The organism is Streptomyces venezuelae, from assembly GCF_008642315.1.
Lineage (GTDB): Bacteria > Actinomycetota > Actinomycetes > Streptomycetales > Streptomycetaceae > Streptomyces > Streptomyces venezuelae_D.
In genome coordinates this window covers 5455710-5917082 of sequence record NZ_CP029192.1, presented here as the reverse complement: position 1 = coordinate 5917082, position 461373 = coordinate 5455710, and the positions used below count along the sequence as shown (strand labels likewise).

385 protein-coding genes, 9 tRNA genes, 1 other RNA gene, 3 pseudogenes and 2 riboswitches (2 of these 400 running past the window's edge) are annotated in these 461373 nt (G+C 71.3%); of the genes and pseudogenes, 185 read left to right on the top strand and 213 right to left on the bottom strand.

Features of this window, described 5'->3' with window-relative positions; genetic code table 11:
* A protein-coding gene (locus tag DEJ48_RS25925; RefSeq protein ID WP_150218657.1) for a hypothetical protein crosses the window boundary here: on the top strand, positions 1–655 show its 3' portion. Its footprint begins 371 nt before the window's first position; 655 of the gene's 1026 nt are visible here — the last part of the coding sequence; its start codon lies beyond the left edge, outside the window; it ends in the stop codon at positions 653–655.
* An 81-nt stretch (positions 656–736) separates the two neighbouring features.
* On the opposite strand, the gene clpX is transcribed toward DEJ48_RS25925, so the two are convergent.
* The 5 genes from clpX to DEJ48_RS25900 form a co-directional block, all read right to left on the bottom strand.
* Positions 737–2023: an ATP-dependent Clp protease ATP-binding subunit ClpX gene (gene clpX, locus DEJ48_RS25920; protein WP_150184111.1), complete on the bottom strand. Its 1287-nt coding sequence runs from the start codon at positions 2021–2023 to the stop codon at positions 737–739.
* Positions 2024–2190: 167 nt separating this feature from the next.
* On the bottom strand, positions 2191–2886 hold the full coding sequence (locus DEJ48_RS25915; RefSeq protein WP_150218656.1) for an ATP-dependent Clp protease proteolytic subunit: 696 nt from the start codon (positions 2884–2886) through the stop codon (positions 2191–2193).
* A gap of 61 nt (positions 2887–2947) precedes the next feature.
* Positions 2948–3553 carry an ATP-dependent Clp protease proteolytic subunit gene (locus tag DEJ48_RS25910; protein ID WP_190538051.1) on the bottom strand — a complete coding sequence of 202 codons (606 nt, stop codon included), beginning with the start codon at positions 3551–3553 and terminating at the stop codon, positions 2948–2950.
* A 426-nt stretch (positions 3554–3979) separates the two neighbouring features.
* Positions 3980–5356 carry a trigger factor gene (tig, locus tag DEJ48_RS25905; protein WP_150218654.1) on the bottom strand — a complete coding sequence of 459 codons (1377 nt, stop codon included), beginning with the start codon at positions 5354–5356 and terminating at the stop codon, positions 3980–3982.
* Positions 5357–5482: 126 nt separating this feature from the next.
* Positions 5483–5559 (bottom strand) — tRNA-Pro (locus DEJ48_RS25900).
* Between the two features lie 143 nt (positions 5560–5702).
* Between DEJ48_RS25900 and DEJ48_RS25895 the strand changes: the two genes are divergently transcribed.
* Positions 5703–5773 (top strand) — tRNA-Gly (locus DEJ48_RS25895).
* A gap of 54 nt (positions 5774–5827) precedes the next feature.
* Here DEJ48_RS25895 and DEJ48_RS25890 read toward each other — a convergent pair.
* Positions 5828–6022: a hypothetical protein gene (locus DEJ48_RS25890; RefSeq protein WP_055570088.1), complete on the bottom strand. Its 195-nt coding sequence runs from the start codon at positions 6020–6022 to the stop codon at positions 5828–5830.
* Positions 6023–6575: 553 nt separating this feature from the next.
* Here DEJ48_RS25890 and DEJ48_RS25885 point away from each other — a divergent pair.
* Positions 6576–7784 (top strand): acyltransferase family protein, encoded by a 1209-nt coding sequence (locus tag DEJ48_RS25885; RefSeq protein WP_150218653.1) that lies wholly within the window; start codon positions 6576–6578, stop codon positions 7782–7784.
* Positions 7785–7802: 18 nt separating this feature from the next.
* On the opposite strand, the gene DEJ48_RS25880 is transcribed toward DEJ48_RS25885, so the two are convergent.
* Genes DEJ48_RS25880 through DEJ48_RS25870 form a run of 3 tightly spaced genes read right to left on the bottom strand, consistent with a single transcriptional unit; the run spans position 7803 to position 11583 of the window.
* Positions 7803–8282: an HD domain-containing protein gene (locus DEJ48_RS25880; protein WP_150218652.1), complete on the bottom strand. Its 480-nt coding sequence runs from the start codon at positions 8280–8282 to the stop codon at positions 7803–7805.
* Complete coding sequence (locus tag DEJ48_RS25875; protein WP_150218651.1) at positions 8279–10735, bottom strand: FtsX-like permease family protein; 2457 nt, start codon at positions 10733–10735, stop codon at positions 8279–8281. Before DEJ48_RS25875 ends, DEJ48_RS25880 begins: the two co-directional genes overlap by 4 nt.
* On the bottom strand, positions 10735–11583 hold the full coding sequence (locus DEJ48_RS25870) for an ABC transporter ATP-binding protein (RefSeq protein WP_190537581.1): 849 nt from the start codon (positions 11581–11583) through the stop codon (positions 10735–10737). Before DEJ48_RS25870 ends, DEJ48_RS25875 begins: the two co-directional genes overlap by 1 nt.
* A 253-nt stretch (positions 11584–11836) precedes the next feature.
* Here DEJ48_RS25870 and DEJ48_RS25865 point away from each other — a divergent pair, with 253 nt between their 5' ends.
* Entirely contained in the window at positions 11837–13048 is a 1212-nt protein-coding gene (locus DEJ48_RS25865) for a cation:proton antiporter (RefSeq protein ID WP_150218650.1), read from the top strand.
* Here DEJ48_RS25865 and DEJ48_RS25860 read toward each other — a convergent pair.
* Positions 13005–14150 (bottom strand): PP2C family protein-serine/threonine phosphatase, encoded by a 1146-nt coding sequence (locus tag DEJ48_RS25860; protein ID WP_150218649.1) that lies wholly within the window; start codon positions 14148–14150, stop codon positions 13005–13007. The genes DEJ48_RS25865 and DEJ48_RS25860 overlap by 44 nt on opposite strands.
* A 162-nt stretch (positions 14151–14312) precedes the next feature.
* On the opposite strand from DEJ48_RS25860, the gene DEJ48_RS25855 reads away from it, so the two are divergent.
* On the top strand, positions 14313–15542 hold the full coding sequence (locus DEJ48_RS25855; protein ID WP_150218648.1) for a GNAT family N-acetyltransferase: 1230 nt from the start codon (positions 14313–14315) through the stop codon (positions 15540–15542).
* Between the two features lie 16 nt (positions 15543–15558).
* Here the strand turns inward: DEJ48_RS25855 and DEJ48_RS25850 are convergent, their stop codons facing one another.
* Both DEJ48_RS25850 and DEJ48_RS25845 read right to left on the bottom strand, forming a co-directional pair.
* Entirely contained in the window at positions 15559–16383 is an 825-nt protein-coding gene (locus DEJ48_RS25850) for an Fpg/Nei family DNA glycosylase (protein ID WP_150218647.1), read from the bottom strand.
* 214 nt (positions 16384–16597) lie between these two features.
* A complete protein-coding gene (locus DEJ48_RS25845; protein WP_150218646.1) occupies positions 16598–17083 on the bottom strand; it encodes a ribose-5-phosphate isomerase in 486 nt (161 codons plus the stop codon).
* Positions 17084–17267: 184 nt separating this feature from the next.
* Here DEJ48_RS25845 and DEJ48_RS25840 point away from each other — a divergent pair, with 184 nt between their 5' ends.
* On the top strand, positions 17268–18722 hold the full coding sequence (locus DEJ48_RS25840; protein ID WP_150218645.1) for an amino acid permease: 1455 nt from the start codon (positions 17268–17270) through the stop codon (positions 18720–18722).
* Between the two features lie 79 nt (positions 18723–18801).
* Here DEJ48_RS25840 and DEJ48_RS25835 read toward each other — a convergent pair whose 3' ends face one another.
* Complete coding sequence (locus tag DEJ48_RS25835; protein WP_150184124.1) at positions 18802–19380, bottom strand: biotin transporter BioY; 579 nt, start codon at positions 19378–19380, stop codon at positions 18802–18804.
* A 264-nt stretch (positions 19381–19644) separates the two neighbouring features.
* On the opposite strand from DEJ48_RS25835, the gene DEJ48_RS25830 reads away from it, so the two are divergent.
* The 3 genes from DEJ48_RS25830 to DEJ48_RS25820 all read left to right on the top strand — a co-directional run bounded on the left by DEJ48_RS25830 (position 19645) and on the right by DEJ48_RS25820 (position 23508).
* Complete coding sequence (locus DEJ48_RS25830) at positions 19645–21081, top strand: amino acid permease (protein WP_150218644.1); 1437 nt, start codon at positions 19645–19647, stop codon at positions 21079–21081.
* A gap of 146 nt (positions 21082–21227) precedes the next feature.
* Entirely contained in the window at positions 21228–22649 is a 1422-nt protein-coding gene (locus DEJ48_RS25825; RefSeq protein WP_150218643.1) for an amino acid permease, read from the top strand.
* A 208-nt stretch (positions 22650–22857) separates the two neighbouring features.
* A complete protein-coding gene (locus DEJ48_RS25820) occupies positions 22858–23508 on the top strand; it encodes a superoxide dismutase (RefSeq protein ID WP_055701917.1) in 651 nt (216 codons plus the stop codon).
* A 137-nt stretch (positions 23509–23645) separates the two neighbouring features.
* Here the strand turns inward: DEJ48_RS25820 and DEJ48_RS25815 are convergent, their stop codons facing one another.
* Positions 23646–24287 (bottom strand): DsbA family protein, encoded by a 642-nt coding sequence (locus tag DEJ48_RS25815; protein WP_150218642.1) that lies wholly within the window; start codon positions 24285–24287, stop codon positions 23646–23648.
* 144 nt (positions 24288–24431) lie between these two features.
* Here DEJ48_RS25815 and pepN (DEJ48_RS25810) point away from each other — a divergent pair, with 144 nt between their 5' ends.
* Together pepN (DEJ48_RS25810) and DEJ48_RS25805 are read left to right on the top strand one after the other, a co-directional pair.
* Positions 24432–27008 (top strand): aminopeptidase N, encoded by a 2577-nt coding sequence (gene pepN / locus DEJ48_RS25810; protein WP_150218641.1) that lies wholly within the window; start codon positions 24432–24434, stop codon positions 27006–27008.
* Between the two features lie 178 nt (positions 27009–27186).
* Entirely contained in the window at positions 27187–28242 is a 1056-nt protein-coding gene (locus DEJ48_RS25805) for a hypothetical protein (RefSeq protein WP_150218640.1), read from the top strand.
* Positions 28243–28251: 9 nt separating this feature from the next.
* On the opposite strand, the gene DEJ48_RS25800 is transcribed toward DEJ48_RS25805, so the two are convergent.
* The 3 genes from DEJ48_RS25800 to DEJ48_RS25790 all read right to left on the bottom strand — a co-directional run bounded on the left by DEJ48_RS25800 (position 28252) and on the right by DEJ48_RS25790 (position 31959).
* The gene (locus tag DEJ48_RS25800) at positions 28252–29418 is read right to left on the bottom strand and encodes a serine hydrolase domain-containing protein (RefSeq protein WP_150218639.1); all 1167 of its coding nucleotides are present in this window, start codon (positions 29416–29418) and stop codon (positions 28252–28254) included.
* 113 nt (positions 29419–29531) lie between these two features.
* Positions 29532–31319, bottom strand: coding sequence for a TIGR03767 family metallophosphoesterase (locus DEJ48_RS25795; protein WP_150218638.1), 1788 nt, complete (start codon positions 31317–31319; stop codon positions 29532–29534).
* A 175-nt stretch (positions 31320–31494) separates the two neighbouring features.
* A complete protein-coding gene (locus DEJ48_RS25790) occupies positions 31495–31959 on the bottom strand; it encodes an NUDIX hydrolase (protein WP_150218637.1) in 465 nt (154 codons plus the stop codon).
* 246 nt (positions 31960–32205) lie between these two features.
* Here DEJ48_RS25790 and DEJ48_RS25785 point away from each other — a divergent pair, with 246 nt between their 5' ends.
* Entirely contained in the window at positions 32206–35490 is a 3285-nt protein-coding gene (locus DEJ48_RS25785) for a S8 family serine peptidase (RefSeq protein ID WP_223832203.1), read from the top strand.
* Positions 35491–35583: 93 nt separating this feature from the next.
* On the opposite strand, the gene DEJ48_RS25780 is transcribed toward DEJ48_RS25785, so the two are convergent.
* Together DEJ48_RS25780 and DEJ48_RS25775 are read right to left on the bottom strand one after the other, a co-directional pair.
* Complete coding sequence (locus tag DEJ48_RS25780) at positions 35584–36312, bottom strand: hypothetical protein (RefSeq protein WP_150218635.1); 729 nt, start codon at positions 36310–36312, stop codon at positions 35584–35586.
* A 1-nt stretch (position 36313) separates the two neighbouring features.
* Positions 36314–36847: an RNA polymerase sigma factor gene (locus tag DEJ48_RS25775; RefSeq protein ID WP_150218634.1), complete on the bottom strand. Its 534-nt coding sequence runs from the start codon at positions 36845–36847 to the stop codon at positions 36314–36316.
* A 197-nt stretch (positions 36848–37044) separates the two neighbouring features.
* Between DEJ48_RS25775 and DEJ48_RS25770 the strand changes: the two genes are divergently transcribed.
* Positions 37045–38061: an aspartate-semialdehyde dehydrogenase gene (locus DEJ48_RS25770; protein ID WP_150218633.1), complete on the top strand. Its 1017-nt coding sequence runs from the start codon at positions 37045–37047 to the stop codon at positions 38059–38061.
* Positions 38062–38086: 25 nt separating this feature from the next.
* Here DEJ48_RS25770 and DEJ48_RS25765 read toward each other — a convergent pair whose 3' ends face one another.
* A complete protein-coding gene (locus tag DEJ48_RS25765) occupies positions 38087–39286 on the bottom strand; it encodes an MFS transporter (protein WP_150218632.1) in 1200 nt (399 codons plus the stop codon).
* Between the two features lie 126 nt (positions 39287–39412).
* On the opposite strand from DEJ48_RS25765, the gene DEJ48_RS25760 reads away from it, so the two are divergent.
* On the top strand, positions 39413–40294 hold the full coding sequence (locus DEJ48_RS25760; RefSeq protein ID WP_150218631.1) for a LysR family transcriptional regulator: 882 nt from the start codon (positions 39413–39415) through the stop codon (positions 40292–40294).
* Positions 40295–40297: 3 nt separating this feature from the next.
* On the opposite strand, the gene DEJ48_RS25755 is transcribed toward DEJ48_RS25760, so the two are convergent.
* Both DEJ48_RS25755 and DEJ48_RS25750 read right to left on the bottom strand, forming a co-directional pair.
* Positions 40298–40840, bottom strand: coding sequence for a DUF1203 domain-containing protein (locus DEJ48_RS25755; RefSeq protein ID WP_150218630.1), 543 nt, complete (start codon positions 40838–40840; stop codon positions 40298–40300).
* Positions 40841–40918: 78 nt separating this feature from the next.
* Entirely contained in the window at positions 40919–42196 is a 1278-nt protein-coding gene (locus tag DEJ48_RS25750) for a flavin-dependent oxidoreductase (RefSeq protein ID WP_150218629.1), read from the bottom strand.
* A 306-nt stretch (positions 42197–42502) separates the two neighbouring features.
* Here DEJ48_RS25750 and pepN (DEJ48_RS25745) point away from each other — a divergent pair, with 306 nt between their 5' ends.
* A complete protein-coding gene (pepN, locus tag DEJ48_RS25745; protein ID WP_150218628.1) occupies positions 42503–45070 on the top strand; it encodes an aminopeptidase N in 2568 nt (855 codons plus the stop codon).
* A gap of 368 nt (positions 45071–45438) precedes the next feature.
* Here the strand turns inward: pepN (DEJ48_RS25745) and DEJ48_RS25740 are convergent, their stop codons facing one another.
* The 3 genes from DEJ48_RS25740 to DEJ48_RS25730 form a co-directional block, all read right to left on the bottom strand.
* A complete protein-coding gene (locus DEJ48_RS25740) occupies positions 45439–46350 on the bottom strand; it encodes a LysR family transcriptional regulator (protein ID WP_150218627.1) in 912 nt (303 codons plus the stop codon).
* A 29-nt stretch (positions 46351–46379) separates the two neighbouring features.
* A complete protein-coding gene (locus DEJ48_RS25735; protein ID WP_150221396.1) occupies positions 46380–47300 on the bottom strand; it encodes a DMT family transporter in 921 nt (306 codons plus the stop codon).
* A gap of 143 nt (positions 47301–47443) precedes the next feature.
* Complete coding sequence (locus DEJ48_RS25730; protein WP_150218626.1) at positions 47444–48979, bottom strand: FAD-dependent monooxygenase; 1536 nt, start codon at positions 48977–48979, stop codon at positions 47444–47446.
* A 109-nt stretch (positions 48980–49088) separates the two neighbouring features.
* On the opposite strand from DEJ48_RS25730, the gene DEJ48_RS25725 reads away from it, so the two are divergent.
* Positions 49089–49682, top strand: coding sequence for a TetR family transcriptional regulator (locus DEJ48_RS25725; protein ID WP_150218625.1), 594 nt, complete (start codon positions 49089–49091; stop codon positions 49680–49682).
* A 118-nt stretch (positions 49683–49800) separates the two neighbouring features.
* On the opposite strand, the gene DEJ48_RS25720 is transcribed toward DEJ48_RS25725, so the two are convergent.
* The 3 genes from DEJ48_RS25720 to DEJ48_RS25710 are packed head-to-tail and all read right to left on the bottom strand — an operon-like array spanning position 49801 to position 52795.
* Positions 49801–50037: a hypothetical protein gene (locus DEJ48_RS25720; RefSeq protein ID WP_055569298.1), complete on the bottom strand. Its 237-nt coding sequence runs from the start codon at positions 50035–50037 to the stop codon at positions 49801–49803.
* A gap of 20 nt (positions 50038–50057) precedes the next feature.
* Positions 50058–52559, bottom strand: a complete 2502-nt coding sequence (gene malQ, locus DEJ48_RS25715; protein ID WP_150218624.1) for a 4-alpha-glucanotransferase — start codon at positions 52557–52559, stop codon at positions 50058–50060.
* Complete coding sequence (locus DEJ48_RS25710; protein WP_150167796.1) at positions 52559–52795, bottom strand: hypothetical protein; 237 nt, start codon at positions 52793–52795, stop codon at positions 52559–52561. The genes malQ and DEJ48_RS25710 overlap by 1 nt, the downstream gene beginning before the upstream one ends.
* Before the next feature lie 384 nt (positions 52796–53179).
* Here DEJ48_RS25710 and DEJ48_RS25705 point away from each other — a divergent pair, with 384 nt between their 5' ends.
* Entirely contained in the window at positions 53180–56149 is a 2970-nt protein-coding gene (locus DEJ48_RS25705) for a beta-N-acetylglucosaminidase domain-containing protein (protein ID WP_150218623.1), read from the top strand.
* Between the two features lie 87 nt (positions 56150–56236).
* Here the strand turns inward: DEJ48_RS25705 and DEJ48_RS25700 are convergent, their stop codons facing one another.
* Positions 56237–56773, bottom strand: coding sequence for an HNH endonuclease (locus DEJ48_RS25700; RefSeq protein WP_150184145.1), 537 nt, complete (start codon positions 56771–56773; stop codon positions 56237–56239).
* A gap of 339 nt (positions 56774–57112) precedes the next feature.
* On the opposite strand from DEJ48_RS25700, the gene DEJ48_RS25695 reads away from it, so the two are divergent.
* Positions 57113–58195, top strand: a complete 1083-nt coding sequence (locus DEJ48_RS25695) for a mechanosensitive ion channel family protein (RefSeq protein ID WP_150218622.1) — start codon at positions 57113–57115, stop codon at positions 58193–58195.
* A 21-nt stretch (positions 58196–58216) separates the two neighbouring features.
* Here DEJ48_RS25695 and DEJ48_RS25690 read toward each other — a convergent pair whose 3' ends face one another.
* Together DEJ48_RS25690 and DEJ48_RS25685 are read right to left on the bottom strand one after the other, a co-directional pair.
* The gene (locus tag DEJ48_RS25690; protein WP_223832202.1) at positions 58217–58705 is read right to left on the bottom strand and encodes a TrmO family methyltransferase; all 489 of its coding nucleotides are present in this window, start codon (positions 58703–58705) and stop codon (positions 58217–58219) included.
* Positions 58608–59759 (bottom strand): multiprotein-bridging factor 1 family protein, encoded by a 1152-nt coding sequence (locus DEJ48_RS25685; protein ID WP_150218621.1) that lies wholly within the window; start codon positions 59757–59759, stop codon positions 58608–58610. Before DEJ48_RS25685 ends, DEJ48_RS25690 begins: the two co-directional genes overlap by 98 nt.
* A gap of 1505 nt (positions 59760–61264) precedes the next feature.
* On the opposite strand from DEJ48_RS25685, the gene DEJ48_RS25680 reads away from it, so the two are divergent.
* The 14 genes from DEJ48_RS25680 to DEJ48_RS25610 all read left to right on the top strand — a co-directional run bounded on the left by DEJ48_RS25680 (position 61265) and on the right by DEJ48_RS25610 (position 79828).
* Positions 61265–61918 carry a DUF4232 domain-containing protein gene (locus DEJ48_RS25680; protein WP_150218620.1) on the top strand — a complete coding sequence of 218 codons (654 nt, stop codon included), beginning with the start codon at positions 61265–61267 and terminating at the stop codon, positions 61916–61918.
* Positions 61919–62167: 249 nt separating this feature from the next.
* Entirely contained in the window at positions 62168–63343 is a 1176-nt protein-coding gene (locus tag DEJ48_RS25675; RefSeq protein ID WP_150218619.1) for an ROK family transcriptional regulator, read from the top strand.
* A 73-nt stretch (positions 63344–63416) separates the two neighbouring features.
* Complete coding sequence (locus DEJ48_RS25670) at positions 63417–64757, top strand: ABC transporter substrate-binding protein (RefSeq protein WP_150218618.1); 1341 nt, start codon at positions 63417–63419, stop codon at positions 64755–64757.
* A 52-nt stretch (positions 64758–64809) separates the two neighbouring features.
* Complete coding sequence (locus DEJ48_RS25665; protein ID WP_150218617.1) at positions 64810–65745, top strand: carbohydrate ABC transporter permease; 936 nt, start codon at positions 64810–64812, stop codon at positions 65743–65745.
* A gap of 36 nt (positions 65746–65781) precedes the next feature.
* Positions 65782–66696: a carbohydrate ABC transporter permease gene (locus tag DEJ48_RS25660; RefSeq protein WP_150218616.1), complete on the top strand. Its 915-nt coding sequence runs from the start codon at positions 65782–65784 to the stop codon at positions 66694–66696.
* Positions 66697–66704: 8 nt separating this feature from the next.
* Complete coding sequence (locus tag DEJ48_RS25655; RefSeq protein WP_150218615.1) at positions 66705–67970, top strand: 6-phospho-beta-glucosidase; 1266 nt, start codon at positions 66705–66707, stop codon at positions 67968–67970.
* On the top strand, positions 67961–68956 hold the full coding sequence (locus DEJ48_RS25650; protein ID WP_150218614.1) for an N-acetylglucosamine kinase: 996 nt from the start codon (positions 67961–67963) through the stop codon (positions 68954–68956). The genes DEJ48_RS25655 and DEJ48_RS25650 overlap by 10 nt, the downstream gene beginning before the upstream one ends.
* Before the next feature lie 203 nt (positions 68957–69159).
* Entirely contained in the window at positions 69160–70644 is a 1485-nt protein-coding gene (locus tag DEJ48_RS39835; protein WP_411757480.1) for a hypothetical protein, read from the top strand.
* A 50-nt stretch (positions 70645–70694) separates the two neighbouring features.
* On the top strand, positions 70695–71696 hold the full coding sequence (locus DEJ48_RS25635) for a glutamate ABC transporter substrate-binding protein (protein ID WP_150218612.1): 1002 nt from the start codon (positions 70695–70697) through the stop codon (positions 71694–71696).
* Positions 71697–71799: 103 nt separating this feature from the next.
* Positions 71800–73119, top strand: a complete 1320-nt coding sequence (locus DEJ48_RS25630) for a hypothetical protein (protein ID WP_150218611.1) — start codon at positions 71800–71802, stop codon at positions 73117–73119.
* Positions 73116–75650, top strand: a complete 2535-nt coding sequence (locus DEJ48_RS25625) for a serine/threonine-protein kinase (RefSeq protein WP_150218610.1) — start codon at positions 73116–73118, stop codon at positions 75648–75650. The genes DEJ48_RS25630 and DEJ48_RS25625 overlap by 4 nt, the downstream gene beginning before the upstream one ends.
* Before the next feature lie 2 nt (positions 75651–75652).
* A complete protein-coding gene (locus DEJ48_RS25620; RefSeq protein WP_150218609.1) occupies positions 75653–76990 on the top strand; it encodes a PP2C family protein-serine/threonine phosphatase in 1338 nt (445 codons plus the stop codon).
* Between the two features lie 68 nt (positions 76991–77058).
* Positions 77059–78414 (top strand): vWA domain-containing protein, encoded by a 1356-nt coding sequence (locus DEJ48_RS25615; RefSeq protein WP_150218608.1) that lies wholly within the window; start codon positions 77059–77061, stop codon positions 78412–78414.
* A 58-nt stretch (positions 78415–78472) separates the two neighbouring features.
* A complete protein-coding gene (locus tag DEJ48_RS25610; RefSeq protein ID WP_150218607.1) occupies positions 78473–79828 on the top strand; it encodes an FHA domain-containing protein in 1356 nt (451 codons plus the stop codon).
* A 37-nt stretch (positions 79829–79865) separates the two neighbouring features.
* Here DEJ48_RS25610 and DEJ48_RS25605 read toward each other — a convergent pair whose 3' ends face one another.
* Positions 79866–80825: a methyltransferase domain-containing protein gene (locus DEJ48_RS25605; protein ID WP_150218606.1), complete on the bottom strand. Its 960-nt coding sequence runs from the start codon at positions 80823–80825 to the stop codon at positions 79866–79868.
* 144 nt (positions 80826–80969) lie between these two features.
* Between DEJ48_RS25605 and DEJ48_RS25600 the strand changes: the two genes are divergently transcribed.
* Positions 80970–81374, top strand: a complete 405-nt coding sequence (locus DEJ48_RS25600; RefSeq protein ID WP_150218605.1) for a globin — start codon at positions 80970–80972, stop codon at positions 81372–81374.
* A 36-nt stretch (positions 81375–81410) separates the two neighbouring features.
* Here DEJ48_RS25600 and DEJ48_RS25595 read toward each other — a convergent pair whose 3' ends face one another.
* The 7 genes from DEJ48_RS25595 to DEJ48_RS25565 form a co-directional block, all read right to left on the bottom strand.
* The gene (locus tag DEJ48_RS25595) at positions 81411–82097 is read right to left on the bottom strand and encodes a hypothetical protein (protein ID WP_150218604.1); all 687 of its coding nucleotides are present in this window, start codon (positions 82095–82097) and stop codon (positions 81411–81413) included.
* Positions 82094–82543, bottom strand: a complete 450-nt coding sequence (locus DEJ48_RS25590; RefSeq protein ID WP_150218603.1) for an acyl-CoA thioesterase — start codon at positions 82541–82543, stop codon at positions 82094–82096. Before DEJ48_RS25590 ends, DEJ48_RS25595 begins: the two co-directional genes overlap by 4 nt.
* Positions 82544–82550: 7 nt before the next feature.
* Positions 82551–84215 carry an energy-dependent translational throttle protein EttA gene (gene ettA / locus DEJ48_RS25585; protein ID WP_150218602.1) on the bottom strand — a complete coding sequence of 555 codons (1665 nt, stop codon included), beginning with the start codon at positions 84213–84215 and terminating at the stop codon, positions 82551–82553.
* Positions 84216–84356: 141 nt separating this feature from the next.
* Positions 84357–85715, bottom strand: a complete 1359-nt coding sequence (locus tag DEJ48_RS25580; protein WP_150218601.1) for a Cys-Gln thioester bond-forming surface protein — start codon at positions 85713–85715, stop codon at positions 84357–84359.
* A gap of 398 nt (positions 85716–86113) precedes the next feature.
* Entirely contained in the window at positions 86114–86557 is a 444-nt protein-coding gene (locus DEJ48_RS25575) for a single-stranded DNA-binding protein (RefSeq protein ID WP_150218600.1), read from the bottom strand.
* Positions 86558–86681: 124 nt separating this feature from the next.
* Positions 86682–88631: a YfjP family GTPase gene (locus tag DEJ48_RS25570; protein ID WP_223832201.1), complete on the bottom strand. Its 1950-nt coding sequence runs from the start codon at positions 88629–88631 to the stop codon at positions 86682–86684.
* Positions 88628–90316, bottom strand: a complete 1689-nt coding sequence (locus tag DEJ48_RS25565) for a GTPase domain-containing protein (protein WP_190537577.1) — start codon at positions 90314–90316, stop codon at positions 88628–88630. The genes DEJ48_RS25570 and DEJ48_RS25565 overlap by 4 nt, the downstream gene beginning before the upstream one ends.
* A gap of 269 nt (positions 90317–90585) precedes the next feature.
* Between DEJ48_RS25565 and DEJ48_RS25560 the strand changes: the two genes are divergently transcribed.
* The 3 genes from DEJ48_RS25560 (at position 90586) to DEJ48_RS25550 (ending at position 91938) form a co-directional block, all read left to right on the top strand.
* Positions 90586–90658 (top strand) — tRNA-Arg (locus tag DEJ48_RS25560).
* A gap of 226 nt (positions 90659–90884) precedes the next feature.
* Complete coding sequence (locus DEJ48_RS25555; protein WP_150218597.1) at positions 90885–91358, top strand: hypothetical protein; 474 nt, start codon at positions 90885–90887, stop codon at positions 91356–91358.
* A 151-nt stretch (positions 91359–91509) separates the two neighbouring features.
* A complete protein-coding gene (locus DEJ48_RS25550) occupies positions 91510–91938 on the top strand; it encodes a VOC family protein (protein ID WP_150218596.1) in 429 nt (142 codons plus the stop codon).
* An 81-nt stretch (positions 91939–92019) separates the two neighbouring features.
* Here DEJ48_RS25550 and DEJ48_RS39830 read toward each other — a convergent pair whose 3' ends face one another.
* The 4 genes from DEJ48_RS39830 to DEJ48_RS25535 all read right to left on the bottom strand — a co-directional run bounded on the left by DEJ48_RS39830 (position 92020) and on the right by DEJ48_RS25535 (position 96157).
* On the bottom strand, positions 92020–92196 hold the full coding sequence (locus DEJ48_RS39830) for a hypothetical protein (RefSeq protein WP_190537575.1): 177 nt from the start codon (positions 92194–92196) through the stop codon (positions 92020–92022).
* Between the two features lie 29 nt (positions 92197–92225).
* Positions 92226–93212 (bottom strand): hypothetical protein, encoded by a 987-nt coding sequence (locus DEJ48_RS25545; RefSeq protein ID WP_150218595.1) that lies wholly within the window; start codon positions 93210–93212, stop codon positions 92226–92228.
* Positions 93213–93405: 193 nt separating this feature from the next.
* Positions 93406–95328 carry an AMP-dependent synthetase/ligase gene (locus tag DEJ48_RS25540; protein WP_150218594.1) on the bottom strand — a complete coding sequence of 641 codons (1923 nt, stop codon included), beginning with the start codon at positions 95326–95328 and terminating at the stop codon, positions 93406–93408.
* Positions 95329–95470: 142 nt separating this feature from the next.
* Entirely contained in the window at positions 95471–96157 is a 687-nt protein-coding gene (locus DEJ48_RS25535; protein ID WP_223832200.1) for a TetR/AcrR family transcriptional regulator, read from the bottom strand.
* Between the two features lie 69 nt (positions 96158–96226).
* Between DEJ48_RS25535 and DEJ48_RS25530 the strand changes: the two genes are divergently transcribed.
* The gene (locus DEJ48_RS25530) at positions 96227–96697 is read left to right on the top strand and encodes an SCP2 sterol-binding domain-containing protein (protein WP_150218593.1); all 471 of its coding nucleotides are present in this window, start codon (positions 96227–96229) and stop codon (positions 96695–96697) included.
* 72 nt (positions 96698–96769) lie between these two features.
* A complete protein-coding gene (locus DEJ48_RS25525) occupies positions 96770–98554 on the top strand; it encodes a hypothetical protein (protein ID WP_150218592.1) in 1785 nt (594 codons plus the stop codon).
* 8 nt (positions 98555–98562) lie between these two features.
* Here DEJ48_RS25525 and DEJ48_RS25520 read toward each other — a convergent pair whose 3' ends face one another.
* The 4 genes from DEJ48_RS25520 to DEJ48_RS25505 form a co-directional block, all read right to left on the bottom strand.
* The gene (locus DEJ48_RS25520; RefSeq protein WP_150218591.1) at positions 98563–100161 is read right to left on the bottom strand and encodes a vWA domain-containing protein; all 1599 of its coding nucleotides are present in this window, start codon (positions 100159–100161) and stop codon (positions 98563–98565) included.
* Positions 100162–100283: 122 nt separating this feature from the next.
* Complete coding sequence (locus tag DEJ48_RS25515; RefSeq protein ID WP_150218590.1) at positions 100284–101147, bottom strand: ABC transporter permease; 864 nt, start codon at positions 101145–101147, stop codon at positions 100284–100286.
* Entirely contained in the window at positions 101144–103807 is a 2664-nt protein-coding gene (locus tag DEJ48_RS25510) for an alpha/beta fold hydrolase (RefSeq protein ID WP_190537573.1), read from the bottom strand. Before DEJ48_RS25510 ends, DEJ48_RS25515 begins: the two co-directional genes overlap by 4 nt.
* Positions 103808–103937: 130 nt before the next feature.
* The gene (locus DEJ48_RS25505) at positions 103938–104321 is read right to left on the bottom strand and encodes a hypothetical protein (RefSeq protein WP_150218589.1); all 384 of its coding nucleotides are present in this window, start codon (positions 104319–104321) and stop codon (positions 103938–103940) included.
* Positions 104322–104478: 157 nt separating this feature from the next.
* On the opposite strand from DEJ48_RS25505, the gene DEJ48_RS25500 reads away from it, so the two are divergent.
* Both DEJ48_RS25500 and DEJ48_RS25495 read left to right on the top strand, forming a co-directional pair.
* A complete protein-coding gene (locus DEJ48_RS25500; RefSeq protein ID WP_150218588.1) occupies positions 104479–105738 on the top strand; it encodes a sensor histidine kinase in 1260 nt (419 codons plus the stop codon).
* Positions 105723–106376, top strand: a complete 654-nt coding sequence (locus tag DEJ48_RS25495) for a response regulator transcription factor (protein WP_150218587.1) — start codon at positions 105723–105725, stop codon at positions 106374–106376. Before DEJ48_RS25500 ends, DEJ48_RS25495 begins: the two co-directional genes overlap by 16 nt.
* A 12-nt stretch (positions 106377–106388) precedes the next feature.
* Here the strand turns inward: DEJ48_RS25495 and DEJ48_RS25490 are convergent, their stop codons facing one another.
* From DEJ48_RS25490 to iolC, 7 genes are all read right to left on the bottom strand, one after another.
* Positions 106389–107813 (bottom strand): APC family permease, encoded by a 1425-nt coding sequence (locus DEJ48_RS25490; protein ID WP_150218586.1) that lies wholly within the window; start codon positions 107811–107813, stop codon positions 106389–106391.
* A gap of 423 nt (positions 107814–108236) precedes the next feature.
* Positions 108237–108581: a 5-carboxymethyl-2-hydroxymuconate Delta-isomerase gene (locus DEJ48_RS25485; protein ID WP_150221392.1), complete on the bottom strand. Its 345-nt coding sequence runs from the start codon at positions 108579–108581 to the stop codon at positions 108237–108239.
* 107 nt (positions 108582–108688) lie between these two features.
* Positions 108689–110200 carry a CoA-acylating methylmalonate-semialdehyde dehydrogenase gene (gene mmsA / locus DEJ48_RS25480; RefSeq protein ID WP_150218585.1) on the bottom strand — a complete coding sequence of 504 codons (1512 nt, stop codon included), beginning with the start codon at positions 110198–110200 and terminating at the stop codon, positions 108689–108691.
* 17 nt (positions 110201–110217) lie between these two features.
* Positions 110218–112086 carry a 3D-(3,5/4)-trihydroxycyclohexane-1,2-dione acylhydrolase (decyclizing) gene (gene iolD, locus DEJ48_RS25475; protein WP_150218584.1) on the bottom strand — a complete coding sequence of 623 codons (1869 nt, stop codon included), beginning with the start codon at positions 112084–112086 and terminating at the stop codon, positions 110218–110220.
* Positions 112083–112895 (bottom strand): 5-deoxy-glucuronate isomerase, encoded by an 813-nt coding sequence (gene iolB, locus DEJ48_RS25470; RefSeq protein WP_150218583.1) that lies wholly within the window; start codon positions 112893–112895, stop codon positions 112083–112085. The genes iolD and iolB overlap by 4 nt, the downstream gene beginning before the upstream one ends.
* A 51-nt stretch (positions 112896–112946) precedes the next feature.
* Complete coding sequence (locus DEJ48_RS25465) at positions 112947–113831, bottom strand: deoxyribose-phosphate aldolase (RefSeq protein ID WP_150221391.1); 885 nt, start codon at positions 113829–113831, stop codon at positions 112947–112949.
* A 71-nt stretch (positions 113832–113902) separates the two neighbouring features.
* Positions 113903–114838: a 5-dehydro-2-deoxygluconokinase gene (gene iolC / locus DEJ48_RS25460; protein ID WP_150221390.1), complete on the bottom strand. Its 936-nt coding sequence runs from the start codon at positions 114836–114838 to the stop codon at positions 113903–113905.
* Positions 114839–115002: 164 nt separating this feature from the next.
* On the opposite strand from iolC, the gene DEJ48_RS25455 reads away from it, so the two are divergent.
* From DEJ48_RS25455 to DEJ48_RS25440, 4 genes are all read left to right on the top strand, one after another.
* A complete protein-coding gene (locus DEJ48_RS25455; protein WP_150218582.1) occupies positions 115003–115902 on the top strand; it encodes a sugar phosphate isomerase/epimerase family protein in 900 nt (299 codons plus the stop codon).
* Positions 115903–116113: 211 nt separating this feature from the next.
* A complete protein-coding gene (locus tag DEJ48_RS25450; RefSeq protein WP_150168108.1) occupies positions 116114–116311 on the top strand; it encodes a MerR family transcriptional regulator in 198 nt (65 codons plus the stop codon).
* 147 nt (positions 116312–116458) lie between these two features.
* Positions 116459–116779 (top strand): heavy-metal-associated domain-containing protein, encoded by a 321-nt coding sequence (locus tag DEJ48_RS25445; protein ID WP_150218581.1) that lies wholly within the window; start codon positions 116459–116461, stop codon positions 116777–116779.
* Positions 116780–116898: 119 nt separating this feature from the next.
* A complete protein-coding gene (locus DEJ48_RS25440) occupies positions 116899–119172 on the top strand; it encodes a heavy metal translocating P-type ATPase (RefSeq protein ID WP_150218579.1) in 2274 nt (757 codons plus the stop codon).
* 451 nt (positions 119173–119623) lie between these two features.
* Here the strand turns inward: DEJ48_RS25440 and DEJ48_RS25435 are convergent, their stop codons facing one another.
* The gene (locus tag DEJ48_RS25435) at positions 119624–120922 is read right to left on the bottom strand and encodes a citrate synthase (RefSeq protein ID WP_190415400.1); all 1299 of its coding nucleotides are present in this window, start codon (positions 120920–120922) and stop codon (positions 119624–119626) included.
* A 181-nt stretch (positions 120923–121103) separates the two neighbouring features.
* Positions 121104–123371 (bottom strand): ATP-dependent RecD-like DNA helicase, encoded by a 2268-nt coding sequence (locus DEJ48_RS25430; protein ID WP_150218577.1) that lies wholly within the window; start codon positions 123369–123371, stop codon positions 121104–121106.
* 316 nt (positions 123372–123687) lie between these two features.
* Between DEJ48_RS25430 and DEJ48_RS25425 the strand changes: the two genes are divergently transcribed.
* Entirely contained in the window at positions 123688–124224 is a 537-nt protein-coding gene (locus tag DEJ48_RS25425; protein WP_150218576.1) for a DUF937 domain-containing protein, read from the top strand.
* A 26-nt stretch (positions 124225–124250) separates the two neighbouring features.
* On the opposite strand, the gene DEJ48_RS25420 is transcribed toward DEJ48_RS25425, so the two are convergent.
* The 3 genes from DEJ48_RS25420 to DEJ48_RS25410 are packed head-to-tail and all read right to left on the bottom strand — an operon-like array spanning position 124251 to position 127392.
* Positions 124251–125087 (bottom strand): sugar phosphate isomerase/epimerase family protein, encoded by an 837-nt coding sequence (locus tag DEJ48_RS25420; protein ID WP_150218574.1) that lies wholly within the window; start codon positions 125085–125087, stop codon positions 124251–124253.
* A complete protein-coding gene (locus DEJ48_RS25415) occupies positions 125084–126244 on the bottom strand; it encodes a dihydrodipicolinate synthase family protein (protein WP_150218573.1) in 1161 nt (386 codons plus the stop codon). Before DEJ48_RS25415 ends, DEJ48_RS25420 begins: the two co-directional genes overlap by 4 nt.
* Positions 126241–127392 (bottom strand): Gfo/Idh/MocA family protein, encoded by a 1152-nt coding sequence (locus tag DEJ48_RS25410; protein ID WP_150218571.1) that lies wholly within the window; start codon positions 127390–127392, stop codon positions 126241–126243. Before DEJ48_RS25410 ends, DEJ48_RS25415 begins: the two co-directional genes overlap by 4 nt.
* Before the next feature lie 134 nt (positions 127393–127526).
* Between DEJ48_RS25410 and DEJ48_RS25405 the strand changes: the two genes are divergently transcribed.
* Complete coding sequence (locus tag DEJ48_RS25405) at positions 127527–128576, top strand: LacI family DNA-binding transcriptional regulator (protein WP_150218569.1); 1050 nt, start codon at positions 127527–127529, stop codon at positions 128574–128576.
* A 79-nt stretch (positions 128577–128655) separates the two neighbouring features.
* Here the strand turns inward: DEJ48_RS25405 and DEJ48_RS25400 are convergent, their stop codons facing one another.
* Entirely contained in the window at positions 128656–130209 is a 1554-nt protein-coding gene (locus DEJ48_RS25400; RefSeq protein ID WP_150218567.1) for a PLP-dependent aminotransferase family protein, read from the bottom strand.
* 29 nt (positions 130210–130238) lie between these two features.
* On the opposite strand from DEJ48_RS25400, the gene DEJ48_RS25395 reads away from it, so the two are divergent.
* Genes DEJ48_RS25395 through DEJ48_RS40430 form a run of 3 tightly spaced genes read left to right on the top strand, consistent with a single transcriptional unit; the run spans position 130239 to position 132706 of the window.
* The gene (locus tag DEJ48_RS25395) at positions 130239–130838 is read left to right on the top strand and encodes a LysE family translocator (protein WP_150218566.1); all 600 of its coding nucleotides are present in this window, start codon (positions 130239–130241) and stop codon (positions 130836–130838) included.
* A gap of 49 nt (positions 130839–130887) precedes the next feature.
* Positions 130888–131850, top strand: a complete 963-nt coding sequence (locus DEJ48_RS25390; RefSeq protein WP_150218564.1) for a bifunctional helix-turn-helix transcriptional regulator/GNAT family N-acetyltransferase — start codon at positions 130888–130890, stop codon at positions 131848–131850.
* Between the two features lie 55 nt (positions 131851–131905).
* Positions 131906–132706: a sugar phosphate isomerase/epimerase family protein gene (locus DEJ48_RS40430; RefSeq protein ID WP_150218562.1), complete on the top strand. Its 801-nt coding sequence runs from the start codon at positions 131906–131908 to the stop codon at positions 132704–132706.
* On the opposite strand, the pseudogene DEJ48_RS25380 reads toward DEJ48_RS40430, so the two are convergent.
* Positions 132633–133580, bottom strand: a pseudogene (locus DEJ48_RS25380) (EamA family transporter); the annotation flags it as partial. The gene DEJ48_RS40430 and the pseudogene DEJ48_RS25380 overlap by 74 nt on opposite strands.
* Positions 133581–133679: 99 nt before the next feature.
* Between DEJ48_RS25380 and DEJ48_RS25375 the strand changes: the two are divergent.
* The 3 genes from DEJ48_RS25375 to DEJ48_RS25365 all read left to right on the top strand — a co-directional run bounded on the left by DEJ48_RS25375 (position 133680) and on the right by DEJ48_RS25365 (position 137763).
* Complete coding sequence (locus DEJ48_RS25375; RefSeq protein ID WP_150218560.1) at positions 133680–134576, top strand: LysR family transcriptional regulator; 897 nt, start codon at positions 133680–133682, stop codon at positions 134574–134576.
* Between the two features lie 679 nt (positions 134577–135255).
* The gene (locus DEJ48_RS25370) at positions 135256–137058 is read left to right on the top strand and encodes a glycoside hydrolase family 3 protein (protein WP_150221389.1); all 1803 of its coding nucleotides are present in this window, start codon (positions 135256–135258) and stop codon (positions 137056–137058) included.
* A 78-nt stretch (positions 137059–137136) separates the two neighbouring features.
* On the top strand, positions 137137–137763 hold the full coding sequence (locus tag DEJ48_RS25365) for a hypothetical protein (protein WP_150218558.1): 627 nt from the start codon (positions 137137–137139) through the stop codon (positions 137761–137763).
* Positions 137764–137844: 81 nt separating this feature from the next.
* On the opposite strand, the gene DEJ48_RS25360 is transcribed toward DEJ48_RS25365, so the two are convergent.
* The 7 genes from DEJ48_RS25360 to DEJ48_RS25330 all read right to left on the bottom strand — a co-directional run bounded on the left by DEJ48_RS25360 (position 137845) and on the right by DEJ48_RS25330 (position 149050).
* Entirely contained in the window at positions 137845–139302 is a 1458-nt protein-coding gene (locus DEJ48_RS25360; RefSeq protein ID WP_150218557.1) for a S28 family serine protease, read from the bottom strand.
* Between the two features lie 126 nt (positions 139303–139428).
* A complete protein-coding gene (locus DEJ48_RS25355; RefSeq protein ID WP_411757546.1) occupies positions 139429–139839 on the bottom strand; it encodes a hypothetical protein in 411 nt (136 codons plus the stop codon).
* A gap of 97 nt (positions 139840–139936) precedes the next feature.
* The gene (locus tag DEJ48_RS25350; RefSeq protein WP_150218554.1) at positions 139937–143674 is read right to left on the bottom strand and encodes an ABC transporter ATP-binding protein; all 3738 of its coding nucleotides are present in this window, start codon (positions 143672–143674) and stop codon (positions 139937–139939) included.
* A 138-nt stretch (positions 143675–143812) separates the two neighbouring features.
* Positions 143813–144751: a serine hydrolase gene (locus DEJ48_RS25345; protein WP_150218552.1), complete on the bottom strand. Its 939-nt coding sequence runs from the start codon at positions 144749–144751 to the stop codon at positions 143813–143815.
* 100 nt (positions 144752–144851) lie between these two features.
* Complete coding sequence (locus DEJ48_RS25340) at positions 144852–146540, bottom strand: thiamine pyrophosphate-binding protein (protein WP_150218550.1); 1689 nt, start codon at positions 146538–146540, stop codon at positions 144852–144854.
* Complete coding sequence (speB, locus tag DEJ48_RS25335) at positions 146537–147520, bottom strand: agmatinase (RefSeq protein ID WP_150218549.1); 984 nt, start codon at positions 147518–147520, stop codon at positions 146537–146539. The genes DEJ48_RS25340 and speB overlap by 4 nt, the downstream gene beginning before the upstream one ends.
* Positions 147521–147571: 51 nt before the next feature.
* Positions 147572–149050, bottom strand: a complete 1479-nt coding sequence (locus DEJ48_RS25330) for a sodium:solute symporter (protein ID WP_150218547.1) — start codon at positions 149048–149050, stop codon at positions 147572–147574.
* A 179-nt stretch (positions 149051–149229) separates the two neighbouring features.
* Here DEJ48_RS25330 and DEJ48_RS25325 point away from each other — a divergent pair, with 179 nt between their 5' ends.
* Positions 149230–150729 (top strand): PucR family transcriptional regulator, encoded by a 1500-nt coding sequence (locus DEJ48_RS25325; protein WP_150218545.1) that lies wholly within the window; start codon positions 149230–149232, stop codon positions 150727–150729.
* A 140-nt stretch (positions 150730–150869) separates the two neighbouring features.
* Positions 150870–151658, top strand: coding sequence for a phosphatase (locus DEJ48_RS25320; RefSeq protein ID WP_150218543.1), 789 nt, complete (start codon positions 150870–150872; stop codon positions 151656–151658).
* On the opposite strand, the gene DEJ48_RS25315 is transcribed toward DEJ48_RS25320, so the two are convergent.
* The 4 genes from DEJ48_RS25315 to DEJ48_RS25300 form a co-directional block, all read right to left on the bottom strand.
* Positions 151619–152590 (bottom strand): cation diffusion facilitator family transporter, encoded by a 972-nt coding sequence (locus tag DEJ48_RS25315; protein WP_150218542.1) that lies wholly within the window; start codon positions 152588–152590, stop codon positions 151619–151621. The two genes, DEJ48_RS25320 and DEJ48_RS25315, sit on opposite strands and share 40 nt — an antisense overlap.
* Positions 152591–152651: 61 nt before the next feature.
* Positions 152652–153512 carry an acyl-CoA thioesterase gene (locus DEJ48_RS25310; RefSeq protein WP_150218540.1) on the bottom strand — a complete coding sequence of 287 codons (861 nt, stop codon included), beginning with the start codon at positions 153510–153512 and terminating at the stop codon, positions 152652–152654.
* Between the two features lie 37 nt (positions 153513–153549).
* The gene (locus DEJ48_RS25305) at positions 153550–154707 is read right to left on the bottom strand and encodes an acyl-CoA dehydrogenase family protein (RefSeq protein ID WP_150218539.1); all 1158 of its coding nucleotides are present in this window, start codon (positions 154705–154707) and stop codon (positions 153550–153552) included.
* Positions 154708–154801: 94 nt separating this feature from the next.
* The gene (locus DEJ48_RS25300; RefSeq protein WP_150218537.1) at positions 154802–155392 is read right to left on the bottom strand and encodes a TetR/AcrR family transcriptional regulator; all 591 of its coding nucleotides are present in this window, start codon (positions 155390–155392) and stop codon (positions 154802–154804) included.
* A gap of 86 nt (positions 155393–155478) precedes the next feature.
* On the opposite strand from DEJ48_RS25300, the gene DEJ48_RS25295 reads away from it, so the two are divergent.
* From DEJ48_RS25295 to DEJ48_RS25265, 7 genes are all read left to right on the top strand, one after another.
* Positions 155479–157110 carry a carboxyl transferase domain-containing protein gene (locus tag DEJ48_RS25295; RefSeq protein ID WP_150218535.1) on the top strand — a complete coding sequence of 544 codons (1632 nt, stop codon included), beginning with the start codon at positions 155479–155481 and terminating at the stop codon, positions 157108–157110.
* A gap of 13 nt (positions 157111–157123) precedes the next feature.
* Complete coding sequence (locus DEJ48_RS25290; protein WP_150218533.1) at positions 157124–159070, top strand: acetyl/propionyl/methylcrotonyl-CoA carboxylase subunit alpha; 1947 nt, start codon at positions 157124–157126, stop codon at positions 159068–159070.
* A 74-nt stretch (positions 159071–159144) separates the two neighbouring features.
* Positions 159145–160113 (top strand): hydroxymethylglutaryl-CoA lyase, encoded by a 969-nt coding sequence (locus DEJ48_RS25285; RefSeq protein ID WP_150221388.1) that lies wholly within the window; start codon positions 159145–159147, stop codon positions 160111–160113.
* A 6-nt stretch (positions 160114–160119) separates the two neighbouring features.
* Entirely contained in the window at positions 160120–161274 is a 1155-nt protein-coding gene (locus DEJ48_RS25280) for an acyl-CoA dehydrogenase family protein (protein WP_150218532.1), read from the top strand.
* Positions 161275–161397: 123 nt separating this feature from the next.
* Positions 161398–162438 (top strand): ABC transporter substrate-binding protein, encoded by a 1041-nt coding sequence (locus DEJ48_RS25275; RefSeq protein WP_150218530.1) that lies wholly within the window; start codon positions 161398–161400, stop codon positions 162436–162438.
* 126 nt (positions 162439–162564) lie between these two features.
* Positions 162565–163776 (top strand): pyridoxal phosphate-dependent decarboxylase family protein, encoded by a 1212-nt coding sequence (locus DEJ48_RS25270; RefSeq protein WP_150218528.1) that lies wholly within the window; start codon positions 162565–162567, stop codon positions 163774–163776.
* Positions 163760–164056 carry a GNAT family N-acetyltransferase gene (locus DEJ48_RS25265; protein ID WP_317850930.1) on the top strand — a complete coding sequence of 99 codons (297 nt, stop codon included), beginning with the start codon at positions 163760–163762 and terminating at the stop codon, positions 164054–164056. Before DEJ48_RS25270 ends, DEJ48_RS25265 begins: the two co-directional genes overlap by 17 nt.
* Here the strand turns inward: DEJ48_RS25265 and DEJ48_RS25260 are convergent.
* Entirely contained in the window at positions 163960–165636 is a 1677-nt protein-coding gene (locus DEJ48_RS25260) for a beta-N-acetylhexosaminidase (protein ID WP_150218526.1), read from the bottom strand. The genes DEJ48_RS25265 and DEJ48_RS25260 overlap by 97 nt on opposite strands.
* A gap of 134 nt (positions 165637–165770) precedes the next feature.
* On the opposite strand from DEJ48_RS25260, the gene DEJ48_RS25255 reads away from it, so the two are divergent.
* The 3 genes from DEJ48_RS25255 (at position 165771) to glmS (ending at position 168895) form a co-directional block, all read left to right on the top strand.
* A complete protein-coding gene (locus tag DEJ48_RS25255; protein ID WP_150218524.1) occupies positions 165771–166664 on the top strand; it encodes a DUF4429 domain-containing protein in 894 nt (297 codons plus the stop codon).
* A gap of 145 nt (positions 166665–166809) precedes the next feature.
* Positions 166810–167067 (top strand): hypothetical protein, encoded by a 258-nt coding sequence (locus tag DEJ48_RS25250; protein WP_150218522.1) that lies wholly within the window; start codon positions 166810–166812, stop codon positions 167065–167067.
* 10 nt (positions 167068–167077) lie between these two features.
* A complete protein-coding gene (glmS, locus tag DEJ48_RS25245; protein ID WP_150218520.1) occupies positions 167078–168895 on the top strand; it encodes a glutamine--fructose-6-phosphate transaminase (isomerizing) in 1818 nt (605 codons plus the stop codon).
* Positions 168896–169171: 276 nt separating this feature from the next.
* Here the strand turns inward: glmS and DEJ48_RS25240 are convergent, their stop codons facing one another.
* Positions 169172–169696, bottom strand: coding sequence for a universal stress protein (locus tag DEJ48_RS25240; RefSeq protein WP_150218518.1), 525 nt, complete (start codon positions 169694–169696; stop codon positions 169172–169174).
* A 588-nt stretch (positions 169697–170284) separates the two neighbouring features.
* Positions 170285–170407: a hypothetical protein gene (locus tag DEJ48_RS41105; protein WP_411757479.1), complete on the bottom strand. Its 123-nt coding sequence runs from the start codon at positions 170405–170407 to the stop codon at positions 170285–170287.
* A 501-nt stretch (positions 170408–170908) separates the two neighbouring features.
* On the opposite strand from DEJ48_RS41105, the gene DEJ48_RS25230 reads away from it, so the two are divergent.
* The 4 genes from DEJ48_RS25230 to DEJ48_RS25215 all read left to right on the top strand — a co-directional run bounded on the left by DEJ48_RS25230 (position 170909) and on the right by DEJ48_RS25215 (position 173768).
* The gene (locus DEJ48_RS25230; protein WP_150218516.1) at positions 170909–172138 is read left to right on the top strand and encodes a helix-turn-helix domain-containing protein; all 1230 of its coding nucleotides are present in this window, start codon (positions 170909–170911) and stop codon (positions 172136–172138) included.
* 10 nt (positions 172139–172148) lie between these two features.
* Positions 172149–172751, top strand: a complete 603-nt coding sequence (gene orn / locus DEJ48_RS25225; protein ID WP_150218515.1) for an oligoribonuclease — start codon at positions 172149–172151, stop codon at positions 172749–172751.
* A 111-nt stretch (positions 172752–172862) separates the two neighbouring features.
* Positions 172863–172935: transfer RNA gene (locus DEJ48_RS25220), tRNA-His, on the top strand.
* A gap of 161 nt (positions 172936–173096) precedes the next feature.
* Positions 173097–173768 carry a DUF4352 domain-containing protein gene (locus DEJ48_RS25215; RefSeq protein ID WP_150218513.1) on the top strand — a complete coding sequence of 224 codons (672 nt, stop codon included), beginning with the start codon at positions 173097–173099 and terminating at the stop codon, positions 173766–173768.
* Positions 173769–173789: 21 nt separating this feature from the next.
* Here the strand turns inward: DEJ48_RS25215 and DEJ48_RS25210 are convergent, their stop codons facing one another.
* Complete coding sequence (locus tag DEJ48_RS25210; RefSeq protein WP_150218511.1) at positions 173790–174086, bottom strand: hypothetical protein; 297 nt, start codon at positions 174084–174086, stop codon at positions 173790–173792.
* Positions 174087–174163: 77 nt separating this feature from the next.
* On the opposite strand from DEJ48_RS25210, the gene DEJ48_RS25205 reads away from it, so the two are divergent.
* Positions 174164–174817 carry a hypothetical protein gene (locus DEJ48_RS25205; RefSeq protein ID WP_150218509.1) on the top strand — a complete coding sequence of 218 codons (654 nt, stop codon included), beginning with the start codon at positions 174164–174166 and terminating at the stop codon, positions 174815–174817.
* Between the two features lie 14 nt (positions 174818–174831).
* Here DEJ48_RS25205 and DEJ48_RS25200 read toward each other — a convergent pair whose 3' ends face one another.
* Positions 174832–175887, bottom strand: coding sequence for a LacI family DNA-binding transcriptional regulator (locus tag DEJ48_RS25200; RefSeq protein WP_150218507.1), 1056 nt, complete (start codon positions 175885–175887; stop codon positions 174832–174834).
* 334 nt (positions 175888–176221) lie between these two features.
* Between DEJ48_RS25200 and DEJ48_RS25195 the strand changes: the two genes are divergently transcribed.
* The 7 genes from DEJ48_RS25195 (at position 176222) to DEJ48_RS25165 (ending at position 186115) form a co-directional block, all read left to right on the top strand.
* Positions 176222–177544, top strand: a complete 1323-nt coding sequence (locus DEJ48_RS25195) for an ABC transporter substrate-binding protein (protein WP_150218505.1) — start codon at positions 176222–176224, stop codon at positions 177542–177544.
* A gap of 5 nt (positions 177545–177549) precedes the next feature.
* Complete coding sequence (locus tag DEJ48_RS25190; protein ID WP_150218504.1) at positions 177550–178554, top strand: carbohydrate ABC transporter permease; 1005 nt, start codon at positions 177550–177552, stop codon at positions 178552–178554.
* Positions 178551–179402 carry a carbohydrate ABC transporter permease gene (locus tag DEJ48_RS25185; RefSeq protein ID WP_150218502.1) on the top strand — a complete coding sequence of 284 codons (852 nt, stop codon included), beginning with the start codon at positions 178551–178553 and terminating at the stop codon, positions 179400–179402. The genes DEJ48_RS25190 and DEJ48_RS25185 overlap by 4 nt, the downstream gene beginning before the upstream one ends.
* Before the next feature lie 101 nt (positions 179403–179503).
* Positions 179504–180925, top strand: a complete 1422-nt coding sequence (locus DEJ48_RS25180) for a GH1 family beta-glucosidase (protein ID WP_150218500.1) — start codon at positions 179504–179506, stop codon at positions 180923–180925.
* Between the two features lie 113 nt (positions 180926–181038).
* Positions 181039–182718, top strand: a complete 1680-nt coding sequence (gene aspT, locus DEJ48_RS25175; RefSeq protein ID WP_150218498.1) for an aspartate-alanine antiporter — start codon at positions 181039–181041, stop codon at positions 182716–182718.
* A gap of 24 nt (positions 182719–182742) precedes the next feature.
* Positions 182743–184446, top strand: a complete 1704-nt coding sequence (aspT, locus tag DEJ48_RS25170) for an aspartate-alanine antiporter (protein ID WP_150218496.1) — start codon at positions 182743–182745, stop codon at positions 184444–184446.
* Positions 184447–184465: 19 nt separating this feature from the next.
* A complete protein-coding gene (locus DEJ48_RS25165) occupies positions 184466–186115 on the top strand; it encodes a bifunctional aspartate transaminase/aspartate 4-decarboxylase (RefSeq protein ID WP_150218495.1) in 1650 nt (549 codons plus the stop codon).
* Positions 186116–186214: 99 nt separating this feature from the next.
* On the opposite strand, the gene DEJ48_RS25160 is transcribed toward DEJ48_RS25165, so the two are convergent.
* Positions 186215–187267, bottom strand: a complete 1053-nt coding sequence (locus DEJ48_RS25160; protein ID WP_150218493.1) for a chitinase — start codon at positions 187265–187267, stop codon at positions 186215–186217.
* Positions 187268–187481: 214 nt separating this feature from the next.
* On the opposite strand from DEJ48_RS25160, the gene DEJ48_RS25155 reads away from it, so the two are divergent.
* Positions 187482–187964 carry a CAP domain-containing protein gene (locus DEJ48_RS25155; protein ID WP_150218491.1) on the top strand — a complete coding sequence of 161 codons (483 nt, stop codon included), beginning with the start codon at positions 187482–187484 and terminating at the stop codon, positions 187962–187964.
* A 26-nt stretch (positions 187965–187990) separates the two neighbouring features.
* Here the strand turns inward: DEJ48_RS25155 and DEJ48_RS25150 are convergent, their stop codons facing one another.
* Together DEJ48_RS25150 and DEJ48_RS25145 are read right to left on the bottom strand one after the other, a co-directional pair.
* Entirely contained in the window at positions 187991–189379 is a 1389-nt protein-coding gene (locus tag DEJ48_RS25150) for a sensor histidine kinase (protein ID WP_150218489.1), read from the bottom strand.
* On the bottom strand, positions 189376–190080 hold the full coding sequence (locus tag DEJ48_RS25145; RefSeq protein WP_150218487.1) for a response regulator transcription factor: 705 nt from the start codon (positions 190078–190080) through the stop codon (positions 189376–189378). The genes DEJ48_RS25150 and DEJ48_RS25145 overlap by 4 nt, the downstream gene beginning before the upstream one ends.
* Positions 190081–190201: 121 nt before the next feature.
* Here DEJ48_RS25145 and DEJ48_RS25140 point away from each other — a divergent pair, with 121 nt between their 5' ends.
* Positions 190202–190750 carry a hypothetical protein gene (locus tag DEJ48_RS25140; protein WP_150218485.1) on the top strand — a complete coding sequence of 183 codons (549 nt, stop codon included), beginning with the start codon at positions 190202–190204 and terminating at the stop codon, positions 190748–190750.
* Between the two features lie 31 nt (positions 190751–190781).
* Here the strand turns inward: DEJ48_RS25140 and DEJ48_RS25135 are convergent, their stop codons facing one another.
* Both DEJ48_RS25135 and DEJ48_RS25130 read right to left on the bottom strand, forming a co-directional pair.
* Positions 190782–191642 carry a spermidine synthase gene (locus DEJ48_RS25135; protein WP_150218483.1) on the bottom strand — a complete coding sequence of 287 codons (861 nt, stop codon included), beginning with the start codon at positions 191640–191642 and terminating at the stop codon, positions 190782–190784.
* A gap of 147 nt (positions 191643–191789) precedes the next feature.
* A complete protein-coding gene (locus DEJ48_RS25130; protein WP_150221385.1) occupies positions 191790–192341 on the bottom strand; it encodes a hypothetical protein in 552 nt (183 codons plus the stop codon).
* 298 nt (positions 192342–192639) lie between these two features.
* Here DEJ48_RS25130 and DEJ48_RS25125 point away from each other — a divergent pair, with 298 nt between their 5' ends.
* Positions 192640–194085: a tetratricopeptide repeat protein gene (locus tag DEJ48_RS25125; protein ID WP_150218481.1), complete on the top strand. Its 1446-nt coding sequence runs from the start codon at positions 192640–192642 to the stop codon at positions 194083–194085.
* A gap of 11 nt (positions 194086–194096) precedes the next feature.
* Here the strand turns inward: DEJ48_RS25125 and DEJ48_RS25120 are convergent, their stop codons facing one another.
* Entirely contained in the window at positions 194097–194690 is a 594-nt protein-coding gene (locus DEJ48_RS25120) for a histidine phosphatase family protein (protein WP_150218480.1), read from the bottom strand.
* A 255-nt stretch (positions 194691–194945) separates the two neighbouring features.
* Here DEJ48_RS25120 and DEJ48_RS25115 point away from each other — a divergent pair, with 255 nt between their 5' ends.
* From DEJ48_RS25115 to DEJ48_RS25085, 7 genes are all read left to right on the top strand, one after another.
* A complete protein-coding gene (locus DEJ48_RS25115; RefSeq protein WP_150218478.1) occupies positions 194946–195920 on the top strand; it encodes a phosphatase PAP2 family protein in 975 nt (324 codons plus the stop codon).
* The gene (locus tag DEJ48_RS25110; protein WP_150218476.1) at positions 195850–197010 is read left to right on the top strand and encodes a hypothetical protein; all 1161 of its coding nucleotides are present in this window, start codon (positions 195850–195852) and stop codon (positions 197008–197010) included. Before DEJ48_RS25115 ends, DEJ48_RS25110 begins: the two co-directional genes overlap by 71 nt.
* Before the next feature lie 103 nt (positions 197011–197113).
* A complete protein-coding gene (locus DEJ48_RS25105) occupies positions 197114–198733 on the top strand; it encodes a hypothetical protein (protein ID WP_150218475.1) in 1620 nt (539 codons plus the stop codon).
* On the top strand, positions 198733–200097 hold the full coding sequence (locus DEJ48_RS25100; protein ID WP_150218473.1) for an AAA domain-containing protein: 1365 nt from the start codon (positions 198733–198735) through the stop codon (positions 200095–200097). Before DEJ48_RS25105 ends, DEJ48_RS25100 begins: the two co-directional genes overlap by 1 nt.
* Positions 200098–200358: 261 nt before the next feature.
* Positions 200359–200712 carry a hypothetical protein gene (locus tag DEJ48_RS25095; protein ID WP_150218471.1) on the top strand — a complete coding sequence of 118 codons (354 nt, stop codon included), beginning with the start codon at positions 200359–200361 and terminating at the stop codon, positions 200710–200712.
* Between the two features lie 127 nt (positions 200713–200839).
* Positions 200840–201478: a bifunctional DNA primase/polymerase gene (locus tag DEJ48_RS25090; protein ID WP_150218469.1), complete on the top strand. Its 639-nt coding sequence runs from the start codon at positions 200840–200842 to the stop codon at positions 201476–201478.
* Positions 201469–201542 (top strand) — tRNA-Lys (locus DEJ48_RS25085). The genes DEJ48_RS25090 and DEJ48_RS25085 overlap by 10 nt, the downstream gene beginning before the upstream one ends.
* A gap of 69 nt (positions 201543–201611) precedes the next feature.
* On the opposite strand, the gene DEJ48_RS25080 is transcribed toward DEJ48_RS25085, so the two are convergent.
* Positions 201612–202892: a M6 family metalloprotease domain-containing protein gene (locus tag DEJ48_RS25080; protein WP_150218467.1), complete on the bottom strand. Its 1281-nt coding sequence runs from the start codon at positions 202890–202892 to the stop codon at positions 201612–201614.
* Positions 202893–203220: 328 nt separating this feature from the next.
* Between DEJ48_RS25080 and DEJ48_RS25075 the strand changes: the two genes are divergently transcribed.
* The gene (locus DEJ48_RS25075; RefSeq protein ID WP_150218465.1) at positions 203221–205053 is read left to right on the top strand and encodes a putative bifunctional diguanylate cyclase/phosphodiesterase; all 1833 of its coding nucleotides are present in this window, start codon (positions 203221–203223) and stop codon (positions 205051–205053) included.
* A 9-nt stretch (positions 205054–205062) separates the two neighbouring features.
* Here the strand turns inward: DEJ48_RS25075 and DEJ48_RS25070 are convergent, their stop codons facing one another.
* The gene (locus DEJ48_RS25070) at positions 205063–206157 is read right to left on the bottom strand and encodes an LLM class flavin-dependent oxidoreductase (RefSeq protein WP_150221384.1); all 1095 of its coding nucleotides are present in this window, start codon (positions 206155–206157) and stop codon (positions 205063–205065) included.
* Between the two features lie 150 nt (positions 206158–206307).
* On the opposite strand from DEJ48_RS25070, the gene DEJ48_RS25065 reads away from it, so the two are divergent.
* Positions 206308–206556: a hypothetical protein gene (locus DEJ48_RS25065; RefSeq protein WP_150168248.1), complete on the top strand. Its 249-nt coding sequence runs from the start codon at positions 206308–206310 to the stop codon at positions 206554–206556.
* A gap of 65 nt (positions 206557–206621) precedes the next feature.
* The gene (locus DEJ48_RS25060; RefSeq protein ID WP_150218463.1) at positions 206622–206813 is read left to right on the top strand and encodes a hypothetical protein; all 192 of its coding nucleotides are present in this window, start codon (positions 206622–206624) and stop codon (positions 206811–206813) included.
* Between the two features lie 32 nt (positions 206814–206845).
* Here the strand turns inward: DEJ48_RS25060 and DEJ48_RS25055 are convergent, their stop codons facing one another.
* Both DEJ48_RS25055 and DEJ48_RS25050 read right to left on the bottom strand, forming a co-directional pair.
* Positions 206846–207589, bottom strand: coding sequence for a decarboxylase (locus tag DEJ48_RS25055; protein WP_150218461.1), 744 nt, complete (start codon positions 207587–207589; stop codon positions 206846–206848).
* Positions 207586–208422, bottom strand: coding sequence for a decarboxylase (locus tag DEJ48_RS25050; RefSeq protein ID WP_150218460.1), 837 nt, complete (start codon positions 208420–208422; stop codon positions 207586–207588). Before DEJ48_RS25050 ends, DEJ48_RS25055 begins: the two co-directional genes overlap by 4 nt.
* A 289-nt stretch (positions 208423–208711) precedes the next feature.
* Between DEJ48_RS25050 and DEJ48_RS25045 the strand changes: the two genes are divergently transcribed.
* On the top strand, positions 208712–209689 hold the full coding sequence (locus DEJ48_RS25045; protein ID WP_223832198.1) for a D-2-hydroxyacid dehydrogenase: 978 nt from the start codon (positions 208712–208714) through the stop codon (positions 209687–209689).
* 42 nt (positions 209690–209731) lie between these two features.
* Positions 209732–211135 carry an amidase gene (locus DEJ48_RS25040; protein ID WP_150218458.1) on the top strand — a complete coding sequence of 468 codons (1404 nt, stop codon included), beginning with the start codon at positions 209732–209734 and terminating at the stop codon, positions 211133–211135.
* Positions 211136–211142: 7 nt separating this feature from the next.
* Here DEJ48_RS25040 and DEJ48_RS25035 read toward each other — a convergent pair whose 3' ends face one another.
* Positions 211143–211643: a DUF3830 family protein gene (locus DEJ48_RS25035; protein WP_190537568.1), complete on the bottom strand. Its 501-nt coding sequence runs from the start codon at positions 211641–211643 to the stop codon at positions 211143–211145.
* A 97-nt stretch (positions 211644–211740) separates the two neighbouring features.
* Here DEJ48_RS25035 and ehuB point away from each other — a divergent pair, with 97 nt between their 5' ends.
* The 5 genes from ehuB (at position 211741) to DEJ48_RS25010 (ending at position 215803) form a co-directional block, all read left to right on the top strand.
* Positions 211741–212673 (top strand): ectoine/hydroxyectoine ABC transporter substrate-binding protein EhuB, encoded by a 933-nt coding sequence (ehuB, locus tag DEJ48_RS25030; RefSeq protein WP_150218455.1) that lies wholly within the window; start codon positions 211741–211743, stop codon positions 212671–212673.
* Positions 212673–213404, top strand: a complete 732-nt coding sequence (gene ehuC / locus DEJ48_RS25025) for an ectoine/hydroxyectoine ABC transporter permease subunit EhuC (RefSeq protein WP_190538045.1) — start codon at positions 212673–212675, stop codon at positions 213402–213404. The genes ehuB and ehuC overlap by 1 nt, the downstream gene beginning before the upstream one ends.
* Positions 213401–214048 carry an ectoine/hydroxyectoine ABC transporter permease subunit EhuD gene (gene ehuD / locus DEJ48_RS25020; RefSeq protein ID WP_150218451.1) on the top strand — a complete coding sequence of 216 codons (648 nt, stop codon included), beginning with the start codon at positions 213401–213403 and terminating at the stop codon, positions 214046–214048. The genes ehuC and ehuD overlap by 4 nt, the downstream gene beginning before the upstream one ends.
* Positions 214038–214853 (top strand): ectoine/hydroxyectoine ABC transporter ATP-binding protein EhuA, encoded by an 816-nt coding sequence (ehuA, locus tag DEJ48_RS25015; RefSeq protein ID WP_150218449.1) that lies wholly within the window; start codon positions 214038–214040, stop codon positions 214851–214853. The genes ehuD and ehuA overlap by 11 nt, the downstream gene beginning before the upstream one ends.
* Before the next feature lie 179 nt (positions 214854–215032).
* A complete protein-coding gene (locus tag DEJ48_RS25010) occupies positions 215033–215803 on the top strand; it encodes an IclR family transcriptional regulator (RefSeq protein ID WP_190537566.1) in 771 nt (256 codons plus the stop codon).
* Between the two features lie 70 nt (positions 215804–215873).
* Here DEJ48_RS25010 and DEJ48_RS25005 read toward each other — a convergent pair.
* Positions 215874–215947: transfer RNA gene (locus tag DEJ48_RS25005), tRNA-Lys, on the bottom strand.
* A 133-nt stretch (positions 215948–216080) separates the two neighbouring features.
* Here DEJ48_RS25005 and DEJ48_RS25000 point away from each other — a divergent pair.
* From DEJ48_RS25000 to DEJ48_RS24990, 3 genes are read left to right on the top strand one after another with little or no spacing between them, the layout of a single operon-like run.
* A complete protein-coding gene (locus DEJ48_RS25000; protein WP_150218445.1) occupies positions 216081–216761 on the top strand; it encodes a DedA family protein in 681 nt (226 codons plus the stop codon).
* A gap of 52 nt (positions 216762–216813) precedes the next feature.
* Complete coding sequence (locus DEJ48_RS24995; RefSeq protein WP_150221382.1) at positions 216814–217929, top strand: sensor histidine kinase; 1116 nt, start codon at positions 216814–216816, stop codon at positions 217927–217929.
* Positions 217920–218564, top strand: coding sequence for a response regulator transcription factor (locus DEJ48_RS24990; protein WP_055554422.1), 645 nt, complete (start codon positions 217920–217922; stop codon positions 218562–218564). Before DEJ48_RS24995 ends, DEJ48_RS24990 begins: the two co-directional genes overlap by 10 nt.
* A gap of 25 nt (positions 218565–218589) precedes the next feature.
* On the opposite strand, the gene DEJ48_RS24985 is transcribed toward DEJ48_RS24990, so the two are convergent.
* The 7 genes from DEJ48_RS24985 to DEJ48_RS24955 form a co-directional block, all read right to left on the bottom strand.
* Positions 218590–218910 carry a hypothetical protein gene (locus DEJ48_RS24985; RefSeq protein WP_150218444.1) on the bottom strand — a complete coding sequence of 107 codons (321 nt, stop codon included), beginning with the start codon at positions 218908–218910 and terminating at the stop codon, positions 218590–218592.
* 31 nt (positions 218911–218941) lie between these two features.
* Positions 218942–220600, bottom strand: a complete 1659-nt coding sequence (locus DEJ48_RS24980; RefSeq protein ID WP_150218442.1) for an AMP-binding protein — start codon at positions 220598–220600, stop codon at positions 218942–218944.
* 40 nt (positions 220601–220640) lie between these two features.
* Entirely contained in the window at positions 220641–221105 is a 465-nt protein-coding gene (locus DEJ48_RS24975) for a DUF3592 domain-containing protein (protein ID WP_150218440.1), read from the bottom strand.
* A gap of 170 nt (positions 221106–221275) precedes the next feature.
* Positions 221276–221878 (bottom strand): lytic polysaccharide monooxygenase, encoded by a 603-nt coding sequence (locus DEJ48_RS24970; protein ID WP_150218438.1) that lies wholly within the window; start codon positions 221876–221878, stop codon positions 221276–221278.
* A 77-nt stretch (positions 221879–221955) separates the two neighbouring features.
* Positions 221956–222669 (bottom strand): AAA family ATPase, encoded by a 714-nt coding sequence (locus DEJ48_RS24965; RefSeq protein ID WP_150218437.1) that lies wholly within the window; start codon positions 222667–222669, stop codon positions 221956–221958.
* Positions 222653–223909, bottom strand: coding sequence for an SPFH domain-containing protein (locus tag DEJ48_RS24960; protein ID WP_150218435.1), 1257 nt, complete (start codon positions 223907–223909; stop codon positions 222653–222655). Before DEJ48_RS24960 ends, DEJ48_RS24965 begins: the two co-directional genes overlap by 17 nt.
* 287 nt (positions 223910–224196) lie before the next feature.
* Positions 224197–225558, bottom strand: coding sequence for a peptidoglycan-binding protein (locus DEJ48_RS24955; protein ID WP_150218433.1), 1362 nt, complete (start codon positions 225556–225558; stop codon positions 224197–224199).
* A 208-nt stretch (positions 225559–225766) separates the two neighbouring features.
* Between DEJ48_RS24955 and DEJ48_RS24950 the strand changes: the two genes are divergently transcribed.
* The 4 genes from DEJ48_RS24950 to DEJ48_RS24935 all read left to right on the top strand — a co-directional run bounded on the left by DEJ48_RS24950 (position 225767) and on the right by DEJ48_RS24935 (position 230850).
* Positions 225767–225840, top strand: a tRNA-Lys gene (locus DEJ48_RS24950).
* Between the two features lie 108 nt (positions 225841–225948).
* Positions 225949–226662 carry a FadR/GntR family transcriptional regulator gene (locus DEJ48_RS24945; RefSeq protein WP_150218431.1) on the top strand — a complete coding sequence of 238 codons (714 nt, stop codon included), beginning with the start codon at positions 225949–225951 and terminating at the stop codon, positions 226660–226662.
* Positions 226663–226960: 298 nt separating this feature from the next.
* Entirely contained in the window at positions 226961–228916 is a 1956-nt protein-coding gene (locus DEJ48_RS24940) for a glycosyltransferase family 2 protein (RefSeq protein ID WP_150218429.1), read from the top strand.
* Positions 228913–230850: a kelch motif-containing protein gene (locus tag DEJ48_RS24935; RefSeq protein ID WP_150218428.1), complete on the top strand. Its 1938-nt coding sequence runs from the start codon at positions 228913–228915 to the stop codon at positions 230848–230850. The genes DEJ48_RS24940 and DEJ48_RS24935 overlap by 4 nt, the downstream gene beginning before the upstream one ends.
* A gap of 8 nt (positions 230851–230858) precedes the next feature.
* Here the strand turns inward: DEJ48_RS24935 and DEJ48_RS24930 are convergent, their stop codons facing one another.
* Positions 230859–231890, bottom strand: a complete 1032-nt coding sequence (locus DEJ48_RS24930; protein ID WP_150218426.1) for a glycoside hydrolase family 6 protein — start codon at positions 231888–231890, stop codon at positions 230859–230861.
* Between the two features lie 157 nt (positions 231891–232047).
* Here DEJ48_RS24930 and DEJ48_RS24925 point away from each other — a divergent pair, with 157 nt between their 5' ends.
* Complete coding sequence (locus DEJ48_RS24925; protein WP_150218424.1) at positions 232048–232833, top strand: GAF and ANTAR domain-containing protein; 786 nt, start codon at positions 232048–232050, stop codon at positions 232831–232833.
* Positions 232834–233137: 304 nt separating this feature from the next.
* Here DEJ48_RS24925 and DEJ48_RS24920 read toward each other — a convergent pair whose 3' ends face one another.
* The 13 genes from DEJ48_RS24920 to DEJ48_RS24860 form a co-directional block, all read right to left on the bottom strand.
* On the bottom strand, positions 233138–233806 hold the full coding sequence (locus DEJ48_RS24920) for a class F sortase (RefSeq protein WP_150218422.1): 669 nt from the start codon (positions 233804–233806) through the stop codon (positions 233138–233140).
* A gap of 16 nt (positions 233807–233822) precedes the next feature.
* Positions 233823–234374 carry a hypothetical protein gene (locus tag DEJ48_RS24915; protein ID WP_150218420.1) on the bottom strand — a complete coding sequence of 184 codons (552 nt, stop codon included), beginning with the start codon at positions 234372–234374 and terminating at the stop codon, positions 233823–233825.
* Positions 234375–234482: 108 nt separating this feature from the next.
* A complete protein-coding gene (locus DEJ48_RS24910; protein WP_150218418.1) occupies positions 234483–235262 on the bottom strand; it encodes an HAD-IIA family hydrolase in 780 nt (259 codons plus the stop codon).
* A 71-nt stretch (positions 235263–235333) separates the two neighbouring features.
* Positions 235334–236833 (bottom strand): alkaline phosphatase family protein, encoded by a 1500-nt coding sequence (locus tag DEJ48_RS24905; protein ID WP_223832197.1) that lies wholly within the window; start codon positions 236831–236833, stop codon positions 235334–235336.
* A gap of 143 nt (positions 236834–236976) precedes the next feature.
* Positions 236977–238062, bottom strand: a complete 1086-nt coding sequence (locus DEJ48_RS24900) for a 2-aminoethylphosphonate ABC transporter substrate-binding protein (RefSeq protein ID WP_150218417.1) — start codon at positions 238060–238062, stop codon at positions 236977–236979.
* A gap of 42 nt (positions 238063–238104) precedes the next feature.
* Complete coding sequence (locus DEJ48_RS24895) at positions 238105–238902, bottom strand: ABC transporter permease (protein WP_150218415.1); 798 nt, start codon at positions 238900–238902, stop codon at positions 238105–238107.
* Entirely contained in the window at positions 238889–239704 is an 816-nt protein-coding gene (locus DEJ48_RS24890; protein WP_263399459.1) for a 2-aminoethylphosphonate ABC transporter permease subunit, read from the bottom strand. Before DEJ48_RS24890 ends, DEJ48_RS24895 begins: the two co-directional genes overlap by 14 nt.
* Positions 239705–239825: 121 nt before the next feature.
* On the bottom strand, positions 239826–240878 hold the full coding sequence (locus DEJ48_RS24885; RefSeq protein ID WP_150218413.1) for an ABC transporter ATP-binding protein: 1053 nt from the start codon (positions 240876–240878) through the stop codon (positions 239826–239828).
* The gene (locus DEJ48_RS24880; protein ID WP_150218411.1) at positions 240878–241585 is read right to left on the bottom strand and encodes a phosphonatase-like hydrolase; all 708 of its coding nucleotides are present in this window, start codon (positions 241583–241585) and stop codon (positions 240878–240880) included. Before DEJ48_RS24880 ends, DEJ48_RS24885 begins: the two co-directional genes overlap by 1 nt.
* A gap of 17 nt (positions 241586–241602) precedes the next feature.
* Positions 241603–242727: a TIGR03364 family FAD-dependent oxidoreductase gene (locus DEJ48_RS24875; protein WP_150218409.1), complete on the bottom strand. Its 1125-nt coding sequence runs from the start codon at positions 242725–242727 to the stop codon at positions 241603–241605.
* 134 nt (positions 242728–242861) lie between these two features.
* A complete protein-coding gene (locus tag DEJ48_RS24870; RefSeq protein WP_150218408.1) occupies positions 242862–243641 on the bottom strand; it encodes a GntR family transcriptional regulator in 780 nt (259 codons plus the stop codon).
* A 72-nt stretch (positions 243642–243713) separates the two neighbouring features.
* Entirely contained in the window at positions 243714–244508 is a 795-nt protein-coding gene (locus DEJ48_RS24865) for a hypothetical protein (protein ID WP_150218406.1), read from the bottom strand.
* Between the two features lie 293 nt (positions 244509–244801).
* Entirely contained in the window at positions 244802–245974 is a 1173-nt protein-coding gene (locus DEJ48_RS24860; protein WP_150218404.1) for an ROK family transcriptional regulator, read from the bottom strand.
* An 89-nt stretch (positions 245975–246063) separates the two neighbouring features.
* Here DEJ48_RS24860 and DEJ48_RS24855 point away from each other — a divergent pair, with 89 nt between their 5' ends.
* The 4 genes from DEJ48_RS24855 (at position 246064) to DEJ48_RS24840 (ending at position 249166) form a co-directional block, all read left to right on the top strand.
* Positions 246064–247167: a Gfo/Idh/MocA family oxidoreductase gene (locus DEJ48_RS24855; RefSeq protein WP_150218403.1), complete on the top strand. Its 1104-nt coding sequence runs from the start codon at positions 246064–246066 to the stop codon at positions 247165–247167.
* A complete protein-coding gene (locus tag DEJ48_RS24850) occupies positions 247164–247643 on the top strand; it encodes a heme-degrading domain-containing protein (protein ID WP_150218401.1) in 480 nt (159 codons plus the stop codon). Before DEJ48_RS24855 ends, DEJ48_RS24850 begins: the two co-directional genes overlap by 4 nt.
* Positions 247644–247767: 124 nt before the next feature.
* Complete coding sequence (locus DEJ48_RS24845; protein WP_150218399.1) at positions 247768–248640, top strand: radical SAM protein; 873 nt, start codon at positions 247768–247770, stop codon at positions 248638–248640.
* Positions 248641–248650: 10 nt separating this feature from the next.
* Complete coding sequence (locus DEJ48_RS24840) at positions 248651–249166, top strand: nucleotide triphosphate diphosphatase NUDT15 (protein ID WP_150218397.1); 516 nt, start codon at positions 248651–248653, stop codon at positions 249164–249166.
* Here the strand turns inward: DEJ48_RS24840 and DEJ48_RS24835 are convergent.
* From DEJ48_RS24835 to DEJ48_RS24805, 7 genes are all read right to left on the bottom strand, one after another.
* Positions 249057–250772 carry a hypothetical protein gene (locus tag DEJ48_RS24835; protein ID WP_150218395.1) on the bottom strand — a complete coding sequence of 572 codons (1716 nt, stop codon included), beginning with the start codon at positions 250770–250772 and terminating at the stop codon, positions 249057–249059. The genes DEJ48_RS24840 and DEJ48_RS24835 overlap by 110 nt on opposite strands.
* Positions 250773–250815: 43 nt before the next feature.
* Positions 250816–251643: a serine protease gene (locus DEJ48_RS24830; protein ID WP_150218394.1), complete on the bottom strand. Its 828-nt coding sequence runs from the start codon at positions 251641–251643 to the stop codon at positions 250816–250818.
* 112 nt (positions 251644–251755) lie between these two features.
* Complete coding sequence (locus DEJ48_RS24825; protein WP_150218392.1) at positions 251756–252343, bottom strand: hypothetical protein; 588 nt, start codon at positions 252341–252343, stop codon at positions 251756–251758.
* 82 nt (positions 252344–252425) lie between these two features.
* The gene (locus DEJ48_RS24820) at positions 252426–253283 is read right to left on the bottom strand and encodes a fumarylacetoacetate hydrolase family protein (RefSeq protein ID WP_150218390.1); all 858 of its coding nucleotides are present in this window, start codon (positions 253281–253283) and stop codon (positions 252426–252428) included.
* Between the two features lie 113 nt (positions 253284–253396).
* Positions 253397–254158, bottom strand: a complete 762-nt coding sequence (locus DEJ48_RS24815; protein WP_150221379.1) for a YidC/Oxa1 family membrane protein insertase — start codon at positions 254156–254158, stop codon at positions 253397–253399.
* Positions 254159–254356: 198 nt separating this feature from the next.
* Positions 254357–254677, bottom strand: coding sequence for a DUF6412 domain-containing protein (locus DEJ48_RS24810; protein ID WP_150218389.1), 321 nt, complete (start codon positions 254675–254677; stop codon positions 254357–254359).
* 65 nt (positions 254678–254742) lie between these two features.
* Positions 254743–255273 (bottom strand): winged helix-turn-helix transcriptional regulator, encoded by a 531-nt coding sequence (locus tag DEJ48_RS24805; protein WP_150218387.1) that lies wholly within the window; start codon positions 255271–255273, stop codon positions 254743–254745.
* Between the two features lie 107 nt (positions 255274–255380).
* Here DEJ48_RS24805 and DEJ48_RS24800 point away from each other — a divergent pair, with 107 nt between their 5' ends.
* Complete coding sequence (locus DEJ48_RS24800) at positions 255381–256829, top strand: MFS transporter (RefSeq protein ID WP_150218385.1); 1449 nt, start codon at positions 255381–255383, stop codon at positions 256827–256829.
* Here DEJ48_RS24800 and DEJ48_RS24795 read toward each other — a convergent pair.
* From DEJ48_RS24795 to DEJ48_RS24785, 3 genes are all read right to left on the bottom strand, one after another.
* Positions 256792–258324: a sodium:solute symporter gene (locus DEJ48_RS24795; protein ID WP_150218383.1), complete on the bottom strand. Its 1533-nt coding sequence runs from the start codon at positions 258322–258324 to the stop codon at positions 256792–256794. The two genes, DEJ48_RS24800 and DEJ48_RS24795, sit on opposite strands and share 38 nt — an antisense overlap.
* Positions 258321–258533 (bottom strand): DUF3311 domain-containing protein, encoded by a 213-nt coding sequence (locus DEJ48_RS24790; protein ID WP_150218381.1) that lies wholly within the window; start codon positions 258531–258533, stop codon positions 258321–258323. Before DEJ48_RS24790 ends, DEJ48_RS24795 begins: the two co-directional genes overlap by 4 nt.
* 62 nt (positions 258534–258595) lie before the next feature.
* Complete coding sequence (locus DEJ48_RS24785) at positions 258596–259423, bottom strand: class E sortase (RefSeq protein ID WP_223832195.1); 828 nt, start codon at positions 259421–259423, stop codon at positions 258596–258598.
* A gap of 171 nt (positions 259424–259594) precedes the next feature.
* Between DEJ48_RS24785 and DEJ48_RS24780 the strand changes: the two genes are divergently transcribed.
* Positions 259595–260638: an SEC-C domain-containing protein gene (locus DEJ48_RS24780; protein WP_150218379.1), complete on the top strand. Its 1044-nt coding sequence runs from the start codon at positions 259595–259597 to the stop codon at positions 260636–260638.
* A gap of 31 nt (positions 260639–260669) precedes the next feature.
* Here DEJ48_RS24780 and DEJ48_RS24775 read toward each other — a convergent pair whose 3' ends face one another.
* Positions 260670–261632, bottom strand: coding sequence for a hypothetical protein (locus DEJ48_RS24775; protein WP_150218377.1), 963 nt, complete (start codon positions 261630–261632; stop codon positions 260670–260672).
* A 126-nt stretch (positions 261633–261758) separates the two neighbouring features.
* Between DEJ48_RS24775 and DEJ48_RS24770 the strand changes: the two genes are divergently transcribed.
* Entirely contained in the window at positions 261759–264902 is a 3144-nt protein-coding gene (locus DEJ48_RS24770) for a DUF3427 domain-containing protein (RefSeq protein WP_150218376.1), read from the top strand.
* A 40-nt stretch (positions 264903–264942) separates the two neighbouring features.
* On the opposite strand, the gene DEJ48_RS24765 is transcribed toward DEJ48_RS24770, so the two are convergent.
* Positions 264943–265602 (bottom strand): ATP-binding protein, encoded by a 660-nt coding sequence (locus tag DEJ48_RS24765; RefSeq protein ID WP_150221377.1) that lies wholly within the window; start codon positions 265600–265602, stop codon positions 264943–264945.
* A gap of 235 nt (positions 265603–265837) precedes the next feature.
* Between DEJ48_RS24765 and DEJ48_RS24760 the strand changes: the two are divergent.
* From DEJ48_RS24760 to DEJ48_RS24745, 4 genes and pseudogenes are all read left to right on the top strand, one after another.
* Positions 265838–266685: pseudogene (locus DEJ48_RS24760) on the top strand (helix-turn-helix domain-containing protein).
* Positions 266682–266897 carry a DUF397 domain-containing protein gene (locus tag DEJ48_RS24755; RefSeq protein WP_150218375.1) on the top strand — a complete coding sequence of 72 codons (216 nt, stop codon included), beginning with the start codon at positions 266682–266684 and terminating at the stop codon, positions 266895–266897. The pseudogene DEJ48_RS24760 and the gene DEJ48_RS24755 overlap by 4 nt, the downstream one beginning before the upstream one ends.
* A gap of 398 nt (positions 266898–267295) precedes the next feature.
* Positions 267296–267835, top strand: coding sequence for a nucleoside deaminase (locus tag DEJ48_RS24750; protein ID WP_150218373.1), 540 nt, complete (start codon positions 267296–267298; stop codon positions 267833–267835).
* Between the two features lie 87 nt (positions 267836–267922).
* Positions 267923–268225 (top strand): hypothetical protein, encoded by a 303-nt coding sequence (locus DEJ48_RS24745; RefSeq protein ID WP_150218372.1) that lies wholly within the window; start codon positions 267923–267925, stop codon positions 268223–268225.
* A gap of 75 nt (positions 268226–268300) precedes the next feature.
* On the opposite strand, the gene DEJ48_RS24740 is transcribed toward DEJ48_RS24745, so the two are convergent.
* Positions 268301–268801, bottom strand: a complete 501-nt coding sequence (locus tag DEJ48_RS24740; protein ID WP_317850928.1) for a hypothetical protein — start codon at positions 268799–268801, stop codon at positions 268301–268303.
* Positions 268802–269193: 392 nt separating this feature from the next.
* On the opposite strand from DEJ48_RS24740, the gene DEJ48_RS24735 reads away from it, so the two are divergent.
* On the top strand, positions 269194–269748 hold the full coding sequence (locus tag DEJ48_RS24735; RefSeq protein WP_150218370.1) for a VOC family protein: 555 nt from the start codon (positions 269194–269196) through the stop codon (positions 269746–269748).
* Between the two features lie 20 nt (positions 269749–269768).
* On the opposite strand, the gene DEJ48_RS24730 is transcribed toward DEJ48_RS24735, so the two are convergent.
* From DEJ48_RS24730 to DEJ48_RS24720, 3 genes are all read right to left on the bottom strand, one after another.
* Complete coding sequence (locus DEJ48_RS24730) at positions 269769–270758, bottom strand: GlxA family transcriptional regulator (protein ID WP_150218368.1); 990 nt, start codon at positions 270756–270758, stop codon at positions 269769–269771.
* Positions 270759–270779: 21 nt separating this feature from the next.
* The gene (locus DEJ48_RS24725) at positions 270780–272261 is read right to left on the bottom strand and encodes an MFS transporter (RefSeq protein ID WP_150218366.1); all 1482 of its coding nucleotides are present in this window, start codon (positions 272259–272261) and stop codon (positions 270780–270782) included.
* Positions 272262–272436: 175 nt separating this feature from the next.
* The gene (locus tag DEJ48_RS24720; RefSeq protein WP_411757478.1) at positions 272437–273717 is read right to left on the bottom strand and encodes a DUF445 domain-containing protein; all 1281 of its coding nucleotides are present in this window, start codon (positions 273715–273717) and stop codon (positions 272437–272439) included.
* Between the two features lie 418 nt (positions 273718–274135).
* Here DEJ48_RS24720 and DEJ48_RS24715 point away from each other — a divergent pair, with 418 nt between their 5' ends.
* Positions 274136–275458, top strand: coding sequence for an SGNH/GDSL hydrolase family protein (locus DEJ48_RS24715; RefSeq protein WP_150218364.1), 1323 nt, complete (start codon positions 274136–274138; stop codon positions 275456–275458).
* A gap of 195 nt (positions 275459–275653) precedes the next feature.
* Here DEJ48_RS24715 and DEJ48_RS24710 read toward each other — a convergent pair whose 3' ends face one another.
* The 4 genes from DEJ48_RS24710 to DEJ48_RS24695 are packed head-to-tail and all read right to left on the bottom strand — an operon-like array spanning position 275654 to position 279022.
* Entirely contained in the window at positions 275654–276382 is a 729-nt protein-coding gene (locus tag DEJ48_RS24710; RefSeq protein WP_150218362.1) for a DUF1707 domain-containing protein, read from the bottom strand.
* Positions 276383–276393: 11 nt separating this feature from the next.
* On the bottom strand, positions 276394–277374 hold the full coding sequence (locus tag DEJ48_RS24705) for an ATP-binding cassette domain-containing protein (protein ID WP_150218360.1): 981 nt from the start codon (positions 277372–277374) through the stop codon (positions 276394–276396).
* Positions 277375–277380: 6 nt separating this feature from the next.
* Positions 277381–278208 carry an ABC transporter permease gene (locus DEJ48_RS24700; RefSeq protein ID WP_223832193.1) on the bottom strand — a complete coding sequence of 276 codons (828 nt, stop codon included), beginning with the start codon at positions 278206–278208 and terminating at the stop codon, positions 277381–277383.
* Positions 278201–279022 carry an ABC transporter permease gene (locus tag DEJ48_RS24695; RefSeq protein ID WP_150218358.1) on the bottom strand — a complete coding sequence of 274 codons (822 nt, stop codon included), beginning with the start codon at positions 279020–279022 and terminating at the stop codon, positions 278201–278203. The genes DEJ48_RS24700 and DEJ48_RS24695 overlap by 8 nt, the downstream gene beginning before the upstream one ends.
* A gap of 207 nt (positions 279023–279229) precedes the next feature.
* Between DEJ48_RS24695 and DEJ48_RS24690 the strand changes: the two genes are divergently transcribed.
* Positions 279230–281749 carry a transglycosylase domain-containing protein gene (locus DEJ48_RS24690; protein WP_150218357.1) on the top strand — a complete coding sequence of 840 codons (2520 nt, stop codon included), beginning with the start codon at positions 279230–279232 and terminating at the stop codon, positions 281747–281749.
* Positions 281750–281785: 36 nt separating this feature from the next.
* On the opposite strand, the gene DEJ48_RS24685 is transcribed toward DEJ48_RS24690, so the two are convergent.
* Complete coding sequence (locus DEJ48_RS24685) at positions 281786–283342, bottom strand: helix-turn-helix domain-containing protein (protein ID WP_223832192.1); 1557 nt, start codon at positions 283340–283342, stop codon at positions 281786–281788.
* Between the two features lie 245 nt (positions 283343–283587).
* On the opposite strand from DEJ48_RS24685, the gene DEJ48_RS24680 reads away from it, so the two are divergent.
* Positions 283588–284211 carry a hypothetical protein gene (locus DEJ48_RS24680; RefSeq protein WP_150221373.1) on the top strand — a complete coding sequence of 208 codons (624 nt, stop codon included), beginning with the start codon at positions 283588–283590 and terminating at the stop codon, positions 284209–284211.
* Positions 284212–284293: 82 nt separating this feature from the next.
* Here the strand turns inward: DEJ48_RS24680 and DEJ48_RS24675 are convergent, their stop codons facing one another.
* From DEJ48_RS24675 to DEJ48_RS24665, 3 genes are all read right to left on the bottom strand, one after another.
* On the bottom strand, positions 284294–284614 hold the full coding sequence (locus tag DEJ48_RS24675) for a DMT family transporter (protein ID WP_150168366.1): 321 nt from the start codon (positions 284612–284614) through the stop codon (positions 284294–284296).
* Positions 284615–284660: 46 nt separating this feature from the next.
* Positions 284661–284722, bottom strand: a riboswitch (guanidine-III (ykkC-III) riboswitch).
* A gap of 56 nt (positions 284723–284778) precedes the next feature.
* A complete protein-coding gene (locus DEJ48_RS24670) occupies positions 284779–285081 on the bottom strand; it encodes a GroES family chaperonin (RefSeq protein ID WP_055568690.1) in 303 nt (100 codons plus the stop codon).
* A gap of 101 nt (positions 285082–285182) precedes the next feature.
* Positions 285183–285503, bottom strand: a complete 321-nt coding sequence (locus tag DEJ48_RS24665; RefSeq protein ID WP_385940997.1) for a DUF3618 domain-containing protein — start codon at positions 285501–285503, stop codon at positions 285183–285185.
* A gap of 171 nt (positions 285504–285674) precedes the next feature.
* On the opposite strand from DEJ48_RS24665, the gene bcp reads away from it, so the two are divergent.
* From bcp to DEJ48_RS24640, 5 genes are all read left to right on the top strand, one after another.
* A complete protein-coding gene (bcp, locus tag DEJ48_RS24660; RefSeq protein WP_150218355.1) occupies positions 285675–286142 on the top strand; it encodes a thioredoxin-dependent thiol peroxidase in 468 nt (155 codons plus the stop codon).
* Positions 286143–286336: 194 nt separating this feature from the next.
* Positions 286337–287839, top strand: coding sequence for a glycine betaine/L-proline transporter ProP (proP, locus tag DEJ48_RS24655; protein ID WP_150168372.1), 1503 nt, complete (start codon positions 286337–286339; stop codon positions 287837–287839).
* A gap of 144 nt (positions 287840–287983) precedes the next feature.
* Complete coding sequence (locus tag DEJ48_RS24650; RefSeq protein ID WP_150218353.1) at positions 287984–288604, top strand: HNH endonuclease; 621 nt, start codon at positions 287984–287986, stop codon at positions 288602–288604.
* Positions 288601–289443, top strand: a complete 843-nt coding sequence (locus DEJ48_RS24645; RefSeq protein WP_411757477.1) for an HNH endonuclease signature motif containing protein — start codon at positions 288601–288603, stop codon at positions 289441–289443. Before DEJ48_RS24650 ends, DEJ48_RS24645 begins: the two co-directional genes overlap by 4 nt.
* An 11-nt stretch (positions 289444–289454) precedes the next feature.
* Positions 289455–289530 (top strand) — tRNA-Leu (locus tag DEJ48_RS24640).
* A gap of 53 nt (positions 289531–289583) precedes the next feature.
* Here the strand turns inward: DEJ48_RS24640 and rdgB are convergent.
* The 4 genes from rdgB to DEJ48_RS24620 form a co-directional block, all read right to left on the bottom strand.
* Complete coding sequence (gene rdgB, locus DEJ48_RS24635) at positions 289584–290186, bottom strand: RdgB/HAM1 family non-canonical purine NTP pyrophosphatase (RefSeq protein WP_150218350.1); 603 nt, start codon at positions 290184–290186, stop codon at positions 289584–289586.
* Between the two features lie 31 nt (positions 290187–290217).
* Entirely contained in the window at positions 290218–290613 is a 396-nt protein-coding gene (locus DEJ48_RS24630; protein WP_150218349.1) for a hypothetical protein, read from the bottom strand.
* Positions 290614–290762: 149 nt separating this feature from the next.
* On the bottom strand, positions 290763–291494 hold the full coding sequence (gene rph, locus DEJ48_RS24625) for a ribonuclease PH (RefSeq protein WP_150218347.1): 732 nt from the start codon (positions 291492–291494) through the stop codon (positions 290763–290765).
* Between the two features lie 94 nt (positions 291495–291588).
* Positions 291589–291888, bottom strand: coding sequence for a glucose PTS transporter subunit EIIB (locus DEJ48_RS24620; protein ID WP_150168384.1), 300 nt, complete (start codon positions 291886–291888; stop codon positions 291589–291591).
* A 156-nt stretch (positions 291889–292044) separates the two neighbouring features.
* Here DEJ48_RS24620 and DEJ48_RS24615 point away from each other — a divergent pair, with 156 nt between their 5' ends.
* The 3 genes from DEJ48_RS24615 to DEJ48_RS24605 all read left to right on the top strand — a co-directional run bounded on the left by DEJ48_RS24615 (position 292045) and on the right by DEJ48_RS24605 (position 295972).
* Entirely contained in the window at positions 292045–293358 is a 1314-nt protein-coding gene (locus tag DEJ48_RS24615) for a PTS transporter subunit EIIC (protein ID WP_150218345.1), read from the top strand.
* Positions 293359–293614: 256 nt separating this feature from the next.
* A complete protein-coding gene (locus tag DEJ48_RS24610; protein ID WP_150218343.1) occupies positions 293615–294880 on the top strand; it encodes a PTS transporter subunit EIIC in 1266 nt (421 codons plus the stop codon).
* A gap of 189 nt (positions 294881–295069) precedes the next feature.
* The gene (locus DEJ48_RS24605) at positions 295070–295972 is read left to right on the top strand and encodes a haloacid dehalogenase-like hydrolase (RefSeq protein ID WP_150218341.1); all 903 of its coding nucleotides are present in this window, start codon (positions 295070–295072) and stop codon (positions 295970–295972) included.
* 4 nt (positions 295973–295976) lie between these two features.
* Here DEJ48_RS24605 and DEJ48_RS24600 read toward each other — a convergent pair whose 3' ends face one another.
* Complete coding sequence (locus DEJ48_RS24600) at positions 295977–296729, bottom strand: MBL fold metallo-hydrolase (RefSeq protein WP_150218339.1); 753 nt, start codon at positions 296727–296729, stop codon at positions 295977–295979.
* Between the two features lie 196 nt (positions 296730–296925).
* Here DEJ48_RS24600 and DEJ48_RS24595 point away from each other — a divergent pair, with 196 nt between their 5' ends.
* The gene (locus DEJ48_RS24595; protein ID WP_150218337.1) at positions 296926–297387 is read left to right on the top strand and encodes a type II toxin-antitoxin system PemK/MazF family toxin; all 462 of its coding nucleotides are present in this window, start codon (positions 296926–296928) and stop codon (positions 297385–297387) included.
* 94 nt (positions 297388–297481) lie between these two features.
* On the opposite strand, the gene DEJ48_RS24590 is transcribed toward DEJ48_RS24595, so the two are convergent.
* The 10 genes from DEJ48_RS24590 to clpS all read right to left on the bottom strand — a co-directional run bounded on the left by DEJ48_RS24590 (position 297482) and on the right by clpS (position 305459).
* The gene (locus DEJ48_RS24590) at positions 297482–298435 is read right to left on the bottom strand and encodes a PLP-dependent cysteine synthase family protein (protein ID WP_150218336.1); all 954 of its coding nucleotides are present in this window, start codon (positions 298433–298435) and stop codon (positions 297482–297484) included.
* 12 nt (positions 298436–298447) lie between these two features.
* Positions 298448–298726, bottom strand: a complete 279-nt coding sequence (locus DEJ48_RS24585; protein ID WP_150218334.1) for a MoaD/ThiS family protein — start codon at positions 298724–298726, stop codon at positions 298448–298450.
* 137 nt (positions 298727–298863) lie between these two features.
* Positions 298864–298971: a putative leader peptide gene (locus DEJ48_RS40970; protein WP_317850449.1), complete on the bottom strand. Its 108-nt coding sequence runs from the start codon at positions 298969–298971 to the stop codon at positions 298864–298866.
* A gap of 66 nt (positions 298972–299037) precedes the next feature.
* A complete protein-coding gene (locus DEJ48_RS24575; RefSeq protein WP_150218332.1) occupies positions 299038–299832 on the bottom strand; it encodes an ABC transporter ATP-binding protein in 795 nt (264 codons plus the stop codon).
* On the bottom strand, positions 299829–300833 hold the full coding sequence (locus DEJ48_RS24570) for a FecCD family ABC transporter permease (protein WP_190538041.1): 1005 nt from the start codon (positions 300831–300833) through the stop codon (positions 299829–299831). Before DEJ48_RS24570 ends, DEJ48_RS24575 begins: the two co-directional genes overlap by 4 nt.
* A gap of 104 nt (positions 300834–300937) precedes the next feature.
* Positions 300938–301927, bottom strand: coding sequence for an ABC transporter substrate-binding protein (locus tag DEJ48_RS24565; RefSeq protein WP_150218330.1), 990 nt, complete (start codon positions 301925–301927; stop codon positions 300938–300940).
* 43 nt (positions 301928–301970) lie between these two features.
* Positions 301971–302134, bottom strand: a riboswitch (cobalamin riboswitch).
* Entirely contained in the window at positions 302098–302520 is a 423-nt protein-coding gene (locus DEJ48_RS24560; protein WP_150218328.1) for a Mov34/MPN/PAD-1 family protein, read from the bottom strand. (Overlaps the previous riboswitch by 37 nt.)
* A 128-nt stretch (positions 302521–302648) precedes the next feature.
* Positions 302649–304130, bottom strand: coding sequence for an amino acid permease (locus tag DEJ48_RS24555; RefSeq protein ID WP_150218326.1), 1482 nt, complete (start codon positions 304128–304130; stop codon positions 302649–302651).
* A gap of 372 nt (positions 304131–304502) precedes the next feature.
* The gene (locus DEJ48_RS24550; protein ID WP_150218325.1) at positions 304503–305105 is read right to left on the bottom strand and encodes a DUF2017 domain-containing protein; all 603 of its coding nucleotides are present in this window, start codon (positions 305103–305105) and stop codon (positions 304503–304505) included.
* Between the two features lie 39 nt (positions 305106–305144).
* Positions 305145–305459: an ATP-dependent Clp protease adapter ClpS gene (clpS, locus tag DEJ48_RS24545; RefSeq protein WP_150218324.1), complete on the bottom strand. Its 315-nt coding sequence runs from the start codon at positions 305457–305459 to the stop codon at positions 305145–305147.
* Between the two features lie 91 nt (positions 305460–305550).
* Here clpS and DEJ48_RS24540 point away from each other — a divergent pair, with 91 nt between their 5' ends.
* Positions 305551–306879: a nicotinate phosphoribosyltransferase gene (locus DEJ48_RS24540; protein ID WP_150218323.1), complete on the top strand. Its 1329-nt coding sequence runs from the start codon at positions 305551–305553 to the stop codon at positions 306877–306879.
* A 113-nt stretch (positions 306880–306992) separates the two neighbouring features.
* Entirely contained in the window at positions 306993–307577 is a 585-nt protein-coding gene (locus tag DEJ48_RS24535) for an isochorismatase family protein (protein WP_150218321.1), read from the top strand.
* Between the two features lie 197 nt (positions 307578–307774).
* On the opposite strand, the gene DEJ48_RS24530 is transcribed toward DEJ48_RS24535, so the two are convergent.
* Positions 307775–308116 carry a hypothetical protein gene (locus DEJ48_RS24530; protein ID WP_150218319.1) on the bottom strand — a complete coding sequence of 114 codons (342 nt, stop codon included), beginning with the start codon at positions 308114–308116 and terminating at the stop codon, positions 307775–307777.
* A 155-nt stretch (positions 308117–308271) separates the two neighbouring features.
* Positions 308272–310635, bottom strand: coding sequence for an immune inhibitor A domain-containing protein (locus DEJ48_RS24525; protein ID WP_411757545.1), 2364 nt, complete (start codon positions 310633–310635; stop codon positions 308272–308274).
* 540 nt (positions 310636–311175) lie between these two features.
* On the opposite strand from DEJ48_RS24525, the gene DEJ48_RS24520 reads away from it, so the two are divergent.
* Complete coding sequence (locus DEJ48_RS24520; RefSeq protein ID WP_150218316.1) at positions 311176–311460, top strand: hypothetical protein; 285 nt, start codon at positions 311176–311178, stop codon at positions 311458–311460.
* Here the strand turns inward: DEJ48_RS24520 and DEJ48_RS24515 are convergent.
* Both DEJ48_RS24515 and DEJ48_RS24510 read right to left on the bottom strand, forming a co-directional pair.
* Positions 311450–312115: an RDD family protein gene (locus tag DEJ48_RS24515; protein ID WP_150218314.1), complete on the bottom strand. Its 666-nt coding sequence runs from the start codon at positions 312113–312115 to the stop codon at positions 311450–311452. The genes DEJ48_RS24520 and DEJ48_RS24515 overlap by 11 nt on opposite strands.
* A gap of 97 nt (positions 312116–312212) precedes the next feature.
* Positions 312213–313832, bottom strand: coding sequence for an RDD family protein (locus DEJ48_RS24510; protein ID WP_150218312.1), 1620 nt, complete (start codon positions 313830–313832; stop codon positions 312213–312215).
* Between the two features lie 278 nt (positions 313833–314110).
* On the opposite strand from DEJ48_RS24510, the gene DEJ48_RS24505 reads away from it, so the two are divergent.
* Positions 314111–314596 (top strand): SsgA family sporulation/cell division regulator, encoded by a 486-nt coding sequence (locus DEJ48_RS24505; protein ID WP_150218310.1) that lies wholly within the window; start codon positions 314111–314113, stop codon positions 314594–314596.
* 46 nt (positions 314597–314642) lie between these two features.
* Here DEJ48_RS24505 and DEJ48_RS24500 read toward each other — a convergent pair whose 3' ends face one another.
* Complete coding sequence (locus DEJ48_RS24500) at positions 314643–316013, bottom strand: FAD-binding oxidoreductase (protein ID WP_150218309.1); 1371 nt, start codon at positions 316011–316013, stop codon at positions 314643–314645.
* 106 nt (positions 316014–316119) lie between these two features.
* Between DEJ48_RS24500 and DEJ48_RS24495 the strand changes: the two genes are divergently transcribed.
* Positions 316120–317631: a tetratricopeptide repeat protein gene (locus tag DEJ48_RS24495; RefSeq protein ID WP_150218307.1), complete on the top strand. Its 1512-nt coding sequence runs from the start codon at positions 316120–316122 to the stop codon at positions 317629–317631.
* A 74-nt stretch (positions 317632–317705) separates the two neighbouring features.
* Here DEJ48_RS24495 and hppD read toward each other — a convergent pair whose 3' ends face one another.
* Positions 317706–318854 carry a 4-hydroxyphenylpyruvate dioxygenase gene (gene hppD, locus DEJ48_RS24490; RefSeq protein WP_150218305.1) on the bottom strand — a complete coding sequence of 383 codons (1149 nt, stop codon included), beginning with the start codon at positions 318852–318854 and terminating at the stop codon, positions 317706–317708.
* A gap of 121 nt (positions 318855–318975) precedes the next feature.
* Here hppD and DEJ48_RS24485 point away from each other — a divergent pair, with 121 nt between their 5' ends.
* The 6 genes from DEJ48_RS24485 to DEJ48_RS24460 all read left to right on the top strand — a co-directional run bounded on the left by DEJ48_RS24485 (position 318976) and on the right by DEJ48_RS24460 (position 323996).
* Complete coding sequence (locus DEJ48_RS24485; protein WP_150218304.1) at positions 318976–319446, top strand: Lrp/AsnC family transcriptional regulator; 471 nt, start codon at positions 318976–318978, stop codon at positions 319444–319446.
* Between the two features lie 60 nt (positions 319447–319506).
* The gene (locus tag DEJ48_RS24480; protein WP_150221368.1) at positions 319507–320154 is read left to right on the top strand and encodes an ABC transporter permease; all 648 of its coding nucleotides are present in this window, start codon (positions 319507–319509) and stop codon (positions 320152–320154) included.
* A 19-nt stretch (positions 320155–320173) separates the two neighbouring features.
* Complete coding sequence (locus DEJ48_RS24475; protein WP_150221366.1) at positions 320174–321451, top strand: betaine/proline/choline family ABC transporter ATP-binding protein; 1278 nt, start codon at positions 320174–320176, stop codon at positions 321449–321451.
* A gap of 26 nt (positions 321452–321477) precedes the next feature.
* Positions 321478–322350: an ABC transporter permease gene (locus DEJ48_RS24470; RefSeq protein ID WP_150221367.1), complete on the top strand. Its 873-nt coding sequence runs from the start codon at positions 321478–321480 to the stop codon at positions 322348–322350.
* Complete coding sequence (locus DEJ48_RS24465; protein WP_150218302.1) at positions 322347–323324, top strand: glycine betaine ABC transporter substrate-binding protein; 978 nt, start codon at positions 322347–322349, stop codon at positions 323322–323324. The genes DEJ48_RS24470 and DEJ48_RS24465 overlap by 4 nt, the downstream gene beginning before the upstream one ends.
* A 141-nt stretch (positions 323325–323465) precedes the next feature.
* Positions 323466–323996 (top strand): DinB family protein, encoded by a 531-nt coding sequence (locus tag DEJ48_RS24460; protein WP_150218300.1) that lies wholly within the window; start codon positions 323466–323468, stop codon positions 323994–323996.
* Between the two features lies 1 nt (position 323997).
* Here DEJ48_RS24460 and DEJ48_RS24455 read toward each other — a convergent pair whose 3' ends face one another.
* Complete coding sequence (locus DEJ48_RS24455) at positions 323998–324447, bottom strand: ATP-binding protein (protein ID WP_150218298.1); 450 nt, start codon at positions 324445–324447, stop codon at positions 323998–324000.
* A 157-nt stretch (positions 324448–324604) separates the two neighbouring features.
* Here DEJ48_RS24455 and DEJ48_RS24450 point away from each other — a divergent pair, with 157 nt between their 5' ends.
* The 6 genes from DEJ48_RS24450 (at position 324605) to DEJ48_RS24425 (ending at position 331152) form a co-directional block, all read left to right on the top strand.
* Positions 324605–325459 (top strand): helix-turn-helix domain-containing protein, encoded by an 855-nt coding sequence (locus DEJ48_RS24450; RefSeq protein WP_223832191.1) that lies wholly within the window; start codon positions 324605–324607, stop codon positions 325457–325459.
* Positions 325456–325737: a DUF397 domain-containing protein gene (locus DEJ48_RS24445; RefSeq protein ID WP_150218296.1), complete on the top strand. Its 282-nt coding sequence runs from the start codon at positions 325456–325458 to the stop codon at positions 325735–325737. The genes DEJ48_RS24450 and DEJ48_RS24445 overlap by 4 nt, the downstream gene beginning before the upstream one ends.
* 71 nt (positions 325738–325808) lie before the next feature.
* A complete protein-coding gene (locus tag DEJ48_RS24440; protein ID WP_150218294.1) occupies positions 325809–327353 on the top strand; it encodes an MFS transporter in 1545 nt (514 codons plus the stop codon).
* 137 nt (positions 327354–327490) lie between these two features.
* Positions 327491–329290 (top strand): DEAD/DEAH box helicase, encoded by a 1800-nt coding sequence (locus DEJ48_RS24435; RefSeq protein ID WP_150218293.1) that lies wholly within the window; start codon positions 327491–327493, stop codon positions 329288–329290.
* A 316-nt stretch (positions 329291–329606) separates the two neighbouring features.
* Positions 329607–330248: an IclR family transcriptional regulator gene (locus DEJ48_RS24430; RefSeq protein ID WP_055568198.1), complete on the top strand. Its 642-nt coding sequence runs from the start codon at positions 329607–329609 to the stop codon at positions 330246–330248.
* Positions 330249–330351: 103 nt separating this feature from the next.
* On the top strand, positions 330352–331152 hold the full coding sequence (locus tag DEJ48_RS24425; RefSeq protein WP_150218291.1) for a S16 family serine protease: 801 nt from the start codon (positions 330352–330354) through the stop codon (positions 331150–331152).
* 152 nt (positions 331153–331304) lie between these two features.
* Here the strand turns inward: DEJ48_RS24425 and DEJ48_RS24415 are convergent, their stop codons facing one another.
* Positions 331305–331919 (bottom strand): ArsR/SmtB family transcription factor, encoded by a 615-nt coding sequence (locus DEJ48_RS24415; RefSeq protein WP_150218287.1) that lies wholly within the window; start codon positions 331917–331919, stop codon positions 331305–331307.
* Between the two features lie 71 nt (positions 331920–331990).
* Positions 331991–333076 carry a helix-turn-helix domain-containing protein gene (locus DEJ48_RS24410; RefSeq protein ID WP_150218285.1) on the bottom strand — a complete coding sequence of 362 codons (1086 nt, stop codon included), beginning with the start codon at positions 333074–333076 and terminating at the stop codon, positions 331991–331993.
* Between the two features lie 171 nt (positions 333077–333247).
* Here DEJ48_RS24410 and DEJ48_RS24405 point away from each other — a divergent pair, with 171 nt between their 5' ends.
* Both DEJ48_RS24405 and DEJ48_RS24400 read left to right on the top strand, forming a co-directional pair.
* Positions 333248–334675 (top strand): FAD/NAD(P)-binding protein, encoded by a 1428-nt coding sequence (locus tag DEJ48_RS24405; RefSeq protein ID WP_150218284.1) that lies wholly within the window; start codon positions 333248–333250, stop codon positions 334673–334675.
* A gap of 109 nt (positions 334676–334784) precedes the next feature.
* A tRNA-Cys gene (locus DEJ48_RS24400) sits at positions 334785–334859 on the top strand.
* Between the two features lie 126 nt (positions 334860–334985).
* Here DEJ48_RS24400 and DEJ48_RS24395 read toward each other — a convergent pair.
* From DEJ48_RS24395 to DEJ48_RS24360, 7 genes are all read right to left on the bottom strand, one after another.
* Positions 334986–335549, bottom strand: a complete 564-nt coding sequence (locus DEJ48_RS24395) for an AAA family ATPase (RefSeq protein WP_223832190.1) — start codon at positions 335547–335549, stop codon at positions 334986–334988.
* Positions 335550–335752: 203 nt separating this feature from the next.
* Entirely contained in the window at positions 335753–338065 is a 2313-nt protein-coding gene (locus tag DEJ48_RS24385; protein WP_150218281.1) for a xanthine dehydrogenase family protein molybdopterin-binding subunit, read from the bottom strand.
* Positions 338062–339909, bottom strand: coding sequence for a (2Fe-2S)-binding protein (locus tag DEJ48_RS24380; RefSeq protein WP_150218279.1), 1848 nt, complete (start codon positions 339907–339909; stop codon positions 338062–338064). The genes DEJ48_RS24385 and DEJ48_RS24380 overlap by 4 nt, the downstream gene beginning before the upstream one ends.
* Positions 339906–340811, bottom strand: a complete 906-nt coding sequence (locus DEJ48_RS24375; protein WP_190537561.1) for an FAD binding domain-containing protein — start codon at positions 340809–340811, stop codon at positions 339906–339908. Before DEJ48_RS24375 ends, DEJ48_RS24380 begins: the two co-directional genes overlap by 4 nt.
* 312 nt (positions 340812–341123) lie before the next feature.
* Positions 341124–342749 carry a beta-N-acetylhexosaminidase gene (locus DEJ48_RS24370; protein ID WP_150218276.1) on the bottom strand — a complete coding sequence of 542 codons (1626 nt, stop codon included), beginning with the start codon at positions 342747–342749 and terminating at the stop codon, positions 341124–341126.
* 108 nt (positions 342750–342857) lie between these two features.
* Positions 342858–343157, bottom strand: coding sequence for a DUF3039 domain-containing protein (locus DEJ48_RS24365; protein WP_150168469.1), 300 nt, complete (start codon positions 343155–343157; stop codon positions 342858–342860).
* 15 nt (positions 343158–343172) lie between these two features.
* The gene (locus DEJ48_RS24360; RefSeq protein ID WP_150218274.1) at positions 343173–344357 is read right to left on the bottom strand and encodes an MFS transporter; all 1185 of its coding nucleotides are present in this window, start codon (positions 344355–344357) and stop codon (positions 343173–343175) included.
* A 95-nt stretch (positions 344358–344452) separates the two neighbouring features.
* Here DEJ48_RS24360 and DEJ48_RS24355 point away from each other — a divergent pair, with 95 nt between their 5' ends.
* Positions 344453–345319 carry a LysR family transcriptional regulator gene (locus DEJ48_RS24355; RefSeq protein ID WP_150218273.1) on the top strand — a complete coding sequence of 289 codons (867 nt, stop codon included), beginning with the start codon at positions 344453–344455 and terminating at the stop codon, positions 345317–345319.
* A 319-nt stretch (positions 345320–345638) separates the two neighbouring features.
* Here the strand turns inward: DEJ48_RS24355 and DEJ48_RS24350 are convergent, their stop codons facing one another.
* A complete protein-coding gene (locus DEJ48_RS24350) occupies positions 345639–346253 on the bottom strand; it encodes a YqgE/AlgH family protein (protein ID WP_150218271.1) in 615 nt (204 codons plus the stop codon).
* Positions 346254–346498: 245 nt separating this feature from the next.
* Between DEJ48_RS24350 and murA the strand changes: the two genes are divergently transcribed.
* Positions 346499–347842: a UDP-N-acetylglucosamine 1-carboxyvinyltransferase gene (murA, locus tag DEJ48_RS24345; protein WP_150218270.1), complete on the top strand. Its 1344-nt coding sequence runs from the start codon at positions 346499–346501 to the stop codon at positions 347840–347842.
* A gap of 107 nt (positions 347843–347949) precedes the next feature.
* Here murA and DEJ48_RS24340 read toward each other — a convergent pair whose 3' ends face one another.
* The 11 genes from DEJ48_RS24340 to DEJ48_RS24285 form a co-directional block, all read right to left on the bottom strand.
* Positions 347950–348231: an HU family DNA-binding protein gene (locus DEJ48_RS24340; RefSeq protein ID WP_016645140.1), complete on the bottom strand. Its 282-nt coding sequence runs from the start codon at positions 348229–348231 to the stop codon at positions 347950–347952.
* A 309-nt stretch (positions 348232–348540) separates the two neighbouring features.
* Positions 348541–349971: an NAD-dependent malic enzyme gene (locus DEJ48_RS24330; RefSeq protein ID WP_150218268.1), complete on the bottom strand. Its 1431-nt coding sequence runs from the start codon at positions 349969–349971 to the stop codon at positions 348541–348543.
* A gap of 401 nt (positions 349972–350372) precedes the next feature.
* The gene (locus DEJ48_RS24325; RefSeq protein WP_150221363.1) at positions 350373–352739 is read right to left on the bottom strand and encodes a HelD family protein; all 2367 of its coding nucleotides are present in this window, start codon (positions 352737–352739) and stop codon (positions 350373–350375) included.
* A 120-nt stretch (positions 352740–352859) separates the two neighbouring features.
* A complete protein-coding gene (locus DEJ48_RS24320; RefSeq protein WP_150218267.1) occupies positions 352860–353666 on the bottom strand; it encodes an anti-sigma factor family protein in 807 nt (268 codons plus the stop codon).
* Positions 353663–354238 (bottom strand): sigma-70 family RNA polymerase sigma factor, encoded by a 576-nt coding sequence (locus DEJ48_RS24315; RefSeq protein WP_150218265.1) that lies wholly within the window; start codon positions 354236–354238, stop codon positions 353663–353665. The genes DEJ48_RS24320 and DEJ48_RS24315 overlap by 4 nt, the downstream gene beginning before the upstream one ends.
* Positions 354239–354341: 103 nt before the next feature.
* Positions 354342–354935, bottom strand: a complete 594-nt coding sequence (locus DEJ48_RS24310) for a CGNR zinc finger domain-containing protein (protein ID WP_150218263.1) — start codon at positions 354933–354935, stop codon at positions 354342–354344.
* A gap of 243 nt (positions 354936–355178) precedes the next feature.
* Entirely contained in the window at positions 355179–356354 is a 1176-nt protein-coding gene (locus DEJ48_RS24305; RefSeq protein ID WP_150218262.1) for a uroporphyrinogen-III synthase, read from the bottom strand.
* 169 nt (positions 356355–356523) lie between these two features.
* Positions 356524–357876, bottom strand: a complete 1353-nt coding sequence (locus DEJ48_RS24300; protein ID WP_150218260.1) for a nitrate/nitrite transporter — start codon at positions 357874–357876, stop codon at positions 356524–356526.
* A gap of 156 nt (positions 357877–358032) precedes the next feature.
* A complete protein-coding gene (locus DEJ48_RS24295; protein WP_223832189.1) occupies positions 358033–359079 on the bottom strand; it encodes a hypothetical protein in 1047 nt (348 codons plus the stop codon).
* Entirely contained in the window at positions 359070–359738 is a 669-nt protein-coding gene (locus DEJ48_RS24290; protein ID WP_150218258.1) for a hypothetical protein, read from the bottom strand. Before DEJ48_RS24290 ends, DEJ48_RS24295 begins: the two co-directional genes overlap by 10 nt.
* Positions 359739–359987: 249 nt before the next feature.
* On the bottom strand, positions 359988–360506 hold the full coding sequence (locus tag DEJ48_RS24285) for a MarR family winged helix-turn-helix transcriptional regulator (RefSeq protein WP_150218257.1): 519 nt from the start codon (positions 360504–360506) through the stop codon (positions 359988–359990).
* 148 nt (positions 360507–360654) lie between these two features.
* On the opposite strand from DEJ48_RS24285, the gene DEJ48_RS24280 reads away from it, so the two are divergent.
* Positions 360655–361722: an EamA family transporter gene (locus tag DEJ48_RS24280; protein ID WP_223832188.1), complete on the top strand. Its 1068-nt coding sequence runs from the start codon at positions 360655–360657 to the stop codon at positions 361720–361722.
* 52 nt (positions 361723–361774) lie between these two features.
* Entirely contained in the window at positions 361775–362425 is a 651-nt protein-coding gene (locus tag DEJ48_RS24275) for an NAD(P)-dependent oxidoreductase (RefSeq protein WP_150218255.1), read from the top strand.
* Positions 362426–362582: 157 nt separating this feature from the next.
* On the opposite strand, the gene DEJ48_RS24270 is transcribed toward DEJ48_RS24275, so the two are convergent.
* The 3 genes from DEJ48_RS24270 to DEJ48_RS24260 form a co-directional block, all read right to left on the bottom strand.
* Entirely contained in the window at positions 362583–363026 is a 444-nt protein-coding gene (locus DEJ48_RS24270; protein WP_150218253.1) for an Imm50 family immunity protein, read from the bottom strand.
* A 140-nt stretch (positions 363027–363166) separates the two neighbouring features.
* Positions 363167–363763 carry a hypothetical protein gene (locus DEJ48_RS24265; RefSeq protein WP_150218250.1) on the bottom strand — a complete coding sequence of 199 codons (597 nt, stop codon included), beginning with the start codon at positions 363761–363763 and terminating at the stop codon, positions 363167–363169.
* A gap of 381 nt (positions 363764–364144) precedes the next feature.
* Positions 364145–365152 (bottom strand): LysR family transcriptional regulator, encoded by a 1008-nt coding sequence (locus tag DEJ48_RS24260; protein WP_150218249.1) that lies wholly within the window; start codon positions 365150–365152, stop codon positions 364145–364147.
* Between the two features lie 126 nt (positions 365153–365278).
* On the opposite strand from DEJ48_RS24260, the gene DEJ48_RS24255 reads away from it, so the two are divergent.
* Positions 365279–366541 carry an MFS transporter gene (locus tag DEJ48_RS24255; RefSeq protein ID WP_150218247.1) on the top strand — a complete coding sequence of 421 codons (1263 nt, stop codon included), beginning with the start codon at positions 365279–365281 and terminating at the stop codon, positions 366539–366541.
* Here the strand turns inward: DEJ48_RS24255 and dacB are convergent.
* From dacB to ftsE, 8 genes are all read right to left on the bottom strand, one after another.
* Positions 366453–368057: a D-alanyl-D-alanine carboxypeptidase/D-alanyl-D-alanine-endopeptidase gene (gene dacB, locus DEJ48_RS24250; RefSeq protein ID WP_190537559.1), complete on the bottom strand. Its 1605-nt coding sequence runs from the start codon at positions 368055–368057 to the stop codon at positions 366453–366455. The two genes, DEJ48_RS24255 and dacB, sit on opposite strands and share 89 nt — an antisense overlap.
* Positions 368058–368305: 248 nt before the next feature.
* The gene (locus DEJ48_RS24245) at positions 368306–369088 is read right to left on the bottom strand and encodes a collagen-like protein (protein ID WP_150218245.1); all 783 of its coding nucleotides are present in this window, start codon (positions 369086–369088) and stop codon (positions 368306–368308) included.
* The gene (locus DEJ48_RS24240; protein WP_150218243.1) at positions 369085–369357 is read right to left on the bottom strand and encodes a hypothetical protein; all 273 of its coding nucleotides are present in this window, start codon (positions 369355–369357) and stop codon (positions 369085–369087) included. The genes DEJ48_RS24245 and DEJ48_RS24240 overlap by 4 nt, the downstream gene beginning before the upstream one ends.
* A gap of 169 nt (positions 369358–369526) precedes the next feature.
* Positions 369527–369915, bottom strand: a transfer-messenger RNA (tmRNA) gene (gene ssrA / locus DEJ48_RS24235).
* Positions 369916–370034: 119 nt separating this feature from the next.
* Entirely contained in the window at positions 370035–370556 is a 522-nt protein-coding gene (gene smpB, locus DEJ48_RS24230) for an SsrA-binding protein SmpB (protein ID WP_150168503.1), read from the bottom strand.
* 18 nt (positions 370557–370574) lie between these two features.
* Positions 370575–371771: a S41 family peptidase gene (locus DEJ48_RS24225; RefSeq protein ID WP_150218241.1), complete on the bottom strand. Its 1197-nt coding sequence runs from the start codon at positions 371769–371771 to the stop codon at positions 370575–370577.
* A 78-nt stretch (positions 371772–371849) separates the two neighbouring features.
* Positions 371850–372767, bottom strand: a complete 918-nt coding sequence (gene ftsX, locus DEJ48_RS24220) for a permease-like cell division protein FtsX (RefSeq protein WP_150218239.1) — start codon at positions 372765–372767, stop codon at positions 371850–371852.
* 52 nt (positions 372768–372819) lie between these two features.
* On the bottom strand, positions 372820–373509 hold the full coding sequence (gene ftsE / locus DEJ48_RS24215) for a cell division ATP-binding protein FtsE (protein ID WP_150168509.1): 690 nt from the start codon (positions 373507–373509) through the stop codon (positions 372820–372822).
* A gap of 228 nt (positions 373510–373737) precedes the next feature.
* Between ftsE and DEJ48_RS24210 the strand changes: the two genes are divergently transcribed.
* Entirely contained in the window at positions 373738–373929 is a 192-nt protein-coding gene (locus tag DEJ48_RS24210; RefSeq protein WP_150168511.1) for a hypothetical protein, read from the top strand.
* A gap of 176 nt (positions 373930–374105) precedes the next feature.
* Here the strand turns inward: DEJ48_RS24210 and DEJ48_RS24205 are convergent, their stop codons facing one another.
* From DEJ48_RS24205 to DEJ48_RS24190, 4 genes are all read right to left on the bottom strand, one after another.
* Entirely contained in the window at positions 374106–374768 is a 663-nt protein-coding gene (locus DEJ48_RS24205) for an LPXTG cell wall anchor domain-containing protein (RefSeq protein WP_150218237.1), read from the bottom strand.
* A 285-nt stretch (positions 374769–375053) separates the two neighbouring features.
* Positions 375054–376160, bottom strand: a complete 1107-nt coding sequence (gene prfB, locus DEJ48_RS24200; protein ID WP_150218236.1) for a peptide chain release factor 2 — start codon at positions 376158–376160, stop codon at positions 375054–375056.
* Between the two features lie 462 nt (positions 376161–376622).
* On the bottom strand, positions 376623–377861 hold the full coding sequence (locus DEJ48_RS24195; protein WP_150218235.1) for a serine/threonine-protein kinase: 1239 nt from the start codon (positions 377859–377861) through the stop codon (positions 376623–376625).
* 216 nt (positions 377862–378077) lie between these two features.
* The gene (locus tag DEJ48_RS24190) at positions 378078–379763 is read right to left on the bottom strand and encodes a serine/threonine-protein kinase (RefSeq protein WP_150218233.1); all 1686 of its coding nucleotides are present in this window, start codon (positions 379761–379763) and stop codon (positions 378078–378080) included.
* 463 nt (positions 379764–380226) lie between these two features.
* Here DEJ48_RS24190 and DEJ48_RS24185 point away from each other — a divergent pair, with 463 nt between their 5' ends.
* The 11 genes from DEJ48_RS24185 (at position 380227) to DEJ48_RS24135 (ending at position 401508) form a co-directional block, all read left to right on the top strand.
* Complete coding sequence (locus tag DEJ48_RS24185) at positions 380227–383979, top strand: FHA domain-containing protein (protein WP_150218231.1); 3753 nt, start codon at positions 380227–380229, stop codon at positions 383977–383979.
* A gap of 222 nt (positions 383980–384201) precedes the next feature.
* Positions 384202–385596: an ABC transporter substrate-binding protein gene (locus tag DEJ48_RS24180; protein ID WP_150218230.1), complete on the top strand. Its 1395-nt coding sequence runs from the start codon at positions 384202–384204 to the stop codon at positions 385594–385596.
* A gap of 73 nt (positions 385597–385669) precedes the next feature.
* Positions 385670–386950: a carbohydrate ABC transporter permease gene (locus DEJ48_RS24175; RefSeq protein ID WP_150221359.1), complete on the top strand. Its 1281-nt coding sequence runs from the start codon at positions 385670–385672 to the stop codon at positions 386948–386950.
* Positions 386947–387846 carry a carbohydrate ABC transporter permease gene (locus DEJ48_RS24170; RefSeq protein ID WP_150218228.1) on the top strand — a complete coding sequence of 300 codons (900 nt, stop codon included), beginning with the start codon at positions 386947–386949 and terminating at the stop codon, positions 387844–387846. The genes DEJ48_RS24175 and DEJ48_RS24170 overlap by 4 nt, the downstream gene beginning before the upstream one ends.
* Positions 387847–388015: 169 nt before the next feature.
* A complete protein-coding gene (locus DEJ48_RS24165; RefSeq protein WP_150218226.1) occupies positions 388016–390274 on the top strand; it encodes a bifunctional glycosyltransferase family 2 protein/CDP-glycerol:glycerophosphate glycerophosphotransferase in 2259 nt (752 codons plus the stop codon).
* A gap of 45 nt (positions 390275–390319) precedes the next feature.
* Positions 390320–392572: a bifunctional glycosyltransferase family 2 protein/CDP-glycerol:glycerophosphate glycerophosphotransferase gene (locus DEJ48_RS24160; RefSeq protein ID WP_150218224.1), complete on the top strand. Its 2253-nt coding sequence runs from the start codon at positions 390320–390322 to the stop codon at positions 392570–392572.
* A 59-nt stretch (positions 392573–392631) separates the two neighbouring features.
* The gene (locus tag DEJ48_RS24155) at positions 392632–394875 is read left to right on the top strand and encodes a bifunctional glycosyltransferase/CDP-glycerol:glycerophosphate glycerophosphotransferase (RefSeq protein WP_150218222.1); all 2244 of its coding nucleotides are present in this window, start codon (positions 392632–392634) and stop codon (positions 394873–394875) included.
* On the top strand, positions 394872–396614 hold the full coding sequence (locus DEJ48_RS39825) for a hypothetical protein (RefSeq protein ID WP_190537557.1): 1743 nt from the start codon (positions 394872–394874) through the stop codon (positions 396612–396614). The genes DEJ48_RS24155 and DEJ48_RS39825 overlap by 4 nt, the downstream gene beginning before the upstream one ends.
* Positions 396615–396672: 58 nt before the next feature.
* Positions 396673–397596 (top strand): class I SAM-dependent methyltransferase, encoded by a 924-nt coding sequence (locus tag DEJ48_RS24145; protein ID WP_150218220.1) that lies wholly within the window; start codon positions 396673–396675, stop codon positions 397594–397596.
* 118 nt (positions 397597–397714) lie between these two features.
* The gene (locus DEJ48_RS24140; RefSeq protein WP_150218219.1) at positions 397715–398683 is read left to right on the top strand and encodes a hypothetical protein; all 969 of its coding nucleotides are present in this window, start codon (positions 397715–397717) and stop codon (positions 398681–398683) included.
* Complete coding sequence (locus tag DEJ48_RS24135; RefSeq protein ID WP_150218218.1) at positions 398680–401508, top strand: stealth conserved region 3 domain-containing protein; 2829 nt, start codon at positions 398680–398682, stop codon at positions 401506–401508. Before DEJ48_RS24140 ends, DEJ48_RS24135 begins: the two co-directional genes overlap by 4 nt.
* Here DEJ48_RS24135 and DEJ48_RS24130 read toward each other — a convergent pair.
* Positions 401484–403613 carry a CDP-glycerol glycerophosphotransferase family protein gene (locus tag DEJ48_RS24130; protein WP_150218217.1) on the bottom strand — a complete coding sequence of 710 codons (2130 nt, stop codon included), beginning with the start codon at positions 403611–403613 and terminating at the stop codon, positions 401484–401486. The two genes, DEJ48_RS24135 and DEJ48_RS24130, sit on opposite strands and share 25 nt — an antisense overlap.
* A gap of 164 nt (positions 403614–403777) precedes the next feature.
* Between DEJ48_RS24130 and DEJ48_RS24125 the strand changes: the two genes are divergently transcribed.
* The 5 genes from DEJ48_RS24125 to DEJ48_RS39820 all read left to right on the top strand — a co-directional run bounded on the left by DEJ48_RS24125 (position 403778) and on the right by DEJ48_RS39820 (position 412020).
* Positions 403778–407317: a bifunctional glycosyltransferase/CDP-glycerol:glycerophosphate glycerophosphotransferase gene (locus DEJ48_RS24125; protein WP_150218215.1), complete on the top strand. Its 3540-nt coding sequence runs from the start codon at positions 403778–403780 to the stop codon at positions 407315–407317.
* Complete coding sequence (locus DEJ48_RS24120) at positions 407314–408921, top strand: hypothetical protein (RefSeq protein ID WP_223832185.1); 1608 nt, start codon at positions 407314–407316, stop codon at positions 408919–408921. Before DEJ48_RS24125 ends, DEJ48_RS24120 begins: the two co-directional genes overlap by 4 nt.
* 114 nt (positions 408922–409035) lie before the next feature.
* Positions 409036–410628: a glycosyltransferase family A protein gene (locus DEJ48_RS24115; RefSeq protein ID WP_223832511.1), complete on the top strand. Its 1593-nt coding sequence runs from the start codon at positions 409036–409038 to the stop codon at positions 410626–410628.
* Between the two features lie 88 nt (positions 410629–410716).
* Positions 410717–411709 (top strand): UDP-glucose 4-epimerase GalE, encoded by a 993-nt coding sequence (gene galE / locus DEJ48_RS24110; RefSeq protein WP_150218211.1) that lies wholly within the window; start codon positions 410717–410719, stop codon positions 411707–411709.
* A gap of 146 nt (positions 411710–411855) precedes the next feature.
* Complete coding sequence (locus DEJ48_RS39820; protein WP_190537553.1) at positions 411856–412020, top strand: hypothetical protein; 165 nt, start codon at positions 411856–411858, stop codon at positions 412018–412020.
* 14 nt (positions 412021–412034) lie between these two features.
* Here the strand turns inward: DEJ48_RS39820 and DEJ48_RS24105 are convergent, their stop codons facing one another.
* Positions 412035–412655: a TetR/AcrR family transcriptional regulator gene (locus DEJ48_RS24105; RefSeq protein WP_150218210.1), complete on the bottom strand. Its 621-nt coding sequence runs from the start codon at positions 412653–412655 to the stop codon at positions 412035–412037.
* A 127-nt stretch (positions 412656–412782) separates the two neighbouring features.
* On the opposite strand from DEJ48_RS24105, the gene DEJ48_RS24100 reads away from it, so the two are divergent.
* From DEJ48_RS24100 to DEJ48_RS24070, 7 genes are all read left to right on the top strand, one after another.
* Entirely contained in the window at positions 412783–413703 is a 921-nt protein-coding gene (locus DEJ48_RS24100; protein ID WP_150218208.1) for an ABC transporter permease, read from the top strand.
* A complete protein-coding gene (locus DEJ48_RS24095; protein ID WP_150218206.1) occupies positions 413696–414493 on the top strand; it encodes an ABC transporter ATP-binding protein in 798 nt (265 codons plus the stop codon). The genes DEJ48_RS24100 and DEJ48_RS24095 overlap by 8 nt, the downstream gene beginning before the upstream one ends.
* Before the next feature lie 99 nt (positions 414494–414592).
* A complete protein-coding gene (locus DEJ48_RS24090) occupies positions 414593–418186 on the top strand; it encodes a bifunctional glycosyltransferase family 2 protein/CDP-glycerol:glycerophosphate glycerophosphotransferase (RefSeq protein WP_150218205.1) in 3594 nt (1197 codons plus the stop codon).
* On the top strand, positions 418183–420468 hold the full coding sequence (locus DEJ48_RS24085) for a CDP-glycerol:glycerophosphate glycerophosphotransferase (RefSeq protein ID WP_150218203.1): 2286 nt from the start codon (positions 418183–418185) through the stop codon (positions 420466–420468). The genes DEJ48_RS24090 and DEJ48_RS24085 overlap by 4 nt, the downstream gene beginning before the upstream one ends.
* The gene (locus DEJ48_RS24080) at positions 420465–422141 is read left to right on the top strand and encodes a glycosyltransferase family 2 protein (protein ID WP_150218201.1); all 1677 of its coding nucleotides are present in this window, start codon (positions 420465–420467) and stop codon (positions 422139–422141) included. Before DEJ48_RS24085 ends, DEJ48_RS24080 begins: the two co-directional genes overlap by 4 nt.
* 98 nt (positions 422142–422239) lie before the next feature.
* Complete coding sequence (locus tag DEJ48_RS24075) at positions 422240–422665, top strand: hypothetical protein (protein ID WP_150218200.1); 426 nt, start codon at positions 422240–422242, stop codon at positions 422663–422665.
* Position 422666: 1 nt separating this feature from the next.
* Complete coding sequence (locus tag DEJ48_RS24070; RefSeq protein ID WP_150218199.1) at positions 422667–422990, top strand: transcriptional regulator; 324 nt, start codon at positions 422667–422669, stop codon at positions 422988–422990.
* 43 nt (positions 422991–423033) lie between these two features.
* Here DEJ48_RS24070 and DEJ48_RS24065 read toward each other — a convergent pair whose 3' ends face one another.
* From DEJ48_RS24065 to DEJ48_RS24055, 3 genes are all read right to left on the bottom strand, one after another.
* The gene (locus DEJ48_RS24065) at positions 423034–423672 is read right to left on the bottom strand and encodes a hypothetical protein (RefSeq protein WP_150218197.1); all 639 of its coding nucleotides are present in this window, start codon (positions 423670–423672) and stop codon (positions 423034–423036) included.
* Positions 423673–423899: 227 nt separating this feature from the next.
* Positions 423900–425165 carry a sensor histidine kinase gene (locus tag DEJ48_RS24060; RefSeq protein WP_150218195.1) on the bottom strand — a complete coding sequence of 422 codons (1266 nt, stop codon included), beginning with the start codon at positions 425163–425165 and terminating at the stop codon, positions 423900–423902.
* A 7-nt stretch (positions 425166–425172) separates the two neighbouring features.
* On the bottom strand, positions 425173–425805 hold the full coding sequence (locus DEJ48_RS24055; RefSeq protein WP_263399456.1) for a response regulator transcription factor: 633 nt from the start codon (positions 425803–425805) through the stop codon (positions 425173–425175).
* Positions 425806–426057: 252 nt separating this feature from the next.
* Between DEJ48_RS24055 and DEJ48_RS24050 the strand changes: the two genes are divergently transcribed.
* On the top strand, positions 426058–427482 hold the full coding sequence (locus tag DEJ48_RS24050; protein WP_223832184.1) for a YncE family protein: 1425 nt from the start codon (positions 426058–426060) through the stop codon (positions 427480–427482).
* Positions 427483–427698: 216 nt separating this feature from the next.
* A complete protein-coding gene (locus tag DEJ48_RS41100; protein ID WP_150218192.1) occupies positions 427699–428814 on the top strand; it encodes a GntR family transcriptional regulator in 1116 nt (371 codons plus the stop codon).
* 4 nt (positions 428815–428818) lie between these two features.
* On the opposite strand, the gene DEJ48_RS24040 is transcribed toward DEJ48_RS41100, so the two are convergent.
* From DEJ48_RS24040 to DEJ48_RS24020, 5 genes and pseudogenes are all read right to left on the bottom strand, one after another.
* On the bottom strand, positions 428819–430321 hold the full coding sequence (locus tag DEJ48_RS24040; protein WP_190537551.1) for a hypothetical protein: 1503 nt from the start codon (positions 430319–430321) through the stop codon (positions 428819–428821).
* Positions 430305–430832, bottom strand: a complete 528-nt coding sequence (locus tag DEJ48_RS24035; protein WP_223832183.1) for a GtrA family protein — start codon at positions 430830–430832, stop codon at positions 430305–430307. Before DEJ48_RS24035 ends, DEJ48_RS24040 begins: the two co-directional genes overlap by 17 nt.
* A complete protein-coding gene (locus DEJ48_RS24030) occupies positions 430829–431566 on the bottom strand; it encodes a polyprenol monophosphomannose synthase (RefSeq protein ID WP_150221355.1) in 738 nt (245 codons plus the stop codon). The genes DEJ48_RS24035 and DEJ48_RS24030 overlap by 4 nt, the downstream gene beginning before the upstream one ends.
* Positions 431567–431899: 333 nt before the next feature.
* Positions 431900–432976, bottom strand: a pseudogene (locus DEJ48_RS24025) (sugar phosphate nucleotidyltransferase); the annotation flags it as partial.
* Between the two features lie 229 nt (positions 432977–433205).
* A complete protein-coding gene (locus DEJ48_RS24020; RefSeq protein WP_150218188.1) occupies positions 433206–438152 on the bottom strand; it encodes an NAD-glutamate dehydrogenase in 4947 nt (1648 codons plus the stop codon).
* A gap of 489 nt (positions 438153–438641) precedes the next feature.
* Between DEJ48_RS24020 and DEJ48_RS24015 the strand changes: the two genes are divergently transcribed.
* A complete protein-coding gene (locus tag DEJ48_RS24015; protein ID WP_150218187.1) occupies positions 438642–439208 on the top strand; it encodes a DJ-1/PfpI family protein in 567 nt (188 codons plus the stop codon).
* A gap of 516 nt (positions 439209–439724) precedes the next feature.
* Here DEJ48_RS24015 and DEJ48_RS24010 read toward each other — a convergent pair.
* From DEJ48_RS24010 to DEJ48_RS24000, 3 genes are all read right to left on the bottom strand, one after another.
* The gene (locus DEJ48_RS24010) at positions 439725–442022 is read right to left on the bottom strand and encodes an ATP-binding protein (RefSeq protein ID WP_150218185.1); all 2298 of its coding nucleotides are present in this window, start codon (positions 442020–442022) and stop codon (positions 439725–439727) included.
* Between the two features lie 100 nt (positions 442023–442122).
* The gene (locus DEJ48_RS24005; RefSeq protein ID WP_150218183.1) at positions 442123–442794 is read right to left on the bottom strand and encodes an HAD family hydrolase; all 672 of its coding nucleotides are present in this window, start codon (positions 442792–442794) and stop codon (positions 442123–442125) included.
* 383 nt (positions 442795–443177) lie between these two features.
* The gene (locus tag DEJ48_RS24000; RefSeq protein WP_150218182.1) at positions 443178–443687 is read right to left on the bottom strand and encodes a DUF6912 family protein; all 510 of its coding nucleotides are present in this window, start codon (positions 443685–443687) and stop codon (positions 443178–443180) included.
* A gap of 386 nt (positions 443688–444073) precedes the next feature.
* Between DEJ48_RS24000 and DEJ48_RS23995 the strand changes: the two genes are divergently transcribed.
* Positions 444074–444553 carry an Rv3235 family protein gene (locus DEJ48_RS23995; RefSeq protein ID WP_150218181.1) on the top strand — a complete coding sequence of 160 codons (480 nt, stop codon included), beginning with the start codon at positions 444074–444076 and terminating at the stop codon, positions 444551–444553.
* 130 nt (positions 444554–444683) lie between these two features.
* On the opposite strand, the gene secA is transcribed toward DEJ48_RS23995, so the two are convergent.
* Entirely contained in the window at positions 444684–447518 is a 2835-nt protein-coding gene (gene secA / locus DEJ48_RS23990) for a preprotein translocase subunit SecA (protein WP_150218179.1), read from the bottom strand.
* A gap of 223 nt (positions 447519–447741) precedes the next feature.
* On the opposite strand from secA, the gene DEJ48_RS23985 reads away from it, so the two are divergent.
* Both DEJ48_RS23985 and DEJ48_RS23980 read left to right on the top strand, forming a co-directional pair.
* Complete coding sequence (locus DEJ48_RS23985) at positions 447742–448356, top strand: GNAT family N-acetyltransferase (RefSeq protein ID WP_150218177.1); 615 nt, start codon at positions 447742–447744, stop codon at positions 448354–448356.
* Positions 448357–448414: 58 nt separating this feature from the next.
* Positions 448415–449578, top strand: coding sequence for a winged helix-turn-helix domain-containing protein (locus DEJ48_RS23980; protein WP_150218176.1), 1164 nt, complete (start codon positions 448415–448417; stop codon positions 449576–449578).
* On the opposite strand, the gene DEJ48_RS23975 is transcribed toward DEJ48_RS23980, so the two are convergent.
* The 7 genes from DEJ48_RS23975 to mtnA all read right to left on the bottom strand — a co-directional run bounded on the left by DEJ48_RS23975 (position 449571) and on the right by mtnA (position 458342).
* Positions 449571–450314, bottom strand: coding sequence for a response regulator (locus DEJ48_RS23975; protein ID WP_150184407.1), 744 nt, complete (start codon positions 450312–450314; stop codon positions 449571–449573). The genes DEJ48_RS23980 and DEJ48_RS23975 overlap by 8 nt on opposite strands.
* 205 nt (positions 450315–450519) lie before the next feature.
* Positions 450520–451212: a ribosome hibernation-promoting factor, HPF/YfiA family gene (gene hpf / locus DEJ48_RS23970; protein WP_385934739.1), complete on the bottom strand. Its 693-nt coding sequence runs from the start codon at positions 451210–451212 to the stop codon at positions 450520–450522.
* Positions 451213–451528: 316 nt separating this feature from the next.
* The gene (locus DEJ48_RS23965; RefSeq protein WP_150218172.1) at positions 451529–452374 is read right to left on the bottom strand and encodes a ComF family protein; all 846 of its coding nucleotides are present in this window, start codon (positions 452372–452374) and stop codon (positions 451529–451531) included.
* A 166-nt stretch (positions 452375–452540) separates the two neighbouring features.
* The gene (locus DEJ48_RS23960; protein ID WP_411757476.1) at positions 452541–454406 is read right to left on the bottom strand and encodes an LpqB family beta-propeller domain-containing protein; all 1866 of its coding nucleotides are present in this window, start codon (positions 454404–454406) and stop codon (positions 452541–452543) included.
* Complete coding sequence (mtrB, locus tag DEJ48_RS23955) at positions 454396–456489, bottom strand: MtrAB system histidine kinase MtrB (RefSeq protein WP_150218170.1); 2094 nt, start codon at positions 456487–456489, stop codon at positions 454396–454398. The genes DEJ48_RS23960 and mtrB overlap by 11 nt, the downstream gene beginning before the upstream one ends.
* A 1-nt stretch (position 456490) precedes the next feature.
* Positions 456491–457180: a two-component system response regulator MtrA gene (gene mtrA, locus DEJ48_RS23950; protein ID WP_189176211.1), complete on the bottom strand. Its 690-nt coding sequence runs from the start codon at positions 457178–457180 to the stop codon at positions 456491–456493.
* 4 nt (positions 457181–457184) lie between these two features.
* Positions 457185–458342 (bottom strand): S-methyl-5-thioribose-1-phosphate isomerase, encoded by a 1158-nt coding sequence (mtnA, locus tag DEJ48_RS23945; RefSeq protein ID WP_150218168.1) that lies wholly within the window; start codon positions 458340–458342, stop codon positions 457185–457187.
* A 140-nt stretch (positions 458343–458482) separates the two neighbouring features.
* Between mtnA and DEJ48_RS23940 the strand changes: the two genes are divergently transcribed.
* The 3 genes in view from DEJ48_RS23940 to DEJ48_RS23930 are tightly spaced (at most 4 nt apart) and all read left to right on the top strand, a layout consistent with a single transcriptional unit that may run on beyond the window.
* Positions 458483–459847 carry a hypothetical protein gene (locus tag DEJ48_RS23940; protein ID WP_150218167.1) on the top strand — a complete coding sequence of 455 codons (1365 nt, stop codon included), beginning with the start codon at positions 458483–458485 and terminating at the stop codon, positions 459845–459847.
* Between the two features lie 4 nt (positions 459848–459851).
* Entirely contained in the window at positions 459852–460577 is a 726-nt protein-coding gene (locus tag DEJ48_RS23935; protein WP_223832182.1) for a DUF4129 domain-containing protein, read from the top strand.
* On the top strand, positions 460574–461373 hold the 5' portion of the coding sequence (locus tag DEJ48_RS23930; protein ID WP_150218166.1) for a DUF4350 domain-containing protein. It continues 493 nt past the right edge of the window; the window shows 800 of its 1293 coding nt (coding positions 1–800); its start codon is at positions 460574–460576; the stop codon falls past the right edge of the window. The genes DEJ48_RS23935 and DEJ48_RS23930 overlap by 4 nt, the downstream gene beginning before the upstream one ends.

Below are 461373 nucleotides of genomic sequence, written 5' to 3'. Positions count from 1 at the left end.
GGCCGTCGGCGGCTACTTCGTCTTCGCGGGCGGCGACGACGACAAGGGCGGCAAGAACGGCGGCTCCTCGAACGTGGCGGACGGCGGCATCAAGGACGACGGCCCGCACACGCTGACAACGCCTCCCACGATCCTCAACGAGTACGACAAGAGCGACGACATGGACGGCGGCTTCAACTCCAGCGACCTGGCGGCCGTCGAGAAGGCCGGCGTGAAGGACCCGCAGGACATCGACGCCGGCTACCAGTCGGGGGACGAGAGCAACCCGCTCGCGCAGAAGGCCCTCCAGTTCATGGGCGTCTACGGCGAGATCGAGAATCCGGCCCCCGTCGTCGACGCCGTCTTCGCGAAGATCAAGAAGGACTCCGGGAACAACAGCTCGGACACGGGCAAGCTCGTCGGCAGCCCCAAGGACTTCAGCACGAAGGACACCATCCTCAAGTGCCAGGAGTCCGTGATGGAGAACAGCAACGGCGGCGGCACGTCCTCGGGCCCCAAGGAGATCCGCATGCCGGTCTGCGTCTGGGGCGACCACAGCACGATCGGCGTCGTGGTGCCCCTCGCGGTCGCCGACGCCATGGCGGGCAAGGTCTCCCTGGACGATGCCTCTGACACCACGCTCCGCGCCCGCAAGGCCCTCCGCGTCAAGGCCTGACGCGACGGCCCGCACCACCGCGACGAAAAGGGGCGCCCGGCGATCGAAATCGCCGGGCGCCCCTTCGCGCGTATGTGCTGCCTACGCGGACTTCTGCTCCCCCGCACCGCCACCGCGCGCGTCGCGCGGCACCAGCGTCGGGTTGACGTTCGAGCGGACGACGTCCGCCGTGATGACGACGCGGGCCACGTCCTTGCGGGACGGCACCTCGTACATCACCGACTGGAGGACTTCCTCCATGATGGCGCGCAGGCCGCGCGCGCCGGTCTGCCGCAGGATCGCCTGGTCCGCGATGGCCTCCAGGGCCTCACGCTCGAACTCCAGCTCCACACCGTCGAGTTCGAACAGGCGCTGGTACTGCTTCACCAGCGCGTTGCGCGGCTCGACGAGGATCTGGAGCAGGGCCTCGCGGTCGAGGTTGTGGACCGAGGTGATCACGGGGAGGCGGCCGATGAACTCGGGGATCATCCCGAACTTCACCAGGTCCTCCGGCATGATGTCCTCGAACTGGTCCTTCTCCTCCATCTCGCGCTTCGAGCGGATGGTGGCGCCGAAGCCGATGCCCTTCGCGCCCGCCCGCGACTCGATGATCTTCTCGAGGCCGGCGAAGGCGCCGCCCACGATGAAGAGCACGTTCGTCGTGTCGATCTGGATGAACTCCTGGTGCGGGTGCTTGCGGCCGCCCTGCGGGGGCACCGACGCCGTCGTGCCCTCCAGGATCTTCAGGAGCGCCTGCTGGACGCCCTCGCCGCTGACATCGCGCGTGATCGAGGGGTTCTCGCTCTTGCGGGCCACCTTGTCGATCTCGTCGATGTAGATGATCCCGGTCTCGGCCTTCTTGACGTCGTAGTCGGCCGCCTGGATCAGCTTCAGGAGGATGTTCTCGACGTCCTCGCCGACATAGCCCGCCTCCGTCAGCGCCGTCGCGTCCGCGATGGCGAACGGAACGTTCAGCATCCGCGCGAGTGTCTGCGCGAGGAGCGTCTTGCCGGAGCCGGTCGGGCCGAGCAGCAGGATGTTGGACTTCGCGAGTTCGATCGCGTCGTCACGGCCCTGCGCGCCGCCGTTCTCGCCTGCCTGGACCCGCTTGTAGTGGTTGTACACCGCTACCGAGAGGGCCTTCTTCGCGGGCTCCTGGCCCACGACGTAGCCCTCAAGGAATTCGTAGATCTCGCGAGGCTTGGGGAGTTCCTCCCAGCGCACCTCGCTCGTCTCCGCGAGCTCTTCCTCGATGATCTCGTTACAGAGGTCGATGCACTCGTCGCAGATGTACACACCGGGGCCTGCGATGAGCTTCTTGACCTGCTTCTGACTCTTTCCGCAGAACGAGCACTTGAGCAGATCGCCGCCGTCACCGATGCGTGCCACGAGGTGCTTCCCCTTCGCCTGGGAGACGCCACGTTCAGCGGCTCCTGGTGCCTCATATCCGACGGTACCTTGCCGGGACCCCCGTTCGGGCCCCCCTTGGCACGGTTCGCTTCGACGTGAGTCGTACGCAAACCATGCCAAGGAGCGGCAGATGCTACAGCTCTGCGTCAGGCGACCGAGGAATTGTTCATCTTCCGGGTGGAGATGATCTGGTCGACCAGGCCGTACGAGAGCGCGTCCTCGGCCGTGAGGATCTTGTCGCGCTCGATGTCGTCGCGGATCTTCTCGATCGGCGTCGTGGAGTGCTTGGCCAGCATCTCCTCCAGCTGCGAACGCATCCGGAGGATCTCGTTGGCGGCGATCTCCAGGTCGGAGACCTGGCCGCGGCCGGTCTCGCTGTAGGGCTGGTGGATCAGGACGCGCGCGTTCGGGAGCGCCATGCGCTTGCCCGGCGTACCGGCCGCGAGGAGCACGGCGGCGGCGGACGCGGCCTGGCCCATGCAGACGGTCTGCACGTCGGGCTTCACGAACTGCATCGTGTCGTAGATCGCCGTGAGGGCGGTGAAGGAACCACCCGGGCTGTTGATGTAGATCGAGATGTCGCGGTCCGGGTCCATCGACTCCAGGCACAGGAGCTGCGCCATGACGTCGTTGGCGGAGGCGTCGTCGATCTGCACGCCGAGGAAGATCACGCGCTCCTCGAAGAGCTTCGCGTACGGGTCGTACTCACGCACGCCCTGCGAGGTGCGCTCGACGAAGCGCGGAATCACGTAACGCGACTCGGCGCCGGTGCCGGTGAACTCGGCCTGGCCGCTCTCGGCCAGTGCACGGTCGTAGAGGCCGCGACCGGGAAAGTTGTTCATCTCTGGTTCTCCTGAGAAGCGAGGGGCTTAGGTGTCGGCTGCGGGGCGCTGAGCACGGGGCTCAGGCTCCGGTGCCGCCCCCGCCCGGCATGCCTGCGGCGCTGGACATGATGTCGTCGATGAGGCCGTACTCCTTGGCCTCCTGCGGGTCGAACCAGCGGTCGCGGTCCGAGTCGCGCGTGACCTGCTCCACGGTCTGGCCGGTGTGGTGCGCCGTGAGCTCGGCCATCTTCTTCTTGGTCAGCAGCAGCCGCTCGGCGTGGATCTTGATGTCCGACGCGGAGCCCGCGAGACCCGCGGACGGCTGGTGGATCAGGATCTCGGCGTTCGGCAGCGCGAAGCGCTTGCCGGGCGTGCCCGCGCTGAGCAGGAACTGGCCCATGGAGGCGGCCATGCCCATCGCGATCGTCACCACGTCGTTCTTGATGTACTGCATGGTGTCGTAGATCGCCATGCCGGCCGTGATCGAGCCGCCGGGGCTGTTGATGTAGAGGTAGATGTCCTTGTCCGGGTCGGAGGCAAGGAGCAGCAGCTGTGCGGTGATCTTGTTGGCAATGTCGTCGTCGACCGGCTGGCCGAGGAAGATGATCCGCTCGCCGAGCAGCCGGTTGTAGACCTGGTCGCCGAGGCCACCACCGATGGAGGGGTCGCCGGCGGCGGAGGGCATCAGATTCGTCACGTATCCACCTGCTCGTCTTACGACGGCGCCGGGCCGTCTCACGTCTTCAGCTGGGGCCTGGGGCACCCGCGTGCGGAGCCGCTCCGGGGCGGCTCCGGGGACTCCCCTGCCCTCGTATTCATGGACCCTAACGCGCGGGGTCCCTCCGGGAATCCCGGAGACGGAACTGTTCGCTGTGAGCGCAGGTTCTGGCGGGGCGCCTCGAACGGTGCCGGTCGTGCCCCGTAAGGGGCGCGGGGAACCGCGCGGCCAGCGCCCGCCGGGCCGCAGGCGCGTCTGCCGCGGCAGGGGCCCATGGCGGGTGCGGCTGGTACCTGGTTGCTCGCGCAGTTCCCCGAGCCCCTGAACGGCACCGGGGCCCCCGGGACCGTTAAGTCCTGGGAGCCCCGATCTACGTTCAGCCGAGCGCAGCGATCACGCCTCGGTCTTCTCCTCGGCGGCGTCGGAGGTCGCCTCGACGGTCTCGGCCGTCTCGTCCTCGTCGTCCTCGAGGTCGACGACCTCACCGTTCGTGTCCTTGACCGTCGCCGCCTCGACGACGACCGCGAGGGCCTTGCCGCGGGCGACCTCGCCGACGAGCATCGGGACCTGGCCGCCCTCGACGACGGCCTGGGCGAACTGGTCGGGGGACATGCCGGAGGACTGCGCGCGACGCATGAGGTGCTCGGTGAGCTCCTCCTGGTTCACGTTCAGCTTCTCCTTGTTGACGAGCTCGTCGAGGACGAACTGCGTCTTGATGCCCTTCTCGGCCTGCTCCTTGGTCTCGGCGTCGAACTCCTCGCGGGACTTGCCCTGGATCTCCAGGTACTTGTCCAGGTCGAGGCCCATCTGGCCGAGCTGGTGGTGCTCGAGGTTGTGCGTGCGGGTCTGGATCTCGTCCGCGAGGAGCTTCTCGGGGACGGGGACCTCGACCAGCTCGAGCAGCTTCTCCAGGACGCGCTCCTGGGCCTGCGTCGCCTGGTCGTACTGCTTCATGTTCTCGAGGCGCTTGCGGCTGTCGGCCTTCAGCTCGTCGAGGGTGTCGAACTCGGAGGCGAGCTGCGCGAAGTCGTCGTCCAGGGACGGCAGTTCACGGGCGGCGACCTGGGTGACCTTGACGGTGACCTCGGACTCCTTGCCGGCGGCCGAGCCGCCCTTGAGCTCGGAGGTGAAGGTGGCCTCGCCACCGGCCTCCAGGCCCTTCACGGCGTCGTCGATGCCCTCGAGGAGCTCGCCGGAACCGATCGTGTAGGAGACGCCGGACGCGACGCCGTCCTCCAGGACCTCGCCCTCGACCTTGGCCTCCAGGTCGATCGTCACGACGTCGCCGTCCTCGGCGGCACGCTCGACCGGCGAGGTGGAGGCGAAGCGCTCGCGCAGCTCCTCCACGGCCTTGTCGACGTCCTCGTCGCTGACCTCGATCGCGTCGACCTCGACCTCGATGCCGGAGTAGTCCGGGATCTCGATCGCGGGACGGATGTCGACCTCAGCGGTGAAGTTGAGGGTCTCGTTGTCCTTCAGCTCGGTGATGTCCACCTCGGGCTGGCCCAGGACGTTGAGCTCGGCCTCGTTGACGGCCTCGGTGTAGAACTTCGGGAGCGCGTCGTTGACGGCCTCTTCGAGGACGGCGCCACGGCCGAACCGCTGGTCGATGACGCGGGCCGGGATCTTGCCCTTGCGGAAGCCCTTCACCGTGACCTGCTGGTTGATCTTCTTGTAGGCCGCGTCGAGGCTGTCCTTGAGCTCCTCGAAGGGCACCTCAACAGTGAGCCGAACCCGGGTCGGGTTCAGGGTCTCCACGGCGCTCTTCACGGTTCGGTCTCCTTGGGGCTGACTTCTTGGGATTCTGCCCGGCTCAGAGACACACGGGCACACAGCTTGCATAGTAACGGCAAGCAGGAGCCGAGCCACAATGCGATCTTGTGAGGGGGATTTCGGTGGTCGGGGTGGCGGGATTTGAACCCACGGCCTTCCGCTCCCAAAGCGGACGCGCTACCAAGCTGCGCCACACCCCGTCGGTGCGACACGTAGGGTACATGCCCGCAGGCAGTGCGGCTCCCGGTCGAACGGGGCCGGTTCCGGGGGGTGGGTGCGGCGAGGGGCCGGGCTCCGCTACGATGCCTGTCGTGCCGCGGCTTCCGCTCGTGGCGCGAACTGTGCGGGCGTAGCTCAATGGTAGAGCCCTAGTCTTCCAAACTAGCTACGCGGGTTCGATTCCCGTCGCCCGCTCTCACACGGAAACCCCAGGCCGGGACGGCCTGGGGTTTCCGCGTTCCCGGCCGTTCAGAAGCTGATCGAGTTGATCGTCTCCGCCACTTCGTTCAGGAAACGGTTTATGGAAGGCGCCATACCCGTGGAGGCGAGGAAGAAGCCGAAGAGCACCGCGACGATCGCGGGCCCCGCTTTGAGCGACCCCCCGCGGATCAGCACCACGAGGATGATCGCCAACAGCAGTACCACTGACAGCGAAATGGCCACACTGATCACACCCTAGGTCGGTCGCTCTCCCGGCCCGGGGGGTACGACCCCGCACACCCCCGCCACGGACCATCGTGCCACCAACAGGCCTCCTCTATGCGGCCGGTGACGCAACGTCGGCCCACACCTGTCGGCCCTCGCCCGCAAGGGCGCCCAGGGGGCGCATGGGCAGCGCACCGTCGTACAGCATTTCGAGTATCGGAAGTCATCGGAATTCGACGTGATCGTTGCCACCGCCACACACGACGTTCGCAGGAAATTCGAATTGTCACGGAGGGCACATCCGGCAGGCGCCGAGAGAGCGCGTTATGCACCATTTAAACCGGATGAGTAGTGACGTAACGGACAGAACCAGTCGCGAACCATCACATCTCTTTGTCGACCATCGGGATTAACCGACGTGATTGCAGGAGATTGAGTCGAGAGAAGTGACGGGGGTTTTACGAATACACGGGGGCGACGCTAGGGTGCCTCAGATGTTCCACGCTGCCACCATCCCCGTAGGCGCAGTGCGGTCCCGGGTCGTCTCGCCGAGCTCTTGGTGGGAGGGCCTGTGACCAACTCGGTGCACCCGCACGGACGCCACCGGGCGCCCCTCCCACCGGCCCAGGTGCCGGCGGCCGGAGTCCCCACTCCCCGCGCCCCCCACCCGCCCCCGCAGGCCGCCCCCACCGCTCCCCCCACCCCGGCAGGCCGCAGCACCGCCCAGAGCGGGCCGAAGCCCGCCAAGCAGCGCGACGCGTTCTTCGACAACGCCAAGTACCTGGCGATCGTCCTCGTGGCGATGGCCCACGCATGGGAACCGCTGACCGATCACAGTCGTACCGCCGAAGCGCTGTACATGACCGTCTACACCTTCCACATGCCGGCCTTCATCGTGATCTCCGGCTACTTCTCGCGCAGTTTCGACATGCGGGCCGACCGCCTCAAGCGGCTCGTGACCGGTGTCGGCGTGCCGTACGTCCTCTTCGAGATCGCGTACACCCTCTTCAAGCGCTGGGCGGACGACGATCCCGGCCAGCCCATCAGCCTGCTCGACCCCTGGTACCTCACCTGGTTCCTGGTCGCGCTCTTCGTGTGGCGGCTCACCGTGCCGCTGTGGAAGATCGTGCGCTGGCCGGTGCCGCTCGCACTGGCCATCGCCACGCTCGCCGTGATCTCACCCGACATCGGCGACGACCTCGACCTGCAGCGCGTCCTGCAGTTCCTGCCGTTCTTCGTGCTCGGCCTCTTCATGAAGCCCGAGTACTTCCAGCTGGTGCGCCGCCGCGAGGTGCGTCTGCTGTCGATCCCGGTCTTCGCCAGCGCGCTGCTCCTCGCGTACTGGGCGGCTCCCCGGATGACGTCGGCCTGGTTCTACCGCCGGGACAGCGCCCAGGAGCTGGGTGCCCCGTGGTGGGCCGGTGTCGTGATGACACTGGCGCTCTTCGGCTGCTCCGTCGTCCTGACCGCCTGCTTCTTCGCATGGGTGCCGCGCCGCAAGATGTGGTTCACGGTCCTCGGTGCCGGCACGCTGTACGGCTACCTGCTGCACGGCTTCCTCGCCAAGGGCTCCCGCTTCTGGGGCTGGTTCGACACCTACGACTGGCTGCACCAGCCGCTCGGCGAGATCTTCGTGTCGGTGGTCGCCGCGAGCGTGGTCACCGCGTTGTGCACGCCACCGGTGCAGCGGATGTTCCGGTTCGCGATGGAGCCCAAGATGGAGTGGGCCTTCAAGCGGGACGCGGCACAACTCGCCCGCGAGCGGGCCAAGTCGACGTAACGAGAGCTCCCGCGAGAGCTACGGGACCGGGTGCTCCCCGAATCCCAGCAGGGCGCGCATGGTGGCGTACTTCGCCGTCAGGCGCGCCCTTGTCGTTGCGTCGAGCACCGCGAGGCGGGCCGGGTCCGCGTTGTGCGCCAGGTCCGCCTCCTTCACGAGGCGGGCGCCGGGGGTGGCGAGGATGCGTGCGGCGTACGCCTCCGGGGGCTCGCCCGCGCGTTTGGTGAGGGCCAGGACGACGTCCTTGGTGCGCCGGGTCAGCGGGGCGTCGGCGAGCCACCGCTCCGACAGGGCGTCGTCCTCGACGGAGTCGTGCAGCCAGGCGGCCGCGATCTGCTCGTCGTCGCCGCCCCGCCGCCGCACTCCCTCGGCCACGGCCTCGAGGTGTTCGGCGTAGGGGCGGCCCGCCTTGTCCGTCTGGCCGGCGTGGGCCTCGCGGGCGAGGGCCTCGACCTCGGGCAGGGACAGCGTCTCGGGGTTCTGGCCTGCGGGCGTCATGCCGCCGACCTTAGAGCGTGTCTCGCCGGGATCGTCGCGGAGGCGAGGCCCATGATCAGGACCGCGCCCACGAAGGAGCCGTACACCAGCGGCGGGACGTACGGGGACTCGCCGGTCAGGCCCTTCATCATCGGGACGAGCGTGGCGAACGCGATGGCCGAGCCGATGACGATGCCCGCGCAGGCCACGAGCAGCGCCTCCCAGCGGATCATCCGCAGCACCTGGCGGCGCGTGGAGCCGATCAGGCGCAGCGTGCCGAGTTCGCGGCGGCGGTCCAGGACCGTCATGACCAGGGTGTTGATCGCGGCGATGGCCGCGAAGCCGCCGAGTACGGCCGCCATCGTGGTGTTGGCCCAGGCGTTGAGTTCGTTGTCCATGGACCGTGCGGTGGCGTAGCCGTCGCGGTCCTGGAGGGTGCCGAGTCCGGAGAGCGCCTGCGCGGAGCCGCCGCTGGTCCAGATCTCGGTGGCGAAGGCCGAGGTGACGTGCTGCTTCAGGTCGGCGGCGGGCATGGTCACCTGGGAGAGGCCGAGGCCCCTGCCGTACGTGGCGACGACGGTCGGCGAGGCCTTGGTGCCGTCGGGCAGGCGGATGGCGAGGCGGTCGCCGGTCTGCACGTGGGCGGAGTCGGCCAGGGCGGCGTCGACGGCGATCTGGCCCTTGCCGAGCTTGAGGGCGCCCGTCTCGACCTTCAGGTCCTGGACCTTCGCGAACCCGGCGGCCGTGCCCGTGACGCCCTGCGCGGACACGGACTCCAGCCAGCGGTCGCCGCCCGAGCCGACCGGCACGAGCACGGAGGACTTGAGCAGGCCGACGGCGGCGGTGACGCCCTTGGCATCGGCGGCCTTCGCCAGCGTCCCCGGGGCGAGGCCTCCGTCGGAGGTGACGATGTGATCGGCGGTGATGCCCGCGCGCTGCTGGTCGGCGGCGACCCGCTCCTCGCTGGTGTGCATGAAGACGAGGACGGAGGAGAAGGCCATGGCGAGCACGATCGGGGTGATCGCGGAGGCCAGACGGCGGGCGTTGGAGCGGGAGTTGGCGGCGGCAAGGGAGGCGGACGCGCCGGCGCCGCGCAGCGGGAGGCCGAACAGGGCGGCGCAGCCGCGGGCCACGAGCGGGCCGAGCAGGGCGACGGCGAGCATGAAGAGCATGACGACGCCGAGGGCCGCGTTCGCCGCGTCGTCGCCGGTGTTGCTCGCGGCGAACCCGGCGAAGATCGTGCCGCCGACGGCGGCGGCGATGCCCAGCGGCGTGCGGATCCAGCCGAGCGGCATCCGCTCCACGGCGGCTTCGCCGAGCGCCTGGCCCGGCTTGATGCGGGAGGGGCGGCGGGCGGCCAGGTAACCGGCACCGAGCGCGGTGAGGACGGCGACACCGGCGGCGCTGACGAGCGGGATGAAGGAGACGGACAGCTCGACGCCCTCGGGGATCGCGCCCTTCTCCTTCAGCTGCCCGAACCACCAGTGGGCCAGGGCGAGTCCGGGCAGCAGGCCGACGGCCGCGGCGGCGGGGGCGACGAGCAGGGCCTCGGTGGCGATGGTGCGGCGGATCTGGCGGGGGGTGGTGCCGATGGCGCGCAGCAGGGCGTATTCGCGGGCGCGCTGGCCGACGGAGAGGGCTACGGTGCCCGCGGCGGTGAAGACGGCGGTGAGGGCGGCGATGCCGCCGAAGGAGCCGCCGAGGCCGGTGAGCATCTCCTTGGCGTAGGCGAGCGAGGAGCCTTCGGCTTCGCTGCGGTCGTCGCCGGTGTGGACCTCGGCCTTGTCGCCGAGTGCGTGCGCGACACGGGACTTGAGGGTGTCGGCGGTGACGCCCTTGTCGGGCAGGACGGCGATGGCGTCGACGCGTCCGGGGTGGCCGGAGACGCGGACGGCCTCGGAGTCGGCGAACCAGGCGGTGGGGGCTGTGTTCCCGGTGCGTACGGTGCCGGAGACGCGGAAGTCGCGCGGGCCGTCCGCGGTGGTGAGGGTGGTGCGGTCGCCGACGGAGGCGCCCGGGGCGGCGAGGACGACCTCGCCGGGGTGCGGGGCGCGTCCCGCGGTCAGCTGCTCGCCGGTGAAGGCGGTGGAGCCCCAGCCGTGGGCGGTGACGTCCTTGTCGCCGGACTTGACGGGGAAGGTGACGTCGGGGACGGCGGTGCGGGCGCCGGGCACCGAGGCGGCCTCGGCGACCAGGGAGTCGTCGACGCGGGCCTGGTCGGGCAGGGGTGTGTCGGACTCGGACTTGCTGTCGCCGCTGCCGGTGACGAAGTGGACGGACTGGTTCGAGGCGGCGACGACGGGGGCGTCCGCGTACCGCTCGGGCGGTACGGAGGCGCGCAGCCCCGTCTCCAGGAGGATGCCGCAGGCGGCCACGATCAGCGAGGCCATCATCAGGGCGACGAAGGTGCCGACGAAGGCGGCGGGTTTGAAGCGGACCGCCGCGCGGGCCAGGCCGTTGGGGACGTACGCCATTACGCGGCCACCCCCGCGTAGGCGGCGGGCGCGGTCAGGGCGGTCATGCGGGCGGCGATCTGCGCGGCGGAGGCGCGCTCCAGGCGGTCGACGATCGAGCCGTCGGCGAGGAAGAGGACGCGGTCGGCGTGGGCGGCGGCCGCCGGGTCGTGAGTGACCATGACGACGGTGGCGCCGAGGCTGTCGACGGCGGAGCGCAGCAGGCCGAGGATCTCGGTCGCGGTGGTGGTGTCGAGGGCGCCGGTCGGCTCGTCGGCGAAGATCACGTCGGGCTGGGTGATCAGGGCGCGGGCGATGGCGACGCGCTGCTGCTGGCCGCCGGAGAGCTGGCCGGGGCGGCGGCGTCCCTTGTCGCCGAGGCCGACGCGGGTGAGCATCTCGGCGGCCTTGCGGCGGTCGGGGCGGTGGCCCGCGAGGCGCATGGGCAGGACGACGTTCTGCTCGACGGTGAGCGACGGCAGCAGGTTGAAGGCCTGGAAGACGAAGCCGAGGCGGGTGCGGCGCAGGGCGGTGAGCTTGTTCTCGCTCATGCCGGTGATCTCGGTGCCGCCGAGGCGGACGGTGCCGCCGCTCGGCCGGTCGAGGCCGGCGGCGCACTGCAGGAAGGTCGACTTGCCGGAGCCGGAGGGTCCCATGACGGCGGTGAAGCTGCCGCGGGGCAGGGCGAGGTCGATGCCGGCGAGGGCGTGGACGGCGCCGGAGCCGCGGCCGTACTGACGGCGGACGCCGCGCAGTTCCACGGCCCAGTCACCGGGTGTCCCGCCGGGGACGGCCCGGTCGTCGATCGCCCCGCCGAGAACGCGGACGTCCTCCTCGACGACTCGGTTCTTCTTCCGCCGCAGCCCCATGTCCCTGCCACCTCTCCGTACGAATTCGACCTCTTGAACGTACGGAGACGGGGGTGGTGTGGACCATGAGGGCGGCTGGCGAACCGGGGGTGGGGAGAACCCCACCAAGTGCGTTCAGGGACACCGAACCGATCGTTTGGTAACCTAAGTATTGACGCGTTCTTGACGCTTCCTTTGCCATTCTCATTTGTTCCCCTCTTGCCACCCCTATGTGAGGAACGGGCCCATCGGACACGCAGACACCTTGATAGCCATGGGCGGCGCCTTTCTCGCCGCCGCCGTCCTCGCCCGCCTCGGCGGCCGCATCGGACTCCCCACCATCCCGCTCTTCATCCTGGCCGGGATCCTCCTCGGCCCCCACACCCCCGGCGTGGTCCTGGTCTCCGACCCCCACGACCTGGAAATGCTCTCGGCGCTCGGCCTGGTCCTGCTGCTCTTCTACCTCGGCCTCGAGTTCCACATGGACGACCTCAAGACCGGCGGCCGCAAGATGGCCGTCGCCGGAGGCACCTATCTCGCCCTGAACGTCGGCGCCGGCCTGGGCTTCGGATTCGCGCTCGGCTGGGGCACCTCCGAAGCGCTGGTCCTCGCCGGAGTGCTCGGCATCTCCTCATCGGCGATCGTCACCAAAGTCCTCGTCGACACCGGCAGGCTCGGCAACCCCGAGACGAAGCCGATCCTCGGCATCATCGTGGTCGAGGACATCTTCCTGGCCCTCTACCTCGCGGCGCTGCAGCCCATCCTGTCCGGCGCGGACAGCCTGGCCGCCGCCGTGATGGACGGCGGCAAGGCCTTCGGCTTCCTGCTCCTGCTGGCCCTCGCGGCCCGGTTCGGCACCAGGCTCGTCGGCCGCCTCATGGACACCCGGGACGACGAACTCCTCGTCATCTCCTTCCTCGGCGTCGCCGTCTTCGTCGCCGGAGTCTCCGAATGGTTCGGCGTCGCCGACGCGATCGGCGCGTTCATGGTCGGCCTGATGCTCGGCAGCACGGCCTCCGGCGACCGCATCCGCACCCTGGTCCACCCGCTGCGGGACGCCTTCGGCGCGATCTTCTTCTTCGCCTTCGGCCTCTCCATCGACCCCGGCGACCTCCCGGTCGTGCTCTGGCCGGTCCTCGCGGCGGTCGCGGTCACCCTCCTGATGAACGTCCTGGCCGGACTCGGCGCGGCACGCGTGTACGGCTTCGGCGCGGGCCCCGCGGCGAACATCTCCACGACCCTCCTCGCCCGCGGCGAGTTCGCCCTGATCCTCGCCACGATGGCAGCGGGCGCGGGCCTCGACGAACGCCTCTCCCCCTTCATCGCGGGGTACGTGCTGTTGCTGGCGGTCCTCGGGCCTCTGGCCGCGGGACGCTCGGACTGGCTGGCGCGGGTGCTGCCGGGCGGCGGAAGCGGCGACGGCCACGGAGGTGGCCCGAGCGTCACGCCTCCCGGCAGATCAGCAGCAGAGCCCTGTCGTCGTTGACGTCCTTCGCCACGGCCTCGATGAGGTGCCAGGCCGCTCCGTGGAAGCCTCCTGCCACGTAGCGGTCGGCCTCGCCCGTGAGGCGGTCCATTCCCTCGGCGATGTCGCGGTCGGAGGTCTCGACGAGGCCGTCGGTGAAGAGCATCAGGACGTCGCCGGGGCGCAGGACGCCTTTGACGGGGTCGAACTGGGCGCCGTCGTAGACGCCGAGGAGCGGGCCCTGGCCGGTCTTCTCCTCCCAGCGGCCGCTGCCCGCGCTGAGCTGGAGGCCCGGCGGGTGGCCCGCGGAGAAGAGTTCGTAGTCGCCGGTCTCCAGGTCGAGGACCAGGTGGATGGAGGTCGCGAAGCCCTCGTCCCAGTCCTGGCGGAGGAGGTAGCCGTTGGCAGCCGGCAGGAAGGCGTGCGGGGGCAGGGAGCCGAGCAGGCCGCCGAAGGCTCCGGACAACAGCAGCGCGCGGGAACCGGCGTCCATGCCCTTGCCGGAGACGTCGGTGAGGACGGCCTCCAGGGTGCGGCCGCCGTTCGTGCGGGCCGCGACCACGAAGTCGCCGGAGAAGGACTGGCCGCCGGCCGGGCGCAGCGCCATCTCGCGGTGCCAGCCGCGCGGCAGTTTCGGCAGCTTGCTCTGGACGCGGATGCGTTCGCGCAGGTCGAAGAGCATGGTGCCGCCGCCGCGCCAGGGCACGCCGACCCGGCTGCGGAACTGGGCGATGAGGAGTCCGAAGAAGCCGCAGGCGGCGACCACGAGGACCGTGCCGGGCGTGACGCGGGCGGCGCCCTCCGTGTACGGCCCGAGCCGGACGGACTCCACGATCAGGGCCACCGCCGATGCGGCGTAGAGGCCGAGCAGGCTGGCGGGGCGCAGCAGCAGGCCGCCGGCGACGATCGGGAGGACCAGCGCGGACGGCGAGAACCACTCGTTGTTGATGATCGTGCAGGTCGTGATGACCGGGATGGTCAGGAGCAGACCGGCCAGGGCGACCCAGTCGGAGCCGTCGCCGCGGAAGTAGTCGACCCCGGATTTGCGCAGCACGATGCGGGCCCGGTGCAGTCTCTTCTTCATCCGGGCCGTGAACGTGTCGGCTTCCGCTCGTACCTCCATTGCTCGTGGACCTTATCCAGCGGGCCGCGTACTTCGCACGGGAGGTCCCGGTTGTCCCCCGTCAGAGGCATGCGGAGTGCGGTCGGTCACGGGGTCACGGCGGGGGCACGGACGGGGAAAAAGCCGTCGCATCGGGCGGTACCGCACTGGTAGGCATGGCATATGACGACAGACGTGCGGGTGCTCGGGAAGGCCGACTGGGACGCGTGGTACGCGACATTGGAGCTCGCGTTCGGCGGGGTCGCCGAGTCGGAGGAGGAACGTGAGCTCTGGCGCGCGCTCACCGAGCACGACCGGTCGATCGGCGTGTGGGACGGGGGCGCGTGCGTGGGGACGGCGGGGGCGTTCTCCTTCCGCATGGCCGTTCCCGGCGGTGCGCTGGTGGAGACGGCGGGCGTCACGATGGTCGGCGTCGCGGCCACACACCGGCGGCGCGGCATCCTGACGTCGATGATGCGACGGCAGCTGGACGACGTCCGCGCGTGGGGCGAGCCGCTGGCCGTGCTCACCGCGTCCGAGCCGGTCATCTACGGCCGGTTCGGGTACGGCGCGGCGACCCGGCACATGAAGGCCGACATCGACACGACGCGGGTGTCGCTGTCCGTGCCCGCCGGGACGGACGACGTACATCTTCGGTACGTTCGGCCCGCCGACGTCCACGAGGCCTGCGAGGCCCTGTACGCACGGCGCGTGACGGAGCGTCCGGGCATGACGGCCCGGCAGCCGGGCTGGGAGCGGCTCGCGCTGCTCGACCCGCAGAGCGAGCGCAACGGCGCGTCGCCGTTGCAGTGCGTGGTCGCCGAGCGGGCGGGCGAACTCGTCGGGTACGCGCGGTTCGCGGTGAAGCCCGAGTGGGACTGGCAGGGGCCGAAGGGTTCGGTGCAGGTGCAGGACGTCGAGGGCGTGGACCCGGCGGCGTACGCGGCGCTGTGGCGCTTCCTGTTCGAGATCGACCTGACGTCGTCGGTCGTCGTCCGCAACCGTCCGGTCGACGACGCGCTGCTGCAGCTGGTCTCCGACATCCGCCGCTGCCAGGTCACGGTGCGGGACTCGCTGTACGTGCGGCTCGTCGAGGTGGGCGCGGCCCTGGAGGCGCGGACGTACCAGACGCCGCTGGACGTGGTGTTCGAGGTCGAGGACGCCTTCTGTCCCTGGAACGAGGGCCGTTGGCGCCTCACCGGCGACGCGAAGGGCGCGTCGTGCGAGCGCACGGCCGACGCGGCCGACCTCTCCTTGTCGGTACGTGAACTGGGCGCCGCCTACCTCGGCGGTGCGTCCCTCACCTCGCTGGCGGCCGCGGACCGGGTCCGGGAGCTGCGCAGGGGCGCGCTGGCCGAGGCGTCGGTGGCCTTCGGGTCCGATGTGGCGCCCTGGCTGCCGCACGGCTTCTGAGTTCTGGCCGGGGGCTTCAGGCGGGGCGCTGGCAGGTGGGGCACCAGAAGAGGTTGCGGGCCGCCAGGTCCGCGGTGCGGATGTCGCCGCCGCAGAGGTGACAGGGCATGTTCGCCCTGCGGTAGACGTACACCTCGCCGCCGTGGTCGTCGACGCGCGGCGGGCGCCCCATCGCCTCCGGGGTGTGCTCGGGCCTGACGGTGTCGATGCGGTTGAGGCGTACGCCCTCGTGCATCAGGTCGACGAGGTCCGCCCAGATCGCGGTCCACTGCGCCTCGGTGACGTCCTTGCCCGGGGTGTACGGGTCGATGCCGTGCCGGAAGAGGACCTCCGCGCGGTAGACGTTGCCGACGCCCGCGATGACCTTCTGGTCCATGAGGAGCGCGGCGATCGTGGTGCGGCTGCGCGAGATGCGGGCGTAGGCCCTCGCCGGGTCGTTGTCCGGGGCGTCCGCGGGGCGCAGCGGGTCGGGGCCCAGCCGGTCGTGTATCGCCCGCTTCTCCTCGTCCGTGATGAGGGCGCAGGTGGTGGGGCCGCGGAGGTCGGAGTGGTACGCGTCGTTCAGGAGCCGCAGGCGGACGGTGTCCGTGGGGGGCGGCGCGGGGGTCTCCCCCAGCGTGTACTTGCCGAAGAGCCCGAGGTGGATGTGGATCCAGCCGGTGTCGGCGAAGCCGAGGAAGAGGTGCTTGCCGTGGGCCTCGGCGGTCTCCATCACCCGGCCGGTGAGGAGGGCGGCGCTGTCGCCGAACTTGCCCTGCGGGCTGCGGACCGTCGCCGGGCGTCCGGCGAACCTGGCGAGGTGGTCCTGGGCCAGCCGATGAATGGTGTGCCCCTCCGGCACGGGGTCCCTCCGGGGGTGGTGCGGGTCAAATCGCCTTGAGGGCTCGTCCTCAAACGCCGGACGGGCTGACAGATCCCCGGCACGGGGAAAGCCGGCCTCTCCGGCGCTGAGGTCGTCCTCAAACGCCGGACTGGCTGACAGGCCCCCGGCACGGGGGAAGCCGGCCTCTCCGGCGTTTGAGGAGCGGGGTTCGGGGTGGAGCCCCGTGGTCTCGTTACGGCTGGGGGTGGTGGGCCGGGACGGGGGGGAGCTCACCCGTCTGCTCGTAGGCCGAGAGCATCTCGATGCGGCGCGTGTGCCGCTCCTCACCCGAGTACGGCGTCGCCAGGAAGATCTCGACGAACTTCGTCGCCTCTTCCTGCGTGTGCATCCGGCCGCCGATGGAGATGACGTTCGCGTCGTTGTGCTCGCGGCCGAGCGCCGCCGTCTGCTCGCTCCAGGCCAGGGCCGCCCGCACGCCCTTCACCTTGTTCGCGGCGATCTGCTCGCCGTTGCCGGAGCCGCCGATGACGATGCCGAGGGCCTCCGGGTCCGCGGCGGTCTTCTCCGCGGCGCGCAGGCAGAACGGCGGGTAGTCGTCCTGGGCGTCATAGATGTGGGGCCCGCAGTCGACGGGCTCATGGCCGTGGCTCTTGAGCCATTCGACCAAGTGGTTCTTGAGTTCGTAGCCGGCATGATCCGAGCCGAGGTACACGCGCATGGGTCCGAGTGTGGCACGCCGCGAGGTGGGTAGCCGCGACCGGGCAGGATCTTGATCTTCCTGATCGGGACCTTGGTCCAGGCCTTTTGGCCGGAATACAACGATCCGGATTCAGGACTTCCGTCCCGTTCACCCCTGAGTTTGAATGCGGGGGCTCGTGACCCGAGAACTTAAGGATTCGTCCATGACCTCGCAACCCTCCCTTGCGAAGGCAGACAGCACGCCCCATCCCCCTGGGGATCCGCGGTCTGGCGACAGTGGTGACACCGGCGACGGCCTGAAAGCGGGTCTCAAGAACCGCCACCTCTCCATGATCGCGATCGGCGGTGTGATCGGCGCCGGTCTCTTCGTCGGCTCGAGTTCCGGCATCGCCGCCGCGGGACCCGCGATCCTCGTCTCGTACGCCCTCGTCGGCACGATGGTCGTCCTCGTGATGCGGATGCTCGGCGAGATGGCCGCCGCACGGCCCGCTTCCGGCTCCTTCTCCACCTACGCCGACCAGGCGCTCGGCCGCTGGGCCGGCTTCTCCATCGGCTGGCTCTACTGGTTCTTCTGGGTCGTCGTGCTCGCCGTGGAGGCCACCGCGGGCGCCGTGATCCTCAACGGCTGGATACCCGCCGTCCCGCAGTGGGGCTGGGCGCTCATCGTGATGGTCGTGCTCACCGCCACGAACCTCGTGTCCGTGGGCTCCTACGGTGAGTTCGAGTTCTGGTTCGCCGGGATCAAGGTCGTCGCCATCGGCGGCTTCGTGGTCATCGGCCTGCTCGCCGTCTTCGGCGTGCTGCCGGGTTCCGACAACCCGGGCGCCGGATTCGCGCACCTCACCGACGCGGGCGGCTTCATGCCCAAGGGCGCGGGCGCCATCCTCACCGGTGTGCTGATGGTCGTCTTCTCCTTCATGGGCAGCGAGATCGTCACGCTGGCCGCCGGCGAGTCCGAGGACCCGCAGCGCGCCGTCACCAAGGCGACCAACAGCGTCATCTGGCGCATCGGCGTCTTCTACCTGGGCTCGATCCTCGTCGTCATCACCCTCCTGCCGTGGAACGACAAGTCGATCACCGAGGACGGCAGTTACGTCGCCGCGCTCAACTCGATCGGCATCCCGCACGCCGGTCAGGTCATGAACGTCATCGTGCTCACCGCGGTGCTCTCCTGCCTCAACTCCGGGCTCTACACCGCCTCCCGCATGGCCTTCTCGCTCGGCCAGCGCGGTGACGCGCCCAAGGCTTTCGCGCGCACCAACGCGCGGGGCGTCCCGCAGGCCGCGATCCTCGGCTCGGTCGTCTTCGGCTTCGTCGCCGTCTGGTTCAACTACCAGTGGAAGGACACCGTCTTCGACTTCCTGCTGAACTCCTCGGGCGCCGTGGCCCTCTTCGTGTGGCTGATCATCAGCTTCACGCAGCTGCGGATGCGCGGGATCATCCTGCGCGAGGAGCCGGAGAAGCTCGTCGTGAAGATGTGGCTCTTCCCGTACCTGACGTGGGTCACGATCGCGATGATCTCGTTCGTCCTCGTCTACATGCTGACCGACGAGGCCGGCCGCAAGCAGGTGCTGCTCTCGCTCCTCGCCGCCGCCTTCGTGGTCGTCTTCTCGCTCGTACGGGAGAAGGTCCGCCCCCGGGACGCGGTCGACGCCTGACCCCGCCCCTCTCCCACACACGACGACGCCCCCGCGGATCTCTCCGCGGGGGCGTCGTCGTACGCGCTCCGGTCCGCTGTCAGCGGTCGAGGAACTTCCACGCCGTCGGCAGGACGCCCATCGCGAGCGCGGCCTTCAGGGCGTCGCCGATCAGGAACGGCGTGAGGCCGGCGGCGACCGCCTGGGTCATCGACATGCCGGTGGCGGCGGCCAGGTACGGGACGCCGACCGCGTAGATGATCGCGGAACCGAGGACCATCGTGCCCGCCGTGCGCAGCACGGAGCGGTCGCCGCCGCGGCGGGCCAGGGCGCCCACCACGGTGGCGGCGAGCAGCATGCCGAGGACGTAGCCGAGGGACGGGGCCGCGACGCCGGAGCCGGCCTGCGCGAACCACGGCATGCCCGCCATGCCCACGAGGGCGTACAGCGCGAGGGAGAGGAAGCCGCGGCGGGCGCCGAGCGACGTGCCGACGAGCAGCGCGGCGAAGGTCTGGCCGGTCACCGGCACCGGGGAGCCCGGCACGGGCACCGCGATCTGGGCGGCGATTCCGGTGAGCGCGGCGCCGCCGAGCACGAGCGCCGCGTCCTTCACACGGGACGCGGGCAGCAGGTCGGCGAGGACCTGGCCGGGGCGGGTGGTGGCAGCGGCGATGCTCATCGGGGACTCCGCGGGGGACGTGGGCAGGTGGGAACGCGTCGACGCTATCCCAGGCGGCACGGCGGCAACACGGTCATCGGCCGACAACCCGGGGGCGGGGCCTTGGTGGGCTCCGTACAAAGGGGTTCGTGTACACCTCGGACGGCGTGATGCTCGTCACTGAGGTCGGCGGGTGGGTGCCCCGTTTTGCGCGAGGGGCCGCGCCCCGGAGAGACTGTGGAGTCCCGCCAAAGTCTTGTGAGCCCCGAGAGCAGCCTGAGCACCATGCACGACGCACCACCGGACAGCCTGCCCGCGACGGGGTCCGGACCCGAGCCCCTCGGCGGCGGCCTCAAGCAGCGTCACCTCACCATGCTCGGCCTGGGCGGTGTCATCGGCGCCGGGCTCTTCGTGGGATCGGGCGCCGGGATCTCGGTGGCGGGCCCCGGCATCGTCGTCTCGTATCTGATCGCGGGGGCGCTCGCGATGTGTGTGATGCGGATGCTCGGCGAGATGTCGGCGGCGATGCCCGCTTCGGGTTCGTTCTCCGTGCACGCGGAGCGCGCGCTGGGCCGCTGGGCGGGGTTCAGCGTCGGCTGGCTCTACTGGTTCCTGCTGGTCGTGGTGCTCGCCGTGGAGGCGACCGGCGCCGCGCAGATCGCCAACGGCTGGGCGCCGGCGGTGCCGCAGTGGGCCTGGGTGCTGCTCTTCATGGTCGTCTTCACGGCGGCCAACCTCGCGTCGGTGAAGAACTTCGGCGAGTTCGAGTTCTGGTTCGCGACCCTCAAGGTCTTCGCGATCATCGCGTTCCTGGTCCTCGGCCTGCTCGCGGTCTTCGGCGTGCTGCCGGAGACGGACCCGGTGGGCCTGACGAATCTGACCGGTCAGGGCGGGTTCCTGCCGCACGGCTGGTCCGGTGTCGTCTCGGGCGTCCTCGCCGTCGTCTTCGCGTTCGGCGGCCTTGAGGTCGTGACGATCGCGGCCGCCGAGTCCGACGACCCGGTGCGCTCGGTGGCCCGCGCGGTGCGCAGCGCGGTCTACCGGATCCTCTTCTTCTACGTCGGGTCGATGCTGGTCATCGTGACGGTGCTGCCCTGGACGGCGCAGCAGGCGGGGGTCAGTCCGTATGTGACGGTCCTCGACTCGATCGGGGTGCCGTCCGCCGGGACGATCATGAACATCGTGGTGTTCGTGGCGCTGCTCTCCGCGCTGAACGCCAACCTGTACGGGTCCTCCCGGATGGTCTTCTCGCTGGCCGAGCGCGGCGAGGCACCGAGGGCGCTGCTGAAGGTGTCCCGCCGCGGGACGTCCGGCGGCGAGGCGTCCGGCGGCGGGGTGCCGCGGCGTGCGGTCCTCGCGTCCGTCGCGTTCGGCTTCGTGTCCGTGGTCCTCAATCTGAAGTGGCCGGACTCCGTCTTCCTCTACATGCTCAACTCCGTCGGCGCGGTGCTGCTCTTCGTCTGGGCGCTGATCGCGGTGTCGCAGTTGCGGCTGCGGCGGCGCATCGAGCGCGAGGCGCCGGAGCGGCTCGTGCTGCGGATGTGGGCGTTCCCGTATCTGACGTGGGCGGCGCTGGCCGCGATGGCGGCCGTGCTCGGGCTGATGCTGACGGACGCCGACGCGCGGCCGCAGCTGCTGTGGTCGGCGGGGGCGACGGCGCTCGTCCTGGCGGTCGCGGGGCTGCGGGAGTGGCGCGCGACCCGCACGACGAGCTCTGCGTGAACAACAGGTGAACTTGTCGTGCGCGATCCTTCACAACGTGTGAGCGTCGTGTCCGTATAGCGGTCAAGTGTTCCCTGTCAGCGGTACCGGACCTCAGACTGTGGGCCCCTCGCTCCCCCGTCTCGGCTACTGAACAGGGCACGCCCATGTCTCGGACGTCCACCCAACAGGACGCAGCACCCGACGAAGCACCGAAGGCCGACTCCCCGCTGGTCCACGGCCTCAAGCAGCGGCACCTCTCCATGATCGCGCTCGGTGGTGTGATCGGAGCCGGGCTCTTCGTGGGCTCCGGGGCGGGCATCGCCGCGGCCGGTCCCTCGATCGTCCTCGCCTACGCCGTCTCCGGCGCACTTGTCATGCTCGTGATGCGCATGCTCGGTGAGATGTCGGCCGCGAACCCCGCGTCGGGCTCCTTCTCGGTCCACGCCGAGCGCGCCATCGGCCCTTGGGCGGGCTTCACCGCGGGCTGGGGCTTCTGGTTCCTGCTCTGCGTCGCCGTCGGACTCGAAGGCATCGGCGCCGCCAAGATCATGGTGGGCTGGTTCCCCGACAGCCCCGAGTGGGTGTGGGTCGCCCTCTTCATGCTGGTGTTCTGCGGCGCCAACCTGACGGCCGTGAAGAACTTCGGCGAGTTCGAGTTCTGGTTCGCCGCCCTCAAGGTCGGCGCCATCACGCTCTTCCTCGGCATCGGCGTCCTCGCGATCCTCGGCGTCCTGCCGGGCTCGGACAACCCGGCCCCCGGCCTGGAGAACCTGACGGGCGAGGGCGGCTTCATGCCGAACGGCACGGACGGCCTGATCATCGGCCTCCTCGCCTCCGTCTTCGCGTACGGCGGCCTGGAGACCGTCACGATCGCCGCCGCCGAGTCCGAGAACCCGGTCAAGAGCGTCGCGAAGGCCGTGCGCACCGCGATGTGGCGCATCGCCGTCTTCTACGTCGGTTCGATGCTCGTCGTCGTGACGCTGCTGCCGTGGGACAACAAGGAGGTCGCCGCCAAGGGACCGTACGTCGCCACGCTCGACCACCTGGGCATCCCCGGCGCCGGCGAGATCATGAACGTCATCGTCCTGGTCGCCCTGCTCTCCGCGATGAACGCCAACATCTACGGCGCCTCGCGCATGTCGTACTCCCTGATCGAGCGCGGCCAGGGCCCGAAGGCGCTCGGCAAGGTCTCGGGCGGCGTGCCGCGCCTCGCGGTGCTCGCCTCCTCCGTCTTCGGCTTCGTCTGCGTGCTGCTCAGCTACTGGCGTCCGGACGACGTCTTCCCGTGGCTGCTCAACATGATCGGCGCGATGATCCTGATGGTCTGGATCTTCATCGCCGTCTCGCAGCTCATCCTGCGCCGCAGGACCGAGCGCGAGGCCCCGGAGAAGCTCGTCATCCGGATGTGGGCGTTCCCGTTCCTGACGTGGGTGGCGCTCGCCGCCATGGCGTACATCTTCTACCTGATGACCGACCAGCCCGACACGCGCAAGCAGCTGCTCGCCACGGGCGGTCTGACGCTGGCGCTCGCCGTCATCGGGATCGTGCGGCAGAAGCTCGCGGAGAGGCGGGCGGCGGCCGTCTAGGCACTGACCTCCCCCAAGGAGCCCCGGACCAGGTGGTCCGGGGCTCCTTCGCATGGCCGGGCACGCGGAGGCGTACGCGGATGTTCCCGCGCGGACCTAGGACGAAGGGCTGATCAACTTCTCCCAGTAGCTGCTGCTAGCCTGCACTTGCGAAGCAGTTGCAATAACTTGAGAATCACAGCAGAGCAGCAGTCGGAGGGCTCGGATCATGGCCATTTACACGCTTCCTGAACTTCCGTACGACTACGCGGCGCTCGAACCTGTCATCAACCCGCAGATCATCGAGCTGCACCACGACAAGCACCACGCGGCGTACGTGAAGGGCGCGAACGACACTCTTGAGCAGCTGGAGGAGGCGCGCGACAAGGAGACGTGGGGCGCCATCAACGGCCTGGAGAAGAACCTCGCGTTCCACCTCTCCGGCCACATCCTGCACAGCATCTACTGGCACAACATGAACAGCCCGAAGGACGGCGGCGGCGGCGAGCCGCTGGCCGCGGACGGCGTGGGCGACCTCGCCGACGCGATCACCGAGTCCTTCGGCTCCTTCGCCAAGTTCAAGGCCCAGCTGACCAAGGCCTCGGCGACGACGCAGGGCTCCGGCTGGGGCGTGCTCGCCTACGAGCCGCTCAGCAACCGCCTCATCGTCGAGCAGGTCTACGACCACCAGGGCAACGTCGGCCAGGGCTCGACGCCGATCCTGGTCTTCGACGCCTGGGAGCACGCCTTCTACCTGCAGTACAAGAACCAGAAGGTCGACTTCATCGAGGCCATGTGGCAGGTCGTCAACTGGCAGGACGTGGCCAAGCGTTACGCGGCCGCCAAGGAGCGGGTGAACAGCCTCCTGCTGGCCCCGTGACGCCGCACCCCGTGGAAAAACGTCCTGCCTCGTGATCGTCTTCTCAACTTTCGCCGAGGCAGGCGGATGAAGGAAAGGCCCCCGTGAGGACGTGACTCACGGGGGCCTTTCTGTACGCGCCGGTTCTTTTCGGGGCGTCAGTCGAAGATGGGGCCCTGGGTGCGGGTCCGCTTGATCTCGTAGAAGCCCGGGGTCGAGGCCACCAGCAGGGTGCCGTCCCAGAGCTTCGCCGCCGCCTCGCCCTTGGGGGCGGGGGTCACGACCGGGCCGAAGAAGGCGACCTGCTCGCCGTCGGCGCCGGGGACGGCGATGACCGGCGTGCCGACCTCCTGGCCGACCTTGTCGATGCCCTCCTTGTGGGAGGCGCGCAGCTCCGTGTCGTACGCGTCCGAGTCCATGAAGTCGACCAGGTCGGCGGGCAGGCCCGCGTCCGCCAGGGCGCCGACGACCGCCTCGCGGGTCGGGCCCTCGCCACGGTTGTGGAAACGGGTGCCGAGCGCGGTGTAGAGCCTGCCGAGGACCTCGTCGCCGTGCTTCTGCTGGGCGGCGATGACGACGCGGACGGGGCCCCAGGCCTTCGTCTCCAGCATCTCGCGGTACTCCTCGGGGAGATCGTCGAGCTTGTCCTCGTTCAGGACGGCCAGGCTCATGACGTGCCAGCGGACCTCCACGTCACGGACCTTCTCGACCTCCAGCATCCAGCGGGACGTCATCCAGGCCCAGGGGCACAGCGGGTCGAACCAGAAGTCGACGGGGGTCTTGCTGCCGTTCTCGGACATGTCTCTCCCTAGGGAATCCGTTCGCATCTGGCCGGGGAAACGTCCGTGGCACACCGGGGCATTCCCGGATGTCGGCCGCAGACGGCACATGCGAGGATCGTAGACATTCGTACGAGTCATGCGAGTCACAAGGGAGTGCCGCCCGTGCCCGGTGAGAATCTGTCCCGCGACGAGGCCCGCGAGAGGGCCGCGCTGCTCTCCGTCGACGGTTACGAGGTCTTCCTGGACCTGCGGTCGGCGGTCGGCGAGAGCGGTCAGGAGCCGCGCACGTTCCGCTCGGTCACCACGATCCGGTTCCGCGGCGCCGAGCCGGGCGCCGCGACCTTCGCCGACCTGATCGCGCCGAGCGTCACCGCGGTGTCGCTCAACGGCAAGGACCTGGACCCCTCCGAGGTCTTCGACGGCACCCGGATCACGCTGGAGGATCTGGCCGAGGAGAACGAACTGGTGGTGGACGCCCAGTGTGCGTACAGCCGCACCGGTGAGGGCATGCACCGCTTCGTCGACCCGGAGGACGGCGAGCTCTATCTGTACACGCAGTACGAACCGGCGGACGCCCGCCGCGTCTTCGCCAACTTCGAGCAGCCCGACCTGAAGGCGCCCTACCGCTTCTCGGTCCAGGCCCCCGAGGGCTGGACCGCGTGGTCCAACGGCGAGGGCGAGCTGGCCGACGGCGTGTGGAAGTTCGCCGAGACCAAGCCGATCTCGACGTACATCACGGCGGTCGTCGCGGGCCCGTACCACTACGTGACGGACTCCTACACGCGCGTCCTCGACGACGGCACCCGCCTGGAGATCCCCCTCGGCGCGATGTGCCGCAAGGGCCTCGCCCCGCACTTCGACGCCGACGACGTCTTCCTCGTCACCAAGCAGGGCCTGGACTTCTTCCACGACAACTTCGACTACCCGTACCCGTTCGGGAAGTACGACCAGGCGTTCGTGCCGGAGTACAACCTCGGCGCGATGGAGAACCCGGGCCTGGTGACCTTCCGCGAGGAGTTCATCTTCCGCGGCAAGGTGACCCAGGCGTCGTACGAACGCCGGGCCAACGTCATCCTCCACGAGATGGCGCACATGTGGTTCGGCGACCTCGTCACCATGCGGTGGTGGGACGACCTGTGGCTCAAGGAGTCCTTCGCCGACTTCATGGGCTCCTTCTCCATGGTGGAGGCGACCCGCTTCACCAACGGCTGGATCACCTTCGCCAACAACCGCAAGGCGTGGGCCTACCGCGCCGACCAGCTGCCCTCCACGCACCCGGTCACGGCCGACATCCGCGACCTGGAGGACGCCAAGCTCAACTTCGACGGGATCACGTACGCCAAGGGCGCATCGGTCCTCAAGCAGCTCGTCGCGTACGTGGGGCGGGACGCGTTCCTTGAGGGCGCCCGGCGCTACTTCAAGCGGCACGCGTACGGGAACACGGTCCTCGGCGACCTGCTCTCGGTCCTGGAGGAGACCTCCGGGCGCGACATGGCGTCCTGGTCGCGCGCCTGGCTCCAGACGGCCGGCGTCAACTCCCTGACCCCGCAGGTCATCCTGAACGCGGAGGGTCGGATCACCGAGCTCTCCGTCCTCCAGGAGGCCGCCGAGTCCCACCCCGAGCTGCGCCCGCACCGCGTGGCCGTGGGCCTCTACCGCCGGTCGTCGGGCGGCGACCTGGAGCGGTACGCGCGCGCGGAGGTCGACGTCGACGGGCCGCGCACGGTCGTGGCCGAGCTCGCCGGCGAGTCGGCGCCCGAGCTCGTCCTGGTCAACGACGACGACCTGACGTACTGCAAGATCCGCTTCGACGAGAACTCCCTCGCCACGCTGCGGGACCACCTCGGCGACATCACCGACCCGCTGGCCCGCGCCCTGTGCTGGTCCGCGCTGTGGAGCCTCACGCGGGACGGGCTCATGCCCGCGCGGGACTTCATCGGCCTCGTGCTGCGCTTCGCCGGGCGGGAGAGCGACATCGGCGTCCTGCAGATGCTGCACGCCTGGACGAACTCCGCCCTCACGCACTATGCCGCGCCGGAGTGGCGCGAGGAGGGCGGCAGGGCGCTCGCCGAGGGCGCGCTGCGGGAGCTGCGGATCGCGGCGCCGGGCAGCCAGCACCAGCTGACGTGGGCGCGGTTCTTCGCGTCGGTGGCGTCGTCGTCGGCCGACCTGCAGCTGCTGCAGGGCTTCCTGGACGGCAACGCCAAGATCGACGGCCTGGAGGTCGACCAGGAGCTGCGCTGGGCGTTCCTGAGTCCGCTGGCCGCGCACGGCGCCGCCGACGAGGAGGCCCTCGCCGCCGAACTGGCCAGGGACGACACCGCCTCCGGCAAGCGGCACCAGGTGCGGTGCCTGGCCGCGCGGCCCTCGGCGGCCGTCAAGGCGCAGGCCTGGGCCGCCGTGGTGGAGTCCGACCAGCTGTCCAACGCGCTGGTCGAGGCGACGATCGCGGGCTTCGCCCAGCCGTCGCAGCGGGAGCTCGCCGCGCCGTACGTGTCCAAGTACTTCGCGGCGATCGAGCGGGTGTGGGCCGAGCGGTCCATCCAGATCGGCATGGACGTGGTGCGGGGCCTCTTCCCGCACCTCCAGGGCGACGCGGCGACGCTGGCGACGGCCGACGAGTGGCTCGCCGCGCACGAGTCGTCCGCACCGGCCCTGCGCCGTCTGGTCCTGGAAGCACGCGACGACCTGGCGCGGTCGCTGCGGGCACAGGCGTGCGACGCGGGCGCGGCGGTCTAGCTCGGAGTGAGGCAATGGCCTGTGCCGTCGCGCGGCGGCGGCGCAGGTCAGGGCGTGTGCCGGGGGCCGGAGATCCTCGGCAGTCGAACGCCCGTGCTTTAGGGCGAGGTTGTCCGGGTTTGTCGACGGGCGTGTAACAGCGGTTAGCGGGGCGAGGGGGCGCGGGAACGACCGGGTCATGAACCACAACGCCCCGCTCTCCCCCCTCCCCCTCACGCACCTCGCCGACGTCCAGCTGCGCGTCATGAGCACGGCCCAGCTCGGCGAGCACGGCGTCTCCGCGGCGGACGCCGGCGCGCACTGCCGGCCCGGCGGCCCCTGGCAGCAACTCCTGCCCGGCGTCTGCCTGTTGCACCCCGGCCCGCCGACCAGCGAGGAGCGGCTGCACGGCGCCCTGCTCTACGCGGGCCGCCTGCCCGCACGCGAGGCCAGGGCCGTGCCCTCCCAGCCCCGCGCGGGCGAGCCGCACGCCGTCTACGCCGACGCGATGATCACCGGGCTCGCCGCGCTGGCCCTGCACCGCTTCTCGTCCGCTCCCCCGCTGCTCTCCCTGGACCGCATCGACGTCCTGGTGCCCCGCACCCGGCGCCTGCGCTCCGTGGGCTTCACCCGGCTCGTGCGCAGCGCCGCGCTGCCGACTCCCCAGCAGATCACGGGAGTTCCGGTCGCCCCCGTGCCCCGCGCGCTCGCCGACGCGGTGGCGCAGCTCGCCGACGCGGGGGCGGTGCGGCGGCTGCTCACCGAGGCGGTGCGCGGCGGCCACTGCGAACCCGCCGCGGTCGTCCGGGAGTTGACCCAGGCGCGTCTCCTCTCCCGTCCGCACGTGGTGGACGCCGTCGACTCCCTGATCGCCGAGGGGCGGGCCATCGCCGAGGACCGGCTGTACCGCATGGTCGCCGAGCACGGTCTGCCCGACCCGATGTGGAACGTCGACCTGCGGCTGCCCGGCGGCCCGCACCTCGGCGGCGTCGACGCCTACTGGCCCGACCAGGCCGTGGCCGTGGAGCTGGACACGCGGGCGCCCCGGCAGGGCCTGAAGCCGGAGGACGAGGCAGTGTGGTCCGAGTACGTCCGCAAGCGCGAGCACCTGGAGCGGCTCGGCATCACCGTCGTCCACATCACCCCGAGGAAGCTCAGGGACTCACTGGAGCAGCAGGCCACCGTGGTGCGGACGGCCCTGATGGCGTCGACGGACCGCGAGCCGGCGGCGTACGTCGTGGTGCTGCCCAGCTAGTGCCCCGCCTCAGCCCTTCCCGCAGAACTCCGCGTCGAGGAGCGGCTCCCGCTCGCCGCCGGGACCGTTGAAGTCGAGCGCCAGCGCGTGCTTGCCGTCGGGCGTCGCGACCGCCGCGGACGCCGAGCCGTGGATGTCGCCGCCGTGGCCCCAGACGACCGTGCCGCACGTGGTCCTGAACGGTTCGAGGCCGAGGCCGTACCGCTGACCGGGCCGGTCCTCCCCCTTCGGGACGGTGGTCTTCATCTCCGCGAGCTGCTTCTTCGGCAGGAGCCTCCCCCGCAGCAGCGCCGCGTAGAAGCGGTTCAGGTCGGCCGAGTCGGAGATCATGCCGCCCGCCGCGCCCGCCACGGTCGGGTTCAGCTCCGTCACGTCGTGGTTCCTGGCGTCGGGCTCGTCGGAGAGCTTGGTGTACGCCCGTGAACTCGGCTTCGGGAGGGTCGGATCGGTGCCGGGGACCGAGGTGGCGCGCAGGCCCAGCGGCTCGATGATGCGCCGCTCGATCTCCTGCGCGTACGGATGGCCGGTGATCCGCTCGATGAGCTCTCCGGCGATGACGTAGTTGGTGTTGGAGTACTTCCAGTCGGTGCCGGGCGCGAAGTCCGGCTCGTGGCGCACGGCGAGGGCGATCTGCTGCTCGGCGGTCCAGGTGTCGTAACGGTGGTCGAGGAACTCCTCGCTGAACACCTTGCGCCGGAACTCGTCGTCGGACGTGACGTCGTAGATGCCGCTGGTGTGGTTGAGGACCTGGCGGACCGTGATCCGGTCGCCGTCGTGGCCGTTGCCCTCGACGACGCCCGGCAGCCACCGGCCGATCGTGTCGTCCAGGTCTAGGCGGCCCTCGGCCTCCAGCTGGAGGAGCACGGTCGCGACGAAGGTCTTGGTGATGCTGCCGATCCGGTAGTGGTCGTGGGCACCGCGCGGGGTGTGCCGGGCGAGGTCGCCGGTGCCCGCGGCGGCGTTCCAGGGGCCGTGCCGGTCCTTGGCCTGCACGGTGACGCCGGGCGCGGCCTCGTTCAGGGCGGCCTTCATGGCCCGCAGGGTCGCGCGGTGTCCCTCGCCCGCTCCGGGCGGCGCGGCGAGCGCGGGCGCCGCGAACGCCCCGGCCGTCACCGTCATCGCCGCCGCCACGGCGACCGCGGCCGTCACCCCTGCTCTCCCGCTGCGTACTGTCATGTCCTGCCCCTCCCGGCCTTCCGGTCCCGGACGTCGCCGTCCGGCTGTCGTCGGCCGGGGTGACCGGTGGCCGGGTGCTCAGGGTTGAGCCGCTCGCGGGGGTTGAGCCCTATTCAGCCCTTTCGCAGCACGAGTTCCGTGTTCCGGTCGCCCGCCTCGCCGCCCAACGCGGGCTTCGCGCCGGGGGCGTTGAAGGACAGCTCGCGGTACAGCGCGGCCAGCCCCGTCTGGGAGAGATCGGCGAAATCCGTGCGGTGCGGGGCGGCGGACTCGATGAGCGTGGTGAAGAGCGAAATCGTTCCGTCGTGGTTGTCGGTGAGCTCGACCACCCGCGCCAGCTGCGGGAAGTCGATGTGCGAGGCGGTGGAGACCTCCCAGAAGGCGCCGTGCGGAGTGCGGTGCGGGGTGATGGCGTTCTTGTGGCTGTGCCCGTTGACCCAGGCGAGGACGGAGCGGTACCGGCCGAGCAGCGAGACGATCTCGTCGCCGCCGTGCCGGGCCTCCCCGGGGCGCGCCGGGTCGTGACGGAGGTTGCGCATGGTCCTGCTGGTGTGATGGCTGAGGACGACGACGTACGAAGGTCCGCCGGAGCGCCGCTCGTTGGCCTTGAGTTCGCCCTCCAGCCAGCGCAGCTGGGCGGTGCCGAGCGAGCCCTCGTAGTGGCCGCCGGGGTCGGTGCTGTCCAGGCTGATGCCGAGCACGTCGTCGCTGATGCGGAAGGAGTAGTGCTGGGTGGCGGCGGCGAGGTTCTCCTGGGTGTAGCCGTGGCCGATGGGGCCGGCGCCCGTGTGGGCGGGGTCGAGGTGGGCCTGGAGGTACTCGGCGGGGGTGAAGGGGGCGCGGGACGCGTCCGGCGTGACGGACCGCATGCGCCGCTTCTCGCCCTGGAGGAGCTCCTTGAAGCGGGCGCCCTTGGGGTCGTGGCCCTTCTTGACCGCCTTCCAGAGGGCGGCTCCGCGCGTCTCGTCGAGGGACATCAGCTTCTTGCCGCCCGTGGCGAACTCGGTGAGGTACGGGTCGCGGGGCGCCCAGCAGCCGCCGGGCAGGGCGTCGTGGTTGCCGACGGTGGAGTACCAGGGCAGGCCGAGGCCCGGGCTGTTGACCTCGCGGATCGCGGCGTCGAGGAAGCCGTGCAGATGCGGGAAGCCGAGGCGCTTGTCGGCGTCGCGCAGGGAGTCGTCCGGGTGCCAGTACAGCTTGAGGCCGCTGGACTGGACGCCTTCGTAGCGGCGCGGGTCGCCCGTGTTGGGCGTGATGCGGCCGCCGCTCATCACCTTGAGGTACCAGTCGAGTTCGGCGCGGGAGTTGTTGTCGGTGTTGTCGCCGGTCGTCACGACGCAGTGCAGGGGCGCGCCGGTGGCGGGGGCGCCGCGCAGCGCGTTGACCCGTTCGACGAGGGCGACGGCGCCCGCCACGGAGAGGGACTCGTGGGGCCGCCAGGCGCTCGCGGTCTGGGCGCGCAGGTACTCGTACCGCAGCGGGTTCTGGACGTCGACGAGGTGCAGGTCGGTGAATTGCACGAAGGCGGCGAGCGCGGTCCTGCGCTCCTCGCGGCCCGGCTTGGCCGCGGCGAGGTCGCCGCGGACGACCCGCGGCCACGCCGGTCCGTCGCCGAGGCGCCGGTAGCCGGTGGTGCCGTGCGGGGCGGCCGCGGTGAGCAGGGTGGTGCCGTTCTTGTACGGCATCAGGGGCGCCGCGGGCGCCGGGCGGGAGCGCGGGACGGTGGCGCGGTCGGCGGGGGCGGCGTTTCCGGAGCCCGCGCCGGGGCCCAGCGCGTAGCCGATGCCGGCGGAGAGGGTGACCGCTCCGCCGGCGGCGAGCAGGGCACGGCGGTCGAGTCCGGCGGCGGCGCCGGTGGCGGCCGTGGCGGTTGCGGTGGCGACAGAGCGTATGCGCTGCATGTACTGGATCGTTGGCAGCGGGGGTGGCGTGTGCGTGAACGAGGCGGCAACGGGCAGCGCCGATCACCGTACGTGGATCAGTCGGCACCCTGTGCGGTCACGCACCCCTCTTCCGGCGGAGAGGAAGCGGTCACTCCGCGTTCACTTCTCGGGGAAGAGGGGGCGGTACGAAGGGTCAGTGCGCCGGTCCCGCGGCGGGTGCGTGGCCGTCGGCCGGGCGGGTGCGCCACAGCTCCAGGCCGATGTCGACGAGCCCCACGCGGTCGAGGTCCGGCACGGTGTCCAGGGGGTGCCAGGCGGCGAGGTCCGTGGATCCGTCGGTCTCGTGGCGCAGCGCGCCGCCGGTGATGCGTCCCTCGTACACGATCCGCAGTCCGTGGAAGTCGGCGACGGCGCCGAGTCTGCGCGGGTAGCGGCGGCGCAGGGAGTCGACGCCGAGGAGGGCGACGGGTTCGACGACGTATCCGGTCTCCTCGTCGGCCTCCCGGATCACCGTGTCGTAGGGGTCCTCGCCGTGATCCATGCCGCCGCCGGGCAGTGTCCATCGCTTGCTGCCGTCACCGGCGACCCAGCGGGCGAGCAGCACCTGTCCGTCCCGTACGCATACGGCGTAGGCCGCCACCCGGAGTTCTTTGTGCACGGGTTGACGCTAGGCGGTTCGGACTCCCGACGGGGCTCTCCGGCAAACCATGTCCGCTTATACAGCGGCTTGTCCGCCATGGCGTATGGCGGAATTGCGTCACGCCCTGATCACAGCTCGGACAACTCTCCCCAAACAGCTGTCACTTGCGTAAGGCTGAGCGGTCATCCGGCCCCGGATTCCGGACCTGCCCGGAAACCGGACCGTATCGACCCTCCTTCCCGCCCTTCACGCACAGGGATGCCGATGCCCAGATCCAGTTCCAGCGCCAGACGCGCGCCCCGTCTCGCGATAGCCGTCGGTCTCACCGCCGCGCTCTGCGCGACCGGGGCCGCCCCTTACGCCTTCGCGGCGGACGAGACGCCCGTGCCCGCCCCCAAGTCCGCGGGCGGCAAGCTCGGGTCGGCCGACGCCGACCTGCTCGCCGACGCCAAGGCGGACGGCGAGAAGACCGTCACGATGATGGTCGCCACCGCGCCCGGTGCCACCGAGCAGGTCGCCGACCAGCTCGACGGCGTCAAGGGCGGCTCGGTCGGCCGCACCTACGACAAGCTCGGCTACGTCCGCGCGACCGTGCCGACCGCCAAGGCCGACGCGGCGATCAAGTCGGCGTCGAAGCTGTCGTCCGTGCACGCCATCGACCTGCGGCACGAGATCGAGCTGGACGACCCGACGCCCGCCGCCGACCGCGCCAAGGGCGCGAAGGCCGGGTCCAAGGGCACGTACCCGGGTCCGGGCAGGAAGACCCCGGCGGACAACCCGTACAACCCGTCCGCCGAGACCGGCGCCGTCGACTTCGTGAAGAAGCACCGCAAGGCGGACGGCCGGGGCGTCACCATCGGCATCCTGGACTCCGGCATCGACCTCGGCCACCCGGCGCTGAAGAAGACCACGACCGGCGAGCGGAAGATCACCGACTGGGTGACCGCGACCGACCCGATCGTGGACGCGGACGGCACCTGGCGCCGCATGACCAACCCGGTCAAGGGCCCCGTCTTCACCTGGAACGGCGCGACGTGGAAGGCCCCGGAGGGCTCCTTCCAGGTCAACCGCTTCCTGGAGTCGGCCACCACCGGCGGCGACGCCAAGGGCGACATCAACCGGGACGGCGACACCACCGACAGCTGGGGCGTGCTCTACGACCCGGCCTCCGGAACGGTCCGCGTCGACCTGAACGACAACAAGGACTTCACCGACGACGAGCCGATGAAGCCGTACAAGGACGACCACCAGGTCGCCTACTTCGGCAAGGACGACCCGGCGACCGACGTCGTCGAGCGCGTCCCGTTCGTCGTCGAGATCCGCAAGGACGTGCCGACCGACCCGTACGGCGGCGACTGGGTCGGCAAGAAGGCCGACTTCGTCAACATCGGTGTCATCGAGTCCGAGCACGGCACGCACGTCGCGGGCATCACCGCGGCCAACGGCCTGTTCGGCGGCAAGATGAACGGCGCCGCCCCCGGCGCCAAGCTGGTCTCCTCGCGCGCCTGCACCTGGACCGGCGGCTGCACCAACGTCGCGCTGACCGAGGGCATGATCGACCTCGTCACCAAGCGCGGCGTCGACATCGTGAACATGTCGATCGGCGGCCTGCCGGCGCTCAACGACGGCAACAACGCGCGCGCCGAGCTCTACAAGCGCCTCATCGACACCTATGGCGTCCAGCTGGTGATCTCCGCGGGCAACAGCGGCCCCGGCGCGAACACCATCGGCGACCCGGGTCTCGCCGACAAGGTCATCTCGGTCGGCGCCGCGATCTCCAAGGAGACCTGGGCCGCCAACTACGGCTCCCAGGTGGAGCGTTCGTACGCCATGATGCCGTTCTCCTCGCGCGGCCCGCGTGAGGACGGCGGCTTCGCGCCGATCATCTCGGCGCCCGGCTCGGCCATCAACACCACGCAGACCTGGCTCCCGGGCGCCCCTGTCACCGAGGCCGGCTACCAGCTCCCGGCCGGCTACTCGATGCTGCAGGGCACCTCGATGGCGTCCCCGCAGGCCGCGGGCGCCTCTGCGCTGCTGCTCTCCGCCGCCAAGCGCGAGAAGATCGACCTGACCCCGGCGAAGCTGCGCACCGCGCTGACCTCGACCGCGGACCGCATCCGCGGCGAGCAGGCGTACGCGCAGGGCACCGGCCTCATCAACGTCGTGGACGCCTGGGAGGCCATCGAGGACGGCGCGAAGGCCCACGAGTACACGGTGAAGGCCCCGGTCGACACCGCCCTCGAGCAGGAGCTGAAGAAGCCCGGCACCGGCATCTACGACCGCGAGGGCGGCCTGAAGACCGGCCAGAAGCGGACGTACGACGTCACGATCACCCGCACCTCGGGCCCGGACCGCGGCGTCCGCCACGAGCTGGACCTGGTCAACAACCACGAGTCCACCTTCAAGCTGCTCGGCGACGACGAGATCACGCTGCCGCTGAACAAGCCGGTGACCGTCAAGGTCCAGGCGAAGGCCAAGTCCGCCGGTCTGCACAGCGCGATCCTCGCCGTCGACGACGAGCGCACCGAGGGCATCGACCAGCAGATCATGTCGACGGTCGTCGTCTCGGCGCCGCTCGCCAAGCCGTCGTACACCTTCTCGGCGTCCGACTCCACGCAGCGCAACACCCCGAAGTCGTACTTCGTGACGGTCCCCAAGGGCGCCAAGTCCCTGGAGGTCTCCCTCGGCGGCCTGAAGGGCAAGAGCCAGACCCGCTTCATCGCGGTGCACCCGTACGGCGTCCCGGTCGACTCCACCTCGTCGATCGTCTGCTACCCGAACTACGAGAACCCGGCCAACACCTGCCGCCCGGACCTGCGTGCGTACGCGCAGCCGCAGGCCGGTGTCTGGGAGATCGAGGTCGAGTCGCGCCGTACGTCGCCGCTGCTGGACAACCCGTACAAGCTGAACGTCGCCACGCTCGGCGTCGACTTCGACCCGGCCGTGCAGAAGCTGCCCGAGGCGAAGGTCGGCACGCCGGCGCCCGTCTCCTGGAAGGCCACGAACAACTTCGCGGCCGTCGACGGCAAGCTGAAGGGCGGCTCGCTCGGCTCGTCCAAGTCGGCGCGGCCCGCCATCAAGCAGGGTGAGACGCAGACCACCGAGGTCGTCGTGCCCGCGGGTGCGGAGCGTCTCGACGTCGCCATCGGCTCTCCCGCGGACGTCGCCGCCGACCTGGACCTCGCCGTGAAGAAGGACGGCGTGGTCGTGGGCTCATCGGCGGAGGGCGACTCGGAGGAGTCGGTCAGCCTGAACAAGCCGGCCGCCGGTACGTACACGATCGAGGTGACGGGCTACTCGGTGCCGTCCGGCTCGACCGCGTACGACTACCGCGACGTCTTCTTCTCGGGCGCGCTCGGCCAGGTCACCGTCGACGAGTCGAAGACGGTGAAGCTCGCCAACGGCGCGTCGGCGCAGGTCGACGCCAAGGTCGAGGCGAAGGCCCCGGCCGCGGAGGGCCGTGAGCTGTTCGGCGAGGTGTCCCTGCTGAACGCGGGCGGCACGGTCGCGGGCAGCGGCAGCGTGAAGGTGGAGAAGGTCACGCCGTAACGGACCGCTGGTTCACCGCTGGTTCCTTGAGGCGCCGGACGGGCTCGGCAACGAGTCCGTCCGGCGCTTCTCCGCCTCCGGGGCCGCTCCCCGTCAGCCGTCGCACTTGATCTTCTTCGAGTCCGGCAGGGCCTTGAGGATCATCGCGCGCAGCCGGTCGCGTTCCTTGCCGACGGCCCAGTTGGCGGGCTCCGCGGAGCCCTCGTCGATGGTGATCAGGACGCGGTCGCCCTTCTTCAGGCGCGGCTCCACCGCCTGGTCCATGGGGAACGTGACCGCGGGCTTCCCCGACGCCGGCTTCAGATGGCGGGTCACGTCGACCGTGATCCGGTCCTGGAGCCCGCCCGGCAACGGGTCGACCGCCGTGACCGTGCCCTCCACGATGAGCCGCGAGCACGCCACGAATCCCTCGGCGCTCAGGTCCGCGTCCGCGTTCCCCTCCGGCCGGCTCTTCGCACCCGACGCCGTGTCCGCCTTGTCGGAGTCTCCCGCGCTCTGGCCCGCGTCCACCGCGAGCCAGGCGAGTCCCCCGACCATGGCGGCGGCCACCGTCGCCGCGACCGCGCCGAGCGCGATGGTGAGGTAGCGCCGGGACGCCCCGCGCGCGGGCCGGAGCGGCACCGCGCGCTCCTTCGGGGCCTCGGGCTCCGGCCCGGCCGACGCCAGCGCGTCGCCCACCGCGCCGAGCCGCTCCCGCAGCAGGGCCACGTCCGCCACGGCCGCCTCGTGGGCCGCGGCGAAGCCGGGGTCGCGCAGTGCCTCGTCCGGCACCGGCTCGCCCGTGATCGCCGTCATCAGCGCGTCGAACTCCTTGTCCCGCACGTCACACCACCTCCCCTTCGTGCAGCCGCGCCCGCAGGAGCCGTACCGCCGTGTGCAGTCTGCTCTTGACCGTTCCCTCCGGAATGCCCAGTTCGTCCGCTATCGCGCGTACCGGAAGGTCCGCGTAGAAGCGCAGGACCACCACCTGCCGCTGGGCGTCCGGCAGCGCGCCGAGCCCCTCGGCGACCGCCAGCGAGGTGGCCCGCTTCTCCGCGCCGTCCTCGTCGGTGGCCTCGCGCCACAGCACCTGGAGCCGCTCCCCGAGCCGCTCCTGCCTTCGCCGCGCCCGGTGCCAGTCCATGGCCAGGTTGGAGGCGACGACCGCCGCCCACGCGGACACGTCACGCGGCGCCTCGCGCCCGTCCGCCGCCCGCTCCAGGAGCTTCAGCCTGACCTGCTGCACCCCGTCGGGCAGGTCCGCGTGCGGCACCCCGCCCAGCGCGAGCACCGCACGGACCCGGTCCTCCTGGGCGGCGTCCAGCGGGTCCGCTCCCCCGGCATCCGTCGGCGCGCGGCGCGCTTTCCTGCGCAGCAATGTGCCCCTCCCGTCCCCGCGTTTCCCCTACGACGCCCGGGGCGCCCGAAAGGTTCACGGCCGCGCCCGGCAAATGTGGCGTCCCGCACCTCGGACAATGGATTGGACAACGCGGCACTGGAGAGACGCATCATGGAGCCACCCCCCACAGACCGGCCGAGGTCACGAGGCCGCACGCACATATGGAGGAAGTCCCTGTGAAGGTCGGAATCGTCGGAGCCACCGGTCAGGTCGGCAAGGTCATGCGCAAGATCCTCGCCGAGCGTAAGTTCCCGGCCGACGAGCTGCGCCTGTTCGCCTCGGCCCGCAGCGCGGGCAAGGTCATCGACGGCGTGACCGTCGAGGACGCCTCCACGGCCGACTACACGGGCCTGGACATCGTGCTGTTCTCCGCGGGCGGCGCCACCTCGAAGGCCCTCGCCGAGAAGGTCGCCTCGCAGGGCGCCGTCGTGATCGACAACTCCTCCGCCTGGCGCCGCCACCCCGAGGTCCCCCTCGTGGTCTCCGAGGTGAACCCGCACGCGATCAAGGACCGCCCCAAGGGCATCATCGCGAACCCGAACTGCACCACGATGGCCGCGATGCCCGTCCTGAAGCCGCTGCACGCCGAGGCGGGCCTCGAAGCGCTCGTCGTCGCCACCTACCAGGCGGTCTCCGGCTCCGGCCTCGCCGGTGTCGAGGAGCTGTACCAGCAGGTCGCGAAGGTCGGCGAGGACGCGCCCAAGCTCACGCACGACGGCTCGGCGGTCGACTTCCCCGAGCCCGACAAGTACGTCGCGCCGATCGCGTACAACGTCCTGCCGATGGCGGGCTCCGTCGTCGACGACGGCCTGAACGAGACGGACGAGGAGCAGAAGCTCCGCCACGAGTCCCGCAAGATCCTGGAGATCCCCGAGCTGAAGGTCTCCGGCACCTGTGTGCGCGTCCCGGTCTTCACCGGCCACTCCCTCCAGGTCAACGCCCGCTTCGCCCGTCCGCTGAGCCCCGAGCGCGCCACCGAGCTCCTTGAGGCCGCCGAGGGCGTCGTCGTCACCGAGGTGCCGACGCCGCTGGTCGCCGCGGGCAAGGACGACTCGTTCGTCGGCCGCATCCGCAAGGACGAGACGGTCGAGAACGGCCTCGCGTTCTTCATCTCCGACGACAACCTCCGCAAGGGCGCGGCACTGAACGCCGTCCAGATCGCGGAGCTGGTCGCGGCGGAGCTCAAGGGCTGATCCCTGCTGCGTCTCCGAGGGGCGGTCACCTTTCGCGGGTGGCCGCCCCTTTCGCGCATGCCACGGCCACCAGCGAGAGCCCCGCGAGGCCGCCGCCCAGCCAGAGCACGGCACCGGCCCCCCGGCTGTCCGCGACCCGGCCGCCCGCGAACGCGCCGAGGGCGATCGCCACGTTGAACACGCCCGCGAAGAGCGCCGACGCCGCCTCACGGGCGTGCGGTGCCGCGGCCATCACCCAGTTCTGCGCGGAGACCGAGACCCCTCCGTACGCCAGGCCCCACGCCACGAGCAGCGCCACCGACGCGGCGAGCGAGGCGCCCGCGGGCACCATGAGCAGCACCACGGCGGCGAGCCCCGCGCAGATCGCGAGCAGTGCCCTGCGCGGGTCGCGGGCCGCGACGGCGCCGCCCGCGAAGTTGCCGACGATGCCGGCCGTCCCGTAGGCGAGGAGCAGCCCGCTGATCAGGCCCGCGCCGATGCCGGGCACCCGCTCCAGGACGGGGCGGATGTACGTGTACGCGGCGAAGTGGCCGGTGACCAGGAGCGTGACGGCGAGGAGTCCGGCGCGCAGCCGGCCGATGCGCAGGAGTGCGGGGAACACGCCGAGCCGGATGCCCTCGTCCGCGGGGAGCCGGGGCAGCACGGTGGCGAGGAGCCCGGCGACGCCGAGGGCGAGCGCGGCGAGCGCCGCGAACCCCCAGCGCCAGCCCGCGAGTTCGCCGAGAAGGGTGCCCGCGGGCACGCCGAGCACCGACGCCACCGCGATCCCGCTGAAGATGACCGCGGTGGCGCGGCCCGCGCCCTCCGCGCGGACGAGCCGCACGCCGAGCCCGGCCGCGATGGCCCACACCCCGCCGATGCAGACGCCGACCAGCACGCGCGCGACGAGCAGGACGGCGAAGACGGGCGCGAGCGCGGAGACGACGTTGGCGGCGGCGAGCAGCGCCATGAGGAGGGCGAGGACCGTGCGCCGGTCGGCGCGGCGCATGGCGACGGGCAGCAGCAGGGCGGCGAGCGCGGCGACGAGGCCGGGCAGGGTGACGGCGAGACCCGCGGTGCCGTCGCTGACACGCAGTCCGGCGCCGAGGGAGGTGAGGAGTCCGACGGGCAGCATCTCCGTGGTGACGACGGAGAAGGTGGCCGCGGCGACGGCGAGGACGGCGAGGCGGCCGCGCGGGGGCGGCAAGGAGACGGTCCGCATGGGTATGCGGGTGCTCTGTGACATGGCATCCACCCTGTGGGGGTGCCCGCCCGGGAACAACGCGGATGATCTCATCCTTGAATGAGCCGGATTCATCGATACGTGACGGTCCGGCGGAACCGGGCGATCAAGGAAGAGGGACCGCGCGCCATGAGCGGGAACGGGCTGGAGATCCGGGAGCTGGAGTGCTTCCTGGTGCTTGCCGAAGAGCTGCACTTCGGGCGGGCCGGCGAGCGGCTGTACATATCGCAGAGCCGGGTCAGCCAGTTACTCGCCGCCCTGGAGCGGCGGATCGGCGCGCGCCTGCTGGAGCGTACGAGCCGACGGGTGTCCCTGACCACTCTCGGGGAACGCTTTCTGGCCGAACTCAGGCCGTCGTACGCCGAGTTGGCTGCGGTGGTGGCACGGGCGAGGGATGCGGCGCGCGGGGTGGAGGGCACGCTGCGGATCGGGTTCCAGGGCACCGCGGACGACCGGCTGATGCGGGCCATCGAGGTGTTCCAGGAGCGGCATCCGGCCTGTGCGACGGAGATCGTGGAGATCCCCTTCGCCGATCCGTTCGGGGCGGTGCGGGAGGGCGAGGTGGACGCGGGGATCGTGCTGCTGCCGGTCGCCGAGCCGGACCTGGTCCTCGGCCCGGTCTTCTCCAGCGAGCGGCAGACCGTCGCCGTGTCGGTGCGGCACGCGTTCGCGGGGCGTCCCTCGCTCGCCGCCGCGGAGCTCGCCGACACGCCGCTGATCGCGGCGGCCGGTCCCGCGCCCGCCTACTGGCGTGCGGCGCAGGCCCCTTCGGGCCCGCCCGCGCCCGAGGTCCGCACGCTCCAGGAGGGGCTGACGCTGGTGGCGGCGGACCGGGCGGCGATGCTGCTGTGCGGTCCCACGGCGGAGTACCACGGCCGCAAGGACGTCGTCTTCGTGCCGGTCGAGGGGCTCCCCGACTCGGTGCTCGGGATGGTGTGGCGCAGGGGCGGGGAGACCGAGCGGGTACGGGAGTTCGCGCGGGCCGTGGCCGTGGCGGCGGACGAGGGGTGACCGTCAGGCCGTGCCCTGCCGACGCACCTCGAAGTGGAAGCAGCCGTACTCCACGGCCCTGACGTGCACGAGGGCGACCCGCGGGTCGGCGAAGGCCTCGTCGAAGGCGGCGTCGAAGCCCCGCTCCTCGTCCTCCGGGATCTCCAGGAGACGGCCGCCGACGATGTGGCCATCGGCGCTGTACCGGCGGACCGTGCGCAGCGCGCCGGCCCGCGAGAACGGGTAGCCGCCCGGCTCCTCGGCCGGGCCCGCGCAGGGGTCGGCGTGGATGAAGACGGGGCCCTGCTCGTCGTAGGCGCCGGGCTCCGCGCCCGTCTCGGCGGCCCAGCGGCGCAGCGGCGCGTACGACACGAGGGCGATGCGCTCGCCGGGGGCGACCGGCCGCAGACAGCAGCGGAGCGGGTCGCCGCCCTCGTCGTCGACGAAGGGGACGCAGGGCCGCCCGGCGTCGTCGGTGTCACGGAGCCGGACGAGGACCTCGGGGGCGATGGGGAGCGGGGTGTGGGCGGTGCGCGTGTGGGCGGTGCGCGTATGCGTGGTGGTCATGGGGCGAGCCTCACGCGTGGGGCGGGCGGGGGCTGGCGGATTTCGGACGTCGTACTGCGGCCCGCCCCCCGGCCCCGTTCAACCGACCCCCCAGGACCCCCGCCCGTTCAGTTCCGCCACGTCCGTGCCCGTCGTCCTGCGGTACGCCGCGTTCAGCTCCTCCAGTTCCTCCGGCGTCAGGACGTCCTCGACGCGGTCGAAGCCGTCGGGGGCGCGCTCGGCGACGGCGTGCAGGATGCGGTCCGCCGGCATGTCGCGGTTGGCGAGGACGACCGCGTTGGCCGTCTCGCGGCGCACCCCCTCGTACGCCCGCAGCCCCGCCTCGCGGTCCGGCGCGGTGTGGGCGAGGCAGCGGGCCAGGACACGCGCGTCGAGGATCGCCTGGGAGCCGCCGTTCGACCCCACCGGGTACATCGGGTGTGCCGCGTCGCCGAGGAGCGTGACCGGGCCGTGGCCCCACCGGGGCAGCGGGTCCCTGTCGACCATCGGGTACTCCAGGATGTGCCGCGTGGCGGCGAGCAGCGCGGGGACGTCCAGGTCGCCGATGCGCCACCCGGCGTAGTGCGGCAGGACATCGGAGAGCCGCCCGGAGCGGTTCCAGTCGGCGGGCCCCGCGTGGCCGTGGCGGTAGGTGGGCGGAAAGCGCACCTCCGCCACCCAGTTCAGCAACGCCCTGCCTCGCTCCTGGTAGGGCCGCGAGATGGGGTAGACGACGAGTTTCGCGGCGGTGTTGCTGCCCGCCACCGCGACGGTCCGCCCGCCGAGCACCGCATGCCACTCGGCCGTGCCGCGCCACATCCGGATGCCGTTCCACAGCGGCGGCCCCTCACCGGGGTGCAGCACGGCCCGCACCGCCGAGTGCAGCCCGTCGGCGCCGACCAGCGCCCGCACCCGTACGCCGTACTCCCTGGCCCGCGCCATGTCGCGCAGGATCACCCGCAGTCCGCCGCCCTCACGCTCGGCGAGCCGCACGAAGGCGGTGCCGGTGCGGACGGCGTGGTCGCCGAGCCGGTCGCGGACCGCGTCGAGCAGGAGCAGTTGGAGCGCGCCGCGGTGCACGGAGTACTGCGGCCAGCGGTAGCCGAGGGCGAGGCCGCGCGGCTCGGCCCAGATGCGGTTGCCGTGCCGGTCGAAGTGGACCATCGCCTCGGGGGCGACGGCGGTCGCCGCGAGCTCGTCGCCGAGCCCCAGCTCGGTCAGCTCCCGCACCGCGTACGGCAGCAGGTTGAGGCCCACCCCGACGGGCCGCAGCTGTTCGGCGGCGTCCACCACCCGCACGTCGATGCCCGCCGCGTGCAGGCTGAGCGCGGCGGTGAGCCCGCCGATGCCCGCGCCCGCCACCAGTACGTCGGTCATGGCCGTCGCGCGGCCGGGCCGGTGTCGGCCGGCCTCTCGGTCCCCAGCATCTCCCGCATCCCCCTGTGGTCCCCGCCCCGCCCTTGCGGCCGTGGTCGGCGGCCCTGTCGGGACGGGTGCGAACGCGCGGAGCGTAACCGCACGGCAGCGGGAGAACAATGGGCCGGGCGGCCATCCGACGGGGCATGGAAGGATGGCCGGAAACACCACAAGTCGCACCGCCGAAGACCCGATGCTCCGGCCCGGTACTTCGACCCGACACTTCTCATCCACAAGACCACAAGTCGTACCCGAGGAGATGACCGCGTGCCCGGCACCAATCTGACCCGCGAAGAGGCGCAGCAGCGGGCGAAGCTGCTCACCGTTGACTCGTACGAGGTCGATCTCGACCTTTCCGGCGCGCAGGAGGGAGGCACCTACCGGTCCGTGACCACGGTGCGCTTCGACTCCGCGGAGGCGGGCGCGGAGACCTTCATCGACCTGGTGGCCCCCGCGGTCCACGAGGTCGTCCTCAACGGTCACGCCCTTGAGGTCGGCGCGGTGTTCCGCGACTCGCGCATCGCGCTGCGGCACCTGCAGGCCGGCACGAACGAGCTGAAGGTGGTCGCCGACTGCGACTACACCAACACCGGTGAGGGCCTGCACCGCTTCGTCGACCCGGTCGACCAGCAGGCGTACCTGTACACGCAGTTCGAGGTGCCGGACGCCCGCCGCGTCTTCGCGTCCTTCGAGCAGCCCGACCTGAAGGCGACGTTCCAGTTCACCGTGAAGGCGCCGACGGGCTGGACGGTGATCTCGAACTCTCCCACGCCGGAGCCGAAGGACGACGTCTGGACGTTCGAGCCGACGCCCCGCATGTCGACGTACGTGACGGCGCTCATCGTCGGCCCGTACCACTCGGTGCACTCGTCGTACGAGGGCCCCGGCGGCCAGTCCGTGCCGCTCGGCATCTACTGCCGCCCGTCGCTGGCCGAGTTCTTGGACTCCGACGCGATCTTCGAGGTGACCCGGCAGGGCTTCGACTGGTTCCAGGAGAAGTTCGACTACGCGTACCCCTTCGCCAAGTACGACCAGCTCTTCGTGCCGGAGTTCAACGCGGGCGCGATGGAGAACGCGGGCGCGGTGACCATCCGCGACCAGTACGTGTTCCGCTCCAAGGTGACGGACGCGGCGTACGAGGTGCGGGCGGCGACGATCCTGCACGAGCTGGCCCACATGTGGTTCGGCGACCTGGTCACCATGGAGTGGTGGAACGACCTGTGGCTGAACGAGTCGTTCGCCACGTACGCCGAGGCCGCCTGCCAGGCGTACGCGCCGGACTCGAAGTGGCCGCACTCGTGGACGACGTTCGCCAACTCCATGAAGACGTGGGCGTACCGCCAGGACCAGCTGCCGTCCACGCACCCGATCATGGCCGAGATCCGTGACCTGGACGACGTCCTCGTCAACTTCGACGGCATCACGTACGCGAAGGGCGCGAGCGTCCTGAAGCAGCTCGTCGCCTACGTGGGCGAGGACGAGTTCTTCCAGGGCGTGCAGGCGTACTTCAAGCGCCACGCCTTCGGCAACACACGCCTCTCCGACCTCCTGGGCGCGCTGGAGGAGACCAGCGGCCGCGACCTGAAGACCTGGTCGAAGAAGTGGCTGGAGACGGCGGGCATCAACGTCCTGCGGCCGGTCGTGGACGTCGACACGCGGGGCGTCATCACGTCCTTCGCCGTCAAGCAGGAGGCCCCCGCCCTCCCCGAGGGCGCCAAGGGCGAGCCCACCCTGCGCCCCCACCGCATCGCGATCGGCTTCTACGACCTCGACGAGGCGTCCGGCAAGCTGCTGCGCACGGACCGCGTGGAGCTGGACGTCGACGGCGAACTGACCGCCGTGGACGCGCTGGTGGGCAAGGCCCGCCCGGCGGTCATCCTCCTCAACGACGACGACCTGTCGTACGCGAAGGTCCGCCTGGACACCGAGTCCCTCGCCTTCGTCACCGACCACATCGGCGACTTCGAGGCGTCGCTGCCGCGCGCGCTGTCGTGGGCGTCGGCGTGGGACATGACGCGCGACGCGGAACTCCCGACGCGGGCATATGTGTCGCTGGTGCTCTCCGGCATCGGCAAGGAGTCCGACATCGGCGTCGTGCAGTCGCTGCACCGCCAGGTGAAGCTGGCGCTCGACCTGTACGCGGCGCCGGCGGGCCGGGACGCGGCGCTGGAGCGGTGGACCGCGGCGTCGCTCTCGCACCTCCGCTCGGCGGAGCCGGGCAGCGACCACCAGCTGGCGTGGGCCCGCGCGTTCGCGGCGACGGCGCGCACGGAGGAGGAACTCGCTCTGCTGGAGGGGCTGTTGGACGGCACGGAGGCCGTGGACGGCCTAGCCGTCGACACGGAGCTCCGGTGGGCGTTCGTGGCGCGGCTCGCGGCGACCGGCCGCCTCGACGAGGCGGGCATCGCGGCGGAGCTGGAGCGGGACAAGACGGCCGCGGGCGAGCGGCACGCGGCGTACGCGCGGGCGGCGCGGCCCACGGAGGAGGCGAAGGCGGCGGCGTGGTCCTCGGTCGTCGAGTCGGACACCCTCCCGAACGCGATCCAGGAGGCGGTGATCGGCGGCTTCGTCCAGACGGACCAGCGTGAACTCCTCGCTCCCTACGCGGAGAAGTTCTTCTCCGCCGTCAAGGGGGCGTGGGACTCCCGCTCCCACGAGATGGCCCAGCAGATCGCCGTCGGGCTCTACCCGTCGCTGCAGATCTCCCAGGAGACGCTGGACGCGACGGACGCGTGGCTGGCTTCGGCGGAGCCGTCTGCGGCGTTGCGGCGATTGGTGACGGAGTCCCGGGCGGGCGTGGAACGCGCCCTGCGGGCGCGGGCTGCGGATCTCTGACGATCACCCAGGACGGGGCCAGGCAAGAACGACACCTGGCCCGGCCCCGTCCCGGCGCCTCCCTCTCCCACCTGCGGCCGGCGGGTGACTACTCGCGCAGTTCCCCGCGCCCCTGAAACACCCCCGCCCGTCCCCCACCTGCGGGAAGTGAGTGCTTGCTCGCGCAGTTCCCCGCGCCCCTGAAACACCCCCGCCCGTCCCCCGCCTGCGGGCGGTAGGTGCTTGCTCGCGCAGTTCCCCGCGCCCCTGAAACGCCACCGGCACCGTCCCACCCCTGCCTGGGGGCTCCGGGCAGGTGAAAGGGCGGGTGGGTGGGGAAGCCCCGCGCGGAGCGCGGGGACCGGGGCTGGGCGGGGCCGGAGGAGTTGTCACCGGGCCCTGTGAGGGACCGCCTCGCGCAGAGCCACGAGCACGCGCGACACCGCCACCCCCGTCGCCGCCCCACGACGCACCGCGGCGACCACATGGCGCGTCGGGTGGTCCTCGGAGAGCTCACGCATCTGGACGCCGTCCCGTCGTACCGCCGCCATGCGGGGGACCAGCGCCACCCCCATCCCCGCCTCCACCATCGCGAGGATCGACGTCCAGCCGGACGCCGAGTGACCCTGGGTGGGTGTGAAGCCCGCAGCCTCGCACGCCGCCCGGGTGATCTCCGACCACGGACCGCTCCCCCCGAAGATCCACGGCTCACCCGCGAGGTCTGCGAGCCGCAGGCCCGGCGCGGACGCGAGCGCGTGGTCGCCGGGCAGCGCCACGTCCAGCGGGTCCGCGAGCAGGGACTCCCGGGTGAACCGCGTGTCCGCGTCCACCGCGGCCGGCGCCTGGACGGCCAGGGAGAGCGCGATGTCGACCTCGCCGGCGGCGAGGAGTTCGTACGCCTGGGCGGCCTCGGTCTCCCGTACCCGTACGGAGATGCCGGGCGCCGCCTCCCGCAGCGCCCGCACCGCGGGGACGACCAGCGCGGGCACCGCGGTCGAGAACGCGCCGACCCGCACCTCCCCCGCCTCCCCCTGCACGTACGCCGTCAACTCCGCGTCGGCCTTCTCCAGTTGGGCGAAGACCGCCTCCGCGTGCCGCAGCACCAGGTGCGCCGCGTCGGTGAGGCGGACCCGGCGCCCGTGCGCCTCCAGAAGCGGTACGCCGAGCTGCTTCGCGAGGTTGGACAGCTGCTGGGAGACGGCCGACGGCGTCATCTGCAGGGTCTGCGCCGTCGCCGTCACCGTCCCCCGCTCGCTCAACGTGCGCAGGATCTGCAGCTTCTTGATGTCCCACTCGCTCATGAGGCCAACGTACCGACTGGTCAGGAGCATTACTTCGTACGGGCCGCGCCGAGCACCACGCCGCCGAGGATCAGCCCCATGCACAGCACCTGGAGCCACCCCATCGCCTCGCCGAGCACCGCGAAGGAGAGGAGGGCGACGCAGACCGGCTGGAGGTAGTAGATGACTCCGGCGCGGGCCGCGCCGATGATCGAGATCGCCTTGTTCCAGGCGAAGAAGGCGACCGCCGAGGACACCACGCCGACGTAGAGGAGGGGCGAGACCGTCTCGGCCGTGGGCTCGAAGCCGCCCTGGAGCGCGTAACTCGCCGCGAAGACGGGGAGCAGCATCAGCGCGCCCAGCACGAATGTCGCGAAGAGGAACGGGAGCCCCTCGATCTCCTTGGGCTTGCGCTTGAGCAGCGCGCTGTACGAGCCGAAGGAGAGCGCCGCCGCGATGATCCAGAGGTCACCGACCGCGAAGTCCATGGCGAGCGAGCCCTTGCTGACCAGGAGCAGGACTCCCGCGCAGGCGACGAGCATGCCGGTGACGCGCCGTGCGCCGAGCCGGGCGCCGCCGAGCCGTTCGTAGACGGCCATCAGGACCGGCGACGCGGCCATGATCATGCCCATGTTGCCGGCGGTGGTCGTCATGCCGGCCTGGTTCACCAGGGTGTTGTAGACGGTGACGCCCAGCAGGGCGGCGACGAGCAGGAACTTGCGGTGCTCGCGCAGGACGTGCCGTTGCCGCCAGGTCTGCCGTGCCGCGAACGGCGCGACCGCGGCGATGGCGATGATCCAGCGCCAGAACGCGTGCTGAATGGGCGGCACGGAATCGTGCAGGGCGCGGGAGGTGACGAAGCTGCCCGACCAGACGACGGTGGCGAGAGCCGCGAGCGCGAGCCCGATGCCGACGGGGCGCGCGGCCGCCTTCGCGGCGGCCGGTGCGGTGCGGGTGGGGGTCTGGTCCAGGACGGCCACGGGGTATCCCTTGCCTCTCTCCCCGCCGCGGCGGGGACTCGGTGCGTTGCGGGACTACCGTGACACCTCCGAACACATCAGGTCCATCGAATCTTTTGGCTTGATCTTTGAAGGAAAAGCGAACAGTTCAGTCCTCAAGTGATGTTGTGCTCCCTCAGCGCCGCGGCCACCGCCCCCGCGTCCGCGCCCTCGGCGGCCCACGCCACGTACCCGTCGGGTCTGACCAGGAGCGTCGTGCGGCGGGCGCTGCGCCACTGGGCCGGGACCGCGCGACCCGTCGCGTGCCCCGCACCCTCCGGGGCGACGAGCACGTACTCCCCCGCGCGCAGGGCTTCGTAGAGCCGCCCCTCCTTGAGTGCGAGGTCGGGGGCTCTACGCCCGACCAGACGGTGGGCACCCTTCGGGGCCGGGTACGCGAGACCGACTCCGGTGACCTGGCCGACGAGCTTGGTGCGCATCGGGCGCACGTGCTTGACGGCGGCGGCGAACGCGGCACGGACGGCGAGCGTCCAGGGGCGCCTGGCCATCGCCAGCCTGACGACCCTGCCACTACTGCGCATCGCCGCCCTGCCGACCGGGTGCCGCTCGGCCTGGTAGGAGTCCAACAGACCTCGCGGCGCACGGCCGTTGACGGCGGCGACCAGCTTCCAGCTCAGGTTCGCGGCGTCCTGCAGACCGGTGTTCATGCCCTGGCCGCCCGCCGGGGAGTGGACATGCGCGGCGTCCCCGGCGAGGAAGACCCGGCCCACGCGGTAGTCGGGCACCTGCCGCTCGTCACTGTGGAAGCGGGACACCCAGCGGGCGCCGTGCATCCCGAAGTCGCGGCCGAACACCTGCCGGACGATCTCCCTGAGCTCGCCGAGGTCGACCGGCTCGCTGTCGGGAACGTCGCGGGTACGGTTCCAGCCCGCGACGCGGTACCAGCCGTCGGCGAACGGCACGATGACGGCGAAGGCGTCACCGGAGGACTTGAGGGCGAGGACCCCCTCGGGCTCCTCGGAGAACCTGACGTCGGCGAGGACGAGTGAGCGAATCACGGACTTGCCGGGGAAGGGCACCCCGGCCGCCTTGCGCACGCCGCTGCGCAGACCGTCGGCACCGACCGCGTAGGCGGCCCGGATCTCGCTCGACTCACCGCCGGATGAGCGGACTTCGAGGGTCACGCCGTGTGCGTCCTGCGTGAGCCCCACCACCTCGGCCCCGTGGACGAAACGCACCCCGGCCGCCATCGCGCGCCGCTCCAGAACCCGCTCCACCTCGTACTGCGGCAGAGACAGGGCGTAGTTGTAGCGGGAGCGCAGGTCCGACATGTCGAGCGAGACGCTGTCGAACAGGCGCAGCCTGCCGAACGGCCCGCCCATGGCGTCCAGTTCGTCGGCGAGGCCCCGCGCGTCGAGTAACTCCAAGGTGCGGGCGTGCACGATGATCGCGCGGGAGAGGTTGCTGATGGCGCGCGGACGCTTCTCCACGAGGGTGACGGGCACGCCCGCGGCAGCGAGGTCCCCGGCGAGGAGGAGCCCGGTGGGGCCCGCGCCCACGACCGCGACGGCACGGAGGCGGGAGCCCGCGCCCTCAGCCGTGCCCGCGCTCCCAGCCGCGGCCGCGCCCCCGATGGCCGGGGCGTCTTCGATGGTGTGCGTGTTCTCGGTGGCGCCTATACATCCGGTCATGCCGTCCATAACAGCCTCCTGAATGCCCACACGTGTTAGTCAACGCTTGTTGGCCAACGTAGATCCGCGGCTATGGACTGTCAACAGTCGTTGACCTACGTTTGTCGGCATGACCGAGAGAGCTCCCGACGCCCCCGACGCCGACCTGCCGCCCCGCCGCTCCGACGCGACCCGCGCCGGCATCCTCTCCGCGGCCCGCGAGCGCTTCGCCACGGACGGGTATGAGCGTGCGACGATCCGCGCCATCGCCAAGGACGCCCGTATCGACCCCGCGATGGTGATGCGCTACTACGGCAACAAGGAGCAGCTCTTCGCCGCCGCCACCTCGGTCGACCTGCGCCTGCCGGACCTGTCCCAAGTGCCGAGGGAGGAGGTGGGAAGGGCGCTCCTGACGCATTTCCTCAGCATCTGGGAGGGCGACAAGATCCTCACCGCGCTGCTTCGGGTGGGCATCACCAATGAGGCGGGGGCAGAGCGCATGCGGACCGTCTTCGGCGAGCAACTGCTGCCGGTCGCGCTCGCGGTCTGCCCCGACCCGGCCCAGGCGCCGACGCGGGCGGCGCTCTGTGCCGCGCAGGTGCTGGGCCTCGCCATGACGCGGTACGTGCTGCGGTTCCCGCCGTCGGCGGCGCTGACACGGGAGGAGATCACGGACTGGCTGGCGCCGACGCTCCAGCGCTATCTGACGGCCGAGCAGCCGTGAGCGGGTGAACGCGCAAGCACGCCGAGGGCACCCTCGGGCAACGTCCGTACGGAGTACGGGGGACGTCGCCCGAGGGTGCCCTCGGCGTGAAAGTGGTGCGGGAGTGAGAGAGGGCCGGTCAGCCCTGCTTCTGCTGCTTCCGGGACTTGTCGCCGACCATCACGAGGCCCGCGATCACCAGGAACAGCACGATGGGCGCGGCGACGTACAGGCCGAGCGTGTCGATGACGCTCAGGCCGGGGCCCGGGTCGTCACCGTCGTCGCGCGCCGCGAACGCGGGGGACGACATGAGCAGCATCATCAGCGTCGTGCCGGAGGCCAGGGCGCCGGCGCGCAGTGCGTTCTTCTTGTCCACGGTGCCAACGTAGCGAACTCCTAAACGGGGTGCGCGCCCGGGGGTGCCGTACGGGCGCTTTCACCCGGCCCGTCCCCTCGCCGCACCCTCTCCCGGAACACCGCCATGAGGGCGTGCAGGCGCGGGGAGGCGGCCAGGTCTTCCAGGGTGACGGGGTGTCCGGCGGCGTCGGCGACGGGCAGCCGCCAGTTGGGGTACTGGTCCCAGGTGCCGGGGAGGTTCTGCGGGCGGCGGTCACCGACGGCGTCGGGGAGCCAGATGCCGATCATGCGGGCCGGGGTGGCGAGCAGGAAGCGGTGCACGGCGCGGATCTCGTCCTCCTCGCACCCGACGCCGTCGGACAGCATCCCGAGCCGGGAGAGCACCCCCAGCCATTCGTGCACGTCCGCGGCCGCCTCCGCCCGCTCATGCGCGAGGGGCCGGGTCAACAGGCCTAGGTCGTGGCGGAGTTGGACGTGCTCGCCGGTGAGGCGGGCGGCGGTGGGCGGCAGGTCGTGCGTGGTGGCGGTGGCCACGCAGTCGGCGCGCCAGGCACCGGCGGGGAGCGGGCGGCCCGTGCCCTCCCAGTCCCGTTCGAACCAGAGCACGGAGGTGCCGAGCACGCCGTGCTCGCGCAGGGTCTCGCGGACGCCGGGCTCGACGGTGCCGAGGTCCTCGCCGATGACGAGGGCGTCGGCGCGGTGTGCCTCCAGGACGAGGACGGCGAGCATCGCCTCGGCGTCGTAGTGGACGTACGTCCCCTCGGTGGGCTCGCGGCCCTCGGGGACCCACCACAGCCGGAACAGGCCCATGACGTGGTCGATGCGGAGCGCGCCCGCGTTGCGGAGCAGGCCGCGCAGGAGGGCGCGGTACGGGGCGTACCCGGACTCGGCGAGCCGGTCGGGGCGCCACGGCGGCAGGCCCCAGTCCTGGCCGCGCGCGTTGAAGGCGTCCGGCGGGGCGCCGACCGACATGCGCGGGGCGAAGTGCCGCTGCTGGGCCCAGGCGTCGGCGCCGCCCGGGTGCACGCCCACCGCGAGGTCGTGCACGAGGCCGATGTCCATGCCCGCTTCCCGCGCGGTGCGCTGGGCGGCGGCCAGCTGGGTGTCGGTGAGCCAGGCGAGCCGGCAGTGGAAGTCGACGCGGTCCATCGCCTCGCGGCGGGCGCGGGCGGTGCCGGGCGAGGCCGGGTCGCGCAAGGCGGCCGGCCAGGAGTGCCAGTCGGGCCCGTGGATCTCGGCGAGCGCGTTCCAGGTGGCGTGGTCCTCCAGGGCGGCGCCCTGCTCGGCGAGGAAGGCGTCGTACGCGGCGCTGCGGCCGGGGCCGAGGGGCACCTCGCGGAGCAGTACTTCCAGGGCTTCGCGCTTGAGGGCCCAGACCGCGTCGCGGTCGATGAGCGCGCCCTGCCGGAGCACGGCGTCCCGCAGCAGTCCGGCCGTCCGGCACAGCCCGTCGACCCGCTCGCGGGCCTCGCCCGTCAGGTACGCGTACTCGGGGACGGCCTCGACGCGCAGGTGTACGGGGTCGGGGAACCGGCGGGACGAGGGGCGGTACGGGGAGGGGTCGCCGCCGGGACCTTCCGGCGGGCTCGGCACGGCGGCGTGCAACGGATTGACCTGCACGAAGCCGGCCCCGAGGGTGCGCCCGGCCCAGGCGGAGAGCTCGGTGAGATCGCCGAGGTCGCCCATGCCCCAGGAGCGCTGGGACAGCAGTGAGTAGAGCTGGACGAGCAGCCCGTGCGTGCGCCGCCCCGGCGTCTTGACGCGCCGGGGAGCGACGATGAGCCATGCGGCCTCGCCGCCGCCGTCCGGGCCTGGCTGCGGGGCGGCACCCGGCTGCGGGGCGGCACCCGCGCTCGGAGCGGCGCTCACGCCCGGAGCGGCACTCGCACTCGGAGCGGCACCCGCGCTCGAAGCGGCACCCGGCCGCGGAGCCGTGCCCGGCCGTGGAGCGGCACCCGCACCCGGAGCGCCACCCGCGCTCGGGGCGGCACCGGGCCGCGGAGCCGTGCCCGACCGTGAAGCCGCGCCCGGCCGTGGAGCGGCACCCGCACCCGGAGCGCCACCCGCGCTCGAAGCGGCACCCGCGCTCGGAGCGGCGCTCACGCTCGGAGCAGCGCCCGGCCGCTGAGTCGTGCCCGGCCGTGGAGCCGTGCCCGGACCCGGGTCCCGGCTCCCTGCGCGGAGCCGGTGGATGCCCGGGGGCAGCGTCTCGGGGAGCGTGTCCGTCGGCGCCTCCCACTCGACCGCCGCGCCGCCGTCCTCCGGCTCCACCCGCACCCACGTCCCCGGCGGCAGCGCCGCGAGGGGCGGGGGCAGGGGGCCGTCCGTCCATGCCACCACGGTCGGTGGCAGCAGACGGGCGGCCCGCTCCGCCTCGCGCGCCGTCAGCGCCGCCCGGACCGCCTGCGGGGTGCTCGCGTCCACACCCAGCGCGGCCAGGGCGGCGATCACCGCGGTGTCGGTGGCGGGGACGGTGCGCCCCGGAGACGGGGAGTAGGAGGTGGCCACGCCGTACGAAGCGGCCAGCCGGGAAAGGGGCATCAGACCCCCATGAAGTCCAGGCCCGACGCGGTGCCGGTGGAGGTCGGCTCGCTGGTCAGCGGGGCGGCGTCGGCGAGTGGCGGCTCGCTGGTCAGCGGCGCCGCGTCGGCGAGCGGGGGCTCGCTGGTGAGGGGCGGCTCGATGCAGCCGCAGGAGCAGGAGCCGTCGAGGCCCGAGTCGGGGTGGGAGACCTGTTTGGAGAGCGCGGACAGCAGAAGATTCGCGGAAGCGGCCACGTGGGAGCTCCTTTTCAGGGGGCAGGTCTCGGCAGCCCTACCCAGTGCGCGGGCGCGCAGACGTATACGGTGCCACAACGTGACCCTGGTCACACCCCTTTCCCGGTACGGAAGTTGTTGCAGCGGGGCCGCACCCGCCCCGGAAGATCGGGCTCCAGCTCCTCGGCGGCCGGGAAGATGTCCGCGCCGACGGAACCGGTCGCGGGCCCGCGACAGACCTTCCCCCCTACCCCCTCCATCCCCCGATTCGCGCAGGTTCCGCGAAGAATCCCCCACGCGACACCCCCTCCCGTTGACACTCCCGCCGCCTCAGTGGTGGGCTCACTTGCACAGGTGACGCGAGGGACCGCAAGGACCTCAGGGACACAGACAGGGGCAAGGGCCGTGCAGTTGCGGCGCAGGAAGGGCGCGGCCGCCGTCGCGGTCGCCGTGATCGCAGGGGCACTCGGCGGCGCACCCGGTGCCCTCGCGAACCCGGGAGCGCCCGGCGGCCCCGGTGCCCCCGTCACCCTCCCGGACGGCGACACCACGACGGGCTCCCGCCTCCCCTCCGTCTGGCCGCGCCCCCAGTCGATGACGGCCTCGGGCACCGCCGTCACGATCGGCGACGACGTCGTCCTCGTCGTCCCGCACGGCGACCACGGCGACCACGACCCGTACGCCGTGAAGGCCCTGCGCGACCACCTCCACGCCACCGGCGCCCGGCGCGTCACCGAGGTGCGCGACGGCGACCCGCTGCCCACGGGCACCGCCCTCGTCGTACGGGCCGGAGGCGTCGGCGCCGACCGGGCGCTGCGCTCCCTCGGGGCCCGCGAGCGCGGCGACCTGCCGAGGGGCGGGTACCGGCTCGCCGTCGGACGCGTCGACGGACGGGACACCGTCGCCCTCGCGGGCACCGGCGAGGACGGCCTCTTCCACGGCGTGCAGACCCTGCGGCAGCTCACCGGCACCGGCACCCCGGCCGCCTCCCGCACCGTCCCCGGCGTCCAGATCCGCGACTGGCCCGGCACCGCCGTGCGCGGCCTCACCGAGGGGTTCTACGGCACGCCCTGGACCCGTGAGCAGCGCCTCGCCCAACTCGACTTCATGGGCCGCACCAAACAGAACCGGTACCTCTACGCCCCCGGCGACGACCCGTACCGCCAGGCCCGCTGGCGCGAGCCCTACCCCGCGGACCAGCGCGCCGACTTCCGCGCCCTGGCCAGGCGTGCCGAGGCCAACCACGTCACGCTCGCCTGGGCCGTCTCCCCGGGCCAGGCCATGTGTCTGTCGTCCGACCGGGACGTCAGGGACCTCACCCGCAAGATCGACGCGATGTGGGCGCTCGGCGTGCGCGCCTTCCAGCTGCAGTTCCAGAACGTCAGCTACAGCGAATGGCACTGCGAGCAGGACGCCGAGCGGTTCGGCTCGGGCCCGGAGGCCGCGGCGAAGGCGCAGGCCCGGGTCGCCGACGCGGTAGCCGCGCATCTGGCCGCGCGCCACCCGGGCGCCGAGCCGCTCTCCCTCATGCCGACGGAGTACTTCCAGGACGGCACGACGGAGTACCGCGCGGCGCTGTCGAAGGCGCTGGACCGCCGGGTCGAGGTGGCGTGGACGGGCATCGGCGTGGTCCCGCGCACCATCACGGGGCGCGAGCTCGCCGGCGCCCGCGAGGCGTTCGGCCCGCACCCGCTGGTCACGATGGACAACTATCCCGTCAACGACTTCGCGCAGGACCGTATCTTCCTCGGCCCCTACACCGGCCGCGAGCCCGCCGTCGCCACCGGCTCGGCCGCCCTCCTCGGCAACGCCATGGAGCAGCCCTCCGCCTCCCGCATCCCCCTCTTCACGGCCGCCGACTACGCCTGGAACCCGCGCGCCTACCGCCCCCACGAGTCCTGGCTCGCCGCCATCGACGACCTCGCGGGCGGCGACCCGAAGGCGCGGGGCGCGCTGCGGGCCCTCGCGGGCAACGACGCGTCGTCCGTGCTCGGCGCCGACGAGTCCGCGTACCTGCGCCCGCTCATGGACGGCTTCTGGGACGCCCGTACGACGAAGGACCGGGCACGGAACGAGCGTGCCGCGAACGCGCTGCGCGCCGCCTTCACCGTGATGCGCCAGGCCCCGCGGCGGCTGGCCGACAGCGAGCTCGACGGCGAGGTGCGCCCCTGGATCGACCAGTTGGCGCGCTACGGCGAGGCGGGCGAGACGGCGGTCGACCTGCTGGCCGCGCAGTCCGCCGGCGACGGCGCGGCCGCCTGGCGCGGCTCGCGCGCCCTGACGAAGCTCCGCGAGGAGCTGAAGCGGAGCGGCGTCACCGTCGGCGAAGGCGTCCTCGACCCGTTCCTCGCGCGGACGCAGCAGGCGTACGCGGACTGGGCGGGGACGGACGAGAAGCAGGCGTCGCAGGGCCCGACGGCCCGTTTCGGCCGCGACCGCGCGCTGGCCGCGGTGACGGCGCTGACCGACCCCGGCGCCGAGGGCACGGTCGAGGCGCACGTTCCGGGCAAGGGCTGGCAGCGGGTCGGCGTACTGTCACGGGCCGGCTTCACCGAACTGAACCTCACGAAGGACCACAGGGGTCTGCGCGCCGACGCGATCCGCACCACCGCCCGTGACGGCTCCGTCCACCACCTCGTCCCCTGGTTCGCCGACACCCCCGACGCGCGCCTGTCGCCGTCCCGCACCGAGGCCGACGCGGAGATCGGCGGAGGCCCGCTGCGGATCTCGGCGAAGCTGCGTTCGCTGCGCCCCGGCGACGTCACCGGGACGCTCCGCGCGAAGGCGCCGAGGGGCATCGAGGTGAAGGTCCCCGGCACGGCGACGTCCGTGCCGCGCGGAACGGAGGTCGACGTACCGGTGGAGATCACGGTCCCCGCGGGCACGCGCCCGGGAACATACGACATCCCCCTGACCTTCGGGGCCTTCGGCGACGACACCCGCACGGTCTCCGTCCACGCCTTCCCGCGCACGGCCGGGCCCGACCTGACGCGCGGCGCGAAGGCGTCGTCGTCGGGCGACGAGACGAAGGACTTCCCCGCGTCGGCGGCGATCGACGGCGACCCGAAGACCCGCTGGTCGTCCCCGGCCGAGGACGGCGCGTGGTGGCAGGCGGAGCTCGCGGGGCCGGTCAGGCTCGGCCAGGTCGTGCTGCGCTGGCAGGACGCGTACGCGACCGGTTACCGCGTGCAGACGTCGGCCGACGGCAGGACCTGGCGGACGGCGGCGACCGTGCGGGACGGCAGGGGCGGCCGTGAGTCGGTCCGCATGGACGCGCGCGACACCCGCTTCATCCGCGTGCAGGGCGACAAGCGGGCCACGCGCTTCGGCTACTCGCTCTGGTCCGTGCAGGCGTACGCGGTCGCTGACAAGTAGCGACCGCCACGCGTCCGCCGTACGCGTACTCCACGTACGGCACCGTACGTACACGTACCGACGTACAACAAAGGCCCGGATCGTTTGCTAGGCGGAAATGCCGTCGATCCGAGCCATCGCGTCGTCCGCGCCGAACGGCTGCAAGTACGGCAGCCAGCGCGGATCCCTATGTCCGGTCCCGATGATGCGCCACGCGAGGCCCGAGGGCGGCGCGGGCTTGTGCCTCAGCCGCCAGCCGAGCTCCATGAGGTGCCGGTCGGCCTTGACGTGGTTGCAGCGGCGGCACGAAGCCACCACGTTGTCCCAGGCGTGCTGGCCGCCTCGGCTCTTCGGAATGACGTGGTCGACGCTGGTTGCGACGCCACCGCAGTACATGCACCGGCCGCCGTCACGGGCGAACAGCGCCCGCCGGGTCAGCGGGACGGGCCCTCGGTAGGGGACCCGGACGAACCGCTTGAGGCGGACCACGCTGGGTGCGGGGACGGTGCGCGTTGCGCTGTGCATGAAGGCGCCGGATTCCTCGAGGCAGAGAGCCTTGTTCTCCAGGACGAGGACGAGCGCGCGGCGGAGCGGTACGACGCCGAGGGGCTCGTACGACGCGTTGAGGACCAGGACATGCGGCACGGATGCCTCCTATTACGCCGGCGGCGCGTGGCTCGCGCCGGGACGATCTGCTGCCAGTCTCCCCTCATGCCTGGTCGTAGCGCCAGCATGTCCCCGTAACGGCCTTGAAGTGTTTTCGACCACAGGGGGCACGGCACGGGGACGGCAATCGGTTCTCCTGGGCACTTCCCCAGGTGAGCACCGTGGTGACCACCGTCTCTCCCCCGAACATCACAACGATCCACACACGATGCCCCGTTAGTGTGGTGAGTCTGCCCGGTCCCCCCGGTTCCGCTTCGATGGCGGTCCTTGGCGGTCCTTCGTTCGCCGGGCAGGCCGCGATACCTGGAGGTACCTGCCGTGTTCCTGTCCGTCCTGTCGGCAGCCGGAACGGACCCTGACGACCCGCAAAAGTCCAAGCCGCCCACGCTCGAGGACGCTCAGGAGAGCGCCACGAACGCGGCGAGCTGGGTCGAGCAGAACTGGTCCACGTGGCTCGGCATCGGCCTGCGCATCGTGCTCATCGTCGCGATAGCGGTGGTCCTGCGCGTCCTCGTCCGCCGCGCCATCACCAAGCTGATAGACCGCATGAACCGCACGGCGCAGGCCGTGGACGGCACCGCGCTCGGCGGACTCCTGGTGAACGTGGAGCGCCGCCGCCAGCGTTCGCAGGCGATCGGCTCGGTCCTGCGCTCGGTGGCCTCGTTCCTGATCCTCGGCACGGCCGGGCTGATGGTCCTCGGCACCTTCGAGATCAACCTGGCGCCGCTGCTCGCGTCCGCCGGTGTGGCGGGCGTCGCGATCGGTTTCGGCGCGCGCAACCTCGTCACCGACTTCCTGTCCGGCGTCTTCATGATCCTGGAGGACCAGTACGGCGTCGGCGACTCGATCGACGCGGGTGTCGCGTCGGGCGAGGTCATAGAGGTCGGCCTGCGCGTCACGAAGCTGCGCGGCGACAACGGCGAGATCTGGTACGTCCGCAACGGCGAGGTCAAGCGCATCGGCAACCTCTCCCAGGGCTGGTCCACCGCGGGCGTCGACGTGACGGTCCGCCCGGACGAGGACCTGGACAAGGTGAAGGCGACGCTGGCGGAGGTCGGCGAGGCCATGGCGAAGGACGAGCCGTGGAACGAGCGGCTGTGGGGCCCGGTGGAGATCCTGGGCCTGGACAGCGTCCTGCTCGACTCGATGGTGATCCGCGTCTCGGCCAAGACGATGCCGGGGAAGTCCCTGGGCGTGGAGCGGGAGCTGCGCTGGCGCATCAAGCGGGCGTTCGACGAGGCGGGCATCCGCATCGTGGGCGGCCTGCCTCTGGCGGTCCAGGAGGACGCGGCGGACCCCTCGGCGGCAGTCGCCGCCCCCTCCGCCTACGCCTCGGCGACATCCCCCCAGTCCCTGGCGGCATCCCCGATACCGCCGCCCCCGCCGAACCTGGCGAAGTAACCGCCACTCCCGGGTACGTCCTCAGGGCCGGAAGTACTCCGCCATCACCGGCTTCAGGTCGACGACGGGCGTACCCGACACCGCATCGAGCCCCACCACCGTCAGTTCCCGGCCTCGGACGGACTCGATGGCACAGCAGGTCACCCCGATGCGGTTGGGTCTGCGGGGGCCGCGGCCGGCGAAGATGCCGACGGGCGGGAGGTCGGGGCGGCCGCGGCAGGGGCGGGGTTCGAGGTGGCCGTCGGGCTCCGAGAACTGGTCGAAGACGAAAAGAACCTCCACGTGGGAGAACCCGTCCAGACCTTCCCGTTCCGCCCGGTGCCCAGAGGACTGCGAGGATCCGGTCTCAGGACTCCGGCACCCGCACCGGCCTGGACCGCGAAGGGGAACCGGCGCTTCTCCGTATCTGGGACTACTGCTCCATGGCAGTAAGTCCTTGGTACGCCTCTCGCAGCTCCGCCGCCTCCGGCAGAGCGCGTGACTCGACGGCTTGGACGACCTCCAGCGCACGCCAGTGGTTCGAGGGAACGACCTTGCCGCTGAGGATGGCCTTCTGCACTGAGTCGCACGCTTCGTCCATCCGGCCCTCCGCGACCAGGACCAGCCCCAGATCGATGTTGGCCGATGCCACCCGCCTGGGCCAGCAGGCGACGTCGTCGCTCGGGCTCAGGCGCTTGATCACTTCGCGCGCGTACGGTTCCGCTGCCGCTTCCCCCAGCCACGCCAGGGTTGTTGCGGTGTACGACAGGGCTTTGCCGGGGTCGTAGCGGTAATGGTGCTCGGGGCTCTCCGGCGTGCCCGAGGCCGCCGAGAAGGCCTGCACTCTCTCCACCGCCGAGTAGGTTTCCCGGCTGTTGCCGAGCCGCGCCTGTGCCCTGCCTTCTTGCGCGGTCGCCTGGATCAGCGCGGACGACCTGGGCGGGGCGGCTGTCTGGGCAACGCGGGAAAGTTCCAGGGCCCGGACGTGGTCCCCCTCGGTGAGCACGCGCCACGCGTCCGTCTCGAAGCACCACGCTTCGATCTCGGGGACGCCCGCCTCTCGGGCGAGAGCTGCCGCGGTCTGAAGCCGTGCGGTAGCAGCGCCCTCCTGCTTCAGGTCGATGTGCAGCGTGGCACCGAGCAGCGAGAGCCAGCCGCCGACGACGAGCAGGCGCCGGTGTTCGGCAAGCGTCTTCTTGGCACCGAGGAGCTGGACGACGTAGGCCGAGTGCCTTCGTACCCCTCTCAGCAAGTCACCCGGCTCGGATCTGGGGTAAGCCATGGCGAGGTCATCGAAGGTTCGCTCCAGTCGGCTCAGCGTGGCGGGGCCGACGTCGCTGGCCTGGACACGACGCACCAACTCCCATGCGTCCATCTCGTCATCGTGCGGGCACGCGTCCTCTGTGGTGAGTGACAGACCGAGCAGTTCATTCACGGCCTGGACCAGTTCACCGGACGGCGCCTGCTTGCCGCTGATGACGCGGCTCAAGTAGGCAACGTCGTAGTGGAGCTCCTTGGCCGCGCCCCGGAGACTCATCCCCCGGCCCCTCAAAGCCTTGCGTACCTGGTCCCCGAAATCGATCACGTTGCCGCTCCCGTTGACTGTTGACCAGAGCGTACGTCAACGCTGGTCAACTGCCCTGTGCCCGCGTCGAATCGGTTGGCTGGTCAGACGAGACTCTCGGTCACTTGCAGCGTGGCCCGGGAGCAGCCGACTGACGAGGAATCGACATGGCAGACATTACGAGTATTACGAGCCGCGCTCTGAACGTGGAAAGGGAAACCTCACCCCGACCGGTGAGCGCGGCGTTCGAATGGCTCGCGCGCGCCCAGCAAGAACCCCACCACGCACACCATGGGTGGCGGAAACAGGGCATCACGCTGTTGCCGCTCGGAACCCGGTTCAACTCCGTGTGCCTGTCGGCTCGTCTCGTCCACGCGGGCGTCGGTGCCGACGATCCGGAGGTCGTGACCGCGACGCTCGCCGAACTCCTCAACGGTCCGGTCATCCACTCTCGTCGCCGGGTGCGGACCGGCCCAACGTGCGCAGACGCGACGGTCGAAGTGCCGCCCTGGGCAGAGGCCCCGCGCCCCGGCCGCCCTCCGGCACCTACTTCTGAAAAGTTGCGAACCGACCCGGCGCGCGCCCCCTCCCCACACCCCACGCGCCGCCCCCGACGTCACCGATCTCAAGCATCCGGCGTGGCAAGCCCGCAGGCGAGGGGGCGCATGGGGGGTGGGGAGGGGGCGCGCGGCCAACCGATTCGCAACTTTCCGAAAGTAGGTGCCGGAGGGCAAGGCCCAGGCAGCCCACCGGCAGATCCACCCTCACTCCCACCCACGATGAGCCGGTCCGCACCCGGCAACGAAAGCGGCGGACCCGCCCCGAACCGTGAGGGCGACTCGCGTTGGGCCGGGCCGCACCCGGCAGCGCGAGCCGATGGCCCGAGCGGCGAGGCCGCCGCCGGACGGTGACGTCCACTCGCGTTGGGCCGGTCCGCACCCGGCAGCGAAAGGGGATGACCCATCCCAGCCGCCCCCGTCGGCCCCACCCCTGGCCGTCCGGGTCATGGTCAAGTCGCGGTGGAGGGGCGGGAGTCAAGGGTGGAGCGAAGCGGAATCGGCGAAGCCGACGCGTAGCGCAGCGGAGCGCCCTTTACTGCCGGCCCGGAACCGCCACACTCCGCAAAACCCCGGGCGGCCCCGGCAACCAACCGGCGCGGGCCCACCGAAGTTGCCGCCGAATCGCCGACCCGCCTCACGGTCAAGATCTACTGCGTCACGGATCTGTCCCAGCGGGGCGTGGGAGAGCGTGGACGCCCGGTGGGGCCGGGAGCCGGCGTTCCCGGCCCTCGCAGGCCCCCGCAGGCCCGCCCCACCCCCCGTACGACAGACATTCGTCCGGGATTCGGGGCCCCTCCGGGACCGCGACGCGTGTAACAGGGGTGTCTTAGCGCGGAGTTAGTTGGAACGGATGCGCGGTCCTGTTCGGTCCTGTTGGGCGTAACGCTCGCTCAGCGACTGCGACTGCGACAGCGACACCGCGCCGAGCAGCGCCCGGCACACCCCAACCGACTTGAGGAAAAGACAATGCGCGTTCGCAAGCTCACCTTCGTGGCCCTGGCCGTCGCCGCCGGCCTCTCGCTGACGGCCTGCAACGACGACGACGTCACGGGCCAGGGAGACACCTCCTCCGCGGCCTCCGAGTCCTCCTCGGGCGGCAGCGCGCCGGACGCCTCCGGCAAGGACGGCGGCACGAACGGCGGCAAGGACTCCGCCGGGAAGGGCGGCGCCAGCAGCGGCGGGCAGAGCGCGGACAACAAGGCGAACACGTGCCGTACCGACCGCCTCGACATCACCGCCCAGGACGCCACCATCGACGGCGACACGGAGGGCACCGTCGCCGTGACGTTCAAGAACGGCGGCAGCGACTGCGCCCTGAACGGATTCGCCGGCGTCGACCTGAAGACCAGCGCGGGCGCCCTCTCCGCCGAGCGCAGCGGCGGCGCGTCCGACCCGATGACCCTCAAGGCCGGCGAGTCCGTGTCCTTCGGGGTCACCTACCCGGTGAACGACTCCGGCGGCTCCGGCGTCAAGGTCAGCTCCCTCGTCGTGACGCCTCCCGGCGAGACCAAGTCGGTCAGCCTGCAGTGGCCGGGCGGCTCGCTGCCCGTCACGGACGGCTCCGGCACCTCCGTCAAGGTCGGCCCGATGGGCAGCGCCGGCCAGGGCGGGGCGAGCTGACCCGATCCAGGAACACCCCCTCCCCCGACACACGCCCGCGACCCCGCCCGGTCGCGGGCGTCGTGCGTTCCGGTGCGTCCGATGCACCCCGTGCAACACCCCCACCCCACAGGTAACGACTTGGTTGCCGGGGCGGCGCCCGCTATTGACGCCTCATTCACGCCAGCCGTACGGTCCTCACCAATTGGAAAGTTTCCTAACAGTTAGCGGCCGCCGTACCGTACGGGCAGCTGAGAGGCAGGTGTCGTGATGGCAACAGGCAGTACCCCGGGACCGGGTGCCCCCGGGACCCCCCGCGTCCTGCGCGCCATGAACGACCGCGCCGTACTCGACCTCCTGGTCGCGCACGGCCCCCTCACCCGTACCCGCATCGGCGAGCTGACCGGGCTCTCCAAGCCGACCACCTCGCAGCTGCTCGGCCGCCTCGAAGCCGCCGGGCTCGTCCACACCACCGGCAGCCTCAGCGGCCGACCGGGGCCCAACGCCCTGCTGTACGAGATCGACCCCGGCGCGGGACACGTCGCCGCCCTGTCCGCCGACCCCACGGGAATCACCGCCCTCGTCGCCGACATCACCGGCACCGTGCTCGGCAGGGAGCGCGTGGAGGCCGACGCCGTCGCCGAGGACGTCCGCCACCGCACCGCCCAGCTCGTCACAGAAGCCGTCGACGGCGCCCTGCGTCAGGCGGGGCTCGGTCACGAGGATCTGCGCGCCGCCGTCATCGGCACCCCCGGCGCCATCGACCCGCACACCGGCCAGCTGCGCTACGCCCCGCACCTGCCCGGCTGGCACTCGCGGACGCTGCGCGACGACCTCGCCGCCGTCCTCGGCACACCCGTCGACATCGAGAACGACGTGAACCTGGCCGCCGTCGCCGAGCAGTACGAAGGCGCCGCCCAGGACCACGACAACTACGTGCTGACCTGGCTCGACGAAGGCGTCGGCGCCGCCATCGTGCTCGGCGGCACCCTGCTGCGCGGCGCGACCGGCGGCGCGGGCGAGATCGGCTACATGCCGCTGCCCGGCGCCCCCCTGCTGCGCCGGAGCCCGGGTCAGCGGGGAGGCGGTGACGGTGGCTTCGAGAGCCTGGTCTCCGCGTACGTCGTACGGAAACTCGGTGGTGACGGGGCGACGCTGACCGATGTCTTCGCCGACGACTCCGCGCTCGACGAAGTCGCCCGCCGCATCGCCACCGGCATCGCCGCCGTCGTCGCCGTCGTCGACCCCGAACTCGTCGTGCTCTCCGGTTCCGTGGCCCAGGCGGGCGGCGACAAGCTGCGCGTCCGGGTCGAGGAGGAACTGACCGGCATCGCGCTGCCCCGCCCGCTGATCCGCATCAGCGAACTCGACGGCGACCCGATCCTCACCGGCGCACTCCGCCAGGCCCTGACCCAGGCCCGCGACCAGGTCTTCGACACGGGCTGAGGGCCCCTCGGCACCGCACCACCCCCGACCTCCCGCTCCCCTTCCCTCTCCTCCCCCGCAAAGGAAGTCCGCCATGCCGCGATGGCGCATGCCCACCTGCGCGTCCGCGGCGCTCGCCGCAGCCGGCCTGTTGCTCTCCGGCTGCGCCAACCCGAGCGTCGGCAGCGCGAACGACGACCCGACGAAACCGGTCACCATCAAGTTCTGGCACGGCTGGGCCACACCCGGCGAGGTCAAGGCCGTGAACGACAGCATCGACCGGTTCGAGAAGCTGCACCCGAACATCGAGGTCAAAGCCACCGGGAACGTCTCCGACGAGACCATCAACCAGGCGCTGCGAGCCGGCGGCGACAAGGCACCGGACGTGGTGTCCTCGTTCACCACCAACAACGTGGGCCAGTACTGCGACTCCGGGATGTGGGCGGACCTCGATCCGTTCATGAAGAAGACCGGCCTCGACAAGCACAAGACGTTCCCCAAGACGCTGCTCGACTACACGAGCTACCGCGGCAACCAGTGCGCGCTGCCGCTGCTCGCGGACGCCTTCGGGATGTACTACAACAAGGACGCCTTCGACGAGGCCGGCATCGAGCGGCCGCCCCGCACGATGTCCGAGTTCGAGAAGGTCGCCAAGAAGCTGACCGTGCGGAGCGGGAAGGGCTCGTACAAGCGGGTCGGGTTCATGCCCAACTTCCGCTTCTACCAGAACAGCCCGGACCGGCTCTTCGCCCAGTGGGGCCCGAAGTACTTCGACGCCGACGGCGACTCACGGCTCGCCGACGATCCTTCGACGTACGAGTTCTTCAGGACCGCGACGCGGCTCGCGGACGCCCAGGGCGGGTTCGGCGACCTGGAGCGGTTCCGGATGACGTTCGGCGACGAGATGTCCAGCCAGAACGCCTTCCTGACCGAGAAGGTCGCCATGCACCTCGACGGCGAGTGGCGCGGGCTGATGCTGAAGGACGCGAAGGCCAAGTTCAACTGGGACGTGGCGCCGCTTCCCGTCCCCGACGATCAGGCGGAGACGTACGGGCGCGGCTTCATCACCGGCACCGTCGCCGGCATCGCGCACAGCAGCAAGCACCAGAACGCCGCGTGGGAGCTGGTGCGGTTCCTGACCGCGGACACCCAGCAGGTCGTGCACTTCGCGAACGCCATCCACAACGTGCCCTCCACGTTCGCGGCGCTCAAGTCGCCCGACCTGGATGCCGACCCGACGTTCCGGACCTTCTTCGACATCCTGGAGAACAAGCACAGCAAGGCCCTGCCGCCCTCCGTCAACGGCGGCGCGTACGTCGTCTCGCTGGGGGACTTCTCCTACGGCGTCGAGGCCGGGCGCACCCACGACCTGCGCAAGGGCCTGAAGAAGCTCGACGAGCAGATCGACGCCGACACCCTCCAGTCGAAGAGCTGACGAGCCGAAGAGCCGACGAGTTGCAGAGTTGATGAGCTGAGGACCCTGACCCATGGCATTGTCCCTGTCCAACCCCGCGCGCCGCCGCCTGCGCACGCTCGGGTTCCTGTCCCCCTGGCTGGTCGGCTTCAGCGTCTTCTTCGCGTACCCGCTGATCGCCACCGTCTACTTCTCCTTCATGCACTACAACCAGATCAAGGAGCCCACCTTCGTGGGCCTCAGGAACTGGACGTACGTGTTCGACCAGATGCCCCTGTTCTGGCCCGCCCTGCGGAACACCCTCTGGCTCGTCGTGATCATGGTGGCGGTGCGGGTGGTCTTCGGGCTCTCGCTCGGGCTGCTGATCACGAAGATCAAGACGGGGGCGGGGTTCTTCCGCACCGCCTTCTACATCCCGTACCTCGCGCCGCCGGTGGCCGCCACCGTCGCCTTCGTCTTCCTGCTCAACCCGGGCTCGGGGCCGGTGAACGAGATCCTCGGCTCCATGGGCATCTCCGGGCCCAACTGGTTCAACGATCCGGACACCGCCAAGCCCTCGCTCGTCCTGCTCTCCCTGTGGGGCATCGGCGACCTGATGGTGATCTTCATGGCCGCGCTGCTCGACGTACCGAAGGAGCAGTACGAGGCCGCCGAACTGGACGGCGCGGGGCCGTGGGCCAAGTTCCGCTACGTGACGTGGCCGTCGATCACGCCGATCGTGATGTTCGCGGTGGTCACGGGCGTCGTCCAGACCATGCAGTACTACACGCAGGCCCTGGTCGCGGGGAAGGTCGCCTCCGGCGTCAACATCGGACCCGGGTCCGTCATCCAGCCGGGATACCCCGACCACTCGACCCTCACGGTCCCCCAACTCGTCTACCAAATGGGCTTCCAGAACTTCAACACCGGCGCCGCGTGCGTGCTCTCGCTCGTGCTCTTCGCCATCGCCATGGCCGTGACGATGCTCCTGATGCGCAAGCGCTCCGGGCTGCTCGCGGCTGAGGACTGAGGACCGAGGAACAGGACCGAGGACTGAGGACTTTCGATGACTTCCACTACTCTCAGCGCGCCCGCGTCGGCGTCGACACCCGAACGGACCTCCCCGAACCGGGGGCCCGCCGCCGCCCGCGCCCGCCGCAAGCGGATCCTGCACTGGATCGCCGTGCACAGCGTCGCGATAGCCGTCGCGCTGCTGTTCCTGCTGCCGTTCGTCTTCGTCTTCCTCACGTCGGTGATGAGCGACTCGCAGGCCATGAGCGGCGACCTGTGGCCCGACTCCTGGCACTGGTCCAACTACAAGGCCGTGTTCGAGACGCCGGGCTTCCTGGACTGGTGGCGCAACTCGCTCATGTACGCGGGGCTCGGCACCCTCTTCACGGTCTGCTCGGCGATCCCCGTGGCGTACGCGCTCGCCAAGTTCCGCTTCCGCGGGCGGCGCACCGCGATGCTGCTCGTCATCTCGACGATGATGCTGCCGCCGCAGGTCATCGTCATTCCGATGTATTTGGTCTGGGCTCAGCAGTTTCATTTGTCGGGGACCCTGTGGCCGCTGATCATTCCGATGGCGTTCGGCGACGCGTACTCGATCTTCCTGCTGCGGCAGTTCCTGCTGACCATCCCCAAGGAGTACATCGAGTCGGCGAAGGTCGACGGGTGCGGTGAGTTCCGCACCATGGTGAAGATCGTGGTGCCGATGGCCAAGCCCGGCATCGCCGCCATCGCGCTCTTCCAGTTCTTCTACTGCTGGAACGACTACTTCGGCCCGCAGATCTACGCGGCGCAGAACCCCGGTGCCTGGACGCTCAGTTACGGCCTCGAGTCGTTCAAGAGCGCCCACGCCGTCAACTGGAACATGACCATGGCCGCGACGCTGCTCGTCATGGCCCCCGTCATCATCGTCTTCTTCTTCGCACAAAAGGCCTTCGTCGAAGGCGTCACCCTCACCGGAGTAAAGGGCTGAGAACCGATATGAAGCTCGCAGTGGTCGGCGGAGGGTCGACCTACACACCCGAACTCATCGACGGATTCGCGCGGTTGAGGGACAGCCTGCCGATCGAGGAGCTGGTCCTCGTCGACCCGGCGGCCGACCGCCTTGAGCTGGTGGGCGGCCTCGCGCGGCGCATCTTCGCCAAGCAGGGCCACCCGGGCCGCATCGTCACCACGTCCGATGTGGACGCGGGCGTCGCGGACGCCGACGCCGTGCTGCTCCAGCTGCGCGTCGGCGGGCAGGCCGCCCGCAACCAGGACGAGACGTGGCCGCTGGAGTGCGGCTGCGTCGGCCAGGAGACCACCGGCGCCGGCGGTCTCGCGAAGGCGCTGCGCACGGTGCCCGTCGTCCTCGACATCGCCGAGCGCGTGCGGCGCACCAACCCGAACGCGTGGATCATCGACTTCACCAACCCCGTCGGCATCGTCACGCGGGCGCTGCTGCAGGCCGGGCACAAGGCAGTCGGCCTGTGCAACGTCGCGATCGGCTTCCAGCGGAAGTTCGCGAAGCTCCTCGACGTCGCGCCCGGCGAGGTGCACCTGGACCACGTGGGCCTCAACCACCTGACGTGGGAGACGGGCGTACGCCTCGGGGGTCCGCAGGGCGACGACATCCTGCCCAGGCTGCTCGCCGAGCACGGGGACGCGGTCGCCGAGGACCTGCGCATGCCGCGCGCGATCGTCGACCGGCTCGGCGTCGTCCCCTCGTACTACCTGCGCTACTACTACCAGCACGACGCCGTCGTCGAAGAGCTGCGCACCAAGCCGTCGCGCGCCGCCGAGGTCGCCGAGATGGAGAAGCAGCTCCTGGAGATGTACGGCGACCCGGCGCTCGACGAGAAGCCGGAGCTGCTCGCCAAGCGCGGCGGCGCCTTCTACTCGGAGGCGGCCGTCGACCTCGCGGCCTCGCTGCTCGGCAACGGCGGCAGCCCCTACCAGGTGGTGAACACCGTCAACAACGGCACGCTGCCGTTCCTGCCCGACGACGCGGTCATCGAGGTGCAGGCCGCCGTGGACGGCTCGGGGGCGAAGCCGCTGTCCGTGCCGAAGCTCGACCCGCTGTACGCCGGGCTCATCGCGAACGTCACCGGTTACGAGGACCTGGCACTCCAGGCGGCCGTGCACGGCGGGCGCGAGCGGGTCTTCAAGGCGCTGCTCGCCCACCCGCTGGTCGGGCAGTACGCGTACGCGGAGCAGCTCACCGACAGCCTCATCGCGCACAACCGGGAGCACCTGGCGTGGGCGTAGGCACGAGCGTGCTCGCGATCGACGCGGGCAACAGCAAGACCGACGTCGCGGTGGTCGCGGCCGACGGCACGGTCGTCGGCACGGCCCGCGGCGGCGGGTTCCAACCGCCTCGGGTCGGCGTCGAGGCCGCGGTGGACATCCTGGCGGAGGCGGTGGCACGGGCCCTCGCGGAGGCGGGCGCCGACTCCGTCGGGCACGTGTCCGCCTGCCTCGCCAACGCCGATCTGCCCGTGGAGGAGCGGGAGTTGGCGGAGGCGCTGCGCCGACGCGCGTGGGGGCCCTCGGTCGACGTGCGCAACGACACCTTCGCGATCCTGCGCGCCGGGCTCCGCGAGGACGCAGAGCCGCGCGGGGTCGCCGTGGTCTGCGGCGCGGGCATCAACTGCGTCGGCATGCTCCCGGACGGGCGCACCGCCCGCTTCCCCGCCATCGGCCGCATCTCCGGCGACTGGGGCGGGGGCGGCGGCCTCGCGGAGGAGGCCCTCTGGTTCGCGGCGCGTGCCGAGGACGGGCGGGGCGAGCCGACCGCGCTGCGCGAGACGCTGCCCGCGCACTTCGGTCTTGCGTCCATGTACGCGCTGATCGAGGCGCTGCACCTGGGCCGTGTCGCCCCGGTGCGGCGGCACGAGCTGACGCCGGTCCTGTTCGCCACCGCGGCCGCGGGTGACGTCGTGGCCCGCTCGGTGGTGGACCGGATGGCGGAGGAGGTCGTCGCCATGGCGACGGTGGCCCTCGACCGGCTCGACCTGCTCGACGAGGAGGCTCCGGTGCTGCTCGGCGGCAGCGTCCTCGCCGCGCGCCACCCGCAACTGGACGACGGCGTGCGGGCGTTGCTCGCCGAGCGGGCGCCGAAGGCGGTGCCGCGGGTCGTCGCCGCACGTCCCGTGCTCGGCGCGGCGCTCCTCGGTCTCGATCACGTCGCGGCTCCGGCCGAGGTGTACGCGTGCGTGCGGGCCCATTACGAGGACGGCGCGCGCGTCGCCTGATGTGCTTCCCGCCCGCGCCGTGCGCGCGGGCGGGAACCGAACTCCCCCCAATCTCGTGTTCCAGAGCAGGGATACGCACAAGATCGAGTCAAGGCCTGTGCGGATGTCGGTCCCTGCGGCAATACTTGCGGCCGTACACTTCCCGCTCCGCGCGCGCCGGGCGGAGACCAGCGTCCGTTGACCGAGGGGGAGGTCGAGGCAAGGTGACACATCCGCCGAACGGCGGCGCGGTGCCGTCGGGCCCGCCCGCACAGGCACCGGCCGTGCCCGCGCAGGCTCCGCGGCGGCCCGCGCCGACGATGCCCACCGTGCCGCCCCAGGCGCCCGGGGCGCAGGCCGCGCCGCCCGCCGCCCCGCGCCGCACCGCCTGGTCCGAGGGTGTCGACCGGGTGCGGGCCGCGGCGACCACGGAGCCGGGCAGACTGCGGATCATCGGCGCGGTCCTCGCGCTGCTCGTCGTCGCGTTCGGCGCGGTCACCACCTGGCAGATGACGGAGCGCTCGGCCGCCGCGGACGACGTGCTGGGCCGCAGCCAGCCACTGAGCGCCGACGCGGCCGCCATCTACCGCTCACTGGCCGACGCCAACACCGCGGCGTCCAGCGGGTTCCTCGCGGGCGGCCAGGAGCCGGCCGCCGTCCGCGCGCGGTACGAGAAGGACATCGAGCGGGCCTCCGAGAAGCTGGCGACCGCCGCGTCGAACGCGGGCGCCGACTCGTCGTCCGCGACGGCGGTCGGCAAGCTGAACAGGCTGCTTCCCGAGTACACGGGCCTGATCGAGCGCGCCCGCGCCAGCAACCGCCAGGGCCTGCCGCTGGGCGGCGCCTATCTGCGGTACGCGAACGACAAGATGCAGACGCAGATGCTCCCGGCCGCCGAGAAGCTCTACAAGGCGGAGAACGAACGGCTCAGCTCCGACTACGGCAACGCCAAGCCGTACCCCTGGTTCGCGATCGCCCTCGGCGTGCTCGCGCTCGCCGCGCTCGGCTGGGCGCAGCACCGCAACTACCGCCGTACAAACCGGGTGTTCAACCACGGCCTGCTCGCCGCGACCGCGGCCGCCACGGTCGTGCTGCTCTGGCTCGTCGTCGGCCACACCTTCGCGCGCTCGGGTCTCAACGACTCGTACGACAACGGCGTGCGGTCCCTGAACGTCCTCAACGACGCCCGGATCAGCTCCCTGAAGGCGCGCGGCAACGAGAACCTGACGCTGGTCAGCCGCGGCGCCGAGACCACCGAGGTGGACGGCAAGTCGGAGGACAAGTTCGACGTCGCCTACCGGGCGCAGATGAAGCAGCTGGGCGGCGCCGACAGCGGTCTGCTCGGCGAGGCCGCCGACCTCGCCGACGACTCGGAGGGCGGGAACCCCGTCGCCGAGGCCGCGAAGAACGTGGGCGTCTGGAAGGACCGCCACCAGGTGGCCCGCTCCAGCGACGACTCCGGTGACTATCAGGGGGCGCTCGACAAGGTCATCGGCGCCAAGGCCGACGAGCCGACGGGCGAGTGCTTCGACAACGTGGACGCGGCCCTCGACCGGGCCCTGGCGCACGAGCAGCGCGAGTTCCAGCAGGCGGCGAAGGACGGCAGGGGCGCCATGAGCGGGCTCGCCGTCGGCGCCGCCGTCCTCGCGGTCCTCGCCGCGGCGGGCGCCGTCCTCGGCATCGGCCGCAGGCTTTCGGAGTACCGGTGAGGGGTTCGGAGCCGGTGACGGGTTCAGAGGTGAGAGGGGGCGCGCAGACGATGCGGACGCGACGCGGCACGGCCAGGCTGCGCGGCTGGGGCGGGGTGGGCGCGATGGGCCTCGCCTGCGCCGTCGCGGGATCGCTCGTCCTGGTGCTGCCGGACAGGGGCGACAGAGGCGACAGAGGCGACGACGGCGTACAGCGGGGCGGGCCCGGCTCGACGGTGGCGGCGCCCGCGCGTGCGGACGCCGACGACTGCAACGACCGCAGCCTGAGCCCCTCCTCCAAGGACGGCCCGACGATCGAGCAGATCAGGAACCGCCAAGTCAAGAAGCTCATCGTCGGCGTCGACCAGAACAGCTACCGGTGGGGCTACCGCGACCCGAACAAGAAGGGCGGCGAGCTGGAGGGCTTCGACATCGACCTCGCGCGCGAGATCGCCGAGGAGATCTTCGGCGACCGCGACGCCGTCGTCTTCCGCGCCATACCCACCAACGAGCGCATCCCCGCGATCCAGAGCGGCCAGGTGGACATGGTCGTCCGCACGATGACCGTCAACTGCGAGCGCCTGAAGGACGTCGACTTCTCCACCGGGTACTTCGAGACGGGCCAGCAGGTCCTCGCCCCGAAGAAGTCCGACATCACGGGGTACGACCCGTCGCTCACCGGCAAGAAGATCTGCAGCGCCTCCGGCTCCATCGCCGAGGACGAGCTCAAGAAGAAGAACTACTCCGCCGACATCTCCACCACCGTGCCCAACCAGCTGGACTGCCTGGTGCGGCTCCAGCTCGGCGAGGTGGACGCCGTGGTGACCGACAGCGCCCTCGCCGCGGGCCAGGCCGCGCAGGACCCGACGGTCGAGCTCAAGGGCAAGGAGCCGTTCACCACCGAGCACTACGGCGTGGCGATGAAGAAGGGCTCGGACGACCTGGTCCGCCGGGTCAACAAGGTCCTCGACGACTACCGCGACAACGGCGGCTGGCAGAAGTCCTACGACAAGTGGCTGAAGGAAGGCCTCGGCAAGTCCTCGGGCCCGCCGGCCCCCGAGTACCGGGACTGACCCGGAACCGACAACCGACCTGGTACGACTGGAGAGTTACGAGAGTCACGACGGGACCTCGACCACCGAGTCCCCGGGGCAACACAGAGCGGAGAGGTGATCGATGAGCGTCGCGGGACCCCCCGGTCCGGTGATGGACCGGGACGAGGTGGACCGTGCGCTGGCGCGGCTCGACGCCGAGCACGAGGCGATCGAGACCTCGCTCCTCGCCCTCCAGGACCACGCGGGCCGCCGCCTGCTCGAAGGCGCCGCGCTCACCGGCGTCACCGAGGAGCGCTGGACGGCCACGGAGGCCCGCATCACCCTCCTGTGGGCGTACTTCGACGCGTACGCGGGCGCCCTGCGCACCGCACGCGACGTGCGCGAGCGCAGACGCTGGCCCAGCAAGGACGACCTCGTCGAGCTGACGGAGCTGCTGCGCGGCGAGGCCGTGACCGTCGCGGGCGGCTCCTCGTCCGGTGCGTCGCCCTCGCTCACCGGACCCGCAAAGCTCACCGAGCGCTTCACCCTCGAAGAGCTCGTGACGCGCATGAACGACCTGTACGCGGACTCCCTCGACATGGTCGTCGCCGCCGACGCGGTGTGGTCCGCGCTGCCCGCCCGCATCGACCTGCTCGCCGCCGAACTGCACCGCACCCGCCAGCTCGCGCACTCCGTGGGCGTTCGCCCCGGGGAGCACCCCTCCGGCGACGACCTGGAGCGCATCACCCGCACCCTGACCGCGCTGCGCGAGCAGGTGGTCTCCGATCCGCTCGCGTTCTGGCGGCGCGCGGAGGGCAGTTCGGCGCCCGGCGGCGGCCGCCCCCACACCGAGCGCTACGACCGCGAGGCCCGCGCGCTCGAAGAGGTGCGCCGCGAGATCGAGGCGGTGCTCACGGTCCGGCAGGACGCGGAGGTGCGCCTCGGCAGGCTCCGCGACGTGCTGTCCCGCGCCGACCGCACCCTGTCGGAGGCACGCTCCGCGCGCGGCGAGGTCCTCGCGAAGATCGCCGCCTCCGAGGTGCCCGCTGTCAGCGGCCCGCCGACCGCGCTCCAGGAGCAGCTGGCGATGGCGTCGGAGTACCGCAGGCACGCCCAGTGGCACCGCCTCTCGCCGCTCCTGGAGTCCCTGGAGCAGAAGGCGGAGGACGAACTGCTGCGTGCCCGCGAGTCGTTGACCGCCGTCACCGCGCCCCTCGCGGTCCGCGCCGAGCTGCGCGGCCGCCTGGACGCGTACAAGGCGAAGGTCGCCCGCCTCGGCCACGCCGAGGACCCGCTCCTCGTCGAGCGGTACGACGCGGCCCGCCGGATGCTGTGGAGCGCGCCCTGCGATCTCCGGGTGGCCGAGCAGGCGGTCCTCCGCTATCAGCAGGCCGCCGCCGAAGTGCTTGCGCCGAGGGTCCCGCAGCAGGGCGGGCCCACCGACCGGACGGGGGAATCATGAGCCGGCGTGAATGTCAGCGGCCCAAGTGCACCGGCAGTTACGACGACTTCGGCGGCGGTGAGCTGTACTGCGACACGTGCGGGCTCGCCCCCGTCGTCGCGCCGGACGGCAACGTCTCGTCGCCGCCGACCGGTCTTACGGCCGGCGGCAAGGGCTCGCGGGGCTCGGGAAGCTCCAGCGGCCGCTCGTCGTCGTCGCGGTCCTCCCGTACGTCGTCCCGGTCGTCGCGCTCGCAGTCCTCGCGCAGGTCGGTGTCCGGGCGGCTCTCCCGCTCGCTGTCCGGCAGTTCGACGTCCCGCTCGGTGTCGGTGCGCAGCTCCGGCTCGGCGACGGGTTCGTCGGCGCGGGGGCGGCTCGGCGTCGGCCTGGTCGCCGTGCCGGACGTGCCGCGCCCCGATCCCCGCGAGGCCGTGCAGAAGAACCCCGAGGTGCCCGAGCGGAAGCGATTCTGCTCGCGCTCCGACTGCGGGGCGCCGGTGGGCCGCGCGCGGGGCGAACGCCCCGGCCGCACGGAGGGGTTCTGCACCAAGTGCGGGCACCCCTACTCGTTCGTGCCGAAGCTGCACCCGGGCGACATCGTGCACGGCCAGTACGAGGTCGTGGGCTGTCTGGCGCACGGCGGGCTCGGCTGGGTCTATCTGGCCATCGACCGTGCGGTGTCCGACCGGTGGGTGGTCCTGAAGGGGCTGCTCGACACGGGCGACCAGGACGCGATGGCCGCGGCCATCTCCGAGCGGCGCTTCCTCGCGGAGATCGAGCACTCCAACATCGTCCGCATCTACAACTTCGTCGAGCACCTCGACCAGCGCACCGGCTCCATGGACGGGTACATCGTCATGGAGTACGTCGGCGGCAAGTCCCTCAAGGAGATCGCCAACGGCCGCCGCACCCCGGAGGGCAGACGCGACCCGCTGCCGGTCGAGCAGGCCTGCGCGTACGGCATCGAGGCCCTGGACGCCCTCGGTCATCTGCACAGCCGCAAGCTCCTGTACTGCGACTTCAAGGTCGACAACGCCATCCAGACCGAGGGCCAGCTCAAGCTCATCGACATGGGCGCGGTCCGCAGGATGGACGACGACGAGTCAGCGATCTACGGAACGGTCGGCTACCAGGCCCCCGAGGTCGCCGACGTGGGCCCCTCCGTCGCCTCCGACCTCTACACCGTGGCCCGCACCCTCGCGGTCCTCACCTTCGACTTCCAGGGCTACACGAACGTGTTCGTGGACTCCCTGCCCGACCCCGACAACATCGAGGTCTTCCGGACGTACGAGTCCTTCTACCGCCTCCTGGTCCGCGCCACGGACCCCGACCCGGCCCGCAGGTTCGCCTCCGCACAGGAGATGGCCGAGCAGCTGACGGGTGTCCTGCGGGAGGTCGTGGCGCTCCAGTCGGGGCTGCCGCGGCCCGCGCTCTCGACGCTGTTCGGGCCCGAGGTGAAGGTGCCGGACACGGAGCTGTTCGCCGAACTGGCCGGGGAGGTGTCGCGGCTCGGCGTCCGCGCCGAGTCCACCGCCGGGGAGAACGTCAGGGCGCTGCCGGAGAGCACCTCGACCGCGGGGATCGTCCGGGGGCTCGACTCCGTGGCGACCGCCCTCGCGCTGCCCGTGCCCCTGGTGGACCCGAACGACCCGAACGCCGGGTTCCTCGCCGGCCTCATCACGGCCGCGCCCGCCGAGCTGATCACCGCCCTCGGCACGGCGCCCGCGGACTCCCTGGAACTCCAGCTGCGCGGCCTGCGCGCCCGGCTCGCCATGGGGGAACTGGCGCCCGCCGCCCAGGCCCTCGCCGACCTGGAGCAACAGCACCCGGACGACTGGCGGGTCGTCTGGTACCGGGGCGTCGCGGCCCTGGCGACCGGCGACTTCGAGAACTCGGCGCTGTCCTTCGACGCGGTCTACGACGCGTTCCCCGGGGAGCCCGCGCCGAAGCTGGCGCTCGGCGTCATCGCGGAGGTCCTCGGCCAGCTGGACAACGCCGCCGAGTACTACCGCCTGGTGTGGACGACCGACCCGAGCTATGTGAGCGCGGCGTTCGGCCTGGCCCGCGTGCGGCTCGCGGCCGGCGACAGGGCCGGTTCCGTACGCACCCTGGAGTCGGTGCCCGAGTCCTCCATCCACTACACCGCGGCCCGGGTGGCGGCGGTGCGGGCGCGGCTGCGTCACCGTATGACGTCGGACACGGCAGCCCCTTCGGGCGTCGCCTTCCTGGACGAGCTGACGGCCGCCGCGGGGCAGATCGAGGCACTTGCCGGGTTCGGGCTCGACGCGGTGCGCAGGGAGCGCCTGTCGACCGAAGTTCTGGGGACGGCGCTCGACTGGGTACTCTCCGGTAGGCACTCTGGTCACGTTTCCGCGCCACCGGGCACTCCCGGGACGCGGGCCGTCTTGCTCGGCAGCGACCTGGACGAGCGCGGCCTCCGGTTCGGCCTGGAGCGTTCGTACCGGACACTGGCCCGGCTCGCTCAGGGTGGCGAGGAGAGGATCGAACTGGTGGAGCGGGCCAACCGTTTCCGCCCCCGGACGTGGGTGTGAGTATGTCGCAGATGCCCCAGCTGTCTGCCTGCCCCAGCTGTGAGGAGCCGCTGGAGTCGGGTGACCTGTTTTGCGGTGCGTGCGGGTTCGACCTGTCGGCGGTGCCACCGCGGCCGGACGTGTCCCCCAACGGGTCCGCCGGGTCCGTGCGGGCCGCCGCCGGGAACGGGGAACCCTCCGAGTGGCCGGTCGCGCCGGAGGTCGACAGCTCCGACACCCCGGTGCCGACGCATCTGCCGACGGACCTGCAGGGCACGGACTCGGCGGGCGGCGAACTCGCGGAGCGCCCGGACGCCGCCTCCGTCGCTCCGGTCGCGTCCGGTGAGCCGGACGAGTACCCGCTGCCCGCGCCGGGCGCCCCCGACGCCGCCGCGCCCGCCGCCGACCCCCGCACGGCCGCGCCCGACCCCACGCCCCCCGCGGGCACCAAGCTCTGCGTGGCGTGCCGCTCGGGCCGCGTCGACCCGGACGGGTACTGCGAGAACTGCGGGCACGCCCAGCCCCGCGAGCGCGACCACATGGAGCAGGAGCTCGACACCGTCGCCGCCGTCAGCGACCGCGGCCTGCGCCACCACCGCAACGAGGACGCCTTCGCGATCTCCACGGCCGCGCTGCCCGACGGCTCCCCCGCCGTCGTCGCGATCGTCTGCGACGGCGTCTCCTCCGCGACCCGCCCGGACGAGGCCTCGCTCGCCGCGTCCCGCGCCGCCAACGAGACGCTGCTCGTCTCGCTCCCGCGCGGCACGCACCCCCAGCAGGCGATGCACGAGGCGATCCTCGCGGCCGCCGACGCCGTCAACGCGCTCGCCGCCGAACCCGCGTCGGCCCGCGAGCACAGCCCTCACCAGAACGCGCCCGCCTGCACCCTGGTCGGCTCGATCGTCGCGGGCGGCCTGCTCGTCGTCGGCTGGGTCGGCGACAGCCGCGCCTACTGGGTCCCCGACGACCGAGAGGGCCCCACCGTGCGCCTGACCGAGGACGACTCGTGGGCCGCGCAGATGGTCGCCGCGGGCCTGATGAACGAGGCCGAGGCGTACGCCGACGAGCGCGCGCACGCCATCACGGGCTGGCTCGGCGCGGACGCGTACGAACTGGAACCGCACACCGCTTCCTTCAAGCCGGACCGTGCGGGTGTAGTGGTGGTGTGCACGGACGGTCTGTGGAACTACGCGGAAGCCGTCGAGGAGATGGCCGACGCGGTGCCCGCCGACGCCGCGGACCGGCCGCTGCACAGCGCCCAGGTCCTGGTCGGCCACGCGCTGGACGGCGGGGGCCACGACAACGTAACAGTGGCCGTCGTGCCGTTCCCGTTCGTGCCGCAGGGGGCAGGATCGGCCTAGAACCCGGCGGGGGGACCGTAGCGGGTCATGTGTCTTGAGGTTATGAGGATCTGAGGGGGAGCAGTTCCATGGCCAATTTCTCGAAATCGAACGTGCCGCAGTTCGCTGTGGACGTCTACCAGAACGAGTACCTGCCGGAGGGGGGCCGCGAGGTCAACGCCATCGCCACGGTCACCTCGACCGGCGGCGGGACGATCGGCGCCGCGGTCGGTGCACCCCACCTGTACACGGCGGGCCAGAGCCCGGACGCCGCCGTCGCGATCATGGTGGACTGCTCCGGTTCGATGGACTACCCGCCGACGAAGATGCGCGGCGCACGGGACGCCACCGCCGCCGCGATCGACGCGCTCCGCGACGGCGTGCACTTCGCGGTGATCGGCGGCACCCACGTCGCCAAGGAGGTCTACCCGGGCGGCGGCCGGCTCGCCGTCGCGGGACCGCAGACCCGTGAGCTGGCCAAGCAGGCGCTGCGCAGGCTGAGCGCGGGCGGCGGCACGGCGATCGGCACCTGGCTGCGCCTCGCCGACCGCCTCCTGACCTCCGCGGACGTGGCCACGTCGGCGGTGCGGCACGGCATCCTGCTCACCGACGGCCGCAACGAACACGAGTCGCCCGAGGACCTGCGGGCCGCCCTCGACTCCTGCGCGGGCCGTTTCACCTGCGACGCCCGCGGCGTCGGCACGGACTGGGAGGTGAAGGAGGTCACGGGGATCGCCTCCGCGCTGCTCGGCACCGCCGACATCGTCGCCGATCCGGCCGCGCTCGCCACCGACTTCACGCAGATGATGGAGACGGCGATGGGCAAGGAGGTCGCCGACGTCAGCCTGCGGCTGTGGACGCCGGTGGGCGTGGAGATCAAGTTCGTCAAGCAAGTGGCGCCCACGGTCGAGGAGTTGACCGGGCGTCGCACGGAGGCGGGGCCGCGCGCCGGGGACTATCCGACGGGGTCCTGGGGCGACGAGTCCCGCGACTATCACATCTGCGTCCAGGTGCCGGGCGCCGAGCTCGGCCAGGAGATGCTCGCGGCCCGTGTCTCGCTGGTCGTGCCGCACGAGGACGGCAGCGCGCAGACGCTGTCGCAGGGGCTGGTACGGGCGGTGTGGACGGACGACATGGCGGCATCCACGTCGATCAATCCGCAGGTCGCGCACTACACGGGCCAGGCGGAACTGGCCCAGGTGATCCAGCAGGGGCTCGATGCCCGCAAATCGGGAGATGTCGACGGGGCGACGGCCAAACTGGGCCGCGCGGTGCAGCTCGCGAGCGCCTCGGGCAACGCGGATACGGCGAAACTGCTTTCGAAGGTGGTGGACGTCGTGGACGCCGCGGCAGGTACTGTTCGATTGAAGGCGAAGGTCGCCGAGGCCGACGAGATGACACTCGAGACACGGTCCACGAAGACTGTTCGCGTCAAGAAGCAGTAAGTACGGCAGCAAGTACGTACGGCCCTCGGGCCGGAGAAGGAGAGGGGGAAGCGCCGACATGCCGACCTGCCCGAACGGACACCAGTCGGGTTCCGATGACTGGTGCGAGGTCTGCGGTCACCGCATGGCCGGTGCCGTGCCTCCGCCGCCCCCGCCGCCGCCCGCGGCCGGGTACGGCTACCCTCCGCCGCCGCCCGGCCAGGACCCGGGCTTCCCGCAGCCCGCGCCGGGGCGCCCGCACCTGGCCGCCGTGCCGGATCCGGCTCCCGAGGCCCAGCTCTGCCCGCAGTGCCGCACGCCCCGCGAGGCGAACGCGCCGTTCTGCGAGGAGTGCCGCTGGAACTTCCTGACGAACACGGCGACGTCGTACACCCCGGCCGCGCCGAACCCGCCGCTGCCCGGCACGCACGGCGGTCCCGGCGGCGGTCCCGGAAGGCCGCCGGGCCCGAACCCGGCCCAGCAGTTCCAGCAGCCCCCGCCGGGTTACGAGTACCAGGGCTCGCGGCCCTCGCAGATGAACCGGCCCGCCGAGCCGATCCCGCCGTTCGGCAACGGCGGCGGCAGCGGCAACGGTGGCGGCCAACAGGGTCAGGGTCCGGGTCCGCAGGGTTCCGGTCCGCAGGGTCCGGGTCAGCCCTTCCCCGGTCAGCCGGGTGCGCAGGGTCCCGGTCAGCCGTTCCCGGGGCAGCCCGGTCCGGGTGGTCCGCAGGGTCCGGGTGGTCCGCAGGGCCACGGCCCCCAGGGCCCCGGCCCCGGTCAGGCCCCGCCCCCCGGCGCCCCGCAGGCGTTCCAGCAGCCGGGTCCGCCCGCGCCGCCCGCGTTCCCGCAGGAGACCGGCGCCCCGCAGGGGCCGCCCCCTCCGCCGCCCGCCGACGACTGGGTGATCTCGCCTCCGTCGGCCCCGGCCCAGCAGGAGCAGTTCCAGCCGCAGCCGCCGCAGCCCCAGGAGCCGTTCCAGCAGCCGCAGGAGCCCTTCCAGCCCCAGCCGCCCCAGCAGGCGCAGGGCCCCGGCACCTGGACGGTGACGATCGGTCCCGACCGCGAGTACTTCATGGCGATGATGCAGCGCAGCGGCCCCGAGGCCTCGGGCCTCAACCTGCCCGCGTACTCGCCCGAGCAGCAGCGCCCACTGGCCGGCAACCAGCTGACCATCGGCCGCCGCAGGCACTCCACGGGTGACACCCCGGACATCGACCTGTCGGTGCCGCCGGAGGACCCGGGCGTCTCGCACCAGCACGCGATCCTGGTGCAGCAGCCGGACGGCAGCTGGGCGGTCGTCGACCAGAACTCCACGAACGGCACCACGGTCAACGGCGGCGAGGAGCCCATCCAGCCGTTCGTGCCCGTCCCCCTCCAGGACGGCGACCAGGTCCACGTGGGCGCATGGACGACGCTCACCATCCGCCGCGACTGACAGAACCTGTCCTCGACGGAAGCGGGGGCGGGCCGGTTCAGAGAGGCCAGACGTACGGCCCTTCGGGGTCGTCCAGCCAGGCCCACTCGTACGGCCCGCTCGTCGTGACACCGAAGCGCTCGCGCACCGGCCGCCCCTCGCGCTGCCACAGCGCGAGCGCTTCGTGCGGATCGAGGCTGCCCGCGGTCAGCTCCAGGAGGAAGCGGAAGAGCTCGCTCTGCAGGGCCTTGCGCGGCAGCCCTCCGATGTGGTGCTCGTACGGGGTCCTCGCGTCGCCCCCACGCAGCGGTACGAAGTAGGCGGGCGTGTGCAGGAAGCGCCCTTCGGCGTGCTCCGCGTCCCGCACGGTCAGCGTGATCAGTCCGGTGGCCAGCGGCGCCAGGATGCGGGCGCCGGGCCTGCACTGGGCGAGCCACGTCCGCGGCACCGAGCCCAGGGTGCAGGTGGCGATGATCCGGTCGTAGGGCGCCCGCTCGGGGCAGCCGGCCGCGCCGTCGCCGGTCACCACGGCGGGGCGGTACCCGGCGGCCGCCAGGTGCTGCCGGGCCGACTCCGTGATCTCCGGGTCGAGGTCGACGGTCGTGACGTGGTCGTCGCCGAGCCGGTGGGCGAGCAGCGCCGCGTTGTAGCCGGTGCCCGCGCCGATCTCCAGGACGCGGTGTCCCGGGCGTACGTCCAGTTCGGCGAGCATCTTCGCCATCAGGGACGGCTGGCTGCTGGAGGAGAGCAGGTCTCCGTCCCGCACGCGGGTGGCGAGGGGGGCGTCCGTGTAGGCGCCGCGCAGCCAGCGGGTGCGGCGCCCTTCGTCGGGGTCCTCGCCCCACAGCCGCTCGTACCCGCCGCTCACGCCCACGTAGTAGTAGGGCACGAAGAGGTGCCGCGGGACGGCGGTGAACGCCGCCCGCCAGGCGGAGTCGTCCCGCCAGGCCCCGCTCGCCTCGATCTCCCGCACGAGGCCGGCCCGGGCCTCGGCGAGCAGTACAGGATCGGGTTCCATGGGTCCACTGTGCTGCGCCGCGGCCTCCGATGCGAGTGGCGGAACCGCCGCCGCCGCTCCCGGCAGTGCCCCGGCGATCGGCGATGATCGGGGATGGTCCTAAGCCTTCCGTACTCGGCCGCCCCGTCTGAGACCATGGAACGCGTGAAAGATATCCCGCACGGCACGCTTCAGGAGCAGACCTACTACGAGCAGGTCGGCGGCGAGGAGACCTTCCGACGCCTGGTGCACTACTTCTACCAGGGGGTCGCGGAGGACCCGCTGCTGCGGCCGATGTACCCGGAGGAGGACCTCGGGCCCGCCGAGGAGCGTCTCGCGCTCTTCCTGATGCAGTACTGGGGCGGCCCCCGCACGTACAGCGACAACCGCGGCCACCCCCGGCTGCGCATGCGGCACGCGCCGTTCACGGTCGACAGGGCCGCGCACGACGCGTGGCTGAAGCACATGCGCGACGCGGTGGACCGGCTCGACCTCTCCGAGGAGCACGAGCGGACGCTGTGGAACTACCTGACGTACGCCGCCGCATCCATGGTCAACTCCGAGGGCTGACGGCGGCGGTCCTCCGGGCCACGGTCACGCCCGCCCTCAGGCGGGCGTGACCGTGAGCCCGCCGACACCGGCGCGGCGCACCGCGACGGACCCGTAGGCCGTGCGCAGCCGCAGCCACGGCCCCGAGGACAGCAGCGTCAGCACGTCGCCGCGCAGGAAGCCGAGGGACTGCGCCGCGTGCGCCGCCCGTACCGGCAGTTGCGTGTCGGCGACGGGCCGGGACCAGATCTCCCGCCCCACGCGGTCGAGTTCGGCGCGCACGCGCCGCTCGGCCGGCAACTCCTCGACCCGCGACTTGAATTCGGCGACGGCCCGCTTGACCAGGGACCGCATCGCTTCCGGCGCCGGGAGGCCCGGTTCCTGCCGCCAGCCGCCGCGCGGCGGCAGCACGCCCGCCCACGGCGGTCCGGTGACGGCCGTCGGGACGTCGGCGACGCCCGCCATCTCCACGGACTCCACGGACTCGCCGACGCGTTCCAGGAACTCGCCCGCGGAGACGGTGACGTCGAGCGTGGTGTCGAGCCCGTACTCGTACGGCTTGGCGAGCCGCGCCGTACGGATGACGAGCACCTCGAACGACGGCGGCCGCCCGAACACGGCGAGCGTGTCCCCGGCGGCCTGCAGCCGCACCGCGGCCGCCTTGTCGTAGTGGATCAGCCGGGCCAGGAAGGCGGCGAGGTCCGCCGCCTCCCCGGCATCGGCGAAGTGGAGCCGCGCGGTCATGCGGCGAGCGCCCCCGAGCCACTGTCGGGGCCGCCGGCGCTGTCGTCCACGTACTCCTCGAGGAACGAGCGCTCCTCGGCCGAGATCCGCCGCGGTCGCTGCGCCTCCAGGTCGAAGGGCACGACCACGGTGGAGGCCCGCACGTACACCTGCTGCGCGTCCTTGATCTCGTACGCGATGGTCAGCGACGCCGCACCGATCTTCGTCACCCACGACTCGATGGTGACCGGCTCGTGCCGGTGCACCAACGGCCGTACGTAGTCGATCTCGTGGCGGGCCACGACCGAGCCGCCGGAGAACGACGGCGAACCGTCACCGGGCGCGAGCCGGAACATGAAGTCGATCCGCGCCTCTTCCAGATACCGCAGGAAGACGACGTTGTTGACGTGCCCGAAGGCGTCCATGTCCGACCAGCGGAGCGGGCATTGGTATATGTGTCGAGCCACGGTCGCCTCAGCCCCGGGTGAGCTTCTTGTAGGTGGCGCGGTGCGGACGGGCCGCGTCCGGACCGAGACGCTCGATCTTGTTCTTCTCGTACGACTCGAAGTTGCCCTCGAACCAGTACCACTTGGAGTCGCCCTCGTACGCCAGGATGTGCGTGGCGACTCGGTCCAGGAACCAGCGGTCGTGGGAGATCACGACGGCGGCACCCGGGAACTCCAGGAGCGCGTTCTCCAGCGACGACAGGGTCTCGACGTCCAGGTCGTTCGTCGGCTCGTCGAGGAGGAGCAGGTTGCCGCCCTCCTTGAGGGTCAGCGCCAGGTTGAGGCGGTTGCGCTCACCACCGGAGAGCACACCGGCCGGCTTCTGCTGGTCCGGGCCCTTGAAGCCGAACGCGGAGACGTACGCCCGCGAGGGCATCTCGACCTGACCGACGTTGATGTAGTCCAGCTCGTCGGAGACGACGGCCCACAGCGTCTTCTTCGGGTCGATGTTGGCGCGGCCCTGGTCGACGTAGCTGACCTTGACCGTGTCGCCGACCTTGATGCTGCCGGAGTCCGGCTGCTCCAGGCCCTGGATCATCTTGAACAGCGTGGTCTTGCCCGCGCCGTTCGGACCGATGATGCCGACGATGCCGTTGCGCGGCAGCGAGAAGCTGAGGTCGTCGACGAGGACCTTGTCGCCGAACGCCTTCGACAGGTGCTCGACCTCGACGACGATCGAGCCCAGACGCGGGCCCGGCGGGATCTGGATCTCCTCGAAGTCCAGCTTCCGCATCTTGTCCGCCTCGGCGGCCATCTCCTCGTAGCGCGCCAGACGCGCCTTGGACTTGGCCTGACGCCCCTTGGCGTTCGACCGCACCCACTCGAGTTCTTCCTTCAGACGCTTCGCGCGCTTGGCGTCCTTCTGGCCCTCGACCTTGAGGCGCGTGGCCTTCTTCTCCAGGTACGTGGAGTAGTTGCCCTCGTAGGGGTGGGCGCGGCCGCGGTCGAGCTCCAGGATCCACTGGGCGACGTTGTCCAGGAAGTACCGGTCGTGGGTGACCGCGACGACAGCGCCGGAGTACTGGGAGAGGTGCTGCTCCAGCCAGTTCACGGACTCGGCGTCGAGGTGGTTGGTGGGCTCGTCGAGGAGGAGCAGGTCGGGCGCCTCGATGAGGAGCTTGCAGAGCGCGACACGGCGCTTCTCGCCACCGGAGAGGTTCACGACGGGCCAGTCGCCGGGCGGGCAGCCCAGCGCGTCCATGGCCTGCTCCAGCTGGGCGTCCAGGTCCCACGCGTTGGCGTGGTCCAGGTCCTCCTGGAGCTTGCCCATCTCCTCCATGAGCGCGTCCGAGTAGTCGGTCGCCATGAGCTCGGCGACCTCGTTGAAGCGCTTGAGCTTGCCCATGATCTCGGCGGCGCCGTCCTGCACGTTCTCCAGGACCGTCTTCGTCTCGTCGAGCTGCGGCTCCTGCATCAGGATGCCGACGCTGTACCCGGGCGAGAGGAACGCGTCACCGTTGGACGGCTGCTCGAGCCCGGCCATGATCTTCAGCACCGTGGACTTACCGGCGCCGTTGGGGCCCACGACACCGATCTTCGCGCCAGGAAGGAAGCTCAAGGTGACATCGTCGAGGATCACCTTGTCGCCGTGCGCCTTGCGCGTCTTGCGCATGGTGTAGATGTACTCAGCCAAGAGAAACCGTCCGGCAATCAGTGAGTGGGCAGATACACCCCATCTTGCCGTACGGCCAGCCCCCGGCGAAAACCGGATGATGGGCCGCCGGTTCTCCGCCTCGCGCGCGGTAGCCGCATGACTACCGCGCGCCGTCGCCCGTCACTCCTCCGTGGAGGTTTCCGCCGGGCCGTCCTTCTTGCGGAGGAAGAACACCGCCGCGCCGCCGACCACGACGAACGCCACCGCGATGCCGACGATCAGCGGGGTGTTGCTGCTGCTGCCGGTCTCCGCCAGGTCACCGCCTCCGACGGAGCCGCCCGCCGACGCGGGGCTCGGCTGGGAGGCGGGCTGCGCCTTGCTCGTGACCGTGTCGCCCGCGGTGCGACAGTCGAGCACGCCCTTGAACCGCTTCTCGAAGCCGCTCGGTCCGTTGATCGTGAAGTCGTAGGGCTGGTCTTCCTGCAGCGGAATCGTCACCGTCTGTGACGCGCCCGCCTTGATGGTGTGCTTGAACCCCATCAGCCGGAAGGTGAACGGCTCGTCGCCCTTGTTGGTCGCGGTGATGTCCACCCCGCTCTTGGCACAGTCCTTCTCGGCCGACAGCGCGGGCAGCGCCCCCTCGGCAGCCCAGTTCGCGGTCGCCCTGGCCGACACCGTCGACTCGCTGGAGCCCGCGAGGATCTGCGTCTGGCTCCGCGTCTCGGACGCGAACGCCCGGCCGACCGGCACGGTGGTCGACGTCTGCACGGACAGCGCGGCCGCGCCGTCGGGTGCGTCCTTCGGCACGTCGAAGTAGAGGCGGCTGCCGTCGCGCGCGGACTTCACCGGCTTGCCGTTCCTGCCGACGACCTTCACCCCGCTCGCCTCGGAGTCCGCGGGCGGTGTGACCGTCACCGAGTCGGCGTCGGTCCGCACGGTGACCGGGCCGAGCTTCTCCCCCGTGCGACCCGACACGGCCGGCGGGTCCAGCGTCAGCGACGCCTTGGGCTCGACGCTGTTCCGCGCGCTCTTGTAGAGGTAGTCGGCGAGCTTCTCGGCCTGCGGGTCGACGGCGTCGACCTTCGCGCCGTCGGAGTACCGCCAGATCGCCACCTGGGTGCCGGCCGCGGCGGTCTGCGCGGTGAGGGACCGCACACCCGCCTTGCGGGCCAGCGCGGCGAGGTCGTTCACCTGCGGGTAGGAGTTCTGCAGGATCCAGCGGATCTTGCCCGCGTCCCGGTTGCCGTTCAGCGAGGTGCCGCTCCAGGGGGTCTCCTGGTACTTGGCGTCCTTCTGCGTGGGGTTCAGGATGTCGATGCAGTACGTCTGGAGGGTGCCGCCGCCCTCCACGGACATCTCGAAGAGTCCGGCGGGCACCTGCTGCGACTGGCCGTCGTCACGGATGACGGCCTGGTCGAACGTCTGCAGTCCGCCCAGCGTCGCGACGGCTCCGCCCCGGTGCGCCGGCGTCTCCTCCGCCGCGGCCGCGCCCGCGAAGGCCACTCCGCCCGCCAGGACCAGACCCGCGGCGGCGGTCACCGCGGCGAACCTGGCGGCGGCTCGACCGGGTCCGCTCTCGCTGCGGCTACGACTCCGGTCTCGGTCCCGGCTACGTATGGACAACGCAGAAAACACTGAATTCCCCTCCGGGCGGGACCCGTTCACAACGTTGGGGGGTGGTCCCGCCAGCAGACTGAAAGGGGCAGGTTCACCTGCCACCTGCGTGACATCACCTGCCGACTGCCCCGTGAGCTACGTTCGGCATCCTAAGGAAACGCCGCATCACGAGCCCCACGCAGATCACCGGACGGCGGATCCGACTCGGAATCGTTATCCCCAACAACCGCTCCGAGCTGGGCTTATCGACAAATCAACGGTGCCGCTCGTCGATATGCCGCACTTCGGTCGCCGCCGACCGCTTCATCCCTGACTGCCCGTCACCCGACCGGCTCGGGCTCCTTCTCGCGCGCCCCGACCGCATCCTCACTCCGCCCCGACGCCGGTTCCGTCAGCGCCGGATTGCCCCTGCCCACCCTTCTGAACGCCGCCGTACCGCGCGAGAGGTCGTGGCCGATGGCCACCGCCTCGATGTCCGCCGACGTCCAGTGCTGCCCGCCCCGCTCCTCGTCCCGCACCTTCAACCTCCCCTGCACAATGACCGGTTCGCCGACCGACACCGATCCCTGCACGTTCGTGCCGAGCGCCCGCCAGGCCCAGACCGTGAAGAAATTGGTGTGCCCGTCGGTCCACGTGCTCTTCGCCCCGTCGTAATACCGCGCCGTCACCGCGAGCCGGAACCGCGCCACCGGTCCCGACGGCAGCTCCCGGTACACCGGCGTCGTCGCGACGTTTCCCACGACCGTCACCAAGGTCTCGTTCATCGCAGAACCCCTCCCCCGCTTCATCTGTCTCGTGCCGCAGCCCCGCGGCTGCGATCTCAGATTGCACCGGTCGGGCGGATCTCGCTGAGCCCTGTGGACCACCGTCAGGTTGTGGAAAACTCCGTCACCCGATCGGGGAACGGGCGGCCCCCGACAGCTCCCCCGACACCCGTACGTACTGCTCCCTGACCTCCCGGTACCGCAGCAGTTCCGCCGCCACCGGATCGAGGACCCGCGCCCGCCCACACCCGGCCGCCGCCTCCCGCAGCCGCCGTTCCGCGTCGTTCCCGTACCGGCGCGCGGGCCCCCGCGCCGCCATCCGGCTCGTCCACTCCACGCACGGACCGCCCACGATGCCCGCCAGCATCAACAGCACCGGCACGCCCAGATTCGGCGTGGCGAGCCCGATGATCTGGCCCACCAGCCAGATGCCGCCCACGACCTGCAGCAGCGTCATCGCCGCCTGCGCCAGGACCGCGACCGGCCACCAACCGGGGCGCGGCGGCCGCCCGACCGGCACCCCCACCGTCACCGCCAGCTCGTCGAGCGCCTCGGGAAGTCCCTCGGCGCCGCGCACCGCGGCCTCCCGCACGGCCTGCCCCCAGGGCAGAGGCAGCCCCCTCGCCGCCTCGTCGGCCACCGTGCGCACGGCGTGCTCCACCCGCTGGCGCGCCGTCACCTCCTCGTCCACGGGCGCGAGGGCGACCGGCGTCGGCACGCCCTGCGAGAAGCGCCGCGCCTCGTACCAGCGCCACAGCCTGAACCACGGATCCCCGCACGCCTTGCCCGCGTGCCTGCGCCAGGCCCGCTCGGCGGCGTCCCCGGCGGCCGCCGCGCCCACGGCGTCCGCGAGCCGGTCGGCGAACTCCTCACGGGCTTCCTCGCTGAGCCCGATCCGCCCGCGGTTGCGGCCGGAGTGCGCCCCCTCGACGTACACCGGACGCAGGCGTTCCGCGGCGGCGTCCACGTCCGCGGAGATACGGCGGGCCGCGGCGCCCCGCTCCTGCGTGAACTGCCCCAGTGCTTCGCGCAGTTCGGCGATGCCCTCGCCCGTCAGCGCGGAGATCGCGAGCACCGTGGCGCCCGGCTCCCCGTGCTCGCCGAGGGCGACGCCGTCGTCGTCGAGGAGCCGCCGCAGATCGTCGAGTACCTGGTCGGCGGCGTCTCCGGGCAGCCGGTCGATCTGGTTGAGCACCACGAAGGTGACTTCGGCGTGGCCGGCCATGGGGCGCAGATAGCGTTCGTGGAGCATCGCGTCGGCGTACTTCTCCGGGTCGACGACCCAGATGACGGCGTCGACGAGGGCCAGGATGCGGTCGACGTGCTCGCGGTGCTCGCCGACCGCCGAGTCGTGGTCGGGCAGATCGATGAGGACGAGCCCTTGGAGTTCGTCGGCGCCGGGTCCCTGGAGCGGGCGGCGGCGCAGGCGTCCGGGGATTCCCAGCCGGTCGAGGAGGCCCGCCGCGCCGTCCGTCCAGCTGCACCCGATGGGCGCGGCGGTGGTCGGCCTGCGCACACCGGTCTCCGAGATCATCACTCCGGCGAGCGCGTTGAAAAGCGTCGACTTGCCGCTGCCGGTGGCCCCGGCGATGGCGACGACGGTGTGCCGTTCGGAGAGCCTGCGCCGGGCGGCGGCCTCGTCCAGGACGCGGCCGGCCTCGGCGAGCGTGCCGCTGTCGAGGCGGGTGCGGGAGAGCCCGACGAGTTCGCGCAGGGCGTCGAGGCGGGTGCGCAGGGGGCCTTCGTAGGAGGGGCTGAGGGCCGTGGAGGGGGCGGGGGCGTACGAGCGGGCTCCGCCACTGATGTCCAGGTCTGCGCCCCCGCCGCCCGGGGGTCGTTGCGCGTCCTCAACGCGGCGGGCGATGAGGCCGTCGTCCCAGGCGCGCCCGGAACGGCCGTCGGTAGGTTCGGGGTGGCTCGCGCGGGGGGTGTCGGGGCGGGAAGCGTCGGCGCGGGAGGCGTCGACGTCGGATGCGCTGCGGCTGCGGTCCCGGTCCTTGTGATGTACCCGGCCGGCGGGATCGGTGGGGTCGGCGGGATCGGTGTGATCAGTGACGGCGGTCACCGCGGTCACCTCTCCTTCTGCAGTACGGACAGGGCGGCGATCAGCTCGGCCTGGGGTTCGGGATGCACTTCGAGGGCGTCCAAGGGGGCGAGCCTGCGCTCACGCTCGGCGTTGAGGACCCTCTCCAGGTAGTCGGTCAGCAGGCGTCCGCCCCGGTCGCGCAGTCGGACGGCGGCCTGGGCGCCGATCCGCTCGGCGAGGACCTCCCCTGCCGCGCGCGCCCGGCGCCCGCCGAGCAGTCCCGTGGCGAGCAGGGCGGCGACGACCTCGGGGTCGGGCAGGCCGTTCTTGTCGACCCGTTCGAGGCAGCGCACCTCGTCCTCGGCGTACTCCTCCAGTTCGCGCCGCCACCTGCGGACGGCCATCCCGATGCGGTGCTCGGCGGACTCGACCTCCGGGTCGCGGCCGGTCAGGGTGGGGGCTCCGGCGGCGGGTTCGCGCCGCCAGGCCTCGTCGATGCGCTCGTCCGCGGCGGTGACGGCGCACAGCAGCAGCGCTTCCAGGCTCTCGGCGATGGCGTCGAGCAGCTCACCGGCCCCGCAGTCGAGCGGGTAGCTGCGCCAGCGCTTCAAGGCACCGCCGGCCAGCACCCCGCCCGCCCGCAAACGCCTCCCCACGCGCGCGTGCTCGTTCTCGTACGCCTCGTCGACGGCGGAGGTGAGCCGCAGCGCGGCGGCGTACTGGGCGGCGACGGCGCCCGCCAGCTCCGGCATGCGCGAGTCGAGGGACCGGATGACCCCCAGGGCGGTACGGGCGACGGCCCGGGCGCGGACGGCGGGTTCCTGGACGTGGTGGGTGAGCCAGGCGCGCAGGGGTGCGACGGCGGTGGCGGGGAGCAGTCCGCCGCCGCCCGCGGACTCGGGCAGTTCGGGCACGGTGAAGCGGGGTACGTCGCCGAGCCCGGCCTTGGCGAGCAGCGCGCCGTACTGCCGTGACACCTCGGTCACCACCTGGTGCGGCACCCGGTCGAGGACGGTGACGAGGGTGGCGTCGTGCTCCTTGGCGGTGCGCAGCAGGTGCCAGGGGACGGCGTCGGCGTACCGCGACGCGGTGGTGACCATCACCCATACGTCGGCCGCGGAGATCAGTTCGGCGGCCAGGACGCGGTTGTCGGCGACGAGGGAGTCGATGTCGGGTGCGTCGAGGAGGGCGAGTCCGCGCGGGAGGCTGGGGGCGGTCTCGATACGCAGCGCGCGCTCCTCCTCGCCGACGACGGCCGCCATGTCCCCGCTCTCCTCCTGCTCCCCCTCGCCTCCGCCCTCCCCGGGGTCCTGTCGGGGCACCCACACGCGCGTGAGGTCGGGCAGGATCCGCATCCCGGAGAACCAGTGGTGGTCGTCCGGATGGCAGACGAGCACCGGCGTGCGGGTGGTGGGCCGCAGCACACCCGCCTCACTGACCTGTCGCCCCACGAGGGAGTTCACGAGAGTGGACTTGCCGGCCCCGGTGGATCCGCCGACGACGGCGAGAAGAGGCGCTTCGGGGGCCTTGAGCCGGGGCACGAGATAGTCATCGAGCTGCGCCAGCAACTCGTCCCGGTTGGCACGCGCGCGTGGCGCCCCTGGCAGGGGGAGCGGAAAGCGTGCGGCGGCGACACGCTCGCGCAGGGCGGAGAGTGCGTCAAGCAACTGAGGCCGTACGTCCAAGGTCACCACATGCGAAGAATGCCCAATTTTGGCGCCTTTCTGAAGCATATGGACGTCTCTGCGCGCCGATCGGACGCAGGTGAGGGAAGGGACGACCGGGGCGCAGGCATAACGAGTGCACAACACCCGGGGCGTGAGACGCCAAAAGCGATGCGAGATTCGCACCTGCCTGCGATTATCAGGATCGCTTCACCGAACCTCCACATCACGGCGCGGAGGCGAAGCACCAGGGACAGGGACCCGGGAGCCCTATCCTTGTCCCCGGCAAGGTCACGGATCACCCCCACATCCGGCTCCGTGCCACCCGGCCACACCCGGCCCCCGTAGCTCAGTGGATAGAGCAGGCGCCTTCTAAGCGCTTGGCCGCAGGTTCGAGTCCTGCCGGGGGCGCAAACAGCCTCTCACCCGCGGAAACGCGTGAGGGGTTCCCTTTCGCCCGGTCGCACATCACGCTGAGGCCAAGCGCTTTTGCCCGGCACGGGGCCGCTAATGATCACTCAGCGTGATCCACGTACTCGCTCCGGGAGAAGGCCGAACCCGCCGGAATGCCGTCCCCACGCGCGCGTGGAGCCGATCGAGCCTGTTCACGCGTGTCGCTCGCTCATACCTTGTGGGTATGAGCTGGACCCCACTTCTGGCCACCCTTCTGGGTGCCGTCATCGCCACCGGGTCCGCGCTGCTGGTCGAGTTCCGGAAGGACCGTCGCGAGACGACGGCAGAACAGACGCGCAGCAAGCGCGAGTTGTACGGCGCCTACCTCGGAGCGCTGGCCGCGGCGCGCAGCGAACTCAACCTCATCTTCCTCAATCGAGGGATGCCGGAAGCCGAGCGGAGATCCGCCGCGAGGCGATGCTTCGCGCAGTGCTACGAAACGCGCTACCAGATAGAGATCTTTGCACCGAGAGCAGTGGTCGAACCCGCACTCGCCTACTTCCTCAGTGTCCGTCGGGCGCGGGAGGCAGCCATACGCGGCGTGGCGCCCGGCGATCCGGAGCATGACCTCATCTTCGAGGAGGTCATGGACGCGCTGTCCGCCGTGCGCGCCGCGATGCGCCTCGACATGCGCACGGACAAGCTGCCGTCGGCGTGACAGTGACTTCCCCGTCGCATACGCATATCGCCGCAACTTCCACCGGAACTCCTGCGTCAACGCTCCCCGTCCAGCAGGTCGGCGAGCGGCGGCCGAGGGCTTGCGCCGTATCGGGGTTTCGGGAAGCGCTGTGCGCTCGTACCGTGATCGGATGACGACGATCAAGACGTTCCAAGTCACCTTCGACTGCGCGGAACCCGAACGCCTCGCTCGGTTCTGGTGCGAGGTGTTGGGTTACGTCGTACCACCGCCGCCGGACGGGTACGCCACGTGGGACGTCTTCCGGCAGGCGCAGCCGCCCGAGCGGCGGGATTCCTGGTTCGCCTGTGTCGATCCCTCGGGCGTCGGGCCACGGCTGTTCTTCCAGCGGGTTCCCGAGGGGAAGGTCGTCAAGAACCGGGTCCATCTTGACGTGCGGGTCGGCACGGGGCTCGTTGGTGAGGAACGGCTCGCCGCGCTCGAGGCCGAGCGGGACCGGTTGGTCCCGCTCGGCGCCGTGTACGTGCAAACGCTGTACGACGGCCATGACGCTTGCATCCCGATGCAGGACATCGAGGGCAACGAGTTCTGTATCGACTGATGGCCGAGTGATGGCGCGACTGGCGACACGACTCGTGGCCCGGCTTATTGCACCCGCCTCACCCCTACGAGCGCCGTCTCGTCACTTCCGGGGCCCGCACGAACCCTTGCCCCGGAAGGCCAACACCCGGGTCGCCACGAGGACCGGGAGCAGCAGAAGCATCCAGCGGGCCGTCGACCAGCCCATCAGTGTTCCCGCCACCAGCACCAGCGCCAGGTACGTGACCGTGAGGAGCGCGAGGTCCTTCTTCTTGCTCATGTTCCCTGCCTGTTGGCTCTTGTCCGTCTTCAGCACTTGTAGCGCTTCCAGTTCGTGATCACGCCCACGTAGCTGACCTTCCACTCCACGCACTGGTTCGCCTTCGCCGCGTCCTGCATCTGGCCCCGCAGGGAGCTCGCCTGGGCCGTCAAGGCGGCGCCGCAGCCCGCCGCGGCCACGGCGTTGGGGATCTTGGCGCAGGCCATGACCGTCGCCGTCGCCGCGAAGTGGTACATCGGGGTCTTGGCCATGTCCTTCACCTCCTTCTTGCTGAAGCGGAGGTAGATGGACCAGCCAAGCGAGACCTTCGGGTCGGCCACCACCGGGAACGCCGTGTCGGCGGTGGCGTCTATGGTCTGCGTCAGCTTGTCGCCGGACAGGTGGTAGCTCGTCGCCACCGGCTTGCCGTTGGCGTCCTTCGCCCACGGGGCGTCGATCGCGCCGAGGACCTCCGTGCGCTCACCGTGCGCCTTGGTGATCAGGAAGCCGTTCTCGCCGTCCTCCGTCAGGGCCGCCCCCTCAGGGAGCTTGACCTCGAACTCGTGCTTCGTCGGCGCCTTCGCGTCCTTCAGCGTCACCAGCGTGCGGGCCGCGCCGTCCGTCGTGGGCTGCACGGCGATGTCCGTCGACGGGGCGGCGTCGGGGTAGACAACCGTGCCCGCGCCGGCCGCGACGCCCGCGATGCCCTTCGTCTCCGGGAGGCCGAGGGCGACGTCGGCGTTCGGCGCGTCCAGCAGTACGTCGCCGTCCGCCGTCGCCGGCGCCGTGACCGTCACTTTCCCCTCGTCCGTCTGTCCGCTGCCCCGGCGGCCGTCGAGCTTCGTCAGGTCCGCGACTCCGGTCGCCTTCTCCACGACCTGGGCGGCGCGTGCCGCCGACGGGGACGGCACCTCGTCGGCGACGGCCGCGGGGGCCATCGTTCCGAGGACGGCGCCCGCCGTCACCGTCGCGACGAAGCCGCCCGTCACACGTCTCGTCGCCTTGCGCGCGCTGCTCTTCATGGTCTCGGCCTTCATGGGGTCCCTCCCGTTTGTGCGCATACGAAGGCACCCCGAGCCCTCGCAAGAGGATCCCCGCCCGGGGTGCCGCCCATACTTTTACATATGTGTAGAAGTTCGAGGAGGGACTTTGGTCCCGCCCTCGGGAACCGGCCCGCACCGCCGGGCCGACCCTCACCGCCTGCGCGCGGTACGAGTCGGCCCGCGTCGCCTACGCGCCGTACAAGTCCTCGATCTCCGTCGCGTACGCCTCCGTCACCGCGTGGCGTTTGATCTTCAGGGAGGGGGTGAGCAGGCCGTTGTCCTCGGTGAACTCGCCGCCGACTATGGCGAATTTGCGGATCGACTCCGCCTTGGAGACCGCCGCGTTCGCGTAGTCCACCGCCTTCTGGACCTCCGCGATCATCTTGGGGTCCCTCGCCAGTTCCGCGAGCGGCGTGTCCTTCGGGCGTTTTCGTACGGTGAGCCAGTGGGTGACCGCCTCGGGGTCGAGGGTCACCAGCGCGGCCACGTAGGAGCGGTTGTCGCCCACGACGATGCACTGGCCGACCGGTGCGCGGCTGCGCAGTCTGTCCTCCAGGACCGCGGGTGAGACGTTCTTGCCGCCGGAGGTGACGAGGATGTCCTTCTTGCGGCCGGTGATCGTGAGGTAGCCCTCACCGTCCAGGGCGCCCAAGTCGCCCGTCGCGAACCACTCGTTGGTCAGTACGGCGTCCGTCGCCGCCGGATTGTTCCAGTACGAGCCGAAGACGATGCCGCCCTTGATGAGCACCTCGCCGTCGTCCGCGATACGCACCGACGTACCCGGCACGGGCAGCCCGACCGTTCCGGGGCGGGGCCTGAGCGGCGGGGTGATGGTGGCGGCTGCCGTGGTCTCGGTCAGGCCGTACCCCTCGTAGATGATGATCCCCGCGGCGTAGAAGAAGAGGTTGAGGTCGCGGTCCAGGGGGGAGCCGCCGCTGATCGCGTAGCGCAGGCGGCCGCCGACCTCCTTGCGGATGCGGCGGTAGACGAGGAGTTCGTAGAGCGCCCAGCCCGCGCGCAGGCCGAGGGAAGGGCCCGGGCCGCTGCTGTCCAGGAACTTGTTCAGGTACGCCTCGCCGAAGCGCACCGCTGTCCGCTCGGCCCGGTCGAACGACGAGGCGCGGCCGATCTTCTCCGCCGTCGCCCGTCCCGTCTCGTGGATCTTCTCGAAGAGGTACGGGACGCCGACGACGAACGTCGGCCTGAACGCCCGCAGCTCCGGGCGCAGTTCGTCCGGCTTGATGCTCGGGCAGTGGCCGAGTTCGATGCGCGCCATCATGCAGGCGATCTGGATGCTGCGGCCCAGGATGTGGGCGAGCGGCAGGAAGAGGAGCGTGGAGGCGACCTGTCCCGTGATCTCTTTGAAGACGGGGTGGAGCAGGTCGACGGTGTTCGCCGCCTCCGCGTGCAGGTTGCCGTGCGTGAGGACGCAACCCTTGGGGCGGCCCGTGGTGCCCGAGGTGTAGCAGAGGGTCGCGATGGAGTCCGGGGTGAGCGCGGACCTGCGTTTCGTGACCTCCTCGTCCGACAAGTCCCTGCCGAGTGCGGCGAGTTCCGCCATCGCTCCGCCGTCGATGGTGCGGATGCGCGGTTGGTCCGCCGGCTCGGTCACGGCCTCTGCCGCCGTCGTCGCGTTCTCCGCCGTCTCGGCGATGAGCAGGCGTGCGCCCGAGTCGCGGACGATCCACTCGATCTGCTCCACCGACGACGTCGCGTAGATGGGGACGGTCTGGCCGCCCGCCGCCCAGATCGCGAAGTCCAGGACGGCCCACTCGTAGCGCGTACGGGACATGAGGGCGACGCGGCCGCCCGGTTCCAGGCCGTCCGCGATGAGGCCCTTCGCCGTCTCCGTCACCTCGCGCGCGAAGGCCGCGGCGGTGACGGGGTGCCACTGGCCGGCCCGCTTGCGGCGCAGGACCACGGTGTCGGGGGCCTCGACCGCGTTGGTGAAGGGGATGTCGGCGGTGCTGCCCGCGGTGGCGCGGGGCACGAGGGGGGCGGTACGCGCTTCCCGTACCGTGCCGTGCTCGTCCTTGATGAGTTCGACCTCGGCGCGGCCCGCCAGGTCGCTGTGGCGCTGTGCCCTCTTCAGATCCTTGCGTACGCCCATGACGGCTCCCCGGCTTCCGGTTCCCGGCTGATGTGCTGATGTGCGCATGCGCTGTTGTGCGCATGCGCAGGCGTTCGGCGCGCGTACTTACTCGGGGGTCAACTTACTGGCACGTAACGAATTTTCAAGGGGAAGCGTGCACTCAGTCCGTCGCCGGCTTCCACGCCTCGCCCTCCAGCACCCGGCCCATCCCGACCCACACCATGTTCATCAGCCGGAGCGTCACGCCCTCCGGCGACTGGTCGGGGTGCCGGGCCATCCAGTCCGTCAGCGAGTCCGCCGCGCCGACCAGCGCGTGCGCCACGAAATCCGCGTCCTCGTCGCAGAGTTGCGCGGTGGGGCCCGCCTCCGCGATGCCCGCCCGCACCAGTCCCGCCACCTCCGCCATCACCGCGACACGGGCCTCGGCGACGGCCGCCGCGATGGCCTCGCTCAGCTCCGACGCCTGGCGGTGCAGGACCACCCAGCTGTCGCGGTGCTCGGCGACGAACGCGAAGAACGCGAGCAGCCCCGCGTACAGCCGGAGTTCGGGGGCCGCGCCGCTCGCCGTCGCCGCGCCCTGGAAGGCGCCGACCAGGCGGTCCGCCTCGCGCCGCAGGCAGGCGAGGAAGAGCCCCTCCTTGGAGTCCAGGTACAGATACACCATCGGCTTGGAGATGCCCGCCAGTTCGGCGATCTCATCCACCGACGCGCCGTGATAGCCGCGCTTGGCGAAGACCCGCACCGCCACATCGACGATCTGCCGCTCCCGCTCGCGGCGCGGCACGCGGCGCCTGCGCGGGGTCCGCGCACCCTTCGCTTCCGGTGCGTCTTCGGATGTGCCGCTCACCCTTGTCAGCCTCCCTGGCGACGATTACCTTACCGTTTAGTAAGTTTACTCCAGAGTAAGGAGATTGACGTGGCGGACGACATCAGCAAGATCGCCGAACTCGACTTCGCCGGCGTCACGCCCGAGGAGTTCGCGCGCATCGTGAAGGGGCTCTCCAGCAAGCAGTTCACCCGACTCGCCGAGGACGGCACGTTGCGCGGACGCATCCTCCAGGAAGTCTTCGGGCGGATGGAACGACAGTTCAAGCCCGAGGCCGCGGCATCCGTGACCGCGCTCATCCGTTGGAAGATCACCGGCAGCGGCGGCAACGAAGACGTGGTGTACGAGACGGACATCGCCGACGGCACGTGTGTCGTGCGCGAGGGCCAGTCAGAGGCGAAGCCGCGGGTCACGCTCGTGCTGGCCGACGCCGAGTTCCTCAAACTGGTGTCCGGGAACGTGGGTCCCGTCGCGCTGTTCATGATGCGCAAGGTACGGGTCGTGGGTGATGTGGCGCTGGCCGCGGGGCTCACCCGGTACTTCGACATTCCCAAGGTCTGACGCGTCCCGTCACCGAGGTCCCCTGCTTCCGGCTCTCTCAAGCCGTCGTCGGGCCGCGCCGATGTAGTGATCATGACGACGTCCGCGCACACTTCCCTCCGTGACCCCGAAGCCGCCGTCGCCGGGCCCTCCCCGGGAGCGGGAGCGCCCGGCGGATGGCGGGACCGCGTCCGCCTCGGGGCCTGCCTGCTGCCCGCGCTCGTCATCGGCTTCGCCGGCTTCCAGCGGCGGTGGATGTCCGACGACGGGCACATCTACGTCCGTACGGTCCGGCAGGTCCTCGCCGGCCACGGGCCCGTCTTCAACGCGGGCGAACGCGCGGAGTCGTCCACCGGCACCCTGTGGCAGTGGCTGCTGGTGGCGGGCGGGGCCACGGGGGCCGATGTGGCGACCGTGGCGATGTACGGGGGACTCCTTTTCACCGCCGTCGGGTTCGCGCTCGCCGGGGTCGGGGCGATGCGGCTGCGCCAGCGCCAGCACCTGCCGCTGTCGCTGCGGGGAGGCGGTGAGAGCGCCGGACGCGGGCTCCTCGTCCCCTGCGGCGCCCTCGTCCTGCTCGCCCTCCCGCCCGTCTGGGACTTCGCCACCTCCGGGCTGGAGACGGGGCTCGCCACCTGCTGGATCGCGGGCGCCTGGCTCGCGCTCGTGGCACGCCCCCGTTCGCTCGTGACCTGCGCCGTGCTCGGGCTCGGGCCCCTCGTGCGGCCCGACCTCACGCTGGTGTCGGTGGTCTTCCTGGCCGCGCAGTGGGTGACGGCACGGCCCTCGTGGCGCGGGGCGCTCGCCGGAGCGGGCGTCGCCGGGGCGCTTCCCGTCGCGTACGAGATCTTCCGCATGGGGTACTACGGGCATCTGGTGCCGCTGCCCGGCATCACCAAGGAGGCCTCACGGAGCCTGTGGGGGCGCGGGTTCGACTACCTCCGGGACTTCACGGAGCCGTACGCGCTGTGGGTGCCGGTGGTGGCGATGGTGTCGGTGGGCGCGGTCGCCGCTCACGCGGGGAGGTTCGGCGTACGACAAGTACGCGACCCGGGCGTCACGCGGGACTCCGCCCCCGTCGTCGCCCCCGTCCTCGCCGGTGCCCTCTGCTGGCTCTACGTCATCAAGGTCGGCGGCGACTTCATGCACGGGCGGATGTTCCTGCCGGGGCTGCTCCTGATGCTGCTGCCCGTCTTCCTGGTTCCGCTCACGCGCGCGTGGGGCGTCGCCGCGGTGGTGGTCGGCGTGTGGGCCGTCGCGTGCGCGGGCATGTGGCGCGTGCCGTACGAGGGGCGGATCGGCGCGGGCGGGATCGCGGACGAGCGAGGCGTGTACGTGCGGCAGAACGCCGCCCCTCACCCCCTCCACCACGACTTCGCGGGCCAGCCGGGAAACCGTGCGTACGCCGCCCTCGTACGGGAGCGGGCCCGGAGCGGCGCCCCGGCCCTGCTCCTCGCCCAGACGCCCGTGGCGGGCGGTGTGCCCGGGGTGACGGGGGTCTACAACACGCTCGGCTTCAGCGGGTCCGTCGTTCCGCTTTCCGGTGCGGCCCTCGACCCCATCGGGCTGGCCTATCCACTGGCGGCCCACTCCGAGGGACTGGTCAACGGCCGCGTGGGACACGACAAGCGGCTGCCCGACGAGTGGATCGTCGCCGAACGCGGCGCCGCCGACGTGCCCGAGGGCCTCGACCCCGCCCGGGTCGAGGCCGCCCGCCGGGCCCTGCGCTGCGGGCCGCTCGCGGAACTGCGGGCCGCCACCCGCGCGCCCCTGACCGTCGGCCGTTTCTGGCGGAACCTGACGGGGTCGGTGGAGCGCACGTCGTTCCGTTTCCCGACTGATCCGGTGCGGGCGGAGAAGGAGTTGTGCGGGCGCTAGGGCCCGCCTCAGAAGTCCCCGCTCAAGCGCGCCGCCTCGTCGATGGACGACGTCAGTTCGCGGACCTGCTTCGTGCGGACCGGCAGCGCGTGGGCCCGTTCGGAGAGTTCCGTGAGGGACGGCGTGGCGGGGGCCGGTTCGGGCAGGTCACGGTCCACGGGGGCGCCGGGCGGGACGGCCGCGCGCAGGCCGTCCGCGAAGTACGCCGCCACCGCGGTGACCTGGAGGCCCGCGTCCGCCTCCCGGAGCGACCCGTCGAGGTCGGCCGCCTCGATACGGCCCGACTCCTCGTGCGGCGCCCGGCTGTCGGGGTCGAGCCAGCGCACGCTCGCCGTGGCCAGGTGACCGCCGGCGCCCGGCTCGGTCCGCACCGCGTACAGCGCCGTCACTGTGTGGCCGGGGCCGATCTCCCCGCCGTCCACGGAGTCGTCGCGGAAGTCGTCGTCGGCGACCTGCCGGTTGTCGTACCCGATGAGCCGGAACTGTTCGACCGTCGCCGGGTCGAAGGACACCTGCGCCTTCGCGTCGCGGGCGCGCAGCTCGATGTGGGCGGGAAGCTGTTCGCAGAACACCTCGCGCGCGTCCTCCTCGTTCGACACGTACGTCGTGTGGCCGTCACCCTTGTCGGCGAGCCGCTCCATCAGGGCGTCTCCGTAGTCGCTGCCGACGCCGACGCCGAAGAGAGTGATGCCGTGCTGCCTGCGGGCGTCCGAGATGCGGTCCAGGATGCCGTCCGCGCTGGTCGCCCCCGTGTTGGCGAGGGCGTCGGAGAGCAGGACGACCCGGTTGGTGGCGCCTTCCTTCCTGCCGCGCACCGCCGTGTCGTAGCCGGTGGTGATGCCCGCTTCGAGGTTGGTGGACTGGATGGGCTCCAGGCCCTCGACGGCCCGGTGCACGCGCGTACGGCCCGCCCCGTCGTCCCCGCTCTCCCCCAGGCGCGTCATCGGCAGCACCGTCTTCGCCGTGTCGCTGAAGGTGACCAGGGCGATTGAGTCGTCGGGGCGCAGCCGGTCGGTCATGAGGCCGAGCGACCGCTTCACGAGGTCGAGGCGGCCCGGCTCCGCCATGGAGCCGGACACGTCGATGACGAAGGTGAGGGCGGCGGGCGGACGTTCGGTGTCCGCGGATTCGCCGCGGGTGGCGAGGCCGACCCGGACCAGTGACCAGCCGTCGTCGCCCGTACGGGCGCCGTCCACGCTCACGGAGAAGCCGTCGCCGTCGGGCCGCGGGTAGTCCTGCCGGAAGCTGTTGACGAACTCCTCGGGCCGGACCGTCGACGGATCGGGCAGGCGTCCTTCGGCGAGGGTGCGGCGCGCGAAGCCGTACGAGGCGGTGTCGACGTCCAGGGCGAACGTGGAGAGGTGGTCGGGTGCGAACTCCCGCTGGTCCTGGCCCTGTTGCTCGCCGGGCGCCTGGCTCGCGCCGCCGTTCGGCAGGGCGGGCGCGGGGGCGGGCATCGGCGCGCTGTCACGCTTCTCGCCGCCGTCGCCGCTGGTCCGGTCCGCGTCGCCGCCGACGCAGCCGGCCAGTGCGAGGCCGCCCGCCACGGCCATGGCGAGCACCCCTTGCCGCATCCTTCCGGCCCGTCCGCTCCGCCGAGTCCCCATCCGGTCCCCCTCGCGTCGTCCGCTCACATGACTGTGACGCCGGAGGGGCTTCGAACGATCGCTCGGAACCGTTGCGGAAGCGTCTCGATGCGGCTACGGGCCCGCTGGGCCCGGCCCTGCCCTCAGGACACCACGTCCTTCCGCGCGAACCCCCGGAAAGCCAGCGCGAACAGCACCAGCGCGTACGACACCGAGATCGCCGAGCCCTGGATCATGCCGCCCCATTCCGCCTGCGGCTGGATCGCGTCGGCCCAGGCGAACTGCCAGTGCGCGGGGAGGAAGTCGCGCCAGTCGCCGAGCGCCGTCACCGCGTCCAGGACGTTGCCGACGATGGTCAGGCCTACCGCGCCGCCGACCGCGCCGAGCGGCGCGTCCGTCTTCGTGGACAGCCAGAACGCGAGGCCGGCGGTGACCAGTTGGGAGACGAAGATGTACGCGACGACGACGAGCAGGCGCCGGGTCGCCGTGCCCGCGGGGAGCGTGCCGCCGGTCGGGATGTCCAGCGGTCCCCAGCCGTACGCCACCGTGCCGACCGCCAGCGCGACGAGCGGCAGCAGCACCATCGCGGCGGCGCTCATGCCGAGGGCGACGGCCATCTTGGACCAGAGCAGCCGGGCCCGCGGCACGGGCGCGGCCAGCAGGTAGCGCAGCGAGGACCAGCTCGCCTCGGAGGCCACGGTGTCGCCGCAGAACAGCGCGACGGGGATGACGAGCAGGAAGCCCGCCGAGACGAACAGGCACGTCGCGGCGAAGTTGGCCGCCGATGCCGTGGCCGTGTCCATGAGGGTCACGTCGCCGTTGCGGGAGCCGGGTGAGCCGCCCGCGACGGCGAACGCGATGACGAGCACGATCGGCAGGAGCGCCATGATGCCGCCCATGACGAGCGTGCGGCGGCGCTTCAGCTGGCGGACCGCCTCGACGCGCAGGGGCAGGGTCCGCCGCGCGCGGTAGCCGGGCGCGGTCGGGCGCTCCAGGGTGGCGCTCATGCGGTGGTGCCTCCGATCAGGGTGAGGAACGCATCCTCCAGGCGGCGGTGCGGGCCCATGGACTCCACCGGTACGTCGAGGCGGACCAGTTCGGGCAGCAGGCGTACGGCGCTCGCGTGCTCGGTGCCGTCGAGCCGCACCAGGAGGCCGTCGTCCGCGCGGACCGCCGACGCGACGCCGGGCAGTGCGGCGACCTTCTCCACCAGCGGGTCGGGGATGTCCTCCGCGAGTCCGACGAGGAGCGTGTCCCCGGAGCCGACGATCTCGGCGACCGGGCCCGCCTGGACGAGTCGGCCGCGGTCCATGACGACCAGGTGCGTGCAGGACTGCTCGACCTCGGCGAGGAGGTGGCTGGAGACGATGACGGTGCGGCCGCCGCGCGCGTACCGGATGATGACCTCGCGCATCTCGCGGATCTGGGGCGGGTCGAGGCCGTTGGTCGGTTCGTCGAGGATCAGCAGGTCCGGCAGGCCGAGCATGGCCTGGGCGATGGCGAGGCGCTGCCGCATGCCCTGGGAGTACGTCCGCACGGCGCGGGCGAGCGCGTCGCCGAGGCCCGCGATCTCCAGGGCCTCTTCCAGGTGGGCGTCCTCGGCGGGGCGGCCGGTCGCCTTCCAGTACAGCTCCAGGTTCTCGCGGCCGGAGAGGTGCGGCAGGAAGCCCGCTCCCTCGACGAACGCGCCGACGCGGGAGAGGACGGGCGCGCCGGGCCTGATGGCCTGCCCGAAGACGCGGATCTCGCCCGCGTCGGGGCGGATGAGGCCCATGAGCATGCGCAGGGTCGTCGTCTTGCCCGCGCCGTTCGGTCCCAGGAGGCCGAGCACCTGGCCCTTCTCGACGGTGAAGGAGACATCACGGACCGCGTACCGGTCGGTGGACTTGGCGTAGCGCTTGCTCAAGTCGGTGATCCGGAGCGGGACTTCCGCGAGGGCCGGGTCGGGGGCGGGCGCGGTGGTGCGCCTGCGTGCGGTGACGAGCAGGCCGAGGGCGAGCGCGGCGCCGGCGGCGGGCAGCCACCAGACCCAGGCGGGCAGCGGCGCGGCCGCGGTGTCCACGCCGGGCGCGGTCGGCACCTTCAGGTCGCCGTTCAGGGAGACGGTGTACTTGGCGGGTGTGTTCGGCGACGCGTAGCCGAAGTCGGTCGAGGAGAGGGCGAGGCGCAGGTGGTGGCCCTTCTGCACCTTGTGGTCGACGGCGGGCAGCCGCAGTTCGACGTCCTTGCCCTGCCGGGCGTCCGTGACGCGGAGGGGCGAGACGAGCTGCGAGGGCAGGACCTGCTGCTTGCCGTCGGGGCTGACGTCGTACACCTTCGCGAAGAGCACCGCGTCGTCGCCGGAGGACTTCACGTGGGCGCGGACGGTCGGCGAGCCGGTGATGCGGAGGTCGTCGCGGACGGGCGCCGAGTCGAACTTGGCGAACTGTCCGGGGAAGTCCACGGAGATGCCGACGCCGAGCGAGGCGAACTGGGAGAGGCGGCTGCCGCCGACGCCGGGGAGCCCGGAGATGGCGGGCGGGCTGGCGCCCGCCGGGTTGTCGAAGGTCTGCTCGCGGCCGCGCAGCGGGATCGCGCGCGTGCCGCTCTCCAGGCCCGGGTACGCGTCGGCGCTCGCACCGCGCTTGCGGGCCGCGCCGTCGGTGGAGTCGACGCCTCCGGTGCGGGTGACGCGGAACGCGGGGCCCGTGTCGGCGCTCTTGTCGTCCTTCAGGTAGCGGTCGAACCAGTCGTCGACGCGGCCTTCGACGCGGTCCTGTTCGCGGTCGCCGCCGTCGTGGCCGCCCGCGATCCAGTCGACGGAGACGGGCGCGCCGTTCGCGCGGACCGCCTTGGCGATGGCGTCGCCCTGGCCGAGCGGGAAGAGGGAGTCGGTCTGACCCTGGGCGAGGAACGTCGGCACCTTGATGCGGTCGCCGACGGCGGCCGGGCTGCGCTCGGCGAGCATCTCGCGTGCCTCCGCGTCCGGCTTGCCGGCCTCGGCGACCCGCTCGTACATGGCGCACAGCCGCTTCTCGAACTTCTCGCAGCCGCCACCGGTGTTGATGAAGAGGCCGGCCCACAGCTTCTTGAAGACGCCGTCGGGGAACAGGGCGTCGGCGAGGTTCCAGTACGTGATCTGGGGGGCGACGGCGTCCACCCGCCGGTCGTACCCGGCGGTGAGCAGGGACACCGCTCCCGCGTACGAGGCGCCGGTCATGCCCACGCGCGGGTCGCCGTCCTTGTCGAGCTGCACCTCGGGGCGGGTCGCCAGCCAGTCGATGAGCTTGCGGGCGTCGGCGACCTCGCCCTTCGGGTCGTTGAGCCCGATCCTGCCGGTGGACTTCCCGAAGCCGCGCGCGGACCAGGTCAGGACCGCGTACCCGTCCTGGGCCAGGTCCTCCGCCTGCTTGCGGACGTCGGCCTTGCTGCCGCCGAAGCCGTGCCCGATGAGGATCGCGGGGCGTTTGGTGTCCGGGTCGCCCGCCGTGAAGTACGAGGTGTCGATCCGGGCGCCGCCGGTGTCCATCATGCGGTCGGTGCGCCGCACGGCGGGCCCGCCGTCCTCCGAGGCGACCGCCGACCACGTGCCCACACCGGCGAGCACCGCGACGGCGGCCACGGCGGCGATCAGCCTGCGCGGACCGCTCGGCACGGACAACCTTGGCCTGGGCAGTCGTAGATCCATACCGTCAAAGGTACGGGCGACCGCCGACAACCGGGGCAGCCGCCGGTCTGAACCCGTACGCCTCCCCCGGGAGTAGACTCCGCGCCCGCGTACGGCGACCGTGGTACGCGGGTCGGCCGGTCCGTGACGGTCAGCCGTGCTCCGCGCACGGCGCCGCGGTCCGGGTGAGGAACGCCACGCGGACGACGGGGAGCATGCAGACGATCTGCGCCGCCGTGTACCAGGGCGGGCAGACGCCCGGGATCAGGTCGACGCCGACGATGGCGACCGGCATCACGACGGCGAGGGCGCGCACCCGCTCGGCGGCCCGCCGGCTGCCGCGGACGGCGGCGACGGTCATGCGGTGCATCAGCACGGCGACCGCGGGCAGCAGCACCGCGCGGACCCACATGAACGTGTTCACCGGCTGCCCGGCGCTCGCGACCGCGACGACCGCCACGAGGGCGCAGGCGCTGAGCACGACGTAGGCCTTGATGCTCTTCTCGGACCTGCTGAAAGCTGTTCGGGTTTCCATGACGTCGACGCTATGGAGGGACCACCGGGGCCGGTATGCGGCTGGACGTACACAAGGGTGGGGCCAGCCCCACTCCCCTGCGGGCCGGGGCCGCGGCAGGGTTCGTGCGGTACAGGGTTGAGGCACGGAGTACGGCGCGACCGGCGGAGGAAGAGGCATGCGACAGGTGGGGTCTTGGGTGGGGCGCGTCGGCACGGGGTTCGTGCGGGCGTGTGTCGTGGCGGTCGTCGGCATGCTGATCCCCGCCGTGTGGGCCGCGGCCGTGGCGCTCGGGATCCGGTGGGGTCCCGGCAATCCGTGGTCGTGGCTCGCGCCGCTCGTGCTGGTGTGTGTGGGCACGCCGGTGCTCGCCAGGCCGGTGTGCCGGACGGTGCGACGTGTCGTCGCGGACTGGACGGGCACCGTGATCCCCGACGGGTACCGGCGGGCCGGTCCGGTGACGCGGATGTCCACCGGGTACTGGTGGAACGGCTTCGGCTACGAACGCACGAGCCGCGACGCGCTCCTCGACCAGAAGTGGCGGGTCCGGTGGGGCGATCCCGCCAACTGGCGCGATCTGCGCTTCACCGCGGTCGTGCCGTTCACCGCGGGCCTGGTCGCCTGTCTGCCGCCGGCGGGTGTGGCCGCGGCGGTCGTCGGACTCCTCCAGCCGGGGCTCGCCCCGCGCCTGACGGGGGTGCTCGGCGCGGTGCTGGCCGTCGGCTGCGCGCCGTACGCCTGGCGGCCGTTGGAGCCGGTGGCGGTACGTTTCCTGCGCCCGTCGCCCGCGATGGCGCTGGCCGACCGGGTGGACGAGCTGACGGCCCAGCGCGCGGACGCGACGGTCGCGCAGGCCGCCGAGATCCGCCGCATCGAACGCGACCTGCACGACGGGGCGCAGGCCCGCCTGGTGGGTCTCGGGCTCTCCCTCGCGACCGCCGAGAAGCTGCTGGCGTCCGACCCCGAACAGGCCCGGACGCTGATGCGGGAGGCGCGGGCAGGCGCGGCCGCCTCGCTGGCCGAACTCCGCGAGCTGGTCCAGGGGATCAGCCCGCCGGTGCTCACCGAGCGGGGACTCGTCGACGCCGTCCGCGCGCTCGCCCTGGACGTCCCGCTCGATGTGGGCGTCGACGCCGATGACGGGCTGCGCCTGGACCCGCCGGTCGAGGCGGCCCTCTACTTCGGCGTCTGTGAGCTGCTCACCAACACGGTCCGGCACGCCCACGCCTCCCGGGCGCACGTCCGCCTCCACCACGACGGCGTCGGCATCGTCGTCGAGGTGGAGGACGACGGCCGGGGCGGGGCCGGGGCGCGGGACGGCGGCGGGCTCGCGGGGCTGCGCCGCAGGATCGCCGTTTTCGACGGGACGGTGGAGATCACGAGTCCGGCGGGCGGTCCGACGCGTGTGAGGATGGCGGTGCCATGCGAATCGTCGTAGCCGAAGACCTCTACCTCCTGCGCGACGGGATGGTCCGCCTGATCGAGGCGTGCGGGCACGAGGTGGTGGCGACCGCCGCGACCGGGCCCGAGACGCTCGACGTGCTGCGGACGTGGCGTCCCGACGTGTCCGTCATCGATGTGCGGATGCCGCCGACCCAGTCGGACGAAGGGCTGCGCGCGGCCCTCGCGGCCCGCCGCGAGATGCCCGGCCTGCCGGTCCTCGTGCTCTCCCAGCACGTCGAGCAGTTGTACGCCAGGGAGCTCCTGGCCGATGGGGCCGGCGCCGTCGGCTATCTCCTGAAGGAGAGCGTGTTCGACGCCGACCAGTTCATCGGCGCGCTGGAGCGCGTCGCGGGCGGCGGGACGGCCATGGATCCGGCGGTCATCGCGAAGCTGCTGTCCGCGGGTTCCGCCGGGCGGGGTCTTGACCGGCTCACCGAGCGCGAGCGGTCCGTGCTGGCCCTGATGGCCGAGGGCCTGTCCAACCAGGCCGTCGGCCGCCGTCTGTTCCTCAGCGAGAGCGCGATCAGCAAGTACACGACCTCGATGTTCGGCAAGCTGGGCATCGGAGATGACGACGACGGCAACCGCCGTGTCCTGGCCGTCCTCGCCTATCTGAACGCGACCTCCGGCTGAGGAAGCGGGCCCTCAGGACTCCTCCGGCACGCTCACCAGCCACCGCGTCTCGCGCCGCGGCCGCAGGTACAGCGCCCAGTACAGGGTCGCGGCGACCACGATGCCGCCGGTCCAGCCGAGGTAGGGCAGTTCCTGCTGGCTGAGTACGTATCCGAGGACCGCGATCAGGACGACCGGCACCGCGGGCCACAGCGGCATCCGCCACGCGGGACCGGTGCCGTGGGAGCCGCGGCGGGCCAGCAGGGCGGCGACCGCCACCAGCAGGTACATGCCGGTCACGGAGACGCCGGTGACGCCGTACAGGGTGTCCAGGTTCACGAAGCACAGGAGCGCGCCGGGGACGCCGACGAGGAGCGTCGCCACCCAGGGGGCGCCGGACGCGCCGAGCTTGGACAGGGCCTTGTTGACCGGGGAGGGCCAGGCCTTGTCACGGGCCGAGGCGAACAGGACGCGGGAGTTCTGGATGACCATGACGATGCCCGCGTTGATGATCGCGAGGGCCACGCAGAGGCTGACGAACGTACCGACCGCCGAGTTCGACCAGGCCGTCACCATGGCGCTGATGTCGCCCTCCGTGAGGGCGGTCAGGCTCTCGGCGCCCGTGGTGATCGCGACGACCGGCACCAGGATGATCACGGAGGAGATGGCGAGGGTGGCGAGGACGGTGCGGGCGACGTTGCGGCGCGGGTTCTCCATCTCCTCGGAGAGGTAGACCGCCGTGGAGAAGCCCTGCGTGACGAAGAGGGCGATGGCGAGGCCGGAGACGATCAGCATCGCGGTGACCGTGTCGACGCCGCCGGAGCCGGACCCGGACCCGGACGCCACCGTGAGGTCCACCAGGCTGCCGGGGCCGCGCTCGGCGTGCGCGAAGCCGAGGACGGCCACGACGCCTGCCGCCACGACCTCCAGGACCAGGAAGATGCCGGTGATCCACGCGTTGGCCCGCAGGTCGAGCAGTCCTGCGAGGGTGGCGCAGATCATGACGCCCGCGCCCGCGTAGGACGGGTCGAGGTGCATGACCGGCGCCAGATAGTCGGCCGTGCCCATGGCGATCACGGGCGGCACGATCATCACGACCAGCAGGGACAGCACGAAGACGAGCCAGCCGGCCAGGCGTCCCGCCATCGTCGAGACCATCGCGTACTCGCCGCCCGCGCTGGGGATGAGCGTGCCGAGCTCCGAGTAGCAGAACGCGACGCCCACGCAGAGCAGCGAGCCGATCGCGATGGTGAGCGCGGTGGCGGTGCCGAGGGAGGAGAAGAGGTCGGGGACGACGACGAAGAGCGTGGAGGCGGGCGTCACGCACGACAGCGTGAGGAGGGTGCCGCCGACGACGCCGATGGAGCGCTTGAGCTTCTGGGGGTCGCCCGGGACGGCCGCCGGCGCCGGGGGTTCCCCGGTGGCCGCGGACTGGAGCGGGCGAAGCGTATCGGTCATGGAGCGCGGTTCCGATCGACTCGTGCGGCAGGAGTACGGCGGGAGCGCTATCGCCTCCGAAGGCAGTTGAGCTGCGTCTTTCTGTGGCTCCCGGCGCGTCATCGAACCCCGGCGGCAACCGGAACGTCAACGGTCATTTACCTACGGAATCCGCAGCGGCGGAGGTCTCCAAGTCGCCTCACTTTCCCAAGAGTTTGCCCCCATGGGTCGCAATGAACATGCCTACGGCGAGAATGACCTTGATATTGCAGGCATATGAACTCGGGGGCATTAGGTGCCCGAATTGCGCCGTGTGCACGGGAACCGCAAGGGCGGCGCCAAAAAAGAATCAGGGCCGTCCGGAATCCGGACGGCCCTGCTCCACACTCGGTGACGGAGCGGCTCCCGTCAGTGCGTCGGCTCCCGTCAGTGCGTCGGCTCCCGTCAGTGCGTCGGGTACAGCCGGTACGAAGGGTCGAGGTCGCGGACCTCCACGGAGTACGTCGCGCCCTCGACCCCGGACAGGTGCTTGCCGAGCAGCGCGAGCACGTCCTCGGAGAGCGCCGCCTTCACGCCCTGTGTACGCCCCGCGAGGATCCCCACCGTGACGTGCAGGAAGGGCGCTCCGGGCCTGCCGTCCACGAAGGCCGCCGCCGGACGGCAGAACGTCTTCCCCACCCCGACCGAGTCCACCCGCTCCACGACCAGGGGATGCAGCTCCGCCACCAGGGCGGGCAGATCCAGGGCGCCGGACAGGGTGTCGGCGTAGTCGATGTCGATGTGCGGCATGCTCACGGCCTTCCATGTAGTGCACACACATCGTAGAACGGTGAACCAACGGCAGAGCCCCCGGCCGACGCGGCCGGGGGCTCTGGAGCCGATGGGGGGAGATCGGCTCAGTGGTTGCGCGGGAACCCGAGGTCCACGCCGGACGGCGCGTCCGAGGGGTCGGGCCAGCGCGTGGTCACGACCTTGCCGCGGGTGTAGAAGTGCGTGCCGTCGTTGCCGTAGATGTGGTGGTCGCCGAAGAGCGAGTCCTTCCAGCCGCCGAAGGAGTGGTAGCCCACCGGCACCGGGATCGGCACGTTCACGCCGACCATGCCCGCCTCGATCTCCAGCTGGAAGCGGCGGGCCGCGCCGCCGTCCCGGGTGAAGATCGCGGTGCCGTTGCCGAACGGCGAGGCGTTCATGAGGGCCACGCCCTCCTCGTACGTGTCGACGCGCAGCACGCACAGGACCGGGCCGAAGATCTCGTCCTGGTAGGCCTTGGCCGTGGTCGGCACGCGGTCGAGCAGCGACAGGCCGATCCAGTGCCCGTCCTCGTAACCCTCCACGGTGTAGCCGGTGCCGTCGAGGACGACCTCGCAGCCCTCGGCCGCGGCGCCCGTCACGTACGAGGCGACCTTGTCGCGGTGGGCGGCCGTGATGAGCGGGCCCATCTCCGACGTCGGGTCGTTGCCGGGACCGATCTTGATCTTCTCGGCGCGCTCCTTGATCTTGCCGACCAGCTCGTCGGCGATCGAACCGACCGCGACGACCGCCGAGATGGCCATGCAGCGCTCGCCCGCCGAGCCGTAGGCCGCGGAGACGGCGGCGTCGGCGGCCGCGTCCAGGTCGGCGTCCGGCAGGACCAGCATGTGGTTCTTGGCGCCGCCGAGGGCCTGCACGCGCTTGCCGTTGGCGGAGGCGGTGGTGTGGATGTGGCGGGCGATGGGCGTCGAGCCGACGAAGGAGACGGCGGCCACGTCCGGGTGCTCCAGGAGGCGGTCCACGGCCACCTTGTCGCCGTGCAGGACGTTGAAGACGCCGTCCGGCAGGCCGGCCTCGCTCAGCAGCTCCGCGATCTTCATCGACGCGGACGGGTCCTTCTCGCTCGGCTTGAGCACGAAGGTGTTGCCGCAGGCGATGGCCAGCGGGAACATCCACATCGGCACCATGGCAGGGAAGTTGAACGGCGTGATGCCGGCGACGACGCCCAGCGGCTGGCGGATGGACGAGACGTCCACGCGGGACGCCACCTCCGTCGACAGCTCGCCCTTCAGCTGCACCGTGATGCCGCACGCCAGGTCGACGATCTCCAGACCGCGGGCGACCTCGCCGAGCGCGTCCGAGTGCACCTTGCCGTGCTCGGCGACGATCAGCTCGGCGATCGCATCACGGTTGGCGTCGAGCAGCGCGCGGAACTTGAAGAGGACCGCGGTGCGCTTGGCGAGCGACGACGTGCCCCAGGTCGCGAAGGCCTCACGGGCGGCGGCGACGGCCGCGTCCACGTCGGCGACGTCCGCGAAGGCGACCTGCGTCGTGACGGCGCCGGTCGCCGGATCGGTGACCTGGCCGTACGTTCCGGACGCGCCCGCAGCTTGTTCGACGGACTTTCCACCGATCCAGTGGTTCACGGTCTTCGTCATGACAAGCATCCCTCTTCTCACAGGTGGCGGCGTCGGGCAGTGACGTGCCGGTCGTACTCTTCCCTGGCCTCGACCGCGGACACCCGGGTCGCGGTCTCGGCCACGGGCACATCCCACCACGCCTGTGCCGGGGGCGGGCCCGACACTGTGTCTGCCGTTTCCGTCTCCACATAGACACATGTGGGACGGTCTGCGTCGCGTGCCTCGCGCAGCGCCCCGCGCAGGTCGCGGACGGTCCCGGCGCGCAGCACCCGCATGCCGAGCGAGGCCGCGTTCGCGGCGAGGTCGACGGGCAGCGGGCCCTCGGTGTACGACCCGTCGGCCGCCCGGAAGCGGTACGCGGTGCCGAACCGCTCGCCGCCCACGGACTCGGAGAGGCCGCCGATGGAGGCGTACCCGTGGTTCTGGAGGATGACGACCTTGATGGGCAGGTTCTCCTGGACGGCGGTGACGATCTCCGTCGGGTTCATCAGGTACGTGCCGTCGCCGACCAGCGCCCACACGGGCCGCTCAGGGGCGGCCAGCGCGACGCCGATGGACGCGGGGATCTCGTATCCCATGCAGGAGTAGCCGTACTCGACGTGGTACTGCCGCGGCGACCGCGCCCGCCACAGTTTGTGCAGGTCACCGGGGAGCGAACCGGCGGCGTTGATCAGGACGTCGTCGTCCGTCACCAGCTCGTCCAGGAGGCCGAGGACCTGCGTCTGCGTGGGGCGCGCGTCCTCGTCGTCGGCCCGGAGCGCGGCCTCGACGCGCCGCTCCCACCGCTCTTTCCCACCCCCGTACTCGACGACGTACGCGGGCTCCACCCCGTACCCCCGCAGCGCCTCCGCGAGTGCTTCGAGCCCGGCGCGCGCGTCGGCGATCAGCGTCGCGCCCGCCATCTTGTGGCCGTCGAAGGGGGCGATGTTGAGGTTGAGGAAGCGCACGCCCGGCGCTTCGAAGAGGGTGCCGGAGGCGGTGGTGAAGTCGCTGTAGCGGGTGCCGACGCCGATCACGAGGTCGGCGGTGCGGGCCAGCGCGTCGGCGGTCGCCGTGCCGGTGTGCCCGATGCCGCCGATGTCCGCCGGATGGTCGTGGCGCAGCGAGCCCTTGCCGGCTTGAGTACAGGCGACGGGGATGCCGGTCGCGTCCACGAACTCCCGCAGCGCCTCCTCGGCAGCGCTGTGGTGGACGCCGCCGCCCGCGACGATCAGGGGGCGCCGGGCCGCGCGCACGGCGTCCGCGGCGGCGGCCAGTTCGCGGGGGTCGGGGGCGGGCCTGCGTACGGTCCACGTCCGCTCGGCGAAGAACTCCTCCGGCCAGTCGTACGCCTCCGCCTGCACGTCCTGCGGCAGGGCGAGCGTGACGGCGCCGGTCTCCGCGGGGTCGGTGAGGACGCGCGTCGCGGCGAGCGCGGCGGGGATCAGCGCCTCGGGGCGGGTCACGCGGTCGAAGTACTTCGACACGGGGCGCAGGCAGTCGTTGACCGACATGTCTCCGGCGTACGGGACTTCGAGCTGCTGGAGGACGGGGTCGGCGGGCCGGGCCGCGAAGATGTCGCCGGGCAGCAGGAGGACGGGCAGCCGGTTGACGGTGGCGAGCGCGGCGCCGGTGACGAGGTTGGTGGCGCCGGGGCCGATGGAGGTGGTGACGGCGTGGGTGGAGAGGCGGCCGCTCTGCCGGGCGTACCCGACGGCGGCGTGCACCATGGCCTGTTCGTTGCGGCCCTGGTGGAAGGGCATCTCGTCGGCGTACTCGACCAGGGCCTGGCCGACGCCCGCCACGTTGCCGTGTCCGAAGATGCCCCAGGTCGCGCCGATGAGCCGCTGCCGCGTGCCGTCCCGCTCGGTGTACTGCCGCGCCAGGAAACGGACCAGGGCCTGGGCCGTGGTGAGCCGGGTCATCGATATCCCTCCGTGTGGTCCGGGTGGAAGCAGATCCGCCACTCCCTCTCCTGCCCCGGCCCCGCCATCACGTTCAGGTAGTACATCGCGTGTCCGGGCTGGGCGACGGACGGGCCGTGCCAGCCGTCGGGCACCAGCACGGCGTCCCCCGTCCGGACCTCGGCGAGGACGTCGGTGCCGCCCTCCCTGGACGGAGAGACCCGCTGGTATCCAAACCCTTCGCGGTCGCCGTGCGCCTCGATCTCGAAGTAGTAGATCTCCTCCAGCTCCGCCTCGATGCCGGGCCGGTGCTCGTCGTGCTTGTGCGGCGGGTACGAGGACCAGTTGCCGCCGGGCGTGATCACCTCGACGGCGATGAGCCGGTCGCAGTCGAAGGCGTCCGCTGCCGCGAAGCCCCGCACCTCGCGTGCGCAGCCGCCGCTGCCGCGGTTCTCGACTGGTACCTCCGGCGCGGAGCCGTAGCGGGCGGGGAGTCGACGCTCGCACTTCGCTCCTGCCAGGGCGAAGCGGCCTCCCGCGCCGGAGGCGATCTGGATCCGGGCGTCACGCGGCACGTAAGCGAAGTCGGAGACTCCGCTGAACACGCTGTCGCGGCCCAGCAGTTCGATGATCCCGTCTGCTGTCTGCACCGTACAGCCGCCGGTCAGCGGGAGCACGATCCATTCACTCTCTCCGGTGGTGAAGGAGTGGGTGCCGCCCGGTTCGAGCTCGACGACGCGCAGCTGCGAATAGCTCCAACCGGCCCGTTTCGGATCGATGGCGAGGGCGTACGGGCCGTCGGCCGCACTGCCTTTCGGTACGTACGTCATGTGGGGCCTCCCGGGCCTGATCCGTCTCGCCTGCAACGGTCCTGAGCTCGTCTACAACAGTCCCACGGCGGTGTCGACCGCCCCCGCCACGTCGCCGTCGGGCGGGTACAGCAGCGCCCTGCCCACGACGAGCCCCTGCACGGTGGGCAGTTGCAGGGCGCCGCGCCACTTCTCGTACGCCGCCTCCTGGTCGCCCCCCGTGTCGCCGCCCAGCAGGACGGCGGGGAGCGTCGAGGTCTCCATGACGCGGGCCATGTCGTCGGGGTTCTCGGTGACGGGGACCTTCAGCCAGGTGTACGCGGAGGTGCCGGCGAGCCCGGAGGCGATGGCGATGGAGCGGATGACGGCCTCGGCGCTCAGGTCGTTGCGGGGCGGGCCCGTGCCGTCGCGCGCGGTCAGGAACGGCTCGACGAAGACGGGCAGCCCGCGTTCGGCCATGGCGTCGACGACGCGGGCGGCGGAGTGCAGGGTGCGCAGCGAGCCCGGGTCCTCGTAGTCGACGCGGAGCAGCAGCTTGCCCGCGTCGAAGCCGAGGCGCCCGATGTCCTCGGGCCGGTACCCGGTGAACCGGTCGTCCAGCTCGAAGGCGGCACCGGCGAGCCCGCCCCGGTTCATGGATCCCATGACGACCTTGCCGTCGAGGGCGCCGAGGAGCAGCAGGTCGTCGAGTACGTCGGCGCTGGCGAGCACGCCGTCGACCCCGGGCCGCGACAGCGCGAGACAGAGCCGTTCGAGGAGGTCGGCCCGGTTGGCCATGGCGAGCGGGTCCCGTCCCACGCCGAGGGACCCCCGGGCGGGATGATCAGCGGCGACGATCATGAGCCGCCCACTGTCCCCGACCAACTCCCGCCGCACTCGCCGAGAGGCGGCTTCGGCGATGGCTTCGGGGCGCCGGACGCGGGTCCGGACGAGCGCACCGATGTCCACTGGATCCAGCCCCTCCGGCGTTTGGGGAGCGGGGCCCGGGGCGGAGCCCCGAGAACGGTGCCCCCGTCGGGCGTGCACCCTCACGTGACGACCCCCGCTTCCACCACCGAGGCGACCTCGCCAGCAAACGGCATGGCGGACGAACACTCCAGCCGAGAGGCGACAATCGCCCCCGCCGCGTTGGCGTACCGCATGATCCGTTCGAGGTCCCAGCCCGCGAGCAGCCCGTGGCAGAGCGCCCCGCCGAACGCGTCGCCCGCGCCGAGCCCGTTGAGGACCTTGACCGGCAGGGGCGGGACCCGTGCCGCCTCCCCCGCCCGGTTCATGGCGAGCACTCCCTCGGGCCCCTGTTTGACGACGGCGAGTTCGACGCCCGCGTCGAGCAACGCCCGTGCCGCCGCGCGCGGTTCGCGCACCCCGGTCGCGACCTCCACCTCGTCGAGGTTGCCGACGGCGACGGTGGCGTGCGCGAGGGCCGCCTCGTAGTGGGGCCGCGCCTCGCCCGGGTCCTCGCCGTTCCAGAACATGGGCCGCCAGTCCAGGTCGAAGACCGTGGTCCCGTTCCGGGCCCGGTGCGCGAGCGCCGCCAGCGTCGCCGTGCGGCTGGGCTCCGCGCACAGCCCCGTCCCCGTCACCCAGAAGATCCGCGCCGCGGCGACCGCGTCGAGGTCCAGCTCGCTCTCGTGGATCTCCAGGTCGGGCGCCTTCGGCAGCCGGTAGAAGTACAGCGGGAAGTCGTCCGGCGGGAAGATCTCGCAGAACGTCACCGGCGTCGGCAGGCCCGCGACCGGGGTCACCCAGCGGTCGTCGACGCCGAAGTCGCGCAGCGCGCCGTGCAGGTACTCCCCGAAGGGGTCCTCACCGGTACGGGTGATGACGGCGACGCGGCGGCCGAGGCGGGCCGCGGCGACCGCGACGTTGCCGGCCGATCCGCCGAGGAACTTCCCGAACGCGGTCACCTCGGCGAGGGGCACCCCGCTCTGCAGGGGGTACAGGTCCACCCCGATCCGCCCCATCGTGATGACGTCGTACGGACCACTCACCCTGTGCGTCCCTTCGCCGGACCCGACGATCGTGTGCCCCCAGGTCTAATCCCGCTCCCGGAACCCTGTCAACATTTTGTCCTTACATTCGGACCACTGCTTGACACTCTTCCGAGGCGGCCTGGACGCTGGCTGCCATGACGACGCTGTCTCGCATCCGGATCGGTTCGGCGCCCGACTCGTGGGGCGTGTGGTTTCCCGAGGACCCGCGACAGGTCCCGTGGCGGCGCTTCCTCGACGAGGTCGCCGAGTCCGGGTACGAGTGGATCGAGCTCGGACCGTACGGCTATCTGCCGACCGACCCGGCCGAACTGACCGCCGAGACGGCGCGCCGCGGCCTCAAGGTGTCCGCGGGCACGGTCTTCACGGGGCTGCACCACGGGCCCGCCGTCTGGGACAGGACCTGGGCGCACGTGGCGGACAACGCGGCGCTCGCGCAGGCCATGGGCGCCGAGCACCTCGTCGTCATCCCGTCCTTCTGGCGCGACGACAAGAGCGGCGAGGTCCTGGAGGACCGCGTCCTCACGCCCGCGCAATGGCGCGAACTGACCACCCAGACCGAGCGCCTGGCCCACGAGGTCCGCGAGCGCTACGGCCTGCGGGTCGTGGTCCACCCGCACGCGGACACGCACATCGACACCGAGGAGAACGTCACCCGTTTCCTCGACGCCACCGATGCGGACCTCGTCTCGCTCTGCCTGGACACCGGGCACTACGCGTACTGCGGGGGCGACAGCGTCAAGCTCATCGAGACGTACGGCGAGCGGATCGGCTATCTGCACCTCAAGCAGGTCGACCCGGCGGTGCTCGCCGAGGTGCGGGCCGAGGAGGTGCCGTTCGGGCCCGCGGTGGCGCGCGGGGTGATGTGCGAGCCGCCCGCCGGGGTGCCCGCCCTGGAGCCCGTCCTCGCCGCGGCGCAGAAGCTGGGGGTCGAGCTCTTCGCCATCGTGGAGCAGGACATGTACCCGTGCGACCCCGGCAAGCCGCTGCCGATCGCCCGCCGCACCCGCTCGTTCCTGAGGTCCTGCGGCGCGTAGACCCGCATGCGTCTCTTCTGTCACAAACAATCCCGTCCTGTCACACATGTCTCACGTACGCGGGTCTTGCGTCACAGGGAGGCGACAGCTGCCTCCCGGCGGTCACTCTGCGTCGTTCACCGGGCACAGGCTGAGTGATCGCCGCGCGTCGCGCCCAGCTCCCCCGTCGGCCTCTCCGGCCGCCCTGGGCGCACGCAGGGAGGTGCCACCGATGACCGACCGCAGGCTCTGGTCGTACAAGGAGATCGCCGCGCACATCCGTGTGCAGCCCGACACGGTCCGCTCGTACCGCAAGCACGGGCTGCTGCCCGACCCCGACCACGTCGAGGGCGGCAAGCCCTACTGGTACGCGGACACCGTCCGCGCCTGGGTGGCGGCCAGGCCCGGCAACCGGGGACGCAGGGGCTGACCACGCGACCCCGCCGCACGCGACCCCACTCCGTTGAGAAAATACCCCCTAGGGGTATAGTCTCGAGTGCGTCAGGAGGTCGCCGGGGTTCCCGGGCCCCCTCAAGCACGCTACGCCGCATACGTACACACCCCCGAGGAGAACGACATGAGCGCCCACACCGAGCTCCCGCAGGCCGCTTCCGAGACGAACGGGTCCTGCTGCTCCCCCAGCGGGTCCTGCCACTCCGACGACGCCGCCGCTCCGCAGGGCGCCGTCACCACCGTGTACGAGGTGACGGGCATGACCTGTGGGCACTGCGAGGGCGCGGTGTCCGCCGAGATCTCGGAGATCGCGGGCGTCACCTCCGTCAAGGCGGTCGCCGCCACGGGCCTGGTCACCGTGGACTCCGAGGCCCCGCTGGACGAGGCCGCGGTGCGCGCCGCCGTCGACGAGGCGGGCTACGAGCTGGCCGGCGTCAAGGCCTGAGCCTGCCGGGCCGCGCCGCACGACCGGCGGCCTGCCGGGTACCCGGGCCCTGTGGTGTCGACACCGACACCACAGGGCCCGCAGCCGTCCCACGATCCCGGAAGCAGTACGAAAGAGTCATGAACGAAGTCGAACTCGCCGTCGGCGGGATGACCTGCGCCTCCTGCTCGTCGCGCATCGAGAAGAAGCTGAACCGCATGGAGGGCGTGACCGCCACGGTCAATCTCGCCACGGAGAAGGCGAAGGTCTCGTTCGGCGAGACCGAGGACGGCGCGGCGGTCGAGGTCGCCCAGCTGATCGCACTGGTCGAGAAGCTCGGCTACACGGCCGAGGAGATCGTGCCGCCCCCGCCGGAGCCCCTCGACGCCGCCCCCGACGGCGGCCCGGCCCCCACCACCGCCGACATCACCGAGCCCGACACCCTGCGGCAGCGCCTGATCGTCTCCGCGGTCCTGTCGCTGCCCGTCGTGCTGCTCGCGATGGTCCCCGCCCTGCAGTTCGACTTCTGGCAGTGGCTCTCGCTGACGCTGGCCGCGCCGGTGGTCGTGTGGGGCGGACTGCCCTTCCACCGCGCCGCGTTCACCAACCTGCGGCACGGGGCCGCGACGATGGACACGCTGGTCTCCGTCGGCACGCTCGCCGCGTTCGGCTGGTCACTGTGGGCGCTGTTCGTCGGGGACGCGGGGATGCCCGGGATGCGGCACGGCTTCGACTTCACGGCCTCGCCGGGCGACGGCGCCTCGACCGTCTACCTCGAAGTCGCCGCGGGCGTCGTCACGTTCATCCTGCTCGGCCGCTGGCTGGAGGCCCGCTCCAAGCGGAAGGCGGGCTCCGCGCTGCGCGCCCTGCTCGAACTGGGCGCCAAGGACGTGGCGGTCCTGCGGGACGGCACGGAGCGGCGCGTGCCGGTGGGGCAACTGGCGGTCGGGGACCGGTTCGTCGTACGTCCCGGGGAGACCGTCGCGACCGACGGCACCGTCGACGAGGGCGCCTCAGCCGTCGACGCCTCCATGCTGACCGGCGAGTCCGTGCCCGTCGACGTGGGCGTCGGCGCCGCCGTGACCGGAGGCACCGTGAACGTCTCCGGGCGCCTCGTCGTCCGGGCGACCCGCGTCGGCTCCGACACCCAACTCGCGCGGATGGCGCGGCTCGTGGAGGACGCACAGACCGGCAAGGCGCGGGTCCAGCGCCTCGCCGACCGGATCGCCGGCGTCTTCGTGCCCACGGTGCTCCTCATCGCCGTCGGCACGCTCGGCGGCTGGCTCGGCGCCACGGGCGACGCGACCGCCGCGTTCACCGCCGCCGTCGCCGTCCTGATCATCGCCTGCCCCTGCGCGCTCGGCCTCGCCACACCGACCGCCCTCATGGTCGGCACCGGCCGGGGTGCCCAACTCGGCATCCTCATCAAGGGCCCCGAGGTCCTGGAGTCCACGCGCCGCGTCGACACCGTCGTCCTGGACAAGACGGGGACGGTGACGACGGGCCGGATGGAGCTGACGGACGTCCACGTCGTCGGGGACACCCAGGAGCAGCTGCTGCTCCGCCTCGCGGGCGCCCTGGAGCACGCCTCCGAGCATCCGGTGGCCCGCGCCGTCACGGCGGGCGCCGCCGAGCGCCTCGGCCTCGACGCCGGCGAGCTGCCGGTACCGGAGCGGTTCGAGAACGTCGCCGGGGCCGGGGTGCGCGGCACGGTGGACGGGCACGAGGTGGTCGCCGGGCGCGAACGGCTCCTGGCGGAGGCCGGGGTGACGGGCCTGGAGGCCGTGGCCAAGCTGCGGGACGACGCGGAGGCCGCCGGGCGCACGGCCGTCCTGGTCGCCTGGGACGGCGCCGCACGCGGCGTCCTGGCCGTCGCGGACGCCGTGAAGGAGACCAGTGCGGAGGCGGTGGGCGAGCTGCGGTCGCTCGGCCTGACGCCGGTGCTGCTCACGGGCGACAACAAGGCCGTCGCCCGGACGGTCGCCGACGCGGTGGGGATCGCGCCGGACGCGGTGTTCGCGGAGGTGCTGCCGCAGGACAAGGTCGATGTAGTACGGCGACTTCAGGGGGAGGGCAAGGTCGTGGCGATGGTCGGGGACGGTGTGAACGACGCGGCCGCGCTCGCCACCGCCGATCTGGGCCTCGCGATGGGCACCGGCACGGACTCGGCGATCGAGGCGAGCGACCTGACGTTGGTGCGCGGGGACTTGCGGGTCGCGGCCGACGCCATCAGGCTCTCCCGGAAGACCCTCGCCACCATCAAGGGCAATCTCTTCTGGGCCTTCGGCTACAACGTCGCCGCACTGCCGCTCGCCGCCGCCGGTCTCCTCAATCCGATGATCGCGGGGGCCGCGATGGCCTTCTCGTCGGTCTTCGTGGTCACCAACAGTCTTCGGTTGAGGACGTTCAGATAACGATCGCGGACGTTCACATACCGTCTTCACAAGGTCGTTTCAGCACCTTCACCCGATTCCCGAGATCCACATATCGGGGATCTTGCGCATCTACTGGACATATGCAGGAGACGCAGATCACAGTGTTTGGAACGTAACCATTGAGGGGGGTCGCGAGTCTAATGGGGCGATGCAGGAAGATGTCTTGGGGGACGTCTTCCTGACATCGAGGGACATCTTGGGGGATGTTCCTGGATATTGCGTTGCCGGGGCACGTGCACCGGGGAGCTTTGAGCGGCCCTCCCGTACGTACGCGTCCCGGCAGACCGCAGGGCACGCCACAGACGCCCGGCCGGATCCCGTGGGGGGAATCCGCACCGGGAAAAAGGGAAGCGCCCCGACCGTCGACCCGTGGGGGGATCGATGGCGGGGCGCTTTCCGCTCTGCGGAGAGCCGAGGTGCGACCGGAGGGTCAGCGACCCTCGACGGGGACGAAGTCGCGGAGGACCTCACCCGTGTAGATCTGGCGCGGGCGGCCGATGCGCGAACCCGGCTCCTTGATCATCTCGTGCCACTGGGCGATCCAGCCCGGCAGCCGGCCGAGGGCGAACAGGACCGTGAACATCTCGGTCGGGAAGCCCATCGCGCGGTAGATGAGGCCCGTGTAGAAGTCGACGTTCGGGTAGAGCTTGCGCTCGACGAAGTAGTCGTCGGCCAGCGCGTGCTCTTCCAGCTTCAGCGCGATGTCGAGCAGCTCGTCGGACTTGCCGAGCGCCGAGAGGACGTCGTGCGCCGCCGCCTTGATGATCTTCGCCCGGGGGTCGAAGTTCTTGTAGACGCGGTGCCCGAAGCCCATGAGCTTCACGCCGTCTTCCTTGTTCTTCACCTTGCGGATGAAGGTGTCGACGTCGCCGCCGGAGGCCTGGATGCCCTCGAGCATCTCCAGGACCGACTGGTTGGCGCCGCCGTGCAGCGGGCCCCACAGAGCCGAGATGCCGGCGGAGATCGAGGCGAACATGTTCGCCTGCGAGGAGCCGACCAGACGCACGGTGGACGTCGAACAGTTCTGCTCGTGGTCCGCGTGCAGGATCAGGAGCTTGTCGAGAGCGTTGACCACGACCGGGTCCAGCTCGTACTCGGCGGCGGGCACCGAGAACGTCATGCGCAGGAAGTTCTCGACGTAGCCGAGGTCGTTGCGCGGGTAGACGACCGGGTGGCCCTGCGACTTCTTGTACGCGTAGGCCGCGATCGTCGGAAGCTTGGCGAGAAGGCGGATCGTCGAGAGGTGACGCTGCTTCTCGTCGAACGGGTTGTGGCTGTCCTGGTAGAACGTCGACAGCGCGCTGACCACGGACGACAGCATCGCCATCGGGTGGGCGTCGCGCGGGAAGCCGTCGTAGAACCGCTTGACGTCCTCGTGCAGCAGGGTGTGCTGCGTGATCTCGTTCTTGAAGGTGGCCAGCTCGTCGACCTTCGGCAGCTCGCCGTTGATCAGGAGGTACGCCACCTCGGTGAAGGTGGAGCGCTCGGCCAGCTGCTCGATCGGGTAGCCGCGGTACCGGAGGATGCCCTGTTCGCCGTCGAGATAGGTGATGGCGGATTTATAGGCGGCGGTGTTGCCATAGCCGCTGTCCAGGGTCACCAGACCGGTCTGGGCGCGGAGCTTCCCGATGTCGAAGCCCTTGTCGCCCACGGTCGACTCGATCACCGGGTAGGTGTACTCGTCGTCGCCGTACCGCAGTACTACACCGTTGTTAGCGTTCTCGCTCACGTCATCCCTCACCGACGTTGTGCCTCTTCTTCGAGGTGCCCTGACTGTCTCTACCATCCCCCATTTGGCCCTGGAGAGTGCACTCGGGGTCGACCATTGGGCCTATTGGCGGCACTCAGTGCCGCCAACCTGCTCATCCTGCCCCCTTCGCCCCGGTTCCGGAAGTGCTGTGTGAGGTTTCCTACTCGTTTGATCGATCAAAACGTCCAGGGCCTGCTCCGCGGCGCCCGGGAAGCCCGGAAAGCCGGAAGTCCAGGGCCGTGCAGCGCCTGCCCGCGGAGACCGTGCGCACTGCCTGCCCCAGAGCCTTGCGCGAACCGACCAGAACGACCAGCCTCTTGGCGCGTGTCACGGCGGTGTAGAGCAGGTTGCGCTGCAGCATCATCCACGCGCCGGTGGTGACCGGGATCACCACCGCCGGATATTCACTGCCCTGGGAGCGGTGAATGGTCACCGCATAGGCGTGGGCGAGCTCGTCCAGTTCGTCGAAGTCGTACGGAACTTCCTCGTCCTCGTCCGTCCGGACGGTGAGCCGCTGCTCGTCGGCGTCGAGGGCCGTGACGACGCCGACCGTGCCGTTGAAGACGCCGTTCTGCCCTTTTTCGTAGTTGTTGCGGATTTGAGTGACCTTGTCCCCCACACGGAACACCCGGCCGCCGAACCGCTTCTCGGGCAGGTCGGGCCGGGCGGGTGTGATGGCCTGCTGGAGGAGGCCGTTGAGGTTTCCCGCGCCGGCGGGACCGCGGTGCATCGGGGCGAGGACCTGCACATCGCGCCGCGGGTCCAGGCCGAACTTCTTGGGGATGCGGTGCGCGGCGACGTCCACCGTCACGCGACCCGCGTCCTCGGTCTCCTCCTCGACGAAGAGGAAGAAGTCCTTCATGCCCTGGGTGATGGGCGGGACACCGGAGTTGATGCGGTGGGCGTTGGTGACGACACCCGACTCCTGGGCCTGCCGGAAGATGCGGGTGAGGCGGACGGCGGGGATCGGGCTCTCGTCGCTGAGCATGTCGCGCAGCACTTCTCCCGCGCCGACGCTGGGCAGCTGGTCCACGTCGCCCACGAAGAGCAGGTGGGCGCCGGGCGGGACGGCCTTCACCAGTTTGTTGGCGAGCAGCAGATCGAGCATCGACGCCTCGTCGACGACGACCAGATCGGCGTCGAGCGGCCGCTCCTTGTCGTACGCCGCGTCTCCCCCGGGCTTCAGTTCGAGCAGGCGGTGCACGGTGGAGGCCTCGGCTCCGGTGAGCTCGGCGAGGCGCTTGGCGGCGCGGCCGGTCGGGGCGGCGAGGACGACCTTCGCCTTCTTCGCGCGGGCCAGCTCGACGACCGAGCGGACCGTGAAGGACTTGCCGCAGCCGGGCCCGCCGGTCAGGACGGCGACCTTCTGCGTCAGGGCGAGCCTGACCGCCTCCTTCTGCTCGGGCGCGAGCTCGGCGCCCGTGCGGGCCGCGAGCCAGGCCAGCGCCTTGTCCCAGGCGACGTCCCGGAAGGCGGGCATGCGGTCGTCGCCGGCCTTGAGGAGCCGCAACAGCTGTCCGGCCAGGGACAGTTCGGCGCGGTGGAACGGCACGAGGTAGACGGCGGCGATGTCGTCGCCCCCGTCCGGGTCGGGCAGCGCCTCGCGGACGACGCCCTCCTCCTCCCCGGCGAGCTCGGCCAGGCAGTCGATGACCAGGCCCGTGTCGACCTGGAGGAGCTTCACCGCGTCGGCGATGAGGCGCTCCTCGGGGAGGTAGCAGTTCCCCTGGTCGGTGGATTGCGAAAGGGCGTACTGGAGACCGGCCTTGACGCGCTCCGGGCTGTCGTGCGGGATGCCCACGGACTGCGCGATGCGGTCGGCGGTGAGGAAACCGATGCCCCAGACGTCCGCGGCGAGGCGGTAGGGCTCGTTCTTCACCACGGAGATCGACGCGTCCGCGTACTTCTTGTAGATGCGCACGGCGATCGAGGTGGAGACACCGACTCCCTGGAGGAAGACCATGACTTCCTTGATGGCCTTCTGCTCCTCCCAGGCGGCGGCGATCATCTTCGTCCGCTTGGGGCCGAGGCCCGGCACCTCGACGAGGCGCTTCGGCGCCGTCTCGATGATGTCGAGGGTGTCGACGCCGAAGTGGGTGGTGATGCGGTCGGCCATGACCGGGCCGATGCCCTTGATGAGGCCGGAGCCGAGATAGCGGCGGATGCCCTGGATGGTGGCGGGCAGCACCGTCGTGTAGTTCTCGACCGTGAACTGCTTGCCGTACTGCGGGTGGGAGCCCCAGCGGCCGTGCATCCGCAGCGATTCGCCCGCCTGGGCGCCGAGCAGCGCGCCGACGACGGTGAGCAGGTCACCGGAGCCGCGGCCCGTGTCGACGCGCGCGACCGTGTAACCCGTCTCTTCGTTGGCGTACGTGATGCGTTCGAGGACCCCCTCGAGCACCGCCGTCGCCGCAGCTGGACTCGACATGATCCGACGCTACCGCCCGGCACCGACAGCGCGGCGCGCCTGTGGACAACCGCACGGCCCGGGGAACTTCGAAGGGGCCCGGCCTCCCAGCCGGACCCCTTCGGGTTTTCCCTCCCCTGTCAGAACTCGCGATCCCCCCGGATACCCCCGGATCCCCCCAGATCCTGGTTCCCCCCTCATAAGCCCTGACGCCATATACGACACGCCTCGTGCCCGGAGGGTTGCACGGTGTTGCCAACTTTTTTTGCCCGTCTCCAGACCGCCGCCAGACCGTCTCCAGGTGCTGACAAAGCGGGGCGGACGTAGCGTTTGTCGCATGACCGATGATTCCCAGACCTCTGAGCCCCGGTCCTTCGAGCAGGACGTCCTGGACGAGCTCGGCGACGACCGGCTCCAGGAGATCGCGGGCCTGCTCGACACGGACGCGTCCGGCGCGCAGGACGTCGTGGGCACGACCGTGTCCGCGCTCTCCGGAGACATCCAGGGCCGCGCCGCCGACCCCGCGGAGGCCGACGAGGTGCGGCAGGCCTTCGACGAGGTCGGGCCCGCCGATCCGACCCTGCAAGGTGTGGCCACCCTCGGCGGCCTCGGTGGGCTCGCCGGGGGCGGGATGATGGCCGGCATGCTCGCGAAGATGAGCAGGCCGGTGGCGAACGCGGTCTCCAAGAAGACCGGCATTCCGGCGGCGAAGGTCACGCGTGTGATCGAGATGCTGATCCCCGTGGTGCTCGCGGTGCTCTCCAAGAGGGCGGCGCGGACCAAGGGACCCGGCGGCGCCCCGAGCGGCTCCGCGCCCTCCTCCGGCGGCGGCCTCGGTGATCTGCTGGGCCAGATCCTGGGCGGCAAGAAGTAGGCAGGCACCGGGACGACGAACGTGCCTCACGCGTGCGCGCGGAACCGATCGGCCGTCTCCCTCAACACCTCCCGCCCGTCCCGCGCCCACAGCTCCTCGTTGAAGATCTCCACCTCGATCGGGCCGCGGTATCCGGCGCCGTCCACGGCCGCCCGGAAGGCCCTGAAGTCGATGCACCCGTCCCCCACTTGCCCCCGCCCCAGCAGCACGCCCGCGGGCAACGGCGTGATCCAGTCGGCGAGTTGGAAGGCATGCAGACGACCGCCGCGGCCCGCCCTCGCGATCTGCGCGGGCGCCTGGTCGTCCCACCACACGTGGTACGTGTCCACGACCACGCCGACCTGGTGCGCGGGGAAGCGTTCCGCGAGGTCGAGAGCCTGGCCCAGGGTGGAGACGACGCAGCGGTCCGAGGCGAACATCGGGTGCAGCGGCTCGATGGCCAGGCGCACGCCCCGCTCCTCGGCGTAGGGCCCGAGGACGGCGAGCGCGTCCGCGATGCGCTCGCGCGCCCCCGCCAGGTCCTTGCTGCCGGCCGGGAGGCCGCCCGAGACCAGGACCAGGGTGTCCGTGCCGAGCGCCGCCGCCTCGTCGACCGCCGCGCGGTTGTCGTCGAGGGCACGCGCGCGTGCCGCCTCGTCGATGTCCGTGAGGAAGCCGCCCCTGCACAGGCTCGTCACCGTGAGGCCGGTGTCCCGCATGAGGCGGGCGGTGCGCTCGACGCCGTGCTCCTGGACGGGCGCGCGCCACAGGCCGACGGCCCCGACGCCCTCCTTGGCGCAGCCCTCGGCGAGTTCGGGGAGCGACCACTGCTTGATGGTCTCCTGGTTGACGCTCAGCCGCGACGACGGCACCTGCTCGGTCATTGGGGCACTCCGTGGACGGTGAGCAGGGATCGCATGCGGTGGGCGGCGAGGGCCGGGTCGGGGAACAGGCCGAGGCCGTCGGCCAGTTCGTAGGCGCGGGCCAGGTGGGGCAGTGAGCGGGCCGACTGGAGGCCGCCGACCATCGTGAAGTGCGTCTGGTGCCCGGCGAGCCAGGCGAGCAGGACGACGCCGGTCTTGTAGTAGCGGGTAGGGGCCTGGAAGAGGTGCCGGGAGAGCTCGACGGTGGGGTCCAGGAGGGCACGGAACCGCTTCACGTCTCCGGTGTCCAGGGCTCGCACCGCCTCCGCCGCGAGGGGGCCAAGGGGGTCGAAGATGCCGAGCAGGGCGTGGCTGAAGCCGTGGTCGTCCCCGGCGATCAGTTCGGGGTAGTTGAAGTCGTCGCCCGTGTAGCAGCGCACGCCGTCGGGGAGGCGGCGGCGCAGGGCGATCTCGCGGTCGGCGTCCAGGAGCGAGACCTTGATGCCGTCGACCTTGTCGGGGTGGGCGGCGATGACCTCAAGGAAGGTCTCGGTGGCCGCGTCCAGGTCCGCGGCGCCCCAGTAGCCCTCCAGGGCGGGGTCGAACATGGGGCCGAGCCAGTGCAGGATCACGGGTTCACGGGCTTGGCGCAGGAGATGGCCGTACGTCTCCAGGTAGGCGTCCGGTGACGTGGCCGCGGCGGCCAGGGCGCGGGACGCCATGAGGATCGGCTGGGCACCGGCCGCGTCGACGAGGGCGAGCTGCTCCTCGTACGCGCTCCTGACCTCCGGCAGGCTGGCGGGGCCCGTGAGTTGGTCGGTGCCGACGCCGCAGGCGATGCGTCCCCCGGCGGCCTTCGCCTCCGCGGCCGACCGCCGGATCAGCTCGGCCGCCCCCGCCCAGTCCAGGCCCATGCCCCGCTGGGCGGTGTCCATGGCCTCGGCGACGCCCAGGCCGTGCGACCAGAGGTGGCGGCGGAAGGCGAGGGTGGCATCCCAGTCGACGGCCGCAGGGCCGTCGGGGGACACGTCGGCGAACGGGTCGGCGACGACGTGCGCGGCGGAGAAGACGGTGCGCGAGGCGAGCGGGGGGCCGCCGACGGCCGTGGGCGGCGGTTCGGCGGACGGGGTGTACGCGCGCGTGCCGCCGCCTGCGACGGGGAGCAGGAGCGTGGTCACAGCGCGATCTCCGGTACGTCGATGCGCCGGCCCTCGGCGGACGACTTGAGCCCCAGTTCGGCCAGTTGCACGCCGCGGGCGCCCGCGAGGAGGTCCCAGTGGTAGGGGCCGTCCGCGTAGACGTGCTTGAGGAAGAGCTCCCACTGGGCCTTGAAGCCGTTGTCGAAGTCTCCGTTGTCGGGCACTTCCTGCCACTGGTCACGGAAGGAGTGGGTGGCGGGCAGGTCCGGGTTCCAGACCGGCTTCGGTGTCGTACTGCGGTGCTGTACGCGGCAGTTGCGCAGCCCCGCGACGGCGGACCCCTCGGTCCCGTCGACCTGGAACTCCACGAGCTCGTCGCGGTTGACGCGCACCGTCCACGACGAGTTGATCTGTGCGACGGCGCCGCCGTCCAGCTCGAAGATGCCGTACGCCGCGTCGTCGGCGGTGGCGTCGTAGGGCTTGCCCCGCTCGTCCCAGCGCTGCGGGACGTGTGTGGCGGTGAGCGCCTGGACGGTGCGCACGCGGCCGAACAGCTCGTGCAGGACGTACTCCCAGTGCGGGAACATGTCGACGACGATGCCTCCGCCGTCCTCGCTGCGGTAGTTCCAGGACGGGCGCTGGGCGGGCTGCCAGTCGCCCTCGAAGACCCAGTAGCCGAACTCGCCGCGCACCGACAGGATCCGTCCGAAGAAGCCGCCGTCGATGAGCCGCTTCAGTTTGCGCAGGCCCGGCAGAAAGAGCTTGTCCTGTACGACGCCGTGCTTGATGCCGGCCGCCTCGGCGAGGCGGGCGAGGCCGAGGGCCGCGTCGAGCCCGGTGGCGGTCGGCTTCTCGGTGTAGATGTGCTTGCCCGCGGCGATGGCGCGCTTGAGTGCGTCCTCGCGCGCGGAGGTGACCTGCGCGTCGAAGTAGATGTCGACGGCCGGGTCGGCGAGGACCGCGTCGAGGTCGGTCGAGTACTGGTCCAGGCCGTGCTGCTCGGCGAGGGCGCGCAGGGCGTGCTCCCTGCGGCCGACGAGGACGGGCTCGGGCCACAGCACGGTGCCGTCGCCCAGATCGAGGCCTCCTTGTTCCCGGAGGGCCAGGATCGAGCGGACCAGATGCTGGTGGTGGCCCATGCGTCCGGTGACGCCGTTCATGGCGATGCGCACCGTCTTACGTGTCACGAAAGTCCCTCCGTAGGTGCGTAGCAAGCGCTTTCTACCTGGAGGCAAGCTAGCCTGCCGCACAAGGTTCGGACAAGGGCCTCGGTCGAGAGCGGTGACCGGGCGGGACAAACGGGTGACCGGAGGACGATGAGATGACCGTGACCCTTGCGGACGTGGCGGCCCGCGCGCAGGTCTCCCCCGCCACCGTCTCCCGCGTGCTGAACGGCAACTACCCGGTGGCGGCCGCCACCCGCGAACGCGTCCTGCGCGCCGTCGACGAGCTCGACTACGTCCTCAACGGCCCCGCGAGCGCACTCGCCGCCGCCACCTCCGACCTGGTCGGCATCCTCGTCAACGACATCGCGGACCCCTTCTTCGGGATCATGGCGGGCGCCGTGCAGTCCGAGATCGGCGGGCCCGGCGGACGAGCGGGCGGCGAGCGGATGGCCGTCGTCTGCAACACGGGCGGCTCCCCGGAGCGTGAACTCACCTACCTCACGCTCCTCCAGCGCCAACGCGCCGCCGCCGTGATCCTCACCGGCGGCGCGATCGAGGACGCCGAGCACGCCGAGGCGATCTCCGGGAAGCTGCGTCGCCTCACGGAGGCGGGCACGCGCGTGGTGCTGTGCGGCAGGCCGCCGTCGCCCGACACCGACGCGGTGGCGCTCACCTTCGACAACCGCGGCGGCGGCCGGCAGCTGACGGAGCACCTCGTGAGCCTCGGCCACCGCCGCATCGGCTACATCGCGGGACCCGAGGAGCGCACGACCACCCGCCACCGCCTGGAGGGCCACCGCGCCGCGCTCGCCGCCCGCGGCGTCCCGGACGACCCGGCACTGACGGTCCACGGCCCCTACGACCGCCGCTCCGGCTACGACGCCACGGAGGAACTCCTGCGCCGGGCCCCCGATCTGACGGCCGTCGTCGCCGCCAACGACACGGTGGCGCTCGGCGCGTGCGCGGCCCTGCGCGACAAGGGCCTGCGCATTCCGGCCGACGTGTCGGTGGCGGGCTTCGACGACCTGCCGTTCAGCATCGACGCGGTGCCCGCGCTGACGACGGTGCGCCTGCCGCTCCACGAGGCGGGTGCCCGGGCGGGCCGCATCGCGATGAGCAAGGAGAAGCCGCCGCCGGGCGGTGTGGCGACGGTGCACGGGGAGCTCATGGTGCGGGGATCGACGGCGGGGCCTCGGGGCACCTGAGGTGCGCTCGGGCGCGATGGCCGACGCCCGTGGCACGGGGCCCGAGGCCTGACGACGCCCGCCACCCGCCACCCGCCACCTACAGCAGTCCCCCCAGCACCGACACGCCCTGTGCGATCTCCGTGGGTGTGCTCGCCGCGTAGCCGAGGACCAGGCCCGGGGCGTGCGGGAGTTGCGTGTGCCAGGACAGGGGGTGTGTCTTGACGCCCTGTTCGAGCGCGGCGGTGGCGAGGGCGGCGTCGGAGCCCTCGTACGCGCCCTCCCGGAAGGTGATGGTCAGGTGCAGGCCCGCCGCCGCGCCGTGCACGACCGCCGTCGGCAGATGCGTCCGGATCGCCGCGATCATCGCGTCCCTGCGCCTGCGGTGGTGCCTGCGGATCAGGCGGAGGTGGCGTTCGAGGTCGCCGGATTCCATCAGGTGGGCCAGGACGAGTTGGGGCAGGGCGGCCGTGCCGAGGTCGGTGAGGCGTTTGGCGTCGAGGAGCGCGTCCCGGTACGCGGGCGGGGCGAGCAGCCAGCCCAGGCGCAGGGCGGGCGCGAGGAGCTTGGAGACGCTGCCCGCGTAGCAGACGTGTTCCGGGAGCAGGGCGCGCAGGGCGGGGACCGCGGGCCGGTCGTAGCGGTGCTCGGCGTCGTAGTCGTCCTCGATGACGAGGCCGCCGTCGCGGGCCCACTTCATGAGCTCGCGGCGCCGTTCGCCGCCGAGGACGACGCCGGTGGGGAACTGGTGGGCGGGGGTGAGCAGCACGGCGCGCGCCCCGCTCGCGCGCAGGGCGTCGACGCGCACGCCGTGGGCGTCGACCGGCACGGGCGGTGTGCCGAGCGGCCGCAGGTGCTGCCGCACGCCGAGCGACCCCGGCTCCTCCACCGCCACCTCGCGGACCCCGTCGGCGTGCAGCACGTCGACGAGGAGCCGCAGCGCCTGGGCCGTGCCGTTCACGATCATCACGTCGCCCGGGTCGGCGCGGATTCCGCGGTTCCGGGAGAGCCAGTGGGCGACGGCCGTGCGCAGGGCCGGGGTGCCGCGCGGATCGCCGTAGCCGAAGTCCGACGGAGCGAGCCCGGCGAGCACGGAGCGTTCGGCGCGCAGCCAGGCCGCGCGCGGGAAGGCGGCGAGGTCGGGCAGGCCCGGCGAGAGGTCGATGCGGGCGGGCGCGGCACGGATGGCGTCGAAGACGCCGAGGTCGTCGTGCGGGGCAGCGAAGAGGTCCACATTCCCGTCATGAGCGCCTGTACGGGGCGGAGTTGACGCTTCCGGCCCAGGTCCCGGCGCATGCGGTACCGCCACGACCACCGTCCCGCCCCTCCCCCTGCCCGCGACATGGCCGTCCTCGGTGAGCCGCCGGTAGGCCTCGGTGACGACGCCCCGGGACACGCGCAGGTCGGCGGCGAGGGTGCGGGTGGCGGGGAGCCTGCCGCCGACGGGTAGGCGGCCGTCGGCGATGGCATCCCTGATCCGGCGCGCGAGCCAGTCGGCGAGGCCGCCCCTGGGGGCGTCGCCGGTGTCGAGCTGGAGGAAGTCGGAGACTCCGCCTCCTCCCGCAGTGGGAACAGACGTTGCGGCGGGAACAGGCGGTGCGGTGGAAACAGACGTTATGGACCTGTGGGGAGGTGATCCAATGGACCTGTTCATGGAGCCATTGTGGACGCCAGGGTCGGGGCATGGAATTCCTCCTCACCTCCCTCGTCGTCTGCGTGACCCCGGGCACCGGCGTCCTGTTCACGATCGCGGCCGGCCTCTCGCGCGGCACCCGCGCCGCGGTGACCGCCGCCGTCGGCTGCACGTTGGGCGTCGTCCCGCACATGGCGGCCGCCATCACCGGCCTCGCGGCGCTCCTGAACACCAGCGCCATCGCCTTCCAGACGCTCAAGTACCTGGGCGTGACCTACCTGCTGTACATGGCGTGGAGCACCTGGCGGGACAAGAGCGAGCTCACCGCGGCGCGGGAGAGCGAGCCGCGCTCGGCGGGCCGCACGATCCTGACGGGCGTACTGATCAACATCCTCAACCCGAAGCTGACGCTGTTCTTCTTCGCGTTCCTGCCGCAGTTCGTGAGCGCCGACGAGCCGTACGCCCTTCTGCGCATGACGGAGCTCAGCGTCTGCTTCATGCTGATCACGTTCGTGGTCTTCGTGGCGTACGGCAGGTTCGCCGCGGCCATGCGCCACCACGTCATCTCGCGCCCGCGCGTGGTGACCCGGCTGCGCCGCGTCTTCGCGGCGGCGTTCGCGGCGCTGGGGGCGAGGCTGGCTTTCCTCTGAGAGCGAGCGTACTGTTGACTCAGTCAAAGGTATCCCGGAGTGATGCGCCATGGCGACGACACCCATCCACGAGATGCGCGCCTTCAACCGCTTCTACACGAACCTCATCGGCGCACTCGACTACAGCCGTCACCTGTACGTCCCGTACACCCTCACCGAGTCGCGCGTCCTGTACGAACTGGCCCGCTCGCCCCGCACCGACGCGGCCGACCTCCGCACCGAACTCTCGCTCGACGCGGGCTATTTGAGCCGACTCCTCGCCAAGTTCGAGCGGGACGGGCTCGTCGAGCGGGCCCCGTCCGCCGACGACTCGCGACGCCAGCGCATCACGCTCACCGCGCGCGGGCGCGACGCCGCCGAACTGCTCGACGAACGGTCACGGGAAGCGGTCGGTTCCCTGCTGGCCGACGTGCCTCCCGCCGAGCGGTCCCGGCTCGCGTCGGCGATGCGCACGGTGCGGGAGATCCTGGAGAACGGCCGCGGACAGGGGCGGGGACGCCGCCGCGAGCGTCGCCCGGACGTGACGCTGCGGGAGCCGGGACCCGGCGACCTCGGGTGGATCGTGCAGCGCAACGCCGCCCTGTACGCGGCGGAGTTCGGCTGGAACACGGACTACGAGGGCCTGGTCGCCCGCATCGTCGCCGACTTCGCCCAGGACCACGACCCGCATCTGGAGCGGGTCTGGATCGCCGAGGTCGACGGGCGTCCCGCGGGGTGCGTGATGTGCGTACGGGACGAGGCGCCCGGCACGGCCAGGCTGCGCCTCCTGCTCGTCGAGCCCGACGCGCGGGGGCTCGGCATCGGCGATCAACTGGTCGCTTCCTGCGTGGAGTTCGCACGGGGCGTCGGCTACCGCGAGCTGACGCTGTGGACCAATGACGTACTGGAGTCGGCCCGCGGCATCTACCGGCGCCACGGCTTCGTCCTCGTCGCGGAGAAGCCGCACCGCTCCTTCGGCGTCGACCTCGTCGGGCAGGACTGGCTGCTCCCGCTGCACGAGCGGCCCTCATGAGTCCCGTCGCCGCGGCGGGGTTGACCACGGTCGCACGCCGCCTACTGTCGGGACCATGAGATTCGCCTTCTCCACGCTCGGCGTGCCCGGCCTGCCCGTACCCGATGTGCTGCGGCTCGCCACGACCCACGGCTACCACGGCGTCGAGCTCCGCGCGCACCCCGAGGAGCCGGTCCATCCCGGCCTCGGCATCGTCGAACGTGCCGATGTGGCGGCCGAGTTCAAGGCGGCCGGCGTCGAGATCCTCGGCATCGCCGGGTACGCGCGCGTGGCGGCGCCCGGCGAGGACGGGCCCGTGCTCGACGAGGTGCGTTCCCTCGTCTCGCTCGCCCGCGACCTGGGCGCCCCCTTCGTCCGCGTCTTCCCCGGCGGCGGCACCGAGCAGGGGGCGGCCGAGGCCGACGCGACGGCCGCGAGGCGGCTCGGCACCGCGGCCGGGTACGCCGCCGACGCGGGCGTACGCATCCTCCTGGAGACCCACGACTCGCACCGCACCGGCGCCGACGCCACCCGCATCCTCGGCACCGTCGGGCACCGCCAGGTCGGCGCCCTCTGGGACCTCATGCACACCTGGCTCGGCGGCGAGTCCGTCACGGAGACCTTCGCCGCCCTCTCCCCGTACCTCGGCTACGTACAGGTGAAGGACATCGCCTCGGCCGACGACACGACGCCCCTGGCCCTCGGCTCGGGAGTCCTGCCGCTGGAGGAGTGCGTGGCGCGGCTCAGCGCGGAGAGCTGGGAGGGGTGGCTGTGCTGGGAGTACGAGAAGCGGTGGTACGAGGACGCGGCGCCGCTGCCGGAGCTGCTGGGGCCGGGGCGGGAACTGTTGTCACGGCTGGTGAGCCGCTCCGGCTGAGCGGGGCCGGGGCGGCGGCGCCCGCTCTCGCGAAGGACGCCAGCGCGACCCCGCCCACCAGCAGCGCCGCCGCGCACCACCGCAGTCCGCTCACCGACTCGTCCAGGACCAGCGCGGCCGACGACATCCCGAAGACGGGGACGAGCAGCGAGAAGGGCGCGACCGTCGACGCGGGGTGGCGGCGCAGCAGGTACCCCCAGGCGCCGAAGCCGAAGACCGTGGTGACCCAGGCGACATAGACGATGATGCCCGCGCCCTGCCAGTCGAGGGAGCGCACGGCTTCGAGGTCACGGGACGGGCCCTCGAAGAGCAGGGAGAGCCCGAGCAGCGGCAGCACCGGGACCGTGCTCACCCACACCATGAAGTTCAGGGAGTCCGTCGGGGCCGCCTTGCGGGTGAGGACATTGGAGACGCCCCAGCAGGCCGCGGCGCCCATCAGCAGCGCGAACGCGGTCAGCGGTCCGGTCTCCCCCTCGTCGACGGCGGCCACGGCGATCCCGCCGAGTGCGATCACCATGCCCGTCACCCGCAGCCGGCCGGGCCGCTCCCCCAGCGCGAGAAACGCGAAGAACCCGGTGAAGACCGCCTGGACCTGCAACACCAGCGACGAGAGCCCGGCGGGCATGCCGGCGTCCATCCCGATGAAGAGCAGCCCGAACTTGGCCACGCCGAGTACGAGCCCCACCCCGACGATCCACTTCCACGCCACCTTCGGGCGTCCCACGAAGAAGACGGCGGGCAGGGCGGCGACGAGGAAACGGAGGGCGGAGAAGAGGAGCGGCGGGAAGTGGCCGAGTCCCACTTCGATGACGACGAAGTTGACGCCCCATACGGCGGCGACGAGGACGGCCAGGCAGATGTGTGCGGGTCGCATGCGTCGAGGATCACCCGGCGGGAATGTGTAGCACCAGCGCGAATGTCTGCATGGTTGAATCAAGCAACGCTACATGGTCGGACCTCAGGGGGTTCTCTCGTGCTCGATCTCGGCCGGCTCCGCGCGCTGCACGCCGTCTCCGTCCACGGCACGGTCGGGGCGGCCGCCACCGCGCTCGGCTACACGCCCTCCGCCGTCTCCCAGCAGATCGCCAAGCTGGAGCGCGAGACGCGGACGACGCTGCTCGAACGGCGGGGACGCGGGGTCGCCCTCACCGAAGAGGCGCTCCATCTCGCCGATACGGCACAGCAGTTGCTGGCCATCGTCGAACGCGCCGAGACCGAGCTGGAGGAGCGGCGCGGGGTGCCGGCGGGGCGGCTCACCATCGCGGCGTTCGCTTCGGCGGCGCGCGGGCTCATGCCGTCGGTCCTGGCGGACCTGGCACGGCGTCATCCTTCGCTCGACACCCGTATGACGGAGATCGATCCGCATCTGTCCATCGACCTCGTGGCCAAGGGGGCGGTCGACATGGCCGTCGCCCACGACTGGGACATCGCGCCGATCCCGACGCCGCCGGGGGTCGAACAGGCCGTCATCGGCGACGACTTCTGCGACCTGGTCGTCCCTCACGACCACCGGCTCGCGGGGCGGGCATCCGTGCGGCGCGAAGAGCTCAAGTCCGAGCGGTGGATCACGCAGCCTCCCGGGCTCGTCTGCCACGAGTGGCTCATCCGGACGCTTAGGGAGGCGGGGTGCGAGCCGGACATCGCCCATCAGGCGGAGGAGAACCCGACCTTGGTCGCGCTGGTCGCGGCGGGGCTCGGGGTCGCGCTCATCCCGCGCCTCGGGCGCGGGCCGATCCCGTCCGGGGCGGTCACGGTGCCGCTCGCGCCCGTTCCCGTGCGGCGGCTCTACGCCCTGTGGCGGGCGGGGGCGTCTCGGCGGCCTGCGATCGCCGAGACGGTCCGCACGTTGCAGTTGCACTGGGCTCCGTAGTGAGCGCGCCCCGCACCGCCCCGCGGGAGTAGGAGCACCGACCCCGCCGCTTCGCGGCGGATCACTCCCACCCACCCGCCCGTTCACCCCGCACCGCCCTTTCCGGGTAGGGGCGCCGAACCCGCCGCTTCGCGGCGGATGGTCCCCACCCACCCGCCCGTTTGCCCCGCACCGTCCAGTGGGAGTAGGGGCCCAGGGCCCCCACCCAGCCGCAGGCGCCCACGCGCCGGAGGGGACGTGGGGGTATGTGCGCACGGAGCACCGAGCCAGCCATAGCGGCCGGAAACGTCGGGCGCGGCGCAGGGATGGCGAGTACGGACATACCCCCGCGGCCCCGCACCCACAGACGGGCAATAGGCGCCGACCCCAGCCCAAGGGAACCCCCCGCCCGCTTCGTTCGTCCAAGCGGCACGCTGTCGGTGAGTCTCCGCACGGCGGTGTCGGCATCGCTGCTGGCTGCGAACGCTGACCACCCTCTCCGCCGCCCGCGGCCGGCAGCCCGCCGTCACCGGTGCGCCCCCCTCCAACAGCGCCGGTGACGGCCCCCACACCCGCCACCCACCCGCCACCCTTGACCGGCAGAAATCTTCGGGATATCCGTTGCTCCTGAAACAAACCTTCAGCCGAGCCGCAGGAGCATCACTTGTCCGACCGCCCCCTCCGCGCCCTCATCCGCGCCATGTCCCTGGAGGACAAGGTCGGCCAGCTCTTCGTGATGCACGTGTACGGGCACACCGCCACCGACCCCGACCAGGCGGACGTCGACACCAACCTCAAGGAGCTCGGCGTGCGCGACGCCGCCGAGCTCATCGCCCGGTACCGGCTCGGCGGCGTCATCTACTTCGGCTGGGCCCACAACACCCGCTCCCCGCACCAGATCGCCGAGCTCTCCGAGGGTATCCAGAAGGCCTCCCCCACCATCCCCGTCCTGATCTCCGTCGACCAGGAGCACGGCGCCGTCGCCCGCATCGGCGCCCCCGCAACCCTCCTCCCCGGCGCCATGGCCCTCGGCGCCTCCGGCTCGCACGAGCACGCCCGCGAGGCCGCCCGGATCGCCGGCACCGAACTCCGCGCCCTCGGCATCCGCCAGGACCACGCCCCGGACGCCGACGTGAACGTCGACCCGGCCAACCCCGTCATCGGCATCCGGTCCTTCGGTGCCGACCCCGACGCCGTCGCCGGATTCGTCACCGCCCAGATCGAGGGGTATCGGAGCGCGGGCATCGCCACCGCCGCCAAGCACTTCCCCGGCCACGGCGACACCACCGACGACAGCCACACCGAGCTGCCGCACATCCACCACACCCGCGAGGAGTGGGACCGCTACGACGCGCCCCCCTTCCGCGCCGCGATCGCCGCGGGCGTCGACTCCGTGATGACCGCGCACATCGTGGTGCCCGCCCTGGACCCCTCGGGCGATCCCGCCACGCTGTCCCACCCGATCCTCACCGGCATCCTCCGAGAGGAGCTCGGCTACGACGGCGTCATCTCCACCGACTCCCTCGCCATGCGCGGTGTCCGCACGAAGTACGGCGACGACCGCGTGGCCGTCCTCGCCCTCAAGGCGGGCGCCGACCAGCTCCTCAACCCACCCCGCCCCGACATCGCCTGGCACGCCGTGATCGAGGCCGTCCGGAACGGCGAGCTGACGGAGGAACGCATCGACGCGTCCGTCCTCCGCGTGCTCCGCATGAAGGCGCGGGTCGGCCTCCTGGACCAGGTGTTGGAGGGGGCACCAGGAGCGCCGGCACCACACGCCCCCACCCCCGCCCTCTCCGTCGACGCCACCGTCGGCACCCCCGCCCACCTCGTCGCCGCCGACCACATCGCCGACGCCACGACCACCCTCCTGGTCAACACCGACGCGCTCCTCCCCCTCTCCCCCGCCACCCACCCGCGCGTCCTGGTCGTCGGCGCGGACCCCCGTTCGCCGTCGGGCACCACGGGACCGCCGACCACCGTCCTCGCGGGCGCCCTCAACAGCCTCGGTTTCCAGGCCGTCGCGCTGCCCACCGGCACCGCGCCCGACGAGGCGGCCATCGAGAAGGCGGTGGCCGACGCCCAGGGCCGGGACGCCGTCCTCGTGGCCACGTACAACATCACCACGCACACGACCACGAAGGACAACACCCAGGCGGCGAACACCGCCCTCGACCAGACTCCGGGCCCGCACGCCCGCGCGCACCGCGCGACGGACCCGGGCGACGACACCGCCACCGGACAGACCCGCCTCGTCACCGCCCTCAAGGCCACCGGCCTCCCCGTCATCGCCCTCGCGATCCGCAACCCCTACGACGTGGCGCACCTGCCGCCCGTCGACGCCGCCCTCGCCTCGTACTGCTGGACGGACGTCGAACTGCGCGCCGCCGCACGGGTGATCGCGGGCCGGACCGTCCCGCAGGGGCGGCTTCCCGTGCCGGTGCGGCGGGCGGACGATCCCGCTCAGGTGCTGTATCCGATCGGGCACGGACTGACGTACTGAGAGCCCCAAAGCCCCCGCACGCCTGGCGTGCGCCCGCAGCGCCGGGTCACGCTGGGTGCACGTATCGGGGGGATGGCCATGATTGCCTGCGACTCGGGATGGCCGCGTACGGCCGGGCGAGCCGTCTGCGCCCTCCTGCTCGCCGTCACCGCGACACTGACCGGCTGTCAGAAGTCGCCCGGATCCGAGTCCTCCCCCAAGCCCTCCCAACCCTCCGGCACCAGCACCGGCTTCTTTGCCGTGGACGAGTGCAGTTCGCGGGGGCGCGCGTCGTTCACGGAGGTGCCCTGCGGCAGCGAGCGGGCCGCCGCGCGGGTCATCGCGCGCTACGACGGCAAGGTCAGGCAGGGCCCCGCCTGCCCCGCCCGTACCGACTTCGTGCTGCACATCAGCGAGAGCAGGCCGGCCGTCGACGAGGACGGTGACGGCGAGGTGCCCCAGGGGTACGCCTGCATGCGGAATCTGGAGGCGCCGCATCCGGGCGACCCCGGGCGCGGCGGCGGCCCGCGGACGGTCGTCGGTGACTGCGTGTACGGCGCGGGGCGCGGCGAGGTGCGGGAGACGGCTTGCGACGGTTCCGGCGAGCGGGCACCGGAGTACCTGGTGTCGTCGGCGGTGCGTGAGCGGGCGGAGTGCCCCGCCGCCACGCGGCTTTACGTGACGCTGGGCGGTACGCGTCCGGTGGGGTGCGCGGTGCGGATGTGAAGTGCCGACGTGCACCGCGGGCGGTGCGGGAACCCGATCGGTCCCCGCACCGCCCGCCATCTGTCACCGCCCGCTACCGCCTCACGGCCGCAGCGTCTGCTCCTTGCGCACGTCGCGCCGGTCGAGCTTCTTGTCGTACGCGGCGAGCGGTTTGCCCGCGGAGGAGGACACTCCGGCCCACGCCTGGATGCGCTGCGTCGCCTTCGCCTTGTCGGCGGCGACGAGCTGCGCCACGTTCGCGCCGTGGTTGGCGCCGGGCGCCGTGAAGACGTGCGTGTCGTGCTTGGCTCCCCGGGCGGGCCGGAACGGCTCGGCGCCCCACGGGTCGTACTCGCCGTACACGTACATCATCCGGTGCGCGTTGTGCCGCACCCAGCGGTCGACGTCCCGCATGGCCTGCGGCTTGAACTTCATCGGGATGTCGCGCGGCACGAAGTTGCGCGGCGGCTGGTAGCCGTAGCGGCTGAGGTCGCCGAGCCAGGGCTGGCCGATGGTGGGCGCGCCGAGTTCCGTGCCCGCCTGGTAGTAGTACGGCGTGTAGGGCTCCAGGCCCTGGTCGGTGTAGGAGGACCAGCCGCCCACCGAGTCGACGTAGTCGAAGATCTCCTGGTCGGTCGCGGCGGCCGCGTCCGGGATCGTGCCGCAGGCGGTGGCGGCCGGCTGGTACTGCCAGAAGCCCCACACGAGGTCCATGACGACGGCCTCGAAGGCCTTGTCGAGCGTGCCGACGGTCTTGAAGGTGTAGCCCTCGGCCTCGGCGTAGGCGGCGAGCTTCGCGGACAGCGGCTCCCTGCGCACCAGCGCCTCGCGCTGCACGTCCTGGATCCGGGTGCGGCACTCGCGCGGTCCGACGCCGGCGAGGAACTTGTCGTACGCCGAGTCCTCCTTGTCGACCACGTCGTTGGGGGCGACGTAGGCGACGACGCCGTCCATGTCACGCGGGTAGAAGCGCTCGTAGTACGTGGCGGTCATGCCGCCCTTCGAGCCGCCGGTGGCCAGCCACTTCTTGCCGTAGATCGACTTCAGTGCCTTGTGGATGCGGTGCTGGTCGCTCGCGGCCTGCCAGATGTCGAGCTTGGACCAGTCGGCGGGCTGGGGGCGCGAGGGCGTGAAGTAGCGGTACTCCATGGAGACCTGGTTGCCGTCGACGATCTGCGTCGGCTCGCGGCGGCTGGGGGCCGTGGAGACGCCGTAGCCGCTGGTGTAGAAGACCGTCGGCCGGCTGGTGTCCTTGTGCAGCACGGTCAGGCGCTGCTTGAAGGTGCCCTTGGACGGGTGCCGGTGGTCCACCGGCTGGGTGTAGTTGAGGACGAAGAATCGGTAGCCGGGATACGGCTTCTCCTCGATCAGGCTCATGCCGGGTATGGCGAGCAGCCTGTCCTTGATGTCGGCGATATCGGCGATGTCGGTGCTGTCAGCACGATCCGTGCTGCTCCTCGTGCGGTCCGCGGCCGTCGCCGTTCCGGTCGTCGCCCCGGCCACGCCCACGGTGCCTATCAGCACCACGAGCGACAGCACCCATCTGAGCGCCTTGCGCATGCACCCTCCCCTGTCGACACAGCAATGCCCCGGAACCTAACGGAGCAACTGGGTCCGCACCAGGGGGAGTTATGGGGGTATCGGGACATCGGGAATGCGGGGCACCATGCGGTCACAGACCGGACGTCAGCAGAGAATCCAGCCCGAACTGACCCCGCGACCGCTGATCCTGCCCTTCACCCACACACAGCGGTGGCCCGCGTGGACGGTCACCGGGCCCGCGTGGTGGCTGTAGTGGCCCTTGTCGCGGGCGGGGCGGCCGCCGCGTGCCTTGACGCTGACGGACATCGACTTGCGGGCGCCGGTGCGCTTGGCGACGGCCACGGCGCAGACGTAGCCGCGGGACTTGAAGACGTCGACGCGGCCGGTGCTGAAGGGGAGGGTGCGCACCTTGCGGCCCGCGCAGAGGCCGTCGACGGCCTGGGCGGACGAGGTGCCGGGGCCCGCGAGGGCGAGGAGTACGGCGGCCGCGAGCACGGCGGTGCCGAGCGTCAGCCGCCGTCGTATCCGGCCACTGCCTCGCCCACTGCTCACGATCGCCCCTCCCACCACTCCTGCCTCGACGTTATGAGGTACGGACGCAGACCGCGGCCCGCGCGGTTGCGGGGCGCCGCGTCTTTTTCGGCGCCTTTCCTCAGGCCGCCTCGACCGGCTCCCCCACGAACGTCCGCCACAGGCGCGCGTACCGCCCGTCCAGCGCGAGGAGCTCGTCGTGCGTGCCGTCCTCGGCGACCCGGCCGTGGTCCATCACGACGACGCGGTCGGCGCGGGCGGCCGTGGTGAGGCGGTGCGCGACGACGAGCGTGGTGCGCTTGCCCGCGATGCGGTCGGTGGCCTGGTTGACCTGCGCCTCCGTGGCGAGGTCGAGGGCGGCCGTCGCCTCGTCGAGGAGCAGGATGTCGGGGTCGACCAGTTCGGCGCGGGCCAGCGCGATCAGCTGGCGCTGTCCCGCGGAGAGGTTGCGGCCCCGCTCGCTGACCTCGTGGAGGTAGCCGCCGTCCAGGGTGGCGATCATGTCGTGGGCGCCGACCGCGCGGGCGGCGGCCTCGACCTGGGCGTCGGTGGCGTCGGGGCGGCCGTAGGCGATGGCGTCGCGGACGGTGCCCGCGAAGAGGTACGCCTCCTGCGGGACGACCCCGAGGCGGTGGCGGTACGAGGTGAGGTCGAGGGAGCGCAGGTCCGTGCCGTCGACCGTGACGCGGCCGCCCGTGGGGTCGTAGAAGCGGGCGACGAGCTTCACGAGCGTCGACTTGCCCGCGCCGGTCTCGCCGACGAACGCGACGGTCTGTCCGGCGGGTATCCGCAGGCGTACGTCGCTGAGCGCCTCCTCGGGGTCGCCCTCGCCCGTGGCCGCGTACGCGAAGTCGACGTCCTCGAAGGCGATCTCGCCGCGCAGGGAGAGCACCTCGAGGGGCTCGTCGGCGGCCTTCGTCGACGTGGGCTCCTGGAGCAGTTCCTGGATGCGGCCGAGCGAGACGGACGCCTGCTGGTAGCCGTCGAAGACCTGGGAGAGCTGCTGCACGGGCGCGAAGAACAGGTCGATGTAGAGGAGGTACGCGACGAGCGCGCCGGTCGTCAGGGTGCCCGCCTCGACCCGGCCCGCGCCGACGATCAGCACGGCGACGACGGCTACGGAGGACAGGAGCTGCACGAACGGGAAGTACACGGAGATGAGCCACTGGCCGCGGATACGGGCCTGGCGGTAGCTGTCGCTGTTCTCGGCGAACCGCTCGGCGCCCGCGCGCTCGCGCCGGAAGGCCTGCACGATGCGCAGCCCGGCGACGGACTCCTGGAGGTCGGCGTTGACGACGGACACGCGCTCGCGCGCCAGCTCGTACGCCTTCACGCTGGACTTGCGGAAGAAGTACGTGCCGACGATCAGCGGCGGCAGCGTCGCGAAGACGACGAGGGCGAGCTCCACGTCGATGACGAGCAGGGCGACCATGATGCCGAAGAAGGTGACGACGGAGACGAACGCGGTGACGAGCCCGGTCTGCAGGAACGTCGACAACGCGTCTACGTCGGTCGTCATCCGAGTCATGATGCGACCGGTGAGCTCCCGCTCGTAGTAGTCGAGCCCGAGCCTCTGGAGCTGCGAGAAGATCTTGAGCCGGAGCGAGTACAGGACCCGCTCGCCGGTGCGTCCGGTCATGCGCGTCTCGCCGGTCTGCGCCGCCCACTGCACGACGACGGCGACGAGCGCGAGCCCCGACGCGGTCCAGACGGCGCCGAGCGCGAGGTCGGAGACGCCCTCGTCGATGCCGTGCCGGATCAGGACGGGCAGCAGCAGCCCCATGCCCGCGTCGACGGCGACGAGGAGCAGGCTGAACAGCAGCGGCACGCCGAATCCGGCGAGCAGCCTGCGCAGTCCGTACGACTCCTCGGGCGTGACGGCCCGCGCCTCGTCGATGCCGGGGGTGTCGGTGGCCGGGGGCAGCGCGTCGACCTGGGCGAGGAGCTCGGGCGTGGACGGCATCCCGGCGAGGGCGGGGTCCTTGGCGCTTCTCGCGTCCCGGTCGCCGGTCCACAGGGCGGGCGTGATGCCGCGCTCCGCGTCGAACTCGGCGTCGAGCTCGTCGCGTACGGAGGTGTCCTCGGGAAGGTCGGCGGGGAGGGCGTGGCCCGGGGAGACGCCGCCGAGCTCGTCGGGGTCGGTGAGCAGCCGCCGGTAGAGGGCGGAGCGCTCCTCCAGTTCCGCGTGCGTGCCGAGGTCGGCGAGGCGTCCTTCGTCGAGGACGGCGATGCGGTCGGCGAGGCCGAGGGTGGAGCGGCGGTGGGCGATGAGCAGGGTGGTCCGCCCCGCCATCACGCCCCGCAGGGCTTCGTGGATCTCGTGCTCCACGCGCGCGTCGACGGCCGATGTGGCGTCGTCGAGGACGAGGAGGCGGGGGTCGGTGAGGATGGCGCGGGCGAGCGCGATGCGCTGGCGCTGACCGCCGGAGAGGGTGAGGCCCTGCTCGCCGACCTTGGTGTCGTACCCCTCGGGCAGCTCGGATATGAAGCCGTGGGCCTGGGCGGCGCGCGCGGCGGTCTCGATCTGCTCGCGGGTGGCCTCCGGGTGGCCGTAGGCGATGTTGGCGCCGACGGTGTCGGAGAAGAGGAAGGAGTCCTCGGGGACGAGCCCGATGGCGGAGCGCAGGGAGTCGAGGGTCAGCTCGCGCACATCGTGGCCGCCGATGAGGACGGCGCCGTGCGTCACGTCGTAGAAGCGCGGCAGGAGCAGCGAGACGGTCGACTTGCCGCTGCCGGAGGAGCCGACGACGGCGAGGGTCTCGCCGGGGCGGATCTCGAAGGAGAGCCCGTCGAGGACCGGGCGGTCGTCCTCGTACGCGAAGCTCACGTCGTCGAACTCGACCGTGGCCGGGGCGTCGGCGGGCAGCTCCTTGCGGCCGTCCGCCATGCTCGGCTCGGTGTCGATGAGCTCGAGGACGCGCTCCACGCCGGCGCGGGCCTGCTGGCCGACGGTGAGGACCATGGCGAGCATGCGCACGGGCCCGACGAGCTGGGCGAGATACGTGGAGAAGGCGACGAAGGTGCCGAGGGTGATGTCGCCCTCGACGGCGAGCCAGCCGCCGACGGCGAGCATGGCGACCTGGCCGAGCATGGGGACGGCCTGGAGCGCGGGGGTGTAGCGGGAGTTGAGGCGGATGGTCCGCAGCCGCCCGGCGAACAGCTTCCGCCCGACTTCCCTGAGCTTCCCGGTCTCCTGCTCCTCCTGCCCGAAGCCCTTCACCACGCGTACGCCGCTGACGGCGCCGTCGACCACTCCGGCGACGGCGGCGGCCTGGGCCTGCGCGTACCAGGTGGCGGGGTGCAGCCGGGAGCGGGAGCGGCGGGCGATGACCCAGAGGGCGGGGGCGACGGCGAGGGCGACGAGGGTGAGCGGCAGGGAGAGCCACGCCATGATCACGAGAGAGATCACGAAGAGCAGGATGTTGCCGATGGTCATCGGCAACATGAAGAGCAGGCCCTGGATGAGCTGGAGGTCGCTGGTGGCGCGGCCGACGACCTGCCCGGTGGACAGCTCGTCCTGGCGCCGCCCGTCGAGCTTCGTGATCGTCCCGTACATCTCGGTCCGCAGGTCGTGCTGGACGTCGAGGGCGAGGCGGCCGCCGTAGTAGCGGCGGATGTAGGTGAGGACGTACACGACGAGGGCGGCGCCGATGAGGGCGCCCGCCCAGGGCCCCATGGAGCGGGTGCCACCCTCCCCGTCCTGGCCTATGACGTCATCGATGATCACCTTGGTGATCAGCGGTACGAGCGCCATGACGGCCATGCCGCCGAGCGAGGAGCCGAGCGCGAGCACGACGTCCTTGGGGTACCGCCACGCGTACCCGGTGAGTCGTCGTGCCCATCCCCGTTGCTCTGCCACTCGGTGCCTCCCGGTCGTCTGTCCTGCCGGAAGGCACCAACACCGTGACGAGCGGTTTTCATCCCGCCGCAACAAACCGCGCCCCCAAGGGGCGCGGGGAACTGCGCGACAAGCCACGACGCGCCCGCAGCGAATGACTCAGCTGCTGGGCACAGCCACGAACGCTTCCTTCGGCGTGGTGGTCGGGGCGTACGTGCTGACCGCCGAGGCCCTGGGCGCCAGATCCTTGTGGATGGCCTTGGCCACCCCCTGAATCGTGGCGACGCCATAGTTCATCGTGCTGTTCCCGTGCGTGAGCACGGAGATCGTGTAGTCGTGGCCGCCGCCCTTGAACGCGCCGATGCTGTGCACGCGCCACCCGTGGGTCGACCGCTGCAGCCAGCCGTTCTTGACGTGGATGGAGACGCCGGACGGCGTGCCCGCGGGGGTGCCCCAGCGCTGGGAGGAGACGACCTTGCCCATCAGCTTGAGGATGTAGGCGCGCGCGTTGTCGCTCAGGACGGAGTTCTTCGCGGTGATCAGCGCGAGGAGCTTCTGCTCGTCGGTGGCGTTGATGCGGGTCAGGCCCCAGTAGCCGCCGGATCCGGGCACGGTCTTCGTCATCTTCGCGGCCTTGAGGAACGCGTTGATCTTCCCCGTGCCGAGCTGCCGCCAGAGCTTGCTGGTCGCGTCGTTGTCCGACTTGGTGATCATGGCGTACGCGAGGTCCGACTCGCGCTCGGTCAGCTTCCGCTCGGTCTTCTTCGCGTCCCACAGGAGCGCCGCGAGGACGGTCGCCTTGACGACGCTCGCGGAGTCGAAGGCGGTGGACCCGCGCAGGGTGCAGGTCGTCTTCGTGGTGCGGTCGTAGAGGCCGACGGCGACCGTGCCCTTGCGGTTCTTGAGCGCCGCCGTGATGTCCTTCTTGAGCTTGGCGGCCAGGCCGGCCTGCGCGGAGCTGCAGGTGACCTGCGGCGCGGGCGCGGCGACGGCGGGCGCGGCGGTCGCGACCGCGCCGAGCGGCACGAGCACCCCGGCGGCGAGTCCCGCCGAGAGCACGCGGGCACGCCTGGATATACCGGATGTCCGGTGAGTCATGGAGCTTCCCATCCCCTGTGTGCGAAACGAGTGCGCCCCCGGCGCACTCACCCCGCATGACTCACCGGTACGGGTGAATGGTTGTACGAAACCGGGCCGATCAGTCGAGATGTGTCGGAGCGAACATCCGCAGCAGCGCAGGAAGCACCACGACCGAAGGACCCGGCTCGGCCAGCGCCTTCGCGAGGTCGTCCCGGAGCGTCTCCGGGGAGGACCGCACGCCCGGCACGCCGAAGGACTCCGCGAGCTTCACGAAGTCCGGCCGCGCGAGCTCCGTGGCCGTCGCCTCGCCGAAGGCCTCGGACATGTACTCGCGCAGGATGCCGTAGCCGCCGTCGTCGACGATCAGCCAGGTCACGTTGAGCCCGTACTGCCGCGCCGTCGCCAGCTCCGCGATCGAGTACATCGCGCCGCCGTCACCCGATACGGCGAGCACCGGCTGGGAGGGGTCCGCGACCGCCGCGCCGAGGGCGGCGGGGAAGCCGTAGCCGAGGCCGCCCGCGCCCTGCGCCGAGTGCATCGTGTTGGGGCGCCGCGCGTCGAACGCGGACCACGCCCAGTACGCGAGGATCGTCATGTCCCAGAAGGACGGTGACGCGTCCGGCAGGGCCTCGCGGACGGCGGCGAGGATCCGCTGTTCCAGGGTGAGGTCCTGGGCGTCGATGCGCTCGCGGACCTTCGCGAGGACGGCGGACACCCGCTCCGGGGCCTCGGGGTCCTCCCTGGGCTCCTCGATGGTCTCCAGAAGCGCCGAGAGCGCGGTCCGCGCGTCCGCGTGGATGCCGAGCGCGGGGTGGTTGGACTCCAGCTTCCCGGCGTCCGCCTCGATCTGGATCACCCGGCCGCGGGGCGCGAACGTGTGGTAGTTCGAGGAGAGCTCGCCGAGGCCGGAGCCGACGACGAGCAGGACGTCCGCGTCCTCCAGGAAGTCCGTGGTGTGGCGGTCCTCAAGCCAGGACTGGAGCGAGAGCGGGTGCTCCCAGGGGAAGGCGCCCTTGCCGCCGAAGGTCGTGACGACGGGGGCGTTCACGAGCTCGGCGAGCGCGCGGAGCTTGCCGGAGGCGTCCGAGCGCACGACGCCGCCGCCCGCGATGATCGCGGGGCGCTCGGCACGGAGGAGCAGGTCGGCGGCGACCGCGGTCAGCTCGGGGCGCGGCACGACCTCCTCGGGCGTCGCGTCCATCGCGGTGACGACGGGCAGCGTCGTCTCGGCGAGCAGCACGTCCTGCGGGATCTCCACCCACACCGGGCCGTGCGGCGCGGTGAGCGCGGACTCCCAGGCGGCGGCGACGGCGGACGGGATCTGCGAGGCCGTGCGGACGGTGTGCACGGACTTCACGACGTCCCTGAACGAGGCCTGCTGGTCGCGGAGTTCGTGCAGGTAGCCGTGGCGGCCGCCGCCGAGCCCGGCGACCGGGACCTGGCTGCCGATGGCGAGGACCGGCGAGGAGCCCGCGGCCGCCTCCTGGAGCGCGGCGAGCGAGGTGAGCGCGCCGGGCCCGGTGGAGAGGAGCAGCGGGGCGACCTCGCCGGTGATGCGGCCGTACGCGTCCGCCGCGAAGCCCGTGTTGTTCTCGACGCGGAATCCGACGTACGAGAGCGAGGAGCGCCGCAGCGCGTCGAACATGCCGAGCGCGTGCTGGCCGGGCAGGCCGAAGACGGTGGTCGCGCCGAGTCCGGCGAGGGTCTCCATGACGAGGTCGCCGCCGTTGCGCCCGGCGGGCGGGTTCAGAGCGGCCTCGGTCTGTGCGGCGGTGGGGCGCAGGACGATGTCGTGGTCGTGGCTCACCGCTCGCTCACCGTCCCGCGGGCCTCCGCGATCTGCCTGCTCATGATCGTCGTCAGTTCGTACGCCGTGTGGGAGGCGGCGACGGCCGTGATCTCCGCGTGGTCGTAGGCCGGGGCGACCTCGACGACGTCGGCGGAGACGAGGTTGCAGGAGGCGAGGCCGCGCAGGATCTCCAGGAGCTCGCGGGAGGTCATGCCGCCGGCCTCGGGGGTGCCGGTGCCGGGCGCGTGGGCCGGGTCGAGGCAGTCGATGTCGATGGAGATGTAGAGGGGGCGGTCGCCGATGCGCTGGCGGAGCTGGTCGGCGACCTCGTCGGCGCCGCGGCGGTAGATGTCCGCCGAGGTGACGATGCCGAAGCCCATCTTCTCGTCGTCGGTGAGGTCCTTCTTGCCGTACAGCGGGCCGCGCGTGCCGACGTGGGAGAGCGCCTCGGTGTCGAGGATGCCCTCCTCGACGGCGCGGCGGAACGGCGTGCCGTGCGTGTACTCGGCACCGAAGTACGTGTCCCAGGTGTCCAGGTGCGCGTCGAAGTGGAGCAGCGCGACGGGACCGTGCTTCTTGGCGACCGAGCGGAGCAGCGGCAGCGCGATGGTGTGGTCGCCGCCGAGAGTCATCATGCGGGCGCCGGAGCCGAGGAGGTCGTCGGCGGCGGCCTCGATGGTCTCCACGGCCTCGTTGATGTTGAACGGGTTGGCCGCTATGTCGCCGGCGTCGGCGACCTGCGCGAGGGCGAACGGCGAGGCGTCCTGCGCCGGGTTGTAGGGGCGCAGCAGGCGGGAGGCCTCGCGGATCGCGTTGCCGCCGAAGCGGGCGCCGGGCCGGTACGAGACGCCGGTGTCGAACGGCACGCCGACCACCGCGATGTCGGTCCTGCCGCCGACCTCGTCGAGGCGGGGCAGCCGGGCGTACGTCGCCGGGCCCGCATACCGCGGGATGCGGGAGGAGTCGACGGGGCCGCGCGGCGTCTCGTTGCTGCTCATGGAATGCCTTCCTTCTTACGCTTCGATGCGCTTTGTGGGCGCTTTCTGACTCTACTGAGGTGTGGGGGCCGGTTCCGCCACGGGCTGCTCCGCCCCGGGCCCGGCGCCGCGTCCGGCGAGCCGCTCCCGCCAGGCCGCGAGGACCCGGGCGTCGGTCGGCCTCGTGGCGAGGGAGACGACGACGTACACGGCGAGGGAGGTCAACAGGCCGTAGTAGACGGGCTCGTTGGCGAGGATCCCGTACCACCACATCAGGCCGATCACGGACAGGCCGCCCGCGACGACCGCCGCGAGCGCGCCCGGCGCCGTCCCGCGCCGCCAGAGCAGTCCGCCGAGGATCGGCACGAGGAGGCCGCCGACGAGCAGGTTGTACGCGACGGTCAGCGCCTCGACGACGTCGTTGAGCGCGATGGCGATGACGATGACGGCGACGCCCATGACGAGGATGAAGGCGCGGTTGCCCTTGACCTCGTCGTGCTCCTCGCCGGCCGGCTTCCCCACCGCGCCGCGCAGCCGCGACCAGATGTCGTTGTTGGCGACGGTGGCGCAGGCGATGAGGGCGCCGGAGGACGTCGACATCACGGCGGCGAGCGCCGCGGCGAGGACGAGGCCGCGCACGCCCATGGGCAGCTCGTCCTTGACGATGGTGGCGAAGGCCGCGTCGGCGCTCGGCAGCTTCGGGTACATGGCCTTGGCGGCGGTGCCGATGACGGCGCCCGCGATGGCGTACACGAGGCAGTACGTGCCGGCGACGGTGCCTCCGTAGCGGGCGACCTTGTCGCTGCGGGCGGTGAAGACGCGCTGCCAGATGTCCTGACCGATGAGCATGCCGAACGTGTAGATCAGCACGTACGTGAAGATCGTCTCGCCGCCGACGCCGAGCGGGTCGAAGTACTCGGTGGGCAGCTTGGCCTTCATCTCACCGAACCCGCCCGCCTTGACGACGGCGATGGGCAGCAGGAGCAGCAGCACGCCGATGGTCTTCACCACGAACTGCACCATGTCGGTGAGCGTGATCGACCACATGCCGCCGAGCGTGGAGTACGCGACGACGATCGCGCCGCCGATGATGATCGCCACGGTGCGGTTCAGGTCGAAGAGGACGTCGAAGATCGTGGCGTACGCGATGGTCGAGGTGACCGCGAGCATCAGCGTGTACGCCCACATGACCACTCCGGAGATGACGCCCGCGCGCCCTCCGTAGCGCAGGTCGAGCATCTCGGAGACGGTGTAGACCTTCAGGCGCGCGATGCGGGCCGAGAAGAACACGCTCAGCGCGAGCAGACCGAGGCCGATGGTGAACACCATCCAGGCGCCGGAGAGCCCGTACTGGTAGCCGAGGCCGACGCCGCCGATGGTGGAGGCACCGCCGAGGACGATCGCGGCCATGGTCCCGGAGTACATCCACGGCCCGAGGCGACGCCCGGCGACCAGGAACTCGGCTTTGGACTTGGCGCGGCGCATGCCCCACCAGCCCATGGCCAGCATCCCTGCGAGATAGACGACGATCACTGTGTAGTCGACGGCCATTTGGGGGGCCTCCTTCGCGCACCTCGGTGGCGTGTCGTGCAGATGGGAGTGAGGACCGGCCGCGGGGACATCCGCCCGTACCCACGGCCTCCGGTCGGCACGACCTTAGGTGGCCGGAAAGCAACGCTGAAGTGTACGTTTCCTCTACTTTCCGCGCCCTGTACGGATGGAATGCCCATATGGCCGACCCCACGGCACCCCCCACACCGCCCGTGCCGCTCGCCGCGCTGCTCGCCCGCGAGGACCTGGGCCTGCGGCAGCTCGCCGGGCCCGACGCGCGGGCGGCGGGCACGGCCGTGCAGTGGGTGCACACCTCGGAGATGGCGGACCCCTACCCGTACCTCCTCGGCGGCGAGCTGCTCCTCACGGCGGGCGTGCACATCACGGACCCGTCGGACGCGGCCGGCGACTACCTCGACGCGTATGTCTCCCGCATCGTCGCCGCGGGCGGCGCGGCCCTCGGCTTCGGCGTGGCGCCCGTGCACGACACGGTGCCGCGCGCCCTGGCCGAGGCGTGCGACCGGCACGGGCTGCCGCTCGTCGAGGTCCCGCGGCGGACCACGTTCAGCGGAGTCGCCCGCGCGGTGTGGCGGCTGATGGCGGAGGCGCGGCACGCGGAGCTGCGCCGGGTCACGGAGGCGCAGCAGGGCCTCGCCACGGCGGCGGCGAGGACGGACCCGGTCCCGGCGGTCCTGCGTCAGCTGGCGTCCCGCCTCGGCGGCACCGCCGTCCTCTACGGCCCTGACGGCACCGAGCTGCAGTCGGCGGGCCGCACGCGGGAGACGGCACGGGACGCGCTGCGGGGACTGACCGGTGTCGTGGGGCGCGGCGAGCCCGGGACGCCCGCGTCCGCCGCCGACACGGCCGGGGACGTCCACCTCGCGGCGTACGCGCTCGGCGGCGGCCGCGGCTTCGTGCTCGCCACCGCCACCGAACGCCGCGAGCCCGGGGACCACACCATCGCGGGGGCCGCGGTGGTGCTGCTCTCGCTGCTCACCGGGGAGCACCAGAGCACCTCCGAGGCGGCACGCTCGGCGGCCCTCGTGCGGCTGCTCGTCGGCGCGGCCCCGGCGGAGGTGGCGCCGCTGCTGGGTGCCGGGCACTGGCATGTGGTGCACGCGCGCGTGGGCGTCGGCCTCGTCGCGGGCCACACTCCACTGGCGGCCGCCGCGCTCGCCGCGGCGCTCGGCACCGCCCTGGTGGACCCGCCGGACGCCGCCGACTCCGTCGAGGGCGCGGTACGCCTCCTGGTCCCCGCCGACCGCGAACCCGCCGTCACCGACGGCTGGGTCCTCGGCGTCTCCGCACCCGCCACGGCCACCGGCCTGTCCGCCGCCGACGCGCAGGCGGCCCGCGCGTTGCGCCGCGCGGAGGCCACGCGAGCCCCCCTCGTCCGCCACCACGCGAACGGCCTCGCCGCCCTGATGGCCCCCGAGGAGGCCGACGCCCACGCGCGCGTGCTGCTCGCCCCGCTGACGGACAACGAGGCCCTTACGTCGACCCTGCGCACCTGGCTCTCCCTGCACGGCAGTTGGGACCGCACGGCGGTGGCCCTGGGAATCCACCGCAACACGGTCCGCCAACGCATCACCCGCTGCGAGTCCCTCCTGGGTTCCGACCTGAACGACCCGGACATCCGCATGGAACTCTGGTTCGCCCTCACCCGGACGACCACCTAGGAGCAGGTACGGACAAAGGAGCGCGGGGAACTGCGCGACCAGCCCCCACAGACCCGCACCGCAGCCGCAGCCGCAGGCTGAGCAAACCCGCCCCCCTGCGCAGAGCACTCGTCCCGCACTCGTCCCGCAGAATGGGAGACATGCCGATACCCAGCCGCGCCGCGCTCGTCGATCACCTCGTCCGCACCCGCATCGCGGGCGACGTGGCCACACCCCGCGACAACAACCTCAGCCACTACAGGAAGCTCGCGAACGGCGACCGCCACTACTGGCTCGGTCTTGAGCTCGGCGACCGCTGGACGGACGAGCAGGACGTCCTCGCGGTGATGGCGGAGCGCTGCGGCGTCATCGACGACCCGGAGCACCGGTACGGCCAGGACACGATCGACCCGGAGCTGACGGTCGACGCCCTGGAGCGGATGGCCGCACGCCTGCGGAAGGCGGCCGCAGGCAAGGAGAGCGTGCTGTTCGCGACGGGCCACCCCGGAGGCCTGCTCGACGTGCACCGCGCGACGGCCGCCGCCCTGCGCGCGGCGGGCTGCGAGATCGTCGTGATCCCCGAGGGCCTGACGGCCGACGAGGGCATGGTCTTCCAGTTCGCGGACGTGGCGATGCTGGAGCGCGGCGCGACGCTGTGGCACACGCACTCGCCGGAGCCGATGAACGCGATCCTGGACGGCCTGGAGCGCGAGGGCCGGCCGCAGCCCGACCTCGTCGTCGCCGACCACGGCTGGGCGGGCCGCGCGGGCCAGCGCGGCCTGGACTCCGTCGGTTACGCGGACTGCAACGACCCGGCACTGTTCATCGGCGAGGCCGAGGGCACCGTCCAGGTGACCGTGCCGCTCGACGACCACGTGACGAGCCCGCGCCACTACGACCCGATGACGGCCTACCTGCTCGACGCGGCGGGGCTGACGCCCGGCTCCTGAGCGGGCCCCGGCGTCGGGTCCAGGTAGACCCTGCGGACCGCGGGGAAACGTTCCTGGACGCGGAGCGCCATCCGGTCGCAGGCCCGCTCGATGTCCGCCGCGCTCGACATGTCCCGGAAGTCGACCTTCGCGGCGACCAGCGCCTCCTTGGGGCCCTGGAGGAGCGTGGTCAGCTCCAGTACGTCCACCACGTGCGGGTCGGCGAGGAGTTCGGCGCGGACCGCCGCCCGCATGTCGGGCGGCAGCGGACGCCCGATGAGGAGCTCGGAGTTGGCGTGTCCGAGGACCCAGGCGACGTACACGAGGAGCACGCCGATGCAGAGCGAGGCGATGCCGTCCCACACGCCGGACCCGGTGAGCTGCCCGCCGAGGAGCCCGGCCGCGGCGAGCACGAGGCCGACGAGTGCGGCGGAGTCCTCCATCACGACCGCCTTGACCGCGGTGTCGGGGGTGTGGCGCAGATAGCGCTTGATGCGGACTCCGAAGCGGTCGGCCTCGCCGCGCGCCTGCTTGAGTCCGGTGCGCAGCGAGTAGCCCTCCAGGAGGAAGGCGATGCCGAGCACGACGTACGAGATGAGGGGGTCGCCGGGGTCCTCGCCGTGGGTGAGGGTGTGGATGCCGTCGTAGACGGCGAAGACGCCGCCGCCGACGAACGTGGCGACGGAGGCGAGGAGCGCCCAGATGTAGCGGGCGCCGCCGTAGCCGAGGGGGTGCTCCTCGTCGGCGGGCTTGTCGCTCGCCTTCAGGGAGACGAGCAGCATCAGCTCGGTGACGGTGTCGGCGACGGAGTGCGCCGCTTCGGAGAGCATGGCGCTTGAGCCGCTGATGATGCCCGCGACGGCCTTGGCCAACGCGATCCCGAGGTTGGCGACGGCGGCGACGATGACGGTGAACGTGCTCTCGCCGCCCGCCTCGGAGGGTTGCTCACTCATGTATCGGACGGTATGTCCGATCAGCGGCAGACGCGAACTCCGGACCGCACCGGCCCCGGCCTCATCGCGGGACCCGGACGACACCCTCCTGGATGACCGTGACCGCGAGCCGCCCGTCCTGCGTCCAGATCCGCGCCTGGCCGAGCCCGCGCCCGCCGGAGGACGACGGCGACTCCTGGTCGTAGAGGAGCCATTCGTCCGCGCGGAAGGGCCGGTGGAACCACATGGCGTGGTCGAGCGAGGCGCCGACCACGTCGCCGACGGCCCAGCCGCCCCTGCCGTGCGCGAGCAGCACCGAGTCGAGGAGCGTCATGTCGGAGACGTACGTGGCGAGGCAGACGTGCAGCAGGGAGTCGTCGGCCAGCTTGCCGTTGGCGCGGAACCACACCTGGGAGCGCGGTTCGCGGGGCTGTCCGACGGTGCCCCACGGCGGTACGTCCGCGTAGCGCAGGTCGACGGCGGCGCGCGCCTCCACGAGCCGTTCGGCGACGTGCGCGGGCAGGTGGCGCGGGAGCATCTCGGCGGCGGTGGGCAGCGTCTCCGGGTCGGGCGCTTCCGGCATGCCGGTCTGGTGCTCCAGGCCTTCCTCGTACGTCTGGAAGGACGCGGAGAGGTGGAAGATCGGGTGCCCGTGCTGGACGGCGACGACGCGGCGCGTGGTGAAGGAACGGCCGTCCCGGATCCGGTCGACCGTATACACGATGGGCGCGCCGGGGTCCCCGGCACGCAGGAAGTACGCGTGCAGGGAGTGGGCGGGGCGGTCGTCGGGGACGGTGCGTCCGGCGGCGACCAGTGCCTGCGCGGCGACCTGCCCGCCGAAGACGCGGGGCACGATGGACGGGCGGCTCACGCCCCGGAAGATGTCCTCCTCGATCTGCTCCAGGTCGAGCAGATCGAGGAGGCCCTCAAGTGCCTGGTTCATGAACGCAGTTCTACAGGGCTGTCTTCGCGGACCGGGCTTACAGGCCCATGTTCTTCGCGATGATCATCTTCATGACCTCGCTGGTGCCGCCGTAGATGCGGTTGACGCGGTTGTCCGCGTACAGGCGGGCGATGGGGTACTCGTTCATGAAGCCGTAGCCGCCGTGCAGCTGGAGGCACTTGTCGATGACGCGGTGCGCGACCTCGGTGTTGAACAGCTTCGCGGACGCGGCCTCGGCGGCCGTGAGCTCGCCCGCGTCCAGGGCTTCGAGGGCGCGGTCGGCGACGGCCTCGGCGGCGTCCACCTCGGCCTGGCAGGCGGCCAGTTCGAACTTGGTGTTCTGGAAGGAGGCGACGGTCTTGCCGAAGACCGTGCGGTCCTGGACGTACTCCTTGGCGAACCGGACGGCGGCCTTGGCCTGTGCGTACGCTCCGTAGGCGATGCCCCAGCGCTCGGAGGGCAGGTTGCTGCCGAGGTAGTAGAAGCCCTTGTTCTCCTCGCCGAGGAGGTCCTCGACGGGCACCTTGACGTCGACGAACGCGAGCTCGGCGGTGTCGGAGGTCTTCAGGCCGAGCTTGTCCAGCTTGCGGCCGATGGAGTAGCCCTCGGACTTGGTGTCGACGGCGAAGAGCGAGATGCCGTACCGGCGGTCCTCGGCGGTGGGGGCGGAGGTGCGGGCGCAGACGATCACGCGGTCGGCGTGGACGCCGCCGGTGATGAAGGTCTTGGAGCCGTTGAGGACGTAGTGGGTGCCGTCCTCGGAGAGCTTGGCCGTGCTCTTCATGCCCGCGAGGTCGGAGCCGGTGCCCGGCTCGGTCATCGCGAGGGCCCACATCTCCTCGGCGGAGACGAACTTCTCCAGGTAGCGCTTCTTCTGCTCGTCGGTGGCGAGCGCCTTGATGTAGGGCAGGGCCAGCAGCACGTGCACGCCGGAGCCGCCGAAGGTGACGCCCGCGCGGGCCGTCTCCTCGTACTGGATGGCCTCGAACTTGTGGGTGTCCAGGCCGGCGCCGCCGAACTCCTCGGGGACGTTGATGCCGAAGAGGCCCAGCTCGGCGAGCTTGTAGTAGAACTCGCGCGGCACCTGACCGGCGGCGAACCACTCGTCGTGGACGGGGACGACCTCGGCCTCGATGAAGGCGCGCAGGGTCTCCCGGAACGCCTCGTGGTCCTCATTGAAAACGGTACGGCGCACGGAGAACTCCCTCTGCCTGCATCTGCCTACGTCGACTAAGCGCTTGCTCAGAGCAAGGTTACCCGGCAGTCACCAGAGCGTCCAGAGATGCGTGTCACTCGGCGGCGGCCTCGAAGGCCCCCCGGGCCAGGCGGTGCAGGAGTTCCGCCATGGCCGCCCGGCTGGGCAGCGCGTCGCGGCGGCTCAGGTGCGGCGTGGAGTTCAGCAGCCCGAAGACCGCGTGCACGGCCACGCGCGCCGCGTTCTCGGCGAGGTCCGGGTAGACCTTGCGGACGATGTCGACCCAGATCTCCACGTACTGCCGCTGGAGCTGGCGGACCAGCTTGCGGTCGCTGTCCCGCAGGCGGTCGAGCTCGCGGTCGTGCAGGGTGATCAGGGAGCGGTCGTCGAGCGCGAAGTCGATGTGGCCCTGGATGAGTGCGTCGAGCACCCGCTCGGGCGAGCCGCCCACGTCGGCCACGCAGTGCTTGCCGCCCGTGAGGAGCTGCCCGCTGATGCCGACGAGCAGCTCGGCGAGCATCGCGTCCTTGCCCGCGAAGTGCCGGTAGAGACCGGGCCCGCTGATGCCGACGGCGGCTCCTATCTCGTCGACTCCGACTCCGTGGAAGCCACGCTCGGCGAAGAGCCGGGCGGCCTCCTTGAGGATCTGCTCGCGCCGGGTGGGGGCGTCGGTTCTCGTGGCCATGGAATTGATTCTAGACAGGCCGGTTAGCGCTCGTTAACCTAAAGGAAACCGTTAACGGTCATTAACCGAGCAAGGGGGCTCGACTGATGCGGCAGGCACCAGTGCTGACGAGCGCGGCTGATCCCGCGTCCGAGGCATGGCGGGCGAACGAGGCGGCCCACACGGCCCTCGTCGACGAGCTGCGGGCCAAGCTCGCGGCGGCCGCGCTCGGCGGCGGGGAGCGGGCCAGGGCCCGCCATGTGGCGCGCGGCAAGCTGCTGCCCCGCGACCGCGTCGACACGCTCCTGGACCCCGGCTCGCCCTTCCTGGAGCTGGCCCCGCTCGCGGCGGACGGGTTGTACGGCGGGGGTGCCCCCGCGGCGGGCGTCATCGCGGGCATCGGCCGCGTCTCGGGCCGCGAGTGCGTGATCGTCGCCAATGACGCCACGGTCAAGGGCGGCACGTACTACCCCATGACCGTGAAGAAGCACCTCCGCGCCCAGGAGGTGGCCCTGGAGAACCGCCTCCCGTGTCTCTACCTGGTCGACTCGGGCGGCGCCTTCCTGCCGATGCAGGACGAGGTCTTCCCCGACCGCGAGCACTTCGGCCGGATCTTCTACAACCAGGCGCGGATGTCGGCCGCCGCCATCCCGCAGATCGCCGCCGTCCTCGGCTCCTGCACGGCCGGTGGAGCGTATGTGCCCGCGATGAGCGACGAGGCGGTGATCGTGCGCGAGCAGGGCACGATCTTCCTCGGCGGACCGCCCCTGGTGAAGGCCGCGACCGGCGAGGTCGTCACGGCGGAGGAGCTGGGCGGCGGCGAGGTCCACTCGCGCACCTCCGGCGTCACCGACCACCTCGCGGAGGACGACGCGCACGCCCTGCGCATCGTCCGCACGATCGTCTCGACCCTCCCCGAGCGCGCCCCCCTGCCCTGGCCGGTGCAGCCCGCCGAGGAGCCGAAGGTCGACCCCCTGGGGTTGTACGGCGCGGTGCCCACGGACTCCCGCACCCCCTACGACGTGCGGGAGGTCATCGCGCGCGTGGTCGACGGCTCCCGCTTCGCCGAGTTCAAGTCGGAGTACGGGACGACGCTGGTCACCGGCTTCGCCCACATCCACGGCCACCCCGTCGGGATCATCGCGAACAACGGCATCCTGTTCTCCGAGTCCGCCCAGAAGGGCGCCCACTTCATCGAGCTCTGCGACCAGCGCGGCATCCCCCTGGTCTTCCTGCAGAACATCTCCGGCTTCATGGTCGGCCGGGACTATGAGGCGGGCGGCATCGCCAAGCACGGCGCGAAGATGGTCACGGCCGTGGCCTCCACGCGCGTGCCGAAGCTGACGGTCGTCGTCGGCGGTTCGTACGGAGCGGGCAACTACTCGATGTGCGGCCGGGCCTACAGCCCCCGCTTCCTGTGGATGTGGCCGAACGCCAAGATCTCCGTGATGGGCGGCGAGCAGGCCGCCTCCGTCCTCGCCACGGTCAAGCGCGACCAGTTGGAGGCCCGCGGCGAGCAGTGGAGCGCCGCGGACGAGGAGACCTTCAAGGACCCGATCCGCGCGCAGTACGAGGAGCAGGGGAATGCCTACTACGCCACGGCCCGCCTCTGGGACGACGGCGTGATCGACCCCATGGAGACCCGGCAGGTGCTGGGTCTGGCCCTGACCGCGTGCGCGGGCGCACCGCTCCCCCAGCGGGACGAGACGGCGCCCGGCTTCGGCGTCTTCCGGATGTGAGGAACGAATGACGATGTTCGACACGGTTCTGGTCGCCAACCGGGGCGAGATCGCGGTCCGCGTCATCCGTACGCTGCGGGAGATGGGCGTCCGTTCGGTCGCCGTCTTCAGCGACGCGGACGCGGACGCACGGCACGTGCGCGAGGCCGACACGGCGGTGCGGATCGGCCCCGCGGCCGCCACTGAGAGCTATCTGCGCGTGGACCGCATCCTGGAGGCGGCGGCGAGGTCCGGCGCCCAGGCGGTCCATCCGGGGTACGGATTCCTGGCGGAGAACGCGGAGTTCGCGCAGGCCTGCGCCGACGCGGGCCTGACCTTCATCGGCCCGCCCGCCGGGGCCATCTCCCTCATGGGAGACAAGATCCGCGCCAAGGCGACCGTCGAGGCGGCCGGTGTGCCGGTCGTTCCCGGCTCCTCGGGCAGCGGCCTGACGGATGCCCAACTGGCCGACGCGGCGCGCGAGATCGGTACGCCGGTGCTGCTCAAGCCGAGCGCGGGCGGCGGCGGCAAGGGCATGCGCCTGGTCCGTGACGAGGCGCTCATCGCCGACGAGATCGCGGCGGCCCGTCGTGAGGCCCGCGCCTCCTTCGGCGACGACACGCTGCTCGTGGAGCGGTGGGTCGACCGCCCCCGGCACATCGAGATCCAGGTCCTCGCGGACGGCCACGGCAACGTGGTGCACCTCGGCGAGCGCGAGTGTTCGCTCCAGCGCCGCCACCAGAAGATCATCGAGGAGGCGCCGAGCGTCCTCCTCGACGAGGCCACGCGCGCGGCGATGGGCGAGGCCGCGGTCCAGGCGGCCCGCTCGTGCGGGTACGCGGGCGCGGGCACGGTCGAGTTCATCGTCCCCGGCGGCGACCCGTCGTCGTACTACTTCATGGAGATGAACACCCGCCTCCAGGTGGAGCACCCCGTCACGGAGCTCATCACCGGTCTCGACCTGGTGGAGTGGCAGCTGCGCGTGGCGGCGGGCGAGCCGCTGCCGTTCGGCCAGGACGACATCACCCTCACCGGGCACGCGGTGGAGGCCCGCGTCTGCGCCGAGGACCCCTCGCGCGGCTTCCTGCCCTCCGGCGGCACGGTCCTCGCGCTGCACGAGCCGCAGGGTGACGGCGTGCGCACCGACTCCGGCCTGAGCGAGGGCACGGAGGTCGGCAGTCTCTACGACCCGATGCTGTCGAAGGTCATCGCGTACGGCCCGGACCGCGCGACGGCCCTGCGCAAGCTGCGGGCCGCCCTCGCCGACACGGTCACCCTCGGCGTGCCGACGAACGCGGGCTTCCTGCGCCGCCTCCTCGCGCACCCAGCGGTCGTCGCGGGCGAGCTGGACACCGGCCTGGTGGAGCGCGAGGCGGTCGGTCTCGTCCCGGACGGCGTGCCCGACGAGGTGTACGAGGCGGCGGCCGCGGTCCGCGAGGACGCCCTCAAGCCCACGTCCGCAGGCGCCGACGGCTGGACCGACCCGTTCTCCGTGCCGAGCGGCTGGCGGCTCGGCGGCACCCCGGCACCCGTGACGCACTGGCTCAAGGCCGCGGGACTCGACCCCGTCACTCACCGCCTGCGCGGCACCGGCCGCACCGTCACCGCCGACCGCGTGCGCGTCACCGTCGACGGCACCCTGCACACCTTCCGCCGCGCGGGCGACTGGCTGGGCCGGGACGGCGACGCCTGGCACGTGCAGGACCACGACCCCGTCGCCGCCTCCCTCACCGGCGCCGCGCACGCCGGGGCGGACGCGCTCACCGCCCCCATGCCCGGCACCGTCACCGTCGTGAAGGTCTCCCCCGGCGACACGGTGGCCGCGGGCCAGAGCCTGCTGGTCGTCGAGGCGATGAAGATGGAGCACGTCATCTCCGCCCCGCACGCCGGCACCGTCACCGAGCTCGACGTCACCCCGGGCACGACCGTCGCCATGGACCAGGTCCTCGCCGTCGTCACCCCCGAGGAGGAGCAGGAATGACCAGCACCGAGCCGAAGGCCGCACCCGGCACCGCGGGGGACGAGCCGCTGGAACTGGCGTCCGCACCGCTCCCCATGGTCGTGCCGACCCGCGGCCTGCCCACCCGCGTCCGCATCCACGAAGTGGGCGCCCGCGACGGCCTGCAGAACGAGAAGACGGTCGTCCCCACCGAGATCAAGGCGGAGTTCATCCACCGCCTCGCCGACGCGGGCCTCACCACCGTCGAGGCGACCAGCTTCGTGCACCCCAAGTGGGTGCCCCAACTGGCCGACGCCGAGGACCTCTTCCCGCTCCTCGGCGACCTCCAGGGCGTCCACCTGCCGGTCCTCGTGCCGAACGAACGCGGCCTCGACCGCGCCCTCGCCCTCGGCGCGCACCGCGTCGGCGTCTTCGCGAGCGCCACCGAGTCGTTCGCCCGGGCCAACCTGAACCGCACGGTGGACGAGGCCCTCGCGATGTTCGCGCCGGTGGTCGCCCGCGCGCGCGAGCAGGGCGTCCATGTGCGCGGCTATCTGTCGATGTGCTTCGGCGACCCCTGGGAGGGCGCCGTGCCGATCTCCAAGGTCGTCCGCGTCTGCCGCGCGCTGCTCGACATGGGCTGCGACGAGCTGAGCCTCGGCGACACGATCGGCGTGGCCACACCGGGCCACGTCTCGGCGATGCTCGCCGCGCTCAACGCGGTGCAGGTGCCGACCGAGCGCATCGGCGTCCACTTCCACGACACGTACGGCCAGGCGCTCACCAACACCCTCGCCGCCCTCCAGCACGGTGTGACGACGGTGGACGCGTCGGCGGGCGGCCTCGGCGGCTGTCCGTACGCGAAGAGCGCCACCGGCAACCTCGCCACCGAAGACCTCGTGTGGATGCTCCACGGCCTCGGCATCGACACCGGGGTCGACCTCGTCCGTCTCAGCGCCACCAGCGCCTGGATGGCCGACCAGTTGGGCCGACCCAGCCCGTCCCGCACCGTTCGTGCCCTGACGGCCCGCTCCCACGAAGAGCAGACCGTCTCCCCGCAGACCGCCGCCCCACAGGAGCAGTGAACAACGATGGACCACCGTCTGAGCCCCGAGCACGAGGAACTGCGGCGCACGGTCGAGGCGTTCGCGCACGACGTCGTCGCCCCCAAGATCGGCGACTTCTACGAGCGCCACGAGTTCCCGTACGAGATCGTCCGCGAGATGGGCCGCATGGGCCTGTTCGGCCTCCCCTTCCCGGAGGAGTACGGCGGGATGGGCGGTGACTACTTCGCGCTCGGCATCGCCCTGGAGGAACTCGCGCGCGTCGACTCGTCCGTGGCGATCACCCTGGAGGCCGGTGTCTCCCTCGGCGCCATGCCGCTGCACCTCTTCGGCACCGAGGAGCAGAAGCGGGAGTGGCTGCCGCGGCTCTGCGCGGGCGAGGCCCTCGGTGCGTTCGGCCTCACCGAGCCGGACGGCGGATCCGACGCGGGCGGGACGCGCACGACGGCGGTGCGCGACGGCGACGAGTGGGTGATCAACGGCTCGAAGTGCTTCATCACCAACTCCGGCACGGACATCACGGGTCTGGTCACGGTCACCGCCGTCACCGGCCGCAAGGACGACGGGCGCCCGCTGATCTCCTCGATCATCGTGCCGTCGGGGACGCCCGGGTTCACGGTCGCCGCGCCCTACTCGAAGGTGGGGTGGAACGCCTCGGACACCCGCGAGCTGTCCTTCTCGGACGTCCGCGTCCCGGCGGCGAACCTGCTCGGCGAGGAGGGCCGGGGGTACGCGCAGTTCCTGCGCATCCTCGACGAGGGCCGGATCGCGATCTCCGCGCTCGCCACCGGTCTCGCCCAGGGGTGTGTGGACGAGTCGGTGAAGTACGCGCGGGAGCGGCACGCCTTCGGCAGGCCGATCGGTGCGAATCAAGCCATCCAGTTCAAGATCGCCGACATGGAGACACGGGCGCACATGGCGCGCGTGGGCTGGTACGACGCGGCGTCGCGGCTGGTCGCGGGCGAGCCCTTCAAGAAGCAGGCGGCGATCGCGAAGCTCTACTCGTCGACGGTCGCGGTGGACAACGCCCGCGAGGCCACGCAGATCCATGGGGGGTACGGCTTCATGAACGAGTACCCGGTGGCCCGCATGTGGCGTGACTCGAAGATCCTGGAGATCGGCGAGGGGACGAGCGAGGTGCAGCGCATGCTGATCGCCCGGGAGCTGGGTTTCGCGAGCTGACCGCGAGCTGATCGCGGGCCGTGCCGCGAGGGGCCGTCGGCCCGGGGGTTAGCTTAGGTTAGCCTAAGCTCTAATTCCGGCCAGCGGCCCCGCCGCCGTACGTCCACGAAAGCAGAGACCCACATGCGCCAGGTCCGCCTCCCCCAGCCGTCCCGCCGAGGCATCCTCGCCGCCGGCGGAGCCCTCGGCCTCACCGCCGCGCTCGCGGCCTGCGGCAGCGAGAAGAAGGACGGGTCGGGCAAGACCGAGGGCGGCGGCAAGACCGGCCCCTGGAGCTTCAAGGACGACCGGGGCCAGACCGCCGAGCGGGACGCGACGCCGAAGAACATCGTGGCGTTCACGGGCGTCGCCGCGGCCCTGTTCGACTACGGCATCGAGGTCAAGGGCGTCTTCGGCCCGACGAAGACCAAGGACGGCAAGGCCGACGTCCAGGCCGGCGACATGGACATCAGCAAGCTGACGATCATCGGCAACGAGTGGGGTCAGTTCAACATCGAGAAGTACGCGGGCCTCGCGCCGGACGTGCTGATCTCGACGATGTTCGACGACAAGGGCACGCTCTGGTACGTGCCGGAGGAGAGCAAGGACAAGATCCTGGGGCTCGCTCCGAGCGTCGGCATCAGCGTCTACGACCGCCAGCTCACGCACCCGCTGCAGCGCATCCAGGCGCTCGCCGAGTCGCTCGGCGCCGACGTGAAGGCCGACAAGGTCGTCAAGGCGAAGAAGCGCTTCGAGGACGCGTCCGAGCGGCTGCGCAAGGTCGCCAAGGCGCACAAGGACATCAAGGTCCTCGTCGGCTCCGCGAGCCAGGACCTGTTCTACGTCTCCGGCTCCAACCTCTCCGTCGACCTGGAGTACTTCAAGGCGCTCGGCGTGAACCTCGTCGAGCCCTCCGAGGCGGCCAAGAAGGAGTCCGGCGGCTGGTTCGAGAACCTGAGCTGGGAGAACGTCGACAAGTACCGGGCGGACGTCATCATGATGGACAACCGCACCTCGGCGATCCAGCCGGCCGACATCGCCAAGCCGACCTGGAAGAAGCTGCCCGCGGTCAAGGCCGGGCAGGTCATCCCGCGCATCGCGGAGCCGATCTTCTCGTACGACAAGTGCGCACCGATCCTCGAGGACCTGGCCGACGCGATCGAGAAGGCGAAGAAGCTCAAGTAACGGCCGTTGCCCGCCGCCCCCTTCACTCCCGGAGGGGGCGGTTTCGTTTTCCGGCTCCCGGCCTCCACGCCGAGACGGGATTAGGTTAGGCTTACCTAAGTTAACCCCTCACCCGGAGGACAGCCCATGCGCGCGCACCTGCTCAACGGCACCACCGCGAAGCGGTACCGCACCTCCGTGACCGCGGGCGTCGCGGCCGTCGACCTGGACGAGCCCCTGTACGACACCCTCGCGGCCCTCGACGAACTCGACCAGCTGCAGGTGCGGGACGCCGTACGCGCCCATGGCCCCCGCCACCTCGGCACCTGGGACCAGCCGGCCGGCGCCCCGCTCATCGAGCGCCGCGTCCTCGACTGGACCGCCGAGCGCATCGGCCTCGGACCGGCCGCCGACGGGGCGTTCACCGAGGGCGGCGGCGACGCCGAACTGCAGGCCCTGCTCCTCGCCCGCGAGGAGGCCGGGGACCGGGACCCGGCCACCCTGCGGATCTTCGTCTCCGAGGCCGCGCAGACCGGCGTCCGGCGGACGGCCCGGCTGCTCGGCCTCGGCGAGGAAGCCGTCGTGACCGTCCCCACCGACCGCGACAAACGCCTGCAGACCGTGGCCCTCGCCCGCGCGCTGGAACGCTGCGCACGCGACGACCTCTCCCCCATGGCGGTCGTCGCCACCGCGGGCACCGCCGACTTCGGCTCCATCGACCCGCTGCCGGAGATCGCCCGGCTCTGCACGCAGTACGGCACCTGGCTGCACGTCGACGCCGCGTACGGCTGCGGGCTGCTCGCCTCGCGCCGCAACCGGCACCTCCTCGACGGCATCGAGCGCGCCGACTCCGTCGCCGTGGACTTCGACAAGTCCTTCCACCAGCCGGTGGGTTCGTCCGCCGTCCTGGTACGGGACCGGGCGCTGCCCGAGCCGCGGGCGGGCCGCCGCTTCGACGCGCTGAAGCTGTGGATGACGCTGCGTGTGAGGGGCGCGAACGACATCGGCGACCGCTTCGACGAGGCCTGCGGTCTGGCCACCCGCGGCTGGGAACTGCTCGTCGCCGACCCGCGGTTCGACGTCGTCTCCGAGCCCCAGCTCTCCACCCTCGTCTTCCGGTACATCCCGGCGACGATCTGCGCGCCCGCCGCGATCGACCGCGCCAACCTGTACGCCCGCAAGGCGCTCCACACCTCCGGCGACGCCGTCGTGGCGACCACCCGGGCGGGTGGCCGCCAGTACCTCAGGTTCACCCTGCTCGACCCCGGGACGACCATCGCCGACATCGAAGCCGTCCTCGACCTGATCGCCGGCCACGCCGAGCAGTACCTGGGAGAGCACCTTGTCCGCGCTTGCTGACCTCCACCTGCCCACCGTCCGTCTCGACGGCACGGTGCGGCCGCTCGATCCCCTGACCGACTCCGAGCTGGTGCACGCCTGGGTGACGCGCCCCCGGGCGGAGCACTGGATGCCGCGGGACGCCACCTTGACGGACGTCGAGCGCGCCTACATGGCGATCGCGGCCTCCAGCCACCGCGAGGCCTACCTCGGGCTGTGCAAAGGCGTGCCCTCCTTCCTCATGGAGTGGTACGACTTGCGGGAACTGTCGGCGGGCCAGGGCACCTGCGGCGACGCGTAGTAGCCGATGCCCAGCGCGTCCCAGCGCGGTGCCTGCGCGGCGAGCCGCACCTTGTACGTGTCCCAGTCGTGCGTGGCCGCGGGCGACCAGCCGAGCTCGGCGATGCCGGGCAGCCGCGGGAACGCCATGTAGTCCAGGTGCGCCGGGGTCGAGAGGGTCTCCGTCCACAACGGCGCCTCGACGCCGATGACCGCGTCCTCGGGCGCGCCCTGGAGGTAGGTGGCCGGGTCCCAGTCGTAGGAGCGCCGCACCTCGACATAGCCGGCCCAGGAGAGGCCGAGCGGGGTGTCCTTGGTGTACTTGTGGTCGATGTAGGCGCGGTCGGCCGGCGAGAGCAGCAGCTTGGTGCCGTTCTTCGCGGCGTTGACCACCTGCTCGCGCTCGGCGGCGCCGGTCCTGTCGTAGCCCCAGTACTGCGCGACGGCGCCCTTGGCCGGGTTGGCGCCGGCCAGCTGGTGCCAACCCATCACCGTCTTGCCGTACTTGGCGACGATCGGCTGCACCTTGTCCATGAAGGCGACGAAGTCCTCGTGGCTGGTGGAGTGCGCCTCGTCGCCGCCGATGTGGAGGTACTTGCCGGGCGTAATCGCGGCGAGCTCGCGGATCACGTCGTCCACGAAGTCGTACGTGACGTCCTTCTTGACGCACAGCGAGCTGAAGCCGACCTCTGTGCCGGTGTAGAGCGGCGGGGCGACGCCGTTGCAGTTGAGGTCGGCGTACGAGGCGAGAGCGGCGTTGGTGTGCCCCGGCATGTCTATCTCGGGGACGACTTCCAGGTACCGCGACGCGGCGTAGTCGATGATCTCCTTGTACTGCGCCTTCGTGTAGTAGCCGCCCTTGCCGCCGCCGACCTGCGTGGAGCCGCCGTACGCGGCGAGGCGCGGCCAGGAGTCGATGGCGATGCGCCAGCCCTGGTCGTCGCTGAGGTGCAGGTGCAGCTTGTTCATCTTGTAGAGGGCGGCCTGGTCGATGTAGCGCTTGACCTGGTCGACGGTGAAGAAGTGCCGTGAGACGTCGAGCATCGTGGAGCGGTAGCCGTAGCGCGGCATGTCCTTGACGGTGCCGCCCGCGATCCGCCAGGGCCCGCGCTGTTTCGTCTTCTTCTCCACGGCGGCGGGCAGCTGCTGCCGCACGGTCTGTACGCCGTGGAAGAGTCCTGCGCCGCTCCAGGAGGTGATGGTGAGGGAGCCGCGCGCGGAGATGACGCGGTATCCCTCGTCGCCGAGCGCCTTGTTCGCCGGTTCGGCGCTGATGCGCAGCCGGATGCCGTCGGATCCCTTGTCGCTGGTGACGGGGAGCCGGTATCCGGTGGAGGGGCGCAGCAGCTCGGCGAGGTACTCGGCGACGCGGCGTTCCTCGGCGTTGCCCTTGCCGACGCGGATGCGGGTCTTGGCGGTGATCTCGTACCCGGCGCCGCCCGGCTCGGCGGCCAGCGGCGCGGGCACGACCTGGCCGAGCGGTGTGGTGGCCGGGGCTCTCGCCTCACCCGGTGCGGGTGCGGCGGCGAAGGAGGAGATCCCGGCGGCCGCCACGAGCAGGAGCGAACCGAGGATGCGTGTCGTTCTTCTGTGCGATCTCACAAGCGGGTCCCTTCGATGGGCCGGCGTGGTTTGTGGTGCATCGCAATCGAACGGTTCCCATTGGTAACCCGGCCCTCACAAGGGGTCAAGGGGTGTAGACCATTTGTCCAAGGGCTCGGTGCGAGAATCCCCGTATGGCGGAAATCATCCAGCGCGACGGGACCTGGACCTTCGACGGGGAGACGCTGCGCCTTGTGCCGGGCCACGACAAGAACGTGTCCCTGCTGCGCAAGACACTGGGCGAACTGACCGTCCCGCTCACGGCGTTGGCGGGCATCGCCTTCGAACAGGGGAAGAAGTCGGGCCGGTTGCGGCTGCGGCTGCGCGACGGCTCCGACCCGCTGCTCCAGGCGACGGGCGGTCAGCTGACGGACTCCTCCGACCCGTATCAGCTGACGGTCGAGCCCGACCGGTACGGGGTGGCGGAGTATCTGGTCGACGAGGTGCGCAACGCCCATCTGATCGAACAGGTGCCGGCGACGCCCTGCGACGCGTACCTCCTGACGGGTCCTTCCGTGCCGCTCTCCGTCTCCGCGGGGGACGGCACCGCGAGCTTCGACGGGGAGACGATCCGTCTTGAGTGGAACTGGAAGACGGAGGAGGCGAAGACGGCGGCCGGCACGCGGTCGCTGGCGCTCGCGGACATCGCGGCGGTGGAGTGGCAGCCCGCGGCCGGACTGGAGAACGGCTGCCTGCGGTTCACGGTGCGGAACGCGCCGACCAAGGCCCCGCCGAAGTACGACCCGAACTCCGTCGAGCTGTGGGGCTTCAAGAAGGACCCGCTGATGGCACTGGTGGCGGCCGCCGTCCAGGCCCGTCTGCCGCATCCCTCGGCCCCGGCCGCCGCCCCGAAGTCGCTCGCGGGCCCGTCCGCGGCGGAAGCGGGGGCCGGAGCGGAGCGGCCCGCCGCCGACGACCACGACGCGCTCCTGCGCCGCCTGCGGGAGCTGGGCGAGCTGCACCAGGCCGGGATCCTCACGGACGAGGAGTTCACGACGGCCAAGCAGGCGGTCCTGCGCCGCATGTGAACGCGGCACGTGAGCCGCATGTGAACGCGGCACGTGAGCCGCATGTGAGGGCCGATCGCGCCACGGAATGGCCCGTTCGACACGCCCCTGCCCGATTCCGGGCAGGATTCTTGCGAAAGGGTGTCCGATACCCCAGGATCAACGAATGCACGACGACCTGGTGGATCACCTCACCCGCAGCACCCCGCTCCAGCGGGGCGAAGCGCTGCGGGTGATCCAGGACGTGCTCGCCTACTTCGACGAGACGACCGAACAGTTCGTCCGTCGCCGCCACCGCGAGCTGCAGGGTCAGGGCCTGCTGAACGCGGCGATCTTCCAGCAGATCTCGGCGGATCTCGAATACCGCGCGGTCGCACCACCGGAGCTCACCCTCAGGCAGCTGCGCCGCATCGTCTACGGCTAGGACACCCTTTATGTGCGGAATCGTCGGATACATCGGCAAGCGTGACGTCGCCCCGCTCCTCCTCGAAGGCCTGCAGCGCCTGGAGTACCGCGGCTACGACTCCGCGGGCATCGCCGTCACCGGCCCCAAGGCCAGCGGCCTGAAGATGGTGAAGGCCAAGGGCCGCGTCCGCGACCTGGAGGCCAAGGTCCCGGCCCGCTTCAAGGGCACGACCGGCATCGCCCACACCCGCTGGGCCACCCACGGCGCGCCCTCCGACGAGAACGCCCACCCGCACCTCTCCGCGGACGGCAAGGTCTCCGTCGTCCACAACGGCATCATCGACAACGCCTCCGAGCTGCGCGCCAAGCTCACCGCCGACGGCGTCGAGTTCCTCTCCGAGACCGACACCGAGGTCCTCACCCACCTCATCGCCCGCTCCCAGGCCGACAAGCTGGAGGAGAAGGTCCGCGAGGCGCTGCGCCACATCGAGGGCACGTACGGCATCGCCGTGCTGCACGCCGACTTCAACGACCGCATCGTCGTCGCCCGCAACGGCTCGCCCGTCGTCCTCGGCATCGGCGAGAAGGAGATGTTCGTCGCCTCGGACGTCGCCGCGCTGGTCTCCCACACCCGCCAGGTCGTCACGCTCGACGACGGCGAGATGGCCACCATCAAGGCCGACGACTACCGCACCTACACCACCGAGGGCTCGCGCACGACCGCGTCGCCGACCACCGTGGAGTGGGAGGCCGAGTCGTACGACATGGGCGGCCACGACACCTACATGCACAAGGAGATCTTCGAGCAGCCCGACGCGGTCGACCGCGTCCTGCGCGGCCGCATCGACGACCGCTTCTCCACCGTGCACCTCGGCGGCCTGAACCTCGACGCGCACGACGCCCGCAAGGTGCGCCGCGTCAAGATCCTCGGCTGCGGCACCTCGTACCACGCGGGCATGATCGGCGCCCAGATGATCGAGGAGCTGGCCCGCATCCCCGCCGACGCGGAGCCGGCGTCCGAGTTCCGCTACCGCAACGCGGTCGTGGACCCCGACACCCTCTACATCGCGGTCTCCCAGTCCGGCGAGACGTACGACGTGCTGGCCGCCGTCCAGGAGCTCAAGCGCAAGGGCGCCCGCGTCCTCGGCGTCGTGAACGTGGTCGGCTCGGCGATCGCCCGCGAGGCGGACGCGGGCGTGTACGTCCACGCGGGCCCGGAGGTCTGCGTCGTCTCGACCAAGTGCTTCACCAACACCACGGTCGCCTTCGGCCTGCTCGCCCTGCACCTGGGCCGCATCCGTGACCTGTCGGTCTCCGACGGCAAGCGGATCATCGAGGGCCTGCGCAAGCTGCCGGGACAGATCTCGGAGATCCTCAAGCAGGAGGACGAGATCAAGAAGATCGCCAAGCAGTACGCGGAAGCCCGCTCGATGCTCTTCATCGGGCGCGTGCGCGGCTACCCCGTCGCCCGCGAGGCCTCGCTGAAGCTCAAGGAGGTCTCGTACATCCACGCCGAGGCCTACCCCGCCTCCGAGCTGAAGCACGGCCCGCTCGCGCTCATCGAGCCCGCCCTGCCGACCGTCGCGATCGTCCCCGACGACGACCTCCTGGAGAAGAACCGCGCCGCCCTGGAGGAGATCAAGGCCCGCAGCGGCAAGATCCTCGCGGTCGCGCACCAGGAGCAGGAGAAGGCCGACCAGACCATCCTGGTGCCGAAGAACGAGAACGAGCTGGACCCGATCCTGATGGGCATCCCGCTCCAGCTGCTCGCCTACCACACGGCGCTGGCGCTCGGCCGGGACATCGACAAGCCGCGCAACCTCGCGAAGTCCGTGACCGTGGAGTAGTCACCACACGGCCTCCACAAGTGAACGACCCCCTGTGCGTGCCACCAGCACACAGGGGGTCGTTCCTCAAGGGGTCGGGGTCGCCCATTACCCCGACCCGCGCCCGCCTCGTCCGGTGGCCGTCACCCGCCGTTCCGAGACGCCGTTGTGACCCTTATGTACCCCTCCCCGGGGCACGAACCACCTCTACGCGCGAGTAGATTTATCTGTCCACAAAAGCACTGCACAAAGCGAGTTGGGCCTCATACGCCCCAACTCCCCGACAGCGGGCGGGCGTTACGGAATGACGACGACGGGGCGCTGCGCACGACGCGCGAGACGGCCCGCGACCGAGCCGAAGATGCGCCCGACGATGCCGTGCGTGGAGCCGACGACGATCGCGTCCGCGCTGTACTCGCGGCCGACCTCCTCCAGCTCGTGGCAGATGTCCCCGCCACGCTCGACGAGGATCCACGGCACCTCTGACAGGTACTCCGCGCAGGCCAGTTCGAGTCCGAGCACTTCCGTGCGGTGGTCCGGTACGTCGACGAAGACCGGAGGCTCGCAGCCCGCCCACACCGTGGTGGGCAGCCGGTTGGCGACGTGGACGATGATCAGGCCCGATCCGGAGCGGTGGGCCATCCCGATCGCATAGGCGAGGGCCCGCTCACTGGAGGTCGAGCCGTCGAATCCGACGACGACACCGTGCAGGAAGGCGGGATCGCAGGCGTGACGCGGTTCTTCCGCCGCTCGGGGGGTCGCCGTGGGATCGGCGACCTGCCGTTTGCGGTCCGCGGGTTCGGAGAATTCGTGACCGGCCATGGGTGTCTCGGCGAAGGAGTCCTCTGTGGGAGGGTCGGCGTTTTCAGGTGGTGCGACGTTCAGGACCTGGAAGGTCGTCCGGGAATCATCTTCCCAACCCCATACCCTCAAGGGTACGGCGACACTCCTCCTCTGCCCAGAGCCTGCGAAAAGCCCCGCTCGGAGCCCTTCCCGGGCCCCACAGGGGCCTCCCGGCGTTCACCGGAGCATGCATGAGCCGCGCCCGTATGGCAATGGTTGCTGCCTCCTACAGGCGTTTTGCCCACCCGTCCGGCGCCACCCGGGCGCTCCCGCAGTGACTCGCCGACGTGCCCCGCGTTGGACAGCGCTGGACCGTCCTACGCCATATGCCACAGGGAGCACGCCGTGCCTGGACCTTCGACCGCGTCCCCACCCTCCACCCGCCTCCCTTCTTCACCCGAGTCTTCACCCGAGCAAGGGGCAGTGGACCGCCGGCCCCTCGCGGTGCCCGCGCCGCGCACCCACGAACCGCCGGCCGCAACCCCGCAGGACTCGGTGAGCGACGTGGTCCGCTGGGCCGCGTTCAGCTGCGTCCTGGTCCCCGTCGTCCTTGTCGGGTACGGGGGCTCACTGGCCGGCGCGACCGGCGCGGCGCTCGGCCTCGTGGCCGTCACCGGGGTGTGCCGGGTGCTTCTGCGGCAGTCGGAGCGGGGCGCCGCGCGACTGCTTGCAGAACAGAACAGAGGACATCGCGGACGGCACGGCAGGACCGGCGTAGGGACGCACAGGGGGACCCGTCAGAGTGCCGATGGTGCACCGTTGGACTGACCAATTCACACACACGCTCCCGTATGTTTTCAGCCAACTTCCGGGGGCCGTCGATTTCTTGGCCGAACGCCCCCTCAACCCCCGTCCGACCAGGGCCGAAAGCCGCGCTCAGGCCGCCTGCACCCTACGGGGACCGGCCACGGCGCGGAGGCGCACTTCCCAGCAAGCCGCCCGAGTGCAACGCTTCGTGATCGAATGCTTCACGCCAAGTTGCCATGTCGACAATCTGCCGAGTGATGAACTGGTCACCCCGGCAGCACGGGACGCAGTAGATTCGATCTTGACTGTATTACGGCGGGGGACTGGTGGAGGACCGAGGGGAAACGTGCAGGAGCGACAAGCGAGGCAAGCGCGTCAAGCACGTCAAAAACGTCAAGCACGCCAGGAACAAGGAGCCGCGAAGCCCGAGGGGGGTTTAGCACCATGAGCCACGACTCCACAGCCGCGCCGGAGGCCGCGGCTCGGAAACTCTCGGGGCGGCGCCGCCGGGAGATCGTAGCGGTGCTGCTGTTCAGCGGCGGACCCATTTTCGAGAGTTCCATACCGCTCTCCGTCTTCGGCATCGACCGGCAGGACGCGGGAGTCCCCCGCTACCGGCTGCTCGTCTGTGCCGGCGAGGAGGGCCCGCTGCGGACCACCGGCGGCCTTGAACTCACCGCGCCACAGGGCCTGGAGGCGATCGGCCGGGCCGGCACGGTCGTCGTGCCCGCCTGGCGGTCGATCACATCGCCACCACCACCCGAGGCGCTCGACGCACTGCGTCGCGCGCACGAGGAGGGCGCCCGCATCGTCGGACTGTGCACGGGGGCGTTCGTGCTCGCCGCGGCCGGGCTGCTCGACGGCCGCCCGGCGACCACCCACTGGATGTACGCGCCGACGCTCGCGAAGCGTTATCCGTCCGTCCACGTGGACCCGCGCGAGCTCTTCGTAGACGACGGGGACGTCCTGACGAGTGCCGGCACCGCGGCCGGAATCGATCTCTGTCTGCACATCGTGCGCACGGACCACGGCAACGAGGCGGCGGGCGCGCTCGCCCGCAGGCTCGTGGTGCCACCGCGCAGGGCCGGCGGCCAGGAGCGCTACCTCGACAGGTCTTTACCCGAGGAGATCGGCGCCGACCCGCTCGCCGAGGTCGTCGCCTGGGCGCTGGAGCACCTCCACGAACAGTTCGACGTGGAGACGCTGGCCGCGCGCGCGTACATGAGCAGGCGGACCTTCGACCGCAGGTTCCGCTCGCTCACGGGCAGCGCTCCGCTGCAGTGGCTGATCACCCAGCGGGTGCTCCAGGCGCAGCGGCTCCTGGAGACCTCCGACTACTCGGTGGACGAGGTCGCGGGCCGCTGCGGCTTCCGCTCGCCGGTGGCACTGCGCGGACACTTCCGACGCCAGCTGGGCTCGTCCCCCGCCGCCTACCGGGCCGCCTACCGCGCCCGCAGGCCGCAGGGCGAGCGGGCACTGGAGTCCGTGCCGGCGACGGCGCAGGCTATGCCCGCGCTGCTGGAGGCGGGACCGGTGCCGTCCCAGTCACGGCGTACGGCCGCCGCGAGCGCGCTCGGCCCCTCGACCTCGGTGCCGACCGATCCCGGCAAGCCGAACTCGGACGTGTACGCGCCAGGACGTGCTCCTCTGCCCGGCCAGAGGAGCGCGCCGTAGGGTAAGACGCATGAACGATCGCATGGTGTGGATCGACTGCGAGATGACCGGGCTCTCGTTGACGGACGACGCACTTATCGAGGTGGCCGCACTGGTCACCGACTCGGAACTGAACGTGCTCGGCGACGGAGTGGACATCGTGATCCGCCCGCCGGACGCGGCGCTGGAGACCATGCCCGAGGTGGTGCGCACCATGCACACCACCTCGGGGCTCCTCGACGAGCTGGCCGGCGGCACCACGCTGGCCGACGCCGAGGAGCAGGTCCTGGCGTACGTACGTGAGCACGTCAAGGAGCCGCGGAAGGCCCCGCTGTGCGGAAACTCCGTCGGCACCGACCGCGGCTTCCTCGCGCGGGACATGCGGACACTGGAGGAGTACCTCCACTACCGCATCGTCGACGTCTCCTCCGTCAAGGAGCTGGCCCGGCGCTGGTACCCCCGGGCGTACTTCAACAGCCCGGACAAGAACGGCAACCACCGCGCGCTCGCCGACATCCGTGAGTCCATCGCGGAGCTCCGGTACTACCGCGAGGCGATCTTCGTCCCGCAGCCGGGCCCGGACTCGGAGACGGCGCGGACGATCGCGGCCAAGCACGTCCTGCCTGCGGAATAGCCCCGGCGGGAGCCCTGTGTACGGGGTCCGGAAAACGTGTGCGCGAGCACCCCTCCAGACCCTGTACACTTTTTCTCGGCCGGTCGGAAGAACGACAAAAGACCGGGCATGGTGGGTGTAGCTCAGTTGGTAGAGCACCTGGTTGTGGTCCAGGTGGCCGCGGGTTCAAGTCCCGTCACTCACCCTGATTGATCAAGGCCCGGCCTGCGGAAGCAGGCCGGGCCTTCTTCGTGCCCGCACGTCCGGCGCCCGTGATCGTGACATCACGAAACGGCCACTCCTCCTCCACATCCCCCACACATCGGCGCATGATGCGCTGACAGCGCACAACCGCAGGGGGGACCCATGAGCAACGCCACGCCGCCACCGCCGCCGATGTATCCGCCACAGCCTCCTCCGCCGCGGCGGGGGCCCAGCAACGCGGTCGTCATCGGCTCGGCCGCCGCGGTCATCGCGGCCGTCGTCGCGACGGGCATCGTCGTCGTCAACAGCGGAGACGACGACAAGAAGCCGGAGAAGACCAGCGGCGCCGCCGTGTCCGCGCCGGCCGACGACGTGGTCGCGGACGAGGAGGAGCCGCCCGAGGAGCCGGCGGCCGAGCCGGAGGACGCCGAGGGAGAGGTGGCCGGGCTCAACGACACCGTGGAGTACGGCAACGACGTCCAGCTGAGCCTGTCGAAGTTCACCCGGGGCACGTCCGGCCCGTACGGAGCGCCGGAGAACACCCCCTACGTCAAGTTCGGCGTGCGGGTGAAGAACAACGGCAAGTCGACCGTGGACACGTCGATGTTCACAACCAGCTGCTCGTACGGCAAGGCCGGCAAGTCGAGCGAATCGGTCTACGACTCGGACCAGGGGCTGAACGGCGGGCCCGACACGAAGCTGCTCGCGGGCCGGTCCATCACGGTGACGTGGGCGTGCGAGATGCCGAAGGCCGAGAAGACGATTCAGATCGAGGTCTCGCCGGACATGGACATGGAGGCGGAGGCCGCGATCTTCACGGGCGACGTGAAGTAGCGGAGGGAAGTCAGCGGGCCGTCACCCGGCGTCGGGCACGCGGCACCAGGCGCCGACGCGGCTGTCCACCCAGCGGGCGCGGGGACGGGTGCAGTCAGCGCCGACCTGATGCCTGTCCAGATAGGGGTGGGCGGCCCGCACCGTCTCCATGTGGCCGTCGCACACGAACGACGTCCTGATCTCGTCCGGGCCCTCGTGCTCCCACGCGATGTGCCACGTCCCCGCCTCCGCGCAGCGGACGGCCGTGCCGTCCGGGTGGTGGTCGACGACGCCGCACCCGTCGCCGTCGCCCGGCCCCCCGTACTGGGGAAAGTTCATGTTCGTCGCTCCTCGGCCGTGAGTGTACGGGCCGTATCGCGCGTTCCCGAGGCGGCGGACGGGAGCATACTGCCGCTATGGGATCCGATCCGCAGAGCAGCCCTTCCGACCCGGACGACCGCGCGCGCGTGGAGGCGGCCGACGTCCGCGACCGGCTGGCCGACGCTCGTGAGCGCACGGCCGACGAGCGCGAGCGGGTCGCCGACGACCGCGACGCGGCCGCCGACGAGCGGGAGGGGGACACGGACGACCGGGAGCACCGCATCGCGGACTGGGAGGCGAAGGTCGACGAACGCGAGCGGATCGTGAGCGGTGCCGCGCCCAGTCGGCGGCAGCGCTCGTACGAACAGATCGACCGGGTCCAGAAGCTGCTGACGGCGAGCCACGCGCGGCTCGACCGCAGTGAGTCGGCGCTCCGTCGCGCGGATGCCGGCGACGCGCGGGAGCAGAGCACCGTCGACCGGGAGTCGGCGGCCTCCGCCTCGCGGCAGACCGCCGACAGCGCACGCGCGGGGGACTTCCTGGAGGCCCGGGTGGTGCGTGTGCAGCAGCGGGCCGCGAAGGCCCTCGACACGCTGTCCGGCGCCCAGGGCCGGCTCGCCCGCGCCCATGAGGAGCACGACAGGCCGCGGGAGGCCGCCGAGCACCGGCGTCTGGCCGAGCTGGCCCACGAGATGGCGGAGACCCTGCGCGCGGCCCCCGGGACCGACGACGGGCAGGCCGCGGGGTAGGGCCGCGGCGCCGCTCAGGAGGAGGCCCGCTCCACCAGCCGCGTCGGGAGCACCAGCTGGCGCCGTTCCAGGCGCCGGACGGCGGCGGGGCGGCTGTCCGCGATCTCGGCGAGGAGAAGGTCGATCATCGCGCGCCCCATCTCCTCGATGGGCTGGCGCACACTCGTCAGCGGCGGGTCCATGTGGCGGGCGATCGCCGAGTCGTCGAAGCCGACGAGCGCCACGTCGTCGGGTATGCGGCGCCCCGCTTCGCGCAGCTCCTGGCGCGCGCCGGCCGCCATCACGTCGGAGCCCGCGAACACCGCGTCGATCCCGGGGCGGGCGGCGAGGAGCTCCCGCATCGCACGGCGGCCGCCCTCCTCGGTGAAGTCACCCGCCACGATCAGCTGCTCGTCGACCTCGCGGCCCGCCTCCCGCAGCGCGGCGCGGTAGCCGTCCAGGCGGCGCTGGGCTCCGTACACGTCGAGGCGGCCCGTGATGGTGGCTATGGCGGTGCGGCCGCGGGCCAGGAGGTGTTCCACGGCGGAGCGGGCCCCCGCGTAGTTGTCGGAGTCGACGGAGGGCAGCGCTTCCTCGGCCGAGCGGCGGCCGCTGATGACGGCGGGGATCTCCAGCTGGGAGAGCAGGTCGGGCAGCGGGTCGTCGGCGTGGACGGAGACGAGCAGGACGCCGTCGACGCGGTGGGCGGCGAGGTACTGGGCCAGCCGCTGGCGCCTGCGGTCGTTGCCCGCGAAGATCAGCAGCAGCTGCATCTCGGTCTCGCCGAGCTCGGCGCCGACACCACGCAGGACGTCGGAGAAGTACGGCTCGGCGAAGAAGCGGGTCTCGGGTTCGGGGACGACCAGGGCGATGGCGTCCGTGCGGTTGGCCGCGAGGGCGCGGGCCGCGGTGTTCGGCACGTACCCGAGCTCGGCCACGGCGGCCTCGACGGCGGTCCTGGTCGCCTCGCTCACCCGCGGCGAACCGTTGATCACGCGGGAGACCGTGCCGCGGCCGACCCCCGCCCGCGCCGCCACCTCTTCCAGAGTGGGCCGTCCGCCGCTGCGGCCGCGCGCCGCGTGAGCTGCCATAGTCCGCCTCCCGTCACACTTCCCCCGGCGAGGAATGTAACAGCCCGATCTTCACCGGGCCCCTGGGCCGATTACACGGACGATCCCCGGGTGACCACGGACGATCCGCGGGCGTCCCGTAACGGCCCGATAACCGAAGACACAACTCCCTGTCCGGTCCCTTGACACCCCTGGCGGTAGCCACGAGTCTTCAACTCATCACGTGTGGGAGCGCTCCCACACTACCTGACACGTACACATCCCGCACGTTCCCCGCCCGAGCCGCAGAGTGAACCAACGGGCCCAGCAGTGCAGTTGGCCGGGGGGTCGGCACGTCAGGCAACAGGAGGACGTCATGCGCAGCAGCACTTTCCGCCGGTCCCGCAGGTCCCGTCGGCTCGTCGCGTACGCGGCCACGGCCGCGCTGGCCACGAGCCTGCTCGCCGCTTGTTCGAGCGACGACGAAGGCGGCTCGGCGGGCGACGGCAAGATCACGCTCAACGTGGGCACGTTCGGCGTGCTGGGCCTGAAGCAGGCCGGTCTCTACGACGAGTACGAGAAGTCGCACCCGAACATCAGGATCAAAGAGAACGTCATCGAGCGGAACGACGCCTACTACCCGAAGCTGCTCACCCAGCTGCAGTCCGGCGCGGGCGTCAACGACGTCGCGGCCATAGAGGTCAGCAACATCACCGAGGTCGTGCAGACGCAGGGTGCCAAGTTCGAGGACCTCGGGAAGGCCAAGGGCGTCAAGAAGTCCACGTATCTCGACTGGAAGTGGGACCAGGCCACGACCGAGGACGGCAAGACGATCGGCCTCGGACTCGACATCGGCCCCACCGCGCTCTGTTACCGCAAGGACCTCTTCGAGAAGGCCGGGCTGCCCACCGACCGCGAGAAGCTCGCGAAGGAGTGGGCGGGCGACTGGGACAAGTACGTCGCGCTCGGCAAGAAGTACATGGAGAAGGCGCCCAAGGGCACCAAGTTCGTCGACTCCGCCGCCAGCGTCTACAACCAGGTCTTCGCCGGCGCGACCGAGCGGTACTACGACAAGAGCGGCAAGGAGATCTACGAGGACAGCCAGGGCCGCAAGGACGCCTGGAACGCGGCGATGAAGGTCGCGCGGGGCGACATGTCCGCCAAGCTCAAGCAGTTCGACCCCACGTGGGACCAGGGCTTCGCCAACGCCAAGTTCGCCACGGTGGCCTGCCCGGCCTGGATGGCCGGGTACATCCAGGAGAAGACGGGCCCCGAGGGCAAGGGCCAGTGGGACATGGCCAAGGCGCCGACGGACGGCAACTGGGGAGGGGCGTTCCTCGGCGTGCCGAGCGCGGGCAAGCACAAGAAGGAGGCGACGGAACTCGCCGTCTGGCTGAGCAGCCCCGAGCAGCTCGCGAAGGTCTTCGCCAAGCAGGCCAGCTTCCCGTCCACCCCGTCGGCGTACGCCTCACTGAAGCCGTCACCCGCGACCAAGGCGTACTTCAACGACGCGCCCATCACGGAGCTCTACGCCGACATCGCGAAGAACATCCCCTCGGCCGTCTACGGCATCAAGGACGCCCAGATCGGCCAGTCCATCACCGACATCGGTGTGCTCCAGGTGGAGCAGCAGGGCAAGTCTCCCGAGGAGGGCTGGGAGGCGGCCCAGAAGGAGATCAAGGACGTTCTGGGACAGTGACCCACATGTCCGACACCGCTGAGTACGCCGAGACCGCGCCCCCCGGCAAAGGGGACGCGGCCCCGGCCGCGACCGGGGGCAAGGCCTCCCGCACGCCGTCGCCGTGGCGCAGCCGCCTGTACCGCTGGGACATCAAGGCGTCGCCGTACGTCTTCGTCGCGCCGTTCTTCCTCTTCTTCGGCGCCTTCGGCCTCTTCCCGCTCCTCTACACCGGCTGGGCCTCGCTGCACCGTCTTGAGCTCACCAACCTCGACGACAGCACCTGGCTGGGCCTGGACAACTACACCAACCTGCTGCAGAGCGAGTACTTCTGGAACGCGCTCGGCAACACCTTCACCATCGGCGTCATCTCCACCGTCCCCCAGCTGGCCGTCGCGCTCGGCATCGCGCACCTGCTCAACTACAAGCTGCGCGGCTCCATGCTGTGGCGGGTCGCGATGCTCGCCCCGTACGCGACGTCGGTGGCGAGCGCCTCACTGGTCTTCACCCTGCTGTTCGCGTGGGACGGCGGCATGGTCAACTGGCTGATCGGGTCGGTCGGCTTCGATCCCGTCAACTGGCGCGAGTCGTCGTGGGGTTCGCAGTTCGCCGTGTCGTCGATCGTCATCTGGCGCTGGACCGGGTACAACGCGCTGATCTATCTGGCGGCGATGCAGGCCGTGCCGCACGACCTGTACGAGTCGGCCGCGCTGGACGGCGCCTCGCGCTGGCAGCAGTTCCGGCACGTGACGATCCCGATGCTGCGGCCGACGATCCTGTTCACGGTCGTCGTCTCCACGATCGGCGCGACCCAGCTCTTCGGCGAACCGCTGCTGTTCGGCGGCACGGCCGGGTCCAAGGGCGGCGCCGACCACCAGTTCCAGACCCTGGGGCTCTACCTGTACGACCAGGGCTGGATCAACGGACACCTGGGGCGTGCGTCGGCCGTGGCCTGGCTGATGCTCGTGATCCTGCTGCTCATCGCCGCGGTCAACATGCTGATCGCCCGACGCCTGAGGAAGGACCGATGAAGACGCGCCCCCGCGGTCAGAAGGCCGGCCGGACGATGCACGCGGGCCCGTTCACCTACGTGGTCCTCGCACTGTTCACCGCGGTCTCGCTGGCGCCCCTGATCTGGACGGCCGTCGCCGCCTCGCGCACCAGCGGGCGGCTCGCCCAGACACCGCCGCCCCTGTGGTTCGGCGGCAACCTGTTCAAGAACCTCGAACGGGCGTGGACGGAGGCGAGCCTCGGCGACGCGATGCTGAACACCACGATCGTGGCGGGCAGCATCACCATCGGCACGGTCCTGTTCTCCACCGTCGCCGGATTCGCCTTCGCCAAGCTGAAGTTCAGGTTCAGCGGGGCGCTGCTCCTGCTGACCATCGGCACGATGATGGTGCCGCCGCAGCTCAGCGTCGTACCGCTGTACCTGTGGGTCGCGGACCTCCAGTGGACCAACCAGCTCCAGGCCGTCATCCTGCCGACGTTCGTGAGCGCCTTCGGCGTCTTCTTCATGCGGCAGTACCTGCTGCAGGCGCTGCCCGGCGAGCTGATCGAGGCGGCGCGGATGGACGGGGCGAGCAGTCTGCGCATCATCTGGCACGTGGTGTTCCCCGCGGCGCGGCCCGCGATGGCGGTCCTCGGGCTGCTGACGTTCGTCATGGCGTGGAACGACTTCCTGTGGCCGATCATCGCGCTCAACCAGTCGAACCCGACGGTGCAGGTGGCGCTCAACTCGCTGGGCACGGGGTACATCCCCGACCGGGCCGTGATCATGGCGGGCGCGCTGCTCGGCACGTTGCCGCTGCTGCTCGCGTTCGTCCTGTTCGGCAAGCAGATCGTGAGCGGCATCATGCAGGGCGCGGTCAAGGGCTGACCCTCGGAACGCCTCCGGGAGCCCCCGGGCTCCCGGATTTCCGCCGCCCGCTTCCCCTCTTCCCACCTACGCCTCTTCCCTCCACCCATGGGAGCGCTTCCATGCCCGAACCCATCACGTTTCCGGCCGACTTCCTCTGGGGCGCGGCCACCTCCGCGTACCAGATCGAGGGCGCCGTGCGCGAGGACGGCCGCACCCCCTCCATCTGGGACACCTTCAGCCACACCCCGGGCCGCACCGCGGGCGGCGACACCGGCGACGTCGCCGTCGAGCACTACCACCGCTACCGCGACGACGTGGCGCTCATGGCATCGCTGGGCCTGAACGCCTACCGCTTCTCCGTCTCCTGGTCGCGCGTGCAGCCCACCGGGCGCGGCCCCGCCGTCCAGCGCGGCCTCGACTTCTACCGGCGGCTGGTCGACGAGCTGCTCGCCCGGGACATCCGGCCCGCCCTGACCCTCTACCACTGGGACCTGCCGCAGGAGCTGGAGGACGCGGGCGGCTGGCCGGTGCGCGAGACGGCGTACCGGTTCGCCGAGTACGCGGGCATCGTCGGCGAGGCGCTCGGCGACCGCGTCTCGTCCTGGATCACGCTCAACGAGCCCTGGTGCAGCGCCTTTCTCGGGTACGGCTCCGGTGTCCACGCCCCCGGCCGCACCGACCCGGCGGCCGCCCTGCACGCCGCCCACCACCTGAACCTCGCACACGGCCTGGGCACGCAGGCGCTGCGCGCCGCCCTGCCGGCCCGCGCCCAGGTCGCGGTGAGCCTCAACTCCGCGGTGGTCAGGGCGGTTTCCGACGACCCGCGCGACCAGGACGCGCGGCGGCGCATCGACAACCTCGCCAACGGCGTCTTCCACGGGCCGATGCTGCACGGCGCCTACCCGGAGGACCTGCTCGCGGACACCGCGCGCGTCACCGACTGGTCCTGCGTGCGCGAGGGCGACCTGGCCGCAGCGCACCAGCCGCTGGACGCGCTGGGCCTCAACTACTACACGCCCTCGCTGGTGTCCGCCGCGCCGGAAGGCGCCAGGAGCCGGCGTGCCGACGGGCACGGGGCCAGCGACCACTCCCCCTGGCCGGGCTCCGACGACGTCGCCTTCCACCAGACGCCGGGCGAGCGCACCGAGATGGGCTGGACGATCGACGCGACCGGACTGCACGAGCTGATCATGCGGTACGCGCGCGAGGCGCCCGGACTCCCGCTGTACGTCACGGAGAACGGCGCGGCCTACGACGACAAGCCCGACCCCGAGGGCCGTGTCCACGACCCGGAGCGCATCGCCTACCTCCACCAGCACCTGGCGGCGGTCCGCCGGGCCATCGCCGACGGCGCGGACGTCCGCGGCTACTACCTCTGGTCGCTCCTGGACAACTTCGAATGGTCGTACGGCTACGGCAAGCGCTTCGGCGCGGTGTACGTCGACTACGAGACGCAGGTCCGCACGCCGAAGTCGAGCGCCCACTGGTACGCGGGCGTCGCGTCCGCCGGTGAGCTGCCGCGCGAGTACGCCGCGGACTGACCCGCGGGGCAGGCAACCCAAGGAGCCGAGTGGCAGCACGCCATCCGGCTCCTTAGGTTGCCCATATGGAATATAGGGTTCATATATCAACAGACCGGGCGCGGTGAGCGCCGGTGGGTGTACTCCGTGATCACCCCGAGTTCGCGCTGTTCATCTGCCTCGCCCTGGGCTACCTCGTGGGCAAGGTGCGCGTCGGCCCCATCACCCTGGGCGGCATCTGCGGCACGCTGATCGTCTCGCTGCTGATGGGCGCGTGGGCCAAGGTCGTCGTCTCGGACGACGTCAAGACGATCTTCTTCGCGCTCTTCATCTTCTCCCTCGGCTATCTCGCGGGCCCGCAGTTCTTCTCCAACCTCAACCGCGAGAGCCTGCGCTTCTTCGCGCTCTGCGGCATCGAGCTGGTCTGCGTCCTGGGCATCGCGTTCGGCCTCGCCAAGGCCTTCGACCTGGACGTCGGCACGGCGTCGGGCATCCTGGCGGGCGCGGCCACCGAGTCGGCCGTCGTCGGTACGGCGACCGAGGCCATCGGCAAGCTCGACGGCCTCACCCCGGACCAGATCACCCAGTACCAGGGGCACGTGGCCACCGCGTACACGGTCTGCTACCTCTTCGGCCTGATCACCATCGTGCTCTACACCAGCCAGATCATGCCGATGATGCTGCGCATCAACCTGCGGGACGCCTCGCGCGAGCTGTGGGAGAAGATGCGCGGCTCGGGCGGCGGTCTGGAGCCCGACGAGCGCCAGGCACTGCCGGGCATGGTCGGCCGCACCTATCTGGTGACCACGGCCGACGGCAGGACCGTCGGCGACCTGGAGTCGGGCCTCGACGGCCGGGTCACCGTCGAGGCCGTCAAGCGGGGCAGCAAGAACCTGACGCCCGCGCCCGGCCTGGCGCTCACCCTCTCCGACCTGGTCCTGGTGGTCGGCCGCCGCGCCAACGTCATCGAGTCCGGGCAGCTCATCGGCCCCGAGACCCCCGGCATCCCCGGCGTCGACACCCCGCTGGCCACCGCCCAGGTCGCCGTCACCGACAAGTCGTCGGACGGCATGAGCGTGGACGACCTCCAGCGCGAGCATCCCGAGTTCATCAAGGACGGCGTGTACGTCACCGACGTGCTCCGCGGCGACCAGCATCTGCCCGCGGCCGGCGGCACCACCGTGCGCCGCGGCGACGTGCTCACCCTGGTGGGCGCGCGCTCCGGTCTGAACAAGCTGGTCGCGAGGATCGGCTCGGTCGTCAAGAACGACGCCACCGACTTCATCTACCTGGGTCTGGGCATCGCCGCCGGTTCCCTGCTCGGGCAGGTCGTCGTGCACTTCGGCGATGTACCCATGTCGCTCGGCACGGGCGGGGGCTGTCTGATCTCCGGGCTGCTCTTCGGCTGGTTCCGCTCCCGCAGGCAGACCTTCGGGGCGTTCCCGCCGCAGGCCGCGAACACCCTCAAGGACATGGGCCTGGCGATCTTCATCGCCTGTACGGGGCTCGTGTCGGGGCCGCAGGCCTGGCCGCTGCTCAAGGAGTACGGGGCGCTGCTCCCGTTCGCCGGGATCGCGATGGTCCTGGTGCCCGCGACGATCTCGCTCCTCGTCGGCCGAAAGCTCCTGAAGATCGAGAAGCCGCTCCTGATCGGCGCCATCGCGGGCCAGCAGTGCTCGACCCCGGCGATCACCTCCGTCACCCAGGTGGCCCAGAGCTCGGTCCCGCTGCTCGGCTACACGATCACGTACGCGCTCTCCAACTTCCTGCTCCCCCTGACCGGGCCGATCCTCGTCGGCGTACTCGGCGCCTGACGTGGCGCGTCCGGAGCGTAGAGAATGATCGACTTCCTCAACCGGAACATCTTCCAGCCCCATCCCGAGCTGCTGGTCTTCATCACCGTGGCGATCGGCTTCCTCTTCGGCAAGCTCCGCTACAAGGCCATCGGGCTCGGCGCGGTCACCGGCTGCCTCATCGCGGGGCTGCTGCTCGGGGCGCAGTTCAAGGTCGACATCGACGGCACCGTGAAGAACCTCTTCTTCACGATGTTCCTGTTCGCGCTCGGCTACAAGGTCGGCCCGCAGTTCTTCCGCGGCCTGAAGAAGGACGGCCTCCCGCAGGTCCTCAACGCGGTCGTCGTCTGTGTGACCGGCCTGCTCGTCTGCTGGGCCTTCGCCGCGATGCTCGGCTACGGGCCCGGTCTCTCGGCGGGCCTCCTCGGCGGCGCGCTGACCCAGTCCGCCGTCATCGGCGTCGCGGGCGACGCGATCTCCAATCTGCCGGGGCTCAGCTCCGCGCAGGCCAAGAGCGAGTCGAACCTGGTCGCCATCGGGTACGCGGTGACGTACCCCCTCGGCACGATCCTCTGCGCGATGCTGCTCGCCAACGTCCTGCCCAGGCTCTACCGCAAGGACCTCGCGGCCGAATCCGCCGCCCTGGCCAAGGAGCTGGACGCCCCCGGCGACAACCCCGACCTCGCCGAGGGCTACTACGAGGTCGTCCTGCGCGCCTACACCATCCAGCGCCCCGACCTCGTGGGCCGCACCGTCGAGGACTTCGAGAGGCAGCAGCGCGAGCTGGGCCGCCGGGTCTACATCACCCGCGTCCGCAGGGACGGGAACATCCTCGACCACGACCAGCGGCTCGCCCTGCGCGAGGGCGACGTCGTGGCGGTGAGCGCGCTGCGCGGCTCGCTCGTCGAGTTCGACGCCCGGACACACATCGGCGCCGAGACCGACGACGTCGAACTCCTCGGCTACCAGACCGAGTCACTGCACGTCGTCGCCTCCGAGAGGAAACACCTGGGCAGGACCATCGCGGACCTGCGGCGCGAGCCCTTCATGGTCGGCGTCTACATCGACAAGCTGTACCGGTCCGGCGCCGACTTCCCCTACCGCCTCACCACGAAGCTGGAGCGCGGCGACACCCTGATCCTCACCGGCCCCGAACGCCTGGTCGACCCGGCGGGCAAGGAGCTCGGCAAGCCCGTCCCGACGTCCTTCGCCACCGACATGATCTGGGTGGGCCTCGGCATCTTCCTCGGCGGCTGCATCGGCATCCCGGCGCTGACCGCGGGCGGCGTGCCGATCTCGCTCTCCACCTCCGGCGGCGCGCTGATCATGGGCCTGGTCTTCGGCTGGATCCGCGGCAGGTACCCGACCTACGGGAACGTGCCGCCCGGCGCCCAGTGGTTCATGGACACGCTCGGGCTCTGCCTGTTCGTCGCGGTGGTCGGCATCAACGCGGGCCCGAGCTTCACCTCCGGCCTCTCGACGGCCGGTTGGGGCCTGCTCGTGTTCGGCGCGATCGCCACGGTGGTCCCACTGATCGTCGGCTTCCTCTTCGGGCACTACGTCCAGAAGATCCGCTTCCCCATCCTGATGGGCGTCCTCGCGGGCGGCCAGACGACCACCGCGGCGATCGGCGCGATCAACGAATCGTCCCGGTCCCAGATCCCGACGCTCGGCTACACGATTCCGTACGCCGTCGGGAACGTGCTCCTGACCATCTGGGGAGCCGTCATCGTCCTGCTCCACCACTGAACCCCCGGAGGAACGAGTCGTGCCCAAGACCACCTTCACCCGCGAGGAAATCCAGTCCTTCGCCCGGCTCAGCCCCTTCGAGCTGAAGGACAAGTTCATCCAGATCGCCCAGGCGGTGCAGGCCGACAAGCCGGGCCAGAAGGAGACGTCCAGCGTCCAGATGCTCAACGCGGGCCGCGGCAACCCCAACTGGATCGCCACCGGGCCCCGCGAGGCCTTCTACGCGCTCGGCTACTTCGCCCTCTCGGAGTCGAGGAGGGTATGGACCGCGGACAACCTCGGCGGCATGCCGGAGAAGAAGGGAGCCGGCGACCGCTTCGACGCCTTCGTGCGGCAGCACCCGGACCTGGCCGGCATCGAGCTGCTCCAGAAGTGCGTCGATCACGCCGTCGAGCGGTTCGGCTTCGACCGGGACGACTTCGTCCACGAGCTGACGGACAGCTCGGTCGGCGACAACTACCCCGTCCCGGACCGCATGCTGACCCACGCCGAGCAGATCGTTCGTGGCTACATCGCCGACGAGATGTTCGACCACAGACCCCCGCCGGGCAACCTCAGCCTGTTCGCCACCGAGGGCGGCACGGCCGCGATGTGCTACATCTTCGACTCGCTCATGAAGAACGGGGTCCTGCACAAGGGCGACAAGATCGCCCTGATGGTGCCGGTGTTCACGCCGTACGTCGAGATCCCCGAGCTCGACACGTACGAGTTCGACGTGACGTACGTCGAGGCCAGCATGTTCGCCGAGGCGGGCGTGCGGGAGTGGCGCTACCCGGAGGAGGAGGTCGCCAAGCTCGCCGACCCGGACATCAAGATGGTCTGCCTGGTCAACCCCTCCAACCCGCCCTCGCTCGCGCTGAGTCAGCGGGTGGCGGACCAGCTCCAGCAGATCGTCGCCACGTCGAACCCGAACCTGCTGATCGTGACGGACGACGTGTACGGAACGTTCATCGAGGGCTTCCGGTCCGTCGCCGCCGACCTGCCGCGCAACACGCTGCTCGTCTACTCGTACTCCAAGCACTACGGAGCCACCGGCTGGCGGCTCGGCGTCATCGGGCTGCACGACGACAACGTCATCGACGAGCTGATCGCGGCGCTGCCGCAGCCGGAGAAGGACCGGCTCGCCAAGCGGTACGGCACGCTGACGCTGGAGCCGGAGAAGATCAAGTTCATCGACCGGCTGGTCGCGGACTCCCGGCAGGTGGCGCTGAACCACACCTCGGGGCTGTCCCTCCCCCAGCAGATGATGATGGTGCTCTTCTCCCTCTTCGACATGCTCGATGAGGGGCAGGCGTACAAGCTGCGCATCCGCGCGATCGTGCGGCAGCGGCTCGAACTCCTCCTGGAGGGTGCCGGGATGAAGATCTCGGACGATCCGCACCGGGCGGCCTACTACATCGAGCTCGATCTGCTCGCCGAGGCCGAACGCACCCACGGCAAGGACTTCGCCGACTTCCTGGAGAAGAACTACGAGCCGGTCGACCCGCTGTTCCGCCTCGCCGAGCAGACCCACGTGGTGCTCCTGAACGGCGGCGGCTTCGAGGGTCCCGAGTGGTCGGTGCGGGTGTCGCTCGCGAACCTCGACGACCTCGACTACCTGAAGATCGGACATCACCTGCGGTCGATCTTCAACGACTACGCGTCGGAGTGGCAGGCGTCGAAGGCGTAGTACGGGAGGTACAGGACAGAGGCGGGCGCCCCGGCCGGGTGGGGGGGGATACCGGCCGGGGCGCTTCGGGGTGCCCTTGGGGTGGCACCCGGGGGGTGGCTACTTGTACGCGGCGAACGCCTTCGTGAACTCGAGCGGCCGCTGCTCGATCGACGAGCACGTCGGCTGCGCGGAGCCGGACGCGCCGCCCTCGCAGGCCTTGTCGCGGGTCGAGGACCACATCGACAGCCAGGCGAGGTCCTTCTCCTGAGCGAACTTCACGAGTTCGGTGGCGTCGTCGGTCGTGAAGACCTCCGTCGCCACATCGTTGACGCCGATCATCGGGGTGACGGCGACGGCCTGCCAGGCGGCCTTGTCGGAGAGCCCGAGGGCGGTCTTCAGCTGCTTCTGCGTGGCGGTGGCGGCCTGGACGGCGTACTCGCCCATGTCACCGCTGTAGGACGGCCCGTAGTCCATGGCCATGATGTTCACCGCGTCGACCTGCACTCCGTTCTTCTTGGCGTTGGCGAGCAGGTCGACGCCGGGCTGCGTCAGGCCCTCGGGCATGACGGGCAGCGTGAAGGAGACGTTCAGGCCGGGGTGCTCCTTCTGGAGCCGCGCGATCGCCTCGGAGCGGCGTGTGTTGGCCGCCGTGTCGGGCAGGGCGGCGCCCTCGATGTCGAAGTCGACCTTGGTCAGCTCGTACGCGTCGACGACCTTGCCGTAGGCCTTGGCGAGCGCGTCGGCGCTGTCGCACTTGAGGCCGAGCTCGGAGCCGGCGGCCCCGCCGAAGGAGACCCGGACGTCGCCGCCCTTGGCGCGCAGGCCGTCGATCTGAGCGGCCACCTTGTCGTCACCGAGACCGGTGGCGCCGCCCCAGAGCGGCTCGCAGCCGCCGCCGGAGGTGACGAAGGCCAGGTTGAACTCCTTCACGCCGGTCTTCTCCGCCGTGTCGAGGAGGTCGTAGGCCGGGGCGAGGGAGGTGTCGACGAAGGGGGCGAACCTGGCGGGGGCCGCAGCCCCGGTTCCCTCTGCGGGCTTCTCGGCCGGGGCCTTCGTCGCCAGTGCCGTGCCGGAGAAGAGGAAGGCGCCGCCGCCGACGAGGGACGCGGCGACGAGACCGCCGATGACCTTGGACCGGGTGCTCACCGTGCGCCGGTGCGTGCTGCTCATCGCGTTCCTGCCTTAGCTGTACGGGGGTGGGGGTGCGTGGGGGTGCGATCAAGCTAGCTCCGCCGGAAACGACAAATCGGTTATCCGGGCGCCGAGTTGAGGTTCTTAGGGTGCGCTTAAGGGAGGGATGGGGGTCGATTAAGGGCTGGGGCACGCCGACGACGACGTCGACGCACGACAGGCGGCCCAGGGCCATCCCGGAGAACCTGGGGACATGACTCGTACGCACCGTAGAGCGCTGATCACAGGAATCGTTCTCCTCGCGACGCTGCCCGCCTGCCCGTCGCCCTCATGGGCGGCGCCCGCCCAGTGGCGCCCCCGCCCGGCCGACCTGGTCGAAGAGGTCAATCGGCAGCGGGCCGGAGCGGGCTGCCGGCCCGTGCGGCTGCGGGTCTCCCTCAGCCGGGCCGCTCAGCGGCACAGCGCCGACATGTCACGCCACGAGCGCCTCAGCCACACCGGATCCGACGGCAGCCGCCCGCCCGGCCGCATGCGGGCCGCCGGATTCCGGGCGGGCCCCACCGGCGAGGTCATCGCGTCGGGGCCGGACACGGCACGCGCCGCCGTACGGACGTGGCTGCGCAGCCCGTCCCACCGGACCGTCGTCCTCACCTGCCGCTACACCGACGCGGGCGTCGGCGTGGCCCGCGGCCCCGGCGGCCCGTGGTGGACGCTGGACCTGGCCGCACGCCGCTGAGGGCCACCCCGGGGAAGCGCGGCGTCTCAGGCGGTGCCGGCCGGGCGCTTGCGGCGGCGTACTGCGGGGCCGCGGTGTCCCCGGCGTCCCTCGCCGGGGCGGCGGGCGTCCAGCTGTATCCAGAGGCGGACCTCCGTGCCGCCGAGGACCGAGCTGCCGATGCGGAGGTCGCCGCCCGTGGACTCGGCGAGGCGGCGCACGATGTCGAGGCCGAGGCCCGTGGAGCCGTCCTCGCCGGAGCCCGCGCCCCGGGCGAGCGCGGCCTCGGGGTCGGCGATGCCGGGGCCCGCGTCGGAGACGAGCACGATCACGGCGTCCTCGCCGTTGTGGACGTCCACCGAGAACGCCGTGCCCTCCGGCGTGTGCCGGAAGACGTTGCCGAGCAGCGCGTCGAGGGCGGCGACCAGTTCGGGACGGGCGACGGGGATGCGGACCGGCCGGTCGACGCCCGCGACCCGGACCTCGCGGCCCTCGTCCTCGGCGAGCGCCGACCAGAAGGCCATCCGCTCCCGGATGACCTCGGCGGCGTCGCAGCCCGTGCCGGGTCCGGCCGTCGCGGTCTGCGGTTTCGCGTCGCGGGCGGTACGGATGATCGTGTCGACCTCGCGCTCCAGCGTCTCGACCGCGGTACGGGTCTGCTCCGCCGCGGGTCCTTCGCCGAGCGAGGCCGCGTTGAGCCGCAGGACCGTCAGCGGCGTCCGCAGGCGGTGGGAGAGGTCGGCCGCGAGCTCCCGCTCGTTGGCGAGGAGTTGGACGACCTGGTCGGCCATCGAGTTGAACGCCACCGCGGCGAGCCGCAGTTCGGTGGGCCCCTCCTCCGGGACCCGTGCCCCCAGCTTGCCCTCGCCGAGGTCGTGCGCGGCGCCCACCAGGCGTTTGGCGGGCTGCACCATGCGTACGCCGAGCCGGTCCGCGACCGCCACCGAGCCGATGATCAGGGCGATGCCGACGCCCGCGAGCACCACCCACGCCGTGGTCACGCCGTTGCTGACCTCGGCCTCGGGGACGTAGATCTCCACGACGGCCGTGCCCGAGCTGAGCGCGGTCGGCTGGAGCACCACGAAGCCGCCGGGGACCCCGGTGGTCCTGGCCCGGCCCTCCTTGCGGGTGGCCTCGACCGCGCGCGCCCCGGCCCGCGGGTCGCCGACCTCGAAGGCCTCGGCGTCCCCGACGGCCGGCACGTACACGGCCATCCGTCCATCGCCGCCCGCCTCCGACGAGGCGACGGCCCGGGTGAGCTCCTCGCGGTCGGTGGTGATGGAGAGCGTGGGGCCCATGCCCGCGCCGTGCCGTTCCGCGTTGGAGATGGCACGGTCGCGCGCCATCTCCTTGACGACGAGTCCGAGCGGTACCGCGAAGGCCACCACGACCATCGTGGTGACGGCCAGGCACACCTTGACCAGGGCCCATCTCACTGCTGCGGCTCCGGCATCGGCGGCTCCAGCTTCACGCCGACGCCGCGCAGCGTGTGCAGGTAGCGCGGCCGGGCGGCCGTTTCGCCCAGTTTCCTGCGCAGCCACGACAGATGTACGTCGATGGTCTGGTCGTCGCCGTAGCTCTGCTGCCAGACCTCGGCGAGCAGTTCCTTGCGCGGTACGACGACGCCGGGCCGCCCGGCGAGGAAGGCGAGCAGGTCGAACTCGCGCCGGGTCAGGTCGAGCCGCGCGCCGTCCAGCTCGGCCTGGCGCCGCAGCGGGTCGATGCTGAGGCCGCCGACCTGGAGGACGTCGCTCGGCGGCGCCTCGCCCGCCGTGGTGCGGGCGCGGCGCAGCACGGCGGCCATGCGGGCCGACAGGTGCTCCACGGAGAACGGCTTGGTGAGGTAGTCGTCGGCGCCGTCGTTGAGGAGCCGGACGATCTCCGCCTCGTCGTCCCGCGCGGTCGCGATGATCACGGGGACGTCCGTGATGCCGCGGAGCATCTTCAGCGCCTCAGACCCGTCGAGGTCGGGCAGCCCGAGATCCAGGATCACCACGTCAAAACGGAAATGGGCGACCTCCCGCAGCGCCTCCAGGGCGGTGCCGACGCTGCGCACGGTGTGCGATGCCTCGGTCAGATGCCGGATGAGAGCGGAGCGTACGAACTGGTCATCCTCGACGACGAGCACACTTGCCATGGGCGGCACCGTACGCCATACGGCGGAACGTGGTCTTCCCCGGGAAGCGCGCCCGTCGGGACGTGGGGTGCCGGGTGCCCTGCGGGACAGGCGTGTGCGACGTGGTGCAGTATGGCCCGCGATGCACAGAGGACTCGTACACGGAATCGCATGGTCGCTCGCCACGGGTGCGGCGGTCACGCTGTCCTGGTGGGGCGTCCACACGGTGATGGCGGGCACGGCCTACGACCCGCCGCGCGCCCTGCCGCTGGCCGCGGACGACGGCGGCGGTCCGGACCACGCGGAGCCGCTCGCCTCCTCGACGCACCGCCCGGAGTCCTCGCCGTCGAAGAAGCCCACGACGTCACGGACCCCGTCGAAGCCGTCGAAATCCCCCACGGCATCCGGAACCCACTCCGAGCAGCCGCCCTCCCCCGACCCGACGGACTCCGGTGCCGGTGCGGGCATCGGCACGGTGAAGAGCTACAACACCCCCGGCGGCCGGGTGGCCTTCGACCTGGGCAAGAGCTCGGCGACGCTGGTCTCGGCGACCCCGGCGGCGGGCTGGTCGGTCCAGACGTGGAAGCAGGACAAATGGATCCGCGTGGAGTTCACGGGCGGCGCGGCGAGGGTGTCGGTGTTCTGCACGTGGCATGACACGGAGCCACGAGTCGAGATCGACAAGTACTGAACGCGGCGACTCCGCCCTGTCGCCGGTCCCGTCAACGGAAGACCGACGGTGGCGGTGCCGGTGACGCGACGGCCGCGGCGTCGGTGACGGCCGCCGCTCCCCCGCTGAAGTCGAGGAGCCCCCGGCCGTGTTCGACCCGGCCGGGGTGGGGGTCGCCGGCGCAGCGCCGGGTCAGTTCGGCGATGGGCAGCGCCCGGTCGGACGCGAGCAGCACGGCGTTGCCGAAGCGTTTGCCGCGCAGGACGGCGGGGTCGGCGGCGAGGGCGAGTTCGGGGAAGAGCGCCGCGGCGGTGGCGAGCTGGCCGCGCAGGTGCGCGAGCGGGGGGCCGTCGGCGAGGTTGGCCGCGTAGTACCCGCCGGGCTTCAACACCCTGCGGACATCGGCGAGGAACTCGGTGCTGGTGAGGTGGGCGGGGGTGCGGGCCCCGCTGAAGACGTCGGCGATGACGAGGTCGGCCCATCCGTCGGCGACCTTGGCGAGGCCTTCGCGGGCGTCGGTGCCGCGCACGCGGATGCGCGTCTGCGGGTCCAAGGGGAGTTCGCGCCGGACGAGTTGGACGAGGGCGGTGTCGCGCTCGACGATCTGCTGGGTGGAGCGGGGGCGGGTCGCGGCGACGTAGCGGGCGAGGGTGAAGGCGCCGCCGCCGAGGTGCAGGGCGTGCACGGGCTTGCCGGGCGGGGCGACGAGGTCGGCGATGTGCCCGATCCTGCGCTGGTACTCGAAGTCGAGGTACGCGGGGTCGTCGAGGTCGACGTGGGACTGCGGCGCCCCGTCGACGAGCAACGTCCAGGCGCGCGCCCGGTCCCGATCCGGTATGAGCTCGGCGAGCCCCCCGTCCACTTCCTCCACAACGGCTCCCCGCACTTCCCGGGCCCGCTTGTTCCTTGCCATCAGCCCATTATCGACGCAGGGGGGCGCTTGGGCCTGCTGTGGGGTGGGGGGATCGGGGGCGTGGGCGCTGCGGGCGGCAGGCGGGCCTTGGCGTGGTGCGCGGACGGGGTTCGGCCAACTGACTGGGCGGGGGCCTTGGGGCGGGGGTCAGCGGCAGTTGTCTGCTGCTTCGATCGTGCGGGCCGCTTGGCCCAGCGCCGCCCGCAGCACCGCCGGGTCCGTCACCGGGTCCGTCTCGCCGTCCGGCGGGAGCAGCCAGCCGGTGCCCGCGACCGGCGGGTCGGGGACGACGGGGCCCGCGGGTCCCGGCTCGGGGTCCGCGTACACGCTCATGCCGCGCCCGAACGTCTGCGTACACGCACTGCCCGGCAGGTCCCAGCCGTCCGCGGTGCCGGGCGGCACGAGGAAGCCGAGGGTGTCGCAGCCCCCGTCGTGCAGGACGGGGCCGATCGTGTCGGCCGCGCCGCGGCGCAGGATGTCGACCGCTTCGAGCCCCTGTCTGGCGGGGACGGTGACGAGGTCGCAGCACTCGTCGTCGCAGGGCTCCTCGCCGGGGGGCGGGGCGCTGCCCTCGGGGGTGGGCCAGTGCCGTGCCGTCGTGCGGGATGCCTGGGGTACGGGTACCCGGGACGCCGGGGACGTCGGGGGCGGGCCGCTCGCGCCGCGCCCCGTACGGGAGTCGTTGTTCTCCGTGCCGATCTCCAACAAGGAAACCCTCCTCGCCCGTGCGGCAGCCGCCCTGCTCCCGCTCGTCAAGGTTCAACGCGGCGAGGCGTCAACAGGCACTGCGGCGCGCCGCCGCAAAGGATGGCAGTTCATGGCGGATCACGGGTGAGATATCCGTTTTGTAGCCAAACCCTGTGTGGCGGACCCGTCACAGCCGGTACGTTCGTGCTCCGCCGGAACAGGGGCAGCCCCGCGAGATCCCGTGCGCGGGCGCGGCGTCCCGTGCGCGAGCGTGCACGATCCGGCACGATCCGCACGAGAGGGTCCGGCCATGGCGTCGTCACCGATGACATCGTCAACTCAGTCCAAACGACCGAACCTTGCTTTCCGGCAGCTCCGCGGACAGCGCTCGCCCGGCGAGTTCGCGGCGGCGGTCCGGCGGGCCGCCCGCGAGATCGGCGAGCGGGTCAGCTGCGACGCGCGCTACGTAGGGCGCGTGGAGGCGGGCGAGATCCGTTGCCCCAACTACGCCTACGAGCGGGTGTTCCTGCACATGTTCCCGGGCCGGACCCTGGCGGACCTGGGGTTCGCCCCTCGCGCGCTGGTGCGCGGCAGAGGGGCGCGCACCGCGCCGGAGCCCACGCAGTTCCCACCACCGACCACGATCCAGTTGTACGAGTCCCATCCGTCCGGGTCCGACCCCCGCGCCTGCGATCCGTACGCGGTCCAGACCCACGAGGAGAGCGACGTGCGGCGTCGCGCGTTCATGACCGGCTCGACGGCCACCGCGGCCGCGGCCCTCGGGCCCATCGGCCTCACCCTCGGCGACCCCGCCGAGGCAGCCGCCCGGCACGGCCGCCGGATCGGCGAGACAGAGGTCCACGCGGTCGAGGAGGCCGTACGCAGGATCAGGCTGCTCGACGACCGGCACGGCGCCGACGGCCTCTACCGGCGCGCCGCCGCCCCCCTGCGCACCGCCTACACCCTGCTCGACGCGGGGACCACGGTCCGGCAGTCCACCTCGGACCGGCTGCACGCGGGCGCCGGTGAACTGGCGATCTCCGTGGGCTGGCTGGCGCACGACTCGGGCCGCTTCGACGACGCCCGCTCGCACTACGCGGAGGCCCTCGCGACGGCCCGCGTCTACGGAGACGCCGCCCTGGAGGCGCACGCCTTCTGCAACACGGCGTTCCTGGCACGCGACGCCGGGCGTCCGAGGGAGGCGGTGCGGGCCGCGCAGGCCGCCACCCGGGCCGCCCGGCACCTCGGCTCGCACCGGCTGAGCTCCCTCATCGCGCTGCGCGAGGCGGGGGGCTGGGCGGGACTCGGCGACCGCGCGGGCTGCGAGCAGGCGCTGTCCCGCGCCCACGGCCTCTACGACCGGGGCGCCGGGGACGATGATCCGGAGTGGATGAGCTTCTACGGCCCGGCCGAGCTGGCCGGCCTGGAGGCGCAGTGCTGGTCGGCGCTCGGCGAGTGGGGCCGGGCCGCGGGCCACGCCCGGCTCGCCGCGTCCGTCGCGTCCTCGCAGACCCCGCAGTTCACGCGGAACATCGCGCTGTACACGGCGGAGCTCGCCGACGACCTGGCCCGCTCGGGCTGTCCCGACGAGGCCGCCGAGGCGGGACTGCGGGTCCTCGCACTCCTCGGCGAGGTGCAGTCCTCACGTATCCAGTCGATGCTGGCCACGACGGCGCGGCTGCTCCTGCCGCACCGCAGCGCCACGAGGGTGGGCGAGTTCCTGGAGGCGCACGCCGGACTGTCGCGCGCGGGGTGAGACCGCGGCGTCTACGCCAGGTGGCCCGTCTCGTTCCACGCCTCGATGGCGGGCTCTCCGTAGGCCCAGCCGAGGACCGAGAGGGACGTCGGGTTGAGGCGGATGCGGGCGGCGAACTCGATGCCGAAGCCGAGCCAGCGCGCCCCGATGACCCGCAGGATGTGGCCGTGCGCGAAGACCAGCACGTCGCGGTCGGTGCTCCTGGCCCACTCCACGACCTCGTCCGCGCGCGCGGAGACCTGCGCCAGGGTCTCGCCCTCGGGCACACCGTCGCGCCAGATGAACCAGCCGGGGCGGACCGCCTGGATGTCGGCGGGGGTCATCCCGTCGTACGCGCCGTAGTCGAACTCCATGAGCGCGTCCCACTCGGTGGCGCGGTCGCCGAAGCCGGCGATCTCGCAGGTCTCCCGCGCGCGGGAGAGCGGACTCGTGCGCACCTCGACATCCGGGAGGCCGTCATAGGGCGCGCGGTGCAGCCGCTCGCCCAGGAGCTTCGCGCCGCGCCGGCCCTCTTCGAGGAGGGGGATGTCGGTCCTGCCGGTGTGCTTCCCGGACAGCGACCACTCCGTCTGTCCGTGCCTGGCCAGCAGGATGCGGGGTGCCATGGGGATCTCTCCAAGTCGTACACATGCCGTTCCGGCCATGAGTGCCGGAGACACTTTTGATGCTTTTTACGGACAGCGGGCGACTGCCCCCTCCATCATCACCCACCCGCGGCAGCCCACCGGCCCTGCCTGGCAACCCCGTCGCCGATCTCTGCGTCTAAGACGACCGGGGGATGCCTCGACCACCCTGGCGTGAGCCGTAAAGTGAGGCCGCGGTATATGCCGCATGAACAGAGACGATGGGGGACCCTCCGGATGCCGAAGACCGACGTGCCGGGCACCACGGGCATAACCGGGCACCGGCTCCGCTGGTGGACCGAGCTGCCGCTGATCGTGCTGGTGTACGCCGCGTACTCAGCGGGCCGGCTGATCGTGCGGGGCGACGTGGCCAGCGCGATCGACCACGGCGTGGGGATCCTCAAGGCCGAGCAGTTCCTGCGCATCGACGCGGAGAGCCCCCTGAACCGCCTGTTCACCGCCAACGCCTGGATCGGTGTCCCCGCGGACTTCTGGTACGCCTCGCTGCACTACCTCGTCACGCCCGCCGTGCTCATCTGGCTCTTCCGCAGCCGCGCGGTCCACTACCGGGCCGCACGCGCGTGGCTGATGATCTCCACCATGATCGGCCTGATCGGCTTCACGCTCCTGCCGACCTGCCCGCCCCGGCTGCTGGACAAGGGGTACGGCTTCGTCGACACCATGGCGCAGTACAGCAACTTCGGCTGGTGGGGCGGCGAGGCGAGCGCGCCGCGCGGGCTCGGCGGGATGACCAACCAGTACGCGGCGATGCCGAGCCTGCACGTCGGGTGGGCGCTGTGGTGCGGCGTGATGCTGTGGCGGTGCGGGCGTTCCCCGCTCACCAAGGTGGCCGCCGTCGCCTACCCGCTGATCACCACGATCGTGGTCATGGGCACCGCCAACCACTACTTCCTCGACGCGCTCGCGGGCGCCGCCGTGATGGGTGTCGGCCTGCTGCTCGTGCGTCCCGTGCAGCGGCTCACGGAGCCCGCGATGAACCGCCTGCGGGCGCGCTTCCTGCGGAGCCCCGACACCTCGTCCGCCACAGAGTCCTCGATTGTCGGTGCCGGATGCCAGACTTCGACAGGTGAGCGAATTCCCCGACAGCGCAAGCAGAGTGCCCCCCAGGGCGCCGAGTCGAGTGCCCGCCCAGCAGAGGCAGGACGACCCGCCGACGTCTCGGGGGACGGCGCTCCGGCACCAGCTCACTGAGCTGCGCGGCGCGGACCTGCCGGCCCGGCCGCTGGACGCCCGTGCTCTGGCCGCGCTCGCGGCCAACCCCGGGTGCAGACGGCGCGCGCTGCTGGACGGCGCCGGTGTGGACAAGACGGCGCTCGCGGAGTCGCTGGGCTCGCCCTCCGGTTTCGGGCAGTCCCAGTTCGCGTTCATGCGGGGCAACGCCTTCGAGGCGCGGGTCAAGGCCGACGGCGGCGCCGAGCTGCTGCGCCTGACGCACGGCAGCCTGGGCGGCGGGCCCGAACCGGTGCCGGGCGAGGCCGCCGTGCCCGACCTGTCGGCGGCGGGCCCCGAGGGGCGTGCCGCGCGGACCGCGCTCGCGCTGCGGGAGGCGACCGCGTCGGGCGGCTGGACGCTCCTGGACCACCCGATGCTGGCGCTGGACGTCGCGGGAACGCCCGCGTTCCTGGAGCCGGACGCGGTGGTGGTCCATCCGGACGGCGGCTGGACCGTCGTCGAGATCAAGTCCTTCCCGATGATCGACGGCTCGGCGGACGCGGCGAAGGTCGGCGGGGCGGCGCGGCAGTCCGCGGTGTACGCGCTGGCGCTGGAGCAGGTCGCCGCGCGCATGGACCCGGCGCCCCCCGTGCGCCATCACGTCCTGCTCGTCTGCCCGAAGGACTTCTCCAACCTGCCGACGGCGTCCGCGGTCGACGTCCGCAAGCAGCTGTCGGTGACCCGCCGCCAGCTGGCCCGCCTCACTCGTGTCGAGGACATCGCGGCGGAGCTCCCGGAGGGCACGACCTTCGACGTGCGGCGCCCCGCGGCGGAGCTGACGGCGGCGGTCGAGTCGGTCCCCGCGACGTACGCCCCCGAGTGCCTGGCCGCCTGCGAGCTGGCCTTCCACTGCCGGGCGCGGGCCCGCCAGGAGGGCGAGGTGACGTCCCTGGGCCGCGCGATCCGCGGCGAGCTCGGCGGTCTGACGTCCATCGGCGACGTCCTTGCGGCCGCGCGCGGCGAGGCGGGCGACCCGGACGACCCGGCGGTGGCCACGCTGCGCAGGGCGGCGGGACTGCGCCGGGAGGCCCTGTCGGGCGTGGCCGCCTCGGGCGGTGGGCCGTGCTGAGCCCGGCCTCCGCGGCCTCGCGGCACGGGCGGCCTGGCCGGGAGGGTCGGCAGTGCGGCGGCAGGATGGGCCTGCACCATCCGCTGACGAGAGAGGGACAACCGTGTCGCTGATCGACAACCTCGCCCGTCTTGAGGCGGTCACCACGGGCCGCGCCCAGCCGCGGGCGACCGTGCGGCACCGGCACCTCTCGCAGCGCCCCCTGGTGCTGGTCCCGCTGATCACCGCCGGTGAGGCGGGCGCGCCGCTCGGCGCGCTGGTCGGGACGGAGCGGACCTCGCCGCGGCTCCTCGTCGTGCCCCAGCCCCGCGACCGCGACCTGCGCTTCGCGTTCCTCGCGCAGCTCGCCGAGATCGTCCTTCCGTACGTCGAGGGGTACGGGGATGACGTCGAGGCCGCCGAGCGCAACGAGACCGACCCGGAGACGGGCAAGCGCGTCAAGGTCGAGGTCGAGCTCTGCGCGGACGCCCCGCAGCTGGTCGTGCCGAGCCGCGCTGGCATCGACTTCGTCCGGCTCCTCGGCCGCTCCACGCGCTTTCGCCGCACCGCGGAGCAGGACCCGGAGGCGCCCCACCCCGCGCCGCCCCGCGTCCCCCTCCTCGGCCGCTGGCTGACGCACTTCGGCGAGCGCGCCCGCGTCCCCGGGTCGTCGCTGCTCACCGCCATGACCGAGCTGCTGTCCCGGCACTGGGCGACGGGCCAGTCCAGCCTGGAGGACCAGCACCTGGGCGCCCTGCTCGCCTGGATCGAGGCCCCGGAGGGCACCTCGGGCGCCGAGGCCGCGCTCCGCGCCGAGCTGGCCCGCGACGGGTCCGGGCAGCTGCTGTGCCCGCCCGCGGGCCCGGCGACGGACCCGGCGTTCGACAACGACCTGCTGGCCCCGGCCATGGAGCGGTACGACCGCGCGCGCAGCGCCCTCGCCGCCGCCGAGGACGGTGTGCAGGCCGACGAACGGCTGGCCCTGCTGACCGCCGCCGAGCGGGAGATCCACGCCCTGATCGAGAGCAGGACCCGCCCCACCTGGGACGCGGTGTGGCGTGGCCTCGACGCCCTGTGCACGCTCCCCGAGGCCCCGCACGCCGCCGACCGGTGGACCCGCGACCGGTGGTCGTTCACCGGCCACCGCGACCGCGTCACGGCGGGCGAGCCGCCTCAGCCGCGCGTCGACGACGCGGTCACCGCCGCCAACAAGCTGGCCACGCGCGAGCGCGAACAGGCCCGCCTGGACGCCCAGGAGGCCCTCGACGACCCCCTGGTGATGGCGGGCCGCCGTCTCGCGGGAGAGGCCTTCGTCGGCGAGGTGACGGAGGTCGTCATGGCGTACAGCGAGGCGAAGAGCCCGCGGCCGCGCCCGCTCGTCACCGTCCGCACCGACGACCACCCGCACCTCGGCGAGCGCACGAAGGTCTACCGCGCGCTGGGCGGCAAGCCGCAGACCGCGGAGTTCGTGGCGTACGAGAGCGAGAGCGAGGACGGGGGCGTCGGCAAGGACACCGTCGTGCTGCGGATCACCGACAAGATGGGCCGCGGCAAGGAGCCCGAGCCGGGGTCCGTGCCCGGCAAGGGCGACCGGATCTGCTGGACGCTGTTCGAGCACGAACAGCGCGGCGGTCCCAAGCTGCCCGACCCCGAGGAGACGCCGTGGACGCACGGCGGGCCACCCGCCGACAACGCGGCCACCGCAGAGAGCCCCGACCCCGTGACCGCGGAGGACACCCTGTGATGCAGCTCGCCCCGCCCGCGGGCGCCTCCTTCGACCCCGGCGCCGAGGCCGCGCGCGCCACGGAGGCGATCCTCCACGACACGCTGCACGGCACGCACCGCGGCGTCGTGGTCGACTCGCCGCCCGGCGCGGGCAAGTCGACGCTCGTGGTCCGCGCGGCCCGTGAACTGGCCGCGGCGGGCCGCCCGCTGATGGTCATCGCGCAGACGAACGCGCAGGTGGACGACCTCGTCCTGCGGCTCGCCGAGAAGGACCCCGAGCTTCCCGTGGGCCGGCTGCACAGCAGCGACCCCGATCCCTACGACAAGGCGCTCGACGCCCTCGCGAACGTCCGCAAGTCGACGAAGGCGGGCGACCTCGCCGGCCTGGACGTCGTCATCTCGACGGCCGCGAAGTGGGCGCACGTCAAGGTCGACCAGCTCGACGCGCCGTGGGGGCACGCGATCGTCGACGAGGCGTACCAGATGCGGTCGGACGCGCTGCTCGCCGTGGCGGGGCTCTTCGAGCGGGCGCTGTTCGTGGGCGACCCGGGGCAGTTGGACCCGTTCTCGATCGTCGGCGCGGAGCAGTGGGCGGGACTTTCGTACGATCCTTCGGCCTCCGCGGTGGCCACGCTCCTCGCCCACAACCCCGAGCTGCCGCAGCACCGCCTGCCGGTGTCCTGGCGGCTGCCCGCGTCGGCCGCGCCCCTGGTCTCGGACGCGTTCTACCCGTACACGCCGTTCCGCAGCGGCACGGGCCACGGGGACCGGTCGCTGCGCTTCGCGGTCGAGTCGGACGGTTCGGGCCCCGACCGGGTGATCGACGAGGCAGCGGAGTCCGGCTGGGGCCTGCTGGAGCTCCCGGCCCGCAACACACCGCGCACGGACCCGGAAGCCGTGCGGGCGCTGGCCCAGGTCGTCCGGCGCCTCCTGGACCGGGGCGGCGCGGCGACATCGGAGCGCGGCCCGGACCCCACGCCCCTCACCGCGGACCGCATCGCGGTCGGCACAGCCCACCGCGACCAGGCGGCGGCGGTCCGGGCGGCACTGGCGGACCTGGGCGTCCCGGACGTCACGGTGGACACGGCCAACCGGCTCCAGGGCCGCGAGTACGACGTGACGGTCGTCCTGCACCCGCTCTCGGGCCGCCCCGACGCGACGGCGTTCCACCTGGAGACGGGTCGCCTCTGCGTCCTGGCGTCCCGGCACCGCCACGCCTGCATCGTGGTCTGCCGCGCGGGCGTCAGCGCGTTGCTGGACGACCACCCGTCGACGGAGCCGGTGCAACTCGGCGTCACGGTCAAGTTCCCCGACGGCTGGGAGGCGAACCACGCGGTCCTGTCCCGCTTGTCGGAACACCGGGTGGCCTGGCGGCCCGCCTAGGCCTCCACCCGCGGCTCGTGTGTGGCTGAGCGCGCAGTTCCCCGCGCCCCTGACGGGGCGCCCCCGGCGGTCCGGTCAGCGGCGCGGGGGCGGGGGGTCTTTCAGGGGCGCGGGGAACTGCGCGACCAGCCACGTCCCAGCCGCAGACGCGTCCGCGCCCCTTTGGGAGCGACTCCAGTGGCCCACTTGTGCGGCAAGGGACAATGGGAGGCGGTCTGCAACGCCGCGAGGACGGCGTCACTGCGCGAGGAGGAACACACCATGGCGGAGCCCGAACCGCGGCCCCGGACCGGACAGCGGATGCGCCCCGCGCCGCTGCTCTTCGAACCCGCCGAGGCCGGCGCCGACCCGGAGCACTTCTTCGACCTGGAGTCGATAGAGGACCCGCGTGAGCTGCTCGCCCGTGCCACCGAGCTGACGCACGCGTTCCGTGCCGCCACGGACCGGTCCGTCGAGTTCCAGGCCATCGCGGCCGCCCAGCTCGCCGACCCCCGCCGCTTCGACCGGCTGACGCCCGCGCTGATCGCGGAGCGCGCGGAGTGGACCGAGGACTACGCGAAGAAGATGGTCGAGTTCGGCCGGGACCTGCTGCGGGGCGGTGTCGAGCGCCCGTAGGGGAAGGGCGCCGGGGGTGCCTCCTGGCATATGCCAAGGGGGCAAGGTACCCGATTCCACCCCCCGCTGTCCCCGTTTCCGGTAACCCGACGAAATGGAACCCTCACTACCGGTAGACGTACCTGCCATGAGCAGTGCATCCCTCCACACCGCACCCTCCCCCTCCGGCGCCCCGTCCCCCACCGGGCCCGCCCACGACTCCTGCGACGACGTCACCGCCGAGGGAGCCGCCTGGCTCGCCTCCGCCGAAACGTATCCGCGAAGCGCCCTCACCCACTGGCGCAGCCGGCCCGACGCGCCCGCCGTCCTCCCCTGCGGCTCCGCGTTCGACGTGGTCAGCGTCCCGGCCGTGTTCGGCCGGCGGATGCTCGACCGGTTATGGGAGGAGGGTCCGGGCTCCGGCCCCGTCGCCGCGCACCGCGGCCGCGTCCTGCTCTTCGCCGCCCCCGGCACCGCGCAGCGCCTGCCCTCCCTCCTGGAGTGGGAGGAGTGGGGCGGCGGCACCGAGGTCCCGTCCGTGCTCTGTCACGGCACGGGAGATGCCGTCACCGTGCCTCCGCTCAGCGCCCCCGGACCCGGCGGCCGTCTGGAATCGCGGTGGCTCGTCGCCCCGGGCACCCGGCACCCCTGGCTCCCGGGACCCGAGGTCATCCTCTGGGCGTGCGTCCGCGCGGCCCGCTCCGCGGCGTCGTCCGCCGTGCGCATATCGATTTTTCCTGGCGGCGATCAGAGTGCTAAGGTCTACGACGTCAGCAGGCGCCGCTAGCTCAGTTGGTTAGAGCAGCTGACTCTTAATCAGCGGGTCCGGGGTTCGAGTCCCTGGCGGCGCACAGACGGTGAGAAGCCCCTCGCGGAAGCGAGGGGCTTCTTGCGTACCCGGGCATACCCGGAGACGACCCTCAGCCCGTCGTCACCTGCACCGTCCACGCCCCCGAGGCCGTCCGTCCCGCCACCTCGACCCGCACGTCGCGGTCCGGCACCGTGAAGCTCTCCCCCGCCCGCACCGGCGCGTCCGCCAGCTGCGGGTAGACCGAGTCGCCCCAGCAGGACTCGGTCTCCGGATGGGCGTCGACGACCTCGACGGGGCCGCCGCCCGACGCCGTCCCGTTCCGCACCTCGTAGACGAGGACGCCCTCCGTGCACGTCGCACGGTCGTTGCCCACGGCGCCGCGCGCCTCCAGGGCGAGCACGGTGTCCCGGCCCGTGCGGACCACGGCGAGCCGGGTGCCGCCGAGGGCGCCCGGCGCGAGGGGGGCCGCCAGCGGCTCCAGGGTGAGCCGTTCCGTCCCCGCGCCGACGCACCGCACCTGCCGCGGCTCCAGCCAGCCCAGCTTCCATTTGTGCCAGCCGAAGAGGTCGGGAGCGAGCCCGAACTGGCTGCCCATGACGTCCCAGTCGCCGACGTGGGTGTCCCAGTCGCCCTTGCCGTCGGTGGGGCGGTGGTAGAGGTCGGGGAGGTCGAAGACGTGGCCCGTCTCGTGGGCCAGGACGTTGCGGTCCGGCGGATGCCGCTCGAAGACGGTGACGATGCGCCGGATGTCCGTGCCGTCGGCCCGCACCGGCCGGTCGAAGTTGACCACCTTCGTGGCGTCCGAGTCGACGCCGGGCGCGTCCGGGTCGGCGACGAAGTACACGATGTCGTACCGCGAGAAGTCCACGTGCGGATCGGCGGCGGCGACCGCGTCGCGCAGATAGGCCGCGCGGCGCTTGGAGTTCCAGTCGCGCCGTATGGCGTACGAGAGGGAGTCGTGCGGCATCTCGACCCACGCGCGGTGCGGGTGGGGGCGCAGCGCGAACTTGCCGTACGAGGCGCGTTCGAAGAACTGGCTGGTGGCCGGGAAGTGGTCGGCGGTCAGTTCGTCGGGGGTCGTCTGCGGCGGGGAGTCCGGGAAGGAGAGGAAGACCATCACCGCGTTCAGGGTCCTGGCCGGGCGCGGGTAGGCGGTGTTCCAGGTGTCGAGGCCCTCCGAGTGGTGCGCGGTGGTGCGGCGCAGGGCGCACGGTCCCGCGGTGGGCTCGGCGATCGCGGGTCCCGCGACCAGTGAGGTGGCGGCCAGGGCGGTCAGCGAGGTGAGGAGGGCGGCGGTGCTGCGCAGGCGGGAATTCTCCCCGCCACGGGTGAGTCCCCAAGGGGGGAGCTGACGCGGCACGTCGACCTCCGGGTGCGGAATGCGGGACACCCCACCCACCTTGTGATGATCTGTTGAACTTCGCCCTGTTTGCCTGGCCCTTCCGAGTGAGGACGGAACAAGGGCGCGACACCCCGACCGCTCACGGAACGTCACAAGCGGTCGCGTCGCAACGGAAGCAGTTCAGGGCCGAGCAGAAACGATCTGCCGAGGACGGTGCGCCCCGCCCGGACCGGTGATACGGCTGGAACGGGCCTCTGGCCAGCCTCTATGATCGGCACACTTTCCTGTGCGGGCCCGGACTCCCCACCGCCGCCCGCCACCTGCCCGCCGCCCGACGAGACCTGTTCGGCCACAAACTGCACTGCGGGAGCAAGCGGTGAACGGAACGTCCGAAGGGCCCGCCTCCACGGTCACAGCGCCCGACCGAACCCGTACCGACGTCACGGAGCGTCGCCGTACCGACGCGTCCGACCGCCGCGACGCGTCCGACTACCGCGCCGCCTTCGCGGCCGCGCCCCTGGCCCTCGCGGTCGTCGACGCCGAGGGCCTCGTCATCAGCGCCAACGACGCGCTGGCCGCCCTGTTCGGCGCGGCCCCCGGCGCGCTCACGGGATGCGTCGCCGCCGAACTCATCGACTTGGCCTCCGACGCCCGCACGTGGCACGCGTACCGCGAGGTGCTGCGCGGCCGGCAGGCCAAGCTGCGCTGCACGCGGCGCCTGAAGCACCCTGACGGGCACTCCCTGTGGGTGCAGATCACGGTCTCGCCGATGCCCGAGCCCGTCGACCGGGGCGCGGGCGGGGCGGTTTTGCTCGCCGCCTCCGACATCAGCGCGCGCCGCGAACTGCAGGCCCGGCTGCGCCACGTGCAGATGCACGATCCGGTGACGCGGCTGCCCAACCGCAACCTGTTCTTCGAGCGCCTCGCGACGGCGCTGGAGGCGGGGACGTACGACGACACGAGCACCGGCCGCATCGGGCTGTGCTACCTCGACCTCGACGGGTTCAAGGCGGTCAACGACACCCTCGGCCACCGGGTCGGCGACCGGCTGCTCTCCGCCGTCGCGGAGCGGCTCACGCGCTGCGCCGACCGGGCCGGTTACGGCAGGGCGTCGGCGCCGCTGGTCGCACGCCTCGGCGGCGACGAGTTCGCGCTGCTCGTCGAGGACTCGACCGGCACGGACCAGCTGGCCGAGCTCGCCGAGACGACGCTGAAGGCGCTGCAGGAACCATTCGACCTGTCCGGGCAGCGGCTCTCCGTCTCCGCGTCCATCGGCGTCGTGGAGCGGCGCGCCGCGGGCACCACCACGACGGGCCTCATGCAGGCCGCCGACACGACGCTGTACTGGGCGAAGACGGACGGCAAGGCCCGCTGGACGCTGTTCGACCCCGAGCGCAACGCCCACCGGATGACCCGGCAGGCACTCGCGAGCTCACTGCGTCCCGCGGTCGAGCGCGGCGAGTTCGTCCTGGAGTACCAGCCGCTGGTGGGGCTCGACGACGAGGGGCTGCACGGCGTCGAGGCGCTGGTGCGCTGGCAGCATCCGCAGTTCGGACTATTGACGCCGAATCGGTTCATCGGACTGGCCGAGGAGGACGGTTCGATCGTGCAGCTGGGCCGCTGGGTGCTGCGCAGCTCCTGCCTCCAGGCCCGTCGCTGGCAGTTGGAGCACCCCGAGCGGGAACCGGTCTTCGTCAGCGTCAATGTGGCGGTGCGCCAGGTCTGGGACTCGGACCTGGTCGCGGACGTCGCGGAGATCCTCGCCGAGACCGGCCTCCCGGCCCGCCTCCTCCAGCTGGAGCTCACCGAATCGGCCGTGATGGGCTCGGCGGGCCGCCCGCTCCAGGCGCTCCAGGCCCTCAGCGACATGGGCGTGCGGATCGCCATCGACGACTTCGGCACGGGCTACTCGAACCTGGCCTACCTCAGCCGCCTCCCCGTCTCCGTGCTCAAGCTGGATGGTTCCTTCGTACGCGGTTTCCAGTACGAGGAGGGCGAGGAGCGCACCAACCCCGCCGACGAGGTCATCGTCGAGGCGATGATCCAACTCGCCCACCGCCTGGGCCTGACGGTGACGGCCGAATGCGTCGAAACGGCCGCCCAGGCCACCCGCCTGCGCCGCATCGGCTGCGACACGGGCCAGGGCTGGCTCTACTCCCGCCCGGTCGCGGCGGATCGTATCTCCCTACTGCTGGAGGGGGCGGCCTGAGCTGCGCCGCTACGCCTCCGGCAGCCCGTAGGCGTCCGCGATCAGGTCGTAGCTGCGCAGGCGGATCTCGTTGGTGTGGGCGTTGGCCGTGATCATGAGCTCGTCTGCGCCCGTGCGCTTGGCGAGGTCGTCGAGGCCCGTGCGGACCTGGTCGGGGGTGCCGTGGATGACGTTGGAGTTCCAGGACGTGATGAAGTCCCGCTCCATCTCCGTGAACCGGTGTGCCTCCGCCTCCTCGGGGGTGGGGACCAGGCCGGGGCGGCCGGTGCGCAGGCGGACCATGTTCAGGGCGGCGGCCATGACCTGGCGGCGGGCCTCGTTCTCGTCGTCGGTGGCGAGGGCCGAGACGCCGATGAGCGCGTACGGGGCGTCGAGGAGCGCGGAGGGCTTGAACGACTCGCGGTAGAGGTCGAGCGCCGGGATCGTGTTCTGCGCGGAGAAGTGGTGCGCGAAGGCGAACGGCAGGCCGAGGGCGCCGGCGAGGCGGGCGCTGAAGCCGGAGGAGCCGAGCAGCCAGATCGGCGGGCGGTGCGCGGACTGGACGCCGCCGGGCGAGGTCGACTGGACGGGGCCGGGGACGGCGTGGATGCGGCCGTAGGGGTGGCCGTCGGGGAAGTCGTCGTCCAGGAAGCGGGTGAGCTCGGCGAGTTGCTGCGGGAAGTCGTCGGCGCCTTCGTTGAGGCGATCCGTGCGGCGCAGGGCGGCGGCGGTCGCGCCGTCGGTGCCGGGGGCGCGGCCGAGGCCGAGGTCGACGCGGCCCGGGGCCATCGCCTCCAGGGTGCCGAACTGTTCGGCGATGACGAGCGGCGCGTGGTTGGGCAGCATGACGCCGCCGGAGCCGAGGCGGATGCGGCCGGTGTGGGCGGCGAGGTGGGCGAGGATCACGGCCGGGGAGGACGAGGCGACGCCCGGCATGGAGTGGTGCTCGGCGACCCAGTAGCGGTGGTAGCCGCGGGCCTCGGCCAGCTTGGCGATGTCGACGCCGGTGCGCAGGGCGTCGGTGGCGGTGCGCCCCGCGCCGACCGTGACGAGGTCGAGCACGGACAGGGGCACGGGCGCGGTGCCGTACCGCTCGCCGCGGATGCCGTCGTCGGTCGGGTCCACTGTCACTGGGGTCCTCCTGCACTGCGTGCGTACGTCATGTCGGGCTACGGGAAGCCAGAACAGGAGGGTCACTCCGTTTTATTCCCCGGGCACCTCGGACCTCGCCGCGCGTCGGCGCGTCGCCGTCCCCGTACGGCTACCGTGCTGGCCATGGCTGATCCCCTGAAGACCCTCGTCGACGGAGTCGAGGTCGAGGTGCCCAACACCCTCCCCGACATCCGCGCCGCCCTGCCCGCGCACCGGCGCACGGAGTTCGACCGGGCCATCAACGCGGCGGGCGTCGACGAGATCCACGCGGTGATGCGGCACTGGATGCTGGAGGCCGTACCCGATCCCGATGCCGAGGCCCGCCTCGCCCGGCTCGCCTCCGACGAGGCCGAACGGCGGTCCACGTCGTGAGTCCTCGTCACCGCAAGACGCACCGCGTCACCTACGCGCCGCCCGCCGACGACACCCTCGCCAAGATGGGCGACGCCGACGCGTTCCGCGCCGTCCTGACCCGTACCATCGGCCGGGATCCGTACGGCCACGGCTCCACACCCGTACGGGACGACCCCGACCGCAGGGAAGCCACGGTCGACGGCGCCATCGTCCTCTACTACGTCTCCGGATCGGTCCAGACGTTAACGGTGGTGAGACTGATCCTCAGCCCGTGACTTCTCGGCCGTGACTCCTCCCTCGTGACTCCTCAGCCCGTCACCGGCGCCTGGACCAGCGGCTCCTTCGTGAACAGCGCGCCGAGCGCCGGCGCGTTCACCCTGCGCTCGGCCAGCCGCAGCGCCTCCCAGACGGTGACCTGGTTCGCCGTCAGGACCGGCTTGCCGATCTCCGCCTCCAGGTCGCGGACGTACGCCGCCGTGTGCAGCGCCGTGTCCGGCAGGAGCAGCGCCTCGGCGCCCGGATGGTCGCCCGCGCGGGCCAGCGCGAAGACCTCGTCGCGTCCCCACGTGCCCACCTCCGCCGCCGTGATGATGCCGCTCCCCCTGGCGGCCACGACCTCCACTCCGCCGTCCTTCAGGAAGGCGGAGAAGTGGCCCGCCACGTCCTCCGGATACGTCGCCGCGACCGCGACACGGGTGGCTCCCACCTCGCGCGCGGCATGGGCGAAGGCGAACGACGTCGACGACGCGGGCAGCCCGGCCGCCATGGCCAGCTTGCGGACCTGGTCGTGCGCGCCCTCCCAGCCGAAGACGAAGCTGCCGCTGGTGCACGCCCACACCACCGCCTCCGCGCCGGAGAGCCGCAGCTCCTCGACGCCCGCCGCGAGCCGGTCGGCCGCGCCCATCTCGAGCAGCGCGTCGACACGGTGTGCGTCCTCGCCGATGTCCGTGTGGACGACCTGCAGCCGGATGTCGCTGCCGAGCATCTGCTCCATGCGGGGGTAGTCGTCCTCGGCCGAGTGCCCCGGGTAGAGAAATCCGAGTGCCGTCACGTCCAGCCTCCTCCTTCTGCGGGTGGTACTTCGGGCAGGCCCTGGCCCTGGGGCGGAGCCGGCGGGTTCAGCGGACTCGCGCCCGGCCTCGCCGTCGGATCGATCAGTGCCTGATAGGGCCCTACCGCACGGGTACCCAGCCGACGCAGTGCGGACCACATCGTCACCTGGTTCGCGGAGATCACCGGCATCCGCAGTTCCGCTTCCAGTTGCGGGATGACGTCGTACGTGGGGAGGTTCGTACAGCTGATGAAGAGGCAGTCCACGCCCCCGTCGCTGCCGAGGACCGCGCGGCGCGCCATGTCGGCCACGTCCCGGTAGGGCACCTTCCAGATGTGCCGGGTGAGGCCGAGGTAGGCGCGGCCCGTGACGGCCACCGACGCCTCGGCCAGGTACTCCTCCAGGGACTGCGTGACCGACCACGTGTAGGGCGTGACGAGCGCGATGCGCCGCGCGCCGAGTTCGTCGAGGGCCTCCAGGAGCGCGCCGGACGTGGTCACCGAGGCGACCGCGCCCTCGCGGGTCATGGCCTCGCACATCGCGCGTTCACCGGGCGTGCCGCCGACGAAGCTGCCCGACGTACAGGCGTACGCGAGGACTTCGGGCTCGGCGGCGGTCAGTGCGCGGACCGCCTCCGCGAGGGTCTCGTGCTCGCTGACCAGGCGGGCGAGATCGAGGCTGACCTCCACGGGTACGTACGGCGTCCGGGTCAGATGGAGGGAGACCTCGTCCGGGATCCAGCGCCACAGTTCGCGGTCGAGGACGAAGTCGAAAGGGGCGACGACACCTACACCGCGTTGAGGGTGTGGTCCGCCGAGGAAAGAGACGTCCATGAGCAGTCCCCAAGGTCGTGCGTGTATTCAGGGACCGGCCGGAGGCCGGGGACGAGCGATGCCGGCGACGCGCCGGGACGGCGGGACGGGGATGGCTGCGCGGGCGTACCACACAGCGTGTGCGATCGGCTGCACGGAGAGTACTGGTTCTTGGACAGCCGGTACAGCAGTGCCTCTGTTGACGAAGGTAGGTTCGGGTGCGAGCGTGGTCAATCCGCACATCTCAGACGGTTGAGCCGACTTGTCGATGCGGCCCGGCCGTACCTCTGAACAGGGAAGCGGAATCTCATTGCGAAACGGTGTCCCGTCGGTTTCCGAAACGACCGTCCTCGTCCTTGACGCCGCGCCACCGACCCCGCCGCCGCGCCTCGGCAGCCTGGCCGGACAGGCCCGGATCCTGCACGCCGACGAGGCCACACTGGCCGAACAACTGCCCCTGGCGGACGCCCTCTTGGTGTGGGACTTCACCTCGGACGCGGTGCGCCGCGCCTGGCCGGGCGAGGGCCCCCGGCCCCGCTGGGTGCACACCGCGAGCGCGGGCGTCGACCATCTGATGTGCCCCGAACTCGCCGCGTCCGACACCGTCGTGACGAACGCCAGAGGCGTCTTCGACCAGCCCATCGCCGAGTACGTGGCCGCGCTGGTCCTCGCCTTGGCCAAGGACCTGCCGCGCACCCTGGAGCTGCAGCGCGAGCGCTCCTGGCACCACCGCGAGACCCAGCGGATCGCGGGCACGCGCGCGTGCGTCATCGGTTCGGGGCCCATCGGGCGGGCCATCGCGCGCACCCTGAAGGGCCTCGGCATCCTCACGGCCCTGGTGGGCCGTACGGCGCGGCCCGGGGTGCACGGCACGGACGAGCTGGACCGGCTGATGGCCAGGGCCGACTGGGTGGTGTGCGCGGCGCCGCTCACGGACGACACGCGGGGCATGTTCGACGCGCGGCGCTTCGGGTTCATGCAGCCGTCGGCTCGGTTCATCAACATCGGGCGTGGGCCCCTCGTCGTCGAGGACGACCTGGTCGAGGCCCTGACCAAGCGGTGGATCGCGGGCGCCGCCCTCGACGTGTTCGAGCACGAGCCGCTGCCCGAGGACAGCCCCTTGTGGACGACGCCGGGCCTGCTCGTCTCCCCGCACATGAGCGGCGACACGGTCGGCTGGCGGGACGCGCTCGGCGCGCAGTTCGTCGAGCTGTTCCGGGCGTGGGCGGCGGACCGGCCGCTGACCAACGTGGTCGACAAGGAACGTGGGTATGTCCCAGGTCATTGATCGCCTCCCGATCGATGACCCTCCGTCTGCTGAGGAGCCTGCATGACCGAGCTCGCGGATCTCACGGCTGTACAACTGGTCGACGGCTATCGCAAGGGCGAATTCAGTCCGGTCGACGCGACGCGGGCGGCCCTGCGCCGGGCGGAGGAGAGCCAGCCGCGGGTGAACGCCTTCGTGCGGATCACGGCGGACTCGGCGTTGTCGCAGGCCGAGGCCAGTGCGGAGCGGTGGCGGCGGGGCGCGCCGCAGGGGCTCGTGGACGGCGTCCCCGTGTCCGTGAAGGATCTGCTCCTCCAGCGCGGCGAGCCGACGCTGCGGGGGTCGCTGACGGTGCGCCCGGAGGGCAAGTGGAACGAGGACGCGCCCTCCGTCGCCCGGCTGCGCGAGCACGGCGCGGTGTTCATCGGCCGGACGACGACGCCGGAGTTCGGATGGAAGGGCGTCACGGACGGTCCGCAGAGCGGCATCACCCGCAACCCGCACGATCCGTCGCGCACGTCGGGCGGCTCCAGCGGGGGCAGCGCCGCCGCCGTGGCGCTCGGCGCGGCCCCGCTGTCGCTCGGCACGGACGGCGGCGGCTCGGTGCGCATCCCCGCGGCGTTCTGCGGGATCTTCGCGCTGAAGCCGACGTACGGCAGGGTGCCGCTGTATCCCGCGAGCCCGTTCGGGACGCTCGCGCACGTCGGGCCGATGACCCGCGACGCGGCGGACGCGGCGCTGATGATGGAGGTGATCTCGGGCCCCGACGACCGCGACTGGTCCCAGCTGGGACCCGTGGCGGGGAGTTTCAGGGCGGGCCTCGACGGGGGCGTGCGCGGTCTGCGCGTCGCCTACTCCCCCTCCCTCGGCGGGCAGGTCGCGGTGCGTCCCGCCGTCGCGGCGGCGGTGCGGCGGGCGGTGGAGTCGCTCGCGGCGCAGGGCGCGTACGTGGAGGAGGCCGACCCCGACTTCTCCGACCCGGTGGAGGCCTTCCACACCCTGTGGTTCAGCGGGGCGGCGCGCGTCGTGCAGCATCTGGCGCCCGCACAGCGGGAGTTGCTCGACCCGGGGCTGCGGGAGGTCTGCGGGCAGGGCGCGCGGTACAGCGCGCTGGACTACCTCGCGGCCGTCGACATCCGCATGGCCCTCGGGCGGCGCATGGGGCACTTCCACTCGACGTACGACCTGCTGGTCACGCCGACGCTGCCGATCACGGCGTTCGAGGCGGGTGTCGAGGTGCCGAAGGGGTCGGGGCACCGGCGCTGGACCGGGTGGACCCCGTTCACGTACCCCTTCAACCTCACGCAGCAGCCCGCCGCGACGATTCCCTGCGGGGCGGATGACGACGGACTGCCCATCGGCGTGCAGGTGGTGGCCGCACGCCATGCGGACGCGGTGGTGCTCCGTGCTGCGCAGGCTTTGTACGAGTCGGGCAGCGCCTCCGTGACGCCACCCGCACTCGGCTGAACGCGCCTCAGGCGCGCTTGAAGCTCAGCGTCTCCCCCTGCGCGCCCGCGCGCCACAAGTCGTTGCAGGCCTCGGCCATCCGGTCGAGGCCTTCGACGATCTGGCCCCAGACGATGCCGGGGACCCAGCCCACGTCACCGTTGAGGAGCAGGTTGTTCCGTTCGTAGAAGAGGGCGAGGTCGACGACGGTGGTGCCCGCCTTCACGTCGGCCCCCGCTTCGTAGCCGTACGCCTGGGTGCCCAGTTCCGTCCCGGAGAAGGAGAAATAACAGAGATCTCCCGGGATGGGTGTGACGGTCGGATTCTCCAGGGGCGGCTCGCGGTCCGCGAAGGCCGGGAAGAGGGCGTAGATCTCGTTGCGCGCGTACTTCGCGTGGTAGACGTCCGAGCCGAGCGGCAGTGCCTCCCACACCGCCGCGCAGGTCACCGGAGCCCGGTCGTCGAGCAGTTTCGCCGTGCACTGAACCCCTCGCTTGGCGAGGGAGACTTCGATGAATCGCTCTGCCATGTGTCCCATGCTCCTCCCTGGGTCAAGGGCACAACGATTGCATCAGGGGCCGGAATTCGACGGCATAACTCGCTTGGAGTCGGGTAGCCGCGCGCCCATGGCTCCACCACTTGGGAACAACGAGGGATTCACAGGCAGAGCGGTGCGCCGCCGCGCACTGCTCACCGGAGCGGGCGGGGCGGCTCTGGGCGTACTCGGGGCGTCGGCATGCAGCCGCGTACCCGACGAGGGGAAGGTTGAGGGGGGCGATCTGCTGGACCGCCTGCGCGACAGCGGCACGGTCAGGATCGGTGTCGCGGGCGAGGTCCCGTTCGGATACATCGACGAGAACGGCGAGGTCACGGGCGAGGCGCCGGCCATCGCCAAGGTCATCTTCCCCCGCCTCGGCGTACCCAAGGTCAAGGCGGTGCCCACGAAGTTCGGCGCGCTGATCCCCGGGCTCACACAGGCCCGGCAGTTCGACGTCGTCTCGGCGGGCATGTACATCAACCCGACGCGGTGCGAGCAGGTCCTCTTCTCCGACCCCGACTACCTCATGCTCGACTCCTTCATCGTGAAGAAGGGCAACCCCCACGGCATCAAGGGGTACGAGGACATCGCCAAGAAGGGCCTGAAGCTGGCGAGCGGCACGGCCTACGCCGAGATCGACTACGCCAAGGCGGCGGGCGTGAAGTCCGTGCTCGTCCTGCCCGACCAGGTCGCGGGCATGGACGCCGTGGCCCAGGGCCGCGTCGACGCGTTCGCCGGCACCAACGTCACCGTGCGCACGGTGATCAAGAACAACGCGCGGGTCGAGGCGACGAAGCCGTTCCAGCCCGTCGTCGACGGCAAGCCGGCCTACGGAGCGGGCGGCTTCGCCTTCCGTCCTTCCGAGAAGAACCTGCGGGACGCCTTCAACAAGGAGCTGCACAAGCTCAAGGAGAGCGGCGAACTGCTGCGGATCGTCAAGCCGTTCGGCTTCACCGAGGCCGAGATGACGGATCTGACCGTCGAGAAGCTGTGTCCCCCGGCGAAGGGCGCTTCCTCATGATGTCGTCGGAGTTCTTCGGGAACTGGTTCCTGCCCGGCATCTGGATCACCGTCCAGGTCACGTTCTTCAGCGCGGCGCTCGCCTTCGTGATCGCGTTCCCGATCGGTGTGCTGCGCACGTCCCGGCTCTGGATCGTGCGCTTCCTCGCCGGGGCCTACTTCGAGATCTTCCGCAGCACGTCGTCGCTGGTCTTCATGTTCTGGATCGCGTTCACCGTGCCGCCGCTGTTCAACATCAGCTTCCAGCCGATGTTCGCGGGCGTCCTCGCGCTCGGCATCACCTACGGGGCGTACGCGTCGGAGATCGTGCGCGGCGCGCTCGCCGCGGTGCCGCCCGCGCAGCGCGAGGCGGGCATCGCCCTGAACTTCACCCCGCTGCAGCGGCTGCGCCGCATCGAACTGCCGCAGGCCTGGCCGGAGATGATCCCGCCGTTCAACAACCTGCTGATCGAGCTCCTGAAGGGCACCTCGCTGGTGTCCCTCATCGCGGTGGCCGACATGACCTTCGCCGGTGACCTGCTGCGGCTCGTCAAGAACGAGAGCGCGCCGATCTACACGCTGCTGCTCGCCCTGTACTTCGTCTTCGCGTTCATCCTCACGCGCGGCATGCGGCTCCTGGAGCGGCACGCCAAGAAGCGGGTGGGGCAGACGCCGGAGAAGACGAGCCTGTTCGGCGGGTTGCGCTCCAAGTCGTCGATCGACGTCGTCTCGGGCACGGGGGGTGCCAAGTGAACTGGAACTGGGATCACGTCGACGAGTTCATGCCGCTCTTCTGGGACGGTGTGGAGCTCACACTGAAGGCGCTGCTCTTCGGCACCCTGATCGCCTTCTCCCTCGGTCTGGTCTGGGCGGTCGCCCAGCGTTCGGAGAAGAAGTGGATCCGCTGGCCGGTCACGGTGGTCACGGAGTTCATCCGGAACACCCCGCTCCTGGTGCAGCTGTTCTTCCTGTTCTACGTGGTGCCGGAGTGGGGGCCCTCGATGTCCCCGCTGACCACGGGCATCGTCGGGCTCGGCCTGCACTACTCGACGTACACCTCGGAGGTCTACCGGGCCGGCATCGAGGGCGTGCCGGCCGGGCAGTGGGAGGCGGCGACCGCGCTCAGCCTCTCCAAGCGGCGCACCTGGACGTCCGTGATCCTGCCGCAGGCGGTGCGCAGGGTGATCCCCGCACTCGGCAACTACGTGATCGTCATGCTGAAGGAGTCGCCGCAGATGGCCGCCATCGGCGCGCTCGACATGCTGGGCCAGGCCCAGAACTACAGCCAGACGACCTTCACCTTCGAGGCGATCAGCGTGGTCGGTGTCGCCTTCATCGTCATCGCCTACCCGGCCTCTCTTCTTCTGCGAGTTTTGGAGCGTCGCCTTGTCCGCTGACAGCAGCACTTCCCAGGAAATCCCCAACCCCGCCGTCGACGGCAGCGAGCTGATCCGCTTCGACAAGGTCGTCAAGCGGTACGGCTCGAACGTCGTCCTCGACGAGCTGGACTTCTCCGTCGCCTCCGGCAAGCACGTGACGCTGATCGGGCCCTCCGGCTCCGGCAAGACCACGATCCTGCGGCTATTGATGACGCTGGTGAAGCCGGAGCAGGGCACGATCAAGGTGGGCGGCAAGTACCTCACCCACGAGGAGAAGAACGGCAAGCTCGTGCCCGCGGGCGAGAAGCACGTCCGCGAGGTCCGCAAGAACATCGGGATGGTGTTCCAGCAGTTCAACCTCTTCCCGAACATGAAGGTGCTGCGGAACATCACCGAGGCGCCCGTCTCCGTCCTCGGGCTCTCCAAGGACGAGGCCGAGGAGCGGGCCCGCGAGCTGCTCGACCTGGTGGGGCTCGGGGACCGCTGCGACGCGTACCCGACGCAGCTCTCCGGCGGCCAGCAGCAGCGGGTGGCCATCGCGCGGGCGCTGGCGATGCGCCCGCAGGTGCTGCTGCTCGACGAGGTGACGTCCGCGCTCGACCCCGAGCTGGTGGCGGGCGTCCTGGACGTGCTCCGCGACATCGCGCACACCACGGACATCACGATGCTGTGCGTGACGCACGAGATGAACTTCGCGCGGGACATCTCCGACCAGGTACTCATGTTCGACTCCGGCCGTGTCATCGAGTCCGGCACCCCGGAGAAGATCTTCACCGAGCCGGAGCACGAGCGCACGCGTGAATTCCTGAGTGCGGTGCTGTGACAGCTGGGACGGGCCGACCGTCCGGGTCGTGACCTGGGCATATGCCAGAGTGGCGCGTTCCTGTTGACAGGCACGGAACGCGCCACCAATGTCCCCAACAGACTCTCCGCATACGTCATTTGACGGCTATCGTGGAACCGAGCCCGACTGTCCGGAACCGTTCCACGCAGGGGGAAGCCGTGGCGTTGCAGCACGAGGTGATCACGCCGCACCGCTCCGTCCAGAGCGCCCTGCGGGTCCTCGAGACCGTCGCACGGCACGGCACCGGAGTGACCGCCACCCGGATCGCCCGCGACACCGGACTGCCCCTCGACCGGCTGATCCCCCTCCTGCGCATGCTGTCCAGCGAGGGGTACGTCGAACAGCTCACGGACGACGGCACCCGCGGGGCGTACGTCACGGGTGAGACCCTCAGCAGGATCGGCTCGACCCGCGACCACGCGGAGGCGCTGCGCGAGAAGCTGCAGCGCACGCTGGACGGGCTGCGCGACTCCATCGGCGCCGCGGTCTACATCAGCCGGTACGTGGACGGCGAGGTCCGCGTCACCGACTTCGCGGCGGGCCCCCGCACCCCCGCGGTCAACGAATGGGTCGACTTCCGCTCCTCCGCCCACGCCAGCGCGGTCGGCAAGAGCCTGCTCACCCAGCTCGACGTGAACGGCCGCAGGGACCACCTCTCGCGCCACAAGATGGCCCGCCTCACCTCACGGACGATCACGAACGAGCAGGTCCTGCTCAACCGCCTCGCGTCGCAGCCCGCCACGGTCCCGGTCCTCGACCTCCAGGAGTACGCGGTCGGCACGGTCTGCGCGGCCGTCCCCATCACCGCGGGCTCCGCCGTCGGCTGCCTCGCCCTGTCCCTGCCGGTCGAGCACGCCCACCGGCTGCGGGAGGCCGCGGACACGCTCAACCGCGGGGCGGCGCCGGTGCTGCTCTCGCTCGCGATCTAGCGGAACCCCGGTGCCGGTACGCCGAAAGGGCGTCCCCGGAGACCGGGAACGCCCTTTCGGCATTCGCAAGTGCGCCGCCAGGGACTCGAACCCCGGACCCGCTGATTAAGAGTCAGCTGCTCTAACCAACTGAGCTAGCGGCGCCTGCTGACTCATTAATAGTACCTGGTCCCAGGGGGTGCTCCCGACCAGCTCCCGACCGGGTGCGGGAAACCGCACCCTCACCCGACGGCAACCCCCATACCGGCGCCGACCTGCGATTTCTAGCGTTGCTGCCATGGACCTCATGACTCTCGCCCTCCCCCAGGAGCCGGCCGGCGGCATCGCGGGCTGGGCCGCGGACCTCGTGGACACCCTGGGCGGTCCCGGTGCGGGACTCGCCATCGCCCTGGAGAACCTCTTCCCGCCGCTGCCCAGCGAGGTGATCCTGCCGCTGACCGGCTTCGCCGCGGGGCAGGGCGTGATCAGCCTCGCCTCCGCGCTGTTCTGGACGACGCTCGGCTCGGTGGTCGGCGCCGCCGCCCTGTACGGGATCGGGGTGGTCTTCGGGCGCGAGCGCATGCACGCCCTGTGGGCGAAGCTGCCGCTGGTGAAGCCCGCCGACCTGGAGCGGACCGAGGCGTGGTTCGCCAAGCACGGCACCAAGGCGGTCCTGTTCGGACGGATGGTGCCGATCTTCCGCAGCCTGATCTCCGTACCGGCCGGTGTGGAGCGCATGCGGCTGCCGGTCTTCCTCTCCCTGACCGCGCTGGGCAGCCTGGTCTGGAACTCGGTGCTCGTCCTCGCCGGGTACTGGCTCGGCGACCAGTGGGACGCGGTCGAGACGTACGTGGGGCTGCTCTCCAAGGCCGTCCTGGTGCTGGCCCTCGGGGCCCTCGCGGTGTACGTGGCGGTGCGCGTGCGGTCGCGGAAGGGGCCGGGGCCCGCCGCCGAGGCCCGCCACCGCCGCTCTTCCTAGGGCTCGGCTAGTGTCGGGAGATGTGAGGGAACCCGTAGCCGCGCCGTTGCTCATGCGGGTCGCCGGGGTGCTCGTGGGGTGCCTGACCGCCCTGCTCGGGCTGCTGTACTTCGTCGTCGCGGGGGCGGCCCTCGGCGCGTTCCTGCTCTGGCCGCGCACCCGCGTCCGCGCCCATGCCCTGCTCGCGGCGGGCGCCCGCAGGCTCACCGCGCTGGAGCGCGGGCGCCGGTCCCTCTTCTTCCACGACGTGTTCCCCGAGCACCGCGCCGACGACCGGCAGATCCTGCGCTACCTCGCGGCCCGCACGTACTCCGGGCTGCTGTGCGCCGTCGTGGTCGGTCTCGTCGACTTCGGCGCCGTCCTCGCGGGGATCTTCGCGGTCTCCCTCACCACCCGCTCCACGATGACCTGGGTGGACGTGGTCAGTCAGGTCGTGCTCGGCGGCACCCTGCTCTTCCTCGCCGTGCAGGGGCTGCGCGCGCTGACCGAGCAGGACGCCCGGCTGGCCCGTGAGTGCTTCGGCCCCTCCGAGCGGGAACTCCTCCAGCGCCGCATCGACGAGCTGGCCACCAGCCGCGCCGCGGTCGTGCACGCGGTCGACGTGGAGCGGCGCCGCGTCGAGCGCGACCTGCACGACGGCGTCCAGCAGCGGCTCGTCGCCCTCGCCATGCTGCTCGGCCGGGCCCGCCGCGGCCGCACCCCCGAGCGGGCCGACGCCCTGCTCGAACAGGCACACAAGGAGGCGCAGGAGGTCCTCACCGAACTGCGCGAGGTGGCCTGGCGGGTCTACCCCACCGCGCTCGACGGCCTCGGGCTCCGCGAGGCGCTCGGCGGGGTGTCGGAGCGGTGCGCGGTGCCCGTGCGCATGGAGTACGACGTACCGGAGCCGCTGCCGTCCGCCGTCGAGACGGCCGCCTACTTCGTCGTGTCGGAGGCGGTGAACAACGCCGCCAAGCACGCGGCGGCCGACGAGGTCTCCGTGTGCGTACGGCAGCGGGGCTCGACGCTCACCGTCCTCGTCCGCGACACCGGCGTCGGCGGTGCGGACCCGGCAGGCAGCGGGCTCACCGGACTGGGCAGCCGGGTCGCCGCGCTCGACGGCACACTGCGTGTCGACAGCCCCCTCGGGGGACCCACCACGATCACCGCGGAGCTGCCGTGCGCGTAATCCTCGCCGAGGACTCGACCCTGCTGCGGGAGGGCCTGGTCCGGCTGCTCGCCGAGGAGGGCCACGAGGTCCTCGCCGCCGTGGGCGACGCCGACGCGCTCCTTCGCGAGGTCGAGGCGCACGCCCCCGACGTCGTCGTCACCGACATCCGGATGCCGCCCGACCACACCGACGAGGGCCTGCGCGCGGCGGTGCGCATCCGTGAACTGCGCCCGGAGATCGGCGTGGTCGTCCTCTCCCAGTACGTGGAGCGCAACTACGCGGCCCAGCTGCTCACTTCGAGCGCCGAGCGCGTCGGATACCTCCTCAAGGACCGGGTCGCCCAGGTCGAGGAGTTCCTGGACGCGTTGGAGCGGGTGCACGCGGGAGGCGCCGCCATCGACCCGGAAGTCGTACGGCAGTTGCTCATCCGCACCACCCACGTCGACCCGCTGACCCGCCTCACCCCGAGGGAGCGCACGGTCCTGGAGGCACTGGCCGAGGGCCACACCAACGCGGCCATCGGCGAGAAGCTGCACATCTCCCTGAGCGCGGTCGAGAAGAACCTCAACGCGATCTTCGACAAGCTGGGCCTGCACCGCACGACGGGATACAGCCGCCGGGTGCTCGCGGTGCTGCGGTACCTGGAGTCCTGAGCACGGGGACGCTCGCGCAGGGACGTTACGAGAGGACGAACCCGTCCATGACCAGTGCCGCCGCGAGGCCCGCGGCGAGCAGATACGTGCCGAGCCGGGTGCGGCCGCGGCGGCTCAGTTCGATGACGCCGCCGCAGAGGATGAGCAGCAGGCCGTAGACGCCGACGACGAGGACGGAGGAGCGGCTGGCCAGGCGCAGGGCGAGGACGACCGCGGCGGCGGCCATGAGCAGCGAGGCCGCGGCGATGCGGGCGCGCCGGGCGCGGGCGGCGGGGGTGGGGCCCTCGTGGGGCGCGTCCTCGTCGTGGAGGTGGTCCTGCGGCTCGGTCTGTTCTGACGCGCTCATGGTCGTGGATCGTAATCGGTCGTGACGGCGGTTACGTCAGGAGGGCGTCGCGGCCCTGGGCCCGGTAGTGGCCCAGCAGGGTCTCCGTGTCCGCCGGTGTCAGGGGTTCGTACACGGAGGCGCCGGGCGGGCGCCACCAGACCGGGTCGGCGCAGCGGAAGCCCTCGCGGCGCAGTTCGCCCCGGGCGACCTTGTTCGTCGCCGTCACCGGCATGCGCGGGACCACCCGCACGAAACGTGGTGTCATCTTCGTCCCCAAGTCGGGCTGTGTGACGAGGAATTCGGCGAACGCGAGCGGGTCGAAGGGGGTGTCGGGGGGCGGGGCGAGCGCCGCCATCACCTGGTCGCCCGCGACCGGGTCCGGCACCGCGTACACCGCCACGGCCGCCGCCCCCTCGTACCGCGCGAGGATGTTCTCGATCATCGCCGCCGCCAGGTTCTCGCTGTCCACCCGCAGCCGGTCGTCCGTGCGTCCCGCGAAGTAGAGGTAGCCGTCGCCGTCGCGGTAGAAGAGGTCCCCCGTCCAGTACCAGCCGTCCCGTCGGCGTTCCGCCTGGGCCTCGTCGTTGCGCCAGTACCCCTCGAAGGGGTTCGGCCCCCGGTTCACCAACTCCCCTATCGCCGCCTCGCCGTTCAGCAGTCGGCCGGACGCGCTGAAGCGGGCGGTCTCGCACTCCCGGCGCGTGTCCGGGTCCACGACCGCGAGGTCGTCGCCGGGTGCCTGCCGGCCGATCGCTCCCAGGGGCGTGCCCGGGGTGCGCTGGATCGCCGCGCCGCCCTCGGAGGATCCGTACCCCTCGACGAGCCGCACCCCGAACCGCTTCTCGAAGCGTGCCGCGTCCACCGCTCCCGCCTCGGTGCCGAAGCCGACCCGCAGCGGATTGTCGCGGTCGTCGGGCCGCTCGGGCGTGGCGAGGACGTACTGGACCGCGCGGCCGACGTACGTGAAGTACGTGGCACCGAACTCCCGCACATCGGACAGGAACCGGGACGCGGAGAAGCGGGCCCGCAGCGCCACACCCGCGCCCGCGGCGAGCGCGGGGGCCCAGTCGGCGATCACCGCGTTGCCGTGGAACATGGGCATGCAGATGTAGTGGGTGTCGTCGGCGCGCACGCCGAAGTGCGCGACCAGGGAACGGCCGGCCGCGGCGAGCCTGCCCTGGCTGCAGATCGCCGCTTTGGGTGCGCCGGTCGAGCCGGACGTGAAGTAGAGCAGCATGCGGCTGCCGGGGCGGACGGTGGGGGCGATCTCGGGGGTGGCGTCGGCGTAGGGCGCGAGGAGGTGCGTGTAGGCGTCGGTGTCGGTCACCAGGAGGCGAACGCCGGGGAGTTCGAGGCCGTCGAGCAGGTGCAGGTGGGCGCGTTCCGTCACGAGGACCGCGCAGTCGGTGTGCAGGATGTCGCGGGCCAGCTCCGGGCCGCGCCGGGTGGGGTTGATGCCCGCGACGGCCGTGCCCGCGAGGGCGGCCGCGCTCAGCCAGAGCGGGTACTCGGGGGTGTTGTCGAGCAGAACGCCGATGTGCGGTGCGGCGTGGCGCGGCAGCAGGTCGGCGAGGAGCGCGGCTCTGGCCGCCGCGCCCGCCGCCATCTGGTGGTGGGACAGCTCACCGCCCGCGTGGCGCAGGCCGGTGCGGTGGTCGCCCCACCGCGCCTGTACGAGTTCCGCGACCGTTGCTCCGGTGGACTCCATGGGCGCGCACCATAATTGACGCCGCGTCAGAAGTGGAGCGTCACGGCATGTCGGTGAACATGTCGTCGGCCTCGAAGAACGAGTGCACGGTCGTCATGAAGAAGACGCAGAACGCCAGCATCAGGCCGAGGAAGCAGAGCATCGCCACCGTGCCCGCCGCCATCGCGAAGGGGCGCGGCGCGTGGGCGGTGGCGGCTTCGGGGCTCTCGGCCGTGTAGTGCACGGTGACGATGTCGCCCTCGACGGTCGTCGCCGGGCCGTCCTCCTCCTCGAAGCGGACGGAGCGGCCCTCGCGGGTGAGGAATTCGTAGACGTGGTGCAGGGTCGTGGAGACGCTGTCGTCGCTGCCGCTGGTCGTCGTGTACGTGCGCAGGCAGCGCGCCTCCGCCGTCAGACCGCTGTTCCAGGCCCGGCTCAGCTGGGTGGAGCGCCTGACCACCTGAGCGGCCATGAAGAGCACCCCTACGGCGATGATTCCGGGCAGGGCGTAGAACATGAACTCCATGAGGACCCCCGCGGTCTGTTCCGGCCGCGCACGATGCGTGCGTGCGGCTCTGCGCACGCCGTGAGGTCGGCACGGCGTGCGCAGAACCTACCCGTGGGGTGAGGGGAAGTTCCTCAAGCAATGCTCAGAACTCTCGAGCGCCGCTCAGAACTCTCGAGCGCCGCTCGGCATCAGAATTGGACGTCCGAGCAGGCGTAGAACGCGTTCGCCGTGTCCGCGACCGTCCAGACGGCGACGATCACGTGGTGCCCGCTGCGGCCACCGGGGATCGTGCCGCTGTGCGAGAGGGTCGCGGGCGGCTGCTGGCTGTTGTACGGCACATTGAGGAACGGCGTGGTCTCCAGGGCGGACCTGGTCACCGCCTTGCTGTCGTCCCAGCCCTGCTTGGTGATGTAGTACTTGAAGTCCGTGGTGCGGTGGCGCGCGGTGAACTGCCAGCGGAACGTGTAGTTCTGGCCGCCGCTCACCTTCGTCGTCGGCCAGGCCCCGCCGTTCGGCGCCTTGGGCGAGTTGAGCTGGTCGAATCCGGCGATGCCCGCCGAACAGATCTTGCCGTCGGCAGGACCCCCGGCCGGGAAGCCCTTGGGCCCCTCGACGCTCTGTGGCTCCCACTGGATGGAGCCGCAGTTCGTCACCACGCCTTTCGCACAGTTGATCTGCCGGCTGGCCGGCAGATCCGTGTAGCCGTGGCTGCTCGCGCCCCCGGCGGAGAGCGCGAACGCGCCGACCGTGCCGAGGCCGACCATGGCCGCGTACATCTTCTTGTTTCGCATGTGCCGCTCCTGCCGAACGTGGGGTTCCGTGGGACGTGCGCGCACTGCGGTCTAGACCAAGTCTGAGGTTATTGCCGTTAGTTGAACATGTCCATACCAATCGTGGAGAGGATCCGTCCGCATCGTCGGCGCGAGGTCTCCACGAGTTCACCGTTGGGCCCGTCGTTCGTCGCGAGCCACTCCGCGGCCTGCTCCGGCGTCCGCCCGCCCGCCAACTGACGCTCCATGAGCCGCTGTTGACGTACCTCTCCAGGTGAGTCCAGGTACCAGCACTCCCCCATCAGCGCCCGCGCCTCCCGCCAGCCGGGCAGATCGCAGGCGAGATAGTTCCCCTCGGTGATCACGAGACGGGCTCCCGGGGCGACGAGGTGGCGGGCCGCGATCGGTTCGTTCAGCGTGCGGTCGTAATCGGGTACGTAGATGTCGTGCCCCGGGTCTTCGAGTACGCGGCGCAGCAGGGCGACGTATCCCGCCACGTCGAAACTGGGCTCCGAGCCCTTGCGGGCGGTGAGGCCGAGCCGCGCCAGCTGGCCGTTGGAGAGGTGGAACCCGTCCAGCGGCAGATACGCGGCGCCCTCCCCGATCCGGTCGGCCAGGGCCCGCGCGAGCGTCGACTTGCCGGTGCCGGGTGGGCCGGCGATGCCGAGGACGGTGCGCGGGACGCCGCCGTCCGTCAGCCGCCAGGCGTCGGCGGCGAGCTCCGCGAGCCCGATCGCCCCGGCCGCGGTCGCGGCCGCCCCGCCCGCGTTCTCCACGTCATCGGCGTTCTGCACGTCATCGGTGTTCTCCATGGCCCGTATAGAACGCCACCGTCAGGTCCTTCACCAAAGCCTTGCGCTCGTAGTCGTCCAGCTCCACGAGCCCCCGGGTCGTCAGCCGCGTCACCGTGTCCTCGACCGAGTCGACCACCGAGGTCAGGACGGTGTCGCGGTGCCGCGCGTCGAGGGCGGCGACCCGGCGGCGCCGCATCACGTCCGCGACCTCGGGGGCGTACTCGATGCGGCTCGGCTGTGCCGAGAAGATCTCGACGCCCACCGCCTCCGCGTCGGCGGCGAGCGCCCGGGTCAGCGCGGCGCCCACGGCGTCGGCGTCGCGCAGGGTCGGGCCGTCCTCGTGGAAGGCGTCGGCGGGCAGCCGCGAGAGGACCCGTGCCGTGGTCGCCTCCACGCACTCCCGCAGGTACTCCTGGTGGTCCTCGACCGCGAGCGTCGCCCGCGCCGGGTCCTTGACCCGCCACACCACGAGGAGCACGACCCGCAGCGCGACGCCGCTGCGGTCCACGGCCGGCATCGGCTCGCTCCGCCAGTGCCGCAGCCGTACGTCGACACGGCGGCGCAGCAGCAGCGGGTTGACCCACATGAGGCCGGTGCGGCGGACCGTGCCCCGGTAGCGGCCGAAGAGGGTGAGCACCCAGGCCCGCCCGACCCGCCCGCGCGCGAGTCCGCCGAACCCGAAGAGGCCGAGCGTCCCCGACCCGGCGAGCGACGCCCACTGTGCGGCGCCGAGCCCGGCGCCCTCGTACCCGGGCAGCCCCGTCACCCGCAGCGCGGGCTCCGGCAGCACGCCCGCCCACCACATCGAGAGCGCGCACCCGGCGACGCCCGCGCATCCGCCGAGCACCCCGGCGAGCCCCGGCAGGACGCGCGCCCGGCGCGCCACGAGAGCCGGGTCGACGTCGGGCACGGGCCGGGCGACCGGCGCGGTCACGTACGGCGTGCTCCGCCGCGTCACCCGCGGCTGCTCCCCCGACCCCTGCCTGCGCCGCACCACGGCGGGCGCGAGCGGAACGCCCGTCGCGTCGTCCGGGTCGTCACGGAAGAGGAGGTGCACGGGGATCTCGGTGGTGGCCTCGCTCTGAATCACCCGCAGCGCACGCACACCGGACTCGGAGACCCCGTCGGACTGCGACGGCTGAGGGGACTGCGAGGACGGAGGGGCCTGAGAGGACGGAGGAGTCTGAGAGGACGGAGGGGATTGCGGGGACTGGCGGGACTGGGGGGACTGGGGCTGTGAAGCTGCCGTCGCACTCATCCGTGCCTCCGACTCGTTCGGACCTCGATCTCGTACGTGCACACACCGCCGACCCGGCGGCCTCGCGTCGTCCACCGGCGGACTCACCACGCCCACCGAAGGCCCCACGCCACCCACTGGCGGACTCACCGCGCCCGCCGAAGAGCTCGCGTCACTGACCAGCGGACTCACCGCACCCGCCACCGCCACCGGACCCACGCCACCCGCCACCGGACTCACACCACCCACCGGCGGACTCACTCCGCCCGCCAGCGGCGCCCCGCCCCCCGGCACCTCCGCCGCCCCGCTCACCGGAACAACCGCCGCCACGTCTCCGGCCCCGGATGGCCGTCGGCTGCCGTGCCGCGCCAGCCCTGGGAGCGCTGGAACGCCTCCACGTTGCGGCGGTCGCTCTCGCTCCAGGTTCGGCCCGGGCCCCGTGCGTAGTGCTTGCCGAAGCCCTTCCTCACCAGCTGTCTGCCGAGCCGCTCGATCGCCGGGTGCGAGCGGCCGGGCCGGAAGATGTCACGCCCCGGGTAGGCCGGGGCGCCCGCGGTGGCGCCCGCGGCGGCGCCGGGCCCCGGCGCGCCCGCCTTCGGGATGTCCCGGCCCTTCCCCTTCATCAGGTACGTCCACGTCGTCGGCCCCGGCAGCCCGTCCGCGTCCTTGCCCCGCCAGCCCTGCGCCAGCTGGAACGCCTGCGTCGCCCTGCGGTCGGCGTCGCTCCAGCGGGGCCCCGGGCCCGACCGGTAGAACCGTTTGCCCCCGCGGGCGACCAGTGCCCTGCCGAGCTGCGTCACGTATCCGTTGTTCGCCCCGGGACCGAAGGACCCCGCGCCCGGGTACCGGGTCGTGGCGGAGTCCGCCGAGCCCGAGCCGCCCGGGGTGCCGCCGCCCACGCCCTTGTAGCGGTAGGCCAGATAGCGGTTCCCGTTGGTCCAGTAGGCATAGGGAGTCGCCTGTTTCCTGGCGTGCGGACGCGCCTGTTCGTAGGCGAGGTATTGCGTGTGCGCGGAGTCCGTCCAGCCCCCGAAAAGGGTGACGTGCGATCCCTTGTTGGGGTCCGCCGGATTGTGGAACAGAAGAATGTCGCCGGGCTGCAGCTGGTCCTTGGCAATGCGCACGGCATACGTGCCGAGACTGCCCGTCCATTCGTTTCCGCTCAGGTTCCAGGCCATCGAGACAAAGCCCGAGCAGTCCTGCCGGTAGCCGTCGGACCAGTACGCGTCCATGCGGTACGGCACCTGCGCCGCGACCCACTTCTCGGCCCGGTTGATGATCGCCGCCCGGGTGGTCGCCCGGACGGCGGCGACGCCCGGCGGGCCCGGTGCGGCGGTGGCCGTGCGGCCGTGCAGCGGGCTCTTGCCGCCTTGCGGGGTGCCGGGTCCTTCGTCGGCGGGAGCCACCCTCAGGCCCGCGCCCGGGCTCGCGCCCCTGTCCGCCAGGTGGCCTCCCACCTCGGCGGATGCCGCCGCGGGCAGCGTCTGGCCGCCGAGCACGGTGCCCGCGGCCGCGGCGAGGACGAGCGCGCGGCGCGCGCCGTATGCCGCGGGGTGGCCGCCGAGCCGGGGCGGGAGAGCGTGCGGCGCCGTGCGCCGCCATTGAATACAGCCGGGACAGTCGCAGTCGCTCTCGGGGGTGAATTCCTCGAATGCCGGAGCGGTCTCCATGCGATTCCCCTCACACCCCGGAAAAGAATGTTCTCGCATCTGCACGTCCGTCAGTTTCTCAACCGTCCCGGGATACCGCATGTTGACGGTCCGAATGATGCATTGCCTCCCCCGGCGCCCCCGCCTCCCCACCGCCCGGGCCCGGCGGGCGCCCGCCGGGTGGTTCGGAGCACCCCCGGACATCCGGTAGAGTTCTCCAGGTCAGCAGGCGCCGCTAGCTCAGTTGGTTAGAGCAGCTGACTCTTAATCAGCGGGTCCGGGGTTCGAGTCCCTGGCGGCGCACAGACAGCGAAGGCCCTCCGTTCACGCGGAGGGCCTTCGTCGTTCCCGTACGGGGACCGGCCGCCGTACAGGGACCGGCCGCCGTGCGCGTACCGCTACCGTGTCGCCATGGCGCGAGACATCCAGGAGCGGATCAAGAAGCTGATCATCGATTCGAGGCTGCCCTCCGGGGCCTCGCTGCCGACCGAGCCCGAGCTGATGGAGCGCCTCGGGGTCAGCAGGAACTCCGTGCGGGAGGCCCTGAAGGCCCTCCAGGCCATGGGAATCGTGGAGATCCGGCACGGTTTCGGGACGTATGTCGGCCCGATGTCGGTCGCACCGATGATCGAGGGCCTGGCCTTCCGCACGGTCGCGGGCCACTACCGCGGCGAGGACAGCCTGCTCCAGCTCCTGGAGCTGAGGGAGGCCGTGGAGACCGGGCTCATCGCGCGCCTCGCGGGCCGCGTACCCGAGGCCGACCTGGCCGAACTGGACGCGCTCGTCGCACGGATGGAGGCCGAGGCGGCCTCCCCGGAGGGCGAGGTGCGGGCCGAGACCGACCGTGCGTTTCACGCCACGCTGTACCGCGGCCTCGGAAACCTGCTCCTGGGCGAGGTTCTGGAAGCGTTTTGGGACGCTTTCCACCGGGTCCGGACGGATCTCGTGGACGTACCACCGGACCCCAAGATCACCTGTCGTCAGCACCGCGAGATTCTGGAAGCGGTGCGCTCCGGCGACGCCCTCCGGGCTGAGCAGGCCATACGCGAACACTTCGGCAACATTCGAACCCGTTTGGGCTCACCTGTCCCAACAGACGCACCAAATCGCTCGTATGACCGGTAAACCCCTTGTATCGCTCTTGCGATCATGCCGTAAGGCGTAGAACCCTGTCCTGGAGCCATTGGCTCTCATGAGGCGGGCGATACGGGGCAGTTGGGGGCCCGAGACGACCGCGGCGGGACAGGGACGGGGGTCCCGTTCATGAAGCGATGTCGAGGGGGGCATCATGCAACCGGAAGGTCGCCTTTCCATGTCTTAGGACAAGTCGGCCTGCTGCTGATGCGTTCGTGAAGGTCCAGGGGCACCGGAGCGGACGGAACGACCTACGAACACGCGGGTGACCGCGTGCGGGGGGATACTCATGACGTCGACGCCGACGGGCGCGCGGCAGAACGACCCGTCAGAGACGACCCAGCTCCGGGTGCCGTCGCACACGACGGGTGGCTTCCGAAGAATCAAGAAGACCCTGCCGCGGTACGACTACGAGCACTACAGCCGGCTCGCGGGCCCGCTGACGCAGCCCGACCCGAGCAAGCCCTACAAGGTGAGGTACCGCTCACTGCTCTCGCAGGAGCCGCACAAGGTACGGGCCGCGCTGATGCTGGGCGCGGCCCCGCTGCTCTCCCTGGTGCTGCTCGGCTGGCTGCTCCAGCCCGAGCACTGGACGGAGCGGGACTACGTCGCCAACGACTGGCTGCCGGTCCTCGACGTCGTCATGCTCATATCCATCGGTCTGATCGAGTTCTTCCGCTGCATGAACGTGCTCTCCAACGCGCACGCCACGCTCGTCGCCCGCGACCCGATACCCGTGGTGCCCGAGACCGGCACCAGAGTCGCCTTCCTCACCTCGTTCGTGCCCGGCAAGGAGCCGATCGAGATGGTGACGAAGACGCTGGAGGCCGCGGTCAGGATCCGTCACCGCGGTCTGCTGCACGTATGGCTCCTCGACGAGGGTGACGACCCGGAGGTCAAGGAGGTCTGCCGGCGGCTCGGCGTCCACCACTTCTCCCGCAAGGGCGTCGCGAAGTGGAACATGACGAAGGGCCCGCACCGCGCCAGGACCAAGCACGGCAACTACAACGCCTGGCTCGACGCCCACGGCGACGACTACGACTACTTCGCCTCGGTCGACACCGACCACGTCCCGATGCCGAACTACCTGGAGCGGATGCTCGGCTTCTTCCGGGACGAGAACGTCGGCTTCGTCATCGGCCCGCAGGTCTACGGCAACTACGACAACTTCGTCACCAAGGCCGCCGAGTCGCAGCAGTTCCTCTTCCACGCGCTGATCCAGCGCGCGGGCAACGCGTACGGCGCCCCGATGTTCGTCGGCACCTCCAACGCGGTGCGCATCAAGGCCCTGAAGCAGATCGGTGGCCTGTACGACTCGATCACCGAGGACATGGCGACCGGGTTCGAGATCCACCGCGCCACCAACCCGGCCACCGGCAAGAAGTGGAAGTCGGTCTACACGCCGGACGTGCTCGCCGTCGGCGAGGGCCCCAACGCCTGGACGGACTTCTTCACCCAGCAGCTGCGCTGGTCCCGCGGAACGTACGAGACGATCCTCAAGCAGTTCTGGAAGGCACCGTTCTCGCTGCCCCCGGGCCGTCTCTTCAACTACACGATGATGGTCATCTTCTACCCGATGTCCGCCATGAACTGGATCCTCGCGGCGCTGAGCTGTGCGCTGTTCCTGGGTCTCGGCGCGTCCGGCGTGAACATCGACCCGACCATCTGGCTGATGCTCTACGGCAACGCCTCCGCGCTGCAGATCGGCCTGTACATCTGGAACCGCAGGCACAACGTCTCCCCGCACGAGCCCGAGGGCTCCGGCGGTGTGGCGGGCATGGTGATGTCGGCGCTCTCCGCGCCCGTCTACGCCCGCTCACTGATGGACGCGGCCCTGCGCCGCAAGAGCAAGTTCGTGGTGACCCCCAAGGGCGACTCGGCGAGCCCCGACACCCTGTTCGGGACCTTCCGGATCCACCTGTTCTTCATCCTGGTCTTCGGCGCCTCGATGGCCGCCTCCTTCATGTACGGCCACTCCCACCCGGCGATGATCACCTGGGCCACCTTCGCCCTGCTGATCACGGCCGCGCCGATCTTCGCGTGGCGCTGGGGCATGCGGCAGGACAAGAAGAAGCCGCCGCCCGCGCCGGACGCGACCGTCCCGCAGCAGCGGGACGCCATGGCGCAGCCGCCGCACGCCGGCCCGCCCGCACCGCAGGCCGCGCCGCACCCCGCGCAGCAGAAGCCCAGTTGGGCCGCGCCCGACCAGACCATGCAGATTTCCCTTGGGGGACGTAAGAAATGAAAGACCCCTCCAGCCGCCGTCGCGCCCGCCGCATCGCGATAGGCGCGGCGGTCGTCCTCGCGCTGGCGGGGATGAACGGCCCGTGGCTGTGGCGCGTGGGCTCCGAGAAGTACCACGACTACAAGATCAACAAGCCGGAGTACAAGGCGGACAACGGCCATTGGGAGGTCATCGACTTCCCGGAGGAGTACCGCCAGAACACCATCCACGCGGCGCTCCTGCACACGGGCAAGGTCCTGCTGGTCGCCGGGTCCGGCAACAACCAGAAGAACTTCGACAGGAAGAAGTTCGACACCCGGCTGTGGGACCCGGTCAAGAACACCATCAAGAAGATCCCGACGCCCACCGACCTGTTCTGCACGGGCCACACCCAGCTGGGCAACGGCAATCTGCTGATCGCGGGCGGCACGCAGCGCTACGAGAAGCTGAAGGGCGACATCACCAAGGCCGGCGGCCTGATGATCGTCCACAACGAGGATCCGGACGAACCGAAGACGATCCCCAAGGGGACGAAGTTCACCGGCAAGAAGAACGGCAAGACGTTCGTCTCCCAGGACAACATCCTGGTCGAGAAGGCGAAGAAGGTCTTCGACAAGCAGACCGGCGCGTTCGTGCGCACGGAGCCGGGCCTCGGCCGGGTCTACGTGGAGGCGCAGCAGAGCGGGGCGGAACACGAGACGGGCACCCAGGACAACTACCGCATCCAGGGCCTGAAGGGCGCCGACACCCGCAACGTCTACGGCATGGCGCAGAAACTCGCCCTGGACAAGAAGGACTTCCAGGGGATCAAGGACACCTTCGAGTTCGACCCGGTCGCCGAGCGGTACATCAAGGTCGACCCGATGAACGAGGCGCGCTGGTACCCCACGCTGACCACGCTCACCGACGGCAAGATCCTCTCCACCTCGGGCCTCGACGAGATCGGGCAGCTCGTCCCGGGCAAGAACGAGGTGTACGACCCGAAGACCAAGAAGTGGACGTACACCAAGGGCATCCGTCAGTTCCCGACCTACCCGGCGATCTTCCAGATGGCCGACGGCAAGCTGTTCTACTCCGGTTCCAACGCCGGGTACGGCCCGGACGACGTCGGCCGCAAGCCCGGCGTCTGGGACCTGGAGACCAACAAGTGGCAGGGCATCCCGGGCCTGAGCGACCCGAAGCTCATGGAGACCTCCGGCACGGTCGAACTGCCGCCCGCCCAGGACCAGAAGTACATGGTGGTCGGCGGCGGCGGTGTCGGCGAGTCCAAGGAGTCCAGCGAGAAGACACGCATCGTCGACCTCGAGGCGGACCAGCCGCGCTTCGTCGACGGCCCCTCCCTGGAAAAGGGCACGCGCTACCCGCAGATCTCGACGCTGCCCGACGACACGGTCCTCATCTCCGGCGGCTCCGAGGACTACCGCGGACGCAGCGACTCCAACATCCACCAGGCGCGGATCTACGACGCGAAGACCGGTGAGATGAAGCGGGTGGCGGACCCCGAGGTGGGACGCAACTACCACTCAGGGTCGATCCTGCTGCCCGACGGCCGCGTGATGTTCTTCGGCTCCGACTCGCTCTACTCCGACAAGGCCAACACGAAGCCGGGCGTGTTCGAGCAGCGCATCGAGATCTACACGCCGCCGTACCTGTACCACGGTTCGCAGCCGTCGCTGGGCGCGGGGCCGAAGACGATCGCACGGGGTGGCTCGGGAACGTTCCCCACGAAGCACTCCTCGTCCATCAAGACGGCCCGCCTCATCAAGCCGAGTGCTTCGACGCACGTCACGGACATCGACCAGACGTCGATCGCGCTCGACCTGAAGAAGTCGAAGGGTTCGGTCTCCGTGACCCTTCCGAAGAACCGCTCCCTGGTCGAGTCCGGCTGGTACATGCTCTTCGTCACGGACGACCAGGGCACGCCGAGCAAGGCGCAGTGGGTGAGGGTGCCCTAGGGGCGCCCCTAGCCGGACGCCTTCGTGAGGCCCAACGCGTATTCGGGCCACCATTGGCCGGCCTTGGGGCCGCCCCGGCACGTGCCGTCGGACTCACCGGGCCGCTTGACCCAGAGGTACGCGTCGACGAGGGGATCGGACGTCCTCGTCGTCGGAGCCTCGCCGAGCGCGCGGCCGGGAGGGTTGCACCAGGGGTCCTTGCCCTTGTCGTACGGCCCAGCGCCGTTGCGTCCCGTATCGATGACGAACGGCTTCCCGCCGATCTTCGCCGACAGCTTCTTGCCGAACTCCGTGCTGACCTCGGTGGTCTGGAAGTTGGAGACGTTCACCGAGAAGCCGTCGGCCTGCCCGACGCCCGACCGCTGCAGGGGCTCCCAGAGCGAGTCGGGGTTCTTCCAGCCCGCGTTGCCCGCGTCCAGGTACACCTTCGTGTTCTTCAGGGACTTGAGCTTGCCGATGGCGCCCTTGAGGAGGTCGTACCGCTCCTCGTGGAACTGCTCGGGCGTGCAGTTGTCGACCATGTGCAGGACCGCGTCAGGCTCCAGGATCACCGTGGCGTGGCGGTCGCCGATGCCCTTGGCGACCTGGTCGACGAACGCGCGGTACGCGTTGCCGTCGGCCGCGCCGCCGCCCGAGTACTGGCCGCAGTCGCGGTGCGGGATGTTGTAGAGGACGAGCAGCGCGTCGCGGTCGGCCTTCTCCGCCGCCTCGGTGAATCCGCGCGCCTGGTCCTCCGCGTTCTCCGGGACGAGCCATTCGGCGACCGGCTGCTCGGCGATCTTGCGGATCTGCGCGGCCTCGTCCTTCTTGCCGTCCTCGGCGTACGCGTCGACCTGCTTGGCCGCGTTCCCGTCCGGGTTGACCCAGTACGGGTCCTTGCCCTTGGGCTGCTGCTTGACGGGCGGACTCGACGTGTCGTCCTCCGAGTCACCGCCGGAGGAGCACCCGGCGAGGACCAGCGCGGCCCCCGCGAGCGCCGCTCCCGCCCGCATCCCCCTGGCCGCGAGACCGTGCCCGCGACCGGTGCCTTTGCGGTACATCCACTCCCCCTCGGGTGCACTGTCCGTTTCTCAATCCTGACACACGTCTTCCCTGCCCACGAGGTTCGTCCGGCCCGCGCGGAGAGCTGTAGGAGAGCTGTTACAGCCTGCCCCGGATGGGTAGTCGCAGTCTGCGGGGAGGGGAGGTACATGGGGCATGCGGGACCGCGACAGCGAACTGCGGCTTGCGGACGTCCTGGTGCAGACCGCGGACACCCTGACCGAGGATTTCGATATCGAGCGCTATCTGGAGTGGCTCGCGGACCGTTGCACGGAGCTGGTCGGCGCCCGGGGCGTCGGCGTGATGTACACCGGCGGGGAGGACTCGGTCCGCGTCATTCCCTGTGCCCGTCGACGGGCGGCGGTGCGGGGGCTGCTGGAGATCCAGTGCCACGGAGGCCCGTGCGTGGAGAGCTTCAGCACCGGGCTGCCGGTGCGGCCGACGCGGATCTTTCCCGACGGGGCGGGGGCCCGCTGGCCGCACTTCGCCCGGCGCGCGGGCGAGCAGGGCGTCGGGGAGACGTACGCGGTGCCGATCCGGCGGGGCGGCACGGTGCTCGGCGTGCTCAACGTCTTCGTGGCGACGGCCGGCGCGGAGAGCGGGCCGGGCGGACCCGAGGACGGAGTGCCGTCCGAACTCGGGCTGCGGATCGCGCAGACCCTGGCCGATGCCGCGGCCACGGGCCTGCACAACCATCGCACCCACAGCGCATACCGAGCCCTCTCGGAACAATTGCAGACCGCGCTGGACAGCCGCATTCACGTGGAACAAGCCAAAGGTGTGCTCGCCGAGCGCTGGCACACCGGCATGGACGAGGCATTCGAGGCCCTGCGGGGTTACGCACGCAGAGAACAGCAGGTCATCGACCTTGTGGCCACCCAGGTGATCAGGGGGAAGATCGACAAGAAGAAGCTCCGTCCGGGTAGGTCCGCACCTTCCTGATGCAGGGCGTCCCACCTGCGGTGATCACGGAGAGAGAAGGGTGTGCGACTTGGCGTCATTCTGTCGCCATCGCCTCTAGGCCCCCGCGCTCATTCGTTCTAGAGTCGGTTGCACGGCCCAAGCCCCCGGCCAGTCGACCGTTCCGCAATTCGGGAATGGTCCCCGTACCTCCCGCGCCGGCGCCGGGTTTCTCCCGCAGCTCGTGCGCGCGCGGTCGAGGACCAGCCCGGTCGGCGGCTCCGGGGGGAGCGGGCCGCCGACCGGGCTGGGTACGGAATGCGTGCATGGGCCACCTGTGGTCGGGTCAAGTCCCGCTCACGCCGGTCAGATACGCGGAGACGATCACGTTCGCCGTGTAGGTGCGCGCGTTCTTGTCGAAGGTGCCGCCGCAGGTGATGAGGCGCAGCTCCGCGCGGCCGTCCTCGTGCGGGCCGTACGCCGCCTTCGCGTCGAAGCGTTCCCGGCTGACGACCTGGACGTCCTCCACCGTGAACTCGGCGGTCCTGCCGTCGGTGCGGGCGACCTCGACCTTCTCGCCGGGGCGCAGGGTGCTGAGGTCGTAGAAGACGGCGCGCTCGGTCTCCGTGTCGACGTGGCCGACGAAGAGGGCGGCGCCGGGGGCGCCGGGGCGGGTGCCGCCGCCGTACCAGCCGACGGTGTCCGACTCGGCGAAGGACGGCGGGTCTATCGCGCCGTCACCGTCCAGGCCGCGGGGTGCCACGGGGGCCCGGATCTTCAGCGCGGGCACATCGACGCGCTCGGGGCGTGCAGGCGTCAACGGTTCGTGCGCGGGCGGCAGTTCGATGCCGAGGGGGCGGCCGACCGCGGCGACGTCGCCCGTCGCGGGTGCGATGAGGCCGCCGCGCAGGCCCGTGATGCCGCTGCCCCAGAGGCAGAGGCCGACCAGGAGGACCGCCCAGGCGACTCCGGTCAGGAGCCGTCCCGGTCGGCAGGCGCGTCCGGTGCCGGACATGATGCCGTTCCGCCCGTCACTCGGAGCGGCGCCGGCGGACGCTGCGGAACGCCACCGCGACGGCGGCGACCCCGGCGAGGATCAGGCCGATCACGGCGTGCCGGGTGCCGGGGCCCGCCTCGTTCGCCTCCGCGTCCGCTTCCGCGACCGTGGCCAGCCGCGCGGTGCCGCCGCCACCGGCCCGCACCGGGGAGACCGGTTCGGGGTCGTGCCGCTCGACGCGGACGGTGCCGACGCCCTGGTGCGGGTGGCCGTCGCAGGTGACGGTGACGTCGTACGTACCGGAGACGCCGTGCTTGATCCTCGCACTGCCGTTGAGCGTGTACTTGTCGCCGTCCCGGCCGGTGAGCTCGGCGTCCCCCTCGAAGGCCCCGGAACCGGCGGTGCCGGTGGTCCCGCCGCAGCCCGTCACGCTCACCTCCACGGTGGCGCCGGGCGCGGTGCTCGCGGGGGTGACGGTGGCCCGCACGGAGCCGTTGTCGTGGGCCTGGACCGCGCCCGCGGGAAGGACGACGGCCAGAACGACGGCCGCCCCCGCCCCACGGACAGCAAGGGAACATATACGCATCGTGATGAACCTCCACCTACGAGGTTCACCCGACCGGCGCGACTCCGCATCTCGATGCGCGGCAAACGGGGCGGCCCGGGCGCGGATCAGGGTTGGACCGGACGTGGATCAGACGCGTTCGACCAGGTCGGCGATGGAGTCCACGACGTTCGACGGCCGGAACGGGTGCCGGTCGATGTCGGCGCGGGACGTCAGGCCGGTGAGGACCAGGAACGTCTCCATGCCCGCCTCCAGGCCCGCGAGGACGTCCGTGTCCATGCGGTCGCCGATCATCGCGCTGGTCTCCGAGTGCGCGCCGATCGCGTTCAGCCCGGTCCGCATCATCAGCGGGTTCGGCTTGCCCGCGAAGTACGGGTTCTTGCCGGTCGCCTTGGTGATGAGGGCCGCGACGGCTCCGGTGGCGGGCAGCGGGCCCTCGGTGGAGGGGCCGGTCTCGTCGGGGTTGGTGCAGATGAAGCGGGCGCCGCCGTTGATGAGGCGGACGGCCTTGGTCATGGCCTCGAAGGAGTACGTGCGGGTCTCGCCGAGGACCACGTAGTCGGGGTCGTGGTCGGTGAGGACGTACCCGATGTCGTGCAGGGCGGTGGTCAGGCCGGCCTCGCCGATGACGTAGGCGGTACCGCCGGGGCGCTGGTCGTCGAGGAACTTCGCGGTGGCGAGCGCGGACGTCCAGATGTTCTCGACGGGCACTTCGAGGCCCATGCGGGTCAGCCTGGCCTGGAGGTCGCGCGCGGTGTAGATGGAGTTGTTCGTCAGGACGAGAAACGGCTTGCCCGACTCGCGCAGCTTCTTGATGAAGGCGTCGGCTCCGGGGATCGGCACTCCCTCGTGGATGAGCACGCCGTCCATGTCGGTGAGCCACGATTCGATGGGCTTGCGCTCTGCCATGCGGTGCACTCCTGCGGTGTACGAGGTGGCTGGGGCGCCGGGACAGCGCTGTGCCGACGCCCACAGCCTAATCAAGCCGCGCTGATCTTGACCCCGTCGATCGTCCAGTACCAGTTGTTGCCCCCGCTGTAGCGGAAGCGGACCTGTGCCTTCCGGGCGCCGGCGGGGACCTTGAGCGCGATGTTCTCGACGACGGAGGGCGTGTCCGCCGCGTACGTCTTCACGACGACCGGGGCCCCTCCGTCGTAGGAGACGAGCACCTCGCCCTTCTGCGGGGCCTCGTGGCGGTAGTACGTCGTGTACGTGAGCGTCGCCGCGGCCCCGCCCCGCACGTCGTACGGGGGGCTGACCAGCGTCGAGTCGAAGGTGCCCGAGGTGGTCCTGTCGCTCCACTCGTCGCCGTCGGCGACCGCGAAGACGCCGCGTGCGCGGATGTTGTTCTCGCGTCCCTGGTCGCGGGCGGCCTTGGTCCAGAACTCGTCCGTGGTGAAGGACCAGCCGCGCCACTCGGTGACGCCCCCGCTCCCCATCCTCGCGTTGTCGACCGTCCAGCCGCTCGGCGGCGTGTGGGTGAAGCCGAGGACGCCGGACCCGATGCCGCCCTCGTCGACGGGTCCGCGCAGGGTGTCCCGCAGGGCGTCGAAGTCGTCGGGCCGCGGCTGCTGGACGGGGCGCCCGTCGAGGCCCCAGGCGGGGTCGATGGCGACGCCGAGGTGGGCGAGGGCGGTCGCGGCGACGTCGGGCATGCGGACGTCGTGACGGACGGAGCCCGGGGTGATGGTGGCTCCGGTGGCGATCAGGAACGTCTGGCGCTCGGCCCAGCTTGAGCCGCCGTGGCCGCCCGCGTCGGTGTGCCCGTGGTCGGCGGTGATCATGACGAGCCAGCTCTCGTTCCCGTACGTGGCACGGGACTTCACGGCGGCGAGGATCCGCCCGACCTGGGTGTCGACGCCGTGCAGCGCGTCCAGGTAGGCCTGGCTCGCGGCGCCGCTGTCGTGTCCCGCGTGGTCGACGTTGTCGAGGTGGACGAAGACCGCGTCGGGGTCGCCGTCCGCGATCTCGGCGACGGCACGCGACGTGGTGCCCGCGTCGTACTCGGCGGCCGGGGTCGAGACCCGGGTGTCGACCTTCGCGGAGAAGATGATGTCGGTGACGGGGTTCCAGGACGCGACCGCGTACGTCCGCAGGCCGGGCTTCGCGGCCTCGATCCGGGTCATGAAGTCCGGGTACTTCGCGAGCTGGTGGCCGGTGAAGTCGTTGTTCAGGACCTTGTGCTTGTCGGGCCAGACGCCGGTGATGAGCGTCGACCAGCCGGGCCCCGACGAGGTGGGGGCGAGCGGGTCGGCGTAGAGGGCGCTCGGCGCGGTGAGACCGGCGGCCATCAGCCCCTTCAGGGCGGGAGTGTCCGCGTCCTCGATTCTGTTGAGCAGGGCGCCGTCCAGGCCGATGACCAGGACTTTCGGGGCTTTGGCCGCGGCCTTGGCGGTGGCGGCGAGGGGGCCCGCGGCGAGGGCGGCGACGGCGGTGGAGACGAGCAGCGAGCGGCGGGTGATTCCGGTGCCTGACGACACGTGTTCCTCCGGAGAGCGTGGTGGCGGGGGTCGGCGCACGCCAACGCCCCTGGCGCACCAGGGGCGTTGGGTCCATACCCGTTATCTTTTCGCTACCTGACCCCGTGGGGCCAGAGGTGCGACGGTGATGTGTCGGTGAACGCTCAGCTGCCGGTCGCCGACTTCCAGTCCTCCACGTACGACTGGAGGTTCTCGGAGACGTCCGCCCAGTCCGGCTCGAAGATCTCGACCCCGTCGATGATCTTGTCGAGGGCGACGGCGTTGGCGTCGGTGGCCTTGATGTCCCTGCGGGCGGAGAACCCGCCGCCGACCTCGCTGACCTGCCGCTGCGCCTCCTCGCCGAGCAGGTGGTCGAGGAACTTCCTGGCGTTGGCGTTGTGCGGGGCCTTGGTCACGAGCCCGGCCGCGTAGGGCAGCGCGAAGGTGGTGGGCCTGTCCGGGCTCTTCGCGGTCGCCGGGAACCAGATGCCGAGGTTCGGCATGTCCTTGGACTGGGCGTAGTTCATCTGGACGTCGCCGTTGGCGGCGAGCAGCTCGCCCTTGTCGACCTTGGGCGCGAGCTTGCCGGTGGAGGCGGACGGGCCGACGTTGTTGCTCTGCAGCTTCTTCAGGTACTCCATCGCCGGCCCCTTGCCGCCGAAGTCGTGCATCGCCTTGATGAGCACGGCGGTGCCGTCGCCCGCGACGCCGGGCGTGGAGTACTGCACCTTGTTCTTGTACGAGCCGTCGGTGAGGTCCTCCCAGGTCCTGGGCGCCTTGCCGCCACTCAGCTCCTTCTTGTTGTAGATGAACCCGAAGTAGTTGTTCACGACGGAGGTCCACTTGCCGTCGGGGTCCTTGCCGGCCCCGTCGACCTGGTCCGACCCCTTGGGCTCGTACGCCTGCAACAGCCCCCGCTCGTCGGCCTGCTGGATGAACGGCGGCAGGGTGACGAGGACGTCGGCCTGCGTGTTGGACTTCTCGCGGACGGCGCGCTGCACCATCTCGCCGGAGCCGCCCTCCACGTAGTTGACCTTGATGCCGGTCTTCTTCTCGAAGTCCTTGAAGACCCGGTCGTACCAGCCGTCGCCGTTCTCGCCCTTGAGGCCGTCGGCGCTGTAGACGGTGACGACCTTGTCGTCGGATGCGGCGGAGCTGCCGCCGCACGCGGTGAGGGTTCCGGCGAGGACGAGACCGCCGGTGACGGCGGCGACCGTGCGGAGGTGCGGGGCGCGGGTAAGGCGGGGCATGGCGTTGTGTACTCCTTGAAGAACTTGTGGACGCGGGCGAGTTCAGCGGTAGGAGGCGCGGGTCCTGATCCGGGAGACGGCCAGGAGGACGAGCAGCGTGGCCGCCATCAGGACCACCGCGACGGCGGCGCCGGTGAAGGTGGAGCCGCGGTCGGTGGCGGCGTAGATCCGTACGGGAAGCGGCATCCAGTCCGGCGGGTAGAGCATCATCGTGGCGCTCAACTCGCCCATGGACAGGGCGAAGCAGAGCCCGGCGGCCGCGTTCAGGGACGGCAGCAGGAGGGGCAGTCTCACCTTCCACAGGACGTACGAGGGCCGGGCGCCGAGCGACGCGGCCGCCTGTTCGTACGCCGGGTCGAGCCGCGCGATCGCGGCCGAGACCGACTGGTGGGCGAAGGCGGTGACGAGGAGGGCGTGGGCGAGGATCACGATCCACCGCGTGCCGTTGAGGATCATCGGCGGCTTGGAGAACGCGACGAGGACGGCGAGCCCGACGACCACGGACGGCACGGCGACGGGCAGCACGAACAGGGCGTCCATGAGCCTCCTGCCGCCCCGCTTCAGGGAGGCGGCGGCGAGCGCGGCCCAGGACCCCACGGCGAGCGCGAGCACGCTGGCGGCGACGGCGGTGACCAGGCTGGTGGTGAGGGCCCGCAGCGACTCGCCCCGCGTCGCCGACGCGTAGTGCTCGCCGGTGAACCCGGACGGGAAGGCGCCCGACCAGTGCTCGGCGAAGGACGCCATGAGGATCACGAGCAGCGGCAGCGCGAAGAGCGGCAGGAAGAGCACGAAGAACAGGACCCAGACGGCCCACTTCCCCTTGCGGCTATGCACCAACACGACGGCTCACCACCCGGTACAGGCCGTAGAGGCCCACGGAGATCACGATGTTGACGACGGCGACGACGCAGGCGGCCGGGTAGTCGGACTCGAGGATGGCCTTGCTGTAGACGAGCATCGGCAGGGTCGTGACGCCCTTGGCCCCCGTGAAGAGGACGATCCCGAACTCGTTCAGGCACATGACGAGGACGAGGCTGCCGCCCGCGGCGAGCGCGGGCAGCGCCTCGGGCAGGATGACGCGGCGCACGATGCGGGCCGGCCGGGCGCCGAGGCTCGACGCGACCTCGATCTGCGCGGTGTCGATCTGCGAGAACGCGGCGAGCAGGGGCCGCATCACGAAGGGCGTGAAGTACGTGATCTCGGCGAGCAGCACGCCCCACGGCGTGGTCAGGAACTGGACCGGCCCCTCGGCGGCGCCGGTCGCGTCCGTCCACACGCCGTTGGCCATGCCCTTCGTCCCGTAGAGGAAGAGGAGGGCGAGCGTGATCAGGAAGGACGGGAAGGACAGGAACACGTCGATGAACTTCGCGACGGCCTTCCCGCCGGGGAACGGCACGAAGGCGATGACCAGCGCGAGCGCGAACCCGAGCACGAGACACCCGACGGTCGCCCCGAGCGCCAGCCACACGGTGGTCCCGAGCGCCTCCCGGAACGCCTCGGAGGCGAACACGTCGGAGTAGGGCTGAAGGGAGGTCCCGCCGGTGTCGGGCCGCACGGACTGCTGCACGACGAGGAAGAGGGGGTAGAGAAAGAAGACCCCGAGCAGGGCAACGGGTGGCAGGACCCAAACGACCCGCGGCATGCGCAGCCCCCGCCTCCCCTGCTGTCCCCGCCGTCCCTGCTGTGGGCAGGCGTTCCGCATGGCGGAACGGGTGGGCACAGCCCCCGGTGCCGGTTCACGCGACGTGAGGCGTTCCGTGGGACTACCCATCGGTCACCCCTCCGGCCAGGAGCACCGCGTCCTCGGGCGCGAAGTGCAGGGTGACCACGTCACCGATGGCGGGCGGATCGCGGAGTTCCCGGAGGTCCGCCTTCACCCGCTCCCCGGCGACATCGACGTACACCCGATGCGTGGCGCCCCGCCACTGGACCTCGGTGACCCGACCGGTGAGGGCATTGGGGCCCTCCCCGAGTCCGACCAGATGCGGCCGCACGCAGAGCGTGGCCGTCACCCCGGCGGCCACGCTCCCCGTGTCGACCTTCAGCCGGGCGTCGCCGAGGGACACCCCGTCCGCCCCCACCGTCACCGCGAGGAGGTTCGCGTTGCCGACGAAGGACGCGGTGAACTCCGTACGCGGCGCCCGGTACAACTCCTGGGGTGTCCCGCAGTCCCGGAGGCGCGCCCGGTCCATGACGGCGATCCGGTCGGCGAGGGTGAGCGCCTCGACCTGGTCGTGGGTGACGTACAGGATCGAGACCTCCGGCAACTCGCGGTGCAGGCTCGCGAGTTCGCCCAGCATGCCCGAGCGCAGCTGTGCGTCGAGCGCGGACAGCGGCTCGTCGAGCAGGAGGACGTCGGGCCGGATGGCGAGCGCCCGCGCGATGGCGACGCGCTGCTGCTGGCCGCCCGAGAGCTCGCGCGGGTACCGCTCGGCGTACGAGGCCATGCCGACCATGTCGAGCGCTTCGGCGACCCGTGCTCCGATGTCCCCCTTGGCCGCCTTCCGCGCCCTCAGGCCGAAGGCCACGTTGTCCCCGACCCGCATGTGCGGGAAGAGCGCGTACTGCTGGACGACCATGCCGATGCCCCGCTGGTGCGGCGGCAGGTCCGTGACGTCGCGCTCCCCGAGGAACACCCGCCCGGACACGGGCCGCACGAACCCCGCGACGGCCCGCAGCGCGGTGGTCTTGCCGGACCCCGAGGGCCCGAGCAGGGCCATGACCTCGCCGGGCGCCACGGTCAGGTCGAGGGAGTCGAGGACGGTGTTCCCGTCGTACGCGACGGAGACCCGGTCGAAGCGGATGCCGCTGCCCATCAGCCGACTCCCCGGAGGACGGCGGGCAGTTCGGCGACGGAGCCGAGTACGTGCGTGGCGCCCGCCTCGCGCAGCGCGGCGCCGTCGTGGGCGCCGGTGAGCACTCCCGCGACCACACAGGCGCCGGAGCGTACGCCGCTGAGCATGTCGTAGGCCGTGTCGCCCGCGACGGCGACGTCCCGCACGCCGTCCACGGCGCCGGTCCGCAGGAAGGCGGCGAGCACCATGTCCGGGTAGGGGCGCCCGCGGCCGCCCGCGTCGGCGGGGCACAGGGTGAGGCCGACCAGGTCCCGCCACCCGAGCGCGTCGAGGATGGCGTCCTGGGTGACGCGGGCGAACCCCGTGGTGAGGACGACGGTGCGGCCGTCGTCCGCGAGCTCCTCGATGGCCTCGCGGGCACCGGGGACGGGTGCGATGCGGCCGGCCTCGACGAGCGTCCCGTACGCCTTCTCGAAGGCGACGTTCGCCTGCCGCGCGCGCTTCTCCTCGCCGAACAGGTGCCGGAAGACGGAGATCTTGGACTCGCCCATGGTGGCGCGGACGTACTCCAGTTTCGCGGCGTGGTCGGCCGAGCCGGGCTCGACGCCGAGTTCGCGCGCGGCGGCGGCGAAGGCCTGCTCGACGAGGCCTCCGTCGGCGACGGTGGTCCCGGCCATGTCGAGCACGACGAGGCCGATCCGGCTGCCGTCCGCGGCGGTTCCCCGCATGTCTGTCGTCAACTCCCTCACCATCCCAGCTCGTCGGCGGTCTTCTCGGCGATGGCGGGCGAGCAGGTCATGCCGCGCCCGCCGGGCCCGGTGACCAGCCACACGCCGTCGCGCACCTGCTGCCGGTGCACGACACGGCTCGTGTCGACGCACTGCGCGTACACCCCGGCCCAGCGCCGCCTGACCTTCGGCAGCGGGCGGCCGAGGAAGCCCTCGACGACCTCGGTGAGGTGTTCGTAGGGGTCCTCGACGGTGTCGAAGGCGAAGGGGTGCTCGTACTCGTGGGTGTCGCCGATGGTGAGGCCGCCGTCCTCGCGCTGCACCATGAGCAGCTGCATCTTGTGCGCGGCGGCGGTCGGCGTCTGCGGCTGCCCGGCGTCGAGCGCGTCGAGGGCGTCCGACTTGTACGCCGGGTAGTAGCGGAAGCTGTCCGCGTCGGCGACCGAGGTGGTGAGCGGCTCACCGAGGGGCTCGGTCTGCATCATCTGCAGCCGTACGCGGCGCACGGGCAGGTCGGGTCCGGCGAGCTCGCGGACGAGGCCGCCGAGCCAGGCGCCGGTGGCGAGGACGACGGCGTCGCCGCGGTGCACGTCGCCGTGGTCGTCGCGCACGGCGCTCTCGCCGACGACGTCACGGACCTCGCGGCCGGGCAGGAAGGTGTAGCGGGGCGACGCGGACAGCGCCTCCCGCAGCCTCAGCTGGGCGGTGCGCGGCTCGACGGCCGCGTCCCGCTCGCACCACAGGGCGCCGCTGAACTCGCCGCGCAGGGCCGGGTTGAGCGCCCGTGCCTCGTCGGAGGTGAGCAGCTTGTACCCGCGGGCGGCCGCGTCGGTGCGGGCGAGCGCGGACTCGGCGACGGCGTGCTCGCGGTCGTTGCGGACGGGGGTGAGGGAGCCGTTGGCCCGGAACCCGAGGCCCGGGACGCGGGCGCCGATCTCCTCCCACAGTTCGCGGGCGCGCAGGGCGGTGTCGAGCTCCTCGCCGCCCGCCCGGCCGCTCACCCATATCTGTCCGAAGTTGCGCAGCGACGCGCCCCGCGCCTCGCTCTCTCGCTCGATCTGTACGACCTCGTGGCCGCGGTCCAGTGCGTGCCAGGCGTGCATGGTTCCCACCACGCCGGCTCCTACGACGATGACTCTCACGGCGGCAACGCTGCTGGGGGCCGGTGACCCGGGCGGGGCGGGCGGGCAACGGGACGGTGAACGGCCACCCAAGCTTGGACTAGACCCGTTACGTATCCGTGACATCGCTGTTCGTGCGGCGCACGGCGGACGCGTCAGCCGAGGTGGGTGGTGAAGGAGAACCGGTCCCCGCGGTAGAGGGTGCGTACGCGTTCGAGCGGCCTGCGGTCCGTGTCCCGGGAGAGCCGGTGGATCAGCAGCATCGGGAGGGCGGGCGGCGTCCCGATGAGAAGGGCCTCGCGGGGGGTGGCGAGGACCGTCTCGATCCTCTCGTCGGCGTCGCCGAAGGAGATGCCGAGGCTCTCGCGCAGGTACGCGTAGAAGGACGAGTCGGGTTCGAAGTCGACGTCGAGGCGGGGTGCGCGGGACACGGACACGTAGGTGCTCTCCAGGCCGACCCGCTCGTCGTCGGCGAGCAGGACGCGCTCCATGTGCCAGACGGGAGCGCCCGGTTCGGCGCCGATCTCGGCGGCGAGGGGGGCGGGGCACGGGAAGCGGTCGAGGGAGATGAGGTTGCGTCCCGGCGTACGCCCCTGCCTCCGCACGCCTTCCGTGTAACTCGCGAGCGACAGCGGCTGCTCCAGCTTGGGCCCCGCGACGACGGTGCCGCGCCCCTGCCTGCGGAGCCGCCCCTCCAGGAGCAGTTCCCGCAACGCCTGCCGCACGGTCTCGCGCGCCACCTCGTACCGCTCGGCGAGGTCGCGCTCGGTGGGCAGCGTCTGCCCGTCCCCCAACTCCTCGATGAGCCCCGCGATCCTGGCCTTCACGGCGTAGTACTTCGGGATGCGCCCGTGCTCGGGAATGCCGGACCGGATGGGCGCGCCGGGTGCCTGCGTCAGCAGGTGGGCGGGGGGTTCGGGGGTGAGGTTGTCCACCCGGGGATGTTCGCAGACGGACGTGAACGGGCGGGTGAACGCGGGGTGGCGCGGGGAGTTGGGGGCCCGGTCTCACCGCTTCCCTGCGCGCAGCCGACGCGCCCCCACGGTGAGCGCGCCGACACCGAGGAGGACGGCGCCCGATGCAATGCCGATGCCCAGCGTGGTGCCGGTCCCCGTCTCGGCGAGCTCCTGGAGCCGTGCGGCGGAGGGGGACCCGGACTCGGCGGGGACGGCCGTGCCTTCGGGGACGATGTCGAAGGGGTAGTCGTTGGAGGCGCCGACCCAGTCGCCGTCGTCGTCCCTGCGCTGGACGAGCGCGGCGGACGCCACCACGTGGTCGGGCTCGGCGTCGGGGGTGAAGGAGAGACGGACCTCGACGGTGACGGTACGGCCGGGTCCGACCGTGAACCCGGGGAACCCGTCATCGAAGACGCCGACGTTCTCGCCCTGCCCGGTCCGCTGGAAACGGACCTCCCGCCACCGTGCCCCGTCCGCGAACTCCAGCCGCACCTGCCGGGGCTTCAACGTCCGTTCCTGGTCGACGAGTACGAGGACGGGGTGGATGTCGCCGCACGTCCCGTCGGTCGAGTTGCTGATGTCCAGCGTCCAGTCCTGCGGCTCCCCGCCGGCCTCGTAGGCGCCGGGCCCCGGATGGATGCGGGTGACGAGGGGGAACTCGGCGGCGTCCGCGGAGGTGCAGGTGGGGTGGTCGGCGGCCTGGCGGACGGCTGCCCCTCGGCTGCTCATCGCCGCCCCGCCCTCGCCGGCCGCGTCGGGCACGTCGGGCAGCCCGGCGGCGGTGGCGGGCGCCAGGGCGACGACCGTGGCGGCGATGCCGAGGACGAGGGAACTGCGGAAGCGCATGCGGGACCTTTGCTGAGCGGGTGCCGGGAGCGGGAGGGGGACGTGGGGACCGGCACCGGCGTGGGGCGGAAGCGAGAGCGGGAGAGCGCGAGCGGGAGCGGGACGGAAGCCGGAGCGGGACGGGAGCGAGCGCGGGACGGGAGCCGGAGCGGGACCATGGAGTGGGCCCGTCGTCGTGGGCTGAGACCCTGTCACGCGCCCCCGCCCCGGCCGTCCCGCCACCGCCCGTTAGGCCCGATCGGCCCGCCGGAGTCCCCTCGATCAGGCGAGATTCCCCGCTCGGCCGGTTGCGCTCAGCCCCGGCCCCCGCGGCGCGCGGGAAAGGCCACGTCCGCGCGGCCGAAGACGGGCGCGAGGACGAGCTGCGCCGCGCCCTCCGCGACGGCCCGCTCCCCACCGGGAGCAAGACTCACCGGCACCGGCACGGGACCCTGGGTCGCCCCGTCCGCACCCCCGTCCGCGCCCCCGTCCGCTCCTCCGCCCCCTCTCCCGCCCCCGCGCCGGACCCGTTCCGCGACGACCGCCCCCACCCCGCGTACGAAGACGTCCTCCGCCGCGAACACCGTCCGCCCCCCGAGCAGCACGCGGTCGATGTCGAGGAGCCCGACGAGGTTCCCCGCGGCCGTGCCGAGCACCCGCGCCGCCTCCTCGACCTCGCCCCGCGCGACCGCGGCGAGGCAGAGCGCCTCCACGCACCCCCGGTCCCCGCACTCGCACCGCGGCCCGTCCAGCTGGAGCACCTGGTGCCCGAACTCCCCCGCCCCCGTGCGCGCCCCGCGGTGGACGGCCCCGCCGAGCACGAGGCCGGCGCCGAGCCCCGTACCCAGATGGACGTACGCGAAGGAGTCCGCGGCGCCCGCGAGAGCGAGGCCGAGCGCCGCGGCGTTCGTGTCCTTGTCGACCGTGACCGGCAGCCCGAGCCGTTCCTCGAGCGCGTCCCGCAGAGGGAACCCGTCCCACTCCGGAAACCCGGTGACCCGGTGCAGCACCCCCTCCACGTGGTCGAGCGGGCCGGGCAGCGCGACCCCGACCCCGGAGACCGGCCCGGCGCCCTCACCACGCCCCGCCGCGTCCAGCAGCTCCCGCACCTCACCGGCCGCCGCCTCCACGACCGCCCGCGCCCCCGCGCCGAAGGCGAGCGGGGCGCGGCGTTCGGCGACGACCGTGCCGGTCAGGTCCACGAGGACGGCCGTCAGCTCGTCCCTGTCCAGGTGGAGGCCGACCGCGTGGCCCGCGCCGGGCACGAGGCGCAGCACCGTACGGGGCTTGCCGCCCGTCGAGGCGCGACGGCCCGCCTCCGCCGCGAGACCCTCCGCCCGCAGCCGCGCCGTGATCTTGCTGACCGCCTGCGGCGTGAGCCCGGTGCGCTCGGCGAGCTCCAGGCGGCTGATGCCGGTCCCGCCCGCGGCCCGCAGCAGATCGAGTACGAGCGCCGCGTTGTGCCCGCGCAGCGCCGGCAGGTTCACGCCTGAGTTTTCCCTGTGCACGTACGACTTCACGCCCCCATTGTCCCGACCGCTTGCACTTTGGCAACACCGTTGCTTAAGTGGAGAGCATGACTGGTACAGGACCCACGCGCCCCTCCCCGGGCTCCCCGCTCCGCGTCGGCCTCATCGGGTACGGCCTCGCGGGCTCCGTCTTCCACGCCCCGCTGATCGCCGCCACCGAGGGCCTCGTCCTCGACACGGTCGTGACGTCGAACCCCGAGCGCCAGGCACAGGCCCGCGCCGAGTTCGGCGACGACCTGCGCTGCGCGGCCTCCGCCGACGAGCTGTGGGACCGGGCGGACGAGCTCGACCTGATCGTCATCGCCTCCCCCAACAAGACCCACGTGGCGCTCGCGACCGCCGCCCTCAAGGCGGGTCTGCCGGCCGTCGTCGACAAGCCGATCGCCGGCACGGCCGCCGAGGCGCGTGAGCTGGCGGCCCTCGCCGACGAGCGCGGGCTGCTCCTGTCCGTCTTCCAGAACCGCCGCTGGGACAACGACTTCCGTACGCTGCGCGCGCTGCTCGACGGCGGTGAGCTCGGCGACGTATGGCGCTTCGAGTCCCGCTTCGAGCGGTGGCGGCCGCGGCCGAAGGGCGGCTGGCGCGAGTCCGGCGACCCGGAGGAGATCGGCGGCCTCCTCTACGACCTGGGCAGCCACGTCGTCGACCAGGCCCTCGTCCTGTTCGGCCCGGCGGTGAGCGTGTACGCCGAGTCGGACGTCCGGCGCCCCGGCGCGGAGGCCGACGACGACACGTTCCTCGCCGTCACCCACGCGAACGGCGTCCGCTCGCACCTGTACGTCAGCGCGACGACGGCCCAGCTCGGCCCGCGCTTCCGCGTCCTCGGCTCCGAGGCGGGTTACGTGAAGTACGGCCTCGACCCGCAGGAGGCCGCCCTGCGCGACGGCAGGCGCCCGGCGGCCGGGACCCCGTGGGGCGTGGAGCCCGAGTCGATGTGGGGCCGGGTCGGCTCCGGCGAGTCCCCGCTGACCGGCGGCGGCAGCCCCGCCCCGACCCTGCCGGGCGACTACCCCGCGTACTACGCGGCGGTGGCCGCTGCCCTGCGCGGCGAGGGCGAGAACCCCGTCTCCGCGCACGAGGCGGCGGCGGCCCTGGACGTCCTGGAGGCGGCGCGCCGCTCGGCCCGCGACGGTGTGACGGTGACGCTGTGACCTCCACGCCCCCCGCCGCCCCGTCCATCGACGAGCTGGAGGCCCAGGAACGCCGCCTGGTCCTGCCCCACTTCACGTACGACGACGCGTGGGCCCTCGGCACGCTCCTGGTGGAGCTGGCCCGCGAGCGCGAGGCCCCCGTGGCGATCGACATCCACCGCGGCGGCCAGCAGCTCTTCCACGCGGCCCTGCCCGGCTCGACCCCGGACAACGACGCCTGGATCGCCCGCAAACGCCGCGTCGTGGAGCGCTACGGCTGCTCCTCCCTCCTGGTCGGCTCCCGCTTCCGCGCCAAGGGCACGACCTTCGAGGACTCCTCCCGCCTCGACCCCGACGCGTACGCGGCCCACGGCGGCGCGTTCCCGATCGCGGTCGAGGGCGCGGGGGTGATCGGCGCGGTGGTGGTGTCGGGGCTGCCGCAGGTGAAGGACCATGCGTTGGTGGTGGAGGCGTTGGAGAGGCACCTCAAGGCGTAGACCGTCTGGAATTCGACCACCTGCACCCCTTGCCCGTGCAGCCGAACGACGACTGTTCAGCCGAACGTGTGGCGCGGCCCCCCGCTTGTCCGCGGGGCCGCGGGGAGCCCTCTAGTCTCCCTCCATGCAGCTGCCCGCATTCGTGGACCTACGCCCCATCGGCCGCTGCAATCTCAGCTGCCCCTTCTGTTTCGGACCTCGTCACGAGGTCCCTTCCATGTCATGGGAGACAGCTCGGAACGTGGTCGACGTCCTGCGGGACGGCGGGGTGCAGGGTGTCGTCATCTCCGGTGGTGAACCGACTCTGCTCCCCTACCTGCCCGACCTCGTAGGGGCGCTGCGCAAGCCCTTCGACGACGGGCGGCCCACCCCCCGCGTCGTCCTCAGCACCAACGGACTCGCGCCCCGGAAGGCCATGGACCGCGTCCTGCCCCACCTCTCCTGGATCGCCCTGCCCCTGGAGTCCGCGGACCGGGAGGAGCACGGGCTCCTGCGCACCGGCAGCCCCGCGCCGCACCGCGACCGGGTGCTGCGTCTGCTCGGTGCGGTCCGCGAGGACCACGCGCACGTGCGCGTGAAGCTGGGCACCGTCGTCACCCGCCTCAACGTGGCGGGCGCCCCGAAGGTCCTCGACCTGATCGAGGACGCGTCCCTGCCGGACGTCTGGAAGGTCTACCAGATGTCCGAGACCAACTACGGCGCGGACAACAGGGACTGGCTCGCCCTCGGCGACGAGGAGTTCGAGGACGTCGTGAGCGAGTGCGAGGAGGCCGCACGGCGGCGCGGCGTGCCCCTGCGGGTGTACAGGAACTCCACGCGCACCGGCAGTTACTTCTTCATCGACCCGGACTGCGGGATCGTCGTCGTCGACGAGGGTGAGGAACGCAGAATCGGGAACCTTTTCGAAAAGCTGGCGGACGACACCCTCCAACCCGCCGAACTGATCACCCCTGCCAGGAACGTCGAGAACTTCGCCGGCACCTACCCGGACCCGTGAGGAGCTCCCGATGACGGCGCATGTACGTGTGGGTGTGCAGGCAATCGTCCGCCGCGACGGCACAGGTGAGGGCGGCGCGGCCGACGAGATCCTGCTCGGTCTGCGGGCCAACTGCTTCGGCGCGGGCTCCTGGGGCCTGCCCGGCGGCCACCTCGAACTGGGCGAGACCCTGCAGCAGGCCGCCCGCAGGGAGCTGGCCGAGGAGACCGGCATCGACGCCCTGGACCTGCGCGTCGTCTGCCTCACCGACCCCGACCCCGCGACCAACCACCACATGCAGGTCGGCGTCGAGGTCCTCGACTACGTGGGCGCCGTCCGCCTGCGCGAACCCCACCGCTGCCTGCGCTGGCAGTTCTGGCCCCTGGACGGGCTGCCCGAGCCGCTCTTCGTCGGCTCGGAGGGCGTCATCTCCGTACTCACTCCGTGCTCTTGCACCACCGGTCGTCGGACTGTGTCGTCATCAGCGCGCGCAGCCTTTCCATGTGCTTCTCCTCATGCATGCCGAACTGCTCCCACGTACTCGTGAGTTCCCACTGCGTGCGGAACGCCGCCAGGCTGTCCTCGTAGTACTTGCTGTCCTTCAGGAACTGGTGCTCGAACACACTCAGGCCCCTGCGGGTGCGCTGCAGCGGATTCATGGTGATGTACGGCTCGAAGAAACCGGCTTCCGAGGTGAGCAGCGTCGACCCCGATATGTCGGTGGGGGTCAGCTTCAGTTCGATGTGGGCGGGGAAACGGTTGCGCAGATCCTTGTACGATTCGATCACCGGCAGAAACGTCTCCTGGTAATACGTGCTGGCCCGCACCCGGTCCACGATGTTCTGGTGACTCACCGGTTCCGAGTCCGCGCCGTGCTGCATGAAGATCGCGAGATTGTTCCAAGGGCTGCTCAGAATGACGTGAAAGTAAGTGCCCCGTTCCAGGGCGCGGTGTATCTGCCAGTAGAAAATGTCCAGGTCGGCAAGGAAGTAGGAGGCGCCCGCGTGCGCCGTCAGCCGGATCACGTTCCGTTCCGCGTCGATCGCCTTCTTCTTGGCGGTGTTGCGGACGTCGTTCTCCTGCGGCGTGTAGGTGCGGTCGATGCGGTACGGCAGGTCGTCCACCTGCACCGTCGCGGCCCGCAGATGCGCCAGCGCCTCCCGTATCGCGAGGGTCTGCGCATGCTCCCTGCCGAGGGACTCCACGGCCATCTCCTCGGCCGATTCGAGCAGCGACACCGCCCGCTGCCTCCGCGACAGACTCCCCGAACCGCCGCTCGCCGCCTCGAACTCCGCGACGGCCAGCGCCGCCTGGGCCACGATCGTCTCGCGGTGGGTCGCCCCGAGGAACGCCGACGCGTTCAGCCGCACGATCTCAAGCTCGCTCAGCTGCCGCTCGCTGAGCTCCACGTCATGGGCGGCCGCGGCCGCCTCGAACTTCGCCGTGGCCAGCGCGCGCCGCGCGGCGATGGCCGCCGGATGGTCACCGCGCTTGAGCGCGATGGAGTGCTCCGCGGACCGGTCGAACTTCTGCAAGGTGTCGCCGATGCGGTGCAGGTCGCGGTCGGTCTCCCCCCTGGCGACCTCCAGGCGCACCCAGTCCGCCGTCAGGCGTGCGTCGGGGTCGTCGCCGGGCCGTGTGTCCATCTCCTCCAGCGCCTTGTCGGCCCAGAACCCGGCGTCCCCGAGGTCGCCCCTGCGCAGGCTGACAGCTCCCAGGTTGGCGAGGATCCTGCCGCGTTCGGGGACGTGGCTGCCGCGTTCGGCCCTGCTCAGCGCGCGGCACAGGACGAGCCGCGACCGCTCCAGCTCGCCGTGTTCGGCGAGCAGGGCCCCGAGCTCGTTCCAGACGGACGCCGCGTACACCTCGCGGTCCGCCTCGACGATCTCCATGTGCCGCAGTGTCATGTCGGCCACGGAAAGGGACAGGGTCTTCATGCCGAGGGCGCTCAGCAGTTTGGCGAGGTGGATGAGCTGTCCGGCGCGTAACTGCTGGTACTTGTCGGTGGGGTCGGGCCTGCGGACGTGCTTCACGTAGGCCGCGAGGCGGCTCCTGTCCCGGGGGCGTGGCCCCGGGGGCTCCGCGTGCATCTCCTCCAGGAGCATCTCTTCGGCGACGGCTATCGCGTCGTCCAGGTACTGCGTCGTCGTCATGGTCCCTCCCGGGAGGTCGCCGGCCCACTGCCGGTGTGCTGGGTCAGCGGCGTATCCAGTGCACCGCCACCACGGAGTCGTGCCCCGACTTCTTCAGGGCCTCCGCCACAGCGGCGTTGATCCGCAGTTTCTGTTCCGTCTCGGACGCCTCCACCGAGTACGGCCTGACGGAGAGCGGCCACTGGTCCCTCGCCAGGTCCTCGATCCGGAACCGGAACCGGTCGAACTGCCTGACGGCCTCGCGGATGGTCCCGGCGAAGACCGTGTCCCCCACCGTGCCCGCGTGCCGCTTCACGATGAGGCCCAGGACCGCCGTCGGCCGGTACGGGTCGCCGCGCTCCACCGGGCTGCCCGCGAACTTCGTGTAGTCGTCCATGCTCACGTGGCAGTTGAGCCGCAGGGCACAGACGTTCACGCCCTTCTCCGGATCCCCGTACTCGTAGGAGACGTCGGCCACGCTGCCGGTCAGCACGTCGTCGGTGTCGGGCGGCTGGTGCGTCGCCTTCCACTCCTCGTCCTGCCGCGCGTCGTCGAAGCAGACCCTGGGGAGCCGGACGTCCTCGCCCTCGGCGAAGGTGAGGTTCAGGAGCGCGAGGTCCGAGCGGCGGTCGTGGTCGTGCACCTTCCCCATGGCCTGCTTGCCGTCGGAGAGGCGGAGCATGACCAGGTCGAGGCCCTTGAGCTCACGGTCCTTGAGGCAGTGCGCGGCGGTGAGGGCGAACTCCCGGGTGAGGCGCACACCCGAGCCGCGGCGGCAGCTGTCACCCTGCCCGAGCCCTTCGTCCTGCCCGCAGTCGGCCCCCCGGCGGCATTCGGCTCCCTGCCGGCAGCCGCTGCGGAAGATCTCGATGAAGTGTTCGTCGTACACCACGGGCCAGCCCCCCGTCCGGACCCTGAGCGAACCCCCGATTTCGCCCGGAAGACGCCATGGTAACCAGAATTGGTTGCCGGGGAATGGGCCCGTGGCACATCTCCGGGAATATTCAGTCCGGGATTACCGGGCGCGCTCTGCGGAGTCCGGAAAACCTCCAACGCTTGAGCCTCGCCGACCACTTCCGTCTCATCGAGATCCTTTCGGGATGAATCTCGGACCGCAGCAGCTCAAGGAGACGGTGATCCGCTTTTCTTGATTTTTTCACGGTCTTTTTGAAATCGACCCAGTACGGATCGTTGTCGCTGATCCGAGGGTTGTTGTCCCGCTGGGTGTGCCAGGTCCCCCAGGCCAGTTTCCACCGCCGCCGGGCCGCGAAGGCGCGCTTGCAGGCGGTGAGGAGCGCGTCGCTGCCGTAGATCTCCAAGCGCGCGAGGAGCGGGGACATGTCCTCGGCGGGGACCGTCGCGCCGGGCGGGCGTTCGGGGAACGCGCCGGTCCTGCGGACCGTCTCCCTGAGGTCCGCCATCCGTCTGACGGCGATCATGACTTCGTCGTAGACGGCCATACGCCGGTCCCACACGCGGTTCTCGTGCTCGCGTCTGGTCGTGGCCCGTTGGATGAGCCACGCGCTGGAGAACGTGGCCAGGGCGCCGAACGCCGTGCCGGTGAGCGCCGCTTCGGCCGGAGTCAGTCCCATGGCGTCATCCCCATGGCGACATCATGGCGCGCGGACGCCCCCGGCGAACCGGGAACGTCGCGCCCCTATGTCTCCCGGCGGGCTACGCGTCCTTCAACTCCTGCCGCTGCCGCCCGAGCCCCTCGACCTCCAGCTCCACCACGTCACCGGCCCGCAGGTACGGCTTCGGCTCCGGCTGGCCCATCGCCACGCCCGCCGGCGTCCCCGTGTTGATCACGTCACCGGGGTGGAGGGTCATGAACTGGCTCACGTAGCGCACCACTTCCGCGACCGGGAAGATCTGGTCGGCGGTCGTGCCGTCCTGCTTCAGCTCGCCGTTGACCCAGAGCTTCAGCGACAGCGCCTGCGGGTCGGCGACCTCGTCCGCGGTGACGAGCCAGGGGCCGAGCGGGTTGAACGTCTCGCAGTTCTTGCCCTTGTCCCAGGTGCCGCCCCGCTCGATCTGGAACTCCCGCTCGGACACGTCGTGCGCCACCGCGTACCCCGCGACGTGCGCGAGCGCCTCCTCGGCCGACTCCAGGTAGCGCGCCGTACGTCCGATGACCACGGCGAGCTCGACCTCCCAGTCGGTCTTCACGGAGCGGCGCGGCACCAGGACGGTGTCGTCGGGGCCGACCACCGTGTCCGCCGCCTTGAAGAAGACGACGGGCTCGGCGGGCGGCTCGACGCCCGTCTCGCGGGCGTGGTCGTGGTAGTTCAGGCCGATGCAGACGACCTTGCCTATCCGCCCCACGGGCGGGCCGACGCGCAGCCCGTCCGCGTCGAGTACCGGCAGGTCACCGGCGTCGGCGGCGGCCCTGATCCGGTCGAGCGCGGCCGCGTCGGCGAGCACGCTGCCGTCGATGTCGGCGACCACCCCCGACAGGTCCCTGAGGGTTCCCTCGGCGTCGAGGAGCGCGGGGCGCTCCGCGCCTGACGTACCGACTCGCAGCAGCTTCATGGTCAGACTCCATTCCTTCGGTAGCCCGGCCGATGGGTTGCGGCCATCGGAGGTTTGGTCGATCGTCCAAGGTCGCCGTCCGCTCCGCAATACCCCGTTCACGTACTGGACCGTTACCCGGCGGTAGCCAGAACCCCCGCGGTGCCCGGCATGTCCCGGTACAGCACGGCTCGTTCGACCGCGCTCCACGTCGTACTGGTCACCACGTACAGCGCGGCCGCCAGCGGCACCACGGCCACCGTGAACAGAGTCATGAACGACATCAACGGCATGACCTTCGTGATCGCCCCCATACCGGGCACCTGCTGGTCACCGCCCTGGGGCAGCGGGTTGGCCCCCATCTGCGACTTGGTGCGCCGGAAGTTGAACGTGGCGACGGCCGCGACGAGCAGGAACAGTCCGACGTAGACCAGGCCCTGCGCCCCGAACACCCCGCCGTCCGCCAGCGCGTCCGTCCAGCGGCCGCCGAGCGGCGCGGCGAAGAGCGTGTGGTCGAGGAGCGTGTTGGCGTCGCCGCCGATGCTGGAGCTGGAGAACAGGTGGTAGAGGAGGAAGAACGCCGGCAGCTGGAAGAGGCTCGGCAGGCACCCGGAGAGCGGCGACACCTGCTCCTTGCGGTGCAGTTCGAGGACGGCTTTCTGGAGCTTCTCGGGGTTCTTGGCGTGCTTCTTGCGCAACTCCGCGATCTGCGGGTTCAGCCTGGCGCGCGCCTTCTGGCCGCGGGCCGCGGCGCGCGAGAGCGGGTGGACGAGGAGCCGTACGCAGGCGGTGAACAGCACGATCGCGGCGGCGGTCGCCGAGGCGTGGAACAGCGGGTCGAGCAGATCGGCGATGTGGCCGACCAGCTCGGCGAACAGGGACATGAAGGCGGACATGGAGGAGCCCTCCGGGGGTCTCGTCGTGCCGGAAAGGAGGGCGGCGGTCAGCGAGGGCTGCCGTCGCGTCGGCATGACGACCCGCGAGGGGACGCTTCGGAAAAGCCGGGTTGTTCCGGATGGTCGTTCCGGATGGCTGTTCCGGATGGTTGCTCCGGACACTCCCGGATGCTCCCGGTTATTGCCGGGTGCGTTCCCCTACGCGGCCGTCAGGACGGGACGGCCGGGTGCTCGGGGGCGCCTGCGGCCCCTGGCGTCGGGGTCGCGTTGGGGCAGGAAGGCCGTACGCATCTCACGGTCGCGGATGGCCGTGCGCACGCGGGTGCGGGGCACGAGGGGCGCGCAGCGCGCGGCGATGACGGAGCAGACGGCGAGCGCGGAGCCCGCTGCGGCGGTCGCGGCGAGCGCGACGGCGGAGGCGAGGCTTCCGGTGTCGACGAGGACGACCTCGACGAGGAGGAAGAGCAGGAGCAGGGCGGGGCGCGCGGCGGCCTTCCAGCCACGGATCACGTCATGCATCGCCGTCCCCCTCTCACACCTGGTCGTACTGCCGACTTGTCGTACCGCTGTGCTGCCTACTGCCGTTATACAGGATCGACTTCGACCGGCTGAAGGAGCCTGCGGGGCCGGGCCAGCGCGCGGCTGACCGGATCCTTCGGGTCCGGATCGAGCCCGGGGCCCGGCAGCATCTCGACGTCCCTGACGGGGACGGGGCCGCCACAGGCCGGGCAGTCGCCCCCGGCACCCAGCTCGGTGCCGCACGCCGCGTGCCGGAAATAGCGCGGCGGCCTGGTGCCGGAGATGTGGTCGCGCCCCCACGCCCCGAGCGCGCGGAGCACCGGCCACAGGGCCTCGCCGCGCTCCGTCACCACGTACTCGTGCCGCCTCGGCGCTTCGGGGCACGGCCGTTTGTCGAGGACGCCCGCGGCGACGAGCGTCTGCAGGCGGGCGGCGAGGACGGCGCGCGGGATGCCGAGGTGCGCGAGGAAGTCGTTGTACCGCCGCACTCCGTAAAGGGCGTCGCGGACGATGAGCAGCGTCCAGCGCTCGCCCACGACCTCAAGGGCGCGAGCCATCGAGCACTCCTGCGCGACGTAGTCCTTACCGAGAGCCATGACCCCACTCTAACCATTTCCCCCGTACGAGGTTCAGTGAATGAACTCCGAATGCTACGGTCGACGCACTCACCGAGTTCAATGACTGAACCTCGAAGGGCTCTACCATGTCCCCCCGCCTCGCCCGCGCCTCCACCGCCCCGGCACCGGCCACCACTCCGACACCGGGCACCCCCGCTCCGAACACCCCTGCTCTCCCGTCCGGCACCCCGCACGCCCGCGCCACCCTCGCCGTCACCAGCGCCGCCACGGCCGTGACCCTCATGACGTACACGGCGCCGATGATCACGCTCCCCGACACGGCCGCCGCCCTGCACACCCCGCTCTCCGCCCAGGCCTGGCTGCTCAACGGCACACCGCTCGGTCTGGCCGCGGTGCTCCTGGTCGCGGGGAGCCTCGCCGACGACTACGGCCGACGGCGGATCTTCCTCTCCGGCACGGTCGCGCTCGGCGTCACCGCCGTGCTCTCCGCACTCGCCGGGTCGACCTGGCTGTTCACCCTGGCCCGCCTGGCCCAGGGCGCGGCGAGCGCGGCCATCCTCGCGAGCAGCCTCGGACTGCTCGTGCACGCGTTCCCCGCCGGCGCGGGGCGGATCAGGGCGACCGGCATCTGGGGCGCGTGCGTGAGCGGCGGCATCGCGGCGGGCCCGCCGGTCGCGGGGGCCCTGACGGGAGAGGGCCCGGACGGCTGGCGCTGGGCGTACGCCGCACTCGGCGCCGCCGCCCTCGCGGTCGCCGCCCTCGCCCCGCACGCGCTGACCGAGTCCCGCGCCGCGCGCCGCGGCCGCCCGGACCTCGCGGGCGCGGCCACCCTCGGCCTGGCCCTGACGGCGCTGGTGGCCGCCCTCACCCTCGGGCGGGACGGCTGGCTGCGGGCGCCCGTGGCGGCGCTCCTGGTCGCGGCAGCCGTACTGCTCGCCGCGTTCGTGGCGGTGGAACACCGCGTCCGCACCCCGATGCTCGACCTCGCCCTGCTGCGCCGCCCGCTGTTCCTGGCGTCGACGACGGGCGCCCTGTTCACGGGGTTCTCCGTGATCGGTCTGTTCAGCTACCTGCCGACGCTGCTCCAGCACACGCTGGGCCTCTCCGTCATGGGCACGGCCTGGCTGCTCGTGATCTGGTCGGGCACGTCCTTCGTGGCGGCGCTGCAGGCCAGGCGGCTCACCGGCCGGGTCTCCGCCCGCCACCAACTGGCCGTCGGCTTCGCCCTGCACGCCGTCGCCGCCGTGACGATGCTGGGCGCGGCGTCCTCGGGCTCCTGGACCCGGCTGCTGCCCGGCCTCCTCGTCTCCGGCGCGGGCAGTGGCCTCCTGAACGCGGCGCTCCCGCTGCTCTCGGTCGAGTCCGTGCCGGCCGAACGCACCGCGATGGGCTCGGGCGCCAACAACACGGCGCGCTACGTCGGTTCGGCCGCGGGCGTCGCCCTGATGATCGCGGTGTCGACCTCGACGGACGACCTCGCGCACGGCGCGAACCTCGCGATGACGGTCTCGGCCGGCCTCGCCGTGCTCGCCACGGTCAGCGTGCTCCTGCTGCGGGAGCGGCGCCGGGACTGACGTCCTCCGTCTCCTCCAGCGGATCACGCGCGAGGACGTCCTCGTCCGGCCGCCCGTCCTCCCGGTCGGCAGGACCGGCGTACGACACCACGAGCGCGACCGCCAGATTCGCGGCGAGCGCGACGATCCCCGCGTTGACCCCGAAGACGGGATCGTGCTCGCTGAAGACGAGCGCGCACACGATCCCGACACCCACCGCGAGCCCGCTCAACGCACCCACCAGGCTCAACTTCCGCCACACCAGCCCCAGAAGCAGCATCGGTACGAGCTGCGCCATCCCCTCGTACGAGATGAGCGAGAGCCGTACGAGCGTGTTGGGCGCCCCGTACGTCATCGCGAGCGCGAGCGCGCCCGCCACGACGACGACGCCCTGCGAGGCCAGCTTCTGCCGCTGCGAACTACGCCACCGGGGCAGCAGCGACAGCACGCTGCTGCCCCACATCGTCCCGATGACCAGCATGAACACCGCCATGGGCACGATGGAGGAGAGCGCGGCGGCAACCCCGATGACGCCGACGGCCCATGCGGGCAGCGAGTCGACCACGAGCTTGAAGAGCGCGAGATTGGACTCGGCACCGACGAGCCCCGGCACGACGAAGAGCGCGGCCATGCCGAGCAGCATCGGCACGAACAGCAGCACGTTGTAGGCGGGCAGCCAGACGGCGTTGCGCCGCAGCCCGTCGGCGCTGCGCGCGCCCAGATACCCCGCGACGGTGGTCGGGAAGATGACCACAGTCAGCGCGTTGAGCAGCGAGGTCGTGGCGAACCAGGCCTCCCCGTACGCGCTCCCGCCGCTCCCCGGCAGCGTCAGCCAGTCGCTCTTCTCCTCGACGATCCGGTCGAGGAACACCCCGTATCCGTCGAAGTAGTGAAGAGGCACATAAATGGCGAGGAAGGCGAGCGTCCCGACCACCAGCACGTCTTTGAGGACGGACACCCATGCGCTGCCGCGCAGCCCGCTCACGACCACGAACCCGGTCGTGACGGCGAAGCCGATGAAGTAGGCCCAGTTGAGGCTGATGGCGCCGTACGAGATCGTCGACACGACCACGCCCATGCCGGTGATCTGCAACTGGATGTAGGGCAGCAGGAAGACGGTGACGAGCAGCGCGACTCCGGCACCGAGCCAGGGCCGCCCGTACCGGTGGGCGACCATGTCGGAGATGCTGACGAGCCCGTGCCGACGGGCGTAGGCCCAGAGCATGGGCCCGACGACGTACCCGACGGCGTACCCGCAGGACATGTAGGCGACGACGTACAACACGGGGGCGCCGTAGTTGTACCCCCACCCGGCGGCCCCCAGATAACTGAAGCTGGTGTACCCCTCCCCCGCCATCAGCACCCAGATGAAGACGGCGCCGAGGCTGCGCCCGCCCACGGACCACTCGGCGATCCCGCCCTGTTTGCCGCGCCCGCGGACGGCGGCGAGACCGAGGGCGACGGTGCCGGCCATGAACACGGCGAAGACGGTGGTGGCGACGGCTCCGTCACTCATGACGCGGCACGCTCCGCCTTCTTCTTGCGGTCGCCCCGGTGGGCCATCGCCACGCAGACCGGGGTGAGCACCGTCGCGCACAGCAACCAGAAGAAAAGAAAAGGCAGCCCGAGGACGACGGGCCGGACGCGGTTGGCGAACGGCAGGACCCCGAGGTACAGCACGAAGGGGACGAGCAGCCAGAGGAGATGGGGACGTCGAGCGATCACGGCCCGACCTTAGCGGCTGCCCGTGCCGCGGCCGCGTTCCCGCTACTGGGGCCGCGTTCCCGCTACCGGGGCCGCATGGCCCGAAGCTTCCCCCAGACGACGAGCCGGTACTTGGAGGTGTACTCGGGGGTGCAGGTGGTGAGCGTGATGTAGTACCCGGCCCGGCTGTACCCGTACCCCTTGCGCACGTCGCTGCGCGGCACGTCACGTATGACGCCACCGTCGTGGGCGGAGGTCCGCGCCAACGCCTTGTCGACGACGTACGTGTACACGGCCTCCCTGGTCTCCACACGCACCTCGTCCCCGTTCCGGAGCCGGTTGATGTAGCGGAACGGCTCGCCGTGGGTGTTGCGATGCCCGGCGAGGGCGAAGTTGCCGCCCTGGCCCGGCTGGGCGGTGCGGGGATAGTGCCCGACGTACCCCTTGTTGAGCACGCCCCCTTTGCTGACCCCCTCGGCGACGGGGACGCGGATGCCGATGCGGGGGATACGGAGGACGGCGTAGGCCTGGTCCCAGCGGGGTGGGGGGTGGCCGGACTGTGCGGGGGCGCCGGCGCGACCGCCGGAACCGGGCGCGGAATCAGACCGACCGGAGCCGCCCGCCTCTGCCCCCCGCCCCGGACCTCCCGGGCGAGGGCCGGCCCCTCCCCCCTCACCCCCGGAACCATCCGACCGCCCCCACTCCCGCCCCCACTCCTCCTCAAGGGCCTCGACCTTGCGCTCGGCGGCGGCGCGGGCCTGCCGGTTGGTCCACCACAGCTGATGCGCGACGAGAAGCAGCAGAACAACCCCGAGAGTGACGGCGACCTCGGCCCCGTTCCACAGCAGCCGCACGGCGCGAGGGCGGGCCGACGAACGCCCCTGCTGAACGACAGGTACCCGTACGCGCACGACGCCTCCTCGCCCCGACGACGCCGGAATCCCGCCCCCGGCCGCGGGGAGGATAGGCGCAGCACCCACAACAATCCATGCCCGAGAGTTCCCAGGCCGCCACGGCCCGACCAGGGCGGGAACCGTACCGACCCTCCTGCACAAGCCCCTCTCGGCAGTACCGTGTCCCGTATGCGCCCCGAGAAGCCTGCTGCTGCCGCTGACGTCGACGTCGACCACATCGCCGAAGCCGCGCGCCTGGAACGCACGGCCGACCTGTACCCGGAGGACGCCGAACAGCTCCTCCTCCAGGCCGCGGCCCACCTGGAACTGGCCGGCGCCCGAGACCGCGCAACAACTCTCTACGACAACCTCCTCTCCCCTTCGGCCCCGCACCCGCCCTCCTCCCCGCTCCTCATCCGCGCCCTGAAGGCGTCGAACCTGTGGGAGTACGGGCACGAGGCGGAGGCGAGGGCGATCATCGACGGCGTCCGCGCGGCCGCGCCGCGTGACCCGGCGCCCTGGGTGATCGTGGCGGAGTCGCTCGAATCCCACGACGAGCTGGAGCAGGCGCACGCGGCGTTCACGGAGGCGGCGACGCTTTTGATTCCCGCCGCGGCGGAGCCCCCTTACTCCACCCACCCGATCCTCTTCGGCCGCCACCGCGTACGCCGCCTCCTGGGCGCGGACCACGACGACTGGGACGCGCTGGCGGACCAGGTCTCCTCCTCCGCGGTCCCGCTGGACGAACTGCACGACCCGAAGCGGGTCTGGTCGCTGGGCTCGGAGAACCCGGCGGAGCTGCGCGCGGAAATCGCCCGCATCCAGGCGGAGTTGGGCTCCTACAGGCAGGCGCTGTCCCGCCCCTTCCCGGTGGCGGTCCTCCACTGGCCCGCCCCTGAACTGACGGAACTCCTGACGGCGTACCCGGCCCTGACCTCGGAGTACCCGTCCCACGAGGCGCACCTGTCGACCATAGAGTCCTCGCTCCGCGAACTCTCCGCCTCCGGCACGCCGAACCTGGGCATCGTCACCGGCACGGTCCCGTCCTACGAGGCGTTCGCGGCCTCGGAGGCGTCCTCCCCGGAGGACCCCTCACTCCTCCCCCAGTACGCGACGACGCTGGCGGCACGGGGGCGGGCGGTTTCTTGGCCGCCGGAGGGGGATGGGGCTTGTTGGTGTGGGTCGGGGCAGACCTACTCGTCATGTCACGGGGCCGCGACAGATCCGGCTTAACGGAGTGCAAACTAGGGAATTAGCCCAGCCCTTAGAACATCTCGCGAATGAACTGGCCATCTTCCCGATAGGCCAGCGAGATCCCCACTACAGCGAGGAGATCCCTGAGGTCGCCACTAGGAGCCTCAGGGAGCAAGACAGCAAGTTTCGCGTCGCTCTCTTCTATGTGTCGGCGATAGTCAAACAGTTGCCCAATTGCTTCCCTTATTGCCCCGCGTGTCGACGACCCCTTTGCCTCGTACAGGACGTTTTCAGTGCTGTCGTAGAGATCCGTCCAGAAGGCCGCGGAGTACCCCCTTATCCGTATCCGGTGCCGAAAAACACTGTGGTTCTGAGCGATGAGGAACGACTCGTACGCCGTACGCAGGTCAGACTCCCGACGCACAGCCACACCGGCCGGGGACGCTGCGCGCTCGCCCTCCGCACTCGCATGCTTCTCCGTCGCCGCGAGAGAACTCTCCGTCTGTGAGGCGCTGAAGCGGCGAACGTCCGTCTTGGGAGAAGGGACTATTCGGTCCTCTTTCCGATGCTCATGCTCTTCGAGCGGGCGCAGCCTGAAGACAACTACTTCCCTCATTTCGCCCTCGGCATCCTTCGCCCTCCGAAAGGTGAAGGGCTCGACCTCATCGAGGGCGAACTCTCCTACATACCGCTGCCAAACAGCGCCGCTGCCCGCCCTCTTCCCATCGGCAACAAAGAGGTGCAGCCTCTTACCTCTTCCAACATGGTTGGCCACGGTGCCGTTGTTCCCGCCGAGAGTCTGGTTCCCCAGTCGCCCTTGACCCGTGTACTCGAAGACCGCTCCCCGCTCGTCTTCTTCTGCCAGCCATCCATCCCGGTAGCCGTTCTCTGCCGCCTTGCCATCGTCAGAGAACAGACGGACGTGCTCATTGTCCCGAGAGGAGAGGATTCCTCCCTGAATGCCCCCGCCGTACCTCGACTTGAGGTCAGCACGGCTAACAACATCGCCAGGATTGATCGTCCATTCGGTCATGTTCGGACGATACAAGTCGCCACTGACAAGGGATCGTCCCTCCCTCATGCCAGCCAGCACTCACGGAAGATCCTGTTATGACTTGTGCTGAGCACACCGTTCCCGTCTGAGACCAGAGGAGTCGCCGTGGCGGAGCCGCAACGCAGCGAGCAATCAGCAGGGGTGTACGAGAAGGTCGTGACCTTAGGTCTTCGAAGCGACCTCGATCGTCTGGAAGCCGCAGGTTGGAAGGCCATCGACGCCGAGGTCAGCGAAGAGTCCTCGCCCCATGTGCTCGCTCGCTATCTCAGTACGGCCATCGAGCACCGACTCAGCCAACTTCCGCACGGCAAGCGAGTCGCCGCGGCTAATCAGCTTTTGGAGACCTTGGAGTCGGTCGCACCAGACGTGGACACCACGTCGGCTGCCGGTCTCATCACTGATGGCCCGCGCCAACTCCTTGCCCTCGCCGAGCGAGAAGCCGCAGGCGTGTACAGCATCCGCCCGCTGACTCCGCTCTCCGAGACGGCGCTCATCACCAACTCCCCTGAAGATCCCAGCCTCGGAGCAGAGCTTCGGGCCGAGCTAGCAACCGCTGACCGCATCGACCTCCTCTGCGCCTTCGTGAAGTGGTACGGCATCCGCGTCCTTGAAGACTCCTTGCGGGCCGCTGCCGAGCGTGGGGTTCCAATCCGCGTGATCACGACGACGTACATCGGCGCCACCGACCGCACTGCGCTCGACCGTCTCGTCCGGGACTTCGGCGCCGAAGTAAAGGTCAATTATGAGATCCGCTCGACACGTCTACACGCGAAGGCCTGGCTCTTCAGGCGCAACTCCGGCTTCGACACGGCCTACGTAGGCAGCTCAAACCTCTCCAAGGCCGCGCTACTAGACGGGCTGGAGTGGAATGTACGCCTATCAGCGATCGCCACGCCGGCCGTGCTGAACAAGTTCGAAGCGACCTTCGATGCGTACTGGAACGACATCGCCTTCGAAACCTACGTCCCCGACCGCGACGGCCCGCGCCTCGATATTGCCCTACGCCAAGCAGGTGGAACCGGACGCGGCGAGGACTTGCAGATCAACCTGTCTGGTCTTGAAGTGCGCCCCTATCCCCACCAGCAGGACATGCTTGAACGCCTGGAAATCGAGCGGGAGTTGAGAGGAAGACACGAAAACCTTCTAGTCGCTGCCACCGGGACCGGCAAGACCGTCATGGCCGCCATCGACTACCGAAACCTACGCAATAAGGCGGACGGCAAGCTCCCTCGCCTCCTGTTCGTCGCACACCGCCAGGAGATCCTACGACAGTCACTGCGCACATATCGCGAGGTGCTGGACGACGCTTCCTTCGGTGAACTCCTCTTTAGCGGTGAGCAGCCCAGCGACTGGAAGCATGTCTTCGCTAGCGTTCAGTCACTCAAGGCCGACCGCCTGGAGGAGCTCACCCCTGATCAATTCGACGTAATCGTCATTGATGAGTTCCACCACGCGGCAGCAGACACGTATGAACGAATCATCAAGCACTTCAAGCCGGGCCAGCTACTCGGCCTTACCGCGACGCCCGAGAGGGCGGACGGCCGCAATGTGCAGGACCTATATTTCGATGGGCGCATTGCCGCTGAGATGCGCCTATGGGAAGCACTTGAGAATGATCTCCTGTGCCCCTTCCACTACTTCGGGGTGCCCGACGGTACCGACCTAACCCAGCTCAACTGGTCGTCTGGCACTTACGACGTGAACCAACTCGGGAACCTCTACACCGGAGATAACGCCCGGGCCCGCATCGTCATCAAGCAGGTGAAAGACAAGGTATCCGACCCATCCTCGATGCGCGCCCTCGGCTTCTGCGTCAACAGAAAGCACGCGCATTTCATGGCGCAGACATTCCGCGAGGCGGGGTTCCAGGCTGTTGCCCTCGACAGCGAGTCACGTACCGAGGATCGCAAGGCTGCGCTTGACCAGCTCCGCAAGGGCGAGATTCAAGTGATCTTCTCAGTGGATCTTTTCAATGAGGGGCTAGACATCCCTGACGTCGATGCGCTGCTCCTGTTGCGCCCCACCAATAGCGCCACAGTGTTCCTCCAACAGCTGGGGCGTGGACTGCGCCGCACGGAAACGAAGCCGGTTCTCACCGTTCTCGACTTCATTGGCCAGCACCGCAAAGAGTTCCGGTTCGAGGAGCAGTTCCGCGCCCTAACCAACCTCTCCCGTAATCGCCTTCTGGAGCATGCGGAGCACGACTTTCCTCAGCTACCTTCCGGCTGCCAGATCATTCTGGAGGGAAAGTCGAAGGACCTTGTGATCGAGAACATTCGCACTCAGATCAAGGCGAACATTCAGATCCTCGCCAGGGAGGCCAGGGACTATGCGGCACCGGAGTTAAAAAAGTACCTCAAGGAGAGTCGCCGCGAAATCAAGGAGCTGTACAAGAACAGCAATTCGTGGTCGACAGTCCTCCGCCGTGCTGGCCTCCTCGACGAAGCCCCGCAGCCCGGAGAGGAGGATCTACTCAAGCGCGTCCACTCCTTCCTGCACGTAGACGACCCGGAGCGCGCGCAGACGTACCTTCGACTGCTCGCCGACGATGCCCCCCACTACGCCGATTTGAGCCCGCGCGAACAAGGTTACGCACGGATGTTGTTCTTCAACCTGTGGGATAAGGCCGGTGGCTTCTCCAGCTACAGTGACGGGCTCAATTCCTTGCGCAGCCAAAGCGCTTTCCGAAGCGAACTCAGCCAGGTCATTGAGTACGTGATCGGCATGGCTGACCACCTTCCGATCAGTCCAGAAGGACCGCACGCAGATCTGCCGTTGAAGATCCACAGTGCCTACAACCGATCCGAGGTGCTTGCAGCCCTCGGCATCGCGAAGCTCGGCGGGCAGATGCCCGGCGCCTTCGCTCAGGGGGTGGTTTGGGCGCCTGAGCACGAGTCGGACACCCTGCTGATCACGCTGGAGAAGAACGAGAAGGACTTCTCCCCGACGGTCCGCTACAAGGACTACGCACTCAGCCCGAAGATCTTCCACTGGGAGTCACAGAGCACCACGTCTGAGCACTCACCTACTGGGCTTCGGTATCAGCAACATGCAGAGCGCGGCAGCCACGTTCTCCTGTTCATGCGCCGCTACAAGGACACCGACATCGGCAAGTCACAGCCGTGGATGTTCTTGGGTCCTGCGACGTACCGAACCCACAAGGGCAGTAAGCCGATGGCCATCGAGTGGGAGCTCCAGTACGAGCTCCCAGCCGATGTCTTCACCTACTCCAAGGTCGCGCCCTCTTAAGGCTGAGTGGAGCCTGAGCCGCCTCCGCTCTCACTGTCAGTCACGCGACCTCGATCTCGGCCTCAAAGCGGGTCTGCGCGCAAACGAGGGCGTCATCCGGGTCGTGCCCGTGGGCGTGCAGCCAATGAAGGATGTCGGCGATCACTTCGATCGCCGGCGTCCGGCCTGCCAAGGCCGACAACAGGTGTGCCTCTTCGACTCGTTCGGGATGCTCCCTCGCCGCCCATCCATACAGACCGAGGATGCCCTCGGCACGCGTCACGCGCGGTCCACCCGTGTGTCCGTACGGCGAGCTCAGGTTCGCCCTCAGCTCACACCAGGTGACTTTTCCGTCTGCCCGTAGCTGGACACCCCACCGATCCGCCACCGCATCTACCAAGGCCAGCCCGCGTCCTGTCTCCGCCTCTCCGAGCAGCGGCATCCTTTGCGTGCCCGAAAGAAGGGTTGGCAGGGCCTTAGCGTCCGGGTCATGAACCTCGATGCGCAGGTAGGCATCGTTCATGGCCACTGCCAGACGGGTCGGTGTACCGATACCCACGTGTGTGACCACATTGGTCACCAACTCGGTCACGCACAGCTGCGCTGCATCGACCAGTGCGTGCAGCCCCCAAACTCCCAGATGCAGGCGGAGCAGCCGACGCAACGCCGCCACTTCCTCCGGCTCTGCGAGGAAGGCGAGCTCCCACGGCTTGCGCTGCATGCAATTTCCCTGGATCACGTACATCTCCTCTCCGTTGAGGATCACGCGCTCACAGCACCGCAACCGGCCTCGTCACTGGGCTTGTTGCACGATCGGCAGCGCGTCTGCGTGCCTCACAGAGTGGCTTGCACACATCCCGAGATGCAATGTGCACGGAGAGAATCACGCGATGGAGTGATTGGCAAGCATGCTTCTCCCCATGAAGACTGTGGCGGGCTAACGAGGAGGTGCCGGAATGGCAGGGTCCCCAACGGCGCGGCGTCGCCGGCTATCCATCGAGTTGAAGAAGCTACGCGAGTCAAATGGAGTGACATGCGCTCAGGTTGGGGCCGCCCTCGACTGGAGCGGATCCAAGGTGAACCGCATGGAGACCGGTCACGGCCGCGTCCAGACCTCCGACGTTGACGCACTGTGTCGTTTCTACGAAACCAGTGACGAGGTAAGGGAGTTCCTCAAGGCACTTGCCAAGCAAGCTCGGACGAAGGCTGGTGGCAGCAGCACGCCGGAGGAATCCCCGAGTGGTTCAACATCTACATCGGCCTTGAGCAGGAAGCCTCCTCCTTCCGCCAGTACCAGGTTGAGATGATCCCGGGCCTTCTGCAGATCCCTGAATACGTTCGCGAGATGTACACCTGCAGTCATGGGATCTCGGAGGAGAACGTCGCGCGGGCAGTTCAGGTGCGCCTGGAGCGCCAGAGCCTCCTGAGGAACACGGACGCACCGGACGCCTGGTTCGTCATCCATGAGGCAGCACTGCGGAATATCATCGGCGAACGTTCCTTGATGCGCATGCAGTTGGACCACCTGGTGGACGACATGAGGTTGCCCTCGGTCACCGTGCAGATCCTCCCCTTTGGCTCCGGCATCTACCCGATGACCGGCCCCTTCACCATGCTGGGCTTTCCAGATCCAGAGGATCCCGACATCGTTTACCGCGATGGCATCACGGATGCGGTTTACCTGGAGGGGGAGCATCATGTGCGCCAGTACACCCGCGCCTTCGACGACCTGCGCGCGGTCGCATTGAGCCCCCTACAGTCATCCCAGCTGATCCAATCGATCCTGAAGGAATACACGCGATGAGCACCGGCGACACCACCCCGTACCTCCCAGCCGACCTCGTCTGGTTCACCTCCTCATACAGCAATAACGCGGGCGGTGAATGCGTCGAGTGCGCCCGCACCCTTGAGACCGTCTACGTCCGGGACTCCAAGCGAGGGCCCGATGGTCCTGCCCTCGCCATGCGCAGCGAGACCTGGTCCCTCTTCATCGCGTCCGGTATCGGCGCAAGGTGACACTGCTGGACCCCACCATGAAGTGCCGTAAGGCCACTCGCTTCTTGGTCAGTGTCGCGCTTCCACGCCTTGAGTAAAGGGCGCTTCGCTGCGCTACGCGTCGGCTTCGCCGATTCCGCTGCGCTCCACCCTTGACTCAAGGCGTTCCAGCGCGTGGGAGAAGCGAGCGAGCGGCCCAGATGGGCGGGGGCCTCGCCCTCGCAGGTCGGAGGTGTGGGCTTCAGTCGGTGACTGCCGCTCGTGGTTGGGCGCGTTCCGCTTCATCGGGCACGCCGGGTTTCATCAAGCGGCTATCGACCGGTGCAAGCCCTAGTCGGACGTAATGGATGCCCCGTTATGTCCATCTCATTCCACTCTGACCGCTTCCGGGCTCAGGAGGCGGCACGCCACGACGCCGTATGACGTCGTACGAGGAGGAGAACCCCTTGCCCTACGCCCCCGCGCGAGACCACGACCGCGCGTTCCTCGAGCAAGCCATCGCCCAGTCCCGGCGCTCCCTCGGCCCCGGCACCAAGAAGCCCTTCGGGGCCGTCGTCGTCATGGGCGGGGAAGTCGTGGGGGTCGGGAGCAATCGGGTCGTCGAGGCGTGTGATCCGACCGCTCATGCCGAGGTCGTCGCGCTGCGGGACGCGGGGCAGCGGCTCGGGACTTACCTCCTGGAGGGGGCCACTCTGTACTCCAGTTGCGAGCCCTGTCCCATGTGTCTCACCGCCTGCTATTGGGCGGGGATCGGTCGCCTCGTGTACGCCGCCGACCGGCACGACGCCGCCCGCAACGGGCATCCCGACCTGCAGTTCTATCGGGAGCTCGCGTTGCCCAACGGGGAGCGGCGGTTGATGGACGAGGTGGCCTTCGAGGGGGACGTCCGTTCGGCCGCGGTCGGCGTTCTCGCCGCGTGGGCCGACGAGCAGCCGGAGCCGGTCGAGCCGAAGCTCTGAGGGTGCCTGCCGGGGGCGAATCGCTGCGCGTTAGCCTCACCCCATAGACAGGACAACCTGGACTTATTACCGAGAGGCGGATCAATCATGGCGAGGATTCCGGCGACAGTCGTGGCTGTGAGCGGGCTCATCGGTGGGTACGCCACCGCCCGGGTCACCAAGAAGCGACCCCTCGGCGGGGTCGTGCTCGGCACCGCCGGGGTCGTTGCCGCCCGGCAGTGGCGTGAGGCCGCGGGGGGCAAGACCGCCGCCGCGCTCACCGCCGCCTACGTCGCCGGGTTCGGCGGGTCCCATCCCCTCGCCAAGAAGGTGGGCGCCTGGCCCGCCGTCCTCGGTGTCGCCGGTGGCGTCGGGCTCGCCTCCTGGGTGCTCGCCGACCGCCGGGCTTAGCCAGGGACGGAACCGGGGCAGGCCCGGGGCGGGCTCAGCCCGAGGTCTATCCCAGGCCCGCAGACCCAGCGCGGGTCAGTCCGCGGCCCGCGTCACCCGCCTCGCCACCACCGCCGTCACCAGCGTCCCCACCCCGAAGAGCAGCGTGAACGCCGCCCACGCCAGCGGCCACACCTGTGCGTCCTGCGTGGGGTGCGTGTCGAAGGAGACGTAGAGCAGCGTCGACGGCGGGGCCGCCACCACCAGCAGCGTCCACGCCGCGCGGTCCCTGATGCCGAAGTAGGCCGCCAGGGCCACGAGGGAGACCGCCAGGAGCGTGATGCCCGCCGTCGTCACGGGGGACGTCTCGTTGAGCGCGCCCGGGGTCTCCGCGCGGTTGCGCAGGTCCCATGGCAGGCACGCCAGATACGCCGCGGCGGCGAGGGCCGCGCCCAGGATGCGGGTCGCGTACCGGGGCAGCGGTGCGGTCTTCCGGAGCGGGGTCCGTATCGCGCTCATTTTCGCGGTCCTGTTCGCGGTCCTGTTCGCGGTCCTGTTCGCGTTCGTGTTCGCCGTCGTGTTCGCCGTCGCGTTCATGTGTGCGACGGTGCCCCGTGACGTGGGGGCGCGACAGAGTACGGGTACTCATGCCGTACTCACCCACCCCACCCCATGCGCCCCGACCGCTCCGGCCACCCGACCGAAGGCAGGCCGAGACAGGCGAGACAGGCCGAGGACAGCCGCAGGCCGCCTTCCGGCAGGACGCCGACCCTCATTGGTTAATGTTCAACCATTTTCGGCCGCCATCCACACGGCGAGTCACCACCCCCCACCAGGGTCAGCCGGCAAGGAGCCGACGTTTCGGCGCCCTGAACAATGGCCGGTTTTCCTTTAACATTCAACTGATGTAGAGGGCATGCTGATTGGAGCAACGGAGACCGCCCAGGTCTCCCGCTCAACACCCCTGTCAATCAAGGGAGATGACCCCCATGCCCCAGACCCGGACCCAGACCCAGACCCAGCCCCTGCCGCTCCGCCTCCACCACCACGCATGGATCACCGACGACCAGGAGGCCAACCGGCGCTTCTACGAGGACGTCATCGGCCTCCCCCTCGTGGCCACCTGGACCGAGAGCGACGTGCTCGCCGGGGCCGAACGCGCCTACAGCCACGCCCTCTACGGCATGGCCGACGGCAGCGCGCTCGCCTTCTTCCAGTTCGCCGACCCCAAGGACCAGGAGGAGTTCAAGACGGACCTCAACGTCACGCCCCTGCGCCACATCGCCTTCAAGGTCGAGACCGAGACACAGGAAGCCATCCTCAAGCGCGTCGAGTCCGCCGGTCACGCCGACGCGAACGCGCACGTGCTCGACCACGGCTTCTGCGTCTCGCTGTACGTCACGGACCCCAACGGGCTCATCCTGGAATTCGCCGTCGACCACCCCGATGTGGAGAAGATCGACGCCGAGCGGCGCGCCACGGCACACGCCGACCTCGCCCGCTGGCTCGCCGGCGACCACACCAGCAACAACGACTGGCGCTGACCCCTGCCGCCGGACAGGCTCTAGGACCTCGCGCCCCGGAACGTCGCCCGGTACGCCCCCGGCGACACCCCCACCGCCGCCACGAAGTGCTGCCGCAGCGACGCCGCCGTTCCGAAGCCCGCCTCCGTCGCCACCCGGTCCACCGTGTGGTCCGTGGATTCGAGGAGTTCCCGCGCGCGGTCGACCCTCCGTCGCGTCAGCCACTGCATCGGCGTCAGGCCCGTCTCCTCTCGGAAGCGGCGGTTGAACGTGCGTACGCTCATCGAGGCCTGGGCGGCCAGCTCCCCCAGCGTCAGGGGGTCGTGCAAGTGGTCCTCCGCCCAGGCCCGCGCCACGCTCGTCGACGTCGACTCCCGGGCCGGGACCGGGCGTTGGATGTACTGCGCCTGGCCTCCCTCCCTGTGCGGCGGCACCACCGTCCGGCGTGCCACGTCCGCCGCCACCGCCGTGCCGTGGTCCTCGCGGATCATGTGCAGGCACAGGTCCACGCCCGCCGCCTCCCCCGCCGACGTCAGGATGCGGCCCTCGTCCACGTACAGGACGTCGGGGTCCACCGTCACCGACGGGAAGGTGCGGGCGAACAGGTCCGTCGAGAGCCAGTGTGTCGTCGCGCGGCGGCCGTCCAGCAAACCCGCCGCCGCCAGCACGAACGCCCCCGTGCAGATCGAGGCGAGGCGAGTGAGGGAGTCCGGCGCCGCCGACGCGTCCAGCGCACGCGCCAACGGGGCCGGCAGACCGCCCGGCGTCAGCGACTCGTCCTCCTCGTGCGAGGCGGGCACGATCACCGTGTCCGCCCACTCCAGCGCCTCCGGGCCGTGCTGCGCGCCCACCGGGAAGTCCGCGTCCGTGCGGATCAGGCCGGGGCCCGACAGCGCGCACGTCCGTACCTCGTAGAGCCGCTCCCCCGCCGGGTCCCTCGCCGCGCCGAACAACTGGTGCACCAGGCCCAGTTCCATCGGCAGCACGCCGTCCCGCACGAGTACCGCCACGCGGTGAGCAGAAGTAGTCATGATCCGGTGAATGCTCCGCCATTACTCCGTCGCCGACAACGGCTTCGCGATGTCCTCCAGCGAGCGCCGCTCCGCGTTCACCGCCAGCGCCGCCGCCACCAGGCCCGCCGCGCACATCAGGCCCGCGCCGATCTGGAACGCCAGGACCGTGTCGCCGACCACGCCCGACTCCGTCAGGTCGGCGAAGATCAGGGGGCCGCTGATGCCGCCCGCCGCCGTGCCGATCGCGTAGAAGAAGGCGATGGCCATCGCTCGTGTCTCCATCGGGAAGATCTCCGAGACCGTCAGATACGCGCTGCTCGCGCCCGCCGATGCGAAGAACAGGACCACGCACCAGCACGCCGTGAGCGTCGTCGCGGTCAGTGAGCCGCGGTCGAAGAGCCAGGCCGTGGCGAAGAGGAGGAGGCCGGAGAGGATGTACGTCGACGAGATCATGATCCGGCGGCCGACCGTGTCGAAGAGCTTGCCGAGGAAGAGCGGGCCGAGGAAGTTGCCGGCGGCGATGACGGCGAAGTAGTAGCCCGTGTTGCCGGACGGGACGTCGAAGAACTTGGTCAGGATCGCGCCGAAACCGAAGGTGATCGCGTTGTAGAGGAACGCCTGGCCGATGAAGAGCGACAGGCCGAGGATCGAACGCTTCGGGTACTCGCGGAACACCGTCTTGGCGATGAGGCCGAAGCCGATGCTCTTGCGCTGGTGGATGGTGATCTCGCGGTCGGGGGGTGAGAGGCGTTCGCCCTTCTCTTCCTCGATCTCGCGCTCCACCGATGAGACCAGGCGCTCCGCCTCCTCACCCTGGCCGTGGATGAACTGCCAGCGCGGGCTCTCCGGTACGTGGCGGCGTACGAGCAGGATCACCAGGCCGAGTACGACGCCGAGGGCGAAGGTGAGCCGCCAGCCGAGGTCCTTGGGGAAGATGCTCGTGTTGAGCATCACGACAGACAGCAGCGAGCCGCCGATCGCGCCCAGCCAGTAGCTGCCGTTGATGATCAGGTCGACGCGGCCGCGGTACTTGGACGGGATCAACTCGTCGATCGCCGAGTTGATGGCCGCGTACTCACCGCCGATGCCGAAGCCCGTCAGGAAGCGGAAGAGGAAGAACCACCAGGCGTCGAAGGAGAGTGCCGTGAGGGCGGTGGCCGCGAGGTACACGGCGAGGGTGACCATGAAGAGCTTCTTGCGGCCGAACTTGTCCGTCATACGGCCGAAGAAGAGGGCGCCCGCGCAGGCGCCCGCGACATAGAGGGCTGCCGCTGTGCCCGTCACCTGGGCCGAGCTGATCGCCAGGCCGCTGCCCTCCTCGGAGAGGCGGCTCGCGATGTTGCCGACGGTGGTGACTTCCAGGCCGTCCAGGATCCAGACCGTGCCGAGGCCGATCACGATCATCCAGTGCCAGCGGGACCAGGGCAGCCGGTCCAGACGGGCCGGGACCGCCGTGGTGACGGTGTTCTCGGAGGTCGCCGGGCCCGGCGGGGGCTGGGGAGGCGTGGACGACGCGGTCATGGCGGGCGGCTCCTTCCGCTGCAGCCACGTCGCCGGACGCGGGACACGAGCCCTCCGCACCACCGGACGACGGCCACCTCTACGCCGAGGGGCTCCTCCAGAGTGCCCAGCGAACCCCCGATCACGCGCGCTGAAGTGCGCTTACGCCGCCCGCACCCCCTGCGCCCGCACCCCCTTACGCCCCCAGCAGCCGCGACACCGCATAGATCGCAAGACCCGCCAGGGAGCCGACCACCGTGCCGTTGATGCGGATGAACTGCAGGTCACGGCCGATGTGCGCCTCGATCTTCTTCGAGGTGTGCTCGGCGTCCCAGCCCGCCACCGTGTCGCTGATGAGCGAGGTGATCTCGTCGCGGTACGTCGTCACCACGTACACCGCCGCGCCCTCCACCCAGCCGTCCACCTTCTGCTGGAGCCGCCCGTCGTCCGCCATCCGCGCGCCGAGCGAAAGCAGCGAGGCCCGCACGCGCAGCCGCAGCTCGCTGCGCTCGTCCTCGGCCGCGGCGACGATCATCGCGCGCACGGCCGACCAGGCGGAGGCGATGAGGTCCTGGACCTCGTCGCGGCCCAGCACCTCCCGCTTCAGCCGCTCCACGCGCTCACGCGTGTCCGAGTCGGACTGGAGGTCCGCGGCGAAGTCGGCGAGGAAGCGGTCCACGGCGCCGCGCGCGGGGTGGCCCGGCATGTCCCGCATCTCGGTGACGAAGCGGAGCAACTCCTTGTAGACCCGCTCGCCGACCCGCTTGTCGACGAACTTCGGGGTCCAGCCGGGCGCCCCGCCCTGCACCGCGTCCATCACCGAGTCGGCGTGCTCCACCAGCCAGTCGTGCGCCCGTACGCAGACCAGGTCCACGACCCGTTTGTGGCCGCCGTCCGCGACGACCTTCTCCAGCATCTTCCCCATGCCGGGGGCGATCTCCTGGGCGTCGGCGCGCCGCGTGATCGCCTCGCCGACGACGGCCTGCACGTCGGAGTCGCGCAGGACGGTCAGGGCGCCGCGCAGGGCCGTGGCGAGCTCGGCGGTCACGCGGTCCGCGTGCGCCGGCTCGGCCAGCCAGGCACCGAGGCGCCCTGCGATGCCGACGGCGTGCAGCCGGTCCCGTACGACATCGGCGGAGAGGAAGTTCTCCCCCACGAAATCACCCAGCGAGGCGCCAAGCTGGTCCTTCTTGTTCGGGATGATCGCCGTGTGCGGGATGGGCAGACCGAGCGGGTGGCGGAAGAGAGCGGTCACCGCGAACCAGTCGGCCAGAGCGCCGACCATGCCCGCCTCGGCGGCCGCCGCCACGTAACCCGCCCAGGGGCCCGCGCCGGAGTGCTGCGCCCACTTCGCCAGTACGTAGACGACGGCGACGAAGACGAGCAGGCCCGTCGCCGTGATCTTCATACGGCGGACACCGCGCCGCTTCTCCTCGTCGGCGGGGCTGTACGTGAGGCCGCCGGGGGCTCGGGGCACGCGGGGCTCCCGCACCGCCGCCTTTAGGCCATTCGTGGAACCGTTCCCCGTGTTTCCCGCCGGGGTGTCCGGTGCGGCCCGGAGCGCCCGGCTTGCGGCGCCGTCCCCGCGGGCATGCTCATCGCCGTGCACCTCAGCCGGTTCCTCCGCATTTGCGCGTTCCACTCAGTCCACCTGGCCCGTTCACCTAGTAGCCGTCCGCACTGTTCCCCTGTCCTGCGTCCTGCCCACTGTCCCGATTGTCCCCATCGACTGTGTCCTACGCCCCTTCCTGACCTACTCCTGGAACGGACGACAAGTTCCCGGCGTCTCATGGGACGGAGGGGGGCAGTGTCGGCCGCCTCACGGCCCATGCCGCATCATGGGGTGATCACACCGGAGCCTCGGGGCTCCCCCTGCCCGAGGAGAAAGAGCCCGCATGACCAAGCGACACGGTTATGCCCTTCTCGCCGCGGTTCTCGCGGTCATAGTGGTGATTTCCGCAGCCATATACGTCGGGGTCGCAGGCACCGACGACGGCTCGAAGGACACGATCAGCGCGGGCCCCAGCGGTCCCCGCAACTCCGCCGCACCCGCCTCCTCCGGCATCTGGGTCGGCTCCTGGTCCGCCTCGCCCGCGGGGTCGGAACCGGGCACGGAGCGGAAGGGGTTCGCGGGCCGCTCGATCCGCAACGTCGTGCACACGAGCGTCGGCGGCAGCAGCGCCCGCATCACCCTCTCCAACCTGTACGGCACGACGCCGCTCAGCATCACGCACGCGTCGATCGCGCTGGCCTCCGCGTCGAACAACCCGGCCGCCGCGGCCGGCACGCTGCGCAGGCTCACCTTCAACGGCAACACGTCGGTGGTGATCCCGCCGGGCGCCCAGGTGATGAGCGACGCGGCGCGGCTGCGGGTGCCGCACGACGCGGACCTGCTCGTCACGACGTACTCGCCGACCCCGTCGGGGCCCGTCACCTACCACCCGCACGCCCGCCAGATCAGCTACGTCGCCGAGGGCGACCGCACGGAAGACCAGCTGGGCGACGCGTACACGGAGCAGAGCCCGTACTGGCGCTACCTCTCCGCGGTGGACGTCCTGAGCAACGAGACCGACGGTACGGTCGTCGTCTTCGGTGACTCCATCACCGACGGCATCTCGTCCACGATGGGCGCGAACCGGCGCTGGACGGACGTCCTCGCGGACCGGCTGCGCGAGGAGTCGGGCGCGCCGCGCTACGGCGTCGTGAACCAGGGCATCAGCGGCAACCGCATCCTCTCCGACGGGCTCGGCAACCCCGCGATCAATCCCAGCGGGCTCTCCCGGTTCGACCGGGACGTGCTGAGCCGTACCGGGGTCAAGGCGGTCGTCATCGCGCTCGGCGTCAACGACATCCTGCGCAACCCGCACCAGAACGATCCGGACCGGATCGTCGAGGGGCTGCGCGAGCTGACGCGGCAGGCGCATACGCGCGGGCTGCGGGTCGTGGGTGCGACGCTGATGCCGTTCGGGGGGCACCGGGGGTACGAGCCCGCTCTGGAGAGCGTGCGGCAGGCCGTGAACGAGCAGATCCGGTCGGGGCGGGTCTTCGACGAGTTCGTGGACTTCGACCGGGCGTTGCGGGATCCGTACGATCCGCGGAAGCTGCGGGCGCGGTACGACTCGGGGGATCACCTGCATCCTTCCGATGCGGGGTTCCGGCGGATGGCCGAGACGTTCAACCTCTCGCACCTGAAGGGCTCGGCCGCGGCCGAGCTCTGACCTCCGCTCCGCGAGGGGGTGGTGGGGGGCGTTCACCGGGTGCGGCCCGGTGGGGGCCGCTCGCGCAGTTCCCCGCGCCCCTGACCGGCACCACCTCGACCCCCGACGTTTCGGTGGCGTTGTGGTGGATGGGCCAGGGGCGCGGGGAACTGCGCGATCAGCCACGAACGACCCGCGGCCGGCCGCGCAGCGGGGTCAGTCGTCCGGGTTGGCGCGGCGTTCCAGCCGCGCCCTGCGGCGTTCTTCCTTCTGGCGGAGCTTCTCCGCTCTGCGGATCTTGCGGTCCACGCCCACCCCTCCCATCAGGGCGAAGCCCTTCACGACCACGCGAGGGGAGCCCGGCGTGCCCTCGCCCGTGGCTCTGTCGTCGAAGCCGCCCATGACGCCGAAGCCGCGTACCACGACCGTCATGTCGGGGGGCACGACGACCTGGAGGCCGCCCATGATCGTGAAGCAGCGGATCTCGACGTCACGGTCCGTGAAGCGCGCCTCGCGCAGGTCGATCTCGCCGCCGCCCCACATCGCGAACGCGGTGAACTGCCGGCCCACCACCCAGCTGCCCTTGCGGCCGAAGCCGCTCCAGAAGGCGAAGCCGAGGGTGGAGGTGGGTTCGGCGCCTTCCGCCATGCGTTCGGGCCAGTTGATCGCGACGGGGTCGGAGCTCGGCGCCGCGCCGTGTTTGATCAGGTCCGCCTTCGCGGAGGAAGCGGTGACCGGCTCGTGCGACGGAAGGTCGCGGGTGAGCGGCTCCAACTCGCCGTACGTCCGCGCCTTGTACGTCGCGTCCAGCCGTTCGTCGAACTCCGTCATGTCGAGGCGGCCCTCGGCCACCGCGTCCCGCAGCTGCTCGGCGACCCGTTCACGGTCGGCGTCGGAGGCGCGCAGGTCCGGCAGGCGGGGAGGGGTGCGGTGGTCGTCACTCATGACTCCGCAGCCTACGAGGTCGGCTTCTCCGCGTACATCTTCGCGATGACCGCCTCGATGTCCGGTTCCCTGACGGAGAGGTCCACCAGGGGGTAGCGGTCGGCGATGTGCGCCACCAGCGGGGCCGCCGACTGCGCCGCCGGGAACGCCAGCCACTGGCGCGGGCCCTCCACCTTCACCACCTTCGCCGCCGACCCCGCCTCGATCGGCGGGAGTTCGCGTTCCAGGTCCACGACCAGGGTGCGCTCGCTCTCGCCCACCTCGTGCAGGCCCGACAGCGCGCCGTCGTACATCAGGCGCCCGTGGTCGATGACCATCACGCGCTTGCAGAGCTGTTCGATGTCCGTCAGGTCGTGGGTCGTGAGGAGGATCGTCGTCCGCGACTCCTTGTTGAGGTCGCTCAGGAAGCCGCGGACCTTCGACTTGCTGATCACGTCGAGGCCGATCGTCGGCTCGTCCAGGTACAGCACCTCGGGATCGTGCAGCAGCGCCGCCGCGATGTCGCCGCGCATCCGCTGGCCGAGTGAGAGCTGGCGTACCGGGACGTCCAACAGGTCGCCCAGTTCGAGGAGTTCCACGCAGCGGTCCAGGTTCTCCGCGTAGCGGGCGTCCGGGATGCGGTACATCCGGTGCATCAGGCGGTACGAGTCGATCAACGGGAGGTCCCACCAGAGCGTCGTGCGCTGACCGAAGACGACTCCGATGCGGCGGGCCAGGCGTGTGCGTTCGCGGGAGGGATCGATGCCTGCCACGCGCAGCTTGCCGCCGCTCGGGGTCAGGATGCCCGTCAGCATCTTGATCGTCGTGGACTTGCCCGCACCGTTCGGGCCGATGTAACCCACCATCTCGCCGCGCGGGACGGTGAACGAGATGCCGTCCACCGCCCGCACCTCGTGGCGCTCGCGCCGCATGAAGCCGGTCTTCCTGCGGACGTCGAAGACCTTCTCCACGTCCTCCAGCTCGATGAGAGGGTCGCCCGGTGTGCCCGTCATGTCGGTTCAGCTCCCTGTGCTGCGGTACGAACGGAGGCCCGCGCGCCAGACGACGCCCGCGAGCGCGAGGAGGGCCGCGGCCACCAGCGGCGGTGTGAACGCCGTCCACGACGGCAGGTCGAGTGGATAGGGGCGCCCGAGCACGTACAGCGCGGGCAGCCAGTTCACGAACGCCAGCGGCAGTACGAACGTGACGCCGCGCACCAGGTCCTTGGCGAAGACGGTCGGCGGATACTGGAGCAGCGTCGTGCCGCCGTACGTGAACGCGTTCTGCACCTCCGCCGCGTCCTGCGCCACGAACTGGAACGCGGCGCCGCCCACGAACACCGCCGCGAAGATGCCCGCCCCGCACAGCAGCATCAGCGGCACCATGAGGACCTTCAGCGGGGTCCAGTCGATGTCCAGGACCACGAGGGCGTACGTGAGGACCAGCGTGCCCTGCGCGAGGCGGCCGACCCGGTGCAGGCCGAAGCGGTCGGCGGCGACCTGCGCGAGCACGGGGGCGGGCCGCACCAGGAGCGTGTCGAGCGTGCCGTCCCGCACCCGTCTGCCGAGGCGGTCCATGGAGCCCAGGGCGACGTCGGCGAGGCCGAAGGCGGTGCACGACGCGCCGTACAGGAACGCGATCTCGGCCAGCGAGTAGCCGCCGAGCCGGTCCACCTGGGAGAACATCAGCAGGATGGCCACGAAGTCGAACGCGGTCACCGCGAAGTTGCCGAACGCGGTCATCGCGAACGAGACGCGGTAGGCCATGAGGGAGCGGATCCACATGGCGGAGATCAGGCGGTAGGCGCGCAGCCCCTCCCGCACCGGCGACAGGTCGTCGTCAGCCACCCTGCACCACCACCCGTCGCGTCGCCACGGCCTGCAGCAGCCGCCCCACGGCAAGCAGCGCCACCGCCCAGCCGATCTGGAAGGCGTACGTCCGCAGCAGGGCCGTCCCGGAACGTTCGCCGAGGAACACGTCGGCGGGCATCTGGAGCAGCGCCGACCAGGGCAGGGCCCGGGCGAACTCGCCGAGGGCGCCGGGGAAGACGTTCAGCGGCAGCAGCATCCCGGAGAAGAACGTGCCCGCGAGCATCGCCACCTGTGTGACGCCCGCGCCGTCCATCAGCCAGAAGGCGGAGAGCGCCACCAGGAACCGGATCGCGAAGCTGACCGCCACGCCGAGCACGGCGGCCACCAGGAACGCCAGCCAGCCCAGCACGTCCGGCGGCAGGGTCAGGTCGAAGACGAGCGCGCCGAACACCATGGGGACGATGCCGCGGCCGAGCAGCTGGAAGGCCGCCCTGCCCACGTCGGCCGCCAGCCACCAGAGCTGCAGGTCGGCGGGCCGGTACAGGTCGACCGCGATGTCGCCGGTGCGGATCCGTTCGATCAGCTCGCCCTCGAAACCGCCGCCCATCAGCGCCATCACCGTCAACAGCGCCTGACCGAGCCACACATAGGTGAGGGCCTGCGACTGGTCGTAGCCGCCGAGGCCGGGCCGCTCGTCCCAGAGCGCCAGGTAGGTGTAGGCGAGAATCAGGCCGAAAACCGTGTTCGTGAAGACTCCGGCCGCGGTCGCCATCCGATACGTGGCGTACCTGCGGAAGCTGCCCTCGGTGACGGCCGCGTACAAACGGAACCGTCCTGCACGCACGAGCATCCCTTTCACCGTGGGCTTCGTCCCGTATGGGGCCAAAGCGCTGGAGCCTAGTGCGACAGGGGTCGTCCGAGCCAGGCATTTTCGGGGCGTGGCGCGTCCCTGGTCACGAAGGCCTGTGGCAACGGTGTCCAATGGGGTTGCAACGGGGTTGCAAGAGGTTTACGAGGCGTACGGGATGTACGACGCTAACCGGGAGTTCCGCAAGACATGAGCGACGAGCCGCAGCAGCAGGGCAAGCAGGGTCCTGTCCGGCGTCCGGGCTGGGCGTCCAGGGAGCCGCAGGACACGCCCGCTGACACCGCGGAGACGGCGGCGACGGCGGCGACGGCGGCATCGGCCGAGACGGCTGGGGAGGCGCCCGGAGCGTCCGCCGACGGGAAGAAGGGCAAAAAGCCCAAGCGGCCCAAGCGCAAGGGCTGGCGGCGGATCTTCCCCACCTGGCGCATGGTCCTCGGCGGCTTCATCCTGATCATCCTGCTGTGCGTCGGCGGCTTCATGGCCGGCTACATGCTGGTCGACATCCCGCCCGCGAACTCCGCGGCCACCAAGCAGAGCAACGTCTACCTCTACGCCGACGGCACCCAGATCGCCCGCGACGGCGAGGTCAACCGCGAGAAGGTGCCCCTCAAGGACGTGCCGCTGCACGTCCAGCACGCCGTGCTCGCCGCCGAGGACCGCGACTTCTACGGCGAGTCCGCCGTCGACCCCAAGGCCATGATCCGCGCGGCCTGGAACACCGTCACCGGCAAGGGCAAGCAGTCCGGCTCCACCATCACCCAGCAGTACGTGAAGAACTACTACCTGGGGCAGGAGCAGACGGTCACCCGCAAGGTGAAGGAGTTCTTCATCTCGATCAAGCTGGACCGCGAGGTGAGCAAGGACGACATCCTCGAGGGCTATCTGAACACCAGCTACTTCGGCCGCAACGCGTACGGCATCCAGGCCGCCGCCCAGGCGTACTACGGGAAGAACGTCAAGGACCTCTCCGTGGCCCAGGGCGCCTACCTCGCCACGCTCCTCAACTCCCCCAACGCCTACGACGTCGCCACACACCCCGAGAACAAGCCCCGCGCGGCGGGCCGCTGGAACTACGTCCTGGACGGCATGGTCACCGAGGGCTGGCTCGGCAAGTCCGACCGGACGAAGACGAAGTTCCCGATGCCCGACGAGGCCAAGGGCGCGGCGGGCCTGTCCGGGCAGCGCGGCTACGTGGTGAAGGCCGTGGAGGACTATCTGACGGCCAACAAGATCATCGACGAGGAAACCCTCGCCAAGGGCGGCTACCGCATCACCACGACCCTCCAGAAGGACCGCATGGACGCCTTCAAGGAGGCCGTCGACAAGCAGGTGATGTCGAAGGTCGACAAGGACGCCCGCAAGGTCGACCGCAACGTCCGCGCGGGCGGCGCCTCCATCGACCCGGCCACCGGCAAGGTCGTCGCGATGTACGGGGGCATCGACTACACCAAGCAGTACGTCAACAACGCCACGCGGCGCGACTACCAGGTCGGCTCCACCTTCAAGCCGTTCGTCTTCACCTCCGCCGTGGAGAACGGCTCGGTCACCCAGGACGGCCGCCCCATCAACCCGAACACGATGTACGACGGCACCAACAAGCGGCCGGTGCAGGGCTGGAGCGGCGGAACGTACGCCCCGGAGAACGAGGACCACGTCGACTACGGCGACATCACCGTCCGCACCGCCACCGACAAGTCCGTGAACTCGGTGTACGCGCAGATGGCCGTCGACGTCGGCTCCGACAAGGTCAAGGACACCGCGGTCGCCCTCGGCGTCCCCGAGAACACCCCCGACCTGACCGCGTCCCCCTCGATCGCGCTCGGCCCCTCCACCGCGAGCGTCCTGGACATGACCGAGGCGTACGCGACGCTGGCCAACCACGGCAAGCACGGCACGTACACCCTCGTCGACAAGATCAGCAAGGACGGCAGCGAGATCGAGCTGCCCGAGCCGAAGACCTCGCAGGCCGTGACCCGCGAGGCCGCCGACACCACCACGTCCGTCCTGCAGAGCGTCGTCCAGGGCGGCACCGGCACGGCGGCGCAGGGCGCGGGCCGCCCGGCCGCGGGCAAGACCGGCACGGCCGAGAACGACACGGCGGCCTGGTTCGCCGGCTACACCCCCGAGCTCGCGACGGTCGTCGCCGTCATGGGCCAGGACCCGGAGACCGGCGCCCACACCCCGCTGTACGGAGCGCTCGGCGAGCCCCGCATCAACGGCGGCGCCTACCCCGCGCGTGTCTGGGCCCAGTTCACCAAGGCCGCCCTGAAGGGCAAGCCGGTCAAGGACTTCGACCTGGAGCTTGAGCAGGGCGCGGACGTTCCCGAGGTGCCGGACCCGACGACGGGTGGCAGCGACGAGCCCGGCACGGACGGCGGGACCGACGGCGGCCCCGACACCGGAGGCACGACGGACGGCGGCACCACCGGCGACCAGGACACCGGAGGCACCACCACCGGCGGCCAGGACACCGGAGGCCAGACCGGCGGACAGACGGGCGGCCAGAACGGCGGTCAGACCGGTGGTCAGACGGGCGGGCAGGAGACCGGCGGCCAGAACACGGGAGGGCCGACCGACGGCGGCGCCAACGGCGGACCCACCGACGGAGGCGCCCAGGGCGGGCCGACGGGCGGCACCGACCCGGCGGGCGGGGCGGTCGACGGCGGGACGGACGACGCCGGGGGGATCGGCGGCCTCACGGACGGTTGACGCCGGGACGGTTGACGCCGCCACCGCCGCCCGTCCTCAGCTGTACCAGCGGCGCCCGATCGTGTCGTACATGTATCGGTTCAAGCCTTTGATGGCGCTGGTACGGAACGGACGGCCCTCGTCGTCGATGCGCACCGTGCCCGTGCGGCCCTGCGAGGACCAGTCCAGCTCCAGGTACCAGCGGCAGTCGCACGACCGGGTCCCGCCCGTGATCAGCAGCACCTCGGGGTCCTTCGCCGAGACGCGGTAGGGCATCCGCACGGCCGGGATCGGCGTGCCGGAGTCGTTGCCCGGGACCGCGCGGGCGATGGGGCGGTCCTTGTCCAGGTCCACGTCGAAGTACCGGGGAGTGACCGCGCCGCCGCAGCCCAGGTCCATGGCGTACGCGTTGCCCTTCACCGGCGCGGCACGGCCGACCACGCGCACGCGCAGCGCCTCCAGCACGACGGCCGTGTCGCTGCGCCCCTGCACCGACAGCCGCACCAGCGTCTCGCCGCCGTGCACCGCCTTCTGCGTCGCCGCCCACGGCGCCGCGTCCTGCGGGGCGGGAGGAGGGGGGACCTGGCTCGGCGGCTTGGCGATGACGTAGTCGTGCCCGCAGCCGAGCTTCCACGCCTGGGAGTCGACGGACCACGCGAGCGGCAGCCCGGTGGGCTTCTCGCCGTGGCGCGGGGCGGAGGTCGCGCCGGGCGCGCGAGAGGTTCCCGGCTTCTCCTTCGCCTGTTCCCTCTTCGACGGTTTCCTCTTCGGGGCGGTGGGGCCGGAGGGCGGCTCGGAGGTGGGGGTTCCGCTCGGGCCGGACGGGTCGCCGCGCCGCTCCGGCGCGGCGGCCTCCGCGGTTTGGGCGACCTGGCCGGAGCCGTCGGCGGACGCCCGGCGCCCGTCGGGCAATACGGAGAAGGCCCCGAGCGTCACGAGTCCGGCACACGCGGCGGCCAGTCCGGCCACGAGGCGGCCTCGGCGGTACCAGGGGCGGGGCGGGGGTGGGGCGTTCACGGCCTCCGGTGCCGAGGTGTCCGGGTCGTTCACGGCCTCCGGTGCCGAGGTGTCCGCCTCGTTCACGGCCTCCGGTGCCGAGGTGTCCGGGTCGTCCACGGCTGCCGCCGCCGCGGCGGTGTCCGCGCTCGCAAGCCTGCGGCCCAGTGGGGGCTTGTCGCGCAGTTCCCCGCGCCCCTGGGTAGTCCTGCCCGAGGCCACCGCACTCGGCTCCGCCGCGGACGCCCCCTGGGTAGTCCTGCCTGAGGCCACCGCACTCGGCTCCGCCGCGGCCGCCTCCTGGGTCGTCCCTCCTGCTGCCTCGCCAGCCTCCGTCGTACGAGGTCGGCGGCGGGCCGCCACTGCCAGGAGCCAGCGGCGGTGGAGTTCCAGGCGCTCCTGCGACGTCGCCCCGCACAGCGCCGCGAAGCGTTCCGCGGGGGCGAAGTCGAGCGGCACCGCGTCGCCCGCGCAGTAGCGGTGCAGCGTCGAGGTGTTCATGCCCAGACGGCGGGCCAGCGAGCCGTAGCTCCGGTCCGTGCGCTCCTTCAGCTCCGTCAGCAGCGCCGCGAACCCGGCCACCTCGTCGATGCCGTCGCCGTCGTCCTGTGCCGACACGGGTCCCCCGTCCTCGTACGCCCCCACGCGGCCCGGGACGGTATCCCAGGCACCCGTGTACCTGCACGTCAGACGGGCTGGGATGGTTCCACCCCGGTCGATCGTGCGTCGGTCGTTGCGCCCGGTGGCCGTGACCGCTGATGCTCTTGGTGCCGCACCGGCCAGGCCCGGGCCGACCAGCCGGTCTCGCCGCGGCACTCCACGTCCACGCACTCCTCCACGGGGGAACACCCATGCCCAGCACCATGTCCCTGCGCATCCGAACGAGCGCCTGCACCACGCTCGCCGTCGCCGCACTCGCGGCGGGCACCGTCCTCACCGCCCCGGCCGCCGGCGCCGCGACCGGGACCGCCGCACCCGCGTTCCTGTCGGCGTCCCAGCTGCCGCCGCACCCGACGTCGTCCTGGACCGCCGGGCGGGTCACCGAAGGGTTCCCGGACGAGATCGGCTTTTGCGTGAGCACGGAGGGCGTGCCCTCCTACGACTACCGGAATCGCCTCTTCCGTACCGACGTGGACACCAACGCCGCGCAGCTGACCGTCGTGGCGGACACGGCCGCCCACGCCAAGGCCCTGGCCGCGCACTACGACGACCTGGTCCGCACCTGCGCCGAGCGCATCGAGAAGGCCGACCCCGACGTCCGGGCCGAGGGCCGGGACTACGGCAAGCTGCCGGTCGAGGAGGGCGCCCGCGTCCGCGGCCTGCACACCGAGACGTCCGGGGGCGCCACCGACATCGCCCTGATGTCGGTCGGGCGGGACGGCAGGACCGTGACCGTCGTGAAGTGGGCGCAGATGGGCGACTTTGGGGACGCGCCCGTGGCCGCCTTCAAGAAGACGACGACCACGGCGGTCAACAAGCTGTACTGACCCCGAAAGGACAGGGGCCGTCCTCCCGTCACGGGGGTCGGGAGGACGGCCCCTCAACCGGGGTCACGCCCCGACACAGGCCCTAGTGGCCGGACGTCGCCTTCAGGCCGACCACGGCCACCAGCAGCAGACAGACGAAGAAGATCCGGGCGGCCGTGACCGGCTCACCCAGGATCACCATGCCGAGCACCGCCGCGCCGGCCGCGCCGATGCCGACCCACACGCCGTAGGCCGTACCGATGGGCAGCGTCTTGGCGGCCTGCGAGAGCAGCATCATGCTGGCGACGATGCCGACGCCCGTGAACACGCTCGGCCACAGGCGGGTGAAGCCGTCCGTGTACTTCATCCCGATCGACCAGCCCACTTCGAGCAGTCCGGCGACGATCAGCAGAACCCAGGCCATGACGGCACCTCCGACGAGTAGAAACGCGAACGCGTTACCTGATGGGGGTGCGTCGTCTTTGCGGAAACCCGGTACGGCGCGTCTCGTCGGGGTCCTTCAAAGGTAGCAAAACGCATGCGTGAGGGGCTGGTGACGATGGTCACCAGCCCCTCACGCCTACGTTTCTACAGGTACAGACCCGTCGAGTCCTCCGACCCCTCGAACCGGTCGGCCGCCACGGCGTGCAGATCGCGCTCGCGCATCAGCACGTAGGCCACGCCGCGCACCTCGACCTCGGCACGGTCCTCCGGGTCGTAGAGGACCCGGTCGCCCGGCTCGACCGTCCGGACGTTCTGCCCGACCGCGACCACCTCGGCCCAGGCGAGCCGCTTGCCCACGGCAGCGGTCGCGGGGATCAGGATGCCGCCGCCGGAGCGCCGCTCACCCTCGCTGGTGTCCTGCCGCACGAGCACGCGGTCGTGCAGCATGCGAATGGGCAGCTTGTCGTCGTGGGGGGTCCCGGGGGTCTTCTCGCTCACGCCCCAGAACCTACCCGCACCGACGGGACCAGTGGGTCCCGGGTCTCCGGTCAGGCGCCGCGGCGCCGCGAGCTCACCACGAGGAGCCCGACGAGGCCCACGGCCACCAGGGCAACCGGCACGATGCGCTCGATGCGCGGCGAACCGTCCTCCGTGACGAGCTGTCCGCGCACGTCGGAGACGAAGCGATTCGCCCCCACATACGCCCGGCCGAGCGAGTTGTCCACGCCCGCGACGACTTTCGCCTTGGCGTCGCCGACGATCGTCTTCGGGTGGACGCGCACCCCGATCTCGTCGAGGGTCTCGGCGAGCTGGTCGCGCCGGCGCTTGATGTCCGCCTCGATCTGCGCAGGGGTCCTGGCATCCGACACCGCGCTGCCTCCGTGGTCGTAGCTGTGGATGTGGAACGTATGGAGCGTGTCATGACGTGGAGCTCTACCCCACAGTCTGTCAGCTTCGCGCGCGCCGCACCCCGCGGCACCCCTATTACGCTCGTCCCCGTCACCACACTCTTTGCGAAGCACCCGTACGAGGAGACGCCCATGAGCGAGCGACTGCAGCCCGGCGACACCGCCCCCGCGTTCACCCTGCCCGACGCCGACGGCAAGGACGTCTCGCTGGCGGACCACAAGGGCCGCAAGGTCATCGTGTACTTCTACCCCGCCGCGCTCACCCCCGGCTGCACCAAGCAGGCCTGCGACTTCACGGACAACCTCGACGCGCTGGCCGCCGCCGGGTACGACGTCATCGGCGTCTCCCCCGACAAGCCGGAGAAGCTCGCGAAGTTCCGCGAGCAGGAGAACCTCAAGGTCACGCTGGTCGGCGACCCCTCCAAGGAGACCCTGGAGGCGTACGGCGCCTTCGGCGAGAAGAAGCTGTACGGCAAGACGGTGACGGGCGTCATCCGCTCGACCGTGGTGGTCGACGAGCAGGGCAAGGTCGAGCACGCGTTCTACAACGTGAAGGCGACGGGTCACGTGGCGAAGATCATCAGGGACCTCGGCATCTGAGACGCCCGAGACGCCCGAGACGCCTGAGACATCTGAGACATCTGAGACGTCTGACCGGAGCGGTCGGCGGGACGCGCGCGTTCCCTTCCCGATGTGACGTAAGCCCCCCTCACGGGGGGCTTTCGTTTGCATCGGCCATCTTCGAGCAAGTGATCTCACGGGGAACTTGTACGAAGACCGAAAGGACCTACTCCATGGCGGCCCAAGAAGAGCTCGAGGCCGAGGCCGACCCGGAGGCGATGAAGCGCCACCGCACCCTGTTCCGCGCGGTGAAACGGCGCAAGAACCCGCCCCTGCGCCGTACCGACATCACGGTGACGGACGAGGCCGCGGTCAAACGGGCCGTCAAAGCGGCCTCGCTCGGCAACGCCATGGAATGGTTCGACTTCGGCATCTACAGCTACCTGGCCGTCACCATCGGCCACGTGTTCTTCCCTTCCGGGAACGACACGGCCCAGCTGATCTCGTCCTTCGCGACCTTCGCGGTCTCGTTCCTGGTGCGCCCCATCGGTGGCATGGTGTTCGGCCCGATGGGCGACAAGGTGGGCCGCAAGAAGGTCCTTGCGCTCACGATGATCCTGATGGCGATCGGCACGCTCGCCATCGGCCTGATCCCGTCCTACGCGACGATCGGCTTCTGGGCGCCCGTCCTGCTGATCTTCTTCCGCCTGGTCCAGGGCTTCTCGACGGGCGGCGAGTACGGCGGCGCGTCCACCTTCATCGCCGAGTACGCGCCGGACAAGCGCCGCGGGTTCTTCGGCAGCTTCCTGGAGATGGGCACGCTGGCCGGCTACACGGGCGCGGCGGGCCTCGTCCTCATCCTCAACGCGTCCCTCGGCTCGGACACGATGGAGTCCTGGGGCTGGCGCATCCCGTTCCTCGTCGCGGGCCCGCTGGGCCTGGTCGGCCTCTACCTGCGGCTGAAGCTCGACGAGACCCCCGCGTTCCAGAAGATGGAGGACGCGTCCTACCACTCGGCGTCCGAGGGAGCGTCCACGGTCGAGACGACGGCCAAGGGCGACCTGGCGAAGATCTTCCGCGACCACTGGCCGACGCTGATCCTCTGCATCGCCCTGGTCGGCGCGTACAACATCACCGACTACATGCTCCTCTCCTACATGCCGACGTACCTCTCGGACGAGCTCGGCTACGACGACTCGCACGGCCTCCTGATCCTCATCGGCACAATGATCATCCTGATGCTGATCATCACCCGGATCGGCAAGCTCTCCGACCGCTTCGGCCGCAAGCCGCTCCTGATGACGGGCATGATCGGCTTCCTGGTCCTCTCCATCCCGGCGTTCCTGCTCATCCAGCAGGGCAGCCTGGTGGCGGTCTCCGCGGGCATGCTCCTGCTCGGCCTCTCCCTGGTCTGCCTCCTCGGCACGATGTCGGCGACCCTGCCCGCCCTCTTCCCCACCTCGGTCCGCTACGGCTCCCTCTCCGTCGGCTACAACCTCTCCGCCTCCCTCTTCGGCGGCACGGCTCCCCTGGTCATCACGTCCCTGATCAGCGTCACGGGCACGGACATGATCCCGGCGTACTACTCGATGGCGGCGGCGCTGGTCGGCGTGATCGCGGTGGCCTGCATGAAGGAAACGGCCCAGAAGCCGCTGTCGGGCTCGCCCCCGTCGGTGGAAACCAAGGAGGAAGCAGCAGAAATGGTCGAGGCCCAGGCCACACCCCCCAAGTTCTGACCGCCCCCTCCCCTGCCACAACGGCCCGCCCCGCTTGCACCCACAAGTGAGGCGGGCCGTTCCGTATTCCGGGCGTAACAGTCCGATTTTCGGTTCGTTAGGCCGTACGAGGCTGCGAACGCGTGGCCGGATGGGGAGGACGGCATGACGGTTCGGTACACCCGTGAGCTGCTGGAGGAGGCAGCGCGGGAGACGGCTACGTGGGATGAAGCGGTGCGGTGGTGCGGCGGGGAACCCACCACCGGAAGCAGGCACTACCTGCGCCGGAAGATGACCGAGGAGGGCATCGACACCTCGCACTTCCCGCAGCAGTGGGTCCGCCACACCGAAGAGAGGCTCCGGGAGGCCGTGGCGCAGTCCACCTCCATGAAGGAAGTGGTGTGCCGCCTGGGGATCAGCAACGTCGGCGGCAACCACGCGCACATCAGCCGCCGGGTCACCCGTCTCGGCATCGACACCTCACACTTCACGACTCGTCGGGGCAGACCGAAAGGGGCCTTGGGCCCCGTGCTGGCTCTGAGATCTCCGGACGACGGACGCATCCCCGGCACACGTCTCCGCCGGGCATTGCTGGGTACCGGCGTAACCGAGGAATGCGCCGAGTGCGGGGTCGGTACGGAATGGAACGACCTGCCGCTCCGGCTGGAGGTCGACCACGTCAACGGTGACTGGTGGGACAACCGCCCGGCCAACCTTCGCCTCCTCTGCCCCAACTGCCACGCGGTGACGGACACTTACCGAGGCCGGCGTCGGAGGATCACGTGAGCAGGGTCAAGTATCCCTTCCAGACGCTGGCCCGCATGGCGCCCTCGTGCACCAGTCTGGTGGACCTGATGCGTCGGCTGGGGGCTCCGATGGGGGCAGGTCCGCGCAGGTACCTGCGGTGGCGCCTGCAGCACTACGGAATCGACACCGCGCACTTCCGCGACGAGCCTCTGCCCGAACGGCCTGCTCGCTCCTACTCCAAAGAGATCTTGGCGGACGCCGCTGCGCGCTCCCGCAGCATTCGGGAGATGTTCCTGCACATGGGCATCCCCCCGGAGGACGGCCCGTACGGGCACGTCAAGAAGAAGCTGGAGAAGTTCGGGATCGACACCGGCCACTTCCTCCAGCGCTCCGAGAAGGGCGCTGCCGCGCTCTTTCCTCGCGAGGATCTCGCACGGGCCGTCGCCGAATCTCGTGGGCTGGCCGGTGTCATGCGGGCCCTGGGCTGTTCTCCGGCGGGAGGCGCCGGCCGCACGAAAGCGCTGCGCAGCATCGAGGCCTACGGGCTGTCGACCACCCACTTCGTCGGACAGGGGCACAACGTCGGTCGGCCCGGGGCCAATCGGAGGAGCGCCGAGGAGATCCTAGTCCGGCTCGACCCGCCCGCGGGGCGGACCAGCACCGCGCTCCTGCGGCGTGCCCTCGACGAAGTCGGGACGCCTCGTGTGTGCGGGGCGTGCGGGCTGGGCGAGGTCTGGCGGGACAGGCCTCTCGTGCTGGAGATCGACCACATCGACGGCGATCGTCTGGACAACCGCCGGGAGAACCTCAGATACCTGTGTCCTTCCTGCCACAGCCAGACCAGGACCTTCTCGAACCGTCGACGCCCGGCACAGTAGAGTGGCCGGGCGGGTCCGTACCCCAGCTGGCCTAGAGGGCGCCGGTTTAGGTCCGGTGTGTCGTGGGTTCGAGTCCCACCGGGCCCACACACCGAGAAAGGGCACGGCGCCGCGCGCCGTGCCCTTTCTCGTGTTGCGCCTCAGCCCAACAACTCCCGCACCACCGGCACCAACCCCCGAAACGCCACCCCCCGATGGCTGATCGCGTTCTTCTCCGTTGCCGTCAGTTCCGCGCACGTGCGCGTCTCACCCTCTGGCTGGAGGATCGGGTCGTAGCCGAAGCCGCCCGTGCCGGCCGGAGCCGTGCGGAGGGTGCCGAGCAGGCGGCCCTCGACCACGCGTTCCGTGCCGTCGGGGAGGGCCAGGGCCGCCGCGCAGGCGAAGTGGGCCGCGCGGTGTTCCGGGGCGATGTCGGAGAGCTGGGCCAGGAGCAGGTTCAGGTTCGCCTCGTCGTCGCCGTGGCGGCCTGACCAGCGGGCGGAGAAGATGCCGGGGGCGCCGTTCAGGACATCGACGCACAGGCCCGAGTCGTCCGCGACGGCGGGCAGGCCCGTGGCCTGGGCGAGGGCGTGGGCCTTGAGGAGGGCGTTCTCCGCGAAAGTGACGCCCGTTTCCTTGACGTCGGGGATCTCGGGGTACGCGTCCGCGCCGACGAGGTCGTGCGTGAGGCCTGCGTCGGCGAGGATCGCCCTGAGTTCGGTGATCTTGCCTGCGTTGCGGGTGGCGAGGATGAGGCGGGTCATGCCCCCAGTATCGCCGCCCCGGCGGGCCCACTTACGGCGTGCAGACCTTCGTCAGTTCGCCCGCCGCGTCCGTGACCGGGCTGACGTCCGGCGTCGCGTCGCCCTTGTCGACGGAGTCGCGGACGTTGTCGACCGCCTTCTCCAGGTCGTCGACCGCCTTGTTCACGTCCGTGTTGTCGGTCTTGTCGCCGATCTTGTCGAGGTTCTTGCCGATGTCGTCGAGCGCCCGGTCCGCCGCGGCGGGGTCGTCGCCCGCGTTCTCGACCGCCTGCTGGAGGTCGGTGACGCTGTCGGCGATCGTGTCGGCGGTCTGGACGCAGTCGAGTGCCTTCGAGACGGCGTCGCAGCCGACGAGGCCGACGCCGGCCGGGATGACGATCAGTGCCGTGGCGACGGCGGTGGCGATGCGACGGTGGCGCGCGGCCATGGTTCGGTCCCCTCCCCAGGGTGCGTACGGACGCGCGGCTTCGTCCGCGCGCCCGTACTCATTACAACGCCCGGCAGGGGGTCGTTGGTTGCCTGCTTGAACAGAGTCCGCGCAGACAGGGGCCCTGGGGCCGGTGTCGGGCGCCGGCTCTAGCGCGTGGCTTCCAGTGCCGCGCGCTGGTACGCCGCCAGCTCCTCGCAGCCGCCCACGGCGAGGTCGAGGAGCGCGTTGAGCTCCTTGCGGTCGAAGGGCTCGGCCTCGGCGGTGCCCTGGACCTCGACGAAGCGGCCGTCGCCGGTGCAGACGACGTTCATGTCGGTGTCGGCCTTCACGTCCTCCTCGTAGCGAAGGTCGAGGAGGGGTACGCCGCCGACGATGCCGACGGAGACGGCGGAGACCGTGTCGGTGAGGGGCTTGCGGCCCGCCTTGATGAGCTTCTTGCCCTGGGCCCAGGCGACGGCGTCGGCGAGTGCGACGTACGCCCCGGTGATGGCGGCGGTGCGGGTGCCGCCGTCGGCCTGGAGGACGTCGCAGTCGAGGACGATCGTGTTCTCGCCGAGGGCCTTGTAGTCGATGACGGCGCGCAGCGAGCGGCCGATGAGGCGGCTGATCTCGTGGGTGCGGCCGCCGATCTTGCCGCGGACGGATTCGCGGTCGCCGCGGGTGTTGGTGGAGCGGGGCAGCATGGAGTACTCGGCGGTGACCCAGCCTTCGCCGCTGCCCTTGCGCCAGCGCGGGACGCCTTCGGTGACGGAGGCGGTGCAGAAGACCTTGGTGTCGCCGAAGGAGATGAGGACGGAGCCTTCGGCGTGCTTGCTCCAGCCGCGTTCGATGGTGATGGGGCGGAGCTGTTCGGGGGTGCGGCCGTCGATTCGAGACATGTGAGGAGCCTAGCCGTAGGGCGGCATGCGCGAGGGCCCCGTCCGGACGTCGGTCCGTGCGGGGCCCTCGGGCGTGAGTCCTGAGGTCAGGAACTCACATCATGTCTTCGATGTCCGCGGCGATGGGGTCCGCGTCGGTGCCGATGACGACCTGGATCGCGGTGCCCATCTTGACGACGCCGTGGGCGCCGGCGGCCTTCAGGGCGGCGTCGTCCACGAGGTCGGGGTCCTTGACCTCGGTGCGCAGACGCGTGATGCAGCCCTCGACCTCTTCGATGTTGTCGATGCCGCCGAGCCCGGCAACGATCTTCTCAGCCTTGCTGGCCATGTGTTTCTCCCTGTGTTTCTCGCGGCCGGGGGACCGCTTTGCCACGGTAACGCACGGTTGGACCATCTTCGCGGGCGGTTACGGCAGTCGTGCCCAATGATGACGATCAAGGTGCCGGCCCCAGCGGGGCGGCGCTCCCACACGTACACGCATACGTACCGCAACTGGTCTACACCAGTTTTCAACGACCGCCAAACCTGGCTTGTTCCGGGAGGGACGCCGATGAGTTCCACTGCCGCAGCGGCGCCACAGAAGAAGTGGTGGAACGGCCTGTTCCAGGGCCTGCAGAAGATGGGCCGCAGCCTTCAGCTGCCCATCGCGGTCCTGCCGGCCGCCGGCATCCTGAACCGGCTCGGGCAGCCCGACGTCTTCGGCGACGACGGTCTGGGCTGGACGAACGTCGCCAAGGTCTTCGCGGCGGCGGGCGGTTCGCTGCTCGACTCGTCGCTCGGCCTGCCGCTGCTGTTCTGCATCGGTGTCGCGATCGGCATGGCGAAGAAGTCGGACGGTTCCACGGCGCTCGCGGCGGTCACCGGCTTCCTCGTGTACTTCGCGGTGCTGCGCGCGTTCCCCGACGACTGCCCGAAGGACACCACCTTCGGCGGGGCGGGCATGTGGAGCGGGGTGTGCGTGGCGGAGGACGGGACGGTCGCGCAGGCCGCGTACCAGAATCCGGGGGTGTTCGGCGGCATCGTGATGGGGCTGCTCGCCGCCTGGTTCTGGCAGCGCTACCACCGCGTGAAGCTGGTCGACTGGCTCGGCTTCTTCAACGGCCGCCGTCTCGTGCCGATCATCATGGCGTTCGTGGGTCTGGTCTTCGCCGGCATCTGCGTCTGGATCTGGCCGCCCATCGGTGACGCGCTGACGAGCTTCTCCAAGTGGCTGGTGGATCTGGACTGGCTGGGCTCGGGCATCTTCGGTGTCGCCAACCGCGCGCTGCTCACGGTGGGCCTGCACCAGTTCCTGAACACCTTCGTGTGGTTCCAGTTCGGCGACTTCACGAAGCCGGACGGCACGGTCGTGCACGGTGACATCAACCGGTTCCTGGCGGGCGACCCGACGGCGGGCCAGTTCACCTCGGGTTTCTTCCCGATCATGATGTTCGCGCTGCCCGCCGCGGCTCTCGCGATCACGCACTGCGCGCGGCCGGAGCGCCGCAAGGTGGTCGGCGGTCTGATGCTCTCGGTGGGTCTGACGTCGTTCGTCACGGGCATCACCGAGCCGATCGAGTACTCGTTCCTCTTCATCGCGCCGCTGCTGTACGCGATCCACGCGGTGCTCACGGGTGTGTCGATGGCGGTGACGTGGGCGCTGGGGGTGAAGGACGGCTTCAGCTTCTCCGCGGGGCTGATCGACTACGTCATCAACTGGGGTCTCGCGACCAAGCCATGGCTGATCATTCCGATCGGTCTGTGCTTCGCCGTCGTGTACTACGCGCTGTTCCGCTTCGTCATCGTCAAGTTCGATCTGCACACTCCGGGACGTGAACCGGAGGAGGAGGCGGAGGCGCAGGACCGGGAGCAGACGAAGGCGTGATTCGTCGCGCGGGGCGCGCCTCTCGTACCCTTTGACAGGCCCTCGGACCTCTGGTCCGGGGGTCTTTCGGCTGTCATATCAGGATATGGCCGACCCCACAGGAATCGTGGGTTCCTTATGTCTCCTTCACCGTGCTACAACAGGTCTACACCACTAATTGGTGTAGACCACGCGGCCTTCTCGCCGCGTCCCCCGGAGACGCCGCCGTCCCCCACTTCCATGTCCCCAGGCGGCGCCTTGCCCACTGGAGGAAGTTGTGTCCACGGCCAGTGCCGCCCCCGCGGCCAACAAGAAAAAGGGCTCTGGCGTGATGCCGGTGCTGCAGCGCATCGGCCGCAGCCTCATGCTGCCGGTCGCCGTGATGCCCGCCGCCGCGCTCCTCGTGCGTCTCGGCGCCGATGACATGCTCGGCCGGGACTCCTTCCCGACCTGGATCACCAAGATCGCCGGTTACATGTCGGCGGGCGGTGGCGCGATCATCGACAACATCGCCCTGCTGTTCTGTGTCGGTATCGCGATCGGCTTCGCCAAGAAGTCCGACGGCTCCACCGGCCTCGCGGCCGTCGCGGGCTACCTGGTCTTCCAGAAGGTGCTCGCCACCTTCACCGACAGCAACCTGCCGAAGGTCCAGGCGGTGGTCGACGGCAAGATCGTCGAGAACGCCGCCCCGGTCAACGCCGGTGTGCTCGGCGGTGTGGTCATGGGCATCGTCGTCGCCCTGCTGTACCAGAAGTTCTACCGAACCAAGCTCCCTGACTGGGCGGGCTTCTTCGGCGGCCGCCGACTCGTCCCGATCCTGTCGTCCTTCGCGGGCCTGATACTCGGCATCGTCTTCGGTCTGATCTGGCCGGTGCTCGGCGCCGGTCTGCACAACTTCGGTGAGTGGCTCGTCGGTTCGGGCGCCGTGGGCGCGGGCATCTTCGGTGTCGCCAACCGTTCGCTGATCCCGATCGGCATGCACCACCTCCTGAACTCCTTCCCCTGGTGGCAGGCGGGCGACTACAACGGCAAGCACGGCGACATCCCGCGCTTCCTCGAGGGCGACCCGACCGCGGGTCAGTTCATGACCGGCTTCTTCCCGATCATGATGTTCGCGCTCCCGGCGGCCTGCCTCGCGATCACGCACTGCGCCCGTCCCGAGCGCCGCAAGGTCGTCGGCGGCATGATGTTCTCGCTCGCGCTGACCGCGTTCGTCACGGGCATCACGGAGCCCATCGAGTTCACCTTCATGTTCATCGCGCCGGTCCTGTACGCGATCCACGCGGTGCTCACCGGTGTCTCGATGGCCCTGACCTGGGCGCTCGGCATGAAGGACGGATTCGGCTTCTCGGCCGGCTTCATCGACTACGCGCTGAACTTCGGCACGGCCACCAAGCCGATCGGCCTGGCCGTCGTGGGCCTCTGCTTCGCGGCGCTCTACTACGTGGTGTTCCGCTTCGCGATCACCAAGTGGAACCTCCCGACGCCGGGCCGCGAGTCCGACGAGGAGCTCGCCGAGCTCCAGAAGGCGGAGGGCAAGTAGCCTACGGCGCAGCTGAGCAGGGATAAGGGCCCGGGCGTTGGTGACCAACGCCCGGGCCCTTCGCTGTGCGGCGTCACGTAGCGTCGACGTGGCACGCGCCATTGCGGGGGCTCCGCCCCCGGACCCCCGCTCCTCAAACTCCCCCAAGCTCTTAAAGAGCAGGGGGGACCCCCGGAGGGCTAGATTTCCATGACCACCCGCATCCTCGACCTCGACCGCGAGCACCTCGCCGCCCTCCGCGGCCGCGCCCTGACCGCCTCCGTCGCCGCCGCGGAGGGCCGCACCATGGTCGCCGAGGTGTTCGCCGACCGCGCCGCCCTGATCCCGATGCCGGGCATGCCGGGCGTGCACAACGCCGAGCTGGTCGCGGCCTTCGGCGCCGACATCGTCGTACTGAACCTCATCGAGCGCGCCTGGGACGGCGAGCGCCTCGACCTGCCGGGCCTCGGCACGTTCGACTCCATCGCCGACCTCGCCGCGTACATCGGCCGCCCGGTCGGCATCAACCTGGAGCCGGGCGACGTCCCGGAGATCCGCCGCGCGAAGCCCGAGTACGCCAAGCGGCTGATCGACATGGGTGCGGCGATGCTCTGTCTGACGGCGAACCCGGGCACAGGCGGCTCGTACGAGGGGCTCGCGCGGGTCACCGAGGAGCTGCGGGCCGGGCTCGGCGACGACGTGGCGCTGTGGAGCGGCAAGATGCACCACGCGGGGCACCCGGAGCGGGTCACGGTGGAGCGGCTGACGTCACTGGTGGACGCGGGTGCGGACGGCGTGGTGCTGCCGCTGCCCGGCACGCTGCCGGGCGTCACCAAGGAGCTGGCCGCCGAGGCGGTGGCGGCCGTGCAGGACGCGGGCGCGGTGGTGATGGGCGCGATCGGCACGAGCCAGGAGGGCTCGCACGCGAACGTGGTCCCGCAACTCGCCCTGACGGCGAAGGAGGTGGGCATCGACGCCCACCACTTCGGTGACTCGTTCCTGCCGGGGATGTGCGACCCCGAGGTCATGTACGACTACTCGGTGGCGATCCGCGGCCGCCGCCACACGTGGAACCGGATGGCGCTGGGCGGCCGCGGACGCCGACAGGGCTGAGCGGTCAGATCTCGTACGTCGCGCCGGGCGCCGCGAGGGCCGTGGGGCCCTCGTAGACCGCGCGGGCGTCGGCGAGGTTGGCCTGGGGGTCCGTCCACGGCGGGATGTGGGTGAGGAGCAACCTTCCTGCACCGGCCTGCCGGGCGGACTCCCCCGCCTCCCTGCCGTTGAGGTGCAGGTCGGGGATGTTCTCCTTGCCGTGCGTGAAGGCGGCCTCGCACAGGAAGAAGTCGGTTCCGGCGGCGAGTTCGTCCAGGGCGGAGCAGGGCCCGGTGTCCCCGGAGTACGTGAGGGACTTCCCGGCGTGCTCGACGCGGATGGCGTACGCCTCGACGGGGTGGCACATCTTCTCGGTGCGGACCGAGAAGGGGCCGATGTCGAACGAGGCGGGCTTGACCGTGTGGAAGTCGAAGACCTCGCTCATCGAGGAGGCGGAGGGCGTGTCCGCGTACGCCGTGGTGAGGCGCTGTTCGGTGCCCTCGGGGCCGTAGACCGGAATGGGGGCGCAGCGGCCGCCCTCGTGGCGGTAGTAGCGGGCCACGAAGTACGCGCACATGTCGATGCAGTGATCGGCGTGCAGATGGCTGAGGAAGATCGCGTCGAGGTCGTACAGACCGATGTGGCGCTGCAGCTCGCCGAGGGCACCATTGCCCATGTCGAGCAGCAACCGGAAGCCGTCGGCCTCGACGAGGTAGCTCGAGCAGGCCGAGTCCGCGGAGGGAAACGACCCCGAGCAGCCGACGACGGTGAGCTTCATGAAGCTGGAACCTCCGCGCTGGCAGGAGAGCTGGGGAGTGTGCGGTCCGTCGAGCGTAAGGCGCAAAAGGGCTGGTCGCTCCTCCGTCGCGGGCCGTTGTGGGGGAACTCACCTGCACTGTCACCGGTTCGGGGGGCTTCTGGGGCCGGGGTGAAGCGGTGGGCGGTCCGGGATGCGCGCCGGTACGGTCGTGGGTATGGACACGTCGTGGTGGCTCGCGCTGGCCGCAGTGGTGGTGCTCGCGCTCGTCGTCACCGTGGTGGACGGCTGGGGGCGCGGACCGCGGAAGCGGAGTTCCCGGCCCGCGGGCGGGACGCGGCCGCCGAGGGGTCCCCGGCGGCGTTTCCCGGCGCCTCGGGCGGCGGAGATCTGGTGGGCGCGGGTGCCGTACGAGGACGGTCCCGGAGGCAAGGACCGCCCGTGTCTGGTCCTGTCGGTGCACGGGCGGAGCGCACAGGTCGCGAAGATCACCAGCAAGTACCACGACGAGCGTGCGGGGGTGATCCCGCTGCCGCCGGGTTCGGTGGGCGACGCGGAGGGCCGCGCGAGCTTCCTGGAGACGGACGAGCTGCGGGACGTACCGCTGGGTGACTTCCGCCGCAAGGCGGGGGTGGCGGATCCGGTGCTGTGGGATCAGGTGAAGCATTTGGCGGGCTGACCCGCCGTCTCCCGGGGCTCCGCCCCGGACCAAGCTCCTCAAACGCCGGAGGGGCTGGCCTTGTCAGCCCCTCCGGCGTTCGTTCAGCTCAGTGCTACGCCCAGAGCTGCCCCTGCAACGTTTCGATGGCCGCCTCGGTCGTCGTCGCGGTGTAGACGCCCGTCGACAGGTACTTCCAGCCGCCGTCTGCGACGACGAAGACGATGTCGGCGGACTCGCCGGCCTTGACCGCCTTGTTGCCGACGCCGATCGCGGCATGCAGCGCGGCGCCCGTGGAGACGCCCGCGAAGATGCCCTCCTGCTGGAGGAGTTCACGCGTGCGCGTCACGGCGTCGGCGGAGCCGACGGAGAAGCGGGTGGTGAGGACGGAGGCGTCGTACAGCTCGGGGACGAAGCCCTCGTCGAGGTTGCGCAGGCCGTAGACGAGGTCGTCGTAGCGCGGCTCGGCGGCGACGATCTTGATGTCGGGCTTCTGCTCGCGCAGGTAGCGGCCGACGCCCATGAGGGTGCCGGTGGTGCCGAGGCCCGCCACGAAGTGGGTGATCGAGGGGAGGTCGGTGAGGATCTCCGGGCCCGTCGTGGCGTAGTGGGCGCCCGCGTTGTCGGGGTTCCCGTACTGGTAGAGCATCACCCAGTCGGGGTGCTCCGCGGAGAGCTCCTTGGCGACGCGGACGGCCGTGTTGGAGCCGCCCGCGGCCGGCGAGGAGATGATCTCGGCGCCCCACATGGCGAGCAGGTCGCGCCGCTCCTGCGAGGTGTTCTCCGGCATGACGCACACGATGCGATAGCCCTTGAGCTTGGCCGCCATGGCGAGCGAGATGCCGGTGTTGCCGGAGGTCGGCTCCAGGATCGTGCAGCCGGGCGTCAACCGGCCGTCTTTCTCCGCCTGTTCGACCATGTGGAGGGCGGGCCGGTCCTTGATGGAGCCGGTCGGGTTGCGGTCCTCCAGCTTGGCCCAGACGCGGACGTCGTCCGAGGGGCTGAGCCGCGGCAGGCGTACGAGCGGCGTGTTGCCGACCGCGGCGAGCGGGGAGTCGTAGCGAGGCATCCGGGATCGGGCCTAGACCATGCCGCCGGCGACGGCCGGCAGGATCGTGACGCTGTCGCCGTCGGAGAGCTTCGTGGAGATGCCGTCGAGGAAGCGGACGTCCTCGTCGTTGAGGTACACGTTCACGAAGCGGCGGAGCTTGCCGTCGTCGACGATGCGCTCGGCGATGCCCGCGTGCCGCGAGTCGAGGTCGGTGAAGAGCTCGGCGAGGGTGTCACCGCTGCCCTCGACGGCCTTGGCGCCGTCGGTGTAGGTGCGGAGGATGGTCGGGATGCGGACCTCGATGGCCATGCTGAGGGCTCCTGTCGGGAGTCGAGAAGTGCGTGTGGTGGGCGCGCGGCGGCGCGGGGCTTGCGGTGTGCTGCGCCGGGCGTACGGAGGCGGCCGCCGCGGCCCGCGGCCGTGCTGTCGGGCCGCGGTGAACCGGTTCAGCGGGTACAGATGGCGCTGGCGAGGCGGCACAGGTCGACGTGCAGCCGCGCAACGAGCAGCAGGGGTGCGCTCGGCGTCTCTTCGCTCACGTCATGGGGAACCATGCGGTCATCGTATCGATTCCCGGTCCGGATCCCGGAATGTGATCTCAGCTGGTGGACGGAATCCGTTCAGGATGCGGGCGGCGGCAGATAGACGACGGTCGGGGCGCCGGTCAGCGGATGCGTGCTGACCTCGGCCGTCACGCCGTACACGGTGGCGAGCAGCTCGGCGGTGAGGACCTCCTTGGGCGCCCCGGAGGCGACGAGGCGGCCGCCGTCGAGGACGTAGAGGCGGTCGCAGAAGTACGCGGCCAGGTTGAGGTCGTGCAGGGCCAGGAGGTTGGTGGTGCCGAGGTTCCGTACGAAGGAGAGGATCTCCAGCTGGTAGCGGATGTCCAGGTGGTTGGTGGGTTCGTCGAGGACGACGAGGGTGGGCTGCTGCACCAGGGCGCGGGCGACGAGGGCGCGCTGGCGTTCGCCGCCGGAGAGGGAGGGGAAGGCGCGGTCGGCGAGATCGTCGACGCCGACGCGGGCGAGGGCCTCGGCGACGAGCTCGTCGTCGGCCGCGGTGTCCGCCTCCCAGAACCGTTTGTGCGGGGAGCGGCCCATGGCGACGACCTGGCGGACGGTGAGTTCGAAGGCCGCCTGCCCGTCCTGCGGCACGGTGGCCAGGCGGCGGGCGCGGGCCTTGGGGGTCAGGGTGTGCAGGTCGTCGCCGTCGAGGAGGGCGCGGCCGCCGGTGGGGCGCAGGGTGCCGTACACGCAGCGCAGCAGGGTCGTCTTGCCGCTGCCGTTGGGGCCGACGACGCCGACGGTCTCGCCGGGGTCGGCGGTGAGGTCGACGGCGTCGACGAGGAGCCGTCCGTCCACCTCGTACGAGAGTCCCTCGGTGCGCAGTCCGCCGGCGGGGGGTGCCGTGGTCATGCCGGTACTCCTTCGTTGCGTCGCCGCAGCAGCCACAGGAAGAACGGGCCGCCGGTGAGGGCGGTGAGCACGCCGACGGGGATGTCCTGCGGTGCGGCGACGGTGCGCGCGGCGAGGTCGGCGGCGACGAGGAACACCGCGCCCATCAGCGCGACGACCGGGAGCAGCGCGCGGTGCGCGGCGCCGACCAGCATGCGGGCGGCGTGCGGCACCATCAGGCCGACGAAGCCGATGGCGCCGCTGTAGGCGACGAGGACGCCGGTGAGGAGCGAGGCGAGGACGAAGACGCCGGCGCGGAAGCGGGCGGCGTCGAGGCCGAGGACGGTGGCGCCCTCCTCGCCCGCGAGGAGCAGGTCGAGGGGTCGGGCCATGGACGTGAGGAGGGCCGTGCCGATGACGAGGGTGGCGCAGGGCAGGGCGAGCATGTCCCAGCGGGCGCTGCCGAGGCCGCCGAGCGTCCAGTACAGGACCTCCTTGAGGTGGTCGGCGCTGTCTGCGGTGACCAGGATGAGGCTGGTCAGGGCGGTCAGGATGTACGAGACGGCGACGCCCGCGAGGATCAGCCTGCCGGTGGCGAAGCCGCCGCCCCCGCCGCGTGCCAGGGCGTAGACGAGGACGAGGGAGATCAGGGCGCCCGCGAAGGAGGCCGCCGGGATGGTGACGGTGGTCGACAGGGCGGCGCCGAGGCCGAAGACGGAGCCGAGCACGATCGCGCAGACCGCGCCGACGGAGGCGCCCGAGGAGACGCCGAGCAGGAACGGGTCGGCGAGGGGGTTGCGGACGAGGGCCTGGAGGACGGTCCCGATGACAGCGAGGCCCGCTCCGACGGTGGCCCCGAGGATGACCCTCGGCAGCCGCACGTCCAGCACGATGGTGCGGTACGGGGAGGGCTCCGCGCGTCCCGTCAGGATCTCGGCGACCTGTCCCGTCGGGATACGGACGGAGCCCAGGGCGAGCCCCGCGAGGGTCGCCGCGACGAGGGCGACGGTCAGTACCGTCAGGACGGCGAGGCGTCGCCCGACCGCGCCCCGCCGATCGCCCTTCGGGCTCGTCCCCGAACGCCGGACGGGCTGGGTCTTCCGTACTCGCTGCACTCGCTGCGTGCTCACAGCTGCGCCGCCAGCTTCCTCACCGCCTCGGGTGCTCGTACCCCGGTGACCATGTCCGACAGGGGCAGCACCGCGAACCGCTTGTTCTTGATGGCGGGGACGTCCTGGAGGACGGGGTCGTCGAGGAGGCGCTTCTTCTTCTGGGCGACGGTCGTGGCGCCGTAGTCGAGGATGAGGATGGCCTCGGGCTTGTTCTTCACGACGGATTCCCAGGACGCGTCGCTGAAGGACTTGTCCACGTGGCCGAAGACGTTGCGGCCGCCGGCCCGCTCGATGATGTCGTTGCCGATGCCCCGGCCGCCCGCCGTGAACGCGGTCTTGTCGCCGCTGTCGTAGACGAAGACGGAGAGGGGCTTCTTGCCCTTGGACTTCTCGGCGGTGGCGGCGAGTTCGCGCTGTGCGCCGCTGACCCACTTGTCCGCGCGGTCCCGCACCCCGAACGTGGAGCCGACCTCGCGGACCTCGCGGTAGACGTCGTCCATGGAGACGGGCTTCTTCGCGCAGCCTTCTACGTTGAGGCGGCTCTTGATGCCGGACTTGGCGAGCGCCGAGCGGCTGCGGCCGTCGCCCGCGAGGAAGGCGCTCGCGTAACCGCCGTACACGAAGTCGGGGTTGGCGGCGAGGAGCTTCTCGTAGGAGGGGTACTCCTTGGCGACGACGGGCACGGAGTCGTACGCCTTCTCATACTTGGGCAGGACCTTGTCGTCGAGGTAGGCCGTGCCGGCGAGGTGGTCCTTGAGGCCGAGTTCCAGCATCACTTCGGTGGTGTGCTGGTTCATGGTGACGGCCCGCTTCGGGGGTGCGTCGTACGTCGTCTTCACACCGCAGTTGGTGACGGTGTACGGGAATCCGGCGGCCTTGGCGGCGGACGTGCCATCGCCGTTTCCGTCCGAGGAGGAGCCCCCGTCCGAGGAGGAGCACGCGGCGAGCGGGACGAGCAGGGCCGCGGCGGCGAGCGCGCGTATGCCGGTGTGACGGCGGGACATGGCTGAACTGCCTCCTCCAGGGGATTTCCGCGTCCCCTGCGTTGCGTGGAGAAGGGCGGCAGGTCAGTTCCTGACTCCCCCGGGCCCCGGTGTCGGGGTGGGGTCACAGTGGCGGGACCGTGCCGGGTTCGCACCGGCTTCCTGGGTCCTGCCGCCCTCATGAGCAAAGCTCAGTATGCCTCGACGACCTTTACCTCTTCTTCGGTGACCTCGCCGTCCACGATCCGGTACGAGCGGAACTGGAAGGGGCCCGCGTCGTCGGTGTCCGCCGTGGAGACCAGGACGTAGTGCGCGCCGGGCTCGTTGGCGTAGGTGATGTCGGTGCGCGAGGGGTACGCCTCGGTCGCGGTGTGCGAGTGGTAGACGATCACCGGCTCCTCGTCGCGGTCGTCCATCTCGCGGTAGAGCTTGAGCAGGTCACCCGAGTCGAACTCGTAGAACGTGGGCGACCGGGCGGCGTTCAGCATCGGGATGAACCGCTCGGGGCGCCCGGTGCCCTCCGGGCCCGCGACCACGCCGCACGCCTCGTCGGGGTGGTCCTGGCGCGCGTGCGCGACGATCTGGTCGTGGAGGGCCTGGGTGATGGTCAGCATGGCAGCCAGGATAAGCAGAGGGGCCCGCGCGTACCGAAGTGTGGTACGTGCGGGCCCGAATGCTGGACAGGGGCCTTGGGGAGCCCGGTCCTCGGCGACGGAACCGTCAGTCCTCGCGGACGGAGTCGTCAGTCCTTGCCGATGGTGTCGGAGACACCGACCTTCTGCTTGGTGAACGCCGCCGCCTGCGGGTTGCGGCTCTTGAGCACCAGGTACGACACGGTCAGGATCGCGGCCCAGACCGGAGCGGCGTACAGGGAGATCCGCGCGTCCTTGTCGACGCCCATCATCACGATGACCATGCCGATGAAGAGCAGGGCGAACCAGCTGGTGTACGGGGCGCCCGGGGCGCGGAAGGTGGACTGCGGCAGCTCGCCGCGGTCGGCCTTGCGGCGGTAGCGGATCTGGCAGGCCAGGATCATGATCCAGGCCCACATGCCGGAGATGGTCGCGAAGGAGACGACGTAGTTGAACGCCTCGCCCGGCCACTGGTAGTTGATCCAGACGCCGACCAGCATGAACGCGGCGGAGGCCGTGGTGCCGATCAGCGGCAGGCCGTTCTTCGTGAGCTTGGTGAAGAACTTGGGGCCCTGGCCGTTGAGCGCGAGGTCGCGCAGCATGCGGCCGGTGGAGTACATGCCGGAGTTGCAGGAGGAGAGCGCGGCGGTGAGGACCACGAAGTTCACGATCGCGGCGCCGACACCGAGGCCCATCTCCTCGAAGGCCGCGACGAACGGGGAGACGCCGGGCTTGAAGGAGGTCCACGGGACGACCGACAGGATCATGATGAGCGCGCCGACGTAGAAGACGGCGATGCGCCACGGCACGGTGTTGATGGCCTTGGGCAGGACGGTCTTCGGGTCCTTGGACTCGCCCGCGGTGACGCCGACCAGCTCGACGGCGAGGAAGGCGAACATCACGATCTGCAGGGTCATCAGCGTGGAGCCGATGCCGTTGGGGAAGAAACCGCCCTGGTTCCACAGGTGGGCCACGGAGGCGGTGTCACCGGCGTCGGAGAAGCCGATGGTGAGGATGCCGACGCAGATCAGGATCATGCCGATGATGGCGGTGACCTTGACCATCGAGAACCAGAACTCCAGCTCGCCGAAGAGCTTCACGGAGATGAGGTTCGCGCCGTACAGGATGACGGTGAAGACCAGCGCGTAGGCCCATTGCGGGAATGAGTCGTGGGTCCAGTACTGCATGTACTGGGCGGCCGCGGTGACTTCGGTGATGCCGGTGACGACCCAGAAGAGCCAGTACGTCCAGCCGGTCACGAAGCCGAAGAACGGGCCCATGAACTCGCGTGCGTACTCCGAGAAGGAGCCGGACACGGGCCGGTACATGAGGAGCTCGCCGAGCGCCCGCATGATGAAGAAGATGACGAGTCCCGCGATGGCGTACGCCAGGATGAGGCTCGGTCCGGCCTTGTGGATGGCCTTGCCCGCGCCGAGGAACAGGCCGGTGCCGATGGCACCGCCGATCGCGATCATCTGGATCTGCCGGGCTCCGAGCCCGCGCTGGTATCCCTCGCCCTCGCCGGACGAGCCGTGCACGACCCCATTGCCGTCGTGCCCGTCGTGGTGCTCTTCGACCTGCACTGAGGTCATGGTGACGCCTTTCTCCATGCTGATCCGCGCCCGCACATCTGCGTTGTGGCTGCGGATCAGGTCCTGATCCCCCCGGATATGGATGGAGTGCTGCCGGCGGTCTGCCGGCTGAAGCGCCCTCGGCGACATGGGTGGCGTCACCGAGCGGTCGTGAAGATTTATCACGGTGGCAACAGTGAGGGAATGAGCCACCTGTGGCGCACACCACAGGAAGAAGCGGACAAAGCGCCCTTGACAGAGCAAAGTCGGGCAATGACGTGACGGGATCGTTATGCGGATTTGAGGCTCCGCTGAGCGAACAACGGCCCGGACGCACAGAACCTGTCTACTACAACAAATTTTGCTGCATTCTGCACGAACTTCTGCCCGGAATCAGTCCAGCAACGTCCCGACCAGCGTCTCTTGCAGCCCGCCGAGCCAGAGGTAGGCCATCACCATCGGCTTGCGGGGGTCGGAGTCCGGCAGCCGGTAGAGCACATCGGCGTCGTCCTCGTCGCTCACTTCGAGGCGTGTGCCGATCGCGAGCCGGAGGTCGTTGAGGGCAGCGAGCCACTGCTGGGACTCTTCGACCGACAGTTTCAGGACAGCTCCGCCCTCGCCCGACGCCGCCATCGAGTCGAGCGAACGGACGACGGCCAGGGCGTCGTCACGCTTCTTGGCCCGCAGGTCGTTCTCCGTGAAGCGCCGGAATTCCGCCGAATACGCCCGCAGTTCGTCCGCGTCACCCGCGCTGTCCTCGCTCCCCGGACCGCCGTACGCGTCGGGCAGCAGGCGCCGCATCACCGGATCGGCGGGCGGTTCGCTCGGCCCCTCGGCGAAGAGCTCCGCGAGCGGGTCGTCGGAGACCTCACCGCCGGGACCCGGCCCGATCAGCTCCAGGAGCTGCACGGCGAGGGAGCGGATGATCGAGATCTCGACCTCGTCGAGCGCGACGGCGGCGCCGCCGCCGGGGATCGCTTCGAATTGTCCTGGCATCAGATGCGTCGCTACTTCCGGTCCGCTGCTTCCGGTCCGCTACTTGCGGTCCTGCTGAAGGGTGGCCCACAGCCCGTATCCGTGCATGGCCTGCACGTCGCGCTCCATCTCCTCGCGGCTGCCCGTCGAGACGACCGCGCGGCCCTTCTGGTGCACGTCCATCATCAGCTTCGTGGCCTTCTCCTTCGAGTACCCGAAGTAGGACTGGAACACATAGGTCACGTAACTCATCAAATTGACCGGGTCGTTGTGCACGAGGGTGATCCAGGGGACGTCCGGCTCGGGGACGACGAGGGCCTCTTCGTCCGATTCCGGGCGGGTGATCTCTGCGGGAGCCGTACTCACCTGCCCCATGCTGCCACTCCGGACGGGCCCTCGCACAAACGGCCTCTCGCGCGTCCACAGAAATCGTCAGAGTGACGAGATTGGGGGTAGCATCCTTCACATGAACACAGCGGACCTTGGCCTGCCGGTGGATGTTCCGTCGACAGCGCTCTTCACGGACCAGTACGAGCTGACGATGCTGCAGGCCGCGCTGCGGGCCGGCACCGGTGACCGGCGCTCCGTCTTCGAGGTCTTCACCCGCAGACTCCCCGAGGGACGGCGCTACGGAGTGGTGGCCGGTACGGGCCGGGTCCTGGACGCCGTGGAGAACTTCCGCTTCGACGCCGGCGTCCTCGGCTTCCTGCGCGAGCGGAACATCGTCGACGAGCCGACCCTCGAATGGCTCTCCGGCTACCGCTTCAGCGGGGACATCTGGGGCTACCCCGAGGGCGAGGTCTACTTCCCCGGCTCGCCGATCCTGCGTGTCGAGGGGTCCTTCGCGGAGTGCGTGCTCCTGGAGACGGTGATCCTCTCCATCCTCAACCACGACTCGGCCATCGCCGCCGCCGCCTCCCGCATGTCCTCGGCCGCGGGCGACCGCCCGCTGATCGAGATGGGCGCCCGCCGCACCCACGAGCTCGCGGCCGTCGCCGCGTCCCGCGCCGCGTACGTCGGCGGCTTCGCGACCACGTCGGACCTGGCGGCCGGTTTCCGCTACGGCATCCCCACCGTCGGCACCAGCGCCCACGCCTTCACCCTGCTGCACGACAACGAGCGCGACGCCTTCCGGGCCCAGGTCGACTCGCTCGGCCGCGGCACGACCCTGCTCGTCGACACGTACGACGTCACCGAGGCCGTCCGGATGGCGGTCGAGGTCGCCGGGCCCGAGCTCGGCGCGGTGCGCATCGACTCCGGCGACCTGCTGCTCGTCGCCCACCGGGTGCGTCAGCAGCTCGACGAGCTCGGGGCGACCGAGACGAAGATCGTCGTGACGTCCGACCTCGACGAGTACGCCATCGCGTCCCTCGCGGCGGCGCCCGTGGACGCGTACGGCGTGGGCACGCAGCTCGTCACGGGCTCCGGGCACCCCACCGCGTCCATGGTCTACAAGCTGGTGGCCCGCGCGCACTCGGCGGACCCGCAGGCCCCCCTGGAGCCGGTGGCGAAGAAGTCGCTCGGCGCGAAGTCGTCCATGGGCGGACGCAAGTGGGCCGCGCGCAGGACCGACCGGTACGGGGTCGCCGAGGCCGAGGTCGTCGGCACGGGCGCCGTGCCCACGGAGCTCGCGGACCGGCAGCTTCAGGTCGAGCTGGTCAAGGGCGGCGAGGTCCTCTCCCGCGAGCCGCTGGACGCGGTCCGCGACCGGCACGCGGCGGCGCGTGCGGGGCTGCCGCTGTCGGCGACGCAGCTCTCGCGGGGCGAAGCGGTCATTCCCACGGAATACGTCTGACATCCCGGTGAGGGGTGGCCCTGCCCCTGCGGGGCCCCCTCCCGCTACGTGGTTGAAGTCTCTACGCTCGGTTCATCCGGCCGAGTCCCCTCCCCACGCTAAGGACACCCGCCATGCGCCGCGCACTGATCGTCGTAGACGTGCAGAACGACTTCTGCGAAGGCGGCAGCCTCGCGGTGGCCGGCGGCGCGGATGTGGCCGCCGCCATCACGGAGCTGATCGGCCAGGCCCCTGCGGGGTACCGCCACGTGGTGGCGACCCGCGACCACCACATCGATCCGGGCGCGCACTTCTCGGACCATCCGGACTACGTCGACTCCTGGCCGCCGCACTGTGTGGCCGGCACGGAGGGGGTCGGGTTCCACCCGAACTTCGCGCCCGCGGTCGCGTCCGGGGCGATCGACGCGGTCTTCGACAAGGGGGCGTACTCGGCGGCGTACAGCGGCTTCGAGGGCGTCGACGAGAACGGGCTCTCCTTGGCGGAGTGGCTGCGCGAGCGGGAGATCACGGAGGTCGACGTGGTGGGCATCGCGACGGATCACTGTGTGCGCGCCACCGCTCTGGACGCTGCGCGCGAGGGTTTCCGGACGACGGTCCTGCTCGACCTCACCGCCGGGGTCTCGGCGTCCCGCACGGACGCGGTACTCACCGAGCTGGGCTCGGCCGGCATCACCCTCACGGGCAAGCCCGTCGTATGACCTGCGGCCCGGTGGGGGCTGGTCGCGCAGTTCCCCGCGCCCCTGGGTGGTCCACTGCCCTGCGGGCTCGTCGTGGCTGGTCGCGCAGTTCCCCGCGCCCCTTGGCGGCACCTCCGGTCGGGCGGCGACGTGGACTCCCCAGGGGCGCGGGGAACTGCGCGACCAGCCCCCACCGGGCCCGCAGGCGTCGCGCAGCGTCAGAACGGGACCCCCGACCCGCTGGAGCGGGGCGCGCGGCCCTGTCGCCGCAGGGCCCGGATCGGGTGCCAGAGCTCAGACACGTCGTCCCGCGCCGTACGCCATATGAGGCCATCCGGATGGTGCAGGACCGCCGTCACCTCGTCCGGCGTCGGCGGCTCCGCGTTGCCCCGGAGGTAGACCGCCCGCAGGCCCAGGTTGCGCAGCCGCGTCAGCGCCCTCGCGCGGTTCACGGCGTGCACGATCATCCTGACCGTGCCGCCGGCCGGCGACGGATTCGGCAGGGTCAGCGCCACCACCACGCTGCCGTTCGGCAGCTTGCAGAAACCTCCTGCGGACATGCTGAGTCACACCCCCGTGAGACATCGAGCGGAGGCCCGACAGGTCATGGCCGAGCCCCGCGTCAATAAGAGAACCACAGACGCACCTAAACACGATCGGCCGCCGCCCGCTAGAGGGCGACGGCCGATCATGGTTTGACCTGCGGAAACGCTGATTACTTCTTGGAGGGACCCACCTGGACCGTGATCGTCGAGCCGTCCTTGGGCTGCTTGATGATCTTGATCTGGGTGTTGGTGTCAGTGACCTTCACGCTGCCCGTGGGGTTCGAGGCGTACCAGTAGGTGCCCTTGTGGTCGTCGAAGACCGGGACGCCCTTCTGGGACTTGATCTTCAGCGCGACGTCACCGTTGTGGAGCGTGACCTTGTCCGTCGCGAACTTGCTGAAGGGCGCGTCGAACGGCTGGATCTTGTTGCGCAGAACCGTGCCGTCCTTCCACTTCAGCGGCTTCGCGTGCGCGTCGACCGGAAGGATCAGACCCTGGCCCGGGTGGGCGCTGGTGTTGTTGTCCTTCTGCGAGGTGTCCCACTGCCAGACCATCAGGCCGGTCTGGTACGGGTAGTGCTCGACCCAGTCGGGGCGGACCTTGGAACCGAAGTTGTACGGGCCGACCTCAAGGGTCTTGTCGTACGAGACGTACTGACGGTTCTCGGCGAGGTAGTACTGGTCGTACTTCTTCGTGAAGGACTCGCCGATGCGCGAGAAGCCCTTCGACACCCAGCCGTTGTCGTCGCCCTCGGCGCCGTCCTCGAACAGCTTCGCGCCGTCCGCGGTGATCGCGAGCGCGTCGGCCGCGAAGCCCTTGCCGCCCGCGCCGCCGTCCGTGGAGTAGCGGAAGCGGACGTCGATCTTCTTGCCCGCGTAGGCGTCGAGCGGGAAGACCAGCTTCTTGTACGCGCCGGAGACACCGGTCAACGCGGGCTTGTCGCCGGCGTCACGGGTGATCGGCTTGCCGTCCGCCGTGCCGTCCACCGGCTTCCAGTTGGCGCCGCCGTCCGTGGACACCTCGGTGTAGAGGTAGTCGTAGTTGGCCTCGATGTCCCACCAACCCTGCAGCGAGAGCTCGGCCTTGGACTTGCCGGTGAGGTCGACCGAACGCGTCAGGGTGTTCTTGAGGTCGTCACCCTGGTCGCTCCACCACTGCTTGGCGCCCTCGGCGGGCTTCACGACCTTGGTGGTGACGGCCTTCTTCGGCAGGTCGACGACGAGCGCCTGACGGTGCCGGGTGTTGTACTCGGAGACGCCCAGCTTGTGCTCGGACGTCGTCGCGGCCTTCGCCTTGGCGTAGTCGAGCCAGCCCAGCTGGAACTTGTCCCAGGCGGTCATGTCGCCCGGCATGTCGCCGATGGCGTCCTTGCCGGTGCCGAGCCACGAACCGGCCGACATCAGCGACCAGAAGCCGACCGAGTTGTCGCCCTTGCCCGAGGTGTCGTACAGGTCGGGCAGGCCCAGGTCGTGGCCGTACTCGTGGGCGAAGACGCCGAGGCCGCCGTTCTCCGGCTGCATCGTGTAGTCGCCGACCCAGATGCCCGTGTCGCCGATCTGGGTGCCGCCGGCCTTGTTGTTCGAGGGGCCGGTGTTGCCCGCGTCGTTGCCGTAGGCGTACCAGCGGTGCGCCCACAGGGCGTTCTCGCCCTCGGCGCCGCCGCCGGCCGACTCGTCCTCGCCCGCGTGGACGATCTGGAAGTGGTCGATGTAGCCGTCGGGCTCGTTGAAGTCGCCGTCGCCGTCGAAGTCGTAGCGGTCCCACTGGTCGTACTTGGCCAGGTCCGCCTTGATCTGCGCGTCCGTGCGGCCCTTCGCCTTCTGGTCCTTGGCCCAGGCGGTCACGCCGTCCTTGACCGCGTCCCAGACGTTCGGGCAGTTGGTGTCGCCGCAGTAGTTCGAGCCGTAGCGGGCCTCGTTGTTCTCGACCTTGACCCAGTCGGAGACCTCACCGTCGACCGAGTACCGGCCGGACGAGGTCTTCTCGTAGTAGGTCTTCAGCGAGTGCTTCGACTTGCCCTTGGAGTCCTTGCCCTTCCCGAAGTACAGGTCCTGGAAGTGCTTCTGGTTGTAGTCCTTCTGCCAGGCCGTGCTGTTGTCCTTCGCACGGTCCGGCTTGGCTATCTTGTTGTGCAGCGGTCCCGGCTTGCCGCCGTACTTCTTGACCGGCTGCTCCGGGCCCTCGGGGCCGTCCGGGTCGTACATGGTCGTGTCGTCGACCTTGTCCCCGAACTCCACCAGGATCGTGAAGATCTTGTCGGTCTTCTCCCGGCCCAGCTCGACGTACTTCTTGTCGTCGAGCTTGACGACCTTGGAGGCGCCCTTCTTCTGGACCTTGGCGTCGCCCGCGACGACCTGCTGCAGGGCGGCCTTGCGCTGCTGCGCCTGCTGCTTGCTGAACGGCCCGTCCAGGTCGTGGTCGACGTTCGCCTTCGGACGCGACGGGTCCTGCCGGTCGATGGCCGGGGCCCCGCCCGAGGCACCGTCCTCGGCCGAAGCCGTCGCCGCCGAGAACGTCGCGGCGGCCGCGGCCATCGCCACGGCCACCGCGGTGGCTCTGAAGGTCCTGGTTCTGACTGTCACTTGATGCTGTCCTCCCCCGCGCCCCGCGCGAATAGGCGGACCGAAATTCCCGGTCGGAGGAGGTCCGCGCGCGATGTACGCGTCACAAGTGACGACATTCGACCGGAAGTGCTGGAGAAAAGACAGTCCTTGACTTGAACAGGCCAAGTGCACTATGCAGACGCGCGGAACCGCTATCCGGACACGGAGCGCCGCCTCACGACGAAGGTCAACAGGTGCGCCCCGCCGTCCACTTGGTGGACGTCATGAACCCGTGCGCCCCCAGTGCTCCGGCACCGTGGGTTAGGTCACGCTTACCGCACGTTCCCGTCGGGCATGCAGCGGAATAGAGTCAATCGACGGTGCGCTACCGCGCGTGACGGCACATCCCAAGTCGTCGCCGTCGAGCCCCCTTTGATTCGTATACAGCCGTTCATACATCCGCATCCGCCCCCACGGCCACAAGCCGTGGGGGGATCCCTGCCGAGGACGGATCACGTCATGCCGCGTCCCATGCCACGTCCGACCACCGCACAGATCACCTACGGTTCGGTGACCGTCGTCTTCTCGACCCTCGCGATGCTCCTGCTCTCCCAGACCGCCTCGGGAGTGGGCATCGCGGTGATAGCCCTGGCCGCCCTCGGCCTCGGCTTACTGGTCGCCATGACGGTCCCGCTGCCCAAACAGGCCGCGGCGCCCGCCGCCCGTGCCGTGCCGGTCACCACCTCCGCCGGCGAGCGCGTGCCGGAGCAGCGCGACCCCGTGCTCGCCGACTCCGTGCGCGAACCTACGCGCTGACCACCACGGTCTTGGCAGCCTTGTCGTGCAGGCCCTGCTTGTAGGGCTTGTCGAAGAAGCTCCAGCCGCCACAGATCGCCGTCCAGATGCAGGCGCAGCAGAACGCGAACGGCAGCCACAGGACGGCCGCACGGGCCAGCGCCGTCGACATGGTCGGCGTGGCCCCGTCGTTGAGGTTGGCCACCCGCATGCCCAGCCACTTCTTGCCGAGCGTCTGCCCGGTCTTGGAGATCATGAAGGTGTCGTACGCGATGTAGAGCACGGCGGCCAGCAGTGACTGGCCGAACGACTTGCCCGTGTTCACCTTGTCCGGGTCGATGTCGTACTCCGACGTGCCGAACAACCACGTCAACAGGCCTACGACGATGCCCACCAGAATCATGTCGATGATGCGGGCGAGCACCCGCTTCCCGCTGTCGGCCAGCGGAGGCATTCCGGCGAGCGGGTCCGGCCCGCCGTGGCCGCCGGGTCCACCGCCGTACGGGTCGCCGCCATAGGGCGGGGGCGGGGTGCCGTAGGGCGAGCCGCTGCCCGGGGGCGGGGTGTCGTACGGGGAACCGCCGCCCTGCGGGGGCTGGTGCGGCGGCTGCTGCGGGGGCTGCTTCTTGAACGGGTCGTCGTCCGGCGGCGGGTATTGCGGCGGTTCGGTGCTCATGGCCCGAGTCGACCGCGACGGCCCCGCCTCCGCATCCGGCGAGCGGCCGACCGGGTTACCCGGCCCTGGCCCCGCTCACTCCCCGCTCCCCCTCCGCTCACCCCGCCACGAACGTGTTCGCCGCCTTGTCGTGCCAGCACTGGCGCCACGGCCGGTCGAAGACGCACCACACCACGCCGACGACGCCGATCACCAGGACGCCCGGGATGCTGTACACCAGCCAGCGCTTCAGCGCCGCCCCGAACGTCGGCGCCTCGTGCTCCTCGATGTCTCGCACCTCGATGCCGCACACCTTCTTGCCGAGGGTGCGGCCCCACTTGGCGGTGGGCAGCGCTTCGTAGACGACGCCGAAGAGCAGCAGGACGGCGAGGATCAGACCGAAGTAGCCCGCGGTGGTGCCGTCGAGGAGCCAGACCGTCGTCTTCTCGCCGGAGAGCTTCGCCGCGTCGATCTTGCTGTCGATGTGATCGGCGGCCTTGGTGCCGAGCGGCAGCGCGGCGGCGCCGGTGACGGCGACGAGCACGACGGTGTCGATGAGCCGTGCGGCGAGACGCCTGCCGAGTCCGGCGGGGCGGGCCGCGGCCTGGGCCTGGGCGACCGCGAGGAACGGGTCCTCGGCGACCGGCTTCCACGGCACGACGGGCTGCCCCTCGCCCTGCTGCCCCGGGACGGCGGGCGGCTGCGCGAGCTGGTGCACCTGCTGGGCCCAGGAGGGCGAGCCGCCGCCGGGCCCCGAGGTGACGGGGGCGGGGGCGCCGCCCTGGGCGGGCACGGAGGGCTGGGCGGCGGGCGCGGGCTGCGGTGCGGGCTGGGGCTGGGCGGCCTGCGGGTGCTGGGTCTGCGGGTGCTGGGCCTGGCCTTGGCCCTGGGCCTGCGGGGGTGTTCCCCCCTGCTGCGGCACGGAGGGCTGCGCGGCCGCGGCGGTCCGGCCGCCCTGCTGCCCCGACTTGGGACGGATCGCGCGGATCGACATCGTGCCGTCGGTGCCGGGCGTCGGCGCGGGTGTGGCACGGCCGCCGGGCTTGGCGGCCGCGGGCGGCACCGGCCCGGTCGGCCGACGGAACGTCACCGTGCCCTCGCCCGCCGTCGGCTTCGCGGCGCCCGGCTCGACCGCGCGGATCGTGACGGTGCCCGGGTTGCTGTCGCCGTGCGACGCCTCGGGGACTCCCGGGGCCTCGGGGGCCCGCTCCGGCGCGGCCTCGTCGGCCGGGCGCGGGGCTGCGTCGTTCGGCACCCGCGGGTCGGGCCTGCCGGGCGCACCGCCCCAGGACACCTTGTGGTCCGGCTCCCCGCCGAGGCCGGTCTGGCGGCCCGCGTCGGCGTGCCAGGCGGAGGCGGGCTCGGGCCGCGCCCCGTGCTGGTCGGCGCCGCCGGGGTTCGCCGCTCCGCCCGGGTTCGCCCCGGGCCGCGCCGCCTCGAACCGGCCCGTCTCGGGGTCCCCTTGCTCGGACTGGCCCGCGTGCGGCGCCTCGTCGAAGAAGACGGGACCCGTCTCCTCCGCGGCGGCGACGGGAGCACCGGCCGCCGGGGCGGCGCCGGCACCCGCGCCCGCGCCGGGCGGAGGCGGCAGCGGCTCGCCGTCGGACGGCGCGGGACGGCTCGTACCGGGCACCCAGGCGGCACCGTTCCAGTACCGGACATATCCGGGAATGGACGGGTCGGGGTAGTAGCCTTCGCGCGGCCGGTCGTCGCCTGGGGCCGGAGTTGGGGCGCTCATGTCCGTCGTCCCGTATCTGCTCGGGGGTCTTCTGGGGGCTCCACATCTATCAGACCTCCGTGTCCCGTAGAGCGGGTCCCGCCCTACGGACCACTTTCCGGGCACGCTCCCCACACAACCCCCGCGTCTCCCGCGCCCCCTCCCGGCCACCGCCGTGAAGTCGTCCGGAGAAATTTTCCGGAACCCGCGTAATGCTCGGGCGATCTCGCGCTCTCCACTCGTACGGGTCCGCTCCCAGGGCCCCTACGTGAGCTACGAGGAGAAGGAAGGGCATCGACATGCACTCCGTGGTGGAACGCGAGCTGGAGCTCAAACTCGTCCTGTCGCCGGAACGGGCCGTCCCCGTCCCGGCCCGCCTCACCTACCGCACCGCCGACCCCTACGCCGTCCACATCGCCTTCCACATCGGCTCCGAGCATCCGGTGAACTGGACGTTCGCCCGCGAGCTCCTCGTGGAGGGGGTGTTCAGGCCGTGCGGCCACGGCGACGTGCGGGTCTGGCCGACGAAGGTGGAGGGGCGCAGCGTCGTCCTGATGGCGCTGAGTTCACCGGACGGCGACGCGCTCCTGGAGGCCCCGGCCGCCGCGGTGTCGGCGTGGCTCGAGCGGACGCTGCGGGTGGTCCCTCCGGGCTCTGAGGCCGAGCAGCTCGGCATCGACGACGGCCTCGCCGAGCTGCTCGCACCCGCATCGGGCCGTGGCCGTGTGGACGAGCTGTGGCTGCGCGACCCGTGGCCCTCGGACGAGTCCAAGGACGGTGAGTGAACTCCGCCGCCACGGGGGCGACCACGGAGACACATACACGCGCAGGTCAGAACAGTTTGCCCGGGTTGAGGAGTGAGTGCGGGTCGAAGGCCGCCTTGACGGCCTGCTGCATCTCCACTCCCACCGGGCCGATCTCGCGCGCCAGCCACTCCTTCTTGAGGACGCCGACACCGTGTTCGCCGGTGATGGTGCCGCCGAGTTCGAGGCCGAGGGCCATGATCTCGTCGAAGGACTCGCGGGCGCGCCTGCCCTCGTCGGGGTCCGTCGCGTCGAAGCAGACGGTGGGGTGGGTGTTGCCGTCGCCCGCGTGCGCGCAGACCCCGACGGTGAGGCCGTACTTCTCGCCGATGCGCTCGACGCCTTCGAGCATCTCGGCGAGCTTGGAGCGCGGCACGCACACGTCGTCGATCATCGTGCTGCCCTTGATGGCTTCGAGCGCGCTGAGGGACAACCGCCGCGCCTGGAGCAGCATTTCCGACTCGGCGGCGTCCTCGGCCGGGACGACCTGGGTGGCGCCCGCGGCCTCGCAGAGCGCGCCCACGGCGGCGAGGTCGGCGGCGGGGTCCGGGGTGTCGAAGGCGGCGAGGAGGAGCGCCTCGGTGGTCTCGGGCAGGCCCATCTGGGCCAGCGCGTTGACGGCCTTCACCGTCGTACGGTCCATCAGTTCGAGGAGCGAAGGGACGTGGCCGCCTTCCATGATCGTGCAGACGGCGTCGCAGGCGGCCCGCACCGAGGGGAACTCGGCGGCCAGGACGAGCTGTTGGGGCGGCTGCGGCTTGAGCGCGAGGACGGCGCGGACGACGATGCCGAGGCTGCCCTCGGAGCCGACGAAGAGCCGCGTCAGGTCGTATCCGGCGACGCCCTTGGCGGTGCGGCGGCCGGTGCTCATGAGCCGCCCGTCGGCGAGGACGACGTCGAGGCCGAGGACGTACTCGGCGGTGACGCCGTACTTCACGCAGCACAGGCCTCCGGAGGCGGTGCCGATGTTCCCGCCGATGGTGCAGGTCTCCCAGCTGGAGGGGTCCGGCGGGTAGTACAGGCCGTGCTCGCCGACCGCGCGGGACAGCGCGGCGTTGACGACGCCCGGTTCGACGACGGCGATGCGGTCGACGGGGCTGATCTCCAGGATGCGGTCCATCTTGACGAGGGACAGGACGATGCAGCCGTCGCTGGCGTTCGCGGCGCCGGACAGGCCGGTGCGGGCGCCCTGCGGGACGACGGGGACGCGCAGCTCGGTGGCGGTGCGCATGACGTGCTGCACCTGCTCGACGGTGCGGGGCAGGACCACGACGGCCGGGTCGCCCGCCTCGCAGAAGCTCGCCATGTCGTGCGCGTACGAGGCGGTGACGTCCGGGTCGGTGAGGACCGCCTCGGCGGGGAGACCGGCCTGGAGGAGTTCGACGAGAGTGCGGCTCATGATCACAGCCTCGCACTCGGGGCCATCGGTGTGAACCCGTGTGCGACGCCGTCCCGCAGGCCGGGATGTGCTCTTCGTATTGAACGCATTGGCGCACAGTGACGTCATGAGGCCTTCGGTGAAGCGTGTGCTGATCGGCTCCGTGGCGGGGAGCGTGGTGCTCGGCGGTGTGCTGGTGCTGCTGCCTGCGGACGGCGGCGGGAAGGCGAAGCCGCCCGCGCTCGGTCCGGCCGGACGGGCGATGGCGGCCGTGGGGACGGGGGCTCCGGCGGCGCTGCCCGATCTGGCGGCGCTCATCGGCGAGCGCGAGGCGCAGGTGCGGGCGCACCCCGGGGACGAGCAGTCGTGGGCGGTGCTCGGCTCCGCCTATGTGGCGCGGGGCGTGCGGACCGCGGACTTCGCGGACTTCCCGAAGGCGGACCGTGCGCTGAACACGTCCCTGCGGGCGAAGCCGGAGGGCAACCCGGAGGCCCTGACGGGGCTTGCCGCGCTCGCCAACGCCCGCCGCGACTTCCGTTCGGCCCGCAAGTGGGGCGAGCTCGCGGTGAAGCAGGCGCCGAAGCGGTGGACGGCGTATCCGGCGCTGATCGACGCGTACAGCGGGCTCGGCGACGCGAAGGGCGTGGGCCGGGCCCTGGAGTCCTTGCAGGAGCTGGGTTCGGGCAGTGCGGTCCTCGCACGGTCCGGGCAGGTCTACCGCGACCGGGGCTGGCGCGAGGACGCGAACGCCGCGCTCACGGACGCGGCGGCGCTCGCCGTGGCGCCGGCGGCGAAGGCGGCGGCGCTGAACCGGGTCGCGGAGCTTGCGTGGGAGCGGGGCGAGCCGACGGTGGCGCTGCGCCACTACGACGCGGCGCTCGCCGCCGACGCCGGGCACCACCCGTCGATGGCGGGCCGGGGCCGCGCGCTCGCCGCGCTCGGCCGCTCCTCGGAGGCGCTGCTCGCCTACCGCTCCGCGCTCACGAAGCACCCGCTGCCTGAATACGCCCTGGAACTGGGCGAGTTGTACGAGTCGTTGCGACTCGTTCCGGCGGCACATGCCCAGTACGACGCACTGCGCACGCTGGTGAAGCAGGAAAGAACCCGCGGCATCAACAAGGAACGCCTCCTCGGCCTCTTCGAGGCGGACCACGGTGACGCCGACGCGGCGGTGGGGCGGCTGACCGCGGAGTACAAGCGGCACGGCAGTCCCGAGACGGCGGACGCGCTGGGCTGGGCGCTGCACCGGTCCGGGGAGAGCGAGGCCGGCCTGAAGCTCGTGACGAAGGCGATGGACAAGGGCCCGCGCAGCGCCCTGTTCGCCTTCCACCGGGGTTCGATCGAGCGGGAGTTGCAGTACTACGGCGCGGCTCGTCGTCACCTGAACGAGGCGCTGCGCATCAATCCGTACTTCTCGCCGCTCGCCGTGCCCGAGGCCGAGCGGGCGCTTGAGGCGCTGGGTGAGCCGCCCGAGGGCGGGCCCGCCGAGGTGTACGCACCGGAGCCCGTGCGGCAGGTCAGCCGGCCTGCCCCGCGCCTCCGGACCCCGGCCCGCGCTCAGCCGCGTACGCAGCCACGCACACAGCCGTCGCAGCGGCAGAGCGCCCCCAGCGCGACGCGGACCGCCCCCGCGCGCTGAGGCGCCTGCCTCTGCGGGTTCGTCGTGGCCGGGCACGCAGCTCCCCGCGCCCCTTACGGGGCGCGGGACACCACCTACAGGTTGCCGCGCTTCTCCTGCTCGCGCTCGATCGCCTCGAAGAGCGCCTTGAAGTTGCCCTTGCCGAAGCCCATCGAGCCGTGGCGCTCGATCATCTCGAAGAAGACGGTCGGGCGGTCCTGGACCGGCTTGGTGAAGATCTGCAGCAGGTAGCCGTCCTCGTCGCGGTCGACGAGGATCTTCAGCTCGCGCAGGGTCTCGACGGGGACGCGGGTCTCGCCGGCCCACTCGCCGAGGGTGTCGTAGTACGAGTCGGGGGTGTCCAGGAACTGGACGCCAGCCGCGCGCATCGTGCGGACGGTCTCCACGATGTCGTTCGTGGCGAGCGCGATGTGCTGGACGCCCGCGCCGCCGTAGAACTCCAGGTACTCGTCGATCTGCGACTTCTTCTTGGCGATGGCGGGCTCGTTGATCGGGAACTTGACCTTGAGCGTGCCGTCCGCGACCACCTTCGACATCAGCGCGCTGTACTCGGTCGCGATGTCGTCGCCCACGAACTCCTTCATGTTCGTGAAGCCCATGACCTTGTTGTAGAAGCCGACCCACTCGTTCATCTTGCCGAGCTCGACATTGCCGACGCAGTGGTCGATCGCCTGGAAGGTCCGCTTGGCCGGGGGCTCGACGATCGGGTTCGCGGCCTCGAATCCGGGCAGATACGGGCCGTCGTAGTCGGTGCGCTCCACCAGGGTGTGGCGGGTCTTGCCGTACGTGGCGATGGCGGCGAGGACGACCTTGCCGTTCTCGTCCTTGACCTCGTAGGGCTCCGTGATGCCCCGTGCGCCCTGCTCGACGGCGTAGGCGTACGCGGCACGCGCGTCCGGCACCTCGATGGCGAGGTCGACGACGCCGTCGCCGTGCTCGGCCACGTGGGAGGTGAGGAAGTGGCCCCAGTCCGTGGAGGGCTTGATGACGGAGGTGAAGACGAAGCGCGCACCGCCGTTCGTGAGGACGTAGCTCGCGGTCTCGCGGCTGCCGTTCTCCGGTCCGGAGTAGGCGACCAGCTTCATGCCGAAGGCCGTGGAGTAGTAGTGCGCCGCCTGCTTGGCGTTGCCCACGGCGAAGACGACCGCGTCCATTCCCTTGACCGGGAAGGGGTCGGCCTCGCGCGCGGTGTCGGGTGTGGTGTGGGTGGTGGTCTCAGTCATGGTGTGAGGCTCCCGCCGAACCACAAGGTGCGCAATAGTTCGCGTTTTCAGTGGTCAATCTGCCCAGTGCATGGCCACGATGGGCGGGCTATCTGTACATCATGACCACCTTGGAGGCGGCATGGCGATCGATCATCTGGACGGCAGACTCATCGTGCTCCTGGCGCGGGAGCCGCGTATCGGGGTTCTTGAGGCGTCCCGCAGGCTCGGGGTCGCGCGCGGCACGGTGCAGGCGCGGATGGACCGGCTTCAGTCCAATGGAGTCATCCGCGGCTTCGGCCCGGAGGTGGACCCCTCGGCGCTGGGCTACCCGGTGACGGCCTTCGCGACGCTGGAGATCAAACAGGGCCAGGGGGCGGACGTACGGGCCCATTTGGCGTCCGTCGCCGAGGTGCTCGAACTGCACACCATCACCGGTCACGGCGATATGCTCTGCCGCCTCGTGGCCCGGTCGAACGCGGATCTCCAACGTGTGATCGACCGGGTCGTGGGCTTTGATGGCATCGTCCGGGCTTCCACGGCGATCGTCATGGAAAACCCCGTTCCGCTGCGGATCATCCCGCTGGTGGAGCAGGCGTCCGAAGACCCCTGAGTCACCGCCCCGCGTCACTGACCTTGTGAGTACCTTCGGAAAGGCGAGGTGAGCACTTCAGTGAATTTCTGGGACTACCTCGGCAACCGCCACCAGCAACTGCTGACGGACGCGTTTCAGCACGCGAGCGCCGTCTTCCAGTGCATGGTCGTCGCCACCCTCATGGGCGTACTGATCGGCGTCCTCACGTACCGCAGCGAATGGGCGGGGAACCTCGCCACGACCACCACGTCCACCATCCTCACCGTGCCGTCGCTCGCCATGATCGGTCTGCTGATCCCGATCGTCGGGCTCGGTGTCGCGCCGACCGTCATCGCGCTGACCCTGTACGGGCTGCTCCCGATCGTGCGCAACGCCATCGTCGGTCTGCGCGGCGTCGACCCGTCGCTGATCGACGCCGCCAAGGGCATCGGCATGTCGCGCGTCGCCCGGCTGTTCCGGGTGGAGCTGCCGATCGCCTGGCCGCCGATCCTCACCGGCATCCGCGTCTCCACGCAGATGCTGATGGGCATCGCGGCCATCGCCGCGTACGCGTCGGGACCGGGGCTCGGCAACGAGATCTTCCGCGGCATCGGCTCGCTCGGCAGCAAGAACGCGCTCAACCAGGTGCTCGCGGGCACGCTCGGGATCATCGTCCTCGCGCTGCTCTTCGACGCCGCGTACGTCCTGATCGGCAGGCTGACCATCCCGAGGGGGATCCGTGTCTGAGACCACCGCCAGCGAGAGCGTGCCGAACGGGGGCGCGACCGCCGAGGGCGCGGGGCGGACCACCGCCACCACCACCTCCGGAGCGACGATCGAGCTGGAGAACCTCACCAAGCGCTACCCGGGCAGCAGCGAGCCCGCCGTGGACAGCGTGAACATGGAGATCAAGGCGGGCGAGATCGTCATCTTCGTGGGCCCGTCCGGCTGCGGGAAGTCGACGACCCTGAAGATGATCAACCGCCTCATCGAGCCGACGGGCGGCCGCATCCGCATCAACGGCGAGGACGTCACCGACATCGACCCGGTGAAGCTGCGCCGCAAGGTCGGGTACGCGATCCAGTCCTCCGGGCTCTTCCCGCACATGACCGTCGCGCAGAACATCGCGCTCGTGCCGAAGATGGTCGGCTGGGGCAAGTCGAAGATCAAGTCGCGGGTGGAGGAGATGCTGGACCTTGTCGGGCTCGACCCGGCCGAGTTCCACGACCGCTACCCGCGCCAGCTCTCCGGCGGCCAGCAGCAACGCGTGGGCGTGGCACGCGCGCTGGCCGCCGACCCGCCCGTCCTCCTCATGGACGAGCCGTTCGGCGCGGTCGACCCGATCACCCGTGACCACCTCCAGGACGAGCTGATCCGGCTCCAGCACGAGCTGCACAAGACGATCGTCTTCGTCACGCACGACTTCGACGAGGCCATCAAGCTCGGCGACCGCATCGCGGTCCTGCGCGAACGCTCGCACATCGCGCAGTTCGACACCCCGGAAGCCATCCTCACCAACCCGGCCGACGACTTCGTGTCGGGCTTCGTGGGCGCGGGCGCGGCGCTGAAGCGCCTCAACCTCACCCGCGTACGGGACGTGGAGATCGCCGACATCCCGACGGTGACCGTCGACGACCCGCTCCAGGACATCTTCGACAAGCTGCGCGGCGGCACCACCAACGAACTCCTCCTGCTCGACAAGCGCGGCCGCCCCTACAAGTGGCTGCGCCGCGGCGACCTGATGCGCGCCAAGGGCTCCCTGGCCCGCGCGGGCACCCTCGTCCACGACACGGTGACCCGCGACGCCACCCTGCGCGACGCGCTGGAGGCCGTCCTCACGGACAACGCGGGCCGGGTCGCGGTGACCGGGCGGCGCGGCGAGTACACGGGCGTCGTCGACATGGAGACGCTGATGAACTCCGTCCACGAGATGCTGGAGGCCGACCGCCTCGAAGCCGTGGAGCACCAGCACGAACTGGAGGAGCAGCGGGCCCGGTTGACCCAGCACGAGCAGGAGGGTTACGGCGGGGAGGCGAAGGCGTGAGCGGCACCTCCGGGGGAACGCCCCGGATCCCGGAACCCAAGCCGAAGCCGCGGGAGGCGACCCGGCCCCAGGGCGAGCACGACGTCAAGGGGCTCGCCTTCCGCGACGAGGGCGAGGCCGAACTCGAGGCGCCGCCCGCGGTGCTCGGCGCGAAGCAGCCGCGCCGGGTCACCTGGCAGAAGCTGACGTTCCTGCCGGCCGTGCTCGCGATCGTCCTGCTGGCGACGTGGTGGTGGTTCCAGCAGGCCGACCTCGACTCGATCTCCAAGAACGCGCTGGCGAACGGCAACGTGTGGCTGAGGCTGCGCCAGCACATCCAGCTGACCGCCATCTCGACCTTCTTCGTCCTGATCATCGCCATCCCCCTCGGCATCCTGCTGACCCGCAGGAGGCTGCGGAAAGGCGCGCCGGTCGCGATGGCGGTGGCCAACATCGGCCAGGCGACCCCGGCGATCGGCCTGCTCGCGCTCCTGGTCATCTGGCTGGGCATCGGCGAGAAGGCGGCGCTGATCGGCATCATCATCTACGCCGTCCTGCCGGTCCTCTCCAACACGATCGCGGGCCTGAAGGCGAACGACCCGACCCTGATCGAGGCGGCCCGCGGCATCGGCATGTCGCCGCTCGGCGTCCTGTCGAAGGTCGAACTCCCCCTGGCCGTACCGCTGATCCTGGCGGGTGTGCGCACGGCTCTCGTCCTCAACGTGGGCACGGCGACGCTCGCCACGTTCGGCGGGGGCGGCGGCCTGGGCGACCTGATCACGACGGGCATGACCAACCAGCGCATGCCGGTCCTCATGCTCGGTTCGATCCTGACGATCGCGCTGGCGCTCCTGGTGGACTGGCTGGCATCCCTGGCCGAACTGGTCCTGCGCCCGAGGGGCCTGGAGGTGGACGCATGAGGAACCTCAGGATCACCGCGCGCACGACCGTGGTCGCCGCCGTGGGCGGAGCGCTGCTCGCCGCCTGCGGTCTCACCAGCGGCAGCCCGATGGTGGACGACGTGAAACCCGGCTCCATCGGCAAGGGCCTCCCCTTGAAGGGCGTCGATCTGACCGTCACCTCCAAGGAGTTCACCGAGCAGCTCATCCTGGGCGCGATCATGGGCATCGCGTTCGAGGCGGCGGGCGCGGACGTGCTCGACCGCACGGGCATCCAGGGCTCGATCGGCGCGCGCGAGGCCGTGAAGGGCGGCGACGCCGACGCGATGTACGAGTACACGGGCACGGCGTGGATCACCTACCAGGGCAATACCAAGCCGATCACGGACCCGCAAAAGCAGTGGCAGGCCGTGCGGGACGCGGACCTGAAGAACGGCGTGACGTGGCTGGAGCCGGCCACGCTCAACAATACGTACGCCCTGGCGATGAATGAGAGCAACGCGGCCACGTACAAGACCAAGACGCTCTCGGACGTGGCGGCGCTGTCGAAGTCGGACTCGAAGGCCGTGACGCTGTGCGTGGAGAGCGAGTTCGCGTCGCGGGAGGACGGGCTGCCCGGCATGCAGAAGGCGTACGGGATGAAGGTCCCCTCCTCCAACATCACCAAGATGGACACCGGGATCATCTACACGCAGGCGTCGAAGGGGTCCTGCGTGTACGGGGAGGTCTTCACGACGGACGGCCGCATCAAGGCGATGGACCTGACGACGATGGAGGACGACAAGCACTTCTTCCCCAACTACAACGCGGCTCCTGAGATCAACAGCAAGTCGCTGAAGGAGCATCCGGAGATGGCGGAGGTGCTGGCCCCCATCACGAAGAAGCTGAACAACAAGGTGGCGCGGGACCTGAACTCCAAGGTGGACGTGGAGGGGCAGGACCCGCACGAGGTGGCGAAGGACTGGTTGATCGAGGAAGGGTTCGTCAAGGAGTAGGCCTTGCTTCGGTGAGCCGGCGGCATTGAAGGTCACCGGCCCACCGAAGAAGGACAGGGGTAATAGGTCAAAGGCTGGCCTAGTTGCCTTCTAACGTCGCTCTTGTCCGACGGAACGCATCCACGGAAGGCGGCCACCACCATGCCCGGAACCGACACCAAGAGCCCCGACGAGCGCGCCGACCTGCTGGAGGCGTTGGACCACCACCGGACGATGCTCCGCCGCACCGCCCGCGACCTCACCGACGAGCAGGCCGGCCTGCGCACCACCGCCAGCGAGCTGTGCATCGGCGGCATCATCAAGCACGTCACCTCGGTGGAGCGGGTGTGGGCCGCGTTCATCCAGGACGGCCGGGCCGCCTTCGGTGACTTCACCGCCATGACCGACGAGGACGTGGCGCAGCGCGCGGACGAGTTCCGCATGCTGCCGGGCGAGACACTGGCGGGCGTCCTCGCCGCGTACGAGAAGGTGGCCTCGCGTACCGACGAGTTGGTGCGCTCACTCCCCGACCTCGACGTCTCGCACCTCCTGCCCGAGGCCCCCTGGTGGGAGCCCGGCGGTTCGTGGACGGCCCGCCGCGTCCTGCTGCACGTCATCAGTGAGACCGCGCAGCACTCGGGGCACGCCGACATCATCCGCGAGTCCCTCGACGGCGCCCTCACCATGGCCTGAGCTACGTCGACTGCGGTACGTCGATCTCCGCCCAGATCGTTTTGCAGGGGCTCGGCGGCAACGTACCCAGGTCCGTGCCCCAGCGGTCCGCAAGGGCTTCGACCAGTAGCAGGCCCCGCCCGGACTCCTCCTTCGGCGAGGGCCTGCGGGGGTGCAGGGGCGGGCTGCGGTCCGCCCGCGCGTCCGTCACCTCGATACGCAGCGTGTTCGCCGCGCTGAGCAGTAGCCCCAGCCGGAAGCTCCGGCCCGGCACGTGCCCGTGCAGCACGGCGTTGTTCGCCAGCTCGGCGACGATCTGCTCCGCCTCCTCGGACGGCCGCCGCCAGCAGCGAAGTTGCTCCCTCGTCAGGAGCCGGGCCAGCCGCGCGCCTCTTCTCGTCGCCGAGAGCAGGATCGTGAACTGGTGTGTGGGTGTGGGGGCTTGGGCCCGGGTGGAGATTTCTTGGTTCACGTCACTCAGCGTGGTGGCGTGTGCGTAGCGTGGCCAGGGCGGCGCGCTGTGCGTGCGGGGTCTGTCCGGACGTTGTCCCGGCTTGTCCCGGCTGTCCGGGTCGGCGGCCGGGTACGTGTGCGCGTTGGGTTCGGGCGGTACGTCGGAGGTGGGCGCGGTGGAAGAACGTAACGACGGTGTGGACGAGCCGGGTTGGGACGTCGACCCGGAGGACGAGATCAGCTCCGTGGTCGAGATGGTCGGCAATCAGCTGAAGCTGCGGAGGGAGGTGGCGGGGATGTCGGTCGCCCAGTTCGCGGTGGCGATCGGGTACGGGGAGGACTTGGTCCGGAAAGTCGAGCGCGGGGCGCGCATCCCCCGCCCGGAGTACCTGGACAAGGTGGATGAGGTGGTGGGGGCGGGTGGCTTCGTCTCCGCGATGAAGAAGGAGATGCGGGAGGCCCGGTATCCGAAGCGGGTGCGGGAGTTGGCCAAGTTGGAGGAGCGGGCGGCCGAGGTCGCGGTGTACGCGAGCCACGGTGTGCACGGGCTCTTGCAAACGGAGGAGCACTCGCGGGTCGTGTTCCGGGCTCGGCAGCCTGCGTACTCGCAGGAAGAGGTCGAGCGGTTCGTGACCGCACGGATGGCCCGGCAGTCCATCTTTGGCCGGGAGCCCGCTCCCAGCCTCAGCTTCGTGCAGGAAGAGGCTGCGCTGAGGCGGCCTATCGGAGGCACAATGGTCTGGCGCCAACAGCTCGAACGCCTATTGGAGGTCGGGGAATTGCCGCACGTGACGCTGCAGGTGATGCCCATCGACTGCGAGGCCCACCCTGGCCTCGACGGTGACATCGAGGTGTTGAAGTTCGGGGACGGGACAGCGGTCGGACGGTCCGACGGAGCGTTCAATGGCCGCCCGGTCACGGAACCCAAGCAGCTCCGCATCCTCGAACTGCGGTATGGCATCATCCGGGCCCAAGCTCTCACGCCACGGGAGACTCGGACCTTCGTTGAGCGAGTGCTGGGAGAAACATGATCGGCAATACCTCTGCCCGGGACGCCACCGGACTGGAGTGGTTCAAGAGCAGCTACAGCAGTGGCAACGAAGGGGACTCGTGCGTGGAGGTCGCCCTGGAGTGGTTCAAGAGCAGCTACAGCAGCAGCAGTAACGGGGAGGACTGCGTCGAGATAGCCACCACCCCCGCCCACATCCACATCCGCGACTCAAAGACCCCCCGCTCCCCCCACCTCACCCTCACCGCCTCCACCTGGTCCGCCTTCATCACGTACGCCTCACAGGACTCAGAGGCGTAAGTCCAAGGGACCAGGAAGCCCCCACCCCCGGACAGGGGTAAACGCGGTCCACGCCTCTTACTCTGGCGTGCATGACTGACGACACGGACGACACCGGCGGCGTACTGAGCAAGCCCTACCGAGCCCTGAGCATCGGCATCGTCTCCGTCGTGCTGCTCATCGCCTTCGAGGCGACGGCCGTCGGGACGGCGATGCCCGTGGCCGCCCGGGAGCTCGACGGCGTGTCCCTGTACGCCTTCGCCTTCTCCGGGTACTTCACCACGAGCCTCTTCGGCATGGTGCTGAGCGGCCAGTGGGCGGACCGGCGAGGGCCATTGGGCCCGCTCGCGACCGGGATCGCCCTCTTCGCCGCGGGGCTGCTGCTGAGCGGGACCGCAGGCGCGATGTGGCTGTTCATCGCCGGGCGGGCCGTGCAGGGGCTCGGCGGCGGGCTCGTCATCGTCGGGCTGTACGTGATCGTCAGCCGGGCCTACCCCGAGCATCTGCGCGCGTCGATCATGGCGGCGTTCGCGGCGAGTTGGGTCGTGCCGTCCGTCGTGGGACCGCTGATCTCCGGGACGGTCACGGAGCACCTCGGCTGGCGCTGGGTCTTCGTCGGCATCCCCGTACTCGTCCTCGCGCCGCTCGCGCTCGCGCTGCCCGCGATACGCAGGACCGCGTCCGGACCGGTCGACCCGGACACACCCGTCGCCGCGTTCGACTGGCGCCGCATCCGGCTGGCGCTCGGGATCTCGCTGGGCGCGGGGCTGCTCCAGTACGCGGGGCAGGACCTGCGGTGGCTGTCGCTGCTGCCCGCCGCCGCAGGCGGAGCCGTCCTCGTGCCGGCCGTGCTCGGGCTGCTGCCCAAGGGGACGTACCGGGCGGCGCGCGGGCTGCCGTCGGTCGTGCTGCTGCGCGGCGTCGCGGCGGGGGCATTCATCACGGCCGAGTCCTTCGTACCGCTGATGCTGGTCACGCAGCGAGGGCTGAGCCCCACCATGGCGGGGCTGTCGCTCGCCGTGGGCGGGGCGACCTGGGCGCTCGGGTCCTACGTGCAGTCGCGGCCGCGCATGGAGCCGTACCGGTCGAGGCTCGTCGCCTCGGGGATGGTGCTCGTCGCGGCGTCCATCCTCGCCGCGCCCTCCGTCCTCATCGAGGCCGTGCCGGTGTGGGTCGTCGGCGTCGCGTGGGGCTTCGGGTGCTTCGGCATGGGCATGGTGATCGCATCGACGAGCGTGCTGCTGCTGCGGCTCTCGCCGCCCGCCGACGCCGGGTCGAACTCGGCCGCCCTCCAGATCTCCGACGGACTGTCGAACGTCATCCTGCTCGCGGCGGGAGGCGCGGCGTTCGCGGCGCTCGGCGGCGGCACGGTGGGGACGGGCCACGGGGCGGACGCGGGGGCCGCCGGATCGCACCCGGGCGCGTTCGTCGCCGTCTTCCTGCCGATGGCCGTGGTCGCCCTGGCCGGCGCGTGGGTGGGAACGAGGCTCCAGGGCCCCCGCGACTCGGACGAGGCGGCGGTCCCGGCGCCGGACGAGACGGGGCTCGTGGTGACCGACGTCGTGACGGACGTACGCATGGACGTCCTGTCGGACACCACACCCGACGTGACGTCGGACGTACGGACGCGAGAGTGAACATACGCCCCGACACCTCCATGTGAGACCCGTCGCACCCGCCCCGGCCACCGCCTCGCCCTCGCCTGAACGTCAACCCATCACCGGTAAGGTGGCCCGGTTGTCATACGTGCCGCCGACCCGCGAACCCGGAGACCGTGACTACCACCAGCGCCGCCGCCAACGCCTCCCACCACCTCTCTCCCGCCTTCCCCGGCCGTGCCCCCTGGGGTACCGCCAACAAGCTGCGAGCCTGGCAGCAGGGGGCGATGGACAGGTACCTCCAGGAGCAGCCGCGAGACTTCCTCGCCGTCGCCACCCCCGGCGCCGGCAAGACGACGTTCGCGCTCACGCTCGCGTCCTGGCTGCTGCACCACCACGTCGTCCAGCAGGTCACCGTCGTCGCGCCCACCGAGCACCTGAAGAAGCAGTGGGCCGAGGCGGCCGCCCGTATAGGCATCAAACTGGACCCGGAGTACAGCGCGGGACCGCTGAGCAAGGAGTACCACGGCGTCGCCGTGACGTACGCGGGCGTCGGCGTGCGGCCGATGCTGCACCGCAACCGCTCCGAGCAGCGCAAGACCCTCGTGATCCTCGACGAGATCCACCACGCCGGTGACTCGAAGTCCTGGGGCGAGGCGTGCCTGGAGGCGTTCGAGCCCGCCACGCGCCGCCTCGCGCTCACCGGTACGCCGTTCCGGTCCGACACGAACCCCATTCCGTTCGTGCAGTACGCGGAGGGGAACGACGGAATCCGGCGCTCCGCCGCCGACTACACGTACGGCTACGGCAGCGCGCTCGGCGACGGCGTCGTGCGGCCCGTCATCTTCCTCTCGTACTCCGGCAACATGCGCTGGCGGACCAAGGCCGGTGACGAGATCGCCGCGCGGCTCGGCGAGCCGATGACCAAGGACGCCGTCAGCCAGGCCTGGCGCACCGCGCTGGACGCGCGCGGCGAGTGGATGCCGAACGTCCTCAAGGCCGCCGACAAGCGGCTCACCGAGGTCAGGAAGGCCATCCCCGACGCGGGCGGCCTCGTCATCGCATCCGACCAGGACTCCGCACGTGCGTACGCCAAGCTGATCCGCGAGATCACCGGGACCAAGGCCACCGTCGTCCTCTCCGACGACACCGGCGCGTCCAAGCGCATCGACGACTTCAGCGCCAGTACGGACCGGTGGATGGTCGCGGTCCGCATGGTGTCCGAAGGCGTCGACGTGCCGCGCCTCGCGGTGGGCGTGTACGCGACGACGATCTCGACGCCACTCTTCTTCGCGCAGGCCGTCGGCCGTTTCGTACGGTCGAGGCGGCGCGGCGAGACCGCGTCCGTCTTCCTGCCGACCGTTCCCGACCTGCTCACCTTCGCCAACGAGATGGAGGTGGAGCGGGACCACGCCCTCGACAAGCCGAAGAAGGAGGGCGAGGAGGACCCGTACGCCGAGTCCGAGGCCGAGATGGACGAGGCCAACAAGCAGGAGGACGAGGACACGGGGGAGCAGGAGCAGTTCTCCTTCGAGGCGCTGGAGTCCGAGGCCGTCTTCGACCGCGTGCTGTTCGACGGCGCCGAGTTCGGCATGCAGGCGCACCCGGGGAGCGAGGAGGAGCAGGACTACCTGGGCATCCCGGGGCTCCTCGAACCCGACCAGGTGCAGATGCTGCTCCAGAAGCGGCAGGCCCGGCAGATCGCCCACAGCAGGAAGAAGCCGGACGAGGAGGCCGACCTGCTGGAGCTGCCCGCCGAGCGGCGGCCCGTCGTCTCCCACAAGGAACTCCTCGGGCTGCGCAAGCAGCTGAACACGATGGTCGGCGCGTACGTCCATCAGAGCGGGAAGCCGCACGGCGTGATCCACACCGAGCTGCGGCGCACCTGTGGCGGGCCGCCGAGCGCGGAGGCCACGGCGGGGCAGCTGCGTCAGCGCATCGAGAAGGTCCAGGAGTGGGCCACCCGCATGAAGTGACGTTCGAGTAAGGAGCCGGGGGTTCCGAGTGGGGAGGTCGTGTGCGGACGTGGTGCGCGCGGCCTCCGGGGTGGCCACCGCGTATTGGGGCAATGGGGGGCGCTAGGGGCGTCCCCGTGCCCGGATTCTGGACGAAGTCTTCCGCTCAGCGGGACGGCCTCGCTAATGTCCCCGCAAAGCACACGCCCCGTGGCAGCGCCGCCGCGGAGCGCAGCCGGTGTTCCGACCGGCGGCCTCTGACGCGCGTCGCCCACGGGACCGGCGACGCAACCGCCGCGTAGGGGGGCCGCCGACCCTCACCTAAGGAGTGGGCGTCGTGACCGCGGAGACTTCCCAGACGCTCGACCGAGGACTGCGCGTCCTCAAGCTGCTGGCCGACACCGACCACGGCCTGACGGTCACCGAGCTCTCCAACAAGCTCGGCGTGAACCGCACGGTGGTCTACCGCCTGCTCGCCACGCTCGAACAGCATGCCCTCGTCCGCCGCGACCTGGGCGGCCGGGCCCGCGTCGGCCTCGGCGTGCTGCGGCTCGGGCGGCAGGTGCATCCGCTGGTGCGCGAGGCCGCGCTGCCCGCGCTGCGCTCGCTCGCGGAGGACATAGGCGCGACGGCCCACCTGACCCTCGTCGACGGCTCGGAGGCCCTCGCGGTCGCGGTGGTCGAGCCGACGTGGACGGACTACCACGTCGCGTACCGGACCGGCTTCCGCCACCCTCTGGACCGGGGCGCCGCGGGCCGCGCGATCCTGGCGGCCCGCCAGGGCCTGGTCACGGACCCCGGCTACGCGCTCACCCACGGCGAGCTGGAGGCCGGCGCGAGCGGCGCGGCGGCGCCCCTGGTGGGCGTGACGGGCCTGGAGGGCAGCGTGGGAGTCGTCATGCTGGCGGACTCGGTGCCGGAGAGGGTGGGGCCGCGGGTGGTCGACGCGGCGCGTGAAGTAGCCGATGCGCTGCGCTGAGGCCGCTGCTCCGGCAAGCCCGTCCGGCGTTTGAGGACGAGCCCGGCGCAGCCGGCGATGACCGGCGCCCAGTTCCAGAGACCCTGCACGTTAGATTGATCCCGTGTTCTCTCGTCTCACGCGCCCCCAGGCCCTCGCCCTCTGCGCCCTGCCCGTCGTGGCGCTGCTCGCCGTCGCGGGGCTCGCGCCGCTGCCGTTCGCCGTGGCGCAGCCCGGGGGAACCGCCGACGTGCTCGGGAAGCACGAAGGGAAGCCCGTCCTGACGGTCAGCGGCGTGCCGACCCGGGCGACCCGGGGCGAGCTGCGGATGACCACCATCGTGGCCACCGGGCCGCAGATGGACGTCTACCTCGGTGACGTCATCGACGGGTGGTTCCGGAGCGACCGGGCCGTGATGCCCAAGGACTCCGTCTACCCCGTCGGCGACGACGTGAAGGAAGTCGAGAAGCACAACCTCGGCGACATGAAGAAGTCGCAGGACGCCGCCACGGACGCGGCACTGAACTACCTGAAGGCGAACGGCGTCGACGACACCGCCAAGGTGAAGGTCAAGGCCGACCTCGGCAAGATCGGCGGGCCGAGCGCGGGCCTGTTCCTCTCGCTCGGCATCATCGACAAGCTCGACGGCGACGGCAGCGGCGGCGACCTCACGGGCGGCCGGAAGATCGCCGGCACCGGCACGATCACGGCCGACGGCAAGGTCGGCCCGGTCGGTGGCGTCGCCCTCAAGACGCAGGCCGCGGGCCGCGACGGCGCGACCGTCTTCCTCGTCCCGAAGGACGAGTGCGAGGATGCTCAGGCCGAGCTGCCGAAGGGGCTGCGGCTCGTTCCGGTCACGACGCTGAAGGGAACGGTCGACGCGCTGCGGGCGCTGGAAAAGGGCGGGAAGGTCCCGAGCTGCTGACCAGGCGCAGTCCCAACTCGACGAGGCGCCAGCCGAGTTGAGCGCGGAGATGATGGCGGTTCGTACGTCGGGGCGCGGCCGCGCGGCGTAACCGTTCGGCGCGTTCCTCGTGCAGCATCAGATGCACGTAAGGGTGCATGGGTCTGCTCCTCTCAGGCGTCCTCGGCCGGTGCGGGCCGGGTCGGGAAGATGTGGGAGTGGACGCGGACCTGGGCGACGTCCGGGGTGCCCCGGGGCGGGGGCGTGTTGCGGTAGCTCTCCATGAGCGCGTTGACCTTGTGGCTCAGTTCGGTCGCCTGGGCGGGGCTGAGGGTCAGGGTGTAGTCGCTGGTGTCCGCCGCCTCGTCCCACGCCTGCGGCCACTCGTGCCGCGTCGCGATCCAGGTGGTGACCTCCTGGGCGCGCTGCGTGGCGTACTCGTACAGGAGCGTGCTGAGCGCGGCCTGGACTTCCGGGTTCGGGTCGCGGATGAGGTCCTCGTCGGTGCGCGTGCCCTGATGGGCGGAGCGCCACCAGCGCTCCCTGCCCTTGCCGCGGTCCGGGTCGTCCTCGACGAATCCGTACTCCGCGAGCTGGCGCAGGTGGTAGCTGGTCGCGCCGCTCGACTCGCCCAGGCGGGCGGCGAGTTGGGAGGCCGTGGCGGGGCCTTCGAGGCGCAGGGAGGAGAGCAGGCGCATCCGGAGCGGGTGCGCGAGGCCCCGCAGCGAGCGGGGGTTCAGGTGGTGGACATTCCGGGGGCGGGGCCCGGACCGGTCGTCTTCCGTCATGCCCAGCAGCGTAGAGTTGCAAAGACTCCGTTGCAATAGTTTTTGCAACGGAGTCTTTGCAACTTCCCGGTCTAGTTGAGCGGGTGCCCCTGCGGCCAGTAGTGCTCCGTGAAGAGGCGGGACACCAGCTCCCCCCGGCTGGAGACGCCGACCTTGGCGAAGAGGGTCTTGAGGCGGTCGCGGACCGTGTGCGGGGTGATGAACAGGGTCCCGGCGATCTCCGCGGTCGTCATGCCGCGTGCGACGAGCTGGGTGATCTCCAGTTCGCGCGCGGTGAGACCGTACGACTCGGCGATCAGGACCGCCAGGTCCGCGGGGGCCGGGGGTTCGATGACGAGGGCCACCGGCCCGGGCCGCCCGCCGGGCCCCGTGAGGCACGACGCGTGGCAGACCAGCCAACGGCCCTCCGTGGTCCGGATGCGCACGCGAGCATCACCGTGGTCGCGGCCGTCGGCGACCGCGCGGGCCTGAAGCGCCGTGCCGATCACCCAGATCGGGAGCCGTACGCCCAACGGCGAGGGGAACGACGGGCCCTTGGGGAGCGCGGCGAGGTGCTGCCGCGCCTCCTCGTTGATCGACATCGCCTCGCCCCTGCCGTCGAAGAGGATGAGCCCCGGCGCGGGCACGTCGGTGCGGGGCGGCACGGACGCAGGCGGGCGCGCGAAGCGTCGTAGGAGCGTGGCCAGGGGACGGGACTGGTCGGCGACCAGGGCGATCTCGTCCGGGCGAAAAGGCTCCGCGTCGCGGAAGAGGCTGACCAGACCCCACGGACGGTCGCCGATCCGCAGTACGGCGCGGAGTTCGTCGTGCATGCCCCAGCCGCGCAGGAGGCGCCGGTAGCGGGCGCTGCGGGCGGGCAGGTCGCCGGTGAAGTCCCGGAGGCCCGCCGCAGGCACGACCGCACGGGCCAACTCGCGGTACGGCACGACGGTCTCCTCCAGGAGCTCGTTCTCCCAGTACGCCGCGCAGCCCTCCCCCGAACCGAGGTTCTGCACGAGCATCGGCGCCGTGATCAGACCCGTCTCCGGGTCCGTGGCCCGCCACACCGCCGAGTCGAACGGCACGACGCGGCGCAGCCCGGCCGACGCCCGCTCGAACAACTCGACGGCGTCGGCGGCCCGTTCGAGGCCGGACAACGCTCCGCGTGATCGGTTCATGCGCCCTCCCCCGGCTCAGCTTGCACGGTGCCGCGCCCGGCACCAACCCCTCGTCTGAGGGGGTCGCTCACCGCGGATCACCCTCAGTCGCGGGATGGGGAGCGACGTCGGGCCGTACGAGAGTCGACGGCAACCACGGAAGAACGTACGTCGGACACCCGGAAGGCACACATGAACCTCGACCTCGACCTCGACCTCGACCTCGCTGTCGTCGGCGGAGGCGCCGCAGCCGTCGCCCTGCTGGACGCCCTGTCCACGCGGGCCGCCGACCGACCCTCCCCCGGCACCCTCCGCGTCTTCGAACCCTCCCCCCACCTGTGGCGAGGACGGCCCTACGGCCCCGACCTGGACGTGGTCCGCGTCAACGTGCCGCCCGGCATCTCGTCCATCCGCCACGGGGATGCCGGCCACTACGCGGACTGGCTGGGCGAACGGGCCGCCGACCACATCGACCCGCTGCTCGGCCTCCCCGTCGTCCCTCGCGCGCTCTACGGCGAGTACCTGACGCACACGGCCGAGAAGGCGGTCGCAGCCATGGCCGAGCAGGGGTGGTCCGTCGAGGTCGTGCCCGCTCGCGTCACCGGCGCCGCCCGCCGGGGCACACGCCTGGCACTCCGCACGGCGGACGGCCGGGAGTACGCCGCCGCCCAGGTCGCCCTGTGCGTGGGCACGGGCAACCCCCCGGACCCGTACGGCTTCACGGGCACCCCTGGCTACATCGCCGACCCCTACCCCCTGGCCCGCACCCTCGACCACGTCCCGGTGGAGAGCGACGTCGCCGTCATCGGCAGCGGCCTCACCGCCGTCGACGTCGTCGTGGCCCTCGCCGCTCGCGGGCACCGGGGCCGCATCAGCCTCCTCTCCCGTACCGGCGTCCTGCCGTACGTCTGGCAGCGCCCGGTCGCCGGGCGTCCCCCGCGGCACCTCACCGCCGAACGCGTCACGGAACTGCACGCGGCCCGCGGCACGGTCACCCTCGCCGACCTCACCGACCTGCTCCGCGCGGAACTCGCGGACAGGGACGGCGATTTCGAGGCCCTCACCGCCGAGCTGCGCGCCACCACGACCACCGACCCGGCCCGTCGGCTCCCACAGCAGCTCGACGCCGTCGACGACCCGCGCGTCGGCCGCCGCACACTCCAGAGCGCCGCACACGCCGTCGGCCCGTACGCCTGGCGCCTGCTGCCCGAGGCCGACCGCGCGCGCCTGCGCCACCACCTCCGCACGGCCACCGCCGTCGCCTCCCCCATGGTGCCGGTGAACGCGTCCGTGCTGATGCGGCTGCTGGACACCGGCCAGCTGACAGTCGCCCCCGGCGACATACGACGGACCCTGTCCACAACGCCTCCCGACACCGTCGTCAACGCCGTGAACCCGCCCCCGCAGGCGATACCCGCCGGAGCCGGCCACCTGGTCGCCTCCCTCGTCGACACCGGCCTCGGCACGCCCCACCCGGCGGGCGGCCTGCTCCCCGCCGACCCGCGCGTGCACGTCGTCGGCGACCTGTCCGGCGGCGGCTCCTTCATCGCGTCGAGCATCCCCGGCGTCGCGGCCCAGGCGTCCCGCGCGGCCCGGGCCCTCCGCACGCCCCTTTCGTGAACGCCGTATGGCGGTCCCGTTGCGGCACCCCGTGATCGCTTGAGGCGGTAGCGGGAACACGGCTACGTTCAATGAGTCAGGTCGACGCGATCGGTCGACGAGACGACTTGGCCGTGTGCCCGAGAGGCTCAGGGGCTGGACTGCAAATCCAGTAACGCGGGTTCGAATCCCGCCACGGCCTCCACCGGCTGACGGCGTCACCGCGCCGTGCCGCCGCGGCAACCGAAAGGGTGGTCCCTCACAAGGGGCCACCCTTTCCCCGTCTCCCGCCGAGGACCGCGGGCTCCTGGCGGTGACGCCGGTCGTGGAGTCACTTCACCCGGGCTTCGTCCAGCCTCGACAGGATCGCGTCCACCGTTTCGTCTACCGTCAACTCGCCGCTGTCCAGCCAGAGTCCGAGCCGGGGCGTCCGCTCGCGCAGGATCGCGTCCAGGTCGGCGACCGTCCACGCGCCGTACCCCGTCTTGCCGCGGGATTCCTCGCGAGCCGCGACCGCTTCGGGCCGCGGGGCGAGCACGACGACGTACGCGGGGCGGGTGCGGACTAGTTCCACGTACGCCTTCAACTCCTCGCCCAGGATGACGTCCTGGACGACGGCGGTGAATCCGGCGTCGGAGCAGGCGTCGGCGGCGGACGCCGACAGGCGGTAGCGGAGGCGGAGTTGAGCCTCGCCCTCCCCGCCGGGCACACCCTCGTACGGCACCCCGCCCGACACGATCATCCGCCGGAACGCGTCACCCCGCACGTGCGCCGCCCGAGGCAGCCGCTCGGCCAACGCCTGCGCGACCGTCGACTTGCCGGACGCCATGATGCCCGTGATGACGACGACGCCACGGGGGCCGCCCGCCGCCTCTGCCCCGCATTCGCGCTCCACGTCACAAGACTCCCAGGAGAACGAACGCGCCCGCCACCGAGAAAACCGCCCCGACCACACGCATGGTCGTCACACTCTTCGGCCACATCCGGTGCTGGTAGGACATCATCTGGAACCAGTCCGCCGCACGGCACACGTTGGTGGCCAGCACCAAGCCGCCCACCAGGGCCAAGAACCCCCACGCCACCACGAGCCGCGCCGTTCTACGACGAGGGGACCGCGACCGCCGCCTGCGGGCGGATCGGGAGGCGGTTCACCGGGCGGCCCGTCGCCGCGCGGACCGCCGAGGCGATCGCCGCGGGGGACGTCACCACCGGGACCGCGCTGGCCGCCTTCGCGCCGAAGGGGGCGACGACGTCCCGCTCCTCCACCAGCTTCACGATGCGGATGTCAGGGGTGTCCAGGGCGGTCGGGAGCGCGTAGCCCGTGAGGTCGGGGTGGCGGACCAGGCCGCGGGGCGTGCGGAGGTTCTCCGTGAGGGCCGCGCCCACGCCCTGGGTGACGCCCGCCTCGATGCGGGCCTTGAGCTGGGCGGGGTTCAGGATGCGGCCCACGTCCTGCGCCACCGCGAGCTCCACCACCCGAACCGCACCGATCTCGATGTCGACGTCGACGACCGCGCGGATCGCGCAGAACGCCATGCCGACGAACGCGTCGCCCTGCCCGGACTCGTCGAGCGGCTCGGTCGGGTGCGGACGGCACTGGGCCGTGGCCCAGAGCTCCTTGCCCTCAAGGGCCTCCGTGACGGTCGTGGAGAGCACACCGTCGTACGAGGTGATCTTGCCGTCGGTGATCTGGAGCAGCTCGGTCGACATCCCGAACTTGTGCGCGAGGGGCTGGAGGAGCTGCGTGCGGACCATCTTCGCCGCGCGCTCCACCGCGCCGCCCGAGACCCACGTGTGGCGGCCGCGGCAGCTCGGGCCCGCGGGCGGCTGGTCCGTGTCGACGGGGGCGACGCGCACGTCCTCGATGCCCAGCGTCTCCTGGACGATCTGGCGGGCCAGCGTCGTGAAGCCCTGGCCGGTCTCGACGGCCGCGCAGATCACCGTCGCCCCGCCGTCGTGGACCTTCACCGTGGCGGTGGAGACCTCGTCCGTGCCCTCGGCGCCGAGGAGCTGGACCATGCCGAGGCCGTAGCCGACGCCGCGCCGGACGGCGGCCGGTTCGCCCGCGCCCTCCGGACCGCCGGGCAGCAGCCACTCGTCCTCGGGGGTGTCCTTGGGCAGCTCGGGCAGCGGGGCGTCGCGCACGGCCGCGAGGAGTTCGGCCACGGGCGCGGGGCACGTCACCGTCTGGCCGGTGGGCAGGATGTCGCCGGTCGCCATGGCGTTGCGCAGCCGCAGCTCCGCCGGGTCGACGCCCAGCTTCTTGGCGATCTTGTCCATCTGGGCCTCGTACGCGGCGCACACCTGGAGGGCGCCCTCGCCCCGCACGTGCCCGGAGGGCGGGTTGTTCGTGCGGACCGCCCAGCCCTCGATGAAGGCGTTCGGCACGACGTACGGACCACAGGCGAAGGAGACCGCCGCGGCCAGCGCCTCCGACGACGTGTCCGCGTACGCGCCCGCGTCGAGCAGGATCTGCGCCTCCACCTTCACCAGGCGGCCCTCGGCGTCCGCGTGGTGGCGGTAGCGCAGGAGCGTCGGGTGGCGGTGGGCGTGGCTGAGGAAGGACTCCTCGCGAGTCGCGGTGAGCTTGACCGGGCAGCCGGTGCGCAGCGCGAGGAGTCCGAGCGGGAGCTGGAAGCCGGCGTCCTCGCGGTCGGCGGTCGCGCCGGGCACGCCCGTGACGACGACCTTCACGCGGTCGGAGGGGATGCCGAAGCAGGCGGCGGCACGGTCGCGGTCGGCGTGCGGGTCGGTCGAGGCGATGTAGAGCTCCACGCCCCCGTCGGGGCGCGGCACCGCGAGGCCCGCCTCCGCGCCGATCGGCGCCGGGTCCTGCCTGCCGATGCGGTACAGGCCCTCGACGACGAGCTCGCCCGCCGCCTCCGGATCGCCGTGCCGCAGCGGGATGTGCCGGATGAGGTTGCCGTCGGGGTGCAGCGGTTCGGCCTCGAAGGCCTTCTCCGGGTCGGTGACCGGTTCGAGCACCTCGTACTCGACGATGACGGCCGCGGCGGCCATCCGCGCGGTGTCGGGGTGGTCGGCGGCGACGGCGGCGATGGGCTCGCCGTGGTGGCGTACGACGTCGGAGGCGAAGACCGGGCGGTCCGGGGTGCGTCGGCCGTGCAGCGGCTCGCCGGGCACGTCCTCGTGCGTGACGACCGCGCGGACGCCCGGCATCTCCAGGGCGTGGCTGGTGTCGATGGAGACGATGCGGGCGTGCGCGTGCGGGGAGCGCAGGACGGCCGCCCACAGCAGGCCCTCGGCCCACAGGTCGGCGGCGTAGGGGAACGTGCCCTCGGTCTTCACCCGGGACTCCGCGGACGGCAGCGACGCGCCGATGCCGCGCGGCGGCTGCTCGGCCGCCTGACGGTCGGCGGCGGGCGTGGTCGCGGTGGTGGCTTCGGTGCTCACGCGTGGCCTCCGTCCTGGCCGTAGGGGCCCGCCTGGTGCGGGATGTGTGCCTCGGCGTGACCGTGACCGTGACCGTGACCGGGCTGGTCCTGCTGCCCGTGCTCGTGCTCGTTCTGCGCGGACGCCTCGCGCTCGGCGACGACCTCGCGCACGGCGTCGAGGACACCGCGGTAGCCGGAGCAGCGGCAGAGGTTGCCGCACAGGGCGCGGCGGGCCTCCAGGTCGGTGGGGGCGGGGTTGCCCTCCAGGAGGTCGTGCACGGTCATCGCCATGCCGGGTACGCAGAAGCCGCACTGCACGGCCCCGCACGCGGCGAGCGCGCGCTGCACGTCGGACGGCTGCCCGTCGGCGGCGAGGCCCTCGACGGTGCGGACCTCGCTGCCCGCGGTCGTCGCGGCGGGCACGAGGCAGGAGGCGACGAGCCGCCCGTCCACCTGGACGTTGCAGGCGCCGCACTCGCCCTGCGAGCACCCGTCCTTGGCCCCGGCGAGCCCGAGGCGCTCGCGCAGGACGTAGAGCAGGGACTCGCCGATCCACGCGCCGGTGACGGGGCGGTCGGTGCCGTTCACACGAAGGACGTAGGAGACGAGGGGGTGGTCGTCGTGGAGGGGGGTGACGGCGGGGGCCTCGGCGGGGTCCGGGGCGGGCGCGACGGCGGGGTCGGCGTCGGCCGCGGCTGCCGCTTCGGCCGCTGTCTCGGCGTCGGTTTCGGCGCCGGTTCCGGCGTCGGCTTGGGCCTCGGTCGGGGCCTCGGTCCCAGTCGCGGTCTCGATCCCGGTCGGGGCCCCGGTCTCGGCCGGTACGTCGGTCTCGTGTGAAGTGACCGGTTCGTGCGGCGCGTCCGGCCCATCCGGTACGTCCGCTTCATGCGGTACGTCCGCCGGCGCGGCGTCCTCCGGGGCCTCGGCTGCCGGTTCGGCGACCGGTTCGGCGGGCTCCTCGACGGGCTCGGGGGCGGGCGCGAGCGCGACCTCCGGCTCGGGCTCCGGCTCGGGCTCCGGCTGGGGGTCCGGCTCGGGTTCCGGCTGGGGCTCGGGCTCCGCGGCCGCGGGCTCATCGGACGGCAGCTTGATCGCCCGCAGCAACTGCGTCTTCTCGAACCGGCTCTCCGGCTCGGGCGCCGCCTCCGCCTCGGGCTCCGCCACCGGCTCCGTGATCCGCTCCGGAGCGGGCTCGTGGAGCACCTCCTGCGCCTGCGCGCCCCAGGGCGCACCGGCCCCCGCCCCGGTCGCCCAGGGCGCGGGCGCGCCGCCGGGCAGCGTCGCGGGAGGCGTCCCGCCGCCCCACTGCGCGGCGAGCGAGGACGCCGTGAACTCGCCCGACTCGTCCGGCAGATCGCCGTCGGCGACGGGGATCGACCACTGGCCGGTGACGTCGGCGGGGGGAGCCGCGGGCTCCTGCCCGTACTGGTGGGCGTACTCCTGCTCGTACGCGGACTGCTGCCCCACGGGCGACTCCGCCTCGGGGAAGCTCCACTGGCCCGTCGCCCGCGGGTCGTACCCGTGCGGCTCCGCGTGCGCGTGCGGCTCCGCGTGCGCGTACGGGTCCGCGTGCACGGGCGGCTGTTCCTGCACCGTGCCCGCGTCGGGCCAGCGCACCGCGCCCGTCACCTCGGGCGGCATGACCCAGGCGCCGGTGGCGGCCGGGTCGGTGGCGCCGGCGACGGTGGGGTTGACCGTTATCTGCGGCGGTACGTAGCCGTGGCCGGGGGCGGCGAGCGGGGCGTCCAGCATGCCTTCGGGGAGCTGCACGAACGCCGTGGCGTCGGAGTCGTACTCCCCCTGCGGATGCGGCTGCCAGCCGCCGCCGTCGGCCGTGTTCTCTTCGTGCCGGTCGTCGCTCACGACAGCGCCCTCCCCAGTGCTCGTCGGGCCAGCGCGGCGACGGTGCGCCGCAGGTGCAGTACCGCGGGGGCCAGCGGCTGTTCCGTGCCGTCGGCCGCCGGGGGTTGGTCGGGGATGCAGGCGGTGGCGACGTACTCGCCGAAGGCGGTGACCGCCTCCGGGACGAGGCTGCCCCGCTCGCCGTCCCAGTCGATGAGGGAGGCCACCCACTCCTCGGCCTCAAGAGGTCGCAGCGGCATGGGCGCGATGGCGCCGACCGCGCACCGCACCCCGCGCCGCGCGGGGTCGAGGACGAGCGCGACGGAGGCCGTGGCCCGGCCTGGTCCGGTGCGGCCCGTCGCCTTGAGGAAGACCTGGGGCGCGTGCAGGAGCGGTACGCGCACGAAGCCGATGAGTTCACCGGGGCGGAGCATGTCCATGCCCGCGAGCAGGTGCGACACCGGGATCTCGCGGCGGACACCGCCGGGTCCCGCGATGATCAGCACCGCTTCGAGCGCGGCGAGGACGGGCAGCGCGTCACCGGTCGGCGCGGCCGACGCGATGTTGCCGCCGAGGGTGCCCGCGTTGCGGATCTGGGGCGGCCCCGCGGCGCGCGCGGCGGCGGCCAGGGCGGGGATCAGCGCGGCGAAGTCGGGGCGGCCCATGCGGGCGTGGGTGAGACCGGCGCCGAGCAGGGCGTGGCCGTCCTGGTACTGCCAGCCGCGGATCTCGCTGATGCGGCCGAGGCCGACGAGCGCGGCGGGCCGCAGTTGTCCCGAATTGACCGAAGCCATCAGGTCCGTGCCGCCGGCGACGGGCACGGCGGCGGGCATGGCGGCGAGCGCCGCCACTGCCTCGTCCAGCGTGGCGGGCAGCTTCACCGATTGCGGTGTCCGTGCCGCCTGCGGTGCGTGCGTGGTCAAACCGGCTGCCCCTTCCCGATGTCCGGCCGCGTGCTCCACGTACATCGCGTATGTGAAGTGCTCGCCGTTTCGCGACGTGTCACCGTTACGCCTGTTCCGCCGTACGGTACGTGCTCACAACCCGGACGTGGCAACTCTGGCACATCTTCCCCGGGCCCCGACGCGGGGGTCCGCTAGGAGGCATTCGTCCGCGAACCAGGCGGATGTGGCGATTTCGCACATCTTCCGGCAGCCCGCGTCCACCAACGGCCCGCGCGGCCCACGCTGCCCGCGCGGGCCGCCGAAGCACGGAACACGCACCCGGGGCGTTGCTCACACGTTCGGGGGCGGCCCCTCGATCGGGCGTCCGAGCACACCCGGTCGCAGGTGTCGCGGAAGAGGACCGCTCGGCGGCCGGTAGTCGACGCCCAGGGCATCAAGGCGCTTGTAGTGAGCGGTCATTCGCTGTTCGAAGTCGGCGAAATCACGTTCGGCCGGGGCGGGCAACTGCCGCCACGCCACCTCGCAGAAGGCCGCGAGGCGCGGGAACACCTGGTAGTCGACGCGTCCCTGGTGCTCCATCACCTCGGTCCACACATTGGCCTGGGTGCCGATGACGTGGGCGGCCTCCTCCTCGGTGAGCTCGGCGGGGACGGGCTCGAAGCGGTAGACGTCCTCCAGCGTGCGGACGTACGCGATGGGCATCGGCTCGTCCGGGCCGCCGTCCTCCCGGAAGTTCAAGTACACCTGCTGCTCGGGGCACATGACGACGTCGTGGCCCGCCTTGGCCGCGTCGATGCCGCCCTGGTAGCCGCGCCAGGAGGAGACGGTGGCGCCTTCGGCGAGGCCGCCCTCCAGGATCTCGTCCCAGCCGATGAGCCGGCGGCCCCGGTCGGCGAGCCAGCGGTCGAAGTGCCGGATGAACCAGCTCTGCAGCCCGTCCTCGTCGCCGACCCCGAGCTCCTTGATGCGGGCCTGCGCGGTGGGCGACGCCTTCCACTGGTCCTTGGGGCACTCGTCGCCGCCGACGTGGACGAAGGTGGACGGGAAGAGGTCGAGGATCTCCTCGAAGACCCCTTCGTAGAACCGGAGGACCTCTTCGGTGGGGGCGAGGACGTTCGGGCTGACGCCCCAGGAGTCCCAGACGGTCATGGCCTCCGTGTCGACGACATCGCTGTTGCCGAGGTAGGGGTACGCGGTGATCGCGGCCTGCGAGTGGCCCGGGATGTCGATCTCCGGAACGACGGTGATGTGCAGGGAGTCCGCGTACGCGACGATCTCGCGGATGTCGTCCTGCGTGTAGTAGCCGCCGTGCGGGTGCTCCAGCCAGAGCGGCGACGCGCGGTGGCCCCAACGGGTGCGGGAGCGCCAGGCGCCGACCTCGGTGAGCTTCGGGTGGCGCTTGATCTCCACGCGCCAGCCCTGGTCGTCCGTGATGTGGAAGTGGAAGACGTTGAGCTTGTGGGCGGCGAGCAGGTCGAGGTAGCGCAGGACGCCTTCCTTCGGCATGAAGTGCCGGGACACGTCGAGCATCATGCCGCGCCAGCGGAAGCGCGGGGCGTCCTCGACGGTGACCATCGGCACCGTCCACTCCCGTGCGGGGTCGAGCGGCGCACGCCGGAACGCCTCAGGGCCAAGGAGTTGACGGAATGTCTGCGCGCCCCAGAAGACACCGGCGGCGCTGCCCCCCTCGATGCGGATCGCGTGGCCGTCCACGACGAGGCGGTAGGCCTCGTCCGCCAGGCCGGAGTCGATCCGCAGCACGATGCCGTTGTCGTTCTCACCGTCGGGGAACCGCAGGCCGGTTGCGGCTCCGACGGTGCCGCGCAGCCACCGCGCGGTGCTTTCGGTGCCGGGCCCGGCGTGCAGCCCGGTCTCGTCGTCGAGGGGGAAGGAACCTTGGGTGGGCGGGACCCAGTGGGCGCTGCTCGGCGCCGGAATGAGTTGCTCAAAGGTCATGAAACCGCAGACTGTCACGCGATTGCACAACGCAAAAGGGGCGTTGCGACAGGCGCAACGCCCCTCGGGCGAAGGGTGCTTCTCGGTGGCCGGAAGTGACCGGCAGGGCTACTTCTTGCCGCCGTCCTTGCCGCCCTTGTCGTTGTCTCCGCCGGCGCCCATGGACTCGTAGATCTCCTTGCACATGGGACAGACGGGGTACTTCTTCGGGTCGCGGCCGGGGACCCACACCTTGCCGCAGAGCGCGACGACGGGCGTGCCGTCCAGCGCGCTCGCCATGATCTTGTCCTTCTGGACGTAATGCGCATAGCGCTCGTGGTCGCCGTCACCGTGCGACACCTGAGGTGTCGGCTCAACGAGGGTCCCCGTACCTGCCCCGCGCTCGGGCTCGGGCTCAAGAGTGCTCATAACGGCCAAGGGTACTCACGCGCGGCGCGTCCCGGCAGCGGCCGTGTCGTCGGACCCGGCGCCGACGGGGCGGGCGGGGGCCCTGTGCGACAGGTGCAGGAGCAGGCCCGCCGCGGCGACCGCGGACGCCGCCCAGGGCAGGTACTCGGGAGCGAGCCCCGCCGCGAGGGCGAGCCCGGCCGCTCCGGAGCCGACCGCGCTGCCCAGATAGAGGGCGGAGTTGTTGAGGGCGAGGGCGACCGTGCCGCGTTCGGCGCGCAGCGCGAGGAGGCGGTGCTGCTGCGGGACCTGGAACGCCCAGCCCGCGGCGCCCCAGACGACGAGCGCGGGATGGGCGGCGGCGCCGAGCAGCGGCACGGCACCGATCGCGACGACCAACGCAAGGACGATCCCGGTCACCAGGGCGTACACCCGTCCCGTACGGTCCACCAGGGGTCCGGCGACGACGCTGCCGAGCACCCCGCCGATCCCCCACGCCCACAGGTACGGCGCCACCGCGCCGTCGCCGACACCGCCCGAAGAGGCGAGCACGGGAGCGAGATACGTATAGAGACCAAGGCTCGCCACCGCACCCAGGAACGAGACACCCACGATCGGCAGCACCTTCCGGTCGGCGAGCGCCGCGAGCCGGGCCCGCACCGGAACGGCGGGCGCGGCGGGAATGTCGGGGAGCCCCACCGCGAGCCCGCCGAGCGCGACCGCGCCGAGCCCCGTCACCAGCCACATCGTGGCCCGCCACGAGGTGTGGTCGGCGAGCAGCACGCCCAGCGGCACGCCCAGGACCGTGCCCGAACTCATCCCTCCCATCACCAGCGCGAGCGCCCGCCCGCGCCGCTCCTCCCCCGCGAGCGCGGCGGCGGCCGCGGTGGACAGCGCCGAGTAGACCCCGGCGCCGACCCCCGCCACCGCACGCGAGACGAGCAGCACGGCGAGGCCGGGCGCGAGGGCGGTGAGCCCGTTGCCGAGCGTGAAGACGGCCAGCGCCGCGACGATCAGCACGCGTGGCCGCACCCCGGAGAGCAGCCCGGCGACGAGGGGCGCGCTCACCGCGTAGGCGAGGGTGAAGACGGTGACCATCTGCCCGGCGAGGGAGACGGTCGTCCCCAGGTCGTCGGCGACCACCGGCAGGAGCCCTGCCATCACATAGGCGTCGAGCCCGAGCGTGAAGGACCCCACCATCAACAGCCATACCTTGCGCACGGCGTTCAACTCCCTTGTCTCGCGAAGGCTGGAAACGTAGGCAGCCTCCGCATCCGGGGAGAAATGCGCGCGACGCACACTTATGCTGAACCGGCATGGATCACGAACCACCGCCCGGCGTCGAGCTGCGCCACCTCCGCGGATTCCTCGCCGTGGCCGACGAGCTGAGCTTCACGCACGCCGCCGCGGTCCTGCGCGTCGGCCAGCCCGCGCTCACACGGACCGTGCGGGCCCTGGAGGTTGCCCTCAACACCCGCCTCCTGGAACGGACCACGCGCCGGGTGACCCTCACCGAGGCAGGGGCCCGCCTGCGCGACGAGCTGGCGCCGCTCCTCTCCCGGCTCGACGGGGCGCTGCGCACGGCGGGCAGCGAGCCGCCGCTCCTGCGGCTCGGGTTCACCTCGCTCCTGCCGCAGGCCTGCGCCGACCTGGTGCCCGCCTTCAAGGCGGCGACGGGCGCGGGCGTGCGGCTCGTACGCCGGAACGAACCCCTCGCCGGGCTCCTGACGGGCGCCTGCGATGTCGCGGTCGTACGAGGTGACATACCGTCCGACGCCGCGGTCCGCACGCGGGTGCTGCTGCGGGAGCCGCGCGTGGCCGTCGTCGCGCGCGGGGCCGCGGAGCTGGCGGGGCGGCGCGTGGTCGACTGGGCGGAGCTCGCGGACGTACCGCTGGTGGTGAACACGGTGACCGGCACGACGAGCCCGGAGCTGTGGCCCCCGGAGCGCCGGCCGCGGCTCGCCTGCACCGCCGACAACCTCGACGAGTGGCTGGAAGCGGTCGCGGCGGGGCACGGCGTGGGCATCGCCCCCGAGCCGGTGGCTCGGCGCCACGCGCACCCGGGGCTGCGTCACGTACGCCTGAAGAACGCCCCGCCGGTCACCGTCCACCTGGCCGTCCCCGCGACGAACGCCCACCCCCTGGCCGACCGCTACCTCCACCAGACCACCCTGCCCGGGTAGGACCACCAACCCCGCCCACCCGTTCGCCCCGCAACGCCCTTTCCGGGTAGGAGCACCGACACCGCCGCTTCGCGGCGGATGGTCCCCACCCGCCCACCCGTTTGCCCCGCGACGTCCAGCGGGAGTAGGGGGACCAGGGGACCCACCCAGCCGCGCCCGCGCACTAAACGGGAGGGGACGTGGGGGTATGTGCGCACGGAGCACCGAGCCAGCCATAGCGGCCGGAAATGTCGGGCGCGGCGCAGGGATGGCGAGTACGGACATACCCCCGCGGCCCCGCACCCACAGACGGACGGAGCGTAGGCGGCGCGCCCACCACTCAGTTCAGCGACGCGTCATCCGGATACGTCGCCACCATCGCCAGCTCACTCCGCTGCCTCCGCAGCACCGCCCGCCACAGCCGCTCCGGATCCGGGGACGAGACGTCACCCGGCTCGGACTCGACCACGTACCACGCGCCGTCCTCCAGCTCGCTCTCCAGCTGGCCGGGGCCCCACCCCGAATAGCCCGCGAAGATGCGGAGGGAGCCGAGCGCGGAGGCGAGGAGCTCCGGCGGGGCCTCCAGGTCGACGAGGCCGATCGCGCCGTGGACGCGGCGGAAGCCGACGGGGTCACGGAGAGCGGGCGCCCGCTTGCGGGGGCCGGACGACGCCGCGCCCTCCTCGCCGGGAATCACCGCGACCCCGAGCGCCGAGTCCAGCGAGACGGGACCGCCCTGGAAGACGACTCCGGGCGCACCGGCCAGCTGTCCCCAGCCCTCCAGGATGTCGGCGACGTCCACGGGCGTGGGCCGGTTCAGGACCACGCCGAGCGAGCCCTTCTCGTCGTGGTCGAGGAGCAGCACCACCGCGCGGTCGAAGTTCGGGTCCGCCAGGGCCGGTGTGGCCACGAGCAGCCGGCCTGTGAGCGAGGACACCTCGGTCATGGTGCACATGATCCCGCATCTTCGCCCCGCGCGGGGAGGCAATGCGCATACCGGAGTGAATGCAGCTCAGGGCCGGAAGGGGCGGATGGAACCGCCGAAACGGACGGTGACCCGGTGTGTCCGGTTCCGCACGGTTCGTGTTGTCACGAACTCATGACGTGGTTTGTGCGTCCTCGCCCTTACGGAAGGGGGGTACGCGGCCATTACGCTTAACCCTTTGGTCCCCCTGTCCATTCAATCGGAACGCGAGATTCATGACCGTCACCGATGATGTCCTGCTTGTCCACGGCGGCACTCCGCTCGAGGGCGAGATCCGTGTCCGCGGCGCGAAGAACCTCGTGCCGAAGGCCATGGTGGCCGCGCTGCTCGGCAGCGCCCCGAGCCGGCTGCGCAATGTCCCAGACATCCGCGACGTACGCGTCGTGCGCGGCCTGCTGCAGCTGCACGGCGTGACGGTCCGCCCCGGTGAGGAGCCGGGCGAGCTCATCATGGACCCCTCGCACGTGGAGAGCGCGAACGTCGCCGACATCGACGCCCACGCGGGGTCGTCGCGCATTCCGATCCTCTTCTGCGGCCCCCTGCTGCACCGCCTCGGGCACGCCTTCATCCCCGGCCTCGGCGGCTGCGACATCGGCGGCCGGCCGATCGACTTCCACTTCGAGGTGCTCCGCCAGTTCGGCGCGACCATCGAGAAGCGCGAGGGCGGCCAGTACCTGGAGGCCCCGCAGCGGCTGCGCGGCACCAAGATCCGTCTGCCGTACCCGTCCGTGGGCGCCACCGAGCAGGTTCTGCTCACCGCCGTCCTCGCGGAGGGCGTGACGGAGCTCTCGAACGCCGCGGTGGAGCCGGAGATCGAGGACCTGATCTGCGTCCTGCAGAAAATGGGCGCGATCATCGCCATGGACACCGACCGGACCATCCGGATCACCGGTGTCGACAGCCTCGGCGGCTACAACCACCACGCCCTCTCGGACCGCCTGGAGGCCGCCTCCTGGGCGTCCGCCGCTCTGGCGACCGAGGGCAACATCTACGTCCGCGGCGCCCAGCAGCGCTCGATGATGACGTTCCTGAACACCTACCGGAAGGTGGGCGGTGCCTTCGAGATCGACGACGAGGGCATCCGCTTCTGGCACCCGGGCGGCTCGCTGAACGCGATCGCCCTGGAGACGGACGTGCACCCCGGCTTCCAGACGGACTGGCAGCAGCCGCTGGTCGTGGCGCTGACGCAGGCCGCGGGCCTGTCGATCGTCCACGAGACGGTCTACGAGTCGCGGCTCGGTTTCACCTCCGCGCTCAACCAGATGGGTGCGCACATCCAGCTGTACCGCGAGTGCCTCGGCGGCTCCGACTGCCGCTTCGGCCAGCGGAACTTCCTCCACTCGGCGGTCGTCAGCGGCCCCACGAAGCTCCAGGGCGCCGATCTGGTCATCCCGGACCTCCGCGGCGGCTTCTCGTACCTCATCGCGGCGCTGGCGGCGCAGGGCACGTCCCGCGTCCACGGCATCGACCTGATCAACCGCGGCTACGAGAACTTCATGGAGAAGCTCGTGGAGCTCGGCGCGAAGGTCGAGCTGCCCGGCAAGGCACCGCTGGGCTAGCAGGCCCGCAGGGGGCCGTACGGGCCCCTTGAGGAGCACGACAGCAGTACGGCACGCGAAAGGGGCGGCCACCCGAATGGGTGGCCGCCCCTCATCGCTGCTCGGGGCTACTTGCCCTTCGCCGCTTCCTTCAGCTTGGAACCGGCCGAAACCTTGACGCTGTAACCGGCCGGGATGTTGATCGGCTCGCCGGTCTGCGGGTTGCGGGCGGTGCGAGCGGCACGGTGGGTGCGCTCGAAGGTCAGGAAGCCGGGGATGGTGACCTTCTCGTCGCCCTTGGCAACGATCTCGCCGACGGTCTCGGCGAACGCGGCCAGCACGGCGTCGGCGTCCTTGCGGGTCACCTCTGCGCGGTCGGCCAGCGCGGCCACCAGCTCACTGCGGTTCATGTTTGTACTCCCGTGTTCTTTTGCCGTTGAGGCGTGCCACGCGGCGGGGCCGCATGATGGGCACAGCGAAGACGATGCTGCCAGGGTCCTCGGACAGTCCCCGGACCCGGGTCTGACGTCAGACCCTCGCGCCCGATTACGCATCCTGCCCCCACCTGCGGCGGGAAAGCCAATCCGGTGCCCGTGGGGGTCACACGAAAAGCGTCCGCCGCCCCAGAAAAGCCGGAGGCCGGAGGGCTCGCTGCCGAGCCACTCCAAGCCACCCTAGAGGGGGCCCGCGAGGCCCGGGTCCCGCGACGCGCCGTGTCCCTAGGCCGTGGCGCCTGTCACAGCGGCTCCGGCGGCCTTCGCGGCGGTCCGCACGGCGTCGGCCACGGCGGGCGCGACCTTGTCGTTGAAGACGCTGGGGATGATGTAGTTCCGGTTGAGCTCGTCCTCGGCGACGACGTCGGCGAGGGCCCCGGCGGCGGCCAGCATCATCTCCGTGTTGACGGTGCGCGACTGGGCGTCGAGCAGGCCGCGGAAGACGCCGGGGAAGACCAGGACGTTGTTGATCTGGTTCGGGAAGTCCGAGCGCCCGGTGGCGACAACTGCGGCCGTCTGGCGGGCGATTGCGGGGTCGACCTCGGGGTCCGGGTTCGCGAGCGCGAACACGATCGCGCCTTCGGCCATGGCCGCGACGTCGTCGCCGTTCAGCACGTTCGGGGCCGACACGCCGATGAAGACATCGGCGCCGACGACGGCCTCCTTGAGGGTGCCGGTGAGGCCCTCGGGGTTGGTGTTGTCGGCGATCCAGCGCAGCGGCGAGTCGGCGTCGTGGGACACCAGGTCCTCGCGGTCGGCGTGCACGACGCCGTGGATGTCGGCCACGACGGCGTTCTTGACGCCGGCGGCGAGCAGCAGCTTCAGGATGGCCGTGCCGGCCGCGCCGGCGCCCGACATGACCACGCGGACGTCGCCCATGCCCTTGCCCACCACGCGCAGGGCGTTGGTGAGGGCGGCGAGGACGACGATGGCGGTGCCGTGCTGGTCGTCGTGGAAGACGGGGATGTCGAGGGCCTCGCGCAGCCGGGCCTCGATCTCGAAGCAGCGGGGCGCGGAGATGTCCTCCAGGTTGATGCCCGCGAAGCCGGGGGCGATGGCCTTGACGATCTCGACGATGGCGTCGGTGTCCTGGGTGTCCAGGCAGATCGGCCAGGCGTCGATGCCTGCGAAGCGCTTGAAGAGGGCCGCCTTGCCCTCCATGACCGGCAGCGCGGCCTTCGGGCCGATGTTGCCGAGGCCGAGGACGGCCGAACCGTCCGTTACGACCGCAACGGAGTTGCGCTTGATGGTGAGGCGGCGCGCGTCCTCGGGGTTCTCGGCGATCGCCATGCAGACGCGGGCGACACCGGGCGTGTAGACCATGGAGAGGTCGTCACGGTTGCGGATGGGGTGCTTCGACGCCATCTCGATCTTGCCGCCGAGGTGCATCAGGAACGTACGGTCGGAGACCTTGCCGAGGGTGACGCCCTCGATCGTGCGCAGCTGCTCGACGATCTCGTCGGCGTGCGTGGTGGAGGACGCCGCGATCGTCACGTCGATCCGCAGCATCTCGTGGCCGGAGGCCGTGACGTCGAGGCCGGTGACCGAGCCCCCGGAGGACTCGACGGCCGTGGTGAGCTGGGAGACCGCCGTTCCGCTGGCGGGCACCTCCAACCGGACCGTCATCGAGTAGGAGACGCTGGGCGCCGTTGCCATGGCCGACTTCCTCTGCTTTCACCTTGTAGCTCTTGCCGTCCGATGGTCGCACCTACCGCCGAGTACGTGGTAGCCGCCCCGGATTGAGAACGTTTTGTTCACCGGCCAGTGCGCTGCGTTTTTGGAAACTGGTTTCCACCATACGAGAAGTTGGGCCGTCGCGGAAGAGGGTCCCGGAACACGGAAAGAGGCCCACGTCACGTGGTGACGTGGGCCTCTCCCGTACGTTCATGACACCGACCCGCCATGCTCGCCTCGCGGCAAGTGGTCGCTCGTAGCGACGATGGTTGGGCCCGGGGGCTTGGATCGAGCCGGTGCCACATCCAAGGTAACAAACGAACCCCGTAAGGCAATTCCCGTCCCGCGAACCCGCCCGGACCAATCCCGGGAACGTGCCCGGATCAGTCCCTGAGCAGGTCCGGCACGCCGTCCTCGTCCGGCTCGTCGCGCTCCCCCGACAGGACCGTGAGCTGCTGCGTCGCGCGGGTCAGCGCCACGTACAGAACGCGCAGGCCCGCCGGGGACTCGTCCGCGATCTCCGCGGGCGACACGACGAGCGTCGCGTCGTACTCCAGACCCTTGGCCTCCAGGCTGCCGAGCGCCACGACCCGGTCGCCGAGGCCGTCGAGCCAGCGCGCGGCCTGCTCGCGCCGGTTCATCGCCACGACGACGCCGACCGTCCCGCCGACCCGCTCCAGGAGCCGCGCCGCCTCCTCGCGCACGGAGGCGGCGAGGTCCTTGTCCCGTACGACGGCGAAGCGGGGCTCCACGCCGGTGGAGCGCACCGCCGACGGGGACTCGGCGCCCGGCATCGCCAGGGCGAGCACCTTCGCGGCGAGCTCCGCGATCTCGGCGGGGTTGCGGTAGTTGACGGTGAGCTCGAAACGGCGGCGCGGACGGGTCCCCAGCGCCTCGTCACGGGCCTCGCCCGCCTCGTCCGGGTCCGACCACGAGGACTGGGCCGGGTCGCCGACGACGGTCCACGTGGCGTGCCGGCCGCGGCGGCCGACCATCCGCCACTGCATGGGGGTGAGGTCCTGCGCCTCGTCGACGATGACGTGCGCGTACTCGGTGCGTTCCGCGGCGAGCCGCTCGGCGCGCTCGCGCTGGGACTCCTCGCGCTGCGGCATCAGCTCCTCGAGCCCGGTCAGCAGGTCGAGGGGGTCGAGGTCCCGCTTCTTCTTGGGGCGGTGCGGCGTGCCGAGGATCGCCTGGAGCTCGTCGAGGAGCGCCACGTCGTGCACGGACAGGGCGTCGCGCCGCAGCGAACGGGCGACCTTGCGGACCTCGCCCGGGTTGAGGACCCGGCGCGCCCACCGCCCGAGCCGCTTCTCGTCGCCCATCGCCGCGAGCACACCGCGCGGGGTGAGCTCAGGCCACCACGCGTCCAGGAAGTGGATGAAGTCGTCCTCGGACGTGATGTCGTCGTCGAAGGAGGAGCGCAGCTCGGCGGCGAGCTCGGGGTCGGTGTGCCGTCCCGCCGCGCCGGACTGCGACCACAGGGCGTCCAGGAGGAGCTTGCGGGCGCGGGGGCGCAGCAGGTTGACGGGGGCGGTGCCGCCGAGGGCGTTGCGGCGGATGCGGTCCAGCTGGTCGGCGTCGAGTTCGAGGCGGCGGCCGAAGGCGACCACGCGCAGGCGGGTCGGGGTGGTGGCGGGCCGCGGGTCCGCGGGCTCGTCGTCGTCGCCGAAGGACAGCTGCCCGTTCTGCGGGGCGGCGGCCGGAGCGTTGGCCGCCGCGTGGGCGGTTGCCCCCTCCAGCGCGCCCCGCGCCGCCTTCCTCAGGACCTTCAGCATCCGCGAGGAGCCCTTGGCCCGTGCCACCGCGGGGCTGTCGTACTCGGTGGCCTCCACGCCCTCCACCAGCGAGCCGACCGCGCGGATCGCGACCTGCCCCTCCTCTCCGAGGGAGGGCAGCACGCCCTCCGTGTAGGCGACCAGGAGCGGGGTCGGGGAGACGATGAGGATGCCGCCCGCGTACCGGCGGCGGTCCTGGTAGAGCAGGTACGCGGCGCGGTGCAGGGCCACCGCGGTCTTGCCGGTGCCGGGGCCGCCCTCCACGTACGTCACGGACGCGGCGGGCGCGCGGATGACCAGGTCCTGTTCCGCCTGGATCGACGCCACGATGTCCCGCATGGAGTGGCTGCGGGCCTGGCCGAGGGCGGCCATCAGGGCGCCGTCGCCGATGACGGGGAGCACCTCGCCGTCCAGGCGCGCGGTGAGCTCCGGGCGCATCAGGTCGTCCTCGACGCCGAGGACCTTGCGGCCCTTGGAGCGGATGACGCGGCGGCGCACGACGCGGCCCGGGTCGACGGGGGTCGAGCGGTAGAAGGGCGCGGCGGCGGGCGCGCGCCAGTCGATGACCAGCGGGGAGTAGTCCGCGTCGAGGACGCCGATGCGGCCGATGTGCAGCGTCTCCGCGATCTCCGCGTGCTTGCCGCCCTCGTCCTCGTGGACCGCGCCCTCCGCGGGCTCGACCGCCGTGTACGCGCCGTCGGGCCCCTTCTTGCCGTCCTTGCCCTGGAGCAGGTCGATGCGTCCGAAGAGGAAGTCCTCGAACTCGTTGTTGAGGCGGTTCAGATGGACGCCGGCGCGGAAGACCTGCGCGTCGCGTTCGGCCAGCGCGCCGGGCGTACCGACCTGGGAGCGCTTGGCCGCGTCGTTCATCAGGAACTCCGCCTCGTGGATCTTCTCCTCGAGGCGTCGGTAGACCTGGTCGAGATGGTCCTGTTCGACGCTGATCTCGCGGTCGCGCGTGCCTGACGGCATTACTGCGTTGACGTCGGCCACCGGGGCCCCTTTCACACCGTGCTGCTGCCCGTACCGAGCAGCCGTCCACCTTAGGCGAAAGGGGCCCATCCTGTGCACTTGTCGTGCACGAGCGGTGCCCTATGCGTCGACCTTGACCAGCCGGTCGCCATCGAACGTGGTCACTTCGAAGTGGTCGATGTCGTTGCGGTCCATCGCGGCGCCCCCGTGGACGTAGAGCGGACTGCGCGCCCATTTGTTCGGGCTGTCCTTGATGCCGTACCCCCACTCGGGCACCGACCAGCTGCTGACCGTCTCCTTCTCGCCGTCCTTGCCGACCGCGATCAGCGAGCACTTCAGCGGGCCCTTGACGTTCTTCAGCTCCAGGACGGCGTGCGTGCCCCAGGCCTTCTTCTCCGTGCCGACGGTGGCGCTGACCTTGGTCTTCGGGTCCGTGGCCCGGACCTTCTCCTCCATGTGGTGGAAGAAGGCGTCCTCGGCGGGGCTGGTGGGATGCGGTTCGGCGGCGATGTCCCTGGTCGCGTCCGTACCGCCGTCGTCGCCGGTCACCGCGAGGACGGTGAGCGGGCCGCCGACGATCAGCGCGACCGCCGCCGCCACCAGGTACAGGCCGCGCCTGCGCCCGCGCTCCCGCTTGACGGAGACCTCCGCGACGAGCCGTTCGGCGAGGCGGGGGCCCGGCCGGGCGGCGAGCTGCTCACCGATCGCGGGCACGCCGCGCGGGCCGGGGAAGTCCGCGAGGGCGGCCAGCATCGGCTCCATGCCGGAGAGCTCGTCCAGCTGCCGCCTGCACGGTCCGCACCCGGCGAGGTGCGCCTCGAACCGCGTCGCCTCCGCGTCGTCCAGGAGCCCCAGGGCGTAGGCACCGACGGTCTCGTGGACGTCGTCGTCCTGCCGCGCGCCGTGGTGGCTGTGGAACTCGGTCATGCCGTCACCCCCCGCTCCTCGAGCGCCAGCTTCATCGAGCGAAGCGCGTAGAAGACCCGTGAACGGACCGTCCCGCTGGGTATGCCCAGCGTCTCGGCCGCCTCATTGACCGTACGCCCTTTGAAGTAGGTCTCGACAAGTACCTCCCGATGTGCGGGAGTCAGGTCCTCCAGTGCGTCGGAAAGCGTCATCAGCCACAGTGCCCTGTCGATCTCGTCCTCCGCGGGGATGACCTCCAGCGGCGACGGATCGACCTCCTGCGGCCGGGCCTGCCGGCTGCGGTGGCCGTCGATGACGATGCGCCGGGCGACCGTCACCAGCCAGGGGCGTACCGAACCGGTCGCCCTGTTGAGCTGACCGGCGTTCTTCCAGGCACGGATGAGCGTCTCCTGCACGACGTCCTCGGCGCGCTGCCGGTCCCCCGCCACCAGCCGGAGCACGTAGGCGAGCAGTGGCCCCGCGTGCTCCTGGTAGAGGGCGCGCATCAACTCCTCGTCCGGGCCCGGAGGCCGGCCGAGACGATGGCGGTGCGGCTGCGGGCGCTCATCGGCCACGGCGGAATCCTTGCGCACGCGTACCTCCGGTGTCCGCGCTTTCGGCGGGTCGGGCGGGTCTTACGACGGAGGTACGCAGATGGGGGTGCGGGCGTTCAACGGAGGCCGTATCGGGCCCCGTTCACGGTCGAGCGAGCGCCGCCCTGCGGCGGTGTCTCGCCACCCGTTCCCGGTTGCCGCACACCTCGCTCGAACACCAGCGGCGCCGACGCCCGCGGGACGTGTCGAGGTACACGATCGGGCAGTTGTCGCCCTCGCACTGGCGGAGCAGGGCGCGGGCCACCGGGTCGGTGAGGAGGTCGACGGCATCCCTGGCGACGGCGGCGACGAGCGCCGCGCAGCCGGGTTCGCCGCGCAGGACGCGTACGAGCGTGCCGTCGGCGGCGCGTACCGCGCGGGGGGCCGGGGGCGCCGCGGCGGCCAGCGCGTTGACCCGGTCGAGCGCGGCCGCGGCGGCGAGGGGCCGCCCCTCGATCTCGCCGCGCACCAACTGCCCCACGTGGGCGCGTAGTTCATGGAAGGCGACGAGCCACTGCGGCCCGGCGCCGTGCAGTAACGCTTCCGCGGGTACGAGGCCCGCGCCGACGAGCCAGGCGCGCAGCCGCGCCACGGAGTCGAGCCGTTCCACGGGGTGGCTCGTCGCCACGAGGTCCAGACAGCTCCGCCCCGAGTCGAATCGCAGCTCGTACGGAGCCGGGGCCGTGCCCAACGCCATGCGCGTGTCACCGCCTTGGGGGTTATGACACAGGTTCTCACCGGTGAGTGAATGCCGTTGCGTACCCCTACAGTGCACTCCCCCGGGCGGGTCCGGAACCCGGCGTACCAGGTTCCCCCGAGAACGCGGGCCTCCGGCGGGGCAGCCGTGGAGCCGTTACGGGCATACGCGGAGGCAGCAACGGGCGTACACGAAGGCCGTGACGGGCGTACACGGAGGCCACAAGCGGCCTGCGCGGCGGCCTCACCCCGCGTACTTCGACCCCGACGACGACGGGTCGACGGCGAGCCGGTAGCCGCGCTTCACGACGGTCTGGATCAGCTTCGGCGTGCCGAGCGCCGTGCGCAGCCGGGCCATCGCCGACTCCACCGCGTGCTCGTCGCTCCCCGCGCCCGGGAGCGCGCGCAGCAGTTCCGCGCGGGCGACGACCCAGCCGGGGCGGCGGGCGAGGGCGGCGAGCAGGGCCATGCCGGCGGGCGGCACGGCACGCAGCTCGTCGTCGACGAGGACGGCGTGCCCGCGGATCTCCACCCGATGCCCGGCCACGGCCAACACCCTTGCCCTCCCCGGCAGTTCACGGCACAGCACCTGGACGAGCGGCCCGAGCCGGAACCGCTCCGGCTGCACCGTGTCGATGCCGACGGACTGGAGCGGCAGCGCGGTGACGGGCCCCACGCAGGCCGACAGCACGTCGTGCCGCAGGGCGGCGAGCAGCTCGGCGGTCATGCCCCGCTCCTCCGCGCGGGCGAGCAGGGACGCGGCGGCGGGCGCGCTGGTGAACGTCAGCGCGTCGACCCCGCGCCCGACGGCCGCGTCGAGCAGCCGGTCCACGGGCGTGAGGTCCTCCGGGGGCAGCCACCGGTACACGGGCACCATGACGACCTCCGCCCCGCCGGCCCGCAACGCCTCGACGAACCCGGGCAGCGGCTCCCCGTGCAGCTGCAATGCGATGCGCCGCCCGTCGACCCCCTCCCCCAACAGCCGGTCGAGGACCTCCGCCATGGATTCGGAGGACGGCGACCACTCCTCGGTGAGCCCGGCCGCCCGTACGGCCCCCTTGACCTTCGGCCCGCGGGCGAGCAGCTCGACCCCGCGCAGACACCTGAGCAGCGCCTCCCCGTGCCCCCATCCGTCGGCGGCCTCGACCCACCCGCGGAACCCGATGGCGGTGGTGGCGACCACGACATCGGGCGCCCGCTCGATCAACTGCTTTGTTGCGTCGAGCAGTTCACTGTCGTCGGCGAGCGGCACGATGCGCAGGGCGGGCGCGTGCAGGACGGTGGCGCCGCGCCGCTCGAGCAGCGTGCCGAGCTCGTCGGCGCGGCGGGCGGCGGTGACGCCGACGGTGAACCCGGCGAGGGGGCCGGGGGCGGCGGGGCCGTTCGAATCGTTCGGGTCGTTCCTGGGTGTGGCGTGCATAGGCTGCTCTCGTCTGGGTCCCGTCGGTTCCGGGCGGAGGACCGAGCGTGTCAACGGCGCGTGACGCCCCAGGTTCGCCGCGATGTCCACCGTGTTAAGCGTGACGCGTCACGGACGCGGTGGCACGTACGACGTATCACGTACGACATGTCACGTCTGACATGGAGAGTCACACATCAACGTAACGGAGCGACGACCGGTCCCCGGCCCCGGCCTCGGCCTCGCCTGTCGCGACCGTCCGGGCGACGGGCCGCCGGAGGTATACGACGTAGGTGACACAGGCACACACCCCGTAGAAGGCGAGGAAGACGAGATAGGCGCCGGTGCCGGAGCCCACGGTCTGGAAGGACTGCCGCAGCGCGAGGTTGATGCCGAGCCCGCCGAGACCGCCGACGGCGCCGATCAGCCCCATGGCCGCACCGGACAGCCGCCGCCCCTGAGCGGCGGCGTCCTCCCCGGTGAGCCCCCGGGCCTCGGCCTTGGCCTGGAAGATGCCGGGGATCATCTTGTACGTGGAGCCGTTGCCGAGCCCCGTCAGGACGAAGAGCGCGACGAAGGCGCCGACGAACAGCGGCAGCGACTCGCGCAGGGAGGCGATGACGACGACGCCGGTCGCGGCGCCCATGGCGAGGAAGTTCCCCAGGGTGATGCGGGCGCCGCCGAACCGGTCGGCGAGCCGCCCGCCGACGGGCCGTACGAGCGAGCCGAGCAGCGGCCCGACGAAGGTGAGCTGCGCGGCCTCCAGCGGCGTCCGTCCGAACTGCGTCTGCAGGACGAGCCCGAAGGCGAATCCGTACCCGATGAACGACCCGAAGGTCCCCACGTACAGGAACGACATGATCCACGTGTGCGGGTCTCGGACGGCGGCTTTGACGGCGCCCGTGTCATTGCGGACGGAGGAGATGCTGTCCATGAAGAGGTAGGCACAGACGGCCGAGAGAACAACGAACGGCACATACACCCCGAGCACGACACGGGGCCCGCCGCCGGCCCCGATGACGGCGAGCCCCACGAGCTGCACGACGGGCACGCCGATGTTGCCGCCCCCGGCGTTGAGCCCGAGCGCCCACCCCTTCTCGCGCAGCGGGAAGAAGGAATTGATGTTGGTCATGCTGGAGGCGAAGTTGCCCCCGCCGACGCCGGTGAGCAGCGCACACAGCATGAAGGTGCTGTACGAGGTCCCCGGCTCCATCACCACGAAGGCGGCGACGGTGGGCAGGAGCAGCAGGGACGCGGCGATGACGGTCCAGTTCCGCCCTCCGAACCGGGCGACGGCGAAGGTGTACGGCACGCGGACGACGGCGCCGACGAGGGTCGCCATCGACACGAGGAAGAATTTCCCCGCGGCGTCGATCCCGTACTCGGGCCCCATGAACAGGACCATCACCGACCAGAGGCTCCACACGGAGAACCCGACGTGCTCGGACAGCACGGAGAACACGAGATTCCGCCGGGCGACCCTCTCCCCGCCCTCCTCCTTCCAGAACCTCTCGTCCTCCGGCTCCCACCGCTCGATCCACATCTCACGCCTCCAGGGTGTAGTCCGCGGGCAGCGGCCAACGCCCCAGAAACTAGGGATCTCGCATTTCAACGCTGTACCGCCCGATGACCACGACGGAACGTTGGTCTCACGGGGGTGGGGTGGGGGGTGGTGAGGCGGGGCTTGACCGCGGGCGGCTCAACGGTTGATGGACTGCACTTCCTCGACCTCGACCTGCTGGTCGGCGCCGAACCGCCCGTCGGGGAGGTTGCCGCCCTCGCCGGTGGTGCTGGTCCAGCTGATCTTCCAGGTGACGGTGGCCCGGAGGTCGTACGAGTCCCCGTCCGAGGAGCGCAGGTACTTCACGCCGCACGGCGGATCCGTGTCGGCGGGCGTTCCCTTGGCCCGCGGCACGCCGATCTTGCCGCCCTCGATGGGGCATTCCCCGGAGGCGGGATAGGTCTCGGCGTCCTCCGTCCCCGGGTCGATCGACAGGGACACGGGTTCGGCCGTCGTGGTCGCGGACAGCCCGGACCCGGGGATGCTCGCGGTGACGGACACCTTCTTGAACTTCGCCTTGTCCAGCCAGGCCCAGGTGGGGAGGTTCACCTTCGTCGTGCCTTCGGGGGCGAGCTCGATGTCGGTGCTGGGCACGGGGAGTTCGTCGTAGGCGTACTCGGCGAGGATCCTGGGGGAGACGGCGAGGGGTTCCTTCGGTGTCTCACCCTTGTCGACCCAGAAGGGGAGCTTGTTGCAGGAGTTGGCCTCAGGGTCATTCTTGCGTTTCTCGTTGATGGTCGCCGCCCAGAACTGCCCCTCGCCCTGCTTGTCGAGGTTGTAGTTCTTGTAGGGGTGGCCTTCCTTGAAGTACGAGTCGAACACCCCGCCCACCAGCTCGCCGATTCCGAGCATCCCCACCTGCCGGATCGCTTTGACGGTCGCCTGGATCTGCTTGGGCGAGTAGGCGGGCTCGTACCAGCAGGCCGGTGGGTCCCAGTTGCTGTCGGCGGGAGTGAGCGTGCCGGTCTTGGCGCTTTCGCGGGCACCGTTGACCGTCGTCTGGATCTTCGTCTGGACGGTGAGGTTGCGGTCCTGGCGTCCCCCCGCCGCCTCCGAGTTCTCCGTGGTGCCCGTCGCCTCGTGCCCGCCGCGGGCGTATGCGGCGGAACCGGGGAGTGCGGCCATGGCCAGCACGAGGACAGGGACCGTCCAGCGGCCGGCCGTTCGCTTGTTGGCTACGCGCATTCCTTCGCCGCCTTCTCGCTGGAGACGCGCGTCGTCTGCCACACGCCGGAGCCGTTCTTCTCCAGGCGAGTGTTGTAGAAGATGTAGTCCTTCGCGGTGGCCGGAGCCTCCCCGGACGACCTGTCGACCTTGCCCGTCTTGCGGTCCTTGGGATAGGTCTGGGTGTCGTCCATGCAGTACGTCACCGCGGCGGCGCCGCCCTCGAGGAACGTGACCTGTCGATTGAAGTACCGAGTGGTCCCCTCGAAGCTCTTGCCGTCCTTGTGGTACCCCTCCACGTACTTGGCCGCCGACAGGAGCGCGTCCCCCGCCGAGTAGAACTTCAGCGCGGGATGGCCCTTCGCCTCCCCCGTGATGGCCTCGTCGACCGACTCGATCCGCCGTTCGTTGTCTGCCAGCACCGCATCCTTCTTGGCGTCACCGGTCTTGCGGCCCTCGAAGACGTTCTTCACGTCCTTCGGAAGCTTGATCTCGGGCCGGTCGATCCCGTCGTCCGACGCCTTCGGCGACGGTGAGGCCGACGTGGACGCGCCATTGTCGGCGCCCGCGATCTTGTCGCCGTCCTTGGAGTCGTCACCGCCACCTCCGCAGGCGGAGAGCGAGAGGGCGGCAGCAGCGGCGAAGGCAGCCGCTGAGAGCAGGGCAGGACGACGGTTCACTACGAGCTCCTGGTGGGGGAGGGTTCTCTGCAGGGAACCAAGCTATCCAGGGAGGAAAGGCCGGGTCACGTCGAGCCCTCAGCCCGTATGAGGCATACGCGGACATACCATCCACGCATCCGCCTCGTTGACGTAAAACAATCACCGGGTACGCCTAGTTGGTCACCGAATACCCCGGCACGAAACCGAGGGCGTCTGTTCGCAGCCCGCAACAGCAACCGACCTGACGCACACCAACCCGAAGCACCCTCACCCCAAGTGCGTATCCCCGAGCGACACGAGAAGTCGCCGCAACGCCCCATCGAGGGCCGCCCGCTCCTCCGGCGACAGAGCCGCCAGCATCCGCTCCTCGTTCGCGATGTGGTCCACCACCGCACGGTCCACCAGGTCGCGGCCCGCGTCGGTGAGGCGGACCCGGATGGCGCGGCGGTCGTTCGGGTCCGGGTGGCGTTCGACCAGGCCCTTGCGCTCGAGCTTGTCGAGGCGGTTCGTGATGGCGCCGGACGTCACCATCGCGGTCTTGAGGAGCCCGCCCGCGGTGAGTTCGTGCGGGGCGCCGACCCGGCGCAGCGTGGCGAGGACGTCGAACTCCGCGAACTCCAGGCCGTACTCGACGAAGACCCGCTTCATGCCCTTGCTCAGCAGATGGTCCGCCCGTTTGATGCGGCCGACCAGAGCCATCGCGTCCAGCTGCGCGAGGTCCAGGTCGGGACGCTCGCGGCGCCACTGGCTCCGCAGTTCGTCGATGGCGTCGTCGTGGTCGGTCATCGCGTGTCTCCACTCTCCTCCGCCGGCCCCGGACGACAATCTCTCAACGTTCAGATACTTGACGTTCGCAGACCCTGGGTTCATATTTATCTCAACGTTGAGAATAACAGCGTTCAGGGGAACGCTGAGAGGACCGTGGGGGACCGTCATGTCCGATACCAGGATCAAGAGCACCAGCATCACCACCCCGCGCCCGATGCGCCCGAAGCAGGCTTCTATCGTGGAGCAGAGCATGGAACAGAGCGCGGAAAAGAACTCACCCGCCCCGACCGCCCAGCCCTCGGCCCGCCCCGCGGCCGATCCCACGGCCCATCCCGCAGCCCGCCCCACGGCCCGCCCCTCCGCCAAAGCCGCCGCCGGCTTCGCCGCGCTCGCCGCCATCGGCCCCGCCACCTGGGGCACGACCTACGTCACCACCACCGAACTCCTCCCCCCGGACCGCCCGTTGCTTGCCGCCGCCCTCCGCGCGCTGCCCGCCGGGCTCATCCTGCTCGCCCTCACCCGGCGGCTGCCGAGCGGCGACTGGTGGTGGAAGGCCGCCGTCCTCGGCATCCTCAACTTCGGCGCCTTCTTCCCGCTCCTCTTCTTCGGCGCCTACCACCTGCCCGGCGGCGTCGCCTCGACGATCAGCGCGGTCATGCCCCTGCTCGTGGCGGGCTTCGGCATCGGCGTACTGAAGGTGCGGCCCACCCGCCGTACGCTGCTCGCGGGCCTGGTCGGCGTCGCGGGTGTCGCCCTCCTCGTCCTGCGCGGCAGCGCCACCGTCAACCTCGCGGGCATCGTGGCGATGCTGACGGCGACCACGCTGATGGCTCTCGCCGTGGTGCTCAGCAAGCGGTGGGGCCGCCCCGAAGGCACGTCACTGCTCGCCCTCACCGGCTGGCAACTGACCGCGGGCGGACTGGTCCTGGCGCCCATCGCCCTCACCGCGGAGGGCCTTCCGGGCCACTTCACCGGGGCCAACATCGCCGGGTACACCTACCTCGGCATCATCGGCACGGCGCTCGCGTACGCCCTCTGGTTCCGCGGCATCGAACGCCTCCCCGCCTCCTCCGTGTCCTTCCTCGGCCTGGCCAACCCGGTCGTCGCGACGCTCGCAGGCCTGGTGATCCTCGGACAGACGCTCACCGTGTGGCAGGTGGCCGGACTGGTCCTCGTCCTGGGCAGCGTGGCGCTCGGCCAAAGCCGCAGCAAGGCGCCCCGCGCCCGCGCATAACCCCCTCCCGCACATCCCCCGCCACTACCTACTCGCCCCACAGGAGCCCACCATGCGCATCACCGTCTTCGGAGCAGCCGGAAACGCCGGAAGCCGCGTCGTCACCGAGGCCCTTGCCCGCGGCCACGAGGTCACCGCGGTGGTCCGCGACCCGTCCCGCTACTCGGAGCTGCACCCGGACGCCACACCCCGAACCGGCGACGCACAAGACCCGGCCCGAACAGCCGACTTGAGTACGGCCCAGGACGTCATCGTCAACGCCACGAGACCGGCTCCGGGCCACGAACGCGAACACCCGGCGATCACCAGAGCCCTCCTGTCGGGCCTCGCCGACGCCCCCGACGCCGTACGCCTCATCGTCATCGGCGGCGCGGGCAGCCTGACGGTCCCCGGCACGGAGGGCCGCCTCGCCATCGACGACCCGAGGTACGTCCCCGCGGCCTGGCGCCACATAGCGGAGGCATCCAACGCTCAGTACGAGGCGCTCCGCACGGCGGACACGAAGGTGCCCTGGACCTACATCAGCCCCTCGGCCCTCTTCGAACCGGGCACGCGCACGGGCAAGTACCGCCTCGGCAAGGACGAACTCCTGGTGGACGCGGACGGCAACTCGTCGATCTCCATGGAGGACCTGGCGGTGGCACTCCTGGACGAAGCGGAATCCCCCACCCACCACCGCACCCGCTTCACGGTCGGCTACTGAGCTACGGCTCTCGGGGCGTGCACTACTCGGACGCCGTGGTCGACGTGACGGAGTCCGTCCGCCAGATGCCGTCACCACTCCTCTTCACACGGGTGCTCACGAACGCGTAGTCACTGAACAAAGCTATGCCTGAGCACCGGCAGGCGCCAACGGCGGTTCAACCACGGGGCTCGTCCATGTATGCGGAGAGCTTCGAGATGTATACGGATTGAGCTGATGCGCGGACCCGTACGTCCGTCGAGGCGATCTCAAGGTGCACCTTCTCACCACTGGTGAGAACGATATCTCCGACGGGGGCGACAGAGAAGCCGCTCAGCTCCACATCACTCAGTCCGCCGAACACCAACTCGACCTGGACAGTGTTGAACCGTTGCGCAGCCCACTTCTTGGGTGCCCGTTCCGGATATTCGCGGAGATCGAACCGTACACGAAGCTGCGGTCCGTCCCTGTCCAGTGCGACGGAGTGAATACGCACGTCACTCAACGGCGGCACGGCCCCGCTGAACACCGAGGCGATCCCTTCAGGGTTCTCTACCAGGGAAGTCCAGGACATGACGATCGACCACTCCTCGTACTCGTCAGCCGCAAGAGGTATCAGCACCGGAAGGCAGGGGCGACGCAGCTGCGCCTTCGCGCGTTGACCCCGCAAACAACCCGCCCGGGCACCGCCCCCGAAGGCGACACCCGGACGGCGACCGGCCGACGTACCTGCCGCACCCGGCAGTTACGTACGCGCCGCCACTACTTCCCCGGCACCTTCCACGTCACCTGCTTGCCGTCCTCCTTGGCCGACCAGCGGACCTCGAGGTCCTTCGAGCCCTCGGGGATCAGGTACGTCTCGCACAGTTCGTGCGTCTCGCCCTTCTTCCAGCCCTCGAGGTCCAGCTCGTCCTCACAGCCGGGCGCGTCCTCGGCGGCGCCGATGAGGAGGCCGCCGCGGGTGCCGTCCGCGTAGATCTCCGTCGTCTCGGCCACGTCCGGCGTGTCCGTGAGCGGGGCGCCTGCCTTGTGCGTGATCTTCATGTGGGCGGTCGCCACGACCAGGCCCTTCGCCTGCTTCGGGTCCGAGACCAGCTTCTTGGTCTCGGCCGCCGTGCCGACGTCGATCTTCTCCGCGGCGACGTCGTACGTGACGGTGGCCTTGTCCTCCTTGACCTGGCCCGTGGTGGTCTCGCCGGCCTTCAGCGTGGTCGGCTCCGCGGGCTTGTTCTGCGACTTGGGCGCGTCCGCCTTCTTGTCGTCCGACTTCTTGTCGTCACCGCCACCGCAGGCGGTCAGGGCGAGGGCGAGCACGGCGACGGGCGCGGCGATGCGCAGCGCGGTCTTCCTGTAAAGCAAAGGAACTCCTGGCAGAGGGTGGGCCCGCCGCGCGGCATGCGGTCGTCCGGCGCGTACAGCGGGGAAGAGCCGTCAGCTTAGGAGTCGGCTACACGCAGCGTCGAGATCATTACGATGCATCACCGACACCGCGTTCGCGAATGCGATGGCATAGGCGCAGCGGGTGCGTAAATCCGACACGTATCCAGCAGTACGCCCGCCCACCAACCATTCACCGAAGCGAATTCGATCATTCGGTGCAGATCCCGCCACCCCTCCTCCACCCGTACCGAACGCCCCATTTACAGCGGCATTTCGATCGATTGCGGACCCTCCGCCCCACGTAACGTTCGCACAACGTCATTGCGTGGCCATTGTGAAGACCGCCGACGTCAGCGCCGCTCAGGTCATGACGAGCGCATCCGCCGCAGGAAGCCAGCCATCCGCCGGCCTCGCCAGCCACCCCTCCTCGGCCGCCAGCGACGCCGCAGCCTCCCGCAAGGCCTCAATGCCCGGATGGAGCAGGCCTTTTCGCCAGACGAGTGAGACCGGTGAGAGCGGAACGGGGGCGATCAACGGCCGCAGCTCGGCCCCGGGCATCGCCGGGAAGTCCACCACCGCGAGGACCGGGTTCCGATTCTTCGCCATGACGCGTTCGAACTCCTCAAGGCCGACGGCGAGAGGCGCGGGGGGCGCGACTTCGATGCCGCGTCCCTCGAAGAGCAGTCGCGCGAGACCCGTCCACTCCGTCGTCCTCGGGTTGCCCGCCCCCGCGTACACGGTCTCCCCCGCGAGCGCGTCGAGCGGCACTTCGTCGAGCTCCGCCAGCGGATGACCGGTCGGCAGCAGCACCGCCATCGGCTCGTACCGCACGGGCTGGTGGTCGAGCCCGGCCCGCAGCGCCGGGTCGAGCCCCGCGTACCGCCCGAAGGACACGTCGAGCCGCCCGGCGACGATCTCGGCGGCGGAACCGGCGAGCCCGCTCTCGAAGCGCGCCATCAGCTCGCACTCGGGGGCCAGCGCGCGGGCCCGCTCCAGGATCCGGCCGAAGACCAGGCCGGGGCTGTTCAGGTCGACGAGGAGCGGGCGCGCCGCGCCCGCGGCGGCCGCGACCAGGTCGTCCTGGGCTTCCAGGACGCGTCGCGCGTACGGCAGGAGCCGCTCGCCGTCGGCGGTCAGCGTGACCTGCCGCGTGCTGCGCGCGAAGAGCTCGGTCCCCAACTCCCGTTCCAGACGCCGAACATCGCGGCTCACGGCCTGTTGCGCGACGTACAGCCGGGCGGCCGCCCGCGTGAAGTGCAGCTCCTCCGCCACGGCGACGAAGGCACGCAACAGCCTCGGGTCCACATCGCGGCGGGACACGACGACTGGTTCCGCACGGCGGGACGCGGAAACTGGCTCCGGTGTCATCGCTGGAACCTACAAGGCGCCACAACCACATACAACAAAGCGTCACCACCACTTACAACACCGACGTGTGAATCAGCGCCCAGAAGGTGTTGGACCCCGTCCCGCACCCCCGGCGAGGGTGTCCACATGCCCCACAACCCGTACTCCCGCCTCTTCGCGATACCCGGCGCCACCGCCTTCACCCTCGGCAACCTCGTCGCACGGCTCCCCATGGGCATGTTCAGCGTCAGCGCCGTCATCATGATCTCCGGCGCCCGCGGCTCGTACGCCCTGGCCGGGGCCGTCACCGCGACCGGGCTCGCCGCGACCGCCGTCGTGGCGCCCTGGACGGCGCGGCTCGTCGACCGTCACGGGCAGGCACGCGTCGCAGTCCCAGCCACCCTCGTGGCCGCGCTCGGCTCGCTCTCCCTGGTGCTGTGCGTGCGCTACGGAGCGCCTGACTGGACGCTGTTCGCGTCGTACGCGGCCACGGCCACGACGCCCAACACCGGCGGCATGTCACGGGCCCGCTGGGCACACCTCCTCAAGGGGGACGCGCGGGCCGTGCACACCGCGAACTCCTTCGAGCAGGCCGCCGACGAGCTCTGCTTCATGCTCGGTCCCGTCCTCGCCGCGTTCCTGTGCGGCACGTTCTTCCCCCAGGCCGGCACCCTGATCGGTGTGGTCCTGCTGGTGACCGGCGTCCTCGTCTTCGCCGCCCAGCGTGCGACGGAGCCCCCGCCACACGACCGTCGGGACCCCACGGACACGTCCGCCGCGACGAAATCGCTGCTCCGCGCGCGTGGGATGCCCGCTCTGCTGATCGGCTTCCTCGCCACCGGTGCCGTCTTCGGCTCGCTCGAAGTCGTCACGATCGCCTACGCCGACGGGCAGGGGCACAAGGCCGCCGCGGGCGTCGTCCTCGCGCTCCAGGCCGCGGGTTCCTGCGCGGCGGGGCTCGTCTACGGGGCGGCGAAACCGCGCGGGTCCCTCGGCCGCCGCCATGTCCTGTGCGCGGCCGCGATGGCGGCCGTGATGACGCTGCCGCTGCTCGCGGTGGCGTCGACCGGATCGCTGATCGTCCTCTCCGTGGCGCTGCTGTGCGCGGGGATGGCGACGGCGCCCACGATGGTCACCGCCATGACGCTGGTGCAACGCCGCACCCCCGAGGGGCGGTTGAACGAGGGCATGACCCTCGCCGTGACCGGCCTCCTCGGGGGCATCGCGTGCGGCGCGGCGTGCGGCGGCTGGGCGGTGGAGCACCTGGGCACCGCCGCGGGCTACGGCGTGCCGGTCGCCGCCGCCTGCTGCGCGCTGCTGCTCAGCAGCGCGCAGGCTTGCGCCACGAGCACTCGAGCTCGGCTCCGGCGCCGCCGTCCCGCTCCGCCGCACGTGTCGAGCGCGGTGTGACCGGGACGGCCCGGTCCTCGGTCGAGGAGGCGAGGGTCACCACGATGGCGTCCTCCAGGGCCTTCACGGAGGAGGGCAGGTAGTTGTTCAGGATGATGCTGAAGACCAGCTCACGCCCGTTCTTGTCCTTGACGTAGCCGGACAGCGCGGACGCGCCCGTCAACGAGCCGGTCTTCGCGTGGACGTTGAGGGCGGCGGGGGTCCCGCACATCCGTGTGCGCAGTGTGCCGCCGACGAACTTGTCCGGGTCGCAGGCCACCGGCAGGGACGTGTACCAGTCGGCGAACCACGGCTCGCTCTTCGCCGAGCGCAGCAGCTTGATGTACTGCTCCGCCGCGACGTTGTCCTTGCGCGAGAGTCCGGATCCGTCGACCTGGCGGATCTTCCCCGGGTCGACGTCCGCGGTCTTCAGGTAGCCGCCGATGGCGGTGATGCCGTCGCTCCAACTCCCGGGTCTGCTGGTCGCCTTGTGGCCCATGGCCTTGGTGAGGCTCTCCGCGTGCATGTTGTTGGACAGCTTCATGAACGGGATCATGAGGTCCTTGAGCGGCATCGAGTCGTGCGTGGCGAGCCTGCGGGCGTCCCGCGGGGTGGCGATCCCGGCCCGGGTAGGCCCGTTCACCTTCACGCCGTGTGCGGTGAGGGCGTCGCGGAAGACGGCGGCCGCGTACTTGGTGGGCTCCCAGACGGTGACCCACTCCTTGGTGGTGTCCCCGCCGACCGGGACGGTGCCGCTGACGGTGATGACGTTCTTGCCGTGCTGCCGTTCCACGGCGACGGTGTCGGCGCCGCCCCGCGCGACGGTGGTCGCGCGCAGATCGATGTCCACGTAGTCGGTCTTCGGCGTCACGCGCACGCGCGGCTTGGCCCCGGCCCGCGCTCCGGGCTCGACCTCGACGATGACGGTCCCGGTGTCGTAGTCGGTGTCGGGTGCCACGCTCAGGGCGCTGATCTGCGCGGCGTAGTACGAGGACTCGTCGTCGCCGCCCCAGGTGTCGCCGACGCGCTTGTCGTCGAAGCGGGTGTCGTCGGCGACGAGCCGCCCGGTGACCCGCTTGATCCCCGAGTCGGCGATCTTGGCGGCGAGTCGGTCGTAGTCCTTGGCGAGGGTCGTGGGGTCGCCGGTGCCCCGCAGGTAGAGGTCGCCGCGGAGCTCGGAGCCGCGCCGCTGCGCGGTGGTGCGCACGTCCGTGGTGAACCGGTGGCCGGGGCCGAGGAGTTCCATGGCGGCGGCCGAGGTGAGCAGCTTGGTGTTGGAGGCGGGCATCAGACGGCCGCTGGAGCGGTGCTGGTACAGGACGTCGCCGGACGCGGAGTCGGCGACCACGACACTGGCCACGCCGCCCTCCATGCGCGGGTCGGCCAGGATGGTGTCGATGGCTTCGGGGAGCCCCGACCGGTCGGAGTCCGCGCCGGCCGGAGATCCGGCGGAGAGCCCGGCCGCCGCGACGGCGAGCACGGCGGGCCAGATCCAGTGGCGCATGCGGGTGTTGACGCGTCTCACGGGTCTACTCATGACCCTGGAGCATCCCGGACGCGGCCGCCTCGCAACAGACCCCACTCCGGCCGCGTCCCCGGAACGTACGAGACGCCCTGCCGCATCCCGCTCGCGTCCGGTGCGTGCGATCGCGAGGCGGAGGGTCGCCCCGATACTGGTTGTACCGGGGCGACCCGACAATGCCGCTGGGGGTCCCCCCGCGCCCTTCAGGCGTGGGGGAGTGCGTGCCGGGCGCCGCGGGGCAGGCGGGACTTCCGACAGGGGCCCTAGTGGTCCTGCAGGCGGCGTCGTTGGGGCGGGAGAGCGGTCAGGAGGGTCAGGGCGGGGGCCGGTCCCGTCGGGCCGTTGTTCGTGCGGCGGCAGACCAGGGCGTCGGGGTCGCCGGACGGCTCCTGGAGGCTGTACCCGTCCGGGCAGGGCGACCCCGGGTCCCCCTTCTCGCCCCTGTCCCCCTTGGGTCCCTGTTCGCCACGCGGGCCCATGGCCCCGGAGGCACCATCCGCACCGGGAGGACCGGCCGGTCCCATCGGTCCCGTCTGCCCCTGGTCGCCGCTGCGGCCGTCCTGCCCCACCGCCCCCGGCTCACCGGGTTCTCCCGGCTCTCCGGAGGCGCCCGGTTCACCCGGCTCCCCCTGGGGGCCCCGGTCACCCCGCTCCCCCGCGTCGCCCTGCTCTCCGGCCTCGCCCCGCTGCCCGCCGTTCCCCCGTGCGCCCTTCTCGCCGGGCTTCCCGTCCTGGCCGGGTGTGCCGGGGGCGCCCGCGGGGACCTTGACGCGGCCCGGCAGGTCGTCGACGGCGTCGGAGGGGTCCGGGGCGGCAGGGGTGTCGCCGTGCGCGCGGACCTGGGCGCGCAGGGTGCGTACGTCACGGGCGAGGGTGGAGACGGCCTCCCCGCGCCGGTCCGCCTCCGAGGCGAACTGGTCGGCGCGCCGGTCCCCGGCGTCGATCCGGGCCCAGAGGATCACGGCGGCGCCGGAGAGTGCCAGCAGCACGCAGACGAGGAAGACGGTGCGCCAGCGGCGGGCCAGGAGTCGCTCGAGCTGGGTCACGGCGTGCCTCCGAGCCGTTGGTTGTCCATGAGCAGCCGTGCGATCTCGCTCTGGTCGTGCACGTGCAGGGCGCTCAACTCGGCTAATTTCGCGTCGCGCTCCGCGACCTGGCGTTCCAGCCTGTCCCGCTCGATCTGAAGTTTCTCCGTCAGATTCGAGAACCCCATGAGCGCGTTCTCGCCGCGTTTGCCGAGATACGCCACCACTGCGGCGCCCAGAACCCCCAGTGCGGCGAGAACGGAGCCGAAGAGAGTGACGGTGGCATCCAAGCGCCTGCCTCCTGCTCCTGCCTGTTCGGCCGGGCGCATGCCGCCCGGCCGCTGCGAACCTGGACTAGTTGCACTAACGAGTCACATGACCGGAGGATGTGCTCTCGGCGTCCGGGCATGGAAAAAGCCCCCTGGCCTGGGGCCAGAGGGCTTTCGCCGCACATGGGAATTGTGGAGATGGCGGGAATCGAACCCGCGTCCAACGGTGCAAAAGGAGGGCTTCTCCGAGCGCAGTTCGCTTCGATTTTCTCGGCCCCGGAGATCTCGCGAACAAGTCTCCGACGGGCCCAGTCACTGTTTGATTTCCCATCGAACCCCGTGACCGGGCTCGATGGTTTAGTTCCCTAGATTATGCCAGGATCCGGGCCGGGAACACTCCCGGGCTGACACCCTTTTAGGGTCCTTCAGTCACTGCTTATCAGGCAGCGAGGGCGAAGGACTGGGAATCGCGCTTAGAATTGGCGATTATTGGTTGCGACATATGGTTTACGAGATCATTGCCGCTTCCTCGGCTCGCTTCCCCTGCTTCGACATCCGCTGTCGAAACCGATCATCCCCATGTTGATTTTTCAATCGCACTGCACCTTCGGTGAGGTGCGGTACCCATCGTACGTGACCAACGCCCGACGATGCCAGCCAATTCCCGCGGGGCCGGTGAGATCCGCGGGGCCCGCGGGCTAGGCGCCGCGCTGGCGCCGCTTGGCCGCCTCGATGGCGCGGTTCGTCTCGCGCAGGTCCTGCTTCTCCTTCAGCGCCTGCCGCTTGTCGTACTCCTTCTTGCCCTTGGCCAGCGCGATCTCGACCTTGACCCGGCTGTCCTTGAAGTACAGGGCCAGGGGCACGATCGTGTGACCCGTCTCCTGGGACTTCGACTCCAGCTTGTCGATCTCCGCGCGGTGCAGCAGGAGCTTGCGCTTCCGCGTGGCCGAGTGGTTGGTCCAGGTCCCCTGCACGTACTCCGGGACGTGGATGTTGTGCAGCCACGCCTCGCCGCGGTCGATGTGCACGAACCCGTCCACCAGGGAGGCACGGCCCAGCCGCAGCGACTTGACCTCGGTGCCCATCAGGACGAGGCCGCACTCGTAGGTGTCCAGGATGTGGTAGTCGTGCCGCGCCTTCTTGTTCTGCGCGACCATCTTCCGGGCGGGTGCCTTCTCAGCGGCCTTCGCGGCCTTGCGCTTTACCTTTTCCTTCGCCATAGTGCGGCCATTTTCGCACTACGAGGGGGGTCCGAGGCCAGTCAATACTGTCTCGGCCCGCTTCTCCGCCCCGTCCTCGGCCTCCAGGTCCGGGGTGATGCCCCGCCCGTCGACGGCCCTGCCCGAAGGGGTGCGGTAGTGACCGACGGTCAGCTCCGCGACGGAGCCGTCGGGCAGCCGGCTCGGCATCTGCACCGACCCCTTGCCGAAGGTCCTCGAGCCCACCACGACGGCGCGGCCCCGGTCCTGGAGGGCGCCGGTGAGCAGCTCGGCCGCGCTCATCGTGCCGCCGTCGACGAGGGCGACCACGGGCCGGTCCGTGTCGCCGCCGCGCTCGGCGTGGAGGGCCTTCTGCTCGCCGCGCACGTCGTACGTGGCGACGAGGCCGCCGTCGACGAGCGCGGAGGTGGCGGTGACCGCCTCCGAGACCAGGCCGCCGGAGTTCCCGCGCAGGTCGAGCAGGATGCCGGCGCCCTCGGGGGCCTCGCGCACCGCGGTCCGCACGGCCTCCCCGGAGCCCTTCGTGAAGGCGTCGACCTTGATCACGACGGCGCCGTCGGACGCCTCGGTGACCCTGACGGAGTCCGTGGAGAGCCGGGCCCTGTGCAGCTTCTCGCGCCACGCGCGCGTGCCCCGCTCCAGACCGAGGACCACCGGGGTGCCCGCGCGCCCGCCGCGCAGCAGGGAGAGGACCTCGGTCACGGGGCGGCCCTTGACGTGCTTGCCGTCGATGGAGCGCAGCCGGTCGCCCTCACGGATGCCGGCCCGCTCGGCGGGGCCGTCCTGCTGGACCTTGGAGACCTCGATGTGCCCGTCGGCCGCGCGCCGGGCCCACAGACCGACGCCCGTGTACGCACCGTCCAGCGCCTTCTCGAACTCCTGGAACTCGCCCGGCGAGTACACCGATCCCCAGCGGTCCCCGCTGCGGCTGACGGCCTCCTCGGCGGCGTCCTTGCCCGACTTGCCGTCGGCCATCGCCTCCGCGGCGGCGTCGGCGGCCTCGTCGGCGGTGTCGGCGTCGCCCTCCGGCGCCGCGAGAGCGTCGGAACGTACCGAAGGAGGCGGCTCATTCCGGCCGTCGTCCGCCGCGTCGCTCCAGGAGCCGGTGGCCGCGCCGGTGACGAGGACGCTGGCGAAGACCAATGTCAGGGTCGCCCCGCGGCGGATGCGGCGGGGCCCGGGGAACCGTTCGGCGAACCGGTCGAGGCCTGACATGACGGTGAGTCTAGGACAACGAAGGGCGCCGCACGGTGGGTTGAACCGCACGACGCCCTGCCACGCTGAGGGCTCTTGTCACACCTTCAGGTACTTGCGCAACGCGAAGAACGCGGCAAGCGCGGGCATCAGAAGGCCGATCGCGAGCACCAGCGGCAGCTTGGCCAGGACCGCGTCCCAGCCGAGGAAGTTGATCAGGTTGATCTTCTCGGAGAGTTCGAGACCGTGGTCGATCATGAAGTACCTGCCGACGAGCAGCATGCCGCAGGCGAGTCCGCCGCCGATGAGACCGGCGACCGCGGCCTCCATGATGAACGGCATCTGGATGTAGAAGCTCGACGCGCCGACGAGCCGCATGATGCCGGTCTCACGTCTGCGGCTGAACGCCGAGACGCGCACGGTGTTGACGATCAGCATCAGCGCGACGACGAGCATCAGCGCCATCACCGCAACGGCCGCCCAGTTCATCCCGTTCAGCAGCCCGAAGAGGTTGTCCAGATAGCCCTTCTGGTCCTGCACGGCCTGCACGCCGTCACGCCCGGAGAAGGCGGTCGCGACCACCTGGTACTTCTCGGGGTCCTTCAGCTTGATGCGGAACGACTCCTGCATCTGGTCGGGCGTCAGCGAGCTGGACAGCGGGGAGTCGCCGAACTGCTCCTTGTAGTGCTTGTAGGCCTCGTCCGCCGACTCGTGGACGACCTTGTCCACGACGGGCATCTTCTTCAGATCGCCGAGGATCTGGTCCTTCTGCTCGTTCGTGACGGCGCCCTTGGCACACTTGGGGTCCTGCGCGGCGTCGGCCTTGTTGCACAGGAAGATCGAGACGTTGACCTTGTCGTACCAGTAGCCCTTCATCGTGCTCACCTGGTCACGCATGAGCAGCGAACCGCCGAACAGGGCGAGCGAAAGCGCTACGGAGACGATGACCGCGAAGGTCATCGTGAGATTTCGGCGGAGACCGACGCCGATCTCCGACAGGACGAACTGGGCGCGCATGGCGGCCTTTCAGTGGATCAGGTGGATCAGACGGAACGGGCGAGCTGAGCCGTCAGTGCTGGTAGCCGTACACACCGCGCGACTGGTCGCGGACGAGACGGCCCTTCTCCAGCTCGATGACCCGCTTGCGCATCTGGTCCACGATCTGCTGGTCGTGGGTGGCCATCACGACGGTGGTGCCGGTCCGGTTGATCCGGTCGAGCAGCTTCATGATGCCGACGGACGTCTGGGGGTCGAGGTTGCCGGTCGGCTCGTCGGCGATGAGGAGCTTGGGGCGGTTGACGAACGCGCGCGCGATCGCGACGCGTTGCTGCTCACCACCGGAGAGCTCGCCCGGCATCCGGTCCTCCTTGCCGCCGAGTCCCACGAGATCGAGGACCTGGGGCACGGACTTGCGGATCTCACCGCGGGACTTGCCGATGACCTCCTGCGCGAAGGCCACGTTCTCGCCGACGGTCTTGTTGGGCAGGAGCCGGAAGTCCTGGAAGACGGTGCCCAGCTGGCGGCGCATGTGCGGCACCTTCCAGTTGGACAGGCGCGCGAGGTCCTTGCCCAGGACGTGCACCTGGCCGTGGCTGGTGCGCTCCTCGCGCAGGACGAGACGCAGGAAAGTGGACTTTCCGGAGCCGGAGGATCCCACCAGGAAGACGAACTCGCCCTTCTCGATCTCGAGGGAGACATCCCTGAGCGCGGGGCGGGACTGCTTCGGGTAGGCCTTGGAGACGTTGTCGAATCGGATCACGGATGCACCACGGGTTGCCGGGGGTAGGTGAGCGTGACCATACGCGAACCCGGTACGCGAGCGCAGTCGGCGTCCTGAGTTGCGCGAATTGTCACGCCTGGCGGTGTCGGAAACCGTCATGAAGGGGCGGGCCGCGCCGAAATCCGCGGAAGCTGGCACAGTGGTAGGGGGAACGATTGGGTTCCCCCTAGCGTTGGGCAGGCTGAGACTGTGCGGGAGGAGAAGCGCATGACCCTGGATCGGTTGGTATGCGCGAACTGCGCAGCGCCCGTGAGTGAAGGCCGCTGCCCCGTGTGTCGGGCCAATCGCGAGCGCATGCAGCAGGAGGGCCCCTTCGCGGGGCTCAACCCCGCGGCGTTGATAGCGCTGCTCGTGGTGCTGATCGCGGCGGTCGCGCTGCTGGCGCACCAGTCCGCGTAGGACGGCGAGGCCGCAGGCCCGTGGAGCCCGGCACACAGAGAGTCACGACGCCGTCGGCGGCGTCACACGGAAGGGCCCGGAGCTTCGTGAAGCTCCGGGCCCTTCTTCATGCGTACGTGGCGTCCTGACGCACGTGCCTTACGTGGCGTACGTCACCGCCGCTGCGACCGCGTGGGTCAGGCAGCGGCGCCGCGGTTGCCGACGAGGCGCGGCAGGATGCGGAAGCCGATGCCGCCGGCGATCATCGTCGCGGCGCCGATCAGCAGGAACGTCGTCTCGGTGGCGCCGGTCTCGGCCAGCTCGCCCTTGTCGGCCGCCGGCTGGGCGTTGTTGCCGCCCTGCTCGACCGGCTTGGAGCCGGTGTCGGTCAGGCTGTCCTTGCCCTTGCCCTGCTCGACGGGGTTGGAGCCGCCGTCGGGGTTGTTGTCGTTGCCGCCCCCGCCGCCGTTGCCGCCGCCGGTGCCGTTCTCGTCGCCCGGGTCGGTCGGGTCCGAGGTGGGCGGGTCGGAGGGGTCGGTCGGGTCCTCGGTGGGCTCCGGGTCCTCGGTGGGCTCCGTGGGCTCCTCGGTGGGCTCGGTGGGCTCCTCGGTGGGCTCCTCCGGGTCCTCGGGGCCCGGGATCGTCGGGTCGTCGCCCGGAGGGGTCTCGTCGCCCGGGCCCGGCAGGTCCACGTCCACGCCGACGCCGCTCTCGTCCGCGTGAGCGCCCGCGCTCGCACCGCCGAGGTCGACGCCGACGTCGAGGGCCGATGCGGCACCCGCGGCGGTCAGCGAGGCGCCCGCGGCGATCACTGCGCCTGCGGCTATCCGCGCGACACGGATCCGCGTCTTCTTTGTCATCTGGCTGCTACCCCCAGTAGCTGAATCGTCAGTGAGGCAGCGTCCGGGGCTGCGTCGTCCGCCGGGGGCGATTTCGATCAGCCCCCACAGATCCCACGCGCCCCAGAAATACGCATGCCGCGCGCTAGCTTTTCCACTTTTCACAGCAGCGTCAAGGTCGTTGCGCGCGCGATGTCCGAAATTGGGGGAGTTGACCGGCATACGGAGATGCGACTGTGACGCAAGAGGCAACTGCCGCCCAATGGGCAGCAGTTGCCTTGTCGATAAAGCCGCTCAGGGCCGTATTTACTTCTCCTGCTGCTTGCGCCAGCGAATTCCGGCTTCCAGGAATCCGTCGATCTCGCCGTTGAAAACGGACTCGGGGTTGCCGACCTCGAACTCCGTCCGCAGGTCCTTCACCATCTGGTAGGGGTGCAGGACGTACGAACGCATCTGGTTGCCCCAGGAGTTGCCGCCGTCGCCCTTGAGGGCGTTCATCTTCGCCTGCTCCTCCTGGCGGCGACGCTCGAGGAGCTTCGCCTGGAGGACGTTCATCGCGGTCGCCTTGTTCTGGATCTGCGAGCGCTCGTTCTGACAGGAGACGACGATGCCGGTCGGCAGGTGCGTCAGGCGGACCGCGGAGTCGGTCGTGTTGACGCCCTGGCCACCGGGGCCCGACGAGCGGTACACGTCGACGCGCAGCTCGCTCTCGTCGATCTCGATGTGGTCGGTCTGCTCGACCACGGGGAGGATCTCGACGCCGGCGAAGGAGGTCTGGCGGCGGCCCTGGTTGTCGAAGGGCGAGATGCGCACGAGGCGGTGGGTGCCCTGCTCGACGGAGAGTGTTCCGTAGGCGTACGGGACGTTCACGGCGAAGGTGGTCGACTTGATGCCGGCCTCTTCCGCGTACGACGTCTCGTAGAGCTCCGTCTTGTAGCCGTGGCGCTCCGCCCAGCGCAGGTACATGCGCTGGAGCTTCTCCGCGAAGTCGGAGGCGTCGACGCCGCCGGCCTCCGCGCGGATGGTGACGACGGCCTCACGCGCGTCGTACTCCCCGGAGAGGAGGGTCCTGACCTCCATCTCGTCCAGCGCCTTCTTGACGGACTCGAGCTCGGACTCGGCCTCGGCGCGGGTGTCCGGGTCGTCCTCCTCCTCGGCCATCTCGAAGAGCACGCTGAGGTCGTCGATGCGCCCACGGAGCGCTTCGGCCTTCCTGACCTCCGCCTGGAGGTGGCTCAGCTTGCTGGTGATCTTCTGTGCCGCGTCGGGGTCGTCCCACAGGGACGGTGCGGCCGCCTGCTCCTCGAGCACGGCGATATCGGCCCTCATCTTGTCGAGGTCCAGGACGGCCTCGATCGACTCCATGGTCGAGGAGAGGGACTTGAGCTCTTCGGATACATCGACGACTGCCACGACTCCAGCGTAACGGTTCCGGCAACCGTGACTCGGCGCCCCCTCCGGGGCGGGGCCCCTCCGCCCTGCGGGCCGCCGCGCCTCACTCGCGCAGTTCCCCGCGCCCCTGCCCCGGTCGCCTGCGGGCCGTCGAGGGTTGCTCGCGCAGTTCCCCGCGCCCCTGGGTCACCCTCCGGGCGGTCGGAGCGTCCTTGCGCGGTCCCCCGCGCCCCTGACCCGGTCATCTGCAGGCCGTCGTGGGTTGCTCGCGCAGTTCCTCGCGTCCCTGGGTCACCCTCCGGGCGGTCGGAGCGTCCTTGCGCGGGCCCACGCGCCACTGGGTCGCCCTTCGGCTGGGCGGGGCGTTCTGGTGCGGGGCGCCGGGGGCTGCCTAGGGGCGCGGGGAACTGCGCGGCCAGCCAGCGGCTGTCCGCACTCGGGAGCGCGCGTCAGGTCTGACCTGGCGTCCGGCGCAGGCGGGGGTCAGGGGGTCTGGGGGGCTGAGTTGCCTGGCTCCGACGGGGGGGTGTCGTCGTCGCTTGTGGCGACCCACGTGCCTACGCCGGCCGCGGCCACGAGGACGACGCCCGCCACGCCGAGCGTGATCCTGCGCCGCCGCGCGGACGTGCGGTTCTTGGCGGAGCCGGGGCGGGCCGCGCCCGAGGCGCGGGGGGCGCGGGCCGTGCCGCGGGCGCCGCCTGCGAGCTCGTCGGGGCCGGGGACACGCATGGACGTGTGCGTGTCGCGGTTGGAGTCGGCGGAGGCGGAGCCGGGGACGAGAGGGACCGCGCCCCGCCGGGGCGCGGTCTCGCGGGGCTCGGGCGGGGCCGAGTCCTCGTACGCCTCCTCGGCCTGCGAGGACTCCGTGTCGGGCTCGTCGACGTCCAGCGGCGGCATCCCCGCGACCAGCGGCAGCAGCTCCCGCAACCGCGAGGCCAGCTCGGAGGCGCGCAGCCGGGACGCGGGGGCCTTGGCCAGGCACTGGACGAGGAGCTGCCAGAGCTCCTCGGGGATGCCGGGGAGGGGGACGACGGTTTCCGTGACGTGGCGGCGCAGGACCGCCCCTGGGTGGCCACCGCCGAAGGGGGTGAAGCCCGCGAGGAGTTCGTACAGGACCGTGGCGAGCGCGTAGATGTCGACGGCCGCGCGCGGCGGGAGGCCCTCGATGATCTCGGGGGCGAGGTAGTCGGGCGTGCCGATGATCTTCGTCGCGCGGGTGCGCCGCGGGGAGTCGATCAGCTTGGCGACGCCGAAGTCGGTGAGGAGGGCGGGGTGGGAGCCGCCGGGTCCGAGGGGGCCCTGCATGTCCAGGAGGACGTTCTCGGGCTTGACGTCGCGGTGCACGATGCCCGCGGCATGCGCGGCGGCGAGCCCGTCGGCGACGTCCGCGACGATGGCGACGGCGGCCTCGGGAGCCATGCGCCGCTCACGGTCGAGCCGGGTGCGCAGGTCCGTGCCGCGGACGAGGTCCATGACGAGCGCCAGGTCGTTGCCGTCGACCACCAGGTCGTGGACGCCCACCACGCGCGCGTGGTCGAGGCTGAGCAGCGCCGTGCGCTCCTGGACGAAGCGGCCGACGAGTTCCTGGTCGGAGGCCAGGTCCTCGCGCAGCAGCTTGATGGCGACGGGGCCTTCGGGCCCCTCACCGAGCCACACCGTGCCGGCGCTGCCACGGCCCAGGATCTGGTGGGCGGTGTACCGGCTGCCGATCTTGCGCGTCAAGACTGCTCCTACGGATGCGTGTTGGCGACAAAACTACGCGGCCTTGCCGCCAACCTTCACTCCGGGAGCAGAAATCACTCTGCAGATGTCGACAAATCCCCAACCCCGGCAGCGGATCCGCCTCCGAAGTCGTCCGGGGACGCGTCTGGGGCCTGTGCCGGAAGTCCCGCCTGCCCCGCGGCGTCCGGGCGGACGACGGGACTCCCGACACAGGCCCTAGTTGCCGCCGATCTTGCCCATCCAGCCGCTGACCGTGTCGTACCAGTCCTGCAGCTGCTCCCAGTACCCCTTCGTCGTGCCGATCCAGTCCTGGAGCGGGCTGAACTCCCAGACCAGCCAGCTCGCCACGAAGAGGATGACGATCGTGAAGAGGCAGCCCTTGAGGCAGCCGAGGCCCGGGATCTTCATCGGGTTGGCGCTGCGCTGCCTCGGCTGACGCGGCTCGCGGGGCTCCCGCGTGGGGCGCGGGGCGGGCTGCTGCTGCGGCGGGGCCTGCGGCGGCGCGGCGTACTGCTGCGGCTGGTGCTGGGGCTGGTACTGCTGCTGCGGCGCGGGCGCGTACTGCTGGCGCTGCTGCCGCTGGCCGCGCGGCTGCTGCGGCGCGTACTGCTGCGGGTGCTGCTGCTGTTGGGGGCGGGCGACCTGGCGCTGGGGGCGGCGGCGCAGCGGGTCCTGGTCGGGGTCCAGGTGCGCCTGGTACTGCGTCTGCTCGTTGCGGTCGCGGGCCGCGGCCATCTGGCTCTGCCAGGGGTGCGGGTCGTTCGGGTCCGGTCCGGGCCCGTTCGGCGGGACCGGCGGCATGACCGCGGTCGGGTCGGCGTTGCCGCCCCGGTTGTTCGGCAGTACGGAGGTCGGGTCGGCGTCGCCCGATCCGTGGCCGCCCGTGCTCTGCATGACGCTGGTCGCGGCGTTCGGGTCGTACGAACCCGCGTTGTTCGGCAGCACCTGCGTCGGGTCGGCCGCGCCCGGGGTCTCCGGGACGTGGGCCGGCGACGGGTCCGGCATGAGCAGCGCGCCCACACCCTCCGCGGCGGCGATCTGCGCCGGGGTGGAGTGCACGCCGACGCCCTCGGCGACGGCGCGCAGGCCGCGGGCGAGGTTCTCGGCGCTGGGGCGGCGGTCCGGGTTCTTGTCGAGGCAGCGCTCGATGACCGTCCACAGCGGGTCGGGGACCGTCGAGGGGCGGCGCGGCTCGGCGCTGAGGTGCTGGTGCAGGACTTCGAGGGCGGAGCCGCCGGAGAACGGCGGGCGTCCGGTGACGAGCTCGTACAGGAGGATGCCCGCGCCGTAGATGTCGACGGCGCTGGTCTGCGGGCGGCCCTCGGCGGACTCCGGCGCGACGTACGCGGGCGTGCCGACGAACTCGTGCGTACGGGTCAGGCCCGGGGAGTCCGCGAGGCGCGCGATGCCGAAGTCGGTGAGCATCGGGTGCATGCCCTGGCCGTCCTGCTTGAGGAGGACGTTCGCGGGCTTCAGGTCGCGGTGCACGACGCCGTCGGCGTGGCTGGCGGCGAGCGCGTCGGCGATCTGGGCGGTGAGCAGGGCCGCGGCGACCGGCGTGAACGGGCCGTTCTCGCGCAGGTAGCGGTGCAGGTCCGGGCCGTCGACGAGGTCCATGACCAGGGCGAGGAGATCGCCCTCGACGACCAGGTCGCGCGTGCGGACGATGTTCTCGTGCGTCAGCCTGAGCAGGACGGACCGCTCTCTCAGGAAGCGCATCACGACGTCCGCGTCGTTGGCGAGCTCTTCCTTGAGGACCTTGATCGCGACGGTCTCGCCGGGCTGACCCGGAACGGCCGCCTCGGCACCCGCGGTCTCCCGCTGGCGGGCTCGCCAGACGGTGCCCGTGGCGCCGCGCCCGAGCGGCTCCTCGAGCAGGTACTTGCTGCCTACCGGCCGCACGTCATGCGCTCCCTGCTGGTCTGGCTGGTCCCGACCCGGACGCTGGTCCTGTCCGGGGGGCTGTCCGATGGTGTTCCGACCCACTGTAATGCCGTCGAACTTGGCACCGGCCGGTCCGATTCCGCCCGGCCTTTTTCTTTCCGGGGCATTCCGGATCGTTGTTCGGTGGAAAGACGCTCGCACGTGGCCATTGGTTGCCGAGTGGTTCCGAATCGGCCTCGACGAGTGGTTCCGGATCGGCCTCTGCTCAAGAACGCCCGGAGATATCCGCAACGGTCCAAGCAGGCACTTTTCCGAGCAGAGCCGACCAATCAAGATCACTTACAGGTGGCCGCCGGGCGTGTTGTCAGTCGCAGGTGCGAGGATGCCCTCAGTACTGGCCGACGTGCCCGTGTGCGGTGGGGGGAATCACAGCGCGTGCCCCCGTGCCGGGCGCCCAGCGCAGAAGGGACCGCTGACGGCGATGCAGATCCGGCTGACCGTCCTCGGGCCGCGCAGCGGCCAGACCGAGCGGCAAGACCGCCCCGCGGCGGCGACCGATCAGGGGGCGACCGATCCCCGGGCCGTCGGGCCCCAGGGCGCCTGTGACGTCCTGGTCACCGCCCCGGCCGGGACCGCGCTCGCCGCGGTGGCCTCCGGTCTGGCCACGACAGTCGCGGGCAGCGACGCCCCCCTCGTGCTGTACGCGGGCCCGGACCGCCTCGACGCCCAGCGCTGCACCCTCGGCGAGCCCCCCTTGATCGACGGAGCGGTGCTCTCGCTGGGTGCCCCCGCCGAGCCGGGGCCCGAACTCGCGGGCGCGCCCGCCCAGTTGCACGTGGTCGCGGGGCCGGACGCGGGCGGGGTCCACCTCCTGCACGGCGGCCGGATCCAGGTCGGCCGCTCCGCGGACGCGGACGTCCCGCTGGACGACCCGGACGTCTCGCGCATGCACTGCTCGGTCACGCTCACCCCGGACGGCCGGGTCACGGTCACGGACCTGGGCTCGACGAACGGCACGGCGGTGGACGGCAAGGAGATCACCGACCGCCCGGTGCGGCTCTCCCCCGGCTCGCTGCTCCGCATCGGCGAGTCCGCGCTCCGTCTGACGGACGGCGCGGGAGGCCCCGGCTCCGGTGCGGGCACGGCGCTCGCGACGGCGCCGGACGGCGAGGGCCATGTGCGCGTGCGGCCCGTCGGGACGGCCCCGCCCACCCTGGTGGAGGCGGCACCGCACGGCTCCGCCGCCCACCAGGCGTACGGCCCGTCGGGCTGGGGCGGCACCGGCGGTGAGGGCGCATACGACACCGGCGGCGCCCAGGGTGCGCACGGCGCCCGGAGCCCCCAGGGGGCGTACGGCGCGGCGCATGCCCACGGATCACAGAGCTCGTACGGGGCGTACGGAACGCAGCCCGCGCCGGTCGAGCACGGCGGCGGCACCGAGACCCCCGTCGTGCCGCATCAGGGCACCGCCCCCGACACCGAGCGGACCCGCACCGGCACCCCCGCGCGCGGGACGACCGTCCCCCGCAACCTGCGCAAGCGCGGCGGGCTCTCGGCCTGGGCCCGGCGGCTGACGGGCGGCCGGGACGGCGGCCCGGACCACGATCCGTACGACGGCCCGGACGGACCCGACGAGTACGAGGGGTACGGGGAGTACGGAGGGCACGACCGCCACGACGGCCCCCACGAGGCGTACGCGGACGGCGGGCACGCGGGCGACCGCGCCCCGGGGCCGCTGGGCCCCTCCCCCGAGGACCTCGCCATAACCGCGGCCGCCCGCACCCCCGAGGCGTGGCCCGATCCCGCCGCCCTGCTGCTCACCGCGCTCGGCCCGGGCCCCCGCCTCTGGGAGCGCGGCCCCGGCCACCCCGAGGCGCTCGCGGTGCGGCTCGGCACGGTCGACCGCGCCCTGCCCGCCGCCGACGGGCGCGAAGGGCTGCTGCCCGCCGTCCCCGTCACGGTCGGGCTGCGCGAGGCGGGCTCGCTGGGCCTCGCCGGGCCGCGGGACCGGCTCACCGGCCTGGCCAGGGCGGTCGTCGCCCAGCTCGCCGCGCTGCACTCCCCGGACTCCCTGGAGATCGTGCTGATCAGCACGGACCGGGCCCGCCCGGTGGCCGGGCGCACCGCCGAGTGGGCATGGCTCGGCTGGCTCCCCCACCTGCGGCCCGCGCACGGCCAGGACTGCCGCCTCCTCCTCGCCTACGACCGCGACCAGGCGGCGGCCCGCGCGGACGAGCTGATCCGCCGCCTGGACGACCACATCGCCGACAGCGGCACGGGGAGCGCGGGCGTGGCAGCGACCGGCGCCCGCACGGTCGTCGTCGTCGACGGCGACCCCGGGTCCGCGACCCTGCGCGAGTCCACCGTCCGGCTCGCCGCCGAGGGCGCGCAGGCCGGCATCCATGTGGTGTGCCTCGCCGAGACGGTCGCGGCCTCCCCCTCCTCCCCGGTCCTGGACACGTACGAGGCGGCCTGTTCGGTGGCGCCCGCCTTCCGCGCGTGCGGTGCGGTCGCGCTCCTCAGCGGCGATGTGGCGACCGCGCTGCGGCTGATGCGGACGGCGGGCGGGCGGCCCGCGGGTCACGGCACCGTCGCCGCCGTGGACGCCGTCTCGGCGGCCTGGGCCGAGCGGTTCGCGCGGGCCCTCGCGCCGCTGCGCACGGACGGCACGGCCGTCGAGGGCCACGCGCGCGTGTCCGCGCCGCTGCCCCGGACGGCCCGGCTCCTCGACGAGTTGGGGCTCGCCAGGGCCACGCCCGCCTCGCTGATGGCGCGGTGGGCGGCGGCTGCCGACGACCCCGAGGCTCTCGGCGGGCGTGCCGCGGCCGTGCTCGGCGCGGGGCCGCGCGGCCCGGTCGTCGCCGACCTCGGCGCCGAAGGACCGCACCTGCTGGCGGAGGGCCCGGCGGGCAGCGGCCGTACGGAACTGCTGCGTTCCGTCGCCGCGTCCCTCGCGGCCGCCGAACGCCCCGACCGGCTCGGCATCGTGCTCGTCGACGGGCGGGACGGTGTCGGCGCGGGCGGGGCCGTCGGGCGGCAGGGCACGGGGCTCGGTGCCTGTACGGACCTGCCCCACGTCACGACCCACCTCGTCGCCAACGACCCGGTGCGGATGCGGGCGTTCGCGCAGTCCCTGGCCGCGGAGCTGAAGCGGCGGGCCGAGCTGCTCGGCAGGCTCGGGTTCGCCGAGTGGCACACGCAGCGGGAGGTGTCGGGGCGGATGGTGACGCAGCGGTCGCAGTCGGCCGCGCCGGGCGCCACGACGGCGTCCACCGCGCCGGTCTCCCCGCGCGGCGAAGTCGGTCCCACGGCCTCCGCCCGCTCAGAAGCCCCGGCCCAGGCCCAGGCTTCCGCGCCCGCCGAAGCGACCCGTCCCGGGAGCTCCCCCTCGGTGCCCGCCGCCCGCTCCGGAGCCGCCCCGTCGGCCACCCGCCCCGGGAACTCCCCGTCCGCGGCCCCCGCACGCCCCGAGTCCACGGCCACCCATCCCGCGAACCACCCCTCTGGGAACTCCCGCCCCACGAACGCCGCCTCGGCGGCCTCCGTACGCCCCGAAGCCACGCATCCCACGACCTCCCCGTCCGCGAACTCCCACCCGGCGGCCTCGTCCCCCGCGCCCTCCGTGCCCGCGCAGGGGCTGGACGGGGACCTGGACCCGGCGCCCAGCGCCACGATGCGGCTGCGGCCTGCGTCGGCGCGGCAGCGGGTGGATCCCGGGCCGCCGCTGCCCCGTCTCGTCGTCCTCGTCGACGACTTCGACGCGCTGCTCGCGCCCGCGCTCGGGTCCCCGGGGCGGCCCGCGGCGGGTTCCGTCGTCCGCGCTCTTGAGGCGGTCGCCCGGGACGGGGAGCGCCTCGGCGTGCACCTCGTGGCGACCAGCGGGCGCAGCGAGCGGGTCCTGGAGACCGAGCTCGGGCAGCGCGCGTCGCTCCGTGTGGTGCTCGACGCGGTGGCGTCGGGCCCCGAGGAGCCCGCGCCCGGGCGGGGCGAGCTCCGCTCCCCGGACGGCCGGGCCACGGCTTTCCAGGCAGGCCGGGTCACGGGGCGCATTCCGCGTACGGCGACGCTGCGGCCCACGGTGGTGCCGCTGGAGTGGGAGCGGATGGGCGACCCGCCGGCCCGGCGTCCGGTGCGCGAGCTCGGCAACGGACCGACGGACCTGGCCCTGCTGGCCAGCGCGCTGGAACGGGCGGCCCGCTCCGTCTCCGCGGACCAGGTGCCCTCCCTGCTCTGACCCCACCCCGACCACCCCGAACCCCACAGCCCGAGCGGGAGCAACGCACCACCACGTCCGCCCCGAACCTGACAGTCCGTGCAGCTCATCCCAAACCCCATGACGCCACGTCACAACGCCATCACGATCAGCGAGTTGACAGCGCAGGCCATCTTGCCGCCCCTCCCCGCGCGGGCGTAGACCAGAGCGCACGGGACTCGCCAGGAAGAGAACGGGGCAGTGATGCGCAGCACTCTTCGTACACGCAGGGCACCGCTACATCGGCGTACCACCGCCAGAGTCGCCTCGGCCGTCGTCGCGGGCGCGCTCGCGTTCACCGTCGCCGCGTGCGGCGGCGACGACAGCGACGACGGGGACAAGGGGAACAAGGGGACGGACGACGACACCGCATCCTCGCTGCAACTGCCCGAGCTGGACGGGGAGAGCGTGTCCGTGGCCGCTGTCTGGGGCGGTGCAGAGCGCAAGGTGTTCCTGAAGGTTCTCGACGAGTTCGAGAAGCGGACGGGCGCCGGCGTGTCCTTCGTGCCCGCGCAGGACCCGATCATCAGCTTCCTGGAGTCGAAGGTGGCTGGCGGCCAGCCGCCGGACGTCGCGATGCTGCCGCAGGTCGGCGCGATCGAGCAGGCCGTGGCGAACAAGTGGGCCAAGCCGGTCGGCACCGAGGCGCAGAAGCAGCTCGACAAGAACTACTCGAAGGGGTGGCAGAAGCTCGGCGCGGTCGACGGCAAGCAGTACGGCGTGTACTTCAAGGCCGCCAACAAGTCGCTGGTCTGGTACAACACCGCGGTGTTCGAGAACGCGGGCGTCAAGGAGCCGAAGACCTGGGACGCGTTCATGAAGACCGCCCAGACCGTGTACGACTCCGGGGTGCCGCCGGTATCGGTCGCGGGCGCCGACGCGTGGACCCTCACCGACTGGTTCGAGAACATCTATCTGTCGCAGGCGGGTCCTGAGAAGTACGACCAGCTCGCGCAGCACAAGATCAAGTGGACGGATCCGTCGGTCAAGGAGGCGCTGACCACGCTCGGCGAGGTCTTCGGCACGAAGGGGTTCGTGGCGGGCGGCGCGAAGGGCGCGCTGCAGACCGAGTTCCCCGTCTCCGTGAAGCAGACCTTCACCGGCGGCGACCAGCCCAAGGCGGGCATGGTCTTCGAGGGCGACATGGTGTCGCTGGCGATCTCGGAGACGAAGGCGAAGGTGGGGACGGACGCCAAGGTGTTCGCGTTCCCGGCGGTCGGCGACGAGTCCCCGGCCGTGGTGGGCGGTGACGCCGCCGTCGCGCTGAAGGACAGCAAGGGCGCGCAGGCGCTGCTCACCTTCCTCGGCTCGCCGGACGCGGCGAAGATCTGGGCCGAGGCGGGCGGCTTCATCTCGCCGAACAAGAGCCTGGACATGGCGGCGTACCCGAACGATGTGCAGCGCAACATCGCGAAGAACCTGATCGCGGCGGGTGACGACATCCGCTTCGACATGTCCGACCAGGCCCCGCAGTCCTTCGGCGGCACGCCGGGCAAGGGCGAGTGGAAGGCGCTGCAGGACTTCCTACAGGACCCGAAGGACGTGGCGGGCACGCAGAAGGCGCTGGAGACCGCCGCGGCCAAGGCGTACAAGGACTGACGCGGTGGCGTCCGTGAACGCCGGGGGTGCGCCGAAGACGGCGCCGCCCCCGGTTCCGACCCCGCGCAAGAGCGTGACCGGCACGCGCAAGGCCATGGCGGTGCTCTTTCTGCTGCCTGCCCTGGTGCTGCTCGGCGCGCTCGTCCTGTACCCCATCGGGTACTCGTTCTTCCGCAGCTTCTTCGACGACTCGGGCGACTTCACCGCGTTCGGCAACTACAAGACGCTCTTCACGGACGACAGCATCCGCACCGCGATCAAGAACAACGCGATCTGGGTGGTCGTGGCGCCCACGGTCGCCACGATCCTCGGTCTGATCTTCGCCGTCCTGACCGAACGGGTGCGCTGGGGCACGGCGTTCAAGCTCGTCATCTTCATGCCGATGGCGATCTCGATGCTGGCCGCGGGCATCATCTTCCGGCTCGTGTACGAGTCGGACCCCGACCGCGGTGTCGCCAACGCCGTGATGGTGAGCGTGCACGACACGTTCTCCGAGTCGTCGGCGTTCCCGCAGGCGCACCCGAGCACCGCGTCGCCGCTGAAGAACGCGGGCGGCGGCGCCTTCATCACCAAGGAGCCGGTGAAGGCCGGCACGCCCGTGGTGCTGCCGCTGACCGGCGTACCGCCCGACCAGATGCCGGACGGCGCGAAGGCGGCGCGCCCCGCGGAGGCCGATCCGCAGCGGGTCACCGGCACGGCCTGGCAGGACTTCACGCGCGGCAAGGGGCGCGGGAAGGCGAACGCCCCGGACAGCACGGAGTTCGGCTATCCGGGCATCAAGATCGAGGCCGTCAGGAACGGTGAGGTGGTGGCGTCCACCGAGGCGTCGGACGACGGCACGTTCGCGCTGCCGAAGGAGGCCGACGGCGCCCAGCTGCGCTACCCGGCGTCCAACTTCCGCGAGGCGTACAACGGCATCGACTGGCTGGGCCCCACACTGATCACGCCCTCGATCATCGGCTCCTACCTGTGGATGTGGGCCGGGTTCGCGATGGTGCTGATCGCGGCGGGCCTGGCGAGCGTGCCGCGCGAGCTCCTGGAGGCGGCGCGGGTGGACGGCGCCAACGAGTGGCAGGTGTTCCGGCGGGTGACGGTGCCGCTGCTCGCCCCGGTCCTCGCGGTGGTCCTGGTCACGCTCATGATCAACGTACTGAAGATCTTCGACCTGGTCTTCGTGATCCCGCCGGGCTCGTCGAAGGACGAGGCGAACGTGCTCGCGGTCCAGCTCTACAACTCGGCGTTCCTGGACAAGGACTCGGGAGTGGCCAGCGCCATCGCGATGCTGCTCTTCCTCCTCGTGATCCCCGTGATGCTGTTCAACATTCGGCGGATGAGGCGGGAGGCGCGACGGTGACCGCTCAGACGGAGACGACCGCTCGGACCGAGATCGTGAAGGCCAGGCAGTCGGTCGGGGGCCGCATCGCGTCCCTGCTCGGCAGCACCGCGCTGCGGGTGTTCCTGGTGCTTGTGGGGCTGTTCTGGCTGGTGCCGACGATCGGCCTGCTCATCGGCTCGTTCCGCACGCCGGCGGACATGAGCGAGAGCGGCTGGTGGAAGGCGTTCAGTGCGCCCTCGCAGCTGACCTTCGACAACTACACGACGCTCCTCAAGGACGAGACGATCACCGACTCGATCCTGTCGAGCATCATGATCACCGTGCCGGCGACGCTGCTCGTCGTGATCATCGGCTCGCTCGCGGGTTATGCCTTCGCGTGGATGGAGTTCCCGGGCCGCGACTGGTGGTTCATCGGCGTGGTCGCGCTCCTCGTCGTCCCGGTGCAGGTGGCGCTCGTGCCGATCGCCGACCTCTTCGGCAAGATCGGCATCTTCGAGACCACGATCGGCGTGATCACCTTCCACGTGGCCTTCGGCCTGCCGTTCGCGATCTTCCTCCTGCGGAACTTCTTCGCGGAGATCCCGCGCGAACTCCTGGAGGCGGCGCGGCTCGACGGGGCGGGCGAGCTGCGTCTTTTCGTACGCGTCGTGATGCCGCTCGGGGCACCCGCCATCGCCTCGCTCGGCATCTTCCAGTTCCTGTGGGTCTGGAACGACATGCTGATCGCACTGATCTTCGCCGACTCCAAGAACCCGCCGATCACGGTGGCGCTCCAGCAGCAGGTGCGGTTCTTCGGCGACAACGTGCAGATCCTGGCGCCCGGCGCGTTCATCTCGATGGTGATCCCGCTGGCCGTCTTCTTCGCGTTCCAGCGGCAGTTCGTGTCCGGGGTGATGGCGGGCGCGGTGAAGTAGCGGCGCGACGAGTGGTACCGGCGCGACGCGCAGTACCAGAAGGGGCGGCCCGGGCGGGTTAACCGGGCCGCCCCTTCGTGTCCATCCCCCGGATGCCACAGGCGGCGTAACGCGATCACCTCCGCGGGCGTTTTAGGGCAGTATGACCGCGCCGACCCATGGAAGTGCCTTGCCCCGGTTCAGTGTCATCGTCCCCGCCTACCGGGTGCAGGCGTATGTGCACGAGTGCCTGGAGTCCGTGCTCTCACAGTCCTTCACCGACCTGGAGCTGATCGCGGTCGACGACTGCTCGCCGGACGCGAGCGGCGCGATCATCGACGAGTTCGCCGCCAGGGACGCGCGCGTGAGAGCCGTGCACCTCAAGGAGAACGTCGGTCTCGGCAGGGCCCGCAACGCCGGCATGGAGCACGCCACCGGTGACTACCTGATCTTCCTGGACAGCGACGACACCCTGACCCCCGGCTCCCTGCACGCGATCTCCGACCGGATCAAGGAGACCGGCGAACCCGACGTCCTGATCTACGACTACGCGCGCACCTTCTGGTCCGGCGAGGCCATCCGCAACCAGTTCGCCGCCCACCTCACCGAGGAGGGCGCCGCCCCCTTCCGCCTCGCCGACCGGCCGGGCCTCCTCAAGGTCCTCATGGTCGCCTGGAACAAGGCGCACCGCCGCGACTTCATCGAGCGCGAGGGCTTCACCTTCCCGCCCGGGTACTACGAGGACACGCCCTGGACGTATCCGCTCCTGATGACGGCGGACACCATGGCCACCCTCGACCGGGTCTGCGTGCACTACCGCCAGCGCCGTCAGGGCAACATCCTGGGCACCACGAGCCTCAAGCACTTCGACATCTTCGACCAGTACGACCGGGTCTTCGCGTTCCTCGACGAGCACCCCGAGCTGTCCGCGGCGTGGCGGCCCGTGATGTTCCGGCGCATGGTCGACCACCTGTCGACGATCTTCACCAAGCGGGGCAGACTGCCGCGCGGCTCCCGTGCCGCGTTCCTGCGCAGAGCCCGCTCCCACTACCGGCGCCACCGCGCCCCGGGCGCCCCCGTGCCCGCCCGCACCCGGCTGCGGCACGGCCTGGTGCGGCTCGGCTCGCACCGCACGTACCGGGGCCTGTGGGCGGCGCTGCGGCTGCGCTCCCGCGCCCGGCGGTCCGTGGCGTACGGGGTCCGCCGCACGAAGGGCGCCCTGCTGCAGCTGCACTACCGCGTCCAGCTGCGGCTGCCCGTGCGCGACCGGCACGCCGTCTTCTCCTCGTACTGGGGGCGCGGCTACGGCTGCAACCCGGGCGCGCTGGAAGCCGCGATGCGCGAGCTGGTGCCGGGGGTCAGCACCGCGTGGATCGCCCACCCGCGCCACCACCACACGATCCCCTCCGCGACGCGCAGGCTGCGGCCCGGCTCGGCCGCGTACTGGACGGCGCTCGCCCGCTCCAAGTACCTCGTCAACAACGTCAACTTCGACCGCAGACTGGTCAAGCGGCCGGGGCAGGTCCTCGTCCAGACCCAGCACGGCACGCCCCTCAAGCACATGGGCCTCGACCTCCAGGAGCGCCCCGCGGCCGCGCGCGGCATGGACTTCGCCGCCCTGCTGCGGAACGTCGACAAATGGGACTACGTGCTGTCGTCGAACCGGCACTCGACGCTCGTGTGGGAGCGGGTGTTCCCCGCCGGGTACACGACGCTCGAATACGGCTACCCCCGCAACGACCGCTACCAGAAGGCGACTTCCGCCGATGTCGCCGGGCTGCGGGACCGCCTCGGCATCCCGCACGGCGCGGTCGCCGTCCTGTACGCGCCGACCCACCGCGACTACCGCCGCAGCCAGCTCCGCGCCCTCGACCTGGAGCGGATGCTGCGCGCGCTCGGCCCCCGGTTCGTGGTCCTGACCCGCGCGCACCACTTCTACGGGGCGCCGCTCGCCGTCGGCGGCGAGCAGCCGTCGGGCCGGCTCATCGACGTGTCGGACCACCCGAGCATCGAGTCGCTCTGCCTCGCCTCCGACGCGCTGGTCACCGACTACTCGTCCCTGATGTTCGACTACGCCAACCTCGACCGGCCCATCGTGCTGCACGCCGACGACTGGGAGGCCTACGAGGCGGCCCGCGGCACCTACTTCGACGTGCGGGCGTTCCCGCCGGGCGCGGTCGCGCGCAGCGAGGACGAGCTCACCGACATCTTCGCCACGGGGCACTGGGCGGGCTCGCGCTCGGCGCAGCTGCGGCGCGCGTTCCGCGAGCGGTTCTGCGCGTACGACGACGGGCGCGCCGCGGAGCGCGTGGTGCGGCACGTCGTGCTCGGCGAGCCGGGCGGACTGCCGTCCGTGGTGCCCCTGGCGGAGCGGCATCCGGTGCCGGGAGGTGCTCCTCGGCCGGACCGGGTGCCGTTCTCGGGTCTCCAGCGTTCTCCGCAGCTGTGAGCCATGCCATGTGAGTCCTGTGGACCCCCGTCGAGAGAGGCCGTCTTGCCGCGCTTCAGCATCATCGTCCCCACCCACGACGTGGCGGGGCGGCTCACCGGCTGCCTCGCCTCCGTGCTCGGCCAGTCCTTCGCCGACTTCGAGGTGATCGCGGTCGTCGACTCCCTCGACGGGACGGCGGGGCCGAGTCCGGCGATCGCGGCCGAGCACGCGGCGCGCGACCCACGGGTGCGGCGCGCGCAGTCCCCGCCCGACGCGGGACTGCCGGGCGCGCGGAACGCCGGGGTGGGCGCGGCGACCGGCGACTACCTGCTCTTCCTCGACGGCGACGACACCCTCACCCCGGGCACTCTCGCCGCGCTCGACGCCCGGCTCGACGCGTGCGACGACCCGGACCTGCTGTTCTTCGACCACGAGCGCGTGCACTGGTTCGAGGGCGGCGAGGGCCCGGTCCTCGAACGGCTGTGTGCGGGCGCTCCCCGGGGCACGTTCACCGTGGCCGAGCACGCGGCGCTGCCCGATCCGCTGGTCCCCGCCTTCTCCGTCGCGCACCGGCGTGCCTTCGTGGCGGAGCACGGTCTCGTCTTCGAGCCGGGCATGTTCACGGACGCGCTGTGGGGCCTGCGGGCCGTGCTGCGGGCGGGGCGGATCGCCGTGCTCGACCGGGTCTGCGTACGGCATCTGCTGCGCCGTCAGGGGGCGCGGCACCGCGCCCCCGGCGTCCACCACATGGACCTGCTGGACCGGTTCGGGCGCGCGATGGACGAGGCCGTCGCCCTCGACGTGCCCGCGCCCGTCCTCGCGCGGGTCTTCCGCAGGTTCACGCACGAGCTGCTCAAGGCGGCGTCCACGCCCGCGCGGCTGCCGTCGGCGCGGCTGCGGCGGCGCTTCTTCCGGCGGGCCGCGCGGCTGTACCGGCTGCACAGGCCGGCCGGGTTCCGGGCGCCCGCGGGGAGCCTCGGGGTGCAGCACCGGCTGCTCGGGGCGGGGGCGTACGGCACGTTCTGTGTGCTGCGCGGGCTCAAGTCCCGGGTGGTCCGGGCGGTTTCGCTGCTGCGGGAGGTGTGGGGGAAGGCGGAGCGCAGGCTGCCGGGACGCAACGCGTACGCCGCCTTCCTGCGGCAGCCCGTCGACGACGGTCTCGCCGTGTTCTCCGCGTACTGGGGGCGCGGCTACTCCTGCAATCCGGCGGCGATCCACGCCAAGGCGCGCGAACTCGCCCCGCACATCAGGACGGTGTTCCTGGTCTCCGGCGCGACGGCGGCCGCGGGCCTCCCGGAGGGCGTCGAGGGTGTCGAGATCGGCAGCCGCCGCTACTGGGAGGTCATGGCGAGGGCCAAGTACACCTTCAACAACGTCAACTTCGAGATGGCCGTCAAGAAGCGCCCCGGCACCGTCCACGTGCAGACCCAGCACGGCACCCCGCTGAAGCGGATGGGCGTGGACCAGGCGGACTTCCCCGCCACCGCCGCGGCTGCGGGCCCGTTGGGCAAGCTCCTGGAGCGCGTGGACCGCTGGGACTTCAACGTCTCCGCCAACCGGCACTCGACGGAGGTGTGGGAGCGCGCGTACCCGGGTGCGTACGAGAGCCTCGACGTCGGCTATCCCCGCAACGACGCCTTCTACCGCGCGTCGGCCGCCGACGTGGGCGCCCTCCGCGGACGGCTCGGGGTGCCCGAGGGCAGGATCGCCGTGCTGTACGCGCCGACCCACCGCGACTACCGCACGGACTTCGCCGCCCAGCTCGACCTGCCCGCGTTCTGCGACGCGCTCGGCGAGGAGTTCGTGGTGCTGCTGCGCGCCCACCACCTGTACGAGGGGTCGGCGGGGCTGGAGGAGGTGGTGCGGTCCGGGAAGCTGATCGACGTGACGGAGCACCGCTCCCCCGAGGAGGTGTGCCTGGCCTCGGACGCGCTGGTCACGGACTACTCGTCGATCATGTTCGACTACGCCAATCTGGACCGCCCGATCGTGGTCTACGCCGACGACTGGGACGTCTACCGCGAGACCCGCGGCGTCTACTTCGACCTCCTCGCCGAGCCGCCGGGCGTGGTGGCCCGCACCCCGGACGAGCTGACGGCGGCGTTCCGTTCCGGCGCGTGGGAGGGCCCGCGGGCGGGGGCGCTGCGGGCGGCGTTCCGGGAGCGGTTCTGCGACCTGGACGACGGGCTGGCCGCCGAGCGGGTGGTGCGGCGGGTGCTGCTCGGGGAGCCCGTGGAGCGGCTGCCGCCGGTCCTGCCGCTGCGCGACCGTGTCCCCGCACCGGCGGCGCCCCGCGTGCCGCAGCGCAGGCCGTAGCGCCCATCCGTCCCGTGGCGCAGGCCGACGCCCGTCCGTCCCGACCGGAGGAAGATCCCGTGCCTCGTTTCAGCATCATCGTCCCCGTCTTCAAGGTGCAGGGCTTCCTGCGCGCGTGCCTCGACTCGGTCCTGACGCAGTCGTTCGCCGACATCGAGGTCATCGCGGTCGACGACTGCTCGCCGGACCACTGCGGCGCCATCGTCGACGAGTACGCGGCGGCCGACCCACGGGTCCGCGCGGTCCACCTGGCCGAGAACGCCGGCCTCGGCGGGGCGCGCAACGCCGGAGTCACGTACGCGACCGGGGACTACCTCCTGTTCCTCGACAGCGACGACAGCTACACGCCGGGCGCGCTCGCGGCGATCGACGAGCGGCTCCGCGTCACCGCCGACCCCGACGTGCTGGTCTTCGACCACGTCCGCACGCACTGGTGGGGTCAGGGCGGCCGGAGCATGACGGCGGACCTGCTCGCCGCCGCGGGCACGGACACGTTCGACGTCCTGGGCAGCCCGCAGTACCTGCACCTGTTCCTGGTCGCCTGGAACAAGGCGTACCGGCGCGACTTCTTCACCGGCCACGGATTCACGTACCGCGAGGGGCTCTACGAGGACGCCCCCGTCACCTACCAGGCCCTGGTCTCCGCCCGCCGCGTCGGCTGTCTGGACCGGGTGTGCGTGGAGTACCGGCAGCGCAGGCAGGGCGCCATCACCCGCACCCCGGGGCGCAGGCACTTCGACATCTTTCCGCAGTACGAGGCGCTGTTCGCGTTCCTCGACGCGCGCCCGGAGCTCGACGCGGCCCGGCCGCTGCTCTTCGAGCGGACGATCAACCACTTCCTGACGACGCTGCCCAACACCGAGCGCGTCCCCGCCGAGGACCGCGGCGACTTCTACCGCATGATCGTCGACTTCCACCGGCGCCACAGGCCGCCCGGGTTCACCCCGCCCGACGACGCCCTCCGCCTCCAGTGGCGGCTCACGGCGAGCAGTCCGTACGCCGTGTTCCGGGCCGCCGCGGCGGCGCAGTCGGTGGTCGCGGCCGCGCGGGAGAAGAAGCAGCGGCTGCGCAGGGAGGCGGCCAGGAGGGCGAAGCGGACCTTCACGCGCGTGCAGCGCGCCCATCCGCTGGACCCGGATCTCGCCGTGTACTCGGCGTTCTCGCACCGCGGCCTGCTCGGCGACCCGGCCGCCGTCCACCAGGCGGCCGGGCTCGTCGCGCCGCACGTCAGGGCGGTGTGGGTGGTGCACCCCGACGTGCTCGACCGGATGCCGCGGGGCGTCGACTTCGTGCTGCCCGACACCCCGGCCTACCACCGGGTGGTGAGCCGGGCGACGTACTTCGTCAGCAACGTCAACTGGGCGCCTGGCCTGGTGAAGCGCGAGGGCCAGGTCCACGTGCAGACCCACCGGGGCACCCCGCTCAAGCACATGGGCCTGGACCTCCTGGGGCGCCCCGCGGCGACGCACCGTCTGAACCTCCGCGGCCAGCTGTGGCGCGCGGACCGCTGGGACTACAGCCTGGTGTCGGGCCGCCACGCGGAACGCGCCTGGGCGAGCGCCTACCCCTGCCGCTTCACCTCGCTGCCGACCGGCGCGCCCCGCAACGACGTCCTCGTCAAGGGCGACCCGCTGCGCGGTGTGGCGGTGCGCAGGCGGCTGGGGATCCCCGACGGGGGCACGGTGATCCTGTACGCGCCGACACCCCGCGACCACCGCAAGGGGTACGAGCCGCGCATCGACTTCGAGCGGCTGGTCCGCGACGCGGGACCCGGGGTCACCCTCCTGGTGCGGCTGCACCCGCAGGACGCGCGCGCCGCCGTGCGCGGCCTCCAACTGCGCGACCTGGAGCGGCGCGGAGTGCTCCGCGACGTCACCGACGAGCCGTCCGTCGAGGACCTGATGCTCGCCTCCGACGCGCTGGTGACGGACTACTCGTCCCTGATGTTCGACTACGCGTGCCTGGACCGCCCGATCGTCGTCCACGCGGACGACTGGGAGGTCTACCAGGTCACCCGCGGCACCTACTTCGACCTCCTCGCGTCACCGCCCGGCCACGTCACCACGAGCACCGCGCGGTTGGCGGAGCTCTTCGCCGCCGGCACGTGGCGCGACGAGCGGTCCGCCGCGCTGCGCGCCGCGTTCCGCGCCCGGTTCTGCGAGTACGACGACGGCAACGCGGCCGCCCGCGTGGTGTCCCGGGTCATGCTCGGCCAGGAGTACCCGCCGCCGGCCATCCCCCAGCAGGACCCGGGCCTCCTCCGGGACGCCGTTTCCGCCGCCCTTTCGAACAACACGCGATGAGCGGTACGACGACGCCCGCCGTGGCGATCCCGGGGCAGACGGCACGGGGCGCCGGTACCGCCGCCCCGAAGAGCACCGCCTCCCCCTGGTGGGCCGACGCGGCGGCCGTCGTCGGGGGCGGCGTCCTCGTCGCCCTGCACGGGTCGCGGCTCGGCCGGTGGGTGGTCGACGACGCGGCGATCACCTTCGCGTACGCCCGCAGCATCGACGAAGGGCTGGGCCCGGTCCAACAGGCGGGCGCCGCACCGGTCGAGGGCTACTCCAACCCCGCCTGGCTGGCCCTCCTCGTCGCGGGCCGCCGACTCGGCCTCTTCGACCACCGGGCCCTGTTCGGCGTCCCGGACCTCGTCCTCTACCCCAAGGCGCTCGGCCTGCTCTGCGCCCTCGGGACCCTGGCCGCCGTCGCCTGCGCGGCCCGGCGCCTGGTGGCCCGTTCCTGGTGGGTCACGGCCCTGGCCGGGGTGCTGCTCGGCGCCAACGTCTCCTTCGTGGCCTGGACGTTCTCGGGCCTGGAGAATCCGCTGTACGCCTGTGTCGCCACGGCCCTCGCGGCCGTGCTCGTACGGGCGGTCGCCGCGGGGAACCTGCTCGGCACAGGGCCCGCCGTGGCGTCCGGGCTGCTCGCCCTGGTGGCCGCGCTGACCAGGCCGGACGGGGCGGTGCTCGCGGGCGTGTACCCGCTGCTGCTCCTGCTGACGTCGCGGCGCGCGGAGCTGTGGCCGCGGACGCGGGCCGCGGCGCTCGGCACCGCCGCCTTCGCCGTCCCCTACGGGCTGTTCCTGGTCTGGCGCCTCGCGGTCTTCGGACGCCTCGTCCCCAACACGGCGGTCGCCAAGTCCCAGGAGCTCCCCGACGCCGAGCTGTTCACCCGCACCACCGGCGAGCTCCTCACCTTCGCGGGCTGGCCCGCGGTGCTCGTGGCCGCCGCGCTCGTCGGCGTCGCGCTCACCCGGCGCGGGATGCCTCGCACGGCGCTCGCGGCGGTCGTCCTGCCGCTGGCCCTGACCCTGTGCGCGTACGGCGTCCTCGAGCCGGACTGGATGGGCATGCACCGGTTCGCGACGCCCGTGTGGCCGCTCGGCGCGCTGGCGCTCGCCGTCGCCGCCGTGGGCCTCGCCGAACGCGGCGGACCGCGCCCCCGCGCCGCCGTCGCCGTGGCGCTGAGCACGACACTGCTCCTGTCGTGGTCGGCGCAGCGCGAGAGCGCGGCCGCGTTCCGTGCCGAGCCCACGCTGCCGATGTGTCTCGTCGTCAACCGCGACGGCGTCGTCTTCAACACGTACGCGGACCGGCTGGACATCGCGGACGGCTCCGTCCTGCTTCCCAGCCTCGGCGGCACGCTGCTCACCAGTGACCTGAAGGTGTACGACCTCGCGGGCCTCACCGAGCCGCGGATCGCGGACGCCCTGTCCGCGGGCGACACCGAGGGGCTGCGGGCGTACGCCTTCCGGGAGTTGCGGCCCACCTTCGTCCACGCCGTCGGCGTCTGGGCGCGGAAGACCGGCATGACGGCGCCCCGGCTGACGGCGGAGGGCTATCTGCCGCTGTACCGCACGTCGGACGGCGGGGGCGACTGGGTGCGGGCCGACGCCGTGCGGCACCCGGAGCGTCTCGGACCGCTCCGCGCGTGGGCCGACCGCGTGATTCCGGCGGCGTACGAGAGCGGGCGCAACCGCTGCGGCGGCGTCCTGCGGCCCGGCCGAGCCGCCATCCGACCGAGCGACCGACCCACCCACTGATCCGACCGACCGCACCCCGCTGTCCGACCGACCACACCCCTCTGATGGAGGCCTCCGCATGACGACGACCAGCAGCGAAGCCGACGAACTGCCGCGCCCCACCACCCTGGAGGAGGTACCGGGCTGGTTCTGGCCACTGGACCAGCGGCTGTTCGCCTGGTTCCTCGGCGAGGGCGCGGCCGCCACCCCACCGGGTGACCTCCTGGAGATGGGCTGCTACCTCGGCAAGAGCACGGTCGTCATGGGCCGGTTCCTGCGCCCCGGGGAGAAGATGACGGTCTGCGACCTCTTCGGCGCCGACGACGGCTACACCAAGGAGGCCACCAAGGCCTTCTACCAGAAGTCCCTGACACGGCGCGCCTTCGAGGCCAACTACACGGCCTTCCACGACACGCTGCCCGAGCTGGTCGAGGGCCGCACGGACCTGCTGCCCGGGATCGTCGACGACGCCTCGTGCCGGTTCGTGCACATCGACGCCTCGCACATGTACGACGACGTGCGCGACGACATCCTCACGGCGAAGAACGCGCTGCGCGAGGACGGTGTCCTCGTCCTCGACGACTACCGCACCGAGCACACGCCGGGCGTCGCCGCCGCCACATGGGAAGCGGTGTTCCGCCACGGCCTGCGCCCCGTCATGCTCTCCTCCAACAAGCTGTACGGAACGTGGGGCGATCCGGCGCCGCTGCGGGACGCGCTCCACGAAGCGCTGCACGCCATGCCGAACTGCGCCCCGGAGATCCAGCACATCGCGGGACTCGACGTGCTGCGCGCCTCACGGGCGAAGATCCCCGCGCCGGACCTGGTCACCTCCCGCCACCCGGCACGCCCCGCGAGGCCCGCACCCACCGCGGCCCCCGCCCTGCCGGCTCCCCGCGCCCAGGCCGCCGCGCCCGCGCGCAAGCCGTCCGCCGTCCGCAGGCTCGCCGTCGACCTGCTGCCTCCGGTGGTGACCCGGGCGGTGCGCAAGGCCCGCCGCTGACCGGCACGAGGGCACACGGCTGCGCCGAGCAGCGTCGAGCAGCGCCGGATGGTGCAAGTTGGTGCGGCGGCCGGGGCGTCCGCGACGAGAAGCGGGCAAACTCGTACACAGTGGAGAAATGGACCACTCCGCCCAGCGGTTCGCCCCGCCCCCCTTCGCCCGGCGGCTGCTCACCACCGCGCGAAGCACCCGCTTCCGCCTGGAACGGACCGCCGCGGGCCGGGTGCGCGGCGGCGCCGGGCGGGTCCGGCCGCTCCTGGCGCCCGTGCACCTCTCGCTCCGCGACAGCCGCACCCTCAACGTCGCGCTCGCCGCCCCCGAGGGGCCCGGCCGCGCCCGGCTCCTCATCACCCGCGGGACCCGAAGGATCACCGTCCCCCTCGCGTACGAACCGCACACCGGCGCCACCCCTCTCCTGACCGCGACGGTGACCCTGCGTGGGATGCGGGACGGCGTGTGGCGGCTGACCGCCGAGCTGCGGGACGTCGACGGCCGCGTACGCCGGTACGGGCTCGCGCCCGCCGACAGCGACGCCCCGCCCGCGACACCGACCGCCCCGCACGCCCCCGACCCGCGCACCGGCACCCTCGTCCGGGTCGTCCGGGCCCGCAGCGGGCGTGCGGTGCTCCAGGCGACGCGGTCGCGGCCGCGCGCGGAGCTGGTGCGGTTCGTTCCGTCGGGGGACGGCATCACCGTGTACGGGAGGCTCGTCGCGGGGGGCCCGCCCGGCGGGGGCGAGGCGGTGCGGCGGCGGGACGGGGTCGTCGTGCCCGCCGAAGTGGCGTGGGAGGGTGCGGCGTTCGCGCTGCGGGTGCCGCTCGCGGCCATGGCGGGGGCGGGGCCGGGGCAGTGGGTGTGGGACTTCCGGGTGGGGCGGCTGCCCGTCGGGCGGTGGCTGACCGACGTGCGGGACCCGTCCGCCGCCTACCCCACGCCGTTCCGCGTCCACGCGCTGCCCGGCGGGGCGCTCGTCCGGGCGCACGCCCACTTCACCAGGACCGGCGCGTTCGCGGTGACGTGCTGGGACATCACCGACGCCGTGCGGGAGTCCGACGCACCTCGGGACCTCGCGGAGGAGACCTCATGAAGATCACGTATCTGCTGGGCTGGGGCGACGAGATGGGCGGCACCGAGCTCGCCACGTACACGCAGGCCCGGCACCTCGCCGGACGCCCCGGCGTCGAGGTCGAGGTCGTCTCCGTCTTCCGCACCCGCGCCGAACCGTTCTTCGCGGAGGCGTGCGGGCTGCCGGTGCGCCACCTCGTCGACCGCACCGTCACACCCGAACGCCCGGTGCGGGAGACCGACTTGGACGACGCGGCGTGCCGGACGCTGGCCGCGCTGCCCAGCGAGCTGATCAAACCGGCCTGGGAGGACGCCTTCGACCGGCTCTCGGACATCGAGATGACGGCCGCGCTCGGCTCGCTCGACACCGACGTGCTCGTCACCACGACCCCCGCGCTGCTCGCCGCCGCCGTGGCGCTGGTGCCCGCCCGGGTCGTCACCGTCCACCAGGAGCACCGGCCCACCCAGCGGCGCGGCCCCTCCGGTGAGCCGCTGCTGCTGCACGCGCCGCGCCTGGACGCGCTCGTCGCGCTCACCGACCGCACCCGCGACTGGCTCGCGGAGTCCCTCGGCGCCACCGCCCCCGAGCTCGCCGTCGTCCCGAACGCGGTGCCCGACGGCTTCAGGCCGCGCGCGGACGGCGAGAGCAAGGTCATCGTCATGGCGGCGCGGCTGACCGGCGAGAAGCGCGTCGACCACGCCATCAGGGCCTTCGCGCAGGTCGCGGAGGCGCACCCGGAGTGGACGCTGCGGATCTTCGGCAGCGGCCACCGCGAACAGCACCTGCGCAGGCTCGTCGACGGGTTCGGCCTGCACGACCGGGTGGAACTCCTCGGCCCCTGCCGGGACATGGCCGCCGAGTGGGCCAAGGCGGGGCTGAGCCTGATGACCGCGGGGCACAACGAGGCGTTCCCGTTGGTGCTCCTCGAAGCGCTGGCCGCCGGGGTGCCGGTCGTCGCGTACGACGTGCTGACGGGGCCCGCCGAGATCGTCAGGCACCGCGTCGACGGGCTGCTCGTGCCACCGGGCGAGGTGAACGAACTCGCCTGCGCCATGGGCGAGCTGATGGGCGACGACGAGTTGCGGCGCGGCTTCGCCGAGGCGGCGCGCGAGGGCGTGTACGCCCGGTTCTCCTCGGCCGACGTCACCGCGCGCTGGGAGGAGCTGTACACGCGGCTCGTCGCGGGGCGCGACCGTCCCGGGCGGCTGCGCGGGCGCGCGGACCGGGTGGCGCTCGGTGTCGCGTCCGGCGGCAGCGGCTTCCGGCCCACCGCACCGCACACCTTCGACGCGGCGGCCGCCGCCGACGAGCACGCCCGCGAGGAGGAGATCCTCGCGGCGGACGAGTCGGGCCGGATCATCCGCTCCGTGGGCCGCCTCGCCGAGCGGCGCGACGACGTCCTCGCCCCGCGGATGGCCGAGTGGAACCTGCGGCTGGTCGCGGACGCCCTGGAGTCGCAGGACGTCCCCTACGTCGTGGTGCGCACCCCGGGCGAGACCGCCCGCACCCTGGCCGTCGCCGACGACGACCGACCCCGCGCGCTGAAGGCGCTCGCCGGGGCGCTGCGCGGGCAGCCGGTCTACGCCGAGCTGGTCAACCCGCGCGACGCGGCGCCCGGCGCCGTCCTCGCCGAACGCCTCGACACCATCGGCGAGCTCGCGGGCGTGAAGGTCTTCAAGCCGGTCACCACGACCACGCTGTCGCTGCGGCACGGCGCGGGTCTGGCCTGCACGGTGGGGTTCTGGCCGCGGACGCCCGAGGGCGCCTTCCATGCGCCGTTCGGGTCGACGCTCGCGGGCGCCGAGCTGCCCTCGCTGACCGCCACGGCGACGCTGAGCGTGGCGGAGCGCGCCTACCCGACGCTCGACGTGTTCACCGAACTCCTCGTCAAGGACGTCGACTTCCCCATCGACGCCGTCTACACCTGGGTCGACGACTCCGACCCCGAGTGGCGCGCCCGCCGCGAGGAGACGCTCGGCGGCGGCGACACGTCGGCCGACGGCGGGGCCGTGCGGTTCCGCAACCGTGACGAGCTGCGCTTCAGCCTGCGCTCGATCGCGATGTACGCGCCGTGGATCCGGCACGTGTACCTGGTCACGGCGGGCCAGACCCCGCCCTGGCTCGACGGCGACCACCCGGGCCTGACCGTCGTCGACCACCGCGACCTGTTCGCCGAGCCCGAGGAGTGCCTGCCGACCTTCAACTCGCACTCCATCGAGTCGCAGCTGCACCGCATCGAGGGCCTGTCGGAGCACTTCCTCTACTTCAACGACGACATGTTCCTGGGCCGCCCCACCACCCCGGACACGTTCTTCCTCAGCAACGGCCTGGCCCGCTTCTTCTGGTCGTCGGCGTCCGTGCCCGCGCTGCCGGTCGCACCGGACGACGAGGGCTATCTGGCGGCGGCGAAGAACAACCGGGCGCTGCTGCGCGAGGCGTTCGGCAGGACGACGACGCACTCCTTCTTCCACGTGCCGTACGCGCTGCGCCGCAGCATCATGCAGGAGATCACCGAGCGCTTCCCCGAGCAGACGGCGGCCACGGCCCGCAGCCGCGTCCGCTCCCGCGGCGACCTCGCGCTGGTCTCCTCGCTGCACCAGCACTACGCGTACCTGACCGGGCGCGCGGTGCCCGCCGGCATCTCGTACGACTTCGTGGACATCGGCGACCGCGCCGACCACGCGCGGCTCGGACGGCTCCTGCAGAACCGCGACCGGACCGCGTTCTGCATCGGGGAGTCCCCCGACGGCGGGGTGGCGGACGAGGAGATGGCACTCGCCATCCGCTCGTTCCTGACGGCGTACTTCCCGGTCCGCTCGCCCTACGAGGTGCGGGACGGTTCCTGAGCGCCGGACGCGCCGGACAGGAACAGCCGCCGGACCACGCGTTCGGCGGCGCGCCCGTCGTCGTAGGGGCAGAAGCGCTCCCGGAACGCCGCCCGCAGCGCCGTCGCCTCCGGGGTGTCCCAGCCGCCGTCCCTGAAGAGCGCGGCGAGCTCGTCCTCGGTGGTGGCCACGGCTCCCGGGGTCTCGCCGGGGCGCCCGGAGAGCAGGTCGAAGTAGGTGCCGCGGGCGAGGCGGTAGGCCTGCCAGTCGGGGGCGTACGTCACGATCGGGCGGTCGAGGCAGGCGTAGTCGAACATCAGGGACGAGTAGTCCGTGACGAGGGCGTCGGCGGCCAGGCAGAGCTCCTCCACGCGCGCGTGCCCGGTGACGTCGACGAGCTGCGGGTGGGACTCAAGACCCGCGTCGCCGCCGTAGAAGTAGTGGGCGCGCACGAGCACGACGTACTCCGGGCCGAGCGCGTCGGCGAAGCGGCGCAGGTCCAGGCGGGGCAGGAAGCCCTTCTGGTAGTCGCGGTGGGTGGGCGCGTACAGCAGCACGGTCCGCCCGTCGTCCACCCCCAACTGCGCCTTCACGCGCGCCACTTCGTCCTCGCCCGCGGTGAAGTAGACGTCGTTGCGCGGGTAGCCGGCCTCCAGGGCCTGGTAGGCCACTGAGGGGTAGACGCGCTCCCAGATCTCGGTGGAGTGCGGGTTGGAGGAGAGGCTGAAGTCCCACTGATCGGTGTGGTCGAGGACCTTCTGGAAGCTGATGCCGTGCGTGCCCGCCGGGTAGCGTCGCTGGTCCAGGCCCATCGTCTTCAGCGGGGTGCCGTGGTGGGTCTGGAGGTAGACCTGGCCCGGGCGCTTGGTGAAGCCGCCGGGGAAGCTGGAGTTGTTGACGAGGTACGTGGCCGTGGCCATGGCCTGCCAGTAGCGCCGCGAGCCCTCGATGACGTATTCGACGCCGGGCGGCACCCGGTGCTTGTTGCGGCTGGATACGACCCACACGCCCCTGACGTGCGGGGCGAGTTCGCGGGCCTTGGCGTGGATGGCGGCCGGATTGCAGGAGACGCCGCGGTTCCAGTAGGCGCCGTAGACCGCGAGGTGCGGGTCGAGGGGTCGGCGCAGGTCGGCGCGGTAGGCGGCGCGCATGGCGCGGGCCCGCAGCTTCTTCTTCTGCCGCTTCAGCTGCCGGGTGAGGCGCAGCCGCCGGGTCTCGGCCTTGCGGAGGCCTTCGTAGGCGGCGAACGAGGCCGTGGCGAGGGCCTTTCCCTCGGAGGTGAGGGGTGCGGTGCCGCCCGGCGCGTACTGCTGGTGGAGGCGGGCGGCCTCGCGGAAGAAGTCGCGCCGGTCGCCCTCCTCGATCCGGCCGGGGTCGTCGAGGACGGCGAGCAGGTGGGCGGCGGCGTGCGGCAGGAGCCGGGCGCGGTCCTCGGGTCCGGCGGCGGCGAGCAGTCGCTCGTACCGTGCGATCAGGGCGAAGTGGGACCGCCCCGGGGTCTTGGAGAAGCTGCCCGCGCGCCGCTCGCGCCAGCGCACGCAGGGCCGTTCCACGACGGCGGTGCGCTCGCCCGCGCGGAGGGTCGCGGTGACGACGGGCACCACGTCCTCGTACGCGCCGGAGGAGAACGCCAGGTGCTGGTCCTGCCAGAAGCCGCGCCGGAAGACGCGGTTCCAGGCGGCGGGGGCGGCGGCGAGCGGGTCGCCGGTGAGGTCGTCGCCGCCGGGGCGGACGTTCTCCCACCAGTCGACGCGGTCGTGGGCGCAGAGAACGACATCCGGGCCGCCAGGGGAGTCCGCGGCGGTGAGCGCCGCGTCGACGGCCTCCAGGGCGCCGGGCAGGAGCAGGTCGTCGCCGTCGAGGAAGAGGAGGTGGTCGCCGGTGGCGCGGTCGGCGCCGATGTTGCGGGCGGGGCCCGCGCCCGCGCGGGCGGGAAGGCGGACGAGTTGCACGCGCGGGTCGCGCTCCGCATACTCCCCCGCGATCGCCGCGCAGGCGTCGGGCGACGCGTCGTCGACGACGATCAGTTCGAGGTCGGCGAAGGACTGGGTGAGCACCGAGTCCAGGCATGCGCGCAGGTAGCCCTGGACGCGGTGGACGGGGACGACTACCGAGAAGCGCGTCATGGACACCGACCGTAGCCAGCGGGGCACCGCCTGTCGAAGACCGAACGTCACTCGTTGGGGTGGACGAGGGAGGAGAAATTGACGCCGGGGAGCCGAGAACGGGCAAAGGGGATGAATATGCCGATATCTGCCCTGTCTCACAGCTCGATGAAAGGCCGGTTCGCGTGCAGCCCCGTCTCAGCGTCGTCGTACCCATCTACAACGTCGAGGAGTTTCTGGAGGAGTGCCTGGAGTCGATCGCCGGGCAGACCATGGACGGCCCAGGACTGCGGGGCGGCCCCGAGGCGCGCGGCGGCCTGGAGTGCATCCTCGTCGACGACGGCTCGACGGACGGCAGCCCGCGCATCGCCCGCGAGTTCGCCGCCAAGGACCCCCGCTTCGTCTACGTCCGCCAGCGCAACGCCGGACTGAGCGCCGCCCGCAACACCGGGGTGCGCAAGGCGTCCCCCACCGCCGAGTTCCTGACCTTCGTCGACAGCGACGACGTCGTGCCGCACGACGCGTACGGCCGGATGATCGCCAGCCTGGACGCCACCGGCTCCGACTTCGCGAGCGGCAACGTGTGGCGGCTCAACGAACGCGGCCGCTCCCAGGCCTGGCAGTACAAGTGGCTGACCGAGGCGCGCACGAGCACCCACATCTCCGAGGACCTGGACCTGCTCTCCGACCGCGTCGCCTGGAACAAGGTGTTCCGCCGCGCGTTCTGGGACCGGCACCGCTTCACCTTCCCCGAGGGCAAGCTGTACGAGGACACCCCGGTGATGATCCCGGCGCACTTCCTCGCCGGATCCGTGGACGTCCTCAGCGACCACGTCTACTACTGGCGGGTCCGCGAGGGCTCGATCACCCGGCGCCGCACCGACGTCAAGGGCGTGCGCGACCGGATCGCGGCCTGCGCCCACGTCAGCGGCTTCCTCGCCCGGCACGCGCCGGAGATGAAGAAGACGTACGACGCGTCCTGCCTGCGCGACGACTTCGTGTACTTCCTGGAGGGGCTGCCGATGGGCGGCCCCGAGTACCGCACGGCGTTCCTCACCGACACGGCCGCCTTCCTGCGCCGCGCCGACCCGGCCGTCCTCGCGGAGCTCCCCGTCGACCTGCGCGTCAAGTGGCAGCTCGTCCGCGAGGCACGCACCGCGGAACTCATCGAACTCCTCGCCTTCGAGCGCGCCAACGGCAGCGCGTTCCACGTACGCGGAAAGGTGCGCCGCAGCGCCGCCTACCCCGGCGTGGGCGCCCTGCCCGAGAAGGTCGCCCGCATCGGACGGGGCGAACTGCCCACCGTGGCCCGGGTGAGCGAGGCCCGGTGGGACGCCGGCGGAAAGCTGCGGATCACCGGATACACGTACGTGCGCAACATGGAGGCGACCCGGCCCGGGCACTCCGTGAAGGCCGGCCTCCTCAAGGCGGCACACAGCCGGGGGAGGTTCCGTCGCGTCCCGACCCGGACGATCGCCGCGCCGCAGGCCACCGAGAAGTCCCGCCAGCGCCTGCACTGCTACGACCTGTCCGGCTTCGAGATGACCGTCGACCCCGAGCAGTTGAAGACCGGTGGCCGCTGGCAGCCCGGCAACTGGCTGTTCGGCCTGGTCGTCGCGGGCCACGGCACGGTGCGCAGGACCGCGCTGCGGGCCATGGAGGGCGCGTCGGCGCAGTCGGTGGTGCGCGAGCTCGACGACGGGCTGCGGCTCGTCCTCGGGTTCAGCAAGGGACGCCTCGTGCTGCGGATCCAGGAGTACGCGGCCCGGGTGGACGCGCACCGGCTCGACGGGGACGACGTGGTGCTGTCCGGCACGCTGCCGGGGCGCGTGCGGCCGACCGCCCTGCGTCTCACCCACGCGGCCACGAAGACGGACCTCGACCACCCCGTCCGGCACACCGGCGACCGCTTCGAGGTCCGTGTCCGCCTCGCCGCCCTGGAGGACGTGGCGCCCGCCCCGCACCTCGCGCCCAAGGAGGTCGAGCCGCCGCACGGCGACCGCTGGCAGGCCAACCTCGTCCTGCCCGACGGCACGCTGAAGTCCCTGGCCGCCACGCTCGACCTGCCCCCGGGGCGGTACGCGTCACGCGCGGGCCGCGAACTCTGCGCCACCGCCAACGACCAGGGCCGGCTGGTCGTCGAGCTGACCCGGCAGCCCGTCGCCGACCGCGTCACATGGGGCGCGGACGGCACGCTCACCCTGGAGGGCACGGTCACCGCGGCCAGCTGGCACGAGCCCGAGCTGGTGCTGCGGCACAGCGGCCGCGACGAGGAGCTGACCGTGCCGACGGAACGGAACGGCGACCGGTTCCGGGCGGTGGTCGCGCCGGGGGGCGGGGCGCTGCGGGAGGGCCGGTGGTACGCGTTCCTGCGGGACACGGCGGGGACGAGCGGGGGCGGTGGCGCGGGCGGGACCGGCGTTCCCGGCGCACAGGCCCCGGCCGCTCGTGCCGAGGACGGGGTGCCCGTGCGGCTGCTCGCGTCCGCGTCCGCCACGCTGCCCCTGCACCACACCGTCCAGGGCCGGGAGTTCACCGCCGACCGGCGGTTCGGCGACCGGCTGTTCATCGAGGCCGGATCCGTCCTCTCACGGTCCGAGCGGGGTGCGTACCGGCGGCACAGGCTCCGCACCGTCCACTACCCCAGCCGCCGCCAACTGCCGCTGCTCGACACCGTCCTGTACTTCGACGGGGACTCCCCGCGCGCCGTCCACGAGGAGTTGGTGCGGCGCGGCGCCGGCGTCGAGCACCTGTGGGTCACGCACGACCAGCAGACGCATGTCCCGCCCGGCGCGAAGGGCGTCGAGGAGCACAGCGCCGACTGGTACGACGCGCTGGCCCGCTGCCGCCGCATCGTGACCGCGGGCCACCTCCCCGACTTCTTCGAGCGCCGCGAGGGCCAGACCGTCGTCCAGACCTGGAACGGCGCCCCGCTCAAGCGCATCGGCACCGACCTGACCGACACCCTCTACGCCGACCACGGCCACCTGGACGCCCTGCCGAAACTCTCCCGCCAGTGGGACGTCCTCATCTCGCCGAACCGGTTCTCCACCCCGCACCTGGGCCGCGCCCTCGCCTACGAAGGTGAGGTCCTGGAGGCCGGTTCGCCCCGCAACGACCTGCTGTTCACCGAGGACCGCGACAAGGTCGCCGAGCGGGTCCGCGACGAGCTCGGCATCGCGCCGGACAAACGGATCGTGCTGTACGCGCCGACGTACCGGGACCACCTCGCGTACTCCCCCGGGCGGTTCCGCTACGAACCGGCGCTCGACTTCCGCGCCGCCGAGTCCGTGCTCGGCGACGACCACGTGCTGCTCGTGCGCAAGCACCCACTGACGTCCGGCCGGCTGCCGGGCGCCCGCGCCCCCTTCGTACGCGACGTGTCGGCGCACCCGCGGGCCGCCGAACTCCTGCTGCTCGCCGACGTCCTGGTGACCGACTACTCCTCGCTGATGTTCGACTTCGCGCACACCGGACGGCCGATGCTGTTCCACGCGTACGACCTGGAGCACTACCGCGACACCGTGCGCGGCTTCTACCTCGACTTCGAGACGCGCGCCCCGGGCCCGCTGCTCGCCTCCACCCACGAGGTCGTCGAGGCGCTGCGCGACCTGGACGCGATCACGTCCCGGCACGCGGACGCGTACGCGGCGTTCCGCGAGGCCTACTGCGACCTGGACGACGGGCGGGCCGCGGCCCGTGTGGCGGAGAGGCTCATGCGGTGAGCGGGGCGCTGCTCACGCGCCGTGCCTGCCACGGCGCGACGGCGCTCGGCGGCGGCGGTCGCCGTCGCCCCACGCCGTACCTCGTCCTCGGCGGGCTGTTCTGGCTGGTGATGTCGCTCGCGTTCTGGCGGGTGCCGATGTGCTGCGACTTCGGCCAGCACGCGGCGGTCGTCGAGCGCCTGAAGGAGAACCTCCTCCATCCCGCGCACCCGATGGCGGCCCTGCCGGGCGAGGGCAGCGCGTACTACTCGCCGTACGCCGTCGCGCAGGGCCTGTTCGCGAAGGCCACGGGCCTCGCGGGCTGGCAGGTCGTGAAGCTCGCGGGCCCGCTGAACCTCCTCGTCCTCCTCACCGGCATCGGCCGCTTCGTCCGCGTCCTGACGCCCCGCCCGTGGGCGCCGGTCCTCGCTCTGTTCGCGATGGTGCTGCTGTGGGGCACCCGGATGGCGTGGTGGAGCGGCTATCTGGGGCTGATGTCGATGACGGGGAACCTCGGATACCCGTCGACGTTCGCGATCGGCCTGACGTTCTGGGCGTGGGCCTGGGCGGGGGCCCTGACCCGCGACGCGCGGGGCGACTGGTGGCCGTACGCGGGACTGGGCGCCCTGTGCGGGCTGATCCTGCTCGTCCACCCCATCTCGTCGGTGGGGGCGGTGATCGGGGTCGTCGCGTTCGCCGCCTCGGGTCGCGCGGCGGGGATCGCGGTCGGGCGCCGCGTGCGGTGCTGGGCGGCGACCGCCGTGACGGCCGCGGTGATCGGCGCGCTCTGGCCGTACTACAGCGTCTTCTCCCTCGTCGGCGACGAGTCCGTCGACTGGATCCACCGCCAGCTCTACACCGAGATGCCGCAGCGCTTCTGGCTGGCCCTGCTCGGCCTGCCCGCCCTGTGGCTGCGCTTCCGCAGGGACCGCAGGGACCCCTTGGTCCTGATGTTCGCCCTGGACTGCGCGGTCGTCGCGTACGGCTGGCTCAGCGGCCACTACACGTACGGCCGCATCCTCGGCCTGACCCTGGTGCCCCTCCAGTTCGCGCTGGCCATCGAGCTCGCGGCGCCGCGCGCCTGGGGGTGGCGGCGCGGCGCGCTCGCCGGGGCGGCGGCGCTCGGGGCCTGCGTCGGGTTCTTCCAGATCCAGGCGGGCGCCGTCGTGCCGCGCGCCCTGGACCCCATCGGCTTCGACCAGCCGCCGCGCTGGCCGGGGTACGGGTGGGCGGTCGGTCACATGCACCGGGGCGACGTCGTCCTGACCAACGGCTACTACCCGACCCGTTCCGTGCCCGGCTACGGCGCCAACCTCGTCGCCCCCGCCTGGCCGGACGCCTCGCTCGAAGAGGACGTGCGCAACCGGCGCCTGGCGGCCGTGCGGACCTACCTCGACCCGGGGTCGACGCGCGCCGAGCGCTCGGCGATCGTCCGCCGCTACGACGTGCGGTGGCTGCTGCTCAGCCGTGACCAGCAGGTTCCGTCCGAGGCCGTGGTCGTGGGCTGGAGTCCGCGTACGGGAGAGGTGCTCGCGCGCGTGGGCGGTCCGAAAGGGCGAGCGGGCGGTCCGAAAGGTATGCATCGGGACGGGTCCACGCCCACGAATGCCCCTCTAATCGGATAATTGCCAGCAACCCCTAAAATTTCCCCTGTGGACCGCATCCTGCCTCACCCGAGTGCCCAGAACACCCCTGTCACGAACACGTCCGGCTCCGACGTCTCGGTCGTCTCTGTCGTCGTGATCGGTTACAACGACGCGGCCCACCTCGCGGACGCCGTGCGCTCCGCCCTCGCACAGGGTCCCGCCGTCCACGAGGTGATCGCCGTCGACGACTGCTCGACGGATGCCAGTGCGGAGATCCTGGCCGGACTCGCGGCCGACGACGCGCGCCTGCGCGTGATCCGCAGGGACACCAACAGCGGCGGCTGCGGCACCCCCCGCAACGACGGCATCGACGCCGCCGAGGCCCCGTACCTGATGTTCCTCGACAGTGACGACGTGCTGCCGCCCGGCGCGGTCGACGCGCTGCTCACCGCCGCGCGCAGGCACGGCGCGGAGGTCGCGTCCGGACTCTGCGTGCGCCGCGAGCTGCCCTCCGGGCGCGAGGTGCCCTGGCAGCCGGAGATCTACCGCAAGCCGCAGCTCGTGGCCCGCCCGGAGCTGCGCCCGCGCCTCGTCCACGACACGCTCTGCGTCAACAAGCTCTACCGCACGGCGTTCCTGCGCGAGCACGGCATCCGCTTCCCCGAAGGCCGCTTCGTCTACGAGGACTTCGTCTTCACCGCGCGCATGCTGGCGGCCGCGCCGCGCATCGCCCTCGTCCCCGACACGGTCTACGTGTGGCACGTGCGCCGCGCCGCCACCAACCTGTCGATCTCCCTGGACCGCTCCGACATCGCCAACTGGCAGGGCCGCACGGAGGCGCACCGCCAGTCCGTCGACATCCTGCGGGACGCGCACGGCGCCGGCGGCAAGCGGCTCGCGCGGGCGGCGCGCGCCAAGTTCGTCGACCACAGCCTGCGCATGTACACACGGGAACTCACCGCGCGCGGCAAGGAGTACCGGCGCGAGTGGTGGGGCCTCACACGCGCGTACCTGGCGACGTTCGACGCCGCCGACCTCGACGCGGCCCCCGCGCCGGGCCGGGTCATCGCCCGCGTGATCCTCGCCTCCGACGAGCCGAGGGACCTGAGCCGCCTCAACCAGGTCGCGGCCCGCCCGGCGCGGCTCGCGCCGCCCTACCCTAGGGCGGCCGACGGCACGCCCGTCTGGGCGGCGGACCTCCCGCAGGTCACGCTGGAGCACCTCCTGGTGCGGCCCGTGCGGCTGCTGCCCATCGCCGTCGACGGCGAGCTGCGCCCGGCCCCGGGCGGGTCGCGGCTGACGCTGCGGCTGCACGAGCTGTACGGGCGGGTGGCGGACGCGGGGCCCGCCACGGTCGACGTGGAACTGGTGCACCGGCAGACCGGGGTGCCCGGGATGCGCAGGACGGCGGCGTTCGCGGGCGAGCGGCCGGGGGAGACGTGGACCGCCGAAGTCCTCCTCGACCTCGCCTCCCTCGACAACGCCGTGTGGGACGTCCGTCTGCGGCTCCTCTTCGAGGACGGCACGGCGCGCGACTCGACCGCGCACGCCGTCGCCGGGCCCGGGCTGCTGCGCCGGACGGTGGTGCCGAGCAGGCGGCGCGGGGTGCTGCTCGTCCAGCCGTACGCCACCCAGGCGGGGAACCTCTCCGTGCGGCTCGCCCCCGGCGTGCGGGGCGTGGCGGGCGTCGCCAAGCGGCGGCTGACCCGGCTCCTGCGCTCCGTGCGGGGCGCCGGAGGCCGCTGACGCGCGCCGAACAAGGCCTCTGCGACACTGCACCTCACGCGTACACACGCACACACACGCACTCGCGACAAGACAGGACAAGACGACCATGACCTGGCTGATCACCGGCGGCGCCGGATACATCGGGGCGCACGTCGTCCGCGCCATGACGGAGGCGGGCGAGCGGGCCGTGGTCTACGACGACCTGTCCACCGGCATCGCCGAGCGCGTCCCCGCCGGGGTGCCGCTGGTGACCGGCTCGGTCCTCGACGGCGACCGGCTGCTCCGCACCTTCGCGGAGCACGGGATCACCGGCATCGTGCACCTGGCGGGCAAGAAGCAGGTCGGCGAGTCCGTGGAGCGGCCGCTGCACTACTACCACGAGAACGTGGAGGGCCTGCGGGTCCTGCTGTCGGCGGTGGCCGCGTCGGACGACGTGGCCCACTTCGTCTTCTCCTCGTCCGCGTCCGTCTACGGCATGCCCGACGTCGACCTCGTCACCGAGGAGACGCCGTGCCTGCCGATGAGCCCGTACGGCGAGACGAAGCTGGCCGGCGAGTGGCTGGTCCGCGCGGTGGGCCGCGCCCACGGCCTGACGACGGCGTCCCTGCGCTACTTCAACGTGGCGGGCGCGGCCTCCGCGGACCTCGCCGACACCGGCGTCTTCAACCTGGTCCCGATGGTCTTCGAGAGGCTCACCGCGGGCGAGGCGCCGCGCATCTTCGGCGCGGACTACGCGACGCCGGACGGCACGTGCGTACGGGACTACATCCACGTCGTCGACATCGCCGAGGCCCACGTGGCGACGGCCCGCAGGCTCGCGTCCGCCGCGCCCGGCACGGACCTGACCCTCAACATCGGCCGCGGCGAGGGCGTGTCGGTCCGCGAGATGACGACCCTCATCAACGAGACCACGGGCCACACCACCCCCGCCGAGGTCACGGCCCGCCGCCCCGGCGACCCGGCCCGCGTGGTCGCGTCCGCGGACCGCATCGCCGCGGAACTCGGCTGGTCCGCGAAGCGCGACGTGCGCGACATGATCACGTCGGCGTGGGCGGGCTGGATGCGGCAGCACCCGGAGGCGGCGCGCGGCGACCGCTGAGTCTCCTGGGTCCGATGGTGTAGCCCGCTACACCATCGGCCGGGGTGGACACCCCATCGTGCCGACCGCCCCGCGGCGGACAGAGTGGAGCGCAGCGCAGGCCGCCGCAGGAGGCGCCGGCCGCCCCGCCCGGAAGGCAGCTCCCCATGAAGGCCCTGCTCTGGCTCGTCCTCGCCGCCGCGATCGTCGTCAACGTCTCGACCGGCTTCGCGCTCGACGGTGTACAACAGGTGCTGGTCAGCGTCGCCACGGGCGTCACGGCGCTCGGGGCGGGCGCGTTCCTGGTGCTGACGCGGCGTCGCGGCGCGTAGGACGCCCGGCGGGCTCAGAGCGCCCGCAGCCCCGCCGCCGTGGCCGTCGCGAGCCTCCCCAGGTAGCCCTTGGGGAGGTCGGCCCGCACCACCACCGAGCGCCAGTAGAGCGGCCCCGACAGCAGGTCGAGGGCCAGCTCCTCGTCGATCCCGTCGCGCAGCTCGCCCCGCTCCACCGCGGCCCGCACGATGCCGCTGGCGACGCCGTACTGCCCCTCCCGCAGCGCCTTCTGCAACGCCTCCGCGATCTCCGGATTGCGGGCCGCCTCGGCCTGGAGGTCGGGGATGATCTGCGAGGCGACGGGGTGGCGCAGGGCGCGTGAGGTGACCTCGTACAACAGGCGCAAGTCCCCCTCCAGCGACCCCGTGTCCGGCGCCGGGAGCCCCTGGACCGCTATCGCCGACACCAGGTCGAGCACGAGGTGCAGCTTGGAGCGCCAGCGGCGGTAGACCGCCGTCTTGCCGACGCCCGCGCGGCGCGCGATGCCCTCGATCGACATGCGCGCGTAACCGACGGAGGCCAGTTCCCCGAAGACCGCGGCGCGGATCGCCTCGGTCACGTCCTCACGCAGCACGGCGGCCCCCGCGGGGGCCCTGCGGCGCGGTTGTTCACCTTGCGGCCTGCTCGTCGTCATGCGGACAGCATAAAGCGCGACGACGATACGGTTGCGTTCCGACGTACCGACGTCCTACTCTCGGCGTTGCGACGATACGGGCCCGTCCCGACGTCAGCCCCAGCCTCCCCGAGCGAAAGCAACGGACGTGAGCCAGGCCCTCGACGCACCGCCCCACACGGCGCACCCCGCCGAACCGACCCTCTCCCCCGCCGACCTCGCCGCCCTCCACGGCCTGACCGTCAGCGGCGCCCGCCCCTCCCTGCCCGCCTACGTACGGCAGCTGTGGCAGCGCCGCCACTTCATCACCGCCTTCGCGACGGCCAAGCTGACGGCCCAGTACAGCCAGGCCAAGCTCGGCCAGGTCTGGCAGGTGATGACCCCGCTCCTGAACGCGGCGGTCTACTACTTCATCTTCGGCGTGCTGATGAACACCAAGCGGGATGTGGAGGACTACGTCCCGTTTCTCGTCACCGGCGTCTTCGTCTTCACGTTCACCCAGCAGTCCGTGATGGCGGGCACCCGCGCGATCTCGGGCAGCCTCGGCCTGGTCCGCGCCCTGCACTTCCCGCGCGCCTCGCTGCCGATCTCGTACTGCCTGCAGCAGCTCCAGCAGCTGCTGTTCTCCATGTGCGCGCTCTTCGTGATCCTGCTCTGCTTCGGCGTGCCGCCCACCGCCTCCTGGCTGCTGGTGCTCCCGGTCCTCGCGCTGCAGTTCACGTTCAACACCGGCCTGGCGCTCGTCATGGCGCGGCTCGGCAGCACGACGCCGGACATCGCGCAGCTGATGCCGTTCGTGCTGCGGACCTGGATGTACGTGTCCGGGGTGATGTGGAGCATCGACGCCGTCCTCAAGGACCAGCATCTGCCGCACGCCGTGCAGGTGCTCCTGGAATCCAACCCGGCGGCCGTGTACATCGACCTCATGAGGTTCGCGCTGATCGACAGCTTCCAACGCGACCAGCTCCCGCACCACGTGTGGGCCTGGGCCCTCGGCTGGGCCCTGCTCGCCGGCATCGGCGGGTTCATCTACTTCTGGAAGGCAGAGGAGACGTACGGCCGTGGCTGAGACCAGGAACGACAGCGCCCCCACCGTCATCGTCGACGACGTCGACATCGTCTACCGCGTGCACGGCACCGGCGCGGGCCGCGGCACCGCCACCGCCGCGCTCAACCGGATCATCGGGGGCCGGAAGAAGACCGAGGCGCGGGCGGGCGTGCGCAAGGTGCACGCCGTGAAGAAGGTGTCGTTCACCGCGCACAAGGGCGAGGCCATCGGCCTGATCGGCACGAACGGCTCCGGCAAGTCGACGCTGCTCAAGGCCGTCGCGGGGCTCCTGCCCGTCGAGAACGGCCGCATCTTCACCCACGGCCAGCCGTCCCTGCTCGGCGTGAACGCGGCGATGATGAACGACCTGACCGGCGAGCGCAACGTACGCCTCGGCGGGCTCGCGATGGGCATGAGCCGCGAGCAGGTCCAGGAGCGCTACGACGGCATCGTCGACTTCTCCGGCATCAACGAGAAGGGCGACTTCATCACGCTCCCGATGCGCACGTACTCCTCCGGTATGGCCGCCCGCCTGCGGTTCTCCATCGCTGCCGCCAAGGACCACGACGTCCTGCTCATCGACGAGGCCCTCGCCACCGGCGACCGCTCCTTCCAGAAGCGCTCGGAGTCCCGCATCCGCGAGCTGCGCAAGCGCGCGGGCACGGTCTTCCTGGTCAGCCACAACAACAAGTCGATCCGCGACACCTGCGACCGCGTGCTGTGGCTGGAGCGGGGCGAGCTGCGCATGGACGGGCCGACGGCGGAGGTCCTGAAGGAGTACGAGAGCTTCACGGGCGGCGGGAAGGGGTAGGCGCGCACGCCTGGCGGACCCCAAGGGTCGTATCCCTTTTGTCGCATCAATACGCAGATCCTTACACTATGGGAGCGTTTAGCAACAGAAGGAGTACGCGTGCAGCCACGGCTGAGTGTTGTCGTCCCCGTCTACAACGTCGAGCTCTACCTCGACGAGTGCCTGGAGTCCCTGGCCGCACAGACGTTCCAGGACTTCGAAGTGATCATGGTCGACGACGGGTCGACGGACGGCAGCGCTGCCATCGCCGAGGCCTTCGCGGCGGCGGATCCGCGGTTCCGCCTGATATCCCAGGAGAACAAGGGCCTGGGCGCGGCGCGCAACACGGGCGTACGGGAGATGTCCCCCGGCAGCGAGTACCTCGCGTTCGTGGACAGTGACGACACCCTGCCCACGACGGCGTACGCGCTGATGATCGAGACGCTCGACGAGACGGGCTCGGACTTCGCGGCGGGCAACGTGACCCGCTTCCGCTCCGCCGGACACGTCCAGTCGCCCGTCCACCGCGTGCCCTTCGCCGCGACCCGGCTCCGCACCCACGTGTCGAGGTTCCGGCCGCTGCTCACCGACCGCACCGCGTGGAACAAGGTCTACCGCCGCTCCTTCTGGGAGCGGCACTCGTTCGCGTACCCGGAAGCCATGCTCTACGAGGACGCGCCCGTCAGCGTCCCCTCGCACTACCTCGCCGAGTCCGTGGACGTCCTGAGCGAGCCGATCTACAACTGGCGCGAGCGCGAGATCGGCGAACGGTCCATCACGCAGAACCGCACCAACCCGCAGGGCCTGATCGACCGCGTGAGGTCGATCCGCATGGTCCGCGACTTCATGCTGGCCCGCGTCGGGGACGACCCGATGTACGCCGAGCACCTGAAGGTGTACGACAACAACGCGCTCGCCGAGGAGATCCCCCTCTTCTGGAAGGTGCTGCCCGGCTCCGACGCCGCCTACCAGGAGGCGTTCCTGGAGCACGTGGGCCGCCTGGTCCGCGAGATCGGGCAGGACGCGGTGCGGGCGCTGCACGTGCCGCACAAGCTGAAGCTGTATTTGACCGTGCACCGGCGCATGGACGAGCTGATCGCCCAGCTGGAGTTCGAGAAGGAGCACCCCGGCTCGATCCCCGTCTCCGGGACGCTGCACCCCAAGGCCGACTACCCCTTCCTCGACCCGGCCTCCCCCGTGCCGGACGCCGTCCTCCGCCTCGACCAGGAACTGCGGCTGCGCAGCCGCCTCGACGAGGCCGCCTGGCACGACGGCAAGCTGTGGCTCTCCGGCTGGGCGTTCGCGCGCCAGCTCGGCGCCGAGTCGCGGAGCAAGGCAATGAAGTCGCTCATCCTGAAGGAGAAGGGCAGCCGCCGCACGGTCCTCGTACCCGCGCGCAGCCACCTCGACGCCGAGGCGACGGTGGCCTCCGGCGCCGAGTTCCGGCACGCCGACTGGGCGGGCTTCGGCGCGACGGTGAACCCGTCACGGCTGCGGCACCGCGGCACGTGGGTCGACGGGGTCTGGTACGTGCGGATCGCGGTGGCCGGCACGGGTTCGACGCCCCGGCGCGGTCCGCTGTACGGGGCCGGTACGGGGTCCGGGCAGACGCCGCCCGCGCACTGGGTGACCGAGGACGTGCGGGTGGCCCCGCAGATCCAGGACGGCGAGCTGGCGATCCGCGTGGAGACGGCGCACGCGCGCGCCCTGGAGGTCCGCGCGGAGGGCTCCCACCTCGTCGTCCGCGGCATCCTGCGCACGGCCCCCGAGGGCACGGCCCGCCTGCGCCTGCGCATGCGCGAGTCCGGCACGATCCTGACGGCGCCCCTGACCCTCGGCGTCCCGCACGAGGGCCGCGTCCCCTTCACGGCCCACGTCGACACGGCGGCCCTGACGGACATCCGCACCAACCACGAACGCCTCCGCCCCACCCAGGCAGAACGCTCCATAGCCCGCTGGGACATGTCGATCGAGGTCGTCGACGCCTCCGGCGACGAGCCCACGTCGACCCGTCTCGCCCTCATCCTGGACGACAGGGAAGGCTTCTCCGGCGCCCAGTTCACGCAGGCGGACCCCACCAGAACGGTCTACGCACGCCGTAGCCCCGGCGGCTACCTCCAGTTCTGCGACCAGCCCGTCCAGCCCCTCGTCGACCACGTCACCGTCGCCCCCGACGGCACCGTCGCCCTCACCGGCAGCTACCCGGCCCAGGGCACGCACGCCCTGGAGCTCGTGCTCCGCCAGACCTGGTCGGGCCACGAGTACACGTTCCCGGCGAAGGCCGCGGACGGTCGCTTCGAGGCCCGCTTCGTGCCCGCCCCCACCCACCGCCACGCGGGGGAGACCCCGCTCCGAGCGGGCTTCTGGTGGCCCTCGGTCCAGAAGCCGGACGGCTCCCGCACAGCCGTGCAGCTCGCCCCGCCCGTCCACGGCGACCTCCCCCTGGAGGTGGAGGCGCACGGCAAACGCATCGAGCTGCAGGCCCGCCAGTACGACCAGCTCGCCCTGATGGCCCACTCCGAGCTGCGCCCCGAAGAACGCAGCCGCCACCGCCAGACCCGCCTGCGCACGGAGGCCTACCCGGCCGCCCGCCACGAGCCGCTGCGCGAGGCCGTCCTGTACGACGTGTTCGGCGGCCGCATGTACGGCGACTCGCCGCGTGCCATCCACGAGGAGATGGTCCGCCGCGCCCTGCCCGTCGACCACCTGTGGGTCGTCAAGGACGGCCAGTGCGAGGTCCCGGCGACCGCGAAAGCCGTCCGCGTGCACAGCCCCGAGTACTACGAGGCGATGGCCCGCTCCCGCTACATCGTCGGCAACACGCACTTCCCGCGCTGGCTGGAGCGCCGCGAGGGCCAGCAGATCGTCCAGACCTGGCACGGCACCCCGCTCAAGCGCATCGGCTTCGACTTCGACAACGACCACTTCGCGAGCACCCAGTACCTCCAGGACCTGGACCGCGAGCGCCACCAGTGGACGATGCTGCTCTCCCCGAACAAGTTCAGCACCCCGATCATGCGCAGCGCCTTCCGGTTCGGCGGCGACGTGGACGGCGAGCTCCTGGAGGCCGGCTACCCCCGCAACGACGTGCTGCTCGCCCCCGACCGCGCCAAGCGCGCCGACAAGGTGCGCCGCGCGCTCGGCCTGCCCGACGGCAAGAAGGTCGTCCTGTACGCGCCGACGTGGCGCGAGGACAAGCAGCGCCACCGCGGCGGTTTCCTGCTCGACCTGCGCATCGACCTGGCGAAGGCCCGCGCCGAGCTGGGCGACGACCACGTCCTGCTCGTCCGGCCGCACGCGCACATCGTGGAGCCGGTGCCGGGCGCGGGCGACGGTTTCGTGTGGGACGTCGCGAGCTACCCGGACATCATGGATCTGCTCCTGATCGCCGACGTCCTCGTCACCGACTACTCCTCGGTGATGTTCGACTTCGCGGTGACGGGCCGTCCGATGCTGTTCTTCACGTACGACCTGGAGCACTACCGGGACCGGCTGCGCGGCTTCTACTTCGACTTCGAGAAGCGCGCGCCGGGCCCGCTGGTCCCCACCTCGGACGAGCTGATCGCCGCGCTGAAGGACATCGACGCGACGAGCGCGCCGTACGCCGAGGCGTACGACGCGTTCCGCGCCGAGTTCTGCGACCTGGACGACGGCGGGGCCGCGGCCCGCGTCGTCGACCGGATGCTCGCCCACCGGGGGGCGAGCACCGCATGAGCACACGGAAGGGGGGCACCGCCGTGCCCGAGCAGGGTGAGAGCACCGGACCGACGCGGGATGCCGGGGCCGACGCCGGACCCGAGCTGAGCGTCGTCGTCCACGGCCGCAACGTCCAGGGCCACCTGGGCGCCTGCCTGGACGCCCTCGCCGCGCAGGCGTCACCCGGCGTCGAGGTGATCGTCGCCGCGGTCGGCGCCTCCGCGCAGGCCGCCGCCACGGACCGGCCCGGCGTCACCGTCGTCCCGCTGCCCGAGGGCACGGGCGACGGCGCGGCCCGCACCGCGGGCGCCGAGCGGGCGGGCGGCCGCTGGCTGCACTTCGTGCACAGCAAGGACAGCGTGCCGACGGGCGCCCCGCGTGCCGTCGCCGACCGCGTCACCGAGGTACCGGCGGGCGTCGACGTCCTGTGCGTCGACCACGTCCGCACCACCTGGCGCCACCGGGGCATGCCGAGCCCCGACGGCAAGCACCTCGCCAAGCAGGGCCGCCGCGACCTGCCGCTCGCGGACTGCCCGAACCTCCTGAAGGTCACCCCGCTGCTCGGCAACCGCGTGCTGCGCGCCGACTTCTGGCGGGCGCACCGCGCCGAACTGGCGGTGGACGACGAGACGTTCGCCGCGTACGCCGCACTGCTCCTCGCCGACCGCGTCGCGACGCTCGACCAAGTGGCTCTCAATGTACGGGAGTTGAGGTCCGAGAGTCTCCCGAAGGGCGCCCCCGAGGAGCGCTACGCAGTCATCGACCGCTACGAGTCGCTCCTCTCCCTCGCCGCCGAACGCGGCCTGCCCACGGCGCCGCGCGCCGCGCTCTACGACGTGATGGTCGGCGACTGCCTGCGCGTCGTCGCCCGCGAGCAGCTGCCGGACCCGGTCCGCAGGGAGTTCTTCCACCGCGCGTCGAAGGCCGCCGTCGCCCGGCGCCCCGAGGGTCATCAGCATCCGGGCGGCCTGGAGGGCGTGCGGCGCCGCCTCCTCGAAGAGGACGCGTACACGAAGTACCGCACGTTCCAGACGGCGAACCAGCAGCGGCGCAAGCTGCGGTCCGCGGTCGTCTCGCGCAAGCACAAGGTGGGCAAGAAGGTCCGCGACCTGCGCTACCGCAGGGCGCTCGAACGTCCCGTCGACCCGAACCTCGCCGTGTTCACGGCGTACTGGGACCGGGGCGTGGCCTGCAATCCGGCGGCGGTCGCCGCGAAGCTCGCCGAACTCGCCCCGCACATCCACGCGGTATGGGTCGTCTCGGCGGCGAACGTGCCCCTCCTCCCGCCCGGCACCGACCACGTGGTGCCCGGCACGCGCCGCTACTGGGAGGTGATGGCGCGCGCCAAGTACCTGGTGAACAACGCCAACTTCCCCAACGCGATCGTGAAGCGCCCCGACTCGGTGCACCTCCAGACGCACCACGGCACGCCCCTGAAGCGCATGGGCCTGGACCAGCTCGACTACCCGGCCGCCGCGAAGGGCCTCAACTTCCACGACCTGCTGGCCCGTGTCGACCGCTGGGACTACAGCGTCTCCGCGAACGGCCACTCCACGGAGATGTGGGAGCGCGCCTACCCCTCGCACTACACCTCGCTGGACTACGGCTACCCGCGCAACGACGTGTACTACAGCGCGACCGCCGCCGACATCCGCGCGATCCGCGAGAGGCTCGGCATCGCGCCGGGCAAGCGCGCGATCCTCTACGCGCCCACCCACCGCGACTACGAGGCGGCCTGGACCCCGCGCCTCGACCTCGCGACGCTCGCCGACCGCCTCGGCGAGGACACCGTGCTCCTGGTCCGCGGCCACTACTTCTACGGCGGCGCGGCGTCCCCGCTGGCCGGCCTGCGCAAGAGCGGCCGGGTCATCGACGTGTCGTCGTACGACCCCGTGGAGGAGCTCGCGCTCGCGGCGGACGCACTCATCACGGACTACTCGTCGATCATGTTCGACTACGCCAACTTGGACCGCCCGATCGTCATCTACGCCGACGACTGGGAGACGTACGCGACGACGCGCGGCGTGTACTTCGACCTGATGGCCGAGGCACCGGGCAAGGTGGCGCGCACGCAGGAGGAGCTGACGGAGCTGCTCACCACCGACGCGTGGCACGACGAGCCGGCGGCCAAGGCCCGCCGTGCCTTCCGGCACCGCTTCTGCGAGTACGACGACGGGCGCGCGGCCGAGCGGGTCGTACGCCGCGTCTTCCTCGGCGAGAGCGAGGAGTCCCTGCCGCCCGTCACGCCGGTCGACGAGCGCACCCCGGCACCGACGCCCGAGGAGGCGACCCAGCGATGACCACCACTCCCGACGTCACCGTGACGGTGATCGTCTACAACGACGCGGAACGCCTCCCGCGCGCCGTCGCCTCGCTGCGCCGCCAGACGCACGAGAACATCGAGATCATCATCAGCGACGACCACTCGACGGACAACACGCCCGAGGTGGCACGTCAGTTGGCGTCGGAGGACGACCGCGTCAGCTACCTCCGCCTCCCCGAGAACAGCGGCGGTTGCAGCGCGCCGCGCAACCGCGCCCTTGAGATCGCGCGCGCCCCGTTCCTGATGTTCCTGGACAGCGACGACGAACTCCCGGAGCGCGCGGTCGAATTGCTCCTGGCCGCGCACCGCGAGCGGGAGGTGGACTTCGTGATGGGCGCGGTGGAACGCGTGCGCGTCGACACGGGCCGCACCTCCACGTGGATGCCGCACCTGGTCGCCGAGCGGCGCACGGTGGAGGGCATCGAGGCGGAACCGGCCTTGCTCTTCGAGCACTTGTCGACGAGCAAGATGTACCGTCGCACGTTCCTGGACCGGAACGACCTCCGCTTCCCGGAGGGCATCCACTACGAGGACCAGCTGTTCTCGGCGCAGGCGTACTGCCTCGCGAAGGCGTTCACGGTCATCCCCGACCCCGTCTACCGCTGGTACATCGCCCCCTACGAGGCGGCGGAGTCGGCCTCGATCTCCAACCAGCGCCACAAGCTGACGAACGTCCGCGACCGCATCCACGTCCAGCGCCTCATAGACGCGTTCCTCGTGTCGAGCGGCCACGAGGCCGTCCGTGAGGCCAAGGACTACAAGTTCCTGAAGCACGACTTCCGGATGTACGCGGGCGACCTGCCGTTCCGGGACGAGGAGTGGCTGACGGGCTTCGCGGAGATCGTGAACCCGTATCTGGCGGAGCTGTCCCCCGGCGCGTACGCCCGCCTCCCCCGGGCCGAACGTGTCGTACTCCGCCTGGTGCAGGACGGCCGCCTCGGTGAGGCCCAGTTGGCGGCGAGGGGCCTGGGCCACGGAGTGGCACCACGCGAAACGACGCCGGACTCCTCCGGCCACGTCTACTGGGGCCCGTACGTCCCCGAGTCCGCGGCCTCCCGCGGGGAGCTCGACGTCACGGACCTGGGCCTGGACTCCCGCCCCTTCGCCAGCGCGCAGTTCCGCCACGAGATCACACGCGTGGAGCGTGGGCCCGGGGCCACGGTCGTCCTCTCCGTCCGCACGTACGACCCGGGCCTGCGCCTACCGGTCGGCCCCCAGGTGGCCACGCTCCTCCTGGCCCCCGGCCGCCGCCGCATGAAGACCCCGTTCCGCCTGGACCCGGTCCGCCCCGGCGTCTTCGAGGGCACGGCCCGCCTGGACCTGTCGGCGGCGCCGCTCCCCCTCAACGGCTTCGCAGGCACCCGCCACCCGGTCCTCCAGCTGACCTCCGGCCAACTCCGCAACACGGCCCTGCTCCTGGCCCCGCTCACTTTCCCCACGCTCAGGGCCCGCGTCGACTACCGGGGCGGCGTACTCCCCCACGAGGTCACGGTCGAGCCGGAGGGCCGCGCATCGGGCCGCCTCCAGCTCCGCTGGACCCCGGTGGGCGTGACGTCCCGCGTCATACGTCCGCTGGCCCGCAAGGCGGGGGCGAAGGCGGGCTCACGGGTCCGCCGTGCGGCACGACTGGCGGCGAGTCTGGCGCGCTGATCTCGCCGCGCTCGGCCGTGCGGGACGCCCCGCGCGGCCGAGCCTGTCGACATGCCAACCAGTTGCACTTTGTGCAAGTAGATGGAAAAGTTGCAGCCATGATGCACGATGAGCCCCGCACCGACCCCGCCGACCAGCTGGCGGTGATCGACTCCGCCCCCGACCTGTCGCGCTCCGCCTCCGTCGGCGAACGCGTCACCGGCGTCATCACGCTCGTGGCCCTCTACGGCGGCCTCGTCGTCAGCCTGGAGAGCGACCTGCCGCCCGTGGCGGGGGCCGCCGTGTTCGTCGCGGCCACGATGCTGCTGCTCACCTGGAACGGACACCACGACGGTGCGGCAAGGCGGCGCCCCCACACCAAGGTGGAAATGGCCGTCCGTTTCTGCGGCGTCGTCTTCCTCTGCATGCCGGGCGCGGAGCTGATTTTCGACGAGGGGTCCGACTCGCTCACCGGCCACCTGATCTCGGCCGCGCTCCCCACCGCCGCGGCCGCGGTCTACTTCCTGCTGCGCTGGAGGCGGTGAGGTGGCCGACGACACGGCGGCGAGGCCGCCCAGGGAGGCCCTGGCCAACCTCATCCACTCCCCGAACCGGCTGGCCATCATCGCCGTCCTCAACCGGGTCCAGCACGTCGCCTTCGCCGAACTCCGCGACAGCCTGCACCTGACGACCCCCGAACTGTCCCGGCAGATCGCGATCCTGGAGAAGGAGGGGATGGTGGAGGTGGCGAAGCTGCGCGTCAAACGCGTCCCCGTCACCCACGTCCGCCTCTCCGACTCGGGGCGCGAGCGGTTCACGGCGTACCTGGCCGATCTGCGCGCCATCGTGGAGGGCGGGGGCGGGAACTGACGGTTGACCCGTCAAGCCCCGCCCCCCATTCAGATCATCGCCGTCAGGCGGCCGGCGCGAAGGACGCGGCGTCGCGGCCCGCGAAGGAGACCGGCACGAAGCCTTCCGAGCCCACCGGCCCCTCCTGCGCTCCCGGCTGCTGCGGGGCGGCCCAGATGCAGCCGATGGCGGCCACGGCGAGCGCGGTGGCCATCCCCGCGACACCGCCCTTGCCCGCGATCTTGATGCCCCGCTTGGCCGCCTCCTTCAGCCCGATCTCGGCGACCTTGCGCCAGTTCTTCTTCTCGATGTGGTGCTTGACCTTGTCGACGACGCCCTGCACGCCACCCAGGCCGACCGCGGCCATCAGGCACGACGCGTAGGAACGCTGCACGCCCTCCGGGGTGTCCAGGTCGCCGTTCGGGAAGTAGACGCTCAGCGCGTCGGCGAGCTCGGTGCCGAACTTCGCCTTCGTGGCCTCGTAGTCGAACTTGCCGTCGGCGTCGAGGTGTTCGCCCTTGTCGAGCGCGTCCAGGTGGTGGGCGAGCTCGTCGATCTGGGCCTCGGTGACCTGCTCGGCGCGGACGGACTCGCGGTCCGCCCCGGAGCCGGCCGCGAAGGCCTGCGACACGCCCGTGACGCCGACGGACAGGGCCACGAGGCCGGAGACGGTGACGGCGCCCATGCGCGTACGCTTGTTCATCTGTGCTTGCTCCCTCGGGTGTCAGCGCGCGAAGGGGGCGGAGCCGTGGCGATGCCCGGCCTGCGAAACCTCGGTCTCGCCCGGCTTCCCCCTGGGCACAGCTGATCCGGCCGCCTGGTCACGGCCACCGGATGACTGGTGTGAATGCGCCCTCCCCACGGCCTTGGTCTGGACCTTGGGCGGGGCGGCATGAACGTATCGCTCCCTGAAGGTCACACCCAAGCTCTCTATGTCCCCTTTTCCGGGCACATCTCACCTTGGTCCGGTTCATTCAGACAGGTGGCGGGGGAGGCCGGAACTCCGCCGGGTGGCGGGGGTGGTGAGACGGTCCGCCGGACGGCGGAGGCGTCGAGGAAGGGTAGTTCGGCCTGGACGGTGAAGCCGCCGTCCGCCGTGCGGCCGGTGTGCACCGTGCCGCCCAGAAGGGCCGCCCGTTCCCGCAGGCCGGTCAGACCGTGCCCTGCGGACGCGCGACGCCCACGCTCCGTCGGCGGGGCCCACGCGCCGCCGCTCGCCGGGCCGTTGGTGACCTCGACCGTCAGGGTGCCGGATGCAGCGCCGCCGGAGATCACGATGTCGACGGCGCTGCCCGGCGCGTGCTTGGCCGCGTTGGTCAGGCACTCCTGCACGGTACGGAAGACGGCGTGCTCCGTCTCGGGCGAGGGCGGCGGCGACGTCGCCAACACATACTCGGTGCGCACCGGGAGACCGGTGGCCGCCACGAGGGCGGGCAGCTCGGCGAGCCCCGCCGTCGTACCGCCTCCCGACCGTCCGTCCCCCGCCCCGCCGCCGCCGGTCGGTGCGCGCAGGACCCCCAGCATGTCCCGCAGTTCGTCGAGCGTCCTGCTGCTCAGCTCCCCGATGCGCTCCCCGGCCCCGCGCGCCTCGTCGTCCCGCGACGTCAGCGCGAGCACGCCTGCCTCCATGGCGATCAGATTCACCTGGTGGGAGACGACGTCGTGCATCTCCCGCGCCACCCGCGCCCGTTCGGCGGCGATGGCGCTCGCCGCCGCCTGCGCGCGTTCCTGCTCGCGGACCGCGTTCAGCTCCACCAGGCGTTCGGCGAGTTCGCGCCGGGTGCGGGCCAGCCTGCCGAGGACGGTGGGGCCGATGCTGAACAGGGCGGGGCCCAGCCCGACCGTGGCCCAATCGTGGGCGCTCCAGGCGCGCGCCTCGGCGTGGGAGGAAGGGGCGGCGGCGGACAGGAACATCGCCGCGGCACACCCGTAGGCGACGGCGCGGCCGGGCAGTGCTGCGGCGGCGGTGCCGAGGGCGAACATCGGCGCCAGCCACAGGTAGCCGCTCGCGGCGGCGGGGATCGCGGCGAGCACGACGGGGAGTGGCCACCGTCGGCGTACCGCGAGCGCCGCCACGGCCAGCAGGTAGGAGGCGGTGACGGCGGGGCCGACCCCGTCGGGGACGGTCACCAGCTCCGCCGCGGCCACGGCGACGACCCCGGCGTCCACCGCCCGGCCCGGAAGTCGGAACCTCACGTCGGCGTCATCCGGCCGAGCGCGCCAGTACCGCGGCCTGGATGCGGTTGCTCGCGCCGAGCTTGGCGAGCACGGAGCTGACGTGGTCCTTCACCGTGGAGCGACTCAGGAGCAGCCGCTCGGCGATCTGGGCGTTCGTCATCCCGGTGGCGAGCAGGTCGAGTACGTCACGCTCGCGGCCGGTCAGCGCGCCGCGCCCGGGAGCGCGGTCGGCAGCCGCCCCACGCCCCGGTCCCGGTGGCGGGGGCGTCGCGCGCAGCGAGCGCATGACCCGCGAGGAGAGGGCGCTGCCGCCCGCCGCGAGCAGCAGCACGCCGGGTACGAGTTCGCGTGCGGCGGCGTCTTTGAGGAAGAACCCGGCGGCACCGGCGGCCAGCGCATCGGCCACGTTCCCGTCGGTCCCGAACCCGGTCAGCATCGCCACCACGGGCGGCGCGTCGAGCCGGCGCAGGGCGCGCAGGACGCTCAGCCCGTCGAGGTCCGGCATCTGGATGTCGACGAGCGCCACGTCGGGCCGGTGGAGCGCCGCCTGTTCCAGCGCTTCGGCGCCGTCGCACACCGCGGAGACGGTGATGCTCCCGGAGCTCTCCAGGATGCGCTGGAGGCCGTACCGCAGCAGCTTGTCATCGTCGACGACCATGACACTCACAGGATGCACGGCCGAATCGCTCCCCATAACCCAGGCAAAAGATGCGCTAGGCACCATATCTGACGGGTCGGGAGTCTCTGGAGTTACCTCCGGTCGCGGTGTCAAGCCGTCGTTTGGCCACCTTCTGACCGCATTCGGACAACGGTGGACTTTCGGCCCCCGGGTGGTTGAGGGGGCGAGAAGATTCCGGTCAGTCACGTCGCCGGGCACCGTCCGTGCGCACTCGCTGAAGGGGGAGTTCCGTTGACACCCGCACCCTCCAGACCCACCAGACCCACCAGAACCTCCGGGCGTCGCTTCCAGCGGCTCACGTCGCTGGCCGCCGGTGGCGCGCTCGCCCTGGCGGGCGTGGTGGCGCTCCCCGCGCCCGCGCGGGCCGCCGCAGGCCCCTCGGCCTACGTGGCCAACTTCCACGGCGACACGGTCTCGGTGGTCGACACGGAGACGAAAGCCATCACCGACACGATCACGGTCGGCAACAGCCCCGTGGGCGTGGCGATCGCGCCCGCCGCCGAGCAGGCCTACGTGACGAACTTCGACGAGGCCACGGTCTCGGTGATCGACACGGAGACCGACGCGGTGACGGCGACCGTCCCGGTCGGCAGCAACCCCCTGAACGTGGCGGTGACTCCGTCGGGGTCGCGCGCGTACGTGGCGAACAGCGGCGGGACGACGGTGTCGGTCATCGACACGGCGACGAACGCGGTCAGCGCCACGGTCCAGGTCGGGGAGGGACCGAATGGCGTGGCGATCAGCCCGTCCGGAGCGACGGCCTACGTCACGAACAACAACGACAACTCGGTGTCGGTGGTGGACACCGCGACGAACACGGTGAGTGCCACGATCCCGGTCGGGTCCGCCCCGGCGGGCGTGGCGGTCAACCCCGCCGGCACCACCGCCTACGTCACGAACAACAACTCCGACTCGGTCTCGGTCCTGGACACGGCCACGAATACGGTGACCGCCACGATCCCGGTCGGGGGCACCCCGAACAGCGTCACGTTCGCCCCGTCGGGGAGCAGGGCGTACGTCGCGGACCGTAGCAGCGGCGACGTGAAGGTGATCGACACGGCGAACCGTACGGTGACGGCCACCGTCGCGGTCGGCGACGGCCCGGTCAGGGTCGAGGCGGACCCGACCGGCGCCGCGGTCTACGCGGCGAACATCGAGGAAGACACGGTCTCGGTCATCGCCCCCGGAACGAACACGGTCACCGACACGATCTCCGGCTTCACGGGCCCGTACGGAATGGCGTTCACCGCGGCGCCGCCCGCCGCGCAGGCGGACATAGACGTCAACCTCACGGCCAAGCCCCACCTGAGCATCCTGGTCCCGTACCTCACGTACACCTTGTCGGCCGACAACAAGGGCCCCGCGACGGCCACATCGGCAACGGTGACGGCGAAGCTCCCGACGGGCGCGAGGGCGACGAACCTGTCCCCGGGCTGCACGACCTCGGGCACGACGGTGACGTGCACATACGGATCCATCCAGCCGAACGCGTCCACACCCAAGACCTTCCGAGTCCCCCTGCACCTGCTGACCCTGGGCCCGGTCAAGGTCACAGCGCAACGCACCGCCTCGGCCCCGACGGATCCCACCCCCGCCAACGACACGGCATCGGTGACCTGCACGGCAGTCTCCATCATCTTGGTCACCTGCCCGTAGCCCGACCCCTGCCGCGAGGGGGCGGCGCCACGTGGAGCCTGAGCACGAACGAACCACCACCCGCCACGTGCCCGCCCCCTCCCCAGCTCATCTCAGTGGGCAGAGACGACCTTGAAGACCAGCCACACGGTTTTGCCCTGATCAACACCTCCAGTTGCCCACACCCACTGTCACGGACCTCGACCCGAACGAGCTCGTCATCGACGGCGACCAAGGTTGCCCGCCATCCGCCTCCGGGAGGTCCCCGCCCCGGAGGCCGTCGCGGAGCTCCTCCGCGTCACGCCCGGCGACCCGGTCGTCGTACGGCGGCGGATCATCGAACTCGACGGAGAGCCCTGCGAGTTGACGGAAACGTACGATCCCGTCGCCATCGCGCGCGGCACGCCCCTCGCCGAGACGAAAAAGATCCGGGGTGGCGCGGTGACGCTGCTCGCCGAGCTCGGCCACATCGGCGTACACGTACGCGAGGACGTGACCGCACGCATGCCCGACGGCGACGAGCGCACAGCCCTGAACCTGGACCCGGCAGAGCCGGTCCTCCGACTGAACAGGGTCACGCTGGACGCCGGAGACCGTCCCATCCAGGCCGACATGATGGTCATGCCCGCGCACCGCCAACAGCTCCGTTACGAGATCATGAGCGGCGACCTTGTGCCGGGGTCGAAGCTGCCTTCGACCAACCAGCTCAAGGAGCGGTTCGAGGCGTCCAACGCCACCATTCAGAAGGCACTGCAACTCCTCAAAGAGGAAGGGCTCGTCATCGGACGGGCCGGAGCCGCGGTGACCGTGCGCGAGCACCGCCAGCGGACCATGCGCCCCGCGTCCTACATGGCACCCGCCCCGCCGGGAGAGCCCTACCGCTGGCTCACCGAGGCCACGAGGCACGGAGCGGCAGCGCACAGCACCTTGCTGAAAGTCGCGGAAGTCCGGCCACCGGCAGACGTCTCGGCCGCTCTGAACCTCGCCGCCGACGAGACCGCGCTGCTCCGGCAGCAGATCCTCACCATCGATGACGAACCGGTGGAACTGGTGAAGTCCTACTACCCGTTGGGCATCGCCCGCGGCACGGCCATCACGGGCAAGCGGAAGATCAAGGGTGGTACCCCGTCCCTTCTCGCCGAGCTCGGATACCCACCACGCCTGAGCGTGGACCGGGTGTCGGCGCGGGTCCCCACCCAGGAACAGTTCCAGGCCTTGCGACTCCCGAGCGACCTCCCTGTGCTGCGCACCCTGCGCGTCGTCCACAGTGACGACGACGTTCCGATCGAAGTCACGGTCATGGTCAAAGCCGGCCACCTCTACGAGATGCGGTACGAGTTCACACCGGAGTAACCCCTCAACCACCCACCACCTCGAACAGAACCTGCCCCCTAGGCCCCGTAGCCACCCGCCGCAGCGCGGGGTCGTCGGGACGCAGCCCGCCGTCCCCGGGGTACGACACGACCCACCGCACCCCGTACCTCCGCAGGATGTCGAGCCGTTCCGCGCGGGACGTGCCCGGTGCAAAGTAATCCCGTACCGCCGTCACCCGCTCCTCCTGGTCCGGCAGGAAGAAGTCCGGGTAGCCGGGGGCCACCGTGTAGGGGCCGTACGCCGGGATCTGGCGGGACGGGAACGTCTTCGCCATCACCACGTCGCCGTACCGCACCCGCGGGGTCAGCCAGTGGTAACCCGGCCACGGCGGCCGGTACTTGGCGGCGACGCCCGCCGGCAACGCATCGCGCGGCACCACATACCCGAGCGTCCCCGCCTGCGTCCACGCCCCGACGAGCAGCGCCGCGCCCAGCACCCCCGCGAAGACGCGCCGCACCCCGCTACGCCCCAACTCGAAGACTTCGAGCGCCGCCGCCAGCTGAGCCGGGATCAGGACCGCCGGCAGCACCCTGCCCCACGAGTAGTGGCCGGTCAGGCCGCCCGCCGCGAACACCACGGCGCCGAGGAGGAAGAAGAGGACGAGCGGGTCCCGGCGAAAGCGGCGCCAGCGCAGCACCAGCGCCGCGACCCCCACCAACGCCAGGCCGAAGTGCGGAAGCAGGTCACGGTAGAGCGAGCGGTGGATCTGCTCCAGGCCGCCGACCCCGAAGAGGCCGAAGAAGGAGTAGTACGGCCAGAGGGCCAGCACCACCGCCCCCAGCGTCACGCCACCCGCCAGCCGCACCAGCGTCACCCGCGACGGCCACGGCCGCGCCCCGAGCACCATCGCGAGGCCGCCGCACGACGCCACGACACCCGTGAACTGGTGACTGAGGAGAATCACCGCCCAGAGCAGGCCCAGGCCCAGGAAGGCCGGCCATCCACCCCCCGCTCCCCGCAGCGCCTTCCGCAGCAGCGCCCAGAAGTGGAAGGAGAGACCCAGCGCGAACGTACTGGGGTAGGAGATCGTCAGGGCGAGGGAGTTGAGCCCCGGGAACCCGCTCCAGTTGAACAGCGCCGGGCCCCAGAGCAGCACCAGGCAGAACAGCGCCAGAGCCGGCGCCGCCCGCCGCGCACTGAACGTACGTACTAGGTGAACCACCCCCGTCACCAGCAGACTCAGCCCCACCAGCGCCGCCACCCGCAGCACCACGAACGTGCCGAGCCCGGTCGCCTTGGCCAGGCAGCCGAGGAGCAGCATCCACGGGGAGTAGTACGGGCTCGGCGTGTCCGCGTCGACCAACGGGTTGCCCGGGTCGGCCAGGTGGTGGCGCAGGCGTTCGACCGTCGCCGCGTGGATGCCGAGGTCGCCCGCCCAGGGCAGGCGGACGATCACGAGGAGGAGCAGGACGAGGAGGAGCGAGACGAGGGCCGCCGGCGCCCATGCGGCGGCCCGGCGTATGACCGCGTTAGGAGCGACGCGCATCGTGCTGGAAGACCCACGTCCGGTAGACCAGGAAGCGGAACGCCGAGGCGAGGACGATCGACAGCGCCTTGGCGACGTTCGAGCCGAGCGGTCCGCTCATGCCCGCACCGTGATACGCCCCGTAGAACAGCAGGCTCTCCATCGCCACGCCGATCCCGCTGAAGGCGAAGAAGAGCGCGATCTGCCGCTTCGTGCGCGAGGCGCGGTCGCGGTACGCGAAGAAGCGGAAGCCGAGGTAGTTCGTGCCCATGGCCACGCAGCTGGCCAGCACCGTCGCCGTCATCGGGCCCGAGGACATGCCGTGCAGCAGGAGGTTGAAGACGACCAGGTTCACGGCCACGCCGCTGCCGCCGACGACCCCGAACTTCACGAGCTCCAGGAACAGCCTGCGCAGCCGGGCGACGGTGAGCCGGGGCGAAGGCGTGGACGCCGCGGGCGCGGGAGCGGCCTCAGGCGCCCTCGGGCCGGGCGGCGCGGCGTGCGGCGCCTCGTGCAGGGTCGACGGGCTCATCCGCGCACCCCCGCCCCGCGGCCACGCTCACCGGAACCCGCGTTCAGCCGCAGCTTCCACGGCATGACCACCGACTCCAGCTGCACCATGAGGCTCATCTTCGACTCGCCGACCGTGCGGTCCTCGAAGTGGATCGGTACCTCCATGACGTCGAAGCCGCGCCGCAGCGCCCGGTACTTCATCTCGACCTGGAAGCTGTAGCCCGCGCTGTCCACGGACGCGAGGTCGATCGCGCGCAGCGCGTCGGCGCGCCACAGGTTGAAGCCGCCCGTGATGTCACGGACGCGGGTGCCGAGGATCGTGCCCGCGTAGGCGTTGGCCCAGCGCGAGAGCAGTTTGCGGTGGGCGCCCCACGCGTCGGAGAGCGTGCCGCCCTGGACGTACCGGCTGCCGATGACGACACCCGCGTCCGTGGCGAGGGCGACGCCGAGCAGTTCGGCGGCCTTCTCCACGGGGTGGCTGCCGTCGGCGTCCATCTGGAGGACGTAGTGCGCGCCCTCGGCGACGGCCCGCGCCATGCCGGCGGCGTAGGCGCGGCCGAGGCCGTCCTTCTCGGTGCGGTGCAGGACGCTCATGCGGGCGCTGCCGTACCGCTCGGCGAAGCGTTCGGCGATCTGCCCGGTGCCGTCGGGGCTGGAGTCGTCGACGACGAGGAGGCGCAGGCCGGGCAGGGGGAGCGCCATGAGGGCCTCGGCCATGCCGGGCAGGTTGCCCGCCTCGTTGTACGTGGGCATGACGACGGTCAGCGGCGTCGCGGCCCACGCCTCGGGCAGCCGGGCGGCGAGGCTCTCGGACGGGTCGTTCTGCGCGACGTCGGGAGTGGTCTCGGGGAGGTTCACGGTCACTGCTCACAGCCCTTCGGTCGGTACGGCGTCCACACGGGAACCGGTCGGCGCGGCGCCGGTGGTACGGGAACGGGACCTCGTCGGCACGCCGCCTGTACGGGCCGATCCCGTCGACACGACACCGGCACCGGTACGAGCCGATCCCGCCGGCACAGCCCCGGCGCGGCCCCCAGCCCCTGTCGGCACGACACCGGTACCCGTACGAGGAGAGTCCGCCGGAACGTCCGGCGAGAACCGCACCGCCGCATCCGGCAGCACCGCCTCGCACCACACCCGCGCCCCGGTCCGCAGTTCGTTGTCGGCCCCCACTCGCGCCCCGTCCCCCACGACCGCACCGTGCAGGACGGTGCGTCGGCCGATGCGGGCGCCCGCACCGACCAGGCTCAGCCGGACGTCGGCCCCGGCACCGACCTCCGCGCCGTCGAGCACGACCGAGCCGTGCACGACCGCTCCCGCCCCGATCCGGGCCCCCGCGCCCACGACGGTCCCCTCGGCGAGGACGGCGTCCCCGGCGACCTCCGCGCCGGGCAGGACGAGGGACTCGCCCCGCTCCCCCGGCAGCGCGGACGACTCGATGACTCCGCGTACGAGATCGGCCGACGCCTGGACGAGGGCCTCGGGGCGGCCCAGGTCCAGCCAGTACGCGTTCTCGACCTTCCCGTACAGGTACGCGCCCCGCGCGAGCAGCGCGGGAAAGGTCTCCCGCTCCACCGAGACCACCCGCCCCCGCGGAATCTCGTCGATCACGGACCTGCGGAAGACGTACGCCCCCGCGTTGATCTGGTCCGTGACGATCTCCTCGGGCGTCGTCGGCTTCTCGGTGAACGCGAGGACGCGTCCGTCGTCGTCGGTCGGCACGAGCCCGAAGGCGCGGGGGTCGTCGACGCGGGCGAGATGGAGCGTGACGTCGGCGTCGCGGCGCACGTGCGTGTCGACGAGGTCGCGGATGTCGAGCCCACTGAGGATGTCCCCGTTGAACACCAGGACAGGTTCAACGTCCCCGCACCGCAGCCGCGCCGCCGCGTTGCGGATGGCGCCACCCGTGCCGAGGGGCTCGTCCTCGACGACGTACTCCAGTTCCAGGCCGTACGCCGATCCGTCGCCGAAGTGCGGTTCGAAGACCTCGGCGAGATAGCAGGTGGCCATCACGACGTGGTCGACGCCGGCGGCGGCGAGACGGGCGAGCTGGTGCGCGAGGAAGGGCACACCGGCCGCCGGGACCATCGGCTTCGGCGTGTGGACGGTCACCGGCCGCAGCCGGGTGCCTTGCCCGCCGACCAGCAGAATGGCTTCGGTCATCGCCTCGTCGGACCTTCCCTGTGCATCGGATCTCGTACCGCCATCAGACAATCTCACCCACCTTAGACCAAATGTCTTAATTGATGAGATATGGCGAGTCATGGGGAATGTCATCACCCGTTCCGCGCCCCCGGAAGCAACCATTCCGCCCACCCGGCACTCCGGGGTACACACAGGGGCGCCCCGGGCCAGACAAGGCCCGGGGCGCCCCTGTGTCACCTACCAGAAACTACGAGTGCGTGCGCAGCAACGTCCGCATCGTCCGCATCGCCACCGACAGGTTCGCCAGGTCGAACGCGTCCGAGCTCTGGATCTCCTCCAGCGTCGACCGCGCCCGGCTGAGGATCGGCGCGTTCTTCTCCTCCCACGCCTTGAACCGCTGCTCCGGCGTGGACTGGCCGTTGCCCGCCGCGAGGACGTCCGCCGTCAGCGCCGCGTGCGCCGCGTACAGGTCCTCGCGGATGGAGGCGCGCGCCATGGACTGCCAGCGGTCGGCCCGCGGCAGCTCGATGATGCGGTCCATGAGCTGCGTGATGCGGAGCCGGTCGGCGAGGTCGTAGTAGACCTCGGCGACCGCCATCGGCTCCTTGCCGGTCCGGTCGGCGACCGCGACGATGTCGAGCGCGGGGAAGGCGGAGGAGAACCCGGCGACGCGCCGCGCCAGCTCCTCCGGCACGCCCACCTCGGTCAGCTCGTCGCGGATGCCCTCGTACCACTCCAGGTCGGAGCCGCGGAGCAGCTGCGGCAGCTCGTCCCAGACCTCCGTGACGCCCTTGCTGAAGAACCCGATGGTCTCGGCGAGCTGAAGCGGCTGCGGGCGGTTGTTGAGCAGCCAGCGCGAGCCGCGCTCCACCAGGCGCCGCGAGTGGAGCCGGATGCGGGTCTGGACGTCGGCGGCCACGACGTTGTCGAGCGCCTCGACCTCGTCCCACACCTCGCCGAGGCCGAAGATCTCACGGGCCGCCATCTGCGCCCGCACGATCTCCTCCAGCGAGGCGCCCGTCTCCTCCCGCAGGCGGTGCAGGAAGGTCGAACCGCCGCTGTTGACGGTGTCGTTGACGAGGACCGTGGTGACGATCTCGCGGCGCAGCGCGTGGCCGTCGATCTGCTCGGGGAACCTCTCGTGGAGCGCCTTCGGGAAGTACGCGTGCAGCAGGCGCTGCAGGTACGGGTCGTCGGGCAGCGTCGTCTGGATCAGCTCGTCCGCGGCCGTGATCTTCGTGTAGGCGAGGAGCACGGCGAGCTCGGGCTGGGACAGGCCCCGGCTGCCGTTGAGCAGCTCGCGGATCTGCCGGTCGTTGGGCAGGAACTCCAGGCCGCGGTCGAGGTGGCCCTGCTTGCCGAGCCTGCGCATGAACCGCTGGTGGGCGTGGAGCAGGGACGGCGACTGGAAGACGGCGTTGGCCAGGGCGGTGTTCTGCGCGTAGTTGTTGCGCAGGACCAGGTGCCCGACCTCGTCGGTCATCTCGGCGAGGAGCTTGTTGCGCTGCTTGACCGTCATGTCGCCGTTGGCGACGACCGCGTTGAGCAGGATCTTGATGTTCACCTCGTGGTCGGAGGTGTCCACGCCCGCGCTGTTGTCGATGGCGTCGGTGTTGATGCGGCCGCCGGAGCGCGCGAACTCGATGCGGCCCAGCTGGGTCAGACCGAGGTTGCCGCCCTCGCCGACGACCTTGACGCGCAGGTCCTGGCCGTCCACGCGGATCGCGTCGTTGGCCTTGTCGCCGACGTCCGCGTTCGACTCGGCGGACGACTTCACGTACGTACCGATGCCGCCGTTCCACAGCAGGTCGACCGGCGCCTGGAGGATGGTCTTCATCAGGTCGGCCGGGGTCATCTTGGCGATCTTGCCCTCGATGCCGAGCGCCTCGCGGATCTGGGCGTTGAGCTGGATCGCCTTGGCGCTGCGCGGGAAGATCCCGCCGCCCGCGGAGAGCAGCTCCTTGTCGTAGTCGGCCCAGGAGGAGCGGGGCAGCTCGAAGAGGCGGCGGCGCTCGGCGTACGAGGTGGCGGCGTCCGGCTTCGGGTCGATGAAGATGTGCCGGTGGTCGAAGGCCGCGACGAGGCGGATGTGCTCGGAGAGCAGCATGCCGTTGCCGAACACGTCGCCGGACATGTCGCCGACGCCGACGACGGTGAAGTCCTCGGACTGGGTGTCGCAGCCGAGTTCGCGGAAGTGCCGCTTCACGGACTCCCAGGCGCCGCGGGCGGTGATGCCCATGCCCTTGTGGTCGTACCCGGCGCTGCCGCCGGAGGCGAAGGCGTCGCCCAGCCAGAAGTTGTACGACTCGGCGACCTGGTTGGCGATGTCGGAGAACGTCGCCGTGCCCTTGTCGGCCGCGACGACGAGGTAGGTGTCGTCCTCGTCGTGCCGGACGACGTCCGCCGGGGGCACGACCTCGCCGGCCACCAGGTTGTCGGTGATGTCGAGCAGCGCGGAGATGAACGTCTTGTAGCAGGCGACGCCCTCGGCCAGCCACGCGTCGCGGTCCACGGACGGGTCGGGCAGCTGCTTGGCGACGAAGCCGCCCTTGGCGCCGACGGGCACGATGACGGTGTTCTTCACCATCTGCGCCTTCACGAGACCCAGGATCTCGGTCCGGAAGTCTTCCTTCCGGTCGGACCAGCGCAGACCGCCGCGCGCGACCTTGCCGAAGCGCAGGTGGACGCCCTCGACGCGGGGCGAGTACACCCAGATCTCGTACGCGGGACGGGGCGCGGGCAGGTCGGGGATGGCCTGCGGGTCGAACTTCATGGAGACGTAGTTGTGGGACTTGCCGCCCTCCGCCTCCTGGAAGAAGTTCGTGCGCAGCGTCGCCTTGATGACGGTGAGGAAGGACCGCAGGATCCTGTCCTCGTCCAGGGACGCGACCTGGTCCAGGGCGCCGTCCAGCTCCTCGAGGAGCCCGTCGGTCAGCTCGGTCCCGGCCCGCTGGCGGTCCGGCGACATGCGCGCCTCGAAGAGCGAGACGAGCAGCCGGGTGGTGTGGACGTTGTTGCGGAGGGTGTCCTCCATGTAGTCCTGGCTGAACGTGGCACCGGCCTGGCGCAGGTACTTCGCGTAGGCCCGCAGGACCATCGCCTGACGCCAGTTGAGTCCGGCCCGCAGCACCAACGAGTTGAACCCGTCGACCTCGGCCTCACCGGTCCAGGCGGCGGCGAAGGCCTCCTGGAAGCGCTCGCGGCCGTCGTCGCCGAGGTAGTCGCCGTTGCCGTTCTGCGACTTGGGCAGCCGGAGCCCGAAGTCGTAGATCCACGCGTTCGTCCGGTCCGAGCAGCGCAGTTCGTACGGACGCTCGTCGGTGACCTCGACGCCGAGGCGCTGGAGCACCGGCAGGACCGCGGAGAGCGAGACCTGGCCGCCCGCGCGGTAGATCTTGAAGCGCCGCTCGCCGGGGGCGGCGCCCACCGGCTCGTACAGGGAGAGCGCGAAGTCCTTGTCGCCCTGGGTGAGCTGCTCCAGGTGCTGGAGGTCGGCGACGGCGGCGCGCGGCGTGTGGTCGGCCTTGTACCCCTCGGGGAAGGCACCCCCGTACTGGCGAAGCAGCTCGGCGGCGCGCTCCTCGCCGCACTCGGCGGTCAGCGCCTCCGCGAAGCCGTCGGCCCAGGAACGGGCGGCGTCGACGAGCCGGGCCTCGATGCGGTCGGTGTCGGCGTCGGAGAGGTCGGGGACCTCGGCGCCCTTCGGCACCCGGACCACGAAGTGGATGCGGGAGAGGATCGACTCCGTGTTCCAGGCGGTGAAGTCGACGCTGGCGCCGTTCAGCTCCTCCTTGAGGATGTCGATGATCCGCAGGCGGACGCCGGTGGTGTAGCGGTCGCGCGGCAGGTAGACGAGGGCGGAGTAGTAACGCCCGTACTCGTCCTTGCGCAGGTAGAGCCGCAGCCGCCGCCGCTCCTGCAGATAGAGGACACTCGTCACGATGGACCGCAGCTCATCGGCGGGCGTCTGGAAGAGCTCGTCGCGCGGGTAGGTCTCCAGGATCTGGAGCAGGTCGCGGCCGTCGTGGCTGTTGGCCGAGAACCCCGCGCCCTTGAGCACCTCGGCGACCTTGCGGCGGATGACGGGGACGCGCCGCACGGACTCGGTGTACGCGGCGGACGAGAAGAGCCCGAGGAAGCGCCGCTCCCCGACCACGTTCCCCTCGGCGTCGAACTTCTTCACGCCGACGTAGTCGAGGTAGCTGGGCCGGTGGACGGTGGCCCGGCTGTTGGCCTTGGTCAGCACCAGGAGGCGGTGCTCGCGGGCCTTCGCGCGCGCGTCGGCGGGCAGCCGGTTGAAGGACGGGCTCACCGGGTGGTGGTCGTCGCCGTCGTGCTGCGGGTCGGCGCGCAGGATGCCGAGGCCGGTGCCGGGGACGGCGGCGAGGGAGTCGTCCTCCGTGAGGTTGTACTCACGGAAGCCGAGGAACGTGAAGTGGTTGTCGGCGAGCCAGCGCAGCAGCTCGCGGGCCTCCTCGACCTCCTGGTCGGGCAGGTCGCCCGCGGTGGGCTCGGCGGGCAGCTCGTCGGCGATGCGCAGCGCGGCGTCGCGCATCTTCTCCCAGTCCTCGACGGTCTCCCGTACGTCACTGAGGATGCGCAGCAGATCGGCGGTGATCTGCTTCAGGTCCGCGCGGTCGGTCTCGCGGTCCATCTCGACGTGGATCCACGACTCGACGAGCGCGTCGTGCGGCAGCTCGGCACCGGCCTCGCGGCTCAGCACCTCCAGGAGCTTTCCGGTCACGTCGCGACGCACCACGACCTGCGGGTGGATGACGACGTGGATGCCGCGGCCCTGGCGGGACAGCTCATTGGTGACGGAGTCGACGAGGAAGGGCATGTCGTCGGTGACCACCTCGACGACGGAGTGGCTGCAGGTCCAGCCGATCTCCTCGACCGTCGGGGTGTGGACCCGCACGTTCGCCGTCCCCTGGGGGCGGTCCTCGGCGAGCCGGTAGTGGGAGACGGCGGCTCCGAAGACGTCGACCGGGTCGCGGTCCGCCAGGTCCTCGGGGGCGGTGTGCAGGTAGTAGCGCTGGAGGAACGCGAGAGCCGTGTCCTGATCCGGCGTGGCCTCGCTCGTCGTCCCAGTCGGTGCACCGCTCGGTAGGCGCCCCCCGACCGGGCTGTTCTCAGCTACCCGGGCGGCCCGCGCGAGCAGCTCGGCCTTGGCTTCGTCCAGCTTGGTCTGCATTGTCCTCTGACTCCTGTCGCGCGCCGTTGCGTGACGTAGAAGGTGATGTGCCGTAACGCCGCGGCACGGGGTCTCCGGCCGGATTCGACGTTATGCCGCGGTGAGGGAAGAGCGGACAGCTTTCCGCCATTTTCAGCGGTTCCACTGACAGATGGCCCGCCCGGCCCGCTCGGCCGGTCCGGCCGCACCGCGAGGAAGCGTCAGCGAGCGCCCGGGCACGGTTGTCCACCGTTCTCCCCGGGCGCAGGACGGGGGCACCTATGCCCCCGCGGGATATCGCGCTGATCACGGGTCAAGGCTATCGCTCCGGACCGGGGAGCCGTCATGAGCCGTATGTGTACAAAAGCGGGCCCCGAACTTTGACACTCTGCACAGTGCCGTCAGCCATCACCACCCTCATGCCCCTCTTGGCAAAGAGCCACCGCGCGGGCACGTTGGCCCTGAGGGTCCGCGCAGGCGGCCCCCGCCCTCCGAGGGGAGCGCATCGAAATGACTGCCAAGATCCTGATAGTGACCGGCGACGCAGCCGAGTCACTGGAAGTCCTCTACCCCTACCAACGGCTCCGCGAAGAGGGTTACGACGTCCACATCGCGGCCCCGGCCCGCAAGACCCTGCGCTTCGTGGTCCATGACTTCGAGCCGGGCTTCGACACGTACACGGAGAAGCCGGGGTACACCTGGCCCGCGGACCTCGCCTTCGCCGAGGTCGATCCCGGCCAGTACGCCGCTCTGGTGATCCCGGGCGGCCGGGCCCCCGAGTACCTGCGCAACGACCCGGAGCTGCGCAAGATCCTCAAGTCGTTCTTCGACGCGGACAAGCCGGTGGCCCAGATCTGCCACGGCCCGCTCCTCACGGCGGCGATCGGCGGCCTGAGCGGCCGCAGGGTCACGGCGTATCCCGCCCTGGAGATCGACATGCAGACAGCCGGCGCGACGTTCCAGGACGCGGAGGCGGTGGTGGACGGCACGCTGGTCTCGGCGCGCGCGTGGCCGGACCACTCGGGCTGGATGCGGGAGTTCCTCACGGTGCTGAGGGCGAAGGCACCGGTGACGTGACGTGACGTGACCGGAGAGGACGGCCGCCCCACCGCAGCCACACTCGCCGGCCACATCCGGACGATGACCCTCCGCTAGGTATACGGAGCGGGGGCGCCGACGGCAGCCGCGGCAGACATCGGTATGCGGATCCTCGCGCATACCGATGCGGGGCGACGCCCGTACCGGGCAGGCTCTTGTCCCGCGCCGCCACTCGGGCCACCCGGCCCGACACCCGGCCAAGCGGGCCCCTGCCCTTGTCGGCGAGGGCAGGCCCCGCCCCCCCGGCCCCGGACCCCGGCCGGCTTAAGACACCCTGTGAGCGCCCGGGCCCCGGCGCCCCGGCAAACCCCACCCGCCCCCACAGGGCGTCGCGGGGCAAACGGGCCCCTACTCCCACAGGACGTCGCGGGGCAAACGGGTTCCTACTCCCGCGGAACGTCGCGGGGCAAACGGGTGGCCGGGCGGGAAAAAACCCGCCGCGAAGCGGCGGCACAGAACCCCACCCCCAAGCGGCACCGCCCCCTGAAAGTCCCCTCAAGGCGCCCCGCCAGAAACCGCCTGGGCAACCTCCGTACGCGACCCCACCCCCAACTTCGCCAGAATGTGCTCGACGTGCGCGTCCGCCGTCCGCTTCGAGATGACGAGCCGCTCGGCGATCTCCCGGTTCGACAGCCCCTGCGCGACCAGCGCAGCGACTTCCCGCTCCCGCCGGGTCAGCACGGCCCGCCCCGCGCCCGCCCCCGGAGCAGCCGGTCCCAGCGCCCCCGGGCCGGGCGTCTCCGCGTCCTCCCGGACGGCCTCCAGCACCTGCCGCCCAGACAGCCGAGCCCCCACCGCGTGCCACCGGTCGAACTGCCTGCCGCCCAACGCCTCCCGCACGGACTTCCGCGCGGCTTCCTGCTGCTCGAGGAGGGACGGCAGCATCCCGATCGGGTCCCCGCCCAGCCGCCGCGCGTTCTCCGCGTACCCGAACAGCCACGCGGCCCGCACCTGCCGACCCTCGTACGCCGCCGCCCACGCAAGCCCGTGGCAGCACATCGCGGCCACCAGGACCTCGTCGACCTCCCCGGCCGCCTCCATCCCCCGGCGCAGCGAGGCGACCCCCGCCTGCCGCTCCCCCGCGAGCCACCGCACGAGCCCCTGCGCCATCAGCGTGGACCCGTACACCTGCCGCTCGCCCGTGCCCTCCAGTAGACGCAACCCCTGCTCGCACAGCTCCAGCGCGCCACCCGTGTCCCCGAGAACGGCCCGCAGCAGCGCGGCCTCATAGCTCATCACCACGAGTCCCAGCCGGTTGTCGCTCTCGGCCATCCGTCGCCGCACGTCCGCGAGCCGCTCCAGCCCTTCCTCGTCGCCGCACAGCGCCGCGAGCCCGTGCGCGTACCCCTCGGCGAACTGCGCGACCTGCTCGTCGCCCGCCCGCTCCGCCGCCTCCCGCGCCAGCGCCATCCGCTCCACCGCGGTCGCGAGGTCCGCGGTCCAGACCCCGAACGCGCCGGTCGCCAGCAGCCCCCAGGCACGCGCCGAACAGTCCTCGGGAACCCGCTCGAGCCCCTTCTCGATCCAGTACCCGCCCTCCGAGAGCGTCCCGGAGGCCCGCCAGTGCGGCCAGAGCCGCGCCGCGAGCCGGAGCCCTTCGCGCGCCCGCCCGTCCGTCTCGTACGCGTACTCAAGAGCGGCCCGCAGCCCCGCCACCTCCGCGCGGACAGCGCGATGCAACCCGGGCTGACCGGCCCCCAACAACCCCTCCTCGAAGCGCCGCCCCAGATCCCGGTAGTACGCGAAGTGCCGCGCTCGAAGCGCGGCACCTCCGTCGGCCTCCACGGCTTCGAGGCGTTCCGCCCCGTACTCCCGCAGCGTGTCGAGGAGCCGGTACCGGCTCCCGGACTCCCCGAGCCGCTGCACCACGGACTTGTCGACGAGCCCGATGAGCAGCCCGAGAACCTCCCCCACAGGCAGGGCATCGTCTCCGCAGACCTGCTCGGCGGCCCCCAACTCGAAGGACCCGGCGAAAACGGACAGCCGCGCCCACAGCACCTGCTCCTCCGGCGTGCACAGGTCGTGCGACCAGTCGATGGCGGTACGCAAGGTCTGGTGCCGTGACAGAGCGGTGCGCCGCCCGCCCGTCAGCACCTGGAACCGATCATCGAGGCGCGCCGCCAGCTCCTCCATGGAGACGGCCCGCAGCCGCACCGCCGCGAGCTCCAGAGCGAGCGGAATACAGTCCAGCCGGTGCACCAGCGCCACCAGCCGCTCCCGGTTCGCCTCGCTCACCCGGAACCCGGGCACGACGGAGGCGGCACGCTGCGCGAACAGCTCCACCGCGTCCTCGGGCGCGAGCGGCGAGACGGGACAACAGTGCTCTCCAGGCACGTCCAGCGGCTGCCGGCTGGTGGCGAGCACACACACGTCGGCGGCCTCGCGCAGCAGGATGTCGGAGAGCATCGCGCACGCGTCGACGAGGTGCTCGCAGGTGTCGAGCACGATGAGCAGCCGCCGCCCCTGCAAGTGCGCGACCACCGCGTCGAGGGGCGCCATCCCCGACTGCTCGGGCAGTTCGAGAACGGCGGCAAGCGTCGCCGGAATGAGCTCCGGGTCCCGCAGCGCGGACAGTTCCGCCAGCCACACCCCGTCGGGAAACCGCTCCCCGAGCCCCGCGGCGGCCCGCAGCGCGGTACGGCTCTTGCCGACCCCGCCCGGCCCCACCAGCGTGACGAGCCGCGCGTACCCGAACGCCGCCTGCACCTGCGTCAGTTCATCCACCCGGCCGACGAACGAGGTCAATTCTGCGGGGAGTTGCCCGCCCCTCCGCTGCCCGAAGCCGAAACCCATCGCGAAACCGCCCCCGTCACGTCGTCCCGCCAGGCCGAGGATTCCACCTCAGCGTACGCAGAACAGCGCGGAGCGTAGGCGGAAATCCCCGCAACCACCCTCAGGCGACGAGCCGTTCGGCCACGTCGACGGCGTCCGCAAGACTGTCGACGACGGGCACCCCGGCCAGCTCCAGACTGGCCCGGCTGTGCGACCCCCCGGTGTACAGCACGGCCTGCGCCCCCACGTGCTCGGCGGCCACGGCATCGTCGACCGCGTCCCCAACCACAACAACGCGCCGCACGTCCACAGCCTCACTCAGGGCATCCAGATGCCGCACCATCCGCTCGGCCTTGCCGTCGTGCGACTCGTCCGTCCGCCCGTCGATCCGCACGAAGTACTCGTGGATCCCGTGCCGACGCACGATCGGGACCAGGTGCTCGTGCGGAGCGAGCGACAGCAACGACTGCGTGCGCCCGGCGCTCTGCCGCCCGGCCAACAGCTCGGCAGCTCCCTCGGCGAGACCGCAGACCTCGGCCCGTGCCCAGTAGTGCTTGTGGAAGACGGCGTCCATGACCCGCCACTCGGCGTCGGTGGGCAGCCGCCCCATGAGCCGCTCGTAGAACCGGGGGATCGGCACGCAGTACAGGTCGCGATACCGCTCCAAGGTGATCGCCTCGAGCCCGAGCTCCGCGAACGAGGCGTTGGTCGCCTCGATCACCGCATGAATGTCATGCAGCAAGGTCCCGTTCCAGTCCCACACGATGTGCGCCCCGCGCAGCAGCTTCCCCATCCCCAGAACCTACCCATCCCGCCCCGACCCCCCGCAACCGAGATAGGAGGCACCCGCCGAAGACGAACCCGGAACATGAGGCCCCCCGGCCCGCACCCACGCACGAGACGGGAGGGGACGCGGGGGTATGTGCGCACGGAGCACCGAGCACACAGTGGCGCCCGGAACCATCGGACCGCGCCGCAGGGATGGCGAGTACGGACATGCCCCCGTGGCCCCGCCCCCACAACCGAGCCCCAGACGAACCCAGCCCAAGGCGCCCCCGCCCGGAAACGCACCCACAACCGAGCCCCAAGCGAACCCAGCCCAAGGCGCCCCCGCCCGAAAACGCACCCCCAGACGGACCGAAGGCGCAGACCCCCGCCCAAGTCCCCCGTCGACGCTCAGCCGGTGATCAGCCCGGGAATCTCCTGCGTGGCGAACCAGAGCAGCTCATGATCCTCGACCCCGTCCACCACGAACCGCGCGTCATCGTCGCCCTGATCCGCCGCCCCCAGCGCGGAAGCAGCCGCCGCCACGTCCCCCTCCGCGTCCCCGGAGTCCACGTGCACGGCCGCCGCCTTGGCCAACGGCAGCGCGGAGGCGATCCGCACCTCGCCGAGCGCCTCGCGGTCGAGCCCGCGGTCGGGGTCGGCCACGGCCGCCCCGTCGGGCACGTCCGCCGCGACGACCACCCGCCGCCGCGCCGCCCCCGGATCCCCCGCGATCAGCCGCAACGACGCGGCCGCCGCACGGTTCAACGCCGCGTACTCGAGCTCCTCGATGTCGTCCGACACGTACCACTCCCGCAGCGCGGGGGTCACGGCGTAGGCGACCAGCGGCCCGGGCCCCAACTCCCCCGCCTCGTGCGCCTCGGCGAGCCGGGGCAGGGTCAGAGGAACGTAGACGCGCATGGCTGACCGCTTTCGTCGGTGTCCGCACGCGGGCGGATCAGGTGGCTCGGAAGACCCCCAGGATACGTGCGGGAGTCCCCCATCGAGCTCCCCACCCACGCGGCTCGGCCGTCAACAGACGCCCCACACCCTCACCCGGCGCACCCCCGCGCTCCCAAGCGCCAGGACCCCCCGCACCCCCCGGATAGGTGAACCCCCGCCCCACCCCCACGCACGCCCCGCACCCCTTGCCACCCGCCCCTTGCGGCCCGTACAAGGTTCCCCAACAAAAGTTACCAACCGGTACGAGCACCCCGGCCACGCGATCACTCGGCCACCCGGCCGCTCGACCACCCGGCCCCCGGCCCCGGCCCCGGCCCCGGCCCCGGCAGAGCAAAGAGGCACCCATGCGCAAGGTGATGACAAGGCCCCGCCCCCGCCCGACGACAACCCGCCCGCCCGGAGGCCGCCCGCCGACCCGAAAGGACTCCCGCACCACGCCCCGCACGGGCCCCACCCCGAAAGCCGTCACCACCACATCCCGCCCGATCCCGGCCCAGCCGCCCCCACACCCGACGGAGATCTTCGCGGAGCGCCTCGTCCTGGTCCTCAGCGGCCAGCGTCCGATGCACTGGGTGGCCCGCCACATCGCCAACACGGCGTTCGACGAGCTGGCGCGCCTGGCGGAGCTGAGGCCGCTCTGCACGGACGGCCACCGCCCCACGATCCACCGCATCGGCCACTACCAGCCGCAACCCGAGACGTACGAAGTGTTCGCCCGCATCGCGACGGGCCCGAGACTGCGCGCGCTGGCGTTCCGCCTGACGCTGGGGGCGGACAGAAAATGGCGCTGCACAGCAGTGGAAACAGAACAGCCCCACGCTTAGCCGTACCCGATCACGCAACGCAAGAGGGGCCGGACAAAAGCCCAGCCCCTCCGCTCACATCACAGCACCGGCGACAGCCCCCGGCCCAGCGACAGCAACGTCACCGTCACCATCACCGTCACGGGCGCGCCTACTTCTTGCGCCGCCGCCCGCCCTTCTGAGCCTTGCGCCGCTCCGCCCGAGTCATCCCGTCCGCCTCGGACCGAACCTCGGAGCCGTCCGTGACGAAGTCGCCCTCGTCGACCCCACCCTCGGCATTGGGCGCCTGGAAGTGCAGGCGGTCGGGCCGCTGGGGAGCCTCGAGGCCCTTCGCGTGGATCTCCGGCCGGGAGCCCGCCCCCGCGGGAACCGCGTCCTGGACGCCGTCCTTCGTGAGCGAGGGAGCCGCGTCGTCGACGGGGACTTCCTCGACCTGCTGCTCGACCTGGACCTCCAGGTTGAACAGGTAGCCGACGGACTCCTCCTTGATGCCTTCCATCATGGCGTTGAACATGTCGAAGCCCTCGCGCTGGTACTCGACCAGCGGGTCCTTCTGCGCCATGGCACGGAGGCCGATGCCCTCCTGGAGGTAGTCCATCTCGTACAGGTGCTCACGCCACTTGCGGTCCAGGACGGAGAGAACGACACGCCGCTCCAGCTCACGCATGATGTCGGAGCCGAGCTGCGCCTCACGCGCCTCGTACTGCTCGTGGATGTCTTCCTTGATGGACTCGGAGATGAACTCGGCGGTGAGGCCCGCACGGTCGCCCGCGTCCTCCTCGAGCTCCTCCACGGTGACCTTGACGGGGTAGAGCTGCTTGAACGCGCCCCACAGCCGGTCGACGTCCCACTCCTCGGCGAAGCCCTCCGCGGTCTCCGCGGAGATGTACGCGTCGATGGTGTCGTCCATGAAGTGCGTGATCTGCTCCTGCAGATCCTCGCCCTCCAGCACGCGCCGCCGCTCCCCGTAGATGACCTCGCGCTGCCGGTTGAGGACCTCGTCGTACTTGAGGACGTTCTTACGCGTCTCGAAGTTCTGCTGCTCGACCTGCGACTGCGCCGACGCGATCGCGCGCGTCACCATCTTGTTCTCGATCGGCACGTCGTCCGGCACGTTGGCCATGGACATCACGCGCTCGACCATCTGGGCCTTGAAGAGGCGCATCAGGTCGTCGCCCAGCGACAGGTAGAACCGCGACTCGCCGGGGTCGCCCTGACGGCCGGAACGACCGCGCAGCTGGTTGTCGATACGACGCGACTCGTGCCGCTCCGTGCCGAGCACGTACAGCCCGCCGAGCTCCTTGACCTCTTCGAACTCCGCCTTGACGGACCGCTCGGCCTTCTCCAGGGCGGCGGGCAGCGCCGCGGCCCACTCCTCGACGTGCTCGACCGGGTCGAGGCCGCGCTGGCGCAGCTCCGCCTCGGCGAGGTCGTCGGGGTTGCCGCCGAGCTTGATGTCGGTGCCTCGACCGGCCATGTTCGTGGCGACGGTGACGGCGCCCTTGCGGCCGGCCTGGGCGACGATCGTCGCCTCACGGTCGTGCTGCTTCGCGTTCAGCACTTCGTGCTGGATGCCGCGCTTCGACAGCTGCTGGGAGAGGTACTCCGACTTCTCCACGGAGGTGGTGCCGACCAGGATCGGCTGGCCCTTCTCGTGCTTCTCCGCGATGTCGTCGACGACGGCGGCGAACTTCGCGACCTCGGTGCGGTAGATCAGGTCGGACTGGTCGGCGCGGACCATGGGCCGGTTCGTCGGGATCGGCACGACGCCCAGCTTGTAGATCTGGTGGAACTCGGCGGCCTCGGTCATGGCCGTACCGGTCATGCCGGAGAGGCCGCTGTCGTAGCCGTCGCGCTTGTAGAGACGGAAGAAGTTCTGGAGGGTGATGGTCGCAAGGGTCTGGTTCTCGTCCTTGATGTCCACCCCTTCCTTCGCCTCGATCGCCTGGTGCATGCCCTCGTTGTAGCGGCGGCCGGCGAGGATACGGCCGGTGTGCTCGTCGACAATCATGACTTCGCCGTCGATGACGACGTAGTCCTTGTCCTTCTTGAAGAGTTCCTTCGCCTTGATGGCGTTGTTCAGGTAACCCACCAGAGGCGTGTTCACCGACTCGTAGAGGTTGTCGATGCCGAGCCAGTCCTCGACCTTGCCGACGCCGGACTCGTGGATGGCGACGGTGCGCTTCTTCTCGTCGACCTCGTAGTCCCCGGTCTCCTCGATGCCCTTGAGCTGGTTGCCGGGCTCACCCTTGGTGAGGCGGGTGACCAGCTTGGCGAAGTCGCCGTACCACTTGGTGGCCTGGTCGGCGGGGCCGGAGATGATCAGCGGCGTTCGGGCCTCGTCGACGAGGATCGAGTCGACCTCGTCGACGATCGCGAAGTTGTGGCCGCGCTGGACGAGCTCGTCCTGCGACCAGGCCATGTTGTCTCGGAGGTAGTCGAAGCCGAACTCGTTGTTCGTGCCGTACGTGATGTCGCAGGCGTACTGCTCGCGGCGCTGGGCCGGCGTCATGTTCGCCAGGATGCAGCCGACCTGCAGCCCCAGGAACTTGTGGACGCGGCCCATCATCTCGGAGTCGCGCTCGGCCAGGTAGTCGTTGACCGTGATCAGGTGGACGCCCTTGCCGGACAGGGCGTTCAGGTACGCGGGGAGGGTACCGACGAGGGTCTTGCCCTCACCGGTCTTCATCTCCGCGACATAGCCCATGTGCAGCGCGGCGCCGCCCATCATCTGGACGTCGTAGTGCCGCTGGCCGAGGACGCGCTTGGCGGCCTCGCGGACCGTCGCGAAGGCCTCGGGCAGCAGGTCGTCGAGCGTCTCGCCGTCGGCGTAACGCTCCTTGTACTCCTGGGTCAGCGCGCGCAGCTCGGCGTCGGAGAGGCTGACGAAGTCCTCTTCGATGGAGTTGACCTGGTCCGCGATGCGGTGCAGCTTGCGCAGGATCTTGCCTTCGCCTGCACGCATGATCTTCGAGAGGACGGACACGGGGGTTGGTCTCCTTGCCGGTCGGGCCTGGCATGGTCGGTTTTACTCGTCGGGCAACGGCCATCGTATGCGAGGACCGGGCCGCGCCGGGAGGTGTGCCATGAGGTCAACGGACGAGGAGTGCCGAAGGTGCCGGGTTGGACCCGTGAGTGCCTCGTGCGAGGTGATCACGAAAGCCGGTAAAACGCTGGATCGGGACGCTCCGCCCCAGCAGAATCGATTGATGGAGCCCGTCACTCTCACCACCGAACGTCTGTTCCTGCGCGCTTTCGCGCCCGAGGACATCGACGAGACCTACGCGGCCTGCCAGGACCCGGACATCCAGCGCTGGACGACCATCCCGTCGCCGTACACGCGCGTGGACGCCGACACCTTCGTCCACCGCGTGGTCCCGGACGACTGGCGCGCCGACGTGGAGTACACCTTCGCCGTACGCCCCAGGGAGGGCGGCCCGCTGCTCGCCGCCGCCAGCCTGCACCACCCGCGCTCGGGCACCTGGGAGGTCGGTTACTGGACCGCCAAGGAGCACCGGGGCCGCGGCTACATGACGGAGACGGTGCTCGCCCTCGCCCGCTGGGCGTTCACGGAGCTGCGCTGCACCCGCCTTGAGTGGCGCGCGGAGGTCGGCAACACCGGTTCGCGGGCCGTCGTGGAGAGGGCCGGGTTCACGATGGAAGGCGTGCACCGCGCGGGCCTGCTCAACAAGGGCACGCTCCGTGACTGCTGGGTCGGCTCGCTCCTCCCCTCGGACATCGGCATGCGCTCGCCGCACCCGTACCTGCCCGCGAGGGACCTGCCGGAGCGGGCGCTGCCGGAGCGGGCGGGCGGGACCGGCTGAACGGGCGCGGAGGTCTCGGGGAGTCCGACTGTCAGTGTCTCCCCCTATCGTTCGGACCATGACGAGCCTGCCGAGTCCCGCCATCGACCTCTCCGCCGACGAGGCCCGCCGGATCGCCCTGCGCGCGCAGGGCTTCCTGGGCGCGCCCGACCGCAGGTCCGGCGTGCGGGGCGTGCTGCGCCACCTCGGCGCGGTGCAGCTCGACACGATCTCGGTCCTGGCCCGCTCCCACGAACTCATTCCGTACGCACGGCTGGGCGCCGTCGGCCGCGACACGGTGGAGGCGGCGTACTGGACGGAGACCCACGCCTTCGAGTACTGGTCGCACGCCGCGTGCATCCTCCCCATCGAGGAGTGGCCGCACTTCGCCTTCCGCCGCCGCGCCTACCGCACCCGCCCGCACTGGCACCACGACCTGCCCTCGGGGGCGTACGACCAGGTCATCAAGCAGCTGCGCGCCGAAGGCCCGCTGACCGCGACGGAGTTGGGCGGCGCGAAGAACAAGGGCGAGTGGTGGGACTGGTCCGAGTCGAAGATCGCGGTCGAGCGCGCTCTGATGTACGGCGAGGTGGTGTGCACGGAGCGCCGCTCATGGAAGCGGGTGTACGACCTGGCGGAGCGTGCCGTCCCGGACGCGCTGCTCCACGACGACCTGGACGACGCGGAGTGCCTGCGCCGGCTGGTCCGTCTCGCGGGCGAGGCGCTGGGGGTCGGCACGCGCGCGGACATCGCGGACTACCACCGCCTCAAGGGCGAGCAGTTCGACGCGGTGGTCGCGGATTCGGGTCTGGTGCCGGTGACGGTGCGGGGCTGGGACAAGCCGGCCTGGGCGGACCCGAAGGCCCTGGAGACGACGCCGCGCGGCCGCCACCGCACGACGCTGCTCTCACCCTTCGACTCGCTGATCTGGGAGCGGGCGCGCACGGAGCGGATCTTCGGCTTCACCCACCGCCTGGAGGCGTACGTGCCCAAGCCGAAGCGGATCCACGGCTATTTCGCGATGCCGCTGCTCGCCGGCGGGAGGCTCCTCGGCCGGGTCGATCCCGCGCGTGAGGGCAGCACGCTGGTGGCCAGGCAGGTGTCTCTGGACTCTCCGAAGGCGGTCGCGCCGATGGCGCAGGCGCTGCGGGAAGCGGCGTCCTGGGTGGGCTGCGACGCCGTACGGGTGGAGCGCGTCGACCGCCCCGAACTGACGGCCGACCTGGTGCGGGCTCTCACCTGATCTCGAGGATCTTCTCCCGCATCGCGTAGACCACGGCCTCCATCCTGGAGTGCAGCTGCAGCTTCTCCAGGATGTTGCGCACGTGGTTCTTCACGGTGTTCTCGGAGATGAACAGCTCCTTGGCGATGTCCCGGTTGTTCATCCCGGTGGCGACGAGCTTCAGCACTTCGAGCTCCCGGTCGGTCAGCCGGGGCGCGGGGACGAGCCGCCGCTCGTCCGTGCGCTGGATCATCGACTTGAACTCGGTGAGCAGCTTGGACGCCATCGAGGGGCTGATCTGCGACTGCCCGTCGGCCACCGCGCGGATCGCCGTGGCCACCTCGTCGGTGGAGATCTCCTTCAGGAGGTAACCGGTCGCACCCGCCTTGATCGCGTCGTACAGGTCGGCTTCCTCGTCGCTGATCGTCAGCATGATGATCTTCGCGCTGGGCGCCACCTCCTTGATGGAGGTGCACGCCTCGATGCCGCCGCGCTTCGGCATGCGCACGTCCATGAGCACGATGTCGGGCAGCAGATCCGCGGCCTTGTCCACCGCCTCCGCGCCGTCGCCGGCCTCCCCGACGACCTGGATGTCCTCCTCGGCGGCGAGAACGATCTCCAGCCCCCGGCGGAAGAGGGCGTGGTCATCCACCACAAGGACCCTGATGGGCTCCTTGCGCGGGGCGCCCGCGTCCGTGCCGATGCCGGTGCCGTCCCCGGCACCCTCGTGACGCATCGGTCCGAAGCTGTCCGCCATCGTTCCTCCCCCATGAAGGCCCGTGGCCTGTTGTGCCTCTGCTGCGCCAACGCCAGGCGGCAGCACACCGGTTGACCGGCTCGCCCATGATTTCATGCCCGGCGCCGGTGCGGTGCGCGCAGTGGGCGCACGGTGGTGCCCCTGGGGGCGCACAGGCGCTCCAGGGGCATCACCACGGTGGTCATGGAGGGGGTGGTCGGCGCTGTCAGCCGCCGAGGGCCCCGCCTCCGCCGCCCGTCTCGGCCTTGGCGACCATGGGGTCGGTGTTCAGGCGGATGACGCCGTAGTCGTACGCGTGCCGTCGGTAGACGACGCTGGGTTCCTTGGACTCGGAGTCGACGAACAAGTAGAAGTCGTGTCCGACCAGTTCCATCTCGTAGAGCGCCTGGTCGAGCGACATGGGGGCCGCGACGTGCGTCTTCTCGCGGACCACGAGGGGGCCTTCGCCCTGGATCTCCAGGGAGCCGATCCTCTTGACCGGCACGCCGTCCGGCTCTTCCTCACGTACGACGGTGCCGTCTCCGTTGAGCGTCGCCGCGTCCGGCACACGCTCGGCCACTTCGGCGGCCGAAATCCTGCCGTTGCCGCGCCGGTTGTGACGCTTCTCGTGCTGCTTGCGCAGTCGCGCGTCGAGCTTGGCGGTGGCCAGGTCGAGCGCCGCGTAGGGATCTGTCGCCGAGGCCTCCGCGCGGATCACGGGCCCGCGCCCGCGGAGGGTGATCTCCACTCGGTCGGAACGGTCGGCCTGTCGCGGGTTGGTTTCCTTGGACACCTCGACGTCGAGGCTGATCACCTTGCCGTCGAGCTTCTGGATCTTGTCCAGCTTCAGCTTCTCGGCCACGTGCTTGCGGAACCGCTCGGGCACCTCGGTCTTGCGGCCCTTGACGACGATGTCCACGCAGAACTCCGTTCCCGGATCGCCCCGCTTCGGCTGCGGAGCATCTCCCTTTTGCACCAGACTCCGGTGACTCCCGGAGCCTCGGACTAGGTGACGTCCACCTCCTCCTCCCCCGCGGGGAAGATCTCCACCCCACCGGCCCGGGTGATTGCGGAAATCCCGCGGACCGGCATTCCGATATACGAGGTCCGGCGTTCGCCTTTCCTCATACAACCGAACATATCTCGCCTGGGCGGATGACGTCACCCTCTACTGACGCATACCTCCATTCAGGTGTATCAACCCTCTCACCACCTGCAACGATGCAAGTTCTCAATCAGTTCCGGTTTATTTCGAAAGAATCCGGTGGTGCGGCGACAACGGCCGCACCGATCGCGTTAACGCAGCTCAATCCGGACCTTCGCACGACCCCCGTTACGGGGTCCCGCACGGCCTCCGCTCCCGTGTCCTGTTCCGTGCATAGAGCACGTAATGCACGGGCGGCCTCCGCCAAAGAGGCACCAGTGGTCATCAGGTCGTCCACGACCACAAAGCGGCCACCACCTCCCAGCAACCGTCCACCGTCGGCGGTCGCCTCCAGGGCACCCGCCAGATTGGCCTGCCGCTGCCGGGAGTCGAGCCCCGACTGGTCGGCCACCGCGTGCCGTTGACGCAGCACCGCGAGCACTCGCGCCGGAACACCTGACCGCCGCAGCTCACCCGCCGCGGCGAACGCGATCCGCCGCGCCGGGTCATGCCCGCGGGCCCGCACAGCGGCCCGCGACGAGGGCACAGGCACGAGCGACACCGGCATCACACGCCCCTGTGGGCCATCCTGAGTGCCGCCTACCCCGCTTCGCGCCCCCGTACCACCCGTAGGCCGGGTTTCGCCCCGCAGAACGGCACACACGGCTCCGGCCAGCGCCACGCCGAGCGGACCGGCCAGCCCGAGGGCGCCGCGCTCCTTGTGCGCGAGCAGCACGGCCCGGCCCGCGTCCTCGTACGGCACGGCCGCGAACACGACCGGCAGCCCCGGCGGCGCCGGATCCGGCCGCACCCGGCGCGGCACCGCCCCGCACAGACCCGCACGGCATTCGGCGCACAGTGCCGCGCGAGGCCTCCCGCAGCCCCCGCACTCGGTCGGCAACACCAGGTCGGTGAAGTCCTGCCACCACCCCCGCATGACCCCACTGTGCCAAGGGCGGGGCGGCGCGACCACCCCTGTGGATAACTGCCTGTGGACAACCGACGAAGCACGTCGACCCAGCCCCGGAGACGGGCCGAACACCCAGGTCGAGGCCGAGGCTGTGGCTGTGGCTGTGGCCGCCGGTCGAGCCCTCTCCAGGACCTCACCCCGGATAGACCGGCGCCAGCCCTTCCTTCACGACCGTCTGCCACTGCGACCCCGTCGGCAGCCGCACGATCCCGTCGTCCGAGTGCGCCACCAACGGCTGCCGCTCGTCCTCGGACGCCGCGATCTCCCTGACCCCGGTCAGGCCGGGCAGCGCGGTGCCGGGAAGCACCGACCCATCGCACTGCACGTACCGGATCTGCTGGACGCCGCCGGTCTCCCGTCCGACCACCACGAGCCGGCTCCCGCCCGCCCACGACATGGCCGTGACCTCCTCCATCTGGGGCGCCGCGGGAGTCGGGTCGAGGACGGAGATCTCGGGCCGGTCGCCCTTGCGCGTGTCACGGTCCGCGCGGCCGATCCACAGGGACGTCTTGTGGTCCTTCTCCACGAGGAAGGCGATCCGCACGCCGTCGGCGGACACCCGCACCTCCCGGATGTGCCCGTCCAGTGCGGGAACCTCGACCTCGACCGGCTCGCCGGAGCCCTGTTCGAGCCAGAGCAGCCGGGGCCGCTTCGGATCCCGGTCGGCCACCCACAGGTTGCCCCTGCCGTCCCAACTGGGCGTGGAGAGGCGGTCCTTCTCCGACTTAGCCTTGCTGCGCAGCCGCACCTTGCCGAGCGGGTCGTCGGCGAGCAGCGACCCCGTGTACAGCGCCTTGCCGTCGAGCGACACCCCCGCCGCACGCTGCTCGTCGCGCGAGACGGCGGCCGAGCGCAGCGGCTGGTCACCGGTGCCGAGGACACCCGTCACCGGCTCGGGGTCGACCGACCCCCCGGCGTTGGCCGACATCCGCACCAGCCGGTGCTTCTCGTCGACGAAGTACTGGTAGCCGGGCCGGTCCGTGCTGGGGTGGGCCGCGACGGTCTCCGCGCGCTCCTGGCTCAGCACGCAGAGCATCGAGCCGTTGGAGCGCTGCAGCGTCACCTGCTCGACCCCCGAAGGCGTCAAGTCCCGCAAGGTGAAGAGCAGCTGGGCCGCCATCTCCTTGCACTTCGTCTGCCCGGTGCCGTCGGACCGGCTGTTCAGCTGCACCGTCAGGCGGTTCTGGTCGTCCAGCGTCAGCGGCTTGTCGGGGTCCTTGAGCTCCGTACCGCTGCGGAAACTCGAAAGCACCACCGGCCGCAGCCAGTTCGTCGGCCCCTCCAGGAGCGTCTTCACCGTCTGCGTCAACGGATCGATGCGCTGGCGGATGTACACGGGGTCCGCGACGAGCCCCGTCCGGCCGCTCACACCCGCCCCCGTGGGCCCCGCGAAGTAGTACTTGTTGACGGACCGGTAGATCCGCTGGAAGTCCGACTCCCCGAGCACCACGCCCGGCGGCGGCTTGTCGATCCGCCACTCGTTCCCGCCCGGGCCGCCGCTCTGGCTGAGGTGCACGGACTGCGTGTACGGCGCGTCCTCCGGCCGGTACGCGTGCTGGGCGTCGACCCGCGCGACCTGCCGGCCGGTCAGCGAGTACCGGCGGCTGCCGTCGCCTTCGTTGCCCGCGTTGCCCGCGTCCGTGTTGGGGCCGTCGGCGAGCACGGTCGTGGACTCCTCCGGGTCCCACTCCCGCGACGCCCTCTTCGTCAGATACTTCCGCGCCATCGCGAACTGCGGATCATCGCTGGTCAGGGCCTCAAGGAAGCCCTGCACGATCTCCACGGGCCGGGCGCCCTCGCGCGGCGGCATCGCGTAGACACGGACCTGCGACTGCGAGTCCGGTCGCTGCGAGGCGTCGACGGACTTCAGGTTCCCGCTGTCCGGCATCGAGGCACAGCCCGCCAGGAGCGCGCCGCAGCTGCCCAGCACGAGTCCGGTGCGCAGCACACGTCCGCGGCCCGCACGGCGGCTGCGCCGCCTGTCGTGGTCAGCGCCCACGCGTGTTCCCCTCTTCCCTGTCCGGGCCCGCGTTCGGCCCCGACTCCTCGGCACCGCCCCCACGCGTCCCGTTCGCCCCACCCGGCTCACCGCCCGGCTCACCGTCCACCGGCCGACGCGGCACGACCCTCGACCCGTTGCCGGGCAGCGCCGTCGGGTCGACGGGGCCCGCGTGCAGAAGGCGCGGAGGTATCGGACCCTTCGCCGGCACGGGCGGCGAGACCCTCTCGGACGCCGCCGCGGCCGCCTGCGCGGGCACCGTGGCCAGCTTGCCCGGGCCCCCGTCGGGCAGCCCGGCGTCGTTCAGACCGCGGTGCCTGCGCGAGTCGTCGGGCTCCAGCGGTATCGGCGAACCCCGCAGCGGCTCGTCCGCCGTCCTCGGCAACGTGAGCCTGAACTGCGACCCCCCGCCCGGCTCGCCCCACGCCTGCAGCCAGCCGCCGTGCAGCCGCGCGTCCTCCAGGGCGATGGAAAGACCGAGCCCCGTACCACCAGTGGTACGCGCGCGTGCCGGATCCGCCCGCCAGAAGCGGCTGAACACCCGCGTCGCCTCGCCGGGCTTCAGACCCACTCCGTAGTCCCGCACCGCGACGGCCACCGCACCGCCCGCGGCGGCGAGCCGCACCACGACGTCCTTGCCCTCGCCGTGCTCCACCGCGTTGACGACGAGGTTGCGCAGCACCCGCTCCACACGCCGCGCGTCGGCCTCGGCGACCACGGGCTGCTGATCCCCCACGACCCTTATGTGCGTGCCCTTGCGCTCGGCGAGCATCTCCGCACCGCCGACCACCCGGCGCACGACCTCCCGGAGGTCTATCGCCTCGGCCTCGAGCGCCGCCGCCCCCGCGTCGAACCTGCTGATCTCCAGCAGATCGGCGAGCAGCGACTCGAACCGGTCCAGCTGATCGGCGAGCAGCTCGGCCGACCGCGCGGTCACCGGATCGAAGTCGACCCGCGCCTCGTGAATGACGTCGGCGGCCATCCGTACCGTCGTCAACGGCGTCCGCAGCTCGTGCGACACGTCGGACACGAACCGTCGCTGCATCCGCGACAGCTCCTCCAACTGCTGGATCTTCAGCTGCAGGTTCTGCGCCATCTTGTTGAAGGCCTCACCGAGGCGCGCGATGTCGTCCTCGCCGGTGACCTTCATACGCTCCTGGAGGCGCCCGGCGGAGAGCCGCTCGGCGATGCCCGCGGCCATCCGGACCGGCGTGACGACCTGGCGCACCACCAGCCACGCGATGGCCCCGAGGAGCACCACGACGAACAGCCCGGCGGTCGCGAGGGTCGTCCTGACCAGGTTCAGCGACTCCTCCTCCTGCGTCAGCGGAAAGAGGTAGTACAGCTGGTACGGATCGCCGTTGAGATCATTGAGGCGCTTGCCGATCACCAGCCCCGACTGCGGCTCCCTGCCGTCGTCGTAGATGATCCGCGTATTGGCCTGGTAGACGCCCGTGCCGTTGTCGACCTGGCGGCGCAGCTCCTCCGGCACGCTCAGGATCGGCTCCACACCGCCCGACGCACGCGAGCCCCGTACGCTCCCGGAGTCGCCCGCGGAGGTCGGGCTCAGCGTCACGACGGCGAAGGCGTTCTGCCCGCCGCTGGAAAGCTGCTCGACGAGGTCGGACATCCACACGGCGGCATTGCGCCCGTCAGCCGTGCTCCCGTCCTGCCCCTGTCCCTGCCCCGCGCTCTGCCGCGCGGCGTTCACGCTGTCCTGCGCGGCCCGGAAACCACCGTCGGCCTGGCTCTGCGACGCCTTCACCTTGGCCTTGAGCAGGCCGTTGTTCACCGAGCTCATGACGGCGAAACCCAGCATGAGCACCACGCCGAGCGACATCAGCAAGGTCGTCGCGACGACCTTCAGCTGGATGTTGCGCCGCCACAGCCGCACAGCGGGCAGCAGAGGACGGCGCACCCAGCGCACGAAGAGCCGGAGCACAGGACTGCCCTGCACCCCGCCCTGCAGCAGCAACCCGCCGTCGACGAGCCGCCCGAACCCGGACGAGCGCCGCCCCGGTCCAGTCCGCCCCGAGCGAGCCCCCGAACCCCCGGGAGTCGTGGGAGAACTGTCCCGGGACATGTCAGCTCGGTCCGGCCTTGTAACCGACACCACGGACGGTCACCACGATCTCCGGCCGCTCCGGGTCCCGCTCGACCTTGGACCGGAGCCGCTGGACGTGCACGTTAACCAGCCGGGTGTCCGCCGCGTGCCGGTAGCCCCAGACCTGCTCGAGCAGCACCTCACGCGTGAACACCTGCCACGGCTTGCGCGCCAGCGCCACCAGCAGGTCGAACTCCAGCGGCGTCAGCGCGATCGACTGCCCGTCCCGCTTCACGGAGTGCCCCGCCACATCGATGACCAGGTCACCGATGGCCAGCTGCTCGGGAGCGGGCTCCTCCGACCTCCGCAGCCGCGCCCGGATCCGGGCCACCAGCTCCTTCGGCTTGAACGGCTTGACGATGTAGTCATCCGCCCCCGACTCCAGACCGACCACCACGTCGACGGTGTCGCTCTTGGCCGTGAGCATCACGATCGGCACTCCGGACTCCGCCCTGATCAGGCGGCACACCTCGATGCCGTCACGCCCCGGCAGCATCAAGTCGAGCAGCACAAGATCAGGCTTGGCCTCCCGAAAAGCGGCCAGCGCCTTGTCGCCATCAGCTACGAACGACGGCTCAAAACCTTCACCACGCAGCACAATCCCGAGCATCTCGGCCAGTGCGGTGTCGTCGTCGACGACAAGGACTCGTCCCTTCATGCCTGACATCATCCCATTAGCTAATCGTTACCTGGCGTGACCTGGCACACAGCTCGGCAAGGCCCTCTGCTGTCACAGGTGACAGAACGCCCTCTTCCGTGACGATCGCCGTCACCAACTCGGGTGGCGTCACGTCGAACGCCGGGTTGTACGCCTGCGTCCCCAGGGGCGCCACCGGTATCCCGCCCCCCGCTTCCATTCCGATCACCGGCACGTACGGCGCCGTGACCTCCGTCACTTCATGCCCACCCCGCTGCTCCACCTCGATGGCCGCCCCGTCCGGGGTGCCCGGGTCCACGGTCGTCACCGGAGCCACCACGATGAACGGCACGTGGTGATATCGCGCCAGCACGGCGAGCGGATAGCTCCCCACCTTGTTCGCCACCGAACCGTCGGCCGCGATGCGGTCGGCACCGATCAGCACGGCATCCACCTCTCCCGCCGCGAACAGCGAACCCGCCGCGTTGTCCGTGAGCAAGGTGTACGCCATTCCGTTCCGCGCCGCCTCATAAGCGGTGAGCCTCGCCCCCTGGAGCAGCGGCCGCGTCTCGTCCACCCACAGCCTGCGCAGCCTCCCCTCCCGGTGCGCCTTGAGCGCCACCGCGAACGCCGTGCCCTCCCCTCCGGAGACAAGCGCCCCCGTGTTGCAGTGCGTCAGGATCCGATGCCCGCCACCGGGCAGCAGTTCGTCGAGCAGCGCCAGACCGTGCGCCGCCATCCTCGTGCTCGCCTCGGCGTCCTCGGCGTGCAGCGCTCGCGCCGCCTCGAGCGCGGCACCCGCCGCCCGCTGCGGATCGGCACCACCCGCCACCGCTGTGCGGTACGCGGCCTGGGCCCGGCGCGCCCCGTAGGCAAGGTTGACCGCGGTGGGCCGCGCCCCCGCCAGCGAGTCCGCCGCCTCGTCCACGTCGAAGCCCCGCACCGCGGCCAGCGCGACGCCGTACGCCCCCGCGATGCCCAGGAGCGGCGCTCCTCGCACCGCGAGCCTCCGGATCGCGTCCACCAGGGCCGGTGCGTCGGTGCACACCAGCTCGATCTCCTCGCCCGGCAGCCTGGTCTGGTCGAGGAGGACCAGAACGGGGCCTTCGGGTGGGTCGTCCCAACGGATCGCGGGAACCGCGGGGATCTCGGTCGGCCGTTTGTCCTCGCTCGATTGCGCGTACTGATCAGCCATCCGCCCAGTCTGCCCCGTACCCGGCGGACAATTGAAGGTGTCCAGCCACTACGGCGGCCGGTCACCTCGCGGGCACCCCGTGGCACGATGGCTGGCAACCTGCCGCCGCACCCGCGGACGGGCACCTTGAAGGAGCGACGATGAACGACACTCCGGGCTGGGCCTCGCCCGGATCTGCCCCCTCCGAAGGATCCGAAGGACAGGACTCCGGCAAGCCGGACGCCGCCCGTCCCGCGGACGCCGCGCCCGGCAGCGCCGGAACCGGAGACGCCGGCCGCCAGGACGGCCCGTCCAAGTGGTCCAAGGAGCAGCCGCCGCCCGCCCAGTGGTCCCCGCCCAGCGAGCCGGTCCCGGGCCAGACACCGCCTCCGCCGCCCCCTCCGCCCGGCCAGGGCGGCGGCTGGGGCTGGGGCGGCCCTCCCCAGGGTCCCGGAGGCCCCATGGGCCCCGGTGGTCCGGGCGCTCCGGGTGGTCCTGGCGGCTACCGCGGCTGGGGAGCCTGGCAGGGCCCCCCGCCCGCCGCGAAGCCCGGCGTCATCCCGCTCCGCCCGCTCGGCGTCGGCGAGATCCTCGACGGCGCGGTGTCGACCATGCGCGCCCACTGGCGCACGGTGCTCGGCATCTCCCTGTCCGTGGCGGTGCTCACGGAGATCGTCGTCGTCCTCCTCCAGGGCCTCGTCCTCAACGAGTCCGTCGACACCGAAGCCCTCGACGACCCGAGCGCCACCGTCGGCGAACTGACCCGCGCCATGGGCGACACGATGCTCAGCTCCGGCGTCGTCCTCCTCGTCACCCTGCTCGGCACGATCGTCGCGACGGCCCTGCTCACGATGGTCACCAGCCGCGCGGTGCTCGGTAAGTCGGTGACCATCTCCGAGGCCTGGCAGGACTCCCGCCCGCAGCTGGCCAAGCTCTTCGGCCTGACCCTCCTCATCCCGCTCATCGCCGTCGCCATCATCGCCGTCGGCACCCTGCCCGGCCTGCTGATCGCCCTGGGCGGTGCGTCCGAGGCCGGAGCCAGCCTCGCCGTGCTCGGCGGTCTCGGCGCGGGCGTCGCCGCCCTGTGGATCGTGGTCCGGCTCTCCCTGTCCTCCCCGGCCCTCATGCTGGAGAAGCAGGGCATCAAGAAGTCCCTCACCCGCTCCGCCAAGCTGGTCCACGGCTCCTGGTGGCGGGTCTTCGGCATCCAGCTGCTCGCGGCGATCATCGCGAACGTCGTGGCGTCGATCATCGTCATCCCGTTCACGTTCATCGCCGGCGCGGTCAGCGGCGACGGCGTCACCGGTTTCCTCGACAGCACCGGAGAACTCGGCTGGACGTTCCTGATCGTCAGCGGCGTCGGCTCCGTCATCGGCTCCATGCTGACGTTCCCTATCACGGCCGGAGTCACCGTGCTCCTCTACATCGACCAGCGCATCCGCCGCGAGGCCCTCGACCTCGAACTCGCCCGCGCCGCCGGCCTCCCCGGCCACGGCCCCACCCCGCCCGGCGCCTCGGGGAGCTGATGCGGTGACCGCGGCGGGGGCAGTACTCAGAGGGCTCGGCGCGGCGCCGCTCCTGCCGCGCACCGGCGACGAGCCACCGGTGACGATCCCGCGCGACCCCGCGCGGGAAGCCGCCGAACGCGAACTGTCCAAGCCGATGTACCACGAGAACGACCCCGGCCTCTTCGAGCGCGCCCTGAACCGCTTCTGGGGCTGGGTCGACGACCTGTTCTCCGCCGCCTCGGGGGCCACCCCGGGCGGCGCGCTGGGCCTCCTGGTCATCGTGCTGGCCGTACTGCTCCTGGCCGCCGCCCTGTGGTGGCGCCTCGGCTCCCCCCGCCGAGCCGCCACCTCGGCCCCGGCCCTCTTCGACGACCGCCCCCGCAGCGCGGCGGAACACCGCGCCGCCTCCGAGGCACACGCCGCCCGGGCCCACTGGAACCAGGCCGTCCAGGAACGCATGCGCGCCGTCGTCCGCGCACTGGAGGAACGCGCGCTCCTGGACCCCCGCCCGGGCCGCACCGCCGACGAAGCCGCAGCCGAGGCAGGCCGCACCCTCCCCTCCCACACCGACCGACTCCGCTCCGCCGCCCACGCGTTCGACGACGTCACATACGGCGGCCGCACCGCCGACGAACCGGCATACCTCCGCCTCGCCGAACTCGACCGCGACCTGGAGACCACCAAACCGGTCCTGACCAGCACCGCCCACACCACACCGAGCAACAGCTCCCAGGGGGCCGCCGAATGACCGGCCCCACCCCCTCCACCGGCTCGCGCCGCCCTTCGCCGGCCGCCCCCACGACACCCACCACGCCACAACAGCCGACGCCCCCACCCTCCGGGCCCCCGGCCTCGACCTCGGCCTCGACGTCGATCTCCCCCACGCCCCGCCAGCTCTGGACCCGCTCCCGAGGCATCGTCCTCGCCCTGGTGATCCTGCTGGCGACCGCCGTCGTCATCGCCGCGGTTCGCTCCGGCACCGAGCACGGCCGCCTCGACCCCCGCTCCGCCGACCCCCGCGGAAGCCGCGCCGTCGCCGAACTCCTCGCCGACCGGGGCGTGTCCACGCGCGTGGTCACCAGCTCCGAAGAGGCCCGCTCCGCGACCGGCCCCGACACGACTCTCCTCGTCGCCGACCCCGACGTGCTCACCGCACGCCAACGCTCCCGCCTCCACACGGCCACCGAGGACGCCGGAGGCCGCACCGTCCTCGTCGCCCCGAGCACCCGCTCCATCGGCACCCTCGCCCCCGGCGTCACCGCGGACGGCACCACCAGCGCCGACTCCACGCTCTCCCCCGACTGCTCCCTCCCGGCCGCCCGCCGCGCGGGCCCCGCCGACATGGGCGGAATCCGCTACGACACCCTCGCCCCCGACGCCGAGGCCTGCTACCTCAGCGATGGTCTGCCCAGCCTGCTCCATCTCCCCGCCCCCCGCGGAAAGGGCGACACCGTCGTCCTCGGCGCCCCCGACATCCTCTACAACGACCGCCTCGACCAGCAGGGCAACGCCTCACTCGCCCTGCAACTCCTCGGTTCCCGCCC

Coding starts and splice junctions, on each gene's coding strand:
- DEJ48_RS24915 (WP_150218420.1), bottom strand. CDS start 234,374: ATGCGTATATGTTCCCTTGCTGTCCGTGGGGCGGGGGCGGCCGTCGTT.
- DEJ48_RS25765 (WP_150218632.1), bottom strand. CDS start 39,286: ATGTCACAGAGCACCCGCATACCCATGCGGACCGTCTCCTTGCCGCCC.
- DEJ48_RS24350 (WP_150218271.1), bottom strand. CDS start 346,253: ATGTGCACCATGACCGAGGTGTCCTCGCTCACAGGCCGGCTGCTCGTG.
- DEJ48_RS24535 (WP_150218321.1), top strand. CDS start 306,993: ATGCGCCGCGCACTGATCGTCGTAGACGTGCAGAACGACTTCTGCGAA.
- DEJ48_RS25610 (WP_150218607.1), top strand. CDS start 78,473: ATGCCGACCTGCCCGAACGGACACCAGTCGGGTTCCGATGACTGGTGC.
- DEJ48_RS24780 (WP_150218379.1), top strand. CDS start 259,595: ATGCGCCCCGAGAAGCCTGCTGCTGCCGCTGACGTCGACGTCGACCAC.
- DEJ48_RS24675 (WP_150168366.1), bottom strand. CDS start 284,614: ATGGCCTGGGTTCTGCTGATCGTCGCCGGACTGCTCGAAGTGGGCTGG.
- DEJ48_RS25315 (WP_150218542.1), bottom strand. CDS start 152,590: ATGAGTGAGCAACCCTCCGAGGCGGGCGGCGAGAGCACGTTCACCGTC.
- DEJ48_RS24600 (WP_150218339.1), bottom strand. CDS start 296,729: ATGAAGCTCACCGTCGTCGGCTGCTCGGGGTCGTTTCCCTCCGCGGAC.
- dacB (WP_190537559.1), bottom strand. CDS start 368,057: ATGAGTAGACCCGTGAGACGCGTCAACACCCGCATGCGCCACTGGATC.
- DEJ48_RS24510 (WP_150218312.1), bottom strand. CDS start 313,832: ATGAGCGCCCCAACTCCGGCCCCAGGCGACGACCGGCCGCGCGAAGGC.
- DEJ48_RS24280 (WP_223832188.1), top strand. CDS start 360,655: ATGTCCGATACCAGGATCAAGAGCACCAGCATCACCACCCCGCGCCCG.
- DEJ48_RS25135 (WP_150218483.1), bottom strand. CDS start 191,642: ATGGCAAGGAACAAGCGGGCCCGGGAAGTGCGGGGAGCCGTTGTGGAG.
- DEJ48_RS25430 (WP_150218577.1), bottom strand. CDS start 123,371: ATGTCGAGTCCAGCTGCGGCGACGGCGGTGCTCGAGGGGGTCCTCGAA.
- DEJ48_RS24355 (WP_150218273.1), top strand. CDS start 344,453: ATGGATCACGAACCACCGCCCGGCGTCGAGCTGCGCCACCTCCGCGGA.
- DEJ48_RS25840 (WP_150218645.1), top strand. CDS start 17,268: ATGACCTCGCAACCCTCCCTTGCGAAGGCAGACAGCACGCCCCATCCC.
- DEJ48_RS25065 (WP_150168248.1), top strand. CDS start 206,308: ATGGCTGATCCCCTGAAGACCCTCGTCGACGGAGTCGAGGTCGAGGTG.
- DEJ48_RS24010 (WP_150218185.1), bottom strand. CDS start 442,022: ATGGGTTTCGGCTTCGGGCAGCGGAGGGGCGGGCAACTCCCCGCAGAA.
- DEJ48_RS24205 (WP_150218237.1), bottom strand. CDS start 374,768: ATGACAAAGAAGACGCGGATCCGTGTCGCGCGGATAGCCGCAGGCGCA.
- DEJ48_RS24670 (WP_055568690.1), bottom strand. CDS start 285,081: ATGCTGCACGACCGCGTGCTCGTGCGGCAGGACACCAGCGAGGGTGAG.
- DEJ48_RS25740 (WP_150218627.1), bottom strand. CDS start 46,350: ATGAGCGAGTGGGACATCAAGAAGCTGCAGATCCTGCGCACGTTGAGC.
- DEJ48_RS24815 (WP_150221379.1), bottom strand. CDS start 254,158: ATGTCCGCCTTCATGTCCCTGTTCGCCGAGCTGGTCGGCCACATCGCC.
- DEJ48_RS25295 (WP_150218535.1), top strand. CDS start 155,479: ATGCGGCAGGCACCAGTGCTGACGAGCGCGGCTGATCCCGCGTCCGAG.
- DEJ48_RS24325 (WP_150221363.1), bottom strand. CDS start 352,739: ATGCCGTCAGGCACGCGCGACCGCGAGATCAGCGTCGAACAGGACCAT.
- DEJ48_RS25815 (WP_150218642.1), bottom strand. CDS start 24,287: ATGTCCGAGAACGGCAGCAAGACCCCCGTCGACTTCTGGTTCGACCCG.
- DEJ48_RS25180 (WP_150218500.1), top strand. CDS start 179,504: ATGCCCGAACCCATCACGTTTCCGGCCGACTTCCTCTGGGGCGCGGCC.
- DEJ48_RS24020 (WP_150218188.1), bottom strand. CDS start 438,152: ATGCAGACCAAGCTGGACGAAGCCAAGGCCGAGCTGCTCGCGCGGGCC.
- DEJ48_RS25565 (WP_190537577.1), bottom strand. CDS start 90,316: ATGCTTCAGAAAGGCGCCAAAATTGGGCATTCTTCGCATGTGGTGACC.
- DEJ48_RS25615 (WP_150218608.1), top strand. CDS start 77,059: ATGGCCAATTTCTCGAAATCGAACGTGCCGCAGTTCGCTGTGGACGTC.
- DEJ48_RS23965 (WP_150218172.1), bottom strand. CDS start 452,374: ATGCGGGGGTGGTGGCAGGACTTCACCGACCTGGTGTTGCCGACCGAG.
- DEJ48_RS25300 (WP_150218537.1), bottom strand. CDS start 155,392: ATGGCCACGAGAACCGACGCCCCCACCCGGCGCGAGCAGATCCTCAAG.
- DEJ48_RS24605 (WP_150218341.1), top strand. CDS start 295,070: ATGACCACCCGCATCCTCGACCTCGACCGCGAGCACCTCGCCGCCCTC.
- DEJ48_RS25750 (WP_150218629.1), bottom strand. CDS start 42,196: ATGACCGACGTACTGGTGGCGGGCGCGGGCATCGGCGGGCTCACCGCC.
- DEJ48_RS25325 (WP_150218545.1), top strand. CDS start 149,230: ATGGCCGACCCCACGGCACCCCCCACACCGCCCGTGCCGCTCGCCGCG.
- DEJ48_RS25730 (WP_150218626.1), bottom strand. CDS start 48,979: ATGACCGGATGTATAGGCGCCACCGAGAACACGCACACCATCGAAGAC.
- DEJ48_RS24650 (WP_150218353.1), top strand. CDS start 287,984: ATGACGGTTCGGTACACCCGTGAGCTGCTGGAGGAGGCAGCGCGGGAG.
- DEJ48_RS24690 (WP_150218357.1), top strand. CDS start 279,230: ATGAGCGACGAGCCGCAGCAGCAGGGCAAGCAGGGTCCTGTCCGGCGT.
- DEJ48_RS24595 (WP_150218337.1), top strand. CDS start 296,926: ATGGACACGTCGTGGTGGCTCGCGCTGGCCGCAGTGGTGGTGCTCGCG.
- DEJ48_RS25755 (WP_150218630.1), bottom strand. CDS start 40,840: ATGACCACCACGCATACGCGCACCGCCCACACGCGCACCGCCCACACC.
- DEJ48_RS24825 (WP_150218392.1), bottom strand. CDS start 252,343: ATGGGACTGACTCCGGCCGAAGCGGCGCTCACCGGCACGGCGTTCGGC.
- DEJ48_RS25860 (WP_150218649.1), bottom strand. CDS start 14,150: ATGGAGGTACGAGCGGAAGCCGACACGTTCACGGCCCGGATGAAGAAG.
- DEJ48_RS24705 (WP_150218360.1), bottom strand. CDS start 277,374: ATGACGGGCACACCGGGCGACCCTCTCATCGAGCTGGAGGACGTGGAG.
- mmsA (WP_150218585.1), bottom strand. CDS start 110,200: ATGACGAAGACCGTGAACCACTGGATCGGTGGAAAGTCCGTCGAACAA.
- DEJ48_RS24440 (WP_150218294.1), top strand. CDS start 325,809: ATGACTGACGACACGGACGACACCGGCGGCGTACTGAGCAAGCCCTAC.
- DEJ48_RS25370 (WP_150221389.1), top strand. CDS start 135,256: ATGTCCCTGGAGGACAAGGTCGGCCAGCTCTTCGTGATGCACGTGTAC.
- DEJ48_RS24845 (WP_150218399.1), top strand. CDS start 247,768: ATGCAGCTGCCCGCATTCGTGGACCTACGCCCCATCGGCCGCTGCAAT.
- DEJ48_RS25540 (WP_150218594.1), bottom strand. CDS start 95,328: ATGGGCGTACGCAAGGATCTGAAGAGGGCACAGCGCCACAGCGACCTG.
- DEJ48_RS25100 (WP_150218473.1), top strand. CDS start 198,733: ATGCAGCTCGCCCCGCCCGCGGGCGCCTCCTTCGACCCCGGCGCCGAG.
- DEJ48_RS25495 (WP_150218587.1), top strand. CDS start 105,723: ATGCGAATCGTCGTAGCCGAAGACCTCTACCTCCTGCGCGACGGGATG.
- hppD (WP_150218305.1), bottom strand. CDS start 318,854: ATGACTGAGACCACCACCCACACCACACCCGACACCGCGCGCGAGGCC.
- DEJ48_RS25555 (WP_150218597.1), top strand. CDS start 90,885: ATGAGCTGGACCCCACTTCTGGCCACCCTTCTGGGTGCCGTCATCGCC.
- DEJ48_RS25830 (WP_150218644.1), top strand. CDS start 19,645: ATGCACGACGCACCACCGGACAGCCTGCCCGCGACGGGGTCCGGACCC.
- DEJ48_RS24465 (WP_150218302.1), top strand. CDS start 322,347: ATGAGGAACCTCAGGATCACCGCGCGCACGACCGTGGTCGCCGCCGTG.
- DEJ48_RS25500 (WP_150218588.1), top strand. CDS start 104,479: ATGCGACAGGTGGGGTCTTGGGTGGGGCGCGTCGGCACGGGGTTCGTG.
- DEJ48_RS24180 (WP_150218230.1), top strand. CDS start 384,202: ATGCGCAGCACTCTTCGTACACGCAGGGCACCGCTACATCGGCGTACC.
- orn (WP_150218515.1), top strand. CDS start 172,149: ATGAACGATCGCATGGTGTGGATCGACTGCGAGATGACCGGGCTCTCG.
- DEJ48_RS25835 (WP_150184124.1), bottom strand. CDS start 19,380: ATGAGCATCGCCGCTGCCACCACCCGCCCCGGCCAGGTCCTCGCCGAC.
- DEJ48_RS24085 (WP_150218203.1), top strand. CDS start 418,183: ATGAGCACACGGAAGGGGGGCACCGCCGTGCCCGAGCAGGGTGAGAGC.
- DEJ48_RS24885 (WP_150218413.1), bottom strand. CDS start 240,878: ATGGGCAGCGGCATCCGCTTCGACCGGGTCTCCGTCGCGTACGACGGG.
- DEJ48_RS24855 (WP_150218403.1), top strand. CDS start 246,064: ATGACTGGTACAGGACCCACGCGCCCCTCCCCGGGCTCCCCGCTCCGC.
- DEJ48_RS25870 (WP_190537581.1), bottom strand. CDS start 11,583: ATGGGGCTGCGGCGGAAGAAGAACCGAGTCGTCGAGGAGGACGTCCGC.
- DEJ48_RS24900 (WP_150218417.1), bottom strand. CDS start 238,062: ATGCCCCGCCTTACCCGCGCCCCGCACCTCCGCACGGTCGCCGCCGTC.
- DEJ48_RS24030 (WP_150221355.1), bottom strand. CDS start 431,566: ATGCCCACGTACAACGAGGCGGGCAACCTGCCCGGCATGGCCGAGGCC.
- mtrA (WP_189176211.1), bottom strand. CDS start 457,180: ATGATGTCAGGCATGAAGGGACGAGTCCTTGTCGTCGACGACGACACC.
- DEJ48_RS25675 (WP_150218619.1), top strand. CDS start 62,168: ATGGCAACAGGCAGTACCCCGGGACCGGGTGCCCCCGGGACCCCCCGC.
- DEJ48_RS24130 (WP_150218217.1), bottom strand. CDS start 403,613: ATGACGCGCTTCTCGGTAGTCGTCCCCGTCCACCGCGTCCAGGGCTAC.
- DEJ48_RS24415 (WP_150218287.1), bottom strand. CDS start 331,919: ATGACGGAAGACGACCGGTCCGGGCCCCGCCCCCGGAATGTCCACCAC.
- DEJ48_RS25800 (WP_150218639.1), bottom strand. CDS start 29,418: ATGACAGTACGCAGCGGGAGAGCAGGGGTGACGGCCGCGGTCGCCGTG.
- rdgB (WP_150218350.1), bottom strand. CDS start 290,186: ATGACCCGCCTCATCCTCGCCACCCGCAACGCAGGCAAGATCACCGAA.
- DEJ48_RS25420 (WP_150218574.1), bottom strand. CDS start 125,087: ATGACCGAGCAGGTGCCGTCGTCGCGGCTGAGCGTCAACCAGGAGACC.
- DEJ48_RS25395 (WP_150218566.1), top strand. CDS start 130,239: ATGGAATTCCTCCTCACCTCCCTCGTCGTCTGCGTGACCCCGGGCACC.
- iolC (WP_150221390.1), bottom strand. CDS start 114,838: ATGGGGCGGATCGGGGTGGACCTGTACCCCCTGCAGAGCGGGGTGCCC.
- DEJ48_RS24445 (WP_150218296.1), top strand. CDS start 325,456: ATGATCGGCAATACCTCTGCCCGGGACGCCACCGGACTGGAGTGGTTC.
- DEJ48_RS24890 (WP_263399459.1), bottom strand. CDS start 239,704: ATGCCGCGGGTCGTTTGGGTCCTGCCACCCGTTGCCCTGCTCGGGGTC.
- DEJ48_RS24185 (WP_150218231.1), top strand. CDS start 380,227: ATGCAGATCCGGCTGACCGTCCTCGGGCCGCGCAGCGGCCAGACCGAG.
- DEJ48_RS24800 (WP_150218385.1), top strand. CDS start 255,381: ATGTCCCCCCGCCTCGCCCGCGCCTCCACCGCCCCGGCACCGGCCACC.
- DEJ48_RS25660 (WP_150218616.1), top strand. CDS start 65,782: ATGACTTCCACTACTCTCAGCGCGCCCGCGTCGGCGTCGACACCCGAA.
- DEJ48_RS24075 (WP_150218200.1), top strand. CDS start 422,240: ATGATGCACGATGAGCCCCGCACCGACCCCGCCGACCAGCTGGCGGTG.
- DEJ48_RS24920 (WP_150218422.1), bottom strand. CDS start 233,806: ATGTCCGGCACCGGACGCGCCTGCCGACCGGGACGGCTCCTGACCGGA.
- DEJ48_RS25575 (WP_150218600.1), bottom strand. CDS start 86,557: ATGAACGAGACCTTGGTGACGGTCGTGGGAAACGTCGCGACGACGCCG.
- DEJ48_RS24840 (WP_150218397.1), top strand. CDS start 248,651: ATGACGGCGCATGTACGTGTGGGTGTGCAGGCAATCGTCCGCCGCGAC.
- DEJ48_RS25855 (WP_150218648.1), top strand. CDS start 14,313: ATGACGACAGACGTGCGGGTGCTCGGGAAGGCCGACTGGGACGCGTGG.
- DEJ48_RS24310 (WP_150218263.1), bottom strand. CDS start 354,935: ATGGCGTTGGGCACGGCCCCGGCTCCGTACGAGCTGCGATTCGACTCG.
- DEJ48_RS25155 (WP_150218491.1), top strand. CDS start 187,482: ATGACTCGTACGCACCGTAGAGCGCTGATCACAGGAATCGTTCTCCTC.
- DEJ48_RS25205 (WP_150218509.1), top strand. CDS start 174,164: ATGGGATCCGATCCGCAGAGCAGCCCTTCCGACCCGGACGACCGCGCG.
- DEJ48_RS24300 (WP_150218260.1), bottom strand. CDS start 357,876: ATGTGGATCGAGCGGTGGGAGCCGGAGGACGAGAGGTTCTGGAAGGAG.
- DEJ48_RS24620 (WP_150168384.1), bottom strand. CDS start 291,888: ATGGTCCAACCGTGCGTTACCGTGGCAAAGCGGTCCCCCGGCCGCGAG.
- DEJ48_RS24955 (WP_150218433.1), bottom strand. CDS start 225,558: ATGGAGACCGCTCCGGCATTCGAGGAATTCACCCCCGAGAGCGACTGC.
- DEJ48_RS24540 (WP_150218323.1), top strand. CDS start 305,551: ATGAACACAGCGGACCTTGGCCTGCCGGTGGATGTTCCGTCGACAGCG.
- DEJ48_RS24935 (WP_150218428.1), top strand. CDS start 228,913: ATGAAAGACCCCTCCAGCCGCCGTCGCGCCCGCCGCATCGCGATAGGC.
- DEJ48_RS25115 (WP_150218478.1), top strand. CDS start 194,946: ATGCCGAAGACCGACGTGCCGGGCACCACGGGCATAACCGGGCACCGG.
- DEJ48_RS40430 (WP_150218562.1), top strand. CDS start 131,906: ATGAGATTCGCCTTCTCCACGCTCGGCGTGCCCGGCCTGCCCGTACCC.
- DEJ48_RS25550 (WP_150218596.1), top strand. CDS start 91,510: ATGACGACGATCAAGACGTTCCAAGTCACCTTCGACTGCGCGGAACCC.
- DEJ48_RS25275 (WP_150218530.1), top strand. CDS start 161,398: ATGCGCCAGGTCCGCCTCCCCCAGCCGTCCCGCCGAGGCATCCTCGCC.
- DEJ48_RS25090 (WP_150218469.1), top strand. CDS start 200,840: ATGAGCAGTGCATCCCTCCACACCGCACCCTCCCCCTCCGGCGCCCCG.
- DEJ48_RS24740 (WP_317850928.1), bottom strand. CDS start 268,801: ATGAACGCGACGGCGAACACGACGGCGAACACGAACGCGAACAGGACC.
- DEJ48_RS24820 (WP_150218390.1), bottom strand. CDS start 253,283: ATGAAGCTGCTGCGAGTCGGTACGTCAGGCGCGGAGCGCCCCGCGCTC.
- DEJ48_RS24320 (WP_150218267.1), bottom strand. CDS start 353,666: ATGACCGAGTTCCACAGCCACCACGGCGCGCGGCAGGACGACGACGTC.
- DEJ48_RS25490 (WP_150218586.1), bottom strand. CDS start 107,813: ATGACCGATACGCTTCGCCCGCTCCAGTCCGCGGCCACCGGGGAACCC.
- DEJ48_RS25425 (WP_150218576.1), top strand. CDS start 123,688: ATGACCGATGATTCCCAGACCTCTGAGCCCCGGTCCTTCGAGCAGGAC.
- DEJ48_RS24930 (WP_150218426.1), bottom strand. CDS start 231,890: ATGTACCGCAAAGGCACCGGTCGCGGGCACGGTCTCGCGGCCAGGGGG.
- iolB (WP_150218583.1), bottom strand. CDS start 112,895: ATGACGTACGTACCGAAAGGCAGTGCGGCCGACGGCCCGTACGCCCTC.
- DEJ48_RS24795 (WP_150218383.1), bottom strand. CDS start 258,324: ATGAGTGACGGAGCCGTCGCCACCACCGTCTTCGCCGTGTTCATGGCC.
- DEJ48_RS25445 (WP_150218581.1), top strand. CDS start 116,459: ATGAGCGCCCACACCGAGCTCCCGCAGGCCGCTTCCGAGACGAACGGG.
- DEJ48_RS24590 (WP_150218336.1), bottom strand. CDS start 298,435: ATGCCTCGCTACGACTCCCCGCTCGCCGCGGTCGGCAACACGCCGCTC.
- DEJ48_RS25000 (WP_150218445.1), top strand. CDS start 216,081: ATGGACCTCATGACTCTCGCCCTCCCCCAGGAGCCGGCCGGCGGCATC.
- DEJ48_RS25485 (WP_150221392.1), bottom strand. CDS start 108,581: ATGCCGCACATCGACATCGACTACGCCGACACCCTGTCCGGCGCCCTG.
- DEJ48_RS24460 (WP_150218300.1), top strand. CDS start 323,466: ATGCCCGGAACCGACACCAAGAGCCCCGACGAGCGCGCCGACCTGCTG.
- DEJ48_RS25290 (WP_150218533.1), top strand. CDS start 157,124: ATGTTCGACACGGTTCTGGTCGCCAACCGGGGCGAGATCGCGGTCCGC.
- DEJ48_RS24525 (WP_411757545.1), bottom strand. CDS start 310,635: ATGGCCGCGGCCGCCGCGACGTTCTCGGCGGCGACGGCTTCGGCCGAG.
- DEJ48_RS24865 (WP_150218406.1), bottom strand. CDS start 244,508: ATGCGCTTCCGCAGTTCCCTCGTCCTCGGCATCGCCGCCACGGTCGTC.
- DEJ48_RS25520 (WP_150218591.1), bottom strand. CDS start 100,161: ATGGGGACTCGGCGGAGCGGACGGGCCGGAAGGATGCGGCAAGGGGTG.
- DEJ48_RS25825 (WP_150218643.1), top strand. CDS start 21,228: ATGTCTCGGACGTCCACCCAACAGGACGCAGCACCCGACGAAGCACCG.
- DEJ48_RS24960 (WP_150218435.1), bottom strand. CDS start 223,909: ATGAGTGCGACGGCAGCTTCACAGCCCCAGTCCCCCCAGTCCCGCCAG.
- malQ (WP_150218624.1), bottom strand. CDS start 52,559: ATGCCCCTTTCCCGGCTGGCCGCTTCGTACGGCGTGGCCACCTCCTAC.
- DEJ48_RS24065 (WP_150218197.1), bottom strand. CDS start 423,672: ATGAACAAGCGTACGCGCATGGGCGCCGTCACCGTCTCCGGCCTCGTG.
- DEJ48_RS24735 (WP_150218370.1), top strand. CDS start 269,194: ATGCCCCAGACCCGGACCCAGACCCAGACCCAGCCCCTGCCGCTCCGC.
- DEJ48_RS24550 (WP_150218325.1), bottom strand. CDS start 305,105: ATGCCAGGACAATTCGAAGCGATCCCCGGCGGCGGCGCCGCCGTCGCG.
- DEJ48_RS25200 (WP_150218507.1), bottom strand. CDS start 175,887: ATGGCAGCTCACGCGGCGCGCGGCCGCAGCGGCGGACGGCCCACTCTG.
- DEJ48_RS24225 (WP_150218241.1), bottom strand. CDS start 371,771: ATGTCAGGCCTCGACCGGTTCGCCGAACGGTTCCCCGGGCCCCGCCGC.
- DEJ48_RS24140 (WP_150218219.1), top strand. CDS start 397,715: ATGGACCACTCCGCCCAGCGGTTCGCCCCGCCCCCCTTCGCCCGGCGG.
- DEJ48_RS24615 (WP_150218345.1), top strand. CDS start 292,045: ATGAGTTCCACTGCCGCAGCGGCGCCACAGAAGAAGTGGTGGAACGGC.
- DEJ48_RS24715 (WP_150218364.1), top strand. CDS start 274,136: ATGACCAAGCGACACGGTTATGCCCTTCTCGCCGCGGTTCTCGCGGTC.
- DEJ48_RS24985 (WP_150218444.1), bottom strand. CDS start 218,910: ATGAGCGCGTCAGAACAGACCGAGCCGCAGGACCACCTCCACGACGAG.
- DEJ48_RS24910 (WP_150218418.1), bottom strand. CDS start 235,262: ATGGCAGAGCGCAAGCCCATCGAATCGTGGCTCACCGACATGGACGGC.
- DEJ48_RS40970 (WP_317850449.1), bottom strand. CDS start 298,971: ATGGTTCCCCATGACGTGAGCGAAGAGACGCCGAGCGCACCCCTGCTG.
- DEJ48_RS25285 (WP_150221388.1), top strand. CDS start 159,145: ATGGTCGTGCCGACCCGCGGCCTGCCCACCCGCGTCCGCATCCACGAA.
- DEJ48_RS24520 (WP_150218316.1), top strand. CDS start 311,176: ATGCCACGTCCGACCACCGCACAGATCACCTACGGTTCGGTGACCGTC.
- DEJ48_RS25605 (WP_150218606.1), bottom strand. CDS start 80,825: ATGGAACCCGATCCTGTACTGCTCGCCGAGGCCCGGGCCGGCCTCGTG.
- DEJ48_RS25060 (WP_150218463.1), top strand. CDS start 206,622: ATGGGCGACGCCGACGCGTTCCGCGCCGTCCTGACCCGTACCATCGGC.
- DEJ48_RS25655 (WP_150218615.1), top strand. CDS start 66,705: ATGAAGCTCGCAGTGGTCGGCGGAGGGTCGACCTACACACCCGAACTC.
- murA (WP_150218270.1), top strand. CDS start 346,499: ATGACCGTCACCGATGATGTCCTGCTTGTCCACGGCGGCACTCCGCTC.
- DEJ48_RS25595 (WP_150218604.1), bottom strand. CDS start 82,097: ATGACCGCGCGGCTCCACTTCGCCGATGCCGGGGAGGCGGCGGACCTC.
- DEJ48_RS39830 (WP_190537575.1), bottom strand. CDS start 92,196: ATGAGCAAGAAGAAGGACCTCGCGCTCCTCACGGTCACGTACCTGGCG.
- DEJ48_RS24260 (WP_150218249.1), bottom strand. CDS start 365,152: ATGACACCGGAGCCAGTTTCCGCGTCCCGCCGTGCGGAACCAGTCGTC.
- DEJ48_RS25270 (WP_150218528.1), top strand. CDS start 162,565: ATGCGCGCGCACCTGCTCAACGGCACCACCGCGAAGCGGTACCGCACC.
- rph (WP_150218347.1), bottom strand. CDS start 291,494: ATGTCTCGAATCGACGGCCGCACCCCCGAACAGCTCCGCCCCATCACC.
- DEJ48_RS25910 (WP_190538051.1), bottom strand. CDS start 3,553: ATGCCCTCCGCCGCCGGCGACCCCTCCATCGGTGGTGGCCTCGGCGAC.
- DEJ48_RS25040 (WP_150218458.1), top strand. CDS start 209,732: ATGACCGAGCTCGCGGATCTCACGGCTGTACAACTGGTCGACGGCTAT.
- DEJ48_RS24055 (WP_263399456.1), bottom strand. CDS start 425,805: ATGGTCGTCGACGATGACAAGCTGCTGCGGTACGGCCTCCAGCGCATC.
- DEJ48_RS24015 (WP_150218187.1), top strand. CDS start 438,642: ATGACTGCCAAGATCCTGATAGTGACCGGCGACGCAGCCGAGTCACTG.
- DEJ48_RS24275 (WP_150218255.1), top strand. CDS start 361,775: ATGCGCATCACCGTCTTCGGAGCAGCCGGAAACGCCGGAAGCCGCGTC.
- ehuC (WP_190538045.1), top strand. CDS start 212,673: ATGTCGTCGGAGTTCTTCGGGAACTGGTTCCTGCCCGGCATCTGGATC.
- DEJ48_RS25515 (WP_150218590.1), bottom strand. CDS start 101,147: ATGAGCGCCACCCTGGAGCGCCCGACCGCGCCCGGCTACCGCGCGCGG.
- DEJ48_RS25450 (WP_150168108.1), top strand. CDS start 116,114: ATGACCGACCGCAGGCTCTGGTCGTACAAGGAGATCGCCGCGCACATC.
- DEJ48_RS39825 (WP_190537557.1), top strand. CDS start 394,872: ATGAGCGGTACGACGACGCCCGCCGTGGCGATCCCGGGGCAGACGGCA.
- DEJ48_RS25320 (WP_150218543.1), top strand. CDS start 150,870: ATGCCGATACCCAGCCGCGCCGCGCTCGTCGATCACCTCGTCCGCACC.
- DEJ48_RS24575 (WP_150218332.1), bottom strand. CDS start 299,832: ATGACCACGGCACCCCCCGCCGGCGGACTGCGCACCGAGGGACTCTCG.
- DEJ48_RS24000 (WP_150218182.1), bottom strand. CDS start 443,687: ATGCGCGTCTACGTTCCTCTGACCCTGCCCCGGCTCGCCGAGGCGCAC.
- DEJ48_RS25915 (WP_150218656.1), bottom strand. CDS start 2,886: ATGAACAACTTTCCCGGTCGCGGCCTCTACGACCGTGCACTGGCCGAG.
- DEJ48_RS25635 (WP_150218612.1), top strand. CDS start 70,695: ATGCGGACGCGACGCGGCACGGCCAGGCTGCGCGGCTGGGGCGGGGTG.
- DEJ48_RS24565 (WP_150218330.1), bottom strand. CDS start 301,927: ATGTCCCGCCGTCACACCGGCATACGCGCGCTCGCCGCCGCGGCCCTG.
- DEJ48_RS41105 (WP_411757479.1), bottom strand. CDS start 170,407: ATGTCCTCTGTTCTGTTCTGCAAGCAGTCGCGCGGCGCCCCGCTCCGA.
- DEJ48_RS25120 (WP_150218480.1), bottom strand. CDS start 194,690: ATGGCACCCCGCATCCTGCTGGCCAGGCACGGACAGACGGAGTGGTCG.
- DEJ48_RS24965 (WP_150218437.1), bottom strand. CDS start 222,669: ATGGAGAACACCGATGACGTGCAGAACGCCGATGACGTGGAGAACGCG.
- DEJ48_RS25125 (WP_150218481.1), top strand. CDS start 192,640: ATGGCGTCGTCACCGATGACATCGTCAACTCAGTCCAAACGACCGAAC.
- DEJ48_RS25400 (WP_150218567.1), bottom strand. CDS start 130,209: ATGAACAGGTCCATTGGATCACCTCCCCACAGGTCCATAACGTCTGTT.
- DEJ48_RS24810 (WP_150218389.1), bottom strand. CDS start 254,677: ATGCATGACGTGATCCGTGGCTGGAAGGCCGCCGCGCGCCCCGCCCTG.
- DEJ48_RS24530 (WP_150218319.1), bottom strand. CDS start 308,116: ATGTCCGCAGGAGGTTTCTGCAAGCTGCCGAACGGCAGCGTGGTGGTG.
- DEJ48_RS24750 (WP_150218373.1), top strand. CDS start 267,296: ATGACGTCGTACGAGGAGGAGAACCCCTTGCCCTACGCCCCCGCGCGA.
- DEJ48_RS25845 (WP_150218646.1), bottom strand. CDS start 17,083: ATGCGCGTGTACCTCGGCTCGGATCATGCCGGCTACGAACTCAAGAAC.
- iolD (WP_150218584.1), bottom strand. CDS start 112,086: ATGACCCGGCTCACCACGGCCCAGGCCCTGGTCCGTTTCCTGGCGCGG.
- DEJ48_RS24255 (WP_150218247.1), top strand. CDS start 365,279: ATGCCCCACAACCCGTACTCCCGCCTCTTCGCGATACCCGGCGCCACC.
- DEJ48_RS24080 (WP_150218201.1), top strand. CDS start 420,465: ATGACCACCACTCCCGACGTCACCGTGACGGTGATCGTCTACAACGAC.
- DEJ48_RS24285 (WP_150218257.1), bottom strand. CDS start 360,506: ATGACCGACCACGACGACGCCATCGACGAACTGCGGAGCCAGTGGCGC.
- DEJ48_RS24365 (WP_150168469.1), bottom strand. CDS start 343,157: ATGAGCACTCTTGAGCCCGAGCCCGAGCGCGGGGCAGGTACGGGGACC.
- DEJ48_RS25505 (WP_150218589.1), bottom strand. CDS start 104,321: ATGGAAACCCGAACAGCTTTCAGCAGGTCCGAGAAGAGCATCAAGGCC.
- DEJ48_RS25630 (WP_150218611.1), top strand. CDS start 71,800: ATGAGCGTCGCGGGACCCCCCGGTCCGGTGATGGACCGGGACGAGGTG.
- DEJ48_RS25035 (WP_190537568.1), bottom strand. CDS start 211,643: ATGGCAGAGCGATTCATCGAAGTCTCCCTCGCCAAGCGAGGGGTTCAG.
- DEJ48_RS24005 (WP_150218183.1), bottom strand. CDS start 442,794: ATGGGGAAGCTGCTGCGCGGGGCGCACATCGTGTGGGACTGGAACGGG.
- clpS (WP_150218324.1), bottom strand. CDS start 305,459: ATGGGGCAGGTGAGTACGGCTCCCGCAGAGATCACCCGCCCGGAATCG.
- DEJ48_RS24680 (WP_150221373.1), top strand. CDS start 283,588: ATGTCCCTGCGCATCCGAACGAGCGCCTGCACCACGCTCGCCGTCGCC.
- DEJ48_RS25050 (WP_150218460.1), bottom strand. CDS start 208,422: ATGGACGTCTCTTTCCTCGGCGGACCACACCCTCAACGCGGTGTAGGT.
- DEJ48_RS24105 (WP_150218210.1), bottom strand. CDS start 412,655: ATGACGACGAGCAGGCCGCAAGGTGAACAACCGCGCCGCAGGGCCCCC.
- glmS (WP_150218520.1), top strand. CDS start 167,078: ATGTGCGGAATCGTCGGATACATCGGCAAGCGTGACGTCGCCCCGCTC.
- DEJ48_RS24555 (WP_150218326.1), bottom strand. CDS start 304,130: ATGACCTCAGTGCAGGTCGAAGAGCACCACGACGGGCACGACGGCAAT.
- DEJ48_RS23975 (WP_150184407.1), bottom strand. CDS start 450,314: ATGGCGGACAGCTTCGGACCGATGCGTCACGAGGGTGCCGGGGACGGC.
- galE (WP_150218211.1), top strand. CDS start 410,717: ATGACCTGGCTGATCACCGGCGGCGCCGGATACATCGGGGCGCACGTC.
- DEJ48_RS25455 (WP_150218582.1), top strand. CDS start 115,003: ATGACGACGCTGTCTCGCATCCGGATCGGTTCGGCGCCCGACTCGTGG.
- DEJ48_RS24805 (WP_150218387.1), bottom strand. CDS start 255,273: ATGGCTCTCGGTAAGGACTACGTCGCGCAGGAGTGCTCGATGGCTCGC.
- DEJ48_RS24755 (WP_150218375.1), top strand. CDS start 266,682: ATGAGCACCGGCGACACCACCCCGTACCTCCCAGCCGACCTCGTCTGG.
- DEJ48_RS25145 (WP_150218487.1), bottom strand. CDS start 190,080: ATGGCAAGTGTGCTCGTCGTCGAGGATGACCAGTTCGTACGCTCCGCT.
- DEJ48_RS24775 (WP_150218377.1), bottom strand. CDS start 261,632: ATGACCGAATGGACGATCAATCCTGGCGATGTTGTTAGCCGTGCTGAC.
- DEJ48_RS24560 (WP_150218328.1), bottom strand. CDS start 302,520: ATGCTGACCATCACCCAGGCCCTCCACGACCAGATCGTCGCGCACGCG.
- DEJ48_RS24995 (WP_150221382.1), top strand. CDS start 216,814: ATGCGGGTCGCCGGGGTGCTCGTGGGGTGCCTGACCGCCCTGCTCGGG.
- DEJ48_RS25880 (WP_150218652.1), bottom strand. CDS start 8,282: ATGACGCCCGCAGGCCAGAACCCCGAGACGCTGTCCCTGCCCGAGGTC.
- DEJ48_RS25875 (WP_150218651.1), bottom strand. CDS start 10,735: ATGGCGTACGTCCCCAACGGCCTGGCCCGCGCGGCGGTCCGCTTCAAA.
- DEJ48_RS25210 (WP_150218511.1), bottom strand. CDS start 174,086: ATGAACTTTCCCCAGTACGGGGGGCCGGGCGACGGCGACGGGTGCGGC.
- DEJ48_RS25545 (WP_150218595.1), bottom strand. CDS start 93,212: ATGAAGGCCGAGACCATGAAGAGCAGCGCGCGCAAGGCGACGAGACGT.
- DEJ48_RS25405 (WP_150218569.1), top strand. CDS start 127,527: ATGACCGTGACCCTTGCGGACGTGGCGGCCCGCGCGCAGGTCTCCCCC.
- DEJ48_RS25525 (WP_150218592.1), top strand. CDS start 96,770: ATGACGACGTCCGCGCACACTTCCCTCCGTGACCCCGAAGCCGCCGTC.
- DEJ48_RS24485 (WP_150218304.1), top strand. CDS start 318,976: ATGGCGATCGATCATCTGGACGGCAGACTCATCGTGCTCCTGGCGCGG.
- DEJ48_RS25365 (WP_150218558.1), top strand. CDS start 137,137: ATGATTGCCTGCGACTCGGGATGGCCGCGTACGGCCGGGCGAGCCGTC.
- DEJ48_RS24925 (WP_150218424.1), top strand. CDS start 232,048: ATGCGGGACCGCGACAGCGAACTGCGGCTTGCGGACGTCCTGGTGCAG.
- DEJ48_RS24940 (WP_150218429.1), top strand. CDS start 226,961: ATGACGTCGACGCCGACGGGCGCGCGGCAGAACGACCCGTCAGAGACG.
- DEJ48_RS25620 (WP_150218609.1), top strand. CDS start 75,653: ATGTCGCAGATGCCCCAGCTGTCTGCCTGCCCCAGCTGTGAGGAGCCG.
- aspT (WP_150218496.1), top strand. CDS start 182,743: ATGATCGACTTCCTCAACCGGAACATCTTCCAGCCCCATCCCGAGCTG.
- DEJ48_RS25095 (WP_150218471.1), top strand. CDS start 200,359: ATGGCGGAGCCCGAACCGCGGCCCCGGACCGGACAGCGGATGCGCCCC.
- DEJ48_RS25725 (WP_150218625.1), top strand. CDS start 49,089: ATGACCGAGAGAGCTCCCGACGCCCCCGACGCCGACCTGCCGCCCCGC.
- DEJ48_RS25330 (WP_150218547.1), bottom strand. CDS start 149,050: ATGGCCGTCGACTACACAGTGATCGTCGTCTATCTCGCAGGGATGCTG.
- ftsX (WP_150218239.1), bottom strand. CDS start 372,767: ATGCGCGCCCAGTTCGTCCTGTCGGAGATCGGCGTCGGTCTCCGCCGA.
- DEJ48_RS24730 (WP_150218368.1), bottom strand. CDS start 270,758: ATGACTACTTCTGCTCACCGCGTGGCGGTACTCGTGCGGGACGGCGTG.
- DEJ48_RS24505 (WP_150218310.1), top strand. CDS start 314,111: ATGCACTCCGTGGTGGAACGCGAGCTGGAGCTCAAACTCGTCCTGTCG.
- DEJ48_RS25795 (WP_150218638.1), bottom strand. CDS start 31,319: ATGCAGCGCATACGCTCTGTCGCCACCGCAACCGCCACGGCCGCCACC.
- DEJ48_RS24695 (WP_150218358.1), bottom strand. CDS start 279,022: ATGCTCGTGCGTGCAGGACGGTTCCGTTTGTACGCGGCCGTCACCGAG.
- DEJ48_RS25805 (WP_150218640.1), top strand. CDS start 27,187: ATGAACCACAACGCCCCGCTCTCCCCCCTCCCCCTCACGCACCTCGCC.
- DEJ48_RS25160 (WP_150218493.1), bottom strand. CDS start 187,267: ATGAGCAGCACGCACCGGCGCACGGTGAGCACCCGGTCCAAGGTCATC.
- mtnA (WP_150218168.1), bottom strand. CDS start 458,342: ATGGCTGATCAGTACGCGCAATCGAGCGAGGACAAACGGCCGACCGAG.
- DEJ48_RS24970 (WP_150218438.1), bottom strand. CDS start 221,878: ATGCGAAACAAGAAGATGTACGCGGCCATGGTCGGCCTCGGCACGGTC.
- DEJ48_RS24500 (WP_150218309.1), bottom strand. CDS start 316,013: ATGAGCCGCACTCTCGTCGAACTCCTCCAGGCCGGTCTCCCCGCCGAG.
- DEJ48_RS25510 (WP_190537573.1), bottom strand. CDS start 103,807: ATGGATCTACGACTGCCCAGGCCAAGGTTGTCCGTGCCGAGCGGTCCG.
- DEJ48_RS25190 (WP_150218504.1), top strand. CDS start 177,550: ATGTCCGACACCGCTGAGTACGCCGAGACCGCGCCCCCCGGCAAAGGG.
- DEJ48_RS25760 (WP_150218631.1), top strand. CDS start 39,413: ATGAGCGGGAACGGGCTGGAGATCCGGGAGCTGGAGTGCTTCCTGGTG.
- DEJ48_RS24630 (WP_150218349.1), bottom strand. CDS start 290,613: ATGGCCGCGCGCCACCGTCGCATCGCCACCGCCGTCGCCACGGCACTG.
- DEJ48_RS25185 (WP_150218502.1), top strand. CDS start 178,551: ATGAAGACGCGCCCCCGCGGTCAGAAGGCCGGCCGGACGATGCACGCG.
- DEJ48_RS25670 (WP_150218618.1), top strand. CDS start 63,417: ATGCCGCGATGGCGCATGCCCACCTGCGCGTCCGCGGCGCTCGCCGCA.
- DEJ48_RS24980 (WP_150218442.1), bottom strand. CDS start 220,600: ATGGAGTCCACCGGAGCAACGGTCGCGGAACTCGTACAGGCGCGGTGG.
- DEJ48_RS25785 (WP_223832203.1), top strand. CDS start 32,206: ATGCCCAGATCCAGTTCCAGCGCCAGACGCGCGCCCCGTCTCGCGATA.
- DEJ48_RS24405 (WP_150218284.1), top strand. CDS start 333,248: ATGAACCTCGACCTCGACCTCGACCTCGACCTCGCTGTCGTCGGCGGA.
- DEJ48_RS25280 (WP_150218532.1), top strand. CDS start 160,120: ATGGACCACCGTCTGAGCCCCGAGCACGAGGAACTGCGGCGCACGGTC.
- DEJ48_RS24710 (WP_150218362.1), bottom strand. CDS start 276,382: ATGAGTGACGACCACCGCACCCCTCCCCGCCTGCCGGACCTGCGCGCC.
- DEJ48_RS24330 (WP_150218268.1), bottom strand. CDS start 349,971: ATGGCAACGGCGCCCAGCGTCTCCTACTCGATGACGGTCCGGTTGGAG.
- DEJ48_RS24295 (WP_223832189.1), bottom strand. CDS start 359,079: ATGCGCGTAGCCAACAAGCGAACGGCCGGCCGCTGGACGGTCCCTGTC.
- smpB (WP_150168503.1), bottom strand. CDS start 370,556: ATGGCGAAGGAAAAGGTAAAGCGCAAGGCCGCGAAGGCCGCTGAGAAG.
- DEJ48_RS24835 (WP_150218395.1), bottom strand. CDS start 250,772: ATGACGACGACGCAGTACCTGGACGACGCGATAGCCGTCGCCGAAGAG.
- mtrB (WP_150218170.1), bottom strand. CDS start 456,489: ATGTCCCGGGACAGTTCTCCCACGACTCCCGGGGGTTCGGGGGCTCGC.
- DEJ48_RS25680 (WP_150218620.1), top strand. CDS start 61,265: ATGCGCGTTCGCAAGCTCACCTTCGTGGCCCTGGCCGTCGCCGCCGGC.
- DEJ48_RS25390 (WP_150218564.1), top strand. CDS start 130,888: ATGGCGACGACACCCATCCACGAGATGCGCGCCTTCAACCGCTTCTAC.
- DEJ48_RS23980 (WP_150218176.1), top strand. CDS start 448,415: ATGACGAGCCTGCCGAGTCCCGCCATCGACCTCTCCGCCGACGAGGCC.
- DEJ48_RS24135 (WP_150218218.1), top strand. CDS start 398,680: ATGAAGATCACGTATCTGCTGGGCTGGGGCGACGAGATGGGCGGCACC.
- DEJ48_RS25310 (WP_150218540.1), bottom strand. CDS start 153,512: ATGAACCAGGCACTTGAGGGCCTCCTCGATCTGCTCGACCTGGAGCAG.
- DEJ48_RS24495 (WP_150218307.1), top strand. CDS start 316,120: ATGAGGCCTTCGGTGAAGCGTGTGCTGATCGGCTCCGTGGCGGGGAGC.
- DEJ48_RS25865 (WP_150218650.1), top strand. CDS start 11,837: ATGGGCGGCGCCTTTCTCGCCGCCGCCGTCCTCGCCCGCCTCGGCGGC.
- DEJ48_RS24945 (WP_150218431.1), top strand. CDS start 225,949: ATGGCGCGAGACATCCAGGAGCGGATCAAGAAGCTGATCATCGATTCG.
- DEJ48_RS24725 (WP_150218366.1), bottom strand. CDS start 272,261: ATGACCGCGTCGTCCACGCCTCCCCAGCCCCCGCCGGGCCCGGCGACC.
- DEJ48_RS25820 (WP_055701917.1), top strand. CDS start 22,858: ATGGCCATTTACACGCTTCCTGAACTTCCGTACGACTACGCGGCGCTC.
- DEJ48_RS24515 (WP_150218314.1), bottom strand. CDS start 312,115: ATGAGCACCGAACCGCCGCAATACCCGCCGCCGGACGACGACCCGTTC.
- DEJ48_RS25345 (WP_150218552.1), bottom strand. CDS start 144,751: ATGACTCACCGGACATCCGGTATATCCAGGCGTGCCCGCGTGCTCTCG.
- DEJ48_RS23985 (WP_150218177.1), top strand. CDS start 447,742: ATGGAGCCCGTCACTCTCACCACCGAACGTCTGTTCCTGCGCGCTTTC.
- DEJ48_RS24210 (WP_150168511.1), top strand. CDS start 373,738: ATGACCCTGGATCGGTTGGTATGCGCGAACTGCGCAGCGCCCGTGAGT.
- DEJ48_RS25140 (WP_150218485.1), top strand. CDS start 190,202: ATGCACAGAGGACTCGTACACGGAATCGCATGGTCGCTCGCCACGGGT.
- DEJ48_RS24765 (WP_150221377.1), bottom strand. CDS start 265,602: ATGCAGCGCAAGCCGTGGGAGCTCGCCTTCCTCGCAGAGCCGGAGGAA.
- DEJ48_RS25215 (WP_150218513.1), top strand. CDS start 173,097: ATGAGCAACGCCACGCCGCCACCGCCGCCGATGTATCCGCCACAGCCT.
- DEJ48_RS24305 (WP_150218262.1), bottom strand. CDS start 356,354: ATGCACGCCACACCCAGGAACGACCCGAACGATTCGAACGGCCCCGCC.
- DEJ48_RS23995 (WP_150218181.1), top strand. CDS start 444,074: ATGCGCAAGGTGATGACAAGGCCCCGCCCCCGCCCGACGACAACCCGC.
- DEJ48_RS24145 (WP_150218220.1), top strand. CDS start 396,673: ATGACGACGACCAGCAGCGAAGCCGACGAACTGCCGCGCCCCACCACC.
- DEJ48_RS24370 (WP_150218276.1), bottom strand. CDS start 342,749: ATGACCTTTGAGCAACTCATTCCGGCGCCGAGCAGCGCCCACTGGGTC.
- DEJ48_RS25440 (WP_150218579.1), top strand. CDS start 116,899: ATGAACGAAGTCGAACTCGCCGTCGGCGGGATGACCTGCGCCTCCTGC.
- DEJ48_RS24340 (WP_016645140.1), bottom strand. CDS start 348,231: ATGAACCGCAGTGAGCTGGTGGCCGCGCTGGCCGACCGCGCAGAGGTG.
- DEJ48_RS25250 (WP_150218522.1), top strand. CDS start 166,810: ATGCACGACGACCTGGTGGATCACCTCACCCGCAGCACCCCGCTCCAG.
- bcp (WP_150218355.1), top strand. CDS start 285,675: ATGAGCGAGCGACTGCAGCCCGGCGACACCGCCCCCGCGTTCACCCTG.
- DEJ48_RS25665 (WP_150218617.1), top strand. CDS start 64,810: ATGGCATTGTCCCTGTCCAACCCCGCGCGCCGCCGCCTGCGCACGCTC.
- speB (WP_150218549.1), bottom strand. CDS start 147,520: ATGAGCAGCAACGAGACGCCGCGCGGCCCCGTCGACTCCTCCCGCATC.
- ehuB (WP_150218455.1), top strand. CDS start 211,741: ATGGCTCCACCACTTGGGAACAACGAGGGATTCACAGGCAGAGCGGTG.
- DEJ48_RS24035 (WP_223832183.1), bottom strand. CDS start 430,832: ATGAGCCCGTCGACCCTGCACGAGGCGCCGCACGCCGCGCCGCCCGGC.
- proP (WP_150168372.1), top strand. CDS start 286,337: ATGGCGGCCCAAGAAGAGCTCGAGGCCGAGGCCGACCCGGAGGCGATG.
- DEJ48_RS24585 (WP_150218334.1), bottom strand. CDS start 298,726: ATGGCCATCGAGGTCCGCATCCCGACCATCCTCCGCACCTACACCGAC.
- DEJ48_RS24880 (WP_150218411.1), bottom strand. CDS start 241,585: ATGCGGGGAACCGCCGCGGACGGCAGCCGGATCGGCCTCGTCGTGCTC.
- DEJ48_RS25360 (WP_150218557.1), bottom strand. CDS start 139,302: ATGCGCAAGGCGCTCAGATGGGTGCTGTCGCTCGTGGTGCTGATAGGC.
- DEJ48_RS23940 (WP_150218167.1), top strand. CDS start 458,483: ATGAACGACACTCCGGGCTGGGCCTCGCCCGGATCTGCCCCCTCCGAA.
- DEJ48_RS25195 (WP_150218505.1), top strand. CDS start 176,222: ATGCGCAGCAGCACTTTCCGCCGGTCCCGCAGGTCCCGTCGGCTCGTC.
- DEJ48_RS25240 (WP_150218518.1), bottom strand. CDS start 169,696: ATGGCCGGTCACGAATTCTCCGAACCCGCGGACCGCAAACGGCAGGTC.
- DEJ48_RS24975 (WP_150218440.1), bottom strand. CDS start 221,105: ATGGAGTTCATGTTCTACGCCCTGCCCGGAATCATCGCCGTAGGGGTG.
- DEJ48_RS25255 (WP_150218524.1), top strand. CDS start 165,771: ATGGCGGAAATCATCCAGCGCGACGGGACCTGGACCTTCGACGGGGAG.
- DEJ48_RS24410 (WP_150218285.1), bottom strand. CDS start 333,076: ATGAACCGATCACGCGGAGCGTTGTCCGGCCTCGAACGGGCCGCCGAC.
- DEJ48_RS25625 (WP_150218610.1), top strand. CDS start 73,116: ATGAGCCGGCGTGAATGTCAGCGGCCCAAGTGCACCGGCAGTTACGAC.
- DEJ48_RS24745 (WP_150218372.1), top strand. CDS start 267,923: ATGGCGAGGATTCCGGCGACAGTCGTGGCTGTGAGCGGGCTCATCGGT.
- DEJ48_RS39820 (WP_190537553.1), top strand. CDS start 411,856: ATGAAGGCCCTGCTCTGGCTCGTCCTCGCCGCCGCGATCGTCGTCAAC.
- DEJ48_RS24040 (WP_190537551.1), bottom strand. CDS start 430,321: ATGCGCGTCGCTCCTAACGCGGTCATACGCCGGGCCGCCGCATGGGCG.
- DEJ48_RS25230 (WP_150218516.1), top strand. CDS start 170,909: ATGAGCCACGACTCCACAGCCGCGCCGGAGGCCGCGGCTCGGAAACTC.